The 461,373-nt window shown below is 42.9% G+C and carries 386 protein-coding genes, 3 tRNA genes, 1 other RNA gene and 1 riboswitch (2 of these 391 only partly in view); of the genes, 189 read left to right on the top strand and 201 right to left on the bottom strand.

Translation table 11 applies throughout. The annotated features are described in order from the left end of the window. A protein-coding gene (gene nhaC, locus H4K34_RS15780; RefSeq protein ID WP_210758351.1) for a Na+/H+ antiporter NhaC crosses the window boundary here: on the top strand, positions 1-1,411 show its 3' portion. 32 nt of this gene lie to the left of the window's left edge; 1,411 of the gene's 1,443 nt are visible here — the last part of the coding sequence; its start codon lies beyond the left edge, outside the window; it ends in the stop codon at positions 1,409-1,411. Here the strand turns inward: nhaC and H4K34_RS15775 are convergent. Genes H4K34_RS15775 through H4K34_RS15750 form a run of 6 tightly spaced genes read right to left on the bottom strand, consistent with a single transcriptional unit; the run spans position 1,408 to position 7,654 of the window. Continuing rightward, positions 1,408-1,581 (bottom strand): hypothetical protein, encoded by a 174-nt coding sequence (locus H4K34_RS15775; protein ID WP_210758350.1) that lies wholly within the window; start codon positions 1,579-1,581, stop codon positions 1,408-1,410. The genes nhaC and H4K34_RS15775 overlap by 4 nt on opposite strands. Before the next feature lie 9 nt (positions 1,582-1,590). Then, positions 1,591-2,016, bottom strand: coding sequence for a hypothetical protein (locus H4K34_RS15770; RefSeq protein ID WP_210758349.1), 426 nt, complete (start codon positions 2,014-2,016; stop codon positions 1,591-1,593). A 10-nt stretch (positions 2,017-2,026) separates the two neighbouring features. Next, positions 2,027-2,686 (bottom strand): spermidine synthase, encoded by a 660-nt coding sequence (locus H4K34_RS15765; RefSeq protein ID WP_210758348.1) that lies wholly within the window; start codon positions 2,684-2,686, stop codon positions 2,027-2,029. Between the two features lie 11 nt (positions 2,687-2,697). Further along, positions 2,698-4,314 carry an ABC transporter substrate-binding protein gene (locus H4K34_RS15760; protein WP_210758347.1) on the bottom strand — a complete coding sequence of 539 codons (1,617 nt, stop codon included), beginning with the start codon at positions 4,312-4,314 and terminating at the stop codon, positions 2,698-2,700. Continuing rightward, positions 4,314-5,573, bottom strand: a complete 1,260-nt coding sequence (locus H4K34_RS15755) for a hypothetical protein (protein ID WP_210758346.1) — start codon at positions 5,571-5,573, stop codon at positions 4,314-4,316. The genes H4K34_RS15760 and H4K34_RS15755 overlap by 1 nt, the downstream gene beginning before the upstream one ends. Then, positions 5,570-7,654, bottom strand: a complete 2,085-nt coding sequence (locus H4K34_RS15750) for a hypothetical protein (RefSeq protein ID WP_210758345.1) — start codon at positions 7,652-7,654, stop codon at positions 5,570-5,572. Before H4K34_RS15750 ends, H4K34_RS15755 begins: the two co-directional genes overlap by 4 nt. An 88-nt stretch (positions 7,655-7,742) precedes the next feature. On the opposite strand from H4K34_RS15750, the gene hutI reads away from it, so the two are divergent. Next, a complete protein-coding gene (hutI, locus tag H4K34_RS15745) occupies positions 7,743-8,981 on the top strand; it encodes an imidazolonepropionase (protein ID WP_210758344.1) in 1,239 nt (412 codons plus the stop codon). Beyond that, positions 8,978-10,003: a formimidoylglutamase gene (locus H4K34_RS15740; RefSeq protein WP_210758343.1), complete on the top strand. Its 1,026-nt coding sequence runs from the start codon at positions 8,978-8,980 to the stop codon at positions 10,001-10,003. Before hutI ends, H4K34_RS15740 begins: the two co-directional genes overlap by 4 nt. Before the next feature lie 57 nt (positions 10,004-10,060). On the opposite strand, the gene H4K34_RS15735 is transcribed toward H4K34_RS15740, so the two are convergent. The 6 genes from H4K34_RS15735 to H4K34_RS15710 all read right to left on the bottom strand — a co-directional run bounded on the left by H4K34_RS15735 (position 10,061) and on the right by H4K34_RS15710 (position 17,467). Then, a complete protein-coding gene (locus tag H4K34_RS15735; protein WP_210758342.1) occupies positions 10,061-11,242 on the bottom strand; it encodes a C1 family peptidase in 1,182 nt (393 codons plus the stop codon). A 2-nt stretch (positions 11,243-11,244) separates the two neighbouring features. Further along, entirely contained in the window at positions 11,245-14,457 is a 3,213-nt protein-coding gene (locus tag H4K34_RS15730) for a S41 family peptidase (RefSeq protein WP_210758341.1), read from the bottom strand. A gap of 75 nt (positions 14,458-14,532) precedes the next feature. Continuing rightward, positions 14,533-14,907: a hypothetical protein gene (locus H4K34_RS15725; RefSeq protein ID WP_210758340.1), complete on the bottom strand. Its 375-nt coding sequence runs from the start codon at positions 14,905-14,907 to the stop codon at positions 14,533-14,535. A gap of 227 nt (positions 14,908-15,134) precedes the next feature. Beyond that, complete coding sequence (locus tag H4K34_RS15720) at positions 15,135-15,929, bottom strand: peptidylprolyl isomerase (RefSeq protein ID WP_246452139.1); 795 nt, start codon at positions 15,927-15,929, stop codon at positions 15,135-15,137. Then, on the bottom strand, positions 15,901-16,494 hold the full coding sequence (locus H4K34_RS15715) for an LON peptidase substrate-binding domain-containing protein (RefSeq protein ID WP_210758339.1): 594 nt from the start codon (positions 16,492-16,494) through the stop codon (positions 15,901-15,903). The genes H4K34_RS15720 and H4K34_RS15715 overlap by 29 nt, the downstream gene beginning before the upstream one ends. 31 nt (positions 16,495-16,525) lie before the next feature. Further along, complete coding sequence (locus tag H4K34_RS15710; protein WP_210758338.1) at positions 16,526-17,467, bottom strand: LysR family transcriptional regulator; 942 nt, start codon at positions 17,465-17,467, stop codon at positions 16,526-16,528. 87 nt (positions 17,468-17,554) lie between these two features. Here H4K34_RS15710 and H4K34_RS15705 point away from each other — a divergent pair, with 87 nt between their 5' ends. From H4K34_RS15705 to H4K34_RS15670, 8 genes are all read left to right on the top strand, one after another. After that, a complete protein-coding gene (locus tag H4K34_RS15705) occupies positions 17,555-18,199 on the top strand; it encodes an NUDIX hydrolase (RefSeq protein ID WP_210758337.1) in 645 nt (214 codons plus the stop codon). A 35-nt stretch (positions 18,200-18,234) separates the two neighbouring features. After that, the gene (locus tag H4K34_RS15700; protein WP_210758336.1) at positions 18,235-19,011 is read left to right on the top strand and encodes a lysophospholipid acyltransferase family protein; all 777 of its coding nucleotides are present in this window, start codon (positions 18,235-18,237) and stop codon (positions 19,009-19,011) included. 80 nt (positions 19,012-19,091) lie between these two features. Next, positions 19,092-19,838 carry a hypothetical protein gene (locus H4K34_RS15695; RefSeq protein WP_210758335.1) on the top strand — a complete coding sequence of 249 codons (747 nt, stop codon included), beginning with the start codon at positions 19,092-19,094 and terminating at the stop codon, positions 19,836-19,838. Between the two features lie 2 nt (positions 19,839-19,840). Beyond that, a complete protein-coding gene (locus H4K34_RS15690) occupies positions 19,841-20,629 on the top strand; it encodes an MbnP family protein (RefSeq protein ID WP_210758334.1) in 789 nt (262 codons plus the stop codon). A 38-nt stretch (positions 20,630-20,667) separates the two neighbouring features. Then, complete coding sequence (locus H4K34_RS15685) at positions 20,668-22,014, top strand: UDP-N-acetylmuramate--L-alanine ligase (protein ID WP_210758333.1); 1,347 nt, start codon at positions 20,668-20,670, stop codon at positions 22,012-22,014. 38 nt (positions 22,015-22,052) lie between these two features. Further along, positions 22,053-22,601, top strand: a complete 549-nt coding sequence (pyrR, locus tag H4K34_RS15680) for a bifunctional pyr operon transcriptional regulator/uracil phosphoribosyltransferase PyrR (protein ID WP_210758332.1) — start codon at positions 22,053-22,055, stop codon at positions 22,599-22,601. Beyond that, on the top strand, positions 22,594-23,535 hold the full coding sequence (locus H4K34_RS15675; RefSeq protein WP_210758331.1) for an aspartate carbamoyltransferase catalytic subunit: 942 nt from the start codon (positions 22,594-22,596) through the stop codon (positions 23,533-23,535). Before pyrR ends, H4K34_RS15675 begins: the two co-directional genes overlap by 8 nt. Next, the gene (locus H4K34_RS15670; protein WP_210758330.1) at positions 23,536-24,501 is read left to right on the top strand and encodes a ribonuclease Z; all 966 of its coding nucleotides are present in this window, start codon (positions 23,536-23,538) and stop codon (positions 24,499-24,501) included. Here the strand turns inward: H4K34_RS15670 and H4K34_RS15665 are convergent. Continuing rightward, positions 24,498-28,880, bottom strand: coding sequence for a translocation/assembly module TamB domain-containing protein (locus H4K34_RS15665; RefSeq protein WP_246452231.1), 4,383 nt, complete (start codon positions 28,878-28,880; stop codon positions 24,498-24,500). The two genes, H4K34_RS15670 and H4K34_RS15665, sit on opposite strands and share 4 nt — an antisense overlap. 53 nt (positions 28,881-28,933) lie before the next feature. Between H4K34_RS15665 and tsaD the strand changes: the two genes are divergently transcribed. The 6 genes from tsaD to H4K34_RS15635 all read left to right on the top strand — a co-directional run bounded on the left by tsaD (position 28,934) and on the right by H4K34_RS15635 (position 36,915). Further along, positions 28,934-29,953: a tRNA (adenosine(37)-N6)-threonylcarbamoyltransferase complex transferase subunit TsaD gene (tsaD, locus tag H4K34_RS15660; protein WP_210758328.1), complete on the top strand. Its 1,020-nt coding sequence runs from the start codon at positions 28,934-28,936 to the stop codon at positions 29,951-29,953. Beyond that, the gene (locus H4K34_RS15655; protein ID WP_210758327.1) at positions 29,950-30,651 is read left to right on the top strand and encodes an RsmE family RNA methyltransferase; all 702 of its coding nucleotides are present in this window, start codon (positions 29,950-29,952) and stop codon (positions 30,649-30,651) included. Before tsaD ends, H4K34_RS15655 begins: the two co-directional genes overlap by 4 nt. A 62-nt stretch (positions 30,652-30,713) precedes the next feature. Continuing rightward, complete coding sequence (locus tag H4K34_RS15650) at positions 30,714-31,328, top strand: DUF4159 domain-containing protein (protein WP_246452138.1); 615 nt, start codon at positions 30,714-30,716, stop codon at positions 31,326-31,328. Beyond that, complete coding sequence (locus tag H4K34_RS15645; RefSeq protein WP_210758325.1) at positions 31,325-32,452, top strand: AI-2E family transporter; 1,128 nt, start codon at positions 31,325-31,327, stop codon at positions 32,450-32,452. The genes H4K34_RS15650 and H4K34_RS15645 overlap by 4 nt, the downstream gene beginning before the upstream one ends. After that, positions 32,433-33,641: a class I SAM-dependent methyltransferase gene (locus H4K34_RS15640; protein WP_210758324.1), complete on the top strand. Its 1,209-nt coding sequence runs from the start codon at positions 32,433-32,435 to the stop codon at positions 33,639-33,641. Before H4K34_RS15645 ends, H4K34_RS15640 begins: the two co-directional genes overlap by 20 nt. A 55-nt stretch (positions 33,642-33,696) precedes the next feature. Beyond that, a complete protein-coding gene (locus H4K34_RS15635; RefSeq protein ID WP_210758323.1) occupies positions 33,697-36,915 on the top strand; it encodes a DUF7948 domain-containing protein in 3,219 nt (1,072 codons plus the stop codon). Here the strand turns inward: H4K34_RS15635 and hutH are convergent. The 3 genes from hutH to H4K34_RS15620 are packed head-to-tail and all read right to left on the bottom strand — an operon-like array spanning position 36,912 to position 40,767. Beyond that, entirely contained in the window at positions 36,912-38,429 is a 1,518-nt protein-coding gene (gene hutH, locus H4K34_RS15630; RefSeq protein ID WP_210758322.1) for a histidine ammonia-lyase, read from the bottom strand. The genes H4K34_RS15635 and hutH overlap by 4 nt on opposite strands. Next, positions 38,416-39,804 (bottom strand): histidine--tRNA ligase, encoded by a 1,389-nt coding sequence (hisS, locus tag H4K34_RS15625; protein ID WP_210758321.1) that lies wholly within the window; start codon positions 39,802-39,804, stop codon positions 38,416-38,418. Before hisS ends, hutH begins: the two co-directional genes overlap by 14 nt. A gap of 39 nt (positions 39,805-39,843) precedes the next feature. After that, positions 39,844-40,767, bottom strand: a complete 924-nt coding sequence (locus H4K34_RS15620; protein WP_210758320.1) for a J domain-containing protein — start codon at positions 40,765-40,767, stop codon at positions 39,844-39,846. Between the two features lie 65 nt (positions 40,768-40,832). On the opposite strand from H4K34_RS15620, the gene H4K34_RS15615 reads away from it, so the two are divergent. The 4 genes from H4K34_RS15615 to H4K34_RS15600 all read left to right on the top strand — a co-directional run bounded on the left by H4K34_RS15615 (position 40,833) and on the right by H4K34_RS15600 (position 44,295). Continuing rightward, positions 40,833-41,489: a DUF3575 domain-containing protein gene (locus H4K34_RS15615; protein ID WP_210758319.1), complete on the top strand. Its 657-nt coding sequence runs from the start codon at positions 40,833-40,835 to the stop codon at positions 41,487-41,489. A gap of 72 nt (positions 41,490-41,561) precedes the next feature. Continuing rightward, positions 41,562-42,473, top strand: coding sequence for an SPFH domain-containing protein (locus H4K34_RS15610; RefSeq protein ID WP_210758318.1), 912 nt, complete (start codon positions 41,562-41,564; stop codon positions 42,471-42,473). Positions 42,474-42,652: 179 nt separating this feature from the next. Continuing rightward, positions 42,653-43,294, top strand: coding sequence for an autotransporter domain-containing protein (locus tag H4K34_RS15605; protein WP_210758317.1), 642 nt, complete (start codon positions 42,653-42,655; stop codon positions 43,292-43,294). Between the two features lie 80 nt (positions 43,295-43,374). Further along, complete coding sequence (locus H4K34_RS15600; RefSeq protein ID WP_246452137.1) at positions 43,375-44,295, top strand: YeiH family protein; 921 nt, start codon at positions 43,375-43,377, stop codon at positions 44,293-44,295. Here the strand turns inward: H4K34_RS15600 and H4K34_RS15595 are convergent. The 3 genes from H4K34_RS15595 to truA are packed head-to-tail and all read right to left on the bottom strand — an operon-like array spanning position 44,292 to position 47,241. Then, positions 44,292-44,609: a hypothetical protein gene (locus H4K34_RS15595; RefSeq protein WP_210758316.1), complete on the bottom strand. Its 318-nt coding sequence runs from the start codon at positions 44,607-44,609 to the stop codon at positions 44,292-44,294. The genes H4K34_RS15600 and H4K34_RS15595 overlap by 4 nt on opposite strands. A gap of 48 nt (positions 44,610-44,657) precedes the next feature. Beyond that, entirely contained in the window at positions 44,658-46,496 is a 1,839-nt protein-coding gene (locus H4K34_RS15590) for an ABC transporter ATP-binding protein (RefSeq protein ID WP_210758315.1), read from the bottom strand. Further along, a complete protein-coding gene (gene truA / locus H4K34_RS15585; RefSeq protein ID WP_210758314.1) occupies positions 46,489-47,241 on the bottom strand; it encodes a tRNA pseudouridine(38-40) synthase TruA in 753 nt (250 codons plus the stop codon). Before truA ends, H4K34_RS15590 begins: the two co-directional genes overlap by 8 nt. Before the next feature lie 13 nt (positions 47,242-47,254). Between truA and H4K34_RS15580 the strand changes: the two genes are divergently transcribed. Then, complete coding sequence (locus H4K34_RS15580; protein ID WP_322107632.1) at positions 47,255-47,788, top strand: metallophosphoesterase family protein; 534 nt, start codon at positions 47,255-47,257, stop codon at positions 47,786-47,788. Here H4K34_RS15580 and H4K34_RS15575 read toward each other — a convergent pair. Then, positions 47,785-48,189: a DUF4293 domain-containing protein gene (locus H4K34_RS15575; protein ID WP_210758313.1), complete on the bottom strand. Its 405-nt coding sequence runs from the start codon at positions 48,187-48,189 to the stop codon at positions 47,785-47,787. The genes H4K34_RS15580 and H4K34_RS15575 overlap by 4 nt on opposite strands. A 188-nt stretch (positions 48,190-48,377) precedes the next feature. Between H4K34_RS15575 and rho the strand changes: the two genes are divergently transcribed. Together rho and H4K34_RS15565 are read left to right on the top strand one after the other, a co-directional pair. Then, entirely contained in the window at positions 48,378-50,090 is a 1,713-nt protein-coding gene (gene rho, locus H4K34_RS15570) for a transcription termination factor Rho (protein ID WP_210758312.1), read from the top strand. Further along, the gene (locus H4K34_RS15565) at positions 50,090-50,647 is read left to right on the top strand and encodes a DNA-3-methyladenine glycosylase I (RefSeq protein WP_210758311.1); all 558 of its coding nucleotides are present in this window, start codon (positions 50,090-50,092) and stop codon (positions 50,645-50,647) included. The genes rho and H4K34_RS15565 overlap by 1 nt, the downstream gene beginning before the upstream one ends. On the opposite strand, the gene H4K34_RS15560 is transcribed toward H4K34_RS15565, so the two are convergent. Beyond that, on the bottom strand, positions 50,644-51,273 hold the full coding sequence (locus H4K34_RS15560) for a 7-carboxy-7-deazaguanine synthase QueE (RefSeq protein WP_210758310.1): 630 nt from the start codon (positions 51,271-51,273) through the stop codon (positions 50,644-50,646). The two genes, H4K34_RS15565 and H4K34_RS15560, sit on opposite strands and share 4 nt — an antisense overlap. Before the next feature lie 171 nt (positions 51,274-51,444). Between H4K34_RS15560 and H4K34_RS15555 the strand changes: the two genes are divergently transcribed. The 3 genes from H4K34_RS15555 to H4K34_RS15545 all read left to right on the top strand — a co-directional run bounded on the left by H4K34_RS15555 (position 51,445) and on the right by H4K34_RS15545 (position 53,144). Continuing rightward, complete coding sequence (locus tag H4K34_RS15555; RefSeq protein WP_210758309.1) at positions 51,445-51,789, top strand: hypothetical protein; 345 nt, start codon at positions 51,445-51,447, stop codon at positions 51,787-51,789. A gap of 66 nt (positions 51,790-51,855) precedes the next feature. After that, a complete protein-coding gene (locus tag H4K34_RS15550; RefSeq protein WP_210758308.1) occupies positions 51,856-52,650 on the top strand; it encodes a TIGR00266 family protein in 795 nt (264 codons plus the stop codon). Next, positions 52,650-53,144, top strand: a complete 495-nt coding sequence (locus H4K34_RS15545; protein WP_210758307.1) for a hypothetical protein — start codon at positions 52,650-52,652, stop codon at positions 53,142-53,144. The genes H4K34_RS15550 and H4K34_RS15545 overlap by 1 nt, the downstream gene beginning before the upstream one ends. Here the strand turns inward: H4K34_RS15545 and H4K34_RS15540 are convergent. Then, positions 53,141-53,782, bottom strand: a complete 642-nt coding sequence (locus tag H4K34_RS15540; protein WP_210758306.1) for a protein-L-isoaspartate(D-aspartate) O-methyltransferase — start codon at positions 53,780-53,782, stop codon at positions 53,141-53,143. The two genes, H4K34_RS15545 and H4K34_RS15540, sit on opposite strands and share 4 nt — an antisense overlap. A gap of 135 nt (positions 53,783-53,917) precedes the next feature. On the opposite strand from H4K34_RS15540, the gene H4K34_RS15535 reads away from it, so the two are divergent. From H4K34_RS15535 to H4K34_RS15515, 5 genes are read left to right on the top strand one after another with little or no spacing between them, the layout of a single operon-like run. After that, a complete protein-coding gene (locus tag H4K34_RS15535; protein ID WP_210758305.1) occupies positions 53,918-54,904 on the top strand; it encodes a Gfo/Idh/MocA family protein in 987 nt (328 codons plus the stop codon). A 9-nt stretch (positions 54,905-54,913) separates the two neighbouring features. Next, a complete protein-coding gene (locus H4K34_RS15530) occupies positions 54,914-55,834 on the top strand; it encodes a hypothetical protein (protein WP_210758304.1) in 921 nt (306 codons plus the stop codon). A 44-nt stretch (positions 55,835-55,878) separates the two neighbouring features. After that, on the top strand, positions 55,879-57,249 hold the full coding sequence (locus tag H4K34_RS15525; RefSeq protein ID WP_210758303.1) for a sugar transferase: 1,371 nt from the start codon (positions 55,879-55,881) through the stop codon (positions 57,247-57,249). Continuing rightward, positions 57,239-57,730 (top strand): YkgJ family cysteine cluster protein, encoded by a 492-nt coding sequence (locus H4K34_RS15520; RefSeq protein ID WP_210758302.1) that lies wholly within the window; start codon positions 57,239-57,241, stop codon positions 57,728-57,730. Before H4K34_RS15525 ends, H4K34_RS15520 begins: the two co-directional genes overlap by 11 nt. Positions 57,731-57,781: 51 nt before the next feature. Continuing rightward, positions 57,782-58,708: a bile acid:sodium symporter family protein gene (locus H4K34_RS15515; protein WP_210758301.1), complete on the top strand. Its 927-nt coding sequence runs from the start codon at positions 57,782-57,784 to the stop codon at positions 58,706-58,708. On the opposite strand, the gene H4K34_RS15510 is transcribed toward H4K34_RS15515, so the two are convergent. The 8 genes from H4K34_RS15510 to H4K34_RS15475 all read right to left on the bottom strand — a co-directional run bounded on the left by H4K34_RS15510 (position 58,689) and on the right by H4K34_RS15475 (position 66,920). Beyond that, on the bottom strand, positions 58,689-59,696 hold the full coding sequence (locus tag H4K34_RS15510) for an AMP-binding protein (protein WP_210758300.1): 1,008 nt from the start codon (positions 59,694-59,696) through the stop codon (positions 58,689-58,691). The two genes, H4K34_RS15515 and H4K34_RS15510, sit on opposite strands and share 20 nt — an antisense overlap. Positions 59,697-59,860: 164 nt before the next feature. Beyond that, positions 59,861-60,907, bottom strand: a complete 1,047-nt coding sequence (locus H4K34_RS15505) for an o-succinylbenzoate synthase (RefSeq protein WP_210758299.1) — start codon at positions 60,905-60,907, stop codon at positions 59,861-59,863. Beyond that, a complete protein-coding gene (menA, locus tag H4K34_RS15500) occupies positions 60,904-61,803 on the bottom strand; it encodes a 1,4-dihydroxy-2-naphthoate octaprenyltransferase (protein ID WP_210758298.1) in 900 nt (299 codons plus the stop codon). Before menA ends, H4K34_RS15505 begins: the two co-directional genes overlap by 4 nt. Before the next feature lie 34 nt (positions 61,804-61,837). Continuing rightward, positions 61,838-63,343: a PH domain-containing protein gene (locus H4K34_RS15495; protein WP_210758297.1), complete on the bottom strand. Its 1,506-nt coding sequence runs from the start codon at positions 63,341-63,343 to the stop codon at positions 61,838-61,840. Then, positions 63,336-63,839 (bottom strand): PH domain-containing protein, encoded by a 504-nt coding sequence (locus H4K34_RS15490; protein ID WP_210758296.1) that lies wholly within the window; start codon positions 63,837-63,839, stop codon positions 63,336-63,338. Before H4K34_RS15490 ends, H4K34_RS15495 begins: the two co-directional genes overlap by 8 nt. After that, positions 63,840-65,516, bottom strand: coding sequence for a 2-succinyl-5-enolpyruvyl-6-hydroxy-3-cyclohexene-1-carboxylic-acid synthase (gene menD, locus H4K34_RS15485; protein ID WP_210758295.1), 1,677 nt, complete (start codon positions 65,514-65,516; stop codon positions 63,840-63,842). After that, positions 65,509-66,486 carry a chorismate-binding protein gene (locus tag H4K34_RS15480; protein WP_210758294.1) on the bottom strand — a complete coding sequence of 326 codons (978 nt, stop codon included), beginning with the start codon at positions 66,484-66,486 and terminating at the stop codon, positions 65,509-65,511. Before H4K34_RS15480 ends, menD begins: the two co-directional genes overlap by 8 nt. 2 nt (positions 66,487-66,488) lie before the next feature. Beyond that, complete coding sequence (locus tag H4K34_RS15475; protein ID WP_210758293.1) at positions 66,489-66,920, bottom strand: PaaI family thioesterase; 432 nt, start codon at positions 66,918-66,920, stop codon at positions 66,489-66,491. 70 nt (positions 66,921-66,990) lie between these two features. On the opposite strand from H4K34_RS15475, the gene H4K34_RS15470 reads away from it, so the two are divergent. From H4K34_RS15470 to rplT, 5 genes are all read left to right on the top strand, one after another. Continuing rightward, complete coding sequence (locus H4K34_RS15470) at positions 66,991-67,419, top strand: DUF1801 domain-containing protein (protein ID WP_210758292.1); 429 nt, start codon at positions 66,991-66,993, stop codon at positions 67,417-67,419. A 56-nt stretch (positions 67,420-67,475) separates the two neighbouring features. Next, positions 67,476-69,416, top strand: coding sequence for a threonine--tRNA ligase (gene thrS, locus H4K34_RS15465; RefSeq protein ID WP_210758291.1), 1,941 nt, complete (start codon positions 67,476-67,478; stop codon positions 69,414-69,416). 15 nt (positions 69,417-69,431) lie between these two features. Next, positions 69,432-69,986, top strand: a complete 555-nt coding sequence (gene infC, locus H4K34_RS15460; RefSeq protein ID WP_281384746.1) for a translation initiation factor IF-3 — start codon at positions 69,432-69,434, stop codon at positions 69,984-69,986. Positions 69,987-70,015: 29 nt separating this feature from the next. Then, entirely contained in the window at positions 70,016-70,210 is a 195-nt protein-coding gene (gene rpmI, locus H4K34_RS15455; protein WP_210758290.1) for a 50S ribosomal protein L35, read from the top strand. 80 nt (positions 70,211-70,290) lie between these two features. After that, positions 70,291-70,638, top strand: a complete 348-nt coding sequence (rplT, locus tag H4K34_RS15450) for a 50S ribosomal protein L20 (RefSeq protein ID WP_210758289.1) — start codon at positions 70,291-70,293, stop codon at positions 70,636-70,638. Positions 70,639-70,682: 44 nt separating this feature from the next. On the opposite strand, the gene H4K34_RS15445 is transcribed toward rplT, so the two are convergent. After that, a complete protein-coding gene (locus tag H4K34_RS15445) occupies positions 70,683-71,669 on the bottom strand; it encodes an ATP-binding cassette domain-containing protein (RefSeq protein WP_210758288.1) in 987 nt (328 codons plus the stop codon). Positions 71,670-71,706: 37 nt separating this feature from the next. Between H4K34_RS15445 and H4K34_RS15440 the strand changes: the two genes are divergently transcribed. Both H4K34_RS15440 and H4K34_RS15435 read left to right on the top strand, forming a co-directional pair. After that, a complete protein-coding gene (locus H4K34_RS15440) occupies positions 71,707-72,666 on the top strand; it encodes a fasciclin domain-containing protein (protein WP_210758287.1) in 960 nt (319 codons plus the stop codon). A gap of 262 nt (positions 72,667-72,928) precedes the next feature. Then, on the top strand, positions 72,929-74,650 hold the full coding sequence (locus tag H4K34_RS15435; protein WP_210758286.1) for an LruC domain-containing protein: 1,722 nt from the start codon (positions 72,929-72,931) through the stop codon (positions 74,648-74,650). 51 nt (positions 74,651-74,701) lie between these two features. On the opposite strand, the gene H4K34_RS15430 is transcribed toward H4K34_RS15435, so the two are convergent. Genes H4K34_RS15430 through H4K34_RS15420 form a run of 3 tightly spaced genes read right to left on the bottom strand, consistent with a single transcriptional unit; the run spans position 74,702 to position 76,843 of the window. Continuing rightward, on the bottom strand, positions 74,702-75,157 hold the full coding sequence (locus tag H4K34_RS15430) for a DUF1569 domain-containing protein (protein WP_210758285.1): 456 nt from the start codon (positions 75,155-75,157) through the stop codon (positions 74,702-74,704). After that, positions 75,154-76,290: an OmpA family protein gene (locus H4K34_RS15425; protein WP_210758284.1), complete on the bottom strand. Its 1,137-nt coding sequence runs from the start codon at positions 76,288-76,290 to the stop codon at positions 75,154-75,156. Before H4K34_RS15425 ends, H4K34_RS15430 begins: the two co-directional genes overlap by 4 nt. Before the next feature lie 4 nt (positions 76,291-76,294). Further along, a complete protein-coding gene (locus H4K34_RS15420; protein ID WP_210758283.1) occupies positions 76,295-76,843 on the bottom strand; it encodes a DUF2911 domain-containing protein in 549 nt (182 codons plus the stop codon). A gap of 42 nt (positions 76,844-76,885) precedes the next feature. Here H4K34_RS15420 and H4K34_RS15415 point away from each other — a divergent pair, with 42 nt between their 5' ends. Next, on the top strand, positions 76,886-78,718 hold the full coding sequence (locus tag H4K34_RS15415; protein WP_210758282.1) for a glycoside hydrolase family 13 protein: 1,833 nt from the start codon (positions 76,886-76,888) through the stop codon (positions 78,716-78,718). Positions 78,719-78,773: 55 nt separating this feature from the next. Here H4K34_RS15415 and mdh read toward each other — a convergent pair whose 3' ends face one another. The 3 genes from mdh to H4K34_RS15400 all read right to left on the bottom strand — a co-directional run bounded on the left by mdh (position 78,774) and on the right by H4K34_RS15400 (position 80,781). Further along, positions 78,774-79,694 carry a malate dehydrogenase gene (mdh, locus tag H4K34_RS15410; RefSeq protein ID WP_210758281.1) on the bottom strand — a complete coding sequence of 307 codons (921 nt, stop codon included), beginning with the start codon at positions 79,692-79,694 and terminating at the stop codon, positions 78,774-78,776. Positions 79,695-79,817: 123 nt separating this feature from the next. Further along, positions 79,818-80,348 carry a hypothetical protein gene (locus H4K34_RS15405; RefSeq protein WP_210758280.1) on the bottom strand — a complete coding sequence of 177 codons (531 nt, stop codon included), beginning with the start codon at positions 80,346-80,348 and terminating at the stop codon, positions 79,818-79,820. Positions 80,349-80,382: 34 nt separating this feature from the next. After that, positions 80,383-80,781 carry a hypothetical protein gene (locus H4K34_RS15400; RefSeq protein WP_210758279.1) on the bottom strand — a complete coding sequence of 133 codons (399 nt, stop codon included), beginning with the start codon at positions 80,779-80,781 and terminating at the stop codon, positions 80,383-80,385. A 47-nt stretch (positions 80,782-80,828) separates the two neighbouring features. Here H4K34_RS15400 and H4K34_RS15395 point away from each other — a divergent pair, with 47 nt between their 5' ends. The 16 genes from H4K34_RS15395 to H4K34_RS15320 all read left to right on the top strand — a co-directional run bounded on the left by H4K34_RS15395 (position 80,829) and on the right by H4K34_RS15320 (position 95,738). Beyond that, positions 80,829-81,083: a TIGR03643 family protein gene (locus H4K34_RS15395; protein WP_210758278.1), complete on the top strand. Its 255-nt coding sequence runs from the start codon at positions 80,829-80,831 to the stop codon at positions 81,081-81,083. 21 nt (positions 81,084-81,104) lie between these two features. Beyond that, positions 81,105-83,408, top strand: coding sequence for a RelA/SpoT family protein (locus tag H4K34_RS15390; protein ID WP_322107631.1), 2,304 nt, complete (start codon positions 81,105-81,107; stop codon positions 83,406-83,408). A gap of 26 nt (positions 83,409-83,434) precedes the next feature. Further along, on the top strand, positions 83,435-83,899 hold the full coding sequence (locus H4K34_RS15385) for a Fur family transcriptional regulator (RefSeq protein ID WP_210758277.1): 465 nt from the start codon (positions 83,435-83,437) through the stop codon (positions 83,897-83,899). 28 nt (positions 83,900-83,927) lie between these two features. After that, a complete protein-coding gene (locus H4K34_RS15380; protein WP_210758276.1) occupies positions 83,928-85,214 on the top strand; it encodes an adenylosuccinate synthase in 1,287 nt (428 codons plus the stop codon). Continuing rightward, positions 85,195-86,715, top strand: a complete 1,521-nt coding sequence (locus H4K34_RS15375; protein ID WP_210758275.1) for an OstA-like protein — start codon at positions 85,195-85,197, stop codon at positions 86,713-86,715. The genes H4K34_RS15380 and H4K34_RS15375 overlap by 20 nt, the downstream gene beginning before the upstream one ends. After that, positions 86,712-87,332, top strand: coding sequence for a CAP domain-containing protein (locus H4K34_RS15370; RefSeq protein WP_210758274.1), 621 nt, complete (start codon positions 86,712-86,714; stop codon positions 87,330-87,332). Before H4K34_RS15375 ends, H4K34_RS15370 begins: the two co-directional genes overlap by 4 nt. After that, positions 87,329-88,516, top strand: a complete 1,188-nt coding sequence (locus H4K34_RS15365) for a hypothetical protein (RefSeq protein ID WP_210758273.1) — start codon at positions 87,329-87,331, stop codon at positions 88,514-88,516. Before H4K34_RS15370 ends, H4K34_RS15365 begins: the two co-directional genes overlap by 4 nt. A gap of 55 nt (positions 88,517-88,571) precedes the next feature. Beyond that, positions 88,572-89,537 carry a hypothetical protein gene (locus H4K34_RS15360; protein ID WP_210758272.1) on the top strand — a complete coding sequence of 322 codons (966 nt, stop codon included), beginning with the start codon at positions 88,572-88,574 and terminating at the stop codon, positions 89,535-89,537. Positions 89,538-89,542: 5 nt separating this feature from the next. Further along, positions 89,543-90,019 (top strand): hypothetical protein, encoded by a 477-nt coding sequence (locus H4K34_RS15355; protein ID WP_210758271.1) that lies wholly within the window; start codon positions 89,543-89,545, stop codon positions 90,017-90,019. 15 nt (positions 90,020-90,034) lie between these two features. After that, the gene (locus H4K34_RS15350) at positions 90,035-90,823 is read left to right on the top strand and encodes a cation transporter (RefSeq protein WP_210760598.1); all 789 of its coding nucleotides are present in this window, start codon (positions 90,035-90,037) and stop codon (positions 90,821-90,823) included. 71 nt (positions 90,824-90,894) lie between these two features. Next, complete coding sequence (locus H4K34_RS15345) at positions 90,895-92,019, top strand: tetratricopeptide repeat protein (protein ID WP_210758270.1); 1,125 nt, start codon at positions 90,895-90,897, stop codon at positions 92,017-92,019. Further along, complete coding sequence (locus tag H4K34_RS15340) at positions 92,016-92,246, top strand: hypothetical protein (protein ID WP_210758269.1); 231 nt, start codon at positions 92,016-92,018, stop codon at positions 92,244-92,246. Before H4K34_RS15345 ends, H4K34_RS15340 begins: the two co-directional genes overlap by 4 nt. A 3-nt stretch (positions 92,247-92,249) precedes the next feature. Further along, positions 92,250-92,648, top strand: a complete 399-nt coding sequence (locus tag H4K34_RS15335) for a GldM family protein (protein ID WP_210758268.1) — start codon at positions 92,250-92,252, stop codon at positions 92,646-92,648. 22 nt (positions 92,649-92,670) lie between these two features. After that, the gene (locus H4K34_RS15330) at positions 92,671-93,894 is read left to right on the top strand and encodes a metallophosphoesterase (protein WP_210758267.1); all 1,224 of its coding nucleotides are present in this window, start codon (positions 92,671-92,673) and stop codon (positions 93,892-93,894) included. Between the two features lie 8 nt (positions 93,895-93,902). Continuing rightward, entirely contained in the window at positions 93,903-94,421 is a 519-nt protein-coding gene (locus H4K34_RS15325) for a hypothetical protein (protein ID WP_210758266.1), read from the top strand. Between the two features lie 108 nt (positions 94,422-94,529). After that, the gene (locus H4K34_RS15320) at positions 94,530-95,738 is read left to right on the top strand and encodes a vWA domain-containing protein (protein ID WP_210758265.1); all 1,209 of its coding nucleotides are present in this window, start codon (positions 94,530-94,532) and stop codon (positions 95,736-95,738) included. Positions 95,739-95,773: 35 nt separating this feature from the next. Here the strand turns inward: H4K34_RS15320 and rocD are convergent, their stop codons facing one another. Next, on the bottom strand, positions 95,774-97,054 hold the full coding sequence (rocD, locus tag H4K34_RS15315) for an ornithine--oxo-acid transaminase (RefSeq protein ID WP_210758264.1): 1,281 nt from the start codon (positions 97,052-97,054) through the stop codon (positions 95,774-95,776). A 64-nt stretch (positions 97,055-97,118) separates the two neighbouring features. Here rocD and rlmD point away from each other — a divergent pair, with 64 nt between their 5' ends. Beyond that, positions 97,119-98,567, top strand: coding sequence for a 23S rRNA (uracil(1939)-C(5))-methyltransferase RlmD (gene rlmD, locus H4K34_RS15310; protein ID WP_210758263.1), 1,449 nt, complete (start codon positions 97,119-97,121; stop codon positions 98,565-98,567). Here rlmD and H4K34_RS15305 read toward each other — a convergent pair. Continuing rightward, positions 98,557-98,778 (bottom strand): DUF6095 family protein, encoded by a 222-nt coding sequence (locus H4K34_RS15305; RefSeq protein WP_210758262.1) that lies wholly within the window; start codon positions 98,776-98,778, stop codon positions 98,557-98,559. The genes rlmD and H4K34_RS15305 overlap by 11 nt on opposite strands. 63 nt (positions 98,779-98,841) lie before the next feature. Here H4K34_RS15305 and kdsB point away from each other — a divergent pair, with 63 nt between their 5' ends. Both kdsB and H4K34_RS15295 read left to right on the top strand, forming a co-directional pair. Continuing rightward, positions 98,842-99,597, top strand: coding sequence for a 3-deoxy-manno-octulosonate cytidylyltransferase (kdsB, locus tag H4K34_RS15300; RefSeq protein WP_210758261.1), 756 nt, complete (start codon positions 98,842-98,844; stop codon positions 99,595-99,597). Further along, positions 99,587-100,342 (top strand): TIGR02757 family protein, encoded by a 756-nt coding sequence (locus H4K34_RS15295; protein ID WP_210758260.1) that lies wholly within the window; start codon positions 99,587-99,589, stop codon positions 100,340-100,342. The genes kdsB and H4K34_RS15295 overlap by 11 nt, the downstream gene beginning before the upstream one ends. Here H4K34_RS15295 and H4K34_RS15290 read toward each other — a convergent pair. Genes H4K34_RS15290 through H4K34_RS15280 form a run of 3 tightly spaced genes read right to left on the bottom strand, consistent with a single transcriptional unit; the run spans position 100,339 to position 102,249 of the window. Next, complete coding sequence (locus H4K34_RS15290) at positions 100,339-100,983, bottom strand: NAD(P)H-binding protein (RefSeq protein WP_210758259.1); 645 nt, start codon at positions 100,981-100,983, stop codon at positions 100,339-100,341. The genes H4K34_RS15295 and H4K34_RS15290 overlap by 4 nt on opposite strands. Continuing rightward, positions 100,980-101,486: a hypothetical protein gene (locus H4K34_RS15285; RefSeq protein ID WP_210758258.1), complete on the bottom strand. Its 507-nt coding sequence runs from the start codon at positions 101,484-101,486 to the stop codon at positions 100,980-100,982. The genes H4K34_RS15290 and H4K34_RS15285 overlap by 4 nt, the downstream gene beginning before the upstream one ends. Further along, a complete protein-coding gene (locus H4K34_RS15280; RefSeq protein WP_210758257.1) occupies positions 101,437-102,249 on the bottom strand; it encodes a rhomboid family intramembrane serine protease in 813 nt (270 codons plus the stop codon). Before H4K34_RS15280 ends, H4K34_RS15285 begins: the two co-directional genes overlap by 50 nt. 66 nt (positions 102,250-102,315) lie before the next feature. On the opposite strand from H4K34_RS15280, the gene H4K34_RS15275 reads away from it, so the two are divergent. Further along, positions 102,316-103,593, top strand: coding sequence for a replication-associated recombination protein A (locus H4K34_RS15275; RefSeq protein WP_210758256.1), 1,278 nt, complete (start codon positions 102,316-102,318; stop codon positions 103,591-103,593). 3 nt (positions 103,594-103,596) lie between these two features. On the opposite strand, the gene H4K34_RS15270 is transcribed toward H4K34_RS15275, so the two are convergent. The 4 genes from H4K34_RS15270 to H4K34_RS15255 form a co-directional block, all read right to left on the bottom strand. Continuing rightward, entirely contained in the window at positions 103,597-104,493 is an 897-nt protein-coding gene (locus H4K34_RS15270; RefSeq protein WP_210758255.1) for a hypothetical protein, read from the bottom strand. A gap of 19 nt (positions 104,494-104,512) precedes the next feature. Next, on the bottom strand, positions 104,513-105,901 hold the full coding sequence (locus tag H4K34_RS15265) for a DUF5723 family protein (protein ID WP_210758254.1): 1,389 nt from the start codon (positions 105,899-105,901) through the stop codon (positions 104,513-104,515). Continuing rightward, positions 105,898-107,439: a hypothetical protein gene (locus H4K34_RS15260; RefSeq protein ID WP_210758253.1), complete on the bottom strand. Its 1,542-nt coding sequence runs from the start codon at positions 107,437-107,439 to the stop codon at positions 105,898-105,900. Before H4K34_RS15260 ends, H4K34_RS15265 begins: the two co-directional genes overlap by 4 nt. 127 nt (positions 107,440-107,566) lie before the next feature. Then, positions 107,567-109,453 carry an OmpA family protein gene (locus tag H4K34_RS15255; RefSeq protein ID WP_210758252.1) on the bottom strand — a complete coding sequence of 629 codons (1,887 nt, stop codon included), beginning with the start codon at positions 109,451-109,453 and terminating at the stop codon, positions 107,567-107,569. Between the two features lie 46 nt (positions 109,454-109,499). On the opposite strand from H4K34_RS15255, the gene H4K34_RS15250 reads away from it, so the two are divergent. Then, the gene (locus H4K34_RS15250) at positions 109,500-110,012 is read left to right on the top strand and encodes a hypothetical protein (RefSeq protein WP_210758251.1); all 513 of its coding nucleotides are present in this window, start codon (positions 109,500-109,502) and stop codon (positions 110,010-110,012) included. Here H4K34_RS15250 and H4K34_RS15245 read toward each other — a convergent pair. Next, positions 110,009-110,860 (bottom strand): pirin family protein, encoded by an 852-nt coding sequence (locus H4K34_RS15245; protein ID WP_210758250.1) that lies wholly within the window; start codon positions 110,858-110,860, stop codon positions 110,009-110,011. The two genes, H4K34_RS15250 and H4K34_RS15245, sit on opposite strands and share 4 nt — an antisense overlap. A 122-nt stretch (positions 110,861-110,982) precedes the next feature. Here H4K34_RS15245 and H4K34_RS15240 point away from each other — a divergent pair, with 122 nt between their 5' ends. The 3 genes from H4K34_RS15240 to H4K34_RS15230 all read left to right on the top strand — a co-directional run bounded on the left by H4K34_RS15240 (position 110,983) and on the right by H4K34_RS15230 (position 114,188). Then, positions 110,983-111,780: a LexA family transcriptional regulator gene (locus H4K34_RS15240; protein ID WP_210758249.1), complete on the top strand. Its 798-nt coding sequence runs from the start codon at positions 110,983-110,985 to the stop codon at positions 111,778-111,780. Continuing rightward, entirely contained in the window at positions 111,770-112,843 is a 1,074-nt protein-coding gene (locus H4K34_RS15235) for a PA0069 family radical SAM protein (RefSeq protein WP_210758248.1), read from the top strand. Before H4K34_RS15240 ends, H4K34_RS15235 begins: the two co-directional genes overlap by 11 nt. A gap of 64 nt (positions 112,844-112,907) precedes the next feature. Further along, on the top strand, positions 112,908-114,188 hold the full coding sequence (locus tag H4K34_RS15230) for a T9SS type A sorting domain-containing protein (RefSeq protein WP_210758247.1): 1,281 nt from the start codon (positions 112,908-112,910) through the stop codon (positions 114,186-114,188). Here the strand turns inward: H4K34_RS15230 and H4K34_RS15225 are convergent. Beyond that, positions 114,185-114,595: an OsmC family protein gene (locus tag H4K34_RS15225; protein WP_210758246.1), complete on the bottom strand. Its 411-nt coding sequence runs from the start codon at positions 114,593-114,595 to the stop codon at positions 114,185-114,187. The genes H4K34_RS15230 and H4K34_RS15225 overlap by 4 nt on opposite strands. A 105-nt stretch (positions 114,596-114,700) precedes the next feature. On the opposite strand from H4K34_RS15225, the gene H4K34_RS15220 reads away from it, so the two are divergent. The 3 genes from H4K34_RS15220 to H4K34_RS15210 all read left to right on the top strand — a co-directional run bounded on the left by H4K34_RS15220 (position 114,701) and on the right by H4K34_RS15210 (position 117,601). Next, entirely contained in the window at positions 114,701-114,955 is a 255-nt protein-coding gene (locus H4K34_RS15220; protein ID WP_210758245.1) for a DUF6952 family protein, read from the top strand. 71 nt (positions 114,956-115,026) lie between these two features. After that, positions 115,027-116,130: a vWA domain-containing protein gene (locus H4K34_RS15215; RefSeq protein ID WP_210758244.1), complete on the top strand. Its 1,104-nt coding sequence runs from the start codon at positions 115,027-115,029 to the stop codon at positions 116,128-116,130. A gap of 1 nt (position 116,131) precedes the next feature. Next, complete coding sequence (locus H4K34_RS15210; RefSeq protein WP_210758243.1) at positions 116,132-117,601, top strand: MoxR family ATPase; 1,470 nt, start codon at positions 116,132-116,134, stop codon at positions 117,599-117,601. A gap of 3 nt (positions 117,602-117,604) precedes the next feature. On the opposite strand, the gene H4K34_RS15205 is transcribed toward H4K34_RS15210, so the two are convergent. The 3 genes from H4K34_RS15205 to guaA are packed head-to-tail and all read right to left on the bottom strand — an operon-like array spanning position 117,605 to position 122,008. Then, a complete protein-coding gene (locus tag H4K34_RS15205; protein WP_210758242.1) occupies positions 117,605-118,225 on the bottom strand; it encodes a DUF2202 domain-containing protein in 621 nt (206 codons plus the stop codon). Between the two features lie 52 nt (positions 118,226-118,277). Further along, complete coding sequence (locus H4K34_RS15200) at positions 118,278-120,488, bottom strand: LysM peptidoglycan-binding domain-containing protein (protein ID WP_210758241.1); 2,211 nt, start codon at positions 120,486-120,488, stop codon at positions 118,278-118,280. Next, the gene (gene guaA / locus H4K34_RS15195) at positions 120,479-122,008 is read right to left on the bottom strand and encodes a glutamine-hydrolyzing GMP synthase (RefSeq protein ID WP_210758240.1); all 1,530 of its coding nucleotides are present in this window, start codon (positions 122,006-122,008) and stop codon (positions 120,479-120,481) included. The genes H4K34_RS15200 and guaA overlap by 10 nt, the downstream gene beginning before the upstream one ends. 141 nt (positions 122,009-122,149) lie before the next feature. Between guaA and H4K34_RS15190 the strand changes: the two genes are divergently transcribed. The 5 genes from H4K34_RS15190 (at position 122,150) to H4K34_RS15170 (ending at position 128,103) form a co-directional block, all read left to right on the top strand. Continuing rightward, positions 122,150-123,166 carry an SRPBCC family protein gene (locus tag H4K34_RS15190; protein WP_210758239.1) on the top strand — a complete coding sequence of 339 codons (1,017 nt, stop codon included), beginning with the start codon at positions 122,150-122,152 and terminating at the stop codon, positions 123,164-123,166. A gap of 81 nt (positions 123,167-123,247) precedes the next feature. Then, positions 123,248-125,629 (top strand): TonB-dependent receptor, encoded by a 2,382-nt coding sequence (locus H4K34_RS15185; protein ID WP_210758238.1) that lies wholly within the window; start codon positions 123,248-123,250, stop codon positions 125,627-125,629. 117 nt (positions 125,630-125,746) lie between these two features. Continuing rightward, positions 125,747-125,905 (top strand): hypothetical protein, encoded by a 159-nt coding sequence (locus H4K34_RS15180; RefSeq protein ID WP_210758237.1) that lies wholly within the window; start codon positions 125,747-125,749, stop codon positions 125,903-125,905. Between the two features lie 79 nt (positions 125,906-125,984). Beyond that, complete coding sequence (gene egtB, locus H4K34_RS15175; RefSeq protein WP_246452131.1) at positions 125,985-127,172, top strand: ergothioneine biosynthesis protein EgtB; 1,188 nt, start codon at positions 125,985-125,987, stop codon at positions 127,170-127,172. Then, complete coding sequence (locus H4K34_RS15170) at positions 127,165-128,103, top strand: L-histidine N(alpha)-methyltransferase (RefSeq protein WP_210758236.1); 939 nt, start codon at positions 127,165-127,167, stop codon at positions 128,101-128,103. The genes egtB and H4K34_RS15170 overlap by 8 nt, the downstream gene beginning before the upstream one ends. Here H4K34_RS15170 and H4K34_RS15165 read toward each other — a convergent pair. Continuing rightward, entirely contained in the window at positions 128,100-129,818 is a 1,719-nt protein-coding gene (locus tag H4K34_RS15165; protein ID WP_210758235.1) for a sodium:solute symporter, read from the bottom strand. The genes H4K34_RS15170 and H4K34_RS15165 overlap by 4 nt on opposite strands. Positions 129,819-129,912: 94 nt before the next feature. After that, a complete protein-coding gene (locus tag H4K34_RS15160; protein WP_210758234.1) occupies positions 129,913-132,405 on the bottom strand; it encodes a PIG-L family deacetylase in 2,493 nt (830 codons plus the stop codon). A gap of 177 nt (positions 132,406-132,582) precedes the next feature. On the opposite strand from H4K34_RS15160, the gene H4K34_RS15155 reads away from it, so the two are divergent. After that, positions 132,583-136,191, top strand: coding sequence for a S8 family serine peptidase (locus H4K34_RS15155; protein WP_210758233.1), 3,609 nt, complete (start codon positions 132,583-132,585; stop codon positions 136,189-136,191). 61 nt (positions 136,192-136,252) lie between these two features. Here H4K34_RS15155 and clpB read toward each other — a convergent pair whose 3' ends face one another. The 8 genes from clpB to recR all read right to left on the bottom strand — a co-directional run bounded on the left by clpB (position 136,253) and on the right by recR (position 150,806). After that, positions 136,253-138,868, bottom strand: coding sequence for an ATP-dependent chaperone ClpB (gene clpB, locus H4K34_RS15150; RefSeq protein ID WP_210758232.1), 2,616 nt, complete (start codon positions 138,866-138,868; stop codon positions 136,253-136,255). Positions 138,869-139,059: 191 nt separating this feature from the next. Beyond that, on the bottom strand, positions 139,060-143,955 hold the full coding sequence (locus H4K34_RS15145; RefSeq protein ID WP_210758231.1) for a T9SS type A sorting domain-containing protein: 4,896 nt from the start codon (positions 143,953-143,955) through the stop codon (positions 139,060-139,062). A gap of 90 nt (positions 143,956-144,045) precedes the next feature. Further along, positions 144,046-144,654 (bottom strand): fumarylacetoacetate hydrolase family protein, encoded by a 609-nt coding sequence (locus tag H4K34_RS15140; protein ID WP_210758230.1) that lies wholly within the window; start codon positions 144,652-144,654, stop codon positions 144,046-144,048. Further along, the gene (locus H4K34_RS15135; RefSeq protein ID WP_210758229.1) at positions 144,651-145,418 is read right to left on the bottom strand and encodes a 3'-5' exonuclease; all 768 of its coding nucleotides are present in this window, start codon (positions 145,416-145,418) and stop codon (positions 144,651-144,653) included. Before H4K34_RS15135 ends, H4K34_RS15140 begins: the two co-directional genes overlap by 4 nt. Positions 145,419-145,421: 3 nt before the next feature. Beyond that, positions 145,422-146,777, bottom strand: coding sequence for a dihydrolipoamide acetyltransferase family protein (locus tag H4K34_RS15130; RefSeq protein WP_210758228.1), 1,356 nt, complete (start codon positions 146,775-146,777; stop codon positions 145,422-145,424). A gap of 86 nt (positions 146,778-146,863) precedes the next feature. After that, the gene (locus tag H4K34_RS15125; protein WP_210758227.1) at positions 146,864-148,840 is read right to left on the bottom strand and encodes a glycosyltransferase family 2 protein; all 1,977 of its coding nucleotides are present in this window, start codon (positions 148,838-148,840) and stop codon (positions 146,864-146,866) included. Continuing rightward, positions 148,813-150,180 carry an ArnT family glycosyltransferase gene (locus H4K34_RS15120; protein ID WP_210758226.1) on the bottom strand — a complete coding sequence of 456 codons (1,368 nt, stop codon included), beginning with the start codon at positions 150,178-150,180 and terminating at the stop codon, positions 148,813-148,815. Before H4K34_RS15120 ends, H4K34_RS15125 begins: the two co-directional genes overlap by 28 nt. Continuing rightward, on the bottom strand, positions 150,180-150,806 hold the full coding sequence (gene recR / locus H4K34_RS15115) for a recombination mediator RecR (RefSeq protein WP_210758225.1): 627 nt from the start codon (positions 150,804-150,806) through the stop codon (positions 150,180-150,182). The genes H4K34_RS15120 and recR overlap by 1 nt, the downstream gene beginning before the upstream one ends. A gap of 56 nt (positions 150,807-150,862) precedes the next feature. Between recR and H4K34_RS15110 the strand changes: the two genes are divergently transcribed. Both H4K34_RS15110 and H4K34_RS15105 read left to right on the top strand, forming a co-directional pair. Further along, positions 150,863-152,299: a sodium:solute symporter gene (locus tag H4K34_RS15110; RefSeq protein ID WP_210758224.1), complete on the top strand. Its 1,437-nt coding sequence runs from the start codon at positions 150,863-150,865 to the stop codon at positions 152,297-152,299. A 20-nt stretch (positions 152,300-152,319) separates the two neighbouring features. After that, positions 152,320-153,339: an FAD:protein FMN transferase gene (locus H4K34_RS15105; RefSeq protein ID WP_210758223.1), complete on the top strand. Its 1,020-nt coding sequence runs from the start codon at positions 152,320-152,322 to the stop codon at positions 153,337-153,339. On the opposite strand, the gene H4K34_RS15100 is transcribed toward H4K34_RS15105, so the two are convergent. From H4K34_RS15100 to H4K34_RS15085, 4 genes are all read right to left on the bottom strand, one after another. Beyond that, positions 153,336-154,169, bottom strand: a complete 834-nt coding sequence (locus H4K34_RS15100; RefSeq protein WP_210758222.1) for an FkbM family methyltransferase — start codon at positions 154,167-154,169, stop codon at positions 153,336-153,338. The two genes, H4K34_RS15105 and H4K34_RS15100, sit on opposite strands and share 4 nt — an antisense overlap. Positions 154,170-154,265: 96 nt before the next feature. Next, positions 154,266-154,493 carry a membrane or secreted protein gene (locus H4K34_RS15095; protein WP_210758221.1) on the bottom strand — a complete coding sequence of 76 codons (228 nt, stop codon included), beginning with the start codon at positions 154,491-154,493 and terminating at the stop codon, positions 154,266-154,268. Between the two features lie 12 nt (positions 154,494-154,505). After that, the gene (gene murB, locus H4K34_RS15090; RefSeq protein ID WP_210760596.1) at positions 154,506-155,522 is read right to left on the bottom strand and encodes a UDP-N-acetylmuramate dehydrogenase; all 1,017 of its coding nucleotides are present in this window, start codon (positions 155,520-155,522) and stop codon (positions 154,506-154,508) included. A 2-nt stretch (positions 155,523-155,524) separates the two neighbouring features. Then, positions 155,525-156,724 (bottom strand): pyridoxal phosphate-dependent aminotransferase, encoded by a 1,200-nt coding sequence (locus tag H4K34_RS15085; protein ID WP_210758220.1) that lies wholly within the window; start codon positions 156,722-156,724, stop codon positions 155,525-155,527. Positions 156,725-156,904: 180 nt separating this feature from the next. Between H4K34_RS15085 and H4K34_RS15080 the strand changes: the two genes are divergently transcribed. The 11 genes from H4K34_RS15080 (at position 156,905) to H4K34_RS15030 (ending at position 167,542) form a co-directional block, all read left to right on the top strand. After that, on the top strand, positions 156,905-157,435 hold the full coding sequence (locus tag H4K34_RS15080; RefSeq protein ID WP_210758219.1) for a TlpA family protein disulfide reductase: 531 nt from the start codon (positions 156,905-156,907) through the stop codon (positions 157,433-157,435). Positions 157,436-157,593: 158 nt separating this feature from the next. Continuing rightward, on the top strand, positions 157,594-158,334 hold the full coding sequence (locus H4K34_RS15075; RefSeq protein ID WP_210758218.1) for a phytanoyl-CoA dioxygenase family protein: 741 nt from the start codon (positions 157,594-157,596) through the stop codon (positions 158,332-158,334). Positions 158,335-158,353: 19 nt separating this feature from the next. Next, positions 158,354-158,698, top strand: a complete 345-nt coding sequence (locus H4K34_RS15070) for a cyclic-phosphate processing receiver domain-containing protein (RefSeq protein WP_210758217.1) — start codon at positions 158,354-158,356, stop codon at positions 158,696-158,698. A 103-nt stretch (positions 158,699-158,801) separates the two neighbouring features. Beyond that, on the top strand, positions 158,802-159,443 hold the full coding sequence (locus H4K34_RS15065; RefSeq protein WP_210758216.1) for a hypothetical protein: 642 nt from the start codon (positions 158,802-158,804) through the stop codon (positions 159,441-159,443). Between the two features lie 374 nt (positions 159,444-159,817). After that, entirely contained in the window at positions 159,818-160,921 is a 1,104-nt protein-coding gene (locus tag H4K34_RS15060) for a hypothetical protein (RefSeq protein ID WP_210758215.1), read from the top strand. Beyond that, a complete protein-coding gene (locus tag H4K34_RS15055; protein WP_210758214.1) occupies positions 160,893-161,762 on the top strand; it encodes a tetratricopeptide repeat protein in 870 nt (289 codons plus the stop codon). Before H4K34_RS15060 ends, H4K34_RS15055 begins: the two co-directional genes overlap by 29 nt. Before the next feature lie 128 nt (positions 161,763-161,890). Beyond that, positions 161,891-162,316 carry a LexA family protein gene (locus H4K34_RS15050; RefSeq protein ID WP_210758213.1) on the top strand — a complete coding sequence of 142 codons (426 nt, stop codon included), beginning with the start codon at positions 161,891-161,893 and terminating at the stop codon, positions 162,314-162,316. A gap of 6 nt (positions 162,317-162,322) precedes the next feature. Beyond that, positions 162,323-162,505: riboswitch (cobalamin riboswitch) on the top strand. A 108-nt stretch (positions 162,506-162,613) separates the two neighbouring features. Next, the gene (locus H4K34_RS15045; RefSeq protein WP_210758212.1) at positions 162,614-163,714 is read left to right on the top strand and encodes a T9SS type A sorting domain-containing protein; all 1,101 of its coding nucleotides are present in this window, start codon (positions 162,614-162,616) and stop codon (positions 163,712-163,714) included. Then, complete coding sequence (locus H4K34_RS15040) at positions 163,714-164,661, top strand: T9SS type A sorting domain-containing protein (protein ID WP_210758211.1); 948 nt, start codon at positions 163,714-163,716, stop codon at positions 164,659-164,661. Before H4K34_RS15045 ends, H4K34_RS15040 begins: the two co-directional genes overlap by 1 nt. Continuing rightward, on the top strand, positions 164,658-166,562 hold the full coding sequence (locus H4K34_RS15035; protein WP_210758210.1) for a TonB-dependent receptor plug domain-containing protein: 1,905 nt from the start codon (positions 164,658-164,660) through the stop codon (positions 166,560-166,562). Before H4K34_RS15040 ends, H4K34_RS15035 begins: the two co-directional genes overlap by 4 nt. Beyond that, a complete protein-coding gene (locus H4K34_RS15030; RefSeq protein ID WP_210758209.1) occupies positions 166,547-167,542 on the top strand; it encodes a hypothetical protein in 996 nt (331 codons plus the stop codon). The genes H4K34_RS15035 and H4K34_RS15030 overlap by 16 nt, the downstream gene beginning before the upstream one ends. A 399-nt stretch (positions 167,543-167,941) precedes the next feature. Here the strand turns inward: H4K34_RS15030 and H4K34_RS15025 are convergent, their stop codons facing one another. Next, a complete protein-coding gene (locus H4K34_RS15025) occupies positions 167,942-168,445 on the bottom strand; it encodes a PepSY domain-containing protein (RefSeq protein ID WP_210758208.1) in 504 nt (167 codons plus the stop codon). A 23-nt stretch (positions 168,446-168,468) separates the two neighbouring features. Then, positions 168,469-170,853 carry an outer membrane beta-barrel family protein gene (locus tag H4K34_RS15020; protein ID WP_210758207.1) on the bottom strand — a complete coding sequence of 795 codons (2,385 nt, stop codon included), beginning with the start codon at positions 170,851-170,853 and terminating at the stop codon, positions 168,469-168,471. A gap of 191 nt (positions 170,854-171,044) precedes the next feature. Here H4K34_RS15020 and H4K34_RS15015 point away from each other — a divergent pair, with 191 nt between their 5' ends. Continuing rightward, entirely contained in the window at positions 171,045-172,073 is a 1,029-nt protein-coding gene (locus H4K34_RS15015) for a sensor histidine kinase (RefSeq protein WP_210758206.1), read from the top strand. Further along, on the top strand, positions 172,070-172,744 hold the full coding sequence (locus H4K34_RS15010; protein ID WP_210758205.1) for a LytR/AlgR family response regulator transcription factor: 675 nt from the start codon (positions 172,070-172,072) through the stop codon (positions 172,742-172,744). Before H4K34_RS15015 ends, H4K34_RS15010 begins: the two co-directional genes overlap by 4 nt. Positions 172,745-172,757: 13 nt before the next feature. Here H4K34_RS15010 and H4K34_RS15005 read toward each other — a convergent pair whose 3' ends face one another. The 7 genes from H4K34_RS15005 to H4K34_RS14975 form a co-directional block, all read right to left on the bottom strand. Then, positions 172,758-173,693, bottom strand: a complete 936-nt coding sequence (locus H4K34_RS15005; RefSeq protein ID WP_210758204.1) for a glycerophosphodiester phosphodiesterase family protein — start codon at positions 173,691-173,693, stop codon at positions 172,758-172,760. A gap of 65 nt (positions 173,694-173,758) precedes the next feature. Beyond that, positions 173,759-174,865 carry a T9SS type A sorting domain-containing protein gene (locus H4K34_RS15000; protein WP_210758203.1) on the bottom strand — a complete coding sequence of 369 codons (1,107 nt, stop codon included), beginning with the start codon at positions 174,863-174,865 and terminating at the stop codon, positions 173,759-173,761. A gap of 44 nt (positions 174,866-174,909) precedes the next feature. Continuing rightward, on the bottom strand, positions 174,910-176,340 hold the full coding sequence (locus H4K34_RS14995) for a RagB/SusD family nutrient uptake outer membrane protein (protein WP_210758202.1): 1,431 nt from the start codon (positions 176,338-176,340) through the stop codon (positions 174,910-174,912). Between the two features lie 11 nt (positions 176,341-176,351). Then, positions 176,352-179,714, bottom strand: coding sequence for a SusC/RagA family TonB-linked outer membrane protein (locus tag H4K34_RS14990; RefSeq protein WP_210758201.1), 3,363 nt, complete (start codon positions 179,712-179,714; stop codon positions 176,352-176,354). Between the two features lie 72 nt (positions 179,715-179,786). Beyond that, a complete protein-coding gene (locus H4K34_RS14985; RefSeq protein ID WP_210758200.1) occupies positions 179,787-180,731 on the bottom strand; it encodes a FecR family protein in 945 nt (314 codons plus the stop codon). Positions 180,732-180,809: 78 nt separating this feature from the next. Continuing rightward, on the bottom strand, positions 180,810-181,400 hold the full coding sequence (locus H4K34_RS14980) for a sigma-70 family RNA polymerase sigma factor (protein WP_210758199.1): 591 nt from the start codon (positions 181,398-181,400) through the stop codon (positions 180,810-180,812). Between the two features lie 132 nt (positions 181,401-181,532). Then, entirely contained in the window at positions 181,533-182,639 is a 1,107-nt protein-coding gene (locus H4K34_RS14975; RefSeq protein WP_210758198.1) for a T9SS type A sorting domain-containing protein, read from the bottom strand. Between the two features lie 462 nt (positions 182,640-183,101). Between H4K34_RS14975 and H4K34_RS14970 the strand changes: the two genes are divergently transcribed. Further along, positions 183,102-183,998, top strand: a complete 897-nt coding sequence (locus H4K34_RS14970; protein ID WP_210758197.1) for a restriction endonuclease — start codon at positions 183,102-183,104, stop codon at positions 183,996-183,998. A gap of 139 nt (positions 183,999-184,137) precedes the next feature. On the opposite strand, the gene H4K34_RS14965 is transcribed toward H4K34_RS14970, so the two are convergent. The 3 genes from H4K34_RS14965 to H4K34_RS14955 form a co-directional block, all read right to left on the bottom strand. Beyond that, positions 184,138-184,680 carry a hypothetical protein gene (locus H4K34_RS14965; protein WP_210758196.1) on the bottom strand — a complete coding sequence of 181 codons (543 nt, stop codon included), beginning with the start codon at positions 184,678-184,680 and terminating at the stop codon, positions 184,138-184,140. A gap of 34 nt (positions 184,681-184,714) precedes the next feature. Next, the gene (locus H4K34_RS14960) at positions 184,715-186,295 is read right to left on the bottom strand and encodes a gliding motility-associated C-terminal domain-containing protein (protein WP_210758195.1); all 1,581 of its coding nucleotides are present in this window, start codon (positions 186,293-186,295) and stop codon (positions 184,715-184,717) included. Between the two features lie 133 nt (positions 186,296-186,428). Continuing rightward, positions 186,429-187,589 (bottom strand): T9SS type A sorting domain-containing protein, encoded by a 1,161-nt coding sequence (locus H4K34_RS14955; protein ID WP_210758194.1) that lies wholly within the window; start codon positions 187,587-187,589, stop codon positions 186,429-186,431. A gap of 87 nt (positions 187,590-187,676) precedes the next feature. Between H4K34_RS14955 and H4K34_RS14950 the strand changes: the two genes are divergently transcribed. Both H4K34_RS14950 and H4K34_RS14945 read left to right on the top strand, forming a co-directional pair. Then, complete coding sequence (locus H4K34_RS14950; RefSeq protein WP_210757338.1) at positions 187,677-187,943, top strand: transposase; 267 nt, start codon at positions 187,677-187,679, stop codon at positions 187,941-187,943. Positions 187,944-187,975: 32 nt separating this feature from the next. Beyond that, positions 187,976-188,761: an IS3 family transposase gene (locus H4K34_RS14945; protein WP_210760513.1), complete on the top strand. Its 786-nt coding sequence runs from the start codon at positions 187,976-187,978 to the stop codon at positions 188,759-188,761. 554 nt (positions 188,762-189,315) lie between these two features. On the opposite strand, the gene H4K34_RS14940 is transcribed toward H4K34_RS14945, so the two are convergent. From H4K34_RS14940 to H4K34_RS14920, 5 genes are all read right to left on the bottom strand, one after another. Further along, on the bottom strand, positions 189,316-190,050 hold the full coding sequence (locus H4K34_RS14940) for a hypothetical protein (RefSeq protein ID WP_210758193.1): 735 nt from the start codon (positions 190,048-190,050) through the stop codon (positions 189,316-189,318). Between the two features lie 272 nt (positions 190,051-190,322). Further along, positions 190,323-190,742 (bottom strand): hypothetical protein, encoded by a 420-nt coding sequence (locus H4K34_RS14935; protein WP_210758192.1) that lies wholly within the window; start codon positions 190,740-190,742, stop codon positions 190,323-190,325. A 652-nt stretch (positions 190,743-191,394) separates the two neighbouring features. Then, positions 191,395-191,838, bottom strand: coding sequence for a lysozyme inhibitor LprI family protein (locus H4K34_RS14930; RefSeq protein ID WP_210758191.1), 444 nt, complete (start codon positions 191,836-191,838; stop codon positions 191,395-191,397). A 54-nt stretch (positions 191,839-191,892) separates the two neighbouring features. Further along, positions 191,893-192,426, bottom strand: a complete 534-nt coding sequence (locus tag H4K34_RS14925; protein ID WP_210758190.1) for a hypothetical protein — start codon at positions 192,424-192,426, stop codon at positions 191,893-191,895. Between the two features lie 269 nt (positions 192,427-192,695). Beyond that, entirely contained in the window at positions 192,696-193,448 is a 753-nt protein-coding gene (locus tag H4K34_RS14920; protein ID WP_210758189.1) for a hypothetical protein, read from the bottom strand. A gap of 469 nt (positions 193,449-193,917) precedes the next feature. Here H4K34_RS14920 and H4K34_RS14915 point away from each other — a divergent pair, with 469 nt between their 5' ends. Both H4K34_RS14915 and H4K34_RS14910 read left to right on the top strand, forming a co-directional pair. Then, a complete protein-coding gene (locus H4K34_RS14915; RefSeq protein WP_210758188.1) occupies positions 193,918-194,643 on the top strand; it encodes a DUF6088 family protein in 726 nt (241 codons plus the stop codon). Then, positions 194,640-195,629, top strand: coding sequence for a nucleotidyl transferase AbiEii/AbiGii toxin family protein (locus H4K34_RS14910; protein WP_210758187.1), 990 nt, complete (start codon positions 194,640-194,642; stop codon positions 195,627-195,629). Before H4K34_RS14915 ends, H4K34_RS14910 begins: the two co-directional genes overlap by 4 nt. Positions 195,630-195,803: 174 nt before the next feature. On the opposite strand, the gene H4K34_RS14905 is transcribed toward H4K34_RS14910, so the two are convergent. From H4K34_RS14905 to H4K34_RS14885, 5 genes are all read right to left on the bottom strand, one after another. Next, positions 195,804-195,956 (bottom strand): hypothetical protein, encoded by a 153-nt coding sequence (locus tag H4K34_RS14905; protein ID WP_210758186.1) that lies wholly within the window; start codon positions 195,954-195,956, stop codon positions 195,804-195,806. Positions 195,957-196,229: 273 nt separating this feature from the next. After that, positions 196,230-197,360, bottom strand: a complete 1,131-nt coding sequence (locus H4K34_RS14900; RefSeq protein WP_210758185.1) for a hypothetical protein — start codon at positions 197,358-197,360, stop codon at positions 196,230-196,232. A gap of 4 nt (positions 197,361-197,364) precedes the next feature. Then, entirely contained in the window at positions 197,365-199,530 is a 2,166-nt protein-coding gene (locus H4K34_RS14895) for a sensor histidine kinase (protein ID WP_210758184.1), read from the bottom strand. A gap of 8 nt (positions 199,531-199,538) precedes the next feature. Next, entirely contained in the window at positions 199,539-201,191 is a 1,653-nt protein-coding gene (locus H4K34_RS14890) for a DNA cytosine methyltransferase (protein ID WP_210758183.1), read from the bottom strand. Positions 201,192-201,408: 217 nt separating this feature from the next. Beyond that, positions 201,409-201,618: a helix-turn-helix transcriptional regulator gene (locus tag H4K34_RS14885; protein ID WP_210758182.1), complete on the bottom strand. Its 210-nt coding sequence runs from the start codon at positions 201,616-201,618 to the stop codon at positions 201,409-201,411. A 150-nt stretch (positions 201,619-201,768) separates the two neighbouring features. On the opposite strand from H4K34_RS14885, the gene H4K34_RS14880 reads away from it, so the two are divergent. The 4 genes from H4K34_RS14880 (at position 201,769) to H4K34_RS14865 (ending at position 204,412) form a co-directional block, all read left to right on the top strand. Next, entirely contained in the window at positions 201,769-201,963 is a 195-nt protein-coding gene (locus H4K34_RS14880) for a hypothetical protein (RefSeq protein ID WP_210758181.1), read from the top strand. Between the two features lie 2 nt (positions 201,964-201,965). Then, the gene (locus H4K34_RS18205) at positions 201,966-202,145 is read left to right on the top strand and encodes a T9SS type A sorting domain-containing protein (protein ID WP_210760595.1); all 180 of its coding nucleotides are present in this window, start codon (positions 201,966-201,968) and stop codon (positions 202,143-202,145) included. Next, positions 202,142-203,620 carry a T9SS type A sorting domain-containing protein gene (locus H4K34_RS14870; RefSeq protein WP_210758180.1) on the top strand — a complete coding sequence of 493 codons (1,479 nt, stop codon included), beginning with the start codon at positions 202,142-202,144 and terminating at the stop codon, positions 203,618-203,620. Before H4K34_RS18205 ends, H4K34_RS14870 begins: the two co-directional genes overlap by 4 nt. Positions 203,621-204,142: 522 nt before the next feature. Beyond that, positions 204,143-204,412: a restriction endonuclease gene (locus tag H4K34_RS14865; RefSeq protein WP_210758179.1), complete on the top strand. Its 270-nt coding sequence runs from the start codon at positions 204,143-204,145 to the stop codon at positions 204,410-204,412. A gap of 95 nt (positions 204,413-204,507) precedes the next feature. Here H4K34_RS14865 and H4K34_RS14860 read toward each other — a convergent pair whose 3' ends face one another. From H4K34_RS14860 to H4K34_RS14845, 4 genes are all read right to left on the bottom strand, one after another. After that, complete coding sequence (locus tag H4K34_RS14860) at positions 204,508-205,215, bottom strand: hypothetical protein (protein WP_210758178.1); 708 nt, start codon at positions 205,213-205,215, stop codon at positions 204,508-204,510. Between the two features lie 26 nt (positions 205,216-205,241). Then, on the bottom strand, positions 205,242-205,823 hold the full coding sequence (locus H4K34_RS14855; protein WP_210758177.1) for a tetratricopeptide repeat protein: 582 nt from the start codon (positions 205,821-205,823) through the stop codon (positions 205,242-205,244). Between the two features lie 36 nt (positions 205,824-205,859). Next, a complete protein-coding gene (locus H4K34_RS14850) occupies positions 205,860-206,372 on the bottom strand; it encodes a hypothetical protein (protein ID WP_210758176.1) in 513 nt (170 codons plus the stop codon). Positions 206,373-206,574: 202 nt separating this feature from the next. Continuing rightward, positions 206,575-207,456, bottom strand: a complete 882-nt coding sequence (locus H4K34_RS14845) for a hypothetical protein (protein WP_210758175.1) — start codon at positions 207,454-207,456, stop codon at positions 206,575-206,577. Between the two features lie 602 nt (positions 207,457-208,058). Here H4K34_RS14845 and H4K34_RS14840 point away from each other — a divergent pair. The 5 genes from H4K34_RS14840 to H4K34_RS14820 all read left to right on the top strand — a co-directional run bounded on the left by H4K34_RS14840 (position 208,059) and on the right by H4K34_RS14820 (position 217,271). Beyond that, on the top strand, positions 208,059-212,696 hold the full coding sequence (locus H4K34_RS14840; RefSeq protein ID WP_210758174.1) for an NACHT domain-containing protein: 4,638 nt from the start codon (positions 208,059-208,061) through the stop codon (positions 212,694-212,696). 665 nt (positions 212,697-213,361) lie between these two features. Continuing rightward, positions 213,362-214,597 carry a tyrosine-type recombinase/integrase gene (locus tag H4K34_RS14835; RefSeq protein WP_210758173.1) on the top strand — a complete coding sequence of 412 codons (1,236 nt, stop codon included), beginning with the start codon at positions 213,362-213,364 and terminating at the stop codon, positions 214,595-214,597. A gap of 11 nt (positions 214,598-214,608) precedes the next feature. Next, entirely contained in the window at positions 214,609-215,040 is a 432-nt protein-coding gene (locus tag H4K34_RS14830) for a MerR family transcriptional regulator (RefSeq protein WP_210758172.1), read from the top strand. Positions 215,041-215,458: 418 nt separating this feature from the next. Beyond that, complete coding sequence (locus tag H4K34_RS14825) at positions 215,459-216,616, top strand: hypothetical protein (RefSeq protein ID WP_210758171.1); 1,158 nt, start codon at positions 215,459-215,461, stop codon at positions 216,614-216,616. Between the two features lie 424 nt (positions 216,617-217,040). Further along, complete coding sequence (locus H4K34_RS14820; protein WP_210758170.1) at positions 217,041-217,271, top strand: hypothetical protein; 231 nt, start codon at positions 217,041-217,043, stop codon at positions 217,269-217,271. Between the two features lie 67 nt (positions 217,272-217,338). On the opposite strand, the gene H4K34_RS14815 is transcribed toward H4K34_RS14820, so the two are convergent. The 7 genes from H4K34_RS14815 to H4K34_RS14785 all read right to left on the bottom strand — a co-directional run bounded on the left by H4K34_RS14815 (position 217,339) and on the right by H4K34_RS14785 (position 225,721). After that, positions 217,339-217,411: transfer RNA gene (locus H4K34_RS14815), tRNA-Pro, on the bottom strand. Between the two features lie 89 nt (positions 217,412-217,500). Further along, complete coding sequence (locus tag H4K34_RS14810; RefSeq protein WP_210758169.1) at positions 217,501-217,929, bottom strand: FKBP-type peptidyl-prolyl cis-trans isomerase; 429 nt, start codon at positions 217,927-217,929, stop codon at positions 217,501-217,503. A gap of 147 nt (positions 217,930-218,076) precedes the next feature. Further along, positions 218,077-220,104: an LruC domain-containing protein gene (locus tag H4K34_RS14805; protein ID WP_210758168.1), complete on the bottom strand. Its 2,028-nt coding sequence runs from the start codon at positions 220,102-220,104 to the stop codon at positions 218,077-218,079. A 269-nt stretch (positions 220,105-220,373) separates the two neighbouring features. Beyond that, positions 220,374-222,395, bottom strand: a complete 2,022-nt coding sequence (locus H4K34_RS14800) for an LruC domain-containing protein (protein ID WP_210758167.1) — start codon at positions 222,393-222,395, stop codon at positions 220,374-220,376. Between the two features lie 132 nt (positions 222,396-222,527). Continuing rightward, on the bottom strand, positions 222,528-223,736 hold the full coding sequence (locus H4K34_RS14795; protein ID WP_210758166.1) for a sensor histidine kinase: 1,209 nt from the start codon (positions 223,734-223,736) through the stop codon (positions 222,528-222,530). 87 nt (positions 223,737-223,823) lie between these two features. Beyond that, positions 223,824-224,576 (bottom strand): hypothetical protein, encoded by a 753-nt coding sequence (locus tag H4K34_RS14790; RefSeq protein WP_210758165.1) that lies wholly within the window; start codon positions 224,574-224,576, stop codon positions 223,824-223,826. A 59-nt stretch (positions 224,577-224,635) separates the two neighbouring features. Further along, entirely contained in the window at positions 224,636-225,721 is a 1,086-nt protein-coding gene (locus H4K34_RS14785; protein ID WP_210758164.1) for an ATP-grasp domain-containing protein, read from the bottom strand. A 157-nt stretch (positions 225,722-225,878) separates the two neighbouring features. Between H4K34_RS14785 and H4K34_RS14780 the strand changes: the two genes are divergently transcribed. Beyond that, the gene (locus tag H4K34_RS14780; RefSeq protein WP_210758163.1) at positions 225,879-226,352 is read left to right on the top strand and encodes a 23S rRNA (pseudouridine(1915)-N(3))-methyltransferase RlmH; all 474 of its coding nucleotides are present in this window, start codon (positions 225,879-225,881) and stop codon (positions 226,350-226,352) included. Here H4K34_RS14780 and H4K34_RS14775 read toward each other — a convergent pair whose 3' ends face one another. The 6 genes from H4K34_RS14775 to H4K34_RS14750 all read right to left on the bottom strand — a co-directional run bounded on the left by H4K34_RS14775 (position 226,353) and on the right by H4K34_RS14750 (position 229,472). Further along, on the bottom strand, positions 226,353-227,339 hold the full coding sequence (locus H4K34_RS14775) for a bestrophin family protein (protein WP_210758162.1): 987 nt from the start codon (positions 227,337-227,339) through the stop codon (positions 226,353-226,355). It abuts the gene before it with no gap. Positions 227,340-227,348: 9 nt separating this feature from the next. Then, complete coding sequence (locus H4K34_RS14770) at positions 227,349-227,618, bottom strand: hypothetical protein (RefSeq protein ID WP_210758161.1); 270 nt, start codon at positions 227,616-227,618, stop codon at positions 227,349-227,351. A gap of 90 nt (positions 227,619-227,708) precedes the next feature. Next, positions 227,709-227,855, bottom strand: coding sequence for a hypothetical protein (locus tag H4K34_RS14765; RefSeq protein WP_210758160.1), 147 nt, complete (start codon positions 227,853-227,855; stop codon positions 227,709-227,711). 9 nt (positions 227,856-227,864) lie between these two features. Further along, positions 227,865-228,509 (bottom strand): SanA/YdcF family protein, encoded by a 645-nt coding sequence (locus H4K34_RS14760; protein ID WP_210758159.1) that lies wholly within the window; start codon positions 228,507-228,509, stop codon positions 227,865-227,867. Next, a complete protein-coding gene (locus H4K34_RS14755; RefSeq protein ID WP_210758158.1) occupies positions 228,493-228,993 on the bottom strand; it encodes a GNAT family N-acetyltransferase in 501 nt (166 codons plus the stop codon). Before H4K34_RS14755 ends, H4K34_RS14760 begins: the two co-directional genes overlap by 17 nt. Further along, positions 228,990-229,472: an SRPBCC family protein gene (locus H4K34_RS14750; RefSeq protein WP_210758157.1), complete on the bottom strand. Its 483-nt coding sequence runs from the start codon at positions 229,470-229,472 to the stop codon at positions 228,990-228,992. Before H4K34_RS14750 ends, H4K34_RS14755 begins: the two co-directional genes overlap by 4 nt. 94 nt (positions 229,473-229,566) lie before the next feature. Between H4K34_RS14750 and H4K34_RS14745 the strand changes: the two genes are divergently transcribed. Then, positions 229,567-230,082 carry a nucleoside deaminase gene (locus tag H4K34_RS14745; RefSeq protein ID WP_210758156.1) on the top strand — a complete coding sequence of 172 codons (516 nt, stop codon included), beginning with the start codon at positions 229,567-229,569 and terminating at the stop codon, positions 230,080-230,082. Here H4K34_RS14745 and H4K34_RS14740 read toward each other — a convergent pair. The 3 genes from H4K34_RS14740 to H4K34_RS14730 all read right to left on the bottom strand — a co-directional run bounded on the left by H4K34_RS14740 (position 230,079) and on the right by H4K34_RS14730 (position 231,394). Then, complete coding sequence (locus H4K34_RS14740; RefSeq protein WP_210758155.1) at positions 230,079-230,288, bottom strand: helix-turn-helix domain-containing protein; 210 nt, start codon at positions 230,286-230,288, stop codon at positions 230,079-230,081. The two genes, H4K34_RS14745 and H4K34_RS14740, sit on opposite strands and share 4 nt — an antisense overlap. Next, positions 230,285-230,821: a DUF2975 domain-containing protein gene (locus H4K34_RS14735; protein WP_210758154.1), complete on the bottom strand. Its 537-nt coding sequence runs from the start codon at positions 230,819-230,821 to the stop codon at positions 230,285-230,287. The genes H4K34_RS14740 and H4K34_RS14735 overlap by 4 nt, the downstream gene beginning before the upstream one ends. A 129-nt stretch (positions 230,822-230,950) precedes the next feature. Then, positions 230,951-231,394, bottom strand: coding sequence for a DUF1573 domain-containing protein (locus tag H4K34_RS14730; RefSeq protein ID WP_210758153.1), 444 nt, complete (start codon positions 231,392-231,394; stop codon positions 230,951-230,953). A gap of 156 nt (positions 231,395-231,550) precedes the next feature. On the opposite strand from H4K34_RS14730, the gene H4K34_RS14725 reads away from it, so the two are divergent. Beyond that, a complete protein-coding gene (locus H4K34_RS14725; RefSeq protein ID WP_210758152.1) occupies positions 231,551-234,181 on the top strand; it encodes a valine--tRNA ligase in 2,631 nt (876 codons plus the stop codon). Between the two features lie 49 nt (positions 234,182-234,230). Here the strand turns inward: H4K34_RS14725 and H4K34_RS14720 are convergent, their stop codons facing one another. The 3 genes from H4K34_RS14720 to H4K34_RS14710 all read right to left on the bottom strand — a co-directional run bounded on the left by H4K34_RS14720 (position 234,231) and on the right by H4K34_RS14710 (position 238,460). Next, positions 234,231-236,645: a T9SS type A sorting domain-containing protein gene (locus H4K34_RS14720; protein ID WP_210758151.1), complete on the bottom strand. Its 2,415-nt coding sequence runs from the start codon at positions 236,643-236,645 to the stop codon at positions 234,231-234,233. A gap of 78 nt (positions 236,646-236,723) precedes the next feature. Next, positions 236,724-236,987, bottom strand: a complete 264-nt coding sequence (locus tag H4K34_RS14715; RefSeq protein WP_210758150.1) for a hypothetical protein — start codon at positions 236,985-236,987, stop codon at positions 236,724-236,726. A gap of 18 nt (positions 236,988-237,005) precedes the next feature. Further along, a complete protein-coding gene (locus tag H4K34_RS14710) occupies positions 237,006-238,460 on the bottom strand; it encodes a trypsin-like peptidase domain-containing protein (protein ID WP_210758149.1) in 1,455 nt (484 codons plus the stop codon). A gap of 113 nt (positions 238,461-238,573) precedes the next feature. On the opposite strand from H4K34_RS14710, the gene dapF reads away from it, so the two are divergent. From dapF to H4K34_RS14640, 14 genes are all read left to right on the top strand, one after another. After that, positions 238,574-239,338, top strand: a complete 765-nt coding sequence (gene dapF / locus H4K34_RS14705; protein WP_210760594.1) for a diaminopimelate epimerase — start codon at positions 238,574-238,576, stop codon at positions 239,336-239,338. Then, a complete protein-coding gene (locus H4K34_RS14700) occupies positions 239,335-239,862 on the top strand; it encodes a GNAT family N-acetyltransferase (RefSeq protein WP_210758148.1) in 528 nt (175 codons plus the stop codon). The genes dapF and H4K34_RS14700 overlap by 4 nt, the downstream gene beginning before the upstream one ends. Continuing rightward, positions 239,859-241,838, top strand: coding sequence for a cytochrome c3 family protein (locus H4K34_RS14695; protein WP_210758147.1), 1,980 nt, complete (start codon positions 239,859-239,861; stop codon positions 241,836-241,838). Before H4K34_RS14700 ends, H4K34_RS14695 begins: the two co-directional genes overlap by 4 nt. Beyond that, positions 241,835-242,863, top strand: a complete 1,029-nt coding sequence (gene mltG / locus H4K34_RS14690) for an endolytic transglycosylase MltG (protein WP_210758146.1) — start codon at positions 241,835-241,837, stop codon at positions 242,861-242,863. The genes H4K34_RS14695 and mltG overlap by 4 nt, the downstream gene beginning before the upstream one ends. Positions 242,864-242,980: 117 nt before the next feature. After that, positions 242,981-244,435, top strand: a complete 1,455-nt coding sequence (locus H4K34_RS14685) for a glyceraldehyde-3-phosphate dehydrogenase (RefSeq protein ID WP_210758145.1) — start codon at positions 242,981-242,983, stop codon at positions 244,433-244,435. Between the two features lie 646 nt (positions 244,436-245,081). Further along, positions 245,082-248,594, top strand: a complete 3,513-nt coding sequence (locus H4K34_RS14680) for a T9SS type A sorting domain-containing protein (protein WP_210758144.1) — start codon at positions 245,082-245,084, stop codon at positions 248,592-248,594. 127 nt (positions 248,595-248,721) lie between these two features. Further along, positions 248,722-249,285 carry a hypothetical protein gene (locus H4K34_RS14675; RefSeq protein ID WP_210758143.1) on the top strand — a complete coding sequence of 188 codons (564 nt, stop codon included), beginning with the start codon at positions 248,722-248,724 and terminating at the stop codon, positions 249,283-249,285. A 143-nt stretch (positions 249,286-249,428) separates the two neighbouring features. Continuing rightward, positions 249,429-250,829 (top strand): 3' terminal RNA ribose 2'-O-methyltransferase Hen1, encoded by a 1,401-nt coding sequence (locus H4K34_RS14670; protein ID WP_210758142.1) that lies wholly within the window; start codon positions 249,429-249,431, stop codon positions 250,827-250,829. Next, positions 250,819-253,392 carry a polynucleotide kinase-phosphatase gene (locus H4K34_RS14665; protein ID WP_210758141.1) on the top strand — a complete coding sequence of 858 codons (2,574 nt, stop codon included), beginning with the start codon at positions 250,819-250,821 and terminating at the stop codon, positions 253,390-253,392. The genes H4K34_RS14670 and H4K34_RS14665 overlap by 11 nt, the downstream gene beginning before the upstream one ends. Positions 253,393-253,727: 335 nt before the next feature. Next, positions 253,728-255,992, top strand: coding sequence for a choice-of-anchor I family protein (locus H4K34_RS14660; protein ID WP_210758140.1), 2,265 nt, complete (start codon positions 253,728-253,730; stop codon positions 255,990-255,992). Between the two features lie 166 nt (positions 255,993-256,158). Next, a complete protein-coding gene (locus tag H4K34_RS14655) occupies positions 256,159-256,833 on the top strand; it encodes a response regulator transcription factor (protein WP_210758139.1) in 675 nt (224 codons plus the stop codon). Continuing rightward, positions 256,830-258,125, top strand: a complete 1,296-nt coding sequence (locus H4K34_RS14650; RefSeq protein ID WP_210758138.1) for a sensor histidine kinase — start codon at positions 256,830-256,832, stop codon at positions 258,123-258,125. Before H4K34_RS14655 ends, H4K34_RS14650 begins: the two co-directional genes overlap by 4 nt. Before the next feature lie 60 nt (positions 258,126-258,185). After that, positions 258,186-258,647 (top strand): PepSY-like domain-containing protein, encoded by a 462-nt coding sequence (locus tag H4K34_RS14645; protein ID WP_210758137.1) that lies wholly within the window; start codon positions 258,186-258,188, stop codon positions 258,645-258,647. Continuing rightward, on the top strand, positions 258,637-261,054 hold the full coding sequence (locus H4K34_RS14640) for a TonB-dependent receptor domain-containing protein (RefSeq protein ID WP_210758136.1): 2,418 nt from the start codon (positions 258,637-258,639) through the stop codon (positions 261,052-261,054). Before H4K34_RS14645 ends, H4K34_RS14640 begins: the two co-directional genes overlap by 11 nt. Positions 261,055-261,056: 2 nt before the next feature. On the opposite strand, the gene H4K34_RS14635 is transcribed toward H4K34_RS14640, so the two are convergent. From H4K34_RS14635 to H4K34_RS14620, 5 genes are read right to left on the bottom strand one after another with little or no spacing between them, the layout of a single operon-like run. Continuing rightward, positions 261,057-261,491 (bottom strand): hypothetical protein, encoded by a 435-nt coding sequence (locus H4K34_RS14635; RefSeq protein ID WP_210758135.1) that lies wholly within the window; start codon positions 261,489-261,491, stop codon positions 261,057-261,059. A gap of 10 nt (positions 261,492-261,501) precedes the next feature. Then, positions 261,502-261,873, bottom strand: coding sequence for a response regulator (locus H4K34_RS14630; RefSeq protein ID WP_210758134.1), 372 nt, complete (start codon positions 261,871-261,873; stop codon positions 261,502-261,504). Further along, positions 261,870-262,943, bottom strand: a complete 1,074-nt coding sequence (locus tag H4K34_RS14625) for a sensor histidine kinase (protein ID WP_210758133.1) — start codon at positions 262,941-262,943, stop codon at positions 261,870-261,872. Before H4K34_RS14625 ends, H4K34_RS14630 begins: the two co-directional genes overlap by 4 nt. Positions 262,944-262,967: 24 nt before the next feature. Beyond that, positions 262,968-263,096, bottom strand: a complete 129-nt coding sequence (locus H4K34_RS18145) for a hypothetical protein (protein WP_281384591.1) — start codon at positions 263,094-263,096, stop codon at positions 262,968-262,970. Next, positions 263,096-263,410: a YbjQ family protein gene (locus tag H4K34_RS14620; RefSeq protein WP_210758132.1), complete on the bottom strand. Its 315-nt coding sequence runs from the start codon at positions 263,408-263,410 to the stop codon at positions 263,096-263,098. The genes H4K34_RS18145 and H4K34_RS14620 overlap by 1 nt, the downstream gene beginning before the upstream one ends. Before the next feature lie 115 nt (positions 263,411-263,525). Between H4K34_RS14620 and H4K34_RS14615 the strand changes: the two genes are divergently transcribed. Beyond that, positions 263,526-264,176, top strand: a complete 651-nt coding sequence (locus H4K34_RS14615) for a T9SS type A sorting domain-containing protein (RefSeq protein ID WP_210758131.1) — start codon at positions 263,526-263,528, stop codon at positions 264,174-264,176. On the opposite strand, the gene aroQ is transcribed toward H4K34_RS14615, so the two are convergent. Then, the gene (gene aroQ, locus H4K34_RS14610; RefSeq protein WP_210758130.1) at positions 264,173-264,589 is read right to left on the bottom strand and encodes a type II 3-dehydroquinate dehydratase; all 417 of its coding nucleotides are present in this window, start codon (positions 264,587-264,589) and stop codon (positions 264,173-264,175) included. The two genes, H4K34_RS14615 and aroQ, sit on opposite strands and share 4 nt — an antisense overlap. 33 nt (positions 264,590-264,622) lie before the next feature. Here aroQ and xerD point away from each other — a divergent pair, with 33 nt between their 5' ends. Continuing rightward, positions 264,623-265,525, top strand: a complete 903-nt coding sequence (gene xerD, locus H4K34_RS14605) for a site-specific tyrosine recombinase XerD (RefSeq protein WP_210758129.1) — start codon at positions 264,623-264,625, stop codon at positions 265,523-265,525. Between the two features lie 109 nt (positions 265,526-265,634). Here the strand turns inward: xerD and H4K34_RS14600 are convergent, their stop codons facing one another. Further along, the gene (locus H4K34_RS14600) at positions 265,635-267,608 is read right to left on the bottom strand and encodes an alpha-ketoacid dehydrogenase subunit alpha/beta (protein ID WP_210758128.1); all 1,974 of its coding nucleotides are present in this window, start codon (positions 267,606-267,608) and stop codon (positions 265,635-265,637) included. A 254-nt stretch (positions 267,609-267,862) separates the two neighbouring features. Between H4K34_RS14600 and H4K34_RS14595 the strand changes: the two genes are divergently transcribed. The 7 genes from H4K34_RS14595 (at position 267,863) to H4K34_RS14565 (ending at position 271,314) form a co-directional block, all read left to right on the top strand. Further along, positions 267,863-268,819, top strand: coding sequence for an isopenicillin N synthase family dioxygenase (locus H4K34_RS14595; protein ID WP_210758127.1), 957 nt, complete (start codon positions 267,863-267,865; stop codon positions 268,817-268,819). 17 nt (positions 268,820-268,836) lie between these two features. Further along, a complete protein-coding gene (locus tag H4K34_RS14590) occupies positions 268,837-269,460 on the top strand; it encodes a hypothetical protein (RefSeq protein WP_210758126.1) in 624 nt (207 codons plus the stop codon). Between the two features lie 36 nt (positions 269,461-269,496). Further along, positions 269,497-270,033 (top strand): hypothetical protein, encoded by a 537-nt coding sequence (locus H4K34_RS14585; RefSeq protein WP_210758125.1) that lies wholly within the window; start codon positions 269,497-269,499, stop codon positions 270,031-270,033. Positions 270,034-270,077: 44 nt separating this feature from the next. Then, complete coding sequence (locus H4K34_RS14580; protein ID WP_210758124.1) at positions 270,078-270,227, top strand: PspC domain-containing protein; 150 nt, start codon at positions 270,078-270,080, stop codon at positions 270,225-270,227. Between the two features lie 91 nt (positions 270,228-270,318). After that, positions 270,319-270,573: a hypothetical protein gene (locus H4K34_RS14575; protein WP_210758123.1), complete on the top strand. Its 255-nt coding sequence runs from the start codon at positions 270,319-270,321 to the stop codon at positions 270,571-270,573. A gap of 3 nt (positions 270,574-270,576) precedes the next feature. Beyond that, positions 270,577-270,918: a TfoX/Sxy family protein gene (locus H4K34_RS14570; protein WP_210758122.1), complete on the top strand. Its 342-nt coding sequence runs from the start codon at positions 270,577-270,579 to the stop codon at positions 270,916-270,918. Positions 270,919-270,957: 39 nt separating this feature from the next. Next, the gene (locus tag H4K34_RS14565; protein ID WP_210758121.1) at positions 270,958-271,314 is read left to right on the top strand and encodes a translation initiation factor; all 357 of its coding nucleotides are present in this window, start codon (positions 270,958-270,960) and stop codon (positions 271,312-271,314) included. A gap of 7 nt (positions 271,315-271,321) precedes the next feature. Here H4K34_RS14565 and H4K34_RS14560 read toward each other — a convergent pair whose 3' ends face one another. From H4K34_RS14560 to H4K34_RS14545, 4 genes are read right to left on the bottom strand one after another with little or no spacing between them, the layout of a single operon-like run. Then, complete coding sequence (locus H4K34_RS14560; protein ID WP_210758120.1) at positions 271,322-271,840, bottom strand: hypothetical protein; 519 nt, start codon at positions 271,838-271,840, stop codon at positions 271,322-271,324. Further along, positions 271,833-272,960, bottom strand: a complete 1,128-nt coding sequence (gene bshA / locus H4K34_RS14555; RefSeq protein ID WP_210758119.1) for an N-acetyl-alpha-D-glucosaminyl L-malate synthase BshA — start codon at positions 272,958-272,960, stop codon at positions 271,833-271,835. Before bshA ends, H4K34_RS14560 begins: the two co-directional genes overlap by 8 nt. A 1-nt stretch (position 272,961) precedes the next feature. Then, positions 272,962-273,642, bottom strand: a complete 681-nt coding sequence (locus tag H4K34_RS14550) for a toxin-antitoxin system YwqK family antitoxin (RefSeq protein ID WP_210758118.1) — start codon at positions 273,640-273,642, stop codon at positions 272,962-272,964. Further along, positions 273,587-276,403, bottom strand: a complete 2,817-nt coding sequence (locus H4K34_RS14545; RefSeq protein ID WP_210758117.1) for a glycoside hydrolase family 3 N-terminal domain-containing protein — start codon at positions 276,401-276,403, stop codon at positions 273,587-273,589. Before H4K34_RS14545 ends, H4K34_RS14550 begins: the two co-directional genes overlap by 56 nt. 299 nt (positions 276,404-276,702) lie before the next feature. On the opposite strand from H4K34_RS14545, the gene uvrA reads away from it, so the two are divergent. Together uvrA and H4K34_RS14535 are read left to right on the top strand one after the other, a co-directional pair. Further along, the gene (uvrA, locus tag H4K34_RS14540) at positions 276,703-279,561 is read left to right on the top strand and encodes an excinuclease ABC subunit UvrA (RefSeq protein WP_246452128.1); all 2,859 of its coding nucleotides are present in this window, start codon (positions 276,703-276,705) and stop codon (positions 279,559-279,561) included. Beyond that, positions 279,554-280,264 (top strand): LOG family protein, encoded by a 711-nt coding sequence (locus H4K34_RS14535; RefSeq protein WP_210758116.1) that lies wholly within the window; start codon positions 279,554-279,556, stop codon positions 280,262-280,264. Before uvrA ends, H4K34_RS14535 begins: the two co-directional genes overlap by 8 nt. Here the strand turns inward: H4K34_RS14535 and H4K34_RS14530 are convergent. From H4K34_RS14530 to H4K34_RS14470, 13 genes are all read right to left on the bottom strand, one after another. After that, positions 280,261-280,776, bottom strand: coding sequence for an ORF6N domain-containing protein (locus H4K34_RS14530; RefSeq protein ID WP_210758115.1), 516 nt, complete (start codon positions 280,774-280,776; stop codon positions 280,261-280,263). The genes H4K34_RS14535 and H4K34_RS14530 overlap by 4 nt on opposite strands. A gap of 82 nt (positions 280,777-280,858) precedes the next feature. Beyond that, positions 280,859-283,942 (bottom strand): cytochrome c biogenesis protein, encoded by a 3,084-nt coding sequence (gene ccsA, locus H4K34_RS14525; RefSeq protein ID WP_246452126.1) that lies wholly within the window; start codon positions 283,940-283,942, stop codon positions 280,859-280,861. A gap of 19 nt (positions 283,943-283,961) precedes the next feature. Continuing rightward, positions 283,962-284,705: a hypothetical protein gene (locus H4K34_RS14520; RefSeq protein ID WP_210758114.1), complete on the bottom strand. Its 744-nt coding sequence runs from the start codon at positions 284,703-284,705 to the stop codon at positions 283,962-283,964. A 2-nt stretch (positions 284,706-284,707) separates the two neighbouring features. Then, positions 284,708-286,315 carry a TonB-dependent receptor gene (locus H4K34_RS14515; protein WP_210758113.1) on the bottom strand — a complete coding sequence of 536 codons (1,608 nt, stop codon included), beginning with the start codon at positions 286,313-286,315 and terminating at the stop codon, positions 284,708-284,710. Continuing rightward, the gene (locus H4K34_RS14510; RefSeq protein WP_210758112.1) at positions 286,312-287,334 is read right to left on the bottom strand and encodes a cytochrome c3 family protein; all 1,023 of its coding nucleotides are present in this window, start codon (positions 287,332-287,334) and stop codon (positions 286,312-286,314) included. Before H4K34_RS14510 ends, H4K34_RS14515 begins: the two co-directional genes overlap by 4 nt. Continuing rightward, positions 287,310-288,911, bottom strand: coding sequence for a cytochrome c3 family protein (locus tag H4K34_RS14505; RefSeq protein ID WP_210758111.1), 1,602 nt, complete (start codon positions 288,909-288,911; stop codon positions 287,310-287,312). Before H4K34_RS14505 ends, H4K34_RS14510 begins: the two co-directional genes overlap by 25 nt. After that, on the bottom strand, positions 288,908-290,227 hold the full coding sequence (locus H4K34_RS14500) for an NAD(P)-binding domain-containing protein (RefSeq protein WP_210758110.1): 1,320 nt from the start codon (positions 290,225-290,227) through the stop codon (positions 288,908-288,910). The genes H4K34_RS14505 and H4K34_RS14500 overlap by 4 nt, the downstream gene beginning before the upstream one ends. A gap of 1 nt (position 290,228) precedes the next feature. Beyond that, positions 290,229-291,086 (bottom strand): hypothetical protein, encoded by an 858-nt coding sequence (locus H4K34_RS14495; protein WP_210758109.1) that lies wholly within the window; start codon positions 291,084-291,086, stop codon positions 290,229-290,231. A gap of 63 nt (positions 291,087-291,149) precedes the next feature. Next, the gene (locus H4K34_RS14490) at positions 291,150-292,301 is read right to left on the bottom strand and encodes an efflux RND transporter periplasmic adaptor subunit (protein WP_210758108.1); all 1,152 of its coding nucleotides are present in this window, start codon (positions 292,299-292,301) and stop codon (positions 291,150-291,152) included. Position 292,302: 1 nt separating this feature from the next. After that, complete coding sequence (locus H4K34_RS14485) at positions 292,303-296,628, bottom strand: CusA/CzcA family heavy metal efflux RND transporter (RefSeq protein ID WP_210758107.1); 4,326 nt, start codon at positions 296,626-296,628, stop codon at positions 292,303-292,305. A 71-nt stretch (positions 296,629-296,699) separates the two neighbouring features. Beyond that, positions 296,700-298,064 carry a sensor histidine kinase gene (locus H4K34_RS14480; RefSeq protein ID WP_210758106.1) on the bottom strand — a complete coding sequence of 455 codons (1,365 nt, stop codon included), beginning with the start codon at positions 298,062-298,064 and terminating at the stop codon, positions 296,700-296,702. Beyond that, a complete protein-coding gene (locus H4K34_RS14475) occupies positions 298,061-298,735 on the bottom strand; it encodes a response regulator transcription factor (RefSeq protein ID WP_210758105.1) in 675 nt (224 codons plus the stop codon). The genes H4K34_RS14480 and H4K34_RS14475 overlap by 4 nt, the downstream gene beginning before the upstream one ends. A 58-nt stretch (positions 298,736-298,793) precedes the next feature. Continuing rightward, positions 298,794-300,758 (bottom strand): tetratricopeptide repeat protein, encoded by a 1,965-nt coding sequence (locus H4K34_RS14470; RefSeq protein WP_210758104.1) that lies wholly within the window; start codon positions 300,756-300,758, stop codon positions 298,794-298,796. A 627-nt stretch (positions 300,759-301,385) separates the two neighbouring features. Between H4K34_RS14470 and H4K34_RS14465 the strand changes: the two genes are divergently transcribed. Both H4K34_RS14465 and trxB read left to right on the top strand, forming a co-directional pair. Beyond that, entirely contained in the window at positions 301,386-304,826 is a 3,441-nt protein-coding gene (locus H4K34_RS14465; RefSeq protein WP_210758103.1) for a pyruvate carboxylase, read from the top strand. Between the two features lie 85 nt (positions 304,827-304,911). Further along, the gene (gene trxB, locus H4K34_RS14460) at positions 304,912-305,862 is read left to right on the top strand and encodes a thioredoxin-disulfide reductase (RefSeq protein WP_210758102.1); all 951 of its coding nucleotides are present in this window, start codon (positions 304,912-304,914) and stop codon (positions 305,860-305,862) included. A gap of 58 nt (positions 305,863-305,920) precedes the next feature. Here the strand turns inward: trxB and H4K34_RS14455 are convergent, their stop codons facing one another. From H4K34_RS14455 to H4K34_RS14430, 6 genes are all read right to left on the bottom strand, one after another. Next, positions 305,921-306,091, bottom strand: a complete 171-nt coding sequence (locus H4K34_RS14455) for a hypothetical protein (protein ID WP_210758101.1) — start codon at positions 306,089-306,091, stop codon at positions 305,921-305,923. 13 nt (positions 306,092-306,104) lie between these two features. Beyond that, an RNA gene (gene rnpB / locus H4K34_RS14450) (RNase P RNA component class A) lies at positions 306,105-306,450 on the bottom strand. Between the two features lie 19 nt (positions 306,451-306,469). Further along, positions 306,470-306,976, bottom strand: a complete 507-nt coding sequence (locus H4K34_RS14445) for a Smr/MutS family protein (RefSeq protein ID WP_210758100.1) — start codon at positions 306,974-306,976, stop codon at positions 306,470-306,472. Between the two features lie 60 nt (positions 306,977-307,036). Beyond that, positions 307,037-313,711: a fibronectin type III domain-containing protein gene (locus H4K34_RS14440; RefSeq protein ID WP_210758099.1), complete on the bottom strand. Its 6,675-nt coding sequence runs from the start codon at positions 313,709-313,711 to the stop codon at positions 307,037-307,039. A gap of 112 nt (positions 313,712-313,823) precedes the next feature. Beyond that, positions 313,824-320,276 (bottom strand): fibronectin type III domain-containing protein, encoded by a 6,453-nt coding sequence (locus H4K34_RS14435; protein ID WP_210758098.1) that lies wholly within the window; start codon positions 320,274-320,276, stop codon positions 313,824-313,826. A 116-nt stretch (positions 320,277-320,392) separates the two neighbouring features. Then, positions 320,393-325,975, bottom strand: coding sequence for a fibronectin type III domain-containing protein (locus H4K34_RS14430; protein WP_210758097.1), 5,583 nt, complete (start codon positions 325,973-325,975; stop codon positions 320,393-320,395). 313 nt (positions 325,976-326,288) lie between these two features. Here H4K34_RS14430 and H4K34_RS14425 point away from each other — a divergent pair, with 313 nt between their 5' ends. Beyond that, complete coding sequence (locus H4K34_RS14425) at positions 326,289-326,573, top strand: GNAT family N-acetyltransferase (protein WP_210758096.1); 285 nt, start codon at positions 326,289-326,291, stop codon at positions 326,571-326,573. 54 nt (positions 326,574-326,627) lie between these two features. Next, positions 326,628-327,698: a BamA/TamA family outer membrane protein gene (locus H4K34_RS14420; RefSeq protein ID WP_210758095.1), complete on the top strand. Its 1,071-nt coding sequence runs from the start codon at positions 326,628-326,630 to the stop codon at positions 327,696-327,698. On the opposite strand, the gene H4K34_RS14415 is transcribed toward H4K34_RS14420, so the two are convergent. Beyond that, positions 327,695-328,867 (bottom strand): lipoprotein N-acyltransferase Lnb domain-containing protein, encoded by a 1,173-nt coding sequence (locus tag H4K34_RS14415; protein WP_210758094.1) that lies wholly within the window; start codon positions 328,865-328,867, stop codon positions 327,695-327,697. The genes H4K34_RS14420 and H4K34_RS14415 overlap by 4 nt on opposite strands. Positions 328,868-328,993: 126 nt before the next feature. Here H4K34_RS14415 and H4K34_RS14410 point away from each other — a divergent pair, with 126 nt between their 5' ends. Beyond that, the gene (locus tag H4K34_RS14410) at positions 328,994-336,085 is read left to right on the top strand and encodes a pullulanase X25 domain-containing protein (protein WP_210758093.1); all 7,092 of its coding nucleotides are present in this window, start codon (positions 328,994-328,996) and stop codon (positions 336,083-336,085) included. Here H4K34_RS14410 and H4K34_RS14405 read toward each other — a convergent pair whose 3' ends face one another. From H4K34_RS14405 to H4K34_RS14375, 7 genes are all read right to left on the bottom strand, one after another. Then, on the bottom strand, positions 336,086-337,417 hold the full coding sequence (locus H4K34_RS14405; RefSeq protein WP_210758092.1) for an MATE family efflux transporter: 1,332 nt from the start codon (positions 337,415-337,417) through the stop codon (positions 336,086-336,088). Positions 337,418-337,501: 84 nt separating this feature from the next. Continuing rightward, positions 337,502-339,298: a MutS-related protein gene (locus H4K34_RS14400; RefSeq protein WP_210758091.1), complete on the bottom strand. Its 1,797-nt coding sequence runs from the start codon at positions 339,296-339,298 to the stop codon at positions 337,502-337,504. Positions 339,299-339,300: 2 nt separating this feature from the next. Then, entirely contained in the window at positions 339,301-339,702 is a 402-nt protein-coding gene (locus H4K34_RS14395; RefSeq protein ID WP_210758090.1) for a hypothetical protein, read from the bottom strand. Next, entirely contained in the window at positions 339,702-340,871 is a 1,170-nt protein-coding gene (locus H4K34_RS14390) for a glycosyltransferase family 2 protein (protein ID WP_210758089.1), read from the bottom strand. The genes H4K34_RS14395 and H4K34_RS14390 overlap by 1 nt, the downstream gene beginning before the upstream one ends. Continuing rightward, positions 340,868-341,707, bottom strand: coding sequence for a glycosyltransferase (locus H4K34_RS14385; protein WP_210758088.1), 840 nt, complete (start codon positions 341,705-341,707; stop codon positions 340,868-340,870). Before H4K34_RS14385 ends, H4K34_RS14390 begins: the two co-directional genes overlap by 4 nt. Next, positions 341,700-342,845, bottom strand: a complete 1,146-nt coding sequence (locus tag H4K34_RS14380; protein ID WP_210758087.1) for a glycosyltransferase family 4 protein — start codon at positions 342,843-342,845, stop codon at positions 341,700-341,702. The genes H4K34_RS14385 and H4K34_RS14380 overlap by 8 nt, the downstream gene beginning before the upstream one ends. Beyond that, positions 342,829-343,734, bottom strand: coding sequence for a glycosyltransferase family 2 protein (locus tag H4K34_RS14375; RefSeq protein WP_210758086.1), 906 nt, complete (start codon positions 343,732-343,734; stop codon positions 342,829-342,831). The genes H4K34_RS14380 and H4K34_RS14375 overlap by 17 nt, the downstream gene beginning before the upstream one ends. A 90-nt stretch (positions 343,735-343,824) precedes the next feature. Here H4K34_RS14375 and H4K34_RS14370 point away from each other — a divergent pair, with 90 nt between their 5' ends. Further along, a complete protein-coding gene (locus tag H4K34_RS14370) occupies positions 343,825-344,685 on the top strand; it encodes a hypothetical protein (RefSeq protein WP_210758085.1) in 861 nt (286 codons plus the stop codon). Positions 344,686-344,690: 5 nt separating this feature from the next. Next, positions 344,691-346,154, top strand: coding sequence for an O-antigen ligase family protein (locus tag H4K34_RS14365; RefSeq protein WP_210758084.1), 1,464 nt, complete (start codon positions 344,691-344,693; stop codon positions 346,152-346,154). A gap of 1 nt (position 346,155) precedes the next feature. Here the strand turns inward: H4K34_RS14365 and H4K34_RS14360 are convergent, their stop codons facing one another. The 14 genes from H4K34_RS14360 to ychF all read right to left on the bottom strand — a co-directional run bounded on the left by H4K34_RS14360 (position 346,156) and on the right by ychF (position 363,649). After that, the gene (locus tag H4K34_RS14360) at positions 346,156-348,354 is read right to left on the bottom strand and encodes a GumC family protein (RefSeq protein ID WP_210758083.1); all 2,199 of its coding nucleotides are present in this window, start codon (positions 348,352-348,354) and stop codon (positions 346,156-346,158) included. Between the two features lie 50 nt (positions 348,355-348,404). After that, positions 348,405-349,133 carry a TolC family protein gene (locus H4K34_RS14355; protein WP_210758082.1) on the bottom strand — a complete coding sequence of 243 codons (729 nt, stop codon included), beginning with the start codon at positions 349,131-349,133 and terminating at the stop codon, positions 348,405-348,407. After that, a complete protein-coding gene (locus tag H4K34_RS14350) occupies positions 349,133-350,290 on the bottom strand; it encodes a sugar transferase (RefSeq protein ID WP_281384590.1) in 1,158 nt (385 codons plus the stop codon). The genes H4K34_RS14355 and H4K34_RS14350 overlap by 1 nt, the downstream gene beginning before the upstream one ends. Further along, positions 350,287-350,673 (bottom strand): response regulator, encoded by a 387-nt coding sequence (locus tag H4K34_RS14345; RefSeq protein ID WP_210758081.1) that lies wholly within the window; start codon positions 350,671-350,673, stop codon positions 350,287-350,289. The genes H4K34_RS14350 and H4K34_RS14345 overlap by 4 nt, the downstream gene beginning before the upstream one ends. Next, complete coding sequence (locus H4K34_RS14340; protein WP_210758080.1) at positions 350,674-351,012, bottom strand: Hpt domain-containing protein; 339 nt, start codon at positions 351,010-351,012, stop codon at positions 350,674-350,676. A gap of 10 nt (positions 351,013-351,022) precedes the next feature. Next, complete coding sequence (locus tag H4K34_RS14335) at positions 351,023-352,375, bottom strand: sigma-54-dependent transcriptional regulator (protein WP_210758079.1); 1,353 nt, start codon at positions 352,373-352,375, stop codon at positions 351,023-351,025. A 68-nt stretch (positions 352,376-352,443) separates the two neighbouring features. Beyond that, positions 352,444-353,757 (bottom strand): lipopolysaccharide biosynthesis protein, encoded by a 1,314-nt coding sequence (locus H4K34_RS14330; protein WP_210758078.1) that lies wholly within the window; start codon positions 353,755-353,757, stop codon positions 352,444-352,446. 9 nt (positions 353,758-353,766) lie between these two features. Further along, positions 353,767-354,690: a sulfotransferase family protein gene (locus tag H4K34_RS14325; RefSeq protein ID WP_210758077.1), complete on the bottom strand. Its 924-nt coding sequence runs from the start codon at positions 354,688-354,690 to the stop codon at positions 353,767-353,769. Further along, positions 354,665-355,798 carry a glycosyltransferase gene (locus tag H4K34_RS14320; protein ID WP_210758076.1) on the bottom strand — a complete coding sequence of 378 codons (1,134 nt, stop codon included), beginning with the start codon at positions 355,796-355,798 and terminating at the stop codon, positions 354,665-354,667. The genes H4K34_RS14325 and H4K34_RS14320 overlap by 26 nt, the downstream gene beginning before the upstream one ends. A gap of 122 nt (positions 355,799-355,920) precedes the next feature. After that, positions 355,921-357,576, bottom strand: a complete 1,656-nt coding sequence (locus H4K34_RS14315; protein ID WP_210758075.1) for a choice-of-anchor B family protein — start codon at positions 357,574-357,576, stop codon at positions 355,921-355,923. Further along, a complete protein-coding gene (locus tag H4K34_RS14310; RefSeq protein ID WP_210758074.1) occupies positions 357,509-360,139 on the bottom strand; it encodes a DNA gyrase/topoisomerase IV subunit A in 2,631 nt (876 codons plus the stop codon). Before H4K34_RS14310 ends, H4K34_RS14315 begins: the two co-directional genes overlap by 68 nt. After that, entirely contained in the window at positions 360,087-360,596 is a 510-nt protein-coding gene (locus tag H4K34_RS14305) for a hypothetical protein (RefSeq protein ID WP_210758073.1), read from the bottom strand. The genes H4K34_RS14310 and H4K34_RS14305 overlap by 53 nt, the downstream gene beginning before the upstream one ends. Continuing rightward, complete coding sequence (locus H4K34_RS14300) at positions 360,586-362,466, bottom strand: DNA topoisomerase IV subunit B (RefSeq protein WP_210758072.1); 1,881 nt, start codon at positions 362,464-362,466, stop codon at positions 360,586-360,588. The genes H4K34_RS14305 and H4K34_RS14300 overlap by 11 nt, the downstream gene beginning before the upstream one ends. A 91-nt stretch (positions 362,467-362,557) precedes the next feature. Next, positions 362,558-363,649 (bottom strand): redox-regulated ATPase YchF, encoded by a 1,092-nt coding sequence (gene ychF / locus H4K34_RS14295; protein ID WP_210758071.1) that lies wholly within the window; start codon positions 363,647-363,649, stop codon positions 362,558-362,560. Between the two features lie 152 nt (positions 363,650-363,801). Between ychF and H4K34_RS14290 the strand changes: the two genes are divergently transcribed. The 5 genes from H4K34_RS14290 (at position 363,802) to H4K34_RS14270 (ending at position 369,385) form a co-directional block, all read left to right on the top strand. Then, positions 363,802-364,650 (top strand): transketolase, encoded by an 849-nt coding sequence (locus H4K34_RS14290; RefSeq protein WP_210758070.1) that lies wholly within the window; start codon positions 363,802-363,804, stop codon positions 364,648-364,650. Between the two features lie 52 nt (positions 364,651-364,702). After that, positions 364,703-366,031: a vWA domain-containing protein gene (locus H4K34_RS14285; protein WP_281384589.1), complete on the top strand. Its 1,329-nt coding sequence runs from the start codon at positions 364,703-364,705 to the stop codon at positions 366,029-366,031. A gap of 1 nt (position 366,032) precedes the next feature. Next, entirely contained in the window at positions 366,033-366,986 is a 954-nt protein-coding gene (locus tag H4K34_RS14280; protein WP_210758068.1) for a transketolase family protein, read from the top strand. Between the two features lie 89 nt (positions 366,987-367,075). Further along, positions 367,076-368,368 carry a YaiO family outer membrane beta-barrel protein gene (locus H4K34_RS14275; RefSeq protein WP_210758067.1) on the top strand — a complete coding sequence of 431 codons (1,293 nt, stop codon included), beginning with the start codon at positions 367,076-367,078 and terminating at the stop codon, positions 368,366-368,368. Between the two features lie 348 nt (positions 368,369-368,716). Next, positions 368,717-369,385 (top strand): hypothetical protein, encoded by a 669-nt coding sequence (locus tag H4K34_RS14270; protein WP_210758066.1) that lies wholly within the window; start codon positions 368,717-368,719, stop codon positions 369,383-369,385. A gap of 196 nt (positions 369,386-369,581) precedes the next feature. Here the strand turns inward: H4K34_RS14270 and H4K34_RS14265 are convergent, their stop codons facing one another. The 4 genes from H4K34_RS14265 to H4K34_RS14250 form a co-directional block, all read right to left on the bottom strand. Further along, positions 369,582-370,964, bottom strand: a complete 1,383-nt coding sequence (locus H4K34_RS14265; RefSeq protein ID WP_210758065.1) for a hypothetical protein — start codon at positions 370,962-370,964, stop codon at positions 369,582-369,584. A gap of 218 nt (positions 370,965-371,182) precedes the next feature. Then, positions 371,183-372,586, bottom strand: a complete 1,404-nt coding sequence (locus tag H4K34_RS14260; protein ID WP_210758064.1) for a hypothetical protein — start codon at positions 372,584-372,586, stop codon at positions 371,183-371,185. 118 nt (positions 372,587-372,704) lie between these two features. Beyond that, positions 372,705-374,123, bottom strand: coding sequence for a hypothetical protein (locus tag H4K34_RS14255; RefSeq protein WP_210758063.1), 1,419 nt, complete (start codon positions 374,121-374,123; stop codon positions 372,705-372,707). A 217-nt stretch (positions 374,124-374,340) separates the two neighbouring features. Next, positions 374,341-375,753, bottom strand: a complete 1,413-nt coding sequence (locus H4K34_RS14250) for a hypothetical protein (RefSeq protein WP_210758062.1) — start codon at positions 375,751-375,753, stop codon at positions 374,341-374,343. A 217-nt stretch (positions 375,754-375,970) separates the two neighbouring features. Between H4K34_RS14250 and H4K34_RS14245 the strand changes: the two genes are divergently transcribed. From H4K34_RS14245 to H4K34_RS14225, 5 genes are all read left to right on the top strand, one after another. After that, positions 375,971-376,501: an RNA polymerase sigma factor gene (locus tag H4K34_RS14245; RefSeq protein WP_210758061.1), complete on the top strand. Its 531-nt coding sequence runs from the start codon at positions 375,971-375,973 to the stop codon at positions 376,499-376,501. A gap of 17 nt (positions 376,502-376,518) precedes the next feature. Beyond that, a complete protein-coding gene (locus H4K34_RS14240; protein ID WP_210758060.1) occupies positions 376,519-376,899 on the top strand; it encodes a hypothetical protein in 381 nt (126 codons plus the stop codon). Between the two features lie 2 nt (positions 376,900-376,901). Continuing rightward, the gene (locus H4K34_RS14235; protein ID WP_210758059.1) at positions 376,902-377,345 is read left to right on the top strand and encodes a hypothetical protein; all 444 of its coding nucleotides are present in this window, start codon (positions 376,902-376,904) and stop codon (positions 377,343-377,345) included. A gap of 75 nt (positions 377,346-377,420) precedes the next feature. Beyond that, positions 377,421-377,494 (top strand) — tRNA-His (locus H4K34_RS14230). Positions 377,495-377,547: 53 nt separating this feature from the next. Continuing rightward, a complete protein-coding gene (locus H4K34_RS14225) occupies positions 377,548-378,717 on the top strand; it encodes a glycosyltransferase (protein WP_322107640.1) in 1,170 nt (389 codons plus the stop codon). Here the strand turns inward: H4K34_RS14225 and bshB1 are convergent. After that, a complete protein-coding gene (gene bshB1, locus H4K34_RS14220) occupies positions 378,659-379,384 on the bottom strand; it encodes a bacillithiol biosynthesis deacetylase BshB1 (protein WP_210758057.1) in 726 nt (241 codons plus the stop codon). The genes H4K34_RS14225 and bshB1 overlap by 59 nt on opposite strands. Before the next feature lie 71 nt (positions 379,385-379,455). Further along, the gene (locus tag H4K34_RS14215) at positions 379,456-380,322 is read right to left on the bottom strand and encodes a hypothetical protein (RefSeq protein ID WP_210758056.1); all 867 of its coding nucleotides are present in this window, start codon (positions 380,320-380,322) and stop codon (positions 379,456-379,458) included. A gap of 137 nt (positions 380,323-380,459) precedes the next feature. On the opposite strand from H4K34_RS14215, the gene H4K34_RS14210 reads away from it, so the two are divergent. Continuing rightward, a complete protein-coding gene (locus H4K34_RS14210) occupies positions 380,460-380,879 on the top strand; it encodes a nucleoside-diphosphate kinase (protein WP_210758055.1) in 420 nt (139 codons plus the stop codon). Between the two features lie 44 nt (positions 380,880-380,923). Here H4K34_RS14210 and H4K34_RS14205 read toward each other — a convergent pair whose 3' ends face one another. Next, entirely contained in the window at positions 380,924-381,220 is a 297-nt protein-coding gene (locus tag H4K34_RS14205) for a DUF721 domain-containing protein (protein ID WP_210758054.1), read from the bottom strand. Positions 381,221-381,226: 6 nt separating this feature from the next. Continuing rightward, positions 381,227-382,309, bottom strand: a complete 1,083-nt coding sequence (recF, locus tag H4K34_RS14200) for a DNA replication/repair protein RecF (protein ID WP_210758053.1) — start codon at positions 382,307-382,309, stop codon at positions 381,227-381,229. 91 nt (positions 382,310-382,400) lie between these two features. On the opposite strand from recF, the gene H4K34_RS14195 reads away from it, so the two are divergent. The 3 genes from H4K34_RS14195 (at position 382,401) to H4K34_RS14185 (ending at position 384,790) form a co-directional block, all read left to right on the top strand. Further along, positions 382,401-383,084 carry a tetratricopeptide repeat protein gene (locus H4K34_RS14195; protein WP_210758052.1) on the top strand — a complete coding sequence of 228 codons (684 nt, stop codon included), beginning with the start codon at positions 382,401-382,403 and terminating at the stop codon, positions 383,082-383,084. Continuing rightward, positions 383,084-383,575, top strand: a complete 492-nt coding sequence (gene ribH / locus H4K34_RS14190; protein ID WP_210758051.1) for a 6,7-dimethyl-8-ribityllumazine synthase — start codon at positions 383,084-383,086, stop codon at positions 383,573-383,575. The genes H4K34_RS14195 and ribH overlap by 1 nt, the downstream gene beginning before the upstream one ends. A 177-nt stretch (positions 383,576-383,752) precedes the next feature. After that, positions 383,753-384,790, top strand: a complete 1,038-nt coding sequence (locus tag H4K34_RS14185; protein ID WP_210758050.1) for an FUSC family protein — start codon at positions 383,753-383,755, stop codon at positions 384,788-384,790. 70 nt (positions 384,791-384,860) lie between these two features. Here H4K34_RS14185 and H4K34_RS14180 read toward each other — a convergent pair whose 3' ends face one another. From H4K34_RS14180 to H4K34_RS14145, 8 genes are all read right to left on the bottom strand, one after another. Beyond that, positions 384,861-385,766 carry a DDE-type integrase/transposase/recombinase gene (locus H4K34_RS14180; RefSeq protein ID WP_210758049.1) on the bottom strand — a complete coding sequence of 302 codons (906 nt, stop codon included), beginning with the start codon at positions 385,764-385,766 and terminating at the stop codon, positions 384,861-384,863. Between the two features lie 20 nt (positions 385,767-385,786). Next, positions 385,787-386,167 carry a transposase gene (locus H4K34_RS14175; RefSeq protein ID WP_210758048.1) on the bottom strand — a complete coding sequence of 127 codons (381 nt, stop codon included), beginning with the start codon at positions 386,165-386,167 and terminating at the stop codon, positions 385,787-385,789. Positions 386,168-386,278: 111 nt separating this feature from the next. Next, complete coding sequence (gene rimO / locus H4K34_RS14170) at positions 386,279-387,577, bottom strand: 30S ribosomal protein S12 methylthiotransferase RimO (protein ID WP_210758047.1); 1,299 nt, start codon at positions 387,575-387,577, stop codon at positions 386,279-386,281. Continuing rightward, on the bottom strand, positions 387,577-388,530 hold the full coding sequence (gene ftsY, locus H4K34_RS14165) for a signal recognition particle-docking protein FtsY (RefSeq protein WP_210758046.1): 954 nt from the start codon (positions 388,528-388,530) through the stop codon (positions 387,577-387,579). The genes rimO and ftsY overlap by 1 nt, the downstream gene beginning before the upstream one ends. A gap of 123 nt (positions 388,531-388,653) precedes the next feature. Next, positions 388,654-388,806, bottom strand: a complete 153-nt coding sequence (locus H4K34_RS14160) for a DUF4295 domain-containing protein (protein WP_210758045.1) — start codon at positions 388,804-388,806, stop codon at positions 388,654-388,656. Positions 388,807-388,820: 14 nt separating this feature from the next. Further along, the gene (rpmG, locus tag H4K34_RS14155) at positions 388,821-389,003 is read right to left on the bottom strand and encodes a 50S ribosomal protein L33 (protein WP_210758044.1); all 183 of its coding nucleotides are present in this window, start codon (positions 389,001-389,003) and stop codon (positions 388,821-388,823) included. Positions 389,004-389,014: 11 nt separating this feature from the next. Further along, complete coding sequence (gene rpmB / locus H4K34_RS14150; protein WP_210758043.1) at positions 389,015-389,254, bottom strand: 50S ribosomal protein L28; 240 nt, start codon at positions 389,252-389,254, stop codon at positions 389,015-389,017. Positions 389,255-389,314: 60 nt separating this feature from the next. After that, complete coding sequence (locus tag H4K34_RS14145) at positions 389,315-390,562, bottom strand: competence/damage-inducible protein A (RefSeq protein WP_210758042.1); 1,248 nt, start codon at positions 390,560-390,562, stop codon at positions 389,315-389,317. A gap of 105 nt (positions 390,563-390,667) precedes the next feature. On the opposite strand from H4K34_RS14145, the gene H4K34_RS14140 reads away from it, so the two are divergent. Next, positions 390,668-391,372 (top strand): DUF4197 domain-containing protein, encoded by a 705-nt coding sequence (locus H4K34_RS14140; RefSeq protein ID WP_210758041.1) that lies wholly within the window; start codon positions 390,668-390,670, stop codon positions 391,370-391,372. Here H4K34_RS14140 and H4K34_RS14135 read toward each other — a convergent pair. The 5 genes from H4K34_RS14135 to H4K34_RS14115 form a co-directional block, all read right to left on the bottom strand. Next, the gene (locus H4K34_RS14135; RefSeq protein ID WP_210758040.1) at positions 391,369-393,585 is read right to left on the bottom strand and encodes a transglycosylase domain-containing protein; all 2,217 of its coding nucleotides are present in this window, start codon (positions 393,583-393,585) and stop codon (positions 391,369-391,371) included. The two genes, H4K34_RS14140 and H4K34_RS14135, sit on opposite strands and share 4 nt — an antisense overlap. A 116-nt stretch (positions 393,586-393,701) precedes the next feature. Continuing rightward, positions 393,702-394,217, bottom strand: a complete 516-nt coding sequence (locus H4K34_RS14130; RefSeq protein WP_210758039.1) for a DUF2892 domain-containing protein — start codon at positions 394,215-394,217, stop codon at positions 393,702-393,704. Between the two features lie 50 nt (positions 394,218-394,267). Beyond that, positions 394,268-396,754: a TonB-dependent receptor gene (locus H4K34_RS14125; protein ID WP_210758038.1), complete on the bottom strand. Its 2,487-nt coding sequence runs from the start codon at positions 396,752-396,754 to the stop codon at positions 394,268-394,270. Between the two features lie 6 nt (positions 396,755-396,760). Next, on the bottom strand, positions 396,761-397,399 hold the full coding sequence (locus H4K34_RS14120; protein ID WP_210758037.1) for a carboxypeptidase-like regulatory domain-containing protein: 639 nt from the start codon (positions 397,397-397,399) through the stop codon (positions 396,761-396,763). A 31-nt stretch (positions 397,400-397,430) separates the two neighbouring features. Then, on the bottom strand, positions 397,431-399,173 hold the full coding sequence (locus H4K34_RS14115; RefSeq protein ID WP_210758036.1) for a M23 family metallopeptidase: 1,743 nt from the start codon (positions 399,171-399,173) through the stop codon (positions 397,431-397,433). Positions 399,174-399,296: 123 nt separating this feature from the next. On the opposite strand from H4K34_RS14115, the gene H4K34_RS14110 reads away from it, so the two are divergent. The 3 genes from H4K34_RS14110 to rny all read left to right on the top strand — a co-directional run bounded on the left by H4K34_RS14110 (position 399,297) and on the right by rny (position 401,645). Next, positions 399,297-399,587, top strand: coding sequence for a hypothetical protein (locus tag H4K34_RS14110; protein ID WP_210758035.1), 291 nt, complete (start codon positions 399,297-399,299; stop codon positions 399,585-399,587). Positions 399,588-399,607: 20 nt separating this feature from the next. Continuing rightward, the gene (locus H4K34_RS14105) at positions 399,608-399,898 is read left to right on the top strand and encodes a cell division protein ZapA (RefSeq protein WP_210758034.1); all 291 of its coding nucleotides are present in this window, start codon (positions 399,608-399,610) and stop codon (positions 399,896-399,898) included. A 208-nt stretch (positions 399,899-400,106) separates the two neighbouring features. Next, a complete protein-coding gene (rny, locus tag H4K34_RS14100; protein WP_210758033.1) occupies positions 400,107-401,645 on the top strand; it encodes a ribonuclease Y in 1,539 nt (512 codons plus the stop codon). Between the two features lie 4 nt (positions 401,646-401,649). On the opposite strand, the gene H4K34_RS14095 is transcribed toward rny, so the two are convergent. Next, positions 401,650-402,489: a phosphorylase family protein gene (locus H4K34_RS14095; RefSeq protein ID WP_210758032.1), complete on the bottom strand. Its 840-nt coding sequence runs from the start codon at positions 402,487-402,489 to the stop codon at positions 401,650-401,652. Between the two features lie 53 nt (positions 402,490-402,542). Here H4K34_RS14095 and H4K34_RS14090 point away from each other — a divergent pair, with 53 nt between their 5' ends. The 4 genes from H4K34_RS14090 to H4K34_RS14075 all read left to right on the top strand — a co-directional run bounded on the left by H4K34_RS14090 (position 402,543) and on the right by H4K34_RS14075 (position 405,253). Next, positions 402,543-403,424: a universal stress protein gene (locus H4K34_RS14090; RefSeq protein ID WP_210758031.1), complete on the top strand. Its 882-nt coding sequence runs from the start codon at positions 402,543-402,545 to the stop codon at positions 403,422-403,424. Between the two features lie 133 nt (positions 403,425-403,557). Next, positions 403,558-404,004, top strand: a complete 447-nt coding sequence (locus tag H4K34_RS14085) for an SRPBCC family protein (RefSeq protein ID WP_210758030.1) — start codon at positions 403,558-403,560, stop codon at positions 404,002-404,004. Between the two features lie 6 nt (positions 404,005-404,010). After that, positions 404,011-404,604 (top strand): DUF429 domain-containing protein, encoded by a 594-nt coding sequence (locus H4K34_RS14080; RefSeq protein WP_210758029.1) that lies wholly within the window; start codon positions 404,011-404,013, stop codon positions 404,602-404,604. Between the two features lie 181 nt (positions 404,605-404,785). Further along, a complete protein-coding gene (locus H4K34_RS14075; protein WP_210758028.1) occupies positions 404,786-405,253 on the top strand; it encodes a DUF2452 domain-containing protein in 468 nt (155 codons plus the stop codon). Here H4K34_RS14075 and H4K34_RS14070 read toward each other — a convergent pair. Further along, positions 405,250-405,942 carry a response regulator transcription factor gene (locus H4K34_RS14070; protein ID WP_210758027.1) on the bottom strand — a complete coding sequence of 231 codons (693 nt, stop codon included), beginning with the start codon at positions 405,940-405,942 and terminating at the stop codon, positions 405,250-405,252. The genes H4K34_RS14075 and H4K34_RS14070 overlap by 4 nt on opposite strands. A 2-nt stretch (positions 405,943-405,944) precedes the next feature. Then, the gene (locus H4K34_RS14065) at positions 405,945-407,462 is read right to left on the bottom strand and encodes a sensor histidine kinase (protein ID WP_210758026.1); all 1,518 of its coding nucleotides are present in this window, start codon (positions 407,460-407,462) and stop codon (positions 405,945-405,947) included. 140 nt (positions 407,463-407,602) lie between these two features. On the opposite strand from H4K34_RS14065, the gene H4K34_RS14060 reads away from it, so the two are divergent. Beyond that, entirely contained in the window at positions 407,603-408,019 is a 417-nt protein-coding gene (locus H4K34_RS14060; protein WP_210758025.1) for a T9SS type A sorting domain-containing protein, read from the top strand. Positions 408,020-408,107: 88 nt separating this feature from the next. Beyond that, entirely contained in the window at positions 408,108-408,827 is a 720-nt protein-coding gene (locus tag H4K34_RS14055) for a glycosyltransferase family 2 protein (protein WP_210758024.1), read from the top strand. On the opposite strand, the gene H4K34_RS14050 is transcribed toward H4K34_RS14055, so the two are convergent. Together H4K34_RS14050 and holA are read right to left on the bottom strand one after the other, a co-directional pair. Beyond that, the gene (locus tag H4K34_RS14050) at positions 408,824-411,157 is read right to left on the bottom strand and encodes a TonB-dependent receptor (protein ID WP_210758023.1); all 2,334 of its coding nucleotides are present in this window, start codon (positions 411,155-411,157) and stop codon (positions 408,824-408,826) included. The two genes, H4K34_RS14055 and H4K34_RS14050, sit on opposite strands and share 4 nt — an antisense overlap. A gap of 16 nt (positions 411,158-411,173) precedes the next feature. Further along, a complete protein-coding gene (holA, locus tag H4K34_RS14045) occupies positions 411,174-412,181 on the bottom strand; it encodes a DNA polymerase III subunit delta (RefSeq protein WP_210758022.1) in 1,008 nt (335 codons plus the stop codon). Between the two features lie 92 nt (positions 412,182-412,273). Here holA and H4K34_RS14040 point away from each other — a divergent pair, with 92 nt between their 5' ends. Further along, positions 412,274-412,741 carry a type I restriction enzyme HsdR N-terminal domain-containing protein gene (locus tag H4K34_RS14040; protein WP_210758021.1) on the top strand — a complete coding sequence of 156 codons (468 nt, stop codon included), beginning with the start codon at positions 412,274-412,276 and terminating at the stop codon, positions 412,739-412,741. On the opposite strand, the gene H4K34_RS14035 is transcribed toward H4K34_RS14040, so the two are convergent. Continuing rightward, positions 412,709-413,473 (bottom strand): EI24 domain-containing protein, encoded by a 765-nt coding sequence (locus H4K34_RS14035; RefSeq protein WP_210758020.1) that lies wholly within the window; start codon positions 413,471-413,473, stop codon positions 412,709-412,711. The genes H4K34_RS14040 and H4K34_RS14035 overlap by 33 nt on opposite strands. 38 nt (positions 413,474-413,511) lie before the next feature. On the opposite strand from H4K34_RS14035, the gene purB reads away from it, so the two are divergent. The 9 genes from purB to H4K34_RS13990 all read left to right on the top strand — a co-directional run bounded on the left by purB (position 413,512) and on the right by H4K34_RS13990 (position 424,406). Further along, entirely contained in the window at positions 413,512-414,852 is a 1,341-nt protein-coding gene (purB, locus tag H4K34_RS14030; RefSeq protein WP_210758019.1) for an adenylosuccinate lyase, read from the top strand. A gap of 96 nt (positions 414,853-414,948) precedes the next feature. Beyond that, the gene (locus H4K34_RS14025; RefSeq protein ID WP_210758018.1) at positions 414,949-417,216 is read left to right on the top strand and encodes an aconitate hydratase; all 2,268 of its coding nucleotides are present in this window, start codon (positions 414,949-414,951) and stop codon (positions 417,214-417,216) included. 116 nt (positions 417,217-417,332) lie between these two features. Further along, a complete protein-coding gene (locus H4K34_RS14020; protein WP_210758017.1) occupies positions 417,333-418,367 on the top strand; it encodes a T9SS type A sorting domain-containing protein in 1,035 nt (344 codons plus the stop codon). A 94-nt stretch (positions 418,368-418,461) separates the two neighbouring features. Further along, entirely contained in the window at positions 418,462-418,821 is a 360-nt protein-coding gene (locus H4K34_RS14015) for a hypothetical protein (RefSeq protein ID WP_210758016.1), read from the top strand. Positions 418,822-418,849: 28 nt separating this feature from the next. Next, positions 418,850-419,662: an AraC family transcriptional regulator gene (locus tag H4K34_RS14010; protein ID WP_210758015.1), complete on the top strand. Its 813-nt coding sequence runs from the start codon at positions 418,850-418,852 to the stop codon at positions 419,660-419,662. Positions 419,663-419,797: 135 nt separating this feature from the next. Continuing rightward, on the top strand, positions 419,798-420,175 hold the full coding sequence (locus H4K34_RS14005) for a VOC family protein (RefSeq protein ID WP_210758014.1): 378 nt from the start codon (positions 419,798-419,800) through the stop codon (positions 420,173-420,175). A gap of 172 nt (positions 420,176-420,347) precedes the next feature. After that, positions 420,348-422,114 carry a hypothetical protein gene (locus H4K34_RS14000; protein WP_210758013.1) on the top strand — a complete coding sequence of 589 codons (1,767 nt, stop codon included), beginning with the start codon at positions 420,348-420,350 and terminating at the stop codon, positions 422,112-422,114. Between the two features lie 77 nt (positions 422,115-422,191). Beyond that, positions 422,192-423,997 (top strand): hypothetical protein, encoded by a 1,806-nt coding sequence (locus tag H4K34_RS13995; protein WP_210758012.1) that lies wholly within the window; start codon positions 422,192-422,194, stop codon positions 423,995-423,997. 40 nt (positions 423,998-424,037) lie between these two features. Next, a complete protein-coding gene (locus tag H4K34_RS13990; protein ID WP_210758011.1) occupies positions 424,038-424,406 on the top strand; it encodes a hypothetical protein in 369 nt (122 codons plus the stop codon). 6 nt (positions 424,407-424,412) lie between these two features. Here the strand turns inward: H4K34_RS13990 and H4K34_RS13985 are convergent, their stop codons facing one another. Both H4K34_RS13985 and H4K34_RS13980 read right to left on the bottom strand, forming a co-directional pair. Then, positions 424,413-424,802 (bottom strand): DUF1801 domain-containing protein, encoded by a 390-nt coding sequence (locus tag H4K34_RS13985; RefSeq protein ID WP_210758010.1) that lies wholly within the window; start codon positions 424,800-424,802, stop codon positions 424,413-424,415. A gap of 2 nt (positions 424,803-424,804) precedes the next feature. Beyond that, complete coding sequence (locus H4K34_RS13980; protein WP_210758009.1) at positions 424,805-425,287, bottom strand: GyrI-like domain-containing protein; 483 nt, start codon at positions 425,285-425,287, stop codon at positions 424,805-424,807. Between the two features lie 127 nt (positions 425,288-425,414). Here H4K34_RS13980 and H4K34_RS13975 point away from each other — a divergent pair, with 127 nt between their 5' ends. After that, positions 425,415-426,116 carry a hypothetical protein gene (locus H4K34_RS13975; protein ID WP_210758008.1) on the top strand — a complete coding sequence of 234 codons (702 nt, stop codon included), beginning with the start codon at positions 425,415-425,417 and terminating at the stop codon, positions 426,114-426,116. A gap of 113 nt (positions 426,117-426,229) precedes the next feature. On the opposite strand, the gene H4K34_RS13970 is transcribed toward H4K34_RS13975, so the two are convergent. Both H4K34_RS13970 and H4K34_RS13965 read right to left on the bottom strand, forming a co-directional pair. Further along, positions 426,230-432,049: a PKD domain-containing protein gene (locus tag H4K34_RS13970; RefSeq protein ID WP_210758007.1), complete on the bottom strand. Its 5,820-nt coding sequence runs from the start codon at positions 432,047-432,049 to the stop codon at positions 426,230-426,232. 79 nt (positions 432,050-432,128) lie between these two features. After that, complete coding sequence (locus H4K34_RS13965; RefSeq protein WP_210758006.1) at positions 432,129-432,863, bottom strand: sulfotransferase family protein; 735 nt, start codon at positions 432,861-432,863, stop codon at positions 432,129-432,131. Between the two features lie 74 nt (positions 432,864-432,937). On the opposite strand from H4K34_RS13965, the gene purL reads away from it, so the two are divergent. The 7 genes from purL (at position 432,938) to H4K34_RS13930 (ending at position 440,164) form a co-directional block, all read left to right on the top strand. Further along, the gene (gene purL / locus H4K34_RS13960) at positions 432,938-435,178 is read left to right on the top strand and encodes a phosphoribosylformylglycinamidine synthase subunit PurL (protein WP_210758005.1); all 2,241 of its coding nucleotides are present in this window, start codon (positions 432,938-432,940) and stop codon (positions 435,176-435,178) included. Positions 435,179-435,278: 100 nt separating this feature from the next. Next, entirely contained in the window at positions 435,279-435,896 is a 618-nt protein-coding gene (plsY, locus tag H4K34_RS13955; RefSeq protein ID WP_210758004.1) for a glycerol-3-phosphate 1-O-acyltransferase PlsY, read from the top strand. Continuing rightward, complete coding sequence (locus H4K34_RS13950; RefSeq protein WP_210758003.1) at positions 435,896-436,177, top strand: ATP-dependent Clp protease adaptor ClpS; 282 nt, start codon at positions 435,896-435,898, stop codon at positions 436,175-436,177. The genes plsY and H4K34_RS13950 overlap by 1 nt, the downstream gene beginning before the upstream one ends. Before the next feature lie 221 nt (positions 436,178-436,398). After that, positions 436,399-438,111 (top strand): DUF4836 family protein, encoded by a 1,713-nt coding sequence (locus tag H4K34_RS13945; protein WP_210758002.1) that lies wholly within the window; start codon positions 436,399-436,401, stop codon positions 438,109-438,111. A 9-nt stretch (positions 438,112-438,120) separates the two neighbouring features. After that, complete coding sequence (locus H4K34_RS13940; protein WP_210758001.1) at positions 438,121-438,750, top strand: ABC transporter ATP-binding protein; 630 nt, start codon at positions 438,121-438,123, stop codon at positions 438,748-438,750. Further along, positions 438,750-439,943: an FtsX-like permease family protein gene (locus H4K34_RS13935; RefSeq protein ID WP_210758000.1), complete on the top strand. Its 1,194-nt coding sequence runs from the start codon at positions 438,750-438,752 to the stop codon at positions 439,941-439,943. The genes H4K34_RS13940 and H4K34_RS13935 overlap by 1 nt, the downstream gene beginning before the upstream one ends. A 147-nt stretch (positions 439,944-440,090) precedes the next feature. Then, positions 440,091-440,164, top strand: a tRNA-Arg gene (locus H4K34_RS13930). Between the two features lie 192 nt (positions 440,165-440,356). Here the strand turns inward: H4K34_RS13930 and H4K34_RS13925 are convergent. After that, positions 440,357-441,898: a T9SS type A sorting domain-containing protein gene (locus H4K34_RS13925; RefSeq protein ID WP_210757999.1), complete on the bottom strand. Its 1,542-nt coding sequence runs from the start codon at positions 441,896-441,898 to the stop codon at positions 440,357-440,359. A gap of 123 nt (positions 441,899-442,021) precedes the next feature. On the opposite strand from H4K34_RS13925, the gene H4K34_RS13920 reads away from it, so the two are divergent. From H4K34_RS13920 to H4K34_RS13895, 6 genes are all read left to right on the top strand, one after another. After that, on the top strand, positions 442,022-442,159 hold the full coding sequence (locus H4K34_RS13920) for a hypothetical protein (protein ID WP_210757998.1): 138 nt from the start codon (positions 442,022-442,024) through the stop codon (positions 442,157-442,159). Between the two features lie 270 nt (positions 442,160-442,429). Next, positions 442,430-443,830 (top strand): T9SS type A sorting domain-containing protein, encoded by a 1,401-nt coding sequence (locus tag H4K34_RS13915; protein ID WP_210757997.1) that lies wholly within the window; start codon positions 442,430-442,432, stop codon positions 443,828-443,830. A gap of 418 nt (positions 443,831-444,248) precedes the next feature. After that, the gene (locus tag H4K34_RS13910; RefSeq protein WP_210757996.1) at positions 444,249-444,725 is read left to right on the top strand and encodes a zinc ribbon domain-containing protein; all 477 of its coding nucleotides are present in this window, start codon (positions 444,249-444,251) and stop codon (positions 444,723-444,725) included. Positions 444,726-445,282: 557 nt separating this feature from the next. Further along, positions 445,283-446,338, top strand: a complete 1,056-nt coding sequence (locus H4K34_RS13905) for a hypothetical protein (RefSeq protein WP_210757995.1) — start codon at positions 445,283-445,285, stop codon at positions 446,336-446,338. Between the two features lie 51 nt (positions 446,339-446,389). After that, positions 446,390-447,943 (top strand): T9SS type A sorting domain-containing protein, encoded by a 1,554-nt coding sequence (locus H4K34_RS13900; RefSeq protein ID WP_210757994.1) that lies wholly within the window; start codon positions 446,390-446,392, stop codon positions 447,941-447,943. A gap of 52 nt (positions 447,944-447,995) precedes the next feature. Beyond that, complete coding sequence (locus H4K34_RS13895; RefSeq protein ID WP_210757993.1) at positions 447,996-448,592, top strand: HAD family hydrolase; 597 nt, start codon at positions 447,996-447,998, stop codon at positions 448,590-448,592. Between the two features lie 64 nt (positions 448,593-448,656). On the opposite strand, the gene H4K34_RS13890 is transcribed toward H4K34_RS13895, so the two are convergent. From H4K34_RS13890 to H4K34_RS13880, 3 genes are all read right to left on the bottom strand, one after another. Next, positions 448,657-450,198 (bottom strand): T9SS type A sorting domain-containing protein, encoded by a 1,542-nt coding sequence (locus H4K34_RS13890; RefSeq protein ID WP_210757992.1) that lies wholly within the window; start codon positions 450,196-450,198, stop codon positions 448,657-448,659. A gap of 424 nt (positions 450,199-450,622) precedes the next feature. Then, positions 450,623-451,036: a hypothetical protein gene (locus H4K34_RS13885; RefSeq protein ID WP_210757991.1), complete on the bottom strand. Its 414-nt coding sequence runs from the start codon at positions 451,034-451,036 to the stop codon at positions 450,623-450,625. Between the two features lie 7 nt (positions 451,037-451,043). Next, positions 451,044-452,210 carry a hypothetical protein gene (locus tag H4K34_RS13880; protein WP_210757990.1) on the bottom strand — a complete coding sequence of 389 codons (1,167 nt, stop codon included), beginning with the start codon at positions 452,208-452,210 and terminating at the stop codon, positions 451,044-451,046. Between the two features lie 329 nt (positions 452,211-452,539). On the opposite strand from H4K34_RS13880, the gene H4K34_RS13875 reads away from it, so the two are divergent. The 3 genes from H4K34_RS13875 to H4K34_RS13865 are packed head-to-tail and all read left to right on the top strand — an operon-like array spanning position 452,540 to position 455,204. After that, on the top strand, positions 452,540-452,914 hold the full coding sequence (locus H4K34_RS13875; protein WP_210757989.1) for an iron chaperone: 375 nt from the start codon (positions 452,540-452,542) through the stop codon (positions 452,912-452,914). 32 nt (positions 452,915-452,946) lie between these two features. Then, entirely contained in the window at positions 452,947-453,627 is a 681-nt protein-coding gene (locus H4K34_RS13870) for a hypothetical protein (RefSeq protein ID WP_210757988.1), read from the top strand. 44 nt (positions 453,628-453,671) lie between these two features. Then, positions 453,672-455,204 (top strand): OmpA family protein, encoded by a 1,533-nt coding sequence (locus H4K34_RS13865; protein WP_210757987.1) that lies wholly within the window; start codon positions 453,672-453,674, stop codon positions 455,202-455,204. 201 nt (positions 455,205-455,405) lie between these two features. Here H4K34_RS13865 and H4K34_RS13860 read toward each other — a convergent pair whose 3' ends face one another. Then, positions 455,406-456,431: an LIC11966 family surface protein gene (locus tag H4K34_RS13860; RefSeq protein ID WP_210757986.1), complete on the bottom strand. Its 1,026-nt coding sequence runs from the start codon at positions 456,429-456,431 to the stop codon at positions 455,406-455,408. Further along, entirely contained in the window at positions 456,428-458,419 is a 1,992-nt protein-coding gene (locus tag H4K34_RS13855) for a S41 family peptidase (RefSeq protein ID WP_210757985.1), read from the bottom strand. Before H4K34_RS13855 ends, H4K34_RS13860 begins: the two co-directional genes overlap by 4 nt. Before the next feature lie 193 nt (positions 458,420-458,612). Between H4K34_RS13855 and H4K34_RS13850 the strand changes: the two genes are divergently transcribed. Then, the gene (locus H4K34_RS13850) at positions 458,613-459,182 is read left to right on the top strand and encodes a pentapeptide repeat-containing protein (RefSeq protein WP_210757984.1); all 570 of its coding nucleotides are present in this window, start codon (positions 458,613-458,615) and stop codon (positions 459,180-459,182) included. A 52-nt stretch (positions 459,183-459,234) separates the two neighbouring features. Here H4K34_RS13850 and H4K34_RS13845 read toward each other — a convergent pair whose 3' ends face one another. Both H4K34_RS13845 and H4K34_RS13840 read right to left on the bottom strand, forming a co-directional pair. Next, a complete protein-coding gene (locus H4K34_RS13845) occupies positions 459,235-460,428 on the bottom strand; it encodes an OmpA family protein (protein WP_210757983.1) in 1,194 nt (397 codons plus the stop codon). A 19-nt stretch (positions 460,429-460,447) separates the two neighbouring features. After that, positions 460,448-461,373 carry the final stretch of an HYR domain-containing protein gene (locus H4K34_RS13840; RefSeq protein ID WP_210757982.1) on the bottom strand. 9,655 nt of this gene lie beyond the right edge of the window, so the window shows 926 of its 10,581 coding nt (coding positions 9,656-10,581); its start codon lies beyond the right edge, outside the window; it ends in the stop codon at positions 460,448-460,450.

Here is a 461,373-nt window from a genome sequence, read left to right as displayed (position 1 = left end):
CATCCCCATTCTCTTTCTTATCAGTTTACTGGCTATAAATGTGCTGGGTGTTTTTGGCGATTCTGCATTGGACGGATCCAACCAAATGATCCTGATCCTCAGTGGCGCCGTAGCCGGCTTGATCGGAATTTTACGAGGCACCAGTTTCGATGATCTTATTGAAGGCATTGCCCATTCGATAAAATCTACCACCGGAGCCCTAATTATCCTCTTGTTGATCGGTTCCCTCGCTGGCGCCTGGATGATTAGTGGAGTTATTCCCGCCATGATTTATTACGGCTTAAAGATTCTGAGTCCCGGAATTTTCCTTCCCGCCACCGCCATTATCTGTGCCTTAATCTCCTTGGCCACTGGCAGTAGTTGGGGAACCAGTGCTACGGTGGGTATTGCCCTTATTGGTATTGGTCAGGCCCTGGGTATGAACGAAGCCATGGTAGCCGGGGCGGTAGTTTCCGGTGCCTATTTTGGCGATAAGCTCTCGCCCCTTTCCGATACGACCAATTTGGCACCTGCCATGGCCGGTACTGATCTCTTTACCCATATCAAGTACATGCTGTACACCACCATTCCATCCTTCGTCATTGCCCTGATTGCCTTTGCTATTATGGGTTTTATGCAAGATGGACAGGGTAGCATTGCCGAAATTGATCCCCTTTTATTGGAACTGGAGCAAACCTTTAATTTGAGTCCCTGGCTCTTTCTAGTGCCAGCCTTAGTGATCTTTTTGATTGTGCGTAAAATGCCGGCCCTCCCCGCTATCTTAATTGGTGCTTTGGCCGGCTTGCTAGCTGCATTAATATTTCAATACGATTTACTGGTGTCCTTGGCCGATTCCAATAGCGCAAAGGAGATCTATAAAATTCTAATGAATGCTTTAACAGTAGATGTGAGCATTCCTGCCCAACATTCCATTTTGGTAGAGCTCCTAAATTCATCGGGCATGGCGGGTATGCTTAATACCGTTTGGTTGATTATTGCCGCTATGATCTTTGGGGGCGCCATGGAGGCCTGTGGTTTTCTACAGAGTTTATCGGCAGCCTTATTACGCCTGGCCAAAGGGGTATTCTCCTTAATTGCCACCACCTTCGCGACCAGCTTTGTGGTGAATTTTACGGCCAGCGATCAATACCTGGCCATTGTAATCCCCGGTCGTATGTATGCCGATGCCTACAAAAAGCAAGGCTTAGCGCCCGAAAACCTCAGTCGTACCCTAGAAGACAGTGGCACCGTAACCTCGGTACTTATTCCCTGGAATACCTGTGGTGCCTATCAAAGTGGCGTTTTAGGAGTAGATACCGCCGCCTATGCACCTTATGCGGTCTTCAATTACCTCAGCCCTATTATGACCTTAATTGTAGCGGGTGTAGGTTATAAGATTCGTTGTTTGGTAGCGCCTAAAGAAGCGGCTTAATCGGCACGAATACCATAAATACTGCCATTAGTATACTCCTGCAGCAAATCGCTTTTAGACCAATAAATCAAGCTGTCTGAGTGATTTTCGGGCTTCTCAATTTGATAGAGCCTGGTCATTTTTCGAGAACTTAATTCTAAGGGGCGCAGCAGCACCGTATCCTTCGACACCGATTCAATTTAATAACTGGAATAGCCACCACCTGGCACTCGATAGCGCAGGTAATAACCCATTTCCGGATGCTTGATTTTTTCCAAATCGGCGGCATTTGAATTTTGAATCACCGGTATCATTATCGCGATGAAAATCGCCACAACAAATAAGCCACTGAACTGCCATAAGGGGGCCCGATGTCTCCCTTTTAAATTAATTAAGCGCACTTGTTCCGAATCTCTCAGACTTTGAACTTTAATCTTGCTTCCACAATTCAAGCATCTTAGGCTGAGCTTCTTTCTAAAAGCAAGAGTAGGAATCCAAAAGATGCGCAAATGTTTCCTGCTCACTTCAAGCTCTACCCCTTCTTCCTTATCAGAACAATGTGGACATTGAATGCTGTGATCTATGTCAGAATAAATACTATGCTTGCGAATTCCCCAGATTATCATAATGATCTTTTTATTGCTTCTTACCGATAATTAAAGTATTGGTTTCCTTCACCTTCTCCATTCGCGTCCAATGCAAATCGCCGGCTGCTTGCAGGGCATGGTAAAATTCATATTCCGCTGCTTCCGGTTTTAATTGGATGCCCAGATTAATTAAAATTTGGCCTTGAGGGCTAAGTCCTTTTAAAAGTAGTTGAGCCCAGTTAGCGCTTAGAAATTGAACGGGTATATGCCGATCGATAAAAAGATCGCAAATCACCAAATCGAAGGTCTTTGAGTTTTGCTGCATAAAGGCCAGGGCATCCGCCTGATGAATCTTAAGGTTGGCATCCTCACAAATGCCAAATTCGCGGCAAGCAATAGCAATGGCCACCGGATCGATTTCCACTGCTTCTATCTCGCCTTGAAAATCAAATTTTGCCCGCAGGGATTCTACTATGCTTCCTCCTCCTAAACCTAAAAGCAATACCGTTTGGACTGATGTTAAATCGATATGCTCCAATCCACGCTCGAGAATTTCCTGCAAAGAACCAAAGGAGTAATTCGCTTCCGGAGAATCGAGCATCACCTGCCCATCAATATAGTTTAGCTCCAGTCGACCGCTAATTTTAGAGGGATAGCTTTTACGCAGGGGCCAAAGAAAGCTCAACCAATATCTCCAATTCTTCTTCATGGATGGAAATATTACTGCGCCCCTTTTCGCACTCGGGTCAAGTCTAATAGGTTGAGGGCATTGCCTCCCAAACCTTCAATGCTATTGGGGTAAAAGCGTAATACCTGATCGTAATAAAGTGGAATAACAGGCGCGTCCGCCATCACCAGCGAGTCCATTTGCTGATAGAGCTTTATGCGCAAGCTATCATTGGCAGTGCGCGAGGCGGCTTCGTATAATGAATCGAAAGCCACGCTGCTATAACGACTGTAATTTGGTCCATTAGGTGCCTGATTAGGACTGTAAAAAAGCGAGAGATAGTTTTCCGCATCAGGATAGTCGGCAATCCAACTGGCGCGAAAAAATGGACTCTTGCCAGTGGCCATAGCCTGCCTTAAGGTACTGGGCGGATTTAGCTCCACTTTAATTCGAATTCCTCTTTTGGCCGCCTCCCCTTGCAGGTATTCACATAAATCCAAATAGGAGCTATTGGTTTGCAATCGCAATTCGGGTAAGCCTTTGCCTCCCGGAAAACCCGCCGCAGCCAATAAGGAATCTACCTTTTCCGGTTGATAGCTATAACCATAATTAGCGCTAGAATCATAGGCCGGCAAACCTTTGGGAATCATCCCTTGCTCGGCGGCAGTGCCCACATTATTGCGAAGGAAGCGCATCATCTTACGACGATCGAAACAGTAATTTAAAGCCTGTCGCAATTCTTTGATTTGCCAGTACTGCGTTTCTGGCAAGCCCGCTTTGGGGTCCATTAAAAAGGCTAAATACTCCGTATTGAGATAAGGCTGACGATATAGGCTAAAGCCCTCCTGATATTTGGAGCGCAATTCACCTTCTGGACTCAATAACTCATCTTTATAGGAAGCATCCAAACCGGAGAGGAAATCCAAATTGCCCTTTAGAAACTCCAAAAAGGCACTTTGCTTATCGCTGATAAAGTCTACCGCTACTGCTTCCAAATAGGGCAAAGAATTTCCATCTTCATCCTTCTGATAATAGGCCTTGTTCTTTCTCAGAACCAGCTTTTCATTTTCCAGCCAAATCTTAAAATAAAAAGGGCCGGTTCCTACCGGATGCTGACTAAACTCTGATCCATAATAGGCAATGGCTTCCTTTGGTACCACGGAGCAATACTTCATGCTTAGAATTCCTAAGAAAGGTGCAAAGGGCTTTTGCAGATGAATTTCGATTTGATAGTCGCCATTTACCTTTATTGAATCCACTAAATTCAATACCCAGGAACCAGGCGCCGCTAATTGCGGATCGCGCAAACGGTTGAGGGAATACAATACATCGGAGGCTTTAAGCTCTCGGGTGCTATCCTCCCCAAAGCAAGCATTGGAATGAAAATAGACATTGGGGCGGAGCTGAAAACGATACAAGCGACCACTGTCCAAGACTTCCCAGGATTCGGCTAAATCGGCCTGAACTTGCAATTGATCGTCCATGCGCACCAGACCATTGAAGAGCTGATGGCAAGCCCAAATATTAGCTTGATTCCTGGCAAAGGCCGGATCCAAACTGCTGATTCCCGCTGCTTCATTATAACGGAAAACGGTGTTTAAATCACGCTTGGGCGGTCCACTGCATGCGCCCAGAATAAGGCCTAAAAGTATGATTGATGCCTTCCGCATTAAAAAGTATAGCGTAATCTATAATTACCAATCGTTCCTCCCGACCAGCCCGGTATGGCCAGTCCAAATAAATTGCTGAGCCCACCCTGCATTTGCCAATGTTTGGTGATTTTCCAGTCTAAACCTAAATCCCAGGAAAGACCATTAAATCCGCCATAGGCCAGGCCGGTATTGGCCTTAAACTTCTTCCAGCGATAGCCATAGCCTACTGCGGCTCTGGGGAACCAATTGGGTAAATGTAAATACTCAATATCCGCATAAGCGAATTGCTTTTGGAAATGATAGCGATACTTGAATTGCAATCTAAAGGGCAACATTTTCCATTTGGCAGCTCTACCGCCTCCTACCACTCCATCGGAAAGGGAATCGATTAAGTTGTTGAAGGAACCTTCTGATAGATCAAAAAGGTTCCCCAAATTGATACCCTCGAAGCTAAAACTAGAATCGCGATCAATCTGCAGCCATCGTGGCATATTAACCGCACCTAAATCATAGGCCGCCAAACTAAATTCATGATTGCCAAAGCGCTCGTGAGTTTCTAGGTTTAAAGCCAAGCCCCAACCATTAATGGAATAGGCGGTGGTAGCTCCACTCTGTCCAAAATGATAAGCTCCGGCAAAGTCGATATTAGAACCATCCGGCGCGGTTGTTAAGCTAGCCTGCCCGGTACTGTGGTCATCTAAAGTATGCATCGATACCAGCGATAAGCCTATCGAAACCGGAAGGGTATCGATTAAAAAACTGTATTGATAACCGATGCCAGAGTAAAACCAAGATTGATAATTAAAATCACTGATATCTTGGGCCTCTCCTGCGGTAGCTCGATTTCCATATAAAAAGAGTCGCAGCATATCCGGACTCATTTTCAGACTATTGTAGGAGCGATTATAGATGAAGATGGCATTCTGAGGCATATCCAAATAAGGTCCCTTACGAGGCTCCGTTTTTTCCCTTTCGAAGGCCAGGCGAAAATCCCAACTTTGAATGGAGCCCAAACTGAGGCCTTCGCTAGATGCGGCCGACATCATTTCGGCCTTTTCGGCATCATCCACAAAATCACCATAGAAAAACTCCAGCATTTGAGTGGTAGACCACTGCTTACTGGCTCCCCCCTGAATGGTGCTCATTTCCAAATAGGGCCTTTGCAGGTATTTAAAGCGGGCTGGAATTTGAATGTTTAGGTCCTTCTGGCTGGTATCGGTTTGCGCCTGCAGGGTAAAGGCCAGGCCCAGAAGCAATAGAATTAAACTCTTTTTCATCCTCCTTTGTCAGTAGATAAGCGGAAGTCAGCTATCAATTGTAAATCCAGATAATTATCTGAATATATCTTAACCATTCCGCTTTGCGGATCGGTATTGAAGCTGGTTTTAAAAATCATGAAGTGGGTTTTCTGTAAAGAAACAAGCTTAGAACCCTGAATACTGTATTTCACGGTGCTGGATTTAGGTCCTACACTACGTTGATTTGCATCCACATCGGCCGCTGCAACGGCATCCGAACTAAAAAGGGTATCGATAGGAATACCGCCATTATTAAAGAGTACGATATCTACATTCGCCTGAAAGGGGAAAGAGTTCTCCGCCTTCAAAATCAAATCACCGCCTTTCATACGCCAGTCCTTATCTACGGAGATGTATTCGAAATCCATGGTATCCTGGAGGGCAATATCATTCAAGCTTAAATGCAAAGGAATTACCGCCTGTAAATTGGCTTCGATTCCATAATTGGTATTTAAGAACTGATCAAAGATGGGGCTGGGTGTAGAGCCATTCATATAGGCCTCCATGGCAAAGGCCATATGGCTAGGAAAGATCTCGACCAGATCTTGAATATTACTGTTGTTCTTATCCAAATTAATGGTCAGTCTGCCAGGGACGGGTTGCGCGCCAGGGCTAGGCTCGGTAGCTCGATCCAGATTAAAATTATAGGCTAGTTGATTCCAGGTCAAGCTGCGCGTTTGATCATCATTGCGGGAGCTTAAATCCAGAATCTTAAAATTGAAGGGGGCACCAATATAGTTTTCGACCTCTAGCTGTAATTGCACATCATCTAATTCGATACTACCCGAGAAGAATTCAGAAACCGATTCCAATTCCACCTGATCATCGCCAATAATGGTATCGTATCCCAAGAAACCATAACCACGATCGGCAATCAGATTTTTGATTCCGGTTTTTACATAGACACTGTCTTGTAAGGAGAGACTAATAATGCGACCGGTGCTATCTATACTGCCAATAAAGGTGGTGTAGAAGGTATTGTGAATATTAGTCGAATTGGGCATTCCTTGAAGGTCGAGGGTATAGTTACGAACCGGAATTTCCACGTATTCATTTACCACCTGCCCATTGGCTGCGGCGGGAATCACCCTTAAAAACTGAAGGATACTGCCATTATTGGTAGCGCCGGGTAAGATATAGGAGAGGTTGATACTGTCGTTGATGGTGCTATAGGCATCCATATAAATATCTCCTTCCGAGACATGCACAGAGGTCAATAAAGCTGAAGGCGGATAAATAAAGGCCTCTCCGGTTTCATTAAATAAATCCTGAGCCGGGAAAACGGCCGTGGCCGAAACCGGATCCAGTTTATCCAAGGTAACCTGTAAATCCAAAGCATCGGAAGTATCGACTAAAACGGTGCCACTGCCACTACCGGGCGAATCCAGATTGATTAAAGATGCTTGAAGATTTCCTTCAATCAAGAAGTTGTTAATCAATTGAATGGAGTCGTAATGCACCGCCCCACTGGGTAAGCTAGCTAAGGTGTTTTGCACGATATAAGAACCAGCATTTACATTCTGGATACCATACTGCAAATTGGTAATATCAATGGGGAAATTATTTTGGATCCGAAGGACTAACCAGCCGTTTCGCAAGATCATGCTTTGGAAATAATCCGTAGCATCAATATTAAAATTGCTGGGGCCTACATTGGAGATTGGAGGAATATTCTGTTGAGTTCCATTTGCGGCTACCAAGAGTGCCCCTTGAAGGCCCATTTGCATGGCGATTTGCCCTAAGGAAATTCGGTTTTGAATAGTGCGAGCACCCAGAGTGATGTTCTGCAATTTGGCGGTATTCTCAAACTCCTCATTAAAAGGAGGCGCAATTTCGCCGGGCTTTAAGCTGGCCAGGTTCTCACGCAAGACAATTTGCAGCTGTCCATCGGCACTGCTTTGCAAGGTGGAATCTAAATCGGTTAAATCGCGAATATCTACCCGCGTTTTTAAAATGGGAACCAGGGCATCTACCTCCCAGTCTGCCGGCTGAATATCAGGCCTGCAGCCAACCAGAACCCCAAGTCCAATAAAAAAACAGAGTAGGGTATAGTTCTTCAAGGGCTTTATTTTGTGGCAATTTACAAAATGCACCCTAGCCTTGAGAGCTCCGCTTAGGCTTTGGTATCTTCGCAAGCAAATTTTTAGCATGACCATCCTCTATCATAATAGCTCCCAAATCATTCAAGTTGAAGATCAGGGTCGTTTGTACAAGCGCGGCGCTGAAATGTCGGAAATACCCATTCTCGAAAAGGGCTGGATGTTGGTGGAAAACGGAAAAATCATTGATCTGGGCAGCGGAAAATGTCCGGGCTGCGAACGCTATGATGAGTCGGTAGACCTACAAGGTAAATTGGTATTACCTGCCTTTGTGGATAGTCATACCCACTTAGTTTACGCCGCTAATCGCGAAGATGAATTTGCCATGCGCCTTTCCGGTAAATCCTATGCAGAGATTGCCGCCGCCGGAGGTGGAATCTTAAACTCGGCCCGCAAATTAGCCGAAGCGCCTGAAGAAGCGCTTTTGCATGGAGCTTACCATCGCTTGCAGGATTTGATGCGCATGGGCACCGGCGCTTTGGAAATTAAAAGTGGCTATGGCCTAAGTACCGAAAGCGAGCTTAAAATGCTGCGCATTGTCCGTCAGTTAAAGGAAAAGTCAGGCCTGGATATCAAGAGTACCTTTCTGGGTGCGCATGCCATTCCAGAAAAATTTAAAGGCAATCAAGAAGGCTATGTGAATTTGGTAATTGATGAAATGTTACCGGCTATAGCTGAGAAATCCCTGGCCGATTATGTGGATGTTTTCTGTGAAGAAGGCTATTTCAATCTCGATCAAAGTCTACGAATTTTAGAAGCAGCCAAGGCTTATGGTTTAAGTGCCAAGGTGCATGTAAACCAATTCAATAGCTTAGGCGCCATAGAAGCCATGGTGGATATGGGCGCCCTTTCTTTGGATCATTTGGAAGTTATGAGCCCTAAGGAAATCAGCTACCTGGCCGATAGCCAAACCATTGCAACTGCCTTGCCGGGTTGTAGCCTCTTTTTGGATATTCCCTATGCTCCGGGTCGCGCCATAATTGATGAGGGAGGAATTTTAGCCTTGGCAACGGACTTTAATCCTGGCTCTGCGCCTGGAGGCAATATGGCTTTAATGATGAGCCTGGCCTGCACCCAAATGAAGCTAAGTACCGAAGAAGCTTTGGTTGCTGCTACCCTGAATGGTGCCGCTGCCATTGAAATGAGTGATGAAATTGGTAGTCTGGAACGCGGTAAATGGGCTAACTTTATTACCCTTCCTCCTGGATTTAGTTTGGCTTCCATCCCCTATCATTTTGGGCATAATTTAATTATGGACCTCTACCTTAAAGGCGAAAAGAAATTATGAAGCATTTACGATTTTTAGATAGCCACCAACTCAGAGACCATACTTTTCCCCGCCATGGTGAAAAGAAATTTGGTGAAGCGGTACAGCTCATCAGCAAGCTGGAAGATCTGAACTCCAAAGATTTCCGCTATGTGATTGTCGGGATTATGGAAGATATTGGTGTGCGCGCCAATTTAGGAAAGCCCGGCTGTGCACAAACCTTCCAATACCTGCTCTCTCCCCTTTGCAATATTCAAGTCAATCGATTTCTGGATGCTTCCAATATTGCTTTAGGTCCGGTTTTGGACTTCAAAGAGTTGATGGATGAAGTGCGTAATCTGGATCAAAATAGAGCGGCCGATTTACAGCGCTTGCGCGAGGTTACCGCTCAAATTGATGAAAGTGTTTCAGCTCTAATGGAAGCCATTGCCAAAGCCGGGAAAATTCCCATTGTGATTGGCGGTGGACATAATAACTCTTACGGCATTATTAAGGGGATTTCCCAAGCCCGCAAATCGGATATCGATGTTTTAAATATTGATCCTCATGCCGATTACCGTGCCTTGGAAGGTCGCCATAGTGGTAATGGCTTTAGCTATGCCCGCGAAGAAGGTTATTTGGGTCGTTATGCGGTTTTTGGCATGCATGAATCCTACAACAATCAAGACATCCTGGAGAAATTCAGAGCTTCTGCTGATTTGTATTACCTCACCTACGATGAGCTTTTAACCTTTAGCACGGAGGAGCGCGATCGTTTGTTTAAGGATGCCTTACGCTGGTTAGGTCCTGGCCCCATTGGTTTGGAATTGGATATGGACAGCATCACTGGTTTTCCGGTAAGCGCCCTTAATGCGAGCGGATTTACCATGCGCCAGGCACGTACCTTGGTGAAGACCGCCGCTGCCTTGGCCAGTCCCTACTACTTCCACTTAGCAGAAGGAGCACCGGCCTTAGCGACCAATGCCACCGAAGCAGAGCTCAGCGCTAAAGCCATGGTCTATTTAATCACCGATTTTATTAAGTCGCATCAGGCGGAAGCCTAAAAACAAAAAAAGGCCCTGTTCCGAAAAACAAGGCCTTTTGTATTCTTAAGCTATGGATTAGAGTCCTAGCTTTTTGCGCAATGATTTTGGCAGTGCATCTTTATGCATCATGATGCCAATAGTTTTGTAGGCCACAAATGCTTCAGAAGCATTGAGGTAACCATTGCGGAAGTCGTTGGTTAACTTCTCGCCCCAGCTATTCTTAACGATATAGTAGATATTGCCTTCCTGATCTTTTACGATTCCGGTAATCAACATACCGTGATCATCGGTGGTCTCGTAATTATCATAGGCCTCCTGACGGTTTTCCTGAGTGATTTCCTTTTCAGGTTTTGGGCTTTCGAACATCGCAGCACGCTCCTCTTTGCTCATATCCGCATAATCTGTGGCGGGAACGATGGCTACTCCATTGCGAATAGAGAAACCTTTTTCGCTTACGTCGGTAGCCCAAGCAACGGTATAACCTTCGTTAAGAGCTACGTCCAATGCACCCATCATATCCTCTAAAGGCACATTATAAGCTTTGCCCCAAGCCCAGTTATCGGGCACTTGAATCATTACTTCTTCGTAGAAGGGATTATGCGTGAAGGAGGTTAACTGCACATAGTCATCCGGATTAATACCTAAATACTCATCAGCAAAGCTGCGTGGAGTGTAGGTCTTTCCTTCGTACTCGAAGCTCTCTGGATATTCACCCAAATAGGCATCCAAAGTAGCATTTACGGCCTCGCGCCAAACTGGGGTAAGGCTACCGTTCTTGTTTTTGATTACCTCATCCAGCATCGACTTTAAGACGCCTTCCAATTCGCCGTGGTTGTTGATGTCGGTTCCATAATCTAAACCTTCATACACTTCTTGTGGAACCGCTCCGTATTTGCGGATCACGTACATCACATCGGGTAAAGCACCACCCTGGGCAAAATTGAGGTATCCGTGCAAACGAACGTATTTCTCAGCTTTATCAAAATAGACATTACGCACGGTAAACATTTCAGAAATATCTACCGGCTTTTTACCCATACGGAGCATTTCGCTCTCTACAAATCCGGTAGTGGCATAGGACCAGCAAGTTCCGCTACGACCTTGATTCTTTACAGGAGTGGCTTCTAAATCCACCACGGTAGTAAAGTTAAATCCGGCGGTATCTGCGCCATTATCTTTTACCTTATTGATCAGGTCTACCTGAGCTGATGCACTACCAGCCAGGAGAGCGCCTATAAATAGAGCTCTGTACTTCATCTTTATTTATTTGGATTATCGATTTGTTCTAAAAGTATTTCCACCGCTTTTTGGAGCTGAGCATCTTGGTTTGCAGCGCGACTAGCAGGTGGGTTTTCTACAATTACATCCGGAACGGCCGGGCCATTTTCCATATTCTCGCCGGTACTCTTTACATACCAAGCTCGGAAGGGTAAACGGATAAAGGCTCCATTGAGTAAGCTTGCGCCTCCGGTTGAAATTACGGCGCCAAATGTAGGCTTTCCTACCAAAGTACCATGATTAAGCGTTTTGTAAGCGTGACTAAAGATTTCCGCATTGGAATAGGAGCTCTCATTACAGAGGGCAACCGAAGGTTTAGTCCAAGCGGCTAAAGGCAAGCGCTCACTATAAGGATAGTACTCGCTAAACTTCTTATTCTCATCTAAGCTGGCAGCAGCGCCACGCGGAATGGTATAGGCATGCTGACGCACATTGAGCACGGCCATCAGATAGTCGGTAGTCCAGCCGCCGCCATTAAAGCGCACATCGATTACGATACCTTCCTTGCCATAGCCGGAGGCCATTAATTCGCGTTCGAAGCGCTCAAAGCTGGGCTTATCCATGCCGCGAATGTGGATATAGCCTAAACGACCATTGGAATACTTTTCTACCAAGGCCTTGCGGCTTTCTACCCACTCTTCATACAATTGGGCATTAATGCTGCGAGCCGGACGAATAACAATCTCCTGACTTTCGCCATTGCGCTCTAATTGCACCAAAATGGGTTCCCCCACAGTGGCGGTCCAATAGGAATAGAAGTTTCGAGCTTCGTTTAATTCTTCCCCATTAATATGGGTGATAAGATCCCCTACTTTCAGATTGTTTTTGGAACGGTCGGCGGGTGTATTGGCCACTAAGCGCGTTACTCGTGCTCCTTTGGATTCCATTTTCACTTCGATTCCCAAACGGCCGGTGGATTCTCTCTGGAGGTCCTCTTCGCCACCAAACATATACAAGCCCATATGACTGGCATTTAAGCGGCCGAGCATCAGGTTGTACACGAAGGTGAAATCATTATCGGTAGATGCTTTCAAAGCCCAATCCTGATAATATTCGCTCAACTTCTCCCAGTTCTGACCATGGTAATTCGGATCATAGAATTGATCCCGAATTAAGCGAAAGGCCTCCTGATAAACCTGTTGGCGCTCTGCCCCTTTATCGAGGGTCATCTTTTCTACATAGCTGTAAGAAGTGGTTTTCTTATTGCCTAGATTCAGATGTTTTAAGCTGCCTCTACTTAGGAAGTAAATTCCCTTATGATCTTTGTCCCACTGGATATTATTGGGGTTCATTCCACCTTTAGTGAGTTGAGTAAGATCACTGCCATCAAACTTAATTTGGTAGAGATCAGAGCCTTCGCTACTTACGCTATAGCGGGTGAAGTAGAGGGTTTCGCCATCATCCGATACTAAGACCTGCGATTCATTACCGCTGTAAGAAGTTACCTGTTCCAGGCGATCATAGATATTCTCAAAGTCAATTTCCAGGGCTTTTACCTCCTCTTTCTTGTCCTTCTTTTTATCCTTGTCTTCCTCTTTATCTTCTTCTTTCTTTTCCTCTTCAGGCTCCTCATTAAAATAGTAGCCTTCTTCACGCTCTTCTTCAGATTTCAACCAATCTTCACGCTTCAGCCAAACGAACCAAACATCGGCATTGTCATTATTGCGATCGGAGATAAAGGCCAGTTTAGAGCCATCCTTGCTCCAACTTGGGCTGTAATCATTACCAGGGTGCATGCTGATATTCACCGGCTCAGACTTGCCATCTACCGCTTGAATGTATACCTCAGTATTGAAATTGAGATCATCACTATTGTAGGCCAGATAACGACTATCCGGGCTCCAAGCCAATCCATTGGCACGATGCCAGGCATCCAATAAAGTAGTAATAGTTCCAAGGCTGCCATCTTCTTTTACTTCAGCCACCTGCAATTTGGTACCGCCCTCGATAAAGGCCAGTTTCTTGCCATCGGGAGAAAGCAGAGCATCGCGCAAATCCCCTTTATTTTGGAAGTATAGACTGGTTTTATGACGCAGGCTTTCAAAGAGATCATGCTTTTTAGGATCGGTAGAAGTAGCCTGATAGAATCGGTATTGATTTCCTTCGCGATCCGAGCTAAAGATCACGGTACTATCATTTAAGAAAAGAGCCTCGCGATCGTAGAAAGGATGCTCACTAAGGTTTTGAGTGCGCGACTTTTCATCATCGAGGGTACCGATAAACACTTCACCATGGGATTCGAGAATAACGTTCTTCCCATCAGGTGAGAGGCTGTAATTTCCAATACGATTACGCATGGTCTCCTGCTCTACCGGATAAAAACGGTAATCGGCGCGCAGGTCGATGTCCAGAGTTTTTACTTCGGACATTTTAGCAAGACTTGCCAGATACCAGCGGTCTTTGCGGGCATAGAGCACCTTTCCGGCGGCAATATCAAAATCGTGAATGCCTTCTTTACTGAAATTGGTCAGCCACTTTTCGCTGCCTTCCAAAGAAAGCTCCTTCAAATTGTAGCGTCCTTCCTTAGCACTTAAAAAGACCAAGGTTTTATTGTCTTTCCACTGCGGATAGATGTCATTAACAGTATTTTCCGTCAAAGCTTTATAGCTCTGATCTTTGGTATCATAGAGCCAAATTTCCTGATCGGCGGGACCGGAATAATTCTCGCGACTGGCTCGGCAAGAACCACGCATAAAGGCAATATACCTTCCATCGGGAGAAGCCACGGCATGCGTACCTAAGGCATCCATAAAACGCTGTGGGGTGGCATTATTAGGGTCGATGCGATGCAATTCCGAATCCCATTCTACCGTAACATAAGCCCGCTCCGAGCTAAACAAAATGCCCAGTTCCGGATGCCAGTCACTAAGATTATCCCCGGCAGCATGGTAAGTTTTACGTTCGGGATATCCCCCTTTTAAGTCTAAGGTAAAGATGTCGCTATTGCCAAATCGATTGGAATTGAAAGCAATTTGCGAACCCTCTGCATTAAACTCCAAAGGACCATCATAAGCCTCATGCAAGGTTAAGCGATAGGGCTTTCCCTCTTGCTGAGGCCAGTACCAAATATCTCCTTGATAACTAAATGCCAGTGACTTTCCATCAGGCGAAAGCCGGGCATGACGAACAAAGCTTTGGGCCGGAAGGACAATGGAAAGTCCCAAACCCAAAAAGGTAAGTGCCAGTTTCTTCATAAATCGTGTGCTATTAAAACCGGATTAGGGTTTTCATCGGTAAGCCACGAATATAAGGATTGACACAGAATTCCCCTATGGCATAGAGCGGCGGGTCTCCTTATAATGGTATTCGGCCCGCGCTACCTTAGTCATATTACCTTTTGGATTAAGCTCATGGCAGTGGATTTTGAGTACATAGCTGCGGTGATTACTCGCACTTATATTGGCACGTATTTGCATACGGGCCGCTGGATTGGGAGTCTTATAGGTTTGCAATTGCACCTCTTGACGCACCAAGCTGATGTTATTAGGTAAAAGAGCCACAATTCGATCGTAGAGCTTTTGAGCCTGCCCTTCTACTTCCTGCAATGTTAGCCACTCGGTGTTTTTGGCTTTTGAAGGAAGATCGAATTGATGTTGTAATTCTCTCTTTTTCTGCTTTTCCAATAAACTGATAAATGCACTCATGGCTTTTCCAATTTGGTGTTAATAGATATAAAAGAAAAAGCCCCCGCTAGATTACTCTCGCGGAGGCTTTTCAGTTCCTATTAGATTAGCTCTATCAGATCCCATAAAGACGCCCCGCTTGGAAATTATTCCAAGTGCGGTACATGTCTTTATTGCTATGAGATTGTTTCGCCATTATTATGAAAACGAATATATAAATAAACTTGACAGAGCCAACTTACTGGGAGCTATTTGTTTAAAATAATTTGGATGGGTATATTTTTTAATGGCCATTCGCCTTGATCAGTCTCCACTTTAGCGATCTCTTCTACCACATCCATTCCCTTTAGCACCCGACCAATTACCGTATGCTCTTGATCCAAATGGGGACTGCCTCCTACGCTTGAATACAATTGTACTTGCTCTGCATTTAAAGAGATATCGTACTCTTCCTCCATCAATTTTAATTGGGCCTCACTGTAGGTCTTTCCCAAATTGATGTAAAACTCAAAAGGATCAGATTTCTTTTCCGGATTATTGGAATAGGACCTTGCCATGGCTACCGCTCCATACGAATGGTAATTGCTTCCCAAGGCCTCTGCCGGCAATTCGTATTTGCCAATTTTATCGCGGCGCTTTTTTAAGCTGTACTCATCATTATTCCCAGCTTGAATAACATGATCCTTGCTTACGCGATGAAACCAAGTGCCATTAAAATATTGATGTTCCTTAATTAGGTAAATCATATTAGCCCGATGCACCGGAGTATTGCTGTAAAGCTCGATGTCGATGTCTCCAAAGTCGGTTTTAATCCGAATTTTTCGTTCCGGGTTCTCAGCTCCATAAAGCTCCAGATAGGCCTGGGCTGCGCTATCCGACTCCCAGGTTGGATACGCCCCAGACTTAGCCTTCTCCATTTTTACCGACTCTGCTTTTTCAGAGCTAGACGATTGAAGATCCGCTGCTTGCGATGAATCCGAATTTTGACAAGAAAGAGCTAAAAAGCTCAGTACACTAATTGAGATAAAAGTTTTGATAGACATGGGCTTCCTGTTCCTGTAAAAGTTCCAGATAGCGAAGGTAATTGAATAGATAGTCCTCCATTTTCGCCAGACCTCGAATTCCTACAAACTCCATTTTCTGGATATCGCTAAGATTGAGGACTCCGGCAATTTCAAAAATGCTGGGACTCTCCAGGGCCAGAAGTTCGGCATCGAGATTATTGCTCTGTAAGAGATGCTCCTTAAAACGGGCTAGCAAACCTTCTGAAGCTTTGGCTTTTCCGTCTGGGGTAAAAAACTCCACTTCGCCACAAGGATAGAGTTTACCTTCCTTTTGATAGTGGAATTTGTCTAATCTAAAATTACCTACGGCCCGAATCACAATCTCCATTTCACCATTGGCATGCCTTTTCACAATTTCATGCACCTTAACGGCAGTACCGTAATTGCGGGCATTTAATTTATTGGAAAAGGGCAAGCCAAAGCTGCTGTCTTGCTCCCAACTTTCGTTGATTAACTGCTTATAGCGTTCTTCAAAAATGTAGAGCTGGGTATAATCCCCAGGCAGCATAAAGAGGTTTAAAGGAAATAAGGGAAATTTTTCCATGATTGCTTAACGAGCAATGGTCCTATTTTGTTTAAACCGTTTGTACCGGACTTAATACCGCTTCACTGGATTCTAACAATTTCTCCGGAACCGAACTTTTAATGATACGAGCCAATTCCTCAATCACCTTGATTTTCAGTTCCGCCCGAGAATAAACCAGGCTAATTTCACGCGTGGGCTTTGGATCAGCAATCGGTTTCACCTGAGGTTGTTCTTCCTTGGGTAAATCAATTGCATAGAGATAAGGCACTAGGGTCATACCATAGCCCTTTTTCGAGAGCTTCACCAAAATATCAAAGTTTCCACTTTCGAGGTCGATATTCTTACCCCCAAAAGTTGGATTGGTATTACAGAGGTTAATCACCGAATTACGGAAGCAATGGCCCTCATTAAGAAGCAAGATGTCATCAATATCCAATTCCGAATTGGTTACAAAAGCTTCTTTTCCCAAACGATGTTCTTTAGGAATATATGCCATAAAGGGCTCATAGTACAGAGGCTTTTCGATAATGGAGCGTTCCTTTAAAGGAGTGGCTAAAATTCCGGCATCCAATTCATCGCGCTGCAATTTTTCAACGATCATTTCCGTGGTAAGCTCCATTACATGCAGCTGAATCTTAGGGAATTTAGCGGTGAATTTACTCAAGAATCGAGGCACCAAAGAAGGGGTTACGGTTGGAATTACTCCCAATTTAAAGGGTCCTTCCAGTACATTTTTAGATTCCTGCAGTATTTGATTCATTCGCTCCGCTTCATGCAAAATCGTACGCGCCTGAGCAATCAGTTTTTCGCCAATGGTAGTAGGGCGCACCGGATGCTTACTACGGTCGAAAAGCAAAACGCCTAGTTCCTCTTCCAGCTTCTGAATTTGCATGGAAAGAGTAGGTTGCGTTACAAAGCAAGCTTCTGCCGCTCGCGCGAAGTGCCGATGATTATCTACGGCTATGAGGTAAGTGAGTTGAGTAAGTGTCATAACTAATTCTTAAGAATAGTTCAAAATTAATAATAAACGCCTATTTAATGTTGCACCGCTTATTTAAATTTGTACATCCTTAACAAGATGGAATTTAGCAAGTTTAAAAAAGTCTTGGAACAGGCGCAGTCCAAGTCCCTTCCGGGAGAAGAAGCGCAAAAACTATTAGCTCCCATGGGCCGTGGTTCCTTAGCCGATCTCAACTTGGACCTCTCCAAGGTGCGCCAGGCGGGGGTATTAGCTCTCTTCGAAAATGTAGACGATGAGGCACAGTTAATCCTGACATCAAGGACCGAGTATCCCGGCACCCATAGTGGTCAGGTTTCCTTTCCTGGTGGAAGTTTGGAAGCTGAGGATCCCAATTTTCAGTTTACCGCTCAAAGGGAAACCCTGGAAGAAATTGGGGTTTCACCCGATGAATATTCGATTTGGGGCGAATTAAGTCCGCTTTACATTCCCCCCAGTAATTTCATGGTTCATCCTTTTTTGGCTTGGGCCGATGGTCCTTTAAAAATGATTCCGGAGGAAAAGGAAGTAGCCGCCATCCATCGAATTGCTCTGGATCGCTTTTTAGCGGAAGATGCGATTAGCATACGCCCGATTAAAATGTCTAATGGCTTCAAAATCAAAAGTCCAGCCTTTATGATGGACGGTTTGCTAATCTGGGGCGCTACCGCCATGATGATATCCGAAATCCGACAGCTATTCCTTCGAGAAAAAGTAAGCCTGTAGAATCACTTATATTTGCCTGCACCACAAACAGGCCCATGAAAATACGCTTTAGGGATCCCTTCGGAAACTCCTTGATCATCAAGCGAATATTAATCTTCGCTTTCGGACTTATTGCCTACTATCGATTTAATGTGGCCAATAAAACTCAGGTAAGTGGCACCAAGGTTTTAAAAGGTCTTCGCAAAAAAAATGTGCTTTTTGTAAGTAATCATCAAACCTATTTTGCGGATGTAACCGGCATGTACCAAGTTTTTTGCTGCGCCAAATGGGGTGTGTATGATCGAATTAACTTCCCCTTCTTCGTATTAAATCCTAAGATCAACATCTATTTCGTAGCGGCCTTAGAAACCATGTCGGCCGGTATCTTACCCAAGCTTTTCGCCTATGTTGGTTCGGTATCGATAAAACGTACTTGGCGCGAAGCTGGAAAAACCATTGATCGTGGTGTAGATCCCCGCGACATTAAAAAGATTTATACCGCCATGGAAAATGGTTGGGTAATCACCTTCCCTCAGGGAACCACCACCCCCTTTGTAGGAGGCAGAAAAGGAACGGCTCATATTATTAAAGAAACTAAACCCATCGTTATCCCGGTGGTGGTAGATGGTTTCCGTCGTGCTTTCGACAAGAAAGGTCTCTTTATGAAGAAGAAGGGCGTTAATCTAAGTATCCGCTTTAAAGAGCCATTAGATATCGATTACGAAAAAGATTCGGCCGCCATTTTGGAGCAAATTATGGACAGTATTGAGCAGAGTGACGAGTTTAACACTATGAAAAAGATAGAGGAAGACTCAGAACTTTCCAACGTTTAAAGGCTCTCATTCGTTTTATAATTAACTTGGCGACTTGCATTACAGACAAACCCAGTTTTCCTTTACAACTTTGTATGAGCATGAATCACAAATATTTATTCTTCGGCATTCTAATTTTGGCCTTTAGCGCCTGTAAAGAAGATAGTTTAATTGAAGACAATCCCGCTCCTCCTGGAGACAACCTCGAATGGAACTTTGTTCCTTATTATGGAGAGCGTGCCTTCAACTTTGATTCAGCCTATGCCAATTCTGTAGGTGTCAATTTCATGCTGGATACTGTTGAATTGTTTTTAGGCGATATCAGTTTCTACGATTTCAATCTGGAAGAAACTATTGATACTGCGGCCAATTATTTTATGCTGAGCAACTATAAGCCCCAACAGATAGAAGGAAATTTACCTGCTGGTGGATATTATGGTTATTTTCAAACTATTGCCGGTTCCGATTCGGCCGCGGCGGTAGATGATTTGCCGGAAATTCTTTCGGTAGATCCCAGATGGGTTCGTCGCGATGGCTTTGGGGTAAACTACTTCAAAATTAAAGGCCGCATTTTCGATCCAGCTCTACCCCTAACCGATTCTGTTTTTATTCCGGTTGAGTACACCTTGGGCTCTTACCTCCTCTCAGACACAGCCCGTAGTGAAAACCGTAGCTTCAGCATCGACAATTTGCAAAAAGTACGGGTCTTCCTTTTGGCCGATCTTAAGCCATTATTAGACAAGCTTCCTATGAGTCTGGTAACTGAAGTGGAAAGTGATCCCACTAATACCCAAGACTTCACTATCGCCAAAGCCATGGCCGATAGCCTGAGCATAGGAATCTTTTAATTATGAAAACAAGTATTAAGACCATTCTCACTCTGCTGGTTCTTGCCTTTATTATTACAAATTGCAAGGACGATGAGGATGGAAAAACCACTCCTGCCGCCACGGTTAATTTCCAAACGGAAATTGTTTTGAGTGACGGTGGATCTACCAAATATCATATTGGTGATACCCTGCGCATGTCCACTGGATATGACTTCAACCTGAAAAAATTCAAGCTTTATTTAAGCCATATTACCTTGGTTTCAGCAAGCTCTGAAACAGAAATGGAAGACATCCTATTAGCTGATGTGGGGAATAGCAATACCGGTGCTTTTTCAGCCCGAGTTAAACCTGGCACCTACACCTCCCTTCGTTTGGGATTTGGCTTAGACCCCGAACAAAATGATAAGGATCCGGAGAGTTTCCCTCAAGATCATCCTCTTTCTTCTTACAATCAGATGTATTGGACCATGCTGAAATATCGCTTTGCGATTTTGGAAGGTCGCTCTGATTATACCGGGCAATTAAATGGCGATACCAGTGATGTACTCAATGCCTATCACCCTGGTTTAGATAGTCTTTATAAGGTGGTGACTTATCCGATCAATCTGGTATTGAAAGACGGTAATGTTCAGGCCATCAATTTACAGGTTGTTTTTGATGAGCTCTTTTCTGCCGGTGAAGGAATTGACCTTCGCAATGAACCGCAAACCCATAGCGAAATGGGTAGTGCCACCGTTCCCGGTGACTTCCATATTGCTAAAAAGTTTATGGATAACTTGGCGGAAACTGCCCGTATAGAAATTCCGTAATTGCCAGCTAGGGCTTAGCTTTGCTACAAAGCACAGCCATGAAAATTCACCTTATTGCCATCGGCGGAAGCGCCATGCACAATCTTGCTCTGGCCCTGCATCAACAAGGCCATGATCTGAGTGGTAGCGACGATGAAATATTTGAGCCTTCTCGCAGTAGATTAGCCGATACCGGTATTCTCCCTGAATCCATGGGTTGGGATGCCAATCGCATTCATAGTGATATAGATATGGTAGTGGTAGGGATGCATGCCCGCAAGGACAATCCCGAATTATTAAAGGCCCTGGATCTGGGCTTGAAAGTGCTATCCTATCCTGAATATCTCTACGAAAGCAGCAAGGATAAAACCCGGGTGGTGATTACCGGTAGCCATGGTAAAACCACCATCACCTCCATGATTTTACATGTACTCAACTTTCATGGTCGCGATTGCGATTATATGGTGGGGGCTCAATTGGAAGGTTTCCACACCATGGTGCGCCTCACTGATCACAATGAATTTATGGTGATTGAAGGCGATGAATACCTCTCCTCCCCTTTAGATCCTCGTCCTAAATTTGTGCATTACCGTCCCAATATTGCTCTGCTTTCCGGCATTGCCTGGGATCATTATAATGTCTTCCCAAAATTTGAAGAATACCGACATCAATTCGAGTTACTCTTCGAATACATTGAGCCGGGGGGTCAGATTATTTACAATGCCGATGATTCGGAAGTAAAAAATTTGGTGGAATCCGCTACCCAGGAGCTGAAAAAATTCCCCTACCAAACTCCGGCCTATAGAGTGGAAGACCAGCAATTTATTCTGGAGACTATAGAAGGTGATTTACCGCTTCAAGTCTTTGGTGCCCATAACATGAATAATTTAGAAGGAGCACGCTGGGTTTGCAGTCAAATGGGAATCACCGATGAAGAATTCTACGAAGCAATTGTTGAGTTTGAAGGTGCTTCCAAGCGAATGGAACCCTTGATTGAAACGGACAATCTCAAGGTTTTCCGCGATTTTGCTCATGCCCCATCTAAAGTGAAAGCCAGTGTGCAGGCCTGTCGCGAAACCTTTGGTGACAGTCGCTTTTTAGCTGTTCTGGAACTACACACCTTTAGCAGCCTCAATTTGGAATTCATGCAGCAATATGCCAATAGCATGGACCCGGCCGATACCGCTATTGTATACTTTAACCCTGAAGTGTTAGCCCATAAAAAATTGCCGGCCTTGAGCATTGAAGCCGTGCAAAAAGCCTTTGCCAGTGAAAAGGTTAAGGTGATAATGAATAGCGCTGAACTTGAGACCTTAATTCAGGAGCAAAAAGAGAAACACGAGATTATTGTTTTAATGAGCTCCGGAAATTTTGATGGTATCGACTGGACGAAAGTTTTCGACTAAGCTTGAGCCATAATTAGTACTTTTGAAGCATCAAGAGCATGAAGAAAAAGAAACTCCTTAGCGCCCGTAGCATTCATATTGCTCTCCATCGATTAGCCCAGCAGCTAATTGAAAATCATGGTAATTTCGAAAACACCGTTTTAATTGGTTTACAGAGCCGAGGTATTCATGTGATGCACAAATTGGTGGAAATCCTCGAAGCCAATGGTGTGGATAAAGTGGCGCATGGAACCCTGGATATCACCTTCTTCCGCGATGACTTTCGCCGTCGGAACAGTCCCTTACAACCGAGCATGACTAAAATCGATGTGCTTCTAGAAGGAAAGAAAGTGGTATTTATCGATGATGTATTGTACACCGGACGTAGTGTTCGCTCTGCGATGGATGCCATCCAATCCTTTGGTCGTCCGGCTGAAATAGAATTATTGGTTTTAATCGATCGGCGTTTTAGCCGCGAATTGCCCATTCAACCCGATTATGTAGGTCGGCAGGTAGATAGCCTGGCCGGCGACCGTGTTTCGGTAGACTGGGCACACCTTAAGGCAGGTGAAGATGCCGTTTATTTAGAAATTGGAGAACATGAGTGAATTAACGGTGAATCACCTTTTGGGGATTAAGTACCTCCAAAGCGAAGACATCGAGCTGATCTTCCAAACCGCAGCTCAATTCAAAGAAGTGATCAACCGACCGATTAAGAAAGTACCGTCCTTAAGGGATATTACGGTAGCCAACCTCTTTTTCGAAAACAGCACCCGCACGCGCCTTTCTTTCGAATTGGCCGAAAAACGCCTTTCGGCGGATGTGGTAAACTTCTCCGCAGCCTCCTCCTCTGTTTCTAAAGGCGAAACTCTTATTGATACGGTAAACAATATCCTCAGCATGAAGGTGGATATGGTAGTTATGCGCCATCCTAAACCCGGAGCGGCCTACTTCCTAAGCCAGCATGTAGATAGTATTATTGTGAATGCCGGAGATGGTGCCCATGAGCATCCCACCCAGGCTCTGCTCGATTCTTTCTCTATTCGTGAGAGGCTGGGCGACCTTGCAGGAAAGAAGATTGCCATTGTAGGTGATATTCTCCACTCACGTGTGGCCCTATCCAATATTCTCTGCCTCCAAAAAATGGGCGCCGAAGTAGAAGTTTGCGGCCCCAGCACGCTTATTCCTAAGCATATTCATTCCTTGGGAGTTCGAGTAAGCCACGACCTTAGAAAAAGCTTGGAATGGTGTGATGTAGCCAATATGTTGCGGGTACAACACGAACGCCAAGATTTAAAATACTTCCCCAGTATTCGTGAATACACCCAACGCTACGGGATTGATAAAGCTCTGCTCGACGATCTTCAGCATAAGATTGTGATTATGCACCCTGGCCCCATTAACCGTGGTGTAGAAATTAGCACTGAAGTGGCAGATAGTGATCAAAGCATCATCTTAAATCAGGTGGAAAACGGTGTGGCTATTCGCATGGCTGTACTGTACTTACTCGCCGCTAAGAAGAAAATCAGTTTTAGCGCTTAAATGGAGCACCTCAGCCTCAGCATATTGGGAGCCTCATCGGCCATTCCCCTAAGTAATCGCAGCCCAACGGCACAGTTCTTAGGCATCGGCAATGAGTTTTTCCTGATTGATTGCGGCGAAGGAACCCAGGTTAAACTCCGTCAACATCGCATAGGCTTTGGGCGTATTAAGCATATTTTGATCAGTCATTTGCATGGCGATCACTTCTATGGCCTCATTCCACTGCTTACCACCATGCAATTATTAGATCGGCATGCAGCCTTGCATATATACGGGCCCAAGAAATTAGAGGAGCTAGTTCGGCATCAACTCGATCTCACTGAATCGAAGATTATCTACCCTTTGCTTTTTCATACTTTGGATCCCGATCGCAAAACCTGCATCTTCGAAAATAAACACCTCGAAGTCCACTCCTTTCCGCTCAGGCATGGCATTACTTGCTTTGGTTTTCTTTTTCAGGAAAAGCCGTTACCGCGAAAAATGCTCAAGGAAGAATTGGAGAAGTATGATATTCCTGTTGCCGAAATACGCAGGATTAAAGCCGGTAGTGATTGGATTGATGCCAATGGAAATCGTATCCCCAATGAAGAGCTTACAGAAGCCAGCGCTGCTCCTATGAGCTATGCTTATTGCACCGACACCTTACCGGTGAAGCATTTACATCGCTATTTCAAAGGAGTAGATCTGTTGTATCATGAGGCTACTTTCCTGAGCAGTGAGAAGGATCGAGCCTTACAAACCAATCACAGTACTGCTGCCCAAGCGGCAGAAATTGCCGAAATCTGCAAAGCCGAACAATTATTAATAGGTCATTTTTCGGTGCGCTATAAAGACTTCCATGGTCTATTGGCTGAAGCGCAGTCTGTATTTCCCAAAACCTTAATCGCGGGTGAAGGCCTTCATTTTAGCTTGGATCGCAAAAGCCGCGAATTGAAAATAGAAAGAGAGAACTCCTATCGTGCCTAAGGCTTAATAGTCTGAGGCCCCATCAGTTCGGGATCTTCCTCTAAAACCTCAGGTTTGTCTTCTCGCTTAGCACTGCGTAAAGCCCTTTGCCACAATTCCTTATATGTATTGAAATCGATTTTAAAGGAGAGACCTAATCCTTGCTGATAAAGCTGTTGCTGGCCAATATTGAAGTTAAGGTTATTATCCACCGAACGGTTAAAAGCCTTGGCTCTCACCTTACCATCTTCTGTAAGCTTGTATATTAATTCGAAGTCGCCAGCAATGCTATTATTGTTCTCATTTAGGGGTACTTCCACCGAAGAGTTTACAATTAGACGATCTTCGAAGAAATTCTTGGATACACCTACTTCCAGTTCCTCCTGACTATTACCAGCGGTAGTGGCTGTTTGCCCTTGACTGGCCGGTTGATAGGATAAGCTTAATTCATAATCTCCGGTAAAGCGGTTTAAGAAGGCCGCGGCTTGACCCGCAATTAAATCCCACTGATTGATAGCATTTCGGGTACCATCCACAAAATTACTGGGCGGCGTAAAGCTATTGAAGGCCAATAAACTGAATACCTGCTGATTAATTGCCTGATCAGTGGTTAAACGATTCGCCATTACCGCTTGGGTAGAAGATGTAGCTCGGGGTAGTTCGATTGCAAAATTGATTTCCGGATTGGTTAGCTCCCCTTTTATAAAGAGGTAAATATCAACTGCTGTACTGATACCATTGCTCTCCCCTGTTAAGATTCCAGGATTGGCTTTAGTGCGGTAAATGGCAGTAAGGTCCAAACGAGCTGCATAGGGGTCACCATTCCAAACCACGGTACCTCCACGCTGCACCTCAAAGTTTTTGGCAAACAAGCCATCAATATTGAATTTATACTCTCCTTCATCTACCGTATAGGTACCGAAGAGCTCTAAATCTCGGTTGGGCTCCAACTTCATCTTAATGAGGCCACTACCCTTACCATCTAATTGGTTACCCGTACTCTCATTTAATATGATGCTCACCTGGGCACTGGGCGTAATATCCATATCAAAATCCAGGGAAACCCCTTCATCCAATGCAAATTGGGTATTTAAAATCTTTACCCCCCCCTCCGAATCTTCAGGCGCAATAAAGTTTACAAAGCCACTTTGTTTCACCTCCGTAGCTCCGCCAATAGGGATATTAAATTGGGTACCACGCTCACTGCGAACATCAGCATATACCTTAACTCTGGATGGAGGGCCCTGCACTTTTAAATTCCCAGAGGCTAAAGCTGTACCATAGTAAGCATCTTCACGATCGGGACCGGTATTGAGTACTAGCAATTGCCGAGCATCAATATTTAAATCAATGTAAAAGTCTTTGAAAGCACGGTGGCGTACTTCACCATTGAGGTAGCCCACATTATAATTGGCATCCATCAATTTGAGGTTCGGGAAACGAATACTTTCATTATCCAAAAGCAATTTAGGTTGCCCCTCCAAAGTGTAATCCGTTTGAAGGAAAGAAATGGTTAAGCCAGCTTTAGGAAGTAAGAACTCTCCTTTGATATCAGGCTTTCGAGCCGGTCCTTTCATGGTAACAGTTCCAGTTGCTAGACCACGTAAATTTTCCGCCACAGGGGCCGCAAAGGGATCCAAGGCCGCAAGGTAGAAGCGATTGAATTTGAAAATCAGATCAATATTACCAATACCTTGACTATCATAAAATCCATTGGCATTGAACTTTTCCAATTCACCATGCTTTAAAAGGGCATCAATATTAATCTTGCTATCATCATAGCTGTAATCACTATGCAGGTCTAAGCGCCCCATGTGCACCTGATTTAATCGCAGACTATCTACTTCGATATCAGCTTCAAAGCGTGCATTGGTCAATAGCTCAGTGGCTATGATATTACCTTCCAAATTTCCCTGGATATAGGCTTTTCGTCCTTCCTGGAAATAATTCAGGAAATCCAGATCGAGGCCCTTCACATTTAAACGTAGAATTTGATTAGGATCTTTACTGATATAACCTGCAGCAGTCAGAGCCAAAGAAGGACCACTAATTTTTAACCAATCGATAGAGAATCCCGAGCTATCCACTCGCATCACTGAACCTGTGTCCAGTTTAAAACTGCGATTACCGAAAAGCATATCGCCCCGATCAAATTGCATGCGATAGGCATTACTATCTAAAATGGCAATAAGGCCTTCAAAACTACCATAGCTATCAATGCTATCCCTTAGGATCATATCCAGGCTGTAGTTCATACTATCCCCTGCAAAAACATTCACGAATTGAACACTATCAATATGCCTTCCCTCCCCGTACTGATAGCGCTCCAAGGTAAGGTTCAATAAATCGGCCGCTCCAGATAACCACTGTAAATCCAAGTTTTGAAAGAGGTTGGCTCCATATCGAATACCTTCAGAATTGAGGTTCATTCGCAAGAGATTCTCTCCATCGCGGTACTCTCCTTGTACATGGGTTCCCGGTTCAATTAATAGCTCGGGAATTAAGGCCTGGCTTAGAGCCGATGAGTTTTTAAAGGTGAGATCGTAGGTGAAGTTTACAGGTGATTGGAGGGTATCCCGATAGCGTTCAGGAACTAAGTATTTCTTAAAATGATGGCTAAAAATGCGGGACATCCCCAGATAGGTGTACTGACCTTCCAGATTGGCCTCCAATATATCGGATCGCACCCGAAGCTGTTTCTCCTCTTGCAAACCACTGGCCTCAATAGCCACATCCATTAAATCATAAGTCTGATTGGAATTGCGGTATTTGAGGTCAAATAAATCTACTGTTCCTGCCCAGTGATCTTGATCGAGAATCAATACATCAATATCCATCGCCCCTTTATACTGAGCCAAGCTATCCTTCACCAAATGAAGGGCGTAGAGATTTGCGGAATCTACCTGAGCGGTAAAATCATATTCGGAAGAATCGGTTCCAAAGCTGGCAATGCCATCAAATAAGAAACTAAGGTTTGGATCCTTAATTCGGAACTGGCCTTTGAAATTACTTTCAGCAATTTGACCGTTTACCGCCATGCCTTCGTAGCGATAACCATTATAATAGAAATGATGAATGGCTCCTTTTACCTTGCTGCGCATGGTTAGCGGATCAAAGCCTTTTCCGTCTAGCTCCAAATCCAGTTCCGCAGTTTTAAAGTCGCCGTAATTTCCGGTAAGGGACGCAATATTAATCTTGCTGGCATCCACGCGTCCTTTATAAACCAATGCCTTGGGATTACGCAAATTGCCGATCTGAATATCAAGTTCCATATCGGCTAAATCCGACTTAAAGGAACTTTGGGTAACAAAATCATAAACACCGCCGTTATAGGCTCCCTGCCATTGAATTAAGCCCAAACGATCAATGATTTCCGGCAAGCTATCTTGAAACATTCCGATAATCTGCTTGGCTTCTTCTGCTTTACCCTGAAGGAATAGCTTTTGCGTTTCCAAATGAAGATCGACGCCAGAAGTGGTTTTGCTTAAATGCAAATCTCCTCTAGCCTCTAAATGGCTTAGAGCTTCAATTTCCAGGTCCTCCAAGTACAAATCATTTACGGTACCATCAAATCGTCCTTTAACCAATGCGGTAGGAAATTGCGGATAGGCATCGCTGAAATAGCGAATATCTTCTGCCGCTACCGCAGCATATTCAATAGCCCCTAGCATGTGCACAGAGTCAACAAAGCTCGAGTAGTTGGTCGCTGAGCTAGTAATAAAAGTTAATTCCCCTGCTAAATGGCCTCTTCCAGTAGTTAATTCCAAATCATTAACCACCAAACCTTTAGGCCCATATAAAAACTGTCCCTTTCCATTTTGTACGGAGAACTCCTTTCCATCATCAAATTGAATGCTTTCGATGGTGGCACTCACATCTTTACCCGCGAGGAGGAAGGAATTAAGATTAGTATTCGCATGGCGCCAATGAAACTGAATTCGGTCGGGTTCATTGCGATTTGCCAAATAAAAACGTCCATTTTCCAAATCGATGTCGGCGATTTTCAAGTTAAAAGATCGATTGGGATCTTTGGGAGCATCGCTGGATAGTGAACTTAGAAAGACATTTAAATTACTGGCAGTATCCCCTTCTTGAGTGATTAAATAGCAATAGGCATCACTCAATTCAACATGATTGAGATACAAGCTGCTGCTTAATTGAGCATAAGCTTTGAAACTTAATTCGAGGCTACCCACATAAAAAAGAGTATCACCTTTATGGTCTGGAAGCAGCACTTTTTCCAAACTAATTTCATTCGGAAAATGATACTGAAAACGCTCTATACTAAGGGATTGGGAGAACTTCTCATTAAACCAAGACGCCCCCTTTTGGGCCGCTCTAACTTGCACGGATGGAATCATGAAAACTCCGGCCAGCATTAAAAGCAGGATAACAATCACCAGCAATAGGCGTACGATTATTTTAAGCAGTCTTCTGATCGTAACTTTGTACTATGGATATTACAATACTGGGAATTGAAAGCAGCTGCGATGATACTTCTATCGCCATTGTCCAAAATCGCAAAATTCTTGCAAATGTAACTGCCAATCAAAAAATACATGCGGAATATGGTGGTGTTGTTCCAGAATTAGCTTCGCGTGCTCATCAACAAAATATTGTGCCAACCTTAGATGCGGCTTTAAAAAAAGCGGGGATTACTCTAAATGAGCTATCTGCAGTGGCTTTTACCTCTGGCCCAGGCCTCTTAGGTTCACTCCTTGTAGGTACCAGTTTTGCTAAATCCTTAAGCCTGGCTTTGGATATTCCTTTAATTGAGGTAAACCATATGCAGGCCCATATTTTGGCCCATCTCATTGAGGATCCACGTCAGGCTAATCCCGAATTTCCATTCTTATGCCTAACTGTAAGCGGTGGACATACCCAAATTGTTCAGGTAAATTCACCTTATGACATGAAACTTTTGGGCAGTACCATAGATGATGCCGCGGGAGAAGCTTTTGACAAAGCAGGAAAAATAATGGGCTTGCCTTATCCGGCCGGACCAGAAATTGATCGGAGGGCAAAATTGGGGAATCCCGGGGCCTTTGAATTTGCCAAACCACGCATGCCTGAATTACAGTTTAGTTTTAGTGGTTTAAAGACCAGCATTCTCTATTTCTTGCAAAAGCAAATGAAGGAGAATCCGGATTTTATCAAGGAAAACCTAAATGACCTTTGCGCTAGCATCCAAAATAGTATTGTGGGTATATTAATGGATAAGCTCGAATTGGCCTCGCAGCAATACGGGATTAATCGTATCGCCATAGCGGGAGGTGTATCTGCCAACTCAGGATTAAGAGACGCTTTGGAAGAACGAAAGTCCAGTTTAAACTGGGAGCTCTTCCTTCCCTCCTTTGAATATACTACCGACAATGGCGCCATGATTGCCATTAGTGGCTATTATCAATATCAGAAGCAAAACTTTGCAGACCTCAGTGTGGTGGCTGCAGCTCGAAAACCTTTAGAAGCATGAATCACTTTTTAGCGAGAGAAGGCAATGCCAGTGAAGGATTTTTAAATGAAAGCGACAGTCATCATGCCAGTCGGGTTTTACGCTTAAACTCGGGGGACCGTATTTCCATTAGCTATGGCGATGGCATTGTATATGAAGCTGAAATTGAGAATATCGCCAAGAAAAGCCTGCAATTCAAAGTCTTAGATGAAAGACGAAGACAAAAGGCTCCGTTGCTGCAAATTGGCATTGCCCCTACCAAAAGCAATGATCGTTTTGAGTGGTTTATTGAAAAGGCGGTAGAACTGGGCGTTCAAAGAATCATTCCCCTGCTTTGCGAGCATTCCGAACGAAAGGTTTACAAAAGAGATCGCGGTTTGCGCATCATGGAAGCCGCTTTTAAGCAAAGTCACAAAGGCTTTATGCCGGAGCTTAGCGAATTAACTGAGCTGAAGAAATTGGATGAGCTTAACTTGCCGGAACAGCGTTACATTGCTTCCTTAAACAATTCGGAACGCATTGCTCTAAGGGCGATTAAGTTCCATGAGCCTCAATTGATTTTAATTGGTCCGGAAGGTGATTTTAGTGCTAAAGAAGTGGCCTGGGCCGAAAAACAAGGTTTTAAACATTTAGACCTGGGTCCGGAGGTCTTGCGCACCGAAACAGCGGCAGTACAAATAGCGGCCATCGCTCAATATGAGGCCCAGCGGCCCGAATAAAAAATTACTTTTGCTTTATGCCGAAATATCTGTTGACTCTTCTTCTTGCAATTTCTTTCCAAATGGTCTCGGGCCAAACGGAAAAACTGGCTCTGGTAAAATACCGCGGAGGAGGCGATTGGTATGCAAATCCCAGCGCACTGAGCAATCTTAGTGAGTTCTGCAACAGCCAGATCGGCAGCAGCCTTAATCCCGATTATGCCACGGTTGAAATGGGCTCCTCCGAAATTTTCGAATATCCCTTTTTACATCTCACCGGGCACGGAAATATCATTTTCGACAAACAGGAAGCCGATAATCTTAAACGTTATTTAGAGGCGGGAGGCTTTGTACATATTGACGATAATTATGGTATGGATGAGTTCATCCGCCCTGAGCTAAACCGCATTTTTGGTGAAGGAAAATTACAACTACTAAGTGCCGATCATCCGATTTTTAAAGGTCCTTTCAATTTCCAAGAGGGTTTACCTAAAATCCACGAACACGATGGTCAGGCACCCGAAGCCTGGGGCTTATTTATCGATGGTCGATTAGCCTTGGTTTACACCTACGAATGTGATTTAAGTGATGGCTGGGAAGATCCAGAAGTACACCATGATCCTGAGGATGTCCGTCTTAAAGCTTTACAAATGGGTGCCAACTTGATTCACTATGCATTTAATGGATCCTTTTTATGAATAAGGTTACCCGCCAAGTATTACTCAGTGTATTTTATCTGGCCTTAATTGTATGGTCGGGATACATGGTATGGCAAGTGCGCTATACCCTCACCTATGTATTGGTTTCGGCGGTAATCTCCATTATTGGAAAACCATTGGTGGATGCCTTAAGTGGTCAACGATGGCCCAAGCTGAAGATCAACCGGAGTTTGGCGGCCGCCCTTACCCTGATTATTATGATGACCTTGGTGGGAGTGCTCTTTTCCATTTTTATTCCGGCCTTAATGCATGAACTTAGCGTATTGGCCAATGTGGATTACGAATCGCTGTATCAAGAAATTCAGAACGAGATTATCAGTATTCAGTCCTCCTTGGGTATGGATACCAGTAATTCGGTTAACAGTATTGAGAGCAGTCGCATTGGATCAAAAGTGGTTGAAGCGCTGAGCTTTGATAAGGTGAGCGACACTTTCACGAATTTAATCGGAAGCTTAGGGAATACCGCTTTTGCTATCTTCAGTATCTTATTTATCACCTTCTTCTTTTTAAGAGAGAAATTCCTCTTTCGGAATATTGTGCTTGCGCTGATTCCGGATAAATACGACGATCGCGTCCACAAAGTAACCCCGCGTTTACGCAATAATTTGACCCGCTATTTTGCCGGTCTGCTTTTGCAAATCACCATCATTACGACCTTGGTTTCGGTAGGACTGAAAATTGCGGGATTCCATAATACCATTGTAATTGGATTCTTTGCGGGTCTCATTAATGTGATCCCTTATTTAGGTCCTATTATAGGATTAGCCTTTGGACTTTTACTAGGACTGGCGCAAACCATCAGCAATACCAATTTAGAACTGGGTTCAGCTTTTGTTATCATCCTGAGCATATTTGCGGTGGTGCAATTGATTGATAATTTCATCACGCAACCAATTGTATTTTCTACCTCGATACGAGCCCATCCACTGGAGATCTTTTTGGTGATTTCATTTGCGGCCTCTATTGCTGGGATTTCAGGAATGATTGTGGCGGTGCCCGTTTACAGCGTAATCCGTCTCTTAGCGGCTGAGTTCTTCCCGCAGGTGAAGTTTGTTCGTTGGCTTACGCAGAATGACCTTAACGATGAAGACCTCCCGGCTTAAAAGCTTAATTGAGAAAGAAGCGAATCGGAAATTCATTCATGAAAATCTAAAAGCCGATACCAGCAGCCTTCTATTCAAATTTGCCAAGGACGAGGATAAGCGCCTATTAATTGAGCAAATCGCCTCACGTCAGGCTATCCGAAAAAAGCTGCCTGAGGCTTATGATGATCTTCTAAGGTTATTTCCGCCTAAAAGCAATTTGGAGCAAAGCAGCAGTGAGGCCATCGCTAAGCTCAAGGCTGATTTATTTCCGGCTGCCAAGGTTCTGGCGGATCTTAGTGGAGGCTTTGGAATTGACTTCCTCTATCTAATGCAAAAATTCGAGCAGGGCCATTTTGTGGAACCCAATGAAGAATTATGCGAATTGAGTTCAGAAAACCTTCGGCGCTTATTAGTGCAAAAGGACTTGCATTTTTATACTGAAACTGCAGAAAGCTTTAGTAAAGAGAATAAGGAACAGTTTGACCTTATTTATTTGGATCCTTCACGCAGGGATTCTGCTCATCGGCCGCTCTACAGACCGGAAGAATACCAACCTAATATCCTGGAAATTAAATCGGAGCTACTTAAGCACAGCAAGCAGGTTTATGTAAAGATGAGTCCGATGATTAGTATTCCTGAGTATTTACAAATACTGCCAGAAACCCGGGAGGTATGGGTACTTTCGGAGCGCAATGAATGTAAGGAAGTAGGATTTCTCTTAGCTTCAGAAGGCAAGGCAGCAGTGAAAATCCGCAGCTTTAATTTACTTGCAGAAGGCCAACAGGAATATGACTCGGAATGGGGAAACTTCGCCCCAATTAACTTGAGTGAAATTCATCAGTATCTCTACTTACCCAATAGCAGTATTCTAAAAGCGGGTATTCAAGATCAAGTGGCTCAAGATCTTAAGTTGGGAAAATTAGACCCCAATTCTCATCTCTATAGTTCCCCCGAACTCAGCGAAAAATTCCCTGGAAGAATATTTCTTTTGAAAGATATTCACAAGGCTTATGCTAAAAGCCTTCGCTCCAAAGCCTTACAAGTTATCAGTCGAAATTTCCCAGATTCCCCGGAGTTCATCAGTCGCAAACTCAAGCTGAAAGCGAAAGGAGCTAAAGATTTCTTAATCGCCACCAAGCATTCTGGCAAGCCGGTTTTTATCGAAGCTTCCCTCTACGTTCCATCATTCGAAGGGAACGGTGGATAATTGACTGCCTCTCAAGCTATTCAAAAACAAAAATTTCTCTATTTTTAAACCCACTGTGAGGGTACTGTTATCAATTTTAGTTTTTGTTGGGATAAGTTATGCCCAAAATCTCCAGGCGCAAGCCCATTTTGTGGAGAACCGGGGACAATGGTCCGGAGACTTCAGCGCCAAGCTGGAACTCAAGCAAGGAGCGGTTTTCTTCAAATCCTCGGGCTACAAATTCCTGCTATACGAAGGCGACCCTCATCATGATCATCATCACCAAACTGGAAATCATCATCCTAAACGTGCTCTAGCCTTTGAAGCGGAATATATAGGCGCTAAAAAGAATAATCAATGGCAACCCAGCGGTGAATCAGCCTATCCTCGGAATTATATCCTGGGCAACGATCCTTCTAAATGGCAGAAAAACTTGGGTTCCTATCCCGAAAACCAATTGGAAGACATCCTGCCAGGTATCGACCTTAATTTTTACGAGCAAGCTCAATTTCTGAAATACGATTTGGAATTGGATGCCGAGGCAAATCCTAAAGATTTAAAAATCGTTTATAAGGGTTTGGAAGCCATTAGCATTCGAGAAGGTGCCCTGCATTTAAGCACTGCTTTTGGAGAAGTAATCGAACGCATTCCTTACAGTTATCAAATTATTAATGGTGAAAGAGTAGATGTTCAGGTAAGCTATGAGCTCCGCAATGATACGGTTGGCTTTAAGCTTAAAGGCTATAAGAAAGGCTATCCATTGGTTATTGATCCGGTTCTAGAGTTTGCCACTTTTTCTGGCTCAGGTGATCTCAATTTTGGAAACAGTGCCACTTATGGTGACAATGGTACCATGTACGGTGCCGGTGTAAATTTTGGAGCTAATTATCCTACGACCAATGGCGTATTCCAGGCAAGCTTTGCAGGCGACAGTATTTTCAATGTAGATGTTACTATCAGTAAATTTTCTGCCGATGGCCGACAATTGCTTTACGCCACTTATTTAGGAGGACGCGATATTGAAATTGTACATTCTCTAATTAGCGATGATCAAGGAAATCTGATCGTGTTGGGGAACACTGGCTCCACAGATTTCCCGGTAACTCCGAATACTTTTCAGGGCACCTTTGGTGGAGGGACTTTCCAAAGTTCTTTTGCCTTTAATGATTACAATCGCGGAACCGACATTTTCATCACCAAAATCAGTAAAGACGGAAGTAGTTTATTAGGCTCCACCTTCTGGGGAGGTTCCGGAAACGATGGCTTTAATAGAGATATTTACAAGAACTATGGCGACCACTATCGTGGTGAAGTAGTCCTGACCAATGATGGAAGCATTGTAGTTTTAAGTAGCACCTTTAGTATGGATGTTCCTTTAACTGGTGCCAATGCTCAAGATCGCAGTCAAAATTCGCAAGATGCCCTGTTAGGGGTTTTCTCCGCGGATTTACGAACCTTACAATGGGGGCGTTATGTTGGGGGGGTAAATGCTGATGCGGGTTATTCCGTTAAAACATTTAATGAAGTAATCTACATCTGTGGATCCACCACCGGATCTGATTTCCCAACGACTCCTAATGCCTATAAAAGCAATTATATTGGCGAGGACGAAGGCTTTGTGGCTAAATTCCAATCGGGTACCGGTAATATGGTTGCCAGTACCTTCTTTGGAACTCCTCTTGACGATCAAGCCTTTTTATTGGATATAGATTATAATGGGGATGTTTATATCGTTGGTCAAACCAAAGGATTCTTCCCTATTAGTGCTAATGTATATTCCAGTGCTGGTTCCCGTCAGTTTATGGCCAAACTAGACTCTTCCTTGAGCAATCTTAAATGGCAAACCATGATTGGTAGCGGGCAAAGCAAACAAGACTTGGTTCCCAGTGCCTTTATGGTGGATGAATGCTTGAATATTTATTTCTCCGGTTGGAATGGCGTTTCCAATTCGGTAGGTTTCCCAGCTCAGCAAAATGGAGATACCTACGGCCTGCCTGTAACTGCAGATGCCTTCCAGAATAATACCGATGGCAGTGATTTCTATTTTATGATTTTTGATCATAATGCCAGCAACCTACTTTACGGTAGTTATTTGGGCGGTAGAGATAATGAGCACGTGGATGGCGGTACCAGCCGGTTTAGTAAAGATGGTACCATTTATCAGGCCGTATGCTCTAATTGTAATAACAAAAGCTTCCCTACTACTCCTGGAGCATACTCTCAAAATTCTGGTTCTCCAGGCTGTAATTTGGCCGTATTTAAATTCAGCTTTAATCAAATCCTTGCTGCCGAAGCGCAGATTAGTTACTCCACTGCGGTTGATAGTCTTTGCGACGGTTTGATTGTAAACCTTTTGAATAATTCGAGCAATGCCACCAATTACAAATGGATTTTTGGCAATGGGGATTCTTCAACTGCTGTGAACCCTTCGGTTACTTATCAAGAATTAGGGAATTATACCATCCAGCTTATTGCTTACGATACGGTTTGCCAAATTACGGACACCGCCATTATCAATATTGAGCATGGTACCGCGCGTAAACCCATTACGGATTTCTTAACAACTTACACTGGCTGCGATCAAAATCTAGAAGCTAAATTCCAGAACCTTAGCATCATCGCAGACGCTTATCAATGGAATTTTGGCGACGGCTCCAGTTCAAATGAGCCTAATCCTCATCATATCTTCCCCAGTTTTGGCACCTATGAAATTGAGCTAATTGGTTACGATACCATTTGTATGCGTAGTGATACCACTTACCGAACCATCAGTTTTGTTGATAGCTCTGTAGCTCCGGTTGTTCAGGCCAGTATCAGCAGCTGTAGTAATGGTGAAGTAGATATTGCCTTAGATAATGATCGTGGTAATTTACTCTATCAATGGGAAACTGAAGGTCAATACTATGAAGGTCGTGCGCCCGGTATTCGATATCAGACCCCAGGTTCCAAGGAAATTTTCCTCACTGTAGTGGATACCCTTTGCTCTAAAACCTTCACGGAAGTATTCACTTTGGATGTTCGTGAAGTACGCAATGAAGTATTTGCACCCAATGCCTTTACTCCTAATGGAGATGGCTTAAATGATCAGTTTGAGATTTATGGTGATCCTTGTGAAACCGGTGCAAACCTCCGCATTTTCAATCGCTGGGGCTCATTAGTATACGAAACTGATGAACCTTACCAGAAATTCTGGGATGGCAATTTCAATGGCCAGCAAGCACCTTCCGGGGTCTATACCTATATCCTCCTAGAAGAGGATCAGAAGGTTACTGGCTTCGTAAGTTTAATTCGCTAAGCGTAAATCTGCTCAGACTCTACCTTAAATTCTTCAATAAAACTTCTGGCTGCTTGAATATCGTGATGTAAAATCCGATCCTCATCAATAAAGGGTACTTTCTCTCGGAAGGCACTTAGCAATGCACTCAGCTCCTCAGAGGTTTTTTCTTGGCGGAAATAGAAAGCTTGAGAAGCCGTCATCAACTCTATCGCTAATACAGTTTTCAAATTGTCTACCACCTTTTGCAGTTTAGTAGCCGCATTGGCTCCCATGCTTACATGATCTTCTTGACCATTAGAAGATACAATGCTATCAGCAGAGGCTGGAGTACATAATTGCTTGTTCTGACTCACCACGGAGGCTGCTGTGTATTGAGCAATCATTAAACCACTATTCAAACCGGGTTTGGCCACTAAAAATGCTGGTAAATCTCTTTGTCCGGAAATCAATAAGTAGGTTCTACGCTCGGAGATATTAGCCCATTCCGCCGTAGCTAAAGCCAAATGATCAAGGGCCAAGGCTAATGTTTGGCCGTGGAAATTACCACCACTGATGATTTTATCCTCATCAGGGAAAATGGTAGGATTATCGGTAACAGAATTCAATTCCGTTTCAAATACCTGTTCGGCATAGGCTAAGGCATCCTTACTAGCTCCATGTACCTGTGGGATGCAGCGGAAAGAATAAGGATCCTGCACATGAACCTTTTTCCGACTAATCATCTCACTGCCTTCTAATACAGCACGAATTTGAGCAGCGGTATCTCTTTGTCCTTTATGAGGACGGGCGGCATGGATTAAATCATCAAAAGGTTCTGGGCGACCGTCGAATGCCTCTAATGACAAGGCTGCAATACGATCGGCCAAATAGGCCAGCTTGCGTAATTCGAAGCTCGCCATAATACCTAAAGACAGCATGAACTGAGTACCATTTAAAAGGGCGATTCCTTCTTTGGAGCGCAGGTCGACTGCCGGTCTTTCAAATCGAGCTAAAACTTCTGAGGAGTCGCGGTATTCACCTTGATAATGTACTCTTCCCTCCCCCATTAAGGCCAGACTTAAATGAGCTAAGGGAGCTAAATCGCCTGAAGCACCCAATGAACCTTGTTCGAATACTTCGGGAATGATTTCATTATTGTAAAAAAACAGCAATTGCTCAATGGTAGAAGGGCTCACACCACTAAGGCCATAAGACAAGCCACGAGCCTTTAGGAGGAGCATTAATTTCACATAAGAGGGTGCAATCCTCTCACCACTTCCACAGGCATGAGAGCGAACCAGGTTCAGTTGCAGTCTTTTTAAATCTTTACCCTCAATGGCCACATTACAAAGTGAGCCAAAACCGGTATTAATGCCATAAACCGGATTCTCTTCCCTTTCAATTTTCTGGTCCAGGTAATTTCTACAATATTCTACCTTTTGTCGTGCTTCCTCACTTAATTCTACATCATGTGAAGCATGAAATAAACGATGAAGTTCGGAGAGGCTTAAATGCGCCGCGCTGATTTTGAAAGTTGAATTAGTGCTTGGCATGTTTGTTATTTTGAGAGGTATTAAAAGCTTCTAATAGTTCGATGGCTCCAAGTTTTCGCTGGCTTCCCTCTTGCATATCCTTAAGAGTAAATAAGCCTTCTTCCATTTCTTGAGAACCTATCAATAGTACATAGCGGATGCCTTTTTTATTGGCATAGTCCAACTGCTTTTTCATTTTCACCGCATCCGGATAGAGCTCCGTTTTCAGGCCTAGCTCCCGCAGCTGCGCAGCTAATTTATTGGCAAAGAGAGCTTCTTTATCACCAAAGTTCACCATCAACATATCGGTTCCGGAATGGGTCATAGCCGGAAAAAGGCCTTTTTCTTCCAGCGCTAATTGAATGCGATCCAATCCAAAGGAAATCCCGATTCCTGGTAAATCTTTTAATCCGAAGATTCCGGTAAGGTCATCATAACGGCCACCGCCGCCAATTGAGCCTAATTCAAGGTCCACCGCTTTCACTTCGAAAATTGCACCGGTATAATAATCCAGGCCTCGAGCCAGAGTAAAGTCTAAATCCAAAACATCTTCCTGCCCCAGCTCAGAACAAGCATCAATCACAAATCTGATTTCCTCTAAACCTGCCTTGCCAGAGGTGGTTTCAGATATTTCAGCTTCCAATTGACTCAATACTTCGGTATTGCTACCGCTTAATCCAGCCACGAAAGCCAAGGCATCCAAGGCCCCTTGGGCTAAGCCACGTTCGCTCATTTCTTTTTGAACGCCTGCCAAACCTACCTTATCCAACTTATCCAAAGCCACGGTAAAAGCCTGGAAGTCATTTTCAACGCCAAACTTTTCGGTTAAGCCCTGTAATACCTTACGGTGGTTCATCTTAACCCGAATGGGCAATCCCAAATCTGAAAAGACCTGCTTATAGATTCCGATAAAATCAACTTCTTGCCACAGCGAGGAAGAGCCAACTACATCGGCATCGCATTGATAAAATTCGCGGTATCGTCCTTTTGATGGACGGTCAGCGCGCCAAACTGGCTGAATTTGATAACGTTTAAATGGGAAGTGCAAGGCATTGTGATTTTGCACCACAAATCGAGCAAAGGGAACCGTTAAATCATAACGTAAGGCCTCTTCTAAATTATGATTCAATTTTTCACGTGCTTCCTGAGCATCACCCTCACGGAAGGCTTTCTCGAATTTATCTCCCCTTGGAAGAACTTTGAAAATTAATCGATCTCCTTCCTCACCATATTTACCGGTAAGGGTTTCCAACTTTTCCAGGGCAGGAGTTTCGATAGGCAAAAAGCCGTATTTCCGAAAGGTAGTCTTTAAAATTTCCAGGATATACTCTCGCTGAACCATCACTTCTGGAAGAAGATCACGGGTACCACGAGGGTTGGATGCTTTAGAGGCCATAACTAAAATTTGCCGCAAAATTAGCCAATTATTCGGGCCTCATGCCTGAGGAATCCGGCAAGCTTCGCGGATTTCCCTTACTTCATCCTTATCCCAAAAGAAATACCAGCTTAAGCTATTGTCTTTGAAATGATCAAAGGGATGAGTATCAAAATGGTAGCAGCTAGCTAAGCCCTCAATTCCGAATTTCTGGTAAATCAAATAGGCCATGCAACGGGCCTCCACCTTTTTAATAAGATTCGGCTCCTCCTCCATTTTATTATAAGAATATTGAAGAATGGCCTCGCTCGCTAAATCGATATAGCGATTAAAAGTATGGCTAGCCACTGAATAAGTATTTAAATCGTGAAAGTAGGGATCATCTTTACGATACCGCAATACGAATTGATCACCAATTTTTAGAGGCATACCATTCGCTGCGTACATCTTAATGCCACTGCCTTTTACATAGGCGCGCTCCTCATATACCTCATCCCCTACTACAAACTGATATACCACGCGATGATTCTCGATTCCCACCACCTTCGCCATCGTTTGTGCCGGATTACTATCAATTTCATAATCAATAATCCAGAAATAAGACTTGTAAGAGAAAAAGGCCAGTACCACAATACCAATTAGGGAATAAACGGCGAGGCTATAGGCTCTGTTTTGATCTTCAATCTTCTTTGCTCGCACTCTGGCCGCCCTTTCAAAGGCTTTTTGCTTTGCCTTTTCCTCTGCCGCAGCCTTCAATAACTCATAAAAACGCAATAGCTCCTCCGGGCTCATTTCCCGTCTACTCGATCGTGACTTAATATGCGACCGAATCATTTCATAAGCTTCCACTATCTTTTTGAAATGCTCTTCGTTCCCACTCTGCAAATCAGGGTGGTACTTAAGCGCCAATCGGCGATAAGCTTTTTTCACTTCCTGCAGATCGGCATCAGGACTTAAACCAAGAATCTTAAAATAATTCTCCAAGGAAATAGCGGTTCTCGAAATACTAAAGGGGCTAATTTGAACGCTAAATGTATAAATAAGGTACTATGAGAAGATGGATTTTTCTGAGCTTTTTGTGGCTGCCTGTTCTAGTACAGGCGCAATACTACAGTCTGGGAGTAAATTCGGGTGCTTCCTTTTTTAGAGGTGAAACAACGGCCGAAGGACAATTACTAAGTGAACCGGGCATTCACCTGGCCGCAGTGTATAATAAGTGGATTCCTCTTGATGAACGTTGGCAGATCAGTGGCATTTTGGATATCAATGCCATGAATTCTCGCATTAAAACTGGCGAAGGCAGTTTACCGGAGCTGCAGGCCTACTCCTTTATTCTGAGTCCAATGGTCGGTATCCGCTATTACTTTGATCGCGACTTAAAGGACTATGTACCGGAAAAATATCAAGATGCTTTTTTTCTGGCCTTGTATGCGGGAATAAGTATGAACAAGAACCAATATCAAATCCCGAATGAATTTACCACGGAGAATCCCTATTACTCCAGTGATTGGGGCCTATCCTTCAGTAATATGATTCAAGGGGGCTATCGTATATTCTTGAATTCGCATTGGAGTGTGGAAGCCCAGGCATCATTAAAATATGGTACCAGTGATAATTGGGATGCCTTTAATGGTACCACCAATTTGAAAGATTGGATATTCACCACAGGATTAGGGCTTTCCTATGCTTTTGATTTCTGGCGATAATTCCTGAAAAAATAATGCTCCTTTACAGCCGGGATAGTCGGGTAATTCCTAATTTGAGCTAAAATTTTAAAAATGGCTCAATACATTATTTTGGTCGTTGTCGGCCTGATTCTTCTAATCTTCGGTCTATTCATTGTGAAGCAACAGCAAGTAGCTATTGTTGAACGTTTTGGAAAGTTTATCGGAATTCGCAAACCTGGTTTACATGTTCTCATCCCAATGGTCGATCGGGTATCTGGTCGCATGAGCTTAAGAATCCAACAGCTTGATGTAATTGTAGAAACCAAGACTAAAGATGATGTTTTCGTGCAAATGAAAGTATCGGTGCAGTTCGTGGTTTTAGAAGATGCAGTTTATGATGCCTTCTACAAATTGGATAATCCGCATGAGCAAATTCGCAGTTATGTATTTGATACCGTGCGTGCCGAGGTCCCCAAACTTCGTTTGGATGATGTTTTCGAGAAAAAAGACGATATCGCCATTGCCATCCGTCGTGAATTGGAAGAAGCAATGAATACCTATGGCTATGGAATTATTAAAGCTCTGGTTACCGATATTGATCCAGATGATGCTGTAAAAAGTGCAATGAACCGCATTAATGCCGCGGAACGCCAGAAAACAGCCGCCGAATACGAAGGTGAAGCGGAAAGAATTCGCATCGTAGCTAAGGCTACTGCGGAGGCAGAAAGCAAGCGTTTACAAGGTCAAGGTATTGCCGATCAACGTCGCGAAATTGCCAAAGGTTTGGAAGAATCCGTAGAGGTTTTAAATCAGGTAGGAATTAATTCTCAGGAAGCTTCTGCTCTGATTGTTATTACCCAACATTATGATACGCTGCATGCCGTGAGTGAAGGAACTAATAGTAATTTAATCCTATTACCAAATAGTCCAAATGCTGCGAGTAATATGTTAAATGATTTAGTTTCATCCTTTGCCGTTGGGAATAAAGTGGCGGAGATGAATCAAAACATTAAACCAGAATAAGACAAGCTATCGATCAGAGCATCACCGCCTGATCAATAATCAGTGATTAAAAGTTTAGATGGGGAATCTCTTCTGTAGTGGGGGAAATTCCCCTTTCTTATTTTTTTTCATAAGTATATAAGGGGAAGACTAAGACGAATGCATTAGATTTGTCAAAGGAGGGAATAAACACAGATTCGATGAAAAATACCTTTTTAAAGATTCTTGGCTTAGTTTGTCTAAGTACCTACCTATTGCAAGCCCAGAACATGGTTAATTACAACCTAAATGGCATGGTGGTTCAGGGTGAAGCCTCTGGAGGTAGTGTAGTAAGTGATGATATTGCTTTGGGCTTCGGACTGGGCTATGATTTCCCCTTCGCCAATCCCCGATTTGAATTTGCAGTTAAACTGGATTATTTGTGGATTAACCTTGATTATATCGCGGATGAAAATCCCACGAATATCTCGATAATGCGAGGTACCATGAACCAATTTTCAGCAAGTGGTGGCCTTAACATTTACTTGAATAATAGTCATAATGTGGCAAATTTATACCAGCCTTTTCGCCCCTATATGCAAATCCTAACGGGTATAATTGCCCAATCTAACTCCTTAGAAACTTCAGGTAATTTTAATTTCCCCAGTGTAGATGGTTTTCTTATCCTTCCGGTGGTAGAACTTGGTGGTGGTGCGAAAGTCCGAATTAACCCTCAATGGTCCCTAAATTTTAATATCGGTTTTAGAACTACCTTTTCTGATGATATTGATGGCTTGATTGGTTCTACAGCCAGTCCCGATATTATGGGGATTTTACGCATGGGGGTTTCCAAAAGGCTATAATTCTGTTCTCTAAAAACAGCGAGATATAGGTCACCCATAGCTTTCCATTTAGGCACTTACCTTTGCCTCAAAGTTCCACCTTGAAAAAACAAATCGGTACTCCCTTATTCCTGATCCTACTCATTTTGAGTTTAAGTCCTTGGATTGGACCTCCCTTAGCCATGGTACTCGGCTTCCTGTATCAGTTAATATTCCCCAATCCTTTAGGAGCCAAAAATAAAGATGCTATAAACTGGTCCTTAAAATCGGCGGTAGTAGGTTTAGGCTTTGGCATCAATGCCAATCAGGCCTTAGCCAGCAGCAGTGAAGGTTTAGTACTTACCATTTTCAGCATTGCTAGCACCTTGCTTTTAGGTTGGATCTTAGGCAAAGCCCTCAAGCTCAATTTCACCAGTAGTTATCTCTTATCCAGTGGTACAGCTATTTGCGGCGGTAGCGCCATTGCGGCGATGTCACCCATTCTTAAGGCCGAGGAAAAGGATATCAGCATGGCTTTAGGCACTGTATTCCTCTTAAACTCTGTGGCTCTATTAATTTTTCCCAGCATTGGAACATGGTTAAACCTTAGTCAAGTTGATTTTGGTACCTGGGCCGCAATTGCAATTCATGATACCAGTTCAGTAGTAGGAGCTGCTGCCGCTTACGGTGAAGAAGCTCTGGAAATTGCCACCACTATTAAATTAGTACGCGCGCTCTGGATCATTCCCTTGGCCTTAATTACCAGCCTCTTCCTTCGTAAAGGAGGGAAAATAAAATTCCCTTATTTCATTTTGCTATTCTTAGCCGCAATGCTCTTAAACACTTTTGTTGGCTTACCACAAGAATTAAGTGGTGGTATCAGCATGATTGCCCGTCGTATCCTCACCGCCACCCTTTTCCTGGTTGGGGCCGGTATTTCTATCGAAAAGATCAAGTCTGCGGGCTGGCGAGCACTATTACTGGGCTTATTACTCTGGCTTTTTATAGGTATCGGCAGCCTCACTGCCATCCTCTATATTTAAAATAGCAAGGGCTTCCAGCCGAAAAGCAATTGTAATAAAAGCGTAAACAAAGCCAGCATAGGGTAAATCCATTTCCGCACCTGACCTTTCAATCGCTCGGCATTATGCCGAATTCCCAGCATATCGAAAATGACAGAATAGAAGGTTGCATTATTCTGGTCTTCTAAGCCGTGACTTTTATTGAGCAGGCATCGACCAAAAACCCAAAATTGGATTTGGACGATTGCATAGGCGCTAATCATTAAATACCAAGAAAAAAGAAAAGGCCCTATCCAGGCTAAAAGAGTAATAAAAACATGAAACCAAAAGGCCAAGTTTAAATCCGAATTGTATTTGCGATCTGAACTATTGATAGTGCAAACTTAAGCAGGAGAATTTTCTTCCGATTTGAACTGCATCTGATACAGACGAGCATAGTATCCACCTTTATCCAACAATTCTTGATGCTTGCCTTCTTCCACTACTCTTCCCTTATCCATCACCAAAATCTTATCCGCGGCTTTAATAGTTGCCAAACGGTGCGCAATCACAACTGAAGTTCTTCCCTTGGTGATTTTTTCAATGGCTTTTTGAATCAGGTTCTCACTTTGGGTATCAATGGAACTGGTAGCTTCATCCAAAATCAATACGGAAGGATTTGAAACATAAGCCCTTAAAAAAGAAAGCAGCTGACGTTGACCTACCGAAAGCATATTGCCACGCTCCTGTACATCGTAGTCATATTGATCAGGTAAAGTTTCAATAAAGTCGCTTACCCCAATGAATTCGGCAGCAGCCGTAACCTCTTCATGTGAGATATCTTTATTGAGGGTAATATTATTGCGTATGCTATCACTAAAGAGGAAAACATCTTGCAGTACCACGGCTAAATGCTCACGTAGGCTGCTCAATTTCACCTTACGGATATCTACTCCATCTAAGAGAATTTCACCAGACCAGATTTCATAAAAGCGCCCGAGCAGGTTTATCAAGGTTGATTTTCCAGCACCGGTTGCTCCTACTATGGCCAGCATTTTACCGGGCTCGGCTTTAAAGCTTAAATCTTTGATGATGGGCTCGCCCTCCTTATAACCAAAGGTGACATTCCGAAATTCGATTTCGCCTTTTACCTCCGATAATTCCAATTCGCCCTTATCCTCAATTCGATCTTTGGTGTCCAATATTTTGAATACCCTTTCACTACTTACCATACCCATTTGCAGAGTATTAAAGCGATCCGCTAACTGACGTAAGGGACGGAAGAGCATATTCACAAAAATGATGATGGCCGTGATTTCACCTAAGGTGATTTCCCGAATTAAGGAACTGGTATCCCAATTAAAGCTATCGTACATCCAAATCTGTAAACTGTGCTTCGCCGATAAACTGGCCGCTTCTAAGCCTCCATACCAAACCACAAGTCCAATACTGATGGCACTCATAATTTCAATTACCGGTAAGAAAATGGAGAAATACCAAATGGAACGAATATTAGCCTCCCGATGCTTGGCATTTATTTCCTTAAAGCGATTAAGCTCAGCTTTCTCGCGGTTAAAGATCTGCACCACATTCATCCCACTAATATGCTCTTGCACAAAGGCATTGAGTTCGGCCACCTGGGTGCGTACATCCTGGAAAGCAGATTTAATCTTCAATTGAAACAATCGAGTAGCGTAGTATAAAACCGGAACCACCGAAAGGGAGATTAAAACCAAACGGTAATCGAAGAAATAGAACATGGCACTTACCATAACCAGGATCTTAAGCAGATCCCCAAAGATTACCAGAATGCCCTGAGCAAAAATATCGGCAATGGTTTCAATATCGCTAACTGCACGGGTAACCAGAGTACCGATGGGAGTTTGGTCGAAATACTTCAGCTTGAAGGAAAGAATATGTTCAAAAAGCTGTACGCGCAAATCGCGAATAATACTCTGCCCTAAATAGTTAGCCCCGAATATAAATAGGAACTGTACCAATGCTTCCATCACCAATAAAACAGTGAGGATGAGCATATAATTCGTTAAGCCTTGCAAATTGCCTTCACTGATGAAGTTATCGATCACATATTGGATCAATATTGGACGCGTGGTAGAAAGGGCACTTAATACCAAGGTGAGCACAAAAGATCCGTAAAACACGAAACGATAGGGCTTCGCGTACTTTAGGATTTTTGCTAAAAGATGTAAGTCAAATGCTTTACCGCTAACGCTTTTAGCCATTTAAGAAAATATCGTTTGGGTATAAAACCCGGGTTAAATATAAGCCTTGAGCCGGAGCCGATTCACCCGCCAAGCGGCGATCTTTGGCGGCGATCATATCTACAAATTCCGCCTCGGTCATACGGCCCTTCCCTACCTCCAGCAAGCTTCCAACGATGGCCCGCACCATATTGCGTAAAAATCGATCGGCTCGAACATGGAAAATCCACAGCTCTCCGCGCTGCTCCCAATAGGCTTCGCGAAGCTCGCAAATATTCGTTTTAGTTTGGGTTTTCGATTTGGAAAAGGAACTGAAATCGCCTTTAAATATTAATCGTTTTGCGGCCGATTGCATAGCCTCGAAATCCAATGGGATAAATATGGGGCTGGCCAAATCTCCTGAAAAAGGACTGCGCTTGCGCTGGATATGGTATTCATAGGCCCTTTCGGTCGCATCGAAGCGTGCATGTGCATCATCCTTTACCGGCAAAATTGCCTCGATAACCACATCAGGCGACAGCATCTTATTAAGGCCATTGAGTAATTTACCTTCATCCGCAATGGGCTGGTCCCAATCAAAATGGGCATACATTTCTCGTGCATGCACACCCGTATCAGTTCGTCCTGCCCCCACAATATTTATAGGGTGACCTAAAATCAAAGAAAGTTTCTGATTTATAAGTTCCTGTACGCTAATCGCATTAGGCTGAATTTGCCATCCGTGAAAGGCGGTGCCGCGGTACGCTAATTTTAAAAAATATCGCAAAGGCCGTTTCTTTGTGGCAAAGGTATTAATCGGTACGCGAAGCATGGTGCAGATAAGTTTATTAAGCGATAGTCATTCACATATTGATGCCGCCATCCTCAAGCATATAAAGGGTAGCGATGAAATATGGCATGCCGGGGATATAGGTGATTTGAAAACCGCTCAAAAACTTCAGGCTATCGCTCCCCTCAGGGCGGTATATGGTAATATCGATGGCCAGGAATTGCGCCAAGAATTCCCTTTAAACAATAGCTTTGAAATAGAAGGTCTTAAGGTATTGATGACCCACATCGCAGGCTATCCGAATAAATACAATAGCCGAGCGAAAAAGCTTTTAAGCGAACTAAATCCTGATCTATTTATCTGCGGACACAGCCATATCCTTAAGGTGATGCGCGATCCCCAATTCGGGCACATGCACATGAATCCTGGTGCCGTTGGTTTGCAAGGCTTTCATCAAGTAAGGACCCTCCTGCAATTTAAAATTGAAAAGGGCAAAATTTCGGATTTGGCCGTAGCGGAATGGCCACGATGGCCTAAGAACTAACGGAAACGATCGGCCGCTTGCACTTTATACTCATCCTTCATTACCGCCCGGTTGGCCATCGAAAGTAAGATGATCGCCAAGAGTGGTAAAAACACTCCAATGCCTAAGCGATCCGATGCGGCCTGATACACCTCGTACCAGTGGTATAACATAAAACCGAATACGGTAAAGGAAATTAAAATTGCCAGGCGACCTAAAACTACCTGATTGCGACGCTTCTTGTAAGAGAATAATGCGCCTAGCGACAAGCCGGCCACGGCTAAAAACAAGCTCAAGAAGATAAAATCATCATGGAGCATAACTGGTCCATTATCACCAGCAAAAAAGGAAACCATAAAGGATAGACCACCACTCACCAGAGCGGCTCCTAAAAAATAAAGCGATTGAATGCGCTGAATCATCGAATTGGATTTGGGACTCCAAAATTGCTAAAAAAACTGCGAGCCTATTTTGTTTTGAGCAAATCTTTGTATTATTGCCAATATCAAATTTCTCAAACACCCTGAACGCAAGGGTACTGGTAGAAATTCTCCAATCAGACTTACATCTCTCTCGATTAAGAATATTTCTTTCATTTCTTGTTTAGTCCATGTACGACATCAACCAATTAAAGGCCTTGAAGCTGCCCGAGTTAAAGCAAATCGCAGAAGCTTCTAAAATTTCGCGTTTCAAATCCATGAAAAAAATGGATCTGGTTTACGCCATTCTCGATAAGCAAGCCGTTGACCCTAAAGCCATTAAAGAACCGGCTAAGGATGAAAAACCTACTTCGGAAGATCAAGTAAAAGCGAATAGCCCAGAGGCCCCAGCTAAGGATTCTGCAGAAGCTAAACCTGAAGAGAATCAAAACCGTCGTCCTCGTAAACGCAGTCCTCAGGATGAAAACCCTGAAAATCAGGATCGCGGTCGCAATCGCAACAATTCCAATGAGGATCGTCGTCGAGGAGATAAAGACTCTAATTCTAGCCATTCAAACCAAAATCAAGGACAGAATCAAAATCAAGGGCAGAATCAGAGCCAAGGACAAAATTCAAACAAGAACAACCCGAATCAACATCGGGAACGTCGTCCGAAAAACAACGACAACAATAATTCAAATAACCCCAATTCAGGTTCCAACCAAAAAGGAAACAATCAGGGGAATAGCAATAACCATCAACATCGCAATCGCCGTCAGGAATACGATTTCGACGGTATTGTAGTTAGTGAAGGGGTATTGGAAATGATGCCTGATGGCTACGGCTTTTTACGTTCGAGCGATTTTAATTATTTAAACTCTCCCGACGATATTTACGTAAGCCAGAATCAAATTAAACTCTTCGGCCTTCGCACCGGTGATACCGTGAAAGGCCAAATTCGTCCTCCTAAAGAAGGCGAAAAATATTTCCCACTGGTAAAAGTAGAAAGCATCAATGGCCGTGAACCGGATTGGATTCGTGATCGTGTGGCTTTTGAGCATTTAACTCCGCTTTTCCCACAAGAAAAATTCAATATTACTCACCGTCGTGGCACCTTGTCAACACGCATTATCGACCTTTTCTCTCCTATTGGTAAAGGTCAGCGTGGACTGCTGGTAGCCCAGCCTAAAACCGGTAAAACCACCTTATTAAAAGAGGTGGCCAATGCTATTGCCGCAAACCACCCCGAATGTTATTTGATCATTCTTTTGATTGATGAACGTCCGGAAGAAGTTACCGATATGGCCCGCAGTGTAAATGCTGAAGTAGTAGCCTCTACCTTCGATGAGCCTGCAGACCGTCACGTTAAAGTGGCCAATATCGTTTTGGAAAAAGCCAAGCGTATGACCGAATGTGGTCATGATGTGGTGATCCTCCTAGACTCTATTACCCGTTTAGCTCGTGCTTACAATACAGTATCACCTGCTTCCGGTAAAGTACTGTCTGGGGGTGTTGATGCCAATGCTTTGCACAAGCCTAAGCGCTTCTTTGGAGCCGCACGTAAGATTGAGAATGGAGGATCTTTAACCATTTTAGCCACCGCGCTTATCGATACCGGTTCTAAGATGGATGAAGTAATCTTTGAAGAATTTAAAGGAACCGGTAATATGGAAATGCAGCTCGATCGCCGTATTGCCAACCGTCGTATCTGGCCAGCCATCGACCTTATGAGCTCCGGCACCCGTAAAGAGGATCTACTATTGGATCGCGATGTACTGCAAAGAATGTACATCTTACGTCGCCATTTAGCGGATATGACCTCAGTAGAAGCCATGGAATTTCTTTACGATCGCATGAACAAAACCCAGGACAATGCCGAGTTCCTGGCTAGTATGAACGGATAATGGCCCTCAATCCTAAAAGCTATTGTGCTTATGTGCAGGATCTGCCCGCAGATCATCTGCATCGTAAATACCACGATACGCAATATGGATTTCCCTTGGAAGATGATAATGCACTCTTTGGCCGCTTGATTTTAGAAATAAATCAGGCGGGCCTTAGCTGGATTACTATTCTTAAAAAGCAGGATAATTTTAAAGCGGCTTTCGCCGGATATGACATTAACACTGTGGCAGCCTTTGATGAAGATGATGAGGCTCGCTTAGTTAGTGATGCCGGAATTATTCGCAATCGATTAAAGATTAAAGCTGCGATTTACAATGCACAAGCTATCCAGAAAATTCAATCCGAATTTGGAAGCTTTAAGCAATGGTTGCTTAATCAAGGGGAACAGGATATTAAGGCCTGGGTAAAGCTCTTTAAGCAACATTTCAAATTTACCGGACCGGAAATCGTCAATGAATTTCTGATGAGCAGCGGCTTTAAAGAGGGAGCTCACGATCCGGAATGCACTTGCTACAAATTAGCTGAGGCCGAAATCAAGGAGCATTACGGTCGCTAAGGAATACCAATGTACTTATGGGTTTGCAGTGAAATCTGCCACTGAGGATTAGCCATTACATATTCGCTAATCTTTGGAAGCATCTGCTCTCTTTTACTCCATTCGGGTTGTAAATAAAGCTTGCAATCGGGAGAAACCTTGGCAGCATGCTCTTCTGCCCACTTGAAATCGTGATTATTAAAAACGATCACCTTCAATTCATGGGCTTGCTCGTAAACCTCCGCTACTGGCGGTTTGGTTTTCTTGGGAGAAAGACAAATCCAATCCCATTTCCCTGTTAATGGATAGGCACCCGAGGTCTCGATATGCACCTGTAAGCCCTTGGCTTTGAGGGCTTCGGTAATAGGTCTCATATTCCATGTTAAGGGCTCACCGCCAGTAATCACCACGGTATTCGAATAATGAGCCGCATTTTCCACCACTTGTTCAATGGCGGTAGGTGGATGTAAATCTGCATTCCAGCTTTCCTTCACATCACACCAATGGCAACCTACATCGCATCCACCAATGCGAATAAAATAGGCGGCTTTACCGGTATGATATCCTTCACCCTGTATCGTATAAAACTCTTCCATTAAAGGAAGCATGGTTCCTGCTTCTACTTGAGCCTTAATCGCTGCATCCATGCTGCAAAAGTATTTCTTAATACTGGCATAGCAAGGCTAAGAAAGTGCTCATAGCAGAAAGCTATAAGTTGAGACTCAAATCCTAAAAAAATCCTAAAGCGAATAATTTCCGCTCCTTCAATGTAATTCTTAGTGTCATACTACTACTAACAACATAGAAAACTAAAAAACATGAAATCACTTAAAATCTTCTTCTTGGCTTTATGCCTTAGTACCAGTAGCGTTTTTGCTGGAAACGACAGTTTAAGCACCGAACAGAAAGTTCAAACCCAAGTAGCCCAGCAAATTAGCGCCCGCCTTCAAATACCTTCAGAAATGATTGGGCAAATGCATAATGAGCAAGCCCTGGTTCAAGTAGAGGTCGCTAAAAACCATCAGTTAAAAGTAATATCTGTTGACTGTGGCAATGGAGTTGCTGATTTACTCTTGAAGAAAGCCCTGGAAAAACTGGCCATTTATCTACCTGATGATTCAGAAGGTCAGAGCTTCGAGCTTTTATTAAATCTTCACTATTAAGATTAATAATTAAGGAGGTGCAGCCTTTCGCATGCCCCTCCTTTTTAATTTTGAATAAAACCGAATATGAAAGCACACGAAATTGATTACCGCCTTATTGGTGAAGAAATGCAGGCGGTAGAAATAGAGCTCGATCCGCAAGAAACCGCGATTGCCGAAGCCGGCAGCATGATGATGATGGAAGATGGCATTGCCATGGAAACCATTTTTGGCGACGGTTCGGGTTCCAACGACAGCTTCTTTGGCAAAGTTTGGAATGCAGGAAAACGAGCCCTTACCGGCGAAGGTCTTTTTATGACCGCCTATAGCAATCAAGGAATGGGCAAAAAGAAAGTGTATTTCGCCTCCCCTTATCCTGGGAAAATCATTCCCTTCCATTTAGGTGAAGAAGGCGGAAAAATCATTTGCCAAAAAGATGCTTTCCTCTGTGCAGCACAGGGAGTTAGCGTAAGCTTGGAATTCCGCAAGAAATTAGGTGTAGGCTTCTTTGGAGGGGAAGGCTTTATTATGCAAAAGCTGGAAGGCGATGGCATGGCTTTTTTACATGCTGGTGGAACCATTATCGAAAAAACATTAGCACCAGGAGAAAGCCTAAGAGTAGACACGGGATGCTTGGTAGCCTTTACCCCTAGCGTTGACTATGATATTCAGTTTATTGGTGGCCTCAAGAACAGCCTTTTTGGTGGTGAAGGATTCTTTTTTGCCCAATTAAAAGGGCCAGGTAAGGTTTTCATACAATCTTTGCCTTTTAGCCGATTGGCCGATCGCATTATTGCCTCAGCTCCCAGAGTAGGTGGAAGCCGCAAAGGAGAAGGTAGTATCTTAGGCGGCATCGGAGACCTATTTGATGGAGATAATTAATGCTACGAAAGACCCTATTTTTCAGTTTATTCCTTTTTGTTTCACAGCTTCAAGCTCAGACCGAGGCCGACTTTGAAAAGTTTGGCTCAGGCATTTTCAGCTTGATCAGCGATACCGGATCTTATCCGCATTTAGAGTATATCCGCATTAAAAGCTGGAAACAACTTATCAATGAGCAAGATTTAGAATCGGCCGAAAAAGAAGAATGGAAACTTCGCATCCAAGATTCTTATGCCAATGAAAAAACAGAATTCGAAAAAAAGCTGGGGCTAATTGTACAAGAATATCGAGCCGCCAGTTTAAAAGGGGCTGAACTTACATTCTTGGAAAGTGGCTATGCTCCGCATCCCAAATGGAAAAACTGGTACCAATGTTATATTCGTTTTGGTTTTGAGCACGAAGGCGTACAAACCATGGTAGACCTCAACTATGAGCTCTATTATAATGGTAAGGGCCTGCTTTTTATCGGCACTCGCCTCGACGAAGATTTCTAGTGATTTTTATCGTGCAGCATGGGTACAAATCGGAAGTCCCCATGATCTTGTAATTCAAAGTCCTTTTCCGTTTTTCGGATTAGGACTTTCATTTTTTGCACATTGGTTCCCACGGGAATTACCAGTCTTCCACCTACTTTAAGCTGCTGTAATAATGCCTTGGGAATTTCGGGAGCTCCTGCGGTAACAATAATCCCGTCAAAGGGTGCATGATTGGGTAAGCCTGCATAACCATCCCCATATTTGGTATAAAGGGTATAGCCCAACTTTTGCAATAAGGGACGGGTAGCGTCAAAAAGCTCCTTTTGTCTTTCAATGCTGTAAACCTTCATTCCCATTTCGCAAAGTACCGCGGCCTGATAGCCACTTCCGGTGCCTACTTCCAAAACCTTCTGCCCCGGACTAAGTGCCAGTTTCTCAGATTGAAAAGCAACAGTATAAGGCTGTGATATGGTTTGCCCAGCTGCAATTGGGAAAGCCTGATCTTGATAAGCGAATTCCTCAAAACTGGAATCGATAAACAAATGGCGTGGCACTTTGCCAATCGCTTTCAAAACTTCTCGATCACGAATACCCTTCTCTATTAAGAGTTTCACCAATTTATTGCGCTTGCCGCGATGTCGTGCTAAATCTCCCACTCCACAAAAATCCTAATTCCCAGCCGAAGAAATTTCATTGAAATCTAAAAATAAACAGCTTTTTGTGAACAGTTCCAAGAGCCTGCATCCGAACAAGTAAAAGCCTTACCTTACCTTTGAGGCAGAATTAGAAGCATGTTAAAAATCGGAGTTTTAGGTGCCGGGCACCTTGGAAAAATTCACTTGAAGTGTATCCAGAATTTACCTGAAGTATACCATCTCGTAGGATTTTATGACCCGGATGCAGAAAGGGCTCAGATTGTTAGTGAAGAATTAGGGGTTCCGGCCTATGCCGATATGGATGCCTTAATGGATGCCGTAGACGTGGTGGACATTGTTACTCCTACCCTCAATCATTTCGATTTGGGCGTAAAAGCCGCCAGAAAGGTGAAGCATTTCTTCATTGAAAAACCCATTACCGAAACTCCTGAGCAAGCCCGCGAGCTTATTAAGCTTAGCGAAGAAGCCGGCGTAAAAGCACAGGTAGGCCATGTGGAAAGATTTAACCCCGCCTACCAATCAGTGCAGGATCAAATTCAGAATCCCATGTTTATCGAAACGCATCGCTTGGCAGAATTTAATCCTCGCGGTACTGATGTTCCGGTAGTATTGGATTTAATGATTCACGATTTGGATATTGTTTTACATGCTGTAAAATCCAATGTGCGTAAAATTTCAGCTAGCGGTGTGGCAGTTTTAAGTGATAGTCCGGACATTGCCAATGCTCGCATCGAATTCGATAATGGTTGTGTGGCCAATCTTACCGCCAGTCGCATCTCCTTAAAAAACATGCGCAAGACTCGTATCTTCCAGAGGGACGCCTATATCACCGTGGATTTTCTGGAAAAGAAAAGCGAGCTTATTCGCATGAAAAACGAAATAGATATGGAAGATCCCTATGCCATGATCATGGATTTAGGAGATGGTAAGAAAAAACAAATCTATTTTGAGCAGCCAGAATGCGCTCCAATCAACGCTATTCAAGAAGAATTACATTCTTTTGCATCCGCAATCAATAAAAAGGAGGAAGTGAGCGTTAGTCTGGAGGATGGATATCGTGCCTTGCAAGTGGCTCACGAAATCCTTCAGAAGATCGAACTAAACCTCAACCTCATTGCGTAATAGCAAGAGATGGCAAAAATTATACTCCGGAGCCTGCTTTTAGGCTCACTCTTTTACGGGCTTAGCAGCTGCTCCACAGACGAAGCTGCCAAACCAACCTATTTGCAAATCGATGCCCTCCATCTGGAAACCGATTATGCTGAAGAAGGTACGGCCCATACAAATATTTCTACTGTTTGGCTCAGCGCCAATGGTGAGATTATCGGCGCTTTCGAATTACCTGCATTAATTCCAGTCGTTCTTCGAGAAGGTCAAAATGAATTGCGGATCAGTGCCGGAATCAATACCAATGGTATTAGCTCTTTCCGGGCCATCAACACCTCCTTCGATCCAATTATTTACAATCTGGATTATCAATCCAGTGGTGAAGCGCCGGACACGATTATTATTCCGGAAGGTGATTTAATCACCCATTACCGCGACTTCTATCAGGTTTCCATCGTAGAGGATTTTGATGATCCCGGCTTAAACTTCCAACGTACCAATTTCAGCGATACCAACTTTATCAAGGTGGATGATGCAGATAGCATTTTTCATTTTCAACCTTTTAATTCCAATCAAGCAGAACCGAATAACAATTCGGGGCTGATCATATTGGATGACTTAAACCCACAGGTTGAATTGAGCTCAGTGGTGAGTTATGAAATTCCAGCTGGTACCCAAAACATCTTCTTGGAAGTTACTTACCGCACTAATGCCCAGGTAGGCTTTGGATTAGTAGCCAATTTAGCTACCGGTGATCAAAGTGATATTACCGCTGGTGTACTTCCTAAAGAAGAATGGAGTAAGATTTACATTAATCTGGTAACTGAATTCCAGGCATTTCCCGGAGCATCTGGCTACCAGATCTTAATTCGGGCTAAAAAACCGGATAATGTAGATCAGGCAAGGATATATCTCGATAATCTTAAATTGGTCTATATCCCTTGAAAAATCCACGGATACAAAGGTTTAAGTATCAATTCTGGGATGGCATGGCAGCTATCCTAAGCTATACTTCGCTCTTTGTTTTCCGTAAGCTGGTGGTTGAAGCGGAGAAATTTGGCCTCAGTCATCTGGAATTTACCCAAAGCTATTATATCGGATTATTAATGATTCCGGTCTTCTGGCTCACGGTTTATCATGTTACCGACTTCTATCGGGATATCTATCGCCGTTCGCGCTTAAAAGACCTTTTCTACACTTTCAACACTAGTTTACTAGGTAGTATTTTCATCTTCTTTGCGCTGATTTTGGATGATAGCGTGGCCTCCTATACCGACTACTATCGCGGATTCTTAGTGTATTTCAGCAGTCACTTTTTCTTTACGGCACTTTTCAGAACTCTATTAACTACTCGCACTGCTTACCGTATTCGCAGTGGTAATATTGCTTTTAACAGCATTATGATCGGTAGTAATGAAAAGGCTGCAGAACTATATGCCAAGCTTGAAAGTGAAAGCAATCGAAAGACCGGACATAATTTCGTGGGCTTTGTAAGTGTCGATAATAATATTCGTTTTCTGCTCGAAAAAAATCTGGAGCATTTAGGAAATCACAAGGCCTTACCCAATATCATTCAGGAAAAAGAAATTGAAGAAGTAATCATCGCCATCGAATCTTCGGAGCATCATAAAATGGAAGAGGTACTCAACCTCCTCGAAGAAAAGCCCGTTAAGATTAAGATGATCCCTGATACTTACGACATTATTTCGGGCAAGGTGCGGATGGAATCTATGCGTTCAATCCCATTGGTAGAAATCAACCATCAGCTAATGCCGGTTTGGCAAATGGTATTGAAACGCATCTTTGATATCGTTTCCTCCGCACTGGTTTTAATTCTCTTGTCTCCCCTTTATTTTACGGTAATGATGATTACCAAAATCAGTGATAAAGGACCAGTATTCTTCAAGCAAAAGCGGGTTGGCTTTCAAGGCAAGGAATTTTACATGTATAAGTTCCGCTCTATGGTAGTTGATGCCGAAGAGAATGGGCCCCAATTAAGCAGCGAGAATGATGAGCGCATCACCCCATGGGGGAAAATTATGCGTAAATATCGCTTGGATGAACTACCCCAGTTTTACAATGTCCTTACTGGTGATATGTCGATAGTTGGACCACGTCCTGAGCGTAAGTACTATATGGAATTGATTTCCCAGCATGCCCCACACTATAGATATCTGCAAAAAGTTCGTCCAGGAATTACCTCCTGGGGGATGGTGAAATTTGGCTATGCTTCCAATGTAGATGAAATGGTTGAGCGCTTAAAGTACGATGTGATCTACATCGAAAACATGTCTTTGCTTAACGATATAAAAATCCTTATCTATACGGTAATCATCGTATTACAGGGCCGTGGAAAATAAATTCGATCTCGAAGCCTTCAAGGCGAAAGCCAAGCAGGAAAAGAAGGAAACCCGAAAGATATTTTTGGATCTCAAAAAGCGCAAGGCGAAAATTCTGGATCAGGAATTCGCAGCTGCGCATGATGAAGTATTCGCTGAATTCGATTGCTTAAGCTGCGCCAATTGCTGTAAAACAGCCGGACCACGACTCCTCCAAAATGATATTGACCGCATGGCCAAGCACCTACGGCTAAAGCCCGGCGATTTTATGGATCAATATGTAAAAGTGGATGAAGATGGTGATTGGGTCATGAATCAACTGCCCTGCCCTTTCTTAGGTGCCGATAATTATTGCAGTATTTATGAGGTTCGACCAAAAGCTTGTCGGGAATACCCCCATACCGATCGCAATCGCATGCATCAAATTCTCAATCTAACTGAGAAGAACGCCTCCCTCTGTCCAGCCGTATTTGAAATTAGTCGCAAGCTGAAAGCCCAATAAAATTGGCATTCTGAGCGCGAAAGACTAATTTGGAGTTTTATTCCACCAACCATGCAAGACATTGATGCTATTCGGCTGAATTTCAGTGCCGATTCATTATTCCTTCTCAATATTTGCCTGGCCATTATCATGTTTGGCATCGCGCTGGAGATTCGATTTGAAGATTTTAAAATCATTCTTAAGAATCCCAAGCCCGCCGTATTAGGCCTCTTTAGTCAGTTTTTACTACTGCCCTTTCTCACCTATATTTTAATTACGATTTTAGAACCCCAACCCAGCATTGCTCTGGGAATGATTCTGGTTGCTGCCTGTCCTGGAGGTAATATCTCCAATTTTATGAGTCATTTAGGAAGAGCTAATGCCGCCTTATCCGTTGGACTTACCTCGGTGGCGACCTTTTTGAGTTTGATTATGACTCCCCTTAATTTTAAGCTCTACGGTTCTCTTTATGAGCCCACCGCTTCCCTATTAAATCAAATACAATTGGATTTTTGGGATGTTTCGAAAACGGTCTTTCTCATTATACTCGCTCCTCTGGCCATAGGCTTATGGGTGCAGTATCGCTTTCCTAAGACAGCCAAAAAAATGGCGCCTTATTTCCGAATCGGATCCATTCTACTCTTTATAGGCTTTGTATTGATTGCCTTCAAGAACAACTTCCAGGTCTTTTTGGATCATATTCATCTGGTTTTGGCCCTGGTTTTCTTCCACAATCTGATTGCCTTAGTCAGCGGATATGCGGTAGGTGTTTTAGGTGGATTAGAAACTCGGGATCGCAGAACCCTGGCCATTGAAACCGGAATTCAAAATTCAGGCTTAGGCTTGGTCTTAATCTTTGCCTTTTTCGAAGGCCTGGGAGGAATGGCCATGGTTGCCGCCTGGTGGGGCATTTGGCACATTATAAGCGGTTTGGCTTTAGCCGGCTATTGGTCTCAGAAGCCTACCGAAGCATTAGGCCTTAAAGAGCAATCAAGCTAAAGCCCTTTTGAAGGCTGGCTTCGCGTTTAATTTTATCCGTTGCGGTAAACTCTAGCTTAGGAACTAAAAGAATTGCCTTGGGGCGATTGGGACCTTGCAATTGACTTTTAATAGTATTGGGAATAGAAGCCTGATAATCGGATTCCGCCATCACCCAAACCATTCTTTGGCCCAGCTCTATATCCTCCTGCCCCCACAAAAATCCTGGAACCTCCAATTTTAATTGATTCTCTATTTCCTCTGGATAGAGTTTTAGACCTCCACTCAAAATCACATTATCCTTGCGACCTTTCCAAATGAAATGTTGAGCATCGATTAGCTCAACAATATCCTTAGTTTGGAGCTTATCCAAAGCCAATGCACTCGCACTAATTTGAAGACATTGCTCCTCATTCACGCCAAAGCTCACACCTTCCATTGCCTGATAGGCCTCCTCTCTGTTGGGATACAATGATTTTAAAGCTACATGCGATAAAGTTTCGGTACTGGCATAGCTATGCCAAATTTCGCAGGTGGGCTTTATTTCATCAACCAGGCTGAGCACTGCATTGGATAGTGGTCCACCGCCAATTAAAAAGGTCTTTACCTGCGACCAATATTCTTTAGAAGCAACAAATTGATTGGGAACCATCGAAACAAAATCAATCTTCAAATCTGTAGGAATTTGCGCCAATGGATTTCGAACCGGATCTACCGCAACTATTTCCGCATCCGCTAAAAAGGCTCGAATAGCGAGCATCATTCCCCCAATCTTATTCAGAGGCAAGGAGAGTAAAATTCGGCTTTGGCTATTTAGGCCAAAGAAGTCGACACTCATTTGCGCCGAAGCAAAAATAGCCTCTCGCTTAAAGTGCATGTCTTGCGCTGGCCCCGTAGTTCCGGAACTGCTAATCACAAATTCCGATTGATCGGATAAAAACCAAGCATGCAAGGCTTCAATTTCTTGAAGATAGGTCGGAGATGCAAAGTTTTTTAATTTGATTTTCAAGACTTTAGATATTTTTCGACTTTTTTTTATCCTTATACCCAACCTAGCCCAACTCGCCTCCGTTTCTCTTGTACAGTTCCTTATAGATTGGTTTAACAACCATTAGTACCCTGTTTAGTTAGAAAGCGCCGTTTCCCTACGGCGCTTTTTATTTTTAGCCCCTATCAAAATTGCAATTTGCTCAGATCCCATTCCTTTTCGGGATCGTAAGCAATGGTACCGCGTACCAAATGCAAAGGCGATTCAAAATTATTGGTATAGAGAGATCCGGTACCTAAACCGGAGGCCATATGACCATAAAGGTTATAATTCCACTGAGATATAGCGCTGAGGCCATAATTAGATTCCAGGGCCGAAGTAACCCACCAACCGATACCGCGTTTTTCCGCTTCATCGATCCATTCTTCTGCTTTCTTAAATCCTCCCAGGAAGGAAGGCTTTAATATGATATAGCGCGGTTGGAGCTTGTCCAGCATTTCTTCCCGGCGCTGCGCTTCAAATACCCCAATTAATTCCTCATCCAAAGCAATTGGCAGTGGCGATTCCTTGCAAATTCTGGCCAGATCTTTCCATTGGCCAGCTTTGATAGGCTGCTCAATAGAATGCACTCTAAGATCATCTAAACGCTGCAGAATGGGCATCACATCTTTAGGGCTAAAAGCTCCATTAGCATCTACCCTTAATTGGATTTCATGCGGACCGTAACGCTCTCTAACTCTTTCAATCAGCTTAATCTCTTGTTCCAGATCTAATGCACCGATCTTCATCTTAATAACCAGGTAACCCTGCTCCAAGCGCTCCTCTAATTGAGAAAGCATAAAGTCGGGTTCCCCCATCCATATCAAGCCATTGATAGGTTGACGTTCAAATCCGTCGGTAAAATCACTGGGAAAAAGAACATGATCATCGGATTTAAAATCCAATAAGGCCATTTCCAAACCAGCTTGAATACTGGGCCAAACATCAAGTTCAGAGATCAAGCTCAAGGCTCGATCATAGGAATCTATCTGCTTACAAACCTCCTGTAATTTCGACTCATAGTCGGGACGATCATCGGCACTCAAGCCTTTTAAAATCCCACATTCACCTAAGCCCTTATGACCATCACCCTCGAGACGGATAAAATAAGAATCCTTCTGGCCTAATGTTCCCCGGGAAGTACCGGCGGGCCGCTTAAATTCGAGAGTATATTTGGTCCAGCTAGCCTTCATATGGCTTTACCCAGGCCGAACAGCAAAGCAAAAAACAAAGTGGTGAGAGCCATTTGTTTCAGAAGCGGTTCATAGTCGAGAGGGCGGCTCGCTTTTAAAACTTTTTTGAGGTTGAGGAATAACAGGGGTAAAGTTAAGAAGTAAAGGTTTTGCCAATTAGTCGTAGGGTGAATACGATTGTATAAAAATGCCATATCAAAAGCGCCGATCACCAGCAGGAAGTGATAGCCCTTGGCTCCCCTTTCTCCCAGTTTAAGGGCCAGCGTATTTTTACCGCTGCGGGCATCTCCCTCACGGTCGCGCATATTATTCAAATTCAATACAGCCATGGCTAAAAAGCCCAAACTACCTGCAGGCAGCAAAACGCTATAATCCCAGGTTCCAGCTTGTAAATAATAGGAGCCTCCTACCCCAACGATTCCAAAAAAGAGTAGTACAAAAACATCTCCTAATCCGGAATAACCATAGGCCTTATCGCCAACGGTATAAGAAATTGCGGCCCAGGTTGCTAACAAGCCTAATAGGGTGAAGGCTAATTGATAATAAATGCCTAAATCGCGACAAGCATAAAAGCTGAGGGCGGTTCCGAACAATACCGATAAAATGCTGAATAATACTACTGCCTTGCGCATAGCAGCCACAGAAATTAAGCCACTGGCTGTTGCCCTGGCCTCTCCAATTCGATCGGCATCGGTTCCTTTTACGCCATCACCATAATCATTGGCGTAGTTCGATAAGACCTGATAACAAAGGGTGGTAAGAATGCTTAGAAGGAATACCCAAATATCAAAACTTCCCTGAGAATAAGCTAGTAAGCTACCCAGAATAATGCTCGCAAAAGCCAATGGCAGCGTGCGCAATCTCGCCGCTGCAATCCATACCTTATACCCCGACATCCTAAATTTTGAAACGCAAATATAGACCTTAGAATTACATCCACTTATCCTTATTGGATTCGATGCAATAGGCCAGGTAATCGTAGAGCTCCCGACTAGCCTCGGTGGGAAGGTGTGACATCCTTAAAGTACCAGCTGCAGTATGAAACTGAAAACTACTGATCCCCCGGTACTTCTGAATTAAAGACTGATTTAAACCTAAATTTTGAAGCTTGTAATTGGGAATTAATATTCGTTTTGGGAAAACATAACCCCGGCGAATTTCTAAATAATCAGCATTTACCCTCAGGCTTATGCTACGCCAATATTGGTAGCTTAAAAAAGCTACTAAAAGCACAAAGAAAGGCAAGGGAGCGTAAAAAATTAATCCTACCTGTTCGAAGTAGAATATAGCAGCCAAAATCAAAGCGGGTACCAATCCAAAAAAGAGGCTTCTTTGAATGAAGAGGATGCGATGAGGACTATAATAACTGTACTTAGAACCCTTGCGATTGGGATAATGGGTTTGGATCACTTTAAGCAAGGCTCTGGCTCTTAAGCCCGGGATACCGATTAACTTCCGATCATTCACACCTTGGGTACCGGCCTGCTTAACCTTTAAAGTTCGGTAGCCTAAAATCTTTCGTAGTGGATTAGACTCCCAAAAGAAATACTGAATCTTCTCATAAGGCACATTAAAGCTATTGCGATTTAAGAGACCTGATTCAATATCCAAACCTTCCTTGCCTAAGTAAAAGCGGAAATCGTAATACCGCAGAATGCTAACGATCAAGGAGGATAAAATGGAAATCACCATAAAGACTAAAAAAGCCATCGGTAATAATATCACCCATTTGGTTACCAAGGCATTGGCTGTTTCCTTAAAGAAAGGCTCAAAAGGTTTAATCAAATAATCTTCAAACTGCCAGATATAACCATTTACAATGGCAAAGAGTAATAATCCGGAACGAAGGTGATTTTGGGTGAGTCCAACACGCAGTAAATCGCTGATCGTAAGGCGTAATAGTGGTTCTCGATCCTCTAAGGGCAAATCCTTTTCGGCTTCCACCGCCTCAGTATCTTCTTCCTCTTTAAGTTCATAACGCCTTTGCATTAGGAATTCTCTGAGGCTGGCAGCGTATTCCTTAGAAAGGGCAGGGATATTAATTTCCTGGGCCACACTACCGGCGGTATCAATCTTTAAACCTACCAGGTTTAGAATCCGCTGTAATACATTTTGTTTGGTATTTACACTCTGAATCCGAGCAAAGGGCACGGTGATCTTCTCTTGCTTGAGTATTCCCTTTTCAATAATGAAATTATCACCACTTACATAGAAGTAGAACTTGAGATATTGGAAGTAGCTATAGATTAAAAAGAAAATGGCCATAATTACACCCCAGCCCTGATATCCCATTCCCAGCACCGAAAAATCGCGCCCCAGGTTAACTACAACCACCGCCAGTACAAAGTTGATGGCTCGTCTTAAGTTTTGAAAGAATATAATAGCTACCCCAAGGCTTGCCTGGCGCTTGGGTTCGTGTAAATCGAGATTATTCATACTCCGCGCTGAGCTTGGTAATATAATCGCGCACCTTAATGGCATCTTCCTTCCGCAAGCCTCGTATATCCAAATCACTGGATGTTCCGCCTGCAGTAAAGACTCTAACCGTAGCCAGATCAAATAAGCGACCTAAAAGGCCCTGACTAAATTCGCAATGCTGCACCCGATTTAAGGGAACGGTAGTCATTCGATGAACAATCCAACCTCGACGAAAAGACACATCCATACTGCGTATAGAATAGCCCCGGTATTTGAAGCCGACCGTTTCCAAAACCAAAACCAGAAACAAGATTCCCAGAACAGGATATAGCCAATAGCCAAAATGCATTTTTCCGAAAAGGCTAATGCTGGCTCCTACTCCACTTATCAATAGTAAAAAAAGGACCCTTCCGGTGATGCGATAATAAAGGTAATCCCTCTCCAGGCCTTTAAAATCACGATCCTCTAAGCGAGGAATATCTTCAAGAGTAAGATTTAAATTTTCGAGCAGCATCTAGTGCGATTTTAGAAACTGAAAATAGTTTTTTAATACATCTGGACTTTCCAATCGGGGGGTTTTAATTTCCAAAATGGCTAATCCCTCCAAAGCAAAGAAAGCTTCAATTCCGGTGGACAAATCTTCTTCCCTGGCTATTTCTTGATAGGCTATACCATACATTTTGGCTACAGCCGATAAGTTTAATTGGTGTTGGGTTTCCTGAAAACGCTCAAAGTCTTCAATTTTATCGGGCCCTTTAATAATGCGGAAGATATTCCCTCCCTGATTATTGATGACAATAACCTTTAAGTTTTGCGGCAAGCGATCATTCCAAAATGCAGCATTATCGTATTGGAAAGCTACATCACCACTAACCAATACCACTGGATCTTCGGTATTTAAGGCATGTCCGATAGCTGTTGAAGTACTGCCATCAATACCGCTAGTACCCCGATTTGCATAGTGGCGCACATCATCTCGATGATCGAATAATTGAGCATAGCGAATTCCCGCACTGTTGGCGCTGTGCAGTACGGTAGATTGAGGAAGGTGTTTCAACAATTCGGCATAAACCTTCAGATCACTATACTCACAGTTTTTAAGATAGTCCTTATGCCATTGAGCTCTGGATTCTTCCAATTCCCAAACCTTCTGAACCCAAGGATTGGCTTTGGCTTGCACGCGTTCACTTAATTGCTGAAAAAACCAACTGGCCTTACAATCCAAATTAAGGGTGAGCTTATGAAAGGTATCTTTAAAAATCTCATCTTCAGTAAAATGCCAATGCGGGAAATCTCCGGATTTACGCAAATAAGCCTTTACCATTTTACTCACGATTTCCCCGCCCAGACTGATCAATAAATCGGGCTGTAACAAGGCGGCTTCCTCCTCACCCAAGGTATTAACCATGCGGTCTATACTATGTACACCGGGAATATGGTTGAGATTGGAAAGCGTTTCACTTAAAAGCAAGAAGGGTCGTTTTTTCAACAATAAGGCCAGAGCCTGCTCCAAGGCCGGATCTGGACTCATCTGCCCCACCAAGATCATGGGGCGTTCTGCCTGCTCAAAGCTTTGAACTAATTCACTGAGGTCGGCCTCATTTAAATGACGTTCCGTAGCTGGGCGACGAATAATTCGAAATTGCTCTTCAGGGCCCTCATATTCATCATACAGAGGCTCATCAAATGGCACATTAATATGTACCGGCCCCTTGTGTAAATTGAGTAAAGCCTCCTGGCTGATGCGCAAATTATACTGCCGAGCCAGATCGTCTTGGGGTTCACGAATCAAGTTTGCTTCTCCTAAAATATGCTTACCATAAATACCTTCTTGCATAATGGTTTGCCCGGCACCCTGACCAATCCATTCTTGTGGACGATCGGCGGTAATCACCACTAAGGGCACTTTCTGATAATAGGCCTCAGTTACAGCAGGTAAAAAATTAGCAGCAGCCGATCCACTAGTGCAGATTACGGCAGCCGGTTTACCTTTTTCGAGGGCCATTCCCAAGGCCGTAAAAGCAGCAGCTCTTTCATCGGGAATGGAATACGTTTCGAAGCCCTCTGCCATGCAAGCATAAATCAAGGGGGCATTACGACTACCCGGAGCGACCACTAAATTCTCACATTCATGAGCTTTTAAAACATGGGCCAGCAGGCGGGCATTATATAAAGATGACGTTTTAGACATTTTGCTTTTCAAGCGCTTTGAGGATGGTTTGAGCCTTGGCTTCGGTTTCCTTCCATTCGTCCATGGCCTGGCTTTGTGCAGTTATACCTCCACCCACATAAAGGTTTAAGTTATGAAGGCCATTGTATTCTGCGCATCGCAAGTTTACCCAAAATTGCGCAGATGACCGCTCTAAATGGCTCCAACCGAAATATCCGGTATAAAAGCGGCGATCATAAAGTTCATTTTTCAGGATAAAATCTATAGCCCAGCCTTTAGGACTGCCCCCTACTGCTGGAGTTGGATGTAGTTCCTTCACAAAGCTTTCGGGCTTAAAAGACGTTCCGGCTTTGGCCTGAATGGCATTATAGAGATGAGCTAAATTTCCGGCCTTCTTTATTTCGGTATTCCCACCTTCAATGGCTTCAATATTGTTTTGAGCCTTAAGGAGATCAATAATACTGCGGCTTACAATTGCTTGTTCTTCCCTTTCCTTGGCAGTGAAGGTATCTCGTTCTTCCCATTTACGGGTTCCCGCCAAACTGGCAATTTCAAGATTCCCTTCATCTAAACTTAAAAGATTCTCTGGGCTAGCTCCTAACCAGGTGCCTGCTTCTGGATGCGAAAACAGATATACGGTCGCTTGAGGATACAAAGCATCCATCCGCTCCAAAACTTGGATTGGACTCCATTTAGTTTGAGCCGGGTACAATCGGGAAATCACCACTTTGGCCCCCTCCCCATTTTGCAGGGCTTGAATCGATTGATCCAATAAAGTCAGTTGCGATTCTTTGCTGGGAGCTTCTTGATCTGAATGGAAATGCCAAGCCTGAAAATCATAGGGCGCACAGGCTTCCATCGCCATTTGCAATTCTAAATCAGCCTTAAAATTCACGAAATGAAAGAGCTGAGGCGAATCCTGGCTTTCTCGATAAAACTGAAGTTTGCCACCGGGTACCCGATAGGCTAAAAATATTTTGGAATCTCCCATTCCTATTTCAGCTTGGAACGCTGTAAAATCATATTGGTGAGCTTACAATGTGAAATCAAACGATCTTCTGCATCGCGCACCTCAATTTCCCAAAGGTGAGTGCTCTTACCCTGATGTAAGATGCGGGCTGTGCCATACACCATGCCTTCGCGAATGGAACGTAAATGATTACAGCTTAATTCAATTCCGACTACCGCTTCATGCTCGCGATCAATCAACATGAAGCTAGCAGCGCTACCTAGACTTTCCGCTAAAGCAGCAGTAGCGCCACCATGCAATAAACCCATCGGTTGATGCACTCGGCTATTTACGGGCATAGTAGCTTTTAGCATGGGGGGATCCATGGAAACATCGGTATACTCAATATTCAAGGTTTCCATTAAAGTATTTTGATTGCCCTTTGCAAATAGGGCCAGAACTTCCTCTTTATTCATCCTGCATTTTTCTACAGCGAATTTACGGTCAATCCCATAAATTCACCGTCTTTAAGCATAAACATCCGCTATGGCCAAAGAACTCAAAACGAAAGAAAATGACCTTCCGGTAGAAGATTTCATTGATTCACTGGATAATGAAAAGCAGAAAGAACAATCCTATACGCTCCTAGAGCTGTTTAAAAGCATCAGTGGCTCCGAAGCCAGGATGTGGGGAGGCAGTATTATCGGCTATGGGCATTACGATTATGTTTATAGCAGCGGTCAAAGTGGTACTTGGATGCGTGGAGGCTTTTCGCCCCGCAAGGGTAAATTCTCCCTTTATATAATGAGCGGATTTAGCCATTATGGCGAGATTCTGGGTCGATTAGGAAAGTATAAAACCGGCAAATCCTGTCTCTATATCAATAAACTGGAGGATGTGGATCTAGAGGTTTTAAAGGAATTGATTGCCGGAAGTTTCCAATTCATGAAAGAAAAGTACCCAGAAGGCGCTTAAAGCCTTTATCTCTAAGCCTAGCTTACTATCTTTGCCAGCCCAAAAAAGAAGGGATCATGATAGAAATTACTTTACCAGACGGCAGCAAGAAGGAGTATCCGGAAGGGAGCTCGGCCATGGACGTAGCAAAAGGCATCAGTCAGGGACTGGCGCGCAATGTACTTTCAGCTAGCTTTAATGGCACGACGGTAGAGGCTAATGATCCCTTGCCCGGAAGTGGCGACCTGGTACTATATACCTGGGATAATCCCGAAGGTAAAAAGGCTTTTTGGCACTCCTCTGCCCACCTTTTAGCCCAAAGCTTGGAACAATTATATCCCGGCATTAAGCTTACTATCGGGCCTGCGATCGACAATGGTTTTTACTATGATGTAGATTTTAATGGTCATGAATTTGGTGAAGGCGACTTTGCCAATTTGGAGAAAACCATGCTCGAAAATGCCCGTCAGAAATCTGAATTTAAGATGCGGGCGGTTTCCAAAGCGGATGCACTTTCGATGTACGAAGGCAATCCCTTTAAAACCGAATTGATCGAGAATCTGGAAGATGGCACCATTACTTTCTGTGATCATGCAGAGTTTACCGACTTGTGTAGAGGTGGACATATTCCCAATACCGGCTTTATTAAAGCGGTAAAAATTATGAATGTTGCCGGAGCTTACTGGCGTGGAAATGAGCATAACCCTCAATTAACCCGGGTTTATGGTGTTTCTTTTCCCAAAGCTTCGATGCTTACCGAATATCTCGAATTACTGGAGGAAGCTAAAAAACGTGACCACCGTAAACTGGGTAAAGAATTAGAACTCTTTACTTTTTCTCAAAAGGTAGGTCAGGGTTTACCCTTGTGGTTACCAAAGGGAGCCGAATTACGCGAGCGCCTGGAGCAGTTCCTTAAAAAGGCCCAACGTGCAGCAGGTTATGATCCTGTTATTACTCCGCATATTGGTAATAAGGAACTGTATGTAACCAGCGGGCATTATGCCAAATACGGAAAAGACAGCTTTCAGCCTATTCATACTCCGGAAGAGAATGAGGAGTACCTCTTAAAACCCATGAACTGTCCGCATCACTGCGAGATATATAAAAGTCAACCACGCTCCTACCGCGACTTACCCATTCGTTTTGCAGAATTTGGTACCGTATATCGTTATGAGCAAAGTGGCGAATTACATGGTTTAACTAGGGTACGTGGCTTTACTCAAGATGATGCGCATATCTTCTGTACTCCGGATCAATTGAAAGATGAGTTCAAGAAGGTAATTGACTTGGTATTATACATTTTCAAAACCTTGGATTTCCAAAGCTATACCGCTCAGGTTTCCTTGCGCGATCAGGAAGATCGTTCAAAATATATCGGTAGCGACAGCAATTGGGAAAAAGCTGAAAATGCGATTAAGGAAGCGGTAGTTGAGAAAGAATTGGACTACGTAGTGGAATATGGCGAAGCTGCCTTCTACGGTCCTAAACTCGACTTTATGGTAAAAGATGCGCTGGGTCGCCAGTGGCAATTAGGTACCATTCAGGTAGATTACAATTTACCAGAGCGCTTTGAATTAGAGTATAAGGGTTCCGATAATGAGAACCATCGTCCGGTTATGATTCACCGTGCCCCTTTTGGAAGTATGGAGCGATTCGTAGCGGTATTACTGGAACACTGCGGTGGCAACTTCCCTTTGTGGCTGATGCCCACCCAGATAGCTATTCTTCCGATTTCGGATAAATACCTGGATTATGCGCAGAAAGTTTCAGGATTGCTTAAAAATTACGACCTTCGCGCCCTCGTTGACGAGCGTGCTGAAAAAACTGGCCGTAAAATTCGAGACGCTGAAGTTTCCAAAATCCCATATATGTTAATTGTTGGGGAGAAAGAAGCGGCGGAAAACACAGTCTCCGTGCGGAAACACGGCGGAGAAGATCTAGGCAGCATGTCCTTACAAGCTTTTGTAGAACATGTAGACGCACAGATCAACGATGAAATAGGTGAATTTGAAGTATAACTAAAGAGAATAATTCTGGCTAAGAGATTCCACCACAGAAGAAGAGGACCGAGAAGGGAACCTCAGGAAGACAAACACAAGATCAACGAGAAGATCACCTATCCCAAATTACGGGTGGTTGGTGAAGATGTAGAACCCGCTATTTACTCCACTAAAGAGGCTTTGAAAATTGCCCTCGACCGCGGTTTGGATTTGGTGGTGATTACGGAGAAGGCAGATCCTCCCGTAGCGAAAGTCATCGACTACAAGAAATTTCTCTACGACCAGAAAAAGAAACAAAAAGAGATCGCTCAGAAGGCGCAAAAAACGGTGGTTAAAGAAATCCGTTTTGGCCCCAACACTGATGATCACGATTATGAGTTCAAACGCAAGCATGCTGAGAACTTCCTGAAAGAAGGAGCCAAATTAAAGGCCTATGTATTCTTTAAAGGACGTTCGATTGTGTTTAAAGACAAAGGAGAAATCCTTTTGCTTCGTTTAGCTCAAGATCTCGAAGATTTAGGAAAAGTAGAAAGCTTACCTAAGTTGGAAGGAAAACGGATGATCATGATGATCGCCCCCAAAAAATAATATCAGAACCCGGATAAAAGCGAAGAGCAATGCCAAAGATGAAAACTAAATCCAGTGCCAAGAAGCGTTTTAAGCTTACTGGTACCGGTAAAATCAAAAGAAAGCACGCTTTTAAAAGCCACATCCTTACCAAAAAGGAAACTAAGCAAAAGCGTAACCTTACACAGTCTGGTTTAGTAGATAAAGCAGACGAAGCAAACATTAAGCGTCAGCTTACTATTTGAGTTTAATCGAGTTATTAATGAACCCTGGGTAAGGCCCCTAAGAGTCCTAAACCGACCGCCTTGCACAAAAAATTAATTTTATGCCAAGATCAGTAAATTCAGTTGCATCAAGAGCACGCCGTAAAAAGGTGATGAAGATGTCCAAAGGTTATTTTGGACGTCGTAAAAATGTATGGACCGTAGCTAAGAACGCCGTAGAAAAAGGCCTTTTATACAGCTACCGTGACCGTCGAAACAAAAAACGGAACTTCCGCAGCCTGTGGATTCAGCGTATTAACGCCGGAGCCCGCCAACATGGCTTGTCTTATTCCGCTTTTATGGGATTACTTAAGAAAGAAGGTATCGAGTTGAACCGTAAGGTATTGGCAGACTTAGCCATGAATCATCCCGATGCATTCAAAGCAATCGTTACGAGAGTAAAGAAATAATAATCCTTCGGGATTCTGATATTAAAACCCTGGCTCCTTTGGACTCAGGGTTTTTTTATGCTTAAAGCCCAAAAGGTGCCAGGCTGAAACTCCCCATCCAAAGGAATTTGTGCTCGGATCTGTTTGCCACTGGTATGTTTAAGCAGTCCCAGTTGACCAAAGGCATGGTATTCTAATCGTATCAACTCCCAAGCAGATTTACCCTTCGCTTTTTGTAATCGGCAGTGTAAAGGTCTGAACAAACTTTCCTCCATAGCACATGCCTCCTGCTCCTCCTTATTTAAATGATTAATCATTCCAGTTAATCTGGCTACTTGTAAATTTAGGGGCCGATGATACACTTCATCCACCGTACCCATTTGCAATACCCTTCCTTTATCCAAAACGGCAATGCGATCGCAGTAGCGCATTAAATCGGTAGGCTCATGCCCTACCATAATAATACTTCGATCTCCACTTTCATTCTCTAAAAACTGTAAAAGCTCTTGCTTTAAATAATAGTCTAATTGAGAAAAGGGCTCATCCAACAAAAGCAGTTCAACATCCGATATCAAGGCGCAAGCCAAGGCTACCCTTTGCTTTTGCCCTCCTGAAAGCTCTCTTAATTTCTGGTCCTTCACCTTTTGCAAATGAAAGGCCCGATGCACGCGACCTAAATATCGCTTTAAGGCGCTGGCACTTAAATGCCGACCCTTCCATTCGATATTTTCATCCGCCGTAAGGCTGGGATTTAAATCAAAATCCTGGGCCATTAGGGCCACTTTAGGATGCTTATTTATACGGTCGTTTCGCTCCTGCTGATAGTCTACCTTATTGAGAGCCAGGCTTCCTTGACTTTGAACCAAAGTACCATCCAAAATTTTTAAGAGCGTACTTTTCCCAGATCCACTGGCACCCACAATTCCCAATCGCTCACCCTGCTTCATTTTCAGCTTCAAGCCATTTAAAACCGGCTGCTCATCGTAGGCAAAATGCAGGCTATCAATGCTTAAAAAGTCAGTATTCTTTTCTTCCAACCAAACCTTCCTCATGTGTAAAACGTACCTATTATGAACCTCAAAGGTAATAATGCGAAGACTAGCTTTACTCTGCACCCTCTCACTGGTTTTTGCCTGCTCCAAAAATGATCAGGTCAATCAGCAAACCGGCCCGCTCAGTTTGAACGAGCAGGTATCTGCAATTTCCGGAGCGAAATTGTTTGGTGCGGCTATGGCCGAAGCTGACCTCGATTTAAGTGGAAAAAGCTTAACCATTTTAGCACCTACCGATGCCAGCCTTCAAGACTTTTTGGCGGATTTGGAAGTAGAAGATTTCTCTGCATTAAAATCCTTAATTGGCGATAGCTACTATAATGCTTGGCTTGGATCGCACATTATTCCGGAGGCGGCCAAATTAGAGAACTTGCATTCGGCCTTTGTTCCTACCCTAGCTCAGAACAGCAGTAATCGCAGTGTAAACATGCATTTCTGGAGATCTAAGTCTGTGGTGCGTATCAATGGTCACTGGCTTAATATTCCCGGAAAAGATCGGGTCTTGAGTCAAGGCTACCTGCATCAAATTGATGAAGTGCTTCGTCCAGCAACGCTAAATGTTTTGGTAAGCGCGCACAGCTCTGAGTTTAGCATTTTAAACCGTGCGCTTCAAGTGTGCAATTTGGCACCCTTGCTGAATAATGATCAAAATCAATACACTCTTTTAGCACCTAACGATGCGGCATTCGACCGCTATTTTCAAAGTATGGGTTGTGGCGATTTAGATGGCTATTTGGCAGATCATGGAGTTGCCGCTTTGACAGATTTAATTAAGGCTCATCTTATTAATGGTGCGCATAGCCTGAGCAATTTATCGGGCCGTAACCTAAGCAGCCAGTTGTCTTCAGCGAACCTTAGTGTTGAGTTGCTTGGTGGAAATTTAATCATAAGCCGAAACGCAAGCGCCTATTCAAGTCAGGCACAAGTTTTGGTTACAGATATAACAGCATTTAATGGAAGTTTGAATATCATCAATGAAGTGTTAAAACTTCCTTAACAGCATACGAAGGCTCCGCGAATGGAGTTATTAAGGAAACACTAGCGACAAGCGCTAGTTCCTTTGGAGTAATAGTTTTGTTTGGTTGGTTGAAAAGCCGGATGCCCCTCGAGAGAGGATCAGCTCCGGCTTTTTTCTTTGCCATCTGCTTCCTCTTAATGGCTTTTGTAATTTTACCATTAATCCGCCTATCCAAACCAATGATCGAAATTTGAGGTCCAACCAACGAGGATATCTGCACATTCGCCGTGTAAAGCAATTAATGATGAAGAAGTTAGCCCCCATTTTGATTCTTGCCCTAGCCTTTCAGGCTTGTTCTGAAGACAAATCCAATCAGCAAAATCCAATCGTAGCTCAGTCTTTCGATGAACTGACCGTTTCTAAAAACTTCAATTGGAGTAGCAGTGACCAGATTCAAATGGAAGTGGAACTAAAAGAAAGCAGCCTCTTTCCCATGGATTTGCAGGGAACTAAACTGGAAATCCGCAATGAATTAGGAGATCGTTTGGCTCTGGCCACAATTGATCATTATAATAGAGCCCATTTTTCCGTGCTTTTACCAGATAATAGTAATGGCTTTTACTTTCATTTAAATGCCACTGGTCAAAGCTGGCCTTTGGAACTTAAAAAGAATGTGGTTCTTCAAATAAGTGATCCTTTAGATCAAATTGCATCCTCGAGCAACAAAGTGTTGGGCAAACAAGCTTTTACAGGTACCCCTCCAGGAACTAATATGTTGGGTAATGCCGGATTTGAGCAAACTGTTGCTTATAAAAATGTGGGCTATTCTTTTGATCCGACCAGTGGAACTGCCAATGACCAGAAATGGTATGTTACAGATAATGAATTCAGTCAGCCACAACAAAATGGCTCCAAAGTATTTAAGGTAGATAATAATCGCTGGACCCACCTATGGCAAATCCATACCGTTCAGCCAGGTGACAGCATTTACCTTAGTTCCGACTACCACGGTTATGTGCGGGCCTATCTCTTCTTCTATTCCAATGCCAATTCATCTTATGCTCAAAGTAGCACCTCCAAGGTTTTAAGCAGCAGTGATAAAGTAATCGGCACCGTAGTTCCCAATAACAGTACAGTGGTGGTTGCCTTGTTCAATTTGTATGATAATGCCTGGATCGATAATGCCTTCTTGAGCAATCCTGCCGCGATTACTGATACCGATAATGATGGAGTGGCTGATGGTGATGATGATTTCCCCAATGATCCTACTCGCGCTTATTTAAGCTATTACCCTACTGTTGGTCGTCAAACTATTGCCTACGAAGATATGTGGCCACTGAAAGGTGATTACGACTTTAATGATATGGTTGTAAATGTAAAAAGCAGCCTGGTTAAAAATGGTGATGACGAATGGGTTTCTGCTGAATATGAAATTGCTCTGGACGCCTTTGGTGGCGGTATAGAAAGTGGCTTGGCCCTTCGCCTTACCAACAGCGCTAAAAACACTATGAGCTCCATAATTTCATCAGTGAGTGGCGACGCCAGCCTCGATCCTGATGTGACCAATGGTATCATTCTTTTCTCCGATCCCGATCAAGTACGCTCTCAGTATTATAATAATACCGAAGCAGGTAGAATGGCTGATCCCGATACTATTCGCTTCACCATAAATTTTTTGGCGAATAATAACGGAGCTAGTTTCTTAAATGATTTCTACATCTTCCATAAAAACCAAAGAGGGCGCGAAATTCACTTATCCGGATTTAGCGGTACTGCCGCAGCTGATGCCAATTTGTACAATACCGGCGATGATGTAAACGGTACTTACAAAACCACTACTGGCTTACCCTGGGCCATGGATATCGTATTAGATGGTGAGAACTTCAGACATCCCATGGAAAAGGTTGACATGATTACTGCCTATCCTCGCTTTAGTCTTTGGGCTGGAAGTGCTGGAGCCCAAAATAGTGATTGGTTCCAAACTCCAAATCTTAGCGACATTATTGACTTAGGCGGACTATAGTCTAAAAAAATAGCATTAAAAAGCCCCGACCTATTAGGATCGGGGCTTTTTTTATTCAATACCAAATTGGCGTAAATGATGTTCGGTATGCTTCTTATGTAATTGCAACCATTGTTCTGCATTCAATTCACCAAAAATGGGATGTACCTTGGTGAAATCTGGATGCTTATCGAAAAAGGCCAGCATAGCCACCATTTCCTTGAGCAATAAGTATTTCATTTCTTCAAAGTCTTCCTTATTCCCTTTTATTTCAGAATACACCTTGGGAGCCGCCGCACCTGGTCGGATAGGCTTATCCGAAGCTAAAAAGGCTTGTAACTTTGGTAATTGCTCTGCCGGACTGGTAATTTCCGCCTGAGTTTCATTATGGCTTAAGAGGAAGGCTTTACGCAGATGATCCAGCATTTCTATTACCGACATTTCGCCAAACTGCCGCTTAGCCTTGGGTTTTAATGCTTTGAGTTTGACTGGAAATTCCAGCAATAAATAGCGTTGTAGTTCCTTCATTTTTCAATCAATTTTACGCGAATCAGATTGATGTCCGCCGATTGTTCCAATCCTGGACGATAGGCTAAAGTATTAACCTTGAATAAATTATTCTTTACTCCCTTCTTACGAAAGGTTCTCTCAATGGCCGAGGCACGTTGTGCACTCAAGCGACTATCATTTATATTATCGTAAACCTCAAATTCAAAAAAGAGACCTTCAGATTCTTTAAGCATGTCTGCAATCAGCGAAAGCATAAAATCTCCGGAAGGGCTTAAACGAGCATTCCCTTTAATAAACTGCACATTCATAACCGGTGCTTCTACTCTTAATCGGGCTTTAGCCTCCGCCTCTTTTCGCTTGGAATCATTAAAAAGAATTTCGGCCTCTACCCTTCTATTTAGAGCTCTTGACTTCTCATCTACCTCATCAAATAAAGGTTGTCTATTGCCATGCCCCTCATACTCGATGCGGTTTTTAGAAATCCCCTGACTCAGTAAAAAATCGTAAACCATACGAGCACGAGCTACCGAAAGCTCGAAGTCGTTACTACAGCAAACATGGCCATGAAGCTTAATTTCCAATTCTGGATTACGCTCCATTACCAGAAGTAACTCTCGTAATTCATCCATACTATGCCACATGGGAATAGCTTGGTTTCCTACGAAGTTCAGATTAGCCAATCGAATCTTAGTTCCCGTCTCCAGGCTTTGCTCGCTTATCTTCCTTTCGGGATCTGGTAAAAGCGAGAGATCTACTAAAAACTCCAGTTCTACTCTGCGATTCTTAAATCGTTCTTCAGGAGCATTAGAATAGCGGGGTTTTTCCTCACCATAAAAATCGGTACTAGCTAAACGTGGATCCAACTTTTGATACACCAAATACTGCAGAACCGATAACACCCTGCGCTTCGATAATTTTCGGTTATAGTCAATATCCGCAAGGCTATCGGTGTGCCCGTATAGCTTAACTCCTTTAAGAATTGAGATTGGATATTGCAGTAATAAGGAGTCGAGCGACTCTTTCTCGGAGGCTTTTAATCGATCCGAATCCAGATCAAAGCGCACCTCAAAATAAACCAGAGTATCCTGCTGAGCCCGAAGAAAAGAACTACTTAAAACCAGGCTAAGCAGAAGTATGGGTTTTAGTGACATAAATTTATTTCATAGGAACCCGAATCAGCGCATTCTCCCAGGCCAGTTGCATTTCCAGGCCTTCCCCGGCTTGGACCAGGTTTATGCTGAGGGTTTCAATAATATTGGGGGTAGTTTCTTTATATACCGTGGTAGTAAGAACGTCGAATTGGGGATCTCTATTGGCAACTTGATCCCAATTCACACCCCAAAGATCAGTTTGTGAATTCCAAATCACTTGCCATTCCTTTGGTCCGGGAATGGTCCATAAGGTATATTCTCCGGCGGGTAAGGTTTTACCGCCTATTTCCAAGTCGGTAAGAGTACTAAACTCAGTAGCTTCATTGGCACCGGTTCTCCATACTTCATCATAGGGTACCAATTCACCAAAAATGGTTCTTCCTTTTACAGAGGGTCGACTATAGTCAATCTTAACATCGTATTGCTCAAACTTATAGCTAGCGCTGCCTTCTGGCGATATTTTCTTGGTATTGTAAATCATCCATTGAAATGCCAGATAGAGAACTAAGGCCAGAGCTGCCAGGCTAATTAAGATCCACTTTACTACTTTCATCCTCAAAATTTTCCCCTAAATTACAATTCTAGTCTAAGACCAATGAAACCAAGCCCAAGCAAAAATCATTTTTACTTTTTCCTTATTTCAATCCTCTTTATTCCGGCCCTTCAGCAGGCGCAAGCACCACCGGACTGGGCTAAATATGCGATTTGGTATCAAATATTCCCCGAGCGTTTCCGCAATGGCGACCCAAGCAATGATCCTCAAATCAAAGATCTGGCTTATGCGGATCCTCAGGAAATGCCCGAGCATTGGCAAATCCATCCCTGGGGCTCCGACTGGTATCAATTACAAGAATGGGAAAAAGCCAATGGTGAACCTGAATTGTGGAAACACCTACTACGTCGCCGCTATGGAGGTGATCTTCAGGGGATAATTGATCAATTAGATTACTTGCAAGATTTAGGGATTAATGCCATTTACCTCAACCCCATTTTTCAATCGCCCAGCCTACATAAATACGATGGTGAATCTTACCATCATGTGGATCCAAATTTTGGCCCCGATCCCGAAGGCGACCGAGCTTTAATAAAAACCGAAAATCCCCTTGATCCTCAAACTTGGGTATGGACCAGCGCTGATAAACTGGCACTGGAACTGATCGAAGCCGTGCATCGCAGAGGCATGCGCATCATTTTCGATGGGGTATTTAACCATATGGGCTACAATAGTTTCGCTTTCGCGGATGTGCGTAAAAATCAAGAGCAGAGTCTATATAAAGATTGGTTTACCATCAAAAGCTGGGATGATCCCAATACCGAAGCCAATGAATTCGACTATGAAGGTTGGTGGGGTGTGAAGTCCTTACCCGAATTTAAGGAAGATAAAAACGGCTTAGTAGCCGGGCCTCGTAATTATGTGTTTGCCGCTACCGAAAGATGGATGAACCCTCAAGGTAAAGGTCCGGCCTTTGGAATCGATGGTTGGCGATTGGATGTGGCCTTTTGTGTGGATCATCAATTTTGGAAAGATTGGCGTATTCATGTAAAGTCCTTAAACCCCAATGCCTATATCACTGCAGAATTGGTAAGCCCTCTTAATGAGACCCTACCCTATTTATCCGGCGATGAATTTGATGCAGAAATGAATTACAATTGGGCTTTTACCTGCACTGAGTTCTTTATCAATCCCGAAGGGAAAAACCACCGCAGTCCTTCCGAGTTTGAAGCCGAATTAAAAAGAATGCGAGAGGCCTTCGCTCCTGAATTCCCCTATGCCATGCAAAATCTCTTCGGTTCTCATGATGTTAATCGCATTGGCTCGCATATCGTAAACCGCGGCGGAGTGAACTTCCGTGATTGGGGCGATTATTTTGGTTTTTCCAAAGCAGCGGACAACCCGAATTATAAAGTGCGAAAACCGCGGGCAGATGAAATCCAATTGCAAAAGCTATTTGCCTATTTCCAATTCACCTATTTAGGAGCTCCGATGATTTACTATGGTGATGAAGTTGGAATGTGGGGAGGCAATGATCCGGATGATCGTAAACCCATGATTTGGTCGGATATCCAATATGCGGATGAAGTTTATCAACCTGATCAAAGCAAAAAAGCCGAAGCCGATAAGGTGGAACAAAACAAAGAATTACGGGCTCATTATCAAAAGCTCATTGCCATTCGCAAGGCTCATCCTGCTTTGGCTGATGGTAGTTATAAGGTACTCTTGGCGGATGATGAAAATGACCTCTTCATTTTTGAGCGCATGAACAAACAAGAAAGGTTAGTAATCTTGATCAACAACTCTGAAAAAAGCTTGTCTGTAGCGGCTACAGAATATGGCCTTAAAGGCGGGCAGGATTTAATGGAAGAAAGGCCCTTGGAAAAAGAAATCCGGGTACTGCCCAAGAGTGCAGTAATCTGTTTAAGCCTATAAAGAAAAAGCCTCCCAATGGGAGGCTTTTTTATAGTATCCTGAAGAATGCTTCGTATTAAAGCAATCCGTTGGTTTTGCTTACTGCTTCGGCAGAGTTAGTTAACTCTTCCTTCTCTGTAGCGCTTAATTCGATCTCAACGATTTTCTCTACACCATTTGCACCAATTAAGGCTGGCACACCGATGCAGATATCGTTTAAGCCATATTCACCTTCCAAGAAGCAAGAACATGGGAACATTTTGTGAGCATCAGTAGCAATGGCGTGCACCATAGCGGCTACAGCGGCACCTGGAGCATACCAAGCGGAAGTACCCAACAATTTAGTTAAGGTAGCACCACCTACTTTGGTAGCTTCTTTTACCTCTTGCATGCGCTCCTCAGAGATAAACTGAGATACAGGAACACTGTTGCGAGTGGCTAAACGAGTTAATGGAATCATACCAGTATCACTGTGACCACCGATTACCATTCCGTCGATATCCGAAATAGGGGCTTCTGTAGCTTCTGCTAAACGGTATTTAAAACGAGCTGAATCCAAAGCACCACCCATACCGATGATACGGTTTTTAGGAAGGCCGGTAGCTTTATGAGCCAGGTAAGTCATGGTGTCCATAGGATTAGAAACCACGATGATAATAACGTTTGGAGATTCTTTGATCAGGTTTTCAGCAACGGTCTTAACGATACCGGCATTAGTGCTGATCAACTCTTCGCGGGTCATCCCGGGTTTACGCGGAATACCGGAAGTAATTACCGCTACATCGCTATTGGCGGTTTTGGTGTAATCGTTGGTACTGCCGGTAATTTTGGTATCAAAACCATTTAAAGATGCGGTTTGCATCAGGTCCATGGCTTTCCCCTCGGCAAAACCTTCTTTAATATCTACCAATACCACTTCAGAGGCAAAGTCCTTCATGGCGATGTATTCTGCACAGCTGGCACCTACGGCCCCTGCACCCACAACGGTAACTTTCATGTTTATATATAATTTGAGGATTATTAAATACTGCTTGCGAAATTAAGAAGCCGTACCCGAAATCCGGCATAGAATAGTTAAAAAGAAGAAGGAATTCCCTGATCCGAATATCATCAGCCTAAGCTAGTTTAGCACATCGGCCTTAACCAAGAATTCGCCATTAAATCGAAACTCCTGATCCTCGCTTCGAAATTCATCTGTAACCGTTTCCAAACTTAAAGTAAACTGATCCTTCAGTAAATACTCCTTGAAATTAGCCTTGCTGGTGCTTAGGACAATGGTATTTCCTGCATTGGCTGGAACCGGATCTAATTCTGCCAGGGTTTTATCTTCCAAACCATCGGCCTTAATGATCAACTTCACACTTTCGAGAAAAGAAAAATCGCTGTTCTCAGGAGCGGTAATGGCGAACTGGGCATAGTCCATAGTTATGGAACTCACCAAACTGGCATTGGTATTATTATTACGGAATGCCTGCTCACTATTGCTCTGCACCGGTGGCGTTTGGAGGGTAAAGGGCACATTGATTCCTACACTGCTTTCTACCAGATAATTAGCTTCGTACTTCATGCGAAAGCTAATCTCACCTTTGTCACGAGTACAAGCGGATAATGTAAATAAGGCAATAAGGAGGCTAAATGCTGTTTTTCTCATATTCATATAACGAATAGACACCGGGAAGGTTTGGCTAATTTCCTTTGCGCCCTTTCAGGTCTAAAGCTTCAATGGGTTCTAAGTCCCATTCCTTAAAGGGCTCAATCATATAGCGGCGATCGTAAACCTGACCATCAATATAAAAACTCAACCAAACACGGTTGTAGAATGACAGTACAGAGGGATCTACAGTTTCTACCTTTAAGCTTTCTCCCGCCGCCAGTAATTCGAAGAAATGACGCAGCTTGGAGGTTTTTCGTCCCGAGCCATCTTCTTTTTCTTCGGCCTCAGTCATCACCAAAAGGTTCTTTAAATCAAGCTCTTTATGGTTGATGATATAGAGATAGAAAGTAGACTCACCAGTCTTTTCCGGGGTTTTAGCAATGGCTACTTCCACCCCACTCACGGGGTCGAATTTGAGGTCTTTTAACATTCGGCAAAAATCGCAAACAAAATTTGATTCGGGAAGTTTTATAAGCTATGCCTGTATTAAATACTGAAGCAATCGATCGGATTATTGAAATGGCCTGGGAAGATCGTACTCCCTTTGAAGCCATTGAATTCCAATTTGGACTAAATGAAGCGGAGGTTATCGCTCTAATGCGTCGCGAAATGAAGCGTTCCAGTTTTAAGATGTGGCGCAAAAGAGTTCAAGGTCGCAGCACCAAGCATAGCCAAAAAAGAAGCGCCGATATTCAGCGCTTCCGATCGAGCAATCAAAATAAATTAGGTTAAAATCAGCTTGCTGATATTTTTGTGAAAAGCTTAGCCCCTCAGGAAGCGGAGGAGGCTGATATTTCCATTATTTTCGGTTTAATTATGAGCATGACGGAAGCAGAAATAGAAGCCGAGGAAAAAGAGATTAACAGTCGCTTTAACCATCTTCTGAAAACCATGAAAGATCGCATGGATAAGGAAGATCGTGACCTCTTGAAACGCGCCTTTAATTTAGCGCGCGATGCCCATTCGGAGGTACGACGTAAATCCGGCGAACCCTATATCTATCACCCTATTGAGGTGGCGCGCATTGTGAGTGAAGAAATTGGACTAGGCCCAAAATCAGTGGCCAGTGCCCTTATTCATGATGTGGTAGAAGATAGTGATTATACCCTCGAGGATATTGAGCGCCTCTTTGATGAGGACATTGCGCACATTATTGACGGTCTCACTAAAATTAGCGGCATCTTCGATATGGATGTTTCCCTGCAAGCGGAGAACTTCAGGAAAATGCTGCTCACCCTGTCGGATGACATTCGGGTGATCCTAATTAAGCTCGCAGACCGCCTGCATAATATGCGGACCTTGGAGTCGATGCCTCAGCATAAACAGCTGAAAATCGCTTCTGAAACGCTTTACCTATATGCACCCCTTGCCCACCGAATTGGGCTTTATAATATTAAAACCGAACTCGAAGATCTTAGCCTTAAATACACGGAACCTGAGGTGTATAGAGACATTGTTCTCCGCCTTAAGAACAGTCAAAATGAAGCCCATCGCTACCTAAGTGATTTTAGTAAATACATCCGAAAATACCTTAAGGAAGAAGGCTTTGAATTTGAAATAAAGGAACGCACCAAGAGTATTTACAGCATCCGTAAAAAGATGCTTAGCCAAGGTGTGGGTTTTGATGAGATCTACGACAAATTCGCCATCCGGATTATCGTGAACTCCAGTCGAGAGCGCGAAAAATCAGATTGTTGGCGAGCCTACTCTATTGTAACCGATCATTTCCGTCCTAATACCGAACGCCTGCGCGACTGGATTTCGGCCCCCAAGGCCAATGGCTACGAGAGTTTGCATACTACGGTAATGGGTCCGGCCGGACATTGGGTGGAAGTACAAATCCGTACCAAACGTATGGATGAAGTAGCCGAAAGAGGCTATGCTGCCCACTGGAAATACAAGGAAGATTCCTCCGGTCAATCGAAACTGGATGAATGGATTAACCGCATTCGTGAAGTTCTGGAAAACAACGAAGGCAATGCGGTTGATTTTGTAGATGAGTTTAAAATGAACCTGATGGCGGATGAGATTTACATCTTTACGCCTAAGGGGGATTTGATGATTTTACCTTCCAGCTCTACTCCCCTAGATTTTAGTTTTAGCATCCATACCGACATTGGCCTTAAAACCCTGGGAGCCAAGGTAAATGGTCGCTTAGTACCATTAAACTATCGACTGAAAAGCGGGGATCAGGTAGAAATTATCACCTCCCAAAAACAAAAGCCCAAGGAAGACTGGCTCAACTATGTTGTTACCAGTAAGGCTCGGAACAATATTAAGAGCGCCCTAAAAAGTGAGCGCCGCGAGATTGCCGATGATGGTAAGGAAATTCTGGAGCGTAAACTCAAATACATCAAGGTTAAGCCCAGTAAGAACCTCATCCAGGAAATGGTGAAATACTTCCACCTGAAAAACAGTACCGAGCTGTATTATAAGGTGGGTATGCAGATTATTGATAATGCGCAACTCAAAGAGTTTATGCGCGATCAAAATCAGGGCTTCTACTCCTATCTGCGCAAGCGAATTATTGGTCGCAGTAAAAACGACCTTAATAAAGCCAAGAAAAAGGAGAAAGAAGATGCCAGTGGCGATGATCAGAAATTCATTGTTTTTGGTCCGGATGAACAGGAGTTCGATTATAAAATTGCCAAGTGCTGTAATCCCATTCCTGGTGATGATGTATTTGGCTTTATCACCGCTACAGAAGGAATTAAGCTCCACCATAAAAACTGCCCCAACTCTGTATACCTGCAGTCGAATTTCGCACAGCGTATTTTGAGAGCTAAATGGGTAAGCACCAAAAAGAAAGAATACTCCTCAGTGCTGGTGATCCGCGGAATTGATACCGTTGGATTGGTAAATAAGGTAACCCAGATCATCTCGAATGACCTGCATGTAAATATCCGCAGTATCAATATCGCCGGTGACGAGGGAATATTTGAGGGATTAATCACCGTGGTGGTGCAGGATAAGCTGCATTTAGAAAAAGTTATTGAACGTCTGCGAAAGATCGAGGGAGTGAGTTCGGTAGAACGCCGGTTTGCTGAACGAGATTAACTATCTTTGCAGCTTTGTTTTAGTCCATGAATGAGCAGGAATTTGCGACGGTAAAACAGGTATTCACCGAATATCTGGAAAAGAACAAGCAACGGAAGACTCCAGAGCGCTATGCGATCTTGCAAGAGATCTATGAAAATGAGGAGCATTTCGACATTGAATCCTTGTACATTCTTATGAAGAATAAGAATTACCGGGTTTCTCGCGCTACCTTGTACAATACCATCGAATTACTGTTGGATTCGAAATTGGTGCGCAAGCATCAGTTTGGCCAAAACCAAGCTTATTACGAGAAATCATTTTACAATAAACAGCACGACCATATCATTCTAACTGATACGGGCGAAGTGCTGGAATTTTGTGATCCCCGTTTGCAACAAATCAAAAATACCGTTGCAGAAATCTTTGGGATCGAAATTAATTCGCATTCCCTTTACCTCTATGGCACTCGAAAGCAAGAGGAATCGGAATCCAATGCTCAATCCGAATAATTACCAAGCTAATAAGCAGCTCATTTCCATGAATGTAGATGTACTACTCGGCCTCCAGTGGGGCGACGAAGGAAAAGGAAAAATTGTCGACGTTTTAACCCGTAAATACGATATCATCGCTCGATTTCAGGGTGGCCCTAATGCTGGTCACACTTTAGAGTTTGATGGCATTAAACACGTATTACATACCATTCCCAGTGGCATTTTCCACCCCGGAATTAAAAATCTCATTGGTAATGGCGTGGTAATCGACCCGGTAATTTTCTGCAAAGAGATTGATGCGCTGAAAGGTCATAATGTAGATGTAAAAGAGGCCTTACTAATTTCGCGTAAAGCCCATTTAATTTTACCTACACACCGTATGCTCGACGCGGCTTCTGAAGCAGCTAAAGGCAAAAATAAAATTGGTTCAACCCTGAAGGGAATTGGCCCTACTTATATGGATAAAACCGGTCGTAATGGTTTACGAGTAGGCGATATCGAATTGCGCGACTTTAAAGATCGCTACAATACCTTGAAGGAAAAGCATGAGCAATTGCTCTCGCATTATGAATTCGACTATCAGAATGATTTGGCTGAAATGGAAGCCAAATGGTTCGAAGCAGTGGATACCCTGCGTGGTTTAACCCTGATTGATTCAGAGAATTACCTTCATGAATCTTTAAGCGCTGGTAAGAAAGTATTGGCAGAAGGTGCTCAAGGATCCTTATTGGATATCGACTTTGGTTCCTATCCCTTCGTTACTTCCAGCACCACCACTTGCGCTGGAAGCTGTACCGGATTAGGTATTGCTCCAACCCGCATTAAGCGCGTTATTGGCATCTTTAAAGCCTATTGTACCCGCGTGGGTTCTGGTCCCTTTCCTACCGAATTATTCGATGAAGTAGGTGCTTCCCTGCAAGAAAAAGGTCACGAATTTGGCGCTACTACCGGTCGCCCACGTCGCTGTGGTTGGTTAGATATTCCGGCTTTAAAATATGCTGTGGCCATCAATGGGGTAAGCAACCTTATTATGATGAAAGCCGACGTTTTAAGTGGCTTTGATACAATTAAGGTTTGTACCAAATATTTGTACCAAGGTGAGGAAATTGAACATTTACCTTACAGTTTGGACGAAAATTTGATTGAGCCCGTTTATGAAGAGCTCCCCGGCTGGAAGGAAGACATCACCGAATTGAAAAGTTTGGATGATGCCCCTCAAGCCCTGAAAGACTATCTGGCTTATGTGGAAGAAAAAATTGGCGTTCCGATCAGTATCCTTTCCGTGGGACCTAATCGTACCCAAACCATTGAGCTTGAAGAACTCGCTGTATAAAGTCCTTTGCCTGCTTTTAGTATTCTCCTTTTCTGAGCTCCAAGCGCAGGAAAAGCGAAAAACCAAGCGGATTAATTACAAGGCCGATAAGCAGCTTTCTTCTACTCAGGCTGGTAAAACCCGCTTATTCGGGAATGTACAGTTTGAGCATGAAGGAGCCTTGATGGATTGCGACTCAGCTTGGTATTTCAAGGACGAAAACCGCATTATCTCCTTTCGAAATATTGAAGTAAACCAGGGGGATAGCCTCTTTATGTGGGGTGACCAATTGGAATACTCCGGTGAAACCCGGCAGGCGGTAGTTACAGGCGAAGAAGTGAAGTTGAAGGATAAGGAAATGACCCTTACTACCGATCGACTGCGCCTGGATCGTAATACCAATATTGCCTATTATACCACCGGAGGAATAGTGGAGAGCGACGAAAATACCCTCTTAAGTCATGAAGGGTATTACAATAGTAATTTCAAGGTTTTCAGTTTTAAAGATTCGGTGATTCTTAATAATCCTCAGTATACCATTTATACGGATACCATGGATTATGATAGTGAAGCCTATATCGCCTATTTCTTTGGCCCGACTACCATTATTAGCGATAGCAGCAAGATTTACTGCGAAAATGGCCGCTACAATACCCAAACGGATATTGCCCAGTTTAATAAGAATGCCTTTATCTACGATGGCCCTCGCTACTTAACAGGCGACAGTCTCTACTATGAGAGAGCGGGTGAATATGGGGAAGCCTTTCACAATGTATTGATACATGATACCCTGGATCATTATCTGATTACCGGTGATTATGGCGAATACTTTGGGGTTAAAGATTCTGCTTATGTAACCGGCGATCCTTTATACACGGTAGTGGATGAAGAAGGGGATTCGCTGCATGTACACGGTGATACCCTCTATTCGAGCACACATACCGATACCCTGGGCAATCAAAGCCGTTTATTGCAAATCTTCTATGGCGTTCGCTTTATGCGTAAGGATATGCAGGGAACCTGTGACTCCCTAAGCTATAGCACTTTAGACTCTACTTTTAGGATGTATAAGGATCCAATAATGTGGGATGATTCAACTCAAATTACTGGAGATACCATTTACCTACTCACGGCCAATGACAAGCCGGATACCCTTAAAGTGTTGACCAATGCTTTTATGGTAAGCCAAACCGATAGCATTCGATACAATCAAGTGAAAGGTCGCCAAATGCTGGGTAAATTTGGCAATGGCGAATTGCGAAAGGTCTATGTGAATGGTAATGGCGAAGCGATCTATTATCCCAAAGAGGAAGATGGCAGCTATTTAGGCATGAACCGCAGCATTTGCAGCCGGATATTAATCATCTTAAAAGACAGCGAGGTAAAGCGCATCACTTGGATAGGAAAACCGGAAGGGGTTATGCATCCCATCGATAAAATTCCGGCCGACCGAAAAATTCTGGATGGTTTTAAGCCTCGCTTTGATGAACGTCCTTTAAGCAAAGCGGATCTCTTTAAATGAAAAGCTGGTTCACATCCCTAATCTGTTTGCTTGCCTTAGGCCTGAATGCACAGATTTTGGATAGTGCTCAAAGCAAAATGGATCAGGAAATTGATCCCGAGAATTTTGATCCTAAACTTTTAGAAGCAGCCATTTTTGAGGCCACCAATGCCGCCCGATTACGATTGGGCTTTTCAAGTTTGGAGCATGATCCTGTATTGGATACCTCAGCTACTTATCAAGCCTATCGTATGCTTCGCGAAGGCAAATTAGAGCATGTATGGCCCCGCGATCGCAATTTCGGAAAATTGAAGAGTCGCATTGGTTACTTTGGAGGAGGCTTCTTGAATATGGGTGAAAATATTGCCCGTAACTTTATCCTGGCCGTTGCTAATGGGGAGCCCTATTATTTGGATGATGAAGGGCAAGCTATAACTCGTAAGAAAAAACGCATTCCCAATAAAAGCTATCGGGAATTGGCGGAAGAAAGCGTTGAAGATTGGTTAAATTCACCTGGCCATCGGGCTAATTTATTGGGACCCTTTGATTATCTGGGAGTTGGCGTCTCCCCTTTGCTAGCCATTGAAAAAGGCCCCAATTTTGATGTATACCTCTGCCAAAACTTCGGAACAAAATGAAAAATCTGTATATCCTTATTCTTAGCCTTCTGAGCTTAGGAGCTTCAGCACAATTACGCTTCCTACAAGCCGACGATTTTGAAGATTATGAATTAGTACTGAAAAGTGCCCGCCAGAACCATCACCTCATATTAATGGCCGTACACGATCGCAGTGGCGATTTCAGACAGATGTACGATGATGGGGTATTCAATGATGCTGGATTAAACCAAGCTGCTAAAGCCTATACCACCGTAGCGATCGACATCCAAAAACCCATGGGAGAGCGATTCGAAAGCATTTTTAGTTTGAATGATCTTCCAGCCTTTTACATCATGAATGAAGAGGAATTTGTTCTGGATGTCCTCAGCGGTTATCAAAGTGCTCAAGACCTTCGTAGCGCCATGGCCGAAGCCGCAAAAGCCCCTTTCTTATACGACACCCTGGTTCAGGCCTATCAGGCGAAAGCCTTAAACGACCAGCAATGGTTGAAGCTTTTGGAACTGTATGCGATGAACTTTGACTTTAGAAACACTACTCATCTCGCTCAAGAGTACCTGAATGGTAAATCCGAAAGTGAATTATTACAGCAGCCCGCCGCCCTAATTCTAAGTCAATATGGGGTAAGTCTCGAAACCATCTACCCTACCCTAATCATTAGCAATACCAGTGCTCTGCGCAAGTCCGTTCCCAAATTTGAGCTCTCTGATTTTTTAAACACCGCTATCGAATACAATCTCGATCTGGCCATTGTTAGTAAGGATTCCCTACTCTGCGAAAACATTTGCGAAAAACTGGTAGTTCCGCCTCTTTTCCCCAAGGACAGTCTGGAGGTAATGCGTATGAATATTCGTCGCGAATTTGCCTGGCAAAGTGGGCAGTTTGCTTTGTACACAGAAGCTTTTATCAAAAAGCAAGATTCTAAGGCACCAGGCATGGCGGCATCCTTATTATTTGACGAGGCTTATGATATCGTCGAAAACTTTAACAGCACCTCGGCTTTAAATGCCGCCTTGAAAATGGCCAATCGTTCAGATGAAAAAGAAAGCAGTTTTAGAGCTAAAATGCTGAAAGCCTATATCGCGTACTTGCAAGAAGACAGCGAGCAAGCAAAGCTGTTTTTACAAGATGCTCGCAGTCAGGTGAAGAGCCCGCAACAATTGCGAAACCTCGATAAACTGCAAGAATTGGTGAATGAGCAGTAGAATCTTATTCAATTGATTAAAGATTTATTCGGTATAAAATTACCTTTAGGGTCCCATGAATGACCCCTTCCCTAGTATTAAAACAATCCTGGCTATTTGGCTGATCAGTCTGCAATGGGCTTCAGCACAAATAAGCTACTCTATCAACACTCAAAAGCATCCCTTCCATAATTTTAATTATCTGGAGCAAAAGGGTTTAAGCATTTATGCTGATGAGGATGGGCAGTTAAAACTTCACAGTCCTGACGATAGCATCGAATTAAAAGGAGATCGCAGTCGTATTTTTGATGATGAAAGGCAAATTCTTACTTACGACGTTCATCAAAAGAAAAGCCGCCTCTACCTCTATACCTTGGAAGGTAAATTGCTAAAAAAAGAGAAGCTTCCTTTTTCAATTGCCGATCTCTGTTTGGTGGGGGATTCCATTTATATACTAAGCAGATCATACAGCTACGAGCGAGGCCAGCTGGCCAAACTTTATTTATTGAATAAAGACCTAGAAGTTCAAAAGACCTGGAACACCAGATTAACCGGAAGGAACGGGATCAATATCAATTACTTCCAGCCAAGCAAACGATTAATGGTAGGTGCCGGATTGGAATGGTATCAATTCGATTTAAACGGAAACGAAGTATTTCGTGAGGAAGTTCCTCATGCTTCCTATACTTTGGTTAATGGTAAGTTTTTCAGCCTATTAGACAAGCTAAGTGACGCCAGTAATCTCTTTGTCTTTCAAGAAGACAGTCTCCTTTTCATGTGGCAAATCCGCCTGAAAGCTGCCTATCTGTATAATTCATTCGCTACCGATCATGCGGTTTTCTTCTCCTGGGCCATTAGTCCAGATGGACGTTTTGTTGTGAGCCTAGATCACTCCCATCACTTATCTCTCTATGATCATGAAAATGGAGAATGTGAAGAAATTATGCAATCCAAAAACATCGAGTTTGTTTTCTTTTTAGAAGATGGCAGACTGGCTTATTTGGATAAGAAAAGAGGAATACAAATTCTTAAACCCTACTAGTAAATATGTTGTTTTCCATTAAACTAGGAGCCTCGATTAAAAAAGCGCATTTTCAAGGTGCAAATCGGGAACAAGTAGAATCCTATTTGCGTTCCTTATTAGCAGATCAGTGTATTGAAAATCTTAAAGATTTGGGTGAGCATCACTTCTCTTATAATCTGGAGGGTTTCAAATTTGGTTATAGCTCGCGCGGCAATCCATTTCGGAATTTTAATTACGGGGAATTCAAGATCAGCGAAAACCCAGAGTACATCAACATTGACTTTTCCGCTGATTTACGAAGGCTATTCATCCGTGCAGCTGTATTTACTTTGGTTTGCTTGATTCTGTTAATGGTCCTTTCTAAAATTAGTCTGATGACATTTTTAGCACCATTCCTATTTGGAGCCTTATTTCTTTTGTTTCGATACCTGGGAATTCGGACCGGAACGAAAATCTATTTGCAGCGCCGTATTATGGAACTCAAAACATGGCGTAAATAGAAAGTAGCCATGAACTTGCAGCAAAGCCTTTTTGATATCCCAAAAATGGATTGCCCCTCGGAGGAAAATCTCATCCGGCTGAAGCTGCAAAATTTCAGTCAAGTTCATCATCTGGATTTTGACTTAGAGCACAGGCAGTTAAAAATTCAACATCAGGGCGAGGTAGAGCCATTGATTCAAGCTTTGGAGGAACTAAAGCTGGGTAGTCGTTTTATTGATAGTTATGAAATTGATGCTGGTTCCGCAGATCAAAAACAGGAGAAGAGCCTTTTATGGGCAGTTCTTCTAATAAATCTGGGCTTCTTCGGAATTGAGGCTTTATGGGGCTTCTTAGCTAATTCGATGGGCCTGTTGGCGGATAGCTTGGATATGCTGGCCGATGGCTTGGTTTATGGATTAAGTCTTTGGGCAGTGGGTGCCACTTTAATCCGGAAAAAGCGCGTAGCCAAAATTGCTGGCTACCTCCAACTCGCTCTGGCCCTCCTGGCATTTATAGAAGTACTACACCGCTTTATTAGTCCTGTGGAATTACCCGATTTTAAAAGCATGATGATTGTTTCAGCCTTTGCCCTGCTGGCCAATGCCCTATGTTTATACCTGCTGCAAAAATCAAGGACCAAGGATGAAGTGCACATGAAAGCGAGCTTGATATTCACCTCTAATGATGTGATAATAAACCTGGGGGTGATTAGCGCCGGAAGCTTGGTCTATGCCTTGAATTCGCCCTGGCCGGATTTAGTAATTGGGATGATTGTTCTATTCCTAGTAGCCAAAGGTGCGCTAAGAATATTGAAATTAAATTGAGCCCCTACCTGAAGAGCTCGAAAATACTATTCTGAAAAAAGACCTGTTATACTAGACTAATCAATCAGTCTATGAGGTCTAAGCTAATTCTGTTATCCGTACTCTTTTTCAGCCTGTGGAGCAAGCCTGTTTTGGCCTGCGGTAATTTTTACGGTCATACTCTGGATGGAGAAATTAGATATACCCATGATATATATCTAAGCGCCACCATGCTAAGTTTTGATACAGACAGACTTTGGGTGCATAAAAGAGAACTCGAGGAAAAGATTAAAGAGGCTCCCCAAAATTTTAAATACAAATCGGACCTGTCTTTAGTGCTTATGAAATTGGGCATGACCGATTCTGCATTAAGTATTTTAAGACCCTTAATTAAGCTCTATCCTACAGAATATAATGTGGTCGCCAACCTGGGCACCGCCTTTGAACTGAAAGGGAAATTAGACAGTGCATTGATCTTGATTCGCAAGGGCTATGAGCTTAATCCCGATTCACATCGAGGGAGCGAATGGATTCATATTAAAATCCTGGAGGCCAAAATCAAGGCTAAAAACAGGAATCCTATCTGGATGCAAAAGAACCCCATCATCACCATGGAAGAATTAGAGCAGAGGTTGGGAGAAGGAGTACGAAAAGCCGAACAAGTAAACCTCGACTTCAATTACCAAATTCGAACCCGCGTACCCTTCACTCCTGCTCCGAATGAGGTGCTCAATAATCTATTAGAAACGCTGGGCGACTTCAATAAAAAACATGGGACCTATGAGCAAGCTATTTTGGCCTATGCTTACTCCATGAGATTCAGTAAAAATCCAACATATAATTCTAAAATTCGGGGAAAGATTAAGGATCTAAATCTCCTGATGAAAGAGAACATACGTGATCATGGTTTAAACCCAGAATTCCACTCTATGTTGATACGAAGTGAAGTAGATCCCATGCTATTAGTTCATGGTTTGGATGATTATGCCGAGCATTTGGATTCCATCTACCGTCGAAATCAAAGTTTTGATTCCCTTAAATTGGCAAAGCTTCAACTCGACTCTGTTTCTAAGGCCCTAGAAGAAAAAGAGAAGGCGATGGAGGAGAAAACACAAAAGCAAACAAAGCAAAGCTACCTTTATCTGCTAGCAGGTTTGGCCATTGGTTTAAGCCTAGGAATAATCATTAAACTGCTTTCCAAAAAAAGGTCGGCATGAAAGGAATCCTTTTGATAATATGCTTGGCTCTTTCCCCCTTAAGCATTAAAAGTCAAGGTCTATTTATTAAGGCAGGTACCAAGCATCTCTATCAAGGTATTGCTAATCCTCTAATTTTCAATGACGATAGCTTATCTTATGATTATTTGGCCTTCACCAGCACTAATGGCGAGATAGAATTCGATAGCACTGGGATTGTGGTTTATCCTGCAGAATTAGGCCTCTAGAAAATGAATATCTATCAGATCACGGCAGATAGCATCCTAAAGGATAGCCTGGTTCTTGAGGTTAAAAAAATACCTGATCCTATCCCATCTATATACAAGAGACGAGAAGGTGCTTTTAGTAAAAATGCCATTGCCGCAGCGAATATGGAAAGTTCGATTCAGTCCTCTGAAATACTAGCTTGTGGCCTACGTTTCCCGATTCTTTCTTACCATATCGTTGCTTTTCGAAATCATGAAATCCTTTGGAAAGTGACGAATGAAGGGGCAAGAATCACAGATTCTAATAAAGAGCTGATTTTAAATTTGGAATCGGGAGACCTGATCTCTTTTACTAATATCCTGGGTCTGAATGCCTATGATGAAGAATATGAGCTTACTCCCTTCCAAGTAGAAATTCAATAGCTTTAATCCCAAATCTGAATATTTGTCGAAGTCCAAAGTCCAAAAAATTCTTCGTTATTCTTTATTCAGCCTTATAGGGCTATTCTTAATCCTGGTCATTTTAGTACGCTATACCGATGGCACAATTAGTAGTGGTCAAAAGGTATTGCTGGGATATGATGAAAAGGCTGAGCGTTTTCAATTTTTTGAAGATCGCGTCTATTACCTCAATGGAGTTGATGGTCCCTATATCTTAGGCGATAGCCTGATTCGTGTAAATACTGAAAATGAGCTTTTAATAGAGCCCATTAATCCTGATAGCATTTGGGTGGAAAGTAGTTCAGGTCTTCAATTTCAATTGCCTCTTCACGATAAGATTGAAATTCCAGCTGAGCAATACACATTAAATACCAAGCTATTAGCTATATCTGATATTGAAGGGAATTTTGAAGCCCTGCAAGGTCTCTTGCAAGCTCATTCGGTTATTGATCAAAATCTTAACTGGAGCTTTGGAGATGGACATTTGGTTTTGGTAGGCGATTTTGTGGACCGTGGTATAGATGTAGCTGCCGTGCTCTGGCTCATCTATAAACTCGAAGCCGAAGCTCTGAAGCAAGGTGGTCAGGTGCATTTCATTCTAGGTAATCATGAAATCCTTAATCTGCAAGGGAATTTCCATTATGCCAAAGGCAAGTATAAAAAACTGGCTTCCCTTATTGGTGATGAGGATGATGCTCAAGCCAATAATCGCTTAATCTATTCGCCCCATTCGCATTTAGGACAATGGCTTCGATCCAAGAATTGTATCGAAAAAATCGGCAATCAGATTTTTGTGCATGCCGGACTTTCGCCCGAAATCTTAAAATATGATCTTTCCCTTTCGGAAATCAATAATCGGGTTCGCCAAAACCTGGATTTGGATTTATATAAGAAGCCTAATTCTGATTCAATCGCCAGTTTTTTGATGGGCATACAAAGTCCTTTTTGGTATCGTGGTTTGGTGCACGATTACAAATACTATCCGAAAATTAGCTCGAATCAACTAAGCTCCATTTTAAGCTATTACCATGTAGATTGTATCATTATCGGACATTCTATTGTTCCCGAAGTATCCACAGACTTTGAAGGAAAAGTGATTCGTCTTGATGTAAAGCATGGCAAAACTCTAAACAGTTCACAAAGCCAAGGCCTGCTTATCGAAGGAAATAGGACCTTTAAAATAGACGCCAGTGGTGCTAAAGAAAGTCTTTTAATAACTTCGCTATAAAACCTTTTATGCAAGCATCGCTCGACAATAATTTCGGTAAAGTGTTTCCTCCGGCAGTTGTTTATGGTTCCTACCTAATTTTTGCCCTAGGGATTTACTCCACTCTTTTTAATTTTTTTGGACTCCTATTTATTTTGCTTGGTGCCTTCGGAGCTTTTGCACGCAATGGCATGCTCCTTAATCCGGAAAAGGATAGCTACAAATCTTACACCTGGTTTTTAGGACTAAAACTAGGGAGCTGGCAAAGCATGGCAGGCTATTCTGATTTAAGTATTTTGAAAAGTAAGCAAAGTACTAAAGCCTATTCTCGTGCTATGATTGAAGCCGAAACCAGTAACGAGGAGTTCTATGACATTTATCTGCTTTCCAAAAACCACCGTAAAAAGTTATTAATCAAGCGCTCCACTTTATACGATCAAGCCAAAATAGAAGCAGAATTACTTGCTCAGGCTTTAAATCGCCCCTTAGTGCCTTATCAGCCGCAGCTTAGTGCAGCCACCCAAGCAAGACGCGCAAGACGTCGTTAATCCCTCGGTCTTAAAGCTTTAAAATTATCTTAAATAAGCCCTTATAGCCTTTCGGCGGAAAAGAATTCAAGCGCTATTTCGTTCCTTAAGGGAACCAATTTCAATCCCATGAAGCCGATCTATCCAATGCTAATGAGTCTGGGCTTATTAGTCGCTTGCCAATCCCCTCAAGCAGAAAGTCCTAAAATTGCTGAAAATCAGAATCCTACTCCCGAATTTGTAAATGAAGTAATTCCAGATTTACCAGCAACTGCATCCCCTGATTCCAAGGCCCCACAGGTTGAATTAGTCTTCTGCCTGGATGCCACAGGAAGTATGGGGGGCTTAATTCATACCGCCAAGGAGAAAATATGGGACATTGTAAGCGTTACCGCCCAGCAAAATCCGGCTCCGGAAATTCGCTTAGGAATGGTTTTTTACCGCGATCGTGGTGACAATTTTATTACCTACTCCTTGCCACACACCAGCAATATTGACAGCATTTACACGGAGCTCTTAAAAATTGAAGCTAGTGGCGGTGGCGATTCTCCTGAAAGTGTAAATCAAGCTTTATGGGAAGCCATTAGTGACTTCAAATGGTCTACATCCCCACAAGCCTATCGCAGCATATTCGTAGTGGGTGACTGCCCTCCTCACATGGATTATCCCAATGAGGTGCGCTATCCGGAAGCATGCAAAATGGCCAATCAGAAAAACATCCGCATCAATAGCATCAAATTGGGGACCCAATGTACTGATGCCATTTATCACTTTCGCGAAATGGCCAAGGCTACGAATGGAGAATTCCTACAATTAGACCAAAATGCCAGTGACCAAATTATTCCTTGTCCTCAGGATGATTCCATTGCCATTTACTCCTATCGCCTGGATGATTCCAAACTCTACTATGGCAGCGCCCAAGAAAAGGAACGCATGCTGGAGAAGAAAGAAAAAGCCTTGGGCTTATTTAGCAGTGCAAGCAGTAATGCTGCCGCATCGCGAGCTAAATACAATATGAGTGAATCGGGTTCTAAGAACCTGTACGGGAATAAGGAATTACTGAATGACCTGGAGAATAACGAACTGAATTTCGAGGATCTCCAGGAAGAGGAATTACCGGAAGAATTAAAAGGACTGAGCGCTGAAGATCGCAAGGCGAAAATTGCCGAATTACAAAAGAAGCGCTCTACCATCCTTGCCAAATTGAAGCGATTGCAAAAGGAAAGAGACCTTTATCTGAAGGAGCAAAGAAAAAATGATCCTGAATCCATGTCTTTTAGCAGTCAGGTTTTCGAAATAATAAAAGCGCAAGCCGCGCAAGACGGCCTTATCCTCTAAAAGAAAAGAGCGGCTCCAAGGCCGCTCTTCTTATTTTATTCGAACTCTTGCAGGGTTCGAGTAATAATATCAACACAATCCAACAATTGCTCTTCAGTCATTATTAATGGTGGAGCAAAGCGAATAATATTACCATGGGTAGGCTTAGCCAGCAATCCATGATCGCGTAAGCGCAAACAGATGTTCCAGGCAGTATCGCTGGTTGGTGAATCATTAATCACAATCGCATTTAAGAGTCCGCGACCACGTACCAGGTTTACCACCTTAGAGCCTTCGATGTACTCATTCATCTTGGCTCGGAACAATTCGCCCAATTTGCGGGCATTTTGAGCCAATTTCTCATTGCGCACAACATCCAGTGCCGACATGGCAACCGCTACTCCTAATGGATTACCGCCAAAGGTTGAACCATGGGTTCCTGGCTGAATAACCTTCATAATTTTATCATCAGCCAATACCGCTGAAACCGGATAAGCTCCACCACTTAAGGCCTTTCCAAGGATTAAAACGTCTGGACGAACATAAGTTGCTTCCTGACGCTCGCAATGACCTTCGCAAGTACAGTTACCACATACCGCCAATAAAGATCCGGTTCGGGCAATGCCGGTTTGAATCTCATCGGCCATAAACAAGGCGCCTTTAGCATGGCAAAGTTCCGCTGCTTTTCTCAAATAATCCACATCTGGAGTAACTACTCCCGCTTCCCCCTGAATAGGCTCTACCAAGAATCCGGCTACATGATCATCTTCCAAAGCCTTTTCCAGGGCTTTTAAATCATTATAAGGAATACGCTCAAAGCCAGGAGTATAAGGTCCAAACCCGCTACGTGCCTCTTGATCATTAGAAAAGGAAATAATAGTAGTAGTACGACCGTGGAAATTATTCTCGGCCACAATGATTTTTGTTTTGGCCTCGGGATATCCTTTGAGCTCCTGAGCCCATTTACGACAAAGCTTAATGGCTGTTTCTACGGCCTCCGCTCCCGTATTCATGGGTAAAACCTTATCAAAACCAAAGTACTCGGTAATGTACTTATCGTACTCTCCTAATTTGGAATTGTAAAAAGCACGACTGGTCAAGGTGATTTTCTCAGCCTGCTCCTTTAGAGTATTAATAATCTCAGGATGACAATGTCCTTGATTAACCGCCGAATAAGCGGAAAGGAAATCGTAATACCTCTTACCTTCAACGTCCCAAACATAAACCCCTTCTCCTCTATCTAAAACCACCGGAAGGGGGTGATAGTTATGGGCGCCATGCTTATTTTCAAGGTCCATTAAGTCTTTAGAGGATCGTAATTGGGGATTTTCAATCATCGTCTTAGGTATTTATTTTTTTGAGTTCTAGGTGGCTTGCAAATTAGGTATTTTTGCCCGCTCTATGGCAGGAAAGAAATTATATCACCGCGGACAAATCTGCAATTTGGAAATTAAAGATTTGGCTTTTGAAGGCAAGGGAATTGCCAAAGTTGAAACTCCGGAAGGGCAATACATTGTTTTTGTGCCCAATACCATTCCGGGTCAAATTGTAGAATGCCGAATGGTTAAGGTGCAACGCTCCTATGCCGAAGCAAAATTGATTCGGATTATTGAGCATTCTGAGTTGGAAGTGGAGCAAAATTTCGCTTCCATTCCTGGAGCTCCCTATATCAACCTACCCATTGAAAAGCAACGCGGCTACAAAGAGAAGACCACCATTGAGCTCTTCCGTCGCATTGGTAAAATTGAAGGGGCTGAAAAGCTCTTCGATGAATATATCGAGTCGCCACGCCTTTTACATTACCGCAATAAAATGGAATACTCCTTTAGTGCGGTTTACGTTGAACCCAATCAGGATACTTTCCTAGATGGCTTTGGATTAGGTTTCAAAAAAAGAGGGCAATGGTTGGCTGTGGAAAATCTCCTTGGTGATTCTGGGATGTTTGATGCTCAGTTTGAAGATTTCCTTCCTAAGCTTTCAGCCTGGCTGCAAGAGCGTGATCATACGGCCTGGCACCCTAAAAAGCATACAGGTTTTTGTCGCATGCTAGCGGTGCGTAAAAGCTTTGCTCAGGATCAATTGCTGATCAATTTTGTAAGTAGCAGTGCGGAACTAGAGCAATTCGATCTGGAGGCCTTCAAACAACTCTTTAGCGAGGAATTTGGCGCCCGACTGGGCGGTTTAATCCATACCATAAATGATGATGTAGGCGATCGCCCGAATGCCTCTGATGGCGAGCGTCATTTGCTCTTAGGCAAAGAAAATGTAGAAGAGCAAATTCATGGCCTACGCTTTGAAATTAGTGTAGAAAGCTTTTTCCAAACTAATCCTGCCTCCGCTGAGCTCCTATATCAAAAAGCCCTGGACTATGTGCAAGAAGACAAGGCAGATAGCAAGCCCGTGATTTTGGATCTCTTTGCCGGAACCGGAACGATCACTCAACTATTAGCCAAAGCCGTACCTACTGCGGAGGTAATAGGTGTAGAAATTATTCCAGAGGCGGTGGAAGATGCCAAACGCTCGGCCAAAGCCAATGGCTTGGAGAAACTAAAATTCTTTGCGGCCGATGTAGGTAAATTCCTATTAGAGCATCCACAATATCAAAATCGCATTCATACGCTTACGCTTGATCCTCCTAGAGCGGGTATTGCACCTAAAACCCTGCGAAAAGTAATACGCTTAGGTGCTGAGCGCATCGTATATATCAGTTGTAATCCGGCTACCCAAGCGCGGGATATGCAAACCCTGGCTGAGTTTGGCTATAGCTTGAAGAAGTTTTCTTTAGTAGACCAATTCCCGCATACGGCACATATTGAAAGTGTCGCCTTATTCGAGAAAATTAGTCATTGAAGAAACCCTTGAGGATGGTGCGAAGGCCCTTAACGGTAAAGAAAACAGCCACCAGCATAAGTAAAATGCTAATGCCCATCCAAATGTAATTTCCCTGACGTGCCGCAGGTAATCCCATAGCCACATAAAGGGCGGGACCACTAAAAATTAAAGGCAGGGCTACTGCCATAAAACGCACGCCATTAAAGATTTTATCACGATCTGCTGCCATGCATGCAAGGTAGGAATATTAGCAGGGAATATTTACAATATGTAATTTGGAAAAAATTTAAATGTGAAGGTACTGGCAGTCATCCCGGCACGCTATCAAAGCTCCCGATTACCCGGAAAACCTCTGGCCGAAATTCATGGCAAGAGCATGATTCAGCGGGTCTATGAAAGGACCTTAAAAGCTATGGATCAGGTGGTAGTGGCCACCGATGATCAGCGTATAGTAGAAGCGGTTCAAGCTTTTGGTGGTGAGGTTGTGCTAACTTCCAAAGACCATAGCACCGGTACCAATCGCTGCTTAGAAGCCTATCAAAAGTGGATGGCTGAGCAAGGTCCGGTAGACGTAATTGTTAATGTTCAAGGAGACGAGCCTTTATTAGAACCCTCCGAATTACAAACTCTAATCGACCTGTTTCAGGACCCCAATTGCGAACTCGGAACCCTGGTAAAGGCGATTGAAAGTCAAGCGGAACTCGATAACCGCAGTGGATGTTTTGTTACCATTAGCAAAAAGCATGAGGCGCTCTATTTTTCCCGCCAGTTAATCCCTTTTATTCGCGACCTCGATTATTCGGAATGGCTGGGTGCACACACCTTTTACAAGCATATTGGTTTGTATGCCTATCGTCCTGAGGCCCTAGAAAAATTTGCTCACCTTAGTCCTTCTCCGCTCGAAAAAGCCGAGGCCTTGGAACAAAACCGTTGGTTAGAAAATGGTGGTCGAATTAAAGTAGGTTTTAGTGAAGTAGAAAGCCTTTCGGTAGATACCCCAGAAGATTTGGCCATCGTTCAAAAAATCATCGCCGACCTTGAAGGCTAAGGAATTAAAAGACTTTTTAGATACTAAGGCGGCTCAATATGAAGAGCGCAGCTTCTTGGATGAAGATCCAATTCAGATACCGCATCGATACAGTCGAAAAGAGGACATTGAAATCATGGGCTTACTTACGGCCACCATCGCTTGGGGCAATCGCAAGAGCATAATTCGTTCGGCCTTAAAAATTGCCGAGCTTTTAGAAGAAGCGCCTTTTGATTTTGTGATGCAGCATCAAGAATCTGATTTAAAGGCCCTACCTCCTTTTGTGCATCGCACTTTTCAATTGGAAGATCTGCAATTTTTCCTGCGAGCTCTTAAAGGGATTTACGAGAATAGAGGAGGATTGGAAAATGCTTTCTATCATCCGGAAGGAATGAAAGCTGGAATTGAACAGTTTCGTGAAATAATGCTCCAAACTCCACATGCGCAAAGAAGCGAAAAACATTTATCAAGCCCTTTTAAAAATTCTGCGGCCAAGCGCTTAAATATGTTTCTGCGGTGGATGGTTCGCCCTGCCGATGCCGGAGTTGATTTTGGAATTTGGCAGCAAATCAAGGCTTCCCAACTCTATTGTCCATTAGATGTACATAGCGGTCGGGTCGCTCGAAAATTGGGCTTACTCAATCGCCAAGCCAATGATTGGAAGGCCAATGAGGAGCTTCGCACAGCCTTGCTTAAATTAGATCCTGAGGATCCAGTTAAATACGACTTTGCTCTTTTTGGATTAGGGGTATTTGAAAAATTCTAAGCTTTCGCCTTTTTAGGAATATCCTTCGAAAGCACTAATTCCGGTGCAGTCTCCGCTAAGCTCAAATTATACATCGCCCTTGCAATATCCCTGGCTTTAACGCCTCGGTATTTTCTGGGAATCAATGGATTCAATATCCGAAAGATAAACATGGCAATCGCTTCCAAAGGGCGGGTCTCCTGGCGTGAGCCCATTATCATAGAAGGACGCAGAACAACGGTTTCAGGTCCGAACTTTCGTACGTCTTCTTCCATTTTCCCTTTGGTGCTTAAATAGAAATTCGAGGATTGAGACTTGGCTCCCAAAGCAGAAACTACCAAGAGGCGTTTTAACCCTTTGGCCTTAGCCCATTTTGCGGCCGATACCGGAATTCCATGATCTATCTTAAAATACCAAGATTCATCTGGGGTTTTGGCTTTGGTGGTACCGATACAAATGAAGATTAAGTCAGCATCCAACGAAAGCTCCCAAAAATCCTCACTCATCAAATCGCCAGTGATCTGTTCTAATTTGGGACTTTCATTATTCAAGGGTCTACGACCTAGGGCATATACCTTCTCAATTTCAGCAGAAACTATTAAATCTTCCAATAAAAAAGAACCAACTAAGCCCGAAGCTCCTAATATCACTGCTTTTTTCATCCGTCTAATTCCATTAGGTTGATAATGCGTAATTCATAGCCCTTTTCCATTTTTCGCACCTTGTACCAAAACAATTTGGAAATCAGGCCGGCACTTAATAAACCGGCGCCTAAGTAAATTTGACCTTCGGTTAATATGGGACTATCATCATTTATAAGGCTGTTAACAGCGAATACTCCTGTAAAAAGTCCGGCGGCGGCCATGGCCGATTTTCCGAAAAATGGAATCAGACCATTAGCATATCGAACTCCCAAAACTTGACTCCAGTTATAGTAGCGCGTACCTAAAACCATTCCCGCGGAATCGCCACCATTGAAATAACCTTTTTGCCAAAATGCATCCTCGCCATCGCTAATTAGGATTTCCAGTTTTTCACCTTGCTTCCAGCGATGATCAGGAAATTCCCCTTTGCGCTCTACATATAAATAGGCCTGGGCCTGCACACTTGCGGCACTAAGACTGAGCAGAACCAGAATCAGGCTTGCTATCCGTACTAATTTCATCCTTACTTGTGTAATGGTAATAAACCTTTATATCGCCTTTCTGATCATCGGTATTTTGCTTCCAGTAATCCGGGCCATAGCGGGCAATTTCTTCACTAAGATCGTCATCTATATCGTCATAACTAAAGGCTCGTGGAAAATCTCTCGGTGGTGAATTTCGAAAATATACTGCTAAGAGGCCTCCTACTACTGCACCGGCAAGATGCGCTTCATAGCTGATTTGGGGATCCGCAGGTACGATACCCCAAACCATACTACCATATAAAAAAGCCACCAACATACTTAAGGCTAGTAAATTAGGATGAGCTCTTAATATTCCTGAAATAAATATAAATGCAGCCAAGGCATATATTAAACCGGAGGCCCCAATATGATAGCTCGGTCTTCCCCAAAACCAAATAGCTAGGCCTGATAAAAACCAGGAAATCAAAATGACGGGTAGTGCTTTACGCGGATAGAAGTAGATCAAACCGGTACTTAGAACCCATAGTGATAGGCTGTTATTTCGAAGATGATCACCATCACCATGGATGAGTGGCGAAGTTATTATTCCTATAAGCCCCTGGTTATCTCTCGGCTTTACTCCAAATTCATAAAGATGGAGATGGAATTGCTCATCCATAAAAAAGATAAGTGCAAGAAAGGCAATACTTGCCAAGGGTATCCAGGCATAGCTTTGGCGAAACAATTGGAAAAAATCTTTCCAAAGATGATTGCGAGATATTGTCATTGTTTGGATTGAAGGTACCAAAAAGAATTCCAAGCTTAGTAATTTTATATTTCGGTCATTTTGTCTGTGAAAACAGTTCTATTTCACAAAATTTGCAGCATGAATCAACCTTTGGCAGAGCGCCTACGCCCTCGCAGTTTTGATGAAGTTATTGGTCAGGAAGGCCTCTTAGGTCCTGATGGACAATTACGTCTTCTCATCAATAGAGATCTGGTTCCCTCTCTTATTTTTTGGGGTCCTCCGGGAGTAGGTAAAACCACCTTGGCCCAATTAATTGCGGAGCAGTCCAAGCGAAAGTTCTATACCCTTAGCGCCATCAACAGCGGCGTAAAAGAAGTGCGCGAGATCTTACAAAAGGCCCAAGGTCAAGGTTTATTTGCCCAAGGAAAATCCCCTATTCTATTTATAGATGAGATTCACCGTTTCAGTAAATCTCAGCAAGACAGCCTTTTACATGCGGTGGAAAAAGGCACGGTGGTGTTAATTGGCGCCACTACCGAAAATCCCAGTTTTGAGGTAATCCCCGCCTTGCGCTCACGCTGCCAAGTTTATGTTTTAGAAGGCTTAAGTCAGGCCGAACTTCAAAAGTTACTGAACCGTGCACTGGAAAAAGATGAATGGCTAAAATCTCAAAAGGTTCAGATTAAAGAATCCGAAGCCCTGATGCGATACAGCGGTGGAGATGCTCGGAAAATGCTTAACAATCTGGAATTAGTTGCAGGCCAAATGGGCCCAGGATCCGAAATCACCAATGAGGCCGTAAGCAAGATTTTGCAGAACCATACGGTGAGTTATGATAAGGATGGAGAACAGCATTACGATGTAATTTCTGCCTTTATCAAGTCTATTCGGGGTAGTGATCCCAATGCGGCCATTTACTGGCTAGCTAGGATGATTGAAGGTGGTGAGGAAGCGCGTTTTATTGCACGTCGACTAATAATCCTGGCTTCTGAAGATATTGGTTTGGCCAATCCCAATGCGCTCTTAATAGCTAATGCCTGTTTTGATGCGGTGCATAAAATCGGTTGGCCCGAAGGTCGGATTCCCTTGGCACAATGTACCCTGTACTTAGCGAATTCACCTAAGAGTAATTCGGCCTATAAAGCCATTGGAGAAGCCCAAGCTCGGGTAAAGCAGGAAGGCAATCTGCAAGTGCCTTTGCATTTGCGCAATGCTCCTACCCAGCTCATGAAGGACCTAAACTACGGGGCCGACTATAAGTACAGCCATGATTATCCCGGACATTTTGTGGATCAAGAATTCCTTCCCAAGGAAATTAGTGGCGAAGTATTTTATCAGCCGGCCGACAATATGGCTGAAAAAAAAGCCAGCGAAGTTTTGCAACAACGCTGGCCTAAATATTATCCGAAGAAATAAGTTCTAGAAGCCATTAAACTGGCGAGTAGTACTAAGTTCTGATTCGGTTTCAGTATTCTTTAAAACAAGATCGAAGAACTTGTCGCATCCATCTTGATTACCACCATCACCGGCAATAAAGTCGATAGTAGCTTTATTAAAGGTTAATGGATTAGGATCTACGGTAGTAGCAATATCCAAATCAAAAATACCTTCAGTTAAGCGGTAGGTGCAAGTATTATCCATTACCATTGCCTTGCTGATAACTACATCAAAAGTGTAATTACCATTGTCATAAGTAGCATCGGCAGTTCCGATAATGGAGTACACATCATCGCTTACATCATTGGGAGTAGCTGATCCGGCTGACCATTCTAAAGATTTATCAGTGTTTAACACAAAGGTCTTAGGACCACCGTCATCCGCAGAAGTATTGTCTTCCATAGTGAAAGCCGTTACATCCATATCGAATTTATTATTACCCTTATTTTCAAGGAACATGCTTCCGCTTACTGGCTTATCATCTTCTTTGAAATTGACTAGGCTCACATCCACGGTTGTACCCATATCCAGGTAATTAGCACCGGTAAGAGTCATTTCAATAGCGCCTTCAATCACTTTACCGCGAGTTGCAGTTCCGTTTCCATAGTCGAGAATGTACTTATTAGGATCGGAAGCATCGCGATCGAAAGTTGCATTGTCAATAGTGATCGGAACTGATGGGTTGGCACTAAAATCGAAAGTACGCATAGCCTCATCTACATTGCGATAGATTTGACTAACATTACTCTCTGCTGATACATAGAGCTCGCCCATAGCAGCTTCCACTTCACCAGTAGAAGTAAGATCGCCGTCTTCGCAAGCCGTAAAGGCCATTGCCAAAGCGGCAAGTCCTAAGAATTTGTAGTTAAACTTTCTCATAATTGGGATGGGATTTTGATTAAAATTTATAGAGTAGAGATGCCGTTTCCGCCGCCTCTTCCTTTTGTTCCTTTACTTTTTTTTCCTGTTTAGACATGCCTTTAGCACGCTTTCCATAAAAACTCAAATTTATACCGAATCGGAAATTGGTGGTTTGCACGGTGGCATAATCTGCCGCCATTACATTATCCGACATCAAGTATAATTGTACGGCCCCTAATTTTAAATCGAAGCCCGCTCCTACATTATGCATAGTTCCATTAATGATGGAATAGCCCGCAGTGAATTGAAAGGTACGTGACAATCGACCAACATAGTTAATACCATAGTCATTAAACATTTCACCGTTCCAAATACGAGTATGAAAGAGCGCTCCAAAACTATGTTTGGGTGTTAAATGATAATTGAAAGAGGCATAAGCCTGACTCATTAAAGAACGACTATAGGATTTACCGTCCTCTTCACGGAAATTGAAGGCTTTCTCAAGGCTGTCCGCCGTAGCATTACCCACATTGCTGAAATCGTCTTTACTCAAGTCAATTTCCACCCCTTCAAAGTCGAAGGTACCTTCACTTACATAATCACGATTGTAGGAATTGTAAGTAATACTTCCTAAGTCGAGCACCGATGCACTTACATCAAATTTGTCATTGATTTGATAGAAGGCACCAAAATCAAAGGCAAAACCAGTGTTATTTGGTAAAGCGACGTCCATGATTTCTTGATCTTCAAAGGACTCAAAGGCTGAAGGTCCAGAAGTGTGAATTAAGATATCAGAAGTTGCTTTGATATTGTAATTCCCATCATTGCGCAGGCTCAAATTCATGCGCTCGATATAGGCATGCTGCTGCACGAAGATGTATTTAGCCTTCAAGCCAACGGTTAATCGATCTTCCAAAAATTTGTGCTGGTAGCCCAAATAGAAATTGGTACGATTAATAGTTTCCAGATCAAAGGTGTTTAAATCCAAATTGGTAAGGCTTCCATCGCCACTGAAAAGGATTTGGAACAATTGATAAGGAAGATCCATTTTGAAATCAATGTTCTGAGTAGCGCCCAAAGTCACAAAGCCCTTACCGGTTTTAAAACCTACACCTAATAACTCAACGCGGTTATTAAGGTTAAGCTGGCTGCGCTCATCTAAATTATTGCTGAGCTCCGCCAAGTTTTGATTGATATCGGTTCCCTTTTCGAAAATATCAACCAGGGCAAAACCCGAATTATGATAATGGGTGCTAATACCTGAAATGGCTGGTAAACCGATATACCATTTGGTTTGTTGGGGATAAGCGGGATTGGTATGATGTACTTGCGGAATCGCATTGAAATTGTACAACATCATATCGCTTTGTGCGGAAAGGCCGATTGAAAATCCCAGGCCCAAAAGAAACAATCCTAACTTTTTCATTGGTCGTTGGAGATTTGATAGTTACCCTTCGCCTGCATGGCCGCTTTAATCTTAAGGTCGTAGTCTGAATATAATTTCACACTGGTTTGACCATTATTGGTGGTATTCACTGAGGCTACAAAACGCAGGTCGCGAGTTTGCAAGAAATCCTCAATCATATCACGATCAAATACCACTGGGTTTTCTTCGATGCTTGGACCGGTAACCCGACCATTTCCGTCTACCGGTGCTGCGCTTAATAATGGTAAATCGAAACCGTTGATACTGTCTCCCAAGGCATTAATAAAGGAAACCTTTAAGTTAAGATCGAATGGTAAACGGTTTTCGGATTGGAAGAAAACGGTTAACTCATCTAAATTGTCCAGATTCTCTAAATCGGCACCAATATCTTCCACTGTTTGATCGAGACGCATATCCTCCAAACGGAATTCCATTGGAACATCTACTTCAAAGTCGACTACCACATTAGAAGTGTTAGAAATGAAGTTCGGATTTGCAGAAGGTCCATCAGGATTAACTTGAATACTCCCTGAATAATAAATCTTCTGAGGAATATTGGCTAAAAATTCGGTGATATCAGAATTGGTAGGATCCAAACTCAAATTGGAAACTGCTACCACGCCTGGTGCCGGTGAAGCTTGAATTAAGAAGGGATCATTATTCAAGTACACACGTTGACGATCGTTGTTTTCTCCGATAAACTCGGTTACAATTTCGATAGGTAAGCCTACGGTGGATCTAGTGATAAGCTTCAAACGAGGATCAGTTAAATAGAAACCACCTGTAAAACGCTCTAAGCCATTAATCTGAAAATCAAAATCACCGGGAGGAGCCGCTTGAACACGATCTCCAAAATAACCATTGGCCACGGCCACTCTTAAATCTTGCATGGCTACTCCACACACAATTATATTACCCTGATTTACATTGGCGGTATCAATAAGCTCTAAACCAATGCTTAAAGCATTTACCGAGTTTCCACCATTGGTAAAGTCAAATACCAAACCGTCCAAATCAGAGGAATCAATAAGGCTAGCTGTACCTGCTGCAAGAGTAAAAGTGTCAACATAGGTAGCACCATTTAAGGTGGCATTTCGGTAAGTAAAACGGAAGCGAGTATCCGCCTGAACCGTATCATTACTGTTAACTGTAAACTCAATTTTCCCACTCTCGAAAGTAGCATCGTACAATTGGGCACCAGCAATGGTTCCTAAGGCTACATCCAAATCAAATGTTGGCTGAGTTTTGTCTACTGGAAGAGGTAATGGATCCTGATCCGGAATGGTTAAGATGTCATCAATAGAATAAGTAAATACCGAATCCTGACGATAAAAAATACGGAGGGCATTACTGGGGTCTACCACCAAGGTGGAGTCTTCAATGTCGGAAACCAAATCTTCAATACTTAAAGTAAGGTTTGCCAGAGGAACTGTAGCGGAGCTCTTCACTTCAATATCATTGATCATATCAAAGTCAAGCTCTTTATTACAAGCGAAAACAATGAAAATCAGTAAGGCCAAGGGGCCAACTTTCTTCATAGAATGAGTGGGATAAGATAGTTTTTACAACAAATGTCAGCTACAAATATGCGAATTTGTGCGCTTAAGTCCCACAGAGTCTGAGTGAAAAGGGGGTTTTACCTATCGATTTACAGGGAATTCCGCTTTATAGGATATGAAGCTCGGTTCGTCTATTCCTTGCTCTATTCTGCTCAGTATCATTAGCTAGCAAAGGTTCCTTACTTCCTTTTCCTTGATACTCCATCCGACTGGCATCGATTCCCAAGGCCACTAATGCATCATATACTGCCTTGGCCCTTTGCGTGCTTAATTCGGTATTATAGGCATCCGATCCCTGATTGTCGGTATGTCCCTCTAATCGAATTCGCAAATCTGGATTTAGCTCCAGAAAGCGCACCATCTCTCGTAATTCCTGATTACTGCGATCCGTGAGTTGGAAGGAATCAAACTCAAAGAAGATATTCTCCAATATTACCTTTTGGCCTTTGGCAATCGGTACTAATTCCACTAAAAGATGCAAGGCCTCTTCCTTACTTTGTTCCGCCAATGCAAAATTGCGAGAGTAAAAGAGATAGCCCTTAAGAGCTACTGATAAGCCATAATCACTGCGGGCCGGAAGCACTGCGTAAAAGGCTCCTTCTTTATTGCTGCTCCCCAGTACAACCTTGCCACTATCACTTAAGTCGATAAACTTTAGCGGTGCACGTAAACTTTTACGAGTTTCCTTATCAATCACTTTCCCTTCTACATAGGCAATGGGTCGGGCCTGTGCCGCTTCGGGCAACCTGAATTCATAGAGATCTAATTTGCCAAAGCCTTCTTCCATGGCATCAGAACTAAAGAAGCCTGTACGCCCATCCGGCCCAACGATTAAGCTGAATTCCTGAAAAGAGGTATTAATGGGATGCCCCAGATTGAGCGGTTCCCCCCAACTTCCATCGGCTTGCTTTTCGGAAACGAAAAAGTCTAAATCCCCCATCCCGGGATGCCCATTGCTACTGAAGTATAAATGCTCATTATCAAAATGGATATAGGGAGAAGTTTCCTGAGAAGGCGTATTCACCTTACCCGGAACTTTTTGGGCTTTAGTCCAGGCCTTACCATTAAACTCACTGTAATAGATATCCATATTAGGATCAGTACCACTGCGGCCTCGCACGAAATAGAGGGTGCGACCATCCGGAGATATGGAAGGTTGACTTTCCCATAAATGCGAATTAATGGCGGGGCCCAAGTTTATAGCCTTAGACCATTGTCCATTGGGTCCCAAGAAAGAGGCATAAATATCACAGCTCCCCAATCCACCAGGACGTTCGCAGGCAGCAAAGAAGATTAGTTCCCCATCCGCACTTAGGCTTTGTGCTCCTTCATTTCCAGGGGTGTTTAATTGCCCACGGAGCATTTGCGCTTCCGACCAAGGGGCCCCAGCGCTATCTCTGCGGGTAAACCAAAAATCCTCATCCAGCTTTTGGCCGTTCTCGGATCGATGCGTAAAGACTAAAGTGCGGGAATCGGCCGAAATACTGGGGAAGTACTCCAGCTCTTCTGTGTTGACATTCGGACCCAAATTCTTTGGATCGTATTCCATTACCTTTTTAAGAGCTTCCAGGGCAAATTGGGAGCTGGCAATCATTCTTTCAATTTCCTCCTTATAGCGACTATTGGCGCGGGGATGCTGTAAATAAGCCTCTAGAAAAGGAATGCATTCCTCATAGCGCTTCATGCCATAGAGCTGGCGACCTTGAAAAAAATCGAGGTAATAGGGAAAGTCATAATTCCGAACTTTCTGATACTGCGCCAAGGCACTGTCCGAATTTCCCAATTGATTATAAATATCTGCTTTAAAAAGATAAGCATCTACAAAGGATTGATCCTCTTCCAAAGCATCATCAAGGGCTTTTAAGGCTTTATCCATTTCGTTCTCCTTAACATAGTCTCTGGCTTTGGCCATGTATTTCTGAGCATCGCGGTTTTGCGCCTGAAGCAGACCTATAGAGAAAAAGAAAAGGAGAAAACAAACGAGGCGATGCATATAAACGTAATTAGAGTATACCTTCCTAAACAAGAATCCTGCAAATATGAAGAATGCAATCCGACTTAGCTTCTTCTTCCTCTTGCTTTTCGTTTTACAAAATTGCCGGAAGGAAGAAAATCAAGGATCCAGTCCTGATCTAAACGACACAGTGATCATTCCCAGTATCGAAGTGCAATATGCTATCACCTGTGGCTGGAATTCCCGAGCAGACACCATGCGGATTAGCCGCGATAGCATCCATTTATACCAACGCATTCAAGGCTGGGGCCAAGCTCCCTACGATACCCTGATCGATACAGCTTTTTACGTACGACTGGCCTGGTTAGACAGCCTGTACTATAATTTGGATATGGCAGCTTTCCAACAATTGAATCATCAATCGGGAAATCTACCTTCGGATGGTTGCAATATTGACCTATACTTAAAGAAAGACAATACGGCACATGCCATTCAATTCAACTTGATGGATAGTATTCCGGGCTGGGAAACTTATATACGACGTTTGGATTCCCTTTGGATCGAGGCCGGTGGGGTCTTACCTCCGGGTCGAAATTAGGACTCTGTCCAACGGCCCATTTTTCCAGCTTGATAATCCATAATCGCTTGTTGGATTTCCGCTTCGGAATTCATCACAAAAGGACCATAGGAAACAACCGGTTCATTGATGGGTTCCGCCTCGCCTAATATGATGTAGGCATCATCCAGAACTTCGATATCCATGGAACCGGGACTGCCTTCAAATTGTGCTAGCTGACGTTTATTCATTTCTCGTCCATTGACCTTAATAGAGCCTTTGACCAAGTAAAAGAATATTTGCTCTGTCTTAGAATCCCAATGAAGTCTGCTTCCGGCAGGAGCCTCCAAAGTGCTCATAAACTGAGGATAAGGACTTTGTACCGGTCCTTCAGAACCATCGTAAGTACCACATATTAAATTGAGTTTGAAGCCCTCTCCTATTCTAAGTTCTGGAATTTCCTCTTTTTGGAAACCTTGATAATGAGCCGGACTCATTTTTTGGGCAGCTGGTAAATTGATCCACAATTGCAAAATCTCCATTGGGCCGCCTTTTTCCAAAAATTCATCCGAAGAAGTTTCAGAGTGGATAATCCCGGCTCCGGCAGTCATCCATTGCACCCCGCCCTTTAAAATTCGGCTGGAAAAACCTTGGCTATCCTGATGCACCAATTCACCTTCAACAATAAAGGTGAGGGTTTCAAAGCCTCGGTGGGGATGCGGACCAAATGGCAATCCTTGGTTATTGGCAGGAAACTCTTCATAACCATGATGGTTAAGGAATATATAGGGGTCGAGCTGCGAAATGCCAGGTACCGGCAAAGCACGCCAGGTTTTAAGTCCGGGCATGTGGGCCGTCATGGCATCGCTAATTCGAATAATCTTACGCATGAGATGTTTTTGGAAATTGACAAGTACAAAGATCAATTGTTCGAGTCAAATGTTGAAAATAAAAATTAAAGTATTCTTATATTTTTAGCATTCTTTTTATTTTAGCAACAAATCTTTTTCTCTTGAAACAACTTGGACCTAATATTCGGATTTTACGCAAGCAAAAGGGCTGGACTCAAGCTCAGCTTGCCGAAAAGCTCAATGTTAATCGAAGCTTAATTGGCGCTTATGAGGATGCTCGCTCGGAACCCCGTTTGGATACCTTGCAGCTCTTTTGCCATCTCTTCGGAGTTTCTCTGGAAGCCCTACTCTATAAAAAGCTGGATCAAAAGAGTCCCAGTCCCATTCGCAGTGATTATCCTCTTCGCATATTACCTGTGGCGGTTGAGCCTTCCGGCCGAGAGTTAATTAGTTTGATTCCCCAAAAGGCTGCCGCTGGTTATACGCAAGGTTATGCGGACACAGAATATATCGAAGGCTTAAAATCAATTAGCCTTCCTCTCCCTGAATTACAGCAAAGCGGTACCCTGCGGATTTTTCAAATTGAAGGAGACTCCATGTTGCCGGTTCAACCGGGATCTTACATTATTGGTGAGTTCGAAGAAAACTGGGAAACCCTGAAGAATAATGCCTGCTACATTTTACTCACCCTTAATGATGGCATCGTTTACAAGCGAATTGAAAATGAGCTGAGCTCCAAGAATCGCTTATTGCTTAAATCTGATAATACCGAGTACAAGCCTTATTATTTGGATGCCTTGGAGATTTTGGAAGTTTGGCGGGCCAAAGGAATTCTAAGCTTTCAGGTGCCCGGCGAAAAGGACTTACAGGATATGCATTATCAAAAGATGATGCAGGGTATTGATGAACTGAAAACAGAGCTTCAGGAATTGAAATTCAGGTTAAAAAATGAAGCCTGAACGCCGTGGCAGAGGCAGCCAGGATAAAGTTCATAATCCCTTTGAATCGCGAGAGTATATAGAAGATCCCGAATTTCAGGAGTGGCAGCATCAAAATGGTGAAAACCCTTGGGCCGATGAAGCGACCCAGTATACTACTGTAAATGCTAAAAGCATTGTGAATGCGGTAGTAAGCCCTGACATTGGACATAAATGGAGTTTAAATCCCTATCAAGGCTGCGAACACGGCTGCTCCTATTGCTATGCCCGCAATACCCATACTTATTGGGCCTTGGATGCCGGCCTCGATTTCGAAAGACAAATTCTGGTGAAGCGCAATGCCGCCGACCTATTAGCGCGTCATTTTGAAAAAAGCTCCTGGCAGCCCGAAGCCATTATGCTATCCGGCAATACCGATTGCTACCAACCCTTGGAGCGAAAGTTGGAGATTACTCGAAGTTTATTGAAGGTATTTTTAGAATATCGCAATCCGGTTGGCATAGTCACCAAGAACATTCTGATTGAGCGTGATTTGGATCTGCTAATTGAGCTCAATAAACTCAATTTGGTCCATGTGGCTTTTAGCCTGAATAGCCTGGACGAAGATTTGCGCCGAAAAATGGAGCCTCGCACCGCAACTGCTAAACGTCGATTGGCGCTTATCAAAAAACTAAGTGATTTAGGCATTCCTGTACAGGTACTTATAGCGCCAATAATCCCTGGATTAAACAGTCATGAAGTATTAAACATTGCCGAAAAGGTGGCCGATGCAGGAGCGCGAAACATCAGCTATACCATTCTCAGGCTCAATGGTCAGGTTAAAGATGTATTCCTGGCTTGGCTGGAAAAGCATTATCCCGATCGCTACCAAAAAGTCTATAATCTAGTAGCAGCCAGTCATGATGGTCAACTAAATGACTCCCAGTTTGGCCGAAGAATGCATGGCCATGGTGAAATGGCAGAACAAATCAAACAAAGCATCCTACTAGCCCGCAAGCGCTATTTTGCCGGAAGGGAACTAAGCGATTATAATTATCAGTCATTCCGAAGAATGCGCAAAGGCCAATACCGGCTCTTCGATTAAATAGGACATTTGCCCTATAGACAGGGCTCTGAGTGCCACTTAGCTTTGCTAGAAAAATTGTAAGATGCGCCAAATTCTACTCAGCAGTCTCCTTATAAGCTCTTTCTTCACCCATGCTCAGTGGGATTCTTGTGGAATCACCAATGCTCTCAACAACCCTGATATTGAAGCCATTGATGCTTTTACGCATTTTCAAGGTCGACTCTATGCGCATACCTATTTAAGTGGTTTGCAATATTCAGATGATTATGGTGCGACCTGGGATACCTTGGCGCAATCTGCCTTTAATGGGATACCCGTGCAATTTTACAGTCATAATCAAAAGCTGTTTGTCTCCACCATGGTTTCGGCTGCCGCTGGAGGCATTCAGTATTACAGTATTGATCAAGGGCAAAATTGGATCATCGATACCCTAGGCATGCCCTACAGTGCCATTAGTCAGACTTATCGCGCCCGAGTAATTAAGGCCCAGCAATTGGGTGACTATATCTTTTATCAGCTGAACACTCCTACCTCCTTTTATTGGCGACATAAAGATTCCACCGAATACCATGAGGATGCCTTTGCCAATGGCAATTTCATGAATGGTTTCGATGTATATAATGATACGCTTTGGGCTTCTATCGGCGGTAGCTTTTACTATTTGAGTCAGCCAAGGGGTTCTTTTGTGCAAACCAGTAATAGCAATCTCCCCAACCTCACCTTAGCCAGTATTCTTTTATGCACCCCCCAGAAGATCTATATGGCAACTACGGATGCCAATCAGGATTGGACTTTGTACTCCAGTGATGACCGCGGCAATAGCTGGAATAGCATTGCTCTGCAGAGTATTTTAGGAAATGGTGCCTTTGGTCAAAAACGCGGAGTCAGTTGCATTTATGCCGAGGGGAATGAAATCTGGCTAGGCCTAAAATCAAAGGGATCTAATGAAAAAGCGGGAATTCTATATTCGGCTGATGCCGGTGCAAATTGGAATCTTCAAGAAGCCCATTTACCCACAGATCCTTTTGGAACCAATGCCGTAAAAAGCATTCGCAAGGCTGGTGGCTATCTCTTTGCCGAAATGAGTTTCAAGGATGTATACCGTAAGGGGCAAAACATAGGACTCCAAAACAATGGTTTGCACGCCATTAAACTCTTCCCAAATCCCAGCGAAAATTATTTCAAAATACAGAGTGTTGCGAAGCCTGTTCGCATAGTGATTTACGATTTGCGAGGAAATCAAATGAAGGAGTACTTTAGAATGGAGCGCTATTCCGTACACGATTTACGCTCCGGACTCTACAAAGTTCAGATCTATTTTAAGGATGGTACAAGTAGCCAGTGTAGCTTGTTAATCCCTTAATCCCGCCATTCAAATACAAAGCTTTGTTCAAGCTGCGGATCCAGGCTTTTAGCTACCGGACAATTGCGACCTATCCCCTCCAAAATTCGTTGCATCTTTTCGGAACAATTGGCTTTAAGTTGGATCCGTACTTGAACTGCCGCCACCCTACGAGGCTCACTGGCCATAACTTTATCTACCGTAGCCTGACAATCTTCCAGATCAAAGCCTTCCTGACGGGCTCGAATTCCCATCACCGTAAGGGCACAAGATGCCAATGAGGTGGCTAATAGGTCGGTAGGTGAAAATGCCTGTCCCAATCCATTGTTATCCAGAGGCGCATCAGTCTGCATAATTTGCCCGGAGGCTAAGTGCTCTAAGTCATTGCGCAGAGCGCCCTGATAGCGTACCTTGCTTATTGTTCCCATTCGAAGATTTTGCCGCAAGGTACAATATCGATTAATAGTTAATTCTTATTAATTCATAAAACACATAGTAATACATTATATTACTTTTGTCAAAACGAAAAGAAAATGCGCCTACCTATAATCAAACATGCCGTAGATTTTATTGAAGCCAATGACGAAGATTGGGTTCATGAAAGTATCGAACTCTTAGAGCACATGGCCGATGCCAAAGGATTGAAAGACGAAGAACTGGAAACCATTGGTGAGCTCATGTCTAATTTCTATGGAGCATTGGAAGTACACAAAGCCATTAAGGCCGGAACTCCTCGCAAAGAAGCGCTCAACCAATTTATGGAGCGCGTGGTGGGTTCTATAAATTAAAGGCATCAGCTCATCATCAAAAGCTTGAAACCTTCCTTGCATCTTCGGGTTAATTGTAGGAATTTCCCCTTATGCAAGGATTGCGTTTTAGTAAGTACAAAGGCAAAAGTCAAAGTACTTTTGATCGCCTGCTGGAAGTGTTTAAAGAACTCCTCTTGCACAGCAGTGGCGATGTGGACGAGGCTATAGATTGGCTGCGTGCTCTGGATCAGGAGTACGAGCTGAGTACCAAAGATTATACAATCGACGACTTTATCGAAGACCTTAAAAAGAAAGGTTTCCTTCGAGAAGAGATTGATGATGGTGGTGGTTCGGGTTTAGCCATGACTGCCAAAACGGAGCGTGCCATCCGGCATCGAGCCCTGGAGCAAGTCTTTGGTAAACTCAAAAAAAGCCAAACAGGAAATCATCAAACCAAACATGCGGGTCCCGGTGATGAAAACAGCAGTGACCACCGCCCCTATCAATTTGGCGACAGCCTGGAGCAAATTGATATGCCTCAGAGTCTGAAAAATGCCTATGCTAATAATGGCATTGATGATCTGAGGATGAGTCAGGATGACCTGGTGGTGAATGAGCAATTTTACAAGGCTCAACTAAGCACCGTTTTGATGATCGACATCAGTCATTCCATGATTCTTTACGGTGAAGATCGCATTACTCCTGCCAAACGCGTGGCACTAGCTCTCGCCGAATTTATTAAAACTCGCTACCCCAAGGATACGCTGGACATTATTGTATTTGGCAATGATGCCTGGCAAATTGAATTGGAAGAAGTGCCCTATTTAAAGGTAGGGCCCTATCATACCAATACGGTAGCTGGCCTAGATTTAGCCATGGACCTATTGCGGAAAAAGAAAAACAGCAACAAGCAAATTTTCATGATTACGGATGGAAAGCCCAGCTGTTTGCATGAACCCGATGGAAGCTATTATAAGAACAGCTTTGGCCTGGATGATTATATCGTTGGCAAATGTTACAATCGTGCAGCGGCTTGCCGCCGAGCCGGCATTCCCATCACCACCTTTATGATTGCCCAGGACCCTTATCTGCAACAATTTGTAGAACACTTTACCCAAGCCAATAAGGGTAAGGCCTTTTATACCGGGCTCAATGGCCTGGGTGACTTTATATTTCAGGATTACGAAAACAATCGCAAGCGTAGAATAAACTAAGATGGACTACTCCAAGATTAAAACCTTAGGTGATTTAAAGAAAAGCGGCTATCAAAGTCGCAACATAAAAACTGAGATTCGCCAAAACCTAATCAGCAAATTACAAGCTGGAGAAAAGGTGTTCGAAGGCATACATGGCTATGAAAACACGGTTATTCCGGATGTGGAAAGAGCTTTACTTGCCGGTCATAATATTAATTTCCTGGGTTTACGCGGACAGGCAAAAACCCGCTTAGCACGCCAAATGACGGCCCTCTTGGATGAGTACATCCCTGTGCTGGAAGGCAGTGATCTAAATGATGATCCTATGGCTCCCCTCTCCCGTTGGGCTAAAAGTCGCATTGCCGAAATGGGTGATGACAGTCCAATAAAATGGCTGCATCGTGAAGATCGTTATTTTGAGAAATTGGCCACTCCCGATGTGAGTATTGCAGACCTTATTGGTGATGTAGATCCAATTAAAGCCGCCAATCTCAAGGTTTCATATTCGGATGAATTAAGCATCCACTTTGGAATGATCCCGCGTGCTCACCGCTGCATTTTTGTGATCAATGAACTACCCGACCTTCAGGCGCGCATTCAGGTAGCGCTTTTTAATATTTTGCAGGAAGGCGATATTCAGATTCGTGGCTTTAAGCTTCGTTTACCTCTGGATGTGCAATTTGTATTCACCGCCAATCCTGAAGATTATACCAACCGTGGTTCTATTGTAACCCCCTTGAAAGACCGTATTGGTAGTCAGATTTTAACGCATTATCCCAAGGACCGTAAAACCGCGAGGGAGATTACCCGTCAGGAAGCCAAATTGCAATTGGAGCAAAGTGAACGTGTGGCTATTCCTGATCCAGCTTTGGAACTCCTAGAGCAAATCGCCTTTGAAGCACGTGAAAACGAATATATCGACGCGAAGAGCGGGGTTTCTACCCGTTTAACCATCTCGGCCTTGGAGAACCTGGTAAGTACTGCCGAACGTCGCGCACTTATTGATGGCAGTAAGCAAACCCAAGTGCGCTTATTGGACTTTATGGGCATTATCCCTGCCATTACGGGTAAAGTAGAATTGGTGTATGAAGGAGAACAAGAAGGAGCGGGAATTGTAGCCGAAAACTTGATTGGAGCGGCAGTTAAGAGCATTCTACCCGAATACTTCCCTGCTCTGGAAGATCTTAAATCCAGTGATCAGAATAATCCTTATAAAGCGCTGATCGACTGGTTTGCTCAAGGTAAAACTTTGGATATGCTATTTGAATGGAGCGATGCCGAATACCAAAAAGCTCTGGAAGGCATCGGCCCACTCAATAATTTGATGGATGCCTACCAAAGCAATGTGGCAAAAGAGGATCGCTACTTTTTAATGGAGCTGGTTCTGTGGGCCCTCTCCGAATATTCACGATTAAATAAGGAGCGCTTAGAGGATGGCTTCAATTTCGCGGACCTCTTCAGTTCCTATTTGAGGAGCGGTGAACTTTAAAAGCTAAGGTCCACAATGGGTATGGCTACCGGCCAAAATGCTATCTACCTCTGTTTGACTTAAAAATTGAGCTTGATAGCTGAGGCCCTGCTGTTCCATATTGGATACGAAGGCTCGCATGTGATTACCTGATCCACAAATCAAGGTTTGATAGAGATCGATCAGATCTGCATCCTGACTATCCTCAATAAAGTTTTGCAGATCATAGATATCCAGATCCTCGATAGTAGCCCCAATATGTAAGCCATCAGCTAAGCCCAATTGACCTTTAATCCTAAAATTATTGTATAAAGCCTGTAGACTGGTATCTGCAAATTGACCAGGATTTAGAATTTGATAGGATGCAGAACGGCTATCTAATAGATTGGCCACAAAGTCCATGTGTTTCTGTTCACTGGAAGCAATATTCTTAAATATCTGCAGATAACCATACAAGCTATCGAGGTACATATAGGTATCGCGGGCCAGCTTTTCTTCTTCCAACATAAAGAGCAAGGAAGATTCAGATTCGGTAATTGTCGGATCTGTAGTATTGGTGTTTTGCTTCGTCAAGGTATCTTCCTTGGTACAGGCGCCCAGCAGCAAAAAAACGATCATCAGAGCGCCAATCTTTAAACGTAACATCACTTAGAATTTTCATCTAAGTTAGTCTCTAAGAAGCGCTTTATCTGTGAACTTACTCACTTAAACCTTCGGCCTTTTCAGGCATCAAAGGCTTGGTGTCCAGTCTTTGGCTTTTGAAATTCCGTAGGCGACTAATGTAAACATGAGTGTTCTCCCATCCGCCCTCAGGCATTTGTTCCCACTCGTAGCCAGTGCTACTTTTCTTCTCCGCCTTCAAATGATAAGGAAACTGAAATCCAAAGCGCCATAACTTTGGTAAGAAGTATAATCCTGCATCATAGCCCTGGAAAGCAAATGGACTTGGCTCGGCATTATTCTTCGCTCTGAAATCTTTCACAAAGCTACGAGTGACGCTATCTGAATAATTGATATCTCTAAACTCATAGGTGTGATAATGCAAGGCATTCAAATAACTGAGCTCCATAGTAGGATAGTTTAGCAATCTGGGGCTGCCAACCACCGTAATACTGGTATCACGAATAACATAGAGCTTGGAAATGATATCACTAAGGAATACCGGATCCTCACCTAATAAAACCACCACCTTGGTTCCCTCATTTTCGGTCATACGATCCTTAAGATCCCAGCGGCTTTGCAATTCTTCACAACTCACCATGGAGGTAATAAAATTCTTGCTCCTTGGATTCAAGTGTGCCTTAATGAGCTGTACCTGTTGCTTTTCGGCCTCCGAGCCGCAATGGGCAAAAATGATATGGGCTTCAGCATAGTGCTCATTAATCATATTGGCAATGCGCATATACTTGCTATTGGAAGGCGGTATTACCTGATAGAGATTAGGACGATTTTTAACCTCAACTCCGGCACTTAAAGGACTAATTACCGGAATATCCTTCTCGCGCAAGGCATCGGCCATAGCTTCTACCAAACGACCATAGGCGGGTCCAACCACTAAATCAGCTTGCATAGAATCAATACTGCGGGCCAGTTTAGGAATATCCTTCATATTGGCGTGGCTGTCGAAAACCCGCAAACGAATATTCATTCCCATTGCACGCAATGAATCTGCGGCCATCAAAAATCCCAGGTAATATTGGGTAGCCATTTCGCTGTCGCGATGTGGCTTAAATGCACTCACAGAAAGCGTATCTGCATAGAGATCGCTGCGGAAGGGTAATACTATTGCAATGCGATACTGCTTATTGATATCGATTAAATTGGTATCGCGATTCTCTTCTTTGCTAATCTCTCTGCTACGCAGCACGGGCTTAACTTTCTCACCGTTCACTACCGCGGTATTCTTCTCCGTTTCGCGCTTGTCGTTGAGGATTTTCTCTAACCAGGTCAATTCACGAGATCCATTCTTCTTGGGAACTACGATGTATTTACCTACAACCAAACCTCGCTGCAGCTCTTTATTAAGTGCCAAAAGCTCTTCCTGACTTACATCGTAGCGTTGCTTGAGGCTAAAGAAAGTGTCACCACTTTTCACTTTGTAGAGGAAATAATTGCTGTTTGCCAGGTCTCCTTCTACATAAGTGGTATCCACATTATCTTCAATGCGCTCTAGCTCCTCTCTTTGTTGCTTCTCATTTTTACTACCCTCCACCACTTCGGGTAAGTTCGGGTTAACCAATACCGGTCGGTATTGCTTGCGATTCTTAGGCAATTTGAGCCATTGATTGAGCAATAAGCCAGAACTGGCCTCAGGGTTTAAGAGATATAAACTGTCGAGACTAATCTTATAGCGCTTCGATAAGGACCAGGCTGTTTCCTGGCGCTGCACTCGGTGGTAAAACCAATCTCCTTCCACCTTAAAGGTGCCAGTATCCAAGGCCGCCATTTCATTTTGAAAATCCTGATGCTTTTCCGGATCACGAGGGATGCGAACAATTTGATCGATTCGCAATCCACCTTGCTCTTCCATGGTAGGATTGAGCTTCCGCATTTCTTCGATGCTGATGCCGTACTGCTGGGAAAGCGAAAATTGTGTCTCCCCTTTCTGCACCTTATGGTAGGTATAAAGCAAGCTATCTTGGACAGCCTTTTCACGTTCTGCCTTGATCGCTGCAATCCGCTCATCGCTGGGAATTACTAACTTCATTCCCACCTTCAAATCCTGATCCTTTAAATCAGGGTTGAAAAAGATTAAATCATCAATGGTGAAGTTATACTGACGTGCAATGCCATAGAGGGTTTCTTTGGCTTGAACCTCATGAATACGCGCTTTGCCCTGCCCAAAAAGGTTGAGGCTTATTAAGCAGAAAAAAAGAAAATACCTGAAATGCTTCGTGATTATTCCCATTCGATAGTTGCGGGGGGTTTGGAACTAATGTCGTACACCACCCGGTTAACGCCTTTTACCCGGTTAATTATTTTATTTGAAACCTCCGCCAGGAAGTTATAAGGCAAATGTACCCAATCTGCAGTCATGCCATCAGTGCTCTCCACGGCACGTAAGGCCACCACTTGTTCATAAGTACGCTCATCGCCCATTACGCCTACCGACTGTACCGGTAATAAAATAGCACCGGCCTGCCATACAGAGTCGTACAAATTATGTTCGCGCAATCCATTGATAAACAAGGCATCTACTTCTTGAAGGATGCGAACTTTTTCAGCTGTAATATCCCCTAAAATGCGAATGGCCAAACCGGGACCCGGGAATGGATGACGACCCAATAAATCAGGATGAATACCTAAGGCTGATCCTACTCGGCGTACCTCATCTTTAAATAAGGTATTCATGGGCTCCACCACTTTCAATTTCATGAAATCGGGTAAGCCTCCCACATTGTGATGTGACTTAATTGTGGCAGATGGACCTTTAACGGATACGGATTCAATCACATCTGGATAAATAGTACCCTGAGCTAACCATTTCACTTCTTTAATGGCTGAAGCTTCATCATCAAATACCTCGATAAACACGCGACCAATGATCTTGCGCTTTTGCTCAGGATCGCTTACTCCGGCTAGAGCCGATAAGAAACGATCGGAGGCATCTACACCCTTCACATTAAGGCCCATGCCTTTATATTGCTCTAGTACTCCTTCGAATTCGTTCTTACGCAGGAGTCCGTTATTTACGAAAATGCAATGCAAATTATCGCCAATCGCTTCCGACAATAATACCGCGGTAACGGTACTATCTACCCCACCACTTAGGCCTAAAACCACGCGGTCATTTCCGAGCTTGGCCCGCATTTGCTCGATGGTATCCTCCACAAAAGAGATAGGAGTCCAATCCTGACTACACTGGCAAATGTCTACCAGGAAGTTGCGGATGAGTTGTAAACCATCGGTACTGTGATAAACTTCCGGGTGAAACTGAATACCATAGGTATCCTCACCTTGAATATGATAAGCCGCAACCCGCACATCGCGAGTACTGGCAATGATTTCGAAATTCTCCGGAGTTTTTAAAATGGTATCGCCATGACTCATCCAAACTTGAGAATTAGCAGGCATACCTTGCATTAAGGGAGACTGACTCTGAATTTCTTCGAGGTGAGCCCGACCGTATTCACGGGTATCAGAGGCTTCCACTCTACCGCCATCCAGCTTAGCTAAATACTGCGCTCCATAACATACTCCTAAAACCGGCATTTTGTTACGGAAGGCACTAAGGTCGATTTCAGGAGAATCCACATCATTTACCGAAAAAGGACTACCACTTACAATTAAGCCTTTTACTGAGTCTTCTAGCTCAGGAATAGCATTGTAAGGGTGAATCTCACAGTAAACATTTAACTCCCTAACCCTACGGGCGATCAATTGCGTGTATTGCGAACCGCAATCGAGAATCAGAATCTTTTCTTGCATGCGGCAAAGGTATTTCTTTTTGTTCCTTTCTACTATAGGCTTAATGCAAGGGTTTTCCCACAATATTTTAACATCAGGCAATCTATTTAGGTAACTACACAGGCAGAATTTCTAAATTGCCCATCCATCAAAAAAATCAACATGCGAATTCTAAAAATTGTACTCTTCGTCCTGGCGGGCTTAGTTGGCTTGTATTTGCTGATTTCACTATTCCTGCCTTCTAATTTCGATGTGCATAGAACCATTAATATCAATGGCTCGAAACGCGCGGTTTTTGAACAAGTAAATGACTTCCGTAATTGGGAAGCCTGGTCACCCTGGTTAGCAGGTGACAGCACCATGGTATTTAAATATACCGATGATACCGAAGGCGAAGGGGCTAGTTACAGCTGGACTTCCGAGAACTCTGGTAATGGTAATCAGCAGATTCTTTCCGTTTCCGGGATGGATTCCATCCAAACCCAAATAAATTTTGAGGGAATGGATCCTGCTCATGGCTATTGGATCTTTAATGAAGTAGCCAATAATCGAACGGAAGTAACCTGGGGATTCCATGGGGAACTCTCCTTCTTTAGCCGAATCTTTGGTTTACTCATGGATGGCCAGGTTGGAAACTCCTTCGAAACCGGCTTATCCAATATTAAATACATCGTAGAAAGTCAGAAAAGCGAAATCGTGGAAAGACCAGTGAATGAAGTGGAAAAGGATTCCATTGTTTACTTCAGTGTAACCGAATCAATGGACATGGCGAAAATGGCCGATGAAGGTTCGGCTCTTTTTGCTCGTAACTATGGTCGCATTTTAGCCTACTTCGGTGCTTCAGCCGATAGTATTATCAGTGGCCCTCCCTTTGCCATTTATCATGAATGGGATGAGGAAACTCGTCGTGCTACCATCGAATTCTGCATTCCTGCTCAAACCGAACTCGAATCTAGTGATGAAGTGGATAAACGCATTTTGGGTAGTAGCAAAGGTTTGGAAATCAACTACTATGGTCCTTATGAATTAACCGGACAGGCTCACGTTCAGATCCATGAGCATGCCGCTATGAACGATATTGAATTGGCTCCATTAGCCTTAGAGTTTTATGTAACCGATCCGCAAACGGAACCCGATACCAGCAAATGGTTAACTAAAGTTTATTATCCGATACTTTAGAAAAAAATTGCCTTTGTTCATGAACCCTGGCCGCTGGTCGGGGTTTTTTGATGCTAAATCATCAACAAAAAATCGACAAAATTGAAAGTACGCTTCCTCTGCTTTGCTTTAGCTTTAAGTTCTGGCTTATCTGCCCAAAAGGGCCAAATTAAAGGACGGGTATACGATGAGATTAATAATGAGCCCCTCCCCTTCGCAAATGTGGTTATAGAAGGCACTACTACCGGTACCAGTACCGATGTAGATGGTAATTATGTGCTGGAGCTAGAACCAGGACTTTATAATGTTACCGCCTCCTTTGTAGGCTATACCAACAAAACCGAGTATGAGGTTCAGGTGAGTCGCTCTCGTCCTATTGTGATCAATTTCGCCCTTTCGGAAAGCAATCAAACTCTGGGGGAAGTAAGTGTAACCGCTCAAGATCGCATCACCCGTAAGGATGAGAGTCCGGTTTCCGTTAGTACTCTGGGAATAAATGAAATTCAGCGTAATCCTGGTGGTAATCAGGATATCTCTTTGGTAATTCAATCCTTGCCGGGAGTAGCGTCCACCCCTAATTTCCGGAATGACATCATTATTCGTGGTGGGGCGCCCAATGAAAACAGCTTCTTTTTGGATGGAATTGAAATCCCCAGCATCAATCACTTCTCTACCCAAGGCAGTTCCGGTGGACCGGTAGGTTTGCTTAATGTGAACTTTATTCGAGAGGTAGACCTGTACACCTCGGCCTTTCCGGTAGAAAAAGCCAATGCCCTGAGTTCGGTGCTGGACATTAAACTTAAAGATGGTCGTAGCGATAAAATTGGCGGTATCTTTCAGGTGGGTGCCTCCGAAGTGGGTTTAACTCTGGAAGGCCCCTTAAGTGAAAAAACCACCTTCTTAGCCTCCGCCCGTCGCTCCTATTTGCAGTTTTTATTTTCGGTATTGGAACTTCCTTTCCTTCCCACTTACAATGACTTTCAGGTAAAGATCAAACACAAGTTTGATGAGAAAAACCAGCTCACCTTTATTGGCTTGGGTGCCATCGATCAATTCAAATTGAATTTGGATGCCAATGAAACGGAAACCCAGCAATTTCAATTGGCCTTTTTACCGGTGAATGAGCAATGGAATTATTCGGTAGGTGCCAAGTTTACCCACTTTGGTGAGAAGTCTTATACCAACTTTATTTTGAGTCGCTTTATGCTCAATAATGTTGCCTATAAATACGAGGATAATGATGAAGTGAATGGTCAGCAATTATTGGATTATCAAAGTCAGGAAATTGAGAATAAACTACGGATCGAAAATTTCCGTCGCAGCAATGGCTGGCGCCTGACCAATGGATTAGGTTTCGAAGAAATTAAATACCAAACCAGCGAGGTAGACTTACGCGTTCCACCTGAGGCCGAAGCTCGTAATTATGAAACCGATTTACGCTTGTACCAATATTATATATTCAGCAATGCCAACCGCAGTTTCTGGGATGAAAAAATCAGCTTGAACTTGGGTTTAAGATTAGAGGGAAATAGCTTTAATGCTAAAACTGCCAATCCCCTTTCGCAGATTTCACCCAAGGTGGCCTTTACCTATAATATCAATTCGGAGCTGAGCTTTAATGCCAATTACTCCATCTACTACCAATTACCGCCTTATACCTCATTAGGATTCCGCGATACCAATTATAGCCTGGTAAATAAAGATTTGACCTATATCAGTACACAGCATATGGTAGCGGGCTTTGCTTATTACCTACCCTTTAATGCTAAGATCAGTCTGGAAGGCTTTTATAAGATTTACGCCAACTATCCTTTCTTAACAGAACGTGGTATTACTCTGGCAAACCTGGGTAGTGACTTTGGGGTGATTGGCAATGAACCGGCGGTTTCCAGTTCTCAGGGGCGTGCCTATGGTTTGGAATTCCTCTATCAGCAAAAGCTTTACGATGGTTGGTTTGGAACCCTGGCTTATACCTTGGTTAAATCAGAGTTTGAAGATGCCGCAGGAAATTTAGTGCCCTCCTCCTGGGATAATCAAAATATCATCACCCTAACCGGGGGTAAGAAATTTGGCAAGAACTGGGAAATAGGCATGCAGTATCAATTCTTGGGTGGTGCGCCTTATACCCCAACCGATATTGCCACTAGCTCCCTAGTTCAGGTATATGATCTCAATCGCCGCGGTCTGCCCGATTGGAGTCGATTTAATGAATTGCGTTTTGATAATTTCAATCGGGTGAACATCCGCGTTGACAAAAAATGGTTCTTCGAATCCTGGTCCTTGAACGTTTACTTCGATGTTCAGAATTTACTAGGACAGGCCGTTGATGGTGAACCTCTTTTGGCATTAAACCGAGATGCTCAGGGAAATCCTATCATTTTGAACCCCGGTGCTCCAGCTAATCAACAGCGCTACGACACCAAATTATTGGAAAACGGCAATGGCACTCGCATTCCTTCGATTGGTATTATTGTGCAATTTTAAATTCAGCAAACCTTACAAAGTGCACTATTTAACTAAAGCTTAAGCCTTTACCAACAAGGATTGACAAGTAGCCCGCTGGACTTTCATCTAATTTAGTTGCTAACTAAAACTAAAAAGATGAAAAAGCTCATTCCAGTAGCGGCCTTGCTCCTTATTGCGGCAGCCTGCTCTAAAAATGACGATCGGGAGGAACTTTATCAAGAACCTCAACCCATTGTTACCGACACTAGTAATGACATCCCACCAGAAGACGAAATAATTATCGGACAGGATTAAAATTTAAGCCGCCATTTGGGCGGTTTTTTATTGCTGATAAAATTCACAAAAGCTAAATTACCCTATCATAATTCAGCTAGTGAACAGACAAGAAAAGCTGCGTATTCGCTATCAAGAAATACGACAGCACAGCCTGCAACTCATGGCTCCACTTCAGGAAGAAGACTATTTGGCCCAAAGTACTTTTGAAGCCAGTCCTCCCAAATGGCATCTTGGTCATTGTACCTGGTTTTTCGAATACCTGGTGATTCAGGCCATAGAAGGAGCTAAATTTCAAGCCATTGATGAGCATTACAGCTATTACTTCAATAGTTATTATGAGGCCCTAGGTCCGAGGGTAGATCGCGCTGCACGTGCATCCTTAACCCGACCCTCCTTAAATGAAGTGCGGGAATACCGGCAAAAGATCGATGCCAAAATTGAAGTGCTTTTAAATGGACCTGATTTAGACCCTGGCATTTTGGATACTCTCGAATTGGGCTTAAATCATGAGCAACAGCATCAAGAGCTATTTCTAACCGACTTTAAGAAAGCCCTGGCACAACAGGCCTTTTATCCGGTCTATGATCCCGGTTTTAAGGAAGATCGAAATCCAAATGCTACAGAAAAAGGATGGATTCATCAGCAAAGTGGGATTTATGAAATGGGAACGAATGGTCCCGACTTTCATTTTGACAATGAAGGACCCCAGCATAAGGTTTACCTCAATGCCTATGCTATCTCCAAAGGCTTGGTCAGTAATGCTGAGTGGCTCGAATTTATGGAGGAGGGCGGCTATCAAAAGCCTGATTATTGGCATTCGGATGGATGGGCCTGGCGTATGCAAGAAAAGATTGAAGCCCCATTGTATTGGGTACAAAAAGACGGGCAATGGTACCGATTTAGCTTGAGCAGTTTAGAACAGCTTCCTTTGGACTCCCCTGTTACCCACATTAGTTTTTATGAGGCTTATGCTTATAGTCGCTGGTGCGGATTGCGTCTGCCCACTGAAGCGGAGTGGGAAATTGCCAACAAACAATTTAGCTGGGGCGATCGTTGGGAATGGACTAATAGTGCCTATTTACCTTATCCGGGATATCAGGAATATGAAGGTCCGGCTCGCGAATACAATGGCAAGTTTATGGTCAACCAAATGGTATTACGAGGGGCTTCCATTGCCAGTCCTGAGGGCCATTCACGCGAGACCTACCGCAATTTTTTTCATCCCTGGTTCCGTTGGCAATTCACCGGCTTAAGGCTGGCAAAAGACATCCATCAAAATGAGTGATTTCCTAAGAGAAGTAATCGAAGGCCTAGAGGCCAATGACAAATATTTACTTTCCAAATACTTTTACAATAGCGAGGGCGACCGCCTCTTCCAGCAGATTATGCAATTGGATGAGTATTATCTGAGTCGCGCCGAAGCCGAAATTCTTAAAGAACAATCGCCGCAGATTTGTGCCCATTTACCCAAACAAGGATTTCGCTTGGCCGAACTAGGGGCTGGTGATGGCACCAAAACTCGCTATTTGTTGGAAGCCGCTTTGGATGCAAAAAAAGAATTTAGCTACCATCCTATCGACATCTCTTCCAATGCCTTGGAAATAATCAGCACCAATCTGAACCACTGGCTTCCAGAGCTTGAATTTGAGCCTATGGCTGATGAGTACTTTTCGGCTTTAAGCCGATTGGCCCAAATGGATGATAAGGCCTTATGCGTGCTTTTTCTGGGTAGTAATATTGGAAATTTCCGCCGCGATAATGTGGATGTCTTTATGAGCCACCTGCATCAAAGCTTAAAACCTAGAGATCATCTCCTATTAGGAATCGATCTTAAAAAGGATCCCAATAAAATTTTAGCCGCGTACAATGATAGTATGGGTATCACCGCTGCCTTTAACTTCAATATCCTGCGTCGCATTAATGATGAATTAGGTGGGCAGTTTGACCTGAGCAAATTCCGCCATTATAATAACTATGATCCGCATAGTGGCGAAAGCCGCTCTTATCTCCTATCTCTGGAAACTCAGGATATCTACATTGAAAAAGCTGGAAGGAGCTTTCATTTCGACCGCCATGAAGCTATTCATACGGAGACCAGTCGAAAATACAGCCCCCGCGATTTACAGCAATTAGCCGAAAAACATGGCTTTAAGATTGAACAGCGCTTTAGCGACAGTCAAAATTTCTATGAGGATCAACTTTGGATTCGACTTTAAGCCTTCTTAGGACCAAGGGCCTGAAATAAAAAGCTAAAGAGCATTACCAAGCCACAGCCAATTACATTATACCAGAGGTATTCCACCTGTAAATTACCTAGGAAGGGCCAGTTGTACACTTGTGCAAAATGGATGATAAGCACCGCAGCCTCCGCAATTAGAGCTGCATAAAATACCACTCCACCCTTAATACGCTTGATAAAAAAGGCTACCAGGAATATCCCCAATATGGTTCCATAGAAGAGCGATCCCAGCACATTCACCATTTCGATCAAATTATCAAAGAGATTGGCGACCAAGGCAAAGCTGATTGCCAATAGACCCCAGAACACCGTTAGTGCTTTGGAAATCCACAATTGTTGTTTTTCGGTGGCTTCCTTATGGAAAAGTCGATTATAAAAGTCTACCGAAGTGGTAGTAGCCAGGGCATTCAATTCACTAGAGGTGCTCGACATAGCTGCGGAAAATATCAAGGCGATAATGAGTCCGATCACCCCCACAGGCAAATAGTCCATCACAAAATTGAGGAAGACATAATTGGTGTCCTTAACCTTAAATTTCGGATCGGCCTTTAAAAGCAAATCCTTTACCTCAGCTCTTAATTCTTTATCCTCATTCAATCGCTTCAGGAAAACCTCGCGGGAAACCGTCTCATTACGGAAGTTATCCTGCTCCAAAGCAATCTCATATTCGGATCTACTGGCTTGCAGTTCGAAATAGTTTTGATCGTAGCGCCTCTCAATATCCCGCAATTCATCGGCATATTCTGTTTGCTCCAAACGCTCTAATGCCACCTCATTAAAGAAAACCGGTGGTTTCACATAGAGATAGAATACAAATACTAAAACCCCAGTAAGGAGGATAAAGAGCTGCATTGGGATTTTAAGCAAGGCATTAAACATCAGACCTAAACGGCTTTCGCGGATGTCTTTACCACTGAGATAGCGCTGCACCTGACTCTGATCGGTTCCAAAATAGGACAAGGCTAAAAACAAACCTCCGGTTAAACCACTCCAAACGGTATAGCGCTCTTTGAGATCGAAATCAAAGTCCAAGATTTCCATTCTACCTGCTGATCCGGCCAATTTGAAGGCCGTACCTAAATCCACATAATCTTGAATGCGGATGGCTAAGAGTATAAATGCCAGGGCCATCCCCGAAAGGATAATTCCCATCTGTAATTTTTGGGTAATACTTACGGCTTTGGAACCTCCGGTAACGGTATATACAATCACCAAGAAGCCCACAAATAAATTGGTGAACTGAAGGTTCCAGCCCAGGATAGTAGAAAGAATAATGGCCGGAGCAAAAATGGTTAATCCGGCAGCCAGACCTCTTTGTACCAAGAAAAGTAAGGCGGCCAAAAGACGGGTTTTTAAATCGAATCGCGACTCCAAATACTCATAGGCAGTATAAACCTTGAGGCGATAATAAATGGGGATAATGAAGGCGGAAATTATCACTAAGGCAATAGGCAATCCGAAATAGAACTGCACAAAGCGTAAACCAGACTCATAGCCTAATCCAGGGGCACTTAAAAAGGTGATGGCCGAAGCCTGGGTGGCCATTACGGATAAGCCAATGGTAAGCCAGCGCATTTCATTACCACCCCGCAGATAATCGTTTAGATCGCGCGACTTACGTGTGCGCCAGGTACCATAGGCTACTATGGCAAACAAGGTTCCAAAAAGAACAATCCAATCCAGCGTGCTCATCTAGGCGTAGTATGCGGTAATTAGATAATAAAATACGATCTGCAGAAAGAGAAACATGAGTACCCCACTGTAGATCTGGCGCCACTTGAGCTTATCAGGGGTTTCCAGTTTCATAGGATATCATATTGGCTAATAATCTGTAGGCTCCGGATACACCGGCTGGTAATTCTCGGAAGAATGAAATTCCGGTATACATAAAGGCGCCCTGGCCATAGTTTGCAATTAATAATCCACCTAAGCGATCGGGTTCTCCCTTATCATGCCAGGCCAATGGAGTGGTATAAGCTTCATCCCAAGAATCGGCAAAGTACAGTCCTCTTTCTTGAACCCAATTGTCAAAATCTGCTTTCACGATTTTATTAGGACGATTGAGTAGCGGATGTTCGGCATCGGTAAAACGAACTTCTGCCTTTTCCTCCGTAACCCGCTCGCGGGAAATGCTGAAGGGATATGGGGCAAAATCTGTCCCCTGGAAATTTCGAGCGCGGGTATTATATTGTACAATCACATTCCCTCCTGCTTTCACATAATTCATTAATTGCTCCTGCCGCTGCCATAACCAATCTTGGGTATTATATGCGCGGATACCTAATAGTACAGCCTGAAACTGACTTAAATCGGTTTCGCGCATACTCTGCTCATCGAGGATGGTGACTTCATAGCCCATCTGTACTAAGGCTTCCGGCACCTTATCACCCGCCCCAACTATATAGGCTACTTTCTCGCCTTTCTTTTTAAGATTTAAGGGGTATAGACTGATGCCCGGGTTTTCCAAAACCATGCGTTTGTCGATATGGGGATAATCGATCTCCACTAAATTTTGCAAGGGTATTAATTGAGTCTCTTCGCCCTCCTTTTTTTGTTGCAAAACAATTAGTGAAGTAGGCCCGGCTCCCATTTTGGGTTTAATGCTGAGCTTTTGGGTTTGCCAATCTCCTTTGGCTTCAAAATTCAATTCAAAGCTTGAAGGACTAATCTCCCATCCTTCGGTCATTAAGCTAATGCTGTATTTTCCGGCTTTGAATGCTCTAAAATCCAGATTCAATTCTTGTGCCTGATCATCCAGGAAAAAGAGTTTAGCAGTATTACTCTTTACCGTGAGCTCCGGCACTATCATTAAAGGTCTTTCAATTTCACCATCCACCCGATCCGAAAATTTATAGCGAACAGGAACATAGAGACTAAATGCCTTTTCCTTGTAATACACCGATACCTGGGCACCTCCATAAGGAGCAGTTTCGGGCTTTAATTGCCAATCGGCTACCGGAGTAGAGAACATATCTTCATAGGGCGCTCTTAACCAATAGGGTTGGGAGCTCACCATTTCATCATCCAGAATATCCCCTTGCAGAGGAGCTTCCATCAATACATTAGTGCTTAAATCTACCGGACCGGTTTTCGCTTTATACTCAGACTTCCATTCTGATAGTTTTTCGATTTGAATGGGCAAGGGACTGCGTTGAATGGCTCTAGCCGTGTATTTAGGCTTTTCGCCTCCCACCACGTATTCATTCTCAGCCAGAATTTCCAATTTCAAGCCAATACATTCAGCAGCCAATTGATTAAGTTGATCGACTAAATAGCGACTTTCTAAAATTCGTTTACCTGCGTTCATGCGAAGCTTTGCATGCAAATCCAAAATGGCCTCCAAAGATTTATAAGGAGCCTGAGGGTCGAAATTGGCTTCGATGGCCGCCAGTCCTTCTGCAATATCAGGGTAACCATAATCCTTCCAATTCATGGGTAAACCCGCAAAAATGCTGGATTCAGGAGCCTCTCCTTTCATGAGTTTCAAATACTCATTCTGGCTACCACGATCCACAGCCACTCCAAAACCCTGGCTTTTATGCTGACTACGACTGTAACTCGCCAATTCATTACAAGACAAGCCTAATTCAGGAACGTAGGTGCCAACATCTACCACATAATAAGTAGGATCATTGGCTGCGATGCTATCTAATTTTGGTTCCCACCAAGAACTGTGGTTCCAGAAAATCCGACTTACCTGCCAGGCCTCCAAATTGGTTTCCTTAAAAGCTTTAGGGTCGGCGGCTTTGTCGAAGGCCTCCAAAGCCAACATCGCACTGGCAGTATGATGACCATGACCAGCTCTGGAATCCGGTGGAAAGCGGGTGATTATGATATGAGGGCGGAAATAACGAATTACTCGCACTACATCACTTAAAACTTGTTCTTTATCCCAATGCTCGAAAGTTTCCTCAGGATTCTTGCTGTATCCAAAATCTACCGCCCGACTAAAAAACTGTTGTCCACCATCCAGGTTTCGAGCTTGCATCAATTCTTGGGTACGTAAAATCCCAAGCTCAGCTCCCAGCTCTGTTCCAATCAAATTTTGACCACCATCACCTCGTGTAAGGCTCAAATAGGCAGTTTGGGCACCAATATCATTCGCCAACCATGAAATCATGCGGGTATTTTCATCATCCGGATGAGCGGCTAAATAGAGTACCCTTAAGGGGTTTTGCAATTGATGAACATGGTGTAATATGGCAGAGGAAGCGGTCGCTTGAGCAATACTCAGAATTGAATACAAACTCAAGGCCAGCGAGAATACTATTTTACGCATTTGGTGCTTTAAAAATTGGAATTCAAATCTACTAATCCAGAATCAAAGGCTAAGGTTCATGCTTATATTCTTATGAGGTGATAGTTCCTGCTAATTGGCTTTGACCCAAATCTCTATTCTATGTAAAAGAAATGTTAATGATTATGGAGTATATTTACGGACCCTAAAATTATCTCTATGAAGAAATTGATACTTCTCGGACTACTATTTTGTGGCCAAATCCTCTCTGCCCAAAATACCGAAAGTCAAAAACCAATTCTATTTCTAAACGAAACTGTTGGAGCCGATGCCATTGACAATGGTCGAAATATCAGCTTTAGCTCTTACCGTTATGTCCTTGTTCAGCATACAAATTTGAAGGTTGGACAGGATTTATTTGGTTTTGAAACCCTTGATTATATCCCTCATAATGCCGCCTTTGCTCGGGTAAGCCAAGCAAACTATGCTCAAGCAAAAGCCAATTTGGAAAATGCCGGGGGTAGAGTTTTCAATTTGAAAGATGCCTGGCGTTTATCTAAACCTCTCTATACTCATAATTATAATGAGTGGGCCTGGGCCGCAGATGGTCAAAGTTTAATTCTGTGGGTACAATACTTCCCAGGAATCAGCCATTTGAATGTGCTTCAAAACTTACAAAGTCAGGGCATTGAGATTCTCGATCAGAAAGAAAGTGACCGTCGCTTTGAAATCGTACTCGATCCAGAGCAAATGGACCTACTTCTTGATATGGGCTGTCTTCAGTATATCGAGGAGAAGTATGCTCCGGGAGAACCTGAAAACTATCAGGCTGGAACCAACCACCGAGTAAACTTTTTACAGCAAGCACAATTCAATGGTGGATTGAATTATGACGGAAGCGGAATTATGGTGGCGCATAATGATGCGGGTGGTATTGTCGATCATATCGATTTTAAAGGTCGCTTTACGAGTGGCTCTCCTCTATCAGCAGGTTCTGATCACGGTGATCATACCGCGGGTACCATTGCAGGTGCTGGGAACGGAGATCCTCAAGCAAGAGGAATGGCTCCAGGAGTGGACATGTTTTATCACGAATATCCCGTTAATTTAAATGATGCTGATAATTTATACAGCAGTATTAATGCGCGCTTAACCTCAAACTCCTTCTCCAATGGTTGTAATGGTGGCTACAGCACCTGGTCTCAGCAATTGGATAAAGATGCCTATGACAACCCCAATATGTTACATGTTTTTTCATCTGGTAATAATGGCAGCCAAACTTGTAGCAATAATTACGGAGCCGGAATCGGCTGGGGAAATATTACCGGTGGACATAAACAAGCTAAGAATGTAGTTACCGTAGGGAATGTTACTCACACCGATGGATTAGCCAATTCTAGCAGTCGCGGACCCGCAACTGATGGCCGTATTAAGCCGGATGTTTGTGCGGTGGGAACAGATGTAAATTCTACCTCTGATCTACGAGGACCTAATGGCTACGAAATTAAAACGGGTACTTCTATGGCCTGCCCTGGAGTGACTGGAACTTTAGCGGTATTAATGCAAGCTTATAAAGACTTAAACGGAGGTTCAGAAGCACATGGTTCTTTATTAAAAGGCGTATTGATGAATACTGCCGATGATTTGGGAAATGCAGGACCGGATTACCGTTATGGCTACGGACGTATTAATGCTCGTCGTGCTTATGAAGTATTGGAAAATGGCTGGTTTACTACCGATAGTGTAGGCACTGGTGATTCCGCTACTTTCACTTTCAATATCCCTGCCAATACAGCTCAAGCTCGCTTCATGGTTATTTGGCCGGATCGCCAAGCATCACCTGCCGCAGCTCGCGATTTGGTAAATGATTTAGACATGGAAGTTACGATTGGTGGGAACACTTACCAGCCTTGGGTTTTAAACCCCGCGCCTAATGCCACTACCTTGAACAGCCTGGCTACTCGTCAACGCGATTCCTTAAACAATATCGAGCAAGTGACATTGGATAATCCAGCAGCTGGTAGTGCCTCTGTGAAAATTAAAGGATATAATGTTCCTACCGGTGGAGATCAGCGCTTTTTCGTAATTGCCTATTACGAAAGCACCGAGTTGATTTTAACCTATCCCAATGAAGGTATGGCCTTCCCAACGGGACATTCAGAGTTAATCCGTTGGGATAATGCAGCCAATACCAGTCATACAGTTGAATACTCATTAGATGGTGGCACAAACTGGTTTATGGTTAACACAACCGCAAATGCTCGCCAGGTAAATTGGGTGGTTCCCAATGTAGTAAGCGATAATGTATTCATAAGAGTACGCAATGCAAACGATACCGTTATGGTAGGTCCAATGACCATCATACAAATTCCAGCTCCTATTAACATTATCGCCGCATGTCCAGATAGCGTGCATTTAGATTGGAATGATGTGAATGGTGCTAGTGGCTATGTAGTGTACAAACTTGGCGCTAAATACATGGACTCAGTAGACTATGTAACAGTGTCTGATGCCTGGATATCTCATAATCCTACCGTAGTGGATTGGTTTGCAGTAGCCTCTGTGGTTAATGATACCTCTGTAGGTTTCCGCTCAAATGCCATTGAGAAAAGCCCTGGTGTATTTAATTGTGCAGTACCTACCGATATTGTTTTGGAGCAAGTTCTGAACCCCGGAAAAGCAGAATTACCTAACTGTGTAAGCACTGGTGACAGTGACATTCCTGTATTATTAATTCGCAATACCGGAACTAATACAGTAAGTGGTATCGACGTAGGATTCCGTCGTATCGGTACTAGCGGAGCAAGTGTTGAAACCATTAATCGCAGTTTAAATCCTGGTGATACCTTGATTTATAATTTCCAGAACAATCGGGTGAACCTGCTTAATAATGTGAACTTAAACTATGAGTTCTGGGCCAAGACTAGTGGCGATGGAAATGCCTTTAATGATTCTTTAAAAGCTAATTTCCGTATTGTCGGTAGCGCTTCAACCACCGTACAAGTCCCTTACAGCCAGGATTTTGAAAGCTTCACCAGATGTGTGGAAAACATTACTTGCGAGGCAGTTACATGCCCTCTAACTGATGGCTGGTATAATTATCAAAACCTGGTCGGTGACTTCATTGATTTCCGAACCTGGAGTGGTCCAACCACCAGTTCCGGTACCGGTCCTAATTTGGATTTCAATCCAGGTACCAGCAATGGTCAATACTTATACCTAGAAGCTTCGGGTGATTGTGACAGTGCAGAGGCCATGGTTGTTACTCCTTGTATTGATCTATCATCAACCGCTCGTCCGCATGCCACCATTTACTATCATATGAATGGTACTGAAATGGGAAGATTGGCGGTAGATTTATACGATGGTTATCGTTGGTATCTTGATGTAGCGCCAGCTGTGGTTGGAAACCAAGGTTCGCAATGGCAGCCCTTAACTGTTGACTTAAGCGCACATGTAGGTAAAACCATCAGTATTCGATATCGCGGAAAAACTGGAAGTGGCTTTAGTAGTGATATTGCCATTGATGATTTCTCTGTAGTTGACAGTTCTGGTATTGGAATGAATGAGGAAGTTTTAGCTTCAGGATTACGTATCTACCCTAACCCAGCTAATGGCTTGTATCATTTAAGTAGTGCCCATCCAATCCAAATCCATACTATGGTTCGCATTAGCGATTTAAGTGGCGCTTTGATTTGGGAAGCTCCATTTAATACCAATAGTGGAAACGAAATGGAAATTGATATCCGCGATCGTGCTGCGGGTGTTTATCTTTTAGAAATCACTAATGATGAATTCCGTTCTACCATGCAATTGGTGAAAGAATAAATCACTTTGAAATAAATAAAAAGGCGGCCCGAAAGGAGCCGCCTTTTTTTATGCTTAAATTTTAATCTAAATTCAGATCGATAGTGGCATTATTGAATACCAGCGATTCTTGTTCATCCAAATCCAGGAGGATGACCTCGTCTTTATGAATTTCTCCGGATAGAATCTTCTTGGATAATTCATTCAGCACTCGTTTTTGAATCACTCTCTTCACCGGACGACCACCATATTGCGGGTCATATCCCACATCTGCTAAATACTGCACTGCCGCATCAGTTGCCTCCAAAGTAATTTGTTGATCTGCCAATTGCTTTTTCACTCTATTTAATTGCAATCGTACAATCTGCATCAGATCCTTTTTCTCCAGAGGAAGGAACATAATGCTTTCATCAATCCGATTTAAGAACTCAGGCCTTACCGTTTGACGTAACAATTGCATGAGCTCTGCACGAGTATCTTCATAAACCTGAAATTTATTGGCCCCAGTTATTTCACTGAAGCGTTCCATAATCAAATTGGAACCCATGTTCGAGGTCATAATCACCAGCGTATTCCTGAAATTGGCAACCCTACCCTTATTATCCGTGAGTCGACCTTCATCCAATACCTGTAAGAGGATATTGAATACATCGGGATGCGCCTTTTCAATTTCATCCAGTAGTACCACGGAATAAGGTTTACGGCGCACGGCTTCGGTAAGCTGCCCACCTTCATCATATCCCACATATCCGGGAGGTGCACCAATCAAGCGGCTTACAGAATGACGCTCCTGATACTCGCTCATATCAATGCGAGTCATGGCATTTTCATCATCAAACAAGAATTCCGCCAGGGCCTTGGCCAGCTCTGTTTTACCTACTCCGGTGGTACCAAAGAAGATAAAGCTTCCGATCGGACGATTCTGATCCTGTAAACCAGCTCTGCTGCGTCGTACCGCATCACTTACCGCCATAATGGCCTCTTCCTGGCCCACTACCCTTTTGTGTAGCTCCTGCTCTAGTCGCAATAACTTCTCACGTTCCGATTGCAGCATTTTACTAACGGGAATACCGGTCCAGCGACTTACCACATCAGCAATATCCTCAGAATCTACTTCTTCTTTAATAAGAGCATCACGGTTCTGCAAATCCTCTGCTTCCGCCTCGAATTTCTTCAATTTAGCTTCGGCCTCCTGCAATTTACCATAGCGGATCTCCGCAACTTTACCATAATCACCGGCTCTTTCAGCTTGCTCTGCGCTGAGGCGTAAATGTTCAATCTCCTCTTTAGCCTGCTGAATTCCTTCTACAATAGATTTCTCAGAACTCCATTTCGCATTCAGGCCATCACGCTCCTCATTTAATTGGGCCAGTTCTTCGCGAATAAGATTTTCCTTGTCCTTATCCCCTTCCCTTTTGATCGCTTCTAATTCTATCTCCAATTGCATGATCTTGCGATCGAGGATATCAATCTCTTCTGGTTTGGAATTAATCTCCATTCGCAGTTTAGAAGCCGCCTCATCGATCAAGTCAATGGCTTTATCAGGAAGAAAGCGATCGGAAATATAGCGTTGGGATAATTCAACTGAAGCTATAATTGCCTCATCCTTAATCCGCACCTTATGGTGAGTTTCATAGCGTTCTTTAATACCGCGTAATATGGAAATTGCTGATTCCGTATCAGGTTCAGTTACCAAGACCTTCTGGAAACGACGCTCCAGGGCTTTATCCTTCTCAAAATACTTTTGATACTCATTAAGAGTGGTCGCTCCTATAGCGCGAAGTTCTCCTCTGGCCAAGGCGGGCTTTAGGATATTGGCAGCATCCATAGCACCTTCTCCTCCACCCGCACCAACCAAGGTGTGGATCTCATCAATAAAGAGCACTAAGTGACCATCACTTTCGGTGACCTCTTTTACTACTGCTTTCAGTCGTTCCTCAAATTCACCCTTGTACTTAGCACCTGCCAGCAGGGCTCCCATATCAAGACTGTAAATCTTTTTGTCCTTGAGATTCTCCGGGACATCCCCTTTAATAATTCGATGCGCCATGCCTTCGGCAATTGCGGTTTTACCTACACCGGGTTCGCCAATAAGTATAGGATTGTTTTTGGTTCTTCGAGATAAGATTTGAAGAACACGACGAATCTCTTCATCCCGACCAATTACCGGATCCAGCTTCCCTTCCTCTGCCAAATGATTAAGGTTCTTAGCGTATTTGTCCAAGGCATTGTATTGCTCTTCCGAGGAAGCCGAATTGGCCTGATTGCCTTTCCTCAGCTCCTTTAAAGCTGCTTCCCAACCCTCTTTGGTCAAGCCGCTATCCTTCATCATTCGAGCCACGGTATCAGAACCATCCAAAATACCAAAGATCAAATGCTCTAGAGTGATGTAATCATCTTTTAAAGACTTCGCCTTGTTCATGGCTTTTAATAATGCCTGATTGGCGCTTTGATCCAGATACTGATTAGCTCCTTCTACTTTGGGATAGGATTTCAAAATTCCGCCTAATGCCGAATTAAAGCCATCCTTATTGACGCTCATTTTTGACAAAAAGAAATCGAGAATATTCGCGTCAGCTTCTTGAATTCCTTTTAATATATGACCAGCCTGTATTGCCTGGTGCTGCATTTCCATTGCCAGGGCCTGTGCATGTTGCACGGCCTGTTGGGATTTTATGGTGAATTTACTCAGGTCCATTGCTTGCTTTTTTCTCCTGAACAATCAAATTAAAGACCAAGGCCAAATTTGGCTATTTAGCTGACTACCTGTCTGAAACATTCTAAGCTCTCTGACTTTAAGTCACTGTTGATTAGGCTATTGTGTCGAAGCGTCAGCCAACAAAAAAGCCCCGGCGTAAACCGGGGCTTCTTATCATATCCGTGATAATCTTATTTCACAATCAGCTTGCGAGTCACACGCTGACCATCGATACTCAAGTTTACGAAGTAAATACCTGGAGTATAGTCGAAGGTTTCGAATACCAGTGAGGCACTTCCGCGCTCAAGGTGGTAGTCCTTCTGCATCATGGCTTGTCCTAGTACGTTCACAATCGTGACGCTGACATCCTTCGCCTCCGCATTGAAGAGCGGTAAGTGGGTAATGTCATTAGTTGGGTTAGGACTTAACTCACCAATATAAGAGTTAGGTACAGGATTGTACTCTCTGTTTCCAATACGGAAGGTTGCCTTCTTCTTGGTAGTAGTCATACAGAAGTCGTCGATAGCCCAACCTTTATCCTGAATAGACCAGTCACTCTCGAAACGGAAGCGGAATACAGCGCGGTTTGCAGCAGTATCGAATTCGAATACATAGCTAGCGGTATCCCAGTCAGCGGTATCTGTCCAACCTGGCTTAATAATATCCAGTGCCGTAACATACTCGGTATTGTACCAGTTGGTTTCATTGGCGAAACCTAATACTTGCCAGCTACGACCACCATCTAGAGTAACTTCAACTACCCCACCATCGTGGTACTTCTCAGTTTCAAACTTGTGCATGAAGCTCATTTCATAAGCAGTGCTGGTATCGATCACAAATACAGGGCTAAATAATCCTGATTGATCACGAGAACGGTAGTTACTATCCAAGCCAGTCATCCAACATCCATTACCACTGTAGGCTCCAGGGAACTGAGTTGGAGTACCACGCTCCCAGCTCCATTGACCACGAGCATAAGTTTCTGTATTCAGGGCAATGAAAGGTAAAGCACCATTATTGTCTTCGAAATTATTACAGTAAGCAGTATCACCATTAGCAATATCGAATTCATATTCTGGCAATACAGCTACAGTATAACAAACGGTATCATCACTTGGACGGTTATCCACTTTGTTATTAGGACGTTGACTGATTAAGCACATTTTATGCAATCCGGTGGTGATTACTGATCCTGGAATAGAATCGGTGTAATCATAACGGAAGCGGCTGCCTTCGATAAAGAAGCGTGGTGAAATGGCCCATTCGAATGGTCCGTCCCAAGTAAGGTTCGTACCCGCTACATCGTCAAACCATTGTGCCTTAACTTGGCTAGAGTCCAGAACTTTGGCTCCGGTATTACGGATAAAGATGTCTAAAGGCTGTGCAAAAGTTGGAATCTGGAGAGGATTGGTAAATACCCAATCTTCTGGAGAGGCAGAGTTTTGAGGTGGAATGTACACTTCAAAATCATCAATTGCCCAACCTTCTAAGTTACGCGCGGTGTTAGCACCTGCGGTAGAACTGAAGTAGAAACGGAAAGGAACAGCATTAGGCTCGTAGTTCAACTGCGACATTGGGAATACAGAGTAAGCCCATCCTGAAGGGTTCGCACCGTTTACAGAGCTTCCAGTAAATCCTTTAGTTACACCTGTACCAGCAGGTCCTTGAATAGTACCGAAATAGCCGGTATACCAGTTCTGACCAATATTAGAGAAGGTTGCCAAGTTACCTCCTAATTCATTCCAACCACCACGGCTAATCTGAACAGTACCTGCCGCATTATTACCCATATCCAAGTTTTGGTAGAAGGCAATAGTTGCAGATACAATGGTATCGAAGTTATCCAAGCTTGGTAAACGCAATACCTCTTGCTTTCCATCAATATAGTAGCCAGTGCTTAATCCAGTAGCCCAGATATTATCGCTCGCTTGAAGTGAAGAGAACTGGCTGTTTGCCGGTGCTTCTCCACGCTCCCATTGGAGGTAATAGCCTGAGTTATTATTGGGAGACCAGCTAAAGAAGCCATATTCATCATAATCACAATTATCGAAATCATCATAGAAATCGAGATCATAAGTACCCAAACCGGTTACAGTTCTACAAACCGTATCATTAAATGAATAGGTATCACCCGCCAGGTTAGCATAAGCGCAAATCTCACATTCACCAGCAGGGATGATCACATCAATATTCGGCATAGTAAGAGTAGCACTGCTATTCGCTGGAATGTTGGTAGTAGTTGTACTGGTATAGGTAGTAGTAACACCGGCATTAGCACCACACTTAGGGGTAATAGCCAAGGTAGCTGTTACGCCGGTAGCCGTGCTGGTTCCAAAATTTCGAACTACCACCTGCTCGATTGCAGTCGGGTGATTAAACACCTGGTTAGCTGGCCATGACAGCGGAGGGTTATTAATAAACTCAACCCCAACATCAGAAGCAATACGATTGTAAATCATCAGCTTATCGATAGCAATGTCAGCTAGATCACCTACACCAGTGCGAGAAGCTTTGATACGAATTTTAATCTGCTTGTTATTGTAAGCGGAAAGGTTAACTCGTTTGTAATCGTAGTTAGAAAGAGGATAGTTTCCTGAATAAGTGCTAACGAGGCTTCCTGCTAATGGATTCCAAACATCCGGAGCATCAACACCTGGTTCATTTACTTCAATCTCGATACCATCAGCATTAGCTCCTACCATATGATAATAGAAGTCTAAAGTAGCATTCGGCATAGCAGTAAAGTCCATACACTGAGTGGTAACAATGTAAGTGGATACATTACCTGTACTACCAGTTGCCTCAGTATAGAAGTACTGGCCTTTTTGATAGTGACCATATTTTGGTCCGGTACCACGAGTAAAGGTATATCCATTACCAACCTTCCATACAAAAGCAGGGTCTAAGCCGGTTTCAGTTGTAAATAAGGTCGTGCCAGTTTGTGAGGTATTCGGTGTTACCGTTTCAAAATCCATTACCAATGGATAGGTATTGTAAGAGGCTACGTGCGTTATGGTAGCACTTGAGGCCGTATCATTATCAGGAATGGTATCCATTGGATGGTTAGCCCAAACATGGATATCATAAGTTCCAAGAGCTGACATATTGGAGGTGGTAGTCAGAGTATAGGTTCCTGTATCTCCAGTTCCTAAGGCCAGAGTAAGGGTTTCACTTTGAACAGCACCAGTATTGGTTTGAATCTGCAAAGGCAAGCTCAATAAGCTGTCACAACCATTATTTCGGATTACCACTTCAATGGATTCCGCTGATCCATAGGAACAAAGTCCTTCAACCGGTGCGGTAACCTCAAGGATTTCTGCATCTACTGGAGTAGGTTCAAAAATTCGCAGGTCATCAATGGCCATGTCTCCACGGGCAGCAGCCCCCATTTTACTGGTCTGCTTTACCGATAATAAACGGATTCGGATAAACTGACCATTAAATTCTTTCAAAGGAATCAAAGCACGTTTCCAAGGATCAGATTGAGCTTTCTGCTGCTCCTTACGGATAAAATAGTAACCATTATACCAAGCTGCATTATTGGTACCTGTATCAATATCAACACGCATGGTCCCCATGTCTTCACCAAAGAAATGGTAATAAAATTCCAATGCATAACATTTAGTAACATTAGTCAAATCGATACAAGGGGTAATAAGGGTAGTTCCCGTATTTAGCAGTCCCTGGGACGCTTCGGCAAAAAGGTACTTTGCGCCTCCTGGAGTATGGTTACCGTTTGGACCGGTAAATGGAGTTCCGGTAGTACCGGTGCGAATACTCCAACCATAACCTGCCGTATTTTCTGGTGGTTGTAAGTTCCAGTATCTCATTCCGGTTTGCTCATTCGGGAAGTTTCCACGGTGGGTGGTTCCGTTATCACCAATACCGGTTCCAGCTACCCATTCCGGGCCTTCAAAATTCTCAACCCATGGGAAGGTTTTAATAGTTCCTGGTAGAGTTCCACAATCAGGCGCACCGCATTTAAAGGGTAAACCGGCTTGTGGCCAAAAACGGATATAAGCATTTTGTGGATTAGCCAGTGAGTCTGGGAAACGCGCTGTATTTGGACAAGCTAAATCCCAAGCCTTAAAATAATATTCAATGGTATCTCCCAACTGCACACTGTTGAAGGTACCTTGATATTCGAAGTTACTAGCACTGGTAAGGGTCATATTAAAGTTCTGCCAAGCGCTGGTACCCATCGAGTTAATTACCCGATAGAATACAGTTACGCTATCAATTCCACTCACCCAGGTTGGATGGGTGGCACCACCTGCAACAGTATCAGTTACCCGAGCACCAACCTTGTAGTTATTGGAAGGCTCCTGAGTAATTGCGCCGGTTGGGCGAATTGGGAAACAAGGAATCGGGGTATAGTTAAAATGAAATAATGGAGGGAAAAGCTCACAGTTAGAACCGGTAATAACCAGGTTATCAACCCACCAACCATCACCGTAGCTACGGCCAAAAGGACTAGGATTTAATACCTCAAAACATGAAAATTCAATCTGCACATTGGGGTAACCATTCCCGTTGGCATCAATCGCTAAGTTCGAAATATCGAAACGCTCGGATTGCCACCAAGAGTTTTGTACGGGAGGATCTGTTCCTGCAAACCAGTGGTTAATACCTTGGTTAGGAATATTGTAAGATGCTTCCTGGAAGTTTGATGATGAACGCCAGTTACTGGTTCCGAGGTAAATCACATTGTTATTATTCAAGGCAGTCCAAGTAACACCGTTATCCGTAGAAATACGAATCAAGCCGGAGTTCACCTGGTTAATCTTGGCAATGTGATAGAAGTTTAAGAATACGAAGGTCTTACCTACGGTACTAAATGAGTTAGTACGAAAAACAACTTCTGAACTGTTTGAACCAGTGGCAGGTGCCTGCACCTTTCCGTGATAAGATTGGTTGCCACTGATGGAGACGTTGTTGGTGTCTTTCCATATTGTGGTAGCCGTTCCGAGAGATAAAGTAGTAATAGAATCTCCGGGGTCAAAAGTTTCAATAAATAGAGTATCGATTTGGGCTGATAAGCTCGCACTTAGCAGGAATCCAAAAAAGAGAAGTAGCAACTTCTTCATAAAGGTAGTATTTGTGCAGTTTTTGACGTTGCACAAATATAATAAGTCACTACGATTAACAATTTGGTAATTATTCTTTGCGCCCTTTTTTTATTTAACGCGCAAGCTTGCCAGACTTTGCTCCTCTAAAAAAAGCTCCAAATTATCGTTCGGTTGAACGGCTGCTACTCCAGCAGGAGTTCCGGTGAATATCAAGTCTCCAATCTTGAGTGTGAAGTACTTAGAAACTTCAACGATTAATTTATCAATCGAAAAAAGCATATCACTACTCTTTCCTTCCTGCACCATTTCACCATTTCGATACAGGCTAAAATTTAATTGAGAAAGATTGAAATCTTTTACCTTTTTCCAGGGTCCAAGGAAGGCTGAACCATCAAATGCCTTTGCTTTTTCCCAAGGCAAGCCCTTAGATTTCAGCTCAGATTGCAAATCACGGGCAGTAAAATCCAAGCCTAAAGTGAACTCACTATAGTAACGATGGGCAAATCGTTCTTCGATGTGTTTTCCCAGTCGATCAATACGGATTACTATCTCCAGCTCATGTTGCACATTTTGACTAAAGTCCGGAATAAAGAAAGCGTTTCCCTTAGGCAAAATAGCACTATCCGGTTTCATGAAAATTACCGGTTCGGTGGGAATCTGATTTGCTAATTCACGAGCATGATCCGCGTAATTCCGACCTATGCAAATGATCTTCACGACTGCAGTTTTCGCAATTTAATGGAGGTGAGCACCTTTTTGGTATAGAGCGGGAAATCAGCGTTTTGAACCCAACCATAATAGCCTGGGTCTCTTTCTAAAACTTGCTCTACTGGTTGATTGCGGTACTTACCAAAGCTGAAGCATTCTACTCCATCTTCATTGTAAATAATGAAGCCCGCAAAGTCTACCGCCTTAAAACGGTTACTGTACTCAGCCAAATAGCTCATGTCGTTCTGAAGATCCTCATAACGATCTAATTGGCTCTTCAAAATTTCATAGGTGGCCTCTGTATCGGCTTCGGCCGAGTGCGCATTTTCCAGAACCTTTCCACAATAAAATTGATAGGCAGCGCTAAGCGTACGCTGCTCCTTTTTATGGAAGATATTTTGGACATCTACGGCGACTCTTTTCCCCATATCGAAATCGATATCAGCACGAAGGAATTCTTCTACTAAGAGGGGAATGTCGTATTTATTGGAATTATAACCGGCGAGATCCGAGTCCTTGATCATATCAAGAACTCGGTGCGCCAATTCTTTAAAGGTAGGCTCTTTAGCTACCTTCTCATTCGTTATGCCGTGAATGGCTATTACCTCTTCCGACATTTGCATTTCCGGATTCACCAGCCAGGTGCGGCTTTCGCGATTCCCATTGGGGTAGATCTTTAAGATGCTGATCTCCACAATTCGATCTTTGGTTACCGAGGTTCCGGTTGCTTCCAGATCAAAAAAGCAAATAGGTCGTTTGAGGCTTAATTCCATAACTTAAAATTCGCGATTGGGATCGAACTGCTCGAGGTAATCTGCTACCCGACGAACAAACATTCCTCCCAAAGCGCCATCTACCACACGGTGGTCATAGCTATGGCTAAGGAACATTTTATGACGAATAGCGATCATATCTCCCTCAGGAGTTTCAACCACCGCTGGTTTCTTAATGATAGCCCCAGCGGCCATAATAGCTACTTGAGGCTGGTTGATGATAGGTGTTCCTAATACATTACCAAAGGTTCCCACATTGGTTAAGGTATAGGTCCCTCCAGAAATTTCATCGGGACTTAATTTGTTCTCACGAGCACGACGAGCCAAATCATTCACCTGCTTGGTTAAGCCCACCAAATTGTAATTGTCGGCATTCTTAATTACCGGTACAATAAGGTTGCCACTAGGTAAAGCGGCGGCCATTCCAATATTGATATTACCGCGCTTAATGATATTGGTCCCATCAACACTTACATTGATCATGGGGAAATCCTTGATGGCTTTCACCAGGGCCTCAATAATAAGCGGAGTAAAAGTGATTTTCTCGCCTTCGCGTTTTAGGAATTCTCCTTTAACTTTATTTCTCCAGTTTACCAAATTGGTAACATCAGCTTCTACGAAAGAAGTAACGTGAGGAGAAGTATGCTTAGACATCACCATATGATCCGCAATCATCTTGCGCATACGGTCCATCTCAATAATTTCATCATTAGCACCGATTGATACCGGAGCTGCGGGCTTGGGAGCTGGCGCTGATTTCGCAGCAGGTGCGGCGGCGGGAGCACTTTTCGCTGCCGGTGCCGGAGCACTAGGAGCTGCGGCTGGAGCAGATCCACGATTTTCTACATAGGCCAGGATATCGGCTTTGGTAACGCGACCTTCGGAGCCACTACCATTTAAGTTTTCCAATTCTCCCAAACTAACATTCTCTTCCTTGGCAATAGAGCGCACTAAAGGAGAGAAGAACTTACCATTAGCACTACGAGGAATTTCAATCGCGGCGGTAGCTACACCATTAGCAACCATTTTCTCCGCTTCCTGAGCCGCAGCTGGTGCAGAGCTAGTTTCTTGAGCAGGGGCTTCAGATGCTGGAGCAGAAGGAGCTGCAGCGGCACCACCTTCAGTTTGAATAATGGCAATTACCTGCCCTACCTGAACTACATCATCTTCATTAAAGAGCTTCTTGATAAGCACCCCATCTTCCGGAGCAGGTACTTCGCTGTCTACCTTGTCGGTTGCAATTTCCAGTACAGACTCTTCCGCTTCGATTGTGTCGCCTTCTTCCTTTAACCATTTGATGATGGTTGCCTCGGCTACACTTTCGCCCATTTTGGGCATGATCAATTCGATTTCTGCCATAATTCGAGAGGTGATTAAATAGCTTTTTTAAGGCCGCAAAGGTATGAAATCTATGAGCTTAAAACAGGGCTTATCGCCCAGCAGATTTATTTTCCGAGCGATTTGCGGTATTGCCAGATAAAGGCCATATCCTTTTGCCAGTCGTAGTCCTTGGCATAGAGTTGATTAAGCTGTCGCTGAATGGCCTCATCTCTTCGGTTGCTTTGCAAGGCCAAATCCAATCCTAAGACCCCAGGAGCCAATTGCGGCAGCTCCTTGCTTCTTCCATTTTCGGCATAAGCCACCCAGGTTTTTCTACCAATGAGTACTTGCAAAACATTAGCTATAAACTGAAATGGCTTTTTGAAAAACCAAGCTAGAAGTGGACTTGTAATTAAAAGGCCAAGGGCAAGCGTAAAATCCAAAATTCGCTTGGCGCGACGATTCTCCGGTTTATCTACACTATTAAAATCCTGAGTATACCAGGATCCTTGAGAATGAATGGAATTACTGCCGATGATAAACTGACTTTCGCCCGGAGCAATCTTAAATTCCAAATCAAAGCCTTGCAGATTACGCATAGCTCTGAATATGGCCTCCGCCGGAAGGCTAGCCGAGCAAAAAATGATTTCGTCGATTTGAAACACCCGCACCAAATCCGGTAAATCTTCAGTACTCCCAACGTAAGGCTCAGCATGTTCGCTATGCGTACTAACCCATCCGCAAAAGCTAAGCAATGGCTGATTAGCTCTCAATAATTTATGTACCCGTTCCAGTTCCTCTCCTTCCCCAACTAAGAGAATTCGCAGATCTTTCTTCGCGGAAACCAAAATGGCTTTCTTGCTGATTAAAGACCATAAATAGCGCCAGAGTAAGGATGATAAGCCCGCCCAAAGGGCGCCTAAAATGATGATCGCACGGGAAAAACGCCAGGCCTCCGGTATTAAACTATAGGCCACCAAAATGCCTACCGTTCCTAATATCAAGCCTCTTAATATCTGAACAATCCGAACTTGCTTATCGTAGACTCCACTTAAATACAAACTCCCCACCCAAAAGGCTATATAGGCGGGTACCGCGATTTGCATTAATTCAGGTGGATATTCACCACCCTGAATAAAGCGGTGATTATGCTCCCAGTATTCTTTGATATAATAGAGTCCGCCGTAGAGAAAAAGCACATCCACCACCGGGGTGCTCAGTCTTTTTACAATTCGCCCCAGTACGGCCGCCCCTGCACGGAGGTAAATGGCCAGATTAATGAAGAGGGAATAAAAGCGGGCATAGCTGCTGCTGAAATGCTTCTCGGTGAAAATCACCATAGCCTTATAAAAGACCCGCACATAATTCAAGGAGCCCTTTTTGGTTGACTCCCCTTTATAGTGGATTATAGTGCTATCCGCCAGATAATAGTTCTTATAGCCACCTTTCAGGATTCGATAGCTCAGATCAATGTCTTCGCCATACATAAAGAAATCTTCATCCAAGAGGCCCACCTCATCCAAAACCGATTTTCGCATGAGCATATAAGCCCCGGCTAAAATCTCTACTTCTTGATTTTCATCTTCCGAAAGATGACCCATATAATAGCGAGCAAATTTCTTCGAACGCGGAAATATGGCCGTTAATCCAAAGATCTTGTAAAAGGCCACCCAGGGAGTGGGCAGTCCACGCTTGGATTCGGGTAAGTAATTCCCTTTGCCATCTATCATCTTAATGCCCAAACCACCAGCATCGGGGTGGGCATCCATAAACTCTAGGCTTTTACGAAAGGTATGCTCCTCTACCACTGTATCCGGATTGAGCAGCAAAACATATTCTCCCTTTGAAAGTCGAATCGCCTGATTATTGGCTTTGGAGAAACCGGGATTATCCGAATTTGCAATGAGTTGCACCTGCGGAAATTGCTCTCGCACCATTTCCACCGAACTGTCCTTCGAATCATTATCCACTACAAATACTTCCGCCTCAATGCCATCCAGGGCCTTATAGACCGATTTCAGGCACTGCTCTAAGAAGTAGCGCACATTGTAGTTAACGATTACGATGCTAAGCTTCATGGTTCCAAAAGGGCTTCTCCCCATTCTTCGGCCTTAGAATGTCCTTCCATTAGTACATTCTGCTGACCGATTTCCGGCAAATATAAAATTCGCAAGCCAGCCGCTCGCGCTGAATCCAGCTCTTCCTCACTTGAATAATGTTCAATAATATGCTGGCTCTCCCGATATTTAAATACTAATTCAGGCCAATACCAGCCGGCAATCACCAAAGCTGGTGCCTCATCTTGCAAGGCGAGGATGGAACGCTCCACCGTTTGGGATCGCACCTTTCGTTTCCCCTGATCGATCAATAATGGTCCTTGTAATGGGGAACAGTAAATAGTTTTCCCTCCGGCCTCAAATTCTATTGAACCCACGGTGGGCCTTGCTCCTCGCCACTCATCTTTATAATCAAAACCAAAAAAGAGTAATGAAAAGAGACTCATATAGGCGATCCATCGTGCTTTGCTCTCCTTAGTATAAGTTGCCCAGAAAAGCAGGATAAAGGGAACGGCCGGAATAAAGAACTCAGCCTTGAAAGGTAATCGCATAAATACCGCTAATTGCATGGCAATGACCAAAATCAAAAAGCTGTGAAGATTTAAGGCTTGTAAATGATCAGGACTAAAATGCTGGGCCTTGCGGCGAAAAAAGTCTGGGATAGAAATCAAGAAATAGATCAATAAGGGCAAGCCCAAGATACCAAGGCCCAATTTGTATAAAACTGAAGCCCAGCCCGGAAAGGGTGGTTTATGAAAATCGAGAAATGCCAGTCCGTATTCTGAAAAAGGAAGGCTATAAGCTGTGGCGGAAATCAATGCCGCTACAATTCCCATTCGCAATATGGGGCGCCAATTTCGCCAACCCAACATCAAGGCAAAGGGCAAGGCAAAACCCAGGGAACTTATTCGAAACCCGGTAGCCAATCCAATAAAGAGTCCCGCAAGGGCATATTGCTTTAAGAGTAAACTTCGATAAGCTAAAAGGATAAAAGCCAGGGCAAAATTGTAATCAATAGTGTAGGTACCCGCGATAAAGAAAACCGGTATAAAATTGAAGCTTAAGGCCCAATACCAGGCTTTAGGAATACGATGCAGTTTTAGGATTTCATAAAAAGCCCAAACCGCCAGGGCCGTAATTAAGGCACTGAGAAAATTGTAAAGGAAATAGCTGTGATTAATGGGGTATAAAAGGCTCAATAAAATCTCCTGCAAAGGATGTCCCGGCAAACGCGAAACCTCATAAACTCCGGTTTCAGAAATTATCCGAGCATTGAGCGCATTACTCCAGGCATCGAACTCCTTGCCATAGCCGGCCCATAAAAAGGGAAGGCGACAAACCAAAGCAACAATAAAGAGCGCCAGGCCCTTAAAGGAGTTCAGCATTAGGAACGATTTTGTTGTAAGGATTGCTCATAAGGCAAACGGTGCTGAATACTACGCGCCAGGGTTAGCTCATCTGCATATTCCAATTGATCACCAACGGCAATACCTCTGGCAATGGAAGACAGCTTTAAGCCTTTATCTTTCAGTTTCTTGTAAATATAAAAACCGGTGGTCTCCCCTTCCATGGTGCCGCTCAAAGCGAAAATCACTTCCTGAACCTTGCCTTCTTCTACCTTATCCAAAAGGCTTTGCAAGTTTAAACCTCCGGGACCAATTCCATCCATAGGACTAATAAGGGCTCCTAATACCTGATAAACACCTTTGTACTGACCGGTATTCTCAATGGCCATCACATCCCGAATATCTTCCACCACACATACCAAAGCTTGTTCACGGACCGGATTCTCACAAATTTCGCAGCGCTCCCGATCACTGAGATTCCCGCAGGAGCTACAGCGCTTTACTTTTTGCTTTAAATCCATCAGACTTCCGGCCAGGGCTTCCACCTCGTTTTCATCGCAACGCAATAAGTGTAAAGCCAGACGCAAAGCGGTTTTTCGTCCAATTCCAGGTAGGCCCGAAATTTCCAATACCGCTTTTTCCAAATATTTTGATGAAAAGTCCATGCGACAAAGATAAAGGCGCTTAGAGGCATTTTATTTTATTTGTGAAAAATTCCTCCATGGATGCAACTTTGCTCATTGGCCTAATCGTCGCTTATTTCAGTCTCTTAATCTTGATCAGCTATTTTACTGGCAAGAGCGACGACAATCAGGCTTTCTTCTTAGGCAATCGGCAAAGTCCATGGTATGCGGTGGCCTTTGGTATGGTGGGGGCCTCCTTATCCGGGGTAACCTTTTTATCCGTACCGGGATTAGTGGCTAATAATTCCTTTGCCTATATGCAAGTGGTATTGGGCTATGTGGCGGGTTATTTGGTGATTATTCAAGTGCTGCTCCCTCTCTATTACCGCCTGCAATTAACCAGTATCTATACCTATTTAGAAGGGCGTTTTGGCAGAAATTCCTATACCACCGGCTCCATTTTCTTCTTGATCTCAAGGGTGATTGGCGCAGCTTTTCGACTGTACCTCATCGCCATTGTATTGCAAACAGCCATTTTTGATTCGCTGGAAATTCCCTTCTGGTTAACCGTGGTTATTACCATCATTTTGATTTGGGTTTACACCTTCCGCAGTGGTATTAAAACCATTATTTGGACTGATACCTTGCAAACCACCTTTATGCTGGCCGCGGTGATCATCACTATTGTCACCATTCAGCAAAAGCTAATTCCAGAGGGTGGATTGCTGAGCTATATCAATGACTCCGATTATTCGCGAATCTTCTTTTTCGATGATTGGAAATCCGGTAATTACTTCTTTAAAAACTTCCTGAGTGGAATGTTTATAACCATTGTTATGACGGGCTTGGATCAGGATATGATGCAAAAGAACCTCAGCTGCCGTAGCCTGGGTGATGCTCGAAAAAATATGTTTTGGCTGGCCCTTACTCTGGTCGTGGTCAACTTTATCTTTCTTTCCCTGGGGGTCCTGCTTTACGACTTTGCCGATGCCCAGGCGATCAGCTTTAGCAAGCCAGATCAACTCTATACTCAAGTTGCCTTAAGTGGTACCCTCGGAACTACGGTATTAATCCTCTTTATCCTGGGTTTGGTGGCCGCAGCTTATTCCAGTGCCGACTCTGCGCTCACAGCACTAACTACTGCTTTTTGTGTGGATATTCTACGCATTGAAAAAATGGAGGCCAAACAATCGAAACGCACCCGAAAAATGGTGCACCTCGGCTTCTCCTTTGTACTCTTTCTGGTGATTTTAATCTTCCGTCAGCTTAATGATGATAGTGTAATCAATGAGCTCTTTACTGCGGCTGGCTATACCTATGGCCCACTTTTAGGCCTCTATGCTTTTGGATTATACACCAAGCGATCCGTAAAAGACAAATGGGTACCTCTGGCTGCCATTGCCTCGCCCCTACTGGCTTTTGGGATTAGGTACTATGCCAAAGAATGGTATCAGTACAGCATGAGCTTTGAGCATTTGATCATCAATGGATTATTGATGTTTCTATTTTTGGCGATGCTTTCGCGGAAGGCCTAAAGCCCTTAATTTTGCCCAAAATGAAAATTATGCGCTTTGCCGGTTTCTTCCTGCTTCTTATCCTTCTTCAAAGTTGCAGCGATCCTAATCAGTTTCAAGAAAGTCATTACAATGGTTATGCACAAGGAACTACCTTCCATATCAGCTATTTGTACAAAGGCGATGATATTGCCAATATGGATGAAATTCTAAAGCAGCATTTCGAGGCGGTAGACTTTTCCTTAAGCACCTATAAAGACAATTCATTGATCAGTCGGATAAATCGTGGAGACACCATAGCAACCGACGATATCTTCCAAATCGTACACAACAAATCGGTAGAAGTTTGGGAAGCCTCGGGCGGTTATTTCGACCCTACCGTTGGTAAACTGGTTCGTTTTTGGGGCTTTGGGCCCGATGCTCGTAGAGCAGTAGATACCTCCGAAGTAGACAGCATTAAGGCCTATATAGGATTGGAACGCTTAAGCCCCATCTCTTCTCCTTGGGCTATACCCAGTGGAATGGAGCTTGACTATAATGCCATTGCTCAAGGTTATACTGTAGACTTACTCTGCGAAATGCTGGAAGCCCGCGGAATTAGCAATTATATGGTAGAAGTAGGCGGTGAAGTACGCTGCCTGGGGCATAACCTTAAAGAAGAAGCTTGGCGCATTGGTGTGGATAAGCCCACTGAAGATATTGATCAGCAAGATCGCTTCCAGTTTATTTTGGGGATGGATTCCCTCGCCTTAGCCACCTCCGGAAATTACCGCAAGTTTTGGGTAGATAGCCTCAGTGGAATGCGCTATGCCCATACCATTAATACCAAAACGGGCTATCCTGCGAAAAACAATTTACTCAGTGTATCGGTATTGGCACCTACCTGTATGGAAGCCGATGCCTATGCCACGGCCTTTATGAGCATGGGCTTAAAAGGCTGCTTAAACTACCTTAAAAGTCATCCCGGTAAAATGGAAGTCTATCTGATATACACCGAAGCCGGAAAAGAAGGTTGGCAAGTATATCAGTCGGAAGGATTTGAAAAGCGAGTGCTGAACTAGGCCTCTCCTTTCTTATAAAGCAGAGTTAATGGGCTTTTACCCAGCAATTGATATCCTTGCGCTAAAAGGTATTGATGCTGCCAGGAATCTTGCAATTTTAGCCAGTTTTTAAAATCGAGCTCATCCCCTTCAAGGCTAATATCTTCGATAAGGATATACTTGGGCTGGAACATTTTGAAGTCGATGGCTTCGAGGATTTTGCGCTCCATTCCTTCGATATCAATACTGATAAAATCTATTTCCTGACCGGAGGGAATATTTTCCTGCAGCACCTCATTTATATGACGTACTTCCATGCTAATCACCTCTTTAATTGGCAATTGAAAATGCTGTGAGAAGGCTTCCGCCTGATTTTTATTGAAGGTATTAATGCTGTGCTCTGCTCCGAAGAAGTAGAAGTCCATCCTTCCATTTTCATTCGAAACCCCAATATTGAGATTGATATCCCGTGGACGCATATTCGCAAATAGCTCGGCACTTTTAGGATTAGCCTCGATATTTATCCCCCGCCAGCCACGATCGTAAAAGTATTTAGTATTGGACGCTTGCACCGGATGAAAGGCGCCAATATCTACATAATAGCCTGGCTTTGATTCGGCATTTGCAATAAAGGAACGCAGCAGTAAATCCTCCGCTCCTTGACCATATACATTAAGGCTAGCATCTTTAAAGAGGACTAAATGATGGGCTTTTTGCTTAGAATAGAAGTCCTCCTGAAACTGCTTATATCGGCTATCGGATTGAAGTCGCTGGGCCTCTAATTTCTCTTGGAGAAAGACCATGCCTTGAGGCGTGCACCACTTAATCAGTTTTTTCAGGAAACGGATCATTCAGATTCAAATAATAGAATTCTAAGCCCAATTTAAATAGGGCCCTAAATGTAATCTCTTTTCGCTGATCTGTCCAGAAATGGACCTTATTCCGACTTAAATAGGCTGAGTGCTGATGCGGGCTTCACCCTCTGAATCATCCTTTTTACACTTGTCTTGAGGAGCAGCACCACAGAAAGCACAAGACTCTCCATCTTCATTTAAGAAAGGACTATTACTGGCACAGGTTCCCGAAAACTCACCGTCTTTCTTCGCCCAAATCTTAATGGCGATTCCGGCAAATCCCAATCCCAACAAAAGTGCCGCCACTAAAAAAACTTGCATCTCAATCTTCTTTTAAATGATATTCACTTCGGCTTCTAAAGCCACGGCAAAGGTAGTATATACCGATGCTTGAATGGCTTCTGCCAGGGCTTTAATTTCTGCCCCGCGTGCCTTACCATAATTAACCAAAACCAGGGCCTGTTTGTTGTGCACCCCGGCATCTCCTTTTCGATAGCCTTTCCAGCCTGCACGCTCGATTAACCAGCCTGCGGCCAATTTCATCTGCTCGACTCCAGCCGGATAAGCCACCACCTCGGGGTATTGCTTTTGAATTCTTTGGTGATCTTCCTTACTCACCACCGGATTTTTAAAGAAGCTCCCACTATTGCCAATCTCCGCAGGATTGGGCAATTTACTTTGACGAATAGCAATTACCGCTTCCGAAATACTTCGGATGGAAGGCTCTTCTCCCCTCTTTTCCAGTTCTTGCTGAATCGCACCATAATCGGTACGCAATTGATGATTCTGCCTACTCAAGCGAAAGCTAACCCCAGTAACTACATAACGTCCGCGGGCTTCTCCTTTAAATACAGACTGACGATATCCGAACTGACATTCTTCCCGATTGAAGCTACGCCATGTCTTTTCTTCTAAATCAAAGGCTCGAAGGGATTCAAAATGATCCTTAAGCTCCACTCCATAGGCGCCAATATTTTGAATGGGTGCGGTACCCACATTTCCGGGAATCAGAGATAGATTCTCCAATCCACCTAAATCCTGACCAACGGTCCACTGCACCAATTCATGCCAGTTTTCGCCTCCCGCTGCCCAAACCCGAGCTTCAGAATCGGAGAGCATTTCTACCTCCCGACCTTTTAATTCGAGTTTTACCACCAAACCTTCAAAAGGACCTGTAAGCAACATATTAGATCCGCCCCCTAACCATAAGACCTTTTGCTCCTTAAAAATTGGATTTTCCACCAATTCCTCCAACTGAGCTTCGCTAGCAATACGCACAAAATAGCGTGCCTGCTCGGCCAAGCCAAAGGTGTTAAAAGGACCAAGATCCTGATCTTTGAGAATTTCGATCATTAATAGTGGGTTCCAGGATACTCCTGTAGAGCTAAACGCATTAATTCAACACACTGAACCAATTTCTCCTGCTCTAAAACATAGGCCAAACGAACCTGGGTTTGCCCCATTCCCGGAGTGGCGTAAAAGCCTTCTGCCGGTGCAACCATTAAGGTTTTATTGTCATGCGAGAAGGCTGAGAGTAACCACTGTGCAAAGCGCTCAGCATTATCCACTGGTAATTGGGCAATCACATAAAATGCTCCGGCCGGTTTCGGGCAAAATACGCCTTCAATGCTATTTAAACCGTCTACCAAAATATCACGTCGACGGGTATACTCTGCTTTTACTTCTTCATAGTAGGATGGATCTACCTCCAAGGCAGCTTCAGCAGCAATTTGCGCCATGGTGGGCGGACTTAATCGCGCCTGGGCAAATTTGAGCATGGTGGCATTTAATGCGCTATTACGAGATATCACACAACCAATACGGGCTCCACACATACTGTAGCGCTTGGACACCGAATCAATTACAATGGCATTCTCCTGCAATCCTTCCAAATTGAGGATAGACTGATGGAAATTATCATCGTAGGCAAACTCGCGGTATACCTCATCAGCAATCAAATACAAGTCATGCTTGATTACCAAATCGCGCAAGGCCTCCAATTCAGAAGGCTTATATAAATATCCGGTTGGATTGCCTGGATTACAGATCATAATCGCCCGGGTATTGGGCGTAATCAAAGCTTCGAAATCCTCGATGGGAGGTAATGCAAAGCCATCCTCAATTTGGGCGGTAACCGGTACTACATGCACTCCAGCATTAATGCTAAAGCCATTGTAATTAGCGTAAAAAGGCTCGGGAATAATCACCTCATCACCGGGATCACAAATGGCTCCCATGGCGAATAGAATGGCCTCCGAACCACCGGTGGTTACGATTAAGTCCTCTGAATTAATATGAATGCCATTCTTAGCATAATAAGCCGCCAATGCCTTGCGATAAGAGGCAAAACCTTCGGATGGACTGTAAGACAAAACGTCGAGGTCGGCTTTACGAACCGCCTCAATGGCCTCAGGGGGAGTTTTAATATCAGGCTGACCAATATTGAGATGGAAAACCTCTTTACCTTGAAACTTAGCCGCTTCGGCGAAGGGTGCCAATTTACGGATGGGCGATTCGGGCATGGTTTGGCCCTTTAAGGAAATTGCCGGCATGGATTATTATTTGGCCGCTAAAGTACGACGGGCAGTAGAGATGGCAAAGGGGGAGAATGGAAGTAGTTAGGAGGGCTGGTAGTTAGTAGTTAGTAGTTAGTAGTTAGACGATAGACGATAGACGATGGACGATAGATTAAGTATTTTTCATGATCTTGTTCGCAAAGCCAATCATGCTTCATGAAATATTCTTTTTACCTCTTCGCGTTTATCTGCTTCACTAGCCAAAGCTTCGCCCAAAGTAATACCAGAGAAGCGCCGGAATATCCCTGGTTAAACCAGAAGTTCCCGGTAGATCAATTCATCAATTTTGAGGGAGACAGCAGCCTTTTATTTCAATCAGACACTATCTATATGCTGAGTTTCTGGTACAGCTCCTGCCCTCCCTGCTTAGCAGAAATTCCCGCTCTTAATAAACTCAAGGAAGATTTTAAAGGTCAAAAAATCCGATTCTTGGCCATCACCTTCGACTCCCAAGAAGAATGGAGTCAATTCTTAATTCTACAGCCCTTTGATTTCGAGCACTTTCAAATGGATCGAAATTTTATCAATCAATACAGACTGGCTTTTGGCTACCCGAGCAATTTGATTTTGGATGCAAATGGGATAGTGCGCTATCAAAAATCGGGAGGACATACGGATCCTGAAAAAGCCTGGGAGATCTATGATTTGATGAAGGAAGAAATTAACAAGGTTTTGAGTGAAAGGTAGTTGGTTGTTGGTAGCTAGTAGCTAGTAGTTAGTAGTTAGTAGTTAGTAGTTAGACGATACGATGCCGCCTAAAAATGGTTGTCACTTAATCCGGAGGATGGAATTGGAGATAAAACAATATTTAGCAGGAGTATATTTAGCCTTCAGATCACATTACAATGAATATCATCAATCATAAGAAAGAATTTGAAGAGCTAGGATCTAGTATAATCCCCGGTGTTTTCAATGCATCTGAAATCAATGCGATGATTGATCTCTTGGAACAAGCTAAGCCCGAGCCTGGAACTTTAATTGAAAATGAAAACCTATTTGCGATCCGTCAATTGCTGATTCAAGTTCCTGGATTAAGTGATCTGATTTTCACCCCTTATTTCTCGCAAATATTTTTACAATTAGCTAGTGCTGATTACTTCTTAAGCAAGGCCATCTATTTTGATAAAGCCGGTCAGTCGAATTGGTTTGTTGCCTATCATCAAGATTTGAGCATCTCCGTAAAGGAAAAAGCATCGGTTACAGGATATCGACACTGGACCTTAAAAAAGGGGCAATACGGCGTAGAACCTCCACTAGAAATATTGGAAAACACCATTACTATCAGAATCCATTTAGATAATACCGGAGCTGAAAATGGTGCTCTGCGGATTATTCCTAAATCACATAAAAAGGGAATTCATCGTTTTCGCTCAGCTGAAGCCAATCTTAAGGGAGAGCAAGTTTGTGAAGTGCAAAAAGGTGGCATCCATATCATGAGTCCATTATTAATGCATGCCTCTAGCAGAAGTAGTTCAAAGCAAGCAAGAAGAGTGATTCACCTGGAGTTTAATTCTGCGAACCTTGCCAAGCCCTTGGAATGGTTAGAGTATCTTAGGATTGACTCTATAAGCCCGCTAAGCATCTAATTCTAGCCTAATCATTTTCATGAAAAAGCTTTTTCTCGACGATATCCGTAGCATTGACATGGTCTACCCCAAAAACCTGGAGCAAGAGTTTGATATTGTTCGCACTTATGATGCTTTTGTAAGGTATATCCAGCAAAATGGTCTACCTGATTTTATAAGTTTTGATAATGATCTAGGATTGGATTCAGATGGTAAACTCGCTCCCGATGGCTATGCTGCCGCAAAATGGTTAGTTTATGAATCCGGTTTGGATCTAAGCAATTTGAAATATCATGTTCATTCCGCCAATCCAGTAGCTGCCAAACAAATCGATGGATTGTTACAGAATTACATCCAGCATCTTAAAACTTTGAAGGAAAAATAAGTCCACCCTAAAATTACTAATAGGGTAACCCCCTCTTACTCTTTAGCTAACATTCGCAATTTATCTTCAGCCGGATTATATACCTGTACCAAGCTGATGCCTCATGAAGTTAAAAATTGCGAGTTCTGCCCAGGCCCAGGCCATTTCTGATCTTCGAAAAAAAGCCTATCAAAAAGGATCCAAAACCCAAGTTAGTGATGATCGCTTTTTAGAATGGAATAGCGATGATGAGAATGCGCTAATCCTATACATCGCCAGTCAAAATGGAATTCCAATTTCCAGCTTTCGATTGAGCATCGCCTTTCGCAAGGAGCAAATTGAACGCTTATTCGATATTCGCCTGCAACAGAATTTAGAGTATCCAGTGCTCTTGCTCGACAAACTAACTACCGACCAAGATTACCGAGGTCGTGGATTAAGTGCGGCCATGCGCTATTTTATCTTGAAATCTGCTGCAAAAAGTGATATCCAAAATATCGCCTTTACCATTAATGATGGGGTATCCCGTAAGGCTCACCTTTTAGAATTGGGCTTCCACTTGGAAAAAGCGGACCTCAGTCATCGTGTCTCCTCAAGCTATCAAAATGAAACCGATGTTCTCTTTGGCTATCTAGCTCAAAGTCAATTTCAAAGGGCAACACAAATCGCCTTGCAAAAACTAAAAACTCCGTGGTCGGATTTCAGCATTGCCGCGGATGTACAGGTTATGATGGAGGATTTTTTGAGGGTGAGAGTAGAGGCCTAGGGGCTGAAATATGTATTTAGTAGTTGGTCGTTCGTAGTTCGTGGTTTTAAGGACAAGGGATACTGGTGATTCTTACAAAATTGAAATGTGGAAGGTGAAACCGCGAAGAAGCAAAGAAGCAAAGGTTCGCAAAACCCCTCTGTGAAACTCTGCGCCCTCTGCGACTCAAGCGAAGCGGGCGGTGAAGCTAACCGCAAGGCAAAGCCGCAAAACAGCTCGAAATTCCTCCCTGCTTGCCGGTAGGCGGGTAACGAAGCGGGCGGTGAAACAAACCGCAAATACCCTCTACCTCTTCAATTTTAACACATCTACAAGTTTCCAAACCCTTCCCTTCCATTCGAAAACCCTTAGTTTAGGCCTAGAGAAGCCGAAGCATGCGAAAAACCCTATTCCTTTTACCGCTGTTCTTCTGGGCCTGTGATTTTCAGCCTCAGCCCGTTCTGGAGAACTTCCCCCCTACGAAAATCTTCAAAGAGGGTTTTGTAAATAAGTATTACCACCACTATATCCCTAAGGATCCCAATTTGGAACAAAGGACCCGTATTCTTTATACGGGCTATCAGCTATTAGACAATCAAGTAATCAAGATTAGTAATTACGATGCCGCCTACGAACTAAAGGGCTGGCAATACTATCATTATCAAGATGCTCAGCTCTTTGTAGACTCCGCCTGGTATATGCGGGGTCTCGATACTACTAGAGTGGAAATTGAATCCGGACTGGTAAAGTACTGGGAGAAAAATGCTGGCGGTTTTTACCGTGAAAACTATCAATATCAGGAGCAAGAGCATCAGTACATTAGTCATCAATACGAAATGCTCGATACCCTTATTGAGGGGCGACCTGGCAACAAATTCCTCTACAATCGTTCCTATCGAAACCTAGAGCAAGACAGCACGCTACAAAGCTGGAAAGCCTGGGAAATTTATATTAAAGGACTAGGACTATGGTCGAAATGGGAACAAAGCGAAGATGGAGAATTCTTCTCTGAATTGATTGAGCAAATGCCAATTGCCGAGTTTCAAAAACGGGCCAATCATGGTAAAAAGCGCGTGGCCTGGATTGATCCGCAAAAAAGCCTCGGCAGTCAGGAAGGCTTTAAACTTTGTGGATCAGAATCAGAAATCGTTGACTATTACAATGGAGATCCCGATGCGCATTTCACTGCTGGAAAGCCATCTTTGACAGCTCATATCGAAGAGCATTTGGATCCGAGCTTGCTGAAAAATTTCGAAGGCATGCTCACTTTTCGATTTGTCATTTCTTGCGAAGGTGTAGCCGGCCGCTTCATCGCGGAAGCCTATGATTTCGACTATCAAAAAATTGAAGCAGAGCCCAAATTGGTTCAGGCACTATTTAAAATCTTTTCTGGTCCTGGTTCCTGGACCCCAACCCTAATCCGGGAAGAGAAGCGTGATGCCTATGCCTATCTAACCTTAAAAATCAGCCATGGTGAAATTGTGGACTACCTCCCTTAAACTCCTCCCCCTTATTATTCTCGGAGCTTGCAGTAGCGATCATCAATGGTATCATCGTGACTTTAGTGAGGAAGAAAAGCCCTTATATGCCGAACATCTTCAAAGAGGTTCTGGCTATCATTATCAGGGTTCCCCCGCTTCGGATTTTCACCTTTTAGAAGCTTTGGAACTAGACCCCAATAATGGTGACATTTGGCGCGAAATGGGTACCCCCCGAGTTAAAAGAGGCATCGCCAATGAAATGCATTACCTCTACGGCAAGGCGGTAGATTTAAAACCCGATCCCTGGGCAGGCTTCAGAGGCTATCTCTACCTCTACTTTTATCGTGATTACGAAAGTGCGATTGCCGACTTTAATCTTCAGGACTCCATTATGGGAATGGTAGGCAATTCGCAAGCGCAAGATCATGACTATATGCGAGGCATCGCTTACTATGGTTTAAAAGACTACCAAAAGGCTCAGGATTTTCTAAGTCGCTATATCAACCGCATTAGCGCCGATCCCGGTCCGGAATGGGTTGATGTTTATGCACATTTGTACCGGGCCCTAGCCTGGGAAAAACTCGATCTAAAGGATCAGGCTCTGGCCGAAATCAATCAGGTGCTGGAACTCTTTCCGCAATTGGCAGATGGCCACTATCACAAAGCCCGACTGCTGATGGAAAAAAACCAAAATTCAGAAGCGCAAAAAGAAATGGATGCGGCGCGAAAAGCTTTTGCAGAGGGCTTTTACCATCAAAGACCTTATGTGGAGGTTTTGGAGCAGATATATGAGGAAGATTTAGGGTCGAATTATAAATTCGACCCAGTAGAGAGTAGAATTATAAATTCTACCCAATAAGTCTGGATCGAATTTGCAATTCGATCCAAAGCTATTGTCCTGTTCCAACATTGCATGGTTAATAAAGTATCTAAACTTTAAATTTCCCTGTTTCCATTTCCAGTACCTTAACAGCTTAAGCTTTAGCTATGTCCCTGAGCATCTACGCAATCAATACTGAAAACGGAATCGAAATCCCCTTCTTTGATGTGGGGGTGGCCGCTGGTGATCCGTCCTATGTATCGGAGTATTTTCCGGATACCATCAACCTTTCTCACGAATTAGTGGCTAATCCTAAAGCTACTTTTTGCGTTCGGGTAAGCGGTCAGTCTATGGTAGGGGCCGGAATTGATGATGGCGATCTCCTAATTGTTGACAAAGAATTGGAAGCTAAAGAAGGGCAAATAATCCTAGCCGTTATTAATGGCGATTATACGGTTAAGCGCCTGATTAAGAAATCAGATGCCTATTACCTTCAGCCCGAAAACCCGGCCTTTGAGCCTTTGCGCATCACCACTTTTATGGATTTTCGGATTTGGGGAGTAGTTACCGGACTCATCAAGAAACTTAAATAAATCACCTACTTTTGCGGCGCTTTTGGTCTGTAATGGTTCAACCATTAGAGTTAAAAGGGAATCCGGTGTAAATCCGGGACTTTTCCTGAAGCTGTAATTCTCAATACTTTTTAGCATTAGCCACTGCCTTAGCGGGAAGGCGTTAAAAAGGAGATAAGTCAGAAGACCTGCCATCAGCACTTACTTATTTGCTTTCAGGATAAAGGCAATAAGGCTTGGATGCCCATTGAAAAATGGTAACAACTCGCTTTACTTTTCCCTGGAAGTTTTTTGTTCAACCTTTAATTCATGATTTTCATGAGCAAAAAACTATTCCTCGGGCTGCTGATCTTAAACCTTCTGGTCCAGCCCCTTTCAGCTCAATTTTCTTTTTCAGAAGTACAATTCTGGATTGGTTCCGGAACCGATTCTACCTTATTGGTAATCGACTTTAATGATGGAACTACCGACTCCTCCTACGCTTGGGGCTATGCCTATTCAGGTAATGAAACAGGAGAAGACCTGCTTAATGCTGTAGCTGCTGCGGATGCGAACCTCAGCATTGCCGCTGCCGGTGGTTTTCTAAATGATGTGATTTACGGTCAACATTCCGGTGTTGGTGGTCAGCCTGATTATTGGAGTACCTGGAGTGGTAGCGATACCGCCAGCCTGGTTATGAATTCCGGTTTGGCTACTCCCTTGGTGGATGGTGAATGGTTTGCCCTTAGCTATACTGACTTTAGTCCGGCCGCAGTACCAGGAGTACCCATCGCGGCTTTTAATCCGGAGAGTTTCGACTTTTCTCAGGTAGACCAATGGATTGGCAGTGGCAGCGATAGCATGGCCTTATTCATCGACTTTCAATTAGCCGATTCAGGGCAAGTGGTATTCGGATACCTCTTTAACGATTCAGTACAAGCTTCGCAAATCCTTCAAGATTTGGATCAAACCATTGCTACTTTGACCGTTAATGCTGGCTCTTTCCTCAATGATATCAGCTATCAAAACTGGTCCGGATTAGGTGGGCAACCTAATTATTGGAGTACCTGGAGCGCCACAAATGTTGGAAACTGGTATATGAATGCGGGTATTGGCAGCTATGTAAAGGCCGGTGAGCTATTTGGTTGTTCTTATACTGATTTCGCCCCTGCCCTGCGTCCACGCGTTCCGGCTTCAGATTCGGGTATTGGTTTAGATGAAACAGAACTGCTGCAATTCGCTATCTACCCTAATCCTGCGAATGATTATTTAAACATCAGTAGTGAGCAGAATGGCGACTTACAAGTTTACAATCAACAAGGAGCCTTAGTAGTAAGTCAAACTTTTGATGGGCAAGCCCAACTTGATTTAAGCGACTGGGCTGCCGGTCTCTACTTTGTGCAATTAAATGGAAAAAGCCAAAGGCTGATTATCCATTAATGCGCCGCCTCGCATTCTATATAATCTTTAGCATAGCCCTGGGATTGCAAGCGCAGTCGCCAGGGCCCTATGCCCCAGCTGCCGGTCAGCCCGGATCCACTGCTATTCATAAAGACAGCAGTCTGATTGCATCTTGGGCACAATCGGTGCTAATTCAAAGGGGTTATCTCGACATTGCCAATAAAAGCCTGGGTCTGGTTAGTCATGGTGATAGTGCAGATGCCCTCGGACATGCCAATGGACAGGTAATTAGCCTGGGGGATAGCGGCATGGCGACCTATTCTATCAGCCCAGCTATTGTAGATGGACCGGGTGCTGAGTTCGCTATTTTCGAAAATAGCTTTAGTGATGTTTTCCTGGAATTCGCCTTTGTAGAAGTAAGCTCCGACGGGCAGAATTTTGAACGCTTTCCTGCTCAAAGCCTTTTGGACACTAATTTACAAACCGGTGCCTTTGGAGCTAGTGATCCAACTAAGGTGCATAATTTGGCGGGGAAGTACCGTGCCGACTTTGGGCTACCTTTCGATTTAGCCGAAATCAGCTTGCAAGACAGTATCCGCTATATCCGAATAGTAGATGTGATTGGCAGCATTCAAGGTAATTGGGCCACACGCGATGCCCAAGGTCGCATTATTAATGATCCCTACCCCACCGACTTCGCTTCGGGTGGATTCGATCTGGATGCCCTGGCTTTGCTTCATCCCAGCAGTTTAGCTTTAGAAAATCAAAAACTCGCGCAGTTTGTGCCTTATCCCAATCCGGCCCAAGACAAAATTGCCGTCCCTTCAGCAATAAGCTTAAAATTGTACAACCTTCAAGGGCAATTTCTAAAGGATGCAAATGACGAGCAAATCGGTTTGGATGAATTCCCCAATGGACTCTATATCTTAGAAGCTCAGTTGGGTTCGCATCAAGCGCAAAGCTTCCACATTCAAATTCAAAAATGAGAATCAAAGCCTGCCTTATAGCTTTATTCATCAGCCTCGGTGCTTTGCAGGCTCAGGATTCGAATGCAACCCGATTCATGATCAATGAGGTTACGGTGGTCACGCATTTCTTGCGAATTACACCGGAAGAAGGACATCGCCTGGTTCAATTGGGAAGCGATAGCCTTAAAAAGTTCCAGGCCTTCAATCTGGCTGAAGCCCTCAAGGAGCAGACAAACCTCTTTATTAAGTCTTATGGTGCCAATGGGGTGGCCACCTTGAGTATTCGGGGTACCGGTGCCAATCACTCCAAAGTGTATTGGAATGGCCTGGATATCAGTCCGCCCAATTTAGGTTTAATGGACTTGAGTTTAATTCAAAGTCATGGTGGTGATAATTTGGAACTGAGCTATGGTACAGGCGCCCATTCTTACGGTGCAGGAAATTTAGGCGCCGGATTACTCATCAACTCCTATCCTGATTACAAGCAAAGCTTTAAGCAAGATTTACGTATTACCGGGGGGAGTTTTGGCCGACAGCAATATGACTACTCCAGCGAATATGGACCGCAAAATCTAAAGGCTCAAACTGCAGTTTCTTTTGGTAGTTTAAAGAACGACTTCCAATACCGCAATCCGGGCGAAACTATGCGGAATCATCAATGGCAGAATGCTGATTTCAAACAGTTACATCTTAAGCAAAACTTATTTTGGCGACCGGAACTACGTAATCTAATAAGTTTAAAAGCTTGGTACAATCAGACCTATCGTCAGATACCCCCGAACTCCCTTAACAATGGTGCGCTCTACGATCGGATGGCCGATGACAATTTCTACCTTACTGGGGATTTTCAGCGGAATTATGCCAATAATGATCATCTCTATGTGCAAATCGGCTGGGTGCGTTCCAGTAATCGCTTTCAGTTGGCTTCCGCCGAAAGGCCCGATCGCAATGATTACCAATCCTTACAAGCTCAAGTGCGATTTAAACCCTTGGCCAGTCAAAAACTAAAGTGGGAAGCTGCCCTACAAAGTCGCTACGATGAAGCCCAATCCGATTCCTATGAGGGTTTCAAAAATCGTTTCTCCAGCGCCCTTTATGGCCGGGCTAAATATCAGTGGAAGGAATTATGGTGGAGCTCTCTCCAATTACGAGCCGAGCATTATGATGATCAAATAGCACCACTCACAGGTAGCTTTAGCACTGCTTATCAATGGAAACCTGCCTTAAACAGCTACCTCAGCTTTGGACGCAATTACCGCATGCCCAGCTTAAACGATCTGTATTGGGTGCAAGCTGGCAATCCCGATTTAAAGGCGGAGAAAAGCTATACCGCCGAATGGGGTTTAGAAGGCCACGACTCCATCGCCGATTGGCAAATGCAATGGCAGGGAGATATCTATTGGATCTATGTCGATAATTGGATTCAATGGACGCCCAATGGAGGCATTTGGCAACCCCAAAATTTAAAAACAGTCCAGAATTATGGTTTCGAAGGAAGCCTAAATCTCAATAAAAGCTGGCAAGACTGGCATACTAGCTTTAAGCTCGGCTATCAGTATTTGCAAAGCCAAAATCTGGAGAATGAGCAAGAACCGGAGCTCAATGGTAAATACCTGGCTTATAATCCTTCCCATAGCTTAAATGCGGGTGTACAATTAAAATACAAGCGATGGGATCTTAACTATCAAGTTAACTATACCGACCGTTACTTTCTAGATGAAGCCAACTCCTATTATTTGCCGGGCTATACATTACAAGATTTACAATTGAGCTATCGATGGATTCGCTCCGCTCATCAAATTCGTTTCAGTTTTAGTCTGCATAATTTGGCGGATATCGACTATCAAGTGATTGCTTGGCGACCAGAGCCCGGCCTGAATTATAGATTTGGAATACAATGGCGATGGGAAAAAAGCTAAGTCTCTTTATTGTTCTGGCCCTCCTCTCTGCCGCTTGCCAAAAGGAATTTGGTCCACAGGCGGTAAATGGCAGTGTGGTAGTTCCGGATTCCACTTCTGTGGTCATTGTCAATGAAGGCAATTTCATGTGGGGCAATGCCGGCTTAGGTCAGTATGATCCTGAAGAAGAACGCTATGCGGACGGACTTTTTCAAAGTGCCAATAACAAAGCTTTGGGCGACGTTTTACAGGAAGTCCATAAAATCGAGGATCGCTATTACCTAGTGCTGAATGGCTCCAATAAACTTTTGATTTGTGATGAGTACTGGCGAGAAATCAAATCGATTGAAGCTAAGGGTGCCCCACGAAATCTCTATTTCTGGCAGCAGAGCTTATGGCTTAATGATCTGTATTTAAATGCGATCGGCCACTATGATATTGAGGGAAATCTGCTGGCTGAATTCAATAGTGCGAAGCCCTCCTTTAAAATCTTAGACTGGCAGGATAAACTGCTCCTGGCCCAAAAACGAAAGTTGGAAGCCTATGATCCTTCAGGCGACAGCCTTTATAGCTTAGCCAGTTTCAGTCAAGATTTAGAAGATCTAATTGTATTCCAAAATGCTCTGTATTTGGCTTTCGCCGATGGCCGTATAGAGCGCTGGGCAGATCCTGACTCCAATCGAATTTTAGTGGATCAAATAGCGATAGAAAGTGGGAGTTTGGTACTTAATTCCAATCATTCTGAGTTCTTCAGTTATGATGGCGAACATATTCGATCCCATCATTTCAATGGAAGCTTTCAAAGTGAGATCATCACCAGCCTGGAATGTCAAAACTTCTATGGTCTGGATTTTCACGCGCCTTCCTCTTCCTTATACCTCTTCGATGCCCGTCAATTTGTGCAACCGCATTCGGTGCGCCGCATTGACCGTGCTAGCGGAGCTCTGCTTGATGAATTTAGAGCGGGGGCTTTGCCGAATGGATTGGTTAGGGAGTGGTAATTAGTAGTTGGTCGTTAGTAGATAGAAGTTAGACCTTAGACAATAGACGTTAGAGTTTTTGGGGACAAGAAACTTTGTATAGCTTCCTATTTAACCGCAGAGATGCAAAGAGCGCTAAGTTTCGCAAAGATTCTCCCTGCCTGCCGGTAGACAGGTGTGCAGCTCCGCGTCCTCTGTTTCTCGAGCGTAGCGGGCGGTGAGACTAACCGCAAAGAAGCTAAGAGCGCTAAGTTTCACAAAGATCCTCTCTGTGCAGCTCCGCGTCCTCTGTTTCTCTAGCGCAGCGAGCGGTGAGACTAACCGCAAAGAAGCTAAGAGCGCTAAGTTTCGCAAAGATTCTCTCTGTGCACCTTTGTGTCCTCTGTTTCTCGAGCGCAGCGGGCGGTGAAGCAACGCAAGCTAAACGAACAACAAAACCAAAGCAAAGACCAATCCTACCGCCGTATAAATCAATCCTTTCTTAAAGATATCCGTACCGGGGAAGTACATCCAAAAAGCAGATACCACAAAGAAGAGCAGGCTAATCCCAAAGAAGATGTTTAGGAAGGCTAAAGGTCTACTGCTGGTTGCCTTATGCAAATGCGTCATTTTATCTAAAAAGAAAGGGAGCTCCTTCTTAGTGTATTTCACTTCTCCAGAAGCTTGATTGTACTCGCCATCGCGGAAATAAATCATACCATTTTCTTCCTTATCCGCACGGAAACGACGCATCTTCAAGGCTTCACCCAATTGCTCTGCATTTAGTTCTGAGGCTAGCTTTTCTTCAAAATGCTCTACCTTCTTAAAAGCATCGGTATCTCTAAAAATGAGCACAATACCACTGATGGCGTAGATCGCCATAATTCCGGCTAGGAAAAATCCTAAATAGCGGTGCCAAACCCGCATTTTCTGATGCACTTTCATCTTAATTTCTAAAGCTAAATCTATTAATGTCGGCGACCGCCGTTGTACGACATGGCCTCGCCCTTGCCAAAGCTGTAACTAAATCCTAAGGTTATAAATCTTCCTCGCTGCGAAAAGCTGTAGGCATAGAAATCATTCTGATACACCCTACTCTCCTGAATGCGGGAAGCAAAAATATCGCGTACACTTAAATTCACTACACCCTTGCCATCCCATAATTTCTTGCGAAGGCCAATATCTCCAAATGCAAATCCACTTTGCTCCCCTTGCACGGTTTTATAGGCCGATTCATAATTGCCACTCAGCTCCACATCAAAACCCGCTGGTAGCTTAATCTTTCCGGTAATGCGGGTATTCCACTTATCACCCTGGAAGCTGAAATCCTGATCCTGAAAGACCCCTTCCCGACTGAAATAACCATAGTTGAAATCGCCATTAATCCCCAACCATTTTACCGGATTGTATTTTCCATTTATCTCCAAACCGGTTTGATTGCGGCTCCCAACATTCACAGGCATAGTGGTATTCACATTATTCTCAAAGAAGCTCACTCGATCCACTACATCCGTGGTATACAGATGGTACAAACTGGTATTTAAAGATAAATTCTCAAAAATCCAGATTCCGGTTAATTCATAGGAATCACCAAACTCAGGTTGCAATTCAGGATTACCCCGACGAATATTATAGTTGTTGCGAATATTAAAGAAGGGGTTTAAATCCCATAAACGCGGACGAAAGATGCGGCGCGAATAACCCGCCTGCATAGAGAAGCGCTGGGATATTTTATAGGAGCTATGCACCGTTGGAAACCAATTGGAATATTCTTGCCTATTAGCTTCGTTGGTAGTAGTGAGTAAGGTGTTTAAAAGGGTGTGCTCATAACGCAAACCTAATTTTAAGCCCCATTTCTTGCCTTCATAGGCTGCAGTACTGTAGACCCCAAACACCCCTTGATCGTATTCGAAATTATTGGTGAGGCTGCTATCAATCACATAGCCGCTGCTTGCATTATTCAAGACCTGATAGTCATTACCCACATCATTTTGCTCGTATAAAGCCCCGGCTTCCAAGCTAAAAGCCTCGGTGATGGGATTGCTATAATCGAGTTTATACACAAAACTGCGATCGAAGAAGCTGGTTTCGGTCCGTTGATTGGGTGCCACATCACTCGTGCCAATCGGAATATTTAAGAATTGAGAACTTTGGGTCTTCCCGAAAAAACGACCTAAGGTGCTGATCAATAATTTATGGTCCTCATTATTCCTAAACTGCTTCTCATACTGTAGATCGTATTGATACTTCGGATTGGTAGCGCTGGTTTCTTCTGTACGACGGTATTCGGATAAAAGACTGCCATTGGCATCCCTTAAACGAAAATCAGTTTCCGATGGCTGATCTTCAATTTCATAAGCCATACTTCCGGAAAGGGTTAGCACATTCCAATCATTGATATGATAGTCGGTACCTAAGGTGATATTGTAAAAATTCTCATTGCGGTATTCAGTGCCTTCACTATAAATCTCGGTGCCATCATTGAGATTACGGTTCAAACTCTCATTATAGCGCGGCATGGAACGATAGCCCACTCCAAATTGGGTGAAGAAATTGAAGTTCTCCGTGCGTCGATTTAAGCTCACTCCTACCGAATGATTATCGGGAATTCCGGTATTAACGGAAACTGAGCCATTAAAGCCCTTTTTCTCTTCTTTCTTGAGTATGATATTGATGATGCCACTGGTTCCCTCAGCTTCATATTTGGCGGAAGGATTGGTAATCACCTCAATGCTTTCAATCATGTCGGCAGTAATAGTTCCCAGGGCATTGGAGCCTTCTTCCGATAAAACCGAGGGCTTACCATTGATGAGGATCTGCACTCCGGTATTGCCTCTTAAGCTTATCTGTCCTTCGATATTCACATTTACTGATGGTACATTGGACAGTACATCCAAGGCTCCCATGCCGGTGGTATTTAAATCCTTACCCACATTAAAAACCCGCTTGTCCAGCTTAAATTCCATGGCCGACTTTTCAGCGGTCACCTCTATCTCATCCAGGCTTTGACTGTTCTCCTTCAGGTAAATTACTCCCAGCCTGACCACAGATGATTGGGGATTATAATTTCTGATTTGAAGCGACTGATAACCCATAAAGCTAATTTCCAAATAGAAATCCGTCTCCTTAGTCGTCAAATCAAAAGTCCCGTCTTCACCTGTGGTCACCCCATCCTTTACCCTTCCATTTACTGAATCAACCAAAGCAACTGAAGCGTAAGGAATAGGAATTTTACTGAGAGCATCGGCAACTTGCCCCTCAATTCGAATTTCAGACTGACTCCATAACCTAAGGGGGCTTAGGCTAAAAATCACTCCTAAAACAAGTACTATCGAAATTCGATTGATTGCCATCGTATGAAAAAAAATTACTGTGCAAAGAACCGAGCTTTTCCCTGACTACTCAAATAGAATCCGGTGAACGACCAGAGCAGACCTCCCAACTACCATATTGCCCTAAAACCGGTCGATGAACCATAAAGATCAGCTGTTTACCGATCCTAATTAGAGAGGCTCAGTATTGTTTATAGATTTACCTTGTGAAGATGCAATTCAGAAATCATAAACGCTCCTGGGAGCTCATTTTTCAAATCGCCCTCCATGCCATGGTCTTTGTTTTTTATGCTTTCGATCGCGAAGGCTGGAAGAATGAGAGCCAGGTGAAAACGCATGAGGTATTTTTCTTTCTGAACTATGCCCTTACGGCGGCCATCATTAATTATATCCTTTTACCCAAATTGCTTTATCGCAAGAAATACCTGGGCTTTAGTTTAGCTTTAATTGCATTACTAGCTCTGGTTATGGCGGTTGAAGAAGGCATTTTGGAACAAATCTTTTTCCCGGATACTCGAGGCACTCATTTCCCAGGAATATTTCGCACCCTCACCGATTTACTTCCTACCATCACCATCCTTACCGGTTTTAAGTTCGCTTGGGATGCCCTTACCAAACAAAGGGAACTCGAAGAATTGCAAAACCTGATTAAGGAAAGTGAACTGCAGTTTCTGAAATCCCAAATCAATCCACATTTCCTCTTCAATAATCTCAATAATATATATGCTCTGGCGCTGGAGAAATCCAATAAAACTGCCACCGTATTGCTCAAATTATCCGGGGTTATGCGCTATATGCTTTACGAAGCCCAGGCTCAATATGTACCGCTGAGTCGTGAGGTGGAACAAGTAGAAAACTTCATTGAGCTGAGTGAAATGCAAATGGAGGAAAGAGGCAAATTATCCTGGAGCAAAGAACTGGCTTCCGATCAATATCGCATTGCCCCCTTAATCCTTTCCGTTTTTGTTGAAAATGCCTTTAAGCACAGTTTAGCTAGTCTCAGTGAGGCGATTGATATTGCGATCAGTTTACGGCTTTCGCCGGAAGGCGATTTACAATTTAGCTGCTGCAATAATTTCGGGGAGCTGTCTAATACCGAAGATTTAAAAGGGGGCATTGGCCTGCAAAATGTGCAAAAGCGCTTAGAGCTTCTTTATCCCGATCAACATGAATTAAAGATCCGTGAAAGTGCTGGCACCTATTGTGTAGATTTAAAACTTAAGCTCAGTGCTCAGTCATGAAGTGCATTATAGTTGAAGATCAAATCCCCGCCCAGCGCATCCTGAAGCATTATTTACAGGATTACCCAGAATGGCAATTGCTAGCCAGCTTTACCGATGCCTTGCAAGCCAAGGAGTTTTTACAGAAGGAGGAGGTAGACTTAATCTTTCTCGACATCCACCTCCCCCGTCTATCAGGCATGGACTTTTTACGCAATCTGAAAACACATCCCGCGGTAATCCTCACCACCGCCTTTCCGGATTATGCTTTAGAGAGCTATGAGTTTAAGGTAATCGACTACCTGATGAAACCCATTGCCCCCGAGCGTTTTGCTCAGGCCATGGATAAATATCATTCACTACATAAAAGTGCAGAACCGGAATATTCCTTCTTCGTAAAAAGTGGCTATGAAAATATTGCAGTGAGCAGCAAAGAGCTTCTCTATATTGCCTCAGACATGGATTATACCGAGCTGCATCTTAAGGATAAAACCGTGCTCAGCAAGGAAACCTTAAACTATTGGGAGCAGAAATTAGGCGACCATGGCTTTCAAAGAGTCCATAAATCTTACCTCATAAATCTGGAGCAAATTTTGGAAGTTCGTAGTACGGTACTTATCCTTAAAAACGATTTGGAAATTCCTATTGGTCGGGCCTATAAAGAAGCCTTCCGAGAACGTATCAACCTATAAGGAATCATCAACTTTAAGGATGCAAACCTTTAGTCCGTAGATAATCCAGCAGTTTGGCCGGTCGATCGGTTTGAATCACCTGCGCCCCGGCTTTAATCACCCAACCCCAATGCAATTCCGGATCATACTGCGCCAGATCATCGTAGTGGCCGGCACATAATTCAGACCATAGGGTATTTATCCAAATACTGGTCTGCTGATCCTTCATTAAAGTCATCGCTTCCAAAACGGAAGAATTCTCACTTTCGATAATCACCTCAAAGGCTACGGGCTTAAAGTTGGTATAGAAACCCTGGGTATAAGCGCGCGGACTTTGGATGGAATCGCGTTTGTAAATGCTATGATGTTCTGGCCACACCATGGGCATATACATGATACTATCCATATAAGCACCCCATTGTTCCCGCATCTTAAACAAAGGCTCATTTCCTTTAAATATAGCCTGATTAAGAGTACCTGTTTTTTTAAGGACCGCATAAGCCAAAGGCAAATTATCCCAAGCTTTATCGAGATTTACCAAAATGGGCTTCCCTTTAATTAAGAGCATTAATTCTTCTAATGTGGGAACCTTATGATCTGTTTTCATTCCGGCCCCATTTTTTAGGCGCAGATCTTTAATATCAGCCAAAAGCCAATCGCTAATCTTCCCCTTTCCGGTAGTGGTTCGATCCAAACTGCGATCGTGCATTAAGATTAATTGATCGTCCTTGGTTTTGCGAATATCTACCTCTACAATATCTACTCCCATCTCCATACAATTTTGCACCGCTTGTAAGGAGTTTTCGGGCGCATTACGCCAATCACCCCGATGGGCACAAACCAGAATTTGCTCAGATTCAGCGTTTAAAAACAAGGCTTTTAGTTCCTCTGCATTTCGAGGACTTCGAACTTGAGCATTACTGTAAGCGTAAGCAAGAACTAAGAGAATTAAGCTCAGGTATTTTTTCATAGCAGAAATTAAATAAGTGCCCCACAGTTAAAAACCGGGGGCACCCCAAACAATTGAACTCCGAATTAAAGTTTTACAAATCGTCCCTGGAAGGTCGAAGCTTGATCTTCCAAACGAATTAAATACAAACCAGCTTTTAAGTCGGCCAGGTCTATTTCTTGGTTTCCATTCAAATGAAGCTCCTTAACCTTTACACCGCTCATATCAAAAATTTGCAAGTTTGCTGCACCTATGGCCTCAATTTGCATACGATCTTGAACCGGATTAGGATAAAAATGGAGATCCATTGCCCATTCATTTAATCCTACCCCTGAGGTCACATAATAATGGTAAGTAAGGCTATCACTAGGCGCATTCCAGGTTCCAGAATTGGGATCTGCACCATTCCATTCGAAAGCCACTTCAGAAAGGATGGTCCCATTGGCATCATAGGTCCGCTCCCATTTGTATTTATCCTGATAGGTGTTTTCTGGTTTCCCTGTTACTCTTTCCTGACTCTCATTCTGGTCATTATTAGTGTAGGTAAAAGCCTGAGTATAACCATACCACCAATCCGGATCCGATGCACTATTCTTCCAGGTGATATCAGCTTCTACCAAAGCCATCATAAGGTCGAAATTCGAACGATCGGTACCTCCGCTAGGTGTCGCAGAATTATAGGTCTCACGGTAAATAGTGTGGTTCTTTTTGGCATCATGCCCCGAATACACCCGTAAACGGAATTTGTACTTCCCATCCCACTGTACACGAATGGTACTGGTTCTGCGATCAAACAGATCGTAACTATGATTATAACCTTCCACAGCATCCCAGATTGCACCGTTCTTTTCGTAGTTCTTCATCTGGGTTTGGTTGCCATCAGCATCGTAGGCATACACATAATGGTTTAAGGTATCCCAAGCGCCAGAGTTGTACACAAATTTGTACTTCTCAGCATAATTGCCATTGGCATCGTAGTTCATGGGAGTGTACTTAAGGCTTAAAAGCCAGGTATTCGAGCTGCTGGAATATTCGTAAACGAGGTCCTCAATAATGTTCTGTGCCGCATCGTATTGATACAGATGTTTTTCCAGCGGAGTACCGAAATTCCGGAGCTCCATGCTGTCTATCTGAGCGCTCATGCCAGTTGCCCAAAAAGCAAGAACCGCAAATAGTAATTTTCCCTTTTTCATTTGTTACTGATTTAAATTGTGATTTGTGATTATAAATGAAAGTCTTAATAGCCCGGGTTTTGCCACATATAAGCCGAGTTGTTTACCGTAATAATTTCCCTTTCGGGGATGGGGTATAAATTTTTATAGTCAAAATAAGTTTGGATAGGTCCTTGGGTAGAGGCCACCTGGCTTACCGCCGATGCCTTTCCACTGCGGATCATGTCAAACCAGCGATGATTCTCAAAAGCTAATTCCTTGCGACGTTCCTTAAACACCGCTTCACGAAAGGCATTTTGATCGGCTAGGTCACTAGAGTTTAATGGACTTAATCCCGCTCTCAGGCGAATTGCATTGAGATAAATGAAGGCTTCTGTTTGATTGCCAGTAGGATCGCTTTGATAGCCTAGTTCATTGATGGCCTCTGCTAACATCAGTAAAACATCAGCATAGCGTAGTACAATGAAGTTCTTATCGCCCTCAAAATTGGCTGGTACCGACTCTATATATTTCTTGCAATAAGGCACGCCAAAAAGGCTGTCGATATTTACGCCTAATCGACGATCATTAGTGCTGTAGGATTTAATCAAATCCTCCGAGGGTAAATTGTCTCCATAAGCTGAGCCATTACCCACCAAACTTAGATCAATGGCACATAAGTTGGCAAATTTGCTCCCCAATCCATTGAGGCCACCTTTGTATTGAATGGAAAAAATTACTTCCTCATTATTCTCATTCGAAAGGGCGAAAACCTGCGCATAATCGTCCAGCAATCGATACGTACCAATTAAGGGTTTTAAGCTTTGTACCGCCGCCGCATAAGCACCCTGACTTAAATGCACCTTAGCCAATAAGGCTTGGGCCGCACCACGGGTTGCCCTTCCAGACTCTTCGGCTTTTGCAGTTAATAAGGACTGAGCCTCCTCCAGATCGGATACCAATAAGGCATAAACCTCAGCTACCGGCTTGCGCTTTTGCTGGAAGCTCTGCATGGGATCCGTGGTTTCACTAAGAATTAAGGGAACCTCCCCCCATAAACGTAGCATATTAAAATAGCTGAGCGAACGAATAAACAAGGCTTCTCCTTTGCGCTGGGCTTTCTCCGCTTCTGACATATCCGGAATAGAAGCCAGGTGATCTAAAACCAGATTGCAACGATTAATACCATTATAACAAGAGCGCCAGCTTTGCTCCAATACTGCATTCTCGGAGCTGAGCGTAAAAAAGTCAATATCGCCATAACGCCGCCCACTACGCGAATAATCAGCGAGACTTGAATTATCGGATCGGATCTCCATCAAATGCATAAAATTGTAGCCATACTGACCATCACTGGCTAAGCTGGCATAAGCCGCCGTAAGAGCATAATTTAAATCATCTCGATTGCGGTAAAAATTAGCCGCATTCATTTGGGTTTTAGGATGGCGATCCAAGAAATCCTTCTCGCAAGCTACAAGGCTTAAGGCCAATCCGATAACTAATAGATACTTCCTCATGATCCGATTCATTAAAATGACAGATTAGCTCCCATGGAGAAAATTCGAGCGATAGGGTAATTCCCATAATCAATGCCCAATTGCAGGCTATTGCTATTCCTGGAGCTCACTTCGGGATTGGTTCCGGTATAATCCGTGAACATAAAAGGGTTCTCCATTGAAAAGTAGAGGCGCAGATTACTCAAATTCAAGCTTTCTAAAAGGGCTTTACTGAGACTGTAGCCGAGGGTAATATTCTTAATCCGGATATAGGAACCATCTTCGATTAATACGCTACTGCGCTGATAGTTTTTATCGGTTTGATTTTTAAGTGGTTTCACATAATCCGGATTGTTGTACACTTCTTTTAATACTGGGCTCCAATTCTCTGGATTGGTAGTCCATAAGCGGGTATAATTGAAGATTTCATGGCCTTGCACCGATTGCATCAGAAAGCTGAAATCGAAGTTTTTATAATTCAGGCTACTGGCCAAACTCCAGGTATAATCCGGGAAATAGCTTCCCAAAATAGTTTTGTCTTCCTCGGTGATTTCACCATCCCCATTAACATCTTCCCAGCGATAGGTAAAACCCGGCATGGCATCGGAGCGCACAGGATATCCCTGCTCAATATCCTCCTGACTGAGCACTCCTAAACTGCGATAGCCCCAATAGGCACTTAATTCGCCTCCCACTTCGGTAGAAGTATACCAGGTACGGAGGTACTCCTGCCCAGGCCCCAAAGCGATAATTTTGTTTTTGTTAGTACTGAAATTCAAGCGATTGGTCCATTGGAAACTTTTACGCTCATAGCTATGCAAAAGGCTAATATCCCAACCTTTGTTTTGCGATTTTCCCAAATTCGACAAAGAACTCACAAAGCCAGAATGGGCAGGAACTGGCACATCCAATAACATCCCGGAGGTATTAGAAATGTAATAATCAAGGCTAAGCTCTAGCTGATTGCTAAAGAGATTAAGGTCGAGGCCATAATCTTGCATTACCGTGGTTTCCCAAGTGAGATTTACATTAGGATTAGTATAGGGGGCGATGCCTAAGCTGCGATCATTATTAAAGACATAATTGTAATCCCCTAATAAGGAGATAGAGCCATAATTGGGGATGGAAAAGTTTCCGGTTTCACCAATACTGCCCCGAAACTTTAATTGATTGAGCCAATTCAATTTCGGAAAGAACTTCTCGGAGCTCAATCGCCAAGCAGCGGAAAATGAAGGAAAGGTTCCCCAGCGGCTATTGGATCCGAAACGCGAAGAACCATCACTGCGCAGCGATGCAGAAAGTAAATAGCGATTATCGAATTCGTACATCAAGCGCGCCAGGTAAGACATTAAGGTCCATTCATCAATATTATTCCCGGCATTTATTTCATCAGCAATATTGATGTTAAAGGTCTCATCATTCGGAAATCCCCTACCGTTCATCCAGCCTCGTTCTGCAGATTCGGATTGGGCGGTGATGCCCCCTAAAAAATTGAATTGATGCGCTCCCCAATCGAAATCATAGTTCAGGGTATTTTCTGAAACCCAATTGAGAATTCGTCGAGCCTGAAATTTCCCCACCGCACTTACTGGCGGGGCGCTGCGGTATTGACCTAAATTGGAGGGACGATAATAGGTGTACTTTCTCGAAATTAGATCGGTGCCCAAGAGGGTCTTAATTTTCAAATTGCGGATGGGTTCAATCTCCAGGTAGGTATTGGCGATCAGTCGAATTTCTTCGGTTTTATCCTCAATTTGTGTAGCAAGGGCCACCGGATTTTCAACCGGGCCACCTACGGTTTCTGGATAAATGCCTCCCAAAACCAAATCGCCATTGGCCTCTCGCACCGGAAAAAAAGGATCGGCTACCTGGGCGATTAATACCACTCCATCATCACTGTAATTCTCGGAGCTTACCTCGTTCTTAATGGCATAGGAAGGGTTTAATTTCAAGCCATAGCTAAGCCAGGATTTAAACTTCCCCTCAAAATTGGAACGAAAGCTAAAGCGCTCATAATCCGAACCTTTAACCAAGCCCTCTTGCTTTAAATAATTGGCAGATAGAAAGTAGAGCAAACCCGCACTATTTCCCGAAGCAGAGAGATTGTAGCGCGACATAGGTGCCAGTTGAAAAATCTCATCTTGCCAATTGGTATTAGTAAGACCGGATTTGCCTTCGAGGTAGGGCAGCATATAATCCGGAATTCCATAATCTCGGGGATCAGTAGGCACCGGCTGTCCTGGGTTTTGCTGTATCCAGCTATTGCGATAGGCCTGATTGCGGGAATCGGCAAAATCATAGGCATCTAATAATTCTACTTGCTTCAAAACCGATTGGTAGCTCTGTGTCACCGAAAAATTGAATTTCGTTGGCCCCTCTTTCCCGCTTTTAGTACTAATGAGCACTACGCCATTTGCACCTCGAGAGCCGTAAATTGCGGTAGCCGCCGCGTCCTTTAATACGTCTACCCGGCTGATATCCGCAGGATTTAAAGATGCGATCCCACTCTGATCGGAAATAGGCTGACCATCTACCACAATTAAAGGTTGCGAACCGGCTCCTATCGACTTTAATCCACGAATACGAAAGGATGCGGAACTTCCGGGATCCCCGGTGGGCTGAATTACCTCCACTCCGGCCATCCGGCCAATTAAAGCTTGATCCAGACTGGGAACTTCATGCTTGGCTAATTCTTCACTGCCCACTGATGCCACCGAAGTGGTTAAGTTGATGCGTTTCTGTTTACGATAGCCTACCACCACTACTTCATCCAAATCTGAATTTACAGCGGTCATCCAAAGTTTTACTTCCTGACTATCCAGTGCAAACCTCTGGTTTTGCAGGCCGATAAAGGATACTTCCAGGCTATCTACATCGCTGGTGAGATTAAAAGAAAAATAGCCCAATGCATTGGTGGCGCTGCCATAGCGACCATCCAAAGATTGAATATTAGCTCCAGGTAAGGGCAAGCCCTGATCATCATAGATATAGCCTGTGGCTTTGATTATTTGGGAGGACTTTACAGGGTCTTCCGCCGACTTATTCTTCTGCTTTACGGAAATGTTTTTCCCGATTATCTGAAAGCTTAATTGATGTTTAGCACTTAAATGTTCCAAACAATCACTGAGTTTCATGGCTTCTTGGGGAAAGTCTACTTGAATTTGATCGAGCTTTAAATCAGCACTATAACTAAACACATAGTCGCTTTGCGCTTCGATTTGTTCTAAACAGGATTTAATAGAAGCATCTTTAATTGCAAGCATTTGCTCCAGACCTTTGTTTTGCCCGAAAACCTTGCCCCCACTGAAAAAGAGCAGTAGCAGCAAAAAAGAAATTGAAGATTTAGGAACCGGAAGTCGCCTTCCAATACCAAAGGGATACGGGGTAAAATCCATACCTTTGTTTTGATTTAAATTGTGATTATTTGAATCCTTTACCCAAGGGTTGTGCCCGCAACCTTTGGGTTTTTATTTGCATATTTTTCCCTTTAAAATGACCTGATCCTGGTCATTAAATTCATATTCCAAGCCATGAATAAACTTCAAGCTTTCTAAGAAGCTTGTCAGGCTGGCATTTTTAAACTTCCCACTAATAGCGCAATTCAAGAGTTCCGGATCTTCTACTATAAAGTCTACCGCATACCAACGTTCCAATTTTGGAACTAAGCTTTCCAAGCGGGCTCCGTCAAAGCGAAGAATACCTTTATACCAGGCATTTTGCTCTGCGGCATTTACCTGACTCAAAACCATATTCTGCTCCCTGAGGATCAATCGATCATTGGGGACTAAGATGAGACTGCTATCCAATTGTGCTGAAAAAACCCTCACCTTCCCCGTGCTCACCGTTACCGATGCTTCTGAATCCGCATAATCTGAAACCGTAAAGGAAGTTCCCAATACGGTCGTTTCGGCATGTTGGGAATGGATAATAAAGGGACGGCTTTCATCTCGGGCCACCTCAAAAAAGGCTTCTCCTTCCAGCCATACTTCACGATGATCTTGATTAAAAAATTCGGGATACTTCAGGCTACTTTCAGCATTGAGGTAAATTAAACTACCATCACTTAAGGTCAAGGTGGTTTTTTGCCCCCTTTCGGTGGATGCCATGGCATACTGGATCTGTTTCTGAGAATCATAAATCTGGAACGAACCATAAGCCATTGCGATTAAGATCATCACAGAGGCCGCAACCTTGAGCCATTCTGGGAAGAGTCTTCGAACTTTCCCTGTGCGTCCATCTATTTTAGCTTCAATGGCTTTAAGCATTTCGTTTCGATAGGAGTCCGAAACCGCACTTTCATCGACCTGCTTTTCATAATGCGCAAAGAACTTCGCTAGGTTTCGCTCCTCTCGATCGGAGGTTCTTGCCTTGCTGTAATTCTTAAATACTTTTTCGAGATCAGTCTTTCGCACTTCCTTGGCTTTATAAGGAAGTACCCAAACCTAGGGGCTGCACCTAGTCCTAAAATGCAGCTTAATGATTTGGTAACATTAATGGAGTAAAAAGGGCAAGAGGAAAGCCAATTGACCCGACTTTTCCAAACCTTCTCTTAAAATGCGCAGCGCCTTATTGATATGATTTTCTACCGTGCTTAGAGAAATTTCCAAGGCCGCGGCAATCTCCTGATTGTTTTGATGTTGGAAACGACTCAGGATAAATACCTCACGGGTTCGGTTGGGCATAGTTTGCACCAGGGTATCAATCTGATTTTGAAGATCTACAGCATGCAGGTTCTCCTCCAATCGATTGTCTAAATCCAGGTTGGCATAAAGGTCTATATGCTCTGCTTTAATGCGATCTCCACGCATTTGATTCGCAATCTGAAAACGTACCGCTTTAAAGAGAAAAGCGCGTAGATCGCTGATGGGACTTTTAATCGGATTTTGCTGCCGAAACCAAAGGGAAACGAAAACTTCCTGTACGCAGTCCTTGGAAATTTCAGGATCATCCAAGAGCTTCAAACTCAAGCCCAGCAGCGATTTCCAATAGCGAGCATAGAGTTCCTCAAAAGCCAATTGATTGGCTTCCGATTGGACCAGGGCCAGCAAATTTTGGTCGCTAAAGTTTTGGAAATCCTTCATTGCGGGGCGCAATATAGACTTTGAATATTGGAAGAATGTTAAGTCTTTGACCGGTGGGCCAGGCTTAAACTCTTAGTCTATTCACCGGAAATAGGAAATCCTAAGAAGCTCGATTTTAACTTTGATGTCTGCTTATAGCTTAATGATTGAGGCCCCTGAAATATGGCCACCAGCCTGAACCCGAATGGAATATACACCCGCCGGTAAATGGCCAAGTCTTAATTGAAGTTCTTCTGCATCGGTCGATTTCTGCTTAACCAAAACTCCGCTGCTATTGATAATTTGAATCAGCTTCTCCCCTTTTGCCATTCCCTCGATGTTTAAGATATCATGCCAAGGATTGGGATAAACATGCAAGCTCTTGCTCTCTAATTCTGTTAAACCCACGATTGGGCCATAGCGGTAAATGGCCAGGCTATTATCCAACCAAAGGGTATCATTGTACTTCAATACTTGATGCAAAACACTATCAATACGATTGTTGGCATTATAGCTAAATAAGCGTCTTGTTCCAGGATTAAAGGCACCAGCTATAAAAATGTAGTAGCGGTCTTCCTGTACTAAAGCCTGTGAATTGTAAGTATACTCATGCCAGCGTAGTGTATCCAGATTAGAGCCACGGTGGATAAACTCATATTCGAAAATTGGGTTTCCTATAGCATCAAAATAGCGATGCATCTCACTTTTGGGTGCCCAAGTAGCATTGGCACTGTCCCATTCCGAACGACGGAGAATATCCCATTGGCCATTGGTATTATAGTAGTAGTCTGTTTTAGTGGTTAATTTCCAATCAGCACCATCGCCATCGGAGGTAAAAACATGCTCCAACAGCCCACCTGCGTCATATTGAAATACTTTACGAGTATCCTTAATCCATGGACCGCTAATATTCTGCATTACAATCAAGGAATCCTTTTCCCAATTGCCATTGTAATAATTCTGTTCCTTCGAAAAGCCGGTATATCCCCCATTAATTTGATCCCAACGCTCATAATATACGGTGTCCACCAAGCCATTACTATGATTAGACTGGGTCTTTAGCTGTCGATTTTCCCATACCATTCCGTTCCAAGCTTCATAGTCTTCCAAATACGGATAACCATTAGCATCATAGGAAAAAAGGATTCTATTATTAAACTTCCAGCTCGAATTCGAAAAGTTCTTGTTAGTTATGGAGAGTAATTGCTGACTTTGGGCCCCCAAGCCCATACTAAGTAAACAGAATAAAAAAGTGCGCATCTTGAAATAAATTAAGGCCGGGGAATTTAGGGATTTGTAGCTCTCCTAAAATAAGCCTTTCTTTTAACAAGACACCTATAATGAGTCAATTAAGCTTGATTTACTGGTCTTTTAATAGTGAATACTGAGCAAGAATTGACTGGGTTTACTACTCTTCTAACTCATAGAGACAAGCCATTTACAAGATTAATCTCCAATGTTCTTTAGGATTGGGGATGCTGCCTACCCCATGAATAGTATACTAGCAGCATGGGTGTGAGTGAGAAAGCAAAATTTTAAACGACTTCACTTTATGACCTGTTTCCATACGAGCATTATTAGTACTCAATTCCTGTTACATGATACTCCTATTTTGGACTATTACACTTCTGCCAAGAATCTTTAAATTTAGTCGCTAAAATCGCTGCTGGATGTTTTGGAAAAAGCTCCACATTCACCTTCCTTTTAAGATCTTCTGATTACATGACTGCACTACCCAAATTCCATGAGACCTTTATTCCCATTCTAAAGACTCTGCAACAAGAAGGGGCCTTGAAAAGCCGTACGCTGGCCAGCATGGTTCGGGATCAATTTTACCCTCATTTGTCTCCCGAATTACTGCAAGAGAAAACCAGTTCGGGGGCTAATGTTCTATTGGATCGTATCCTCTGGGGAAAATCCTATTTGAAGATGGGTAAATTCGTGCAGTATCCCAGTCGGGGTAGGGTAGAAATCACTCCTAAAGGGGAATTAGCCTTAAAGTCCGGAAAACTCAGCCTGGCCGAGCTCAAGGATGACCCTGATTTTCGGGCTCATCAGAATTTGGTAGCAGCCAAAGGGGCAAAAGATAAGCTAGATGAAGCCAATCTCGATTCTGCTTCACCCCAAGACCTAATCGATTTCGGTATTTCCAAGATTAAGTCAGAAACCCAAGCTGAGCTCTTGGAGCGTTTAAAGGAACTGGATCCCTATTATTTTGAAAAGCTTGTACTCCAACTGCTGCAGCGCATGGGTTATGGTGACTTTATGGAAACCCCAAAATCCGGTGATGGTGGGATCGATGGCATCATTAATGAAGATAAGCTGGGTTTAGAAAAGATCTACACCCAAGCAAAGCGCTACAACAATTCGAATATTCGGGAAACGGACATTCGCAATTTTATTGGCGCCATGAGTGGCGATACCCGCAAAGGTATTTTCATCACCACTTCAAGCTTTGACGCCAAGGCCATTCAAAAGGCTAAGGATGCGCATCATTCTATTATTCTGATCGATGGAGCCCGATTGGTAAGCTTAATGTATGAGTACAATGTGGGCGTGCAAATCAAGGAGACCTACGAGGTTAAAGAAATTGACAATGACTTTTTTGAGGAGGGTTGAGTAAGCGACTCAATTCAATACAGCCTCCTCTGGTAAGATATCCACTCTCTTGCTTTTAAGACCATGATCTGACTTTTCAAGCCTAAGCTTCACTTGCAAACAATTCAGCTTATAAGCATCTAGCAATAGCTTGGAAAAGCTAAAAATTGATCCCAAAATTTAAGAAGGGTCTAAAGGCAGGATTCAGATTTACATCAAAGCCGTTTATCTCACCGAGATAATGACTGAATTCGCCGCCAATTCCAAGAAAGTAGGTGTCCTGTTCTCCAAAATTATAGCGATAAAACAAGGAGTAGTTAAGCGCATGGTAATCCGTGAAAATGGTATACTCAAGAGGAGAACTATTTATTACGGAAATAGGTGTTCTCTTTAAATTAAAGCGATAAGCATAGCCAAGGTTTAGTCCTACCTGATGACGAGTACCATAAGTTAAAGAGCTAAACAGAGGTAAGGAGTTGTAGCCTAGCATGAGTGAGGATTCCCCTAGCCCACTTACAAAACCAGCGCCTAATGACCATTCCCAATTCTTATTCTCGAAGGGATGAAACAAGCGAGAATAAGTAATACCCGTCCATGAACTGTGCTGAAGGGCCGATAAAGTTAATCGGTGCTTAGGGCTTTCCTGGGCGAAACCCACTTGAACAGTGAGTATTAATAGCAGAGCAAAAAGGTGTTTTTTCATAGAAACGAATTCGAAAATTAAACAGTAAACAATTTTATCTAATTAAACTTAGTGATTCCTCGATCAGATCTTCAACATACATTCCCTCCTCATTAAGGCCTTTATAATAAATCTTAAACATGTAAACCCCTTGCGGAGCATCAGTTCCATCCCAGCCCTGTTCCGGATCAATGGTTTTAAACACTTCTTGACCCCAACGATTATAAATCCAGAGCTTATACTCATCAAAATTGCATTTGAATACCGGTTTAAAAACATCATTAAGTCCATCTCCATTGGGGCTAAATGCATCGGGCAAGAAAAATGTACAAACACAGCGCTCAAATTCTACTTTTAGCGAATCTACAATGGAGCCACAGGGATGTGCTATGCTTATAGAATACCAGCCATCTTCAGTAACTGTTAAAACACTATCTGTGCTTCCATCATTCCAATGAAAATCAACATGGTCTAAGGTTTTAGCCTTAAGCTGAAGGGAGCGCCCTAAGCAAGTCGACTCAACATCTTCCAATTTATAATCTTCAGGGTACAAGAGTTCCACATGCACACTATCTGTTTTTAAGCAGCCCCCTTTTCGAGCACTTAAGCTATACCAGCCACTTTCCTGTATTTGGAGGCTATCTGCTGATCCGAAGCCATGCCACCAGCTACTATCTGCATCTTGAGAAGGATTTATCAAATAAAAAGGCTCGTATGCACAAACCGCCGTGTCTTCTCCCAAATCCAGTTTAAAATGATCCACAATTACATAGGTCTGTAAGGTGTCGAAACTCCCGTAAAAGTTTAGCAATGTGTTTGATAATGGCATGAACTTAAAAACACTATCTCTTGACAGAATTTGAGAGGGATTTATGGAAAGTGCCCAAGCATGATTCTCTTCTCCTCGTGCAATTAATTCGGCCGAATCACCATAACAAACACGCAGTGTATCAGGCACATGTGGATCCAGTATCCGAACCTTGACATCCTCTAAGAAATAAAAAGCTTCCCCACCAGAGTATTGCCCGGTAGTTAAAGGGGGTATAAACTTGCATTGATCAGAAGGAAAAAAATTACCAATTATGATATACTCTAATCGCTCCTGACTGATAAAAGTACCTGATACCTTTAGCCAATTTACAGTATCAGTAAGCAAAGTATCGGTATTAATTTGTGGATTCCCAGCAAATATACCTGCGCTATTCTCGAAAGGGCGATCAGGTGTAAACAACATGCCATGCTGCCCACCAGGGAATGCCTTTGGTTCGGAGCGACAGCAATCGTAGCCATGCCAATTAATATAAAACTCAGCATAAACCTTTGCCCTGTTGGGAATAGGTCGAATCAATTTGGTTGCTGCATAACTGCGATGATCCGTTAAAGATTGAGTCATATTTTGATAACCCAAAGTTTTGTAGAGTAACATACTCTTACCGCTGCGAGGACTTTGGTAGCGCAGAGGATTAGGCAGGGCAAAGTTTGGATTAACTTCTGCAGCCAAAGCATGCGTAGCCAAGGGTTTTATTTGATTTCCATGAAACCAATCCACAACCACATTAGCTAAAGCAGAGGTGTCATCAGGGATTTGAAGCACTTGTTCAAAACTCGAATTGGGCACAATATTTTGTGCCTCCATCCATAGTGGTATCAGGAAAAAAATAAATAAAAAACCTTTATAATCCAAGATCCAGGGTTATAACCTCTTATTAATAAATAGGTAAAGGACCAGCTATCCAGTCCTTTACCTATGTGATTTAATTTAAAACTTATTAATCTTCAATTATTTGTATTTTTTCAGTCTTTATAGCATTATCCACCTGAACATAAATAACATAAAAACCTTTCTTTAAAGCCTTAACATCGATAGCATAAATATCGTTCTGAACCTTTTCAGCCTTAACTTCAAAACGTTGGCCAGATGCATTCACCAAATTAACGGTTTCAAGTGAAACATCCTCACTAAATTGCAGATTAATCGTTGAACTAGCTGGATTTGGGAATACCTTAAAAGATAATTCTTCGACTTTGTCAAGCCTTGAATCCATAGCTATCTGCTTTAACGATTTAAATTCAACACCGCCATTTCTAAGTTCCGCTTGAACCTCTTCAACCTCAGCAGGTGACATTGGATCCAAAGTAGCAGCAAACTCTTCCATATTATAATTAGATCCCCCGTTTTTACAATTCGCATTGACCTCAATTAACATCTGTTTTGAGGTCCAAATGTCATCCATAACTGAAAGTTTAACCAAATACCTATTGTTGTTACCATTTGACAAAGTACGATCAGTCATAGTCCATCCTTGGTATTGTGTTGGAGGTGGACCATTCACAACATCACCATTCTGTGGATTCCCATAGTTCTGGGCAATATGTTGCAAATGCCAAATAGTTGGAACTTGACCATTGAACCAAGCTCCGGCATAATTTGTTCCACTTATCGCAAAATTCCAAGAAGCATCAGTTTCAATAACTTCAATTAAATATTTGGTTTCACAACTGGTTGAAGACCCATTAATGGTAATGTTTGACTCACACGTTAATGGTGTACCTCCTGCATCAGTACCATACTGTGAAGATAAAGTAAACCTTGGAATAGCCTCATTTATAGCAACGGAAGACACATTGGTTGTGAAAGTACCTCGATTAAGCTGCCAAGCATTAGGAGCCTGGGTTAACCAACACCAAGACCCAACACAATTACCTTCAACAACCTCAACTCTTAGATAAAAACCATCACCAACTGTTGGTGTAAGCTGAATTGTACAATACTGCCGTATTAAGGCAGCATCCACTACACTCGGATATACTCCAAGATCGTAAAGATTCTGAATTTTCGTCCTAACTAACTGATTGTTACTAGACCTATATAAATAGTATCGGAGCTCAACCCAACCACTTACAATAGAAATAGATACAGATGGATCCAATTTAGGTTTAACAGTTACTGCATTATGGTCTGTAAGTCCCCCAAAAAATCCAACAGTTTAAAAGTGTGTAAATTTAAACTGTTGACTATGAAAAAATCAAGATTTAGTGAAAGCCAGATCAGCCAGGCTTTAAAGGAGCATGAGGCTGGTAAGAAAGTACAGGATATCTGCAAGGAGTTAGGTATAAGCGCCAATACTTTTTATATCTGGCGCAAGAAGTACGGGGGCATGGATTCAGCAATGCTACGCAAGTACAAGGAGTTAGAGCGAGAAAACACGAAGCTAAAGCAGATGTATGCGGATTTGAGCTTAGACCACAGGATCCTTAAGGATGTGGTGGAAAAAAAGCTCTAGGGCTCTGTCAGAAGAGGTTTTTAGCAAAGCAGATTAAAGCGGATTACGCTGTCAGTACTGCCAGGGCCTGTAAAATCATTAGCCTTGAGCGCTCTGGATATTACTATATATCCAAGCGAGACGATAAGGAGGTAGAGGAAAAGCTACGCTGGTACGCGGAGCATTATCCTGCGCGTGGCTGCCCATTTTATACCAAGCGTATTCGTAAAGAGGGTTATGCCTGGAACAAGAAACGTATCCGCAGGGTGTACATCAAACTGGGGATGAACAAGCGCAAGAGGAAATGGAAGCGACGTATTCCTAACCCTGACAAAGAGGTGTTGCTGCAGCCTTTAGCTCCTAACCTATGTTGGAGTGCCGACTTCATGCAGGACCGCTTAGAGAATGGTGTGAAAATGCGTGTGCTCAACATTATTGACGACTACAACCGCGAAGCTTTGGCTTGCAAGGTATCCAGCAGTTTCCCTTCCGAACATGTAGTAGAGCAATTTGAGCAGCTAATAGAGTGGCACGGTAAGCCATTTACCATAAGAACTGATAACGGAACAGAGTTTATGGCAGAAGCCTTTCAAAAGTTTTGCAAACGACATCAGATAAAACACTTAAGAATACAGAAAGGAAAACCTATGCAGAATGGCTTTTGTGAACGCTTTAACCGCACCCTGAGAGAAGACGTGCTCAACGCTTATCTCTTTGAAACGAAGACGCAGATGCAAGAGTTAATCAATCATTGGATGGAAGACTACAATCAAAACCATCCGCATTCTTCTCTTGGAGACATGTCTCCAAGAGAATTTAAACAAAGGCTTATTGCCTAAAATCGATAATTTAGACCTGTTGGAATAATGGGGGACTTACAGGTCTTGACTCCTGCACTTTTCATAGCTTAAAATCTTTTGTCCACCTATCTCATAGGACCCATTGTAAACTAATCCGGTCCCTGATAATTCTAAATCATGAGGGTTATACTGAGCAAATGCCGTAAATGAAAAAACTAACAATAAAAGCGAAGCAATTTTTTTCAATTTGGTAAAATTTAAGTTTAATAAATTATTTACCACAAATATAAACTTAACCATAAACTTTCACCTCCTTACTATTCAAATATTTCCGACAACGCACACAAAAATTCACTTCGATCGTATCACCTTGACATCAACTCTTTCTTTAAATAAAATAAGACTTTAATAGCAAAAGACCCATTTGAACCGAAATAAATAAAAATTTGGTCACCCTAAAATCTTCAAGTAATAAATGAGACTATTTTAAATCATTAATATAAGGTTTACAAAACTCAGAAAAATGGAGCGAGATTAGGCCCAAGCATTATTAAATAACTGAAAGTCAACTAAACTCCTCCATACACTACTTCTCATTGCCCTATTTGTAATTTTAGAAAGTAATAATCCTCCGGTTGGTACTTTCCTGCCCCCACTAGATAATCATTTACAGACAGCACTTTCAAAATCAGCGTACTATCACTTTGCCAAACAAAACTTTCTGGAACCCAAGATTTTTGATCAATTTCGAGGAACTTCCTTATAGAGACGGTATCCTGTGGATTAGCAGAACTTCTTGCTAGGGACCAAAGCTGAATCCCATTAGGCAAGCCTTCCAAACCATAGGCCAAGGATAAGTCTGCAAGGTATTTAGCTTGAGGAGAAAGGCTGGGTTTGGTCCAAAGGCTTGTAAGATGGCCCGTCTCTTTGTTGATAAGGTAGCATTCGTCATGCTCCCAAAAGCTAGCCCTCACGAGGTAGAATCCGATATCGGGAAATTGCCCTATATATTGATACACTATATTCTCGGTTTCTAATGTATCGGAAATCTTATCCTTAAAGCTTAGCGAGGCATTCTGCTTCCCTTCAATTGGCAATTTTACTTCACCGGCTACCTTCATAAAAGCAGTAGTATCAAAGAGCGTTTTATCTTCATAGCGGGAGATTGCTCTTTCAAATTCATCCTCAGAAGTTTCAATGAGGGTATAGGTTTTCTCATCTTGCCGAAGAGCATTTTCTTCTGCTGCTTCGCTACTTTCTTCCGAATTACAGTTTGCAGCGCAAGTGGAAAGCAGGATGATTAGGGCAAAAAATTCAGCTTTTATCATTTCCGATCTTTAAGGCTTTTAGCATTAGATTCCTCACATTGCCATTCCAATTGTTCCCGGTTGGAAGATCCGGCTTTCACTATATCTTGATTTCTTCAGAGAAAACGACTTAAATCCTTGACTTTTAAACTTTTGAATTTTTGGCAGGATTTCCACAAATACATCTCGACAAAACATCGCTAATCAGAGTTTTTCTACTACTAAAAAGAAAATCAAGTTCCATTAGGGGTACTACTTTATAGACATACCTTAATGCTCACAAAAAGTTTCTATCAAGGTAAACTTAAATGGACAGGTATCGAAATAATTAACCTATCGCTTTCAAATCGCCTTTGAACCTCATACTGACTAGACTTAAAAACTAAATCCTCAAATACCGTATCAAAATCCAAGTTCTCAATGCTCCCCTTGCACATATTTCTAGTTTTAAAATATCTAAAAGTTGATATGCCGTCAACCTGCTCCTTAAATTCCAAATAAAGCAATAAGGAACAGCCTTGTTTCACAACATTCTCCTCCTTTTGAATAGCTCCATAAACAATTTCAGAAACATTATACTCTGAATAAAACACCACAGAATCGGTGGAAGTATATTCAAAATAATCATTTTGCACATTGACTAAACTTGATGAACAAGCCCAGTTGAAATAAAGCATTAAAGAAATCAAACTAAAACTGATATAATTTTGCACTCGCCTTCATTATTAGTGTTAAAAATTTCATTACGGGCCTCTGGTTCAGCATTTGGTTGCCTCACCCACCTTTTAAGATCAGATCACTTACAATATGGTAAAAATCAGCATGAAAAGACTTTAGTATCCAAAGCTTAAGTGGCTATAGATTCCTCACATTGCCAATCCAATTAATCCAAGATGGTCGATCTGCTTTCATTTAATCTAGATTTCCTCTAAGTCAACAGTTTAAATTCACACATTCTTAAATTGTTGGAGTTCTAGGAGGACTTACACTGTCTTGACTTCAAATAAGTCTCCTAATTTAATTCTTGTCATTTCTATTAAGCTATTGATTTCAATAAATCATCTCCCCCCTCTTTGAAGTTATTGACCTTAAATAGATCTGTTAGGTGAAATACTATTTATCTAATAAAGTAAGCGGGGATTTACAGTTAAAAGAGCAGCACTGCCATTTAGAAAACAGTTTTCATACTATTCAAATAAGTTACGAAGGTTTAAATGAGATGCTGTTGCTTTAGCCTAGCTGACTTTCTATTCAAAGTACCTTCCTCATTGCCCCTTCCCTGTAAAAGGATGATGGCTCATCCTAAATCCAAGCAGGCTAAAAAGCCAGGCCTTATCCCAGCACCTCATCTAAAGCAAGTTAGTCTTAGTCTTCCTCCGATGGTTCCTTATAAATGACAAGCATTGTCTCTAAAAAAAGGGCTCTTTGCCTCAGTAATTCTAAAAGCTCATCTGCAACCATATTACTATACCTTGACCCACTTCGCTCTTCAGTAAGATTGGCGATAAATTCTGATTCTTGCTTGTAATATTCCTTCCAGGATTCGTCTGATAACTTCAGCTTTTCCTGTCCTTCGCTAGAAACAAGTGTTTTTAATTCGGAGGTTAAAGTGTCGATGAGCATTTGGTATTCCATAATGGCCTCATAAACACAGCGCCTCCTATCCATTTGTGTTCTTAGGGAGCTATCTTCAAGGCAAATTGTCAATCTACCCTCAATTCCATCCCTTTCTGTTTCTTGGGCCAGAAGAAAGCTAGTCGAAAGGATGAATGTCAAAACTGTTAAAAACCTGATGGTCACGTTTTTCATATTGGCATCTGGCATTTGATGTAAGCTCGTAGCAATTTAGCTGGACTGATTCTTTTACCTAATCATTTTCCAAATTAAGAAGGTGATAAGCATTAAGCCAAGTCCAATTCCTACATATAGCAGAGTATTTGCTTCATGACTTTGAATTTCCGTATTCACAAGACTATCTACCTCTGCTTTGGTCTCTGTAAATGTTTCATGAATTTCGTAGGCTTCAGTGATAAACTCCTCTGATTGAGGATCGAATCCTCTTAAGCCATTTGCCAAAAGCACATTTGTTATTTGCTTAACATCCTTATTTATTCCAGCATTACTGTTTTCATCCCAGTAGGGCAATGAAATAGCTATTTGACTATTAAACATTGAAACTTGATAGCTTGGGAAATTCAATTCAAAGTAGTCTTCATCCTTTCCTACAAAAACTTCAAATACCAAACCTTCTGATTTCAGCTCTTCTATCAAAGATTTCATAAAGTCCTTAGACAGGAAAATCTCATTATCGGATTTTAAATCACTTATTTCCAAAATGTCGTAAACATTATCAGAATTCAAGTCTTTTCCTTTAACGAAGTATAAATCGTAACTCATTCTTGGATCTTATTTTCAATGTATCATTAGGTCCAGAAGATGGTTTATACATTTAGTACGGTAGCATACCCTACCCGGCGTATTACCCTCCATCATTTTTAGCTTTAAACAACTACCACAACCTTATCTCTAATCTCTGAATTGTCAACCATTCCCAAGCACTGCTCAGCCCGACCTCATTATAAGCTTGTTTGGAATCTCCATTGGATCGATAATAGAGGAAGACTTGAATTTACATAAAGCCAGCTTGAATTTAGCATCCGCATTTTTCATTCATAATCCGGTATAATTCTAGAATCAAATACTTCAATGTATTCTTTAGAAAAACCTTGCTTAATGGGCATTAGCCAAATCGACTCTAAAGAGTTCTCGTACTTGTACATATAGCCATAACCATTGACAGCCTTTCCATTTCGACTAAATGAAAACATAGCCGAAACTTCTTCTTCATCAGCCATAAAAAATTCTAGGTCCACATGCTCTAGGTCTACTTTCATTTGACTGAGCGTTCCTTCCAATTGGTACGAAAAAGCATTTGCTAGGGAAAAGGTATCAACTCTGATTTTAGTCTTTAATAAGGCGACGATTCTATCCTCTCCCTCATCAGTATAGAGTTTCAATTCACTGTAAAACCATTTTGCTGACTCTGGAATCTCGCTTGATTGTAGTTTTAATTCACTTGGCGAATCGAATTCTACCTTCCCTATTTTCTGCCTAAGCCATTCCTGGTCCAAAATCTCTTCATCGCTTGGTTTTGAGATGAGAAAATATAGGGCCAATCCACTGACTACTAAGATGGCTATGCTTGCCAGGATTTTGCTAATCCTGCCTTTATCCTTGACCATGTAGTTGATTGCAAAACCAAAGCCTGCTCCGATACCACCTAATAAAGCTCCAAATAATACTCGATTAAGACTATCATCTGTAAGTTCCCTTCCGACATTCCCTAATAGCATCATGGGGAGGATAGTCATGACCAAAGTCCAAATCTGGTCCTCGTTTAATTTTTTCTTTTCAGTCATTTTTTTATTTGGGGCTAGGCAGCTTAAGGCAAGCAGACCTTATGGAATTTGCTCTAAAATTATGTTGATGAATGTTTACACTTTCCAATCCAGGAATCGATCTGCTAAAATCTTTTAAAATGAAGACTTCTCTATTTGGAAACAGCTCATTCTTAAAAAAATTTTCAATCTCTTGTTCTGCCCTACTATGCTTATAAGGCCACAACAATGTTAACACTGATATTCAATTGCGATATCTAGTTGATTTGGATGAGAAATGTGCTGCCAAAGAAAATTTCAAGAATAGAACTAAGTCCGGTTAAGGATAGTCTGCAAACATCAATGCTTCGTTTGTTAAAAAGGGAAATGATCAGCCCAAAGAACTAAAATTCTTTAAACCAGATAGCCACTGGCAGACACCCGCGCAATTTGTCCAGTTTTCAAGCTAATAAACTGGACATTTTATGTAATTTCGGGAAAAATTCAAATCATGAAGGTAACTGAATACGTGAAATATAAAATAAACAACCTCCCTAAAGGCTACGTATTCACCTATGAGGATTTTTTAGCTGAGGCCAATAAGCAAGAAGCAGTGATAAAAGCTTTAAATCGATTGGTTGATTCTGGGAAAATAAGCAAACTTTCAAAAGGCAAATTTTATAAACCTGAGCAAAGCCCTTTTGGTGAACTTTTACCAGATGAATACCAGATAGTTAAAGATTTCTTAGAGAAGGACGGTAAGCTTATTGGCTATATCACTGGCCCTACCATTTATAACCGGCTGGGACTAACAACTCAGATAAGTACGCTTATTCAAATTGGCTGCGGCAACGTGAGACCGGCTACCACACGTGGCAAATACACTATTTCTTTCGTTCGACAAAAAAACAACATTAGCAAGGATAACATTCCTTTACTCCAAATACTAGATGCCATAAAGAACATTAAAAAAATACCTGACACTGCGATTGACACTTCTTGCAGGAGGCTAATGGCAATTATCAGTGAATTAAGCTCCGAGAACATTAACACCATACTAAGATTAGCTCAAAAATACCCTCCTTCAACACGAGCCCTTTTAGGGGCAATTATAGATCAGGTAAAGCCCGAAGTTGGAACAACAGCTTTATCAGATAGCCTAAACCCTATTAGCTCCTACAAAATTGGAATTAGCAATAATGTGTTGGCTAACTCTTCAAAATGGAACATTGTATGAGACTACATGAAAACAGAAAACTATTTGAACAGTCCATACGCTTTACCGCACAGTATAGAGGTATAAAAGATATCTACATTGAAAAAGACTACTGGGTAACACTTGCACTTAAAGCTATATTTAATAGCGACGCTTCGAAATACGCAGTATTCAAAGGGGGCACGGCGCTTTCAAAATGCTATGGAATCATCGATAGGTTTTCAGAAGATATTGACATAGTGGTATTGAATGAGGATGGGGATTCTGGAAACAAACTAAAAAACAAGCTAAAATCAATATCCTTGGCAATTGAACCAGTTCTTCCTGAAATTTCTCTTGAAGGAGTTACCAATAAGCTAGGAATGATCCGGAAAACCGCCCACTCCTACTCCAAACAATTTAAAGGCAACTATGGCCAAATTCGTGATGTGTTAATCTTGGAATCATCCTGGCTGGGCTGCCATGAACCTTATACAAGCAAAGAGCTAAGCTCATACATATATAACATGATGATGAGTATGGGTCAACAAGATTTAGCTAAGGAATACGATCTTTTGCCATTTCAAGTAAGAGTACTTTCTGTTACCCGAACCTTTTGTGAAAAGTTGATGAGCTTGGTGCGCTTCTCCCACTCTAAACAAGCTATTGAAGACTTAAAATTAAAGATTCGACACATTTATGACCTGCATCAACTCCTAAACTTGGACGAAGTGGCTGAGTTTTTTGACTCTTCAGCTTTTGAGGAAATGCTGCATAAGGTAGGCTACGACGATGTTCATGGATACAAAAATGGAAATGAATGGCTAGCATTGCATCCTATAGAAGCAATACTATTCCAAGACCTTGAAAACACATGGAAACATCTTAAGGGAGTTTATTTCAGCTCTTTTTCTGAAATGGTTTATGGAACATTGGCAAGCGAAGAAGACATACTACAAACACTCTACAGGATTAAAGAACGCCTCAAAACCATTGATTGGACCATTAAGCCTACGAACAAATCCTAATGAAATTTACTATGAAGGCTTCACAGGCTCTCAATACTCCACTCATTCTCCCGAATCATCTTCTGAAGATCCAAAAAATGCCCAATTTCTTTAAGGAGGGCAAATAGTTTGTGCACGCGAAGTATCATTAAGACATGCCCTACACCTGTCATTATCTCCTCTTTTACCACTTCCTTAGTCTGTGTGTCCTTTAAACTCTATTTTGAACAATTTGTCCTCTTTGAATTTAAAGTCAAGCCATTCCAGACCTTCCACGTCTTGCAGTCGAATAAAGTCTGGGATATTCTCGCTTAATTTCAGCTGATCTCTAAGTTCCGACTTTGTCATCCCAATACGAATACCTGGTCCGACTGGAAAACGATCAGACTTAATAGCCGCAGCGGTCAGCCAACTTTTAAAAGCGGATTTATAAATATTAAAATACAATGAAATTCCACATAACTACTAAAGCCTTACACCATTCTTGAAAAGAAGTGAAATTCAAACATTTAGCATTTTAAATTGAATACCTAAATCATCATTTATAAAATCTTTCTTATATTTTTAATAAATTTAAACAACTTAAAACACCCCAGTTAAGCAGCACTATTTACGAATATTTCAATTCAAAATATTCCTTAATATCACCTCCTGATCCAAATCAGGTGCACCTTGTCTTGAATAGTAATATGAAAATCTTGCGATAATATCCTTAACAAACGCTCCATTAATCTGAGCTATTCTATCAAACCCACCTCGAAGTTCTTTCACCTTTATTGACTTTAATTTCTGAAAATTAATAAGCCCAGTTTCCATTAAATTACTTCCGGGCACTAAATGATATTTTGGCCATCGGTTCCTGATTACTTCTTGAAGCCTATCTTTCGCAGCGTCAACTTTTTTCGCATCTTCATAGCTCTTTGGCTCCTTCTTAGCTAAGGAAATAAAATCCCTTAACGTTCCTTCTTCAGATTTCAATTCAATTTTAGCCAACAAAATACTTCTTGCTTTTTCTTGTGCCATATCGCACGCAGGTGTAAGTATAACAAAGTATTCTTCAGTAGATTTATCTCGCACAATTTCCCCAGTATAAGGAGTTTTCTTGATAACAGGAGTTAGGAGGAATTCGGTAGCCTCATAATATAGAAAGCCCCCAGAATTTTCATCCAAATCTAAATACTCCTGAAGGTGAGCCAGTGTATATCTTAAAAGTATCTGTTCTTTATAATTGGAGTCTTTACCACTATTTAAAAGAAAGTCAAAGGAATTAGACAAATGCTTCCAAAATATCTCATCTAGACGTTTTTCTACCTGACCTCGCTTACCCAATATTTTAGTAACTCCTGTTTCATATATGGATAAAATTTCCCGATATATTTCGATAAAATCCTTTTCACCTCTTGTTATTACTTTTAGAAATAGATTGTCAGATGGCAGATTTTTATCAATATCTCCTGGTGTACCAGTAACTACGAATACCGGAAATCTTAAACTATCATAAATAGTCATAATTAGATTGTTTCCTTCTCTTTTACCTGCTGCAATCCCCGATAAGTTTAAATCTATAATTGCACCGCAAAAATCATTTTGAAACTTAGCCAAATTTTCCCGACCATCTTCTTCAGTTCTGCACATTATGGCCTCAATAGAATAAGTCCCATTGTACTCTTGATTGAAGGTTTTAATAGCATCCTTATAGGTTTGCAGTTCTGAATCATCATCTTCTGCAATAAGTATCTTCAGAATCTCCATGTATTTATTTTTTCAATTCTAACGTAAAATATGCCCCTGAATCTGAATAATGAGCCAATATGCTTCCTCCTAACCTTTCCATTGCTTCTCCTGCAATTGGCAAACCTAAACCTGTACCATGCAATTTTTTTGAAAACCCAGGCTCAAAGATTGCTCCACTCTCTATACTATCTTCATCAATTCCCGAACCATTGTCACGATAATGAATAATTATATCTTCTCCATTCTCAACAACAATAGATATAGCTTTATCATCACTTTTTGATTCATTTAGCCAGTATACACTATTCTCAACCAGATTAGTGACTGCAATAATAATATCTTCTTCCCATCCTTTAATTTCAATAGAATCATCGCATTCTAACCTAAAGTCAATTTGAGATTCGATCAAAGTTGCATCAAAGATTGAAACTGCCTTATTTATGGCATTTTTAAGACTAAAAAATCTCCGCTCTCCTTTATTTTGTTTAGCTAATGGATCAAGCCTTTTAAAGAGCTGAGACAAATGTTCACTCTGATCTCTAAAAGTTTGGAGTCTTTCTGTAATATCATCAAAAAGATTATCATTCCAATCTTTTTTAGCCTTGTAGTGTTCTAGCCATCTAACAAGATTTGGTGACTGTTGCTTAAAATAACTTACAGGTTTCCGCCCTTCATGCAAGAGCACTGTTACAATTTTCCCTAAAGTAGCCTGACCTTGATAAATGGCAATTGTGCTTTGAATATTCTCTAAAAGCTTGGTCTTAATTTCAGCCTCTTTCTGGATAATTGCTGCAACTTCATTAATGGTTTTATCCTCTGCATTTGTGAAGCTGAGTTTCTTCTTTATCTGTTCTGTAAGACTTGTGTAATCAAAGAGCTCATTAAGTTCCTGCCTTACACTTTTCACATGCCTCCCTTTACCTGTGTTTCGTCGATAAATATATCTGCGTTCCTCCAATCTTGCTAAAACAGATTTCAGCAATCGTACTAATCCGAAATAATAAGTATTTTCTTTGAATCCATCTCGAGCGCTTTTTTCTATTAAATGAGATAACTCTTCTGGCTTAACATTGATAAACCCGACAACTTGATTATTCCCAACTCTCACAGATGGGTTTTGGATTCGATCTTTATCCAAATCCAACCAGTCAATTCCTCCATTTCCGTATGGTCTTACTCTAAAGCCTTCTCGATAAAGGTTAACGCCATATACTTCATTAAGTAGCCTTTTGGCCTCCGTTTTCCCAATGGCATTTTTCGAAATCGGGTCAATAAGACCCTTATTTATTAGATTTTCAACAGCCTCTTTATCACGATCAAATACCCTAAAGTCGAATTCCACAGGGCCAGGATAGTTCAATTCTATAGGTAGCGAGATATCAAACTCTAAAGTTTCTGATGGAAGATTCTGCTCAGACTGGTTCTCATAAGTGCATATAACCTTCCCATTCTTACCTATTGATCCGCTAATCCTGTAGTCAAACAATTTAATTATTGGAAATGCCTCAATCTCAAACACCTGATCGTTATATTCATCAAACGGGCAATTAAAAAATGCCAAATTAATATTGAACTTATCCTTTGTGTGAGACTCAAAAGGAGATTTTAACTTTCTTAATTCTTTAGTTAATGAAGCCAATTCAGGTTTACGCCACTGATCAAGTTTGTGACCAGTAGCTGTAATATGAAGGACAGTTCCAGGAGATTTGTTAACATTTTTACGTTCAACAACGACCTCAACATCTTCTAGAAATTCAATCTCTTCAAATAATTGCCAATCTATATAAACCTGTGTTTGAGTATTATTTTGATCAACCGTCTCTAACAGTAATTCCTGACCTAAAATTGCAGCCGCATATCTTCCAATTCCTTTCCGTCCTTGAAACAACCGCCCATTCGGACTGGTTCGCCTATCTAATTTATCCTTTGTTGCAGGAACCAACCATTTATTTAAAACAACCTCAGTCGTCATTCCATGCCCATCATCCTTTATTTCGATTTTGAGGACTGGATTCCCATCCATTTCCGTATAATCAAAAACAATCTCCACATAACTAGCATCCGCATCATATGCGTTTTTCACAAGCTCCACTATCGCGGCATATGAATCTCCGACTAGGTCCTCACCTATTGTCGATATTATCCTTGCTGCAGGTCTTATTCTTGTTATTTCCTTATAATCTTCCATTAATTAAATTATATCAATTCCTGTTGCAGTTTCTTAGTCTTTGAAGCCTCAATTTGGTCTATATTATTAAACAACTCTTTCACAACTTCTGCAATCTGAAATGCTAACAAGGGAGGTACCGCATTTCCAACTTGATGAAATTGACTAGTCCGGCTTCCACAAAAAAGATAATTGTCTGGAAACGTCTGCACTCGAGCAGCTTCCCGAACTGTAAAACTTCTACATTGCGATGTATCATAGTGGATGAAGTAATGTCCGTCTTTTGAAATATGACTAGTAATGGTCGTTGCTGGTTCCTCAGGTAACTGAACTCGGAATCGGTCAGTAAATTTGCCTGATTCAGCATTCTCATGGTCTGGCAATAACTCCTTGCCATGAGCAGCATAGTCGGCCATTCGTGGGAATTTTCCATATTTTAAAGTATACAAGCCCGCAAAGAGGTAGCGTTTCAAGTCTTGTACCAAATGGCTTCGTGACTGATGGTTTGCAGCTCCCTTCAATCGTTTATCGACATACCAATCAAAAAGAGGATTGGTTGCTTTTGGAGTTATACAAGGCACGAATTCATCACCAGTACCACCATCTAAAAGCCAAATATTTTTAAAGTCTATATCATGAGCAAATCCATTCATCGATATTATTTCAGCATGGAATTTTTGAATAACCTGCTTCCAGCTTTCATTAGAATCGATCTCGTTCTGGTAATATCGTTTAGTTTTAATGCTTCCATCTTCATTTTTCAATTGTTCAGCCCTCACAAAAGAACGATTGATACTACTTCTCAAAGAAGGAAGGTCTCCAATAACATCTTTTAAACTAACTGGCTCTGTTCTATTCAATACATTTGGTTGCACATCAATATCAGCTCGGACTCCAAAAAGTATAACACGATGCCGTTTTTGTGGAACTCCGAAATTCTCAGCTTGAATTAGATAGTCATAATCATTTTTATAAACTGGATGACCATTTTCATCATATGCTTCGGGTTTTGTGGTTAGAGAATAAATTTTATACTCCGGAGCATTGAACTTTCTAAACACCCTGCCCGGCTTACGTAAATCACTCAGAATTTTGGGAAAGATTTTTTCTCCGCCCAAATTCGACGATAATAAACCTTTAACATTTTCCATCACAAAAGCAGTTGGATGATGCGTAGCAATTATTCGGAGATACTCCTTGTAAAGGTGAACACGGTGATCATCAGGGTTTAGGCCTGTTTCTCCTTCTTGTCTTCTTGAGCGCCCTACTAAAGAATAAGCTTGACAAGGAGGCCCTCCAATTAAAATCCAATCCTTTGCTCCATTTAAAGCATTAGTTATTCTTTCATTCACCTTTTCAGGAGGGAATTCATCGCTACCAAGGGTACATTGCCAAGCTTCAGTTTTCGCTTGCAAATATTGTTCTGGAAAATCCTTGTATAGTTGCTGTTTTAATTGCTCACGCATATTTAAATCAGCTTCTCGCATTACTTGGTAATAGGCTTCGGGTAATTTATTCCGCTCAAACTGTCTTACAAAACTTCTCAACTCTAAGGTCCGGTGTTCATTCGCCTCCTTTTCTATAGACAAGCGAATATCGAAAGCCCTTCCACCATCTAGCGATGAAAAGCCTTCTGCAAGTCCTCCGGGACCAGCAAAAATGTCAATTACTGGGATTGCCATTATCCTTGGTTACCTCTTATATTCAATTTTATACTTATTAACATTCCTCAGGAATCATTCCAAATTCGCACCTATTTTGTTAGCAATAACCGGGTTCCTTAACTAGAGAAAGTACACTTTCATCATTAATTATTGTCCTATTAATTATCGCTTTTACCCTCAAGTTTGACTCCTTAGAACAACGGTATTATTAGTGCGTATAGATAATTGCTGGGGTTTAATCTTTCTTAAGGGGTTCTATTAAATCACATACATCTACATTAAGCAGATTTGCGATTTTCCTTAAATCCTTAAGATGTGGCTGTGACTTATTTATACACCAATTTGAAATTGTGTGCTCATTTTTATCAAGCTTTAGCGCTAACTCTTTCTGACTGACCCCCAGCCTAACCAGAACTTCTTTTAGTCGATTTATTTTTTCGCTCATGAAGCAAATATTGACGTATAAAAAATTCATTCATGCGGTTTTTTTCTCAACACACGAAATACATGTGACAAAAAATCACATTTATGTAATTTTGATTTACATTGCAGGCATTCTGCTATCTAATTTATCAAATCTTTAAACCTATCAACCATGAAGCGATACACCAAAGCCGATTTAGAACAAATTGTATTCACCCAATTGGAAAATCTAAACGCCATGAACGACCTGCTGCGCATCATGAAAACCCAAAACGAACTCCTGGAAAAGGCTAACAAAAAACTAAGTCGCGAGATATCGGACTTCAAAGTGCGCTGCTACACAAGTGGAAAGATGATTAAACCTTAAAAATTGGTACTCGCTTTAATGAAGGAAAACACCCTAATATCAGCGTATTTGATTTAAATGGAAGAATTGTATATTCAAAGCAAGCAAAGGCTAATCAAGTCGAAATCAACATTGAGTCTTTATCACTAGGCACTTACATCGTGAAGGCTGATGAACAAGCATTTAAGCTAATTAAATCATGAGATTAGTCTCATTACTAATGATTTTCATACTCACCAGCTTTGGGCTTTCTGGCCAGGGCTGGCTTACTTTTCTTCCCGATATCCCTAATACCCCAAGCCTCATTGATCGAATAGGCTTTACTGGCTTTAAGGTCAATCAGGATTCCAATTATGCTATGGTGACTTATGAGTATGGTGCCGCCAGTACGAGGAGGGACTATGTAGTGATTCACGGGAAGGATGGACAGCTTCTGGATTACTACTCAACACCCACGATCGAAAATAAAGACCTTGCTATTGATGCCCAATTCCTTTTCACTTCAGACCACCTTGCGATTCACACCTTTTATACCAAATGGGAGCAGAAAGAGATTGTAGAATGCGTAAATCTAAAAACGAAAAATGTGCTGTGGTCCAAAAAGGACTTGACCTTGGTAGACTGCGTAAGTGACTTCCAAAGCACCTACTCCGACATTTTTTGTAAATCCTCCACTAATGGAGACTATGTTTTTCTAGATAAAAATACGGGTGCCGTTCTAAATACCTTTAGCGCTGATTCGATGAGTAACTTGATTGCTTCTTTTGGTCAACGAGATTCGGTATTTGAAATTTCCAGAATCGCTGGAAATGATTCTATTCAATTCTTTAGGGGCTTTGTACCAAAACCAAATGGTGACATTAATTTGGTCCATGCTAAATATGAAAAATCATGTGCTTGCATAACAGATGACTTTGAATTTCCCCGGTTCCAGTCTATAGGCTTTCAAAGTGGCTTTGAGCAACCTTTATATACCTCATATAAGCTAGATCACCAAGTAGGAGACTCAACCGTGAATGCTTCCATTCGCATGTTCAATTTCGATTCGGACACTATTATAAGCGAGGACATTATTATTCCGGCAACTAAAGGTGTGGATAGCACTTGGACCAAACCTAGAGTAAGACTAGTACGTGGCTTTGATGGCTCCTTTATGATTGATTCGGATATCCTTAGGGACGGCCTGCAAAATGGTCGACCTGAATTACAAGGCGGTAAAAGATTCCAATTTCATAATGCTGCGGGCGATTTGATTTATGTTACCGAGGCATTTCTTTTAAGAGCTTTCGATTCAAGAAGCGTTCTTGCCCAAAATAGAGGCCAATCTAGCTTTGTTCTCAGACCAGATTCCACCGCCACTGTGGCTTTCCGAACTTCCAGAACAGGCTTTGCTGTTATTGGTTATGTTAACTTTAGTAAAGATGAAATAAGCCCTTCGAAAATTGAAACTCTAGAAATATTTCCGAATCCTTTTGAAAACCAAGTGTCTATTAAACTTGAAAATCCCTCAAATCTTGAAGGCATTGCTATTTACAATATAAATGGACAGTTAATCAAAGAGTTCAAGAATCCTAGTCCTTCTTTTCTACCAGTGGAAGACTTAGCTGCTGGAATCTACTGCTTCGTTATCAATCTAACCGACACCGCACCGATCTCAAAAGTCATGCTGAAAAAATAATAAAAACAATTTCAGCTTTTCTTCCAATTCGAAACATTCTAGCAGTGTATCATTTTGCTCAAGGTAGTCCCAGAACGACTCTACCTCCACCTCCGCAATTCAAAGCAACAGGCAAAGACATCGAAAACCAAGCTCCCTACCCCTTCCTTGCTACTACAAACTATAAAGGAACACCCAAAATGCAATTTGCGGATACTTGCATCCACCTATCCGTATGATTGACTGCAAACATCCGCATGATTGAATCAAAACATCAGCATGCTTGGGTCCAAACATCAGCATGTTTGAGCCCGAACATCAGCATGTTCAAGAAAAAACCCCCTGTACTTTTTAAAAAAGCACGGGAGGTTTTGGCTTATAAGTCTTAGTAGTTTGGATAAAATTGGGGCTCTTAAAATGAAATGCCTGAATGGCGGATCCCGCATACAGATTCGCTGCTTCTAGCTTTGTGTGCTATAAGCGACTGGAAAATTTTGGCTATTCAAGCTTCTTAGTGCTGGCCTGAGAATAATTGAAGGGGCCATGAACCTTAATCAGTCCAATGTTCGGGAAACGGATATCCGCAATTTTATTGGCGCCATGAGTGGCGATACTCGCAAAGGTATTTTCATCACTACTTCTTCTTTTGATGCCAAGGCCATTCAAAAGGCGAAGGAAGCGCATCATTCAATTATTCTGATCGATGGAGCTCGATTGGTAAACCTAATGTATGAATACAATGTGGGCGTGCAAATCAAAGAGACTTACGAGGTTAAAGAAATTGACAATGACTTTTTTGAGGAGGGCGGATAATTCAAACCATTAATTTTCAAGGAAAACGGTCTGAAACTTTAGGGAGGAATAAATTAGCTTCTCCCTAGATTCACGGCTATATTTCTACCTAAATGCTAATTACTAGCTTCTATAATAATTTCCGGTAATTCTATTTTCTTAGGCAGGTTTTCAAAGAAGTCTTCGCTTAATTGTATTTCCTCACCCGAATAATTGGTCACATGATATATCTTTCGAGAATAGGCAAGCGAAGCACCAAATGGATCCTTTTCATCAATCAAAACGGAATAGCTATTTGACTGCCTAAAATTGAACTCCAGTCCCTCCATTGGGTTTTCAATCAATTCGGCAAATTCCAATTCTGTAGTACTTAGCGACATCGAAAAAGGATCTTTAGACTCCTTATCCTTCTTCCATTCGTTTTCAATGTGCTGCTCAACAATTAATATCTGAGTCGAATCATATTCAATTAGTCTAACCCACAGGCCCTCCACATTCTCTAATGGCTCAGTTACATGTAGAATTACTGAATCCGTTTTATATACCTTACCGTTGAACTCAAATAAAAAAGGACCTACCTGAAAATCACCCGTATCATTTACTTGAATATCTCGAGCGTAATTTGAAAAGGCAGAATTGCCCTTTAACTCCAATTCAGGCGCTAAGGTTTCCTTTATATATTCCTCAATAAAATTAAGCTTAAGGGTTATTGTTATACTTTGTCCAAGCCGGGGCTCTGTATAATTTGTCTTTAGGCGTATGCTTTGAGCATTTGCACTCAATAAACCAGCAAAAACTAAAATCGGTAGGTAAAGCTTATTCATGAAACAAAATTGTTGGTTATTTGGGGTTATTTGATTTTCAAGACTTCATCCGCATTAAAATTCTGCATACTCTCAATTATTTGTTTTATTGAAGCTTGGTCCTCTTGATTTACACTTAGGGTATTTAAAAATACCAAAGCTTCCTCCTTCCTCCTCAAATAGCATAAAGTATAAGCCTTATTCATGATTGCATCAAGGTCCCTGATATCTTCCTCCAACCTTTTGTTATAATATACCACCGCTTCCTCCATAAAAGGATCTCCATTTTCCCCAAGCATTTGTGCGGATAAGCCCGCGAACAACAGAAAATATGGGCGATGAGCATGCTTGCTATCTACCTTAGTAAGGGCCATTTGAGCCGTTTTAAAGCACTGATCAAAATTCCCCATCTTAATTTCCGCATCAGCCTTCCAAAGGTAGGCGGTTATGTTTTCAGGGTTTAATAGAACCGCTTCGGCAAAGTATTCTTGAGCCTTTCGATAATCAGGTTCTTCGCCTAATGCCATTATATCAAGGCCTTTTTTAATAGCCTCATCACTTTCTTTGCTTTCAGATTGACAGCCCATACTAATGAGTATCAGAAAAAGTACTATGCTTATTTTATTCATGGTGATATCCATCTTGGGTGCCTACTTGCGGCCTGGTTATGGTGCTTTTTTTATTTTCCTAATTGACCACTGCAGTTCATCCTGTTCGGTATAATACTTAGCAATTTCCCCATATTGAGTAAAAGTCGAAATATTAAAACCTTCTTCAATATCATTGTACCAAATCACATTACTGTCTTTAATGGCCACAACCCAAAATCCATTTCCTTCAGCACCATATTGCAATTCCTTCCATTTAGCCGGTTTAATACTTATCGCTTTCCAAAACTCCCTATCCTCCACTGAAAGTTTAGAAACACCTGCCTCGATTAAGTCCTGAAGTTCAGAGAGGGAAATAGGTTCCCATTTAATAGACTTTAAGCCATTCACATAATCAGAACTCCGTCCATTCCAATAACATTTGGAGCATCGTCCATTTAAAAACTCATGATCACAATTTTTATAGCCGTATAAGTAATGAGAGCAATCAGGACAGAGTTTCATCATCTCTGAAGCGTTTGCGAAATACTCGCTTTCACATTCATCGCAAATTTTTATTTCTCGATTCATTTTTGATTACATCCGTGTTCAAGTTTTTACCTAACGAGAAGGACCTACTTTATACATCTTACCAGGCTATTGTCCTTAACCCATTATTACCAAAACCTACTATCTTATAAAAACTAACCGGAACAGCAGCGGAAAACCACACCTGGTAAAACTATCCAAATGACAACCAAATATAATTGCACGAAATATCCCAATACAACTTCTAATAAAGCCTGGGGACAAAGCTTTTATTTAACTCCCTTGCTTTTAAGGTATAATACAAGGACTTGCCTGCCTCACTTAAAGACTTTCTCCCTGAGTTACCAATTGGTTCATTTACAAACACACTTAACCCCTCGTCCAACAAATTGAAAAGTCTATCTGGTATGTCATCCAATTTTTCCTCTTCCAATCGGAGGAGTTGCTGAATTATACCTTTATCTTCTGATGTATGATTCCTTTCAAAAAATGATTCAACATGATCCAGTGTCCCATCCACCTTTGGCATTGAATACTCATCAATATCATAGGCAGAGTAAATTGCCATTTTCTCAAAATAACTTTGAATTACCCTTTGCGCAAACTGCTTTTCGATTCTATTGATATCAAGCCTTCTGTTTGCTTCTTCTAGCTCATTAGTTACTTTATTTAGATCGTTAGTCAAATCCGCTTTTTGTAACTCCAGAGCTTCCATTTGTTTTCGAAGTTGATTTGCCTCCCTCTCCCCAGATTTAAGCATTGCTACTTCATATTGATGAGAAGCCTCTTCCTTCGATTTTCTTCTTCTTTCTTCATCCCACTTTTCAGAAAGTTGCCCCCTTTTCAACCTCGCAAATTCAACAATCTGATCCTGAAACAATGAAAGGTAGGGTAAAACCAGTCTTACCACCAAAGCCACAATTAATGGATATAAAGTTGTTTTCTCAAACGACACATGTTGTTGAATTAATGCTATCCTTGCCAAAGGTTCTACGCTGGAGAAGAATAGTATTAAAATGTCATAGTTAAGGACTGACCATGAAATAAGGAATGCGCCAATGATTGGGTTCTTAAGCCTTTCCTTTCCAGATTGCCAAAACTCACGGACCAGCTCTGAGATTGTCATATTTTAAAAGTTTATGGCAATTTAGCTCTTCCTTTAATTTAAAGATTTGATTTACAAAATGAATGCTTTAAAACCCAATTGTTTTTTGCCGATTAGTAACAAAAAGCAATATCAAACTTAGTGGGTATACTTCTAAGTGTTCTTCCCTTCTAATTGTGGATAGCCTCTGACTATTTGCAAGTTTCGGGATGATCATAGGGTTAGTTGGGGATTCCTGTGGTCCTTGGCCGTATGGCGTTTCCCCCTGTCTAAGGCAAACACACTTTAAGGTTTAAACCGAATCTCGGGAAATGGAAAAAGGCGTAAAAACTATACCGTCACAAGCTTCAAACCTGGAGGGGTTTAGAAGCAGAGGCTCGCGTTTTAATAAAGGTAGGTACCGTATAGAGGTTGTTTTTAGAAATGGGTTAGCAGTGACCGGCTAATTAAGCATAGGCTTTATTAGCTGTATTTCAAAAGCAAACAACTTATTTATCAGTTATTTTAATAGAAATGTTGGTAATTCGAAAAGCTTTCAATGGTTTCAAGAAACCTATTTCCTATATTAAATCTTCCTCCATCATCAAGGATGGTCAAAATCTTATAAATCCATGATATTTTAAATGGGGCTGATTTATACCAAACCAAAAATTGAAGAATCAAAACCAAAACCGCAGGCCATAGCGAATAAGGGGTTCCCCTACCAATCTCTTGCAGATTCACGAAGATTTGAGGAACTACTCTATGCGGTTGGCCTTGAAAGGATCGAAAACGGAGATTGGAAAAACGTATTTGATGAGATAAGACTTTTGCAAGGAGTTAGAGAACGGGGACGTGATTGTATCATGACTCTCAAAGGTGATACCGTTGCCTTAATTCAGTGTAAACACACTGCTGTTGCAGAACGTGTCTCCTTACCTACAGCAGCCCGAGAGATCATTAAATTTGTTCTTCATTCCATTGTTGAGCCTAAGCTCATACATAACAAAGATCAGTTCACCTATTTTTTTGCTGTTGCTTATGGTTTTACAGAGAACGCATCAAACTTAATCAGCAATTTCAACAGTCAAATAATCGAACATCCAGATTTAGAAACCTGGACGCAAAAAGTTATTTCCGACAATGCCTCTCTCGGCCATTTGGAATATGAACATATTTGTGACGATCTAAAAGACACTCTCAGTCGAATAAGTGTAAAACCTATTCTTCCGCAGGATATTGATAAACTGCTTTTAGAAGAAGGCCGCGAATCAATCATTAAGACTTTCTTCGAGGTCAGGAGTGTGATCGATTCAAAAGTTTCAGATCAAATTTTAGATGATCTCGGACAAATTAAAAGAAGTGTAGAATATCAGCCGACTTCCAAATTACCCCTTGAGGTGATTTTGGGAAAGATTGAGTTTGCATCTTACCAATTAACTAGTTACAATAACTCATTTGAGGGCGTTGAAAATTCTCACTTAGATCGAACTGAAACAAGCCAAATTGTAAGATGGATAAAAGAGCCAATACCGGATAAGCACAAGCCTATTGCTATTTTATCGGGAAATGCCGGATCAGGAAAAACTGTTGTACTTCAAGATGTTTACAACAAGCTTAAAACGGATGGAATACCTGTCATTGGCCTTAAAGCCGATAGACATACAGCCTTATCAATTAAAGAATTAGAAGAGAAATTAAACCTCGAAGACTCTTTCGAAAAGATTATCCGCACACTTTCTGCACACAACGAAAGGGTGGTGATAATAATTGATCAAATTGACGCTCTTTCTCAGTCACTATCAGCGCGCAGGGACTACCTCGACACGTTTAATCACCTTGTTCGAAGCTTAAGCACTATTGCGAAAACTCGAATCGTAATCTCCGCTAGAATATACGATTTGAATTATGACAACGAATTAAAGTTTTATAAAAACCAAAAAGTCTTCAACCTTGGTTTGCTTAACGTTAGCCAAGTGGATCAAATACTATCTCATCTCAAAATCAACAAGGCCACACTAAGCAAATCACTCTATGAACTGCTAAGAACACCTCACCATCTCAACGTATTGTGCAAAGTCCATAATGAAGGCGTCAATTTGAGTACTTTAAAATCTCGGCATGACCTACACGAACAACTTTGGATCAGTAAAATCCTGAAAGTGCCCAACACCTCTAACGCCAAGAAAGAGAAGTGCCAAGAGTTGGTATATCACCTTGCCAAACAAATGCACGATAACCAAGAAATTTTCATCTCAGAGAAGGGCTTGAATGACCAATTTCTTGATGAAATAGACTACTTGAAAAGCGTAGAGATCATAACACAAGGAGATGGTAAAATTCAGTTCTTCCACCAAACCTTCTATGATTTTACCTATGCGCGGCAATTCATCAACAGCAAACAATCCACCCTAGCCTATTTAAAGAGAAATCATCAAGGTTTATTCATTCGGTCAAGTCTGAAAATGATTCTTCAATTTCTGAGAGACCATGACCACAAAGAATACGTCAAAACCATCTCAACTATTCTGATCAGCAGGGCTTATCGATTTCATCTAAGGCTAATGGTCATCAATCTCATAGGATTCGAAACAGAACCAACCGATTCAGAAATATTTCTGGTTAAATCCAAGGTCTTAACGTCTTCCGCATTAAGGCAGCTATTTATTGAATCAGCGTTTGGAGAAACCTGGCTTCAGACATTGATCGAATCTCGTGTGTTGACAGAATTACTTCTTCCAAAAACCTTTTGGTATGACAATCTGCTTAAAATAGACTTCAAAAAGATGAACCCTCTAAAAGAGAGAATCACCCGCAGGATAAATTACAAGCTACCCGAAACCTGGCAAGAGGAAAATCTACAATTATGCCTTCAAACTCTCATAAGGCAATTACCAGAATCAGGAAAACTGGTGTGCAAATTTCTTAGAGAAACTCCAGACTTTCAAGGTCGACCTAGCTTTATCTTTAAAGTGCTGTATTTTCTAAAGGATTGGGACAATGAGGACGCCGTTCGCCTTTTCGAAGAAAATGAAGCGGAAGCGAATAAAGACAGATTTGGCTATTACAAAATTCTGGAAGATGCTGCCCACTTTAAAATGGATTGGGTACTGACAACTTATAAAAAGCTATGCTTTCAAAAAATTGAAGAACCAAGAAAACCCGGATCGACAAGAGACATTTTTAGGCATGACGATGAAGAATTGTTCAAGAAACTTTTTAAAGTAAACCCTGACAAAGCTTTCGATTTTACCTTAAAAGTTACCCAAAAACTAATTGATGATAACAGTTGGCTGGACAAAACAAAATTCTACGGAGACTCTATATACATGTGGTATAGCTATGAGAAGGGCCAGTCCTACTCTAATGAGTTTCTCCTCAATCTACTAATCGATCAACTTAGAAAATTCGCAGAAGACACATCTCCTAAGTTCTTTCAATTCTTTAAAGCGTATAAAAATCACAATTCCGCAACAATGCTCACAGTATTAGCTCACGGCCTTCAAGCCAATGCAGCACATTATAAAAACGAAGAATTCGAGTTCATCCAAATTTTCCATTCAAAAGGAGGTTTCAACGAAGGCACGGAACGTTGTACCTATCAAATCAGACAACTCATAAACCAAAACTATTCAGCATTCAGCTCTGAACAGAAAGATCAGATTGACAAAATGATCTTAGAGCATCAGGACAAAACTGATTTAGAAGTATACGAGGAAAAAGGAGTTAAAAAACACTACCTCCCATACTACGGGCGGGCTCAGTTCATATTCCTGAAATCAATACCAGATAACGAGATTAAAAATAGGCCAGCCCTAAAAAAAAGATATCAAGAACTAGAGCGCAAATTTGGTAGCGTAAGAGATGAAAAGCCACAAGGTTTTGTAACCCGTGGTGTTGGAGCACCACTTACTAAAAGCGCCTATGCTAATATGAAGCATGAAAATTGGGAAGAAACATTTCAGAAATACACAAGAGATTACAAGCCTGATTTTGGCTCTTTTAGAGGCTCCATACTTGAACATTCACGAGCTTTTCAGGAGGAAGTCAAAAAAAGGCCGGACTTCTTCTTTTCCCTTATTGAAAAGATTATTTCCGAGCCTCAAATCCCCAGAGACTACGTTTCCAGCGGCTTAAACGGATTGGTTGAAGGCAAATTTGATTTTATTGAAGTCCAACGGATCTACAAGCAGTACATAAAGACTACACTCGATAGAAATCATACATTATATGCTATTTGGATCACTGATTATTTTCTGGCAAACAAATCGTTAGACACTGAAGTACTTGATTTCTTAATTGACTGTGCACTAAACCATCCCGACCCTTCAAACAACATCATTAGAAACGAACCACTCAATGATGGCATTAACACCGTAAGAGGCGCAGGAGCATCACACCTGAGTAGAACCTTCTTCAACAAGAATTACGAAAACAAAATCTTTGCTTGCCTCAATCAAGTGGCAGACGATCCAAGCTTGGCAGTAAGAGTTGCAGTGCTTCCACGTCTTGCCTTGCTCATGCATCTAAACGAAGAAAAGACTCTGAACCTTTTCTTAAAGCTGGTTTCCAAAAACGAACCGGAAATAATCAAACAGTCGTTTTGGACATCCTCATACCTGCTCAACCACAATTTCGACCGGTTGATACCCTACTTCCAAAGAGCGATTGAAATAGAAGACACGCACGAAAACCTCTCTACCGTTTTGATGCAAGCGTGGCTTAAACACAAACCTAATGCTGAATTACTATTAGATGATCTCGCCAAAGTAAGTGATAAAGCAAAATCAGCCATCATTTACAGTGCAACTCAAAACATGGCTCATTCTCCTGAATTAAAGGAAAAATGTAAGACAAAGCTGATGGCATTTTTGCACTTTAATAGTGATGAGGTAGTTGAGGCCTATTCCCGCGCCTTTCTCCACATACCACAATGCATGTTTGAAGAACTGTTACCATTTCTTCGCCAGTACACCCGCTCTGCTTCTGCCCAAAAATCGCCACACTACTTTTACGAATACCTCCTGAAATCCGCCAAAACTCATCCAATAGAGTGTATAGAACTACTCAAGCACTTTCGCAAATACGACAAACCTGATATTTCCTCCAGCCGACATTACGACAATGACCCGATCAAAGTATTAATTGGCGCATATAATGCACTCTCTATTCAAGAAAACTCTTTGGAACTCAGAAAAGCCATTCAGCTATTTGATGAAATGCTGAAAGACCCTCGTTTTAGGCAAGAAGCAAATAAAGTACTCAACCAGGTTGAAGCATAGAGAATTTAAGGGTGTGCCGCTCGTTCCTCGGGTCGGGCTTTCCGCTATATCTCCCCAAGAGATCGGGGAGGATGCCGCTGCAATCCATCACGCAAAGTTCACGATTTCGTAGAGATTAAGAGTTCTCTAACATCCACATCCATCACCCAAGCAATCTGGAACAGGGTTTCCATAGTAGGTTTCATATCATTAGTGCACCAATGTGAAACTGTTGTTTAACGTATACCAAATACTCCATAGAACGGCTGATTGGCCAAACTTGCTCGTTCCAATTCCAAGGAAAAGCATAGAAACAGAACTAAACTTGAGCGTATCTGGAAAAGGCAATCAAAAACAATTAGGCAATCCCCCCACCTAACTAGTGGCTCAAAAAAAAGGACTCCCTTCAAAAAAGAAGAGAGTCCTAAAATTTCGTCGGGATGACTGTCCATTCGTTACCAATTAAATTAGAATTCTAATTTCCTTTACCTGCTGTTTATTACTAGTGCAATATACTAGCTTACAGTTTCTTATGCTACTTATTGCAGGTTATTACAAGAATCAAAAGTCACTCAATTTTCAGTAAAAAGTTTAACGTTTGGCTTAACGTGCAATAAAAGTTTAACGTTTTTCGCTGTTTTTTGGCGGTCGGGACAATTAACTTTGAACCATCAAAAATTCAGGGGATGAACCACACAAAAATTCGAGCCGACCGCACACAAATAGTTATTCGCTACTCATTTCGGAAAATTCAATTTCGACACCCTACTGGCATCAAAATTGACCCTAAAAAGGCAAGTCGATACAACAAGCTATTTGATAAGAATAACTTCCCAGTAGAATTACAGGAATATATTCCCGCAATCCACAAGCATCAAAAAATGATTGAGGATATAATCCAAAGTCACATTATACAGAAAGGCGAAAAGCCCTATCCTGCATATGTCACAGAACAACTACAAAAAAGTAGAGGCGGAAATAACACATTAATAGGTTACTTCGATCAATTCCTTAAAGTGAAAGAAGAAATTTATAAAAGTGGTACATACTCAATCACCACTTACAAAGACTTTGTGAGTCTTTCAAACGCTCTAAAGGATTTTGAAGATGAACAAAATAGGCAGTTTAAAATATCTCACTTAGATAAGACCTTTATTCTTTCTTTCTATGACTTTTTAAGGCTACCCAGACCATTTACCGCGCGTACGAGGGGTAAGTTAGCTACTAAGACCGTAAAGAAGCGTTTTGATAGCTTAAAAGCCTTCTACAAGTGGTTAGAGGAAGAAGGTGAAGTGATAGGCTATAAAGAGTTCGTAATTACTGTAAATAAAACTATAAACTTTAAGCGAGCAGCCGCGACCGAAAAAAAAACTGATCGTTACGCTCTTGACCGAAATGGGGTAGATGAACTAAAAAAAGCAATTGATTTACCGACTTTAACCAGCAAGCAAAAAGAGGCTTTAGAAATCTTCTTATTTCAGTGCTTAACTGGCACACCCTACGGTGATCTTAAACGAATAGGAAAAGAGCAATTACATAAAGTTGGGGATAAAATACACCTAGTAAGGGGTAGAGGAAAAAGCGGTGTTGATATTAATTTACCTCTTGCCACTACTGCCCACCATATTTTCAAAAAATATGATTATGACCTTGATAGGCAAAGAAATGAGTTGCTGAATAAAAACATAAAAGCCGCCTTGGCAAAAACTGAGTTTTTCAGAGAAACCGAAATGTTTACCGAAAAGCCAAGATACAAGAGAATTTCTAGCCATACGGGAAGGCGTACATTCGTGAGTAGGTTATTAAATGAGTTTAATTTGCCCTTTGCCAAAGTAATGAAAATGACAGGGCATAAAAAAATAGATACCTTAATGAAGTACCTTGATTTTAGCCGCGATGCCTTTGATACCGATCAGCTATAAAAATACAAGAAATGAGCACAGCAAAAGACAGCCTTATTCACCTTGGTAATATTCTAAAGGGAATAGCGAGTGAAGAAATAAGCGAGCAGGATATAATTGATACCTTAGAACTAATAAGCTACCATATAAAGACCGAAAATGCCCGACAGGGCTACATTGAGTTTATGAAATTTGGTAGTATAAGATTGTCTAGTATTATCACTAAGGAATATTTAGAAATACTGAGAAGAGTTAACACCGCAACCGAAGAGGTGAAAGATTTCAAAGAAGCAAACAATATTAATAATGCAGACCCTATTCCGAGGCTTGAAGTAATCCGTAAGCTAGGTATAAGCGAACGGACATTTTCCAACTATGAAGAGCAAGGTTTGAAAACAATTAGAATAGGTAGAAAAGTTTACGTTATGCCTGATGACTTAGACCACTTTATTAAGCGAAGTTAAATTTTCTAATACCTTCTAATAACATAGTATTAAATCGTCTGTATCCCAGTAATAGCTTAAAAGTAGTGTCTAAAAATGATAAGATTTTCAGCCTTATTTGGTCGCTAATCTACATAGATAGACTGGTGACTTCTATTCAATTCTAATACACTGGTCTAATCAACTACTTATAAAGGGACTCTAGTGACCCTCGATTATTTTTTAATACCTTCTAATAACATAGTATTAAATCGTCTGTATCTCAGTAATAGCTTAAAAGTATTGTCTAAAAATAGTCAGTATTACACCTCAGACATCTATAAATATAGATACTGATTATTTTAATCAATATTTGATAATTAAATAATATCGCATTTACCACTTTAAACCACTAAACAAACACCCACACCTTAATATATAAGTAAAATAAGCGTGTGATTTGAAACAAGATAAAATTGTAATAAGTGTAGATAAGTTATATTATTCGTTTAATACATTCTCTGATATTTTAAACGAAGATATTTTAAATATTTTTATTCTAGGTGGTTACCAAATTAAAGACCCGACCCAACAGATTGACCAAAATTATAAAATCCAAAAAATTATCATAAAGAATGATATAGAGTTGGGTACACTTTGTTTAGATTCTCGTTATAAGCCCAATTTAAACACAATAAAATTCTTTAATAAACCTTTATACACTAACAGGAAACAAGTAATTGCTTTAACCAGCTTTATTGACCTAAACTTTAATAAAGATAATTACATTTCTCAATTGGAACTAGCGATTGATACCAATTATAATATAATTAAAAGGTATAACAGATTAATAAATAACAACAACCTAGAATTGACTAAAAATTATATAGGAAGTTATTATGGCATAGAATATACGTCTAATACATATAAAAGGTCTGAAAATAATGAAAGTAAGTATATACTACATAAATCAGACGATTTTAAGAGTGATATAAAAACAGCTAAAAAGCCGCTAATAAGGCTTGAAAACAAGCGAAAACTGCTAAAAAACTCACAAAAAAGGCATTATATCACCGATCATCTAAGTTGTCAAGGGATTGACACAGGGAAGGATTTTTTCAGAATGGAATTAGTTATCCCAAATCATCAATCTTTTTTAGTTTCAAAAAATAAGGAATACATAAACGGTTCTAAATCTATTAGTTCATATCAATATAATAAAATAAATGATATGGAAAAAATGGAATATATGGCAGTTACGTCTAATGGGTATTATGATATAAACATTGATTGCATATTAAATAATTCCGACTATAAATTATCATTATTTTATATATACTTGAATAAGATTATTGTAAACAACGATAAACTTTTAAAAATTAATTATTCATTTATGCCAATATCTAAAATTAAAAATATAAGCAAAAAAAGAAACCCTAAACAGGTGGAAGAATTTGACCCAATAGAAAAGGCACAACAGGGGTATTTGGAAATGTTGCAAAGATTAGGGCATTTGACAACTGATAATATTTATCAAATACAAAGAATGATAAATAAAAATAAGCGTGATGTTAATAAACCTCAGACCGAAATAGGGCTACAAAGCTTATTTACTTAAACATATTTATCAAAAAACAATATATAGTTAAGGCAATTTCACACGCTATATCTATTGCTTACACTATAAAATTAAAGAGGGTTAAATGACCCTCTTTTGTTTTTTTAATACCTTCTAATAACATAGTATTAAATCGTCTGTATCCCAGTAATAGCTCAAAAGTAGTGTCTGATAATGGTCAATATTTCACCCTTATTTTTATTGGTGGTCTACTCAATTACACTGATCTACTCAACTATTCTTAAAGGGGGTAAGGGGGGTTCAATTATTTTCAACTTATTAATAAGTTCCCGCACCAGTTGGATTTACACTTTTTCTGATTTTTAGGAAAAGCCCCAAACAGTTGTTTTCCAAGATTATCAACAATCGAAAGTATTTAAAGGGCTAGCCCGTATCTTTGGCTTAAACCAAAAAATAATTGATTATGAAGTTTATTCACGTTGAAATTTTAACCAAAGACAAATTACAAAAGGATGTCTTTCTTCCCTTATCTGCAATTGGCTCAATCATTTTAACAGAAGATAATATCGATATCACCTTTGATAGTGCGCATCTACCAAACGATTATCATTATATTTCAGTTCCTGTAAGTACAAAAACGGATTTAATGGAAAAGGCTAAACAAGGTGTACTGGATGGCTATCTTGATCTATAAAGTTTAACGTATTTCTAACGTAAAAAGCATAACTATCTAATTTTAAGATGGTTATGCTTTAATTGTGTCGGGATGACTGGACTTGAACCAGCGACCACACGCCCCCCAGACGTGTACTCTACCAACTGAGCTACATCCCGATGCCCGCGTATTTTGCGGGCTGCAAATATAATTAAGGAAATGGAATTGCAAAGCCTTTTTTAGGCCCGAAATCCCCGTCTCCTCTAGCTTATTTAATCGCTACCAATTCCAGATCGAAAATCAGATCTTTTCCCGCTAAAGGAGGATTGGCATCTACAGTAATTGCTTCTTCGCCTACTTCGGTTACAATCAGTGGGATCTGCTGCCCATCAGGAGTTTGAGACACCAATTGCATACCTACTTCAGGCTTAATTTCTTCCGGTAATTGGTTCTTGGGAACTTCCTGCACCAATTCCGCACGATGCTCACCATAGGCCTCAGCGGCAGGAATGTTCACGGTTTTCTTCTCGCTAACTTCCATGTCGATAAGGGCATTCTCAAAACCAGGAATTACCATTCCCTGGCCCAGGCTAATCTCCAGCGGATCGCGACCATTCGAATCATCGAATACCTCACCACTTTCCAGACGGCCTTGGTAATGCACTACAACAGTGTCGTTCGCTTGTACTTTTGACATAATTGAAATATTTTCCCTTCAGGCCGCAAAGGCCCTGCCCTCTTGCCAAATCGGCCGAATTGTCAGGCGCCTAAAATGAACTAAACCCGACTACCAATAAAATCAGCAGTCGGGTTAGCTCTCGTATAGAGGGGTATAGATGGGGACTTATTGAAATATCTTAGTCACCTCGCGGTTGCCTATGGCATCGGTAAACCAATCGGTATTGCTGGCCCCGCCGCTGGTAGCCCAGATTGCGAAGTTTAAGTAGGCTTCATTAATCGGCTGGAATTCGGCCGGATAATCAAAGCTTTCGCTGATATGAATAGCCCAAGGCAATCCATTTGCAGTTTTATAGGTAAAGTTTCCGTTTACATCAGTAGCGTCCGATCCGGTTCCGAAGTCCGACACATTGGCCAGATCCGTTGGCATCTTGTCGGCTAAATGCACTTCCTTAGTACGATCGCCATTTACGAAGATGAATGGATTGTAAGGAGGTAAGCCTACGGTAGCCTGTTGCTGTGGACTAGTAAACACCACTTTATTGCTAACCGTAACCGGACTTTGAGTCGCTTCACCCGGAAGGGTATTGATAAACTGCGTACCCTGATTAGGCATTACATTAAACACATTGTCGAAGGCAATGATAGTAGCTGAGCTTTGTCCACCCTCGGTGCCATTGGCCGAATTGGAAATCAAACCTTCATTCAAATTCTGACCGTTTACACTGCTCACCACATTAGGATTCAAGCCATCGAAGCTCCAACCAAAACCATTGTCGAAACCAGCTCCTACAGCGCGGATAGTCCAATCGGCTTCCACTTCCACTAATAAGTTAGATCCGTTTAAGATGTGATCGATCTCGTAATCCACCACCAAATCGTTAAAGTCGTAGTCACCTTGTGAAGGCCATAAGTCTTCGTAAGCCAAAGTTCCGGTGAAGGTGCTGCGTACCGCGCGACTGGCATCACATGGGAAATCATCACTTTCGTCAGAAACACCATCGTTATCACAATCATCCTCTGGAGTTACAGGAGGAATTCCACCGGTGTTTACGTTCTCCCAAGGGTTAGCCGTTACATAGAATACCAGGTCGTTGAAATCATCATCCGAACCATTATAGCTACGAGTTTGATCTTCGAAGGCATTCAATAAAAGCTGACGACCAATGTCTAATAACTGAACCGTATGCTGACGCTTGCTGCTCTGAGGTTCATTGGTATTGAAGTCGATATTAGAATAGTATTTGGGCTTATTGATGTTTACTCCATAGCCATTCCAACCTTCCTGGATTAATACCCAGCTAATGGTTTTACCACCATCGAAGGTGCCTAATTTCACTTTATCGCCCGAAAGCAATTGGCCACCGCCGTTTAAGAATGAGGCATTCGGGAATACAATGTAAATAGAATCAATATCAGCCGGCGTTGCCGGAGGATTATCCGTGTCAAACACATAATAAGCCAGGCTATTACGATAGGCAGCTCCTTCACTTACGAAGGTTACCCAAACATCACTACGGTCTTCTACCACCACGTCTAATTCATTTCCTACAGTTAAATACTGAGGATTATTGGTAGGCACAGGCATATTCTCGGGTAAAGATGCATTTACATCGTCTAAGAATTGCTGACTGATATTATCGCCAGGGTTTTCTAAATAGAAGGGGAAACCACCGTATTTACCGGTGTAATAGCCACCCATATAATAATAATTGGCTCCGGCAGGGCTTAGAGTTTGCGCACCCGCCATTTTACCGGTTCCAAAATTTCTTTCTTCTGGCTTACCGCCGAAGTCGATCTTAATGTCAGTTAATGAAGAAACCACTTGCTTATTGGCAAAACCATTGGCATGCACCAAAACGGTTACTTCTTCAGTATATGCAGGAACCTGTAAAGGCATATCCAACATACCGGCAGGGTTGGTTACCCCAACGCCTAAAAGAGCAGCTCCCTGATCAGGATCACCCTTATAAAAACTTACACGCTTACCACCTAATGGCTGATCCTTAGATCCCCTTACAGTGATAGAAGCTTGAACTTCGCGAGAAGTTGAAAAATCAAAATTGGAAGGAATCTTTAAATCCTTGATATCCGAAATCACTTGTGGAGAAGCAATATCCTGTACTTCTTTATCTTTTTGACAAGCCACTGCGAAGGCAGCGATTAGGGTTAGAGATAGAACTTTGGTTTTCATAAGGGCTTTGTTCTTATTTACACAGCAAATGTGCTGAGAATGCCCATTGAAGGCCCTTAAAAATCGATGAGCATCCGAGAATTCACGATGAATAGACGAAATGCTTTTTTCAATCGATTATCCGTCTAGTCACTGATTAATAGAGCTTTAAAACACCACTAAATACCTCTTAAAAGTCTAACGGCCGCTTAGCCCCCAAAAAAAGCCCGGCCGAGGATTGCTCCAGGCCGGACTGTTTCTCTGTATAGAGGGGTATAGATAGGGACGTTTTAATAGATCTTCGCAAGATCTCGGTTGCCAATACCGTCGGTAAACCAATCGGCATAACTGCTACCTCCGCTGATTGCCCAGCTAGTAAAATTGAGGTAAGCTTGGTTAATCGGAGTATACTCTACTGGGTAATCAAAGCTTTCGCTGATATTGATCGCCCAAGGTAATCCGTTGGCAGTTTTGTAAGTGTATTCGCTGTTTAAGTCGGTAGCGTCACCTTCTTGTCCAAAGTAATTAGCATCAGCTAAATCGGTAGGCATTTTGTCGGCTAAGTGCACCTCGCGACCACGATCTCCATTTACGAAGATGAAGGCATTGTAAGGAGGTAAACCAACTTGGGACTGAATTTGTGGGCTACTGAAAGTAATTTTCTGGCTCACGGTAACTGGGTTTACAGAAGCTTCGCCAGGCACGGTGTTGATGAACTTAGTACCAGGATTAGGCATTACATCGAACACATTGTCGAAGGCGATAATAGTAGCATCGCTCTGACCCGCTTCTACTCCATTGGAAGCATTGGTGATGATGTTCTTGCTTAAATTATGTCCGTTTACACTGGTGATTACTGAAGGGCTCAAGCCATCGAAGCTGTAGCCAAATCCGTTTTCGTATCCGGCACCAATGGCGCGTACAGTCCAATCGGCTTCAATTTCTACCAATTTGTTGGCTCCGTTTAAGATGTGGTCGATTTCGTAGTCTACCACCATATCGTTGAAGTCGTAGTCACCTTGAGAAGGCCATAAGTCTTCGTAAGCTAAGGTACCAGTGTAGGTATTGCGTACGGCGCGGCTAGCATCGCATGGGAAGTCATCACTTTCGTCAGAAACACCATCATTATCACAGTCGTTTTCTGGAGTTACCGGAGGAATACCACCGATATTTACGTTTTCCCAAGGGTTAGCAGTTACGTAGAATACTAAGTCGTTAAAGTCATTATCAGAACCGTTATTACTACGGGTTTGATCTTCGAAACCATTTAATAAAAGCTGACGGCCGATATCGGCTAATTGTACTGTGTGCTGACGCTTGCTTGGGTCGCTTTCATTGGTATTGAAGTCGATACGTGAATAGTACTTAGGAGCATTCACATTCACACCGGAACCAGTCCAGGCATTTTGGAAAAGTACCCAGCTAATGGTTTTACCACCATCGAAGGTGCCTAATTTCACTTTATCACCGGCATTTAACTTACCACCTGATCCATCTAAGGAAGCATTAGGTAATACCACGAAAATAGAATCGATATCGCCAGGAGTGGCAGGAGGATTGGAAGAATCGAATACATAGTAACCCAAAGCATTGCGGTATCCGGCACCTTCCGAAATAAAGGTTACCCAAACATCACTACGATCGTCGATTACCACGTCTAATTCATTTCCTACGGTTAAGTAAGAAGGATTGTAAACGGGTACTGGAGAGCTTTCAGGTAAAGAAGCATTCACATCATCTAAGAAATCCTGAGTGATCACATCAGCAGGGTTTTCTAAGTAAGAAGGGAATCCAGCTTCTGAACCAGTGGTGAAGCCACCCATATAATAATAGTTTCCAGAAATTGGGGTAACGGCCTGTACGCCACTGGTTTTTCCGAAACCGAAATTGCGAGCTTGAGGCTTACCACCGAAAGTGATATTGAAATCACTCGCTGCTACCACTTGCTGATTAGCAAAACCGGTAGTATGACTAACTACATAAATATCTTTGGTATAAGCAGGAACGCTTAAAGGCATTTCCAACATCCCAGCAGGGTTGGTTACACCTACACCGATTAATTTTCCGCCTTGCTCAGGGTTTCCTTTGTAAAAGCTTACGCGGGTTCCGCCTAAAGGCTGATCATTTAATCCTAAAACCATTACCTGAGCCTCAACCTCACGCGCAGTGCTGAAATTAAAGTCGGATGGGAATTTTACTTCCTTCAAATTGGTTTCAACTGAAGGGTTGAGCACGGCTTGCTGTAAGTCCTCTTTGGAACAAGATGCAAGCGCTAAGGCTACAAGACCGAGGGAAAAGATTTTTTGTTTCATTGTCGTCAATCACTTAGTACACTGCAAAAATGAAACAGTCTAATGATGTGATGCTAAAAAATCGATCAACGAACCAAAATGTGCGATGAATGGTTTTTGATGCCTTTTTGAGGCTTAAATCCTAAGCTGAAACTAGACAATCGGAATCTGCACCACAAAGGCCGATCCCTCTCCCACCTTGGACTCTAGGCCGATCTGACCTCCCAAACCCGATACAATGTTCTTCACCGTTGCCAAACCGATACCCGTACCGGTGCTTCCGCTTAGATCCTTGTTTTGAGTAGTTTCAAAGAGCTTAAATATCCGCTCTTGATCTTCGGGGAGAATGCCCGGACCATTATCGCAAACCTTCAATTCAATCTCATGCCCTATGGCTTCCACCTTCACCTTAATGCGAGGCTCAGGATTATTATTGTACTTAATGGCATTGGCCAATAAATTGATAATGATCTGTTGCCAGGCAGTGCGATTGGAATAGATCTGATTTAATCCTTCAGGATATTTTGCCTTGATGGGACATTGTCCTAAAGGTGCCATCATTTTCATGCAGCCATCCACCAATTCGGGTAATGAGAACCAGCTTTTCTCTTCCAAGATCAACACATTGGAGCGCGAGTGGCGCAGGATTCCTTCGATTAAACTACTCAATTGATCGGAGCTTTGATTGAGCAATTCCATCAAAGACAATTGCTCCTCATCTAAATTTTCAGGTTTGGAAAGAATCATTTGTGAAGCGGCTTTGATACTGGCCAAAGGCGATTTGATATCATGGGCCGCCACTCGAGCAAATTCCTCCAAACTTTTGTTTCGCGCTTCCAATTCTTTCAAGTAGCGGTCTTTCTGCAAGCTGGCTTTATGTAGCTCAAAAAGCTTCACCACCTGATCGGCCAAGATCTTTAGACTTTCCTTCTGTGCATCAGTTAAAACTCTGGGCACCCGGTCTATAACACATAAGGTACCCAAGGCCATATCATTATCGCTAATCAGGGGAACCCCGGCATAGAATACAATATTGGGATCTTCCAGCACTAATGGATTATCATTAAAACGCTCATCCTCTCTGGAATCTGGCACCTCCAGAATTTGCTCTCCCTCCAAAATAGCATGTGCACAAAAAGCTTCATCCCTGCTGGTTTCTCTCGATTCTATTCCAACCCGGGACTTAAACCATTGTCGATTGCGATCGATTAATGAAATCAAACTGATGGGAACATCGCAAAGCAGAGAGGCCATTTTGGTGATTTGATCGTATTCTTCTTCATCCATGGTGTCTAAAAGAGAATACTCATAGAGATTGGCTAATCTCTCCTTTTCATTTGCCGGTAGGGGGGCTTTCAGCATAATGGGGGCTTCAATTGACCCGCAAAAGGTAGGGCAGAAATGCGCTTAAAGCCAAAAAAAATCCCGACGAATCGGGATTTTGGTTTTCTAGAAATTGATTTCTATGGAACCTGTATTGGGGTAATTAGCGCGGTACACAACCTGGATCAATTTACTTTGATCACTGGGATCTACGAAGAGTTCTATTCTCGGATAAGGCTCATCTGGCCAGGGATTCATATCTACGAAAATGGCATCTAAAACCGAAAGGCGATCGGTAACCAAGGCATAGTCTGAAGGACTAAATGCAATTCCATCATCAAAGTCAATGCTACCATCGGCACTAATGCTAAAGGTGCCTCGACTGTGGGTTCCACCATTCACACTATTAACGGTATAGGTACCGGCTAAAGCGCTGATCAAATTCAAATTGGCAGGTCCATCAGGGATTGGGGTCCACTGATTCAAGAAATTGTCTTGCAAGTCAAAAACATTCACCTCATTGAGGCTATCATCCGCGGTAAGCGAAAGCGCATATTTATAACCGCCATTGGCATCTTCCCAAATGTATTCATTGCCCACTAAGGTGGAGCTAGACACGGAAACCTCATTGCCATCATTGGCAGCAGGATTAAAGTCGATCCCCAAACTGCCGGTAGAACCGAAGCTAAACAAGGCTTCTTCTCCTTCTTGATGAGGCGCGCCATTGCTCGCAAAGGAACATTGCAGATTTACCGAAGTTCCGCTAATCGGTCCTGGCAAAGTGGTACCCGGCTCCTGATTCTTATCATCGGAATCATCCGAGCATGCCGTCGTTGCCAGCAAGCCGAATGAGAATAATAAGTACTTAAAGTATCGCATGATTTGGATTTTGTCCAAATATGCCCAGCTAAGCCGCGGAAGTCAATACGACAAATGCCCTATTTAAATTTCTGATACCAGAACTTCATAATTCTGGCCATGGGATCATTGAGGTAAGGCCAATATTTTAATTGCTTGAGCTCTGGCCATTTGAAGCCTAGGAATTGCTTCACAAAGCTTTGTAAGGATAGTTGACTCCCCTCCTTTCTTTGGTAGGAAGGAGCAATTTCATCTACCGTTAATTTGAGCATCAATAATGGAAAGTTCACCCCAGCTTTGGTCATGGAGGCCATCATAGATCCCCAAAAGCGTGCATTAATTTCCAGAAGATAAATTTTGCCCGCCGGATTGCGACGTATATCGATACAGGCCACGCCTTGATAATTCAGAGCCTTAAGCATGGGGCGCATAGTTTCTACCACTGCCGGATCATCCTTAAAGATTAAATCATCATTCTTATTGTAATTGCCCAATTGCTTGGGAGGTGATTCTTGATAGGAATAATGCAGAATATCGCCATCCTTGCAAATCACATTAAAGTTGATATCGTTTCCCTCTACATATTCCTGCAAGTAAAAGCCTTCTTTGTCTACTTCATTTTTAAGTAGATAACTTTCCAAATCCGCCTTAGTGTGCATGGTAACGATACCACTACCAAAGGCGCCTTGGGCAGGCTTCAATAAGGCTGGGAAAGGAAAAGTCTCTAAGCGATTTTCAAAATTAGGGGCATCCAAATCCAGGGTAGCCGACATTAAGGGAAGCTCCTGTTTCAGTAAAAACTGATTGAGGGCTTTCGTATTGGTTGCGATCTTAAAATGCTCAGGATCGGTAAGCGGCATTACCTTACAAAGCTTCTCCAAGGTTTCGCGATTGCGACTCACCTCCAGCGATTCTTTTTCGCCAATGGGCATCAAAACATCAATATCCCATTTACGCAGGCACTCCGGGATCACCCTTTCTAATTCGGAATAATCCTTATAGAAATGCACATCCTTTAAGTAGCGAGACCAACCCGCTGAACTCTTGGCTTTATGCGTTAAAAGATAATAACGGTAACCTGGTTCCTTGCGCAGACAATAGAGGAAGCTCAGGATTAAATGCTCATCATAAGCGATAAGCAATACATTTCGTTGGCTGGAATTCATGCTTTTTTCTAGTCAGCACTAAATAAATCAATATTCAGGAATAAGGCATTTTCTCTAAATGAAGATTTGAGCAGCTTTTTAAACAATAGTCATATCTGGCATTCACCACTTGCCAAGCCTCCCGATCCACGACATTTCCTAATTTGCAGGCCCAATTATGAAAGTACTGCTCCTCCTGCACGGTAAAACCACCCAATCGGCCACCGCCGAATTGGAACAAGAATACTATCAAAGGCTGCAACGTTATTGGCCATTTGAATCCAAAGTGCTGCCTGATTTACGCAACAGCAACAAATTGAGCACACAGGAAGTATCGCAGCAGGAAGGTCAAAAGCTATTGGCCGAATTGCAAGCTGGCGATTGGCTGGTATTATTGGATGAAAAAGGGAAATCGCTCAGCTCCCGGAAATTTGCCAATCAAATTCAGCAGTGGTTTAATCAGAGTCCGCGCCGCTTGATCTTCGTTATTGGTGGTCCTTATGGCTTTTCGCCGGATGTTTATGCCCGCGCTAATTATAAGCTGAGCCTCTCGGCCATGACCTTCTCTCATCAAATTGTGCGTGCCCTCTTTGCCGAGCAATTATACCGAGCGGCTACGATATTAAAGGGCGAACCCTATCATCACGATTAATTACATCAAGAAACCATTCTCCGAGGGAATATGCTTAGGAATACTTTCTAAATCCAGCATTTCCTTAAGATCGATTTCAATTCCACGGGCAATGGAAGTAATGGGCACATCATTATAAGTACCCTCAAAAGGGTTTTCTGAATAATCACCAATCTTTTCCATCAGGAAGAAAATCCAGATTACTAAACCGGAAATCAAAGGACTTAAATAATGAAGCCAAGCATCATGGGCACGGAATACATCCATCATCCCGAAAGGGACAAAAACCGCAAAAACCATGGTAAGCCATAAAGCAGTAGAAGCATACTGACGTGGAAATGGGAAGTTCTTAATTCGCTCTGATTTCCCCTGATCTTCATAAAAGGAAACCATTAATTGATGGAGCTCCATATGGCGGAAATCCTCGATATAGTCTTGATCCTTTAATTCTTGAAGTCGCTCAGCCTGCAAGCGCATTACCTGCGTAGCCACATTGGATTTAGTTTGCAGATAGGCCAGTTCATCCCCACTTAAGAATTCTGAAAGCTCCGAGAAAAGCTTGGCATTATAATCCTCACAAATGGTGGGGCTAAAGCGATTATTAAGGCGCTCATCGGTATGCTCCCATTCGCGACTTAAGCGCAATTGATGACGGAGAGCCGTGAGCCAGGCCAAATGCCGAAAGACCATTTCCTTTTTAATTTCCTTCGCATTATCCCCCTGCACAAAGGCAGTAATGGCAGCAGCAAAACTGCGACTGTTATTAACGATGCTACCCCATATTTTACGAGCTTCCCAGGTGCGATCGTAAGAGCTATTATTCTTAAAACCCAGGTAAAATGCTACCGCAATACCAATTACGGATACCGGCTGCCAGGGAAAGGCCATATTAATCTCAAAAATCTCCGCTAATCCCAGAATCACCACAGCGTAAACTGCTCCTAAAATAAAGGGCATTTTAGACCAACCGAAAGTGATCCAAAAACCATAATGCCTTTTTATATACATATCCTGTTTCTAATTTTTAGGATGATAAACTCCGTAAAAAAGGCTTTGGAGGGCCTGCCCTTTTTCATCTATTAATTGCCAATGCTGTATCAACGTGCTATCCGCCTGGGGTATCCAATGAATCTGATGTTGAAGCATTTTACCTGTTTTAGCCTTAAATGTAGGAGATCGTAAAACCATCGCTCCTTTTTCCAAACCTCCGCTAAGATCGAGGATCGTTCCATCGCCACCTACCCAGAGCTGATGCCAGCAAGAATCGGTGCTGGAATAATAATTCATACTATGACCGCTAACACCACTTTGCCCTTGCCAATGCTCTTGAATAAGGCAGTCTCCTTTAGCCAGAACTATTGAACTAATGCCTAATAGCTAGCCGCTGGTATCTTTTACTTCCCATTCTCCAATCCAGAAATCGAATTGACGAAAAGCTGGTTCGCAGCAAGCACAAGGATTATTTTGCGCCTTTAAACTAACACCTTGAACAAAGATTAAGAAAAGGAAGAATGTAAACTTCATAAGCGCTTATTAAGGTATGCTTACCGGTTCCCCTAAGAACTTGGGATCCACCCCAACTACTAAATCCAGCCACAGCTTAATACGTGCAAAGTACTCCCGCACTTTAGTTTTAAAGCCACTATAAACTTCTACATCCACCGCATTATAGCCATAGGCTTCAATGCCTTTAAAGTCGGCCAATATTAAGGCTCTTTCCACATGGAATTGCTGACTCACAATAAGAATATCATCCTGACCAAAAACTTCTTTAGCGCGCACTACCGAGTCGAGGGTACGGAAACCGGCATAGTCCAAAACAATGCGATTGGCTGGTACGCCTCTTTCAATAAGGGCTTCCTTCATAGCGCTGGGTTCATCATAGTCCTTTTTACTATTATCACCACTCACCAAAACATATTTGATTTTCCCGGCCTTCCACAACCGAGCCACCGCCTCTACCCTAAACTTAAAGTACAAATTGGTGGAGCCATTCTTCAAAAATTCTGAGGTTCCTAAAACTAAGGCCACCTTCTTTTCGGGTACATCATTAATCTCGAAGCTATTTTCTTTACTGGTCAACCAAGAGATCAAGCTGTAATTTAGGATTCCCATAAAAAGCCCCAGAATAAGCAAGTACACAATTTTTCTTCCCAGTCCGCTAAACAGTTTCTTCATTTAATATGGCCTTATAAATTCGTAATTGATCACCCTTTAAATACAAGCGGTCTTTTAAGTCGAAACCGCTTTTCTCCAACATCCGAATAGAAGCTTTATTTCCTTCTTCCACCAAAGCGTGAATTTCCTTACGTCCCCGCTCCAGCGCTAAATATTTGAGACGTTTCAAAATTTCGGTTCCGTAACCTTTACCCCAGGCAGAGCGAGCCAAGTGTACCCCAACATGCTCCAAATTCAGCGCTTCGAAATAATTAAAATTCGCGGTACCAATAAAGACCTCATCTGCAAAAACCGAAAAAAAATAGCCCTGCTCCCTTTGATTATTCTTCACCTTCCCCTCCAAAAAGATTTGGTATTCCTCGGTGGTTTTTTCTCGTAGCGGACGTATGTACTTATTAGAATCGGGTTCCGCATACATCGCTAAAACTGCGGGGAAGTCAATAGTGGAAAGCAAACGAAACTGGCAACGTTCACTCTTTATCATTCGTCATTATCGATATCTGCTTTTTCGCCTTCCCTTAATTTTTGCTCCAATTCGGCATAAGCCTTAAAGTCCTTTAAATACTGCATGCTCTGCTTTTTAAAGGCTCCCGGCATTAAAAAGGCCATCACCTTCATGCCCCAGCTATCAAAGCGGAAATAATGCTCGGTGCGATAAAGTGTCTTTTTAGGACCTTGCTCTATAAAAACATTGAGCACCTCATTATATACCCCTGAGGTCTCATAAGTAGTGGCGTAGCGATCCGGTAAATTGCGTTCAGTTACGGTTTCTACCATCTCCATTTTACGCTTGCCCATTTCAAATTTCAGGCGACTGCGCGATCCTTCCTGACCAGCTTCACCTTCTAAATTCTCTATACTCAGCAAGCCCTTCATCCATTTAGAATAATTTTCGGGCTTATCAAAAAGGGCTACCACCGTTTCTCGGGGCAAGTCAATTGTAATTTCAGACGAATATCGCATATGGGTGTTTCTTTGCTGTGAATTTAGCCAATTTAGGCTTTTGCTTTTTTTCGGCTTTCGCCGGATGCGATTTCAATACTGTATCTTCGCCCCCATGACAGATTCCGATAGCCGATACATTAAACGTTGTATAGAATTATCGTCCCAAAGCTTAGATAAAGGCGATGCTCCTTTTGGTTCTCTGGTGGTGATGTACGATGAGATTATTGCTGAATCTTCCAATTTTGCTGCCCGTCGTGTATCCGATCATGCGGAAGTAATTGCCTTGCATTTGGCGCATGAAAAAGTGGGGCATTCCAATTTAAAAGGCGCTACCCTCTATTCCAATTGCGAACCTTGCCCCATGTGTGCTTTTATGGCTCGTGAATATAAAGTGAGCCGAGTGGTATATGCACTCACCTCCCCCTTTATGGGTGGTCACAGCAAATGGAATATTATGGAGGATACCGAACTCCATCATTTCCCACCTTTCTTTAGTGAGGTGCCCGAAGTACATGGAGGCCTGCATGAAGAAGAAGCCAAAGCCGTTTTTATGCGCAGTGGACTGTGGATGTTTGGCAAAGGCTCTCGCTCCGAATTCGAAGCGAAAGTTAGAGGCGAAAAGGCCTAATCATCCTCCTTTTCAAAAATCAGTAAATCTCCGGGCTGGCAATCTAAGCTAGCGCAAATCGCTGCCAAGGTTTCAAAGCGAACCCCCTTGGCTTTGCCTGTTTTTAAGAGCGATAAATTGGTTACCGAAATTCCGACTTCCGCGGCGAGGTCCTTCAATTTCATTTTACGGCGCGCCAACATTACATCTAATTCAACCCGTATCATACAATCAATTTTTGTTCTTCTGCCAGGCGTTTCCCTTCTTCAAATACAATGGCCAAAACATAGGCTCCCAAGGCAAAGAAGAGAATTGAAAAATTGGCACCCACTTGTATTTCGGTATCGGCCGAGGCCATTCCATCAAAGAAATGAAAGAGATCCAGAAAAAAGATTCCCAAAATTAGGGATCCGATCTTCCGAAAACGAATGGGATTATCGCTGATAAAGGTCTCAAAGCTCACCACCGAATTCAGCACTTTGATTAATTGGGTCCAAACTAAAAACATCAATAGCAATTGAATAGAGATTTGAATCCAGTTGAAATAATACGAAGCCGCTGTTTGGGGAGGATATTCTCCTTCTTCCACAAAATCCATATCGCCACTTAGGCCATACCATTCCCATCGCACAAAATAGTATTCGGGATCAAGGCTATGGCGAATACCATCATACAGCATAAAAGCTAAAGCTATAACACAAAGACCGCGCATGAACTGGAGTACCCAACCGCTTAATCGTAAATAATCTTTTCTTTTCATGTTAAATGTTTTACCCAAAACTATAAAAAATTTAAATAAAACATAAATTTTATAAACCCTAAGGACAAAAAAAATCCCGAATCAGAACACTAAATTCTGACTCGGGATTTTTCGTGTAGCAGCTTAGGCTTATTTAGCCATCATCGTGCTTTTTTCCTTCTCAGGAGTAGTTTTCACCTCTTCGGGCTTCACTACTTTACCTTTAATACGCAAAACCTTAACCGGAGTTTTGGAATTGGAATTAACGGTTACTGATTTGTTAATAGGACCTACACGCTGAGTGTCGTACTTCACCTTAATAACCGCAGACTCACCTGGAGCGATAGGCTCTTTAGGCCAGCTTGGTACGGTACATCCGCAGGATCCACGAGCACTGGTAATGATTAAGGGTTCTTTACCATTGTTGGTAAACTTAAATTCACGCTCGCCATTAGCACCTTTTTCAACGGTTCCGTAATCTACAACCTCGGTTTCAAAATCGATGGTTGCAGCGTTAGGATTCTCAGGCTGTTCTTGGGCCATGGCCGTGAATCCAAAGAATGCTACAGCTAGGGTAGTGATTAGTTGTCTCATTGTACGTTCTTTAATTAGACCTTCAAATTTAGAGAATATTTCAGCTATACTCAAGGCCAATTAGTACGCGAAAATTATACCAAAGTCAAAGCTCTCTCCTCTGAGTGAAATATTACCTTTGCCAGCTTATCATAATTGCTTTCAAAACACAGCTTCATGAGCATTTCTCCCAAGTTTGAGCACCTTACCGCTGAGGACAAGTGGTATGCTTACTGGATGGATCACAAATTTTTCAAATCCGTTCCGGACCAAAGAGAATCCTATACTATCGTCATCCCGCCACCCAATGTGACTGGCGTCTTGCACATGGGGCACATGTTAAACAATACCCTTCAGGATGTTTTAATCCGTCGGGCACGTATGTTGGGCTATAATGCCTGCTGGGTTCCCGGTACGGATCATGCTTCTATCGCCACCGAAGCCAAAGTGGTGCAAAAGCTTAAGGATGATGGAATCGACAAATTTGAGATTGGTCGCGAGGAGTTTTTGAAACATGCCTGGGAATGGACTCATAAGCATGGTGGCATTATTCAACAGCAGCTTAAAAAATTAGGTTGTTCCTTCGATTGGGATCGCGAGGCCTTTACCATGGACGAAGTTCGCTCGGAATCGGTACTTAAGGTATTCATTCACCTTTATGAAAAGGGCTTGATTTACCGCGGTTACCGCATGGTAAACTGGGATCCGCAAGCCAAAACTACCTTATCTGACGAGGAGGTAATTTACAAGGAATTGAATGGTAAGCTCTACCACCTCTCCTATCCTATGGTGGATGGAGAAGGCAGTATTCAGGTTGCTACTACTCGTCCTGAAACCATTTTAGGTGACGTAGCCATTTGCGTAAATCCAAATGATGAACGCTACCAAAATTTGATTGGTAAAAAAGTATTAGTACCCATCGCCAATCGCGAAATCCCCATTATCGCTGATGATTATGTGGATATGGAATTCGGTACCGGTTGCTTAAAGATTACTCCGGCCCACGACATTAATGACTATACCATTGGTAAAAAGCATGACCTCGAAATCATCGATGTATTGGATGAAGAAGGCAAGCTTAATGCCCATGGCTTACATTATGAAGGTCAGGATCGCTTTGTGGTGCGCAAGGCCATCGCCAAAGAATTAGAAGAAAAAGGCTTTTTAGTAAAAGCCGAAGATTATAAAAACAAGGTAGGAACCAGCGAAAGAACCGGGGCGGTAATTGAGCCTCGATTATCAGACCAATGGTTCCTAAAAATGAAGGAATTAGCCCAGCCCGCCATTAAAGCCGTAATGGATGAGGAGGCTGAAATTCAGTTAATTCCTGAAAAGTTCAAGAATACCTACCGCCATTGGATGGAGAATGTGATCGATTGGAACATATCTCGTCAATTATGGTGGGGACATCAAATTCCGGTATGGTACTATAAAGGTGATCGCCAGAAAATTGTGGTGGCCTTAAATGAAGTCGAAGCGCTGGAAAAAGCGCGTCAACAGTTTGGTGATGCTTCCATCAGCACGGAGGACCTACAGCAGGAACCCGATGTATTGGATACCTGGTTCTCATCCTGGTTATGGCCGCTTTCGGTATTTAATGGTGTGCTTGATCCGGAGAATGAAGAAATTAACTATTACTACCCTACCCGCGATTTAATTACCGCTCCCGAAATTCTCTTTTTCTGGGTAGCACGTATGATTATCATCGGCTATGAATTACGCGACACCAAGCCTTTTAGCAATGTATACCTCACCGGTATTGTGCGCGATAAGCAAGGGCGTAAGATGTCTAAATCCCTAGGCAACTCTCCCGACCCTATTGGCTTGATGGAAAAATACAGCACCGATGGTGTTCGCGTAGGTATGTTGCTCACCTCACCCGCCGGTAACGATTTACCTTTTGATGAAGAGCTTTGTGAGCAAGGGCGTAATTTCTCCAATAAGATTTGGAATGCCCAGCGCTTGGTTCTCAATTGGGAAGTAGCTGATAAAGCCCCCTCCGCTTCGGATATTGCCGCTATGCGTTGGTTTGCCGAGAAGAAACTGGATACCCTGGAAAAACTCGAAGCCAGCTTTAATTCGTATCGAATTTCAGAAGCACTCATGACTACCTACAAGTGGGTATGGGATGATTTCTGCAATTGGTATTTAGAGTCCATCAAACCTGCTTACGGCGAAGCAATCTCCAAGGCAGTATACGATCAAACGATTAAATTCTTTGAAGAGGTTACTACCGTTCTTCATCCCTTTATGCCTTTCATTACTGAAGAGATATGGCAAAATCTTCGTCCTCGTAAAGAAGGAGAATCGGTAAGCTTAGGCGAATGGCCTAAAATGCAAAAAGTGGATAGCGCTTATTTAGCGGATTTCGATCAGATGCTGGCCGTAGTAAATGGCGTTCGGAATTTGCGTGCCTCTAAGAGTATGTCACCCAAGGAAAGTCTGGAAATTTTCCTTCCGGCTGAAGAAGCCCTTTCTAGCGAATTACGTGAGCTTGCTTCTAAGTTGGCCAATATTTCAAAAATTGAAATGAAGGCGGAAGAAGCAGGCCCCGGCTTTAGCTTCCTCGCGGGTAAATACGAATTCTTTGTACCTGCCGGTGAGCAAGCCGATTTAGGTGCCGAGAAAGAGCGTATTGAAAAGGAGCTAGACTACCTCAAAGGCTTTTTAAAATCCGTAGAGAAAAAGCTTTCGAACGAGCGCTTCGTAAATAATGCTCCAGAGGCAGTGGTAGCCAATGAAAAAGCCAAGCAGGAAGATGCCCAAAGCAAAATCAAAGCTTTGGAAGAAAGTTTGGCAAGATTGTAATTAGATCGAATTAAAAAAAAGGGCCTGAGAAATCAGGCCCTTTTTTTATTTAATCAAGCTTAACAATTTTTTGAGTACTCCCATTTAATAGCAAGGTGTAGATCCCGGATTTAAGAAAAGTTAAATCAAATTGATTTGGCCCCTCTTTGGCCACTCCTATCCAAAGGAGTTTACCACTAATATCTAACAACCTAACTTCATTTTCTAGACCATGGTTGTACAAGCTAATTTGATTGTCCGTCGGGTTTGGATGAACATTAAAACCTTTTGAAATTTTATGCTCATCTATATTGATACGAGGACCAACTTTAAAACCTATTGCATAAAATGAAGAGGTAAGGTATTCTAAACCGTCGTCTGATATATCCTTTCGAAGTTCAATAAAAAATGATCCCGATGTATCTCCAGGAAAATTTGGAGCAAAATCAAAACCAACAAATTTCGCAGAATTATTAAGAGGTTTGATTGTTAAGGAATACTTCTTCGATGTGCTTAAGAAGGAATTCAAGGCTGCACAGATTTTGGTTTTACCTGTAGATCTTATGGTATCCCTTCGAATTTCTTGACTTCTGTCACTCAGTATAAATTCAATTTCTTGCTGATCGATTGAGAAATTTGGAGTAGCATTTGTGTCAAGCCCAATTATATAAAGACTGTCAACCATTATATCACTTAATACTCTAAACTCTATTTTCCTGTGATCAGCAATATGCACCGTATCAGCGATGGTTTGTAGCGGATTTAAACTTTCCCAAGACTGATATATGAACAAAGTATCTCGATAGAATTCAGGGCAACTAGGAGGTAGCTTAAAATCAATGAAGGTATAGTATCCGGCTCCCATTTTCCAAATAGCATTGTCATTATCTCGATCCGAATAAATTGGCAGAATATCATTATAGAACCAAGCTTCTTGATTAGAACTAATTGGAACATTTGGACGTGGCCAAAAAAGTCCACTATTCATTAATTTAAAGTCTTCCCTAATCAGATTTATATAGATAGAGTCTTTCCGATTCCCATTGGTCTCATTTAAAAAGATCCATCCTGAACTGTCTGCAACAAAAGTGGCCTGCGTATTTGTATTCCTAAATAATTGAACTTTTTCGCTGGACCACAAAGCCAAGCTATTATAGTTACCGCTGGGCAATAATTCAATTGTATCAAATGGGCAAACAAAAAGCGTATCACCAAGGACGTCACCGACTTTATTGGTAATTTTAAGATAGTTACGAATTTTCAGATTGAATTCTATCGTACGTGTCAAGGGCCAAAGACAGGTAGTATCACTAAATGAAAACCGCAGATTTACATTACTTTGATTATCTACTAAATCCCAAGGGTAAAACCTTTGCGTATAAGTAACTCTATTAGAATCCGCTGTTAAAAATGCGCCTTGAGGGTTTAGCGATTGAAATACTCCGCTATCCCTTTGTCCATGACTGCCGAATAATCTTGCTCTAATCAATTCTCCCGACAATGATTGCGTTGCAAACAATTCCACATTAAATGTATCTTGGACTTCAAGCAATAGAGAATAATACTCTGTAGATTGAGATGCTTGATAAGCCGTATCATTAAATAGGGTAAGAACATCTGGCATATTCCTGCTAGAATCTGGAGTACCTAAGAGTAAGGCGCCGTTACTAAATTGACGTATAATTCTATTTCCCCCTTTATAATGATTATACCTAACACCATATAAATACCTACCGGCCTCTGTATTACTTCCCTGAATGTTAAAGTTTAAAAAACCCCGACTGTCCAAGAAATTGACTCCATTTAGTGTATCCTCAGAGGGATCGGGAAAAGGGGCAAATTGATTATATCCATTCTCCCATGTAATTCTCTGACTTTGAGTTAGAAAAGGTTGAGATAAATGATGCACTACAGAATCTATACTATTCTCTTTACTCAAAGGAGCAATGGGTATCTTTTGAGGTGCTCCCGTGGTTCTGTAATGAAATAAGCTTGGAGTTTTAGTGTTGATTGTACCAACTGTTGGCGCAACATAGCTTTGGCTAATTGGATTATATTCTTTAAACAAGGTGCAGCTTATCGTAAAATCCATATTCTGACCACTGTACGAAACATTAGAAAAAGTATCCGTGCAACAGGCGCTTATGGAGAAATTCCACCCAGAATTACCAGGTACACCAACCGTATTAACATCTAAAGAGTATTTATAGACCACCACTGAAAACCCGCATCCGTCGAAAAAAATGGTATCAGTATAACTACTATCCAATGCCATATTTCCACTACCAAGCGGACCGGCTAATTGAATATTTGATGGTGAATAACCAGGCTCGTAATAGATAGTTGCTACAAACTTGTATTGACTTGGATTAACAACATAATAGTCCAAGATACCACCTAAAATGTGCGACGCTTTAAGGTTGGAAAAAGCACTGAGCAAAAGTAAAATGATGAATAATCTACGAAGCATATAAAGTTTTTTCAAAGCTACTGCATTGCTTTTATTAGATCAAAAAAAGCGAAGCAGTGCAGGTCCTTTTTTCATTTGCTTTTAATACAATTTCTAAAAACCAAAAGCATAATACTTTTCGCATCCGTTTGGAAGTACGCCACAGATGATTACTGGTTTATCATGTGGAAGATCTTTTACAAGCGACTTGCTATCCTCTTCCTTCTTAATCGCTTTCTGATTAATCTGGCTAATGAGAAAGCCAAGCAGGATGATGCCCAAAGCAAAATCAAAGCTTTGGAAGAAAGCCTGGCAAGATTGTAAGAACTTCAATTTTACATCATAAAAAAAGCGGCCCCATCCAGGGCCGCTTTTCATTTGCTTTCATCACAATTACTAAAAACCAAAGGCATAATATTTTTCGCGTCCATTCGGAAGTACACCAAAGATGATTACTGGTTTATCACGTGGAAGTTCTTTGCCTACCACATTAATGTCCTCTACCTTCTTAATGGCTTTCTGATTAATCTGGGTAATGATAAAGCCGCGAGGAATATCCTGCTCGGCTAAGATGCCACTCTTCACATCCAAAATCTTAACACCATAAGGAATACGGTAAGCGCGTCGCTCATCTTCATTCACCTCGCGGAAGCTTCCTCCTAATAAGGTCAGGAACTGAAGATCTTCCTTCTTAAAACGTTGCGTAGTGCCATTTACATTGCGCAAGGTTACCTGATAGTCTTTTAAAACATCATCCCGTAAAACGGAAACTATCACCGCTTCTCCAGGGCGCTTGCTGCCAATAATCTCTTGCAACTCGGCTCCTTTGTTCACCTTACGATCATCAACCGCCACAATGATATCCCCTTCTGCCAAACCGGCTTCAGCAGCGGCACCATTTTCACTTAAACCGCCAATATAAACACCGGAGTTCACTTCAAGCTTTAAGTCGGTAGCCAGCCTTGGGGTCACATCCGAAATTTTAACCCCTAAATAAGCACGCTGTACAGTACCAAATTCTTTTAGGTCAGCCACTACCTTTTCTGCCAGATTACTAGGTACGGCAAAGGAGTAACCTTCAAAACTTCCGGTGCGAGTACTAATGGCTGAGTTGATTCCTACTAATTCACCGCGAGTATTTACCAGAGCACCACCACTATTTCCGGGGTTTACCGCCGCATCAGTCTGAATAAAAGACTCAATGGCTGCTTGCTCTGCAATAATACCAATGCTACGTGCTTTGGCCGAAACGATACCCGCGGTAACGGTTGAAGTTAGATTGAAAGGGTTACCCACGGCTAATACCCATTCTCCTACGCGGAGATTATCACTATTGCTAAAATTGAGATAAGGCAATCCACTCACCTCATCTTCTACCTTAATTAAGGCAATATCGGTGGTGGGGTCGGCACCAATTACTTTGGCGGGATATTCTTCTCCACTATTGAGGCTCACCAAAATTTCTTCAGCGCCCTCAATTACGTGGTTATTGGTTACGATATAACCATCCTCACTAATGATTACCCCGGAGCCGGTTCCTAATTGCAATTGACCCTGGCCCTGACCTTGAGGTACGCCAAAGAAAAAGTCTAAAGGAGATTGTGCTACCGGCACTCGAGCACGCACGGCTGTTTTTACGTGTACTACGCTATGAACACTCTTCTCGGCCGCCTCCACAAAATCTTCCGGCGCGGTTCCCGGCACGGCATAACTTACCGGACTATGTTGAACTTGAGCGGGGCTCTCAATAAAAGTTCGGGTGTTCTCCTTCTCAAAGAAGGCTTTATAGAGTCCCAAACTGATCATTCCCCCAAAGGCTGAAATCAAAATGAGCTTTGCAATATTCTTCATGTTATCCTATCTTTTTACTTTGCAACAAATTTTTTCCAATAACTGTTCCAAGTCAAGGCCTAGTATCCTTGAAACACAGCCTTTAACGACATTTTAACTTAGACGTGAATCCGATTACTTTTCACAAATACCAAGGTACCGGAAATGACTTTATTATGATCGATGGACGTCAGGAAATTCCGTCATGGTCTCAAACTGACATCGAGCAATTTTGTCATCGCCGATTTGGCATAGGTGCCGATGGCCTAATCATATTAGCCCCCGCCGAAGGTTTCGACTTCCGCATGATCTATTACAATAGCGACGGACGCGAAAGTACGATGTGCGGCAATGGTGGCCGCTGTATTGCACAATTTGCGCACGATTTAGGGATGGGAAACTCCTTTCGCTTCATTGCGATTGATGGTCCCCACCTGGCAGAAGTAGAAGCAAAACGCGTACGCCTGCAAATGATTGATGTGCCCACTATTGAAGCGCGGGGCACTGACTGGTTTACCGATACCGGCTCTCCGCATCATGTGGTTTTGCATCCCAATCCCGACGAATTGAACATTGTGACTGCCGCACGCGCCATTCGCAATTCAGAACCTTATAAGAAAGCCGGGGTTAACGTAAACTTCATGACTGGTGAAGGCCAGAATTGGGAAATGCGTACCTATGAGCGAGGCGTAGAAGATGAAACCTATAGTTGCGGCACTGGAGTTACCGCCGCTGCTTTGGTGGCCCATTACAGTGGCAAGGCACCCCTCTCTCCCATTCACATGCGTACCAAGGGAGGCAAGCTTAGTCTTTCTTTTGAGCACAGTCCCGAAAAGGGCTATTTCAACATCTGGTTAGAAGGACCAGCAGAGAAAGTATTCGAGGGCTTTGCCAAATGATAAAGCTGCAAAAAGAAGATATCAGCTTAAGGGCTTTGGAGCCCGAAGATCTAAGCCTGCTATTGGCTTGGGAGAACAATCCTGAGTTTTGGACCAGCTCCCAGCAAAGGGTTCCCTATAGCGAATACCTAATGAAGCAATACCTGCAAGAAGTAGGGAAAAGTCCCTATGAAGTGGGACAATTGCGAATGATGATTTGCTATAAAGACCAAAGCATTGGACTGGCTGATTTCTTTGATTTTGATATTGACCATCGCCGCGGAGCCTTGGGTATACTCATCGGTGCGGAGTCCAATCGAGGCCAAGGCCTGGCAGAGGCGGCCCTGAATCTTTTTATAGACTACCTCTTCACCGCCTTTGATTTGCAGCAATTACATGTAAGTATTGCCGATGGAAATGCGGCCAGCTTGCGACTTTTTGAAAAATGCGGCTTTGAAAAATGCGGCTTGCGTAAACAATGGTACCGCCAGGGTGATTCTTTTATAGACGAGCATTTACTGCAATTATTGAAAGGGTCTCGATGAAGAAGTTTTTGAGCTTAAGTGGAATTATAGCCTTGGTGATGCTTTTGGCTTATCAATGTGATCATCCCACAGCCAAAAAACTGAGCGCCGAAAAAGAAGAATCGCTGCAATGGCTCAATCACCATGATACGGTGTCTTATGTTGGCATCGAAACTTGTATGCAGTGTCATAGTGGAATACATCAGACCTTTATCCAAACCGGAATGGGGCAGTCCATTGGCAAGGCCGATACCCTAAAAAGCATTGCCAAGATTGATGGTCAGCAGAAGCTATACGACTCCTATCAAGATTTATACTATCAACCATTTTGGCGAGATAATACCTTAGTCCTGCGCGAGTTTAGGCTTGGCGCCGATGGCGATACGATCCACAATTTAGTACAGCCGATCGATTATGTTATTGGCAGCGGACAGCATACCAATTCACATCTCTGGCAGGAGAATGGCTATTATTTTCAAGCGCCTTTTACCTGGTATGCTCAAGAACAAAAGCTAGACTTCCCTCCTGGCTTTGAGGAGGGAAATAACAGTCGCTTTAACCGACAAATTGGCCTGGAATGTATGGCTTGCCACAATGCCATGCCCACCCAATTTGTAAAGGGTAGCACTCAAAAATTTAGCCGTATCCCGGAAGGAATTAATTGCGAACGCTGCCATGGTCCGGGAGGCGCGCATGTGGCGAAAATTATGCGGGGTGAAATTACCGACACCGCCAAAGAAGCCGATCGCAGTATTGTGAACCCCAAGCGCCTTAGTGCCCAAATGCAATTTGAAATTTGCCAGCGCTGTCACCTTCAAGGCAATGCAGTATTAAAGGAAGGCAAAAGCTTTTTCGACTTTAAACCAGGCATGGAGCTCAAAGAGGTAATGCAGGTCTTTTTACCACGCTATGAGGATTCCGACAATCGCTTTATTATGGCCTCACATGCGGATCGTTTTAAGCTTAGCGCTTGCTATCAGGCTCATCCGGAGACCTTCACCTGTACCTCTTGCCATAACCCTCATGTGTCGGTAAAGAATACGGAGATTGCGAGCTTTAATCAAACTTGTATTGAATGTCATTCGCCTGAGAAGGCCAGCAAACTGTGCTCTGCTCCCCTATCCGAAAGGGAGCTAGTACAAGATAATTGTGTGCAATGCCACATGCCTCCCTCTCAGGCCACCGACATTCCCCATGTTACGGTGCACGATCATTTTATCCGTAAGCCTCAGGAAAATGGAACTCAAGTTTCACCCGAAGCCAGTCGCTTTTTAGCCCTGCTCTCTATCAATGATCCTAAACCCTCAGCGCGCGATAAAGCCCTGGCTTATTTGCAGCAATTTGAACGCTTCGGCGCCAAGCCTGTTTATTTGGATAGTGCGGCCCGCTTCTTAAATGAGGTGCCTAAAACAGCATCGGAGCATTTGTACCTCTGGACCTATTACTTCTTTTTAAGTGGTGATCGCGAAAGCTTGTATCACTTCGGAGCGCAATATGGAATCGACCATCTATTGCGAGAACTCACCGAACTTGATTATGAAAATAAAGATGCTTGGACAGCCTACCGTTTGGCGGAAGCTTATCAGTTTAAAGGTGATAGGGAATCCGCTTTAAAACTATTTGAACGCTCGGTAGAACTGGCTCCCTTTATTGGTGACTTCAAAAATAAATGGGCAGCTTTATTAAATGCCGAAGGACAAAAAGCCAAGGCCGAAAGCTTATGGAAGGAAGTATTACAAGAGGAGCCTTACCATCGGGAATCCCTAAATAATATTGCTTTTTTGATGCTGGAACAAGTCCGTAATACCGAGGCAGCACAATACTTAAAGCTTTGCTTAGAACGCTATCCCGACTATCTTTTAGCTTGGCAAAATGAAGCTCGGCGTGCCATGCAAAGCGAAGATGCCCTAGCTTTGAAGCGCGCTTTGGAAGCTATAATTCGCTTGGACCCGCAGAATATCCAGGCTAAGGAACACTACAGGAAATTCTTTTCATGAAACGAGGTCTACTCATTCTTCTTGGCATCATTGTTTTAGTTGGAGGCTATTTGGGCTATCGAGCCCAACGCATTATTTGGGCTCCTAATGTGGTGAGCTTGGAGCAAAGTCATCATCTTTATATTGAGCCAGGCACTAGCTATGAAGAACTTTTACTTCAGCTAGACACTCTACTTATTCATCGCGAATACTTTGAACTGCTGGCCGAATGGAAGAAATTACCTCATAACATTAAGCCAGGTAAATATGCCATTAGCAGTGGCATGAGTAATAATAGTTTGGTGAATCGTCTTCGCGCAGGAATTCAAGAGCCCGTGCGCCTTACCCTTAATATGGCTTATACCCTGGAAGATTTGGCTGGTCAAGCCGGAGAAGCTCTGGAACCGGATTCGCTGGATTTCCTCAAATATTTGAAGAGCGAAGAGGTTTTGGAAGATTTTAAAATCAGCCGCAAGGAACTGCCGGGCTTCTTCTTATCTAACACCTATGAGTTTTACTGGATTACCAGTCCACATGATTTTGTTCAAAGGATGCTGCGCGAATCGGAGCGCTTTTGGCAGAGTCGTACTGCATTGCTCGAAAAAAGTGGCTTAAGCCGACATGAAGTTATTACCCTGGCCAGCATTGTGGAAAGCGAAACTGCTCGCCCCGATGAAATGCCCATGGTAGCCGGCTTATACCTCAACCGTTTGGAAAAAGGCATCAAATTACAATCGGATCCTACGGTGATTTATGCCATGAAAATAGAAGATCCGGATTTGATCGTGCAAAGAGTGTATACCAAGAACCTGGATATTGACTCTCCCTATAATACTTATTTGCATACAGGCTTACCTCCGGGGCCGATTCGCATTCCCGATCCTCGCAGTATTGATGCCGTTTTAAAAGCGCAGGATCATTCCTACATTTTTATGTGCGCAGATCCCGACCGACCTGGTTACCATTCCTTTGCTCAGAGCCTGCGTCAGCATAATATCAATAAGGCGAAATACCACCGTTGGGCTAACCGCAATGGAATTCGATAATTGACTATCAATAAAATCCCATCCGCCGAAAGGCAAAAAGGCTTGATTAAGCCTTTGATAATTTGTAAATAGTCTACATTTGCAGCGTTTTTTTAAACCCTCTCAAATCACGCTAAAATGGCGCAGACAAACAATTATCAAGAATCTGTTGCTCAGAGAATTCAGCAAGAGAAACTGGCGGTTCAATTCATCAAAAACATCAATGATCTTTACTTAGATAAGGGCATTGAAACCGTGTTGTTCCGCAACCAATTGGTGGATCAACGTCCCAGCGAAGTGCTGAACCTGCATTCTTATGCTCGCAACATTGTAGGACAAAACATTACCATTACCGACACCGTAGCCCTTTTGGACGAATTGGTGCAAATGGATTTAGCTCCCGCCCGTATGGACATTGGCCGTTTGGCTAGTGAGTGGCTGAATGAAGGAAGCAATTTTGCCAGCGTTTCAGAATTCCTGAACAGCAAATTGGCCGACTTTATTGGTCCGGACAATATGGAGCGTACTACTCCTAAAGACGTGGTTCTTTACGGATTTGGTCGTATTGGCCGTTTAGTCGCCCGTGAGTTAATGGCTCAAGAAGGTATGGGCGAGCAATTGCGTTTGCGTGCCGTAGTAAGCCGTGGAGAAACTCCTGAAAGCTTAGAAAAACGCGCTTCCCTTTTACGTGTTGACTCTGTGCATGGTAACTTCCCTGGCACGGTTGAAGCAGACGTAGAGAACATGGCTTTGATCATTAACGGTCGTGAGATCAAATTCATCAATGCAGCCAAACCAGAGGATATCGATTATACCGCTTATGGTATTAATGATGCCTTGATCATTGACAATACCGGTGCTTTCCGCGATGAAGCAGCTTTGAGCCGTCACTTGCAAGCTAAAGGTGCTGCGAAAGTGTTATTAACCGCTCCTGGTAAAGGAGTTCCCAATATTGTACACGGTGTTAACCAAATGGATTTCGATCCTAGTGAGGTGAACATCTTCTCTGCCGCTAGCTGTACTACCAATGCCATTACTCCGGTATTGAAAGTAATCGAAGATGCCTTTGGCGTTGAGCGCGGTCATATTGAAACCGTACACGCTTATACCAATGACCAGAACTTAGTAGACAATATGCACAAGAAATACCGTCGTGGTCGTGCTGCTGCCTTAAACATGGTTATCACTGAAACTGGTGCTGGCGCTGCTGTAGCTAAAGCCCTTCCGGTAATGGCGGGTAAATTAACTTCTAATGCCATTCGTGTTCCTGTTCCTAATGGTTCTTTAGCCATCTTGAACCTGGAAGTTAAAAACGCTACCGATTTAGAAGGTGTAAACAATGCCATGCGCAATGCTGCCCTTAAAGGTGATTTGGTAGAGCAGATTAAGTACTCTATGAGCAACGAACTGGTTTCCAGCGACATTGTAGGTGAGTCTTGTCCTTCTATTTTCGATAGCCCTGCTACCATTGTAGATGCCAATGGCAAAAACATGGTATTATACGTATGGTACGATAATGAGTACGGTTATAGCCGTCAGGTTATTCGTTTGAGCAAGTATATTGCTCAGGTGCGTCGTAAAAGATATTATTAGGATAGACTTTAGATGTTAGACGATAGACTTTAGATCTTAGATCTACACTCTAAATTCTACATTCTAAATTCTACACTCTAAACTCTCTTAAAAATCCATCCCGGTCTCCGCAAGGAGGTCGGGATTTTTTTTGTTCACAAAAAAGCAAATGGCATATCATGCCCGCTCTAAAAGATTTTAATACAAATTAAATTACCTCATAATAGCTATTTATTGATCTTCTAATTTCCCTGATAATTCTTATTCAGAATAATCTCTCATTTCTCCCACACATAGCTACCTCCAGGCTACAAGGCCCTTGCATTATAATTCAAACCATTGTTTTCCAGTATCTTAAGATAAAAATCAAGCCAGACAGGCTATTTTAATCAGATATAATCTACTCCTTTATCGGTCGATTTATTAAATCATTAACTTATAGTAAACATTGATTTTACCCGTATTTAAAGCAATTTAAATCAAGGTAAAAGCATCTGTTTAATGAGACAAAGCAATGATTTACTCAAAGTGACCACTTATGAAGAATAAAGGACCACCCTAGGAATGGAAACAGAGAAGGAATAATCACGGAATCAGAAACGAAGAAGTGGTCAGATCTGCATTTCAATCCGATCGAACTGCTTCTTTTCAAAATCAAATAAAGAAGATGAATAAATTAAAGATTCTCATCGGAATATGGCTTTTAGGACTATCTGCTCTATTAGCCCAAAATGGTCCAACACCTTGTGGTAGTTCCATTAATTATGCTCCTGATCCAGACTATCCTGGATATACCCCTACCAAAAGGCTAAGACTGGTACTACATATCATACAAGAAGCGAATGGTAAAAGCAATTTTACTGCTGTTGATATGGCAGATCAAAGCGGTCATCCCCAAAGTGCTTATTGGCAAAACCTTATAAACTCATTAAATCGGGTTCATGCCAATCTAGCGGAGGAAAGTCGGCAAGATCCCGACCATCCCACGCCACATATGCTTGATAGTAGAATTCGCTTTAGCTTGTCCCCTCAAAATGTTGTTTATGATCGAGATCCCGAATTTCACAAACACTTCACCGATTCAAAAGAGGATCGCTTAAACAGTTTGTACAAACGTTTTGTGACGGACAATCCTAATTTGAATTTTAAAGAAAACGCCTTACATGTCTTTGCCTTTCCCCATCATTCACCCAATAATGAACATTGGGGTAGTTTCAATTCGAATCGACTTATTCTTAATGGATCCTACCAAGATTTTTTAGCAAATGGTATAAGTGCTTGGGCCACTATGACCGGTGCCTTAAATCATGAAATAGCTCATTGCATAGGTCTATTATCGCCCAATAGAGATGCGAACTACAATTGTGATCCTTTTCAGGATGATTTCTGTGATGACACCCCTTCGAGTCAAGCTCTAAATCCCTGCCCTTGTAATAGCAGTCCGGCTGCGGATGGACTTCCTTGTTCCAATAACATGATGGCTTCAAATGCTAGGAAAGATGCCCTTACCCGATGTCAGATTGGGCGATTACATTATGCATTAACCCATAACAATGCCCGGCATTATGTTGACTTTTCTGACTTCTGCAATTATCACGACAGGCCTTTAAGCTTAGCAGGTGGTAGCAATGAAGTATGGGAAAACCCGCGTTATTTAATAGGTGACTTAATTCTTGAGCCCGGCGCTAGCCTAACCCTAAAATGCTATTTATCCCTTCCTGAAAAGGCCGTAATTAAGGTAATGCCTGGTGCAAAACTCATCATTGATGGCGGTCAGGTTGGAAACATCTGCGGAAAATACTTTGATGGAATTTATGTTTTCGGAAATTCTCGCAGTAGTCAATCACCTGCAAATCAAGGCATGGTGATTCTAAAGAACAATGCCATCATCGAAAATGCAGTGGTTGGCTTAAGCTTTATTGGTATCAAAGGCAATTATCAAAATAGAACTTTGGTATGGAGTCAAACCGGTGGCTATGTTTTAGCGGAGAACAGCAGCTTTAAAAATAATTTAAAGGATGTTGAATTCATGAGTTACCACCCTAAAAACAGCCTGGGCAAGGAGGTTAATAATCGTTCCTATTTCGAAAACTGCAATTTTCTAACTACGGATGAGGCCCCACTTTCGGCATCTCAGTTTAAGGACCATATTAGTATGTGGGATGTGAATGGCATTCGTTTTAGTGGATGCAGCTTTAAGGAGGAGCGCAGTGCTATGCCTGCATCCGAATCGCGCACAGGCATCAAGGGTATTCGATCCACTTTCCAAATCGATCACCGTTGTATCAATCCATCGAACTGTATAAATTTTGACCGAAGCGAGTTCCTCGGTTTAAAACAAGCGATTGAAGCTCGGCGTAATGGCAGCAAGGGTTTAATTAAAATAGAACATACTCATATAAGCTGCTATAAAGGTATCTACCTCTTTGGCACCTTCGAAAGTTTAGTCCGTGCCAATACTTTCGAGATCGAGCACATTCCAATTCAGGCGAGCAATTTCACAGAATACCCTTATGGCCTGTACCTTGATGCTTGCGATCAGTTTAATACCGAAGGCAATCAGTTTAATGGTCACGGCAATGCAATGACTGAAGGCGCTGCCGGTTTGGTTATACGAAATGCGGGGGAGACCGATAATGAATTTTACCGATCCCAATTCCACGACTTGCACCTAGGATCTCAGGCTATCGGTATTAATCGACATAGCCAGTACCTAAAGGGTCTTCGCTTTCGTTGCAATAGCTATTTAAATGGATTTACGGATTTAGATATTCGTCAGTCCCCTATGTCGATATCTTCACTATTTGGAATTGCTCGTAACCAAGGCTTTAGGGCAACCCCCGTTCTTCTACCCAATAATGAGTTTAGTAATCTTAGTAGCATTCTCAATTTCAATATAGATAATGAAGGAGCCCAAATAAACTATGTATTCGATGGCCCAGCCAATCGCACTAATTTGAAATACCCCTATTCTATTAGTCCCCGGATACGCAGACTCGCCAAGGCTGGCCCTTCGGTCTGTTCCAATCGCATTTCTACTTATGGTAGTGATGGCACTCAATTAGAAATCGATTTGATGAATGCGAAACCCCTCCTTATTCAAGGCTTAAATCAAATGCAATTGCTTACAGATGGTGGCAATACGGATTATTTCCTGCAATTGATAGAAAGTGCCGTTTCCGGAAATGCTTTACAGGTTTACAATGACCTCCAATCGGCCTCACCCTTTCTCAGTAATTGGGTACTCGCTCAATTGGCTGTTTCTGAATATCCTTTTAGTCAAGAGCAAATTCGGGATCTATTAATGGCAAATCCACATTCGGCTCGCAATCCTACTCTAATCCAAAGCCTCCGGAACCGAAGCGATAATTTCCCGGAAGCCTATATCCTAGATATTGCAGGGACAGGGGAGCAATACAGTCTTCGTGATAGCCTTATGGAAGATTTAGCCAGAGTAGAATTGGAATACACTCAAATTCTAAATGAGTATATAGCAGGCCGAATGTTGGACAGCAATAACAGCACAGAAGCTTTACATTCTTACCTAAAACATCCTAGTCAAGCTTCCTTTCACTACCATTTGGCCGATCGCTATTTCGCCGACAAGAATTTTGTGAAATTCAATCAGGTAAAAGATAGCATCGCTCTAGCCTTCCCTTTAAGAGGGAGGGATTTAGAGTATCATCAAAGTTATGAGCAGTTGTACAGCATGCTATATAATTGGTTTTTACAGGATAGTGTTTTATTTAAAGCCGAAGATCACATCACGGAATTGCAAAACTTTGCTACTAGTCACAATCAATTACCTGCTGAATACTTTGCCCTATTAGCCATGCTTGATCAATTTCCCCTCTTGCATGATGTCTACATGCCCGAATCAGGACTTAGCGCCAAGCATAATCTAAGTTCAGACAGCAATTTGATTAAGGTAGAAGACAATACCCTTAGCTTATATCCAAATCCCGCAAATGAAAAGGTAGAATTGGCTTGGACCGGCAAAGGGCAGCCCTCAAATGTTCAAGTTTTTGAGTCAAGCGGACGAATACTATACCATCGAGAGTGGTCTGGCAAAGAGCCTTTACTCATCAACATTTCCAAATGGCCTAGTGGCACTTATTGGATACAAGTACAAGATGAGAGGCACGGTACCCTGCATCGTTCCTTAATTGTTAGTCATTAAAGTTTAACAGAAATCGTTCAATTCAACTTCAATCCCGGTTCTATATTGAGCCGGGATTTTTCTATTTTCAAAGCAATAATCCAATTCATTAAAGCCTAGAGCGTTTTAATGGAATAATGATCAAGATTTGAGAAGTCAAGAACACAGCATAAGGTCCAGCGGTAAGGCCTATCTCTACTTATCCCTCTTCTTGGTTGTGGCATTAAGCCTTTATGCCATTCTCCCCAAGCTAAATCCGCAATTTAATTGGGCTGGCATAAGTCCTGATCTAAAAGACCTAGTAATTCAAATTGAAAAAAGAGGTATTATTTCGGGGCCTGGCGAAAATGGCTCTTCCGCGCGAAAAGCGCACGATCAACAAAATCAACTAATGGAACATGCCTCTACCTACGAATTGACCTGTTTAAAGCAATATCCAAATGGTGCTATCCGAGGTCTTGCCTATCAAGGATTACTGGCTGCTGCAGACAATCCGAATAAAAGTCAACTCCTAAAAGACGCACTTGTGGATACTCTATATTCGGTGGAATATGTATCCGATTGCTTAGGCTTCGAACTTTCCATTCAGGACTTTTTGCTCAATGTTGTTTTTGAGGAGAAATATGGAAACCTATCCGATCAACAGCAATTATTGGTCAAATATCAAATTCAGCCCAGTGATCTAGATATTCTTCGTCGCTCCGATTACTAAAAAGAATCTTTTACTTTTACCTTCAGGCTTATTCTTTAGCCAATTACCTTAACCTGTTTTAATTTTAGAAAGCTTCAAGCCATTCTAAGCTTCCTTTTTAGACCCAAAATCTGCTTAGAACAGCTTCAATCGTTACTCCTCCTATGCTTTTAAATATTTCGACCACGCATAAGCCTGCTACGGATTTAGGCTTTTTACTTCATAAGCACCCTGATAAATTTCAATCCTTCGAACTGACCATTGGTCAAGCCCATGTTTATTATCCAGAAAGTTCGGAAGATAGATCTACCATTTCCTTATTGTTGGATATCGACCCCATAGATATGGTAAAAAAGGCGCGTCGTTTAAATGGCGCTGAATTCTCCCTAGGCCAATACGTTAATGATCGACCTTATGTGGCCTCCTCCTTTATGAGTGTCGCCATAGCCAAAGCCTTCTCCAGCGCTTTAAATGGCAAGTGTAAGGATAAGCCCGAACTAGTAGAGCAAGCCTTGCCTTTAGAAGTAAGTCTTGCTGTATTACCCGCAGCAAAAGGAGGTGAGAAATTGATTAAAAGCCTTTTCGGACCTTTGGGTTATACACTTGATATCCAGAACCATGCTTTAGATTCTAAATTCGAATCCTGGGGGAAAAGTAAATACTTCACCCTCCGCCTAAAGCATGAAATTCGCCTTCAAGACTTGTTGTCGCATCTCTATGTTTTGATTCCGGTTTTGGATAATGACAAACATTATTTCGTGAATCAAAAGGAAATAGATAAACTCCTGGAAAGAGGCAAGGGTTGGTTGGAAACACATCCTAAAAAGGACCTTATTATTAGTCGATACTTATTCAATTTAAAGTCCTTAACCCGAGAAGCTCTGGATCGACTAGACGATGACAAATCCTTAGAATCGGAAAGTGAAGAAATTGAAAACCCAGAGCTTAATATCAAAAAAGAAAACCTGCATCAACAACGCCTGGCGGCAGTAGTTGAACAGCTACGAGATTCGGGTGCGCAATCGGTTATTGACCTGGGCTGTGGTGAAGGCAAATTACTTCGCTTACTCCTCAAGGAAAAGCAATTTCAAAAAATTACCGGGATGGATGTTTCCTATCAATCCCTCAGTTTTGCCAAAGAGAAATTAGGCTGGGATGAAATGGCACCGGCCCAAAAAGCGCGAATCAATTTGTTTCAAGGGGCCTTAACCTATGAAGACCAGCGATTAAAGAATTTTGATGCCGCCGCCCTGGTAGAAGTAATCGAACACCTCGACGAAAATCGACTAGCTGCCCTTGAGAGAGTAGTCTTTGAAAAGGCTCAACCTCAAACGGTGATTTTAACCACGCCAAATGCCGAATACAATTCGCAGTACGATAGCCTTGACGCTGGCAGCATGCGACATCACGATCATCGCTTTGAGTGGACACGAGCACAGTTTGAAGAATGGGCCCAAAAAGTGGCTTTGAAAAATAATTATAGTGTTGAGTTTTTGCCAATTGGTACTGAAGTAGAAAACCTTGGCGCACCTTCACAAATGGGAATATTCACCTATGGAAATTAAAGTACCTGAATTATCTCTGGTCCTGCTGATCGGTACTTCAGGATCCGGTAAAAGCACCTTTGCCAAAAAGCATTTTAGCAAATTCGAAATTGTCTCCTCGGATGAATGTAGAGGCATTGTTTCTAACGATGAAAATGATCTTGCTGCCACTACAGATGCCTTTGAGCTTTTGCATTATACCGTAGCTAAGCGTTTAAAAAATGGCTTATTAACGGTGGTGGATGCTACCAATATTCAACAAGAAGCTCGCAAAGGCCTCTTGCAATTGGCGCGTGAATACCATTGCCTGCCCATTGCCATAGTTTTAAATATCCCGGAGTCTGTCTGTAAAGAAAGAAATGCTGAACGCGAAGACCGAAACCTGGGTAATCATGTCCTTCGTAAGCAAGGACAAGACTTAAAACGCTCCTTAAAATCCTTAAAGAAAGAAGGATTCAAACAAATCCAAATATTAAACTCGGTTGAAGAGGTAAATCAAGTTGAGGGGATAAGCAGAGCTAAACTCTACAATGATAAAAAAGACATCACCGGACCTTTTGATATCATAGGTGACATTCATGGCTGTTATGATGAATGCCTAGATCTCCTACAAAAACTGGGATATGAAATAAATGAGGTGGCGGATGATGGTCAAAACTTTGGCCTCCAAGTGCAACATCCTCAAAATCGTCAGGTAATATTTCTCGGCGATTTGGTAGATCGTGGTCCCAATTCGCCTGCAGTCCTAAAACTCGTGATGAGTATGGTCCACACCGGTAGTGCCTGGTGTGTACCCGGAAACCATGACATTAAACTTCAGAAAAAACTCAGCGGCAAAAACGTTAATCTGAAGCATGGCTTGGCAGAAACCATGGCGCAAATGGAAAATGAATCCAGCGACTTTCATCAGCAAGTAAAAGAATTCCTTTATAGCCTTATTAGTCACTATGTTTTTGATCATGGAAATTTAGTGGTAGCCCATGCAGGGATTAAGGAAGAAATGCAAGGCAGAGGATCCGGTGCCATTCGTGCCTTTTGCCTTTACGGAGAAAGCACTGGCGAAATTGATGAATTTGGGCTACCAGTGCGCTACAATTGGGCCTCGGAGTATAGAGGAAAAGCCAAAGTGGTGTATGGACATACTCCTGTACCCGAAGCAGAATGGCTCAATAAGACTATTGATATAGATACGGGCTGCGTATTTGGAGGCAAGCTTAGTGCCCTCCGCTATCCGGAAGAAGAACTGATTTCGGTACCGGCTAAAGAAGTGTATTGCGAACCCGTAAAACCATTCTTGGAAGGACCTGAAAGTCAATTGAACAACCAACAAATTGATGACGATCTACTCAATATTGAAGATGTTAGCGGGAAACGAATAGTTCAAACCCGCTTACGGAATAATCTCACCATCCGCGAAGAAAATTCTATCGCTGCCTTGGAGGTGATGAGCCGATTTGCCGTAAATCCCAAATGGCTGATTTACCTCCCCCCTACCATGTCGCCCTGCGAAACAAGTAATCAGGAGGCCTATTTGGAGTTTCCCGAAGAAGCGATTGACTACTATAAAAAACAAGGTCTGAAAAGTCTTATCTGCGAAGAAAAGCACATGGGCTCTCGGGCCGTAATCGTAATTTGTAAAAACGAGGAGGTTGCCAAGGAAAGATTCGGAGTTGAAGGTGAAGGAATTGGAGTTTGTTATACGCGAACCGGTCGAAATTTCTTCAGCCATCCCGACTTAGAAAAGGAATTTTTAGATCGAGTTCAAAAAGCTTTGGAGCACTCTGGTTTTTGGAATAAAATGAACACCGATTGGCTTTGCATGGATACCGAGCTAATGCCCTGGTCTGCCAAAGCCCAATCTCTGATCCAAGATCAATATGCAGCAGTAGGTGCCGCCGCCAGAAATGCATTGGCCGAAGTAGAGAAATCGCTAGGCTTAGCCCAAAAACGCGGCATTGCTGGAATTGATGAACAGCTTCAAAAAATTAAGTCGAAACAAAAAGCCGTATCCAATTACATTCACGCCTATCAGAACTATTGTTGGGAAGTACAAAGTATTGAGGATTACAAACTGGCTCCCTTCCATCTATTAGCCACGGAAGGTGCGGTTCATGTCGATAAAAACCATGAGTGGCACATGGACCAGATTAAGGAAATTTGCCTGGCAGACCCAGCTTTGTTCAAGATCACCCCCTACAAAAAAGTGGACTTGGATGATGAAAGTAAGATCGAGGAGGTAATCAAGTGGTGGATTGAGCTTACCCAAAAAGGTGGAGAAGGTATGGTTGTAAAACCCTATGATTTTCTGGCCTATGGTAAAAAGGGCTTAGTACAACCAGCTATAAAATGCCGGGGTAAGGAATACCTTAGAATCATCTATGGACCGGAATATGATACGGCCTACAATCTCGAAAGGTTGAAGAAGAGAGGACTATCTAAAAAGCGCTCTCTGGCCTTGCGTGAATTTGCTTTGGGTATTGAAAGTTTAGAACGTTTTGTTCGAAAAGAACCCCTACGCCGAACCCATGAAAGTGTTTTTGGGGTATTAGCCCTGGAAAGTGAAGAAGTGGATCCCAGACTTTAATTAAAAACAAACTTTCGATAAGTATAAATAACTTCGCCTTTTAGGGAACCTTATCATTTTCTAGCCCTAAACTCACTGTTAATCATGAGCCTAGGTTGCCATGGAATACCTTTTTGATGGAAATCAAAAAAGCTATTTTCTGCCAGTTTAGATGCTCAACTTGATATAAGGTTAAATCTCCCCTTCCCTAAAAGACAGCTTATTACTTAAATCTAGCTCGAAGCACTTAACCTTCGTTTAAGATTTCTAATCTATACTTCAAGCAGCCTTAACCTTAATCGAACACTAAGGGTGCATTGCCATAGGACTTTTGTGCTTTCCTAAACAATAGATCTATGAAACGAACAATTACTATTACACTTTGCTTATTGAGCAGCCTTATGATTCAGGCTCAAAACCTGATCGACCTTTCTCATTTAGCTAGCTATAAAAGCGGTGCTTTTGATGAAGGAGCTATGGAGATTGTAGCTTATAACCCAACTGCCCAGGTTTTATATGCCGTAAATGGCTACACCGATCACGTTGATGTATTTGACATCTCCAATCCTAACAACATCAGCAAAACCGATTCCATCGATATTACCGTTTATGGAGATGGCGCTAATTCTGTTGCCTATAAATCAGGTTACTTAGCTATCGCTGTAGAGGCCAACGGTTTTGATCAAAATGGTCATATTGTATTCTTCGACTCTACCCTTACTTTCATCGCCAGTTTGGAAGTAGGTGTTTTACCGGATATGGTAACCTTTAGCGCTGATGGCATGTACGTGCTAAGTGCTAACGAAGGTGAGCCTGATGATGATTACACCGCCGACCCCATGGGTAGCGTTTCCATTATCGATATTTCCGGTGGCGTACAGAATGTAAGTCAGGGCAATGTTACTACCCTTGATTTCACTCAATTCGATGCCAATTATGATCCTGCCATCCGCAATTTCGGTCCGGTAGCTGATTACCTGGAAGACCTCGAAAACACTGCTGACTCTTTAGATAACCTGATCATCGTTACTACGGCTGGTAATATCGGTTGGTACTATGATGATTACAGCGGTAATCACTACGCTGAAATGAATGCCTTTTCTGCGAGTGGCCCTACTACTACCTGGATGATTACTCCTGCCATGAACTTCACTGGCCAGGACTCGGTTTACTTCAGCTTTGAAAATACTCGTAACTTCAATGGTGGTTCTTTGGAAGTATTAATTTCTACCGACTTTGATCCCTTAACCCATACCGATCCTGCCAATGCCAATTGGGATACCATTACTGGCCATTTCGCCTTCTCTTCTGGCGGATATGCAGACACCAATTCAGGTCGTTTCAGCTTAGAAAATTACCTGACTCCAAATGTGAGCATCGCTTTCGTTTACGAAGGTGCCCCAGGCGCTGGAAACTCTTCAGTATGGCAAATTGACGATTTGATGTTCGAAGGTACCATGCCTCGTTTATCTCAAAACCTGGAGCCCGAATACATTGCTTTAGCTCCGGATAACAGCAAGGCTTTTGTAGTTTGTCAGGAAAACAATGCTATGGCGGTTATCGACTTAGCCAGCAAAAGCATCACTTCCTTAAAGCCGCTTGGTTTTAAAGATTACTCTACCGGCAACAATAAAATGGATGCTTCTAACCGCGCCAGCAGCATCGACATTCGCAACTGGCCAGTATTTGGTATGTACCAACCAGACGCCATCAAAGCTTTTGAAGTGAATGGCACTACCTACATCGCTACGGCCAACGAAGGCGACTCTCGCGACTATGATTTCTACAGCGAAGAAGAGCGTGTTAAAGACCTTACATTAGATGCTACTGCCTTCCCAAATGCTGCTAACCTGCAAATGGAAGACAGCTTAGGTCGCTTAAATATTACCACCTCATTAGGGGATACGGATGGCGACGGAGACTATGACGAATTATACTCTTACGGAGGTCGTGGTTTCTCCATTTGGGATGAGAACATGAACCTGATCTGGGATAGTGAAGATCAATTCGCTCAGACTTTATTCAGCTTGTACCCCAATGAGTTCAACTCTAATAATGATGATAATAGCTCCTTAAAATCTCGTTCTGATGATAAGGCTTCCGAGCCTGAAGCGATCGAAATTGCGGTAATCAACGGATTTACCATTGCCTTTGTAGGTTTAGAGCGCATGGGTGGAATCATGGTTTATGATATTACTGACCCTAGCAACCCAAGCTTCATTAGCTACTTCCTACACCGTGACTTTAGCGTATCTGCTGATGATATCAATGCCGGTGATTTAGGTCCTGAAGACATCAAGTTTATCCCCGCCGCCCAAAGTCCAAACGGTGAAAACTTATTAGCCATTGCCAACGAAGTATCCGGAACCCTTTCCTTATACAGCATTGGTGGTACCATCGGATTAAATGAAGAAGAGCGTGCTTTAAGCTTACAAGCTTATCCTAACCCGAGCAACGGCTTAGTACAGTTTAGTCAGGAGATCGAAGGTGGTAAACTTTACAACCTGAATGGTCAAATGGTGATGAACATCGAAGGAAACAAAGCCGACTTAAGCGCTTTACCTAGCGGAATCTACCAATTGGTATCAGCTCAAGGAAAACTTCAGATTTTAAAGAAATAAGGCTTTTTAGTCGACCGAACAACATTATAGAATCCCGATTCAGGCGCAAGCTTGGGTCGGGATTTTTGATTTATAGAGCTGGCCCATTTTAAAATTACCTTTGAATAGTCATTGAGGGCGGGAGCAAATTCTATATTCCTTCCAATTTGATTTATTCTATTGCAGCATGAAAATCTTAATCATCGAAGACGAAAGGGAATTAGCACAGGATATGAGCAGTTTCCTGACCCATGAAGATTATCGCTGCGAAATTGCTCCGGATTTTCCGACTGCCTGGGACAAGATTCACGACTATGAATACGATTGCATTCTACTGGATTTAATGCTTCCGGGAGGAGATGGCTTAAAAATCCTGGAGGAATTAAAGGCACTTAATCGCAGTGAAGGAGTGATAATCATATCCGCTAAAAATGCCCTCGATGATAAGATTAGAGGCCTAAAGCTTGGCGCCGATGATTACCTCGCTAAGCCCTTTCATCAAGCCGAATTAGCAGCTCGGGTAGAGTCCATTATACGCCGCAAACAATTTGACAGTCAAAATAAAATTCAATTTCAAGAGCTATCCATAGACCTAAATGCTAAAAGTGTAAGGGTACACGAAATTGAAGTGATTCTCACTCGAAAAGAATACAACCTGCTTCTGTTCTTCTTAGGAAATAAAGGTCGGGTACTTTCTAAAGCGGCTTTGGCCGAGCACCTGTCCGGCGATTTTGCCGATATGTTCGATAGTCATGATTTTGTTTATGCCCACGTAAAAAACTTGAAGCGCAAATTAAAAGAGGCCGGCTACGGCAATTATATCCAAACCATCTATGGAACCGGCTATAAATGGGAAGCATGAACAGATTACTACACAAACCGCTTAAGGCCTTTGCTCTCTATGCCCTGATTCTTCTCCTTGGCAGTATTCCAGTTTATGTTTTGGTAATGGATCATATCTGGAATAATGAGCTGGATGAAAACAATAAGCTGCGACTGGAATTCATTAAATCCCAATTAGATAAAGGTCATTTTAATGAAAGTGAACTCAATAAGGTCATTGAAAATTGGGCCATCCTTCAGCCCGATATTCGGATTGAAAAATTGGAAAAACCGCAACCTTTTGAAGATCGCTATTACAGCATTGAAAGGCCCAGCATTTTAGAGCCGGAAGATGAAGATCTGGAACGCTTTCGCGGATTGGAATCCTATTTCGAATTAGAGAAGCGAGCTTACCGAATTCGTATTGAAACCAATATTGAGGAACTGGATGAAACCTTTGCGGTGATTAGCCTTATCACCCTTAGCTTTCTGGTGATTATGGTGATAGGTTTTGTATTGCTTAATCGTAAAATCACCAAACAAAGCTGGCGCCCATTTTACCAAAGCCTGCAAGCATTAAAAAGCTTTGAGCTCAGTAAAGGACAAAAAATAGAGCTTCCCGAAACCGATATTTTGGAGTTTCAGGAACTTCATCATTCCATTGAAGAAATGGCAGCAAAGGCCTTGGCTAGCTATCAACAGCAAAAATCTTTTATTGAAAATGCCTCTCATGAGCTGCAAACTCCGCTGGCCCTGCTTAAATCCAAAATTGATCTCTTAAGCCAGAAAACCGAAATGAGTCATGAAGTCCGGGAATTAATATCTGCCATTAATGCCCCCATGGCCAGACTTAGTCGTATTAACAAAAACCTCCTGGTTTTGGCCAAGGTAGAAAGTGATCAATTTCAATCCGATCAAAATATCAATTTAAAGCAGGTCATCGATAATGCCCTTTTGCTTTTTGAGGATTATTTGGATGATAAAGAGCTTCAATGTCATTTTGATGATTCCGAATCTACCCCGCTCCAATGTGATCCATTCTTAATCGAAACACTTATCCAAAACCTACTTTCCAATGCCATACGGCACAGTAAAAATGGCTCAGAAATCTGGATAAGGCTGCAAGGGTCTCAATTGAAAATCGCCAATGAAGGCCAGGAAAGTCTGGATACGGAAAAACTCTTTCAACGTTTCTCGCGCAACAATTCTTCAGATAAAGTAAGCAGCGGCTTAGGCTTGGCGATTGTTAAAGAGATTGCCCATAAATACCAATGGCAGGTGAGCTATAGTTTTGAATCATCCAGGCATATCTTCCGCCTCGACTTTTCTTAAAATTCCAATTTTCTTCCAAATCCAACCTGAAGTTTGGACTGTAATTTAATCCATGCAATTATGAAGAAAGTAATTTTAAGCACTGCCTTCCTTATGGGAACAGTGGTCTTCGGCTACGGCCAGAAATCGGATTCAATGAAGGTACCGGATGCAGTACAAAGTGCCTTTAAAATCAAATTCCCGGAAGCCACTAAAGTGGAATGGGAAAAAGAATCTACGGATGAATGGGAAGCTGAATTCAAATGGAATGGCAAGGAATATTCCGCTAATTTCAAATCCGACGGGCAATGGTTGGAGACCGAATATGAAATAAAGAAAAGTGAGGTTCCCAAATCTATATTGGCGCATTTGGATGCTGCCTATTCCGACTACGATTTGGAAGAAGTAGAAAGAGTAGAAACCGCCGATGGCTGGGCCTATGAGATTGAAATTGAAGTGAATGATGAAGAATGGGAAGTCCTCGTCAATGAAAAAGGCATCATAAAACAAAGTCAAGAAAGCGAAGAAGAAGATGATGATTAGAACCCTAAGAACTTTTAGTCTCTTACTGCTCTTATTACCCCTGGGCCTTCGGGCCCAGGTAAGCTTGGTGAATCTATCAGGGACCGTGAAATCCGAAAAAAATCAAGAGCTCCTTCCCTTCGTAAATATTCAATTGCTTAGTCCCGCTGATTCGAGCTTCCTGAGTGGCACCATAACAGATGAGCAAGGCCTTTTCAATTTAAGCGACATTGCACCGGGAAAATACTTGCTTTCACTTTCCTTTATTGGATTTAAGGGCCTGTATAAGGAACTTTATATTGGTTCCAATTCCGCCTATTTGGATTTGGGGGCCCTATATCTAAAGGAGGATAATGAGCAATTAGAGGAAGTGGTGGTTTCAGCGCGCAAAGAAGCACTCAGCGCCAAAATGGATAAGAAAACCTACCTCCCCGAAGATAATCTGAGTCAGAGCGGTGGTAGTGTTTTGCAAACTCTTAGTCAATTGCCAGGGATTAGCACCCAGGAGGGGGAAATTCAATTGCGAGGCAGTAATCAAGTGATGGTCCTAATTGATGGCAAACAGACGGCGATTACTGGCTTTGGCAAGCAGAATGGTCTGGATAATATTCCGGCTTCTGCCATCGAAAAGATTGAAATCATTAATAATCCTTCCGCTCAATATGATGCCAATGGAAATGCTGGTATCATTAACATTATTCTTAAGAAGCAAGATGCCAGCGGTTTAAATGGACAAGCAGGCCTGAGTTCCGGATTGGGTGCATTATGGGTACGCAAGGAAAACCTTCCTGGTATTAGGCCTCAATATCAAGCTACCCCGAAAATTAACCCTAGCATAGCGCTGAACTATCGTAAGAACAAGATGAATCTTTTCCTTCAGGCAGATCATCTTTATACCGAAAGTTTGAACCGAAACGAATTCGTAAACCGAAGCTATGATGATGGCACTCAGATCGATCAGCAATTAAAACGAAATCGCAATACCCATTTTTTCACTTCGAAGGCAGGATTGGATTATCAATTGGATGGCAGTAATAGTTTCAGCCTGGCTACCTATTTCAGTAGAAAAAGCATTAAAGATTATGGGGATCAACCTTTCTTTAATGGCAGAACTGGTGAAAATTTACGCCTATGGCAATTCCTGGAAGATGAAGTTCTAACTGCCATCATGGGTTCCTTAGACTACGAACATAAATTTCCGGAACCCGGGCATCTCCTTAAAGTTGGCTATCGCTATAGTTTCGACCGAGAAGATGAAAGCTATTTCTTCGATAATAAACTGCCGAGCTATCAAAGCAAGGAATCATTCCATCTCATTGCGGATCAGAAAGTATCCGATTTCAATTTAGATTATCAAAGGCCTTTACAACATGGCCTTTTGGAAACGGGACTAAAATTTAGACAGCGAATTATCCCTACCAATATGCAGTTTAATCCTTCTGCTCAACATTCTGTTTTGGATGCAGGTGCGGATGGCATTGCTACTTACCGTGAGACCATTCCTGCGCTCTACGGAAACCTGAATTATGAGATTCAAGACTGGGAGGCAGAACTAGGTTTAAGGCTGGAATATGTGGATTTATACTATGAGGTAAGCCCGGGACATAATACCTATAAAAGTGATGGCTATCAATATTTACAACCTTTCCCCAATGCGCGCATCGCCTATAAAATTTCGGATAGGGATAAATTGAGTTTATTCTTCAATCGCCGGGTGGATCGCCCAGATGAAGTGGACATTCGCATTTTCCCAAAATATGATGACGCGGAAATCATTAAGGTGGGAAATCCCGCCCTGAAACCTCAATTCACCAATAGCTTGGAACTCGGCTATAAGCATGCCTGGGAAAAAGGTTCTATCTACAGCGCTGCTTACCATCGAATGTCTAAGGCTCAGATAAGTCGAATAGCGATTCAATCCGATACCTCAAATTTGATTTACAATATCTCCCAAAATACGGGTACTGCCTTTAACAGTGGAATTGAACTGGATTTGAATCAAAAACTAAGTAAATGGCTGAGGCTGAATGCCAACCTTAATCTGTATTATAATCAAATTTCGGCCTTTACAGTGCTTAATCGCTACCCTAAATTGAGCTATTACAGTGCACCGGCCCAAGATTTACTATCCGGAAATTTCAAACTGAACATCAATTTCAAACTGGGTCAATTTACTGATCTGCAGATCAGCAGCATTTACTTGGCACCAGATATTATTCCTCAAGGTAAAATTGATGCACGTTATTCACTCAATTTCGGTTTAAGCCGCAGGCTTCAAAAAGGTAAAGGAGAGTTCTTCATCAATGCTACGGATTTACTCAATACCATGGTGATTCGTCAAGAAATAAACGCCGATGGATTCAAATACAGCAGTGCCAATTACTATGAAACACAAGTAATACGGATTGGTTACAAGTATAAGTTTTAGGCTTATTTCTTTGGACTGAGACGCATGCTGTCTCGACGCGTCAATTTCTTGATGTATTCTAATTTGCGGAAACGCAAAGCACTCCAATCCTCATCAATGGCGATCTGACGCACTGGTTCCATATTGTACTGTCCAATATGGTTCCATCCAGAATCGCGGGTGATCTCGCTTTTAAAACGCTTGCTGCTTTTCTTCGGATAGGCAAACCAAAGCGGTGCATCCCCCTCCATTAATGGGCAAAGCTTATCGATCCATTGATTCAGATCCTCTTGCTTCTGCACAAAAATGAAAGCAAAGTTTAAAGCTGAATCATGATCCTGGGCAACAGACTCCTCAATCCAATCCTTAAATGTATCAAGCAAAGTATCAGGCACATTGGCCAATAGCAAAGGGCTTTCCCCCTTATAAGACATCTTCTTTAGTAAGGCCGAATCCATTTTCTAGTTATCAATTTTGACCTACTACCCGTTGAAATTCCTCCAAGAGAGAATCTCGATTAAAAGGTTTTCGCAAATAATTTCGAATCAAGCCGGAATTAAGGGCCTGTTGAATTTCTTCATTAATCTCAAAGCCGGTTAGGATATAAAATGGTGCTTCTTGAAGATGGCCGCGAATACTCTGCAAAAACTCAACTCCATTTTGTCCAGGCATCTTCATATCACTTACTACCACATCCGGCTTTAAGCCAGCAGCAACCTTTTGATAAGCCTCTTGCGGATCTTTAGCGGTGAGCACCTCAAAGTGCTTTTTGAAATTGAGACTGAAAAGGAGCAAATTCATCTCCTCATCATCAACATAGAGAATTTGGGGTAAACTCATGAATTAGGAATTTCAACAGTGACGGTGGTACCCTGGCCCTCTTGGGATTGGATACTCATTTTACCTTTATGCTGATCAATAATATTGTAGGCTATCGATAATCCCAGCCCCACCCCTTCGCCTGGAGAGCGGGTGGTAAAAAACGGATCGGTAACTTTTAGAAGATTCTCGGTGGCAATGCCGCTGCCACTATCTTGGATTTGCACGCGAATGCCGGCTTCCAGATTTTCGGCATTTAACTTCAATACCCCACCATCTGGCATGGCCTGAAAGGCATTCTGAATAATATTAAAGAAAACCTGATAAAGTTCGGCCCGGTTGCCAACAACCTGAATCTCTTTGGCTTTTATGGAGTTTTGAATCTGAATTTCAGTCGAGTATTCGGGAAGCAGTAAAACCAAAACATTGTCGAGAATTCGACCAATATCACAAAGCTCTTTCTTCTCCCCACCCTGATTACTCATCTGGTTTAAGGAGCGAATGATGCGATGTACTCTTTGAAGTCCTTCACGAATTCCGCGGATGTAAATTTGGGTTTCTTCATTATGCTCCGCCAGCTTCTGGTCTTCGAGGCCTACTAAACCCCCAGAGATATAATTTAGAGGATTATTCACCTCATGCGCCAAGCCCCGAGTTAAAAGACCAATGGAAGCCATTTTCTCAGCTTGCATCAATTTGCTTTGTGCTGATTTCAGATCTTCGAGTGCTTTCTGTAATTGAAGATTTTGATTGTGAATGATCTCATTCTTTTCCTGCAGCTTTTCATGCTTTTCATTCAATGCCTGCAAGGTTTGATCTAAATCACGCGTTTTTTCTTGAACGGTCTTCTCTAAGCTTTTTTGATGAGACTCCAAACTTTGCTCAACGGTTCTCAGTCGCCCTAGATGTCGGCGTAGAAAAACAAAAAATAAGGCTCCAGTGGCTACCACATAGAACCAGCCTTTATAGGTTTGGAGTTCATTTTGTAAGGCAGGGGAATCCACCAATTCATTGACAGCCAGATCTGAGAACAGAATCCAAAGCGCCCCAATAATCAGATAGATTAAGCTAATGCGATATTCAAACTTCAATTCCCCTAAGTGTTTTTCCCCTTCTTAATTATCTCGCTTTTCAAAGTCTTCGGTCTCCTTTATTCGCAGGCGACGAAAGGCTAAATAAATGATTAGTATCAGGAGGATTATCCAAACTCCGCCATTGATATAAATTGGCCAACTAAATTCCATTAGCTCAATTTTACTGCCGTACCATAGGCCAGAATTTCTGCCGCTCCTTGCATAACCATCGCAGTGGTTAATCGGATATTGATCACCGCATCGGCGCCTAAACGTTGGGCATCCTGCTCCAATCTTTGCATGGCCTGCTCGCGCGCATGTGCCTGAAGCTTGGTGTATTCCTCAATTTCTCCACCAACGATATTTTTTAATCCGGCAAAGAAGTCACGACCGATATTTCGGGCTCTAACCGTGCTTCCACGCGCTATGCCTATTATCTCGGTCACTTCACGGTTCGGTATATAGTCGGTGGTACTTAGTATCATTTTTCGCTCTGTTTAGGCAAGAGCCCTAATGTACGAAATGCATTTTCACATGAATTAGGCAACCGAATTAAAAATTGAGCATCCAAAATAGTGAACCCTTAAACCTAAATCTGCTATGAAATCTGCTTCGCTTTTACTTGCCCTTCTGCTCTGCATGCCCAGAGTATTTGCCCAACATGGAGAGGCTATTTTAACCGGTATTGTATTGGAGTCAGGAACCGAAGACACTATTTCCCTTTTCTATATCTCCATTAAAAACCAGGAAACAGGTCAAATCATTTCCCTAAACAAAAGGTTTGGGGATAGTACCCTTGGCTACCAAATCGATGGAATACCACCCGGCATCTATAATTTGAGCTGTTATAATTTCTACAGCAATCAGCGTAAGCGAATTCTAAATGTTCGTCTGCACGAAGGATTTAACAATTGGTACCCTCGGATAGAAGAACCAGTAAATGTGGAATTTGTGAGCAGATCACCAAGGTATTACCCTGAGTATATTTTAGACTCTGAAGATTTCCCAGAATTTAAACCCTTAAGTCTCTATCCCAATCCCGTACATGAAACTGCTGCTCTTGCCGAAGGTGAATGCTACAATCGTGTGGATATATACAATGTAAGTGGGAACTTGATTAAAACTATCCATTTTGAAGCGGGACAAGAACAAAAAATGGAATTAAGTGATTTGCCTTTTGGCTTTTATATATGTAAAGCCAGTAGCGATAAGTTTGATTTTAGCGAAACTGTGAAATTCATCAAACTTTAGCCCAACAAAGCTCTCATTGCCAACTCATAGCCCTTAAGACCCAGGCCAGTGATTACACCCTTAGCAGCGGGCGACAAATAGCTTTTATGTCGGAAGCTTTCACGCTGATAAACATTGGAAAGATGCACCTCGATAATAGGACAGTCAATCGATTTTGCCGCATCCGCCAAAGCGATCGAAGTATGAGTAAAGGCAGCAGGATTAAAGATGATTCCCTCACACTCCTCTGCCAGCTCATGCAAGGCACTCACCAATTCGCCTTCCACATTAGATTGACGATACTGGATTTCATGTTCGGGAAAATCCGCTTGCAGCTTTTCCAAATAGGATTCAAAGCCTTGATGTCCGTAAATTTCCGGTTCGCGCTTTCCCAATAAGTTGAGATTCGGACCGTTGAGAATACCCACTTTCATTAGCTACCTTTAGCCGAGCCAAATTACTTAAAAATGCAGTGGAAAGGCGCCATTCGAGAATTCAAAAACTATCTGCAACTGGAGAAGGGTCTGGCCGATAATTCGGTGAAAGCCTATCTCCGTGACTTGAATAAAATTGCCCACTATTTCGAGAATGAAGAACTGGGACCCTTGCAATTGAACCTTTTCCGTTTGGAGAAATGCTTGCGAGATTTGCAAAATCATGGATTGAGCACCCGCAGTCAGGCCCGCTTAATTTCCTCCCTCCGTGCTTTTTATAAGTACCTAATTTTAGAAGACTATATCGATCAAAATCCTGCTGAACTACTGGAAGGACCTAAATTGGATCAAAAGCTTCCAGAGTATTTAGAGGAAGAAGAAGTATCGGCTATGATCGATAGTATTGATCGCTCCAAGCCCGAAGGCATGCGTAATGTGGCCATTTTCGAAACTCTTTATGCCTGTGGTTTGCGGGTTTCCGAATTAGTGGGTCTGCGCCTTTCCGATCTCTTTTTTAAGGAAGATCTTATTCGGGTAGTGGGCAAAGGCAATAAGGAAAGATTGGTTCCCATCAATAGCCTGGCTCAAAAGATGATTGAGCTGTACCGACAGGAAGTGCGGGTGCATCTGCCCATTAAAAAAGGCTCCGAAGACATTCTCTTCCTCAATCGCAGAGGCAGTGCCTTAAGTCGGGCCATGATATTCAATTTAGTGAAAGATGCTGCCTCCGCAGCGGGCATCCGCAAAACCATTTCGCCCCATACCTTTCGTCATAGCTTCGCTACCCACCTCGTAAAACATGGCGCCGATTTACGCGCTGTCCAAGAAATGCTGGGGCATGAAAGCATCACCACCACCGAGATTTATACCCATCTCAGTCAGCAGCAGTTAAGGGAAACTATTCTGAAGTTTCATCCTCGGTCTAAGGATGCTTAAATATCTTTCAAATTGTAGCATCGCTCGAATTGCAAATTCGAGCTAGTGTTCCGGACGATACAGGATTGAATTTGAAACTGGATTGAATTTACAATTCAATTCAGAAATCCTAATACTCCAATAGCTCCTTCAAAGTATCGGCCAATCGGCTTTTCGCCAAGAATCCCTGCTCCAATTGCGCAGCAAAAGGAACCGGCATATCCATACTCGCACAACGACGTACCGGCGCATCCAAGGCTTCGAATGCCTTTTCAGTAATAAGTGCGGCAATATCATTGGCTATACTTCCAAAAGCGGTATCCTCGGTTAACACTAAGGCGCGATGGGTTTTACGAACTGAGTTAAGGATTGCTTCCTCATCCAGAGGCATTAGAGTTCGGAGATCGATTACCTCAATATCCAAACCTTGTTCTTCTGCTAAATCCAAAGCCCAATGTACCGCAGCTCCATAAGTAACTATGGTGGCGGAATTTCCTTCGCGCACTACTGCTGCTTTGCCGATGGGTAAATTATAGTAATTGTCGGCCACCGGCTCCGAAATGGAACGATACAGTGCTTTATGCTCAAAAAAGAGCACCGGGTTAGGATCTTCTATAGCGCTGATCAGCAAACCTTTGGCATCGGATGGAAAAGCAGGATACACCACTTTTAATCCGGGCACATGGGTAAACCAGGCCTCATTACTCTGGCTGTGGAATGGACCAGCCGCTACTCCCGCTCCGGTAGGCATGCGCACTACCACATCGGCATTCTGCCCCCAGCGGTAGTGAATCTTAGCCAGGTTATTTACAATCTGATTAAAGCCTTCGGTAACGAAGTCGGCAAATTGCATTTCTACCACCGCTTTCATTCCTGAGATACTCAGGCCTAAACCCGTACCCACAATGGCCGATTCGCATAAAGGGGTATTTCGCACTCGATCGTAACCGTATTTGTCGGCCAGGCCTTCGGTTACTTTGAAAACACCACCATATTTAGCTATATCCTGACCCATAATCACCAAATTGGGATGGGCCTCCATACTTTGATCCAATGCATCGTGGATGGCGTCTACCAAACGACGATCTTCCTTTTGATCGCCCGCCGGACGCTCTACAAATTCGAAGGGGGCAAAACGATCAGCTAATTCTGTTTCAGGATTAAACACAATGGGCTCTTCGGCGAAAGCCTCTTCAAAAGCCGCATTGATTTCCTGCTTAATGCCCTGTGTTAAATTTTCATTTTCATCGGGACTAATAATGTCCTCATTAATCATGAAGGCCCGGAAATTATCTACCGGATCTTGATCCGCCCATTCATCTTGAATGCCTTCGGGATAATATTTAGTGCCACTAGCTTCTTCATGCCCACGCATGCGGAAGGTTTTACACTCCAATATGAAAGGAACGGAGTCCTTCTTTATTTCTTCACTGATTTCTTTAATCGAATGATAAACTTCCAGGAGGTTGTTACCATCGATACTCTTCCCTTTCACACCATAGCCCATCGCTTTATAGACGAAGCTTTTGAAGGCAAATTGTTCATGACTGGGCGTACTCAATCCCCACTGATTATTCTCTACCAGAAAGATTACGGGCAGTTTCCAAACGGCAGCTACGTTTAAGGCTTCATGAAAATCGCCTTCACTGGCCCCACCATCACCGGTAATCACCAAACAAACCTTATCCTCTTTTTTAAGCTTATGGGCCAGAGCAATACCATCGGCAATTCCCATTTGCGGACCGAGATGGGAAATCATCCCTACCAGTTTATGGTCCTTAGAACCGAAGTGGAAAGAACGGTCTCTACCCTTAGTAAAGCCATTAGCTTTACCCTGAAATTGGGAGAACAAACGGTATAAAGGCACCTTACGAGTGGTGAAAATCCCCAGGTTTCGATGCATTGGAAGCATAAACTCATCAGAGTCCATCGCTAAGGCCGCGCCTACTGAAATTGCCTCCTGACCATAGCCGGAAAACCATTTGGAAATCCGCCCCTGACGCAGGGCGATCAACATTTTCTCCTCGATTAAGCGGGGACGAAGAATGGCGGTATAAAAGTCGATCAATTCCTGATCGGTCAATCCTTTTCGATTGAATTTCATAGAGAGGTAATAAGGGCTTCCAAAATTAGATTTTATTGGGAATGGGCAAGGGATTTAGCCAAGATTTGAGCTTTCATTAAGCTTGAAATATCCAATCTATATGCGGACTTTGTCCTTGCCTAAACCAAATTCCGACTAATCAAGCCTTTAGCTATGTTTGAAGATGGCTTAAAATGAATTCTATTTAGAGCCATTCCGCAAGCTTTTTCCACGCTAATCCCGCTCAGTCCCTATCTTTGCGCAAAATCCTAAAGATGAGTCAGTCGATCGGTATTCCTTCAGTTGATTTAAATGATTTTTTAAGTGGTGATCCACAAAGAAAAGATGCCTTTGTGCAGGCCTTAGGCAAGGCTTATGAGGACATTGGTTTTGTGGCCCTCAAGAATCATCGTCTCAGTGACGAGCTCAGCGCTGCTTTATATCGCGAGGTAAAGGCCTTTTTTAACCTCCCAACCGATATCAAAGCTCAATACGAGATTGAAGGGATTGCTGGTCAGCGTGGATATACCGGATTTGGAAAGGAGCATGCCAAGGGCAGAAATACAGGTGACCTGAAAGAGTTTTGGCATTTTGGTCAATATGTAGAAGATGGCGATGCGATCGCAAAAGAATATCCAGAAAATATTGAGGTTGCGGAATTACCCGATTTTAACCGTATCGGTAAAGAAGCTTATCAAACTTTGGAAGCAACCGGTAGAGATATGCTTCGTGCCCTGGCTTTATACCTTGGATTGGAAGAAACTTATTTTGATGCTCATATTCATAATGGCAATAGCATCTTAAGACCGATTCACTACCCTCCCATTACCGAGGAACCTCAGGATGCTGTGCGGGCCGCCGAACATGAAGATATTAACCTCATCACCCTTTTAATGGGAGCTTCAGCGGATGGATTACAAGTTTTAAATAAGGCAGGTGAATGGATTCCCGTTACGGCCTTACCAGGTCAAATTGTGGTGAATGTTGGCGATATGCTGCAAAGGCACAGCAATAATAAATTGCGCAGTACTACCCACCGAGTGGTGAATCCACCTCGCGAAAAATGGGCGGAAAGCCGTTTCAGTATTCCTTTCTTTTTACATCCTCGCAGCGAAATGCCTTTGGATTGTTTGCCAGAGTGTATTGATGCCGAACATCCTAAACAATACGAGGATATTTCAGCAGGAGGATATTTAGATGAGCGTTTAAGAGAGATTGGCTTAAAAAGCTAATTCCAGTGTCCTTCGTGATGAGCTATAAGAAATCCTGTCTGCTGGTATTCCTAATCCTTAGCAGCTTGGTCCACGCTCAAAACGATAGTCTGGCCTATCACGATCTTTTTAAACACCTCACTGGTCTTAAAGGCTTAATCGCCGATAGCACTTGGGAATATACTCATGATAGTGCTTTATATCGCATTCTCTTTTCGGCAAGTGGAAACTTTATCGATCCCAAATTTCATTTCAATCGGAACTTAAATATTCGTTCCATTGAAAGAGATCTAGATACCGTTAAGCTTATCAATATTCAAGTTTATCCTAAAAGTGAAAAATCCAGTCATTTTTTCCAGGGTACACTGCAAATTGATCTCCCTTTACAAAATCCAGACGCAGATAGTATTCTGACCTTTGGCAATAGTCCTTCTATTTGGGCCAGTCGCATTTATGTAGAATCGATGTTATTCCAAAAGCCTGTTCGAATACCTTCCATCTTTCCTGGCACATCTACGGAATATAGAGTAAGTAACCCTACTATTCTGAGCTTTCAAAATGGTAAGTACCTGATTGTAGACTTGATTCAAATAAGGAATTACGGAGGCCAAACGGATAGTGGTTTTGTCCAGACTTATTTTCTGGAACGCCTATCCCCTTAAAGAGAGATTAGTACATTTCGAAAAATCCCTTTCGAGATGCTAAAACAATTTCTCTTTGGTTTGCTACTCTTTAGCACCCCACTCTTTTCACAACATTGTCCTTTTGATGGGGCTTATATTCTGGTGGTGGAAGTTGAAGATAGTTTGAGTGGAAAGAGAATCCCAAATTTAAAAATCAGCTTTTTGGATAGTCTGGGGGAGCGAATCATGCATCAAGTTTACCGCAATGGAGGATGGGAGTATGATACCTTATGGATGTGGATGAACCCAGATAGTACCAGTCACTGTGGCATCATAGATAACAATCACCCAATGAATCCTTGGTCTATTCGCTTTTGGTTTGCGGAAAGTAATTATGTTCTGGTTTGGGGAGCGGATTTACCGGGAAGTCAAATTATGATCGAGGATCTTGATGGATCCCAAAATGGCGGACAATTTAAATCTCGCATTGTAGCTTTAGGGACCGAAAACCTATACCCTCTTTGTACTGGCCATTCGAATTGGGATTTCGGTCCGGAAGGAGGTTTTGTGGAAGGCTATCAAAGCTTAAAAGTTTATTTGTCGACCCAATAGTCCTTGGCCTTTGCTAAATTTAGAGACCAAATAATTCAAAAGCTATGGTATTAGGAGTAGCCGAATGGCTGAGCTTTAAATTAGGATGGGATGTTAGCATCATCCGCATTGCCTTTGTTATTGCCTTCATTTTCTATGGCACTGGTTTAGGGCTATATCTGATTCTTTGGTTAGTGAAACAATTTTCATATTAACTGAATATCAATGCTTCTCTATTGCAATTGTGAATCTTGTAAAAAGCCATTTACTTTAAAGCAAAAGGCGAATTCCCGCATTAACTTGGAGATGAAATACGGCAAGGAGATTCGGGTACATTGTAAGCATTGTGCCAAGGACCAAATGAAACATGTGAACGATATTAGAGCAGAAGTAAATAACACCATGGTGATCATCGCCTTTGGTCTTAGCGCTATACTCACTTTCTTTCTATGGTCTCGCTATGGCGCTATCAGCACGGTAAGTGCTGCTATTCCATTTGTTGCCTTTACCCAACAGAGTAAAAGGGTGAATTCTTTTAATAAAATAATGGCTAGACGCTAGAGTATGGCTTTCGATGAATTTTTAGGTGAGCGCATCCGCAACCATCTCAATCAGAAAAGTATCCCCTTTATTGAAAAGAAAATGATGGGTGGCCTCTGCTTTATGGTAGATGATAAAATGCTGGCCGGCGTGGTAAAAGATCATTTAATGGCGCGGGTAGGTCCGGATCAATATGAAGAAGCCATGGAGTTGAAAGCCGCTCGCCCTATGGACTTTACCGGTAGACCGATGAAAGGCTATGTCTTTGTAGATCCTGAGGGTATTGACCGAGAAGATGAATTGGAGTACTGGTTGCAATTATGCCTCAATTTTAATCCGCAAGCGAAATCAAGTAAGAAGAAATAGATTGCATCCAATCTATACCTTTGCCTTCAAATCCCTTTTATGGCTAAAAAGCAATCCAATTCCCTCGAAGATCTGGGCTCCATGGTATTCTCAACCGGCAATAGTGGTTTTCAAGGTTTCGATGAGGAAGATGAAATTGAAGAAATCCAAGCCGGAGATCAGCTTTTAGAAGTTCATCTTGAAAAGAAAGGTCGGGGTGGAAAAACGGCCGTAGTCATCAAAGGTTTTGAAGGTTCTGATGAAGCCTTGAAAGATCTGGCTAAAGCGGTAAAAGGTCATTGCGCCACCGGTGGATCCGTTAAAGACGGAGAGATCATCATCCAGGGTGATATGCGTCCGAAAATCTTGGAATACCTCCAAAAACAAGGCTATAAAACCAAAAGAGTGGGTGGCTAATTAGCGGCTATTTCTCTTTCAGCTGACTGAGTAAGGCCCCTCGATAAGCCCAGGGAATGGCCACTAATAAAGCCAATCCACCAAAGGACAATAAGGGCTCCTCATATTCCATAGACTGCCAAAACATCCAGGCAGCACCCAAAGCCAGTAAGGTTAAAAAACCAAAAGCCCGAATTAAGGCATTGCCTTGCTCAGATTTTAACACTGCCTGCTCTTCCTCCTTTTTAATCTGAATAGGAGTGGTTTCCGTCCACTTTAAACGATAGTATTTGGGCCAAGGCGCTTTTAATGATTTGGGCCTTTCCGCCGACAAGAACAAAGCCTTGCGATGCTCAGTAAGGTCTAACCATATTTCATCCTCCAAAGCAAAGAGACCACCACAATGCAATTGATACCGCCCGGGCTCCAATTCCAAATGATAAGTTTCGCCAAAAGCAATGCGGGCAGTAAGCTTTCGATTTACGTATAAAGGATAAGACTCTAAATAACCGGCGCGGTCACGTCTTTGAATTAGCACTTCAGGCATTACTGGCGGCTATGGCTTCATGGTAAACCCGTAAATAATCCGGCATAATTTCATCAATAGCAAAACGCTCCGCCTGGGCTCGAGCAGCCTGCGCAAATGCTATATGCCTTTGTGGATCGCTTAAGATATGAATAGCTCCTTGAGCCATCGCATCTATATCACCCACATCGGCAGTAATACCGGTTTTCATATGGATATTCACTTCCCCTAAGCCACCGGTATTGGATGAGATTACGGGTACCCCGGCTCCCATCGCTTCCAAAGCGGCCAAGCCGAAGCTCTCCTTTTCGGATGGCAGGATAAACAAATCTGAAATGCAAAGGATGCGCTCTACATCAGAGGTTTTACCCAGGAATTTCACCTTCTCGGCAATGCCCAAATCCTGTGCTTGCTTGCGCGCTCTTTCCTTTTCCGGACCATCACCTAACATCAGTAATACTGCGGGCATTTCATTTTGCAAACGGAAGAAGACATCAATTACATCCGGAATGCGCTTCACTTTTCTGAAATTAGAAACGTGGGTAACGATCTTCTCCCCTTCTTCCGCAAAATTGTGTTTGCAGCTATCATCTGGTTTATAAAGGCTTAGATCCAAAAAGTTAGGAATCACCTGAATATCCTTGGTAATATTGAAAAAGGAAAGGGTATCCTGTTTCAAACTTTCACTTACGGAGGTCACTACATCCGAATGATTGATACTGAAATTTACCGCCTGCTTATAGCTGGGATTTCTTCCCACCAGCGTGATATCCGTACCATGTAAGGTGGTTACAATCGGAAGATCAACTCCCTTTTCGCGCAAAATTTGCTTGGCCATATAGGCAGCATAGGCGTGAGGAATAGCATAGTGTACGTGAATAACCTCCAATTTATACTTGAGGGTTACATTCACCATTTTACTGCTCAAAGCCAACTCATAGGGCTGATATTCGAAGAGCGGATAATCCTGAACATTTACCTCATGGTAGTAAATATTAGGCTCCAAAACATCCAGCCTTACTGGCTGCGAATAGGAAATGAAATGAATCTTATGTCCCTGCTTAGCTAGGTACATACTAAGTTCGGTAGCTACTACTCCACTTCCCCCGTAGGTGGGGTATCCCACGATCCCGATATTCACTTTAGCGTAATTCTCCCTTCCGGTATTTTTCAGTTTTCAGCACGGAACCATCTTCTGCATAATAGGTCCATTTGCCGTCTTCTTTATCGTCCTTGTAATTCCCTTCTACCTTGAGTTTACCATCTTGATAATACTCACGGTAAAGGCCTTCCTTCTTATTGTTTTCGTAAGTGTAAACTGATTTTACCTCACCACTTTTATAGAAACTCTTGGCTTCACCTTGAAGGATATCATCTTCATAATTGAGCATGGTGCTCATATTCTCATTGGTGTAGTACCAAATGGCTTTACCATTCTTCTTACCATCCTTATAAGTAGCCTGCTCTTGCTTTTTACCGTCGGAATAATACTTGGTGAAAAGTCCTTGCTCCAGGCCATTTTCAAATTTTCCCTCTTCGCTAATCTTACCTCGATTATTCACGCGCATAAATGGACCATGCAGCTTGCCATGGCTGAAATTCTCCATCTTGGCAATGCTTCCTGTTTGGCGATAATTAAAGTGTACACCATCTTCCAAACCGTTTTGATCGTAGGAGATCAATTCCGATGGAATTCCATTGGGATGGAAGTTTACAATGGTAGTATCAGTAGGATTTGGCTTTTGATTTTCTTGTGCTTGAAGACCCTCAGGGAGCCAAGCCAATGAGAGCAGTAGCAGGGTCGTCGTTTTGAATCGCTTCATAGATTACTTCTTGAATTTTGGTGCGAGTTGATAAACTTAAAAGTTTTCGGTTTTCAGCATCCGGATTCACCCGATTCGATAGAAAAATATAGACTATTTGCTCATCAGGATCGGCCCAGGCTAAGGTACCAGTAAATCCGCTGTGGCCAAAGCTACGATCTGAAACGCAACCGCAGGTAGGTCCGGGGCCTTCTAATTGGGGTTTATCGAAACCAATACCCCGGCGGTTCTTGGTTTGGCAATACTGACAACGAATAAATTCATTTACGGTTACCGAATCGAAATATCGCACTCCGGCATATTCGCCCTTCTGCATGTACATCTGCATCAATTTGGCTAAATCATTCGCAGTACTGAATAGTCCGGCATGCCCAGCTACACCACCTAATAATGCGGCTCCCTGATCATGCACATAACCACGAATCAATGATCTCCGAAAGGTCTTATCATCTTCGGTAGGTACAATTAAATCAATCGGGAATATCTGCAAAGGATGATACACCATGGTATTGGCACCCAATGGTTCATAGAGCTTTTCGTGGATCAATTCATCCAAGGGCTGCCCTTCCATCCTTTCGATGATCTGCATAAAGAGGTAATAACCCAAATCCGAATAGCGGTATTCCTTAGTGGGAAGTAAGTCAGAATCGAGTATCCTTTTTAATATCGTATCGCGCATATAGCGCTGACTGTAAAGCCCTTCACTCACCACATTGGGATAGTCAAAACTGCGTTCCTTACCGTAATAACCTTCCTTATACTTTCCTTGGTCCAAGGTTTCTAAATAGAAGGGAATCCAAGGTTTTAAACCGCTTTGGTGGGCCAGAATTTCCCGTAACACCAAATCTTCTTTATTGGTTCCCTTTGCTTCTGGAAGGTAGTAACCTAAGGTTTTGTCGAGATTTATTTTCCCCTCTTCTACTAATGACATTAAAAGGGGTACGCTTACCGCGATTTTGGTAATACTCGCTAAATCATAAAGATGCTCCGAGCGTACCGGAGTCTTTTTTTTTGAATCGATATAACCAAAGTTCTTATGGTAAATTACCTGTCCCTTGCGGGCGATAAGCACCTGCGCTCCAGGGGTTGCCCCTTGATTCATCGCTTCTTTTACAATGCCATCAATGCGATTTAAGGTATTCACATCGAGGCCCACCGCCCCTGGATAATGATAACCTAAACGACCGATGGCTTGCGTGTTTAATCCAAAGCCTACTTCGAAGGGCTCCCCGGCAGAAACGGGCAATCGACCTTTGGCTCCCAAAGCTCCGAAAATGATTTGCGCGGCTACACTTTCGGCATCGGGATCATTTTGATAGGCCATCAATAATGCTTCGGCATCACGCGCTTCCGGAAAATCCAATAAGGAATAGGGATTGGCAAATAGGGTTATGATCAATTTGTTTTGCAGGGCAATTCGACGGGTAAAACGACGAATTTCAGAACTGATTTTATAGGACTTCCAGGGATTGGCATTGGAGGTATATAAACCCAGAACTACATAATCGTAATCCGCCAGGGCGGCGATAATTTCCTCCTCATTTTTGTTGGTATAATCAAAGTACTCTACCTGAGTGTACTTTTTCAACATCTCAGCAAAATAGGGGCTTACCTCATTACCGGCGGTTACACAGGCAATCTTAAGATCCGCCAGCTTTTTAACTGGCAGAGTTTTGTTTTTATTGATTAATAAGGTTTGTGCTTCAGCAAAAATATTGTGATTTAGAATCTGATCTTTTTCACGTAAGAGCTTAGTTGCCAAAGTACTGCCTTCGATATGGGTCTTGGTACTTAGGCCCATCCAATACTTTGCGGCTAATATCCTTTTTACGCTGGCATTAATGTGGGCCGTATCGATCAAACCTGCTTTTAAAGCTTCCTTAATCTTGGCTTTGGCCAATTTCACATCTTGACTAAAAACCAATACATCATTTCCGGCTTTGATGGCTTCCAAGTCAACCATGCCAGGTTTATAATCGCGAGCCACGCCTTGCATATTCAAAGCATCGGTAAAGGTTAATCCATCAAAACCGATTTGCTCCCGTAATAATTTTAAGGTCGCTGGACTTAAGGAGCTGGGCTTTCCACTAGGGTCGATAGCCGGAACATTTAGATGCGCCACCATTACGCCTCCCAAGCCACTCTTACTGATATTTTTATAGGGGTATAGCTCCACCTTTTCCAATCTATCCATAGGATGGCTCACCGAAGGAAGAGTCTTATGCGAATCCGAATCGGTATCCCCATGACCGGGGAAATGCTTAGCTACTGCCAACACATGTACAGATTGCATGCCCCGCATAACTGCAGCGGCGATTCGAGTAACATGCTCAGGGTCCTCTCCAAATGAACGTGCTCCAATAATGGGATTCTTAGGATTGGTATTGATATCCACTACCGGAGCAAAATTGATATGAACGCCCAGAGTTTTGCAATGCTCACCAATTGCCTTACCATATTCATAAGCCAATACTGTGTCTTGTAATGCCCCCAGGGTAATGGGCCATGGAAATTTAAAAGTCTCCGGTAAACGCATGGCCAAACCCCACTCTGCATCCATGGCAATCATGAGAGGAGTGCTACTGTTCAACTGATAGAGGTTGGTTAAACGCGCTTGTTCCTTAGGGCTTCCCTGAAAAAAGATTAATCCCCCAATATGCTCCTCTTTCACCAATTGCTGGATTTCGCGTTCATGCTCCGGCCCTTTATTGGAATAGGCCGCCACCATAAACAATTGTCCCAGTTTTTCATCCAAAGACATGGACGCTATTTTCTGCTTAACCCATGCACTATCAGCCTGGTATATTACCGAATGCTGGCTTTTAAGAAAAAAGCTAAGGCAGAGGAAAAGGCTCGTAAGAAAATATCTGGGCATTGAAGAGGTATTTAATAAGCTAAAGTACTTGCAAATACTATGCTTAAAACGGAGGAAATCGCGAAGTATTCCACAAGGAGTAGTTAGTCCAGAGGATTGGGCTTAGATGATAATTATTAGATTTTTCGAATCGCCATAAACTCATTTCCTATTCTCCGAGGTGGAGCTTAAAAAGACTTGTATTTTTGCTCGAATTTGAAATCTTCCCTTTGGAATCAGATACAATTGAAGTACTCGGTGCACGGGTACACAACCTGAAAGACCTTGATGTTGAGATTCCCCGCGACGAATTGGTTGTGATTACCGGCCTGAGTGGCAGCGGAAAATCATCATTAGCCTTCGACACTATTTACGCCGAAGGACAGCGTCGTTATATCGAAACTTTCTCTGCCTATGCCCGCCAGTTTTTGGGCAATATGGATCGGCCGGATGTGGATAAAATCAATGGCCTGAGTCCGGTAATTTCGATTGAACAAAAGACGACTAGTAAGAATCCTCGCTCTACCGTAGGAACGGTAACCGAGATATACGATTTCTTACGTCTACTTTACGCTCGCGCTTCCACCGCCTATTCTTATGAAACCGGCGAAGAAATGGTGAGCTATACCCAGGAGCAGATTAAGAACCTCATTATTGAGCGATTTGCAGATCAGCGCGTTTACCTCCTAGCCCCATTAATCCGCAGTCGTAAAGGTCATTACCGCGAGCTATTTGCCTCGGTGGCCAAGCAGGGTTTTTTGAAGGTTCGCGTGGATGGTGAAATAAAAGATATTACCCATGGGATGCGATTGGATCGTTATAAAACCCATGACATTGAGTTGGTTATTGATCGCTTACGCGTAGATGCTAAGGATGAAAAGCGCTTGATGGAATCTATTCAAACTGCCCTTTCACAAGGAAGCGGTGTTTTGATGGTTCAGGTTTTTGAAGAACCCAAAGTGCATTTCTTTAGCCGCAACTTAATGTGTCCTACAACTGGAATCGCCTATCCGGAGCCAGAACCTAATACCTTCTCATTTAACAGTCCCAAAGGAGCTTGCCCAAAATGCAATGGCTTGGGTATTGTAAGTGAGATTGACCTAGATAAGGTTATTCCCAATCCCAATAAAAGTATCAAACAAGGAGGCCTCGCGCCTTTAGGGGAATTTAAAGCGAATTGGATTTTCAATCAGATTGAGATTATTGGGGATCGCTATGGCTTCAAATTAAGCACCCCCATTAAGGATATTCCCAAAGAAGGCTTAGACACGGTTCTTTATGGAGCCGATGAAGTTTTCGAAGTGCCCAATAAAACCTTAGGCATCACGCGCAAGTACAGCCTCAAATTTGAAGGGGTAGTAAATTTCATCTCTCAGCAATCTGAGGAAACCAAAAGCCGCAATATTAAACGCTGGGCAGAAGGCTTCATGAATGAAGTAACCTGCCATGAATGCAATGGCGATCGCTTGCGCAAAGAGTCGCGCCATTTTAAAATTGATGGCAAGAGCATTGCCGACCTCGCCCGCATGGATATTGAAAGCCTTCAGCAATGGTTAGCTTCCGCTGAAGCCTCAATGAGCGAACAACAAAGGCGTATTGGCACCGAAATTATCAAGGAACTCAGTACCCGTAGTAGCTTCCTCTTAAATGTAGGCCTAAATTACCTCAGCTTAAACAGACCGGCCAAATCACTTTCCGGTGGAGAGGCCCAGCGAATTCGTTTGGCAACCCAAATTGGCTCCCAATTAGTGAACGTGCTTTACATTTTAGATGAGCCCAGTATTGGTCTGCATCAAAGAGATAATGAAAAGCTTATTCAGTCACTTAAAGAATTGCGAGACTTAGGCAATTCTGTGATCGTGGTAGAACACGACCGGGATATGATTGAGGAAGCTGATTTCATTTTAGACATTGGTCCGGGCGCTGGTCGCCATGGTGGCGAAATTGTTGCTCAAGGAGACCTGGCCGATATCATGAATAGCAATAGCGTTACCGCTCAATACCTTAATGGTCAGCTTGAAATTAGCGTTCCCGAAAAACGCCGCGAAGGAAATGGGAAGTTCATTGAGCTTAAAGGTGCCACTGGAAACAATCTTAAAAAGGTAAACCTCAATTTACCTTTAGGGCAGTTAGTCGTGGTTACCGGGGTTTCCGGTTCAGGTAAATCGACCTTAATCAACGAAACTCTGTATCCGGCGATATCCAAACACTTTTATCAATCGGTAAAAGAACCCCTACCCTACAAAAGCTTGAAGGGACTGGAACATATTGATAAAGTTATTGATATCGATCAAAGTCCGATTGGACGAACTCCGCGCTCCAATCCAGCGACCTATACCGGCGTTCTCTCCAATATCCGCGACCTCTTTGCCAATTTACCCGAAGCAAAAGTTCGGGGTTATAAGCCCGGCAGATTTAGTTTTAATGTAAAAGGTGGACGCTGTGAAACCTGTGAAGGCGCTGGAATTCGAGTGATCGAAATGAACTTCCTACCGGATGTTTATGTTGATTGTGAGACTTGTCAGGGTAAGCGATTTAATCGGGAAACTTTGGAAGTGCGCTACAAAGGAAAAAGTATTGCTGATGTACTCGATATGAGCATCAATAGGGCGGTACAATTCTTTGAAAGCATTCCAAAAATTTACCAGAAGCTTAAAACTTTACAAGATGTTGGCTTGGGCTATATAACCCTAGGGCAACAATCAACCACTCTTTCAGGCGGTGAGGCTCAGCGAGTTAAGCTAGCCACTGAGCTCAGTAAACGAGACACTGGTAAAACCCTGTACATTTTAGACGAACCTACCACAGGTTTACATTTTGAAGATGTGCGAGTTTTAATGGAAGTTTTAAATAAATTGGTAGACCGTGGGAACACCGTTCTCATTATTGAACATAACCTGGATGTAATTAAGCTGGCCGACCACCTAGTGGATATCGGCCCCGAAGGAGGCGCAAAAGGAGGTACCGTGGTGTTTTCTGGTAGCCCGGAAGAAATGGTAAAAAAGAACATTGGCCATACCGCTCGCTTCCTCGAAATAGAACTAAAACGAAATAGCAATGGCTAAATCTGATGATCAGCTTCAAAGGGCTTTTGAGCCGAAAAGCTGGAACGAAATACGCACCAACGATTCTTGGGGCATCTTTAAAATTATGAGTGAATTCGTTAATGGATACGAATCTATGGCCCGCATGGGACCTTGTGTATCTATTTTCGGATCAGCTCGCACCAAGCCCGACAGCCCCTATTTTAAATTGGCTGAGGAAATTGCCTATAAGCTCACTCAAAGTGGTTTTGGGATTATCACCGGCGGTGGTCCAGGCATAATGGAAGCAGGAAATAAAGGCGCCAAGGAAGGAAAAGGAAATTCGGTAGGTCTGAATATCGACCTGCCCATGGAGCAGCAGCCTAATCCTTATATCGATCCAGATAAAAGCCTGGACTTCGATTATTTCTTTGTTCGTAAGGTGATCTTCGTGAAATACTCTCAGGGCTTTGTAGTAATGCCTGGTGGCTTTGGCACCTTGGATGAACTCTTTGAGGCCCTTACTCTTATTCAGACTTACAAAATCGGACGATTCCCAATCGTTCTGGTTGGCACCAAATTTTGGGGCGGCTTAATTGAATGGATTAAAACCACCCTATTGGAAGCTGAAAACAACATTAGCGCCAAGGACTTGGAGCTCTTTAAAATAGTGGATTCCGCTGATGAAGCAGTAGAAGTAATTGAAGACTTCTACCTGAAATATATGCTGAAACCCAACTTCTAGGGCTCCTGCTTATATCCAATCTTATTTCGAGGCTCAGTTTTCTGGGCCTCTAGCTTTTGTATATACTGGAAGATCAGTTCAATCTGCTCATCATGACTGCTTACTGAATTTCGAATTTCCTCCAAGTCTTTTAAAATTTCTTGATGCTGCTGGATCATATTCCGCATCTTCACGAAGATTCGGATTATTTGAATGTTCACCTTTACGGCCTGATCAGAATTCAGGACGCAAGAGAGCATGGTAACGCCTTGTTCAGTAAAGCAAAATGGCGCGTATCGCAGGCCCCGGCTCGCTTTGCTGGAGGTCACAATTTGTGACCTCCAAAATTGAAACTCCGTATCGGACATTTCAAACATGAAATCCTCTGGAAATCGAAATAGCTTTCTTCGAACGGCCTGCTTTAAAACCTTAGTGGGGACACCATAGAGCTGGGCCAGGTCTCGATCGATCATGACCTTCTGCCCACGGATCTCATAGATCTTTGCCAGGATTAGTTCTTCAGGAATATGCATTGCCTTGAATCATTTCACAGCAATGTATAAGCCCTTGAAGATGGAGCCTTAAGGTAAATGCCTAATAAAGGTTTAGAAACGCTTAAGCTTTAGACTTGCGCCAAATCTTTCGTTGACGCCACCAGGCCAAAGCGCTTATCAATACTAAGCTAGCAATGGAATAATATACCCAGGCTGGCACCGGCACCGGATCGCCTGCAGCATAACTATGCAATCCGGAGAGGTAATAATTTACTCCGTAATAGGTCATAATAATGGAGGCCAAACCAAACAGGGTCGCAAAGTTGAAGGCAAAATGACTCTTTAAGCCAGGTAAAAAGCGCATGTGCAGAATAAAGGCATAGACCAATATCGACACTAAGGCCCAGGTTTCTTTAGCATCCCAACCCCAATATCGGCCCCAACTTTCATTGGCCCAAACCCCACCTAAATAGGTTCCGATGCTCAACATAAAGAGACCGCCAATCAAGGTCATCTCACTGAGTTTGGTCATTTCCGATACAATATCGCGCACGCGTTTTTTATTCTCCTGATTCAAGAATATCATTAGAAGCAAATTGATCACCCCAATTAAGGCTCCAAGCATTAAGAAGCCATAGGATCCCGCTTCCAGAGATACGTGAATAGTTAGCCAATACGAACGTAATACGGGTACCAGAGGCGTAATCTCCGGATTGAGATAACTCAACATTGCGATTAACAACACCACACCACTAAGAACATTGGTAGCGGCCAAGGCTCCACTCGACTTACGGCTGAAAATCAATCCCGCCAAAGTTCCGGTCCAGGCGATGTATATCATACTCTCATAACCATTACTCCAAGGCGCACGACCGGAAACATACCAACGCAAGCCCAATCCTAAAGTATGGAAGAAGAAAGCCGCAAACATCAAGATTAAAAGGACCAGATGCAGTTTGGAAAAACTGTTCTTCGGTCTAAATACCTGTAAAAACAAGAGTAGTAAAAAGGCCAGGCCTAGCAAGGTATAAACCAATGCCAGTCTATTAAAGACCTTCAATTCATTCAAGAAGATTTCCAATTTACGCTGGGTATTGGAAGGCAAGATTTCGGGATCCTGGGCATTTTGATACTTCATCAACTCACTGATGATGGTATTCGCCACCTTATAATCGCCGGATTGCATTCCATTATTGAGGGCCGCTAAATAAGCCGGGAAAAGCTTGTCTGCCACAATAGAACTCTGCTCACCATGACTGTAATCAGACACCCAGGTATTATTGATATCTCCTTCCAAAGGCACAATGCGCAAGAGATAACCGGAGAGCATCATATTGAAGATATTAATCTTCTCATCCAATTTCAATAGGGCCTTTTCCCAAGTTCCTTTTTCCTTGTCTATCACAGAATTAGCCTTTTGAACCTCATCAGCGAGTTTGTAAGATCCATCGGTATTAAAGAAGGCTTTATAAGCTTGGAGTTTTTCTGTAAAACCCATTTCGGCAAATCGAGGATGAAAGGGCAATTTGATCATAGGTTCCCCATACCATTCCTGATTATTAGCCCAAACACTTAATAGGACTTGATCAGCATCCAGACCACGATAGCTTTCTTTTCCGGTAAGTTTCCGTAAAACCTCTCTGCTCAAGGTATGCATCGGCTTCATCCGGCCATTGATATCCTGAACCAATACGGTACTGAATACACTGGCATGTTCCTTCGAAACGGCATGTAATTCCGATTCCAATTCAGTTTGGGCCTGCATGCCAAAGGCCGTGGCCAAAATCAAGACTAAGGTCGCAGAACGCCGCGCTCTTAACTCACGAATCTGTTTTGATAATTGGGCAAAGCGAGTGTTCCGGGCAACCAAGCTCCATAACATTCCTATGGTTAGCAGAGTATATCCTAAATAGGTAATCCAGGTGCCCCAAAAATCATGGTTCACCGAAAGGTAGGTTCCGGTTTCATCGCGATCATAAGAGGATTGGAAAAAGCGATATCCGCCATAATTCAGAATGTGATTCATGTATATACGGAAGTCAAATTCCTTCCCGCCCCTTGGATCTAATACCTGTACTTCGCTGGCATAAGATGCCGGTGAATTGGTTCCAGGATAACGCTCCATCTGGAAATCGTATAGCTTAATACTGAAAGGCAATTCACGCACTTTGGAGCCATAAGACAAGGCCAATTGCATGCTACCCAAATCTACCATTTCAGCTTTACCGGGATAACCTTTGAATCCTTCGATATATACTTCTTCGACTTGCTCCCCTTTCTGCACCTCAAGCAAAATTCCGATGGTAGATGAAGATTGGATTTTTAAGCTTCCTTCCGAACGTTTGAGACGGGCTGATTTCTGATAATCGCCGAATACAAAGGCGGATCCGCCCCAACGGTATAAACTTCGCAAGGCTAATTCTGTGGCCGTATCTGCAGGTACATCGTGCATGCTGCGGTCTGCCATGCGCATATAGCTATAGGCTTCAGCGCTTGTAACCATAGCTCGCCCCTCACTATCCAAATCAATATTGAAATGATTGGGCATAATACCAGGACCGAAGTAAAAGGGCACCCCTCCTAAACGACGCTGCGAATTGTAATGCAGGTAATACTCATTCCGACCAGCATCCGAGCCAAATACTACTTTGATAATGGGCTCCCCTTGATCGGCGGCTTCCATCTCGTACTCGGGATTGATATAAACCTCCTTAACTCTAAGATTTACCTTCTCATTATTAAGCTGATAGGTTTCTGAAAAATCATTGGAGCCCAGAGATGACCATAAAACTGGCTCTTCAATGAGATACTCGCGATTGTCTTTGGTAAAGCGTAATTTGAGATATCCCTCCGTAGAAAGGTATTGATTGCTCTGCTCGCCTTCACGAATGTGCATCATACCTTCAAAACCGCTAAAGCGGGTAATACCTGCTCCGAGTAAGATTACCAATATCGCTAGGTGAAAGGTGAGCACTGCCCACATCTTCCGCTGTATTAATCGGAAGTCCAATACGTTTTTCACAATAGCGCCGGAAAACAAAAAGAGGAGCAGCTCAAACCAGGTAGATTGGTAAATCACCTTTTGGGCACTATCCGTACCATAATCGTTTTCTACAAAGGTGGCCACCCCTACAGCGGCGGCAAATAGAAGGATATATACTAAAGCGGCTCGGCGGCCGAAGAGTAAATCAAGAATTTTTTGCACTGGAATTATTTTCTGGTTATCAAGGTATTACCTCGGCATTTTCCAAAATAAGATTGTAGGTATAGCCCGCACCAAAATCTACATCTTGATGCAAAGTTGCCTTTAGGGTCACGATATGGCCCGCGGGCACCGCAGTTTGAGAAGTAGCTACCAAATCGAAAGTATCAAAGCTTCCATCCTTAAGGTGCAACCAATGACGATCCATAATATTGGCATTGATCTTTGTAACCTTGGCGGTGATTTGCACTTCCTTATTGATGTAGTTCTCGGCGTTCTGTATCAGTTCTTTGATCTTGATTGATCCTTCCCGATCATAATCCGCTTCCGAAATTTCCACAGCAGCTTCAGGGGCTTTCTGTCCACCTTTAAACATCTGATCCAAAGCCTGTTTTTGGCTACCCGAAAAGAGCGGACGCAATTGTGAAACCAAATAAATTTCATCAAAGCTGCGATCGAATTCGGTTGAATAGTAATCGGTTTTATACAATCCCTTGCTAAAGCTGTATTCCTCATTTATTTGGAAATCGGAACGCATGGTGGCTAACCAAAACTCCTTCTCCCCTTCCTTTACTTTGAGATAGGAATACCTCGAACTTTGTAGGGTATCTAAAACCACTACCCGATGCTCGGCATTGGGATTGTTTTCAGGACTACTGTCAGAATTAAAAATCTCCTTTACGGATGAATCCTCCGTTTCGATAACGGTGGGCTGCTGTTGACAAGCGAAAAGTGCCAGAGCCGCTAAAAAGCTCAGTCTGCGCATGACTAAAATTTGAATCTTTTCTGGATGCGAAGATACATTCGAAACAGGTCTTGATCGCTTATTTGGCTATATTCTCCCATAATTCCCAGATTCCAATCCTTGGCCATTAGCCAGCTCAATTCTGCACCGTAATAATGCTGGGGATCGAGGGTGATTTCACGAAGAACATAGCGATACGAAGCATAGCGATAATAGGCCGACATGCGAAATCCTGAATTGAAGGATCGCGAGTAGCGCAAGGAATTTATCTCCGAATTTAAATTCCCGTTTTGGTTTTTATTAAATCGATAAGTAAGGCTACCACCAATCCAGGGCAAACGATGATGACTGAGATAGGCCTGCAAGTTTTGGCTACGGTTTCCAAAAGTAGGGTTGGTGCGAAGATTATAGCTTAAGCCCAAATGAGTAGCCCGAAAAAAGCGATAGTCACCACGAAGTCTAAAACCCTGGCGTGCACCCTGCTCTGCCAATAGACGTTCTACATCGCTATCGTAGCGCTCAAAGAATATTATTTGTTGGCGGGTATCATAGGAACTAAAGAGGGTTAAGCGACTGGTAGGTCGATAACGCATTGATAAATAAAGAGAGGTTAAGCGGGCCTTAGTGCCAGCCTGAGCAGTATCAAAATTTTCATAGAGGTCGATTTCCAAGGACGCAAACCAAGACCATTTCCCCCAACGCATCGATTGTTGGGTGTACAAATAACGACGATCAATCGCCCCTTGATTTCTTTGTTCCATTAAGCCTAGGGTCCATTGTCCGGTCCAAGACTTGGTACGCCAATCGTAAGCACCATAAGCGCCATACTGCAGGAGATTAGCATTGTAGCCGTAATTACTAAAATCCGGGCGACTGCCCACAATGGCTCCAGCCCGCCAATTATTCCAATTCCCTTCCCACTGCAAACCGTCTATGGCACCTAAGGAAGAAATGCGGCTATTAATTTTACGCCCTACTACCAGTTGATGATGGCTACCAGGCTTATAGATCAGCGCTAAATTGTAAATCAGCGCTCGGAAATTTTCGCCATCACTTTCGTAGGAGCGTCTAAAGTCCTGCATATTGCCGTAGGCTTCCAAACTTAAATTTTGCCCGAATAAACTATCTACCTTAAGGCTGGCTCTAAAATTAGTACGGTAATTTTCGCGGCCATTGGTACTTAGGGTGCTGCCATTATTTAAGGATAAATTTAAATAGCCTCGATCTTTGTTGCGCATGCTATTGCTGCGATCACGCACTTGACTGCGCGATAAACTATCGCTGCTACTTTCCACTACTTGGGGACTTTCCAATACTTCAGGAGCTTCTTCCTCCGCTGGAGTCACATCCGCCGAAAGGCGCACCTCGAAAATCTGGCCTTTGCTGATTTCACAATTTGCAATGCGCTCGGCCAAACAGGATACGGAGGATATCTTTTGAATGCGCAAACAAGCCTGCCCGCCATTTTGGTTAAAGAGGGTATCCCCCTCCCTTAAGGCTTCGGTGCTTTGAAAGCGCAGGTAAACGCTTTGATCATTTACATAGCTTACCTCAGCCTGGCGCACTTCCTGGGCTGAAAGGCCCAAAGTGTACAGTATAAAAACAAATCCTATGTAGGCCTTCTGCATCATTCTCTTCCGGTGGGATGACAGTTATAACAGGCATTGCTCTCGTATCGGTAACCGCCTACATCGTCGTGTTTTTTATCCATGCGCGACTTATCACTATGCTCATGGCAATCGATACAACTGAAAATATTGTAATTAGAGGTATTGGTATGGCATTCGGTGCAAGAACTCCAGGTTCCACGGTGGGTTCCGCTATAAATCGGGAAATGATCATCATCGTGATTTTCGAAGCTTGCCGGTGCCCAGCCTGGATTGGTATTATGGCAAAGGGCACAATCCGTTGGGAAACCAGAACTCAGGTGATTGGGATTGGTCGCACTTTGATAATCATCGATGTGACAAGTAGAGCATATCGGCTGAATTTGATCGTAAGTGGGGCTGGTATGACAGTCCATACAATCCAGGCCATCATGACCTAAAACCAAGGGAAAGAAATAGTGAAAATTATCGCCACCCCATTGCTGACTGAGGGGTTCATGGCATTGAATACAATCGATGGAAAAGCCTGAAGCTACGTGATCTGGGTCGGAAGCGGTTTGATAATCTTCGCGATGGCAATCTACGCATTCCTGGCCCTGCCTTTGCCAAACCAAATTATTAGAAGCATCATGGCAATCGATGCAAGCTAAGGTAATGTGAGCGCCTTGTAAAGGAAATCCATTTTGTTCGTGCAGATCAGGGATATTAAAAACCAACCAGGATTCGCTATCATGGCAGCGCTTACAATCGTCGCCGACACTCATCTGATGCACATCGGTATGGCATTCGACACATTGAGTGCCTACTTTTTTAAATTCCAAATTCTCATGGCAATCCATACAAGCGACCGCGGCATGCTGCCCTTCCAATTCGAAGCCCGTACTGGCATGATCGAACTTCATGTTTTGTAAATTCACTTGCCAGGAGCCCGAATTATGGCAATCCGAACAATTGATTTTAAATCCTTCTCCATGCGGGTTTTGAGCCATAAGCCCAATCGCTCCAAAGAGGAATAGCGTTAGGTACCGTGACAATCGATGCATTGGAATTTCTCTATTTTGTAAATAACTCTTTCTTGGCCATCAGACTGCATTTCAGCTTTATGGCAAGCGGAACAGTCTATTTCGGCATGGCGTCCTTCCAGAGGGAATTCAGTGATCTGATGATCAAAAAGGTCAGCCTTCCATTGCTCAGCACTTTGATGGCAGGCCAGGCAATTGGTTTTCCCCTCTTCTTCAAATTGCTTACCATGCACATTATCATGGCATTGCACACAAGTTTGATCGCGATCCTTAAAGTGCTGCTCCTCTCCTTCAAAGTGGCATTCGCGACATTCTTGACGAGCATGTGCTCCTTCTAAGGCCCAACCTGTTTCTTCGTGTTTAAACTGAACTTGCGACCATGCCTCTGCATTATGACAAGCCTCGCAATTTTGTTCCGGGAAATAGCTTTCGCTGATAAGCCCCTCATGAATATTCTCATGACAAGATACACAGTTCTGTGCTTCAAAGGCAAAGTCCCAACGGCTCTCTTCCGATTCTTTATGGCAGGCAAAACAAGGAGTGGCTAAGTGAGCTCCTTGCAGGGGAAAGCCATTGTTCTCATGATCTTCCCAATCGTAAGAACTGTAAGTAAAGGGCCTATCGAGGCTATGGCAGGCATCACAATCTTGCTTCTTTAGGACAATACTTTCTATTTCCCCCTCATGGTAATCTTCGTGGCAGTCAATGCAATTGGCAAAGGGCATGGCCTTTCTAAAATCGCCACTCGTATGACATTCACTACAACTTACCGTGCGATGCATGCCGCGCAAGGGATAATCCGTTAAATCGTGATTAAAGGAATTGCGATTTTTAAGCTTAAGCCAGGATTGCTCAGAATGACAATCCGTACAATTTTGGCCAAATTTCCCTTGATGGGCGTCCTCATGGCAATCGGTACAACGACTAAAAGCAATGTCGCTAAACTTTTGAAAATCTTTACCCGCACGAACTTCCTTGGGATGACATTCGAGGCAGTTTACATTTTGATGCGCTCCTTTTAAGGGAAAATCGGTTTTGGCATGGTCAAAGCCCGGAGTTTGCGGAAACTCTTCAAAATTGTGGCAAGAAAGGCAATCCTTACCTAAGCTTCCTTGATGGTAATCTACATGGCAACTAAGACAAGATTCTTCCAGACCCAAGAATGTTCCTATACGCCCCGCAATCTCAGAATCCGAAATAAAATCGGCTTTATGGCAATCACGGCAATCAATACGATCATGTGCTGCTTCGAGCTTATAGCCAGTTAAATTGTGATTGAAATTTTCCTGATCAAATCGAACCGCATCGAACTTGCGCCCATGATGTTCACTATGGCATTTAATACAGCTTTTCTCTTTCACCTCTTTGGAGGAATGATAGCCTCGTTTTAAATCGATCAGGCTTTGTAATTCCTTATGACATTCGAGGCATTTCTTCTCCGAAATCTGGGCACCAATTTCATGGCAGAGAGTACAATTATCCAAGCCCTCATACTTAGCATGTGCCTCGGAAAGCTTACCCGGAGAAAACTGCGCCCAAAGCGAAACACTGCTTAAGCCAAACAGTAGGATGAACGCTATTTTATTGAACTCTCTCAATGCTTACGAAGGGTTTTTCCAAAGGTTTTCTCGACTGTAATTCCAGCATCCTGCAAGAAGGGAATGGGTAACTCTCCACCAGCGAAGATGTAAATGCGATCATTTTCAATTTCGAATTCTGATCCATCTTCCCGAACTAAACTTAGCTTTTTCTCCTCGATACGGCTAACATTAGTACCCAACAATGGGCTAATTTTTCCCGAAGCTAGGGCCGCTTCTAACTTCTCCTGATTGCCTTTTTTGATGCGCGCGAAATGTTGCTTGCGATAAGATAGATGCACTTCATTATGATCGGCTAAAAGCAAAGCCGATTCCACGGCTGAATCCCCACCGCCAACAACCAGCACCTTCTCGCCCTGAATATGCTCGGGCTCCAATAATCGATAGGCAACTTTGCTACTTTCTTCACCGGGAACGCCTAATTTTCTAGGCGTCCCTCTCCTACCAATGGCGATGATCACTGAACGTGCTTCCACGGCCTCCCCTTTCGAGGTATCCAATTTAAAATGGTAAGCTCCTATTTGAGAGATCCGTTCTACTTTCGAATGCTCTTCAATTTGAATTTGATGCTTATCCAGAACCTCATTCCAAATCCCTAATAATTCAGCTTTGGAGGTATTATTCAATTTCAACTTACCGTAGAGTGGCAAGTCCATGGGGCTGGTCATTACTACTTTATCCCGAGGAAAAGTAAACACGGTTCCCCCCAAGGAATCTTGTTCCAGCACTCGGAAGGTTAATCCTTTTTCTTTGGCTTTTAATGCCGCAGCGATGCCTGCCGGACCAGCGCCAATTATCACTACATCCGTTTCACATGAGCACTCTGAGGGTAATTCTTCAGCCAAATTATTACAAGCCTGTACTCCTTGCTCAGCGGAATTTTTAATGAGGCCCATGCCCCCTAATTCACCGGCAATGTAAATTCCGGAAATATTGGTTTCGTAGTTCGGTTTTATATGGGGTAAATCCACCCCTCGTACTTCAGTGCCAATGCGCAAACTAATCGCATCCACGGGACAGGCATGAAAACAAGCGCCATGACCAATACAACTGCTGGCATTAATTAAGGTGCCTTTGCCATCAATTAAACCTAAAATATCTTCTTCCGGACAAGCGCGAACACAGGCGCCACTACCAATACACTTATGGGGATCGATATAGGGATGTAGGGATACTGGCTGAAAACGCCCCTCTTCCTGAGCTTGCTCCACTTTGGCGGCTACTTCCTTAGAGCGTTTTTGCCCGGAACTCCAATAGTACCAGACAATTGCACCCGAAAGCAGAATGACAAAGCCATATATCAATACTTCCCACATGCTAAAAAATCCAGGTATAACCCATGGCCATAGTCACCCCAATATGGATGATTAGCACCAAGAGCATAATTAAAGCAAAGGGCCGGTGGGCCACATGCCAATACTTGAAGAGCTTTTGCATTAAAGCCAATCGGTGTATGCGTTGTTGCAAAACCATTTCCGCTTTGATATTGCTTAATATCGACTTGTGTTCTTTGGCATCCAATTGCAATGCTCCCAATTGCGATTTAAGCTGATTAAAGTGATTGCGGAAATGTGTCCTTCGGGCAAAATAGCCTTTCTCATCATTTTGATATTCACGGATATGCTGGTAAAGCTCGGGGGCTTGATCGGCCACCATCGCCAATGTGGATAAAGAACGTTCTTGTTCTTCCTTTAATTCTTGTCGTGATAGTTCACGTCCCGAAATACTGCGTGGAATTTGTAAATAGATATAGCGCCCCACTACTCCGGATAGAACCACTAATACCATCGACCAAAAAGCAATGGATACGATTCCTCCAAATTTAAAGGTGGTGTGAAAGAGTATTAAGATTGGCCCTAGGGTGCAGAGAAAAATGTGAAACTCCAACAAATAGCGCAAGCGCATGTATTTTTCCAGAAAGCCATATTTCTTGGCCGGTATGTACAGAAACACCCCAATTGTAATAAGGGCAGTTCCAATTATTCCCAAACCATGACCAAATAAGCCAGAGGCCTTAAACCATTCATGATGCTCGTGATAGAAGCGCTCTTCCAGGGGAGTTTGGTAATAATCGTATCCTTCAAATCCCAGCCATAAGGTCACGATAATAACAATCAATGCTAAGATTGACTGATACAAAATATGCCACCAATTTCCTTTCCCTGCAGTTCCCATTGCTATTCCTGTGAATCCTTTTTAAGCTTAAAAATTCATCGCGCTCCCATCTACTTCCATTGTTTATTCCCCAAGTAAGCCAAAAGCTCCCTTATCTAAAAAGTAGAGCGTGTCTAAATATTGTTGAGGCTCCCTGATTTCTAGTAAACCCTTTTGCCGAAGCCCCACTTTTAGTTCCCTTTTTTGAAGGTGATACTTTTCCCCTACTAGCTTCGCACTTAGTGCATAGAAATGCCCATTTTGCTCGATCACGGCAGCCTCTGGAAGACTTACCACTTCCCGTTCGGACTCATAGACCCTTGCCTCAACGTACATTCCTGTTCCAATGGCTTGGGGTAAAGAGCCTTCGTCCAATTTAGCATAGGCTAGAGCAGCGCCCTGGGCCTGACTAAAATCAGGGCTAATTTGCACTATTTCAGCGAAAAATTTCTCATCAGCCATTGAAGGAATTTGATATTCAATTTTTTGTCCTGGTTTTACCCTGGCTAAGTCCTTTTCAAAAACCTTGAGCTCCAAGATTGGCGCCGCATCATTGATAATTACCGCTGCTCTTTCATTGGCTTGTAAAAGATAGCCTTCGTTGATGCTCAACTGACTTAAATAACCAGATGCTGGAGCATGAAAAGGAATACTTTCGAAAATTCCCTTTTGGTGTAATTGATTGAGATCTATTTTCAATAAATCCAGTTTGGCTTTTAAGCTTTGAAAGCGCGCTTGCGATACCTTAAAATCAGATAAGGCCTGTCGATAAGCTTTTTCCGAAACCACAGAATCTTGATACAATTTATGCTGGCGCTCATAATCCGCTTGTAAAAAGTCGAGTCGGGCGCGCTCCTCCAAATAATTCTGTTGTAAATCCAATAAAGCGGGGCCTTCCAAATAGAATAAGACCTGCCCTTTTTGAATGCGATCCCCATTTTGGATGTGCAGTTGTCGCACCGTTCCTCCGACAAAAGAGCTTATGTCAAATCGAGCCGAAGGACTGGTCAATAACTGTCCGCTTAAATTAAGGCTGGTACCCAAAAATGCCTTTTGAATTTGAATTAGATGAATGCCTTCCGCATCCAATTGGGACTTAGTTAATATTTGAGCATTTTCCTCTTGTTTAGAGGCTTGTTCTTCCGATTTATCGGCCGGAGAGTTACAGCCTGTAAGAGCAAGAACAAAGGCTAAGGCAAAGGGCTTAGCAAGGCTTAGGTATGCTGGATTTTTCAATTTATTCGCTTAAATATTTTAATTCTACCCAGCGATGAAAATATTGCCATTGCTGATAGAGGTATTCCGTTTCCAAAGTGCTGGCTCTTTCTTGGAGCTGCACATATTCGAGATAAGAGATTTCACCGGCCTTTAGTGCTTCATCCGAATGCTTTCGGATTTCCTTCACTAATGGATAATTCACCTCTTTAAAATGATTGATGGTTTTTTGATACTGAAGCAATTCAATTTCTAAACTGCGCTGATGCGCCAAAATGGACAAGCGATAATCCTGCGCTGCCGATTGGCTTTTAGCATAATTGAGCTTGGACGCTGCCGCTGCTGCTTTACGCGGTCCATACCATAATGGAATGGCTAAGCCTACTTGCATCCCACGATAAGTTTGGGCATTGGGCAAACTATTGGTCCCTTGAAAATAGCCAAAGCTTAAGGCCGGCCACCAAGCCGACTGACTAACTTTTCGTTCTGCCTGGGCGAGTGCCATGTTCTTCTGTTGCCAATCCAAACCAGCGTAATTACTGGTGTCAATCTTTCTCCATTCAATTTCGGGGAAAGCTTCCCAAGCCAGCGATTCTAATTTAGTTTGAACCAAGGCTTCCATCCGGCTTTTTATCTGCTCTTGCTTGGCCCTATACTCCTCTAATTTTAATTTGATTTCCTCCGCTTTAGATTGAGCCGCCAGTTTTTGCAGATAATTACTTTGCCCCAGCTTATAAGCCTGTTCAGCCTTAAAGGCTAAGCTTCGATAAAGACTATCCAAATGCTGATAATTTTGAACTAAGCTAGCCCAATACACCGCTTCATAATAGGTTTGACCAACCTGCTTTAACAATTGTTGCTTCTGAATCTCCATCTCAGTCTCGGCCCTTTGGTAGCGAAGTTCCTGAGTCTTGGACTGCTGATAATAATAAGTAGGAAAATGAATTTCCTGATCGATACCCCATACCCGAATGGGTGCATTATTTTGGGCAATATTATTCTGGTCGTAGGAATAGTAAAACTGCGTGGCCGGAATCGAAATGGCTGCAGGTACTAATGACTTTTGCCTTTGACTTTCAAGTTGAGCGGCACGCAGAGCGAAATTGTGTTCTAAGGCTAAGCTTTCCAACTCCTTCAGGCTTTTTGGACTTTCCTGAGCCTGAGTCCCGATGGGTACCAAAAGGAGAAGAAGCATCAACAGCGCTGATTTATTAAGCTTCTTTGCTTTCAAAACAACTCCACCTTCCCACCAGGAATAAAGTAAGGGCAAGACTATTAGAGTTAAGGCCGTAGAACTGATCAGTCCTCCAATAACCACCGTTGCCAAAGGTCTTTGTACCTCGGCTCCTGCTGATGAGGAAATGGCCATCGGTAAGAAACCTAAGGCTGCTGCCGATGCAGTTAATAGCACGGGACGTAATCGCTGCACCGCTCCGGTTAAAATGCGCTGATGCACATCTTTCAGACCTTGTTCTTTCAGGGCCTTAAATTCCTCGATCAGCACAATTCCATTCAATACCGCGATCCCGAATAAGGCTATAAATCCAACCCCGGCAGAGATACTAAAGGGCATGCCTCGCAGATAGAGTAAAAACACTCCCCCTACTGCAGACAGTGGAATGGCGGTATATATTAAAAGGGCATCTTTTACCGAATCGAAAGCAAAGTAGAGCAATAGGAAAATCAAAACCAGAGCAACCGGTACTGCATAAGATAAGCGAGTACGTGCGGAACGTAAATTTTGAAACTGTCCTCCGTATTCAATACTGTAATTCTCCGGCAAACTGATTTCGGCCTCAATTATGGATTGCACATCCATAACCACCGATTCCAAATCACGGTTCCGCACATTTACGCCTACCACAATCCGACGGCGGGTATTATCGCGTGATACCTTAGCCGGGCCTTTGGTGAGCTCGATTTGAGCTAATTCACGCAGGGGAATCGACCTTCCATCCGGACTTTGGATTTGGATGCTTTGGATATCTTCAATCTGGTCTCGATTGTTCTCATCCAGCCTTAAGCTGATGTCGAATTGCTTCTCTCCTTCAAACAATACCCCGGTTTTAGCACCGGCGAAGCCTGTAGAAATCACCCGATTAAGATCAGCGATATTCAAACCATAGCGCGCAATACGAGCTCGGTCAAACTTCACTTTTAATTGTGGCAGGCCCACTATTTTCTCAACACTAATGTCTGAGGCACCTTCCACCGATCCAATGGCATTTTTAATTTGATAAGCTAGCGAGCTGAGTTTGTCGAGATCCTCACCAAAAATCTTAATGGCCAGATCAGCCCGCACGCCGGTAATCAATTCATTAAAGCGCATTTCAATGGGTTGGGTAAATTCATATTCCACTCCTGGAATATCCATTAAGGCACCTTTAAAAGCTTCGGCCAGATCATCTTTGCTTTCGGCCGTTTTCCATTCTGAATGAGGTTTGAGTTTAATGATCACATCGGCCTCCTCCATAGACATAGGATCCGTAGGTACTTCTGCTGCGCCAATCCTAGAAACCACCTGCTCCACTTCCGGGAATTTCAATAAGATTTTCTCCATACGCGTAGTCAATTCTACCGTGCGACTTAAGGAGGTTCCGGTTTTCAGGATAGGCTGAATTACATAATCCCCTTCATCCAAAGTGGGCACGAACTCGGCGCCCATTCTGCTAAAGAGAACAATAGCAGATACAAAGAGAGCCAGGGCCGCACTTAATACCAAAGCCTTTCTGCCTAAGGCCCAATCCAAACTGGGCTTATAGAGTCGAGCCAAACTGTTCATTAATCGATTCGACCAAGCGCTGGTCTTCAAATTCCCCGATCTGAAAAACAGGGAAGCCATTACGGGGACATAGGAAAAACAGAGGAACATGGCACCAATCAGCGCAAAGCTGAAAACTAAGGCCATAGGGCGGAACATCTTGCCTTCTACCCCCGCCAAGCTTAGGATAGGAATAAATACAATTATGATGATCAATTGACCAAATACCGCGGAGTGCATCATTTTATTAGCTGCATTCTCGGTAATGCCATCAATCTTTTGGGAGCGATCTTCTTTATTTAGATTTTGTAAATCGCCTTGGTTCTTAACCAATTGATAAGCGATAAACTCAACGATAATCACCGCCCCATCAATAATAATCCCGAAGTCGATGGCTCCTAAGCTCATCAAGTTGGCATCGATGCCAAAGATATACATCAGCGAAATCGCAAAGAGCAAGGAAATGGGAATCACCGAGGCTACCACCAAGCCTGAACGCCAATTGCCCAATAAAACTACTACCACGAAGATTACAATCAAACAGCCGAGAATGAGGTTTTCGGCGATAGTGAATGTGGTTTTGGCGATAAGATCGCTACGCTCTAAAAAGGGATTAATATGAATGCCGGGAGGAAGGTTTTGACCGATTTTATCGATTCGCTCTTTAACGGCCGAAATCACTGCTTTGGAGTTAGCATCCTTAAGCATCATGATTTGGCCCATTACCTTTTCGCCTTCGCCATTAGCCGTAATAGCCCCAAAGCGAGGCGCTGATCCAATCTCCACCTTAGCCAAATCCTTCACCAAAACCGGTACCCCCGCCCGTTGGGCAACAACAATGTTTTCGAGGTCCTCAAGCTGAGTGGCTAGTCCTTCACTTCTAATAAAATAGGTTTCGGCTTCCTTTTCGATATAGGCCCCGCCAGCCAATCCATTATTGGCTTCCAAGGCTTTGAAAACCTCCGTTATTGAAATCTGGTGACTGCGCAATAATTCAGGCTTTACAGAAACCCGATATTGCTTTAGAAATCCACCCCAGGTATTTACCTCCACTACTCCGGGTATACCAGATAATTGACGGCGAACCACCCAATCTTGAATGGTGCGTAAATCTGTAACTGAATATTGATCTTGATGGGCAGAATCTACTTCGAGGGTATATTGATAAATCTCACCCAGCCCAGTGGTAATAGGCCCCATGAAGGGAACCCCAAATCCATCCGGAATATTGGCCTGTGCTGATTTAAGCTTTTCCGCAATTAACTGTCGCGGTAAATAGGTCCCTAAATCATCATCAAAAACGATAGTAACCACCGACAATCCGAATTTAGATACGGATCGAATTTCCTTCACCCCAGGTAAATTGGCCATTTCCAATTCGACGGGATAGGTGAGGTATTTCTCTACATCTTCAGTGGCTAAATTTCGGGAGGTGGTAATCACCTGCACTTGATTATTGGTCACATCGGGCACAGCTCCAATCGGAATTTGGAAGAGTGCATAAACTCCAAATCCCACAATGCCCAAACTGATCAGAATTACGATGAATTTCTGCTTCAGGCTGTACCGAATAATTTTTTCCAACATGGTGTCTCAGACTAATACACCAAAAGTATTGGGGCATTCTAAAGCCTTTCGAAACGCTTTCTAAAGATTTCCTAAAAATGAAGGTAAAAGCAGGTTCCCCTTCCGGGTTCTGATTGAAGATCAATGCGAGCTTCGATAGCCTCAGCCGCTCTTTGGGCAATAGATAAACCTAATCCTGATCCAGGGGCATTTTGGATGGCCTGTGGACTGCGGTAAAAGGCTTGGAAAATTTGCGCCTGCTCCTCTTTGGGAATACCCGGACCTTGATCGCAAATACTACACGAAAAACCGGTTTCTGTACTTCTTGCCTCAATGCGAAGCTCGCTAGAATCAGGACTATACTTTACGGCATTGCCAATTAAATTTTGAAATATGAGGCTTCCGAAATACGCCGGTATTTCTTTACTTTCCAGCTGATGGAGATCCAAATGAACCCTAAGGTTTTTAGCCTGAATTAACGGATGTAAGGAACTTAATACTTCTTCTACCACAATTCCCAGGGCTTGTTGATTCAGGTTTAAGGCTTCGGAGTCCATGCGGGCTAAAACCAATAATTGATCACTCAAATCGGCCATGCGATCGATCTGCACCAAGGCTGATTTTATGGTTGCTTCATATTCCTCCTGACTGCGAGCCTTACGGATCAAGACTTCTAAACTACCTCTTAAGGTGGCTAAGGGAGTGCGCAATTCATGAGAAGCATCGGAGCTAAATTGCTTTTCTCCCTTAAAGGCATGCTGCAAACGATCTAATAAGGCATTGATGGATTGCGATAAATCGTACAATTCATCCTGTTTGGCAGGCAAGGGTACTCGCTCATCTAAAAAGCGTTTGGAGGTTCGACCCGCAGTTCGCGTAATTTCTTTGATGGGTCGAATACTACGATCCGCCAAGGAACGCGTAATGTAAAAGAGGCTTATTAAAACGACCGGGAAACTTATCGCCTCGGCCCAGGCTAATTTTCGTAAAACCTGAATGGAAGCCTGCATCGACATAGCGGCCAAAATATAGCCCTGCAATTTATCCTTGGTCCGCAAGGGGATTTGAATTTGCCTTAAGACCTCATCATTAAGGCTGGCATCAAAATGATGGCCGCCTTCAAGCTCAGGATGAAAAAGTAATTCTTGATTTTTAAGATTAGGGGATTTGTCCATCAGCTCACCTTTGCTATTCATAAGCTGAATGAAAACAGGCAGGACCTGAGCCTCACGATGCTCGCGTTCCTCCCATTCCCCTTTATTGATAAAATGAATGGAGTCACCTTCAATTATTACTTCAGTGGTATGCTTATAAGCTTCTATGGATAGCACCTGATCCATATTATCGTAAACCGTTTGGTATACAATACCATAGACCAAAAGAAAGGCAATAGCTACTAAGGCAGTGGTTGCCGCCAAATAATAAAATGCAATGCGATCTTTAAAGCTCAATTTCATACTTCTCGGGCTATATAACCCACTCCTCTAATGGTTTGGATGTAATTATCCTCTCCTTCCAATTTTAACTTCTTACGAAGGGTATTGATATAAACATCTATAATCCCAGCATTATAATTGTAATTACTATCCCACACATTTTCAAGGATCTGAACCCTACGGCAAACCCGGTTTTTATTGCGCAATAAAAACTCCAACAGGGCAAATTCTCTTTGAGTAAGCTGAATGAGTTCATCATTCCGGTAAACTAAATGCGCACTTAAATCCATGCGGATTTCACCGAGTTGCAAGGCTTCGTGGCTGGTCTCTCCACTCTTTGCTCTTAGCTGAACTCGGATTCGTTCCAATAATTCATCAAAATGAAAAGGCTTACGGATATAGTCATTGGCGCCTGCCTGTAAACCAAAAACCACTTCTTCTGATGAGTCTTTGGCCGTTAATAAAATGACCGGCGTCTTTTTGTTCTGCTTTCGAAATTCCTGGCAAATGGCGATCCCGCTCATGCCGGGTAGCATCCAATCTAATAAGAGTAAATCATAATCATCCGAAAGGGCTAATTGCAGGCCCTTATTACCATCATGAGCCATTACCACGGTATAGGCTTCTTCTTCCAGGCCTTGCTTTAAAAATGCGGCAATACCTGTTTCATCTTCAACGATCAGGATTTTCATAAGTCAAAGGTCTGTATCGCAACTAAAGATTTCCTAAAAGCCTAGAATAATTTTAAGACTATACTATAGGAAGACTAAACCAGAAAGTAGATCCCTCGCCCGCTTCGCTTTCCACTCCAATTTTACCACCGTTGGCACGCACAAACTCACTGCAGAGATACAATCCTAAACCGGTTCCCATTTCCTTAGCTGTACCTACGGAAGGATCCATCATTTCGGTGAACATCTCATCTTTTTGGGAATTGCGCAGCCCGGGGCCTTGATCCTTCACTTTAAAACAATAGCAATCTTCCTTCCTTTCGCCAGAAATGTAAATTGAACCTCCTTCCGGATTAAATTTCAAGGCATTAGAAATAAAATTCCGCAGTACAATTCTTACGATTTCAGCATCGGCATTGAGTTGAGCATCACCATCATTAATATCTTGGACGATATTAATATTCTTGTTTTTAGCGAGTCCCGAAAACAATTCAATCACCTGATTCAAGGCCATTGCCACCGCAATCCTTTTCTTCTCATTATTCTCTGCAATGCCTATTTGTAAACGGGCCCAATGCAGAAGATTTTCAATGCTCTGTCGCAGAATTACAACTTCGGAAGAAAGTTTTCGCATAAAACCTTTAATGATCTGCGGATCCTGACCTTCCTCCATATTGCTAAGGTCAATTAGACCCTGGAGCGAGTTTAATGGCGATTTTAAATCATGAGCCATCCCCGCTAAAATGCGATCCTTAAAGGCATTCAACATCTCAAGACTTTGCTTCTGTTCGCGAAGCTCAGCCTGCTGTTCTTGAATCTCCTTATGTTGTTTTTCAATCCTTTGATTCTTTTCTCGAAGTACAATATTTCGCGCTCTACGTGTATAGGCGTTCCAACCAAAGGCCACGGTTAGTATGCCCAATCCTCCTAAGAACCAATAGACCCAAAAGCGTTTTAATTCCTGATCCCGTATTTCACTTTGATGCTGAGCTTCCAGACGCTCCTTCTCAATTTGAAACTGATAACGCTCTTCTAGTTTGGTTAACTCCGCAACATTAGACTGGGAAAGCAGGGAATCATTATATAAGGAATGCTCTAACAAATAATTATAGGCTGTATTATAATCACCTTTAAGGGCATAAAGCTGATGTAAGGATGAAGCCATATCCACTATCTCCCGTAAGCGCGAATATTTTCGAGCCATCTCCATGTAAAACTCTCCTTTCTCCAATGCCTCATCAATTTGACCTTCACGAGCTAAAACCCGAACATCACGAATTCCGAAAGTGAGATAAAAATTCTCATACTCCTTTAAATCCGGATCATTTAAGGCTTGGTCCAAATAGATACGGGCAGAATCTACCTCTTCAACCTTTATGAAATAACTAACTAAATTGGATAAGGCATAAAAGCGACTTGGTTTCTGATGCGCTTCATCCGCCAATTTGATACAAGCTTTATAGAAGTAGACTGCAGAATCGGGTTTGCCCATCTTCTCATAGGAGATTCCCAAATTATTATAATCGGTGAGCACATCCTCCTTGCCAATAGTCCGGTAAAGCTTCAAGGAACTACGCAAATGGCTCACTGCCTTCTCTTGATCTCCTAAGCTGCTGTACAGGCGCGCAAGATTATTATTGATATCCGCCATGGTGGCCGAATCACCCTGTAAACGAGCTAATTGCAGGCCCTTATAAAAGAAATTAGTCGCTTTATTAAATTCTCCAATTTCAACATATATATTGCTGAGGTTGCTGTAATTAACTGCTAATCCAGAGCTATCATTATTGCTTTCGTTGATCTCCAGAGATTGTTCATAATAGTCCAATGCTGAATGTAAATCACCCTGAATAAAATAGGTGATACCCATACCATTTAGGGCTCTGGCCGTAAAGTCATGACGATTTAAGTCTTTACTCAAAGCCACCGCTTCTTTCAAAAAACCGCGAGATTGCGGAACATCCACCTGGGCAAAAGCCTGGGCCAGTTCCATTAAAAAGCTAAAACGCTCTTCTCCTTTTAAGCTATCGAGCCTTTGCTCCATTGCTTTCAACTCTGGAGGCATAATCTGACTATAGCACGGTAAAGTGCTAAAGAAAAAGATAAGGCTGGTAATCGGTATTAATAATGCTGAACTCCTCAAGTAAATTCTCTTCATTTTCAAGCAGCAGGTTAAGTACATCAAAGTAGCGCATTTCCTTTAAAAATGCCCAATTGCGAGGCAGAAAATCTTTTCAAACTACACTTTTTAGGGATATACATTCCTTCTTATCATTCTGTTCGGGAATCCAATAGGCTAGTATAAGAGTTTAGATATCTGATTCTTTGGACCTTAACCAAATCACAAGTAAGCACTGGACTTAGGTCTATTCCTTTGTCGCGGATATAAAGAAAATCGAAGTGCATTATTGCTGTTTTAGAATCACCCTAAATATGTAATTCTAAACAAACTTAGGATCAGTACTTTAAGCAGAGGCAAATAATTTCTTAACTTACAGCTTCCTGTTGATTATGCCACGAATTTCAATACAATATAGGTACTAAACAGCGCACTATGCGTTGTTGGGGCCCCGACCTTAGTGTCGGGGTTTTTTCATGCATATTAAATCTTGGCTTAATCTAAAAGGACCAACCTAAGTGTAATTTCAAGCTCCTAATCTCATCCTCTCAAATGAAAACTATCCAAAGATTAATGGTCGCCAACCGGGGTGAAATCGCCATCCGTATTTTTCGTGCCGCCACAGAACTGAAAATTCGCACCATTGCCATTTACAGTTTTGAAGATCGCTATTCCCTGCATCGCTACAAAGCCGATGAAGCCTATAAAATTGGTTCAGATGACGAACCGCTGCGCCCTTATTTAGAAATTGAAGAAATCATTCGCATCGCTAAAAGACAAAAGGTCGATGCAATCCATCCGGGTTATGGTTTTTTAAGTGAGAACATCGAGTTTGCGCGTCGCTGCGCCGAAGAAGGCATCACCTTTATCGGCCCAAAAGCCAGCATAATGGAGCAATTGGGGAATAAAGTTGCGGCTAAAAAGCTGGCCCAAAAAATCAAAATCCCCATGATAGAAGGGGCCGATGGCCTGCAAAGTGAAGAAGACATCCTAAATGCTGCTCAGAAAATCGGTTTCCCCATTATGTTGAAGGCAGCCTCTGGTGGTGGTGGTCGCGGTATGCGCGTGGTACGCGACAATCAAGCCCTGCTTTCTGCCTATCGAGAAGCTTCTGGTGAAGCCGCCAAAGCTTTTGGTGATCCCACCATTTTCATTGAAAAATTTGTAGAAGATCCCAAGCATATTGAGGTACAATTGCTGGGTGATCTACATGGTAATCTGGTCCATCTTCACGAAAGGGACTGCTCCGTACAAAGGCGTTTCCAAAAGGTAGTTGAAGTAGCACCCGCCTCCACTTTAAAAGATAAAACGCGCAAGCAATTGCATGAATACGCCCTAAAAATTGGTCGGGCGGTTAATTACACTCATGCCGGCACGGTAGAGTTTTTAGTGGACAAAGACGAAAACATCTACTTCATTGAAGTGAATCCGCGTATTCAAGTTGAGCATACTATTACTGAGGAAATTACCGGATACGATATTGTAAAGGCCCAAATCCAAGTGGCCATGGGTGAGGCCCTTAGGGGTGATGTTATTGGTATCCCTAATCAAGATGCGATAAAGGTAAACGGACATGCCATTCAATGTCGAATCACTACCGAAGATCCGGCGCAAGGATTTAGTCCGGATTATGGAACCATTATCGCTTATCGCAATGCTGCGGGAATGGGCATTCGCCTGGATGAAGGCAGCAGTTACCCCGGAGTTACCATTTCGCCTTTCTTCGATTCGATGTTGGTTAAGGTATCTGCCTGGGGCAGCAGCCTGGATGTGGCCAGCGACCGTATGCGCAGAGCCTTATCTGAATTTAGGATTCGCGGCGTGCAAACCAATATTCCCTTTCTGCAAAATGTAATCGCCCACCCCATTTTTAGAGAGGGACAACAGAGGGTAAGCTTTATTGAAAAGCATTCTGAACTCCTCGAAATCACCAAGCCTAAAAACCGAGGAACCCGCATTCTTCGCTATATGGCGGATGTGATTGTGAATGGAAATCCTGAAATAAAAAATCACGATCCTAAAAAGAAGTTTCAGCCTGCAATTATTCCTGCCTATGATCGGCATTCGGCCCATACTCCCGGAACCAAGAATTTGCTGACGGAATTAGGTCCTCGTGACTTTTCCCTGTGGCTTAAGGATCAAAAACCGATTTATTTTACTGACACCACTTTTAGAGATGCCCATCAATCACTTCTAGCAACCCGAGTGCGCACCATTGATTTATTGAATATTGCCGAAAGCTACTCCAAGAGTTTCCCCCAACTCTTTTCCGCTGAAATTTGGGGTGGTGCCACCTTCGATGTATGTATGCGCTTTTTAAAGGAAGATCCTTGGGAACGTCTACGACTATTAAGGGAAGCCATGCCCAATGTGCTTACGCAGATGCTAATCCGCGCCAGCAATGCCGTGGGTTATAAGGCCTATCCGGATAACCTCGTTGAGCGCTTCATTGAAAAGTCCTGGGAAAATGGCATCGATATCTTCCGGATTTTTGATTCTCTCAACTGGACTGAGCAATTGGAGGTTTCTACCAAAGCCGTTCTTGAGCGTACCCAAGGTTTGGCCGAAGTGAGTATCTGCTACACTGGCGACATCAGTAATCCTAAAAAACATCCGAAATACAGCCTTCAGTACTATCTGGATCTGGCTCGTAAAATTGAAGATATGGGAGCGCATATTCTAGCCATTAAGGATATGGCAGGCTTGCTCAAACCCTATGCTGCGCAAGAGCTTATCACCGAATTAAAGAAGGCCGTAGACCTTCCCATCCATCTGCATACTCATGATACCTCCGGGGTTCAATCAGCAACCTATTTAAAAGCTATAGAAGCCGGTGTCGATGTTGTAGATGTAGCAGTCGATTCGATGAGCAGACTTACTTCCCAGCCAAATTTCAATTCCTTGCTCGCTTGTTTGGAAGGTCATGAAAGAGAAAACCCAATGGACTTAGCTAAGCTCAATGAGTTTAGCGCCTATTGGGAAAACTTGAGGGAGTGGTATTATCCCTTCGAATCCGGTTTAAAAGCGGGAACTGCACAATTGTACGAACATGAAATTCCCGGTGGTCAATATTCCAATTTACGACCACAGGCTCGGGGCCTTGGTATTGAAGATAAATTTGAAACCATCAAGAAAAACTACAAGGATGCCAATCATTTGATGGGCGATTTAGTGAAGGTGACCCCTTCCTCTAAAGTGGTGGGCGACTTAGCTATGTTTATGACCACCAATGGCTACACCAAAGACGATCTGATTTCCAAAGGTGAAGACATCTCTTTCCCGGATTCGGTAATTAGCTTCTTTAAGGGAGAACTTGGACAACCTCATGGTGGCTTCCCTATTCTCTTCCAAAAATTGGTTCTAAAAAATGAAAAGCCTTTTACGGATCGCCCCAACAAACATCTTAAGCCGGTCGATTTTGAAAAGGAGTTCCAAATTTTTCAAAGTGAATTTGGGTCAGAACTCAATGAATTAGACTTCCTGAGCTATAAACTCTATCCCAAGGTTTTTAAAGATTACCTGGATTTTCACCGTGACTTTGGTGAAGTATGGCGAATTCCCAGCCTAAACTTCTGGTATGGCCTCGAGCAAAATGAAGAGTTTATGGTGGAGATTGATCAGGGGAAAACCATTTTGGTGCGCTTCTTAAATATTACTGAGCCCGATCCTAATGGCAAACGTCAAGTTTACTTTAAACTGAATGGTCAGAATCGCCATGTGGAAGTGTTGGATCAGAGTATTGAGGTTAATACTGTTCAGAACCGCAAAGCCACCGAAGCTAATGATGTAGGCTCCCCGCTGCAAGGTAAATTGGTAAAGATCTTGGTAAAGGCTGGAGATCAGGTGAAGAAAAACGATCCTCTTTTTGTTATCGAGGCCATGAAAATGGAAAGTACAGTATTAGCCAGTAAAAATGGAACTGTCAGGAATATTGAGCTTAGCGACAATACCATGGTGGCTCAAGATGACTTAATTTTGGTGCTTGAGCCATAGTCTCTGATCTATAAAAATATAGAAGGTGACTTGGGAAGCCTTTAGGGTTTTACTGAAAAATTAACTTTGCCCAAAATTTAGAAAAATGGAAAAGCACGATTGCGTGATCATTGGTTCCGGACCAGCCGGCTATACTGCTGCGATTTATGCGGCCCGCGCTGATTTGAAACCCATCATATATACCGGTTTAGAGCCAGGCGGACAGTTAACCACCACTACTGATGTAGAGAACTTTCCGGGTTATCCCGAAGGTATTATGGGTCCGGCCATGATGGAAGATCTGCGTAAGCAAGCGGAGCGTTTCGGAACCGAAATTCGCTTCGGTATGGTAACCAAAGCCGAATTAAGCAAGATTGGTGGCGAATACCATAAATTAATCATCGACGAAAGCAAAGAAGTTTTAGCTCGTACCGTGATTATTGCCACCGGAGCCAGTGCTAAATACCTAGGATTAGAATCCGAGAAAAACATGATGGGTCACGGTGTTTCTGCCTGTGCTATTTGTGATGGTTTCTTCTTTAAAGGTAAAGATGTAGTAGTTGTAGGTGGTGGAGACTCTGCCGCTGAGGAAGCTACTTATTTAGCCAAACTTTGCCCTAAGGTAACTTTATTGGTGCGCAAGGATCATATGAAGGCCTCTCAGATCATGCAACAACGCGTGGAGAATACCGCCAACATCGAAGTACTTTGGAATACTGAAACCCTGGAAGTTTTAGGTGAAAAAACCGTTACTGGTGTTCGCGTTAAGAATACCGAAACCGGCGAGGAAAGCGTAGTTGAAGCAGAAGGTTTCTTTGTAGCCATCGGGCATAAACCTAATACGGACATTTTCCAAGGTCAGATTGATATGGACGAGGTAGGTTATATCAAAACCAAGCCAGGCACTGCCAGCACCAATTTACCCGGTGTTTTTGCTACTGGCGACGCTCAGGATAAAAACTACCGCCAAGCTATTACTGCTGCCGGAAGTGGTTGTATGGGTGCTTTAGAAGCAGAACGTTATTTGCAAGAATATGAAGTAGCAGTAGAGAGTTAATCTCTTACTGACGAATAATAGAAAAGCGACCTTATTGGGTCGCTTTTTTTATTTCTTGCTATTCCACGGCTTTGAACAAACCATAAAAAACCGCCAGCCATACCAGACCTTTGATCAGGAAGAAAGCAAATAGTCCAATGGCAACCGGCCAGCCCGCTTCTTTTACCAAGCCCTTCCAGCCATGTTGCTTTCGAACATGCTTATAGTATTTCCAGCCTTTCCTTGTCATTTAAAATCAAGCTAAATAAAACAGGCCTATAAGCCGGATTCTGTCCTCCCGAGGGAGTCCTTATCATTTATCTACGCTACCTACCCTCCGGGATCGCACGAGCAGCGCTCAAGCCCCGGTATACATGGTATTGCAACCCGCGAGGTTTACCTTGCCACTGTTGTCACCAACAGCGCGGTGCGCTCTTACCGCACCTTTTCACCCTCACCTCAACCGAAATTGAGGCAGTTTATTTTCTGTGGCACTATCTGTAAAGCAGGAATTAAGCCTACTCTCCTCCCCTTTCAAGGAGCACGGCGCTCTATGTTGTCCGGACTTTCCTCCCCGATTTACATCGAAGCGATAAGGCGGCCTGTTTGCCGCAAAGGTACGTCAGAATTAACGCAGCTCCACTTCGGTTGCTCCTTTTCCATAACGAGCAAATGAAGCATCATAAAAGATGATTCGATCCATCCGTTCCAACATGGCATAGATCTCATCGCGTAAACGCCCTTGGCCTACTCCATGAATGAGTACCACTTTTTTCACTCCAGCCCTTCGAGCCCTATCAATGGCCTTTCGCGCCTCATTCAGTTGGATTTGCAGTTTTTCATGAGAAGAGAAGTTCTTCGGGAAATCTACTAAAGCTTCAAAATGAAGATCCGCTTCAATTACTTCTGCGGCCTTGGCTTTGGCTCTGCCTTTCTCTAAGGAAGTACGAGGACGGTCTTTGGATTGCACCTCTCCAATACTCAGGGCTTTTCGTGGCACCAATTCATTAAGTGGCAACCATTCCGCAAAGCCATGATCCATCATCACCTCCGCCTGGTTCCCTTCAATTTTCAGGATAGTCCCAGTTCCCGCTTCATGTAAAAAGCTAACGATATCGCCAATCTTAAATACCATGGGGCAAAAATAAAAAGTCCCGACGCGAGGGTCGGGACTTTCTTTAAAAATTAAAGGCGATTAATGAATCGTCAAGCGACGGTGTGCTCTCAATCCACCAGAGTGAATTTCGATCATATATACTCCGCTCGCCAAACCACTAAGGTCGAGGTCACCAGAGTACTGTCCGCCGTCTAAGCGATCACTGCGATGTAATACATCACGCCCTTGAGCGTCACGTAAATAAATCTCTACATCAGCACTACCCACTTCAGTGAAGTTAATCCGAACGCGATCTTTCGCTGGGTTTGGATATACATTCAGTGATTGTGCTAATGGATTCTCATCGATACCAATATTTACCAATACAGTTGCTGAATCAACAACATATCCGCAAGCATTGCTTACCGTTAAGTAAACGGTATAAGTACCATTGGCTAAATAGGTATTGGTATCAATCACACCAGATCCCATAGATCCATTACTGAAAACCCAGCTGTAGGAACTGGCACCAGTGCTGGCACTTGCGTCTACAATTACGCGCATGGTATTTCCAATGATGGTTTCGTTTACGGTAAAGCTGGCGGTAGGTAATGGACCGCTAGCAGTAGTTTCAGTGATCGAAACAGCAGCACTGGTATCTACACCACAGATATCTGATACGTAGAAGTCGTAAGCAGTACCTGGCAATAAAGTATTCACCACAATTGGAGTGCTACTTACACTTACGGTAGTTCCGGTTCCAGGGCTAAAGCCTGCAGGTCCGTATTCCAATAAGGAGTTACCACTACCACTAGTCCAGTCGATTTCCACACTATCACAACCAATATTCGCTGTAGAAGCCAATCCGGTAATCGGAGGACAGCTTGCAGGAACATAAGGGTTGATACAGAAATTATCGAAGTAATAGTCGCAGTCGTAAGTCATAGTTTGACGTACTCCTGAATAGAAGTTCACACCATTAAACTGTAATGGACCACCAGCATTGGCTGCTGAATAGGCATATCCTACACCGGTACTAACACCATTCAAACGAATCCAGATAGAGTCATTTGCAAGGTCAATCACCGTACCAACGGTAATCCACTGACCTTGAGTATAGTTAAAGCTACCTGCCAAATTAGAACCAGTAGTATAAACAACATCTGCAGTTCCATTATCAAGGAAGTAAATCTCACCTCCCCATAAGTTACCAGTAGCTCCACCGATATGGTTTTGCTGTACATTGTAGTAAGCACCATTACCGGTAGGCACGTACAAATCGAAGCTAATTTCCCATGCTCCAGCGGAGATGGTATCGAAATAAGCTACCAAGTCACTAAATCCATTAGGACCTTGATCATGAATGTGAACGGCATTAGGAGCTGAGCTCGACTGACTGGTAATGATTTCTACATCACCGGCATTACCGGCCCAAGGAATAAAGAGTGCTGATTGATCGTAAAGCTCTAATGAAGCATCATACTGATCAATATTATCACAAGTAACTTCCTCTGGACAAACAGCAACTGGTCCTAACCATACACTGGTATCACCAGCGGGACAGATAGCACGTACATAAACATCCTGGCAAAGGTTATTAGCCGTTGCAAAGGTTAATACGATAGAATCTGCAGTGGTTACAGCTAAGGTACCGGTACCCGCGCTAAATCCGGTTGGACCATATTCTACTTGATAAGATGTAGCAAGTGCAGTACTTCCCCAACGCGCAATGGCGGAAGTAGTAGTTTGTGGATCGCCACTTAAGTTCAATGGACGAGGACAAGTAGCTCCTTGTTGAACACTTATATCATCAAGGGAAATATCACCGGTAAATGATGTACCAAGGTGTCCTTCGAAGATGAAGTTATACACGCCAACTGGAAGTGAAGCTAAGGATACGTTTCTGCGCAAGAAAGGATCGGAACCTGCAGTTTGTTGTTGGCCGATAATACTATCTATAGCAATACGAGTACCGGAACTATTCTCAGCATATACTACCAATTTATTCATGGTAGCACCATACATATGGTAGTGGTACTCCAACTCGGGATTGCTTACCGTAGAAATATCAATTCCGGGAGAAATTAACTCGGCAGGACCACCTGAAGTAGAAGTTTCCAAGAACATATAAGTACCACCTGAGGCTGGCGCCAAGGTATTATCGGTAAAGGGGCCAGTATCCAGAGAGTTTTCATTCGCTCCTTCAGAATCTTCAGACTCCCAACGTAGAGTTCCGGAAGTGGAATTTTGCGTCCAACAGTTTTCCCAACCAGCAGGTGTTCCGGTTGCAGCGCCTAAACTAATACCTTCAAAATTGGTGAAGTAAGGTGCATTATAGCTTACAGGACAAGGAGTACTGAAGCATTCTGCTCCTCTCCAGAAACTGGTATCTCCAGGGCTACAAATTTCACGTACCCAAACACAGTAGCCAGTTCCAGCTGTTAAGCTTGTTAAGGAAACGGAGCTGTTGCTGGTAAGCATACGGATATTACCGGGATCACCTAATGGGCCGATACCATATTCCATCTGATAGTTAGCTGAGGTATTTCCATTGGCATTAGTCCAGCTAACTGTTGCGGCATTTTGACTAATTCCTGAAACAGTAAGGGCATTTGGACGCACACAAGTTGGAATGGTCTCATAATGCAAGTCATCCAGGTAGATATATTGGAAGGTTTGCAATTGACCGTGAGCAATCGCGAAGTAATTGTCGGTACCATTGTAGCCATTGGCGGCGGTGAGGTCAACAATATATTCGGTCATTCCTAAGGTCATCACCAAGGTATCCATAGCCGTGAAGGTAGAAGCATCAGTAGGATTAGAGATGGTACCCACAATTAAGGTACGCACCGTTGCTACCGAGGTACTACGGGCAAAGAAACGTAAGCGTTTATCCCCTGCCGTCATATCAGAAGTAGGAGGTGAAACCATTAATAATGGAGAAGCAGTTAAGCTACTATTGTCAAACTCTACTGTGTTCGGTGATGAAACCGGTTGATAAGTGGTTGAGTTTTGAATGGTTACTCCTAAGAAATTCGAACTGGCAAAGGATGGATCTTCGATGCTATTAAAACATCCTAAATCCTTACCCTGAGGCAAGTTGTCGAAATCATTAAAGTAAGGTGCACTAATGGGCGAACATGGAGTACAGAAGCTGTACGGTCCTGCCCAAGCACTGCTATCACCAGCACTACATACGGTACGCACCAAGAACTCATAACAAGTTTGACCAGTTAAGGTATCTACTACTACAGAGCTACCAGAGGTAAATCCTTTTTGACCACCGGTTGTGGTTGTACCTTGATAAAAACCAGCTGGGCCGAACCAGTATTGATATTGTGATGCAGCACCACTGCTTGCCCAAGTTAAGGTAGCAGTAGTATCAAATAAGCCTGCGGTTGTTAAACCGGTTGGATCAGGACAAGCAACAGCAGTTAGAGATACATCATCAATGGTGTATCCATAGCAGCAAGTTGCTGAAGTAGCCGAGCCGAAGTCATTTTGACCCCAGCGAATTTGTGTATTTGCCCCTAAGCTCTGACCGGCATTAGTTAATGGCGCTTTGATATCTAAATTGATAATAGAGTCGTAGCTACCAAAGGTTCCAAATACGGTGGTATTCAGATCAACAACTTCAACCCAAGGATCGGAGTGATCACCACGAACCCAAACTTTATTATCGGGATGGATTTGGTTGCTATGATCCATTAAGTAGAAACTCAAGTTCACACCACCTGCAGAAGTATAACCACTTAAATCTACGGTCATAGTTAAGTAGCTGGTTTCGGATGGGTCTATAAAAATGCTATTGTCAAGGGTAAATGCCTGTAAGCCGTTACGATAGAAAGCACTGTTCGCTTGTAACCTACCACGACTACTGCTAATACCGGGCTCGTAAGTCCAATAATAAGTTGGATTACAAAGGAAGGTAGTGTTAGTGAAGGTTGGGCCGGAAGAGTAGTTCTCAAAGCCATCGTTAATTGGCAAAATTGCTGGTGAAGTAATGGCACAAGCCGTAGTAAAGGTCAGTGGTCCTACATAAGGGCTGTTGCCTACACCATTGCAGCTATCTTGAATATAGAATTCATAAGTAGTTTGAGCGGTAAGACCGCTGATCAAAGCGCTGTCTTGAGCACCGGTTACAGCAATGCGACCCAAATTACTTGAACCAGGAGTAAAGCCAGGTAAGCCCCACTCGATCCAGGTAGTATCACCAGTAGAACCAGATCCCCAGCTTACTTCAGCTGTAGTTGAACTTACGTAGTTAATACCTAAGGTGCTAACTAAAGGAGGGTTACAAGCAGGAATTTGCTCATAAACAAAATCATCGATGTAATAGGTACGGAAATCAGGACCGGCATTTTCCAATACGATGAATTCATGCGTACCATTATAGCCGTTCGCAGTTGTCAACTCAACCACATACTGAGCATAATTACGCTGTAATTCAATGGTATCTATAGGAACAAAGCTTGAACGATCTCCTGGGCTAGCTATCGTTCCAACCACCAATGGGTTTGGAGTTGTGGTGGTGGTAGTCATACCATAAAATACAATACGCTTATCTCCGGCACTCAGATCACTAAATTGAGGTGTGATCAACCAAGCGGTATCGGTATTGTAATTATAGAAGCGAACTACGTTTGGAGATGAGATTGGTGGATAAGTAGTACTAGGTACTTCAACATCTGCATTGGGTAATGTAGTACTGGTACCGCCAATTAAAGCATTATCCCAACAGATAGGTACATGATTAATAGAATCTGTATCAAAATTGTTGAAGTAAGGGGCGGTAAGCGCATTACATAGGGTTACAAAAGTTACGGGGCCTACCCAACCGCTGGTGCCATTGGCTGAATCTGAGCAATCGTTACGGATATAAATATCATAGGCTGTATTTCCGTTTAAGCCACCAATTCCAATACTATTAGTAGTGGTACTGTCTAAGCTAGCTGAAGAAGAACCTTGACTGAAACCACGAGGTCCCCAGCTTACATCATAGTCATAACCAGAGCCTGACCAAGAGAATGCGGCTGAATCGCTGGAAACATAAGTTATAGAAGGAGCTCCGGGGAATGGACAAGTTTGACAAGAATTTACCTCTACCAGATCGATAGAAACATCACCATCAAAACTCGCTCCATGTACGGTAAGAAATCGGATATAAATTGCTGATCCAACGTAGGAATCTAAGTTAACTCCTACCTGCTGCCAGGGATCTGCATTAGCTGTTTGAACCTGACCTACACGGGTAAACACGGTATTCCAAGGACCAGTAGCTGATAAACCAACTTGTACTTTAATAGTATCGATATCGGCACCAAAAGCGTGTAACCAGAATGAAAGTTCTGCGCTGTTATAGGAAGTACTTAAATCAATTCGTGGAGAAATCGCTTCAATATTGGTACCGGCAGCCGTACCAGAAACCTCAGTATATAAATAATTAGTACCACTATGAGCACCGGTAGGACCAGTGTTAGTCGACGAAGTTGTACCTGAGTGATAGTTCCAATTAGAAGCTGTGGTTCCGGTACCAAAGTCTCCGGTCCATCCTAATTGAGATTCGAAATCATCCTGGAAAATTAATCCGGGTTGACCTGTTGAACAGGTAAAACCTTGTGGTCCCTGAATTGGAGTTACAATTTGAATGGGTCCTACAGTATCAGAAACGCCATTTACTGCCCCACAATTGGTGGCCAAATAAATGTCATAAGCGGTGGATGGACTTAAACCCGGAATAGTGTGGGTCATAGTTGGCGACATAATGGTGTCTACATTCCAACCAGCACTACCGGGAGCGGTTCCCGCAGGACCCCACATTAGCCAGGCTTCCGTATAAGAACCGGCTTGCGACCAGCTTACATCAACGGAGTTGGAAGTGAGGTTAGACTCCGCAAATCCCGTAGGAGCACCACATAATTTAGTAGTGGTAAAACCTTGTGGCGTTGGGAAGCCCACTGTGTCAGTACCGGTATTACAGTACTCTTCCAAATACAAATCGTAATTGGTATTGGGGCTTAAGCCAGTTAATACTACCGGAGGAGTTACCGGAGATGTTGGATAGGTTCCACTTACCACAGTACCTGTACCTGGTGTAAAGCCAACTGGACCGTACTCTATTTTGTAGCCGGTGTTTCCGGTTCCTGGAGTCCAGTTTACTTTAGCAGCTGTACCACTAATACTGTCAATGGCAAATCCTGTGAAAGGAGTACAATTTCCGGTAACCGATAAGGCATAGGTTAGGGTTCCTACAAATCGACGGGGATTGTTGGAAGGACTAGAAGCTGGACCTCCGTAAGCCACTGAATCTGCCACACTAACGGTAGCAGTACCATCAGTAAAGATGACCTGATCTGCCGAAGTTCCGGTTTGATAGCGAGTGGTACCTGTTGTACCTTCAATAAAGATACCGATCGCACCTCCTGAAGGCACGGGAATTTTAACCCCACCAAAGGGGATGTTATTCAAAGCAGTACTGTTTGCTCCAGTAATAGGAGCATTAACTACTACTTGTGACCAACCATTTGCGGCAGTAATGCTTGGTGTTCCACCTGGAGTAACTCCTCCTTGGCGGACCCAAACCGTGGCACTGGTTGCGCCGGTACTAAAGACATTGGTTAATCCAGTAATTTCAATCGGTGAAGTAGCTTCAACTCGAAATGCAATTCCATTTGATCCATTGTTGGGAGTCAATGGAGGACTCGTTGTGATGGTTCCTTGGCCAAACAGAGCGCCTGAGACAAGGACACCTAAGGCTAGTAGATGTTTCCTCATTGTAAAGAAATAGGTTAATACAGAATAATAGAGAGCCCCAATTTACTCAACAACAAGCAATAAAAAAACCCCGACACAAGGCCGGGGTTAAAATTTCAGTAGATAAAATCTATTAATTCAGACTTAATCGGCGATGAGCCGTTAATCCGCCTGACTTTACCTCTACCGTATAAATTCCTCGAGCTAATTGACTAACATCAATATCTCGGGCATAGGTTCCACTTTGCATACGGTCGGAAATAAAGAGTACTTCTCGACCTTGTGCATCGCGCAAACGAATCTCAACATCAGCACTTCCAACTTCGCGGAAACTAACATTCACCTTGTAGTTGGCTGGGTTTGGATATACGTTCAAATGATTAGCCAATGGATTCTCATCCAAGCCAATATTCACGTAAACTTGATAACTGGCCGTATCACTACCACAACCATTGGTCGCAGTTAATACTACAGTATAGGTACCATTACCCAGGAACACTACCGTATCCATTAATCCACTGCCGGTAACTCCGTTTCCGAAATCCCAGGTGTAGCTAGTAGCATCGGTGGTACCGGTGGCATCTAGATACACAATGAATTGGTTTCCTGCGATTGTGCTGGTTACTGAACCAATAGTCGCTACCGGTAATGGACCACTAGCAGTGCTCACATTAATTGGCGCATAACTACTGGTATCTCCAGAACATGTATCTGCTACTAAAATATCGTAGGCAGTGCCCGGAGTCAATCCGTAAATAGTATAAGGAGCGGTTACCACATTGGTAAAGGTTCCGGTACCAGGCGTAAATCCGGCTGGACCGTACTCAATGATAGAACCACCGGTTCCAGACATCCAATCCACTTCTACACTATCGCAACCCACATTAGTAGTTGCCATCGCATTAAGAGGGGCTGGACAATTTGATCCGGTACTACCTTGCTCATCCACACTTACATCGTCGATAGAAATATCTCCTGTAAATGAGGTTCCACGATATCCCTGGAATACAAAGGCATAAGTAGTTTGAGGTAGCGTACTTAAATCTATGGTTCGGATAAAGAAGCTATCCGATTGAGCCGTTTGTTGTTGCCCCACCAAACTATCAATAGCAATTCGGTTACCATTAATATCCTCTGCTTGAATCACCAATTTATTGATGGTTGCACCGTACATATGATAGGCAAAGCGCAACTCAGGTTGACTTAAGCTACTGAAATCAATTGTGGGTGAGGTCAATTCTGCCGGACCGGTTCCTGATGTTGAGGTCTCGATATACATATAAGTACCTCCGGAAGCCGGGTGTATGCTAGCATCGGTAAAGGGACCGGTATCCAAAGAGTTCTCATTAGCACCAGTGGCATCTTCAGATTCCCAACGAACGGTAGCACCATTTAAGGTTTCTGCATACCAGCAGTTACCCCAGGTTGCTGGAGTTCCGGTTCCGGTTCCGATTGGAATGTTTTCGAAATCGGTAAAATAAGGAGCCGTTGCTGTAATACAAGCAGTAGCAAAGTTCATAGGACCTGACCACACTGAAGTATCACCGGGTGAACAAACCTCACGAACATAGAAATTATAGTTTGTAGAACCACTTAATCCGGTAATGGTATATGGATTGGTGGTAGCAGATACGCGGGTTCCTGCCCCAGGCAAGAAGGTTCCGGTACTGTATTCTACTTCCCAGGAAGTTCCTGTACCCCCGGCAGTCCAGCCCACATTTGCAGTGGTTCCAGTAACCGAGTTCACCACTAAAGCGGTGGGTTGAGGACAGGTAGGTGGATTACACTGAGCAGTCATGGCTACCAAAGTATCTCCTTGACCGGTTGCTCCATTTGCTATGTACTGACCTGCTTGAGTTCCCCAAGGAGTATAAACAGTAATACCAATCTCTGATGGCCAACCACCGGCATTCTGCAATACAAAAACAGTATTCAGTAAATCACAAAGTAATACTGAATCCTGATAAAGGGTTCCTGTAGTAAAGCTCTGACCCAAAGTGGCTACAACAACACCATTTTGAACCACGTCTACCAATCCGCCGTTCCATCCGTCACCGAAGGTATCTTCAAGATCAACATCATGCCAACACTGATCGCTTGCCAAACATAAGGTGGTGTTCATTAAACTAGGCCCTACTCTCAAAGAGGTATCGCCAGGTCCACAAATCTCACGCACGTAAACATCATAGGCAGTGGCCGAGCTAAGACCGGTAATGGTGTATGGATTACTGGTTGCAATTATCGTAGTTCCGCTACCGGGCGTAAAGCCTGCCGGACCATATTCAATTTCCCAAGATGAACCGGTTCCATTGGAAGTCCAGCTTGCGGTAATATCATTTAGGTTAGCACTATCCTGCATCAATCCGGCAGGACGAGGACAGGTTGGTGCTTCCATTACCCAAACATCATCTATGGAAATATCACCGGTAAAAGATGTACCAAGATATCCTCTAAAGATAAATCGGTAGGAACCACTAGCTAAGCTACTCACATTGGTAACATGGGTGTTGAATGGATCAGATCCAGCGGTTTGCTGTTGACCAACAATACTATCCAAAGTGGTGATAGTTCCTGTTGTTACATTCTCAGCAAGGATAACCAGCTTATTGATAGTGGCCCCATACATATGGTAAGCAAACTCAATTTGTGGATTGGTCGATCCAGCCAGATTAATTCCCGGAGAAACTAGATCAGCATAAGAACCGGATGTAGAAGTTTCCAAATACATATAAATACCACCCGACTGTGGAGCCAGGGTATTATCCAGGAATGGACCTGTACTCGAGGAATTCTCATTCGAACCACTAGCATCTTCTGCTTCCCAACGTACGGTGGCGCCAGAGGCAGATTGCTGTGTCCAACAGTTTGCCCAACCCGCTGGTGAACCAGTGGCCACCCCAGGAGTATTGATTTCAAAATCAGTGAAATAAGGCATCGCATATCCAACCGGACAGGTAGTACAGAACTGCACTGGACCTACCCAATCACTGGTATCCCCTGCCGAACATACACTGCGAACCAAGAATTCATAGCATGTTGTAGCACTTAAAGTATCAGCAGTAATACTGCTGGAGCTAGTAAAGAATTTAGTACCCGTAGTGGTGGTTGTACCTTGATAGAAACCTTGAGGACCAAACCAGAATTGATACTGGCTAGCTGAAGTACTATTTGCCCAGCCCATAGTAGCAGTGGTATCTAAAAGATTAGATACGGCTAGTGCACTTGGATTAGGACAGGTAACGGCAGTTAAGGATACATCATCAATGGTATAACCGTAGCAGCAAGTTGCTGAGGTAGCCGATCCAAAGTCGTTTTGCCCCCAACGGATTTGAGTGCTATTACCTATAGCCTGTCCAGCACTGGTAATTGGTGCCATAATATCCAGGTCTATAATGGAATCATAGCTACCAAAGCTTCCAAATACTGTAGTATTTAGGTCCACCACTTCAATCCAAGGATCACTTGGTGCACCGCGAACCCATACCTTGTTATCCGGATGGTTTTGGTTGCTGTGATCCATCAAGTAGAAACTTAAGTTGATACCACCAGCGGAGGTATAGCTACTTAAATCTACCGTCATAGTTAGATAACTGGTTTGAGATGGGTTTACAAAGGCACTATTGTCAATTGTGAAGGCCTGCAAACCATTGCGGTAAAATGCGCTATTTGCTTGTAAACGTCCTCTACCATTAGTATTACCTGGCTCGAAAGTCCAGTAATAAGATGGATTACATAAGAAGGCAGTGGCACTAAAAGTTGGGCCATTGGAATAATTCTCAAAACCATCACTCAGCGGAAGAACCGCTGGTGCTACAATGGCACAAGCAGTGCGGAAAGCAACCGGACCTACATAAGGACTATTACCATTTCCGTAGCAGCTATCTTGAATGTAGAATTCATAGTCGGTTTCGGCCATCAAGCCACTAATCAAGGCACTGTCTTGAGCACCGCTTACCGCAATACGTCCTAAATTGGAAGCACCAGGAGTAAAGCCGGGTAGGCCCCATTCAATCCAGGTAGTATCGCCATCCGAACCTGAACCCCAGAATACTTCTGCGGTAGTGGCAGTTACATAATTAACACCTAAGGTGCTGCTTAATGGAGGGTTACAAGCTGGAATTTGCTCGTACACAAAATCATCAATATAATAGGTGCGGAAATCTGGACCAGCGTGCTCTAGCACTACAAATTCATGGCTTCCATTGTAACCATTGGCTACGGTAAGATCCACTACATATTGAGCATAGTTTCGCTGTATATCAATAGTGTCAATTGCTACATAGCTGGAACGATCTCCTGGGCTAGCGACAGTACCTACTACTAGCTGATTAGGAGTAGCAGTAGTGGTAGTCATAGCATAGAAACTAATCCGCTTATCTCCAACAGAAAGATCACTAAACTGTGGACTAATCAGCCATGCCGTATCGGTATTGTAATTATAGAATCGTACGACATTGGGTGATGATATTGGAGGATAGGTTGTACTTGGCACCTCCACATCGGCATTAGGCAAGGTTGCACTAGTTCCACCAATTAATGCATTATCCCAACAAATGGGGGGTGCATCAATAGAATCGCTATCAAAATTATTAGTGTAAGGAGCTGTAAGTGGATTACATAATGTTACAAAAGGCACAGGTCCAACCCATCCGCTGGTTCCATTAGCCGAATCCGAACAATCGTTACGGATGTAGATATCGTATGCGGTGTTGCCACTTAAACCTCCAATACCAATACTGGCCACCGAAGTACTATCAAAGAAACTGGATGGTGATCCTTGGGTAAAGCCACGTGGTCCCCAGTTTACATCGTAATCATAGCCGGTTCCATTCCAAGTAAAGTAGGCAGAATCGCTAGAAACATAATTCACCGTTGGTGCTGATGGGAAAGGACAGGTTTGACATGAACTTACTTCTACCAAATCGATAGAAACATCACCGTTAAAGCTAGTGCCATGCACCGTTAAAAAGCGCAAGTAAATTGCAGAACCTACATAAGCATCTAGGTTTACCCCTACTTGCTGCCATGGATCTGCATTGGCTGTTTGAACTTGTCCAACTCTAGTAAATACCGTATTCCAGGGACCAGTGGCAGAGCCACCAACCTGAACCTTTATAGTGTCGATATTGGCTCCATAGGCATGTAACCAGAAAGCCAATTCAGCATGATTAAAAGAAGAACTTAGATCGATGCGAGGAGAGATGGCTTCTATATGGGTTCCGCTAGCCGTACCGGAAACCTCCGTATATAAATAGGTATTTCCACTGTGAGCTCCGGTAGGACCAGTAGCAGTAGATCCGGTAGGACCTGAGTGGTAGTTCCAGTTTGAAGCGGTGGTTCCAGACCCAAAGTTTCCGGTCCAACCTAATTGAGTTTCAAAATCATCCTGGAAGATTAAACCAGCCTGACCAGTGGTACAGTTCAAACCTTGTGGTCCCTGAATTGGAGTCACAATTTGGATCGGCCCAACCGTATCAGAAACTCCATTTCCACCACCGCAATTGGTAGCTAAATAGATATCATATCCTGTAGATGGGCTTAAACCCGAAATGGTGTAAGTCATGGTTGGAGACATAATGGTGTCTACATCCCATCCGGCACTACCAGGAGTGGTTCCAGTTGGACCCCACATCACCCAAGCCTCAGTATAAGAACCGGCCTGAGACCAGTTTACATCTACCGTATTGGAAGTAAGGTTAGATTCAGCAAAGCCAGTTGGTGCACCACATAATTTAGTGGTAGTGAAGCTTTGTGGAGTTGGGAAACCAACCGTATCGGTTCCAGTGTTGCAATACTCTTCGAAGTAAACATCATAGGTAGTGCTAGCACTCAAACCAGATAAAATCACTGGAGGACTTACTGGACTGGTAGGATAAGTACCACTAACCACAGTACCAGTTCCAGGCGTAAATCCTACAGGACCGTACTCTAATTTGTAACCGGTGTTTCCGGTTCCAGGAGTCCAGTTCACTTTAGCAGCAGTACCGCTAATACTGTCGATTGCAAATCCGGTAAATGGGGTACAGTTGCCGGTTACAGACAATGCATAAGTTACAGAGCCAACAAAACGACGTGGATTGTTGGATGGACTAGATGCAGGACCACCATAAGCCACAGAATCTGCAAGGTTTACCGTCATGGTTCCGTCGGTAAAAATCACCTGATCAGAAGCCGTACCCGTTTGATAACGAGAAGAACCAGAGGTGCCTTCAATAAAGATACCGATCGAACCTCCTGAAGGAACAGGAATCTTTACCCCACCAAAGGGAATGTTATTCAGAGCGGTGCTGTTTGCGCCAGTAATTGGAGCATTTACCACAACCTGAGTCCAACCGTTTGCAGTAGAAACGTTTGGAGTTCCTCCGGGAGTTACCCCGCCTTGACGAACCCAAACAGTAGCACTAGTGGCGCCGGTGGAAAAAACATTAGTTAAGCCGGTAATCTCAATTGGGGAGGTCGCCTCAACCCGTAAGGATATTCCGGTGGAGCCATTGTTAGGAGTCAATGGTGGACTCGTGATGATAGTCCCTTGGCCATATAGGGATATAGCAGCAAGGTAACTACAAAGGAGTAGTAACTTCCTCATAGAATAGATTTTATAGATTAATAACAAATAGTACCCGTGGGGAAGTTACGAGAAGTGTATGGAAAATAAAAACCCCGGCACGAGGCCGGGGTTGAAATCCAAGTATTTAAGGATGATTAGCGAATGCTCAGGCGACGATGGGCAGTAAGTCCACCGGACTTCACTTCTACCATGTACATTCCTCTAGCCAAATTGCTAACATCTAAATCTTTGCTGTAAACTCCGCTTTGCATACGGTCATTGATGAACATCACCTCACGACCTTGAGCGTCGCGTAAACGAATTTGAACATCACCACTTCCCACTTCGCGGAAGCTGATATTAACCTTATGGTTAGCAGGGTTAGGGAATACGTTCAAGTTATTAGCCAATGGATTTTCATCCAGACCAATATTCACGTAAACCTCATAGCTGGCAGTATCGCTACCACAACCGTTAGTTGCAGTAAGTACTACGGTGTAAGTACCGTTTCCTAAGAATACAACGGTATCCATTTGTCCGCTTCCGGTTACACCATTACCGAAGTCCCAAGTGTAGCTGGTAGCATTAGTAGAACCTGCTGCATCAAGGTAAACGATAAATTGGTTTCCAACGATGGTGCTATTTACTGAGCCAATAGTAGCCACTGGAAGTGGTCCGCTGGCAGTAGTTACATTAATCGGAGCGTAAGAACTGGTATCACCAGAACAAGTATCAGCAACCCAAACATCGTAAGCGGTACCAGGAGTTAATCCATAAATGGTATAAGGAGCAGTTACCACATTGGTAAAGGTTCCGGTACCAGGAGTAAATCCAGCAGGACCGTACTCAATGATAGAGCCACCAGTTCCTGAAGTCCAGTCTACTTCCACACTATCACATCCTACATTAGCGGTAGCCATTGCATTCAATGGTGCAGCACAGCCAGTAGCTCCTGGCTCATCTACTCTTACATCGTCGATAGAGATATCACCAGTAAAGGTAGTACCACGGAATCCTTGGAACACAAAAGCATAGGTAGTTTGAGGCAAGGTGCTCAAATCAATGTTACGGATAAAGAAACTATCTGATTGAGCAGTTTGCTGTTGACCAATCAAACTATCAATTGCAATACGGTTACCATTGATATCCTCAGCTTGGATCACCAATTTATTGATGCTTGCACCATACATATGGTAAGCAAAGCTCAATTCTGGTTGAACCAAATTGCTGAAATTAATCATTGGAGAAGTTAACTCCGCAGGACCGGTTCCTGAAGTTGAAGTCTCAATATACATATAAGTACCACCCGCATTTGGATGCATGGTAGCATCAGTGAAGGGGCCTGTATCCAATGAGTTCTCATTAGCACCAGTAGCATCTTCAGATTCCCAACGAACGGTAGCACCATTTAAGGTTTCCGCATACCAGCAGTTACCCCAAGTTGCAGGAGTTCCGGTACCTAATCCAATAGGAATTGTTTCGAAATCGGTGAAGTAAGGAGCCATTACAGTTACACAAGCAGTTGCGAAGTTTAATGGACCAGACCATACAGAGGTATCTCCAGGTCCACAAATTTCACGAACATAGAAGTTGTAGTTAGTAGAACCACTCAAACTGGTAATGGTAAATGGATTGGTAGGTGCAGAAATCCGGGTACCGGCTCCAGGGAGGAATGTACCAGTACTGTATTCTACTTCCCAGGCAGAACCTGAGCCACCAGCAGTCCAGCCCACATTAGCTGTGGTACCGGTAACACTGTTCACCACCAAGTTAGTTGGTTGTGGACAAGTAGGAGGAGTACACTGAGAAATAATAGCTACCAAGGTATCTCCAGCCGCAGTGCTTCCATTTGCAATATATTGACCAACCTGTCCACCATAAGGTGCATAAACAGTTATTCCAATTTCTGATGGCCATCCACCGGCAGTAGATAACACGAATACCGTATTCTGAAGATCACATAATAAAATAGAATCCGGATATAGGTTACCAGTGGTAAAGCTTCCACCAAGATCACCTACAGGAACCCCATTTTGAACCACGGTTACAATACCACCGTTCCATCCGTCACCGAAGGTATCTTCCAAATCAACGGGGAACCAGCATTGCTCACTAGGCTTACAAGCATTGGTACAGAATTCAATTGGTCCGATCCAAGCAGAACTATCACCAGGTCCACAAGCAGAACGAACTAAGAACTCCCAACAAGTAGCAGGACTTAAAGTATCTAATACTAAAGAGTTAGCATTAACATACAATTGAGTACCGGTGGTAGTAGTTGTTCCTTGATAGAAACCACGTGGTCCGATCCATACCTGATTGGTATTAGCGCTAATTGCACCATTCCAGCTTAATACAGCCGAAGTATCAGTGAGGTTAGTGGCCTGAACGTTTGCAGGTTCAGGACAAGATGGAGCCTCAGCGATAGCAACAGAATCAATAGCTGCATCACCACAACATCCAACGCCAATTTGTACGAAACGAATCTGGATAGTATCACCCGCAAACTGTGGCAAGTTTACCAATTCATCTACCCAAGGATCAGAACTGGAGTTTTGAGTGTTTCCTGTAATAGAATACACATTGGTCCAAGTAGCACCCAAATCATTGGATACCTCAATGTTCATATCGGCGGGGGGACTAGTAGTAGTATAGAATCTGTGTTGGAAGAAGTATAAGGCTGGTGCCACTAATGTACTTACATCCACAATTGGAGTATATAAATAAGCGGTATCACCCACGGCAGAACCTGAGGACTCTACATACATAAAGTTACCACCGGTTACATCACTCAAAGGACCATTACCACTGGTTGGACCGGTTGAACGTGGAATCCATTTAAATGGCTCACCACCATTGCTCACATCCGGATCAGCACTCCAACATGGATCTAAAATATTACCGGCATTGTTACCACTGGCAGTCCAGGTAGTACCGTCGAAATCTTCGAAGATTGGAGCCGAGATAATATTACATGCAGTAGTAAAGGTAAATGGACCTACCCATGGGCTTAAGCCGTCAGTTAAACAGGAATCCTGAATATAGAACTCATAAGTAGTTTGAGCAGCAAGACCTTGGATTAGATAAGTATCTGTGGTTCCGGGAACAGAATCTACAAATACACCGGATCCAGGCGTAAAGCCAGGTGTTCCCCACTCGATATAGGTCTTATCACCATCAGATCCACTACCCCAGAAAGTATTGGCTGTAGTAGGACCTACGCCGCTTACACCTAAGCTAGTAACTAATGGAGGTGCACAAGCTGGAATTACTTCGTAGCTAAAATTGTCAATGTAATAAGTACTGAAATCTGGACCGGTGTGATTCAATACCACATAGGTATCGGTTCCATTGTAATTATTAGCGGTAGTTAAGTCTACAAAGTACTGCTGATAATTGTTACCTAAAGTAACAGTATCAATAGGAGTATAAGTTGAGCGATCAGAAATATTGCTCATGGTTCCGATCTCCAAAGTGTGATTTGTGGCTGTAGAAGTGGTCATAGCGAAGAAGTTTACTCGCTTATCACCCACTGGCATATCAGAGAACTCAGGAGAAATTAACCAAATGGTATCAGTGTTGTAGTTATAGAAACGAACCACATTGGGTGAAGAAACCGCACCATAAGTCGTACTTGGAACTTCAACATCTGCATTAGGCAATGTTGGGCTGGTACCGCCAATGATGGCATTGTCCCAGCAGATAGGCACCTGGTTTAATGAGTCGGTATCGAAATCATTATAATAAGGAGCCGTTAAAGCATTACATAAGGTTACGAATGTAAGCGGACCTACCCAACCACTGGTTCCATTGGCTGAATCCGAGCAATCGTTACGGATGTATAAATCATAAGCTGTATTGCCACTTAAACCACCGATACCAATGCTATTGGTAGTGGTACTGTCGTAAACGGCTGAAGCCGAACCTTGGCTAAATCCTTTTGGACCCCAGTTTACATCATAATCATATCCTGCGCCGCTCCAGCTAAAGGCAGCAGAATCACTAGAGATATAAGTTAAAGTAGGAGTGCCTGGGAAAGGACAAGTCTGACAAGAGCTAACCTCTACCAAGTCGATTGATACGTCACCATCAAAGCTGGTACCATGAATAACCAAGAAACGAATGTGAATTGCCGAACCTACATAAGAATCCAGATTCACACCCACCTGCTGCCAGGGATCTGCATTGGCTGTTTGAACCTGACCTACTCTGGTGAACACAGTATTCCAGGGTCCTGTAGCTGAACCACCAACCTGAACTTTAATGGTGTCGATGTTCGCACCATAAGCATGCAACCAAAAAGAAAGCTCAGCATTATTAAATGAAGAACTCAAATCAATACGTGGGGTAATCGCCTCAATATGGGTTCCAGCCGATGTTCCGGAAACCTCAGTATATAAATAATTAGTTCCGCTGTGTGCTCCCGTAGGACCTGTGTTAGTTGATCCGGTAGGACCTGAGTGGTAGTTCCAGTTCGAAGCAGTGGTTCCGGTACCGAAATCTCCGGTCCAACCCACTTGAGTTTCGAAATCATCCTGGAAGATTAAACCAGGCTGACCAGTGGTACAGTTCAAACCTTGTGGTCCTTGAATAGGAGTTACAATTTGCAATGGACCAACGGTATCAGATACACCATTACCACCACCGCAATTAGTAGCTAAATAGATATCATATCCAGTAGATGGGCTTAAACCCGCAATGGTGTAGGTCATGGTAGGAGACATAATGGTGTCTACATCCCATCCGGCACTACCAGGAGCAGTTCCGGCAGGACCCCACATTACCCAAGCCTCGGTATAAGAACCGGCTTGCGACCAGTTTACATCAACCGAGTTAGAAGTAAGGTTAGATTCAGCAAAACCAGTTGGCGCACCACATAATTTAGTAGTGGTAAAGCTTTGTGGAGTTGGAAAACCAACAGTGTCGGTTCCGGTGTTGCAATACTCCTCGAAGTATACATCATAAGTAGTGCTGGCACTCAAACCAGATAAAATCACTGGAGGAGTTACAGGACTAGTAGGGTAAGTACCACTAACCACAGTACCGGTTCCAGGCGTAAAACCTGCAGGACCGTACTCCAATTTGTAACCGGTGTTTCCGGTTCCAGGCGTCCAGTTCACTTTAGCAGCAGTGCCACTAATACTGTCGATTGCAAATCCGGTAAAAGGAGTACAGTTACCAGTTACAGATAATGCATAAGTAACATCACCTACAAAACGACGGGGATTGTTGGTCGGACTTGTTGCAGGACCGCCATAGGCTACAGAATCCGCAACATTTACCGTCATGGTTCCATCGGTGAAAATCACCTGATCAGAAGCTGTACCGGTTTGATAACGAGAAGTTCCGGTTTCAGTTTCGATAAAGATACCGATAGAACCTCCAGAAGGAACCGGAATCTTTACTCCATTAAATGGAATAGTTACCAAATTGGTTCCCGTTGCACCGGTTAAAGGAGCACTGGTAACCACTTGAGTCCAACCATTTGCCGCTGAAATGCTCGGAGTACCTCCGGGAGTTACCCCGCCTTGACGTACCCAAACATGTGCACTGGATGCACCGCTGGCAAAAATGTTGGAAATGCCGGTAATCTCAATTGGGGAGGTCGCCTCAACCCTCAAGGATATACCGTTAGAGCCATTGTTTGGAGTCAATGGCGGACTCGTTGTAATCGTGCCCTGGCCTACAGAGAAAAGCCAAGACATCGTAAGGAAAAGAGATAGTACTACGTGTCTCATAATAAAGTATTTATTCGCACCACTAATGTATTGATTCAAGTTTATTCTGAAAATGCCTACGAAGGGACAAGCCTATAAATGTTGATAACAAATATTTATCGAGCTTTTAAATACTTGACAAACAGCAGTTAACAATATTTAGAATCATTATAATTTTTGTATTAATTCTTCGTTAAGTATTCCCTTAGATTCTGATGGAAATCAATTATTGGAATTTTTAAAGCGATGCTAGAGCCATCAATGGAAAGACTTCAATTTTAGAGGGAGATGGAAAGCTGAATAAATTGTAACTTTACGGCTCAAAACAGATTCCATGGAAGTTATTGATAATCAAGAAATGCGACATTTCGAAGTGCGCGTTGGGGAAAGGTTGGCGATTATTGAATACCAAATTCAAGAGCGCAAATACTTCCTTACCCGGGTTGATTTCCCAAAAAAATTCCAAGAAGATGGTCGTGCAGAAGAAATGCTGGGCATCACCTTAAAAATAATCGAAGAAACCGGCATGCGGGTAGTTCCAATGACTCGTTTCGTAAAAGATTATTTCAAGGGGCATCCTGAACTAAAATCACTGCTACCGGTAGGCATCCATTTGTAATTGCCTTTGAAAAAGCTTGTTATTTTTATATTCTTGAGCCTTTGTCTGCACTCGATGAAGGCTCAAAATTTTTGGAGTCGGTACTGGGAAAGCCTCACCAAGGAAGAATCCAATGATGGTAGCCCAAGTTTTATCGTCTACCCTACCTTGGCCTTTGCACCAGAAACTTCATGGGAATTCGGCTTAAGCTCTCTCTATCTCTATTACGCAAAAGGCAATCCTGAAAACCGACTTTCGGAGTTTAATGCCTTTACTTTCTATACCCTCGAACATCAATATGGCCTTTGGCTGGATCATGCCAACTACGGAGATCATGATCGATATATGTTTCTGGGGCGCCTCCGATATCAATCCTTTCCATTATTCTATCACGGGGTTGGAAAAAACACCCCGGCAGACCCGCTCGCCCTTGTTGATGCTCAATATCTTCTATGGAAAGAGCATTTTCTTAAGCAAATACAGGGTTATCTATACGCTGGAGTTTATGCTGACCTCCAAAGTTTAAGTCGAAGCAATTTTATCAGTCAAAGCGATCAGGGCTACCCCTTCCCGTCGGGGGCGAATGGCTCCTTTAATTTAGGATTAGGCCTATCTGCTGTTTATGATGACCGCCACAATGTGCTCAACGTTAGAGATGGGAATTTCACCGAACTTAGTTTTTTACGCTACTCTCCCTTTTGGGGTTCTGAATACAATTTCACCAGTTTATTAGTAGACAGTCGTTTTTACCGCAGCACTACTTCAAACCAGGTTTGGGCTAATCAGCTTTTAGGACAATTTGTAAATGGCAATGCCCCCTTTCATATGTTGTCCTTAATGGGCGGCGAAAGCATGATGCGTGGTTATTATTATGGTCGATACCGGGATCAAAACCTTTTGGCCTTCCAAAGTGAATATCGCATTCTACCTTTTTCCTTCTCTAAGAGATGGGGAGCTTCCTTCTTTATGGCCGCTGGCCAAGTATATCCTCAGTGGGAGAACCTCAAGCTCAATGATTTTAAACTCGCAGGCGGAGCGGGACTACGCTTTCTGATCTTCCCGCAAAAGGACATTTACACTCGCCTCGATTTCGCCATGACCGAAGAAGGACCTGGCTTTTACTTCTTTATTGGCGAGGCTTTTTAAGCCGATTTCCCATGGCGGGATAAATGCCAGGTTCGCAGCATTAATAGCATAGCAAAAGGCATTAAGCCCATATGCAATTGCTGAGGTAACCAAAACCAGGTCAGCAACAATACCGCATAAAAAATGGGCATGAACTTCAGGTAAGCCATCATCCATGCTGCAAATTTCCCTCTAAGAATCGATGGGATCAGCAGCAGATGGGTGGGTAAAAAAAGGAGAATATTGAAATTATAGGCTGCAGCCTTATGATCCGTAAACAACCATAATATTAGTAATAGCAATCCCAATAAACCGCTGATACCAAAAACCAGGGCATCGAAAAGTCGCAAGGTTTTTGGCTTTTTAAAATAAAGCCAGCTTAGTAGACCTCCAATGACAAATAGAGCACTAAAAAAGACCAAGGGTCGCCACCAAGACTTTTGGGGCTTGGCAATTTGGGGATAAACCACTCTGCTTTCCTTAACCAATGGCCTTGTTCCTTGCTCATCCTTTATGAGTGCTTCGGCGAAAGCCGCTTCTAGCAAATCCGGTAAAAACATCTCAATACGAGCATCAGCTTGTTTATCCATCGGCAATCCCAGGCAGAGATCAATACCCAAATCGCCCCAAGGCTGATATTCCAAATATTCATCGCATAATTCGCGAATACTTAAGGATGGTTGATAAAAAGTGGAATCCTTAAACTTCACCTGCCCCTCTCCCATTGCAAGCTCCAGTCCATCACGCACGCGGGTGGCACAATTATCATAGAAATAATCATAGTAGTAATCGCGATTTTCCGGGCGGGCATTAGTCCATAGAAATTCAAAATAGGCTTGCGCCTGAAGGCTATCCAAATCTAAAACCTGCTCATGAACGTAGCGACCTTCTCGCCGATAGCCATACTGAAAGCGTTGCCAATCGCTCACCGCTAACATGTATAGTAAATGACCGCGGGCGAAATTGAGGTAGAAATTAGGTTGATCGAAATCAAAAATCCCATAATTAAATACCCAGTCTATATTCTGTGCCGGATCCTTAACTCGAACCGCAGAATGCCCAAAAGCTGAGTATAATTCATTCTGCCCCGGTCCGCAAGTTATCAGGCTTATTTCGGCCTGGGCACTCAAGGGTCTTTGCGCTGAAAGCAGCTGACTGGAGAGGAGGATTAAGAAAAGGATTCGCTTCATGGGCCGAAATTACGGCATTTTCGCCTTCGCAAAATTGAGATTCCAAACCTCATGTTTATCAAATCTTTAGAAAAATGTTACTACTTTTGAGTCATAAGTGTAAGTTTTACACTAATTAACCTACCAATGAAAAAATCCATCCTCCTTATTGGACTTTGCTGTCTTTTGTTTCAAGTACAGGCCCAAAACCGAAATGTAGAATTCCGCCTGGACCTAAGCGGTTTTAGCCCTAATGCCGCTGGTATCCATATTGCCGGAAACTTCCAGCTGGCAGCAGGCTTCCCTTCTAATTGGGATCCTTCCAGTACTGCGCTAAGTTCACAAGGGAATAATGTGTACTCCGTAAGCGTCAATATTCCCGATGGGAATTATGAGTACAAGTTTATCAATGGTAATTCTTGGGGAAGTGATGAAATTATTCCCGGAGCTTGTTCCGTAAATGGCAACCGAGGCTTAAACCTTAGTTCGGATACCTTGATTGAGATATGTTACACCCTCTGTGTATGCGCACCGGATAGCTTCAATTTAAGCTTTCATGTAGATATGAACAAGGAAGCGGCCTTTTCACCGGGTGTGGATTCGGTAGATATTGCCGGACCATTCAATGCATGGAATGGCAATTACGATTCGAATTACAATTTGAGTGATCCGGATGGTGATGGGGTTTACAGCGGTACTTTTCGATTAGAAGAAGGTCTTTTAGAATACAAGGCTAGATATCATAATGCTGGTGGCACCCAATGGGAAACCGGCAACAACAAACAAATCAATTTTGATCGAGATTCGGTTCTGGCTCAACGCTGCTTTAATGCCGACACCTTCGGAGCTTGCCCCATTCCACCTGATACTTTTAATGTCAGCATTCAAATAGATATGAATGCTGATACTACTTTTAATCCCACTACTGATCAGGTTGATATCGCCGGTGCCTTTAGCAATTGGGATCCGGCTTATAATGCTGCTTATCAATTAAGCGATCCCGACAATGACTTGGTCTACACCGCTCAATTCGCCTTTGCCGAACAGCTCTTAGAATACAAAGCACGCTTCCACTCAAACGGTATCACCAATTGGGAACAGGGTGGAAATAAGACGATCAACTTTAATAGAGATACCATCGTTCCAGTGCGTTGTTTTAGCAGCGATACTTTAGGCAACTGTCCTACCCAAATTGACTCCTTCTATGTCACTTTACAAGTGGATCTCAGTAATGAGAAGGACTTTAATCCAGCTTTAGATTCTATCGATCTGGCAGCAGCCTTCACCAACTGGGACCCTAATTATAATACTACCTATGCTTTAACTGACGCTAACACCGATAGCATCTGGGAGATTACTCTTTACCTACCTGACTCTACCCTCGATTACAAAATCCGCTTTCATAATGCCAATGGGGTGAACTGGGAACCGGGCTTGGATAAGTCAGTAACTTTCTGGTCAGACACCACCATTGCCGTGCGTTGTTTTGGATCGGATACATTGGGCCTCTGCCCTTTTATTCCCGATACTTTTAATGTGACTGTACAAGTGGATCTATCTGCTGAAGCTGGATTTGATCCGACTAGCGATCAAGTAGATATTGCCGGCAACTTTAGCAATTGGGATCCCAACTACAATGCAAACTATGCTTTGACTGATCCCGACAATGACTTGGTCTACACCGCCCAATTTGCATTTCCTGAACCGCTCTTAGAATACAAAGCACGTTTCCACTCAAACGGTATCACCAATTGGGAACAGGGCGCTAATAAAATCGTCAACTTTAATGGGGATACGGTAGTTCCAGTGCGTTGTTTTAGCAGCGATACTTTAGGTTACTGCCCGGCGCAAATTGACTCCTTCTATGTCACTTTGCAAGTAGACCTCAGCAACGAAAAGGACTTTAATCCATTATTGGACTCGATTGATTTGGCAGCCAGCTTCACCAACTGGAACCCCAACTATAATGCAGCTTACGCCCTCTCCGACGCCAATACCGACAGCATCTGGGAGATTACTCTTTACCTTCCTGACTCTACCCTAGATTACAAAATCCGTTTTCATAATGCCAATGGGGTAAACTGGGAACCAGGTCTGGACAAGTCAGTGACTTTCTGGTCGGATACCACCATAGCCGTGCGTTGTTTTGGTTCAGATACCCTGGGTCTTTGCCCTTTTATTCCCGATACTTTTAATGTGACTATACAAGTGGATCTATCAGCCGAAGCTGGATTTGATCCGACTAGCGATCTAGTAGATATCGCTGGTGCTTTTAGTAATTGGGATCCGGCTTATAATGCTGCATATCAACTCAGTGATCCCGACAATGATCTGATCTACACCGCCCAATTTGCCTTTGCTGAACCGAACTTAGAATACAAAGCTCGTTTCCATTCCAGCGGCATTACCAATTGGGAACAGGGCGCTAATAAAATTGTCAACTTTAATGGCGATACGGTAGTTCCAGTGCGTTGTTTTAGCAGCGATACTTTAGGTAACTGCCCGGCTCAAATTGACTCCTTCTATGTCACTTTGCAAGTAGACCTCAGCAACGAAAAGGACTTTAATCCATTATTGGACTCGATTGATTTGGCAGCCAGCTTCACCAACTGGAACCCCAACTATAATGCAGCTTACGCCCTCTCCGACGCCAATACCGACAGCATCTGGGAGATTACTCTTTACCTTCCTGACTCTACCCTAGATTACAAAATCCGTTTTCATAATGCCAATGGGGTAAACTGGGAACCAGGCTTGGATAAGTCGGTGACCTTTTGGTCGGATACCACCATTGCCGTGCGTTGTTTTGGTTCGGATACCTTGGGCTTCTGCCCTAATATTCCCGATACTTTCAATGTGACTGTACAAGTAGATCTGTCCGCCGAAGCTGGATTTGATCCGACTACCGATCAAGTAGACATTGCCGGTGACTTTAGCAATTGGGATCCGGCTTATAATGCTGCTTATCAACTCAGTGATCCCGACAATGACCTGATCTACACCGCTCAATTTGCCTTTGCCGAACCGATATTAGAATACAAGGCCCGCTTCCATGCCGGTGGTATCACTAATTGGGAACAGGGTGGCAATAAGACCGTCAACTTTAGTGGCGATACTGTAGTTCCGGTTCGTTGTTTTGGTTCCGACACCCTGGGTAACTGCCCGGCGCAAATTGATTCCTTCTATGTCACCCTGCAAGTAGATCTTAGTAATGAAAAGGACTTTAATCCATTGTTGGACTCGATTGATTTGGCAGCCAGTTTCACCAACTGGAACCCCAACTATAATGTAGCTTATGCCCTCACGGATGCTAATACCGATAGCATTTGGGAAATCACCTTATACCTACCCGATTCTACGCTGGACTACAAAATCCGCTTTCATAATGCCAATGGGGTGAACTGGGAACCAGGCTTGGATAAATCGGTAACTTTTTGGTCCGATACCACCATTGACGTGCGTTGTTTTGGTTCGGATACCTTGGGCCTATGTCCCAATATTCCCGATACTTTCAATGTCACTTTGCAAGTAGATCTATCAGCTGAAGCTGGATTTGATCCCAGCACTGACCAGGTAGATATCGCCGGTGCTTTTAGCAATTGGGATCCGGCTTATAATGCAGCTTATCAACTCAGTGATCCTGACAATGATTTGATCTACACCGCTCAATTTGCCTTCCCCGAACCGCTCTTAGAATACAAAGCTCGCTTTCACTCCAGTGGCATCACTAATTGGGAACAAGGCGGCAATAAAACGGTCAACTTTAATGGCGATACTGTAGTTCCGGTACGTTGTTTTAGTTCGGATACTCTGGGGAACTGCCATGCGCAAATTGATTCCTTTTATGTCACTTTGCAAGTGGATCTCAGTAATGAAAAGGACTTTAATCCAGCTTTAGATTCTATCGATCTGGCAGCAGCCTTCACCAACTGGGACCCTAATTATAATACTACCTATGCTTTAACTGATGCCAATACCGACAGCATCTGGGAAATCACTCTTTACCTACCCGACTCTACCCTCGATTATAAAATCCGCTTTCATAATGCCAATGGCGTGAACTGGGAACCAGGCTTGGATAAATCGGTAACTTTCTGGTCGGATACCACCATAGCCGTGCGTTGCTTTGGTTCGGATACTTTGGGCCTTTGCCCCAATATTCCCGATACTTTTAATGTGACTATACAAGTGGATCTATCAGCCGAAGCTGGATTTGATCCGACTTCCGATCAGGTTGATATTGCCGGCGCCTTTAGCAATTGGGATCCCAACTACAATGCAAACTATGCTTTGACTGATCCCGACAATGACCTGATCTACACAGCTCAATTCGCCTTTGCCGAACCGATCTTAGAATACAAAGCCCGTTTCCATTCGGGCGGCACCACCAATTGGGAACAGGGCGGTAATAAGACGGTCAACTTTAGTGGTGATACTGTAGTTCCTCTGCGTTGTTTTAGCAGCGATACTTTAGGTAACTGCCCTGCGCAAATTGACTCCTTCTATGTCACTCTGCAAGTGGACCTCAGCAATGAAAAAGACTTTAATCCGGCTTTAGATTCTATCGACTTAGCCGCTTCATTTAGCAATTGGGATCCCAACTATAATGCAGCTTATGCCCTCACGGATGCTAATACCGACAGCATTTGGGAGATCACTTTATATCTGCCCGATTCCACCCTCGACTACAAAATCCGCTATCATAATGCCCAAGGGGTGAACTGGGAACCAGGCTTGGATAAGTCAGTGACTTTCTGGTCGGATACCACTATTGACGTGCGTTGTTTTGGTTCGGATACTTTGGGCCTCTGCCCCAATTTACCTGACACTTTTAATGTGACCTTAAATGTTGATTTATCGAATGAAGCAAGCTTTAATCCGGCCGTTGACTTCGTAGATATTGCAGGCTTTTTCAGCAACTGGAATGGAGCTTATGATCCCAACTATCAATTAAGCGATCCGGATGGAGACCTTATCTATACCGGTCAATTTGCTTTTGCCGAACCGCTCTTAGAATACAAGGCTCGTTACCATTCAAGCGGTTCTACCAACTGGGAAAACGGCGCTAATAAAATAGTCAACTTCAACAAGGACACGGTTGTAGGAGTACGCTGTTTTGGCAATGATTTCCTCGGAGCCTGTAATCCGGTAATCGACACCTTCTTTGTTAGTCTGCAAGTTGATATGAACTATGTAACCGGTTTTAATCCCTTGACCGACTCTATAGACATTGCCGGAGCATTCAGCAATTGGGACCCCAACCTTAACCTCACTTACCTAATGAGCGACCCGGATGGAGATCTGGTTTACGATTACACTATTTATGCCCCGGAACCTCTGCTCGAATACAAAGCTCGTTTCCATTCCAGCAATGGGACCAATTGGGAAAACGGAGCTAATAAATTAGTGAACTTCAGTTCCGATACGCTTATTCCGGTGCGTTGCTTTAACAGCGATACGGCTGGTGCTTGTGTGGCTCCTCCTCCCAGCCCGGGAATTCGTTTTGAGCTCTCCAATCTGATTTTAGCTGAAGCCAGTGGAACCACCCCTATCGCATTAATACTTAGTCCCAGCAATGCCAGTGCTGATACCGCTTTGATTTTGATTTCTAAAGGAAATGGAGCGAGCAATTCCGACTTCAGCACTTTACCCCTGGCTACTAATGATAGTCTTTACCTTCCCATTCCAGCGAATTCGGATACCCTCTATTTCGACCTCCAAATCGTGGATGATTTGCTAGTGGAGAATACAGAGCAAATTAGCTTCCAATTGCAAAGCAGCAGTCAAGGTCTATTGCAAATTGGTAGTCCGGCTAATCTGCTAATCAGTATTCTCGACAATGATGTGCCCAGTATCCCTAATTACAGCATTGCAGATATATCATCCCAACAAGCCAATGGCTTAGCCGATTCTATCAGTGTTTACTGCCGATTGAGTGGCGTGTTGAATAGTGTTGACTTCAAGGGTGGTAGCGGATATGATTTTCACATCGCTGATGGCTCTAATGCCCTGCATATTAGCAGTCCTCTGGACCTAAACGGCTACTCGAATCCCAGCTTGGGAGATTCAGTTGTTTTCATCGGGCAAATCGCTCAAAGCAATGGCCTCTTAACTTTAATGGCTGATAGTCTTAAATGGATCAGTGCTAACAAGCCTCTGCCAAACCCTATCCTGGTAAACGCCTATCGCGATAGCGAAGAAAGCCAGATCATCAAAATAGGGCCTCTCCATTTTGTAAACCCAGCTAATTGGCCAGCTAGTGGAAATTCAGCTAGCCTATTAATGACCAATGGCCCTGATACCCTGAGTTTGCACATTGATGCCGATACGGATATTGACGGTCAAAATGCCATCACTGGAAACTTTGAAGTGACGGGTGTCTTAAGTCAAAATGACCCCAGCCTTCCTTATACCGAGGGCTATTTTATCCGTCCACGTTTTTACAGTGATTTTACGCCCATCAATTCTGTAGCTATCTGTATCAGTGAAATTATGCCCAATTCTGGATTGGCTTGGCCGATACAAGGAGATTGGTTTGAAATCTATAACTATGGAAATATCCCGATCAGCTTGAATGGTTTTAGTTGGGATAATAGTAGCGGACAAAGCGGAGCCCATAGCATTAATGGAAACTGGAGCCTGGCCCCCGGCGAAAGAGCCATCCTCGCTGATGTTCAGGCCCCATTCGCCGCCACCTGGATTTTTGATTGGAAACAAAATGGGAATAATCTCCCCCTTTTAATTCGCGATCGAGATTTCAATGGCTTTGCCTCTTTGAACGCCCAGGGTGACGCTATTCACCTCTTTGATTCTCAAGGTCATTTAGCAGCCTATTCCGCTTATCAAGGTAGCGATGTGCTGCGCGGCTATAGCTTAGAGTTCGATACCCTGGGTAGTTTTAGCAGTCGGGCAGTAAATGGTTTACGAGGTGCCTATGTTTCTTTGGGTGGTGATGTCGCCAGTCCAGGAAACTTAAGTCCCATTGGCTTAGACGAAAATGCCTATTCCCCATTTGAAATTTATCCAAATCCCGCGCAGGACTTCCTGAAAATTGAAGCCAACAACTTCATGCAAGCGCAGGTACAATTAATAGATCAGGCGGGGCGTCCGGTTGGAAAATGGACCTTAAATGGCCAATCCCTTGAATTAAATACTTCGCAATTGGCAGCAGGAATTTACCTGCTCAGTATTGAAAGTGATGGCTACAATTACAATTATCGAATCAGCCTAAAACCTTAATTATCGGATATAAGGATTTTTAGATAAGAGCCACCAGGCTAATACTGCCGAGCCCATATCCGCTATGGGGAAGGACCACCATATACCATCTACTCCCATCCAATGCGGAAGAATTAGAATAAGCGGGATTAGGAAAAAGCCTTGCTTACTTAAAGCCAATATCAAGGCCCTTCGAGCTTGACCAATAGCTTGGAAATAAGCGGAACCCAAGAAGGATGTGGGTAAGAATGGATTTGCTGCAAAAACCCAGCGCAAAGCGGGAACCGTCATGGCGATTAAAACCGCATCTTCGGTAAAGACCCTCACTAAGGGCTCTGTTAAGGTCATGATTAGGATAAAGATCAATATCGAAATTCCGGTAGACCAGAAAAATGCCAGACGACTGATCTGGGTAACTCTTTCGTACAGTCTTGCTCCATAGTTATAGCCTAAAATGGGCACATAACCTTGGGTAATTCCCAATACCGGGAAGTTCACGAACATCAATAAGCGACTCACAATACCATAGGAAGCCAGAGCCATTTCGCCTCCAAAGGCAAATAAGGAATTATTGAGCACCACGCTTAGCAATGAAATAGTGCCTTGTCGTGCCAGCGTTACAGAACCCAGTTTACTGATCTCCTTGATTAAGGACCAGGAAGGCTTGATGCAGCTCCAGCTTAAGCTCATCTCTGAGGGCCCAAAAAGAAAGTAAATAAGGGTAAAAAGAGCACCAGCCACATAGGATATACAGGTAGCCCACGCGGCCCCTTCAATACCCATATCCATCCCCACAATAAAGATGGGATCGAGGATAATATTGGAGAGGGCCGGAATGATCATGGTAAACATGGCGATCCGTGGATAGCCCTCGGCCCGAATCACATTATTGGCCATCATCGACCAGGCCAGAGCGGGTATGGCTGGTAGTAAAATTTGAAAGTAAGCCAGGGCTGGTTCCAAAACGGCTCCCTTACCGCCAAATAAACGCAATAAAGGAATTTGGAAGAAATAAGCCGTGAGAACAATCAGCACCGAAAGGCTGAGAGTAAGGGCTATCTGGTTACCGAAAGTCCGCTGCACCTTGCCATGATTATTTTCGCCCATAGCCCGAGACAGCACCGACCCACCCCCAATACCAATGGCCATCCCAATGCTGGAAATCAAAAAGGTAATGGGAAGGTTAACCGTAATTGCGCCAATGGCTAATGAGCCTACATAGCGCCCAACAAAGAGGGTGTCTACGATGCCGTACACCGACATCACCAAAATGCCAACCGAGGCAGGAATAGCTTGTTTACGAAGAAGTAATCCGAGAGATTCGGTTCCAAAGTTTTGTTTTTCTCTTGCCATTTGCGGCGCGAAGGTACTCCGAAATGAGCAGCCCCAATGCAGGCATAGAACTTCTTAATGATAAATTAGGATTTAGCTTTTTCGCTAAGCCTGTTCTTCATCAATTAAGCCATAACGGCGCATTAAAAGACTGGCATTGGGAGTTTTACAAATCCCTTCTCGTAATTTATAGTCGAACAACAGCTCTTCACCCTCCACTCTGGATTCGAAAAATGCCGCTCTAAAATTCGGATTAGTATCCGCAAGATGTGCTATATCTACATCATGGGTGGCAATTATCCCCCAGGCTTCACGGCCTTCTATCTGGCGCAATAGTCCACGGGTACCATTTTGCTTGTCATTTGAATTGGTGCCCCGTAAAATTTCATCTAGTAAAAAGAAGGAATAACGCTCGGTATTCAAGCGATCTAAGAGGGCACGTAAACGTAAAATCTCGGCTTGGAAATAACTGGTTTCATTGCGCAAATCATCCTGAGGGTTCATGCTCGAAAGCAATTGAAAGGGATAAGCCTGGAAGCGCTCTGCACAAACCTTGGTTCCCATCTGTGCCAAAATTAGGTTGACCCCTAAACTGCGCAAGAAGGTGCTCTTCCCACTCATATTGCTACCCGTAAGAATAATGTATTTGGGACCGGTCATTTCAAAGTCATTGGCTACCCTTTGCTGGGCTGGGATTAAAGGATGCGCCAGAGACTTTATGCTCAGTTTCAATTCCTCTTTAAGTTCTGGATAACAAAAATCAGGGTGGTTCGCCTGATAATTGGCCAAACTTAAATAGGCTTCCATTTTATAGATTCCCTCTAACCATTGGCCCAGACTGGAGGCATGTTTACGATGCCAGTTTTCAAGCGCTTTTAAACGAAAAAGGTGGTAGAGAAATAAGGAGTTGAGCACTACCAAAGCAATAGCATTAGCCGCTTGATCGAGGCTATTTAGCAATTCCGACAGTTGCTGCCATTTTTTGCCCACCCCTCTATTTAAATCATATTGCGCCTTAAAAGCCTTTCCGAAATCCGTTTCTAAATCCCGCGCCTCCAGCTTTAAGAGCATTTGGCTAAAGCCGGATAAAATTTCACTTACCCGGCCCAATTTAAGCTGCTGTTCACGTAAAACTTTGCTACGGCTTGAAAGCAAAATCAAGTTAAATACGGCACTATAGAGCAAGGGATAAAAGTTTGACACGGTGCTTTCTAGAGCAAAGCGAATCAAGAAAAACCAGAGTGCTGCCAAACCAATCCCCATCGGCAAATAGAACCATTGGGGGAAGGCACTAAAACCTGACTTCGACCAGGCTTCCAATTGTTCCTTTAGTCCAGCTTTATCCTCCACCCCATTGTTAAGGGCGCGGTATTCCATCAGCCACTCTGCATCCGCTTCCAGCTCGCTAAAAAAGGCTTGACGGGATTGCCAATTTTGCCAGTCGGGCTCTAACATTTCCTCAGCCAGAGCAGTGGCTCCGGGGCTGGTTTTCGCTCTACTAATATGATGATGTAAGGAACCTTCGCCGAAGAAATCCAGTTCACGGGCATAGGCATGCTGAGCGGGTGCTTTAAAATCAAAAGCAGGACGAATTCGCTTCCCATTAAGGGCTGCCAATTCTTCCTGTGCCATGGCCAACAATGAATCGGTAAACTTTAAATTTTCGCGGGTTTGAGCATGACTTCGAACTATCCCTAAAAATAGAGCCAAGCCTGGTAACCAAGCCCAAAACCAATCTGGCTTTCCTTCGCCCTGCATGGCAAAATAGCTAAGCAATAAAAGGGCAATAATCACTGAGGCGCGCAGCCAACTTTGGTTGCGGCTTTTAATTTTTAATTTCTTTAGGTCTTTTTCGGCTTTCGCCTGAAGGGCCTTTAAGAATTGTATTCGCTTATCAATCAAATTTAAAATGCTTTAGCATCGGTATCAGGCTGCAGATAAAATGCTGAGTCGGAGAAACTGGTATAAGGCTGATGAAAGAGATTGTAGACAAACAACTGATCTCCCATTTTCTTAAAGTAGCGAAATCCCTTCTGTAATCGGGCTAATTCCACCTCATCACCTTTGACCATAAATACGCCACTTTCGCGCACCAATTGATCTGAGCCCATTAAACTGGGATGCACAATTTTATAGAAACCATTAGAGCTTAACTCCAATTTTAAATCAATCTCTGTTTCCGGATTTAGGCTTAAAACCCCATAGTAAGATCCGGCTACCGCAGCCAGGTCTTTTTGTTCATTCACGGCCTCTCCACAGGAGATAAGGCTCAAACTTAAGAGACCGATATAAATGAAGGTCCGCATCAGGCCTTAGCCCTTTTAGCCCTCTCCCAAGTTGCCTTTTGTGAACCTTTTAACCAACGGAAGAAGCCCGCAAAAACGGCATAGTTCATCATTAAGAAATAATAGGGCACAAAAAGCGCTTTCACTCTTATCGCTCTATTCTCGAGGAACCATCCTAATAAGGCTAATAAGTAAAAGGCTATCTGAGCATAAAAGAGATACTCATAAAGAGGACCAAGCTCAATGAGAAAATAATTCAGAACAAAGATCAATGGTAAGGCTAAGGCCGATATGGACCAGCGCAATACCCGATGCGAAATGTACTGAAATGTTAATACCGGATTGGGAATAGGAATCAGAATGGGTAACAAGCGTGCCATGGATTGCCAACCTCCGGCGGCGATCCGAACCTTACGCTTTAGTTCTTCCTTTACATTATCGCTAGCGGTTTCGGCTGCAAAGGATTCGGGTTCATACTTAACTCGATATCCTTGTTGACAGATACGCATGGTTTGGACAAAATCATCCAGAATGGTATCTGCTTCCAAATCTTGCACTAATTCGCTACGGAAGGAAATTAACTCACCGGCCGCGCCAACAATGGTATAGAGCTCACTATCCCATTTTTTAAGGGTCGATTCGTACTTCCAATAAAGGCCTTCACCGGCAGCACTGGCCGTATCTGCTCCTTTGCTAAGTACCCGTTTTTCGCCACTTACGGCTCCAACTTTAGGATCGGTATAATGACGTACCAAATTGCGGATACAAGCCGGATTGAGATAGGTATTGGCATCGCAAAAAACCACGATGGGCGTGTTTACCAAAGTCATAGCACGATTCTCCGCTGCAGATTTTCCCGCGCGAATATTCTCATGCGTCACCTCAACGCCTTCTATGCCTTCTAAAATTTTGGGAGTATTGTCCGTAGAACCATCCGTAATAAAAAGAATCCGCAGCTTGTCTTTTGGATAATCCAGTTCCAGGCTATTTTGGGCCTTATCGGCAATATAATCTTGCTCATTATAGGCCGGAATCACCAGGGTAACTTCGGGCTCAAAGCTGCTGTCAAAAGCCTTTTCTTTTACAAAGATCCTTTTAATGCGAACCAAGATAAAGAGCAGGATTCCATAGCCCAAATAGGTGTAGAATACCAAGGCCAGGGCTAACCAAAAGAGTAGTTCTATAATCATTGTTTCTGCTTACTTAAATATTGCGGAATCCGCTTCAAATGGGTGCTAAGGCGTTGTGTCAGAGTTTTGAATAAGGATTCATCGATCAATACATTTCGTAAAGAGGAATGAGAGAATGCTTCGCGACTATCATCAAAAATGATCTTCCCTTTATCCTGCATTCGAAAGGCTAGATCCCCATCTTCGCCCCTACCTACGCCCATGGTAAAACCGCCAATTTCACGAGCAATATCGGCCCTATAGGCTAAGCTACCACCCAGGCAATTTAAATGAGGTCGTTTAGAATGCCGCATTTTCGAATTCACCCAGCGAAGGTTCTGATAAAGCTGTAAATCCAGTGGATAGCGATTATCGAAGGTGTAGAAACTGTATTGGCTGCAGGCCATCACCACTTCCGGATCCTTAAAATGGCTGAGCATCTGATCTACCCAATCCGGATTATAGAGATTGTCGCCATCCGCACTAAGAATAATTTTTCCTTTGGCGGCATTCAATCCAGCCTGACGCGCCTCTGCCCAACCAGCTTGCATTTCGTCCATCACTTTAACTCCCAAGCGCTCGGCTATTTCTTTAGTACGATCACTAGAACCGTTATTCACTAGAATGAGCTCTACCGACTTATCGGTTTTTTGCTCCCCAATACTAGCCAAAGAAGCAAAGAGGTAACGCTCCTCATTTCGCGCAATCATTACAATGCTGTAATCAGGCTTTTCGGCTTGAAAACGTGCTAATTCAGCTCGACGTTTTATCCAATCATCCGGACGGATACTATCAATATCCAAGGATAGATATTGAACCAGTTTCTGAACGGCTTTTGATGGAATGAAATTAGGCATGCGCGTCCATTAGTTGGGTGTATACTCTTAAGGTCTCACGCGCAGTATTCTCCCAACTGAAAGATTTACTGCGTTGCAAGCCCTTTTCTACCAGACTTTGACTTAGGGTCGAATCGCTGATCAATTGATGCAGTCCTTCGGTAATATTTTCGGGCTTAGTAACATCCACTAATAAGGCCGCATCTGCTGCGACTTCTGGTAAGCTGGAGGTTTGACCACTTAATACCGGAGTTGCACAAGCCATGGCTTCCAAAAGCGGAATTCCAAAACTTTCGCGTAAGCTGGGATAGAGAAACACTTTGGCCTTGCTAATTAAGGCGGGCATCTCTGCATTGGGTATATAGCCTGTGTTTTGAATCTGATCCAATTCGGCTTCCAAGCCTGCTTCCTGCAGATGTTTGCGGATTACCTCTCGGTCTAAGTCGCCAACCATCAGTTTATAGTCATGACCATAGCGATGACAATATTCAGCGAAAGCCACTAGGGTATTGGCGGTGTTCTTTTTGGGGTCGGTATTCCCTAAAAAGAGCACATAATTATCTGGCAATTGATATTTCTGGGTGATGCGCTCCAATTCCTTTTCATCTTCTACCGGCTTGAAGTGTTTGCTCACACCATTGTACACCGCAATTAGATTTTCGGTAGGTAAATCTTTAAAGTAATTATGGATGGTTTGGCGTTCATAATTGGAAACGGTAATAATCTTCCGCGCTCGGTTTACGAGTCGGCTCACCACCGCCTTCCGATAGAGGTTCCCAAAAAGTTGATAGGGGGTATAACCCTTGCCCATCACATTTTTCACCTCCATATAAATGATATCATGGATGGTTACCACCAGGGGTACCGGACAAAATACCGGTGCGGTATTGGAGGTGCAGTGCAAAATATCCAGCTGGTACTTCTTGGCCATCCGCGGAAGCTTAATTTGCTCCCAAATGGGATAGGATCCTCCAAATTCAATAATCTTAAAATTGGAACTTTCCTGAATAACCTGGTTGTCGGGCCCCTCATTCACAAAAATGAAGTACTCGTTTTCCTGGTCAATATGTTGCAGTTCCCGGATCAATTCCAGCACCACGAAATCCATTCCGTGTTTCTTTTCTCGAAAGATCCTTTGGGCTTCAATACCTATCCGCACTATCGCTTGCTTTGTGGGTTAAATTATATACATAGCCTCGCCAAAAGGCACGGGCTTGTTCAAATTCCTTTCTCAATCCAAAGCTGATTAAATTTTTTGGAAGGGCCACCAATCCAAAGTAGAGGTAATTTAACAGCTGGGTGAAGGCAGCATAATTCCGACGCGCAAATAAGAGTCGGTTTCGGGTGAGGTAATAGGTTTTCAGGGGGCTGTTTCTTCCGGTAGATACCGACTCTTTATGCCAGAGAAATGAGTAGCCGCAATACCAATTTTCGTAGCCCGCTTGCCTAATTCTTTCGCACCAATCCAGCTCCTCATAGTAGAGAAAATAATCATCGCGCATCTCCCCTACTTTATCGATCACTGCTCGCGGTACCATCATAGCGGCCCCATGGCAAAAAGGTACGGGATAAGCTTTGGTATACTGTCCTTCATCCAATTCACCATCCCCTATTCCTGAATTACGAAGGGTGATTTTATTCATCTCCGTGCAACCAGCAAATTGGATTTTCTGTGGTTCATCAAAGTAGCGAATCATCGGGCTAAGTGCTCCCAAATTATCCAGGCCTGAAGCGAATTCTAGAATGGGCTCCAAGAAATTTTCCGGAACCTCGGTATCATTATTAATCAGGAATATATAGTCCCCATCGCAAAGAGGGAGGCCTAAATTATTACCACCGGCAAAACCTAGATTTTCTGTCGATCTAAGGCATTTAAATTGTGGCTTTTCGGATAAAGCTTGCTCTAATTCTTGAGACTCGCTCGCATTATCTACCACAATACATTCCCAATTCGAATAAGTCATCTTTTCTAAAGAGCTCACTAAATCGAGCGTAACTGCTGATTGCTTGTAGTTTACGGTCAGAAAAGAAACTTTTGCTTGCTGCACTGGGAATTGTTAGCTATTGCGTAAAAATAATTTGAATTAGGGCCTAAAACAAGCAATTGAGAAATTTAAATTTGTGATAAGCTCCAAGCTATGCGCGCATTTCTGATTGCATTTTTTCTACCCCTACTGTTGCTGGCCCAGGAACGTGAAAACCGAAACCTTCCGATTTTCGAAAGCATTCCCTATTTCAGTATTTCCGATTCTATTGATGGATGGAGCTATAGCCGTGATGGCCAGTGGCTTTCTAAAGAAAATACCATACCTGTAATTGGCATTTCTCGCAATAAAGCTTTTTACGAAGACAATGAAAATGCCCTGGGCATTGATAATATCAAAGAACTCAAAGCCTATAAAATCAAGTATGGTACGGATACCCTTATCTGCTTGGTTAAGGTTTTTCAGGATGGTGCTTATCGCTATCCTAATCGTCGAAAGGGCTGGAAAGAATACACTTCTGCTTATTTCTGGATTGTTTACTATCGTGATTTACGCAATGCTCTGAATTATTTCAATGCCCAAGACAGCAATGAAGCCTATGTGCTGCGCATTCGTTCTTTGGAGGGCCGCTCCCTTACGAATGTGAATGAAGAAGATATACTGGAGGAGATTAAGCAAACTACCATTGTAAAACCAGAGTTCGACAGGAATTTGGTTTTAACCGTACAGAAAGGTGATGACCCTCTTTTGCTGCGCTTCCACCTTTGCTCCCTACACGTAGTTTTTAATGATGTGGAAGGGGTGCCTAAGAACTTCACGAAGCAAGGGCGTTCTCTTTATGGCTCGGTGGTATTATTTGATTTTCTCTACTTCGAAACCGATAAGGCTGAGTTTATGAAGATCTTAGACCTAGATGCCAATTTTGAAAAGCTTCTGGAAAACAAGGAAAGTCCTGTATTTTTAAAGGATCAGGAATCCGCATCTTCGGTGAGCGATAGCCTGGATGGCATTTAAAGCCTATGCGACTTGTTGTCCCCACTAAATATCAGCAATACTTAAAATACCTCTTTGCGATTCTATTTGGAATAGCCGGGGGCTATATTCTGTCGAAAGGAGGGATTGTCGCTGCCATTGGCATCATGGCCTTACCCCTGGTTTTGGTCTATGTCTACTATTTCGCCAAAAACCCGAAGATTGGTCTTTATACCGCTTTTATAATTGCCTTTCTTATTCCTACGGTTGGGCGATATGTACCGGGAAATATTCCATTGGGTTTGGGAGTGGACATATCGCTAGTTCTCACCTTAATATTTCTCATTCTGCGTGACTGGCAGAAGGTCGACTTCTCGGGCTGGAATCACATCTTTTCACTTTTGATGATCGCCTGGATGGGCTTTGTAGTGCTGCAATTGGCTAATCCTATGGCTTTATCGGTGCCAGCCTGGTTCTACGCCATGCGGGGCTTATCCCTCTACCAGATGCTAATGGTAGTAATTGCCTTTGTTCTCTTTCGGGATAAAAAGGACTTCAAAACCTTTTTAAGAGTCTGGTTAATTTTCTCCGTTATTGGTATTGCTTGGGGCTTAAAACAAAAAGTTTTCGGCCTCGATCCCTTCGAAAACCGCTGGCTGATGTCGGGGGCTTATGTTACCCACCTGCTTTTTGGCAAACTGAGGATCTTCTCCTTTTATACCGATGCTGGTATTTACGGCCCCGCCATGGGATCGGTTACCGTTTTCTGTGGCATATTGGCTTTGGGTCCCTTTTCCTTGCGCAAGCGAATCATCTATGGCCTGATCGCCGTTTTTGCCCTTTATGCCATGTTGATTAGTGGTACTCGTGGTGCCCTAGCCGTACCGGGAGCTGGAGGGGTCTTATACCTTATCCTAATCAAGAACAAGCGACTTCTCATCTTTGGCGCTTCGGTAATGCTTTTTGGTTTTGTCTTTTTAAAGTACACTAATATTGGTTCGGGGAACTACGATATACAGCGCCTTCGATCCGCCCTCGACCCCAATGATGCCTCCTTAAATGTGCGGGTACAAAACCGAAAAATGCTGAGGGCTTATTTGGCGGACAAACCTCTGGGTACCGGTGTGGGTAGTGCAGGTTTTTGGGGGCAGCGTTTTACACCTTGGACTTGGATGGCCAATTTCCCCACCGATGGCCTCTACACCAGGGTAAGAGCCGAAACCGGAGTATTTGGCTACACCATTTATGTGTATACCTGGATCTTTCTGCTGGTCTATGGCAGTTGGCTCTGTTGGAATTATAAGAATCGAGAAAAACGCTATTATGCCATGGCGGCATTAGCCAATTTTGCTGGTATTTTGGCGGCTTCTTATGGTAATGAGATTCTCAACCAGATTCCGGTAAACTTTACCGTTTTGATTCCACTCACCTTTGTTTTCACCATGAAATACTGGGATGAAGATGGTGTGTATCGCATCCCTGAAGAGCGTAAGCATAAAATCTTTAAATAGCTTAAAGCCTACCTTTTACCTGGCGGGTATCACGCTTTTTCCCTCTCCCAAAAGCTCCGGTCTTTAGCTGCAGGCTCAAGATTCCTTTAATAAAGCGACGCAACCAACTGCGATCCTTGGCAATCTCACCCAGCACTGAACTCATATAATCCGGTTCTACCCCATTTAAAAGCAAACGAGGTTGGAATCCTAAGGTATCAGAAAACTCTTCCAAAGCAGTGGCATCGGCACGGTTCCAGTTTCTGAAAGCCCCGGTAACACAGATGGAAACATTAAACTGATCCAATAAATTGAGCGGATAAGGATTGGTTAGTACGGCTCCCAGAACCAGGAATACGTAGTCGTAAAGCATTGGATCAAAACCCATGGGAATGAGCTCCGTAATATGCTCTGCGTTCACAAAATCCTTATCATTCTTATAGGTGATATAGTCGTAATAAGGAGTTTCGCCTTTGGGCAATTCCTTGGGGCCCATAACCAATACCCTAAAGTTTAGGCTTACCAGTTCATTGGCCATTACATGCGTACAAAGTTGTTTCCCATCTCCCTCTCGGGTACTGAATACCAGAATATTCTTGGCCATTTGTCGGGATCCCTTACCCTTGGCTTCCAAACGAAGGTTTTGCACTACTAAGGCCGCCGACTTTTCATGTAACCATTCGAAGTCTACATTCTTCACTTCACTGCGTGCCGTAAGATCCGGATAAGCACCAATCAGCTTCATCTTGGTTTGCTCCTCACCGCGTTCCGGGGTACGAATGGTAGAGTCTAATAACTCCTTCATTACCACAAAAAGGAATGGCACAACAAATCCCATAATGGCACCCACCATAATCAACATTGCGACCTTGCTGGGATTAGGATCATGCGGGAAGGGCGGTGGTTGCGTTACTACCTGACCGCCACTGGAAACCATCTCTCCCCTTTGGCGTAAAAGAGCCTGGTTCAAGCTATTCAATAATTCGAGGTAGTTAGCTTCTTTAATATCGATATCACGTTCTAAGCGCGCAAACTTGGAACCCAAGGGGGCGTATTTATCGTACTGCTCCCGGAAGTATTGCTTCCGCTTTAAGAATACCTCTACCCTGGCATTGGCGGCATCCAAAGCCAAAGATGCATCCAGCCAAGCACTAATAATGGTCGAAACCGGAATACCTTCGGTGGTGCGACTATAAGCATAGCGAGTAGCCAGCATATTGCGAACTTCCTCTTCTATATGCATTGCTTTAGCCCGCAATTTTCGAAGCAGGTCAGCATCGTTCAAATAAGTTTCGAGCTCCGCAATTTTGGAGCGCATATCAATTAATTCCTGCTTCTTATTGAGGATATCATTCCCCAATTGCACCATAATATTGTTGAGCGCCAATTGCTCCTCCAGTTTCCGAAGGGCCGCCATGGCAGCTTGCTGTTTTGCAATCTCCGCCTGGTACTCATCCTCCATTCGTTCCTTCTCGATAGTTAAAGAACGAGTTTGCTCCTGGTAGTTGATTACGCGGTTTACAATCCGAAATTCCTGTAAATGCTCTTCTGCCGCAGCCAGCGCTCGAGCGGCCTCATTAACCTTTTCTTCAAAATAGCCAACCACACTGGCGCTTTGCTCTGATTTGATGAGGGCCATTTTACTCATAAAAACCTCATTCAGAATCAACAAGGTATTTTGAGCGATGCCCGGATCTTGATAAGAATAGTAAATCCGCAAGAGGTCGGAGCTTTGTACCCGACTAACGCCAATGGAAGAAATACGCTTCCAACTATAAGGGGAATCCCCTCCTTCAAAGGTGGACTTTACGCGATCATCATCCCAATGCAATTCTTTGTAGCGGTACAGATTGGTGAGCGTAGAATCGACGCTATAGGGTACCAGCAACTCCTGCTCCACGCTATCGGGAATCTTCCAGCGGAAATGGCCCCAATATTCTTGTCCGATATAAGCTGGATCCGCACTATCCAGCATCATATGCTGAACTAATAGTCGCATCCCAACTTCTTCCAGGGTTTCACGCGACTTAATAATATTAATCAAGTTATCGAACTCCGTAGCCGAGGTAAGGAAATCTACCTTTACATTGTCTACCGCATCTACATTAATACCCGAAGCAATACCGGTAAAGATCTCCGTTTGGGTTTCGTAAGTTTTAGGAAGGTTGCGGGTAAAAAAGGAGGTAACCACTGCCAGTGTGATAGAACACAGCAGGAACAAGTTTAAGTTCCTATTGAGAAGTCTAAAAAACTGGATCAGGGTCATTGAGACTAATTATCATTAAACTTACTGAAAGGCACGCCTACTAAGCGCTCAAGCCTGCGGTAAGTGTCGTAAAACTGGGTTTTTAAGGTAATGTAATTTGTGGCCCACTTGGTGCGAAGGTCCGCGTTCTGCCCAAGCTCATCCAACGAAATTTCGCCGCGAATATACTTGGCTTCTGACTGTTCATAAATGAATTGTGCAGATTCTTTTGCATTGGTGGCTTCCTTAATCAAATCGCGAAGCATAAAAAGTCGGCTGAAAGTTTCTTCCACCTCCGTTTCAATCTCAATAACCGTTCGCTGCTTTTGGGCTTCTTCTGCCATACTTGCTGCCTTGGACATCTTTCCAGCATCCCTCTGGCCAAAGAACATACTCAAGGGAATTTGGGCATTGATACCATACTGAAAACCCTGAATGAAGATATTACCATCGCTAGCTCCACTGGTTCCCAGGTTGTAATTGGTATAAACTCTTACGCCTTCCATCCATTGATTACGACCGATGCCGATTTCATATTCGAACATCAATTGTCTTTGGCGATAGTATTCAATTTGCGGAGCATTGGCCACCGCCGAATCAATCAATAAGTTTAAAGGAGGCAGATAATCGGCCAGGTCAATGATTAAGGAATCTTCACTGACTGCTTTCTCGGTCCGTCCGAAAGTTTGGGCCTGAACATTAGTAAGGCTTATCAGGCATAGGAATCCCAGTAGCAAAAACAGTTTTCGCAACATCAAACATTTTCTTTTTGAAACAATGCTGGAATGGTACGCAGGATCAAACGAATGTCGTTCCAGAAGCTGAAATTCTGAGCGTACTTATTGTCCAGACCTTTGCGTTCTTCCTCACTCATGCTGCCACCACCACGCTTTTCTACCTGCCATAATCCGGTAATTCCAGCTGGTGCCAAAAATCGCTGACTCCAATCATCCGAAGTTAATTGCTCCGCTTCGTAGAGTGGCAAGGGTCGGTTCCCTACGATGGACATATCCCCCTTCAGTACATTGATAAGCTGTGGAAGCTCATCAATACTGGTATTACGGATAATCTGTCCTACTCGGGTAATGCGCGGATCATTCTTAAACTTCACAAAAGTTCCGGCAGCTTGCTTGCGACGCAGTTCCTGGTACTCCTCTTCGGTCATGGGCGAACCATCCTTATTAATCAATTGTGGCGCTGAACTGTGATGGGCCTTTTCCTTTGGGATACTGGTTTTACCTTCAGCCTCAGCTTTTTGCGCCTCCTCAGCGTATTGATTTAAATGCTTTAATTCTTTCAGGCGTTGATCGGCATCGGTGTACATGGATCGCAACTTGTAGAAGTCAAAAACCCGATATCCGGTTCCTACCCTTTTAGAGATGTAGTAGACCTTTCCTTTCGACTCCAGTCGGATGGCAATAACGGTTGCAATGAGCAAGGGAGATAAGAGCAATAATGCGGTACCAGCCACAGCGATGTCGAAAATGCGTTTGGCCACCGGAATCCGATACTCCGTTTTTTGCATTTCCCGCTTTTGATGCAAGCGCCAGTCGAGCATGGAATGATAGAAAGGAACCTTATTGATTACCGTTTCCAGCTGCTCGCGATTCCAGGCTACTTCCATTATACCCTGCTTCAGGTATCTTTCGCGCACTTTTTGGGATAAGCGATTTCCCACCAGAATAAAGGGGATGCCTTTTTCATTCAAGAGCCCCGAATAACGTTCAAAGATTTCATCCCCTCTTAAACCTTTGAGCTTGGTTTCGGAAACCACCAATTCAACTTCGTCTAAATCATCCAACTGATTGTAAAAACCTACCACATTGCGCACGGCTTTAAGTCGATCGCCGAACTTCGCAGTGAGGATGGCTTCAACCTCATCCAGATCGCCAATGTATATAACGTTTTTCACCCTTTCAGTCGAATTAAGTTATCAATTCGGAGACGTAATTCCTCCGGGTTAAAAGGCTTGATCAAATAATCATTGGCCCCTAATTTCAGACACTTAATACGTTCAGAGCTACTCTCTTCTCCAGAAAGTACAATTAAAGGAACATCGTAAAAGAAACCGCTTTCGCGAATACGCTGAATGTATTCGAATCCGTCGATTTCTGGCATATTGAGATCGGCAACCACCAAATCCGGAATGTTTCCGGAATACATCCACTCTAGGGCTTCTTTACCATTCTCCAGGGCCACCACATCGTAACGATCCTTGAGAATTTGCTCCAAAAGCTTGAGCATGATCGGTTGGTCATCGATCACCAAAATTTCTTCTCGTTTATTGGCCTCCATCTAAAATTGCTTTAATTGTTCGAAAGCAATTTGAAGTTCCTGATCCACTCTTTGAAGCTTAGCGCGAGTTTCGTCATTATTAATGCCCTCTTTACCCATTTGCTCCAGGTCCCGAATATCCTGGGTAATGGCATTAATTCCGAACATATCTACATTAGGCTTGATCTTGTGGGCAATAGCTCCCAAAGTGGCCAAATCACCACTACTGTGGGCATTCTTCATCTCGTCTAACTGACCAGGGGTATGTTCTAAGAAGGTAGCCACCATCATGGCTACGAATTCTGCATCACCGCCGCCCAGTTCCTCGAGTTGGGAGAGATCATAGACTTTGTCTGACATGAGAATGAATTTAGTTTATGTTGATTTCCTTATTCTTGATCATTCGGTAGAGGGTGCTTTTACCAATATCCAGGCGCTTAGCCACTTCCACCACATTATTGTCATTTTTCCGCAGATAGTGTTCAATCAATCTACGGTTGTACTCCTTTAGACTTAATCCCTCCGATACTAAGGTATCCATTTCATCAGTAACAGAGTTAAAATTCAAGTCTTTTTCCTCAATTACTCCACTATCGCAAAGTACTGCAGCCAGCTCCATTATCGCTTTTAATTCTCGCACATTTCCAGGCCAGGGATAAGATAATAATCTTTGTTGCGCCTCAGGGCTGATGCGTATATCACCAAAATCATTCTCACGGCAAAAGTCCTGCAAGAAATGCTTGGCTAACATCATAATATCACCTCCGCGCTCACGCAAGGGAGGCAGGTGAATGGGTAAGCCCAGTAATCGATAATAAAGGTCCTCGCGGAAATTACCAATACGCACTTCCTCTTTCAAATCTCGATGGGTAGCCACCAAAATGCGTGTATTGATTTTGACCGCTTTATTGCTTCCCAATCGTGTTACTTCCTTCTCCTGCAATACTCTTAAAAGCTTGGCTTGCAGGTTCACATCCATCTCCCCGATCTCATCCAGAAATATGGTTCCACCATCGGCCTCCTCAAACTTTCCTATGCGCTTGGATACAGCGCCTGTAAAGGCCCCTTTCTCATGTCCAAACAATTCGCTTTCCAGCAATTCACTGGGAATAGCGGCAATATTGATTGACACCAAAGGTTTGCGGCGAAATTTAGAATTATAGTGAATAGCCTTGGCTACCAATTCTTTACCCGTACCAGTTTCACCTGTTATGGAAACAGTGATATTGGTTTGAGCCGCTTTTTCAATCAGCTTAAAAACCTTTTTTAATCCCGGACTACCGCCAATGATATTGCTGAAATCGTATTTGAGATTTACCTCTTCGCGAAGCACATCAATCTCCTTGCGGAGTCGAGCATTCTCGCGAATATTATTCAAGGCTTTCCAAATACGATCCTTGGCATTTACGTCCTTAACGATATAATCATAGGCACCTTCACGCAGGAGATCTACCGCGGTACCCACATCTTCCTGACCAGAGACAATCAAAACTGGCAAATCGGAATGCTGTGATTTTATGCGTTTTAAAACGTCAATTCCGCTTAAATCGGGCAAAGAATAATCCAGTAAAATACAATCCGGAACCTTGTGCAATTGCTTTAGAAAAGAAGCCGCGTCACTAAAGTGCTCCACCTCATTATCGGGATTTAAGCCCAAGTGGTGCATTAAAAGCTTGGCATAGGGGATGCTATCCTCTACCAAAAAAATTCTCATCAAAGACATAGACGCTGACTTATCCCAAATTTAGGACTTAATCCCAGTTTGGGAAAACAGCTATAGGCAGATAAAGCCTATTTTCTCACAGGCTTTTTAACAAAATTGAGGATTTGCACTGTACCCAGTTTGAGCCAGAACAGCAAGCGCAAGGGCACTCGATCGCGCATATAATAGAAACCTAGCAAGGTTCCTACGCTAAAGGTGATGATGGAAATAGCCGCCACCCAAGGCAAGCTTTGGAAAAAGTACAATACCACAATATCACCTAGGATATTCACGCTAAGCATTACAATCACCTTACGCATATTAATTTGCGGGCGATTTAAAACATCCAAGCCAACCCCGGCATAGCGATCCAGGGCACTAAAGGCCATGAAGATGGCGAATATGCGTAGGATTATTGCCGAGTCTAAATACTTCTCCCCTCCCATCAATAAAACCAGCGGTTCAGCGAATATAAATGCTCCAATGGCCATAGGGAGCAGCAATACAAAGGCAAAAGCAGTAGCCGCTTCAAACTCGCGTTTAAAAGCTTCTTCATCACCCGCTTTATTAGAGCGAGCCAAGCTTGGAAAAGAGAAGCTAACCAAGGCTCTGAGTGGAATGTCGATCAAGTTTACCAATCGGTTGGGCACCTGATACAGCGCCACAGCTTCCGGCCCCATGAAAATTCGAATCAAGAAATCATCACTGCCACGCAATAGGGTTCCGCCGATGAGAGTTCCCATCGTATATCGACCAAATTTGTACAAACGGGAGATACACTCTTTTTGAGCCCGACGAATTTGCCGCAGTCCATCCCAATCGAAAATGAGCGCAATCCAAGATGGGTTAAAATTGGAAATAACCGTAATCCACATGATCGCCCATAAACCGTAACCGAAGTAATAGGCCCACAATACTCCCACAAAATTGAATACCTGATTACTCAGTCGCAGCCAAATCAATAAATCAAAACGCAGATCGGCATTTAAACGCCATTGCGCCATATTAGAAGGTATGGTGCTTATTGCCTGGATAGGAATAAACAAGGCATAAATAAGAACCTCTTCACTGGGTTGATAAAGATACCAAGCCAACATGGCCAAACTTAAAGGCCCGGCAAACACCACCGTACTTAAAAAGGAAAAGGCCCAGGAACTCCCTATAATACCTCGCTTTTCCTCCTCATCATCCGACTCGGCCATGAACTTGATAAAGGGCTTCCCCACCAAGCCATTGCGAAGCATTTCGAAGGTGGTAATTATCGCTAGATAAATCCCATAAATACCAAACTCCTCCTTAGTTAAGGCTCTGGCCAAATAACCAAAAGTAAGAAGGGCAAATGCCGCTCCCAGCACGGAAGTAACCATACTGAGGAACTTTTGGGATTTTAATTTTTGTAGCAAATTGAAAATTTAGAGCCAGTGTTTCAAATCGCGTTTAATAAGCTTTTGCAAGTTCTCAATATCCTCGCGGTAAATCTCATTAATAATGCGCTGCTTCAATTTAGGATCAAAATCGGGTTTTTCCAGATTTTTATTACGAACATTATTTAACCAGCGGTTCACAGTTACACTGCCCTTTAGCTGGCGATGCAAGCCCGGAGCAAATTTCTTCAAGAAACGAATGGGAGCACTTTCCTGCCCTACAATGGCATCCACAGATTTGTTGCGCACCTTGCCCGATTTATTGTAAACCACATCGGTACCCACTTTCACATTGGGATCTACCCCTAAAAATTGAAAAGCTTCTTTCACAACCTCATCGGTCTTGCCGATAAAATCTTCGTACAAGAAAACCTTAATCTGATCTGCATCGAAGTGCTCGAAATAGGGCTTTAATTGGCGATAGTAAAATCCTTCATTCACTAAATCCGGACGACGCCACCAAATTGATTCTTTATTGAAAACTTCATTCAGATCACCTCCCTCCGGAATTTCATTCTCACGAACCAAATGGAAATAGCGGGAAAAAATTCGATCGGCCGGATGACGTAAAATTGCCATCAATTTTGCCTCTGGCACATAGTGCTTAATCCGCTGCCAGGCGTCTTTATTACTGATATAAGTATTCGAAACCTCTCCCTTTAACTGATCAGGCTTAGCCTCCTTAAACAGAGCTAGGTAATCTTCGAGTTTATAAACAGAATTAAAATAATGCTCCTTATCGGTAGGATCAGTCAGAGTTTCCGGATCTAAAAGTTCGTAGGCAAAGAAGTTCGGTTCCTTATCGCCCATAAAAATCTTAGGATGCTGATTGAGGTATTCATGCAATGAAGTGGTTCCGGATTTACCGGCACCAATCACTACAAAATCAGGAAGTAGCGCCTTCTGATCCATTAAGTGAGTTTTCGAGTTGGTTAATTATTTCACTGAATTCGTCTACCCGACCATACCAGGAATTAAGCTTCGCAAACTGTGCTCTTTCCCGTCGTTTGATCGGACTATCGTTTTCAATTTCCCATTTCAGGGCTTGGGCAAATCCCTCCGCATTATCATGCAGACTAGCGATGTTTTCAAAATCACTCAATTCACCAAAGCGAGTAGAAACCACCGGAATTCCCGTAGCTAAATACTCATTGATTTTTAGAGGATAAACCCCTTTGGTAAATTCATTAATTTCAAAGGGAATGATTCCCACAGCACAGGTTTTTAGGAAGGCAGGCAATTCTTTAGCTGGTTTGGAACCTAGTAATTTCACATTGGGATATTGCTTTAAAATCTCCTCAATGCGCTCCTCCATCACCTTGCCTACAAAATGAAATTCGTAGTCGGGAAAACGTTTAAAACATTCCTCCAACAAATGATAATCGGAACGAAAATCAATAGCACCTACATAGCCAATAATGGGGGCTTTAGGCTCTTCGGTATATCCTGAATGGAACAAATCAAAATTCACCCCATTCTTCACTAAATAGCATTGGGGAGTTTGGGGTGACTTAGTTTTGAGCAATCCGGCCGAAGTAACCACTGTGGCATCCACCATCGCTAAATATTGCGATTCGGCGGGAGCACCATGTTTTGCCGCCCAATCGGCTGCGGCTATTTCATCGTAACAGTGGTAAATTTCTACTGAATGAGGCAATTCATTCTTAGAATAAGCACCAAAATCGGGATTAAAGGAATTAATCAATACGGTGTCCTCCCCCATATTCAGGCGCTTCATAGCCTTGCGAATGGCCCTATTCACCCTTTTCACATTCCAGCGATGCAAAGCCTCATAGAGGGCACCCTGGGGCAGGAAATTAGTAGGTAAAATGGGAGGTGGCGTTAATAGATGGAGCTTTCCTCCTTTCTCCTGAGGAAAAGTTTGGATACGATCCTTAAGTCCTATGATTTGCCAAAAACCCGGATTATTCTCCCCTTTAATTAAGCGTTGAAGGGCATCCTTCCAGGTAAACTGATAGTCGACATACAATACTTGGTTCTCTTCCGAGAAGACCTTCATCAGCTCAATGACGGTCTTGGCATAATCGTCAAACCAATTGGTTCGACTGTAGCATATGATGTTCCTCCCTTTGAGCACTTCGTATTCGAATTCCGCTCAAAGTAAACGAAATTTTCCTTTGACTACCGAAGGATCAGCGGATAAGTACGAACATAATCCTCCCCTTTTAAATGCAGGATATAAGAGCCAGCCTGAAGGCCTGAAGATCGTAAATCGATAAGAGCATTTTCCAATTCTCCACTTTCCAGCAAACGACCATTTAAGTCACTCAGGTAATACTGTAAGCCTTCCATCTCTGAACTCCAGCTACTTAACTTTAACTGAGCATTAGAAGAATTAAGGGGATTTGGATATACCTCAACACTGCGCAAGGGTCCTTCCGCATCCAAACTAAATGTTGCCGGTAATAAGGCTACTTGCTTGGATACACTTTGGCCATTGCTCAGATTAACGGTAATAGTATCATTGCGATAGCCTGTTTTGGACACCACCATTTGGAATGTACCTGGTGCTGCTTGGGCCCCGCGATAGTTACCGAAAATATTGGTGTTTCCGCTAATATCAGTATTGAGTACTTGTACCTGAGCATTAATCAGTGACTGAGAGCTCAAAGAATCAACAACACTCACAAAAAGGTAGCAAGCACGTGTATAATCACTTTGCAAAATGAATAAACCACGCTGACGATCGGTGGCTAAGATATTTCCACTAGGCAGATAAGGATAAGCTCCCCAACAGCCATTAAAGCCATTTCCAGAATCCAAGGAAGTGTCATAAAAGCCGGTTTCAACCATTAGGCCGGGCTGACTTACATCTAAAATTTGGATTCCCGCAGTATAATAGCTGTTCACTAGGAAGTTATTGAAGAAGTGCGCATTATGAGGAATTACATCAGTACCAAAGTGGGTACGAATGCGATCACTCTCGGAGATATTGTTAAAATCGCTTACATCGTATTCGGCGATAAAAGCACCACTCTTCTCATCGGTTGTAAACACCCTTTGATTATCGTCGCTAAACCAAATATTATGAGTGAAGTTAAATGGGGTGGATTGGGTGGCCTTTATTACCGGATTTGCGGGGTTGCTAATATCAATAGGTAGGAAAAACCCATCTAAAACAGCCGCTCCCCAAAGGGTATCACCGCGTGCCACTCCATCATGTAAATAATAGTCGTTGAAAACACCCAAATAATCCGGATTGCTAGGGTTGTTTTTCAAATCAAAAATCAAGGCTCCACCGGCGCCAACATTAGATCCGAAAACAAATAGAAGTCCCGCATCCTCATCAATATAAAGGTTATGTGCGCGATCAAAAGTATAGGTGCTGGTTCCTATGGTAATCACCGGTTTACGGGTATAAGTGGTAGGGAAGCTGTTGGACAAAGTGGTCATGTCTACAATGAAAATCCCGTTGGAAGTTCCATTGTAATTATCATGAATCATATAGGCGTAATTCCCATAGGTCTTCATATCTCGCCAAATGGAACTGGCCCCACTAAAGAAATTGGTTTGAACCGGATTACTAGGATTGCTTACATCCACGATCGAAAGACCATTTTGCACCCCTACCAAAGCATACTCCTTGTTATTGGCAGTGTCTACCCAGCCCCAAACATCATTCAAAGTTTGACTATAGCCTAATCGCCCTAAACTTCTAATGTCAAGACTATCCTGAGCTTGTAAATTAAAAGCGATTAAAAGAATCAGGTTAATCCAAACCAAGGGAGATTTGGCCGTCTTCTTCAGTGATATCGGCTGATTCGTCAATATTTTCATTCTTAGTATTATTATCTTGATCTTCCTCGATTTCCTCTTCCTCCTCAACAGGTGGATCTAATGGTTCGAGGGCATTTACCTTACGCACTTCATCCCTCGAAAGTTGGTTACCATGTGCTTTTTCGCCTTTAATGGCGATAAAGTCACTTAGCACCACCTCTTCATTATCTTTTTGCTTACCATTAATCTTACGGAAGATAATTTCTATACGAGGTTGAAGGTCATAACTTACAACATCCAATTGAGAATCAGGATGCTCACTAATAAAGAGTTCCTTGCGATCTGGCGTTTCCGGAATAAAGCGTTTCACAAAATGCTTCTGCTTTTCCCCATCAAAGTAAACAGCAGAAATGGCCCGCTCAGGATCATACTTCTCAATAATTTGCCAATCATCTTCAAAGTGGATGCTGAGATCATAGCCCAATAAGCGGTAATGCCCACTGGCCGTCACTTCCAGAATTTTATCCTCACCTTTAAAACTGCCTAAAAGTCGACCGCGACCTTCGGCATTTAAGCGATTTACAGTATCGTCAAACCAAATCTTTCGAGCGGCAAGGGTAGATACTCCTTCCTCTCTAATCTCAATTTTCTTAACCGGATATTTGGTAACGGTATTCCCTTTGGCAGCCCGACCTTTAATAGCAAGTTCTGCAAAGTCGATTTCCACTTTCAGCTTTTTTAAGCGCTGCAAGGCCCGCAGATGTACCATTACTTTTTCAGCTTCACCATTTGGATTGGCCGTAAAATGCAGTACTTCAGAGCCACTAGTGCCCGCAGTAAGGTCATAATGTTTATCGCGAGTAATGGCGGTAACCTGGAATCGCTTCATAAAGGAAGCTCCATTTTTACCGTCGCGATAGATCATATTATAGGTGGTGCGCTTATCGCCTTTCTTCCAAACTGCAACATGGATGATATCCTTACCAACATAGGTTTTCTGGTCCACCTTGGTAACAATCATCTCTCCGTTCTTTAAGAAGACCACGATGTCATCGATATCAGAACAATCGCAAATAAAGGTGTCCTTTTTCAGGCTGGTGCCGATAAAGCCTTCATCCAAATTGGCGTACAACTTTACATTGGCCATTGCCACCTTGGTAGCTTCGATATCCTCGAAAATGCGGATTTCGGTCTTACGATCTCTGCCAGCGCCGTATTTCTTTTGAATGCCCTTGAACCAATCAATAGCATATTCCACCAAATTATTCAAATGGTGCTTCACCTTCTCGATATCACCCTCTAAGGCCTCAATTAAGGCATCGGCCTTATCCTTATCGAATTTAGAGATTCGCTTAATCCGGATTTCCGTTAATCGCGTAATATCCTCATCGGTTACTTCACGGAGTAAATGACCAATATGAGGCGCTAAACCAGTGCGAATATTGCCAATTACCTCTTCCCAGGTTTCAGCTTCTTCAATATCACGGTAAATCTTATTTTCAATAAAGATGCGCTCCAAAGAGGCAAAATGCCATTTCTCCTGAAGCTCATTAAGTTCCCACTCCAATTCGGCCTTCAGTACATCCAGAGTATTCCCCACATTGCGACGGAGAATTTCCTTCACGGAAATAAACTGAGGGGCATCGTTCTCAATCACACAGCAAAGTGGGGCAATAGAGAGCTCGCAGTCTGTAAAGGCATAAAGGGCATCAATCATCTTATCCGGCGAAACACCAGATGGCAGATGCACTAAAATTTCTACATGCTCCGCGGTATTGTCTTCAATCTTGCGAATCTTGATTTTACCCTTATCATTCGCCTTTAAGATCGAATCAATTAAAGATCCGGTAGTGGTATTGAAAGGAATTTCCTCAATTACCAGAGTCTTCTTATCACGTACCGCTATACGGGCACGAACGCGAACTCTACTGCCGCGTAAACCTTCGTTGTACTGACTAAAATCAGCGATTCCACCGGTTGGGAAATCAGGGAAAAGATCAAATTTTTGGTTCTTAAGAATCTTAATGGCTGCATTAATCAGCTCATTAAAATTATGAGGCATAATCTTGGTCGATAAACCAACCGCAATACCTTCTACCCCTTGCGCTAAAAGCAGCGGGAATTTAACCGGAAACTCAACCGGCTCTTTACCCCGACCATCATAGCTGCTTTGCCATTCGGTAACCTTGGGGCTGTAAATAATATCGAGAGCAAATTTCGAGAGGCGCGCTTCAATATAACGGGGGGCCGCTGCACTATCCCCGGTAAGTACGTTCCCCCAGTTTCCCTGCGGGTCGATTAACAAATCCTTTTGCCCTAATTGGACTAAGGCATCGCCAATGGAAGCATCCCCGTGTGGGTGGTACTTCATGGTTTGCCCGATAACGTTCGCCACCTTATGGTAGCGTCCATCATCCATTTCCTTTAAGGCATGTAAAATTCGCCTTTGTACAGGCTTCATTCCATCCCCTAAGGTAGGAACCGCCCTTTCGAGGATTACATAACTGGCATAATCCAGAAAATAGTCCTCATACATACCCGAAACCCGGGTAATTTTTGGGGATTGCTCCTTAGGATTGTTCTCCTGATTTTCTTGATTTTGATCCTGACTTTCTTCCGTCATTTTTTCCTCGATGTGAGTATTTCTTTAAGGAATTCTCCAAACTTTTTATCTGGGAGCCTGAGAGGTATGAAACCAGCATAGATCTTTCCTTTATTCCTCCACTGCGGCTTTTTATATAAATGATTAAGCGGCGGCGAAACAGAATATGGGTCATTTTATAGCCATGTAAGCGACGCTTGGGAAATTCATAGTGCTTATTATAACTACGAATCAGACGGCCCCATAATTTATCAGCGGAAGTAAAATTAAGTACCTCTCCTTCTGAATCATATTTGAATTCATTGGGGCCTCGGTAAATTAAAAAAAGTATAATCAATAGTCCACCCAAGCCCAACCACCATGCGTCGGTGAAAGAGCCCTGAAAGAAAGACAGGACGAAGTCAGTTAAGATCGCCAATAAGGCTACGCTTAAGATCACCAGGTTGATCTTAGAATAGGGATTGGAATTAATTTTCATGAAGCAGCTCCTCTTTTTCCTCCTCTTCGGTAGGATCGCGTTCTATTCTCAGGTTTTCGATAATAAATTCTTGACGCTTAGGGGTATTCTTACCCATATAAAATGCTAGGATCTGGTCGATGGTCGCTTCTTTGGAAAGCATCACCGGGTCTAGGCGAATATCTTCTCCAATGAAGTGTTTAAACTCATCCGGAGAAATCTCACCCAATCCTTTAAATCGGGTAATTTCCGCTTTCGTTCCTAGCTTTAATAGGGCAGCACGTTTTTCCTCATCACTGTAGCAATAGTGGGTTTCCTTTTTATTACGCACCCGGAAAAGGGGCGTTTGCAATATGAAAAGATGCCCTTCTCTTACCAGCTCAGGGAAAAACTGCAAAAAGAATGTAATCAGTAATAAGCGGATGTGCATACCGTCTACATCAGCATCGGTTGCCACTACCACATTATTATAGCGAAGGTTTTCGAGTCCGTCTTCGATATTAAGAGCTGCCTGCAAAAGGTTAAACTCCTCATTTTCGTACACCACCTTTTTGGTAAGTCCATAGCAATTTAAGGGCTTTCCTTTAAGGCTAAACACTGCCTGAGTATTCACATTACGACTTTTGGTAATGGAACCACTGGCTGAGTCCCCCTCCGTAATAAAGAGGGTAGTATCTAATCGACGCTCGTCTTTTTGATCATTGTAATGGATGCGGCAGTCACGCAACTTACGATTATGCAAACTGGCTTTCTTAGCGCGTTCGCGAGCGAGCTTCTTAATGCCACTCAGCTCCTTACGCTCCTTTTCCGCTCTTAATATCTTACGATAGATGATCTCGGCTATTTCCTCATTCCTATGGAGGAAATTATCGAGATTAGTCTTCATAAAATCATTGATGAATGTCCGAATGGTAGGACCATCAGGGCCAATATCGTTAGAGCCCAATTTGGTTTTGGTTTGCGATTCAAAAACCGGCTCTATTACCTTAATCGAAATGGCGGCCACCACCGAATCACGAATATCAGAGGCATCAAAACTCTTATTGTAAAACTCACGCAGGGTTTTCACTAAGGCCTCTCTAAAGGCAGCTTGGTGGGTACCACCTTGAGTCGTATGCTGACCATTCACAAAGGAATAGTACATATCACTCTGACTGCGCTCGCTGTGGGTTAGCGCTACTTCAATATCCTCGCCTCTCAGATGAATAATATCGTGCATGATAGGATTGTCGATATTATTGCTGAGCAGGTCTTTCAAACCATTTTCTGAAAGGTATTTCTCACCATTAAAAACGATGGTTAGACCAGGATTCAGATAACAGTAATTCCAGATCATTTTCTCTACATACTCCGAAACAAAGCGGTAATGCTTAAACACGCTGTTATCGGGTTTGAAAACAATCTTGGTTCCCTTGCGAAGGCTACTTTCCTTAATGGGCTCATCCTCCACTAAGTTTCCTTTTTCGAAACGGGCAATTTTGGTTTGACCATCTCGAACCGACTGCACCATGAAATAGTCACTCAGGGCATTTACTGCCTTGGCTCCTACTCCATTTAATCCAACTGACTTCTTAAAAGCCTTCGAATCGTATTTGGCACCGGTATTAATCTTGGAAACTACATCTACCACCTTACCTAAGGGGATACCTCGACCATAGTCGCGAATCATAACTTCGCCTTCGCGGATATTCACTTCCACGGTTTTACCGGCACCCATCACAAATTCGTCGATGGCATTATCGATAATCTCCTTGAGCAGGATATAGACCCCATCATCCGACGAAGATCCATCTCCTAACTTACCGATATACATACCGGGCCTGAGCCGGATATGTTCTTTCCAGTCGAGAGATCTAATATTGTCTTCGTTGTAATTGGAGTCTGTAGACATGTTTTTGGTAGGATAAAGGCTTAAAAATAGCTATACAGCAGGGACTGCAGGGTCTTTAGCCCTCATATTTTTTTCACAACTTATCAAGAACCTAAACATTAAAGAGGAAGTGCATCACATCACCATCAGCTACCACATAGCCCTTTCCTTCCACTCTTAATTTACCGGCCTCTTTTACGGCTGCTTCCGATCCATAAGTGAGATAATCCTTCAAGTTAATCACCTCTGCACGGATAAATCCTTTTTCGAAATCAGTGTGAATAACACCGGCTGCCTGCGGAGCGGTAAAACCTTTCTTAATGGTCCAGGCTCTAACCTCTTTTACACCAGCAGTGAAATAAGTCTGTAATTTCAATAATTGATATGCCTTACGAATCAAGCGGTTAACGCCTGCTTCTTCCAAGCCTAAATCATCCAGGAACATGCGACGCTCCTCATAGCTTTCCAATTCAGAGATATCCGCTTCGGTAGCAGCCGCTAAATGAATTACTTCTGCTCCTTCGGAGGCGGCCATTTCCTGCACCTTGGTTACCCATTGATTACCATCTTTGGCTGAGGCTTCATCTACATTACAAACGTAAAGCACGGGTTTATCAGTCAACAATTGAATATCTCTAATCAATTCATCTTGCTCCTCTGTACGTTCAAAAGCGCGCACATTCTGACCACCTTCCACATGCTTAAGTAAGGCCTCTAGCATGGTCACATTGTGAACCTCCTCTTTATTGCCGGCCTTAGCTGCTTTGCGATGTTTATCCAATCGCTTTTCGAGGGTTTCCAGGTCTTTAAACTGCAGCTCCGTATCGATGGTATCTTTATCACGGATAGGATCTACACTGCCATCCACGTGAGTGATATTATCATTTTCAAAGCAACGAAGTACATGCAGAATCGCGTTGCATTCGCGGATATTCCCTAAAAATTGGTTTCCTAGCCCTTCCCCTTTGGAAGCTCCTTTTACCAAACCGGCGATGTCTACAATCTCTACCGTAGCTGGAACTACTCTTTGTGGATTCACTAAAGCTTCCAACTTATCCAAACGCTCATCTGGAACGTTTACCATGCCCACATTGGGCTCAATAGTACAGAATGGGAAATTGGCCGATTGCGCCTTGGCATTCGACAAACAATTAAAGAGGGTGGATTTACCAACATTAGGCAATCCTACAATACCACATTTCATGCGTTTCAATTAAGGCGGCAAAGATACTTTTTTGCGAAAGCTTGAACCACATTATAACCGGAAAGGAAAGGGCTCTCCTTTTTCACATTTTATCAACATTACAAAGTTCAGGCGCTTGAGATTCAATAATTTTGCAAAATCAATGTGAGTAAATGACTGATCTTAAAGACCTTCAAAAAATTTGTTCCCAAACCCGCAGGGATATTGTGCGGATGGTACATGCGGTTCAATCCGGTCACCCCGGCGGAAGCCTCGGTTGTACCGAGTATTTCGTAGCCCTTTATCATCATATGATGGACTATAAAGCCCAGCCTTTTGATCCAGATGGTAAAAATGAAGATCTCTTCTTCTTATCGAACGGACACATTAGCCCGGTATATTATAGTGTATTAAGTCGCGCCGGATTTTTCCCGGTAGAGGAACTCGCGACCTTCCGTAAACTGAATACTCGCTTACAAGGTCACCCCACTACCCATGAAGGTCTTCCTGGCATACGCATCGCCAGCGGTTCTTTAGGTCAGGGAATGTCGGTTGCTATTGGTGCAGCCCTCAGTAAAAAATTAGCCAAGGACGATCATTTGGTATACAGCCTTCATGGTGATGGCGAATTACAGGAAGGTCAGATTTGGGAAGCTGCTATGTATGCCGCTGCCAATAAGGTTGACAATCTTATTTCGACTATCGATGCCAACGGCCAGCAGATCGATGGTTCTACCGACGATGTATTAGCCATGGGCAGCATCGCCGCTAAATTCGAGGCCTTCGGATGGGATACCGTTCACATCCGAAAGGGAAATGATATGGAAGCGGTTATTGCCGGATTAGAGGAAGCTCGCTCTAAAACCGGAAAGGGTAAGCCAATTGCTGTAATTATGGAAACTGCCATGGGTGCCGGAGTAGATTTTATGGCCGGAACTCATAAGTGGCACGGCATTGCTCCTAATGATGAGCAATTAGCAGCAGCCTTAGGGCAATTAGAAGAAACATTGGGCGATTATTGATTTGCGATTCCTTCTTAAAATAATTCCACTGCTTTTACTCTCCACGACTTTAATGGGTCAAAGGGAGCCAAAGCGGGATCCGGTTATTACCCGGATACTCTTTGTTTTTGACGGTTCTCAAAGCATGTATGCGCGTTGGGAAAGCGGCAATAAAATCGACGTGGCTCGCCACCTGATGGGCAAAATGCTGGATAGTTTGAATAGTCTTAATCAGGAGAATTTACAATTAGCCTTGCGCGTTTACGGTCATCAAAAACCAGTGCCACCGCAAGATTGTAATGATACCCGATTGGAAATTCCTTTTGGCCCTAACAACTATGCTAGCATCAAGCGAAAGCTAAATGGCATCAGTCCTAAAGGTACCACTCCCATTGCTCGATCTCTGGAACGCGCTGCCTATGATTTTGGAGACTGTTCTAACTGCCGCAATATTATTATCCTTATCACCGATGGTGTAGAAGCCTGTGATGAAGATCCCTGCGCGGCCTCGCGGATTTTGCAACAAAAAGGCATTGCCTTAAAGCCCTTTGTGATCGGAATTGGCTTGGATAAGAACTTCCAAAAAACCTTTGAATGCGTGGGGAACTATTTCGATGCTTCGGATGAAGAAACCTTCGAAAATGTTCTAGGCATTGTGATTTCGCAAGCACTAGACAATACCACCGCTCAAGTTAATCTTTTGGATGGCAACGGTTTACCGACGGAAACCAATGTAGCCCTTAGCTTTTATGATGCAGTGAGTGGCAAGATCATGGAGCAAATGGTGCACACCCTTAATAATAAGGGAGTACCAGACACCATTTATTTGGACCCCTTGATGACCTATAACCTCACGGTTCATTCCATTCCGGAGCGCTCTAAGAAGAATATCCGTATCTCTTCTGGGCAGCATAATGTTATTGGCCTCGATTTGGCCAGAGGAAGTTTAGGTCTCCAAAATCAATCACGTGGTGGAACCGAATTAGTGGCCCTGATCTATGAAAAAGGCGCTAAGGAACCTTTGCACGTACAGGAGTTCAATACTTCGGTGGAATACCTTCAAGGCAAATATGATTTAGAGATTCTCAGTTTGCCCCGTATTCACCTTAAAGATGTGGAAATAGAGGCGGGTAAGTCTACCACTATTTCAGTTGCTCCACCCGGGGTTGTTAACCTACAAAGTAGCTCTCCCGGATTTGGCAGCATATTAACGCTTAACGCTCAAGGCGGATGGAGCTGGGTTTGCGATTTAAACGCCCAAAAATCCCGTCAAAGCTTTAACCTACAGCCCGGAACCTACCGGGTTATTTCTCGATCAAAATCCTCGCAACAAAGTTTATACTCGGTCGCCGAAGAATTTACGGTGAACTCCGGGACCACTACCATTGTAAAACTCAACTAAGATGAAAAAGTACACTGACCAGGGAGCTAAAGATACCCGCTCAGGATTTGGAGCCGGCTTAAGTGAATTAGGTGAAACTAATCCCAATGTGGTTGCCCTTTGTGCCGACCTTACCGGCTCACTTAAAATGGATGCCTTTGCTAAGGATCACCCCGACCGTTTTTTCCAGGTAGGAATTGCCGAGGCTAATATGATGGGGATTGCAGCCGGTATGACCATTGGCGGAAAAATTCCTTTTACCGGAACTTTTGCCAATTTCTCCACTGGTAGAGTTTACGATCAAATTCGCCAATCTATCGCCTATTCTGGTAAGAATGTAAAAATTTGCGCCAGCCACGCTGGTCTTACCCTGGGTGAAGATGGTGCTACCCACCAAATTTTAGAAGATATCGGTTTGATGAAAATGCTTCCCAGCATGACTGTAATCAATCCATGCGACTATAACCAAACCAAAGCTGCCACCATCGCAATTGCTGAGCATGATGGTCCGGTATACCTGCGTTTTGGTCGTCCTAAAGTGGCCAACTTTACTCCTGCAGACCAAAAGTTTGAAATTGGTAAAGCCTTATTCTTACAAGAGGGAAGCGATGTAACCATTGCCGCCACCGGACATTTGGTTTGGAAGGCCTTGGAAGCTGCTGAAATGTTAGAAGCTGAAGGTATTTCTGCAGAGGTAATCAACTTCCACACTATTAAGCCATTGGACGAAGAGGCACTCTTGCGCTCAACTGCTAAAACTGGTGCTTTAGTTTCGGCCGAAGAACATCAAATGGCCGGCGGATTAGGTGAAAGCCTTTCTGCTACCTTGGTACGCAATAGCCCTTGTCCACAAGAGTTTGTAGCCGTAAACGACAGCTTTGGTGAAAGCGGAACTCCCGAGCAATTACTGGAGAAATACGGTTTAAGCACCCAAGCTATTTACGAAGCAGCAAAGCGCGCCATTAGCCGTAAATAGGCCTCTGAACGAAGGATTTAGGCCTTTGAGCGAAAGCTCTGAGCCTACGATTGGAGCGCAATCTATATTTAGGGTCCAAAACGATTGCCATGAAGAAGACATTGCTTTTAGCGTGTTTAATGCTATTTACCACCGGGCTTTTTGCTCAGGAGGACACTAGCAGTGCGCCCGTAGTGATGATCTCGGCTGATCCGGATTCTGCCTTTGCGCAAGCGCGAGATTTAGCCTTTAAGGGTGATTATCAAACCTCTCGTAAGGTCTTGGATCTTTTATTACTGGACGATCCTGGTAATTACCAATATCGACTATTTAAAGCCCGCACTTTTGTTTGGGACGGACGCTATCAAAATGCCCGAAACCTTATCCGCAATTTAATTGTAGAGGACACCAATGCCTATGCGATTTATGAATTGCGCGTGCAGAATGAACGCTTTGCCAAGCAACATGCCCTCTGCATTCTTTACTGTGATGATGGCATTAAGCGCTTTCCCAAAAACAATGAGTTCTTCTATGTAAGCAAGGTACAGTCGCTTACCACCAGCAATGATTTGCGCGATGCCTTTGATGCCGTAGAAGAAGCATTGGAGAAGTATCCGGATAACAATGAGCTGAAGCAGTTAAAGACCTATTTGCTCAACCAGCTTATTGTAGATGGATTGGCAATTGGCGGAACCATAGATTATTTCACCAAGACCTATAATCCCTGGTACTTTGGATTTATACAATACGGACGTCAAACGAAAATCGGAGCCATTATTGGCCGACTGAATTATGGCGATCGAAACCAGAGTTTCACCTCTTTCGGTATACAAGGAGAAGTAGATATTTACCCTCGTATTAGTCGAAATTCCTACGGCTATATCAATATTGGTTATTCCCCTTCTCAGATTTTCCCGAGTTTCCGCTTTGGAATGGAATACTACAGTAAGATTGGAAAAAGTGATTTTGAAGGTTCATTAGGGTTCCGTTACCTCGACTTCCTTTTAAACCAAGTGGTGATGTATACGGGGTCTATAGGTTATTATTGGGGAAGCGAATATGCCGCCTTCCGCCCTTTCATTATTGCCGATCAAAATGGTATCGGAACTACCTATAATTTCTTGTACCGCAAGTTCTTTAGCGGTAAAGGTGATTTCTTGCAGCTTACCGCCGGATATGGTTTAGTACCAGATCAACGCTTATTATCTGTGGCAAATGGCCTTACGGCGGAAGGAAATGTACGCCTAGACAACCAGTATTTTGGTATCAGTTATCAAAAACTAGCCAACCCCAAACTCTATACACGTTTCGACCTTATTCTTACCCGTCAGGAAAGCTTTAGCGTTCAGGGAGATTATATGGGGATTATCACATTGGGATTGACCCTGGGATATAGAATTTAAGAATACACTAAAGACTATATCAGCATTTAGTGTATTTGGCCCTATTTTCAATATTCATTGTAAATAAAAACAAAAGAAATACATTTGCGTTCTCTAATCATACTCTATTCTAAAGTAGAAAATGCCATGGGATTCAAGTCTAGCAATTTAACACACCATGATTTAAGCTCAACACCAATTGAGAGTGTAGAAAAATCTCCACTAAAAAAGCTTATTGAAAATCTGGAGTGGCGAGATTTAAATAAAAGTGCAAAAAAGGACTTAGTCATTGGGGCCTACAAGAATCTATCATATTAATCATTGCTAAATGATATTTTTGAAGGGAAGACTAAAATCTTCCCTTTTTTTATGCCTGATATTTTCATTTTAAAACCAATTGGAAAGCAAAAGAAGCGAGACAATGACAATCTCTCTGATATTCACTTTCCATATGGTTTGGTTCAAGTTGAGCGCTTTTCCATCAATTTAATTGGCACCACGCTAAGCCATGCTCCTCGAAAGGTTATTAAAGGTTATGTAATTGAATTGCACCATTACCCTGGATTTGCAATGATCAAATACTATCCGAGAATGTGTAAAAATGATCCTAAGAAGTATCAGTTAAGGTCAAAAGAACTTGGCTATCAATTAAGTTACATAAGTCTTCGTTGCATATTAAAACAAAGTGCTTTATTAATTAAGATATATCTTGACGATAATCCGGACTCAATAATTGGATATGTTGGACAACCAGACAATTATGATGATCGTTCAAAAGTCGATGTCAGAACGGCTCAAAGAGCAAGAGTTTATAATCGGTATGTACTTTCCATGTTTCAAAGTCATAAATATGCCTTTCCAGAAGACCAGTTATTTCGAGATTTGAATTTGAATTTTATCAGAAAAGTCCACAAGCATGAGCGTCAATTAACAACTAAACAAAGAGTTAATTATCTAAATATGAGGACAAATCTCACTGCTCACGAAAAAGAGCTTTTTAACTTCATGACCTCTGCTACAAAAAAACAATATGAGTGAGAGATTAGTAATGTGGGGGTAAATGCTTATTTAAGATAGTACATATCCTGACATTTTAAGTATTCAAAAACTAACTGCAGTTTTTAAGATTGATTTACCCTTCCTCCTTTTTCATAGTATGGCACAAAAAAAGCCCGCAGAAAACTGCGGGCCTAAACAACCAAATCTAATTATAGAATATGCTTTTGTGCTTTTCTTAGTTCAGCTTGCGTACAAAGTATACACCACCTTTACGGGGGTTAACACCTGTTCCGTCGGTACCACCTACTGCTAAGGCCAAATAATCTGAGAAGTATACTGATACATCCTTCACATTAAAGCCAGCAATAAAGGCATTGGTTGGAGGTACAAATTGACCTACCAAATCAAAAGGATTGATCAATACTCCGCCATTGAAGCCATGACCCGCTACTACTTTCAAACCGGCATCACCAGCCGCAGCATAAATAACACGCGCAGATGGATCATGAGTTACCGCCAAGCAGTAGTTCACTGCATTGTTGATATGACCAGAATACTGTCCGTATAATCCTTCCTGACCTAAGGCTAAAAGGTATTCGGTGCTGCTCACATTAGTCCCTGAATAGGTGTAAGGAATGAAAGCCATACCGCCACGCTCTAGAGCTAATGAAGGAATCCCACCGCCAGTAATATAGTCGATAGTATAGCTCATGGCATTGGATACAGTTTGACTGCTGTTCATACCACGACGAACCTGTACTTTATCATTCGCAGTGCGATCCAATAATGCATAGTCCACATTGCTGGGGCTGCTGTTAAAGGGATCCGCTTCTACGAAAATACCGTCGGTGATAGTCATGGACTCAGACACGTTGGTCAAATTGTAATCAGTTACATATAAACCACTACGGGCATCATTGGTAACCTGACCTTGTCCGTTTCCAGTTACGATATAGTATTTACCCGCGGAGGTAATAATGGCATTAGCACCATAACCTGGTAAGGGTAATTCTTTATAAGTACCGTGTCCCTGGAACTCGTCGGTGATATAGTTGTAAAGGATTTTACCTACTACGGCACCACGGTGACCGTTCAACAAATAACCACTGGTAGAAGGGCTACGTTGACCTACGGCAAAGATTTCGTAGTTACCGGTACCGGTATTGCGATGTACCTCTGCTTCATGCCAATCTGTATCATCAAAATCAATACGAGAAGTGTACTGATAAGTACCATTAACCAATTTGTAAGCCGAAATAGAGCCGCCATAGCGAGCGTCTTCAAGGTGCCAGGTAACGAATACCATTTCACCATTTGCGGTAACCGAAGTAGCTTGAGCTAAATCAGAAGTTCCGGTAACAATTCCACCTGCTAATTCTTCGGTATAGGCCAGGTTAGCTGGCGCTTCGGCGAAGTTGGTATAGAGGTAGGATAAGTTTTGAGCGGCCTTACCACTAATGGTAAAGGACTCGTTCATAGAGCGTAATTGATTAGTAAGGGCAGAGCCAGAAACCACATCGATACGACTTTCCGACGTTGGGTCCTGCAAGGAGCTTACATCGCGATTACAGCTGGCCAAAAAGGCACCTGCTGCTAAGAAATAGACTAATTTTTTCATTGCACAAATCTTGTTAATGGTATGTTTTCCCTACACAATACCCATTTTAAGCTGTCCAACGAAATTCCAAATAAATCAAGACCTACCGCTTAAAGCTTAGATAAGCTGAGCGATAAATTCGATGTATAGATTAAAGGTCGATTTTCTTCGATTAAGTGCATAAAAAAAGGGATCGCATGGCGTCCCTTTTTCTGGTTTGTTCGAACCGCTAACATTATCTATTTATTTCGCTGCAAGAAGTAAACGCCAGCATCCCCCGTTGCCAGAGCGATATTTCTTGAACGATATAAGGAGATTTCTTTGATGTAAAAAGTACTGGGTAAAACCGTTCCTGATAAGGTGTCGGTTGGCGGCACAAAATTCCCAATCAGATCGTAAACGGAAAGATTACCATCATTAGCGGCATAACTGCCCATCGCCACTACCCTAACCCCGTCATTGGCATCGGCATAATACAATACTCCAAGACCTGCATCATACTCAGTCGCCAGGCAAGGTCCAAAATTTACAGCGCTTGTAAAGCTGGCTCCGGCAGAAGTTCCAGCTCCAAATACACCTTCGTAACCAACGGCAATCATCAGAGAATCAGTTTTGCTTGCTCCGGCACCAAAGCCTTGAGCCCAAGTTAAATCACCTCGTTCTCCATCAATTGGTGTGATGCTAGGGCCTGCTGTATTATCGGTATAAACACTGAGGTTACTGAAATTAGTTTGGTCACTCACATAATCGTAGCTAAGCGAGGCGCGCTTAATGCGAAAATCAGAACCACTGCGGTCCAAAGTATAGATATCTGCAGTGGAAGTTACTCCGGGATTCACGGATTGACTTAAAGGATCGGTAATAATGGCGATTCCATCATCAATGCTCAATTGATCTGCTTTTTCTACCATAGACATGCTTCGATCGATCTGATACAGGCCCCCATCCGAACCTCCAGCTCCATCACCGGTAATTACATAATAATGCGCGGCAGCAGCTACAATATCATTGGCGGAAGTTCCAGGTAAAGGCAATTCTTTAGCCGAAGGTTCCCAAAACTCATCGTTTACAAAATCATAATCAATACGAGTTACCACTGCGCCACGATGACCTTCTAAAACATAATTGGAAAGATCAGGATCTCTTTGTCCAACCATAAACACCTCATAATAGCCGGTAGAACTATTTTCACTGGCGCTCAATTCAATATAGTCGGCTTCCGGGAAATCTACCCGATCGGTAAAAGTGTAGCGTCCGATTCCACTCTGCTTATAGGCGCAAATTGCCCCACCATAAGCAGCAGAAGGAATATGCCAAGTCACAAATACCATATCACGGATCGCGAAGATTGCCGTGGCTGAAAGAGTAGTTGTACTGGCTCCCGATTGAAAAGTTACCGGCTCCGCATAAGCGCGATAGGTATATTCTAACTGGCCAGAACCAGTTTTGTTATTGAGAATGAATGTATCATTTAAGGCTACCAATTGACCTTGTAAGTCTCCAAAACCATAGCCATTCATTACTACATCATTGGGCTCAGGATTAGAGCCACCTTGACTGCTATCCTCAGGCACATCACGTGTACAGGCCGAAAAAGCCAGGCTAAACAGTAGTAAAACAGAGATTTTTTTAAAGTCCAACATATTGGGGGTAATAGAATTACAAAGTAATGAATATCAAATTAAACTATCAATTAATACCCTGGTCATATCAAAAAAAAAGCCCCCTAAGAAGGAGGCTTTTCTCTATCTATAAAACGAATTAGTTCTTGTCACGCTGAACGAAGAACACGCCGCCATCCCCAGAGGCCAAGGCCAGGTTACGAGAATGATAAACGGTAATATCTTTAATATTGAAAGGAATGGTTCCGCTAATTCCACCTACGGTGCTAGGAGGTACAAAACGTCCTACGATATCATAAAGGTTTACTAATGGACCAGCATTATTAGCATATTCGCCCATGGCCAATACCCACATACCAGACTCACCAGCAGAGTAATACATTACCCCTAAACCAGAGTCATAAGCTAAACCAGTACAAGCTCCTAAATCAACAGCGCTGTGAATACCAGCAGCTCCGGTACCTGCTTCCCAAATACCATTGCTACCTACAGCAATAATTAAGGAATCCATATCAGTACTGAAGCTGTTAGGACCTAAGGCCCAAACTAAATCTCCACGCTCGTAGTTGATAGGAGAAATAGTTCCTACTGAAGTACTGTGACTAGCAGATAAGGAAGAGAAGTTAGAAAGACCGGTATTGATATCTGAGCTAAGACCTAAGAATTTATGGATGTGGTAATTGTTAGCACGACGGTCTAATACCCAAAGGTCAGAATAAGCATTTCCTGGACCTGGTTTAACTGCAGTGGCAGGGTTAATTGCCAAAGCAACACCATCATGGATATTGTTGATATCCGCTTTCTTAACATTGTTAAGGGTACGATCCACTTCGTACAAACCACCGCCATTATTGGCACCAGTTCCGTTTCCGGTTAATACGTAGTAGTTACTGCTAGCAGCGATAATATCGGTAGCAGCATATCCTGGTAATGGTAATTCTAAGAAAGAGGGCTCAAAGAATTCATCGTTGATATAGTCATAGTCAACACGAGATACAGTAGCACCATAGTGACCAGCTAATAAGTATTTAGAATTGTCTGGGTCGCGCTGTCCAGCAACAAATACTTCGATGTTACCAGTGCTGGTATTCTTGTGAGCAGCCATTTTAAAGAAATCGTGATTTGGGAAATCCACACGATCCATAAAGGTATACTGGCCGATTCCAGAAAGCTTGTAAGCCGCAACAGAACCTCCATAAGGATTGGTATTGTTTAAAGGGCTACCTGCATTTCCATTGGTGTGCCAGCAAACAAAAACTACATCATCCACTGCGAAGATGGCTGCAGCTGCTAAATCATCACTGTTAAAAGGAGTGTTGTCTGCATCTACAGGCTTAGCATAACCACGGTAGGTGTAGTTTAACTGAGTTCCTGAAGCTTTGGCTGAAATGCTAAAAGTTTCGTTCATTTCGGTTACACTTCCTGGTAAGTCACTACGCTTGTAATGAACCACACCAGCCGAAGTGCTGTCAACCGGGGCACTGGAACTTAAGTCCTCTCCACGGTTGCATGCTACCACTACGGCAGCAATACTTAAAATAGTGGCAATTTTTTTCATTGTGATTGAATTGGGTAATAGTCTACAAATGTAGAAATTAATACCATATAAAGTTTATCTATTTCCAAAAAAACACAGATTATCAGACAAATAGAGTATAATTTAATGATGAGTTATCATTTTATAAATCTGAATTAATACTGTATCACTTTTTCAACAAAAAAAAGGCCCCTCAATGAGGAGCCTTTTAAATTTATCTCGAAAGCTTTGTAAAGCCTTAGAACTTATTGCGTTGCATGAAATACACACCGGCATCACCAGTGGCCATGGCAATATTGCGTGACTGATATACAGTTAATTCTTTAACCAAGAAGGTACTTGGGAAAGCACCACCGGTAGGAGGAACAAACTGACCAATAACATCATAAGTGTTAATCAGGGCACCACCATTAAATCCGGCCATAGCCAATACACTTACACCATCATCGCCATCAGCGTAGTAAAGTACATTTAAGCCTTCGTCAAATTCGGTAGATAAACATGGACCTAAATCTTTCAAGTGATTCATGCCACCTACTCCATTTCCAGCGCTGTAAATACCGTAATATCCAAAGGAAGCAATCAGTGAGTCAGCAGGATTACTGCTACCCCAACCAGAACGCTGAGCCCAAGTAAGGTCACCTCTTTCGTAGTTGATACCACCTAAAGCGCCAGTATTATAGTCACTCACAAAGTTCAAGTCTGAAGCCCAAGTAGTAATTCCACTAGGACCAGTATTGTCAGTATGTAAGTAATGAATACGGAATTTAGAAGTACCCTGACGATCTAAAGCGTAGATATATGAGTGAGATGAATTAGACCAGGTCTTATCGATTTCCAAAGCGATACCATCATTAATGGTAGAGTTGAATTTCTTAACCTGAGCCAAGTTGCGGTCCATTTCGTAGATACCACCACCTGAACCACCATTACCATTACCGGTAATTACGTAGTAGTTAGAAGCACCAGCAACAATATCATTAGCTGATACACCTGGTAAAGGCAATTCGGTTACTCCTGGCTCCCAAAATTCGTCGTTCAAGTAATCGTAATCTACACGAGTTACAACGGCACCATTATGTCCCGCTAATAAATAGCCTGAAGACTGCACATTACGTTGACCTACTGCAAATACTTCGTAATGACCGGAGCTGGTATTTTGATATACATAAAGCTCATGGTAGTCAGCATCGGTAAAGTCCACACGATCCATAAAGGTATACTGACCGATTCCTGTTTGCTTATAAGCAGTGATAGAACCTCCTAATGGAGAGCTTGCACCTGCCGCCAAAGGACCATCAGTCATGTGCCAGGTAACGAACACCATGTCATTCACAGAGAAAATAGCTGAAGCAGCCAAATTCAATGGAACCTCTGGAGTTACAGTACCATTATCGCCATCATGATCCCAAGTACCAAAGCTTACTGGCTCTGCATAGGCGCGATAGGTATAATTTAATTGAGCAGCAGCCTTTGAAGAAATATTGAAAGACTGACTCATAGGAATCAATTGACCATCGAGATCCGATTGACTAAAGTGTACGGTATTAGTACTCTTTTGATTCGGACCATTGGTTAAATCGTCTCCTATTTCCCGATTACAGCTCGCTAATACAGCTGCAGCGGCAAGAAATAGTGTAACTTTTTTCATCACTTACGAATTTGGGTAATAGAAATTTAGGCTCAAATATAGCATTATTTTCATATCACTTAAAATGGTTAAATATTTTTTCGACACTAATTTTCAGTTATTTAAATCTAAATTTTTCGGACATCCGCATTATAAAACATGCTCTTTTTCATTTTATTGATTTTTCTTCATTTAAACCTTTAGGCTTTTGCGAGCTCTAATTTTCGAACTTTGAGTTATGCAGGAGCCAGGGATCTGGAAAGAGCAGTTAAAAAAGGAGCAGTATCAATCCTTATTTGCCCATTTGGTTGAGGCTTATACGGAGCGATTGTACTGGCATATCCGCAGTATTCTATTACGACATGATTGGACCGATGATGTACTGCAGGAGTGCTTTATCAAGGCCTGGAAGGCCCTCCCCTCCTTTCGAGCTGAATCGGCTTTCTATACCTGGTTATACCGAATTGCCACCAATGAAGCCTTAGCCCACCTTAAAAAGGAACGGCGCTTTCAATTGCAGGAAGGTGCTTTAAACTACCATCTAAGTGCGGACCCTTATTTTGATGGCGATGAAGCCTTAAAAAACCTTTTGGAGGCCGTAGCCGAACTACCCGATAAACAACAAACTGTTTTTAAACTTAAGTACTTTCAAAACTTGAGTTTCAATGAAATTAGTGAAATGTTGGGCACTTCAGTTGGGGCTTTAAAAGCTTCCTTCCATCACGCCAAGGAAAAAGTGAAAGTTCAATTAAACCTTAACGAGTTTTGAGCGTCAAATAAGATGTCATGAAAGATCAAGGATTTAAAATACCCGAAGGCTACTTCGAAGCCAAGAAAGAACAACTAAAGGCACTTGCTCAAGAAAGTGGTCCTGTAAGCAAAGCAGCACCAAAAACCAGAGTACTCTGGCCTAGTTTAGCTGCGGCCGCTGCAGTTCTCATTGCAGCGCTGTTCTTTTTACCTCTGAACAACAAACAAAATTCAGATCTTAACTTTAGCGATTTACAGGAGCAGGAAGTAATCGACTTCCTTAATCAAGATCCCTATGGAGTTTACCCTGAAAGTTTTATTGAATTACCAAATAACGAATCTTCGGAAGGATTTGAAAATCTGGATACTGAACTAATTGAATCCTACCTTAACGAACATAGCTCAGAATACCTTTAGTCATGAAAAAATTACTATTTCTCAGCAGTCTCTTCCTCTTTGGATTCATTGTGAATGCTCAACCGGAGGATTTCAAAAAGGTGGAAGCCTATAAAACCAAATTCATTACCGATGAACTGGACTTGAGTCCTGAAGAAGCTCAAAAGTTTTGGCCGGTTTACAATGAGTATAATAAGAAGCTTAATGAACTTCATCAAAAGCGCATGGAAGGCATGAGTCGCCGGGAAGTTCATGATAAATGGGACGAATTAGATGATGCCACCCTAGAGAAAATCGCATTGGAAGAGCTTCAAAATCAAAAGAAAATCGCCGAACTCAAATTGGAGTACTACGATAAATTCAAGGCTGCCTTGGGTTCCCGTAAAGCAGCGACATTTTATCGAATTGAAATCGAGTTCCACCGTCGCCTGATGGAGTCTTTAGGCAGGCGACGTGGGCGACCTTGATTTTTTTCACATTTTTTACTTTCGATTTCACGACATTGCTTACATTTGCCGACCCTTAGCAAAGGGCTATAAACGGTGGCTATAGCTCAGTTGGTTAGAGCGCTGGATTGTGGTTCCAGAGGTCGTGGGTTCGAACCCCATTAGCCACCCATAGATAAAAGGTCATCTGTAATTCAGGTGACCTTTTTTTATTCCTTTGTAAATCAATGCTTCGAATATCGATCGGCCCATCTTACATATTGCCAGTTGGTACCCCAATCCCCAAGATCCTCGCTTAGGCAATTTTGTTGAAGAGCATCTCCGTGCGATTGACTCCCTTATTCCCGTAGTAGTTCTTAGTGCTTTTGAATATGATAGGAATGAAATCCTGGTAAACGAGAAACCTTTCCTTCAGGTTCAGGTGCTCTACAAAAAGAAATGGCCGGTGCAAAGTCATTATAAGGCTTTGGAAAGGGGCTACCGCCATCTGCAAAAAATAGGCTTTCAATTTAAACTAGCGCACTTGCATGTTAGCTGGCCCTCCGGTATTGCCTTTCAAGGTTTTTTAAAGCAGCTCCCCTATGTAATCACCGAACATTATTCGGGTTACCAAAAAAGTCGTCGCCACGAATGGAGTCGTTTAGCCCAACATATGGCTCGACGCATTATGAATAAGGCTCAGGTAGTTTGTCCGGTATCGAAACAACTGGCCAATTCACTGCAGGAATTTGGAGTGGACTCTAAGCTAGAAATTGTGGGTAATGTGGTAAACACCCATATCTTCAATTTCCAAGAGCTTAAGGCTTCGGACGCTAAATTCCGTTTACTTCACATTAGCTCCCTCCAACAGGAAACTAAGAATATTAAAGGGATACTTAGTGGCTTTAAAAAAGCATTGGAAAAGGATCCAGAACTACACCTGAGCATAGGTGGTGACGGAGACATCATCTGGCTAAACAAGCAAATTGAAGCCCATAAAATACCCTCGGGTAATATTCAGGTTCTCTCCGCCCTTTCTCGCGAGGAAGTAGCTCAACAGATGAGTCGAACTAATGCCTTTCTACTCTTTAGCTTTATTGAAAATCAGCCGGTAGTATTACTGGAGTCTCTATGTCTGGGTCGGCCAGTAATCGCCAGCAAAGTGGGCGGTATTCCTGAGTTTATTGGAACAGAACAGGGAATCTTGGTAGAATCTAAAAATGAAGAAGCCTTAGCAGAAGCTATACTTCAACTAAAAGAAGATTTTCGAAATTTCGATTTACAAAGTATCTCGATTGCCGCTCAAGCCCTTTACTCCTATTCGGCTATCGCAGAAGAATTTCGGCAGCTATATCTTAGCGTACGCCCTTCAATTGCATCAGGTCATCCAGACCCAAATCTTGCGCCGCAATAAAGCCTTCGCCGTATTCAACACCGATTAGACGACCTAAATCTTGAGCGCGATAGGTAACTGAATCCATGAAGTTTTTAGAGCTAATCACCGTTTTAGGCTCAGCACTGCTCGGATCGAAGAATTGAGATTTATAGGCCTTTATAGACTCTACTTTGGTATGGATATGCTCTCCAATATCAATAATGAAATCGGGCTCTATATTTTGAAACTGGATATAGTATAAGAGCATTTGGGGACGCCAGGGCTCTTGAGCCTCTCCTTCCCATTCGGTTTCAATCTTACGCAGACCGGATAAGAAACTGGCTTCTTTTAAAAGGAAAGATCCACGACCATGATCAGGATGGCGATCCGTAGGCGCATTGGCAATAACAATCTCCGGACGAAAACGTCGGATCTGCTGAATTACTGCCAGGCGATGTTCTTCATCATTAGTGAAAAAACCATCGCGGAAAGCCAGGTTTTCCCGCACTTTAAGCCCCATGATACGGCCAGCCTCTGCCGCTTCTGCCAATCGAATTTCGGGGGTACCTCGAGTACCTAATTCCCCTTGAGTTAAATCCACAACTCCGCAAGAATAGCCAAGTTCGGTTTGTTTCGCGAGGGTTCCAGAACAACTCAGTTCTACATCATCAGGGTGGGCGCCAAAGGCTAGAATATCCAGTTTCATAGCTATGAAAATAAAAAATAGCTTGCTCCGAAAGGTCTCCGAAACAAGCTATTCTTAAATATTAGTTGAGATTACTTTTTGAAATCGAAAGTAATTTTACCAGTGTTTCCGCAGTTGCAAGTGTTGTCGCTAGGATCAACATTTACAATCTTAATTACTGCATAAGTGCTACCACCACGCAATTTAGCGATGTAGATATCACCTACAGTAGGATTGCTTACAGTAGCCGAAGCAGTACCCGCAGCGAAAGAAGAAGTAGCAGCCTCTACAGTAGCGTTAGCATAGTCGTAAGAATTGTCTTTTACGAACATAGTAGAGTTAGCGGCCATCCAGCTTCCGGTAAAGGCATCACCAGCAGCATCAGTGTTTTCCATATCCTTGCTGGCAGCAGGCTGGCTAGCACCAACCACTGTACCGTTTACAAGGTCATAAGCTCCTTCTAAAGAACCAGCAATGTGGAAGAATGCACCATTCACCTCATTGGTCATTGGAGTAGCATCGGCTTCAACAGTAACAGTGAAAGTTACATTGTCGGTGTTTCCGTCTTTGTCGGTTACAGTGAAAGAGTAAGAAGTAACACCTAAATTAATTCCAGCATTAGGGAAAATCAAGGTATCGATATACGTCTCATCATCCGCATTAGCAATATCGTAAGGGAAGTTACGACCGCCTAAACTGGTAGGAAGAGGATTAGGGGTGTTGGTTCCGGTTACGCTCACCGAGAAAAGATCCATGTCGGTATCACCTTTACGAGCATCCCATACGAATACCAGGCTGCTGCCTTGGCTTATGGTTACTGCTCCGCCGGTAGATCCGGAAGTACTTTCGGTAACGATAAGAGAAGCACCCAGGCTGCTGTCGTTGTCATCTTCACAAGCGGTAAAGCTTAAAGCCAGGATACCAGCTGCGGCAAAGCGCAGAAAATTGCGGATTTTCATAGTAATCTGATTTGAATTATAATTCGTTTTCGGCGAACAAAATTAGTCATTTAATGATTCTATGAATGATTTTAGAAAAAGACTTGTTCACGCAGCACAATTAAAATAATTTTGCCGCCCATAATAATATACTCCAAATGGCTGGTAACAGAACTTTCACCATGATTAAGCCCGATGCCGTAGAAAACGGTCATATCGGTGCAATTTTAGCCAAGATCAACGAAGCTGGATTCCGTATCGTAGCAATGGAAATGACTGCTCTTTCTCGTAAAGATGCTGAAGCATTCTACGCTGTTCACGCTGAGCGTCCTTTCTTCGGCGAATTAGTAGAATACATGACCTCTGGTCCTATCGTAGCTGCTATCCTCGAAAAAGATAATGCCGTTGCTGACTTCCGTACCTTAATCGGTGCTACCAATCCAGCCGAAGCTGCTGAAGGTACCATCCGTAAATTATACGCTACTTCTATCGCTGCTAACGCGGTGCACGGTAGTGATTCTGATGAAAATGCTGCTATTGAAGGAAACTTCTTCTTCGCTCAGCGTAGTCGTCACTAGAATATTCCAAAGCAAGAATCCCGGCCATAGTGTCGGGATTTTTTTTAGCGGATAAGCACCTTACGAATTGGCTCTCTGCCTCTGCCAATTTTCTGATTGAGGTAATCAATCATGCGACTTTGCTTCAATCGCAATTGTTGCCGCAAAGGGGCGCTCGACATATATAAGATTAAGCAGCCTTTCTCTAGGCTGATATCATTGGTCTTATCCGCCACCTTATCGCCCATCAAATCCCGCCAATCGGCTTTCAGGATCGCTTCAAAAAAGCGTTCTTCCAATTGATGCCCTTTTAAAAAGGCCCCAATGGCATCCCCTAATTTGAAGGTGTTATTTCGATCCATCTTCGCTTATTGATTTACATTAATAATGTGAGCCTCCGGATCAATCTGCTTAACCAGAGCGGTGGTACGGTCCTCATGAGTATCGGTAATAAAGATTTGGCCGAAATTGGAATCATGCACCAATTTCACCAATCTCGCTACCCGGGCTTCATCCAATTTATCAAAAATATCGTCCAATAAAAGGATGGGCACCATTTTCTGATGATCGCGAATAAACTCATACTGGGCTAATTTCAAGGCAATCAAATAGGACTTTTGCTGTCCTTGAGAGGCATAATCGCGCACCGAATCTTCGTCCAGCTTAAATTTTAAATCATCGCGATGAATTCCCCATGAGCTGTATTGCAGGACTCGATCCTTTTCATGGCGACTGCGTAATTCGGCCAGAGGATCTTCGCCAAACTGGCTGCGGTAATCCAAGCTAGCGGCTTCCCTTCCCTCACTTAACCAATGGTAATAATGCTGAATACGGGGCCCGAGTTCCTCACAAAATTGCTGACGAGCCTGAGCGATGTACATTCCATGTTCCACCATTTGCTGATCGTAGAGATCTAAGGATTCTGCATCGAACTGATGATTGGCAGCAAAGAACTTTAATAAGCGATTGCGTTGCTGCAATGCCTTGTGATAGCGCATTAAATGAAAGAGATACTCATTATTACCCTGGCTAATCACATTATCCAAGAAACGCCGACGGGTATCCGAACTATCGGTGATAAGATCTCTATCATAAGGGGAAATCACCACTGCTGGAAAAGCCCCAATATGTTCTGCCAGCTTATCGTACTCCTTTTTATTGCGCTTCAGTATTTTCTTGGCGCCCTTTTTTAAGGAGATATGCAAATGCTCATTCTCATCCTGACGAAGGAAATTTCCCTCAATCATGAAAAAATCTTCCTCGTGCTTAATATTTTTTTGATCGCGATTACCGAAGTAACTTTTGCTTAAACAGAGGTAATGAATGGCATCCAACAAATTGGTTTTCCCGCCTCCATTAAGGCCTACAAAGCAATTGAGCTTAGGACTGAATTCAAATTCACCCTCTCCCCAGCTCTTGAAATTTAATAGATGTAGGTCCCGTAAATGCATTTTGCTAAATTAATGCAAGGATACTGGCAAATTGCACCACGGCACAGAAAGGAATTTTTTTACTTTTGCCGACTATTAGAATTTGGCAAGCATGGCTAAAAAGCACAACACCGACGAAGAAGTATTAGTAGACGTTACCCAATCCATTAGCAGATTGGAGAAATTTTTCGAGGATAACCGTCAGTCTATCAGTATCGTTATAATCGCCATTTTCGCGATTGTAGGTGGTTATATCAGCTACATTAAGTTTTATCAAGAGCCTCGTGAGGCTGAAGCTCAATCTGAAATTTACCATGCTCAGCACTGGTTCGAAGTAGATTCTTTAGACCAGGCCATTAATGGAATGGGCGATAAATTAGGTTTCTTAGATATCGCTGCTGATTACAGCGGAACCAATGCCGGAAACTTAGCCAACTACTACGCCGGTATCAGCTACCTACGTTTAGGAGAGTTTGAAAACGCTATCCGTATTCTGGATGAATTCCATACTGATGATCCCATTCTTCAAGTGATCTCTAAAGGTGCCATTGGCGATGCCTTTATGGAACTGAAGCAAACCAAAGAAGCTTTGGAATATTACAATAAAGCCGTTAATACTAACAGTAACGACTACATTGTTCCTTTCTACCTTTTGAAAGCTGGTTTAGCTGCTGAGCAAGCTGGTGAGAACGCCAAAGCTCTGGATTACTTCAAGCGTATTAAGTCAGATTTCGCCGACTCTCGTCAGGGTCTCGATATCGATCGCTATATTGGTCGTATCGAAGCGAAGATTTAATGGCCACAGCAGGACATAATTTATCGGATTTTAATCCTGATGAACTTCCTAAAGCTACCGGAATGCGCATTGCCTGCGTAGTTTCGGAGTGGAATTCAGAAATCACTAATGCCCTTTATCAAGGAGCCCGCGACATCTTAATGGCTTGCGGCGCTGCCGGGCATGATGTCACTCAGGTAAAAGTTCCAGGTGCGGTGGAAATCACCTATGCGGCCAAAAAACTTTGTGAATCCCAAAAATACGATGCCATCATTGCTATTGGCAACGTTATTCAAGGGGAAACCAAACATTTCGATTTCGTTTGTCAGAGTGTTACTCATGGTGTAACGGAACTCAATTTACAATTCGACACCCCCGTTATCTTTTGCGTTTTAACCGATAATACCATCGAACAAAGTCGCGCTCGCGCCGGTGGCATTCATGGTAATAAAGGCACCGAAGCTGGAGTTGCAGCCCTAAAAATGGCGGGGCTGCGTAAGATTTTGGGCTAGGATAGAATCTAGATTCTAGAGTTTAGAGTGTGGATGATTAGCGTCTAAGAATAATGCTTGGTGTTCCTAATAAGTAAGGAATATAGATAGCCCTCTATTTCTGCTACTAATTTCTTTATCAAGGCGGCTTTACCTTTGTCCTTCGCTAAAATCTTCTAGCAAACTCTTCTAAAGTCCATGAACCTTCTTTTTAAAGATTTCCTCAAGCTTAAGCCATCCAATCGAGATTGGCGAATTGCAGCTTTAGCGGGAATTTGTGTGGGTAGCCCTTTGCTGATAGGTTGGTACTTTGATCAACTAAGCTCGGGCTTAATCTCATGTTTAAGTGCCCTCGTAATCCTCTACCTCCCCGCCAGAGGTAGCCTTACTCATAAGATCAACACCTTAATGATTTGCTCTTTTGGTTTTATGGGTTCCTTTGCCTTAGGGCAGTTTTTTAGCTTCAACCCTATTGCCGCAGTTTTATCCTTTGGGATTTTCTCCCTAGTCTTACATGCCATTATTCTTCACTATAAAGCAGAACCTCCCCGGAGCTTCTTCTTTATCATGATCTTCTCCATTTCTATTAGTCAGCCTTTCAGCTTAGAGAATCTGCCCCATAAAATTGGCTTGATTAGCCTGGGTACTCTTTTAAGTACTGCCATTGGTCTGACCTATATCCTGTACAAACGATCCAAGGCTGAACCTGAACCGTCTCAAAGTCTTAAAAGCAAAGACCCTGATTCCACCGCTGATATCTGGGAAGCGATAATTATGGGCCTCTTTATGGCTTTATCTCTTGGACTCGGCTATGCCTTGAAAATTAACAATCCTTATTGGATTCCAATTTCCTGCGCGGCAGTAATGCAAGGAGCTTCCCTCAATCACATTTGGCAACGATCCCTGCAAAGGATTTTTGGGACCTTATTAGGTCTGGGACTTTGTTGGTTACTCCTCAGCAGCACCCAATCCAAATTGCTGCTCTGCCTTTACATCATTGCCCTGCAATTTATTGTGGAAATGCTGGTTACTCGAAACTATGCTCTGGCGGTGATTTTCATTACCCCTCTGGCCATCTTCATGTCGGAAGCCGCTGACCCCATCATCAATAACCCCGCTACCCTGATCGCTTTGCGATTTAATGAAATCGTTCTGGGCAGCCTCTTAGGTGCCCTAGGCGGATGGCTACTGCACAAGGAGAAGCTACGCTACTTTGCTTTGAAGAAACTGGGGTAGTCTATAGATTTTAGACGATAGAATTTAGACTGTAGACCGTATGATGCCGCCTGAAAATGGTTGTCACTACCTACTCAGATATTTCTACTAATTTATACTTTTTGTTTTTAGTTCTAGGCTTACTGGGCTTAAGGTTTAAAGTGTAATTACTTGGACTGGATTCCATGGATTTGATTTTCCATTCAAAGTCTATTGGAGTGCTATTATTCAATACTCGCTTTTGCTGGAACTTGTTATGGTGTTCCACTGCTTGTTTGAGGCATAGTCTGAGCTCATGAAGGTTAGTAGGCTTCCAGTAATTGAGGTATCGGTTTTTAATCAAATCATTGGTTTTCTCTGCATAGGGGTTTTCCCATGAATAGTAACACATACTTTGCTTTAGGCCTTTGCCTTTGCAATACTCACGATAGCTACGCTCTTCATACTGTCGGCCTCCATCACTATGATGAATAAGACCGCTTAAGTTGGTGTAGCCGTCTTTCTTTCGAGTGGCAATGGCCTGCTTTAAAACCTCTTTGAAGTGGACTGCGCTAGCTCTGCTATAAGCCCCATAGCCTAGGATCCTTTGAGAATAAACATCCGTAATGAACATCAAATAATACCATTTTGATCCTTTCAGATAATAGGTCATATCGGCTTGCCAAACTTCATTGATGGATCGTACTTGTTTATCAATGAGAAGGTTGTCAAACTTACGTTGGTCGCTTTTGGTGGTTCGGATATACCTAGTATTCCTTTTAACCTGTAAGCCCAGTTCAGCAGCCAATGCCTCGAACTTATCCCGTCCAATGGAAAGCTGATCCGCATGAGCATAATAGATGGGTCTACAACCTAAGCCAGGGCAGGCCACACGCGCGGACAGGATCAGGCTACGCAGGCCGTCTTCAAGCCCAACAAGCTCCCTTCTTAGAGCTTGGGGCTTGTAGTAGGCCTGCCGGCTAAAGCCCAGCAAATGACAACTTCTCCTGATCGACACTTCAGTCTTTGTCTCCAGCTTTATTTGCCTTTGGATGCTCTGGCGCCAAAACTTTTTTTTAGATCCACCTTATATTCTTCTGAGGCCAGATCTACGATATGGCGGTACAAATCGGCTTCTAACTGCTTTCGTCCTAAAGCAGCCTCCAACTCTTTGGTGCGCGCCTCTAATTCCTTCAGACGTTTGTCAACACTATTGTTTTCCACTACTATGCGTGTTTGTGTCTTCAAGGTACGAGAATACTTGTTTAACCAGTTATAAACCGTTTGCGGTGATTTAATCTCGAAAATCCTACAGGCTTGATATACCCGAAGTTCTCCCGATTCAATCTGTTTGACCACTTCCTTGCGCAAGGTCTCACTAAATACACGTTGACGTCTTAAGCTTTCTTTTTGTCCCATTTTTCTCTTGGTTTTAAAGAGAATAGGTGTCAACTTTTTTCAGGCGCGGTCAGTACTAGGTAGCTAGTTGTTGGTCGTTGGTAGTTCGTCGTTTGTCGTTCGCTATGGAGATTATTCCACTACGACGGCAAAGAGATCGTAATCTTCGGCGCCGGTAATTTCCACTTCAACGAATTCACCGATAGGTAGATATTCTGCTTCTACCAGTACTTCATTGTCCACATCAGGGGAATCAAGCTCAGTACGACCGATGAAGAAATCGCCTTCCTTACGGTCGATAAGCACTCTATACTTCTGCCCTACCATGGCCTGATTATGCTCCGCTGAAATCTTCTGCTGGATGGCCATTACTTCATTCGCACGCTCCTGCTTAATTTCAGCAGGCACATCATCCTCTAAATTATAAGCATGGGTATTTTCCTCATGAGAGTAAGTAAAGACACCTAGGCGCTCGAAACGCATTTCTTTCACCCATTCCTTCAATACCTGGAAGTCCTCTTCCGTTTCGCCAGGATAACCAACAATTAAGGTAGTACGAATGGCAATGCCCGGTACCTTCTCCCGCATCAAACGCAATAGTTTATCGGTGCGTTCCTTGGTAGTACCACGACGCATAGACTTCAATACCGGATCGGCAATATGCTGCAGTGGAATATCAATGTAATTGCAAATCTTGGGTTCCTCACGAATTAAATCGAGTACCTCCTCCGGGAAACCGGTAGGGAATAAATAGTGTAAACGAATCCATTGGATTCCTTCCACCTTCACTAATTCCTTTAATAAATCAGCCAAGGCACGCTTCTTATACAGATCCAATCCATAATAGGTGAGATCCTGAGCAATCAATAAAAGCTCCTTAACACCTTTGGCGGCTAATTTTTGAGTTTCGGTTACCAAGTCCTCAATGGGGGTAGATTTATGACCACCGCGCATTAAGGGAATCGCACAGAATGAACAAGGTCGGTCACAACCCTCGGCAATCTTTAAATAGGCAAAATGCTGGGGTGTAGTGCTTAAACGCTCACCTACCAATTCCTTCTTATAATCAGCTCCTAAGGCTTTCAATAACAAGGGTAGTTCGCGAGTCCCGAAATACTGATCCACATTAGGAATTTCTTTCTCCAAATCGGGTTTATAGCGCTCAGATAAACATCCGGTAACAAAAACCTTGTCTACCTCTCCTTCTTCTTTGCGTTCAACAAATTCAAGAATGGTATTAATGGATTCTTCCTTGGCATTCTCAATAAAGCCACAGGTATTAATCACCACAATATTTCCTTCCTCTTCATGGACCACCTCTTTCTGGTTGGCCTTCAACTGCCCCATCAATACCTCACTATCATACAGGTTTTTAGAACAACCTAGGGTAACGATATTGATTTTATTCTTCTTGCGGTGTTTAGTGCGCATTAGTTTTCAAATAAGCTATTTACGAAGGCTTCTTTATCGAAGACCCTCAAATCGTCGATTCCTTCTCCCACACCAATGTATTTTACGGGAATCTGCAATTGATCTGATATTCCGATGGCCACCCCACCTTTAGCGGTGCCATCTAATTTAGTTAGGGCCAAGGCTGTAATCTGGGTGGCCTTGCTAAACTGCTTGGCTTGCTCCAGTGCATTTTGCCCGGTAGAAGCATCCAAAACCAGGAGTACCTCATGAGGTGCATCGGGAACTAGCTTTTGCATTACTCTCTTAATCTTGGAGAGCTCATTCATCAGGTTCACCTTATTATGCAAACGACCGGCGGTATCAATAATCACCACATCGGCATTGCGAGAAATGGCCGATTGCACCGCATCAAAAGCTACCGAAGCAGGGTCAGAACCCATGGCTTGCTTTACGATCGGTACATCTACTCTTTCACTCCAAATTTCCAACTGATCTACCGCTGCTGCTCTAAAGGTATCTGCTGCCCCCAGCACTACGCTAAGTCCTGCTTTTTTAAACTGATTAGCCAATTTACCGATGGTAGTTGTTTTACCCACTCCATTTACGCCCACCACCATTAAAACATAAGGACGCTTTTCGGGCAAACTAAAGCCACTATCAGCACCTTCCTTACTTTTTAAAAGTCCGGCGATCTCTTCGCGCAATATTTGATTGAGCTCCGAGGTACCTAGGTATTTATCGCGGGCCACTCTTTCTTCAATGGCCTCAATAATTTTAAGGGTAGTATCAATACCTACATCAGAGCTGATGAGTACTTCTTCAAGATCGTCGAGCACTTCGGCATCGACCTTACTTTTTCCGGCTACCGCCTTGCTAAGCTTGGCAAAAACACTTTGACGGGTTTTTTCCAGGCCTTGTTCTATTTCTTCCCGATTTTCTTCGCGGGAAAATAATTTACCAAATAGACCCATTTGTATAAAATATCGGCAAATATCCTAAAAATGCCCTTCTTAGCGGCCGCGCTCAGGCTTTGATACAAAATAAAAAACCCGCCATCCAAGGATAGCGGGTAAGTATTGTTGGGAAAGCGATGCTTAGCTGTTCAAGAAATCCTTGATGTGCTCCTTGTTTACCACTTTCTCCTCGAAGGTATAAGCGCCAGACTTTTCAGACTTAACCATTTTTACCACTTTGGTAAACTGAGCTGAATCTCCGGACTTAAGGGTTGCTACTACTTTCTTTGCCATCGCTAACTAATTTTTTACTTGATTTCTTTATGAACGGTGTGGCGCTTCAGAATAGGGTTGTATTTCTTAAGCTCCATACGGTCGGGAGTGTTCTTCTTGTTCTTGGTGGTCACATAACGTGATGTACCAGGCATGCCGCTGTCTTTATGCTCAGTGCATTCCAGAATAACTTGTACTCGGTTCCCTTTTTTAGCCATTGCCTAAATTCTTATTTGGTGAGATATCCATTGGCACGGGCATCTTTAATCACCGTAGCCAAACCTTTCTTATTGATGTTTTTCAAGGCAGAAGCAGATACACGAAGAGTGATCCAACGATCTTCTTCAGCTAAATAAAAACGCTTCTTCATCAAGTTCACATTGAACTTGCGCTTGTTCTTTTTATTGGAGAAGGAAACATTGTTTCCACTCATTGCTTTCTTACCGGTAAGCTCACATACTCTTGACATGGATCTCGCTTCTTAAATTTTGGGTCTGCAAAAGTAAGTAAATATTACAGTCGTACAAACCTAGATTTCAATTTTCTGCACTTCTTTTCTTAGACGGTCTAAAGCCATTAAGGCACTACGTCGGATATTTCTTTGCCGATGATTACCAAAGTGATAGCTTCTGGCGCGGCTTCCCTGCGGTCCGGCTACGGCTATCCATACCAGTCCCACAGGCTTTTCCGCCGTTCCACCACCTGGTCCGGCAATACCTGTTGTTGCCAAGGCAAAGTCGGCACCCGTGCGCTTTCTTAGCCCCTCAGCCATTTCAAGGGCTACTTGCTCACTTACCGCGCCATAGGCTTCCAAACTTTCGGCTTTTACCCCCAGCATATCCATTTTTAAGGCATTGCTGTAGGATACTACTCCGCCTAAATAATATTCCGAGCTCCCCGGAATACTAGTAATTAAATGACCAATATAACCGCCGGTGCAGCTTTCGGCAGTTGCCAAGGTCATTTTGCGAGCCTGGAGTGATTTCCCAACTATTTCTTCCAGGGAACTCACATCTTCCCCAAAAATCAGGTCACCCAATTTGCTCCGCATTATTGCGATGCCCTCTTCTACCAGGGCCTTGCTTTTCTCTTTTGTTTCTGCCTGCCCGGTTAAACGCAATCGCACCAAACCCGGTGAAGGCAAATAAGCCAACTTTAATTCCGCCGGTAATTCATCTTCCCACTCAGTAAGCATTTCAGCTAAATCGCTCTCGCCAATACCTTGTGTGATCAAGGTTTTATGGTAAAGCTTTCCTTCCATCTGGGTATTAACAATCCAGGGAACGATTTTATCCGCCACTAAATGCTCCGTTTCATATGGTACGCCCGGAGTAGAAAAATAATAGCGATCCCCCTTTTCGAATCGCATACCGGGTGCAGTACCCGTTTCATTCAAAATGGCTTCACAGCTACTGGGCACAAAAGCTTGTTGCCGATGTACCTCCTTCGGCTCCCGATTAAATCCTTGGAAGAGTTTACGGATATGTTCAAAAACCTCATCCTTAAACACCATCTCGCCACCAAAATAATCCAGAAGGGTTTTCTTAGTGATATCATCTTTGGTAGGCCCTAATCCACCGGTCATAAATACATAACGGGTATCCGCATGCACCTCATCCAAGGCCGAGCGAATGGCATCGGCAGTATCAGCTACCACCTTTTTTTGCCAAACTTTAATTCCTTGCAAATTGAGCTGAGCGGCAATAAAAGCTGAATTGGTATCAATCGTTTGACCAATTAATAGTTCATCGCCAATGGCTATGATTTCTGCTTGCATTGTGGGAATTCAAAAGGGTTCGCAAATTTAGCATTTTTAATTGCGCCTGCTTGCCTAAACTGGGGGCAAATACTAAATTCACCCCAAGTACCAATAGCCTCCATCATGCGAAATTTCATTCTTATTCTTGCCTTGCTTTTTAGTGCCAGTTCCTGTGATGCGCTCCTGCAAATTGCGCAGGAATCGAGTTCTCAAATGGAACCTAGCGAGTCGGAAATCAATCGCGGAATTAAAGAAGCCCTCGAAGTGGGGATTCGCAATGCGGTAAGTCGCTCCTCTAAGGAAAATGGCTTTTACAATAATCCCCTTATTAAAATCCCCTTTCCCCCTGAGGCGGAACGCGCAGCCAAAACTTTAGGTGACCTGGGCATGGGTAATTTGGTGGATCAATTTGTTGAAACCTTAAATCACGGTGCCGAACAAGCTTCGGCGAAAGCCAGTCCTATTTTTGTGGATGCCATTCGCAGTATGACTCTGCAAGATGTTTATGGTATTTGGCGTGGTGATGCCAATGCCGCAACGGTTTACTTGCGGTCCAAAACAGAAGCCCAATTGAAATTGGCTTTTAAACCGGTTATTGATCAAGCAATCCAGAAAGTAGAACTCACCAAATACTGGCAACCGATAGCCAGTACTTACAATAAAATTCCTTTTGTAACTCCGGTTAACCCCGACCTCAGCGATTATGTAATGCAGGAAACTTTGAATGGCCTTTTTGTGCTCTTGGCGGAAGAAGAAGCCAAGATTCGCCAAGATCCTGCTGCCCGTGTATCGGCTATTTTACAAAGGGTTTTTGGCTGGAAATCTTAATCCTTCTTTTTGAAGATTTTACCCCACCAGGAAGCTTCCTTTTCTTCTTCAACCGGTTCTTCGGGTTCTTCCTCCTTTACGGCCTTGCCCTCCTTTTTCTTAAAGATGGAGCGTAAATCGTCCAGCAGGCTTTCTTCCTTATAATCCGGACATGCCAACATTTCTTTTTGAGATTCGGATAAGGCAGGCCAGTTTATTGAAGTTATTCGGGATTCCATTTTGGATAAGAGCTTACCAAAAACCGGCAAGGCCATGGTAGAACCAGATCCTAAGGCACCACTGCGGAAACGAATCAAAGGATTTATCCCTCCCATCCAACTTACGGAAACCAAATCGGGTCGATAGGCTACAAACCAGGCATCAGAATAATTCTGAGAGGTACCGGTTTTAGCGGCCCAGGATTTACGGGCTCCATAAACGGAATGTAAACTACGGGCGGTTCCTGACTTGCTTACGCCTTGGAGCATAGCATTCATAAGCTGGGCTGTTTCCTCTTTTAGGATACGCTTTGCGGGCCTTTTTTCATGATGATAGAGCAGTTCACCACTAGCGGTTTCAATCTTCTCAATAAAATAGGGTTCCACTTCCATCCCGCCATTAGCGAATATGGCATAGGCTTTAGCTAAATCAATTGGACTCACCGCTGATGCTCCTAAAGAAACAGAAGGTCCATCTGCCCAATGATCAGCAATTCCCATCTTATGGGCCAAGGCTCTTACCTTATCAGCCCCAGCTTTAAAGTACCAGGCAACCGTAACTGTGTTTATCGACTTTTTCAATGCCCCTTGCATGCTGTACATGCCTTCGTAATCACCATCGTAATTCCGTGGACTCCAATCGTCATAGCCCGGGTATTCACGCCTTTCGGCGGATTGATATTCACAAGGTTCTTCGCCTGCCTCCAGAGCAGCTGCCATCACAAAAGGCTTAACCGTAGAAGCCATGGTATGGGCCGCTTTGGCATTATCATAGGGTAAATAGCGATAATCAGGGCCTGCCACCCAAGCTCGCACCGCTCCACTTTGAGGATCCAATAAAACCGAAGCCCCTCTTAATAGGCGTAAATAGTGCTTTAAGGAGTCAATTCCGGAAGCTTCCCTCTCTATATTACCGGCTGGGTGAAAGAGTTCCATACTGTGTTTCTCACTCAGTTTTGCGCGAATCTCATCATCCGACAAACCTTTGGCAGCATAGCTCTTCCAAGCCGGACTGGCCATTAGCTTCTTCTCGAAAAAAGCCGGCTTTTGAGACCAGGGATCTTTGCTAGACCAATGCTGATCAAACTTCTTTTGCCAATTGGCTAAATGCGACCGGAATGCGTCTCGAAGTCCCGATTGTTTATTGGCATTTAAACTCGTATATACCCTTAAGCCATCTTTTTGAGCATCCCAGGGTTCGCCATTTTCTTTGAGCTTATCCGCTAATATTTGCTTAAGCTCTAATTCTACCTGCTTCAAATAATAGGGGGCCGGTCCTTCCAGATCAAGGTTAGAATAGTCTAAATCCAAAGGCAAGGCTTGCAGCGAATCCAATTGCTCCGCTTTTAAATGATCATTGCGCTGCATCTGACTCAGCACTACATTTCTCCTTATCCTGGATTTCTCCGGATGTAAGCGTGGATTATAAGTGGTATTAGCTTTCAATAAGCCAATTAAAACTGCCCCTTCTTCAATTCGTAAATCCTTGGGGGCACAATTAAAAAAGCGTTGACTCCCAGCGGCAATGCCATAGGTGTTTTCGGAAAAACTAACGGTATTGAGATAGAGGGCGAGTATTTCATCTTTGGAGTAAATCGACTCCAAACGCTGACTGATAATCATTTCCCGGCATTTGTTTACCGGCATGCTAAGAGCTCCGAAATCAGGGCGGCCGAATAAATTCTTGGCCAATTGCTGAGTCAAGGTACTTCCTCCACCCGAGCTGCTATCCCCCATCAAAAGGGTTTTAACCACCACCCGCAATAAGCTCATAAAGTCGATACCAGAATGCTCATAAAAACGCTCATCCTCGGTGGCTACCAGGGCCTGCACTAAATGCTCCGGCAATTGATCAAAACTTACCGGATCGCGATTTACCGCATAAAAGCTACCAATAAGCGCTTTATCCTGAGAATAAACCAGAGTAGACTTCGATTGTCGAATCGCCTTCAATTCGTCGCTATTGGGAATAGGACCCCAAAAGCCTAAATAAACTGAGGCAATGAATAGAAGCAAGAGGCTTAAAAACAAAAAGCTCAGGCGCAGAAACCATTTCCGCAATTTAACTGCAGTGGACTTCCGGCGTGGGCTTTTCCTTTTTTTCGACTTAGATTTTGAGGGCATCTATTCTTTTAGATCCGCTTCATTTGTTGCTTCAGCATTTTCACTTGCTCGCTAAGCATTCCGCGGGTATCCAATTTCTTAACATCGGTAAGCAAGATTTGTGCTTCACGTTTACGACGTTTTGCCAAAGCGCAACCTGCTAATTGCAATTTTGCCATGGCCTGATCGTGCTTCTGGCGCAATCCGGTTTTTAATGCTTTGCGTAAAAATGATTCAGCCTTACCTAAATTGGTATTGGAAACAATCATTCCCTGCAACATATAATAGTAAGCCAACTGACCTTTAATTAAAGCACCTTCAGGATCTTTTATATGATCCAGGGCTTTTTGGGCTTTGGGCATATCATTCTTACGCAAAAACCAAAATGCTTGTAAGATACGTTCGTTACGGAAATAGGTAAAGAGTACAATACCCGCCAGAAGGAACCACATGATACCGTTTCCGATCTCCACTTCGATAAATTGCCAGATCGACAATCCCAGCAAAACTGCAGTTAATCCTAAGCGTAAATATTTACTGAACATTTAATTCGATTTTGGGCCGCAAAAGTAGGGCTATTTCGGGAAAAGGCCGCCTAGATTTTGGCTACCAATTTCACATTCAAGAGACGTGGCGTAAGGTAATTGGGCACTGCGTACTCGCGTGCGGTGCTAATATCCTTAACCCAGAGATAGCTAATAGTGTTAGTTATATCCAAGAGGTTAAAGACTTCTACTCCTACCCAGAGGCTACTGAAGTTATTAAGCACCTTCCACTTATGTTCGCGACCCTCACTTTTAATAACCTTCGAAAATCCGATATCTACCCGACGGTAATCTGGTAATCTGAATACTCTTTCTTCGGCTGTAGCCTGAGGCGGACCAAATGGCAATCCGGTACCATAAGCCAAGGTCATGCTCACTCTAAAGGTGGGATCGTTTGGCAGATAGTCCTGGAAGAAGATTTTAAAATTCAATCGTTGGTCAGTCGGACGCGGTAAATAACCCGCTCCATCGCCTTCAATATCTTCACGAATGGTCATAATAGATAAGGAAGCCCAGGAATCAATACCCGGAACAAATTCTCCATTAATACGGTAATCGATACCAGTTGCGTAGCCTTTAGCATTGTTCACGGCGCGATAGCGAATCCGCACATTATCCATATCGTAGGGAATCAATTGGCCGAAGTCCTTATAATATACTTCAGTCACCATTTTAAAAGGGCGATTCCAGATACGTAGATTGTAATCATGCCCTAAGACAAAATGAATGGAACGCTGAGCCCGTATGTTTTCATTTAAGCCTCCTTCCAAATTCCGCATCTCCCGATAAAAGGGAGGTTGATAATAAAAGCCCGTGGCAAAACGGAAAACCATATCCGATTCCCAATTAGGCTTAAAGCTGATGCTGGCGCGAGGACTAATTACATTCTGATTATTGAAACTCCAATATTGATTGCGGATTCCAATATTGTAAAACAAATCACCTAGTGAATCCAGCGGAATAATCTGACTGCGCTCTACATAGGCAGTGGCGCGCACTGAGTTTACGGAGATTTTACTGGCAAAGCTTTCGAAGAGATTCAATTCATCTTCCTGTAAAATGGAAGTATAAACATTGCCGGCTACCGGATTTCCCAATGAATCCCAGGTATCCACAATTAAGGAATCGTAATTAAAGCCACTGCCGTCTGGCACATTATAACCAGCGGAGTCGATACGTTCCCATTCTTTGTAACGATCGATAATATCTTCCATCTGCACTTTTGCCCCCCAACGCCAAGTTACATCCCCTTGATCCAAAAGTCCTGAATGGGAAAGATTGGCTACGATGGCATCCAAATAATTTCGGGCATAGTTCTGAAAGCCACCAATACTGCGGGTAAAGCTAATTTCACCAAATTGATCGCTACCTAAATTGGTATTCAATTCACCTAAGCGATAAGCTCCCAAAACATCAAAATACTCCTGCTCTGTGGTTTGAAACACCGAAGCTTGGTAGGTCAACCTCATGTTCTTCTTAGGGCGATTTGTTAAGCCCAAAGCTGCAAAGCGAGTGGTGAAATCATAATCTTCGCGGCCATCGAAGAACACATTCAAGCGCAAGCTTTCTTGAATAGTTCCAAAATCGGTAGTTCTGCTTTGGGGTACTACCTGATAGAGATTACGCGAGTAATTCCCCAAAAAGCTTAACTCCCATTCATCGGTTATGTCGTAGGTGATATAAGCCTGAATATCGGTGAACTGAGGTTTAAAATCTGCCTCAGTATCCAAGGATCCCAATAATAATTGGTTAGTACGATAACGCGCTCCAATCAGCGCCGAAACCCGATCCTTAGCAAAACGATCTTCATATACCAGGTTTCCACCCAAAAGGCTTCCTTCTAAACTAAGACCAAATTCCTTTGGCTTGCGATAGGTAATATCCAGCACTGAAGCCATCTTATCGCCATAGCGAGCCTCGAAACCACCGGCCGAAAACCGCACATTGGAAACCATGGAAGAGTTCACAAAGCTCATCCCTTCCTGCTGACCATTCCGCACTAAAAAGGGTCGATATACTTCAATGCCATTTACATAAACCAGGTTTTCATCGAAGTTCCCTCCCCGCACGGAATATTGCGAGGAAAGCTCACTGTAGGAGCTTACTCCAGGTAATGTTTTAATAATGCCTTCTACCCCTGAATTGGGGCCTACAAAAGATTCAATGGATTTTACACTTACATCCACCTGATTGTCGAAGCGACCTTTGCGATCTACAATATCAATAACGCCCAATTCATTCTTCAGCAATTTGAGCTGACGATTAATTTCCTTTTTTTCCCCTTTGGCTAGATTGATGTAGGTAGTATCTGGCTGATAATTGTAATTGGCGAAATAGACCATCAATTTTTTACCGGGTATTACATCCAGCTCATATTTACCCTCCTCATCCGTAAGGGTATAATAATCGCCGATGCCCACGCGAGCACCATCGATGGGAATATTATCCACGTCGCTAATTCGACCAAAAATTTGGGTTTGAGCCCAGGCATATTGTGAGAAGAGGAGGAGGCTTAAAGCCGAAAGGACTAAGCGCATTGAGGCCTAATTTTTCTTAAAAGATTGAAATAGTCTTTGCCAGGCGAAGGGATTACTTAAAGCACCTAAAATAGCGGTTGCTCCATTATCATAACCTTGATATCGCCCGTAATTGTATATGCTCTGATTTTGCATCATGATGGCCAAATCCTTCGCTTCTTCAGGGTCGAGATTCATGGCTGCTGCCCGATCTTGTAAAGCCTGAATAGCCAGATTTCGCATGGCAATATCATTTTGAGTAGTTGGAATATTGGTCGCTAAAAATGCTTCTTTAAAACGGTCGGGAGTAGGCCAGGGATAAAGGGTTACTTCCTCTAGTAAGGTGGTATCGCGCTTCATCATTACTCGCGCTAAGTAAGCCGTTTTAGAGAGTGTATCTGGCACCACTAAAATTTCTTGGGTAAAACCGATGCAACTAAAGCGAATACTATCACCGGATAAAGCCGCGAAGGAGAAAAAACCATCGGCATCCGTCATGGTACCACGAGTGCCTTGCCCTACATAAACATGCGCAAAAGGTATAGGCCGGGGAATACTATCCTGACTCAGTACCAAGCCACTCATTTGCACAGGCTTCTCTTCCTGGGCTAATAATCCCAAGCTGAAAATTCCTGAAAAGAGTAGAATAAAAATCTTGCGCATCATAAAGGAAACGATGAATTGGCGAAAATAGCATCTAAGGGGCAAAAAGAGTCCATGTTTGCTCACTTACATTCTTTTTATCATCAACAACACGCAATTTTAACACTTGTTTAGAGTCTTGAGAAAGAGGCCAATATTTGGTTTTCAAGAGCAAGCGATCGGTTTTAGCATCATAATAAATAGGAACCCATTCGCCATTCACCCAGGCATCATATTCTTGGAGTCCACTTAAATCATCACGTACCCGAATTTGCAATTGGCTTTGTTTAAGGGGCATTCCATCTTTAAAGTCGATAGCCGAAATCTCTGGCGCCAAGGTATCCAGGGCAATGGCAAACTGACCTAATTGTCGGGTGCGGGTACTAATCCAACCGTCTTTATAGCTACCGCCTTCGTACTCATCATACTTGCCATCCTGATAGCTGGCAATAAAAAACTTGCTGGGATCAACGCCCTTGGGTAAATGGTTGAGGCGCAATTTTAGATCGTAATAGAGATGCACCGGAATTTCACGGGATCCAAAAGTGAAAAGGTCACTATAAGTTTCGGGTAATTCTTCCTGGGCAATTTCGAGAACGTATTCGCGGTAAAAACTACCGGGCTTAATATTGAGCTCATAGCTCTCCCCTTTTATCAGCTCCGCCTGATCGGGTTCCACTCTTGCAATTAAAAACTCTGAATTCCCCAGTTCTTCCTCGCTTATTGGCTCCAATTCAGAGCTTGCTTCCTGAACGGCGGTATACTGCAAATCGAAATTGAGCACGCTTAAATTACCTGCTACATCACGAGCTTCAATTCGTACCGGCACCACCGTGTCTTTATCGAAAGTTAAATGCCCGGCCTCGGCTTGGGCCGGATAAGTACTCAATTTATTACCCGGCTCCCGATAAAGTCGATGGGACGTTTGCTTGCAACAGGCCTTTAAACCATAGTCGATATGTGCATTAATGTATCGACTCTCCGCAAAGGCGAAGGTTTCCATTTTAAACTCATGGATTAAATCATCTCCAACATAGAGTTTAAGATCGTAAACACCATTACGGTTATTATACCCATCCTGCCGATCGATGGCAGAGAGCCCGAAGGAAACCGCTCCACTTGCATCTACAATCCCATCACCCGTAAGGACATAATCGCCTGCCTGCTTTTGCAATAGGCTGTATTCCTTTTGACCCGCAGGTTGATGATTTTCGAAATAATAAACCTGCAATGGACCTAATTCAGGCTGACGATGATCTTCTACTTCAAATCCAAAAAGCAAGGGATTGATGATCTTCTCTGTGCGACTATCACGAACTTCGAAATGAAGGTGCGGACCGCCACTGCCACCGCTGTTGCCACTAAGTGCAAGAGTATCGCCCTGGTTATAATGAAACTTAGCCGCGGGAGGATATAATTCAATCTCGTTTTTCTGCAAGCGACGCATTTCCGAAATTATGTAGGCTTCCAGGTCGGGGCTAAAGGATAGTAAATGGGCATAAACCGTGGTATAACCATTGGGATGCCTTAGATATAGAGCCTTTCCAAAACCATAGGGTGACACTTTAATGCGAACGATATCTCCTTCGGCGGCAGCCAAAACTGGAATGCCTACCTTCCCCTGCGTTTTTAAGTCGAGCCCCGAATGAAAATGATTACTGCGCAACTCGCCAAAGGTGCCGGATGAATAGAGTTTTATAGGCAAGGGACTAATAAAATAGTCTTGCGGATAATTGTTTTGCCCAACAAGCCCAAGGCTGAATAGTAAAAGTAGAGTGAATGATAGTATCTTAGACATGCTCGAATTTATTCAAAATTAAGGGCCATTTTCGAAGCCGAAAGGAATTTTTCTTCCCATAAAAAGGGGTTTGTTATCCCAATATGGCTTGCTAACTTTGGCCATTGGAGTTTTTTGCGATGCATGAAGGCAATTGAAGCAAAGATCAAGGATCTGGAACAACTGATTAACCACATTATCAGTGATCATTTAGTGGTACAAAAGGAAAATGTACAACTGAAGGAGAAGATCGTGGAGCTGGAGGCTCAATTGCATTCGCAGTCGGATGAAGTCCAAAACTTAGGAATTCAATTAGAACGCTTACGCCTGGCGCGTGGTTTGGCCGGTGATCCGGAGGAAGCAAAAGCCGCTAAAGCGAAATTGGGTTCTTTAATGCGGGAAATAGATCGCTGTATAGCTTTGTTGAATGAGTGATTTTCCTGAGAGATAGTGAAATGTCAGATTTGCTAAAAATAAAAGTATCCCTGGCCGATCGGGTCTACCCTTTAACCATCCGCAGAGATGAAGAGGAAAACATCCGTAAAGCCGCCAAGAGTATCGAGGCCATCTTAAAGAAGTATGAAGATGGATATGCGGTGCGAGACAAACAAGACCTGCTGGCGATGTGTGCCTTGCAGTTAGCCTCGCGTTTGGAGAAAATCCAAATCGATAATTTGGTGAGTGGAGATGATATTGGAGCACATTTAGACCGTCTTTCGGAAAAACTAAAGCAAGCGACGCAATAGCAACGTTCTTTTACAAATTTTTTCCCGCATCCTTTCCTGTATTTGCTAAACTCAACATTATCAATAATAGGAGTTTAGCTCGGGTTTTCTAGATCATGCCTCCCTCGAGTGGAAGGTCGAAATTATCCGGTAAGCTCCGAACCTGTCTAAACGGGGTTTAGACGAAACACGAAAAGGGTGCGGGTTTTTTTATGAACCAATTAGAAAGATGGAAACAACAACTTTAATTCTTATTCTGGCAGCTTTAATCGTAGGCTTTGGAACCGCCTTCGTTTTTAATATGCTGATCTTAAAAAAGAAAAATCAAAATATCCTGGCCGAAGCTCAAAAAGAAGCTGAAGGCATTAAAAAGGAGAAAATCTTACAGGCCAAGGAGAAATTCCTGGAGCTGAAAGCCGAACATGAAAAGGTAATTAACAAGCGTGAGCAAAAGCTCAACGACCGCTTTAATAACCTGAAGGAAAAAGAACAAAGGGTGCGCGAGCATGCCGAAAACAACAAGAAAGATTATAAGGAAAACCAACGCCTGCGCGAGGAACTGAGCAAAAAGGTAGAGGTGAATGATGCTCGCAGTAAGGAGCTCGAAAAAATGCACCGCAAGCAGGTGGAGCAATTGGAAGTAATCTCCGGCTTAAGTCCAGAGGAAGCTAAAAACCAATTATTAGAAGCTCTTAAAGAAGAGGCTAAAACCGATGCCGCCGCCTTCATCCAAACAACCATGGAAGAAGCGCAATTAAGTGCCACTCGTGAAGCCCGTAAAGTGGTGATCCAAACCATCCAGAGAGTAGCTACTGAGCAGGCTGTGGAAAACTCCGTTTCGGTATTTAATATTGAAAACGACGATGTTAAAGGCCGTATCATCGGTCGTGAAGGTCGTAACATTCGCGCCCTGGAAGCAGCAACCGGTGTTGAAATTATTGTGGATGATACCCCGGAAGCAATTATCCTAAGCTGCTTTGATCCAGTACGTCGTGAGATTGCCCGCCTTTCTTTACACAAATTGGTTTCAGACGGACGTATTCACCCAGCCCGTATTGAAGAAGTTTGTAATAAGACTCGTAAACAAATTGAAGAGGAAATCTTCGAAGTGGGTAAGCGTACTACGATCGATTTAGGTATTCACGGCTTGCATCCTGAGTTGGTTCGCATGGTTGGTCGTATGAAATACCGTTCTTCTTACGGACAAAACTTGCTGCAACACTCACGTGAAGTGGCCAACCTCTGTGGTATTATGGCGGCTGAATTAGGTTTGAATCCTAAGATCGCCAAGCGTGCCGGCTTATTGCATGATATTGGTAAAGTACCTTCGGAAGAAAGTGAATTGCCACACGCTATTTTGGGTATGAAGATGGCCGAGAAATACGGCGAAAAACCTGAAGTATGTAATGCGATTGGTGCTCACCACGATGAAATTGAGATGACTGGCCTTATCTCTCCTATCGTTCAGGTTTGCGATGGTATTTCTGGAGCCCGTCCCGGTGCACGTCGTCAGATCGCCGAAAGCTATATGCAGCGTTTGAAAGACCTGGAGCAATTAGCAATTTCTCAAAATGGGGTTACTCAAGCTTATGCGGTGCAAGCCGGTCGTGAGCTTCGGGTAATTGTAGATTGCGAGAAAGTGAGTGATGCCGATGCTGCGAAAATCAGCTTCGATATCAGCCAGAAAATTCAAAATGAAATGACCTATCCCGGACAGGTAAAGATTACCGTAATCCGAGAAACTCGTGCCGTAAACGTAGCGCGCTAAGCGGCTATTCTGCACTATAAATTTCCAAAGCCTGAGCTATCATTCCTTGAACGATAGTCTCAGGCTTTTTGCTGAATACCTGAGTCCTCCGATTGGCAAGGATGGCGGATAAGGAAAGACATTCCATATTTAAGAGACTGCCTAAGGCATAAATACCGGCCGTTTCCATTTCTAGATTGGTGATGGAGCGGCCTTCCAGCTTTTGGGCCGCTAAAAGATCCAACCAATTGGCATTCTTCGCTTTTAAAGGAAGGTTTCTGCCCTGCGGTCCATAAAAGCCATTGGCTGTAACCGTAATGCCACTGTGCTGGGCCATAGATCGAAACTGATCTCGCATTTCCTCTGATCCCCAGGTGAAATAGGGTTCTGGAAAAGCCTCTAAGCCTTCCAGTTTCCGAAAGTCGGGCCAATTGTAAAAGTGCATGAGATAATCGAAACCCAAAGCTGCTTCCGACATCAATATGCTATCGATAGGAATGTCTTCACGCAAAGTGCCGCTGGTTCCCAAACGCAAAACTTGCATGGGCGCTAATTCCTCGCTTTGAAGTTCGCGCTTGCTTAAATCCCAGGCATAGGCCAAATGCAATTCATTGAGCACGATATCGACATTATCGGTACCGATACCCGTCGAAATACAGAGCATATCTTGCTGCCCAATACTTCCTCGAAGGCTCCGAAATTCCCTGAATTGTTGATCGGAATATACCTGATCGAAGTGGGGAATTAACCAGTCTATTCGGTCGGGATCCCCCACTGTGACTACCTTTCGTGGTACTTCGCCATTTTTTAAATGTAAGTGATAAACACTTAAATCAGGGTTAAGAATGATTTCAGATGCAGGCATACTGTTCGTATTCGGGGATTAACTTAACTTTGAGGCACTAATTCGTTCCTCTTATGTCTGATTCATTCAAGATCCTGGTTCCGATCGGATTTTCTGAGCAATCCTTGACCGCTTTAAACCAAGCCTCAATTTTTGCCAAAGCTACCGAAAACGCCAGCATTACCTTACTCTCTGTAATTGAAGAAGGAGGTTTCTTTTCGAAGATGTTCTCCAGCTCCACTAATACCGAGCAAATTCATAGTGAGGTAAGTAAAAAATTGAAGGAAGTTGCCGAAAACTTCCAGAAAGATCACAACATCCCAACCAACACCATGGTTGCCGAAGGTGTAGTGTATGAAGAAATTGCCCGGGTAAGCAGTCTTATCGATGCCAATCTGGTGGTAATGGGAACTAATGGTAAGCCCCAAAACCTTCGCAAGCGCTTCATTGGATCTAATGCCTACCGCACTGCCGCCTTAGTAAAACCTCCTGTGGTTACTATTAAAGGGGTGCGTGAAATTGAAAAGATCGAAACCATCATTTTCCCCTTATTGATGGATCGTCATAGCAAGGAGAAAGTAGGTCCTACCTTGGAGTACGCCCGCCTATTTGGCGCCAAAGTTTTGGTGGTGGCTGTGAAAGAAAACGAAAGCCAGCTGAATATTTTACGTGGCCATGTAAACCAGGTAGAAACCTTTATTCGCAGCCACGGTGTGGAATGCGAACATCAAATTATTGAGAACCCATCACGTCGTGGGGTCGTTCGCAATATCTTGAATCATGCCTATGAGGCCGAAGGTGATTTGGTAATTATTACTGAAGAAGCTGGCCCAACTGATATTACCGACTACTTCTTGGGTAATGAAATGCAAGCCGTTATTTACCACAGTGAAATTCCGGTGATGTGTATTACTCCTAAAGCGGTGAAATACGATAAAATGTGGGATTCTTTCTAAGAATCAAGCTCTTATGCAAAAAGCGCCTTCCGAAATGGAGGCGCTTTTTTTTGAGTCCAATTTCCGTTTGCCCAAGTTTCTGGAAAGGCCATTTAGTCTATGAACCAGAACCGCTGTTTAGCGTTAGACTGGTATGTATCAACTAAAGCAAGAACAGTGGGTAAATGCGCCGCTTAAGGAGGTTTGGGAATTCTTTTCCGATCCTGAAAACCTATTGCGCATTACTCCGGCAAAAATGAAAATGCGCATTGTAGAGAAGCCCAGTTCTACAATGTTTCCCGGCATGATTTTACGTTATAAGGTTTCACCCATCTTAGGTATCCCCTTAAACTGGACTTCTGAGATCAGTGCCGTAAATAAGGAAGACTATTTTGTAGATGAAATGCTTACCGGCCCTTTTAAGATGTGGCATCACTTGCATCGCTTTGAAGCCAAAGATGGGGGCACTCTTATTAGTGATGAGCTTCATTATCGACTGCCTCTGGAGGCTTTATCCCGTTGGGCACATCCCTGGCTGGTCCAAAAGCAATTGAAAGAGATGTTTGCACATCGCGAAAAGGTAATTCAAGAAATCTTTTAATCAGGCATGGGAACGATTTTCGGAATTGACTACGGAAGCAAGCTTTCGGGAAATACCGTGATAGCCATATACCAGGAGCCTAATATCTTCTTTATGGAAGTGGAGCCCAAGGTAGATGCAGATCAATTCATTCGCAATGCTGTGACTCATTTTGAACCCGAATTACTATTCATTGATGCCCCTTTAAGCTTACCAGGAGTCTATCGTAATTTAAGTGGCTTTGAAGATTACCATTTCCGTTTAGCCGATCGAGAGACCAGAGCCATGTCGCCCATGTTTTTAGGTGGATTGGCCGCCAGAGCCATTGAACTAAAAGCTAGTTTGGAGTCTGAGCGCCTTAAAATATTGGAAACCTATCCCAAATTGATGGCCCAGAGATTTGATCTGAAATCAATAGGTTATAAGGGAACTAAGTCTGCCCTAAAAGATTGTATTTCCAAGGTTCGCTCTTGCATGCGTCCTTCATTAAAAATCAATTCTAATGACATTCTAAGCTGGCATCATTTAGATGCCCTCTTAGCCTTAATGAGCGCCCTCTCCTATCATTGTGGTGACTACCGCTGCTTTGGCGATGAAAGAGAAGGCTTGATTTATATCTGATGCAATCCTTCCAAGTGATTCGGTTAACAGGTAACCGGGAACTTTGCTCGAGATCCGTTGTAGAAAATGAAAAAGTATCCCTTGGTTCTCCAAGAAAATCAAAGAATTTTGCAGAAGCATACCCTGGCCAATCGATCGGTAGAGCACCGGAGCAGAAAGGTTTTAAAGAAGATGAATAAAGATGGCTGACAAGAAGGCTAAAGAAAATAAGGACTTTGTAAATCCGATTGATCCAGATAAAATCACTGAAAACCCTTCTACCCTTCCCTATGCACATACGGTAGGTGGAGCGGTAATTAAGCCAACAAAGCAAGGGGTAATCCGCAGTAGGGCTCTAACCGCTATGGAAGAGCAAACCGATATGCAATTAGCGCAAATAAAGGAGCAGATAGATCTTTTAGCTCGTCAGGCGCATGCCATTCAGGAACGCAAGGATTTAGCCGCCCGCATTTATGAGGCTAAGATGGGTTTTAAGCCGGAGATCAACCATATCTACCACCTTTACCTGAACCATCAAGAGCAACATGTATTGTCAATGATTGCACCGGATGAATGGTTGAAACCCAAGTTTAAACGCTTTCTGTATACGGTAAAGCTACTGGCTGATCATACCTGGGAGGTTTTAGCCAGTGGTGATTTGGAAGATTAAAGATCGTCTACCAAACGGAAGCCTTCGCTGTGTACATTGATAATTGCCACCTTGGGATCATCCTTTAGGTATTTGCGCACTTTTGCCAGGTAAACGTCCATACTACGACCGGTAAAGTAATTGTCGTCCTTCCAAATTTTATTGAGAGCAGTACTGCGTTTTACGAGATTATTCTTGTTCTGTGCCAGGAGTTTCAGGAGGGCTCCTTCTTTAGGACTCAGTTTTCTTTCCTCACGTCCGATCTTTAAAACCCGCATTTCAGAATCGTATTCATAGCGACCGATTTTAAAGTGAATCTCTTCTTCCTCCTCCCCAAATTTACGGTTGAGTAAGGCCTTGATTTTATAGAGTAAAACTTCGGAGTCGAAGGGCTTAGTAAGGTAATCGTCTGCTCCCAATTGGAAACCCTTTAACATATCTTCTTTCATGGATTTGGCGGTGAGGAAGATCAAGGGAATTTCGCCATCAATTTTACGGATATCACTGGCCAAGGTGAAGCCGTCTTTGAGGGGCATCATAACGTCTAAAATGCAGAGATCTAATTCGTCGGTCGATTTAAACAAGCGGAGGGCTTCTTGTCCGTCAGTAGCAAGATGAACATCAAAATCATTGAGCTCTAGATAGTCGCGGAGCACCGCACCAAAGTTAGGATCATCTTCTGCCAGGAGTACTTTCGTTGTTTGTTTCATTTTTATGCATTAATTGGTAGGTAGATATAAAACTTACTGCCTTTTCCTTTTTCGCTTTCTACTTCTATTCGTCCACCATGGGACTCGACAATTCCTTTCGCGTAGCTTAATCCAAGACCATGCCCTTTAATGTTGTGCAGGTCTCCCGCGCTTACCCGATAAAAACGGTCGAAAATATGTTTCTGTTCTTCTTTGGTCATCCCCATCCCTTTATCACTGATTATCAGGATAAAATGATTCTGAGTGCTTTCAGTTACCACCTTTATTTCGGGTGCGCCAACCGAGTACTTCATGGCATTATCCAAAATATTAATGATGGTATTCGAAAGGTGGTTGGCGTCGATTCGCAATTCGCGATGTTGTTCATTAAAGAATTTCTGTAAACGTCCACCCTTGCTTTCTAATTGCAGACTAATGTGATCTAGGCAGCCCTGCACCACTTCAATAACATCGGCCTTCTTGAATTCAAGGTCTAATTCCTGCTTATCCAATAATGCCATCCGCAGCACACTTTCTACCTGCAGGTTCATCCTTTGATTTTCCTGCTTAATCATATTACTATAATGCTCAATACGCTGGCTATCCCCTCTTACTTTAGGATTACGGAGGGCATCAATGGCCAGGTTAATGGTCGCGATAGGCGTTTTAAACTCATGGGTCATATTATTGATGAAATCCGTCTTGATATCGCTAATCCGCTTTTGCTTAAGCGAGAAATTAAGAGTGCGGTAAAAGGTGTATACAATAGCCACGGTAAAGAGCAGGGAAACCAATAACATTACCCAAAGCGACTGAAATATATAATTGGCCTTCGAAGGAAAGGAGAGTGAAAGAATCTCATTGGTTAAGATATCATTCGGGAAGAGCATAGCAGTATGCTGATGATCATTGGGATCCCAGCGTCGTGAACTCAGAATGATCTCCTTATCATTAGCCACGGCAAATTCGTAAGGAATATCAATACCCCGCGATTTGAGTTCGAAGGTGATCAAGGAATCCAGCATCTTTCGATCCATCCAACTGCTATCACTTTGGCGTCGACTTAATTCGAAACGCACCATTTTTCGCAGAAGCATATCTAATTGTGCTCCTTTGCGCATCATTTGATCCGGCGCCGTTCTAAGTATTAAACCCTTTCGATCTTCAATGGCTTGGAAGAGGGAATCATCAGGATCGGTATTGTACAGGATCACTGTATCGGGACCAAGACGCATGGTTAATTTCAAATCGCCCATCATGGTATCCCTGCCGGGAAAGCCTAAATGGGGAGCCAGGTTCTCACTAAAGAAGGGCTGAACACTGAAACTATTAAAGAGGAAACGCATGGAAGAGAGATTATCTAATCGCTCGGTAACATCGGCAAGTGCCTGACCCACTTCACTTTCGAATTTCTCCTCTCTTAAATCGTAGGCATTTTTCAGCCAGTATGCTTGTATTCCGGTAACCCCTAAAAGGGATAAGGTCATGAGCAAGATCAACCAATTTAATCGCTTGGCTGCCCTCTGTTTAAATCTCGACATGCCTCAAAAATATAATGCTTAGTCCTTGAAAATTAGCCTTTAACGCTTCTTTAACAGAAGACAGGCAACTATCCACAAGGCTTAAACTGTCATACAAGTGAACTTTGTTATTGAAAACGAAAACACTTAAAACTAACATTATGAAAAAGCTTCCCTATTTACTCGCATCCTTTTTCGCTTTGGGCATTTTCTCTACCGCTCAGGCGCAATCTACACCTAATGTAAAACCGGAAACGGAGTATCAACATACGCCTAAACCGGATCCTACCGACTTAGACTCACCACCCCCGGTTGGGTTGCTTGGCAATGGTGGTGAAGTTAAACTGGAAGAAGCCAGCCTGTACCCCAATCCCGGTGACGGATTACTTCGGGTAAAGTTAGGAGATCAAAACACAGCAAGCCGTATTGCAGTTTACGATATCGCTGGCCGAGTTTATTTCGATTCAGAAATTGATCCTCTGGCTAAAAAAGATCCTCAAATTGACTTACGATCCTTACCTGATGGAATCTATGTAGTACGGGTGGGTGAAAAGAGTTTGAAATACCGTAAAATTTAATTGCGACCTACTTTAATTAAAACCGTCCATGTCTCTAGCATCGACGGTTTTTTTTATTTCTATTTTAGCCGCTTCAATTGAGAGCTAAATGGAGATTCGCAAACTTTCTATCGTAGTGCCCGCCTATAATGAAGGGGCTACCATTCATCATATTTTAGATCAGCTTCGAGAAGTAGAATTGATCAATGGTATCGAAAAGGAAGTAATTGTTGTGAATGATTGCTCTACTGATAATACTGAGGAAGCCATTTTCCGCTACCAAAGAAGCCATCATGATTTCCCGATTGTTTATGAATCACATTCAGTAAACAAGGGAAAAGGCGCCGCCTTACATACCGGAATTAAAATGGCCACTGGTGATTTCACGATCATCCAGGATGCGGATCTGGAATATGATCCTAAGGAATTTAATATCCTCCTAGCACCAGCAGTTAAAGGTGTTGCAGATGTGGTTTATGGCTCCCGTTTTATGGGAGGCAATGCCCACCGCATTTTATTCTTCTGGCATAGCATCGGAAACAAATTCCTCACTTTCCTTTCGAATATGTTCACCAATCTGAATTTAACCGATATGGAAACCTGCTATAAGCTATTCCGTACCGATATTATTCAGGATTTGAAATTGCGCGAAAATCGCTTCGGCTTTGAGCCTGAAGTAACCGCAAAGGTGGCCCGGGTTCCCGGAATTCGCATCTACGAAGTAGGGATCAGCTATTATGGCCGAACCTTCGATGAAGGCAAGAAGATCAACTGGAAGGACGGCTTCCGCGCGATCTACTGTATTCTTAAATACAACCTCTTCTCTTAGAAGGCAAAGCTTACCGCTACGGTAGGCATAAAAGGTAATTGGTTTACGCGCTTATTGGCGGTACGATCGTAGTAGAAGATATTCTCGTAATTGAGAATATTAGTGGCTCCTGCGCTAATTTCCAATTCCTGGCTATCTCCAAAATTGAAAGTCTTAGCTAAGCTTACATCCACACGATGGTAATTAGGTAATCTACGAGTATTTAACTCACCGTATAATACACCATCCTGACCATTGGAAGTGGTATAATCATAATCCACTGATGCTTGTCCGCGGTTATCTACGAAAGGCTGCTCGCTGTAGAACAATTGGGTGGGTGTAAATGGAAATCCTGTTCCAAAGTTATAACGCAAGCTAAACAGCCAATTGCGATTTTTACCGAAGGTGTAGTTGCCTACAAAATTCAAGTTATGACGACGATCGAAACTTGGATTGTAAACGCGAATACCATCATCACGAGTTACCTCTCCTAAGGAGTAAGCCATCCATAAGTACAAATCTTTATCGGTATACTTCAATAGGAAGTCCACCCCTCTGGCAATTCCCTTTTCTACGATAAAGTCTTTAATCAGAATTTCAGGTTTCCCCTGAGCAGAATAGCTTCCTTCATCATAAATCTGGTTACGATTCAGGTTGGTGATCTGATTGAAGTTCTTGATATAGCCTTCCACATTTAAGGTTAATTTGGACGTAATCTCAGTTTCAAAACCTAAAACCAAATGCTGGGCTTTCTGCAAGGTGCTGGTTAACTCCTCTCCACGGAAGGTGGAAGGAATGTCACTTTGTGGAATAGCACTTAAGAATCCGTAGAAAAGGTTTACAACGTCACGATCGGAATTACCGGCCACCAGGTTTTGAGAGTAAAATCCACCGCTGGCTTTAAGACGTAACCAATCAGTGATATTGTATTTAATTCCCAAACGGGGTTCAAAGCTCAATTCTGCTTGACTACCGTAATAGTGTAAACGTAAGCTAGGCTCCGCAATTAATCGGTTAGAACTATAGCGGTAGCGAGCATAGGTACCTAATTCGGTAGTGTTTTCTTGTTGAGCTACCGAAATACCTAAAGGCGCATCCACATCAAAAACCGTAGAGTAAGTAATGGCTTCAATACCCACTTTTAATTCATCAGCCTTGCGGAAGAAATAGGTGAAGTCCAAACCTCCGTTAAATCCGGTAATGGCAGAAGAACGTAATAAATCGCCCTCAATCGAATTGATATCGTAATAGGAGTAACTCACGTCTCCACTCAATAAAACCTTGGAAGTAGCTGGAATTACAAGGAAGTTAAATCCGGCTCCTTGAGATTGCCAATCGATACTGTTTTGCAATCCATAGCGTACACCATCGTCAAAGCTAAATCCGAAGGCATTGATCTGAGAACCATTTTCGGCCTGACTGGTAAACTTGGCGTAGATGTCGGTGAAGGTGAAGGGTAATCCATCAAATTCGGTTTCTACATAAGGATAGAAAAGCTGCGAGCTTTGGTCGAGGTAGGAGGTTTTAGCCGATAAAAGAAATGAGGAATTAGCAAAACCTCTTTTATTCTTTGGCCCCAGGGGAGTCTCCAGTAAGATCTTAGAAGTATAAGTACTGGCACTAACCTTTCCGGAAAGCTTCTTACGGTTTCCGGCACGGGTACGGATATCCATTACCGCGGAGTTTCTGGAACCGTATTCAGCGCTAAATCCTCCGGTATAAACATCGGCTGAGCGGATAATATCATTATCAAATACTGAGAAGAACCCAATGCTGTGAAAAGGATTGTAGATAATCATCCCATCCAATAGAATAAGGTTTTGAATGGGCGCCCCCCCACGGATGTATAATTGTCCCCCTTGATCACCAGTAGTTACAACCCCGGGTAATACTTGAACCGCTTTAATAATATCGGCATCACCCCCCACAGAGAATCGGGTAATTTCTTTTGGGTCCAAGGTTACTACCGAGGTAAGTACTTTGGTATCCCGTTCTTTACGTTCGGCAGATACTTCCACTTCATCCAGAATTTCACTGGATTCGGCTAAGTAAAAATTAAGGTTTTCAAGGGTTCCGGCCTTGATGGTAACTACCTGTGATACGGTTTCATAACCAATGAAACTGGCAACCACTTTTACTTTACCAACCTTTACTTCATTAATTTGATAAAAACCATTGTCGGATGCTGTAGACCCTTTGCTTGTTCCCTCAATTACCACATTGGCAAATGGGATGGCCTCTTCAGTTTCTTTATCGTAAACAAAGCCTCTGATTGTTCCAGTACTTTGGGCATTTAAGTTAAATGCGCCAATGAGTAGGGCAAAGCTTAAGAGGGCAGAGAAATTCTTCATCGAGAATGTTTAGGGTCTATTGGTAAATAATCTTAAACAGAAGTTCTTTGAGCAGGTCACCATCGCTGGCTCCCTGATTATTCACTCCTTTAGATTTCATATCAGTTTCGCGCAAATATCCCATAATTCGGGCAATTCGACGCACATCAAAAAAGCGTAAAGCGGGGAGATAGTCTTTTGCTTGCCAAGGAGATACACCAGCTTCTTTAGCTAAGTTATTCTCGGGCAGGCCAGAAGCCTTTGCTTGTGCCATTAACATTAAAATGCGGAAATTCCGAAAAAGAATACCTGTGGTGACAACGAGCGGATTATCCTTGGGGTTGGCTTCGAAGTACTTCTGAATGCGAATGGCCTTGGCGAAGTTCCCGCTGTTAATGGCATTGCAAAGCTCAAAATTGTTGAAGTCCTTACTTATCCCAATATTGGTTTCAACCGTATTTTCATCGATGGTAGATCCCTTGGGAACAATCAATGCCAATTTGTTGATCTCGCTATAAATCCGGCCAATATCGGTACCCAAGCTTTCCGCAATCATTTGCACCGCTTTTGGGCTGGCATCAAAACCCTTGGATTTCAAGAGTTTCTCCACCCAAGCGGGTACCTGATTATCGTAAATGCGTTTGGATTCAAAAAGAACATGCTCCTTATCCAATATCTTGGCAATCTTTTTACGCTTATCAAGCTTCTTATGCTTGTAGGCAAAAACCAAAACCGTACTGGGTTGAGGCTGCATGGCATAGCTTTCGAGCTTATCCAAATCACGGATATGCTGTGCTTCTTTCACAATGATTACAACCCGTTCCGCCATCATTGGGAAACGTTTTGCTTCGGAGATCACCTGCGAGGTATTTACATCCGATCCATACAATACAGTTTGATTGAAACTGCGCTCCTCTTCCGACAGAGCCGTTTCTTCAATAAGCTTGCTAATTTGATCAATGAAAAAGGGTTCCTCCCCCATCAAAAAATAGATCGGGCGGAACTGCTTTTTTTTAATTTCTGCTACCAGAGCACTATAGTCCATGCCAAGACTTGAAAAATAAGGCGACGCAAGATATAACATATCTTTGGGCTTGGACGCAGCCTTCCCTCGGAGGTTGCCTCTATATTTGGCAAATGGAAAAATTAGTCCCTTTAACACTCCCACCAGCTCCCTTAAAATTGGGAAAAAGGAATGATCAAATATGGGTTTGGGATGATCTCCGAAAAAAGAACTTAGTTCTCACTCCTGAAGAATGGGTACGCCAACATTTAGTGCATTATCTGCGCAGCGAATTAGGCTATCCCTCTACAGCCTTTGCCTTGGAAGGCGGATTCAAATTGTATGGTAAAAGTCAGCGTACCGATTTACTGATCTACCATAAAGGCCAAGCTTTAATGATTGGCGAATGCAAAGCTCCGCAGGTAAAAATCACCCAGGAAACCTTTGACCAAGCTTGTCGCTACAATCTGCATTATCAGGTCCCTTACCTTTTAATCAGCAATGGTTTGGAAACTTATTGGGCTAAGGTGAATAAGGAGGAAAACCAATTAAGCTTTATTCCGGAAGCTTTAAGCTTTGAGGCTCTGATTACTGGATTCTAAATCCAAAGCCACTCTTGTACCGGCAATCACAGACCAGGCCGGAGCGAATATCCATCCCAGAAAAGGAACCAGGAAAAGGGCGTGAAATATCATACCTACTGAAGTTACGGCCACTTTATTGGAACGCATCCATCTCTCGGTTTTCCCATAATTCCAGCGCCAGCGCTCTGCATTGTAATCCATCAGGCCATAGCCTAAGAAATAGGATTGTAAAACAAAAATCAGCAGGGGACTTAGTAAACCTATTAGTGGAATAAAGGCTAGTATCCATAATAGAATGGTGAGGGCCATCTCCCGCAGGAAATTGATCAGGTTGATGCGAATTGCGCGGAGCACATCCTTTAGCATTTGAGCTAAAGAAAAAGGATTAGTCCGACCGGTTTGTTCCTCCTCTACCTTCTCCGACAAAAAGCTCATAAAAGGAGCTAGCAAGATGAGCACCGCATATTTAAAGAGGCTGCTCATAAAGAAGAGCATGAGGATTTGCAGGATGATAACCAGGATAAAACTGTAGGTTTCTAATTCACCCAAATTGTAACCAAACCAGCCTAAAATCAGATTTAGCCAGCGGTTAATATTGTTCATCATCAGCCAAATAAGGCCTGATAAAAGAGCCAAATAGACCAGAATGGGCAGGGCTAAATACCGACGGTAACCCTTGCGAAACATCTGAGGCAGAGCCTGTCCGTAGGCCTTAAGACTTATTCCTAGACTTTGGAAGAATTTCCACATAGAGAATCCTTACTTTTGCAGCTTATTTAAAATCGGAAATGGAAGAGCAATTACGCGCGATTTCGCCGGTAGACGGCCGCTATCACAAAGTAAGTAAAAAGCTGGGGAACTATTTCTCTGAATTCGCCTTGATCCAATATCGGGTACGAGTAGAGATTGAATATTTCATCGCACTTTGCGAATTGCCCTTACCACAGCTGCAAAATTTCGACCGCGCTCGCTTTATTGAATTGCGAGACATTTATTTGGATTTCGATCTTAAGGATGCCATGCGTATTAAGGAGATTGAAAAAACCACCAACCACGATGTTAAGGCGGTAGAGTACTTCATTAAGGAGCATTTCGAAAAGCTGGATCTCGAAAAATATCAGGAGTTTATCCACTTCGGTTTAACCTCTCAGGATATTAATAATACTTCGGTTCCCCTTTCTCTGAAAGAATATATTGAGCAAGATTACCTGGCCCTTTTAGGGGATTTGGTAGTTAGCCTTTCTGATTTAGCCGATCAATGGGCAGACATCCCAATGTTGGCTCGTACTCACGGTCAGCCTGCTTCCCCTACCCGATTAGGTAAGGAAATAGAGGTATTCGTAGAGCGCCTGGACCAGCAAATGCGATTATTACGTCACATTCCCTTCGCCGCCAAATTTGGTGGAGCTACGGGCAATTTCAATGCGCATCATTTATGCTATCCTGAGTACGATTGGAAAGCCTTTGGTGATCAGTTTGTAGGCGAAATTTTAGGCTTACAACACTCCTGGCCCACCACTCAAATTGAACATTACGATCATCTGGCAGCTTTATTTGACTGCCTGAAACGCATTAATACCATCGTTTTGGATTTAGACCGCGATATGTGGACTTATATCTCGATGGATTATTTCAAACAACGCATCAAAGAAGGTGAGGTTGGTTCATCGGCCATGCCTCATAAGGTAAACCCCATTGATTTTGAAAACAGTGAAGGGAACCTGGGGATTGCCAATGCCTTGTTTGAGCACCTTTCGGCTAAATTGCCGGTTTCACGTTTACAGCGCGACCTCACCGATAGTACGGTTTTACGCAATATCGGAGTGCCTTTAGCGCATACGGTAATCGCCTTTAATGCCACTATGAAAGGTTTAGGTAAATTACTTTTAAACCCAGCCGCATTAGACGCCGATTTGGAAGCTAATTGGGCTGTAGTTGCAGAAGGTATCCAGAATATCCTTCGTCGCGAAGGCTACCCAAAACCTTATGAAGCTTTAAAAGCATTAACCCGAACCAATGAGGGAATTAATGCGAAAACCATTGCTAGCTTCATTGAAGGACTGGAGGTAAGTGAAACCATTAAAACCGAAATGCGGGCCATTAGCCCCCAGAATTATACCGGTCTTTGATATTTAGACTCAGTATAGATATAAATGCCCTTTATGAGCGGGGCATATCCATTCGCTCTTTTATATTTTTGTGTCCCTTCCGTAAAATCCAAACACATGATTTTTGACATTGAAATGATCAAAGAGGTTTACGCCAAATTTCCGGAGCGCGTAAACGCGGCCCGTGAACTCACCGGCAAACCTCTTACCCTCGCGGAAAAAATTCTTTACGCACACCTTTGGGACGGTAATCCCGATAGCCCTTATACCCGTGGTAAAAGCTATGTAAACTTCGCTCCCGACCGGGTAGCTATGCAAGATGCGACCGCTCAAATGGCGCTATTGCAGTTTATGCAGAGTGGTAGAAAAACCGCCGCTGTTCCTTCTACCGTACACTGTGATCACTTGATCCAGGCTCAGGTAGGTGCCAAGAAAGATTTGGCCAACGCGAAAGAAAAAAGTTCCGAGGTATTCGACTTTTTACAATCTGTATCCAATAAATACGGTATCGGTTTCTGGGAACCCGGAGCAGGTATTATCCACCAGGTGGTACTAGAAAACTACGCCTTCCCAGGTGGAATGATGATTGGTACCGACTCACACACCGTAAATGCCGGTGGTTTGGGTATGGTAGCAATTGGTGTAGGTGGTGCCGATGCGGTAGACGTAATGGCCGGAATGCCTTGGGAATTGAAATTCCCCAAATTAATCGGAGTTAAATTAACCGGTAAATTAAGTGGCTGGACTGCCTCTAAGGACGTTATCTTAAAAGTAGCGGGTATCCTTACCGTAAAAGGTGGAACCGGAGCTATTGTAGAATATTTCGGTCCTGGTGCAGAGTCTTTAAGCTGTACTGGTAAAGGTACTATCTGTAATATGGGTGCCGAGATTGGCGCTACCACCTCTACCTTCGGATACGATGCCAAAATGGGTGAGTACCTACGTGGTACCGGTCGTGCTGAAGTAGCTGATGCTGCCGATCAAATTGCCGAGCACCTTACCGGTGATGCCGAAGTATATGCTAATCCAGAGCAATACTTTGATCAGGTAATTGAAATCGATCTGAGTACTTTAGAGCCTCATATCAATGGACCTTATACTCCAGACCGCGCTACTCCATTATCTGAGTTCGCCAAAGCCGTTAAAGAAAACGGATGGCCTGCAAAATTGGAAGTAGGTTTAATTGGTTCTTGTACCAACTCCTCTTATGAAGATTTAACCCGCTCCGCTTCTATTGCGCAGCAGGCTATTGATAAAAAACTGAAGGTAAAATCTGAGTTTACCGTAACTCCAGGTTCTGAGCAAGTACGCTTTACCGCTGAGCGTGATGGTCTTTTAGATCGTTTCGACGCTATGGGTGGTGTAGTGCTGGCTAATGCTTGTGGACCATGTATCGGTCAGTGGGCTCGTCATACCGATGATCCAGATCGTAAAAACTCAATTATTACTTCCTTCAACCGGAACTTCGCCAAGCGTAATGACGGAAACCCTAATACCCACAGCTTTGTTGCCAGTCCTGAATTGGTAACTGCTTTGGCTATTGCCGGAGACATGACCTTTAACCCCATGACCGATACCTTAGTTAATGAGGCCGGTGAAGAGGTACGTCTGGAAGAGCCTTTAGGTATTGAAATGCCACCCGCAGGTTATGCCGTAGAGAACAATGGTTACCATGAGCCTGCCTCTGATGGCAGCAATGTAGAAGTGGTAGTGGCCCAGGGTTCTGAGCGTTTACAATTATTAGATCCTTTCCAGCCTTGGGATGGCAAAAACATCGAGGGCATGAAATTGATCATCAAGGCTAAAGGAAAGTGTACCACCGACCATATCTCTATGGCGGGTCCTTGGTTGCGTTTCCGTGGTCATTTGGACAATATCTCCAACAATACCTTAACCGGTGCCATTAACTATTTTAATGGTGAGGCTGGTTTAGTTAAAAATCAGTTGACTGGAGAGTATGGTTCGGTGCCTGATGTACAACGTGCCTACAAAGCAGAAGGAATTCCAAGCATTGTTGTGGGTGACCATAACTACGGAGAAGGGTCTTCTCGTGAGCATGCTGCTATGCAACCTCGTCACTTAGGAATGCGTATCGTGTTGGTGAAGTCCTTCGCCCGTATTCACGAAACCAACCTTAAGAAACAAGGTATGTTAGGTTTAACCTTCGCTAATGAAGCGGATTACGACAAATTCCAGGAAGATGATACCATCGATACTTTGGATTTAAACGAATTCCAGGAAGGCAAGCCTATCCATTTGAAATTGAAACATGCTGATGGATCTGAAGATACCATCACTTGTGAGCATACTTATAATGAAAGTCAAATCGCCTGGTTCCGTGCCGGTAGCGCTTTGAATAAGATTAAGGCTGAGAATAAAGCCTAGTTTTCAAATCATTAGCTTTGAACCGTCTCCTTGAAAAAGGAGGCGGTTTTTTATTTCCCATATTCCAACCTTCTTAGCACAGACAGCGTCTTGCAAGTGTTATAAAGATGAAAAACATGAAAAAAACGTTCCTAGCTCTGTTCTTGATTCCCGCTGCACTTTGGGCTCAAGATTATGATTATTCCCCTGCGATCAATCGCAATTTAGAGATGCTATTTGATGGCTATTTAATCCCCTACAATAAGATCATTAATATCGATCCGAGCTCCAGTCCTATCGACACTTTCGGATTAATAGAAGTATATCGCGATGTCAATGGTAACTTCCTTAACGGTCGTGAAACCTTCGAAGGAAACATTACTACCAACTGGAATTGCTCACACAGTGGTAATATAAACGAGGTTTACATTGTAGACGCTCAAACCGGTGACTCGCTGCAGTACGAAAAACTGTATTTCGATGCGAATCGCAAGGACACTCTTACTGAAATTTACATGGATACCGCGGGTACCGGTAATTTGGTAAAGGTTCAGGATTTACACATATACTACAATAATTTCGGGATCGATAGTGCTGCGGTTAATGCTCCCGGTGGCGGAATTGGTAATGAGGTTATTTATATGTTCCGTCGTAATGCCGTTGGAAAATTAGACTCCCTGATCATCGGAATCACCTTTGCAGGAGTACCCTATCCTATCCAAACCCTCATCTACTATGAAAATGTAAATGGTTCTTTGGACAGCATTAACCTGATGAACAATTTAAGTGGTGAGATTGAAGAACAAGTTCGCACTAAGGTTGATGCCAATGGATTGGTTTATGAGTTCAGTTTCTATGAAAAGGACATGAATGATGATTGGAATATTTATGACACCTATATTTTAAGTACCGAAACTTTCTTCAGTTTAGTGGAAGGTGCCAAAGCATTCGACTTTGAGATCTACCCTAATCCTGCTCAAAAGCAAATCCGTTTGGACCTAGAGCAAAATGCCAATTATCGTATTTATCATTTAAGTGGCACTCTTTTCCAAGAAGGTGAGTACATCCGTGGAAATGCCATAGATATTGAGAATTTGCCTGCCGGTATCTATGTGATGAATGTAGACCTAGCCAATGGCGAGAGCAGCAGTCTGCGCTTTGTAAAGCAATAGGCTGAATAAGCTCAGAGCAGCTTAAATTTAAGCCCAGAGCAAGAAATTGCTTTGGGCTTTTTTTATGATCTTTAGTGAACCCTAATCACCCCTTATGTCGATCCTCCTCTATTTAGCTCTGCTTTTCCTTTGCCTGCGCTGGTTGCACCGAAGTCAAAAGAGTCCGGGGCAAATGATCAGTATTAGTTTCAGCTTTATGGGAGGCTCGCTTTTTAGTTTTGCTTTATCAATTTTATTGGAAAATGAATACCTCGATGGAGTCAAACATTTACTAATTCTGAGCTTTGCAAGTCTATTCTTTTGGATTACAGCCTTGTTCTTCATTTGGCGTGCTAATCCAAAACTTTCCAAAGACAACCGAATTCTTGACAGCCTAATTATAAGTTTGGTCCCCTTGCTCCCCATTTTAATATACGGTCTACTAGCTAGTGCCAGCCTGAAGATTGGGGGATAAAAACAAGTGGATCGCGGCCTAAAAAGAAGTGAAAGAACTACAGCACTTAAAAAACCTATACAGTCCTATTCAACCCGCTGTTAAAAGCACTCAGGGTGACTTAATCTATCTGGAATACAAGTCGAGCGAGGAACTATCTGATTTCATCTATTGCTATTGGCAGTTAAAAACTGAAAAGGATCTATCAGAGGACTTTAAATATCGAGTAGTATCCGATGGCTGTATTGACCTATTCTTTAATCACCATAAGCCAGCAGAAAGTTTCCTGATGGGCTTTTGCCGGAAGTACACCGAATTCTCCATTGGTACTTCTTTCAATTATATCGGCATCCGTTTTCGCCCGGCGATGTTCCCCATGCTTTTTGGAATTAATGCAAAAAGTCTGAGTGAGCGCGATTCGGAACTAAAACTTCATTTACCAGCATTGGCCCAATGGATTCAATCTGAAATCAAGGCAGATCAAAGTTTCCAGACCATTGTTGACATCCTCAATACTAAATTGAAGTCCGAGCTCAATCTTGACTCTAAAAGCTACGATGAACGCTTTCTAAAATCATTAGCAATAATCCTGGAAAGAAAAGGATATCTGAACACCGAGACTGACTTAGATACGGGACTAAGTCCACGCCACTTGCAGCGAATTTTCAATTTCTATATTGGCACCACGGCTAAATCATTCAGTAATGTAGTTCGCTTTCAGCATATTCTGAAGGCCAATCCCAGTCGACAAAGTCTAAAAAGAGATAAACTCTATTTTGACCTAGGCTTTTATGATCAGGCCCATTTCATTAAAAGCTTTAAAACCTTTTACGGCGTTACTCCTTCCGAAGCCTTCGATTAAAATGTCTGATTTTTACAAAGAAGGCATTTCCCGCCCATCTAGTTTTGTGCTATCAATAAATTGAAAATGAAATTTTTAGCACTAATTAGCTTCTGTCTCAGCCTTAGTTTAGCTAAGGCCCAAAATTCACCAACTATGAAAATGAACGCTGGCATTATCACCGAAAATTTACCAGAGGTAAAAAGCTTTTATACTGAGGTATTAGGCTTCGGGATCAGTTTTGAAAATGAATTCTACCTTTTGTTGCATAGTCCCGGAGGCCAATCTCAAATCAGCTTTTTAAAGCCTAATCATCCCAGTCAACAAGCCTTATTCCAAGCACCCTTTCAAGGGAATGGAGTTTATATTACGATCGAGGTGGAGGATGTTGATCAGATGTATCTGAAATTAAAAGAAGCCGGAGTACCCATTGCCATTGATATCCGCGATGAAGTTTGGGGAGATCGTCATTTTGCCATTGTAGACCCCAATGGCATTGGAATTGACATTGTGACTTATACCCAACCGGAATAGGTTTCATTTAAAGAACTCATAGAGAATTCTACCGAAAAATTACCCACATGATTCAGGTCAAGTAGTACCAATGCGCGATTCTCCAAGCAATAGTTCTCGGATAGCTAAATAAAAACCTATAATTTCCGATCTTGACCGGAATAATCTGTCCACCCTAATTGGCTTAATAGTCATGAATCTTCGCTTTATACGATTCCTTTGCATAGGCTTTTTTAGCTTATCCCTTTGGCAATGCCAACCTGAAGCGCCTTCCACTCCCACCCTCTTTAAACATCATCCTAAAGACCCCTATCGAATCAATATGGTCGAGAGTCAATTCTTTGAGGTGGACACTAAGCTAGACCAGGTAATTGAAGGGAAAGAAGGCACTGTGATAGTGATGCCAAAGGCTTGCTTTCTTTATCCCAATGGCAAAGCCGTTATGGAAACGGTTAAGCTAGAATTAGCCGAAGCTTTACAAAGTAGCCAGATGGTACTTTCCAATCTTAGTTCCGCCTATCAAGGGGAGCTAAAAGAAACAGCAGGCATCCTTTTCCTTAAAGCTACAGCTGAAGGCCAAGACCTAGACATTAACCCTGAAATCCCTATTTATATCGAAATCCCTAGTTCGAAGCGTAAAACCAGGATGATGGCTTATAAAGGAACCAGGGATGAAAATGGCAATATGGATTGGTACGATCCGAAGAACTTAGAATCCTATATAATTCCACTTGGGCTCGAACTATTCAATTTTTACCCTCCCAATTTTAAATTAGAAGTAGCCAAGAGCCTTCCGATAGGCAAAAATCAAAAGATTTCTGATGCTCTTTTAGACAGCCTTTATTACAGTTTATCAAACTGGAACGGAAAATCTGGTACAATGATGGTCGACCGAGAGTTGAAAGGAAAATTTGAAGTAGGCTCCCATAATCATGACAGCTCTAAAATTGATTTTAAACAAGCACAGACAAAAAGCGGGACTAATTTTTGTGGCATTGATCCCCTAAAAATTAATGCCATTCGCTCTGAGGACTACCGAGACAGCTTCATAGGCAGTCGGGAGTTTCAAAAAAGACTGCAGAGCTTATACTTCTGCCGATCCGGTGAAATACTGGATATCTACACAAATAATTTGGATAAAAACCTTTGGGAATTAGATAGCCTTGTGGCAGATGCGATTAAAAATGATTCGCTGTCTCAAGTTTTCAGAGCCTATCAAAATGAAAAATTGGGCTCTGTGCAAGGAGATAATATCCACGTTTCCATCTTAAAGGACTATTATAGGAAAAAGCTCCAAAGCGTATTAAAACAATTCAGAGAAGCCCGGGATGTTGTAGTCTACGGAAAAGGTTCTAATGGTCAAGCCGCAGATGATAGCTCCTATTCCAGGTTTTTAATTTTCCAGAAGAAAAAGAAAGTATCCCTCTCAGAACGCTATGGCTTCACTTGGACTGATCAAGGTTGGCTTAATGTAGCTCGATCCTGTCCAATAGACTCTTGTGTTTCCCAAAAAATGGAATTGCTAGTTGAAAATGGAAACAGCTTTGATCGAATAGACTGTTACTTCATCAACACCAGCAAACGAAGTATTTACCCAATGAAAAGCTCCGATTCCAAAAGCTTTAATTTGGGAAGTCCTGAAAATCAAGAAATGCTCATAGCTCCTGAAAATTCGGCGATAATGCTTTGCTTGGCAGTAAAAAACAAACAATACTTTTTCGGCCTTAATTATGTCTTAACCGGGCATTCCCGATCTATAAAAATGGATCCCAAGCCTATCAGCCCAAATAACTTGGCTATCAAAATCAGGGACCTGAACTACTATACTTGGGAAAGTAATAGTGACTTTGAATTACTGAGCGCCTTGCGACAAAATCGCAATGCTCAGCCAAAACTACAATGGAATCAAAGCCTAAACCGTTTAAGAGAGACAGCCTTTCCCGGATGCAGGGATAATTGAAAAACCTTAATTTCCTTTCATCTTGAAATAGGTTCTTGTCCACCCTTGCTAAGATCCAATTAACTTAAATCGTAACCATGCTTAATCGCTTTTCCAAATTCTTTGCTCTCAGTCTAATCTGTGGTCTGACTTGGCAGTGTCAAACGGATTCCAAAACTGCCTTAGCCCATTTAAAATCCCATCCAAGTGACCCTTTTAAAGAAAGCATGGTTGAAAGTCAATATTTCGATATTGATACTAAGACTAATCAAGTAATAGAAGGCAAAGAAGGGACTGTGGTGTTAATACCAAAAGGATCTTTTATTAATGCTAAAGGAGAGCCTGTTTTAGAAAATGTGCAACTGGAGTTAGCTGAAGCCTTGACCTTGGATCAAATGATTCTTTCCAATCTCACTACTACCTCGGGCACAGATCTACTCGAAACAGATGGAATGATATACCTCAAGGCCAGTGCAAATGGTGAGGATCTAAAGATTGACCCTAATAATCCAATTTACATAGAAATCCCCACCGCAGAACGCAAAGCTGGGATGATGGCTTATAAAGGACTGCGAGATGAAAATGGTAATATGGATTGGATTGAGCCTAAAAAGCTGGAAACCTTTTTACAAACTGTTGATCTCGATCTACTCAATTTTTACCCTAAAGATTTCGAAGCTACGGCTGCAGCCGGACTTCCCTTTCGTAAACACGAGGAACTAAGCAAAGAACTGGTAGATAGCTTGTATTACAGCCTTAACTATAATAATCCCATTACTTTAGATAGAGATACTATTGTTTTAAATGAAGCCTTTAACAATCCCAATAGTCAGATTGTAAACGGCGAATACACCGCTGAATCCTTTTCCTGGCACGAAGAAGTTGCACTAGATACCAGCTCAATAAGACAATCTGACTCAATAGTAAATTGCGGCGTAGATCCCGCCACCATTAAAACTATTCGAAGGCCAAAATTTGAGAATAGCTTAATCGCCACACGCGAATTCGAAAAAAGGTTGCAGAGTATATTTTTTGCTAAGGAAGGTCAGATCCTAATCGACATCTATATTGAAAATATGGATAAAAACCTCTGGGAATTAGATAGTATGGCTGCCAATATATTGGGAAATGATACTCTTGCCAAAACCTTTCGACAGTATCAGAGTGAAAAATTAGGCAAAGTGGAAAATGCAAACCAATATGCCTCCCTGCTAAAGAACTTTTACCAGGATAAATTGGAAGAGGTAAAAGCAGAGCTCAAAGCTTTAAGAGATAAGTATCAAGCCGAATTAAAAGCTAAAAAAGCTGTCGCCAAAACAATTGCTGACAAATACCGAAAAGTACTCTGGAAAAGAGAAAAGTATCGAATGGAACGCTATGGCCTACTCTGGTCCAGTCAAGGTTGGATAAATATTGATAGAGGTCCAGCCCGTAAAAATTGGTTCCCTAAGAAACTCGAGCTCATTGTCGACAATTCTGAATCTTTCGATCGCATATATAGCTACGTGGTGTACACTTCAATAAAGAGTATATACCGGATGAATAGCATTGATTCTAAAACCTTTTTCGTGGGAAATAAAGAAGATCGCGAAATGTATATGCCGCAAAAAAGCTCAGCAAGGATAATTAGCATCGCATATATTGGAGAAGAAAGCTATTTAGGAATTACCGAGTTTGAAACAGAAGTCGACAACCTTTTAAACCTCAATTTAATTGTGGCCAGTAAATCTGAGATTGAAGAAACTCTTCTGGAATTTGATGATTATAAACAAGAAAACAGCATCGAGGAAGACTTGAAGTATATGGACTTCTTTTACAAGGAGAATAAAAGATTAGCAAAATTGCGTTCAGAAAATAAGTTAATGTCAGCGCTCTGGGCGAAGGCTTTCCCTAATTGCCTTTAAACTCGACAAGGGATTAAACTGATGAGCCATTTGCATATCAATGATGAAAGTTAAAGTTATCGACTCCTGGAATCTCTCCGAATCTTGGGGCATTATAGCCAATCTAAAAATCCCAATTGAAGGTTTACCGCAAAACAGTCTGCTCAAGTCTATGGAAAGTGAGCATCTTTGGCGGGTAAAGGCGCGAATTCTATTTAGTCATATGAGTCAGCATAAACAATTCCCATGCGAGACCGAAAAACTGCAAATGCCGGCATTTTCGAATTTTAGCGATCGAGAGCGATCTCAGAAATTGCTAATGGATCAAGAAGCTAACTTTATTTTTCAATATACTCTAATGGCTATTAAGCACGATGAAAAACCTAGTCCTGGAGAGGAACTTCTTTTGGAGCTTCCTCAAGCACTTTAAGGCCTATTACTTCAAACGCTCCAAACGTCCCTTGCGCTTCACAATGTTCTTGTAGTCCCATTGGATCTCCATAGACTTTTGTAGGCATCTTCGCAGGGCCTCTTCATCAATATCATTGGCAGATGTAAAGCGGATCTCGGCGGCTTTAAACTTGCCTTCCGGACTGAGGCAATCCTCTTCAAAGCTTTGTCCGCTCCAAAAGAGCAGGCGCATGCATGACTTTAACTTGCTATAGCCCGCTATGGGATTTCCATCCATGAACCAAACCGGATGCGCATGCCACACCTTGGCCTCTGTCTCCTTTAATTCGGATTCTATTAATTGATACAATTGTTCAGCAATTTGAAGGTCTTCTCCTTCCAGGGCAGCATGGTATTTAGCAATATCCTCTTGCATTTCTATTTCTTTTTAATGGGTATCCAAAACTCCTCTTTCGAATCAGGATCTTCACCTTTATAGCTTTCATCCATCAAGGCAAAATAAGGTCTGGCATCCATTTCATAGTCTGATTTGGGGAGCCATTCCCCATAAATATATTGAAAGGTAGCTTGCGCTTCACTGGGTTTACCTCGATAGGAAAAAACGGCATATTCCCCGTAGGGAATTTCGATTTCGGAGAGGGCTTCCGGAACCTCAGCCACATTCGATTTGGATATGGCCGCCCACTTTTCGAATTCCCGCAAGGGAGAGAATTTCTGAAAAAAATCAGTATCCGGATAAACCTCAACTGCATACAAATTGGCTTCGGGAGCCAGAGCCTTGCGCAGGGGTCCAAATTCCTTCCATAATTCGAAGGTTTGATTTTGGGCCATGGACATCCTACGATGCAAGCCTATCAAAACTAATCCTTTAAAAGTCTCGAAGCGTGGTTTAAGATTCATAGGTCCTTTTTTTCTTCAGCAAGGTAAGATTTCCACTGCGACCTGAATGCTGTTAACAGTTTCCTAAAGTCTGAAAAGTAGCAGACTAAATTTTAAGCTTTTCGTTCTTGTTTTAAACCACAACAGCATGAATATTCGCAGAAGACTCGCCGAAAGCATTATTGAAAAGAGTTTTAAAACCAGTGTTGCATTCATAGCTCATGTTCACAATATGCAGGAGTACTATGATCAAGCCGTTCAATTAAGGCTTATGCCAGATGGCAGCTTGGGAAAAGAAGTAGCAAAATGTCTGGATGAACATCAATTGAGTCTCATTCCCGGTTATGAAAGTCATGATTTAAAACATGTCCTACTCAATTACCCCATGAGTCCTGAAGGAGAAATTCGCTTACAAGCATTTATGATTGGTAATGGCAACCTTAGCTTGCCAAGCTTAGCAATTTTACTCTACGGTGCCCTGCTACTTCCAAGCTCCTGGTTCACTTTTTATCAAGATTATCAAAAAGGAAAGGAATGCATCGCCATTGCTTCTTGGCGATTAGAAGATTTTGCAGAACGGCCTTTAGCTAGCCTGCAATCGGAAATTAAGAATCCCAATCAGCTAGTCTTGGCGAAGGACCTAAACCTTAAAAGTAGATTTGCGGCCTATGCCACTATTTTGGCGGGGCTATTTGGTATGCTTGCCTGCTTGCCCTTCCTATTCTCAGCTAATCTTGCCAATTTAATAGGAGCCGGATTACCTTTTGTGGGAGGGACAATTTTGGTGGCCGGAGGTCTGATAAGTCTTTCAATGCTAAGTCAAAAGACTTGGATAGCAAGGCAAGCCTAAATGATAAAACAAAAGTCTGGGCTCAATCATAATAGCCTTGCTTGGAATTCAGAAGAATTCCATTAAAAAAGCCCCTCCATTTCTGAAGGGGCTTTAGCCTATTTTAATTATTCTTAGTGTTGAATCACCACTCGAGTCTGATCCATCAGGCTACCCTGCTTCAAGATTTGCAAGTGATAAACCCCACTGGCTAATTTTAAATCAAAGTCAAGTTCAGATTCCTGACCGCCTTTCTGAGCCGCTAATACACGACCCTGAGCATCCAGAATCTGGATTTCTAAGCCTGACCAATCTCCCTGCTCCATGCGCAGTTTAAAGCGACCCTCATTCGGGTTTGGATACAAGCTCCACTGATTCTCCAATTGCCATTCAACTAAGCCAATCTTATTTTCTACTCGGATTTGCTTAGTTAGGGTATTGCTGCAAGAACGATTATCGATCACCGTTAATTTCACATTGTACAAGCCTTGAGCTGTATACTGGTGACTAGGATTCTGTTGGGTAGAGCTGGATCCATCACCAAAGTCCCAAATCCAGGTCACAGCATTAGGGGTGCTATCACTAAAGAAAGCGGTATCACTCAACTGTATAGTATCATTGCTCATTCCGAAGTTCACTAGCAATGGATTTACCGTTACCAGTTTAGAAATGGTATCAAAACCTAAGGTATTTGTGGTACGCAGAATTACACGGTAGGTACCAGGATTCGGGAATACATGAGTTGGATTATTCTGATTAGAGAAAGTACCATCACCAAAATCCCAATAGAGGGTATTGAAATACTGCGAATTACTATTATTAAAGGAAACCTCACCAATACAGATATTCTCATCACTAAAGCTGAAGTCTGCAACCGGCATAGATCCAGATTGCCCGTTCAAGCAAATGGTACGGTTACTATCATTACTTATTATGAAAATAGAAGCTGAGAAACTACTTACGGAAGTCGGAATGAAGTCGATATCCAATACCAAGCTATCCCCTACCGGTATGGTGGCAGAATTTTGATAGATCTTAAACTGATTGGAGGTAGAGGTCATACTGCTAATCACCAGCGGCATACATCCATCATTGTAGATAGTAACCGAACGACTGGTGGTATCACCTAATCGCGTTAGAGTGAAATAAGCACAGGTATCACTCAATACCATTTCTGGCTCTGCCACTACATCAAACTTAACCGGCTTGCGATAATTGGGCTGACTAGGACTGTTGTTATTAACCACCATGGTAGTATAGTGAGTACCGAGTGGCAATAGAGCTGCATTAAAGAGTAAGTTCCGGTTTACCGAATCATTGGCAGGAATGGAACCGGCGTTTGCGCCTACTACCGAAACCCAGTTTACCGTTTGCACCACTTCCAATTCTACGCGGTGGAAAGATCCGGCACCACCATCAACGCTGGAAGCATTGTAGAGACCTACATCCAGCATGCCATCTGCTAATAAGGTCGCAACTTGGGTACCCACCACAAAGATTTCCAGGGTATCTAATTGATAAAAGCGGTTGTTATCGTAAAGGGTTTGCCAGTAATTACCATCCAAATAAAGGGTAGCGCGCTCTGAATAGGTATCGTAATCACCATTCAGAATGATGCGCAATTTGATACTATCTGCGGTATTAGGCAATCCGCTAAAGTTATGTAAGGTGCTAGCACCAGGTACATTGTAGGCGATTTGAGAACTGTCGGAGAAACGACCAAATTGAATATCAAAGTTCATTTGACCTTGGCCTAAGTTTTTCACCTTGATTTGCTTATTGCCAATCACCTTACATTTCTGCAAGCGATAATAAATGGTGTCATCTTCTACTCTTGGTAAGGCGGCTCCTACTCCAATGCCACTTACACAGATATATATGGTGGTATCATTGGTGCTTACTTCCAAGGTATCTGTACTAAGACCTACGGAGAAAGGTGAGAATATCACTTCTAATTTGGCGGTATCACCAGGAGCTACATTCATAGGAATATTGCTGATGGTAAAATCACTGTTATTAGCCAGATAGGATGTAATATCCAGGGTATCGCAACCCTCATTATAAATTTCAAATGTATCCTTAACCGCAGCACCTTGTAAAGATGAACCGAAGCTGATGCAAGTACTATCTAGCACCTGAGCCTTGGCTAAACCATTAACTACTAAGTGCAAGGGTAAACGAAGAGGATTATTTGCCGGATCATTAGTTTGGAAGAATAGATCGTAATCGTAGGTACCATTGCTAATACCGGCGGTATTAATATTGATATTAATCAATACAGAATCACCCACCGCTACTAATCCTGAATCAGGACTGGCGCTAATGAAATCCGGAGCACCGGTTCTGCTGGCTCCCCAAATAATGGAGTTCTTCAATACATTCTCCAAATCGGTATTGGTTTGGAAGAAGTCATAACCAATATGAATCGCTATACCATCGCCATAAGGCTGGGCCGCTACGACTGCTTCATCCGTTCCAAATGCACCGATAATACGCTCCAGACCAGCGGTATTTACAAAAACGGCTCTTTGGGTAGCACTTAAATAAGACATACCGGTTGAAGGTAAGCCGGATGCAATCGGATGCGAAGGCATTGAAATTGGAATGGGCGAGCCTGGGTTCCAACTATTGCTGATCGGCATAATATTATAGGCCGTTGAATATCCTACGGCCTGGTATCCAAATATGATTACTCCACCATTGCTCACAAAGTTTTGGTAAGCCGGACCGAAGGTAGTACTCATAGAAATGGAGCTACTTTCAGGGACGATCAATACATCGATAGTATCTAATTCTTGTGTCATCTGGGCCTCTGAACTGGCATTAACATATACCAAATTCACCTCAGGCATAGACAGGGCAATATTGTAGATATTGGTTCTCTCGGTAGAGTACACAAAGCTTCCTACCACCCCAACGTTAATCTTGCCATTACTTCCATTTCCTTGAATATAATCGAAGTTGAGGCCACTTAAACCACTATTGCGAAGGTATACCGGAATACTAATCGAATCACCGCAATATGTAACGGTTACTGAAAGTGAATCCGGATTTAAGGATGCCACTGGTGCCCCTTGAGCAAAGCCTTCCAGGCAAAGCTTCCAAATGCTATCATTATTGCTAACGGTTAGGGTATCGCGAATTAAACCGAGTAAGGTTCCATCCGGATTAAAGCTCACCGCTAACCAGGCGGTATCTTCAGGAACAATAGTTAAGGGAGATAAGCTATGTCCGAATTGAGTACCACCTAAACTATAAGCAGTGAGATTGAGATCATCACAACCCTGATTAATAATCATTACCGAATCAATGCTGCTTGCTCCGGTGTACAAGGTATCGTAGGTCATGCAAGCTGCAGATGCCCATAAATCTGGTTCACCGTATACATTAATGTTTACCGTAATTAAAGTATCGGGATGAGAAGGATCATCACTTTGAACACGGATACTACGTGGATAGCTTCCTGTATAGAGGTTGCCAACTTGAAGGTATCCTGAAATTAAAACGGAGTCACCAGCTACGGTTGAGCCGGTATTCGGATTGAAATCTGAAGAAGCAGAGCTGCTTACAATGCGGAAATCATCAATACGATAATGATCGTAGGTAGAACCGGTATAAGAACTTTGATACAAGCGCACTTGCATTTGACCACTTACCGGGATTGGGAAGGAATAATAAGCGGCCGCGGTATTATAATTGTAAATCGTTCCAATGGTAGTCCAGAAGCTAGCACCGCTTAAACGGTATTGCACATGCATGTCCTCACCACCGTCAGGGTTTTCACAACCGCTTCCACCACCGTTTCCGGGGAAGGCCCAAAAGCCAACTGAATCCCCTTGATAAAGATTGAGCATTACAGTTTCAGAAGTTCGAAGGGTTCCCATCATAGAGAGGGCACTGGTTCCTGAATGCTCATAGCAACCATTAAAGATTTGGTTAGAACCATGGGTGGTCCAGATGCTAGGATCGAAGCCATTTTCAAAATCATCAAAAAGACTGTTTCCGCCAATTAAGGTCCAGTTCAAATTTGCCCCAGAGCCTTGATTATAGAGGTAAAACTGGAAGGGGATACTATCATTACAGCCATAAGAATTTACTGTATATGAAGCACTATCGAAGGCAATAGCCGGTGCGGTAAAGGCTTCCGCCGAAAGGCATATAGCGGTATCCAGGTTACCATTGAGGAATAAGGTATCATCAACTAAACCGATGTTCGCGGGTAAATAGCTGATATAGAGCCAAGCTGAATCGCCGGGTGCGATATTCAGTGCCGTTTGACTCAAGCTAAATTCGGTATTGGAAGTAGTCAAGCTGTTCAGGTCCATGGTATCGCAACCCTGGTTGAAGATCAGCAGAGAATCATTTTGAGCAATCCCGATGTAGGCGGTATCAAAATTGAAACAAGCTGCACTAGCGCTATAAACCGGAGTTCCGGTCACTGTAACATTTAGGGGCACTTGAATTAAGCTATCTGCACCGGTAGCATTGGTAGCAATTTCCAGAATATATTGCTGAAGGCCGGCAATCGCTCCAGCTAAATCAACTTCCACGGCAATATCTTGCGTACCGGTGGTAACACCTAAGGTATCGCTCAGGCTCACCAGAGAAACATCACCAATCTTCTTCAAGTTAAAGGCATCGTAGGCCACATTAGCCGAGCTATTGTAATTCGCAATATCAATGCGATCAATCTCATTAGCCAAATAGTAATTGAAGCTAAGTCCACCCGCGGCCAAAACACCATCCAGATAAACATCACAGGTACGTGCGGTATAGACGATATTCTTCACTTCCACCTGATGCCAGACACTCGGACTTAAGGCTACAGTGTAGGTATAATTACCATGAATGCGGAGGTTACCGTAATAAGCTTCCAAACCCAAGAGTGTATAGTAATAGCCACCAATTTCATCTCCCAATTGTACATAGGAGCGTGAAGATGAATTCACCGAAATCATAAAACTGAAGTAGTTGGCATCGCTGGCATTTACATTGGCATAAACACCATCTTGCATGGCCGCATAACCACTCAATTGGAGATAAGCATTCCCCTGTCCGGCTCCTCCTAAAACCACATTGGAATTAAAGGTAGTAGGAGCCGTGGTTGATCGCACAAATGGACTTAAAGAACTTTCGAAATTTGCCGTGAGGTAATTCTGATCGGTTAAGGCACGAACATTAATATCGTATAAAGCAGCCCCACCACTGAGGTAGCTAAACTGCAAGGTATCGCGGTAAATGCCTCCACAAGGAGCGGAGCCTGCAAGGGTATCCGGACTTACCGAAACAGTAGCTGCAGCTTGCACGCTTAGGGTACCAGTAGTTGTATCCGCACCGTAGCAATTGCTCTGAATTAAAGTAATGGTATAGGTTCCCGGACTGCTATAGGCATGTACTGGATTATTAGTAGAGGCTGAATCTCCATCTCCAAAATACCAGGTGCTGGAACCGCCACCGGTGGAGGTATTGTTAAAAGTTACTGGTTGCATTAAAGCTGCACTGCTTACTGAGGGGCTAAATGAAGCAGTAGGATTAGCAGTACCACCTGCAGTCCAACTTAGGGCAAAACCTGATCCGGTAATAGAAATGTCGGAAGTAAAAAGAATGCGTGCTTCTCCGCTGGGCACATTAATGGGGGCACCACCATTGGGTAAGCTGTAACCGCCATAGGTACCAATTAAAGTACCATTTACATTATCGTAAATACGCACTCGATCACAACAAGACTCAGTTCCGAAGGAAGTAAAAGTAATGTCGATTGAGCTCCCGCCTTGAGGCAGGATGTAGAAATTATCGCTGGAGGAATTGTAATAACTACCGGTAGGTCCGCCATGATCATATAGAGTTCCGCTGCAATCACTTGCAGTGTCACTACTATTACGAATCATATTATAAGTCTGAGCCTGAGCACTTAGAGCAAAAATGCTCAGAAAGAGCAGAGTAATTTTTTTCATAGAATGAATAGTTCTTCGCTGGCAAAAATACTACATAATCCATACCAGAATATTTCACTATGTTAAAATAAGCCTCTGATTAATAGGCCAGAAAGTCGAGTTCCTCTTGGATATCTGCAAGGTTTATTCGGGAATCGACTGTGCGTTGAACGCGGTTGGCATCGAGATCTTGTTGGCGGTAATCCACCAGAATGCGATCGGAAGAAGTACCACTCAACATACTTTCAGAATAAGAAAGTCCTAAAAAGGCACAAAGCTGCTCCAATTCCTTGCGGGGATTTTGCAGCAGATCTTCAAATTTTATAAGATGTAAATCCAGGTCCTGCGACTTTAAATAGCCAAGTATGGAAACAGAATGCTTCCAATAACCCAGAGCAGTATCATAATCAACTCCCGTTCTTTCCAGCTTGGAGCTGATGCATGTGCGACCATCCCGAACAATAAAAACTAATTTTCGACCTTCCCAAAGTTCCTGGCGAATCAAGTCTCGAACCTCCGGATTCGCTTTAAAGTCCTCCAAAAAACCTAATTGCTCCGTGGTGATTTTATTGCCATAACGCAATTTGCTGCGCTTAGCATCCTTAGTACAGGCTTTTACAAAAGCGGCTAATTTGGAACTTACATCCGGATAGCGCGGATTCTTTTCCACCAGATATTCTGCCACATGATCTTCACTGGCCACCTCCAATTGCGGATGGGCATCTAAGAGGGTTGCTAATAAGGAGGTTCCTCCTCTGCCAGCTCCCATCACTACGATCTCCAGACCTTTTGCCTTGCGGAATAACATGCTGCGAAGTAAGTAAAAAGGGTCCATTTGTGGATATCTTGAACTTTAGAGCTGAGATATAAGCGTATCTTTGCGCTTCATTTTTGATAGCGAATCACCTCATGGATCAAAGCTTAGAAGCAACCACCGTAGAAACCGCAAAAGAATTAGGTCTTTTACCCGAAGAATTTGATAAGATCAAAGAAATCCTGGGTCGCACACCTAACTTCAACGAACTCAGCATTTATTCTGTAATGTGGAGTGAGCACTGCTCCTATAAAAACTCCATCGTTTGGCTTAAAACCCTTCCTAAGGATGGCCCGCACATGCTGGTTAAAGCCGGAGAAGAAAATGCCGGTTTAGTAGATATTGGCGAAGGTTTAGCCTGTGCTTTTAAGATCGAATCGCATAACCACCCTAGTGCATTAGAACCCTATCAAGGAGCTGCTACTGGAGTGGGTGGTATTAACCGCGATATCTTTACCATGGGTGCCCGCCCCATTGCTCAGTTAAACTCCCTTCGTTTTGGTAAGGCCGACAGTGAGCGTACCAAATGGTTATTAAAAGGTGTAACCAAGGGTATTGGTAATTATGGAAACTCATTTGGTATTCCTACCGTGGGTGGCGAAGTATATTTCGACCCATGCTACGAGCAAAACCCCTTAGTAAATGCTTTCTCTGCCGGTATCCTGCATACCGAAAAAGATAAAATGATCAGCGCTAAAAGTGGTGGTCCCGGAAACCCGGTTTTCATCATCGGTTCTTATACCGGTAAAGACGGAATCGCGGGTGCTGCTTTTGCCTCCAAAGATTTAACCGAAGCTTCGGCTGATGATATTCCATCCGTTCAGGTTGGTGACCCCTTCCAGGAAAAGAAACTTTTGGAAGCCACCATGGAACTGGCCCAAACCGGTGCTATTGTGGGTATGCAAGATATGGGTGCCGCGGGTATTACCTGCTCTACTTCTGAGATGAGTGCTGCCGGTGGCTTGGGTATGGTAATCCATTTGGATAAAGTACCAACCCGCCAGGATGATATGAAGCCTTGGGAAATTCTGCTTTCCGAAAGTCAGGAGCGTATGTTGGCCGTTATCGAAAAAGGTCGTGAAGCCGAAGTGCTGGCCATCTTCGACAAATGGGATTTACCCTGCGCTCAGATTGGTGAGGTTATCAATGAAGACCGTCTCTCCTATTACTGGCATGGTGAATTGATCGCCGAAACCCCTGCCGATCCACTGGTATTAGGTGGTGGTGCTCCGGTATATTATCGCGAACATAAAGAGCCTGCTTATTTTAAGGCCTATCAGGAATTCGATATCAATGATGTGCAGGTTCCTGATGACTTACAAGCAGTAGCCAAGAAATTAATCGGACACCCCAATATTGCTTCTAAACGCTATGTTTATGAACAGTACGACTCTATGGTGGGAACCGTAAATATGAGTACCAATCGCCCAAGTGATGCGGCGGTGGTAAACTTGAAAGATACCAATCGTGCCCTGGCCATGACTGTGGATTGCAATGCTCGTTATGTGCATGCCAATCCAGAGGCCGGTGCGATGATTGCCGTGGCGGAAGCAGCGCGTAATATCGTAGTGAGCGGTGGAATTCCCTCTGCCATCACCAACTGCTTGAACTTTGGTAACCCTTACAACCCTGAAGTTTACTGGCAATTTGTAAATGCCATTAAAGGCATGGGTAAGGCTTGTGAGAAATTCCAAACTCCTGTAACCGGTGGTAATGTGAGTTTCTACAACCAAACCGTAACCAAGGAAAAGACCGAACCGGTATTCCCTACTCCTACTATTGGGATGATCGGAATTATCGAAGACAAGAAACACATCACCTCATTGGGCTTTGCTCAAAAAGGTGACCTTATTTATATGATTGGTGAAAATCGTAATGATATTTCCTCCAGTCAGTATTTGGTAGAAATCCACGGTGTACAAGAAAGCTCTACTCCCTTCTTTAGTCTGGAGGAAGAATTCGCCACTCAGGAGCAAATCAAGATGTTGATCCGCAAAGGCGTATTAGCTTCTGCTCATGATGTTTCCGAAGGTGGATTATTCGTTGCCTTAATGGAAAGCGCCATGGCCGGTAATTTAGGATTTGATATCACTTCCGATTCTGCCATTCGTCGTGATGCTTATCTCTTCGGCGAAAGCCAGAGCCGCGTAATTGTGAGCGTAAATCCTGATAATGAAGATGCCTTCATCGACTTAATGATGTTGAATGGAGTGGAATTCGATTTGATGGGTCACGTTACCAAGGGCAGCATCCGCATCGACGATACCGATTGGGGTCACATGGAGGATTACCGTAAGATTTACGATAATTCTTTGGGTGATATTATGGCCAGCTAAGGCCCAAAACATCTTTGCATTTGAAGCTCAGCCTAAGTACTGGGCTTCAAAGCCTTGCCCCTGATTAATTTAGCCTCAGGCAAATTAATACCTTTGCAAAATGATAATTGCCTTATTGCTTATTGCCTATTTCCTGGGTTCACTGGCTTGGTCTGTTTGGATCGGTCGCTGGATGTTCGGGATCGATTTGCGCGAGCATGGCAGTGGAAATGCCGGTGCCACCAATGCTTTTAGAGTATTAGGGAAACAGGCGGGCACGCTGGTTTTGGTTTTAGATGTTTTAAAAGGTTTTGCGGCGGTAAAATTGATTCATCTCTTACCTGCCGATCAGCAATCGGTAATAGCCATGTTAGGTTTGGGCTTCTTAGCCGTATTTGGTCACCTCTTTCCCATTTATGTTGGCTTTAGAGGTGGAAAAGGAATTGCTACCCTACTAGGCGTTGTAATTGCCCTGCATAGCGGAGCCGCCCTTCTAGCCATGGGTGTATTTGTAGCCTTCTTACTGGCCACTCGTATCGTCTCCGTTTCCAGCATGGCTGCTGCCTTGAGCTTACCACTTTGGCTGATCTACCGTTTTAAAGAACCATCGGAAGTTTTAATCATTTTCAGTTTTGCTATTGCCCTACTCGTTTTAATTACCCACCGCAAAAACATTGTGCGTTTGCTGCGAGGTGAAGAAAACAAAGTAAAATTGAAGCGTAAAAGAGCGGAGGACTAATGAAGTTTGAAGAACAATGGAAATCGCAGGAAGAAACGGCGGTGCTGGAGCAAAAAGATGCCTGGCATGAGATCGTTCTTTTTAATGATGAAGTAAATACCTTCGATTGGGTAATCCACTGTTTAATGGAAATCTGTGAACACAGTCCGGAGCAAGCCGAACAATGTGCGGTGATCACCCATTACAAAGGAAAATGCTCGGTTAAGTCCGGCTCCTATGCCGAGCTGGAACCTCGTTGCAGCAGTCTTCTAGAAAGAGGATTGAGCGCGGAAATCAACTAGAGACTCCCCTCCCCTTTTTAGCCCCTTCAATTAAGCTTAGAGATTCAGCTGCCCTTCTATAAAATTTTCTAATTTTAGGGCCCCTTAAACCATTAATATCTAAGCCTTTCCTGTTTCGCTTTCCTCAAAATCAATCAGAATCCCAAGCATTCATCTTCCAAGACCATGGGTCCATGGAAGGAGCATTGCTATATAAATCACGCCAATCCAAATAATCATCAATGAAAAATCAAAGAACCATGTTTCGCAATTTAATCTTAGTCCTGTCGCTTGGACTATTCCTTAGCTCTTGTAGTCAAAATCCGGCTGCATTAGACCTCATTCCTAAAGAAAGCCCCCTCGTATCCGTTTTGGATGTTAAAAGTTTAGCCTTGAAGGCCGAATTGAATGCGGGCGATTTTAAGAGTCTTCAATTATTGGAAGATGAAGTGAGTAACGAATCCAAAGAACTGGGTGAACTTTATAAAAAGTACCGCTCTAATCCCAGCGAAACGGGCATTAATGTACTTTCAGATTTCTTTCTATTTTCCACTCGCGATGCTGGCGAAGGTCGCTATATAGCCCTAAGTACCGATTTGTCGGATGGAAAAAAATTCGAAGCCTTTGTTTCGCAAATGTTGGCTGAATCCCAAAAAGAGCTGAACCTCCCATCTCAATTTCAAATTGAAGAAGCCAGCACTTTTAAAACTGTAGTTTTTGATGATGCTATTCTCGCCTGGGATAATTCCAAAATGCTCTTCATGGCTGGCCAAAATAACGAAGATAGCAAAGCCCTTATGGCCCAGACCGAATCTCTATTTGCCTTAAATGGTAAAGCCACCATCAAGGATGTGGCTTCCTTTAATCGTTTTTACGAGCGTAGTACAGACCTAAACCTCTGGCTTTCTTTCGCTTATTTAAAGGATATTGTTCCAGCCTATCAGGATCTTTCAAACATGCCATACAGCTTGGATGATAACTATTTATCGCTGCATATTGACTTCACGAATGAAGGGATCAAATTAGAATCTATTTATGATTACAGTGATGAATTAGCCAAATTACAGAAGGAATACGGTCTATACGATCAGAGCTTCAATGAAAAGCTCCTCAACTACCTTCCCAAAGAAAGTTATATGAATGCCAGCTTTGCCATTAACCCCGAGGGCATGTATAAATTCATGAGCGCTGGAGGCGAAAGTCCCGAAACGGATATGATGCTTAATCAAATTCAACAAGCCACTGGCATGAGCATGGATAATATCCTGAGCAGTTTTGCCGGTTCCGGAGCATTTAGCATTTATAGTTTCGAAGCACACACCGACACTATTTCCACCTATAAGCAAGAATACAATCCCAAGAAATTCGCCTATTACGACAATAGTATTGGCGATTCTGTTTACGAAGGTGGTTTTGACTTCGTTCCTACAGAAGAGGTTAAAAATAATGCCATTCCCCGTCTAGCCTCTGTATTTGACCTTAAGGACCAAAGCACTTTCGAAAAGCTTTTGGAGAACGAAAAGTTGAAGAATAATATCGTTAAAACAGAGAAAGGGTCTTATGTAATGGACCTGGGGAAAACCGTATTCTACTTCGAGTTTAAAGATGATATGGCCCTATTCTGCAATGATCCCGAATTGGTGAAAGCCTTCCAAAAGGACGGACTTGGAGAAAATAGCCTTTCGAATAACCCCATGGCTGCCAATATGAAGAATTCTCATGTCACCTTGTACCTGAACCTAAACAAGGCAGATTATCCTGAAATTGTACAAAGCCTGATTGGGGATGGCTTAATGCGTGCTCCTGAAACAGTTATGAATTGGGTTTCAAGTTTACGCAGCTTAGAAGTAAGCAGCGAAGGAAGCAATAAAGGGAAATTGCAGTTGAAAACGGAGAAAACGGAACACAATAGCTTGCATGAAATCTTAAAGATGTCTGAAGACTTTATCTTCTAAAACAGCCCTTTGAAGATCATTCTTAAAAATACTAAACCCAATTATGTAGCAGAGGCCGATGTTTTGGCCTCTGCTGTGTATTTGGAACCTTTAGTACAATTTGAGAAAGGTAAACGCTATTTAATTTCTGCCGGATCAGGCAAAGGCAAGAGCTCCCTCTTCCACTTTATCTATGGCAGCAGTAATCAGTACAGTGGCGAAATTATTTGGGAAGGGCTAGAATCTAAAAATTGGGACCAAATCCGCCAGCAGCACCTAAGCTACCTTTTCCAGGATTTAAAACTCTTCGATGAGCTTAGCGCCTGGGAGAACCTTCAAGTGAAAAACCAACTCACGCAGTACTGTTCGGAAAGCAAACTGGATTTCTACCTGGAAAGTCTGGGTTTAAGTGCCCATAAGCATCAAATTTGCAAGAAGCTATCCCTGGGCCAAAAACAAAGACTGGCCTTAATACGAGCCCTTTGCCAACCCTTTGATTTCCTATTCTTAGATGAGCCTTTTAGTCATTTAGACCAGGCTAATATCGAACAGCTTTCCCGCCTTATTGAAGCGGAACTAAGCGAGCGTAATGCCGGCTTAATCATCAGCTCTCTGGAACCCCATTCCAGTTTAAGCATCGATCAACATTTAAATCTGTGATGATGATCAAGCTCCTGCGTAAAACCCTGCATAAATTTCAATTACTGGGCTATCTGCTGAGCTTTGTTATCGGTTGTACACTATTCATTAGTATTTACCAATTAAGAACCGACCTCGGGCCTCTATTTGAGGAAATGGAAGGGGTGATTAATCAGAGGCATTTAATCCTCAGTAAAAATGTAAGCCTCTTTAAAAGTCTGGATAAAAGCGGGATTTACTTTAGTGAGGAAGAGTTGGAATCCCTCCAAGCCCTTCCCTATGTTAAGGAGGTGGCGCAGTTTCAAGCGGCCCAATTTAAGGTGGGCGCCTTTTTAGAGGGCACTAATCAAATGCCAGGCTTTTACAGCGAATTGTTTTTAGAGAGTATCCCGGATGCTTATCTCGACCTAAAGCCCAAAGACTGGCACTGGGAAGAAGGGCAAAATTTTGTCCCCATCATTATACCGGAATCCTATCTCACCCTTTACAATTTGGGCTTTGCTGAAAGTCAGGGATTACCGGTAGTTTCAAAAAGCACCATCAATCAAATTGCTTTTCAGCTAAAGCTGGATGGCCGTGGCCAAAAAGCGCAGTTCCGCAGTAGGATTGTAGGCTTCAGCACTAAGATCAATTCGATTTTGGTACCGGATGAATTTCTAAGTGCCGCCAATCGAAAATATGGCAGCGGAGAAGCGCGGAGAAGCAGTCGCTTGATCCTCGATTTAAATTCGCCCAAAGCGGAAGAACTCTTGCGTTTCGCCGAAGAGCATAATTATCAGCTCAATCAAGAAAAGATGGAATACAACAAGCTATCCTTTCTAATGGAAGGCGGTTTGTACTTTTTAGCGGCTATGGGAATTCTGATCATGATTTTAGCGCTCTTCTTTGTTTTGCTGAGCACTCATCTTATCCTGCAGAAAAACCGCGATTTATTACGAAGCCTGCATTTATTGGGTTATTCAGTAAAGAGGATTGCCCAATTCTACCAATACCTAAGCATTGGCATTAGCCTGCTGGGATTGCTTATTGCCGCTTTGCTTAGCCTGGCCCTCCGCTCTTATTATCAAGAATTCCTAAATCTGATCTTACCCCTAGAATTAGATGGTAATTCCATCCTGCTCAGCAGTCTGCTTATTGGCATCATCTTGATCCCATTATTCTATGTAATCTTAATTCGGCAGATACGGAGAATTGTAGCGCCAGCCCAGGTCTAGAAAATTAATCCAGCCTTGATTCGCACTGCCTTTCAAGGGACAAGCATCCCCCGCCGCTCGAAAATTGAATTAAAATCTCAAAAGCACTTGCGAGGATTGAAATTGTCTTTATATTTGCAGCCCCGTTACAGAAACGGAAACAGTGCCGGCCTTGTAGCTCAATTGGATAGAGCGTCTGACTACGGATCAGAAGGTTGAGGGTTCGACTCCTTCCAAGGTCACTGCCAAACCCTTAAAAGCCCCCGCAAAGCGATTTGTGTGGGGCTTTTGCTTTTTATCAAGTTTCTCAATTAAAGGCTATTACCAGGGATTAAGCGGCATTGCTACCTAGAGTTAGGTAAGAAGGCATCAGAATAATTGAAGGACACATATCTGCAACAACAAATGCCCTGCACCTAATTTTTGCTTCTGTTTTAATTTATAAGCAATTTACTAGTGCTCACCGAACCGCGGTCTGTTCTTACTGTAACTGTATAAACTCCTTTTGCAAACTCCCTTGTAGCTATTAGGTGATTTTTTCCTTTAACCTCGGAATAATAAACCAATTGACCTAGGCAGTTTACTATTCTAAGTTCCTCCATTGCCGTGTCGCTTGCTACTTCAACATAACTGCTTGCAGGATTTGGAAAAAGTGAAATTTGAGAATTGTCAATCGATAATTCATTCCTAGACAATGGGCTCTTCACAAATAAGGGGTTATTACCAGCTAAATCAATCTTACCAAGAATGATATTATCTGCCGGCCGATGTTCTTGTATGTTAAAATAGACCTCACCTCGTTTCGGGATTTTCACTTGATTAAAGTATAATGGCACCCATTCATTGTTGGTTTGCACATCATACAAGACTTGCCCCGTAGAATCAAAAAGCGCAAATCGGACCCCATATACATTTATGCCATTTGGGGGAAAATTAATAGTCGGGGAAAACATCAGGTAATATCCGTTCTGTGTATATATACCTGAACCAAAAATAATTTCATATCCCAAAATGTTGATGTAAAACTTTGACTTGAATGAAATACTTACCGATGAGCTATCTGCGTAATTATACAAAAACACATTCTTCCTCATGCTTGTATCGGTCATATCTCGCACACTAGTTTCATCGACATATAATACTCGATCACCTTCTTTACTTGTTACAACATTACCAGATTTGTAAGGCACTTTAGCATACTTAGAATTTGTAATGGCCAAGGAAACAGTATCAATGGATAAGGTAGCCTGTTCAAGGTATGGCAATCCTGTGATAGGATCAAGGATGGAATTATCAAACCGAATAAATTCAAGCACTATATTCGAACCATCAATTAATACTTTCTTTAGAGAATAAGAAGGATTCTTAGCATCAAACAAGGAGTCGTGTAAATGCTTCTCCAAGTCAAGATACTGCAATTCAGAAGCATCAACTAGATCTATTTTTTTACAAATCAGACCATCACCATTTTTACGCAGCCAAACCTCAGAACTTGCTTGAGCACCCTCGTACTCTATTACAGACCAGTCGCCTCCATAGATGGCTAAAACCGAATCACTGGAGGTAACTCTAAGGCTCACCGAATCTATTTGTACAGCACTAGTTGAATAACGATTTCGTACAAGAACTCGGTTTTGATTCGGAAAAGAGAATGACACACTACTGTAAGAGTCATTAGACTGAGACAGTTTTCGGGGCGAAGATGACCTTAAATAGGACCCATCAACAGGATTAATTTCTGCTTCGATAGCTCGGGAACCTGCATATATAAGTCCATCGTAAATAGCACCACCAAAAATACAGACCCCAGAATCACCATAAGTATTAATTTGAAAGGGCTCGCTTTTCACCGAATAAGTTGAATCATGCAAGTGAAGAATAGCCACATTAGTATTCCACTGCCCATAGCTTAAACTCGTTGAAAAAACCAGCAACAAAATAATTGCTTTAACTATGTGAAAGACTCTAAGCTTCATTGACACTAATTTTTATCAATTTCTCACTGTAGAACATCTAATTGTTTTTAATAACCTGGTTTTCAATGTGAAGGTACTATTTTTTTCTACCTTGCAGTAGCTAATAATATAAACTGATTAATCGTGAAATACTTTTACTTTTTTATGCTTTGCACAATTGGGCTTTCTATTAATGCCCAAGACTATTTAAACCCAAAAATTGGTGGTTTTTTTGAGCAGCTTTATGGAGCTGAAACCGATCAAAAGGCTATGAATTTATGACTCACAGTGCACTCTTAAGTTTGAGAAAAAGCTTTTGGAAAATGAGTCAGAGGTTAATTTTGAAGGATTTAAATCTGGTTTTTACATTATTTCAGTATCATCAGAAGGTATTATCTCAAACCAAAAGCTTTTAGTGTATTAATGAGATTCTTCGTCACTATAGTTATCTTTTTCGTTTTCTTTTCGAGCGGTAAAAGTCAGGCCACATTTAGATCGGAGGCATTGCTTTCAAATTATTCCAGTCGATCCACTCATTTTAAACTCTATGTTGTGGGAGATTCCCTCATGATGGCCTCTGTTGGCAGGTACAGAGTATTTTCCTGGACCGACTATCCGCGCTTACTTAAAACCGATGCTTATGGAGGCCAGGTTCAATTATTTGATTTGAATAATGTGAATTTGGACTGCCCAGTCGGTAGAGGAACTTCTTGGACCAATTCAAAAGGGTATTTGTTGTTTTCTGATACTACTACCTATGATGGCTACAAAGATCAAACGACTTTATCACAATGCTTTTCTTTTCATGCATACGGAAGTGACACGATTCTATGGCAAGGCGAAGGTTCTATATACGTTCCATATGGAAATGGAACCCAAATTACGGTAGCCTCCAACTCCACGTTTTGGATAGATAATATCCTTCGTGAAGAGTTTACTGCAGTTGATCAGTCTACAGGTGATACTATCTTAACAATTCCTTATGATAGCATTGCACAGAATTATTCCGCCCCATCTGACTATAGATTGTTTGAGTATTCACTATTTGCTCCCTTACAGTCTAAATCAGATTCCGCTTATGGCTTTGCACATTTTGTCAAGCGAGACTCTGTTGGTAATCCATTAGCTTTCATGTCCTTTTATAGTTTAATTGACTTGAAGGACTTAAGTCTTTTAGCTCCGCCTATTATCTGGCCCTCTGAGGTTTTTTACTTTGATCCTAATGGCTTTGGCATTTTGAAAGACAGCATCGAATTCTACCCAAATGGAAACTTTTATCGCAAAACGATCACTTCTGAGAGAATTTATAACTCGCTGATTGACACAGTGCTATTACTGGATTCATTAAGATATCATCCAGATACTATGAAGTTCCCCATAAAGAACCGTTTCTATTTGACTAGAAAAAAAGGTGACTACATCCTTTATGCGGAAGAGATAGATCAATACCGCGACACGGTTAATTTTGGTCAAGTAACTACCGAAACTGTCTTGCTTAGAATGTACAAAGGGAACAAGCTTCTTTACGAAAAGACTTTAATTACTAATGACTTTTCAGGTGATGCAGATATAAGAATTGTTGATGGATTTGTATTAAGCGATGGCCGAGCGATTTTAAATTTAAATATAGGTGCTATAAGAGATGGATATAGGATTCTTTTCGTCGATACTAATGGTACTAACTACCTCGCCATTGATGAGGAATATCTTCGGGTAGGAAACGCCCGCCTTGAAGTCTTTCCAAATTTAGCGGATCATGAGATTCAAATAAAAGCTTCTTCCGAAATTGCTGATTTGAACATTGTTGATGCTTTGGGCCGAGAGCAAAAGATCACAATACCTAAAGGGCAACAATTCTATTTGAATGTTAAGGATTTTGCACCTGGATTGTATTATATCAAAGCAAGGCTTGCCAATGGAGCCATCCTATCCGGAAAGTTCATCAAGAAATAAGAAGTTATAGAACATCAATGCACTATTTTAATGTATCGCTGTTCTCTTTCTTTTGAAAAGTTGCTAGCTTAGAGTCTCCTTTACGAGACATTTCATGTGTCAACATGAAAGAGGGTATCCATTTTCATGATTTAATAGGCTTTAGATTCTGCTCCCGTCTTTAGAGGACATTGTAGAATCTTCGGCTTATGCATTGGGGGAATCAGATCCATTGCAGATGCCTACCTCGCTCCAAGATTCTTCCTGGAACAATCTGAACACATATTGCTTGAATTTCGCATCCGCAAAGGAAAAGCCTCTGTGGAATATCCAATTTTATTGCTGAACGTAAATTTCAAGGGCAAGAAAGACTGAATTCCGCTATTGACTTTTGTAATTTGCTCGAACCCCAACCTAATAAGTCCTCAGCTCCTGCTCAATGACCATTCTACATTTCCTGATTATCGTACTCTTGTTCGGCATTGGCCTGGCTATCCCCTTACGCCTCAATTACCTCCGCTATTTCTATAACTTCGAAAAGGAAATTAATGAGTATTTGCAAAAATCCAATCTGAAGTTATTAGAACAGCATAGCCCCTCTGGTCTAGACTGGGATAATGCTCCCTTTCCAAAAGAAAAATGGATAAAGCCTGCCGTATTCTTTATAGAAGGCACTCATCTTAGTCAGAGTAAATATTATATCATTAATACTTCTAGCGAAATTAGCCTTTGGTTAAAGGTGGAAATTTATGCCCTTCAAGGCACTAAACTTCATTTCAGGAAATCCCCTCAAAAACTGGCACCGCGCAGCGCCCAAGAGTTAAAGAATCAAAGCACCAGCCCTTGCCCCGCCTGCTCCTACCCCATTGTAGCAAGCGATCAATTTTGCCCTGACTGTGGTATTCGACTTTTTTGAGTGAAGCCTTAACTTGCTACTTCCTTCTGCTATTAAAATGGAAAAGCACCCCTCAGATTTGCTAATTATTCTCGACCTGGATGAAACCCTTATTCATCTGCAAGACATTAAAAGACGTTAATTTCTACCAACGAAGTAGAAAATTATTCTTTCTGCTAACCACCACCATTCTTTTTTAAAGCTTCATAAAGGTGTCAAGCATGTAGTTGATACTTCAGTAAATTCTCAATTCCCATATCACATACCAATCTATATACTACAGTTAATCTAGTTAACATTCATGCTATTAATCACCACGTGAACCCTTTTTAAGACAAATCCAATAATCGACTTAAACCTAAACTTTTACAAACATAAAAATAACAGTAGATTAATTTCCAAAAAAAGGTATAGATCATAATGATTATTTTTATAGAAATTGTAACAATCACACCATTACACAACCCTATTAAGTAATAAATAAAAACTATTTGCAAGTCAATTAACGCACGTATTAAATTAGCAGAATTAAAAAAGGCCTGTTTAATTTTAATACTTAATACCTGAAAAATCACAAAATGAAATTTTTTAAATTAGGAATTATCGCAAGTTTTGCCATCGGGATTATCGGTTGTGAACAAAAGGAAGAAATGCAAATTTCAAGTATACCTAGTCCAATTCAAATGCTGGCAGAGGAGTTTCCTTATGAAGTATATACTCCTACAGAACCTTCAAATGCACTTTCCGAATTTGAGGAGAGCTCCATATCTATTTTTGATAGTCAAAATGCAGGTGATTACACTCCTGTCAATAAATCAATTTGGGTAATAGAAGGAAACCTTAATGCATTTTACGGCGACTCGACTTATCAAGAAGAAGACACTATTATTTACCTAAATAACACCTACACATTTGAGATAAATTCAAATGAAGAAATAATTAATGGAGATATAGCCTCTAACTTTTCCAGTGCTTATGATGAAATAGCAAATACTTTATCCAATAATGATGATTACTCTTATAATATAACAGACGTAAGAGTATCAGACATTTCTAGTGGTGAAATAACATTACTTTTTAGTACAAGTTTTTTAGTAAACGCTTCAAGTGTCTCATCATATAGTTGGCCTAATGTTCCACCCGCCTCTATTTCTAGAAGAGCTGGAGCAAATGCGGATTGTAACAGCATTACAGGAAAAGGTGCTTGGAAACATGTACAATGGCAAGCTCGCCAGACTCTTCCCTCTCTACTTTTCCCTGTTAATTACAACTTTAGAAGACCTAGATACAATGTGGTTTCTTTCAGCTCTCACCTAGGACAAATTTCTCAAAGATACTTCGATGGGTCTTGGATGTTGGGTCACCCAGATGCAATTTTTACCGCACATCAAAATCCTGTTCCTGTTGCTAATTGTATTACACCTCAACAGCAAGACGCATACAGCCAAAGGTTATCGGATGAATTGTATGATATTGTTCTTAAAAGGACATATTGGGATGGAGTTTCAAGCTTAAGAGTGCTAAACGGTGCTGCTTTAGGCACCACGCGGTGGGAGTTTGATGGAATTCTCTCAAAAAACATCGATGCAAACTTAAATGCTAATTATGGACCTAATTCATTAGGTTTGAATTAATATTTTTATCTGGAGGGGTTGGGCCTACCCCTCCATTTAATTTAATTGAACATGCGAAGAATTCTCATAGTTCTTATCGGCATTTTTGCCGGACAACTTTTAAATGCTCAAGCAGTAAATCGAGTAATTAAGCCATTCCCTTTTACCTTTAGCCACTGTATTGGAGCCAGAAATCATTCAGTTTACCTAGGTATTCAAAAAAATCAGTTTTTTGAAACGGGTAGAGAGGATGCCTATGTCTATAAATTAAACTCCTCCAACCTCGCAACGATTGATTCCATAAAATTAAATGGCTTAGTGAATGGCGGAGCTTCAAACCTTGCTGTTTCTCTTTGGGACATTCAAAAGTATGAGGACGGAATTCTGATCTTAAGTTCTGCACAAGACACAGGCAGCGGGTCCTGTACCAACATTGCAACGGCACTAACAAAACTGGATAGCAATTTAAATGTTCTCGATGAAGTAATTATCTCAGAGCCAGGCACCAATATTCAATTGGGCACAATGACAATAGAATCCGATTTCATTTTATTAGGTGGCTATATCACTTATTGTGACACTAACCTATATTCAGCTGGAATTGGCTTTGTCAATCGTTCTTCAAATAAGCTTGCCTGGACCGATATTGGTCAAAAGTTTCCCTCAAGCAAACCACGCCAAGAGAGCCTTAATCCCTCAATGGTTAATGGGAATTTAATAGCAAATTTTTGGCCCCAGTATGGCCCAGACTTTTACAGCAATTATATTATTGATACAAGTTTTAGCATTTTGGATAGTGGCTCTATTATAGACCCCGCAAGTGGCATGTACCCAAATACACTTCAAAGCCATGGACGTTTTATACAGACTTCCAATGGAATGTATCAAATTGGAAATTCAAGATCTTTCTTTGACAGCTTACCTTTTATCCCACAAAGATTAGGTTATTGGAATATTGGTATCGCAAAACTGGACTCTTCCGGAAATGTCACTAAGCTGGATACCTTACCACTCTCCGGATTTGATTTCCAAACCTCGGAAAAAATTTCAAGTGGACTCTTTTTTGAAATTGACGCTATTGATTATAGCAATCTGGATTCCGTGCTTATCATCCAAGGGGTTAATCAAATTGGGCAATACAATTACACTTCGAAAGATACCACACCTTTCACCCTTATCAGTTACAATCTAAATTCCAACACCTTAAACTGGCAAAAATTTATTTCTACCCCTTTAACCAATAGCTATCAGAATATTGCCAGACTTTCCAACAACCATATTGCAATCTCATTTAATGAATTTGATTGGCGCAGTGATAGTCTCCCTAACCTAAGAGTTCAAGTTTGGATATTCGATGAATTCGGGAATGTATTAAGCACCCGACACTTTCATCAAAATCTACGTTCATCTATTTATCCCAACCCAGCAAATAGTCACATTTATCTAGACTTCCCAAATAGCTCAACTAACTTAGGCTATGAAATTAGAGACCTTAAGGGTGCCATCCTTAAAAAAGGAAGCTTTCAAGACAATAGATCAGGCCTTTACATCCAAGACTTAAATGCCGGCACCTACCTTCTGCTAATTCCTGAATTACACTTTTCAGAATTGTTTATCAAGAAATAAGAAGGCCTAATTTCCTTCAATAAGTGTTTACATTGCATAGGCCTTTGCTACTATGGAAAAGCACCCCTCAGATTTGCTAATTATTCTCGACCTGGATGAAACCCTCATTCATGCCCGAAGCAAGCCCTTAGAGTATCCGGCTGATTTTATCTTTGGCGATTATCATATTTACCTGCGCCCCCAATTCCATCGCTTTATTGAATTCCTGAGTACACATTTCGAATTTGCGATCTGGTCCTCAGCCTCAGACGCCTATGTTGAAGCGATCACTAAACTGATTGGCCTGGAAGGTTTAGTGCAGTTTATTTGGGCCCGCTCTCGAACCACTTTAAGAAGAAATACCCATTCCAATCGAATGGAGCAAAGCCTGATCGCCCACAAGGAATTCTATTATGTGAAACGCCTCAAAAAGGTCAAGAAACTTGGCTATAGCCTGGGAAAAATCTTGATGATAGACGACAGTCCACAAAAAGTGATGGATAACTATGGCAATGCCCTAATCATCAAGGAATATCTTGGTGATCAAGAGGATAGGGAATTACTGCTCTTAAGGAAATATCTGCAAAAAATAAAGGCTGTCGAAAATCTACGATTAGTAGATAAAAGAAATTGGCGATCAAATGACCGCCTATTTCACACAGGTCTTTGAATTTAAAGAAGGTAAAATCTACCGCCAACGCAATTACGATTGCTTTGAGCCTTTTGCTTAGCTTTTACTTCAAAAGCAATTTGCTATGACTCATCTTGCCGGATTTCGACCTAATTCTAACTATATAGATTCCTCTCGCAAAAGACTCTGTTACAACTAGATGCTTGTATCCCTTTATCTCAGCAGTATATACCAGGTCCCCCAAACTGTTAACAATGCTTATTTCATCCAGAGCTGAATCACTTGCCACCTCGAAAAATTTCAATGCCGGATTAGGATAAAGACTAACTAAAATATTGGGATCAGGTACAACATCAATCGATAATGGACTTTTCCTGAACAAAGGGTTGGTACCCGCTAAATCAATTTTACCCAAGATGATATTTTCGGAAGGACGTTCCTCTTGAATATTAAAATAAACCTCCCCTCTTTTAGAAATTCTTGCTTGGTTAAAGTACAAATGCAGCCATTCGTTCTTAGTCTCAACATCAAATACAAGACGACCAATTGAATCAAACAAGACCAATCTCACCCCATCCAGTACTCTACCATTTGGAGGAAAGTTAAGAGTAGGGATAAAGATTAAATAATACCCGTTTTGGGTATAAATCACATTTCCCGGCACTTTCTCAGCCCCTAAAATATTAATATAAAACTTAGCACGATAAGATATATTTATGCTTGAATCATCCTGGTACTTTGCAAAAACAAGGCTTCTACGGATGGTTGTATCCATCGTTCCCTTAACACTGCTTTCATCTAAATAAAGGATATCCTCACATTCACTACTTGCAAAGACAGATACCTGGCTCGAAGGTATCCTTTGGTATTTCTTCTTACTTATACTGAGACTACTGGTGTCAATACTGAAAGTAGCCTGTTCAAAATAAAATGACCCCGTAATTGGGTCTATAAAACTTGGGTTTGCCCTCGTAAATTCTGTCACCAAATTAGAGCCACTCAGAATTATGTTCTTCAATGAATAATCTTGAGGCCTAGTACCAAATAGCGAATCGTCAAGCACTAAGCTTAAGTCGATATAACACTTTAAAGAACCATCAGTTAAATCAATTCTTTTACAAACTAGTGTACTATCCTTTCTATAAAGCCAAGCTTCCGAACTCAAAGTAGTTTCTTGATGATTCAGCACCTTCCAATCACCCTCGAAGGTGGTGATTACTGAATCACTGGAAGTTTCTTTGATTACCACCGTATCGAACTGATCAGAATTATTTAGTATCCTATTATGCACAATCAGCCTATCATGATTAGGAAAGGCGAATGCAACTTTCGAAAAGTAACCATTATATCCTGATAATCCGGAAGGAGAAGAAGACCTTATAAAGGAGCCATCCGCAGAATTAACTTCAGCTTCAATGGCTCTAGAGTGAGTTGTAGTCAAGCCTTGGTAAAAGGCAGCACCAAAAATTGAAACTCCAGAATCCCCAAAGGTCCTGATTTCAAACGGCTCTCTTTTTGCATAAAAGATTGAATCATGTAAATTGATGATTCGAACATCTTTATTCCATTGACTTAAGCCCAAGAAAGGCAGTAAGCATAAAATGAAAACTATGCTTACTGCCTTATTTATAATGTCAGCCTTCATTTTTTCGCTCGTCGGAAATTCGGTTTAATTAATTGAATTGAACAAGTTAGTCCAGACTTTCAACAATTCACCTCTAATGAAGTAAAAATGATGTCTTTATTGTAGATAAAATAACAGCGGCCACTTTATATCCCGATCCCCCTTACTACACTTCCCTAAATTTAAATCCTTCCCCTTCTTTTACGGACAAGCAAAAGTTTAATAGAGTTTAAATAAAACCATCAGCATGTTTGAGTCAAAACATCAGCATGTTTGAAGGAAAACATAAGCATGGTCAACAAAAAACCTCCGCTTCTTTTTCAATTAGTAGCGGAGGTTTTAATTTAATGATTCTGCAGTTTTTAGTAAAATGGAAGGAGTTTTAGATTTAGATTCCTGACTGGCCAATTTAAAGTCAAGGGAAGAGCTCGAACAAAGACTGCATTTATTCACAATAATGCGAAACCTGTCGCTCAAATCTATCCCCATCAAGCACTCCAAAAGACTCAAGTTCCAGCTTCTCTCCTTCGATTTTAACAATACTGGTATAAGTGAAATTGTAGGGTAAATAGTCGAAATCAAAGGCCTCATCAAACAAAACACTGACTGCCTTTCCTTCTAAATCCTCTTTGACCATCCTATCTCCAGTAATCACTACAAGATTTGAACATGAGCTATAGCGCATTAAAGTCGCCCTCGTAGTATTAGAACAAGCAACACAAGTATTTCCTGAAATCACAATATAAACTTGATGCTCCTCTACTGGTAATTGATTTTGTTTAAGATAAGACTCAAAGGCTCTGGAATCATGGGAGCTATGACTAAAAAGGAATGAAACGATAAGGCTTAGTACCACCATGGCGACATTAATTTAAATGGAATCCTTTAAAACTCCTACTCTCCCTGCCATCATCACTAGTTGTGGAATGCGCAGGTAATAAGACCTGTCCATTAAAGATCCCTAGCTGATACCATTCAGCATCCTTTTTTGGGTTTAGACAATAGGCTGTCTCCAACTTGAAGTCTTCCGAATAAATAAACAGGTTCCAGTCAATCGAATAATAAGTGTTAATTCTATCGTTCGAAATAAATGGCGCCTTTGGTTTAAATGCAATAAGATGCTTCTTCTTTTCTGGGCAGTAGAGGTAATTTGATATTTGAGCTTGCTCAATAAAAAATTTTCTCTCCTCGGACATTTCAGCATTCTCCAGCCCTGTTTTGGGGAATTCCTGACCTATATTTAGTGATTGATAACTTAAGGCTTCGTTTATCAAATTATAAGAGACCAGAGTATCTGAAAACCTAAAAACCAGATAAACTTCATCAATGGAATTGTGTGAAATGTGAGGTAGGTAATCAGGCATTTGAAACTCATTCTTATAGGAAGAGGGCCAGAAATTACCTGAATTAGGTTTCAGTGCTTTCTTATTCTTTAAATCAAACAAGACGAATGGAGAGTCACTAAAAATTCTTTGCCTTGTACTTTGGATCGAATAATCGGATTTGCTATAAATTGTAGGAATCACCAAGTAGTCGCCCACCCTATTAATTTTTGAATCTGGCCTTGTATATAGTATTTCACCATCTTCCAAGGCCCTATTCAGTGGATAGTTTGCCTCTACTTCATTCTTTTTAAAATTAAACAACAGAACAGAGCGATTATCTGGGCCGATTATATAGAACCTATGTTCATCCAGAAAGGAAATGCTAGGTAAAGTTTTCACACTCCCCTCCAAGGTCTTCAATGAATAAAAAGCTTCTTCCTGATTTTGTAGGTTCTGCAACCTGAGAGAAATCAAAGACTTAGTGGTGTCTATCCAATAAAAAAACGGATCCTCATTAATAGAAACAAGTCCTGCATTATATGCCTGATATAGCGATTGACCCGGTGAGCTTGAATAAAAAGAAGTAAACTCAGGATCAACAGATCCTTGAAGGCAATTTTGCGCAAGTGTCAAATTTGTCGAAAAGAAAATAAGCAGCGTGAAATACTTAAACCTGCCTATTTTTAAATGATTAAAAATGGATTGCATAGAATTCACCTTCGATAATATTTAACATTTCCACTATTTATCTAGTATTTACAACTGATCATTAATTATAATAAATGAGACACAAATCTAATGACAATTAAAACAGGCAACTATCTATTGAAAATCTTTAGTTCCGAATAACACTTGAAAATTCATGAGCATTTACACTCCCAATTCAATATTTTAGATCCTTTATTCTGAAGACATCCAGTCTTAGCCACCCTTTTAAAATGCAAAGAAGATTTTTTTTTTACATAAGGTGATAGACTTAAAATAAGCAGCTTGGCCCAGCCTTAGGCCTTACCCTTTAAAAGCCTTACCTTCCTTCCATGGCAAAAATGAAGCAATACAATCAGGTAGCCGACTACCTCGCGGATCAAAGCGAAGAATGTAGAGACAAGCTTTTGGAATTAAGGGCCTGTATTTTAGAAGCCGCACCCCAAGCGGTAGAGAAAATCAATTACAATATTCCCGTTTTTGCGCTGGAAGAAGGCGCTAAAATGGATAAGCAAATTATGATGGCCGGCTACAAAAAACATGTAAGCCTCTACCCCCATCCGGATACCATTGAAGCCTTTAAAGATCAATTGCAAGAGGCCATTGTAAAGAAAGGAACCCTGCAGTTCCCCTTAAATAAACCCCTACCCAAAGACCTGATCATTGCCATGGTGAAATACCGTATCCAAGCCTTAGGCATGGCTTAAAGATTGCTTTTATCTTAGTACAAAATAAGACTATGCGCTTTGCCTCAATTTCCTTCCTGCTACTCTGCCAGGGCTGTGTAAACAATAAGGTTTTAAACCTCAACCCCGATGTGCAGGCGATTTCGATAGACAGGGTTCATTTTACCGCCGAGCCTGATCAATTTCCCAACAAAATAAAAGTGGGTGATCTTAAACTGGCTTACCCTCATCAAAGCTGGCCAGAGATTGAAGCGGATATCCGCGCTAAAGCCAAGGCCCACCATGGAAATTTGGTGTACTTCCACAAATTTGTACAAGAAGGTCAATACCTGGAAGGCAGCCTCTACCAAGTATCTGAAGCGGCCTTTAGTAAATCTCAGTCACAGGCTCCCCGACTGATTCTCTTTCGGGATGAATTGGGCGGAATTCCCTCCAAGAATTATGATTTCTGGATCGAGATACAAGATCAAGAGCGCGAAATTAAAGATCAAGCAGTAATCTATCTCAACCTGGATTCCGCCCAAGATTCCATTCCCTTTTTGGTAAAAGGAGAGTTGGGCTATTTACCAATCCATGCGGGTGATAATTATTTTTGGATCTCCCATCAGTTTAAAGGCAGTCAGGCCGGACAAAGCATTTTCTTGCAATACGGCGGCTTGAAACTAAAGGCCATTGAGGATGAAGATCAGGCCCTAGCCTGGTTGGGCAGTCTTAAAAATTCACCTGGCGAATAAGAATTGGACAAAAACTGCCGTTAAAATTTCCTAAAGAACCCTGTATGCGACCCTATTTCTACCTCTGCCTCTTTCTTAGCTTAGGCCTATCTGCCCTTGCCCAAAAAACAGAAATCCGCAAAAGCTATTTTTTCGAAGTCAATGAAACTGAGCTCCAAGCCACGCAAATCCAAAGCTTGCAAAAGCTGCTCGACAGTTTACCCAATGAAAGAGTTTTAGGCTTTGCACTTAATGCCTATTGCGATGGCCCAGGATCCAAAGCTCATAATGAGGCCCTTGGCAAGAACCGAATCCTCAGCTTGCAAAATGAAATTCAAAAGCAATTTGCAGATAGCTCAATTAAGCACCAAAACTTTGCGGATGAAGGTCAGCCAGACAACCTCTATAAAAATTCCCAGCGCAGAGTTGATTTGATTATTCAATTAGCGCCGGAACCGGATTATGGACCAGGCATTGCAGAATTACTGAAGCAGCTCTGCCCACCGCCACAGGTCTTCGAAATCGACCCGCTTAAAGACACCATCCTCAAGGCCAAAGGGGGCAGTATCCTTCACATTCCCGCCAAGGCCTTCAGTAATCTTCGTCCCAAAGAAAAAGTACGTATAGAGTTTACAGAAGTAATTACCAAAAGTGAAATGCTTTTGAATAATCTCAGCACCAGCTCTAATGGCCGCATGCTTGAAAGTGGAGGCATGTTTAAGGTGGAGGCCTTTCAAGGCCAGCGCAAATTGAAATTGCGAAAACGAAGAGATGTAACTTTTTACATTCCAAGCGAAAGATCTATCCCCGGTGCACTAGTCTTCAATGGTAACCAGCATGATAGCCTTGCTAATATCAATTGGACCCGCACTAATGGCAGCACTTTGCAAAGCACAAGCATGAATGATTTTCTCTGGTGTTGTTCTTTAGGTCGAAATCCACAGCCTTGTAATTTTTGGTGCCGGATGGGAAGTTTATTTGGCTTTAATAAAGACAATGCTGCTGCTAGATCGAGTAGATCCAGAGGTGGTGAAAATCCATGTGGGGCTTTTACTCATTTTCTTGAAAAATATGGGGTCGAAAATGTAGATGCACTCATGCTGGCCATTAATTCCAATCGCCAAGGAGAAGCCCCAATCAAAACCTACGAAGAGCTCTATTCCTATTTACGTAATGAGGAACGCAAGGAAATGGAAGCCGACATTGCCAAGGGTAGCATTAGTTCTTCAGACTTAAACTATTACATCTTCAACAATGCGCAATTAGGATGGATCAATATTGATGCTTTTTCCAATTGGCAGGCTTCTAAACTGACCACTTTAAACATCCCTCTAAAACCGGCTAATCATGTGGATGTGAAAATGGTCTTTAAGAATCGAAATTCTATTTTGCCACCAAACACCTACCGTAGAGGCAATTTCTACTATAAAGACATACCCAAAGGAGAACCCGTAAACATTATTGCAACTAAATATGTAAACGGAAAGAGCTTTATCGCCGTCCAGGACTATATCATTGGCGAAGAATTGGGTGAATTGCAATTTGAAGAAGTCAGCTTAGAGGGGATTAAGGAAATTTTAGCGGGACTTAATTCTTAATCCTGAAATAAAAAATCCCGGAATCCATAAAGAACCCGGGATTTAAATCTTGCCTTCTATTACCCCAAAAAGCAAGTGAAAATTTGAACTATACGAGTTTCAAATCTCTGTTCGGTGAAACCTAACAGAGGATAAAAGTACGGCATATTGGATAAACTTTATCTATAGTTCTCCGAAGCCCACAATTAAGCTCGCCTTAGCTTAGGCATGCTGATCAAAAAAGTCCTCAACCCCGTCTTCCCAGGATTTTATAGCCTGTTCTCGCGCCTCATTATTGCGCTCGTTAACATTGTTAAACTCCGGTACCATTTTGTTGTAATCTTCTACGGCTGCATTAAAGGCATCCACATCTTCTTGCGTTAAATCACGCTTTTTAGTGGCTTCCATTTTCTTTTGCAGGCGATCAAAATTGTCCTTCTTCACATAAAAGTCAACCAGCTTAGGTAAATTATTCGCACAAGAATTCTCATAGTACTTCAAAAGTCGCTGAGCCGAGTACAGTAATTTCTTATCTCCTCCAAAAGTTGAGAAGGTATCCAAATTAGCCTGGGCTTTAGCTACCGCAGTTTTCAAAGCATTCAGATTTTGCTCCAGACTCACTAAATCTGCATTATTCAAAGCTTCTACAACATAAGCTTCCTGCACCTGAGCGCGGAAAACCTCCAAGAAAATGCGGTTGTAGTATTTCAAAGCCTTATTGGCCTTGGCAATTTTTTCATCCTTCTTGGTCTTCTCTCCTTCTATCAGATTTACACCGTACTTATTGGCAAAGGCCTCCTCCGCATTTTTGTAAATACTAAAGGCACTATCCATCTTTTCACCGGCAATATCCTTCGCTAAAAGATAGGCTTCCATCCCGTCGTAAGAACGCTCCGCAATATCTTCCATATCCATAATCTTCGCATAGTCTTCACGAAGCACGATATCGGTCATATCCAGATAATTAATCACCTCTTGCTGGTAGCTGCGATCGCCCTTAAAAGCACCGATTTTACGAATTTCAGATTTTACGTTTTTCAGCTCCTCAATAATAGATTGGCGTTTGCGCTCCAGGGTTCTGGCACTACGACCACGGGTGGCGGCTTTTAGATAACTCCAGGTTTCACCTTTCATTTCTTCGATGCTTTCCCCGATTTGGCCCATATAAGCGGCCGCTTCTCCAGCCGATTGAGCTTGCATTGAAAAAGCGCCTAATAGCAATAAACAGATGGCTAATGTTTGTTTCATTGTGTTGATTTGAATTCTAAATAGTCATTAAGTATAAAAAAGCTTTCGCGGATGTATAAATCCTCGGAGATGGCCGCTTTAACAGTCAAGCCCTCCTCCTCATTTGCCAATCGATAATTGAGTAAATACTTCAGTGAATGCACCTTTAAGGCGGGCTCCCAATGCTGTTCTTCATAATCCTCCGACACTTCATCCTTCGCCATATAAGCCGAAAAGCCCGCTAAGTCAAGCGGTATGCTAGTCTCAGTACCTGTATTCAGTTCTTGATTCGCCTCCCACTGCCAAAGACTATCGGCCTTAATGCGTTGGGCACTAAGTTCTCTCAGGTCTGTTAAGGGTAATTCAGCTTCCGGGAAATAATAGGTCTTCTTTTTAATCGAATCGATCTTAAGATAATTCGAATACGCCTTTTCGCGGTAAGCATCATAATTGTACAAAGCGGGCAATGGGATGTCGGGTTGAATTCCCATGGCCTGATGACTAGCTCCTGTTACCCGATAAAAAGCCGCCGTGCTCAGCTTAATAAAGGAACCGGGAATCAGAGCGGTATCCGAATTTTCATGGTATTGTAGCAAAGGCACAATTTCTTGTACCGTAGACTTCCCATAACTGGGCTGCCCTACAATAATAGCGCGGTTTCGATCTTGCAAAGCGGCCGCAAAAAGCTCCGAGGCCGAAGCACTAAAAGCATTTTGCAAAATCAGCATCGGTTGATCATAGATCACCCCGCGATCCATATCCTTTAGAGTTTGATGTTCTTGCCCATCCGAGTAAATAGAAAGCGCTCCATAATCCACAAAAATTCCGGCTAATCGCAGGGCCTCATACATCGCCCCGCCGCCATTGTCGCGCAAATCCATGATTAAGGCTTCCACTCCTTGTCGCTTCAAGCGAATCAGGGCATTGCTCACATCCACGGCACAGCCCTGCACCGATTCCGCAAATTCATCCCCCACATAAAAAGAAGGCAGATAGATATAACCAATTTTGCGCTCCCCTTCTAAAACGAATGACTCCACATGGTTTTCCTCCACTGCGATATAGTCTTTGCTGAGTTCCACTTCCAACTTCTCCCCGCTTTGCTTTCGCAATTGGAATTTGGTTTCAGCTTCATCTGCCGACTCAATTAAGGCCCGCACTTCGGCCGTTCCTAAACAAGCCAGGGCATCTTCATCGCTGGCTTCGGAACTCAGTCCCAGGATAATATCACCTTCGTTCACCTTACCACTCTGCCAGGCCGGACTACCGGGCACCACATAAGCCACTTCTATTTCTCCATCTGCATTGCGAAAGAGCTCAATGCCATAAGACAATTCATTCTGAGAAAGTGAATTTTGAAAACCTTGTCGGGCAGAGCTGGAAAAATAGGCGCTATGCGGATCCAATGCTTTCGCTAAAGCCTTTAAATACTGTTCTTGAATATAGCGGTCCAAAGCCTCATAATGATCTAAATCATTTCGCAAGCGGCAAACCATGCTTTCGCCGATATACTTTTGCCAATGCAATTTAGTTTCGGAATCAGGATTAAAGCTTTTGGCGGCCGTATCCTGATGATTGAAAAGGGCCCAAAGCACCCGCATTTTATAGTATTTACGCCAATGTTCTTTCCATTCGGCTTCTTCAAGAATGCCATCGGTTTCAATACGGTACTGCTCCTTTATTGTAAAATCCAGGGGCTTTTGGCTTTCGGCCTCCAACAAAGATTCCAGGGCTTGTAGCCTCAACCGATACACCTCACTTAAGCTTTGTACCAGCGCTTGTCGCGACTGGGCATTGCGGGCGGCTATAGCCTGATAAGGTGAAATTTGACTAAGGTCCTTCTGCGTAAAAAATTGGCCATCCTGATCCAAGGACTGCATTAATTCATCATACACCCGCTGCGAAAAAACAGAATCATTAAGGGGAGCTTGAAAATGGAAATCCCGCGCCATATGTAAAATGGAACGAGCCTTTAAGTCCAGAGAATCTACCTGCGCCCTTGTACTCACAGCAGCTAGGAATAAAGAGAATAGAAGGAACCTGAGCAAGAGATTCTTCAGCCAGACTTGGGCAAATTGGGGGTAAGAATAAAGCGAAGGCATGCTTGGTTTTTGGCTCCGCAATTTATAAAAGCTTAAAAAGCATACCTAAAGAATTAAGGATAAGCCTCTCCCTTTTCTAATTTTACGCCAAAGCACTACCATGGCCTATTTCTGCGAAGAGGAATACGAAAACATTGACTTTAAGAAACAAAGCTTAGCGAAAGGGGAATACGAAGCCTGTCGTTTTATCAATTGCCAGTTTCAAGAATTGCACCTGAGTGACTTCAACTTCAGTGAATGTGAATTTATCGATTCCGATCTCAGTAATCTGCGCTGGAAAGAAAGTCGCCTGCAAGATGCCTGGTTCGAAAACTGTAAACTATTGGGTATTCGCTTTGATGAGCTGAGCAGCTTTGGCCTGAGTTTTAAAATGCAAAATTGCCGACTCGATAGCTCCAATTTCTTCGGTCTAGACCTCAGCCGATGTTCCTTTGAGAATTGCCAATTATGGGAAGTGGATTTCACTTCGGCGCAAATGCAGAATAGCATCTTACGAGACTGCGATTTACGCAATGCTCATTTCGAAAACAGCAATCTTATGGCCTGTGATTTCCGGGGCAGCAGCAATTTGCAAATCGATCCACAAGGGAACCGCATTAAAGGCGCGCATTTTAATCTCGATCAATTACCCGGCTTGCTTTTAGAGCATCGCATAAAAATCGAGAAATAAAAAAGGGCTCCCGAAGGAGCCCTTTGAACAAGGTCCGAATTAATTCCAGGACTTACTCCCACTCTACATCTACTCGCCGATTAAGAAAAGAATTACCCAATTCTTCGGGAGATTGATTTTTAGCAAGTCCAATCTGAATTTGAGCAGCGCTAAAGCCCAAAGTCAAAAGGAAATCACGTACCGCATGGGCACGCGCCTGCTTTAAGCTAACGTTGTAGGATTCGGGGCCTGTGGCGTCAGCATAAGCAGTTAAAACAAACCTTGTCCCCTCTATATTCCTCAGACCCCGCACCTGCTCGAAGATGGCCTTCTTTGCAGTGCTACTGAGATACGATTGATCAAAGCCAAAGTAAACGGACAAGGATTCTGTCTCTGGCTTTGTGCTACTGGGTTTTGGCTGAGCTTGAGCTTGCTTCAGGCTTTCCAATTCGGCCTGAGTACGCTCCAAGTCAGCTTGCAGAGCCGCCATTTGCGCTGCCTGCTCTTCCCACTTCAAACTGTCATTGGCAATTGTAACCTTAGTTTGAGGAGGGCCATCGCAAGCCAATGCACTAAAAATGGGCTTTTGAAACTCTGCCTTTTGCGCTTTTGGCCCGAAGCTATAAGCCACTCCCAAAGCAGTAGCCCAATAGACATCCGAACCCGAAGCACTGTTATAGCCGTCGAAACCATCGTTCAAGACGCTATTCAAGCTAAAATCGAGCTCCAATCGCCAGGCTCTATTTAGCTCATATTGCAAACCCAGTCCCCCCTGGTATTTCCAATAATTATCGGCGAAGCTATTATCCTCCACCTGATCACTCTGCAAGTATTGGGTCGACTCGAACCGACCATTGGCCAATCCGAATTTTCCGTACACATTCCAGGGTGACTGCGCAAAAGAGGAGCTGAAATTGCTCAACATCAGGATCAGGTTTAACTGCGCTTCATTAAAACTATTCTCATAGTACTCCACTTGATTGGCGCCAGTCATGCTCCCTCCATGATAACCCAATTGCAAACCAAAGAGCGGATTAAACATGCGCTCGGCGTAGAAACTATAACCAATATCGAATTGGGTGAAGGAGCCGTTAAGCCCGCGCATATCCCTCGATAATTCTGTATCGAAACGATAGGCACCAATATCATAGAGATGATTGATTCGGGCTCCCAGACTCCAACGCGAAGCCTCATTTGTGGATTGTGCTACAGTACTTTGTAAGCTTAAGCAGAGTAGGCTTAGGCTGATGAATTTTATCGTTTTCATGGTCAAATGCTTTGTGGGATTAGTAAATGATCAACTTGCGTGTTTCTCGGATCGCGCCATTGGAGACACGGAGATAGTAAACTGCAGCCGGTAAGCCCCGCAGATCAATGCGGATCTGGCTTTCAGCATTCAGCTTCTGTTGACTTTCATAAACCAATTTTCCATCGGTAGAAAGCACTTGAACCTTCATATTCTCTTTCGTGAGGCCGGCAAAATCGATGGTAAACAATCCATCATTCGGATTCGGATACACTTGCATATCCGACCAATTGAATTCGTCTACCCCAATACCACCGTGGATCGGTCCAATCGCATAGCCTGCACCAAATACCTCACAACCGGAAATATTTCCTACAATCACCTGATAATGTCCACTCTGGGTGTAGGAGTAATTCTGATTCACGGCACCCGGAATCGCTACTCCATCTCGATACCACTGATAAGTAGAATAAGTCTGAGTGGTAGACAGGGTATTCGAAGCAACCTGCACAATCTGTGGAGTGCTTGGCACCGGTAATACGGTTACGATAATCGAACCACTTACCGAACAACCATAGTCATCTACAAAGGTGTAAGTGAGGGTTTTTCTGCCGGTCCCTGCGCGAGCCGGATCGAAGGTGGTTCCGCTATTGATAATCCCTGGACCAGACCAATTAATACTGGCTTGTCCTTCGGTAATATCCACTGCCGGAGCATTAGCACAAATCTCTAATAAGTCTGGCAACTTAGCCTGACCTTGAGGAATCACCACTACCGTAAAGCCAACCACCGTATCATTTCCAGCAGCATCGCTAATACGGAAGCTGTTCTGGGTTACCCCGATGGGGAATACGTTTCCAGGAGCTAATCCGGCGATTTGCTGAACGTTTACAGTACCACAATTATCGGTCGCCACTGGTAGGCTGTACACATAGGCTGCACCACATTGGCCTACCGTATCATTTG

Source organism: Croceimicrobium hydrocarbonivorans, from assembly GCF_014524565.1.
Lineage (GTDB): Bacteria > Bacteroidota > Bacteroidia > Flavobacteriales > Schleiferiaceae > Croceimicrobium > Croceimicrobium hydrocarbonivorans.
Note: the sequence above shows the minus strand (reverse complement) of the source record. Positions and strands in the feature narration are given on the sequence as shown.

Coding starts and splice junctions, on each gene's coding strand:
- H4K34_RS15770 (WP_210758349.1), bottom strand. CDS start 2,016: ATGATAATCTGGGGAATTCGCAAGCATAGTATTTATTCTGACATAGAT.
- H4K34_RS15765 (WP_210758348.1), bottom strand. CDS start 2,686: ATGAAGAAGAATTGGAGATATTGGTTGAGCTTTCTTTGGCCCCTGCGT.
- H4K34_RS15760 (WP_210758347.1), bottom strand. CDS start 4,314: ATGCGGAAGGCATCAATCATACTTTTAGGCCTTATTCTGGGCGCATGC.
- H4K34_RS15755 (WP_210758346.1), bottom strand. CDS start 5,573: ATGAAAAAGAGTTTAATTCTATTGCTTCTGGGCCTGGCCTTTACCCTG.
- hutI (WP_210758344.1), top strand. CDS start 7,743: ATGACCATCCTCTATCATAATAGCTCCCAAATCATTCAAGTTGAAGAT.
- H4K34_RS15740 (WP_210758343.1), top strand. CDS start 8,978: ATGAAGCATTTACGATTTTTAGATAGCCACCAACTCAGAGACCATACT.
- H4K34_RS15735 (WP_210758342.1), bottom strand. CDS start 11,242: ATGAAGTACAGAGCTCTATTTATAGGCGCTCTCCTGGCTGGTAGTGCA.
- H4K34_RS15730 (WP_210758341.1), bottom strand. CDS start 14,457: ATGAAGAAACTGGCACTTACCTTTTTGGGTTTGGGACTTTCCATTGTC.
- H4K34_RS15725 (WP_210758340.1), bottom strand. CDS start 14,907: ATGAGTGCATTTATCAGTTTATTGGAAAAGCAGAAAAAGAGAGAATTA.
- H4K34_RS15720 (WP_246452139.1), bottom strand. CDS start 15,929: ATGTCTATCAAAACTTTTATCTCAATTAGTGTACTGAGCTTTTTAGCT.
- H4K34_RS15715 (WP_210758339.1), bottom strand. CDS start 16,494: ATGGAAAAATTTCCCTTATTTCCTTTAAACCTCTTTATGCTGCCTGGG.
- H4K34_RS15710 (WP_210758338.1), bottom strand. CDS start 17,467: ATGACACTTACTCAACTCACTTACCTCATAGCCGTAGATAATCATCGG.
- H4K34_RS15705 (WP_210758337.1), top strand. CDS start 17,555: ATGGAATTTAGCAAGTTTAAAAAAGTCTTGGAACAGGCGCAGTCCAAG.
- H4K34_RS15700 (WP_210758336.1), top strand. CDS start 18,235: ATGAAAATACGCTTTAGGGATCCCTTCGGAAACTCCTTGATCATCAAG.
- H4K34_RS15695 (WP_210758335.1), top strand. CDS start 19,092: ATGAATCACAAATATTTATTCTTCGGCATTCTAATTTTGGCCTTTAGC.
- H4K34_RS15690 (WP_210758334.1), top strand. CDS start 19,841: ATGAAAACAAGTATTAAGACCATTCTCACTCTGCTGGTTCTTGCCTTT.
- H4K34_RS15685 (WP_210758333.1), top strand. CDS start 20,668: ATGAAAATTCACCTTATTGCCATCGGCGGAAGCGCCATGCACAATCTT.
- pyrR (WP_210758332.1), top strand. CDS start 22,053: ATGAAGAAAAAGAAACTCCTTAGCGCCCGTAGCATTCATATTGCTCTC.
- H4K34_RS15675 (WP_210758331.1), top strand. CDS start 22,594: ATGAGTGAATTAACGGTGAATCACCTTTTGGGGATTAAGTACCTCCAA.
- H4K34_RS15670 (WP_210758330.1), top strand. CDS start 23,536: ATGGAGCACCTCAGCCTCAGCATATTGGGAGCCTCATCGGCCATTCCC.
- tsaD (WP_210758328.1), top strand. CDS start 28,934: ATGGATATTACAATACTGGGAATTGAAAGCAGCTGCGATGATACTTCT.
- H4K34_RS15655 (WP_210758327.1), top strand. CDS start 29,950: ATGAATCACTTTTTAGCGAGAGAAGGCAATGCCAGTGAAGGATTTTTA.
- H4K34_RS15650 (WP_246452138.1), top strand. CDS start 30,714: ATGGTCTCGGGCCAAACGGAAAAACTGGCTCTGGTAAAATACCGCGGA.
- H4K34_RS15645 (WP_210758325.1), top strand. CDS start 31,325: ATGAATAAGGTTACCCGCCAAGTATTACTCAGTGTATTTTATCTGGCC.
- H4K34_RS15640 (WP_210758324.1), top strand. CDS start 32,433: ATGAAGACCTCCCGGCTTAAAAGCTTAATTGAGAAAGAAGCGAATCGG.
- hutH (WP_210758322.1), bottom strand. CDS start 38,429: ATGCCAAGCACTAATTCAACTTTCAAAATCAGCGCGGCGCATTTAAGC.
- hisS (WP_210758321.1), bottom strand. CDS start 39,804: ATGGCCTCTAAAGCATCCAACCCTCGTGGTACCCGTGATCTTCTTCCA.
- H4K34_RS15615 (WP_210758319.1), top strand. CDS start 40,833: ATGAGAAGATGGATTTTTCTGAGCTTTTTGTGGCTGCCTGTTCTAGTA.
- H4K34_RS15610 (WP_210758318.1), top strand. CDS start 41,562: ATGGCTCAATACATTATTTTGGTCGTTGTCGGCCTGATTCTTCTAATC.
- H4K34_RS15605 (WP_210758317.1), top strand. CDS start 42,653: ATGAAAAATACCTTTTTAAAGATTCTTGGCTTAGTTTGTCTAAGTACC.
- H4K34_RS15590 (WP_210758315.1), bottom strand. CDS start 46,496: ATGGCTAAAAGCGTTAGCGGTAAAGCATTTGACTTACATCTTTTAGCA.
- H4K34_RS15575 (WP_210758313.1), bottom strand. CDS start 48,189: ATGATTCAGCGCATTCAATCGCTTTATTTTTTAGGAGCCGCTCTGGTG.
- rho (WP_210758312.1), top strand. CDS start 48,378: ATGTACGACATCAACCAATTAAAGGCCTTGAAGCTGCCCGAGTTAAAG.
- H4K34_RS15565 (WP_210758311.1), top strand. CDS start 50,090: ATGGCCCTCAATCCTAAAAGCTATTGTGCTTATGTGCAGGATCTGCCC.
- H4K34_RS15560 (WP_210758310.1), bottom strand. CDS start 51,273: ATGGATGCAGCGATTAAGGCTCAAGTAGAAGCAGGAACCATGCTTCCT.
- H4K34_RS15555 (WP_210758309.1), top strand. CDS start 51,445: ATGAAATCACTTAAAATCTTCTTCTTGGCTTTATGCCTTAGTACCAGT.
- H4K34_RS15550 (WP_210758308.1), top strand. CDS start 51,856: ATGAAAGCACACGAAATTGATTACCGCCTTATTGGTGAAGAAATGCAG.
- H4K34_RS15545 (WP_210758307.1), top strand. CDS start 52,650: ATGCTACGAAAGACCCTATTTTTCAGTTTATTCCTTTTTGTTTCACAG.
- H4K34_RS15535 (WP_210758305.1), top strand. CDS start 53,918: ATGTTAAAAATCGGAGTTTTAGGTGCCGGGCACCTTGGAAAAATTCAC.
- H4K34_RS15530 (WP_210758304.1), top strand. CDS start 54,914: ATGGCAAAAATTATACTCCGGAGCCTGCTTTTAGGCTCACTCTTTTAC.
- H4K34_RS15525 (WP_210758303.1), top strand. CDS start 55,879: ATGGCAGCTATCCTAAGCTATACTTCGCTCTTTGTTTTCCGTAAGCTG.
- H4K34_RS15515 (WP_210758301.1), top strand. CDS start 57,782: ATGCAAGACATTGATGCTATTCGGCTGAATTTCAGTGCCGATTCATTA.
- H4K34_RS15505 (WP_210758299.1), bottom strand. CDS start 60,907: ATGAAGGCTAGCTGGACCAAATATACTCTCGAATTTAAGCGGCCCGCC.
- menA (WP_210758298.1), bottom strand. CDS start 61,803: ATGTCGGGGTATAAGGTATGGATTGCAGCGGCGAGATTGCGCACGCTG.
- H4K34_RS15495 (WP_210758297.1), bottom strand. CDS start 63,343: ATGAATAATCTCGATTTACACGAACCCAAGCGCCAGGCAAGCCTTGGG.
- H4K34_RS15490 (WP_210758296.1), bottom strand. CDS start 63,839: ATGCTGCTCGAAAATTTAAATCTTACTCTTGAAGATATTCCTCGCTTA.
- menD (WP_210758295.1), bottom strand. CDS start 65,516: ATGTCTAAAACGTCATCTTTATATAATGCCCGCCTGCTGGCCCATGTT.
- H4K34_RS15480 (WP_210758294.1), bottom strand. CDS start 66,486: ATGGGAGATTCCAAAATATTTTTAGCCTATCGGGTACCCGGTGGCAAA.
- H4K34_RS15475 (WP_210758293.1), bottom strand. CDS start 66,920: ATGAATAAAGAGGAAGTTCTGGCCCTATTTGCAAAGGGCAATCAAAAT.
- H4K34_RS15470 (WP_210758292.1), top strand. CDS start 66,991: ATGGCCAAAGAACTCAAAACGAAAGAAAATGACCTTCCGGTAGAAGAT.
- thrS (WP_210758291.1), top strand. CDS start 67,476: ATGATAGAAATTACTTTACCAGACGGCAGCAAGAAGGAGTATCCGGAA.
- rpmI (WP_210758290.1), top strand. CDS start 70,016: ATGCCAAAGATGAAAACTAAATCCAGTGCCAAGAAGCGTTTTAAGCTT.
- rplT (WP_210758289.1), top strand. CDS start 70,291: ATGCCAAGATCAGTAAATTCAGTTGCATCAAGAGCACGCCGTAAAAAG.
- H4K34_RS15445 (WP_210758288.1), bottom strand. CDS start 71,669: ATGAGGAAGGTTTGGTTGGAAGAAAAGAATACTGACTTTTTAAGCATT.
- H4K34_RS15440 (WP_210758287.1), top strand. CDS start 71,707: ATGCGAAGACTAGCTTTACTCTGCACCCTCTCACTGGTTTTTGCCTGC.
- H4K34_RS15435 (WP_210758286.1), top strand. CDS start 72,929: ATGATGAAGAAGTTAGCCCCCATTTTGATTCTTGCCCTAGCCTTTCAG.
- H4K34_RS15430 (WP_210758285.1), bottom strand. CDS start 75,157: ATGAAGGAACTACAACGCTATTTATTGCTGGAATTTCCAGTCAAACTC.
- H4K34_RS15425 (WP_210758284.1), bottom strand. CDS start 76,290: ATGTCACTAAAACCCATACTTCTGCTTAGCCTGGTTTTAAGTAGTTCT.
- H4K34_RS15420 (WP_210758283.1), bottom strand. CDS start 76,843: ATGAAAGTAGTAAAGTGGATCTTAATTAGCCTGGCAGCTCTGGCCTTA.
- H4K34_RS15415 (WP_210758282.1), top strand. CDS start 76,886: ATGAAACCAAGCCCAAGCAAAAATCATTTTTACTTTTTCCTTATTTCA.
- mdh (WP_210758281.1), bottom strand. CDS start 79,694: ATGAAAGTTACCGTTGTGGGTGCAGGGGCCGTAGGTGCCAGCTGTGCA.
- H4K34_RS15405 (WP_210758280.1), bottom strand. CDS start 80,348: ATGAGAAAAACAGCATTTAGCCTCCTTATTGCCTTATTTACATTATCC.
- H4K34_RS15400 (WP_210758279.1), bottom strand. CDS start 80,781: ATGTTAAAAGACCTCAAATTCGACCCCGTGAGTGGGGTGGAAGTAGCC.
- H4K34_RS15395 (WP_210758278.1), top strand. CDS start 80,829: ATGCCTGTATTAAATACTGAAGCAATCGATCGGATTATTGAAATGGCC.
- H4K34_RS15385 (WP_210758277.1), top strand. CDS start 83,435: ATGAATGAGCAGGAATTTGCGACGGTAAAACAGGTATTCACCGAATAT.
- H4K34_RS15380 (WP_210758276.1), top strand. CDS start 83,928: ATGAATGTAGATGTACTACTCGGCCTCCAGTGGGGCGACGAAGGAAAA.
- H4K34_RS15370 (WP_210758274.1), top strand. CDS start 86,712: ATGAAAAGCTGGTTCACATCCCTAATCTGTTTGCTTGCCTTAGGCCTG.
- H4K34_RS15365 (WP_210758273.1), top strand. CDS start 87,329: ATGAAAAATCTGTATATCCTTATTCTTAGCCTTCTGAGCTTAGGAGCT.
- H4K34_RS15360 (WP_210758272.1), top strand. CDS start 88,572: ATGAATGACCCCTTCCCTAGTATTAAAACAATCCTGGCTATTTGGCTG.
- H4K34_RS15355 (WP_210758271.1), top strand. CDS start 89,543: ATGTTGTTTTCCATTAAACTAGGAGCCTCGATTAAAAAAGCGCATTTT.
- H4K34_RS15345 (WP_210758270.1), top strand. CDS start 90,895: ATGAGGTCTAAGCTAATTCTGTTATCCGTACTCTTTTTCAGCCTGTGG.
- H4K34_RS15340 (WP_210758269.1), top strand. CDS start 92,016: ATGAAAGGAATCCTTTTGATAATATGCTTGGCTCTTTCCCCCTTAAGC.
- H4K34_RS15335 (WP_210758268.1), top strand. CDS start 92,250: ATGAATATCTATCAGATCACGGCAGATAGCATCCTAAAGGATAGCCTG.
- H4K34_RS15325 (WP_210758266.1), top strand. CDS start 93,903: ATGCAAGCATCGCTCGACAATAATTTCGGTAAAGTGTTTCCTCCGGCA.
- H4K34_RS15320 (WP_210758265.1), top strand. CDS start 94,530: ATGAAGCCGATCTATCCAATGCTAATGAGTCTGGGCTTATTAGTCGCT.
- rocD (WP_210758264.1), bottom strand. CDS start 97,054: ATGATTGAAAATCCCCAATTACGATCCTCTAAAGACTTAATGGACCTT.
- rlmD (WP_210758263.1), top strand. CDS start 97,119: ATGGCAGGAAAGAAATTATATCACCGCGGACAAATCTGCAATTTGGAA.
- H4K34_RS15305 (WP_210758262.1), bottom strand. CDS start 98,778: ATGGCAGCAGATCGTGATAAAATCTTTAATGGCGTGCGTTTTATGGCA.
- H4K34_RS15290 (WP_210758259.1), bottom strand. CDS start 100,983: ATGAAAAAAGCAGTGATATTAGGAGCTTCGGGCTTAGTTGGTTCTTTT.
- H4K34_RS15285 (WP_210758258.1), bottom strand. CDS start 101,486: ATGAAATTAGTACGGATAGCAAGCCTGATTCTGGTTCTGCTCAGTCTT.
- H4K34_RS15275 (WP_210758256.1), top strand. CDS start 102,316: ATGAATCAACCTTTGGCAGAGCGCCTACGCCCTCGCAGTTTTGATGAA.
- H4K34_RS15270 (WP_210758255.1), bottom strand. CDS start 104,493: ATGAGAAAGTTTAACTACAAATTCTTAGGACTTGCCGCTTTGGCAATG.
- H4K34_RS15265 (WP_210758254.1), bottom strand. CDS start 105,901: ATGAAAAAGTTAGGATTGTTTCTTTTGGGCCTGGGATTTTCAATCGGC.
- H4K34_RS15260 (WP_210758253.1), bottom strand. CDS start 107,439: ATGAAGAAAGTTGGCCCCTTGGCCTTACTGATTTTCATTGTTTTCGCT.
- H4K34_RS15255 (WP_210758252.1), bottom strand. CDS start 109,453: ATGCATCGCCTCGTTTGTTTTCTCCTTTTCTTTTTCTCTATAGGTCTG.
- H4K34_RS15250 (WP_210758251.1), top strand. CDS start 109,500: ATGAAGAATGCAATCCGACTTAGCTTCTTCTTCCTCTTGCTTTTCGTT.
- H4K34_RS15245 (WP_210758250.1), bottom strand. CDS start 110,860: ATGCGTAAGATTATTCGAATTAGCGATGCCATGACGGCCCACATGCCC.
- H4K34_RS15235 (WP_210758248.1), top strand. CDS start 111,770: ATGAAGCCTGAACGCCGTGGCAGAGGCAGCCAGGATAAAGTTCATAAT.
- H4K34_RS15230 (WP_210758247.1), top strand. CDS start 112,908: ATGCGCCAAATTCTACTCAGCAGTCTCCTTATAAGCTCTTTCTTCACC.
- H4K34_RS15225 (WP_210758246.1), bottom strand. CDS start 114,595: ATGGGAACAATAAGCAAGGTACGCTATCAGGGCGCTCTGCGCAATGAC.
- H4K34_RS15220 (WP_210758245.1), top strand. CDS start 114,701: ATGCGCCTACCTATAATCAAACATGCCGTAGATTTTATTGAAGCCAAT.
- H4K34_RS15215 (WP_210758244.1), top strand. CDS start 115,027: ATGCAAGGATTGCGTTTTAGTAAGTACAAAGGCAAAAGTCAAAGTACT.
- H4K34_RS15210 (WP_210758243.1), top strand. CDS start 116,132: ATGGACTACTCCAAGATTAAAACCTTAGGTGATTTAAAGAAAAGCGGC.
- H4K34_RS15205 (WP_210758242.1), bottom strand. CDS start 118,225: ATGTTACGTTTAAAGATTGGCGCTCTGATGATCGTTTTTTTGCTGCTG.
- H4K34_RS15200 (WP_210758241.1), bottom strand. CDS start 120,488: ATGGGAATAATCACGAAGCATTTCAGGTATTTTCTTTTTTTCTGCTTA.
- guaA (WP_210758240.1), bottom strand. CDS start 122,008: ATGCAAGAAAAGATTCTGATTCTCGATTGCGGTTCGCAATACACGCAA.
- H4K34_RS15190 (WP_210758239.1), top strand. CDS start 122,150: ATGCGAATTCTAAAAATTGTACTCTTCGTCCTGGCGGGCTTAGTTGGC.
- H4K34_RS15180 (WP_210758237.1), top strand. CDS start 125,747: ATGAAAAAGCTCATTCCAGTAGCGGCCTTGCTCCTTATTGCGGCAGCC.
- H4K34_RS15170 (WP_210758236.1), top strand. CDS start 127,165: ATGAGTGATTTCCTAAGAGAAGTAATCGAAGGCCTAGAGGCCAATGAC.
- H4K34_RS15165 (WP_210758235.1), bottom strand. CDS start 129,818: ATGAGCACGCTGGATTGGATTGTTCTTTTTGGAACCTTGTTTGCCATA.
- H4K34_RS15160 (WP_210758234.1), bottom strand. CDS start 132,405: ATGCGTAAAATAGTATTCTCGCTGGCCTTGAGTTTGTATTCAATTCTG.
- H4K34_RS15155 (WP_210758233.1), top strand. CDS start 132,583: ATGAAGAAATTGATACTTCTCGGACTACTATTTTGTGGCCAAATCCTC.
- clpB (WP_210758232.1), bottom strand. CDS start 138,868: ATGGACCTGAGTAAATTCACCATAAAATCCCAACAGGCCGTGCAACAT.
- H4K34_RS15145 (WP_210758231.1), bottom strand. CDS start 143,955: ATGAAGAAGTTGCTACTTCTCTTTTTTGGATTCCTGCTAAGTGCGAGC.
- H4K34_RS15135 (WP_210758229.1), bottom strand. CDS start 145,418: ATGGAATTAAGCCTCAAACGACCTATTTGCTTTTTTGATCTGGAAGCA.
- H4K34_RS15130 (WP_210758228.1), bottom strand. CDS start 146,777: ATGGCAGAAATCGAATTGATCATGCCCAAAATGGGCGAAAGTGTAGCC.
- H4K34_RS15125 (WP_210758227.1), bottom strand. CDS start 148,840: ATGGGGAGAAGCCCTTTTGGAACCATGAAGCTTAGCATCGTAATCGTT.
- H4K34_RS15120 (WP_210758226.1), bottom strand. CDS start 150,180: ATGCTGAACTCCTTTAAGGGCCTGGCGCTCTTTATTGTTGCTTTGGTT.
- recR (WP_210758225.1), bottom strand. CDS start 150,806: ATGGACTTTTCATCAAAATATTTGGAAAAAGCGGTATTGGAAATTTCG.
- H4K34_RS15110 (WP_210758224.1), top strand. CDS start 150,863: ATGGATGCAACTTTGCTCATTGGCCTAATCGTCGCTTATTTCAGTCTC.
- H4K34_RS15105 (WP_210758223.1), top strand. CDS start 152,320: ATGAAAATTATGCGCTTTGCCGGTTTCTTCCTGCTTCTTATCCTTCTT.
- H4K34_RS15100 (WP_210758222.1), bottom strand. CDS start 154,169: ATGATCCGTTTCCTGAAAAAACTGATTAAGTGGTGCACGCCTCAAGGC.
- H4K34_RS15095 (WP_210758221.1), bottom strand. CDS start 154,493: ATGCAAGTTTTTTTAGTGGCGGCACTTTTGTTGGGATTGGGATTTGCC.
- H4K34_RS15085 (WP_210758220.1), bottom strand. CDS start 156,724: ATGCCGGCAATTTCCTTAAAGGGCCAAACCATGCCCGAATCGCCCATC.
- H4K34_RS15080 (WP_210758219.1), top strand. CDS start 156,905: ATGAAATATTCTTTTTACCTCTTCGCGTTTATCTGCTTCACTAGCCAA.
- H4K34_RS15075 (WP_210758218.1), top strand. CDS start 157,594: ATGAATATCATCAATCATAAGAAAGAATTTGAAGAGCTAGGATCTAGT.
- H4K34_RS15070 (WP_210758217.1), top strand. CDS start 158,354: ATGAAAAAGCTTTTTCTCGACGATATCCGTAGCATTGACATGGTCTAC.
- H4K34_RS15065 (WP_210758216.1), top strand. CDS start 158,802: ATGAAGTTAAAAATTGCGAGTTCTGCCCAGGCCCAGGCCATTTCTGAT.
- H4K34_RS15060 (WP_210758215.1), top strand. CDS start 159,818: ATGCGAAAAACCCTATTCCTTTTACCGCTGTTCTTCTGGGCCTGTGAT.
- H4K34_RS15055 (WP_210758214.1), top strand. CDS start 160,893: ATGGTGAAATTGTGGACTACCTCCCTTAAACTCCTCCCCCTTATTATT.
- H4K34_RS15050 (WP_210758213.1), top strand. CDS start 161,891: ATGTCCCTGAGCATCTACGCAATCAATACTGAAAACGGAATCGAAATC.
- H4K34_RS15045 (WP_210758212.1), top strand. CDS start 162,614: ATGAGCAAAAAACTATTCCTCGGGCTGCTGATCTTAAACCTTCTGGTC.
- H4K34_RS15040 (WP_210758211.1), top strand. CDS start 163,714: ATGCGCCGCCTCGCATTCTATATAATCTTTAGCATAGCCCTGGGATTG.
- H4K34_RS15035 (WP_210758210.1), top strand. CDS start 164,658: ATGAGAATCAAAGCCTGCCTTATAGCTTTATTCATCAGCCTCGGTGCT.
- H4K34_RS15030 (WP_210758209.1), top strand. CDS start 166,547: ATGGGAAAAAAGCTAAGTCTCTTTATTGTTCTGGCCCTCCTCTCTGCC.
- H4K34_RS15025 (WP_210758208.1), bottom strand. CDS start 168,445: ATGAAAGTGCATCAGAAAATGCGGGTTTGGCACCGCTATTTAGGATTT.
- H4K34_RS15020 (WP_210758207.1), bottom strand. CDS start 170,853: ATGGCAATCAATCGAATTTCGATAGTACTTGTTTTAGGAGTGATTTTT.
- H4K34_RS15015 (WP_210758206.1), top strand. CDS start 171,045: ATGCAATTCAGAAATCATAAACGCTCCTGGGAGCTCATTTTTCAAATC.
- H4K34_RS15010 (WP_210758205.1), top strand. CDS start 172,070: ATGAAGTGCATTATAGTTGAAGATCAAATCCCCGCCCAGCGCATCCTG.
- H4K34_RS15005 (WP_210758204.1), bottom strand. CDS start 173,693: ATGAAAAAATACCTGAGCTTAATTCTCTTAGTTCTTGCTTACGCTTAC.
- H4K34_RS15000 (WP_210758203.1), bottom strand. CDS start 174,865: ATGAAAAAGGGAAAATTACTATTTGCGGTTCTTGCTTTTTGGGCAACT.
- H4K34_RS14995 (WP_210758202.1), bottom strand. CDS start 176,340: ATGAGGAAGTATCTATTAGTTATCGGATTGGCCTTAAGCCTTGTAGCT.
- H4K34_RS14990 (WP_210758201.1), bottom strand. CDS start 179,714: ATGGATTTTACCCCGTATCCCTTTGGTATTGGAAGGCGACTTCCGGTT.
- H4K34_RS14980 (WP_210758199.1), bottom strand. CDS start 181,400: ATGAAGGATTTCCAAAACTTTAGCGACCAAAATTTGCTGGCCCTGGTC.
- H4K34_RS14975 (WP_210758198.1), bottom strand. CDS start 182,639: ATGCGCACTTTTTTATTCTGTTTACTTAGTATGGGCTTGGGGGCCCAA.
- H4K34_RS14970 (WP_210758197.1), top strand. CDS start 183,102: ATGACTGCACTACCCAAATTCCATGAGACCTTTATTCCCATTCTAAAG.
- H4K34_RS14965 (WP_210758196.1), bottom strand. CDS start 184,680: ATGAAAAAACACCTTTTTGCTCTGCTATTAATACTCACTGTTCAAGTG.
- H4K34_RS14960 (WP_210758195.1), bottom strand. CDS start 186,295: ATGGAGGCACAAAATATTGTGCCCAATTCGAGTTTTGAACAAGTGCTT.
- H4K34_RS14950 (WP_210757338.1), top strand. CDS start 187,677: ATGAAAAAATCAAGATTTAGTGAAAGCCAGATCAGCCAGGCTTTAAAG.
- H4K34_RS14940 (WP_210758193.1), bottom strand. CDS start 190,050: ATGATAAAAGCTGAATTTTTTGCCCTAATCATCCTGCTTTCCACTTGC.
- H4K34_RS14930 (WP_210758191.1), bottom strand. CDS start 191,838: ATGAAAAACGTGACCATCAGGTTTTTAACAGTTTTGACATTCATCCTT.
- H4K34_RS14925 (WP_210758190.1), bottom strand. CDS start 192,426: ATGAGTTACGATTTATACTTCGTTAAAGGAAAAGACTTGAATTCTGAT.
- H4K34_RS14920 (WP_210758189.1), bottom strand. CDS start 193,448: ATGACTGAAAAGAAAAAATTAAACGAGGACCAGATTTGGACTTTGGTC.
- H4K34_RS14915 (WP_210758188.1), top strand. CDS start 193,918: ATGAAGGTAACTGAATACGTGAAATATAAAATAAACAACCTCCCTAAA.
- H4K34_RS14910 (WP_210758187.1), top strand. CDS start 194,640: ATGAGACTACATGAAAACAGAAAACTATTTGAACAGTCCATACGCTTT.
- H4K34_RS14905 (WP_210758186.1), bottom strand. CDS start 195,956: ATGACAAAGTCGGAACTTAGAGATCAGCTGAAATTAAGCGAGAATATC.
- H4K34_RS14900 (WP_210758185.1), bottom strand. CDS start 197,360: ATGGAGATTCTGAAGATACTTATTGCAGAAGATGATGATTCAGAACTG.
- H4K34_RS14895 (WP_210758184.1), bottom strand. CDS start 199,530: ATGGAAGATTATAAGGAAATAACAAGAATAAGACCTGCAGCAAGGATA.
- H4K34_RS14890 (WP_210758183.1), bottom strand. CDS start 201,191: ATGGCAATCCCAGTAATTGACATTTTTGCTGGTCCCGGAGGACTTGCA.
- H4K34_RS14885 (WP_210758182.1), bottom strand. CDS start 201,618: ATGAGCGAAAAAATAAATCGACTAAAAGAAGTTCTGGTTAGGCTGGGG.
- H4K34_RS14880 (WP_210758181.1), top strand. CDS start 201,769: ATGAAGCGATACACCAAAGCCGATTTAGAACAAATTGTATTCACCCAA.
- H4K34_RS14870 (WP_210758180.1), top strand. CDS start 202,142: ATGAGATTAGTCTCATTACTAATGATTTTCATACTCACCAGCTTTGGG.
- H4K34_RS14865 (WP_210758179.1), top strand. CDS start 204,143: ATGAACCTTAATCAGTCCAATGTTCGGGAAACGGATATCCGCAATTTT.
- H4K34_RS14860 (WP_210758178.1), bottom strand. CDS start 205,215: ATGAATAAGCTTTACCTACCGATTTTAGTTTTTGCTGGTTTATTGAGT.
- H4K34_RS14855 (WP_210758177.1), bottom strand. CDS start 205,823: ATGAATAAAATAAGCATAGTACTTTTTCTGATACTCATTAGTATGGGC.
- H4K34_RS14850 (WP_210758176.1), bottom strand. CDS start 206,372: ATGAATCGAGAAATAAAAATTTGCGATGAATGTGAAAGCGAGTATTTC.
- H4K34_RS14845 (WP_210758175.1), bottom strand. CDS start 207,456: ATGACAATCTCAGAGCTGGTCCGTGAGTTTTGGCAATCTGGAAAGGAA.
- H4K34_RS14840 (WP_210758174.1), top strand. CDS start 208,059: ATGGGGCTGATTTATACCAAACCAAAAATTGAAGAATCAAAACCAAAA.
- H4K34_RS14835 (WP_210758173.1), top strand. CDS start 213,362: ATGAACCACACAAAAATTCGAGCCGACCGCACACAAATAGTTATTCGC.
- H4K34_RS14830 (WP_210758172.1), top strand. CDS start 214,609: ATGAGCACAGCAAAAGACAGCCTTATTCACCTTGGTAATATTCTAAAG.
- H4K34_RS14820 (WP_210758170.1), top strand. CDS start 217,041: ATGAAGTTTATTCACGTTGAAATTTTAACCAAAGACAAATTACAAAAG.
- H4K34_RS14810 (WP_210758169.1), bottom strand. CDS start 217,929: ATGTCAAAAGTACAAGCGAACGACACTGTTGTAGTGCATTACCAAGGC.
- H4K34_RS14805 (WP_210758168.1), bottom strand. CDS start 220,104: ATGAAAACCAAAGTTCTATCTCTAACCCTAATCGCTGCCTTCGCAGTG.
- H4K34_RS14800 (WP_210758167.1), bottom strand. CDS start 222,395: ATGAAACAAAAAATCTTTTCCCTCGGTCTTGTAGCCTTAGCGCTTGCA.
- H4K34_RS14795 (WP_210758166.1), bottom strand. CDS start 223,736: ATGCTGAAAGCCCCCCTACCGGCAAATGAAAAGGAGAGATTAGCCAAT.
- H4K34_RS14790 (WP_210758165.1), bottom strand. CDS start 224,576: ATGCGATACTTTAAGTACTTATTATTCTCATTCGGCTTGCTGGCAACG.
- H4K34_RS14785 (WP_210758164.1), bottom strand. CDS start 225,721: ATGAATTCCAGCCAACGAAATGTATTGCTTATCGCTTATGATGAGCAT.
- H4K34_RS14780 (WP_210758163.1), top strand. CDS start 225,879: ATGAAAGTACTGCTCCTCCTGCACGGTAAAACCACCCAATCGGCCACC.
- H4K34_RS14775 (WP_210758162.1), bottom strand. CDS start 227,339: ATGTATATAAAAAGGCATTATGGTTTTTGGATCACTTTCGGTTGGTCT.
- H4K34_RS14770 (WP_210758161.1), bottom strand. CDS start 227,618: ATGAATTATTATTCCAGCACCGATTCTTGCTGGCATCAGCTCTGGGTA.
- H4K34_RS14765 (WP_210758160.1), bottom strand. CDS start 227,855: ATGAAGTTTACATTCTTCCTTTTCTTAATCTTTGTTCAAGGTGTTAGT.
- H4K34_RS14760 (WP_210758159.1), bottom strand. CDS start 228,509: ATGAAGAAACTGTTTAGCGGACTGGGAAGAAAAATTGTGTACTTGCTT.
- H4K34_RS14755 (WP_210758158.1), bottom strand. CDS start 228,993: ATGATAAAGAGTGAACGTTGCCAGTTTCGTTTGCTTTCCACTATTGAC.
- H4K34_RS14750 (WP_210758157.1), bottom strand. CDS start 229,472: ATGCGATATTCGTCTGAAATTACAATTGACTTGCCCCGAGAAACGGTG.
- H4K34_RS14745 (WP_210758156.1), top strand. CDS start 229,567: ATGACAGATTCCGATAGCCGATACATTAAACGTTGTATAGAATTATCG.
- H4K34_RS14740 (WP_210758155.1), bottom strand. CDS start 230,288: ATGATACGGGTTGAATTAGATGTAATGTTGGCGCGCCGTAAAATGAAA.
- H4K34_RS14735 (WP_210758154.1), bottom strand. CDS start 230,821: ATGAAAAGAAAAGATTATTTACGATTAAGCGGTTGGGTACTCCAGTTC.
- H4K34_RS14730 (WP_210758153.1), bottom strand. CDS start 231,394: ATGAGACAACTAATCACTACCCTAGCTGTAGCATTCTTTGGATTCACG.
- H4K34_RS14725 (WP_210758152.1), top strand. CDS start 231,551: ATGAGCATTTCTCCCAAGTTTGAGCACCTTACCGCTGAGGACAAGTGG.
- H4K34_RS14715 (WP_210758150.1), bottom strand. CDS start 236,987: ATGAAAAGCGGCCCTGGATGGGGCCGCTTTTTTTATGATGTAAAATTG.
- H4K34_RS14710 (WP_210758149.1), bottom strand. CDS start 238,460: ATGAAGAATATTGCAAAGCTCATTTTGATTTCAGCCTTTGGGGGAATG.
- H4K34_RS14700 (WP_210758148.1), top strand. CDS start 239,335: ATGATAAAGCTGCAAAAAGAAGATATCAGCTTAAGGGCTTTGGAGCCC.
- H4K34_RS14695 (WP_210758147.1), top strand. CDS start 239,859: ATGAAGAAGTTTTTGAGCTTAAGTGGAATTATAGCCTTGGTGATGCTT.
- mltG (WP_210758146.1), top strand. CDS start 241,835: ATGAAACGAGGTCTACTCATTCTTCTTGGCATCATTGTTTTAGTTGGA.
- H4K34_RS14685 (WP_210758145.1), top strand. CDS start 242,981: ATGGCGCAGACAAACAATTATCAAGAATCTGTTGCTCAGAGAATTCAG.
- H4K34_RS14680 (WP_210758144.1), top strand. CDS start 245,082: ATGAATAAATTAAAGATTCTCATCGGAATATGGCTTTTAGGACTATCT.
- H4K34_RS14670 (WP_210758142.1), top strand. CDS start 249,429: ATGCTTTTAAATATTTCGACCACGCATAAGCCTGCTACGGATTTAGGC.
- H4K34_RS14665 (WP_210758141.1), top strand. CDS start 250,819: ATGGAAATTAAAGTACCTGAATTATCTCTGGTCCTGCTGATCGGTACT.
- H4K34_RS14660 (WP_210758140.1), top strand. CDS start 253,728: ATGAAACGAACAATTACTATTACACTTTGCTTATTGAGCAGCCTTATG.
- H4K34_RS14655 (WP_210758139.1), top strand. CDS start 256,159: ATGAAAATCTTAATCATCGAAGACGAAAGGGAATTAGCACAGGATATG.
- H4K34_RS14650 (WP_210758138.1), top strand. CDS start 256,830: ATGAACAGATTACTACACAAACCGCTTAAGGCCTTTGCTCTCTATGCC.
- H4K34_RS14645 (WP_210758137.1), top strand. CDS start 258,186: ATGAAGAAAGTAATTTTAAGCACTGCCTTCCTTATGGGAACAGTGGTC.
- H4K34_RS14640 (WP_210758136.1), top strand. CDS start 258,637: ATGATGATTAGAACCCTAAGAACTTTTAGTCTCTTACTGCTCTTATTA.
- H4K34_RS14635 (WP_210758135.1), bottom strand. CDS start 261,491: ATGGATTCGGCCTTACTAAAGAAGATGTCTTATAAGGGGGAAAGCCCT.
- H4K34_RS14630 (WP_210758134.1), bottom strand. CDS start 261,873: ATGAGTTTACCCCAAATTCTCTATGTTGATGATGAGGAGATGAATTTG.
- H4K34_RS18145 (WP_281384591.1), bottom strand. CDS start 263,096: ATGGAATTTAGTTGGCCAATTTATATCAATGGCGGAGTTTGGATAATC.
- H4K34_RS14620 (WP_210758132.1), bottom strand. CDS start 263,410: ATGATACTAAGTACCACCGACTATATACCGAACCGTGAAGTGACCGAG.
- H4K34_RS14615 (WP_210758131.1), top strand. CDS start 263,526: ATGAAATCTGCTTCGCTTTTACTTGCCCTTCTGCTCTGCATGCCCAGA.
- aroQ (WP_210758130.1), bottom strand. CDS start 264,589: ATGAAAGTGGGTATTCTCAACGGTCCGAATCTCAACTTATTGGGAAAG.
- xerD (WP_210758129.1), top strand. CDS start 264,623: ATGCAGTGGAAAGGCGCCATTCGAGAATTCAAAAACTATCTGCAACTG.
- H4K34_RS14600 (WP_210758128.1), bottom strand. CDS start 267,608: ATGAAATTCAATCGAAAAGGATTGACCGATCAGGAATTGATCGACTTT.
- H4K34_RS14595 (WP_210758127.1), top strand. CDS start 267,863: ATGAGTCAGTCGATCGGTATTCCTTCAGTTGATTTAAATGATTTTTTA.
- H4K34_RS14590 (WP_210758126.1), top strand. CDS start 268,837: ATGAGCTATAAGAAATCCTGTCTGCTGGTATTCCTAATCCTTAGCAGC.
- H4K34_RS14585 (WP_210758125.1), top strand. CDS start 269,497: ATGCTAAAACAATTTCTCTTTGGTTTGCTACTCTTTAGCACCCCACTC.
- H4K34_RS14580 (WP_210758124.1), top strand. CDS start 270,078: ATGGTATTAGGAGTAGCCGAATGGCTGAGCTTTAAATTAGGATGGGAT.
- H4K34_RS14575 (WP_210758123.1), top strand. CDS start 270,319: ATGAAATACGGCAAGGAGATTCGGGTACATTGTAAGCATTGTGCCAAG.
- H4K34_RS14570 (WP_210758122.1), top strand. CDS start 270,577: ATGGCTTTCGATGAATTTTTAGGTGAGCGCATCCGCAACCATCTCAAT.
- H4K34_RS14565 (WP_210758121.1), top strand. CDS start 270,958: ATGGCTAAAAAGCAATCCAATTCCCTCGAAGATCTGGGCTCCATGGTA.
- H4K34_RS14560 (WP_210758120.1), bottom strand. CDS start 271,840: ATGCCTGAAGTGCTAATTCAAAGACGTGACCGCGCCGGTTATTTAGAG.
- H4K34_RS14550 (WP_210758118.1), bottom strand. CDS start 273,642: ATGAAGCGATTCAAAACGACGACCCTGCTACTGCTCTCATTGGCTTGG.
- H4K34_RS14545 (WP_210758117.1), bottom strand. CDS start 276,403: ATGTCTTTGGATGAAAAACTGGGACAATTGTTTATGGTGGCGGCCTAT.
- H4K34_RS14535 (WP_210758116.1), top strand. CDS start 279,554: ATGGCTAAATCTGATGATCAGCTTCAAAGGGCTTTTGAGCCGAAAAGC.
- H4K34_RS14530 (WP_210758115.1), bottom strand. CDS start 280,776: ATGCATATTCCTGAAGAACTAATCCTGGCAAAGATCTATGAGATCCGT.
- H4K34_RS14520 (WP_210758114.1), bottom strand. CDS start 284,705: ATGCGCAGACTGAGCTTTTTAGCGGCTCTGGCACTTTTCGCTTGTCAA.
- H4K34_RS14515 (WP_210758113.1), bottom strand. CDS start 286,315: ATGATGCAGAAGGCCTACATAGGATTTGTTTTTATACTGTACACTTTG.
- H4K34_RS14510 (WP_210758112.1), bottom strand. CDS start 287,334: ATGCATCGATTGTCACGGTACCTAACGCTATTCCTCTTTGGAGCGATT.
- H4K34_RS14500 (WP_210758110.1), bottom strand. CDS start 290,227: ATGTGGGAAGTATTGATATATGGCTTTGTCATTCTGCTTTCGGGTGCA.
- H4K34_RS14495 (WP_210758109.1), bottom strand. CDS start 291,086: ATGGGAACTGCAGGGAAAGGAAATTGGTGGCATATTTTGTATCAGTCA.
- H4K34_RS14485 (WP_210758107.1), bottom strand. CDS start 296,628: ATGTTGGAAAAAATTATTCGGTACAGCCTGAAGCAGAAATTCATCGTA.
- H4K34_RS14480 (WP_210758106.1), bottom strand. CDS start 298,064: ATGAAATTGAGCTTTAAAGATCGCATTGCATTTTATTATTTGGCGGCA.
- H4K34_RS14475 (WP_210758105.1), bottom strand. CDS start 298,735: ATGAAAATCCTGATCGTTGAAGATGAAACAGGTATTGCCGCATTTTTA.
- H4K34_RS14470 (WP_210758104.1), bottom strand. CDS start 300,758: ATGGAGCAAAGGCTCGATAGCTTAAAAGGAGAAGAGCGTTTTAGCTTT.
- H4K34_RS14465 (WP_210758103.1), top strand. CDS start 301,386: ATGAAAACTATCCAAAGATTAATGGTCGCCAACCGGGGTGAAATCGCC.
- trxB (WP_210758102.1), top strand. CDS start 304,912: ATGGAAAAGCACGATTGCGTGATCATTGGTTCCGGACCAGCCGGCTAT.
- H4K34_RS14455 (WP_210758101.1), bottom strand. CDS start 306,091: ATGACAAGGAAAGGCTGGAAATACTATAAGCATGTTCGAAAGCAACAT.
- H4K34_RS14445 (WP_210758100.1), bottom strand. CDS start 306,976: ATGGTATTTAAGATTGGCGATATCGTTAGCTTTTTACATGAAGCGGGA.
- H4K34_RS14440 (WP_210758099.1), bottom strand. CDS start 313,711: ATGAGGAAACATCTACTAGCCTTAGGTGTCCTTGTCTCAGGCGCTCTG.
- H4K34_RS14435 (WP_210758098.1), bottom strand. CDS start 320,276: ATGAGGAAGTTACTACTCCTTTGTAGTTACCTTGCTGCTATATCCCTA.
- H4K34_RS14430 (WP_210758097.1), bottom strand. CDS start 325,975: ATGAGACACGTAGTACTATCTCTTTTCCTTACGATGTCTTGGCTTTTC.
- H4K34_RS14425 (WP_210758096.1), top strand. CDS start 326,289: ATGGAAGTTATTGATAATCAAGAAATGCGACATTTCGAAGTGCGCGTT.
- H4K34_RS14420 (WP_210758095.1), top strand. CDS start 326,628: ATGAAGGCTCAAAATTTTTGGAGTCGGTACTGGGAAAGCCTCACCAAG.
- H4K34_RS14415 (WP_210758094.1), bottom strand. CDS start 328,867: ATGAAGCGAATCCTTTTCTTAATCCTCCTCTCCAGTCAGCTGCTTTCA.
- H4K34_RS14410 (WP_210758093.1), top strand. CDS start 328,994: ATGAAAAAATCCATCCTCCTTATTGGACTTTGCTGTCTTTTGTTTCAA.
- H4K34_RS14405 (WP_210758092.1), bottom strand. CDS start 337,417: ATGGCAAGAGAAAAACAAAACTTTGGAACCGAATCTCTCGGATTACTT.
- H4K34_RS14395 (WP_210758090.1), bottom strand. CDS start 339,702: ATGCGGACCTTCATTTATATCGGTCTCTTAAGTTTGAGCCTTATCTCC.
- H4K34_RS14390 (WP_210758089.1), bottom strand. CDS start 340,871: ATGATTATAGAACTACTCTTTTGGTTAGCCCTGGCCTTGGTATTCTAC.
- H4K34_RS14385 (WP_210758088.1), bottom strand. CDS start 341,707: ATGCCTAATTTCATTCCATCAAAAGCCGTTCAGAAACTGGTTCAATAT.
- H4K34_RS14370 (WP_210758085.1), top strand. CDS start 343,825: ATGCGCGCATTTCTGATTGCATTTTTTCTACCCCTACTGTTGCTGGCC.
- H4K34_RS14365 (WP_210758084.1), top strand. CDS start 344,691: ATGCGACTTGTTGTCCCCACTAAATATCAGCAATACTTAAAATACCTC.
- H4K34_RS14355 (WP_210758082.1), bottom strand. CDS start 349,133: ATGTTGCGAAAACTGTTTTTGCTACTGGGATTCCTATGCCTGATAAGC.
- H4K34_RS14345 (WP_210758081.1), bottom strand. CDS start 350,673: ATGGAGGCCAATAAACGAGAAGAAATTTTGGTGATCGATGACCAACCG.
- H4K34_RS14340 (WP_210758080.1), bottom strand. CDS start 351,012: ATGTCAGACAAAGTCTATGATCTCTCCCAACTCGAGGAACTGGGCGGC.
- H4K34_RS14335 (WP_210758079.1), bottom strand. CDS start 352,375: ATGTCTTTGATGAGAATTTTTTTGGTAGAGGATAGCATCCCCTATGCC.
- H4K34_RS14325 (WP_210758077.1), bottom strand. CDS start 354,690: ATGGATCAGAAGGCGCTACTTCCTGATTTTGTAGTGATTGGTGCCGGT.
- H4K34_RS14320 (WP_210758076.1), bottom strand. CDS start 355,798: ATGAAGGTCTTCTCGGAAGAGAACCAAGTATTGTATGTCGACTATCAG.
- H4K34_RS14315 (WP_210758075.1), bottom strand. CDS start 357,576: ATGAAAATATTGACGAATCAGCCGATATCACTGAAGAAGACGGCCAAA.
- H4K34_RS14310 (WP_210758074.1), bottom strand. CDS start 360,139: ATGACGGAAGAAAGTCAGGATCAAAATCAAGAAAATCAGGAGAACAAT.
- H4K34_RS14305 (WP_210758073.1), bottom strand. CDS start 360,596: ATGAAAATTAATTCCAATCCCTATTCTAAGATCAACCTGGTGATCTTA.
- H4K34_RS14300 (WP_210758072.1), bottom strand. CDS start 362,466: ATGTCTACAGACTCCAATTACAACGAAGACAATATTAGATCTCTCGAC.
- ychF (WP_210758071.1), bottom strand. CDS start 363,649: ATGAAATGTGGTATTGTAGGATTGCCTAATGTTGGTAAATCCACCCTC.
- H4K34_RS14290 (WP_210758070.1), top strand. CDS start 363,802: ATGACTGATCTTAAAGACCTTCAAAAAATTTGTTCCCAAACCCGCAGG.
- H4K34_RS14285 (WP_281384589.1), top strand. CDS start 364,703: ATGGGTCAAAGGGAGCCAAAGCGGGATCCGGTTATTACCCGGATACTC.
- H4K34_RS14280 (WP_210758068.1), top strand. CDS start 366,033: ATGAAAAAGTACACTGACCAGGGAGCTAAAGATACCCGCTCAGGATTT.
- H4K34_RS14275 (WP_210758067.1), top strand. CDS start 367,076: ATGAAGAAGACATTGCTTTTAGCGTGTTTAATGCTATTTACCACCGGG.
- H4K34_RS14270 (WP_210758066.1), top strand. CDS start 368,717: ATGCCTGATATTTTCATTTTAAAACCAATTGGAAAGCAAAAGAAGCGA.
- H4K34_RS14265 (WP_210758065.1), bottom strand. CDS start 370,964: ATGAAAAAATTAGTCTATTTCTTAGCAGCAGGTGCCTTTTTGGCCAGC.
- H4K34_RS14260 (WP_210758064.1), bottom strand. CDS start 372,586: ATGTTGGACTTTAAAAAAATCTCTGTTTTACTACTGTTTAGCCTGGCT.
- H4K34_RS14255 (WP_210758063.1), bottom strand. CDS start 374,123: ATGAAAAAAATTGCCACTATTTTAAGTATTGCTGCCGTAGTGGTAGCA.
- H4K34_RS14250 (WP_210758062.1), bottom strand. CDS start 375,753: ATGAAAAAAGTTACACTATTTCTTGCCGCTGCAGCTGTATTAGCGAGC.
- H4K34_RS14245 (WP_210758061.1), top strand. CDS start 375,971: ATGCAGGAGCCAGGGATCTGGAAAGAGCAGTTAAAAAAGGAGCAGTAT.
- H4K34_RS14240 (WP_210758060.1), top strand. CDS start 376,519: ATGAAAGATCAAGGATTTAAAATACCCGAAGGCTACTTCGAAGCCAAG.
- H4K34_RS14235 (WP_210758059.1), top strand. CDS start 376,902: ATGAAAAAATTACTATTTCTCAGCAGTCTCTTCCTCTTTGGATTCATT.
- bshB1 (WP_210758057.1), bottom strand. CDS start 379,384: ATGAAACTGGATATTCTAGCCTTTGGCGCCCACCCTGATGATGTAGAA.
- H4K34_RS14215 (WP_210758056.1), bottom strand. CDS start 380,322: ATGAAAATCCGCAATTTTCTGCGCTTTGCCGCAGCTGGTATCCTGGCT.
- H4K34_RS14210 (WP_210758055.1), top strand. CDS start 380,460: ATGGCTGGTAACAGAACTTTCACCATGATTAAGCCCGATGCCGTAGAA.
- H4K34_RS14205 (WP_210758054.1), bottom strand. CDS start 381,220: ATGGATCGAAATAACACCTTCAAATTAGGGGATGCCATTGGGGCCTTT.
- recF (WP_210758053.1), bottom strand. CDS start 382,309: ATGCATTTACGGGACCTACATCTATTAAATTTCAAGAGCTGGGGAGAG.
- H4K34_RS14195 (WP_210758052.1), top strand. CDS start 382,401: ATGGCTAAAAAGCACAACACCGACGAAGAAGTATTAGTAGACGTTACC.
- ribH (WP_210758051.1), top strand. CDS start 383,084: ATGGCCACAGCAGGACATAATTTATCGGATTTTAATCCTGATGAACTT.
- H4K34_RS14185 (WP_210758050.1), top strand. CDS start 383,753: ATGAACCTTCTTTTTAAAGATTTCCTCAAGCTTAAGCCATCCAATCGA.
- H4K34_RS14175 (WP_210758048.1), bottom strand. CDS start 386,167: ATGGGACAAAAAGAAAGCTTAAGACGTCAACGTGTATTTAGTGAGACC.
- rimO (WP_210758047.1), bottom strand. CDS start 387,577: ATGCGCACTAAACACCGCAAGAAGAATAAAATCAATATCGTTACCCTA.
- ftsY (WP_210758046.1), bottom strand. CDS start 388,530: ATGGGTCTATTTGGTAAATTATTTTCCCGCGAAGAAAATCGGGAAGAA.
- H4K34_RS14160 (WP_210758045.1), bottom strand. CDS start 388,806: ATGGCAAAGAAAGTAGTAGCAACCCTTAAGTCCGGAGATTCAGCTCAG.
- rpmG (WP_210758044.1), bottom strand. CDS start 389,003: ATGGCTAAAAAAGGGAACCGAGTACAAGTTATTCTGGAATGCACTGAG.
- rpmB (WP_210758043.1), bottom strand. CDS start 389,254: ATGTCAAGAGTATGTGAGCTTACCGGTAAGAAAGCAATGAGTGGAAAC.
- H4K34_RS14145 (WP_210758042.1), bottom strand. CDS start 390,562: ATGCAAGCAGAAATCATAGCCATTGGCGATGAACTATTAATTGGTCAA.
- H4K34_RS14140 (WP_210758041.1), top strand. CDS start 390,668: ATGCGAAATTTCATTCTTATTCTTGCCTTGCTTTTTAGTGCCAGTTCC.
- H4K34_RS14130 (WP_210758039.1), bottom strand. CDS start 394,217: ATGTTCAGTAAATATTTACGCTTAGGATTAACTGCAGTTTTGCTGGGA.
- H4K34_RS14125 (WP_210758038.1), bottom strand. CDS start 396,754: ATGCGCTTAGTCCTTTCGGCTTTAAGCCTCCTCCTCTTCTCACAATAT.
- H4K34_RS14120 (WP_210758037.1), bottom strand. CDS start 397,399: ATGATGCGCAAGATTTTTATTCTACTCTTTTCAGGAATTTTCAGCTTG.
- H4K34_RS14115 (WP_210758036.1), bottom strand. CDS start 399,173: ATGTCTAAGATACTATCATTCACTCTACTTTTACTATTCAGCCTTGGG.
- H4K34_RS14110 (WP_210758035.1), top strand. CDS start 399,297: ATGAAGGCAATTGAAGCAAAGATCAAGGATCTGGAACAACTGATTAAC.
- H4K34_RS14105 (WP_210758034.1), top strand. CDS start 399,608: ATGTCAGATTTGCTAAAAATAAAAGTATCCCTGGCCGATCGGGTCTAC.
- rny (WP_210758033.1), top strand. CDS start 400,107: ATGGAAACAACAACTTTAATTCTTATTCTGGCAGCTTTAATCGTAGGC.
- H4K34_RS14095 (WP_210758032.1), bottom strand. CDS start 402,489: ATGCCTGCATCTGAAATCATTCTTAACCCTGATTTAAGTGTTTATCAC.
- H4K34_RS14090 (WP_210758031.1), top strand. CDS start 402,543: ATGTCTGATTCATTCAAGATCCTGGTTCCGATCGGATTTTCTGAGCAA.
- H4K34_RS14085 (WP_210758030.1), top strand. CDS start 403,558: ATGTATCAACTAAAGCAAGAACAGTGGGTAAATGCGCCGCTTAAGGAG.
- H4K34_RS14080 (WP_210758029.1), top strand. CDS start 404,011: ATGGGAACGATTTTCGGAATTGACTACGGAAGCAAGCTTTCGGGAAAT.
- H4K34_RS14075 (WP_210758028.1), top strand. CDS start 404,786: ATGGCTGACAAGAAGGCTAAAGAAAATAAGGACTTTGTAAATCCGATT.
- H4K34_RS14070 (WP_210758027.1), bottom strand. CDS start 405,942: ATGAAACAAACAACGAAAGTACTCCTGGCAGAAGATGATCCTAACTTT.
- H4K34_RS14065 (WP_210758026.1), bottom strand. CDS start 407,462: ATGTCGAGATTTAAACAGAGGGCAGCCAAGCGATTAAATTGGTTGATC.
- H4K34_RS14060 (WP_210758025.1), top strand. CDS start 407,603: ATGAAAAAGCTTCCCTATTTACTCGCATCCTTTTTCGCTTTGGGCATT.
- H4K34_RS14055 (WP_210758024.1), top strand. CDS start 408,108: ATGGAGATTCGCAAACTTTCTATCGTAGTGCCCGCCTATAATGAAGGG.
- H4K34_RS14050 (WP_210758023.1), bottom strand. CDS start 411,157: ATGAAGAATTTCTCTGCCCTCTTAAGCTTTGCCCTACTCATTGGCGCA.
- holA (WP_210758022.1), bottom strand. CDS start 412,181: ATGGACTATAGTGCTCTGGTAGCAGAAATTAAAAAAAAGCAGTTCCGC.
- H4K34_RS14040 (WP_210758021.1), top strand. CDS start 412,274: ATGGAAAAATTAGTCCCTTTAACACTCCCACCAGCTCCCTTAAAATTG.
- H4K34_RS14035 (WP_210758020.1), bottom strand. CDS start 413,473: ATGTGGAAATTCTTCCAAAGTCTAGGAATAAGTCTTAAGGCCTACGGA.
- purB (WP_210758019.1), top strand. CDS start 413,512: ATGGAAGAGCAATTACGCGCGATTTCGCCGGTAGACGGCCGCTATCAC.
- H4K34_RS14025 (WP_210758018.1), top strand. CDS start 414,949: ATGATTTTTGACATTGAAATGATCAAAGAGGTTTACGCCAAATTTCCG.
- H4K34_RS14020 (WP_210758017.1), top strand. CDS start 417,333: ATGAAAAAAACGTTCCTAGCTCTGTTCTTGATTCCCGCTGCACTTTGG.
- H4K34_RS14015 (WP_210758016.1), top strand. CDS start 418,462: ATGTCGATCCTCCTCTATTTAGCTCTGCTTTTCCTTTGCCTGCGCTGG.
- H4K34_RS14005 (WP_210758014.1), top strand. CDS start 419,798: ATGAAAATGAACGCTGGCATTATCACCGAAAATTTACCAGAGGTAAAA.
- H4K34_RS14000 (WP_210758013.1), top strand. CDS start 420,348: ATGAATCTTCGCTTTATACGATTCCTTTGCATAGGCTTTTTTAGCTTA.
- H4K34_RS13995 (WP_210758012.1), top strand. CDS start 422,192: ATGCTTAATCGCTTTTCCAAATTCTTTGCTCTCAGTCTAATCTGTGGT.
- H4K34_RS13990 (WP_210758011.1), top strand. CDS start 424,038: ATGATGAAAGTTAAAGTTATCGACTCCTGGAATCTCTCCGAATCTTGG.
- H4K34_RS13985 (WP_210758010.1), bottom strand. CDS start 424,802: ATGCAAGAGGATATTGCTAAATACCATGCTGCCCTGGAAGGAGAAGAC.
- H4K34_RS13980 (WP_210758009.1), bottom strand. CDS start 425,287: ATGAATCTTAAACCACGCTTCGAGACTTTTAAAGGATTAGTTTTGATA.
- H4K34_RS13975 (WP_210758008.1), top strand. CDS start 425,415: ATGAATATTCGCAGAAGACTCGCCGAAAGCATTATTGAAAAGAGTTTT.
- H4K34_RS13970 (WP_210758007.1), bottom strand. CDS start 432,049: ATGAAAAAAATTACTCTGCTCTTTCTGAGCATTTTTGCTCTAAGTGCT.
- H4K34_RS13965 (WP_210758006.1), bottom strand. CDS start 432,863: ATGGACCCTTTTTACTTACTTCGCAGCATGTTATTCCGCAAGGCAAAA.
- purL (WP_210758005.1), top strand. CDS start 432,938: ATGGATCAAAGCTTAGAAGCAACCACCGTAGAAACCGCAAAAGAATTA.
- plsY (WP_210758004.1), top strand. CDS start 435,279: ATGATAATTGCCTTATTGCTTATTGCCTATTTCCTGGGTTCACTGGCT.
- H4K34_RS13950 (WP_210758003.1), top strand. CDS start 435,896: ATGAAGTTTGAAGAACAATGGAAATCGCAGGAAGAAACGGCGGTGCTG.
- H4K34_RS13945 (WP_210758002.1), top strand. CDS start 436,399: ATGAAAAATCAAAGAACCATGTTTCGCAATTTAATCTTAGTCCTGTCG.
- H4K34_RS13935 (WP_210758000.1), top strand. CDS start 438,750: ATGATGATCAAGCTCCTGCGTAAAACCCTGCATAAATTTCAATTACTG.
- H4K34_RS13925 (WP_210757999.1), bottom strand. CDS start 441,898: ATGAAGCTTAGAGTCTTTCACATAGTTAAAGCAATTATTTTGTTGCTG.
- H4K34_RS13910 (WP_210757996.1), top strand. CDS start 444,249: ATGACCATTCTACATTTCCTGATTATCGTACTCTTGTTCGGCATTGGC.
- H4K34_RS13905 (WP_210757995.1), top strand. CDS start 445,283: ATGAAATTTTTTAAATTAGGAATTATCGCAAGTTTTGCCATCGGGATT.
- H4K34_RS13900 (WP_210757994.1), top strand. CDS start 446,390: ATGCGAAGAATTCTCATAGTTCTTATCGGCATTTTTGCCGGACAACTT.
- H4K34_RS13895 (WP_210757993.1), top strand. CDS start 447,996: ATGGAAAAGCACCCCTCAGATTTGCTAATTATTCTCGACCTGGATGAA.
- H4K34_RS13890 (WP_210757992.1), bottom strand. CDS start 450,198: ATGAAGGCTGACATTATAAATAAGGCAGTAAGCATAGTTTTCATTTTA.
- H4K34_RS13885 (WP_210757991.1), bottom strand. CDS start 451,036: ATGGTGGTACTAAGCCTTATCGTTTCATTCCTTTTTAGTCATAGCTCC.
- H4K34_RS13880 (WP_210757990.1), bottom strand. CDS start 452,210: ATGCAATCCATTTTTAATCATTTAAAAATAGGCAGGTTTAAGTATTTC.
- H4K34_RS13875 (WP_210757989.1), top strand. CDS start 452,540: ATGGCAAAAATGAAGCAATACAATCAGGTAGCCGACTACCTCGCGGAT.
- H4K34_RS13870 (WP_210757988.1), top strand. CDS start 452,947: ATGCGCTTTGCCTCAATTTCCTTCCTGCTACTCTGCCAGGGCTGTGTA.
- H4K34_RS13865 (WP_210757987.1), top strand. CDS start 453,672: ATGCGACCCTATTTCTACCTCTGCCTCTTTCTTAGCTTAGGCCTATCT.
- H4K34_RS13860 (WP_210757986.1), bottom strand. CDS start 456,431: ATGAAACAAACATTAGCCATCTGTTTATTGCTATTAGGCGCTTTTTCA.
- H4K34_RS13850 (WP_210757984.1), top strand. CDS start 458,613: ATGGCCTATTTCTGCGAAGAGGAATACGAAAACATTGACTTTAAGAAA.
- H4K34_RS13845 (WP_210757983.1), bottom strand. CDS start 460,428: ATGAAAACGATAAAATTCATCAGCCTAAGCCTACTCTGCTTAAGCTTA.